This window comes from Listeria weihenstephanensis (assembly GCF_003534205.1).
Taxonomy (GTDB): Bacteria; Bacillota; Bacilli; order Lactobacillales; family Listeriaceae; genus Listeria_A; species Listeria_A weihenstephanensis.
In genome coordinates this window covers 325,001-786,373 of record NZ_CP011102.1, presented here as the reverse complement: position 1 = coordinate 786,373, position 461,373 = coordinate 325,001, and the positions used below count along the sequence as shown (strand labels likewise).

Sequence of the window (461,373 nt, the reverse complement as noted above, 5' to 3'; positions counted from 1 at the left end):
TTGATACGCATTTTCCTTAATAATCGTGTGTAACATCGTGCTCACCTCTCCTTATTCCGCAAATTTATTTTTTCCATCATAATTATCAAAATGAATCGCATCTGAAATCAAATAGTCATAAATATCATCCACAATCTCGATTCCCTGTTCCTCGTAAGCCTTCTCACGCAACCGTCCACGCTCCCCAGGATAATACACCCGATCCACGCCCGGCGCAGGTTTTACAGCCGATACCTCATCCAAAACTTCCGACATGTTCGCCTTAAACGCCTCGATATCCGTGAAGAACGCCGGATTAATCACGATATGCAGTTGCCCCAAATCGCGCCCCTTCGAAAGGTCTGCGTACATCGAGCTCACATGCTTCCCGAATGGCAATCCCAGCAAAATTCCCGACAACACGTCCACCATCATCATCAAGCCGTATCCTTTTGGCCCAGCGATTGGCAATAATGCGTTGACCTTCGCCGGATCCGTCGTCGGCGCCCCGTCCGCGTCTACCGCCCAAGTCGGCGGAATCGATTCCCCACGCGATCTCGCATGAAGCACCTTGCCCCAAGCTTGAACCGTCGTCGCCATATCAAACGTCAACATTCGGCCATCATCAGTCGGCGCTGCAAACGCAATCGGGTTCGTCCCGAAATAATCTTCCGCACCACCAAATGGCACCACCATCGGGTCCGACTGGCAAACAGAAAGCGCCACAAAATCACAACTCGCCGCTTGTTCCACAAAATAAGCCAAGGCGCCACTATGCGACATGTTTTTCACGCCCACAACCGCGACACCATTTTTGCCAGCAATCCGGATCGCCTCTTCCATCGCCCGTTTCGCCGCCACGTGTCCAGAACCATTATCCCCGTGGAAAATCCCACTCGTTGGTCCCGTCTGCTCAAACCGGAAATCCGGTCGATTCGTAATGCCACCTTTGGCAATACGCTCCGAATAATACTCGACACGAACCGCACCATGCGAATGAATCCCACGCGCATCCGCAAACGCCAATACATCAGCAACAATATCGGCATGTTCTTCCGTCAAACCAGCCCGCTCGATTTTTGTTTGAATCAGCTGATGCAAATCTTCCTTTGAAACTCGCATTCTGTCTACCTCCTTCTAGTCTTGCTCCGCGAATAACCCCGCGTGATCGTACTGATCATAATGAACCGTATCGCTAATCAAATAATCATACACATCTTTCACAATCGGAATTCCTGCCTCCGCATAATCCGTCTCGACAATTTCCGCTAATTCGCCTGGATACAACACTTGACTGAATCCTGGCGCCGCTTTCGTCGCATGCAATTCATCGACCATTTGCGCAATATTGTGCTTGAACTCTTTTAAAGACGTGAAGAAAGCCGGGTTAATCACGATATGCAATTGTCCCAAATTACGCCCTTTCGTCAAATCCGTATACATCGATGACACGTGTTTTCCGAATGGCAATCCTAGTAAAATTCCCGATAAAATATCGACCATCATCATCAGGCCGTATCCTTTTGGCCCAGCAACCGGCAGTAGCGCATTCACTTTATTCGGATCCGTCGTCGGCTCACCGTTAGCATCGACCGCCCATGTTGGTGGAATATCCGCACCTTTAGAACGGGCATCTAAAATTTTCCCCCACGCTTGAACTGTCGTCGCCATATCAAAAATAATCGGCTCTCCGTCCATACGCGGCGCTGCAAACGCGATTGGATTTGTTCCAAAATAAGGATCAGCCCCACCAAATGGCACCACCATCGGATCCGACTGACAAACAGAAATCGCAACCATATCCTTATCCGCCGCCTGTTTCACAAAGTAAGCGAGCGCGCCACTGTGTCCCATTTCATGCACGCCGACAATTCCGACGCCCGTTTCCTGCGCTAAGTGAATCGCCTCATCCATTGCCAAACGCGATGCGACATGCCCCACGCCATTATCCGCTTCAAAAACTCCCGAGCTCGGTCCGGTTTTATTAAATCGAAAATTCGGTGCAAGCGTCGTTCCACCTTTAGCAATTCGTTCTGCATAATAATCCACGCGGACCGCACCATGTGAGTGAATTCCACGCGCATCAGCAAAAGCGAGCGATTCCGCCACACCATCCGCATGTTCTTCGGAAAGTCCCGCCGCTTCTAATTTTTTTTGAATTAAATCATGTAAATCATGTTTCCTTACTCGAATCATTTGTGGTTCTTTCACACCAATTCCCTACTTTCTTATAATTGTGGATCGCGATTACAGTCTTTCGAATACAAATAACTGAATGCTTCGCCGCGTCCTACCGCATACGTCGCTTGTGGCACATACGCACCCATGAATAAATAATCACCTTTTTTAACTGGCACCCATTCGTTGTCCAAATTATAAACACCTTCGCCAGACAACATATACGCGCCATGCTCTTGATAATGCGTTTCAATATAACCGTGACACGCACCAGGCTCAAAGCTCAAAATGTGGAAATTCATATCAAAACCCAGATCCGCAGGCAATAAGTTTTGTAAAATCACATCTTCCATGCCTTCATACGCGATTTTCTCCAGATTCGCCACATTTTCCACGATCACATGCGCCTCGTAACCAGCAACCACCTCATATTTCTTCTTATAAAGGAAAGCTTCACTATTTACGCCACCATTATCATTTTCAAATTTCAAAATCACACCTGCTGGGCAATAAATGTAGCCACCAGCCTCAAGGGTATGTTTCGCGTCATCCGCCCAAACCGTTATTCTCCCCTCTAAACAATAGAAGAAAGTCTCCACGCCAGGTGCGCCAAAACCAGTCTTATTTTGGCCGCCATCCAGCAACGTGATAATATAATCAACGAAAGAAGCACCCAATTTCGGCGTTGCTAAAATCGACAATTCGCAGTTCTCAAAACCCGGAATCGAATTATTCACCAAACCATTCGGCGGAATAATCGCGTAGTTGCCACGCTTTATCACCGATCTCGAAGCGAGAATATCACTCACATAACCCGTATTCTTATTTCTGTAACCCATCTTAAAAACCTCTCTTTTCCAAATTATAATTGGAATCAGCGCTCGAAAACACTGATTCCATCATTCTTTAAGCTATTTTCTTGCTCTTAATATTCGCAATCAAGAATACAATTGCTCCAATAACGAGAATAATCGCCGAAATATAGAAGCCCATTACTTTTGATCCCGTCGAGTCGGAGATAACGCCTGTCAAAAATGGTGCGATAACGGATGAACTCATTCCGAAAAAGTTGAACACGCCAAATGATGTTCCGTAGCCTTTTTTCGGTGCGCTATCTGCCACGTAAGAGATCAGAATTGGTTCTACCGCCAGTTTTCCTAGCAATCCATATAAAACCAGACCAACAAGCAAGATGCCCGAAGTCGGTGCAAGCACTGTAAGCATTAACATTAACGCTGCTGCAACCGTCAAACTAACGATGAATCGAACTTTTTTCGTGCTGAATTTATCCGACATTCTACTGAAAAACAATGCCCCTGGAATCGCGGAAAAGGCTACAAGTGCGGCTGAAAATCCAATCGCAACGCCCTGGAATCCACGTTCTTGTTGTAAGAAAGATGGCAACCATGTCACGACCATATAATACCCGTAACACGTTGCGAAATAAAGGATGTACGACGCGATCATCCGACCTGTAAACAAGTTTTTGATCGGCGCTTTTCCCTTTGGTGCCGCCTTCGCTTTTGCTACCGCAGAACGATCCACTTTTGGCGAACTCTTAATCACACTTGCAAAAACAAAGATCATCACAACAATCAAACCAGCGATAATGAAAAGCATGATTTGCCAGTTCATTCCGACCGATTTCACGAGCAGACTAGAAGCAATTAGCCCAATACCCATACCAAGCGCGGAACCACTATTGATAATCGCCGTTGAAAGTCCACGTTTTTCAGCTGGAATATTCTCAGATGACAGCGAGTAAGCCGCACCATAGTAAGATCCACAACCAAGACCTGCAAGCAAGCTACCAAGATAAATCATTTCCAAGTTTTGCGCTGTACCAATCACAAGTGCTGCGATGGCGAATAGCGAGAAACCAGGAATCAGAACAACTTTCTTCCCAAATTTATCGACTAAAATCCCCGCTGGAATCTGCATCCCCGTGTAAGCAAAAAAGTAAAAACTAGCGATCAAGCCCATCTGTGCATCCGAATGCTGACCAATCGTTTGTTGAATTTCTGGAAAAATCGGAGTTAAAACACTGCGATAAATCCAAATAACAACCCAACCTAAACATAAAATAATAATAATCTGCTGCCAATACTGGAGCCCCTTTTTCATTGTTGCTGTTTCATTTTCCATTTTTTGATTCACTCCCTATTTATATGCTAATTCGTATAATGCCTCAGTCAATGCTTTCACACCTTCAACCAAGTCTTCTGTTTTTGTATCCTCTGCTGGATTGTGGCTGATACCGCCGATACTTGGCACGAAGAACATCGCCGTCGGTACACGCGGTGCGAAAATCTGAGAATCATGACCCGCGCCACTATGCATCACACGATAATTCAAACCTTCTTTTTTACAAACGCCTTCTAGAACCGAAACAATATGTGGATCCATCGGTACTGGCGCTTCGTCCATCCATAAATCAATGGAGATATCGATGCCCATTTCTGCACAAATTGTTTTCATATCTTGCTCAATTTCTGCCGTGAAGCTGTGCAATTCTGCCTCATCCGTATGACGGCAATCCATCGTGAATAGCGTCTCACCTGGAACCACATTCACCGTATTTGGCTTCGGCTCTACTTTTCCGAAAGTAAGCACAAGGGGGTCGCCAATTTTTTTCGCTTTATCAATGGATTGCGTCACGATTTTACTAAACGCATAAACCGTGTCTTTCCGATAGCTCATCGGCGTTGTCCCTGCGTGATTTGATTCGCCATTTAGCACAATCGTGTAGCGTCGTTGACCAGCGATACTGTTCACCACCGCAACCGCCTTGCCCTCGTTTTCCAATACTTTACCTTGCTCGATATGAATCTCAACGAACGCCTTAATGTCATCACGCAGCGGCTTCGTTTCATCGCGGAAATCAAAACCAGCGCCACGCATTGCATCCACGAATTTCACACCTTCAAAATCCGCAACATCCGCCATCTCATCCTTATTCGCAAGTCCAAAGAAGTTCTTGCTTCCCCAGAAAACATATGGAAAGCGACTTCCTTCTTCTTCCGCCATCGAAATAACTTCCAAATTCCGAAGCGGCTGACCATGCTTCTCCTTCAAATATTTTATCGCTAAATACGCTGCCAGAACGCCGAACTGACCGTCCAGTTTCCCGCCGTTAACCACTGTATCAATATGAGAACCAGACATAATCGTCTCATCCTTATATGTAGAACCTTCCACACGACCAAAAAGATTGCCGATATCATCAAAATACGTCGTGAATCCCGCATCATCCATTTTCTTCTTCACGCCTTGTTGCGCTTCCACCCAATAATCCGAGTAGAGCAAACGCGTCGTGCCACCAGTAGGATCCGCACCAATTCCCGAAAGCCATGCTACATTCTCAGCTACATCTTGAAAAATTTTGTCCATCGTTAAAAGTCCACCTTTCGTCTTGTTCCTCTGAATTTCATTTCTATACTCTTCGCTACTATTAAAGTGTAAGCGTTTTAAGTTATGAAAGCATCGTTTAAAAGCGATAAAAACCTTGTACACCTTTTGTTCATTGTGGCTAATTGACGCCCCGAAATTGTTACTAATGATTATAATGATTCATAAATTGTATCGTAACAAAGCCCAGAGTACCAGTATTTCATGCGTGATTTACCGATGACCAACCTACTATTTCTTCGCGCACATCTTTTCATTGTGATTTCACCGCTACTATGTTACGATTTCTCCATCAATACATAAGGAGATGAATCCACTTGCAAACTATCACTTTTGCCCATAAAAACGGCTTAGATCTCAAAGGCGATTTCTACCGAAGCACGCGCCCTGACGCATCTAAAACCATTATTTATTTTCATGGTGGCGGCTTGATTTGGGGCCTGCGTAACGACTTGCCCGAGGTCTATCGCGATCTTTTTCTGGAGGCTGGCTATCATTTTTTCGCCGTTGATTATCGGCTTGCACCTGAAACAAAGCTCTCAGCGATTTACGAAGATGTACAGGATGCGATTTCTTGGTTTGAAGCAAACGCCCGCGCTGAGTTCGGTGTTCCTAGTGCCTTTATCCTGTTCGGCCGTTCCGCTGGCGCCTATCTAGCGCTCCAAGCCGCTGCTGACGCGACACTTCCAAGCGCCGCCGCTGTTTTATCCTTCTACGGCTATGCTTCCATCACTGGCTCCTGGTACCAAAACCCGAGCCCGCATTATGCAAAACTACCAACGATTCCCGAGGATTTTAAAGAAGCTCTGACTGGCAACTCAGAACTTACCGAAGGCTTCATCGAAAAACGCTATGCTCTCTATATTTACTGCCGTCAAACTGGGAAGTGGCTTAATGAGATATTCGGTCCACACACAGACACCGATTTAGACCCATTCTCCCTTGAAGATATGCGTGATTTCAGCTTCTTACCACCCATATTCATCGCGCATAGCACTACAGACAACGACGTCCCATACAGCGAAGCAGAAAAAATCGCCCAGACTACTTTTCAAAATAAACTTTTCACCGTTCAAAACTTGGAACATGATTTCGATAAAAATACAGACGACGGCATGCCAGCTTACAAACAAGCCATTAGTTTCTTACGTGAATTAGAAGATGAATAAAAGCCACTTTACATGATGCTCCCGCTATGCCTCAGTGTCTGTCGCCATGCTAAAAAGCACTATAAGCCATTGATAGAGAATGGTTTATAGTGCTTTTTATACGGATATTATACGCGCATGGCTACTCATTTCTTTTTCTTCTTCTTCCTCGTAAATATCGACTTAAACGAGTGCTTCATAACGTCCATAAAGCTGATAGAGCTAACCATATTAGCTGGATCTACATAAACCCTAACCGCTCGGAGTACTTCTTTTGGTCTTTTTGAGGCAAAAGTAAAGGTACCATTACGCTTCGTTTTAATCGCATAACGCGGAATCCACTTACCTTTTAGCATCACAGAAACGATGACTTGATCGACTTCTTCCCACGGAATTTGGATAAATTTACGGGCATCGCGCGAGTTATAAAATTCAAACCCCTTATCGCCAATCATTATTTCGCCGTAATCTGTAAGCCCTGTAAAAGCAGTCGCATCTATTTTCATGTCTACCTTTGTGTTTAGTGATTGAACAACCAACTACATTCGCTCCATTTCTTTTTCACCTATTTTATTTCATTATACGTTTTTTTGACCAATATACCAATAAAAAGAGGCTAGCAAAATTGCACCAGCCTCTTTTTTATCGGCTTATATTTTTACAGAAGTCCGATTAGGTGACCAACTACACCAACTACGAATAGTCCTAGAATGATGATGATTGGACTGATTTTTTTCTTAAGCAACCACATACAGAAGAATGTAAGTAGCAATGCTGCAAGTCCTGGAATTAAGTTGTCCAAGTTTTGTTGTAAAGTCGTTACTTTTATTTCAGAAAGTGCTAAACCTGCATTTTGTTGTTCTAGTGCTGTTTTGATACCTTCAGCGCCTTTTGGAAGTTTGTCCCAATCGATATAGGCACCTTCATCTAATTTAACCTTGGATATTATAGGCGCAAACTGAATGGATACCCACCTCTGAACCAAGGCGGCGAGTACGAACATCCCGAGTATGGAGGCACCTTTTGTAATGTCTTGCAAGATACCACCAGAAAGATCGTCTGTAATTTTAGAACCGGCTTTGTAGCCAAATTCTTGTGTATACCACATGAAGCCCCAACGAATAATGTTCCAAGCTACGAAGAAAATGATTGGGCCAAGGATATTCCCGCTGATTGCAAGAGAAGCTCCTAGTGCACCTAGCATTGGACGAATTGTGAACCAGAATACCGGGTCACCGATACCAGCTAAAGGTCCCATCATACCAACCTTAACCCCTTGGATTGCTACGTCATCAACTGGCGCACCATTTGCACGTTCTTCTTCCAGTGCAAGTGTTACTCCAAGAATTGGTGATGCTACATATGGATGTGTATTAAAGAATTCCAAGTGACGTTTCATCGCCGCTGAACGGTCTTCTTTTGATTTATATAATTTTTTAATTGCTGGAATCATTGAGAAAGCCCAGCCGCCATTTTGCATACGTTCATAGTTCCAAGAACCTTGAATGAACGTTGAGCGCCATGCAACGCTTAGACGATCTTTTTTCGTTAATACGATTTTTTCTGCTTCTGCCATTCTTTTCTCCTCCTTTTTTTCAGTTTAATAGTCGTTTAGGATGTCGCCAAGCGGATCTTTAGAGTTACCTCCGCCACCACCGTTTGAATTACCGCCACCCATTTTAGAAAGGTTAAGGTAAATAAGTGCTAACGCGACACCTAGAGCCCCTAGTGCAATAAGTGTTAATTGTGAAATTGCTGCTACGACAAAACCGATGATGAAAAATGGCCATACTTCTTTTGTTGCCATCATGTTGATAACGAGTGCATAACCTACTGCTACTACCATTCCCCCACCAATAGCCATACCGTCAGTCAACCAAGCTGGCATTGATTCTAAGAAAGATTGAACTGTTTGTGCTGGAATAAATAAAAGTGCTGCTGCTGGAATCGCGATACGAAGACCTTGCATACAGATTGCACCAATATGCAACCACTCAAGTTCTCTGAAGCTTCCCTTGGCTGCCGCTCTATCCATTAAATGCACGATTGGAACTGCCAATGTACGAACGATCATTGTTAAGAAAAGTCCTGCTACTGCAAGTGGAATTGCAATGGCAATCGCAGACGGAATACCCGCAACGCCTTGTCCACCTAATACTAAAATAATTGCTGATGCGATAGATGCAAGTGCTGCATCTGGTGCTACGGCTGCTCCAATATTCGCCCAACCAAGTGCGATCATTTGAAGTGTTCCGCCAAGGATAATACATGCTGTTAAGTTACCTGTTACTAGACCGATTAATGTACATGCTACTAGCGGCTGATGGAATTGAAATTCATCTAGAATTCCTTCAATACCAGCTAGAAAGGCAATAAGTATTACTAAAATAATTGCTATTACAGACATAATAAACCTCCCATTTTAATTTTATTTCTGTGCACTTAACTCCGATTTTGCTTTTTTAAGAATCTCATCCATGTTCGCGCTTGAATCATTTGGAACTTTACGAACGTCAAATTTGATACCTTTTGCTTTTAATTCTTCAAATGCTTTTACGTCATCTGGACCCATTGCAAGTACTTTACTTACAACTGCTTTACCGACTGAGTGAGCCATGGAACCGACATTCACTTGTTCGATATCAACGCCGCCTTCTACAGCACGGAGAACATCTTGTGGGTTTTCGAATAATAGAAGCGCTTTTGTATTTCCAAAACGAGTGTCTTTTGAAATCTCAATCATTTTCTCGACTGGAATAACATTGGCTTTAACGCCTGGTGGTGCTGCTTGTTCGATTAATTTTTTGCGAAGATCATCTTTGGAGACCGCGTCAGAAACAACGATAATCCGACTTGGATTAGTTGATTTTGTCCATGCCGTTGCTACTTGACCGTGTAATAAACGAGAATCTACACGTACTAAAACAAATTTGATTTTGCCGTCACCAACAACTGTGTTTGGAGCAAGTGTTTCTTGTGACGTAGCTTGTTCTGCCACTACTTCTTGTGGTTGCAATTCTTCTGGTTTAGCGCGGACGCCCTCTTTCGCAGGTCCCATAATGCTTGCTGCAATTTCATGTGCAGAATTCATTGTAAAACGTGATGAGAACGCTTCAATCAACATTGGCAAATTTAGTCCAGCTACGATCGCCCACTTATCTTTGTGGTCTTCGAATAAACCGTTTGCTTGGTTGAATGGTGTTCCTCCCCATAGATCGACCAAGAATAGTACTTCATCTTGGTTATCAAATGACGCAATAGCTTCTTGCATTTTCGCCTTCACATCATCAGGGCCTTCGCTTGGCATCAGAGTGATTGCTTTTACGTTTTCTTGTTCACCGAATATCATTGTTCCGGATTGCAAGATACCTTCAGCAAATTCACCATGTGTTGCGAGGATAATTCCTACCATCTGTTTCCCTCCTACATAATTAAATTTAACTCCACTTAGTAATATAGCAATTTCCGTGCCAACTTTAGTGTATCAATCTAAAAACGCCTATTTACCAACGTTAAAAACAATCACACCAATACAGATACTCTTAGTGTATTACCTTTTGATACGGCCTATTTTCACACCTCGACTTAGTGTATTGTCGTAATCCAATATTGTATTCATCCACAAAAAAGTACTACAAACCCGCTTGAACAGCCGTTTGCAGTACTTCTTTTGTGTTATTTAATTAATAATACGGGACACTCGGCGTGCTCTATCACTTTTTTTGCTACGCTTCCGATCGTCACTTTTTGAACGAGCGATAAATCGTGATGTCCCATAATCAACATGTCAATCTCAGAATCCGCCGCATATTTTGTCACTTCTTTTGCTGGGAAACCATTTAGAATAACTGTTCCATATACCAAATCTGCTTCGTTTAGCACCGAACCTTTTTCAGCAAGCATTTTCTGTGCATCTGTCGCTAAATTTTCTTCCACATTAACGCCAACCTCAATGTCCTCGGCAATTGCTTTGGCATTGATCACATGTATGAGCGTGATTTCCGGTGGCTCTGCGAGTGCTTGACATAGTTCCAATGTTTTTCTCAAGATTTTTTTTGATAGTTGATCGTCTGCAATTAATACGGCTAATTTCATGCTAATACCTCCATTTAATCAAGTGCTGTCAATGCTTTTCTTCCTACGAGCAAAATCATAATTCCGATAAGTACTGCTAATCCTGCTACATAAAACGTCACATGTGGGTTGAACCAAACGGCCAAACTACCAGCAAGCCAAGGCGCGATGGCACCACCTGTGAAGCGGATGAAACTGTATGCTGATGAGGCTGTCGCGCGTTCTACTGGTGAAACGACCATCACCGCCGATGTGATTAGCGTGTTATTGATCCCTTGGAAAAAGCCTGCTATCACGATGCAAACCGATATGATCGTACTGTGATTTGCGCCAATGCCCATAATGATCAACACAATCGCGAAAAACGCCAAAGCTCCCATCATTACAAGTTTCGTACCCCACATTTCTTCCAATCGCGGCGCTACAAAAACAGACGAAATCGCAAGCATTAAGCCCCAACCGAAGAACACGAGTCCGACTTGAATCGCGCTATATCCTACCATTAAGAATGGCGAATATGCGAGTAATGTGAAAAATCCGAAGTTGTAAAAAAGTGCTGTTAAACCTGTGACAAGTAACCCTTTATGACGGAGGGCTGTCAATGAACCCCAGAATTTCGATTTCACTTTTGGTTTGGGAATTGGATCTAGCAACATGATGATCGCTACAAATCCAACTGCCATTAAAACTGCTACCCCGAAAAATGGCGCGCGCCAAGTGATGCTACCAAGAACTCCGCCAACAAGTGGTCCGACTGACATTCCAAGTCCCATTGCTGCTTCGTACATGATAATCGCTTTTTCCGTTGCGCCAGAACTAACAGCGATAATTGTTGCCAGTGCTGTTGAAATAAAGAGCGCGTTTCCTAGCCCCCAGCCTGCCCGCAAGCCAACTAATTGTCCAACAGATTGTGATAGTCCGCCGAGTGATGCAAAAATAATAATAATAATAAGTCCGATGAGCAATGTCATTTTGGCTCCGATTCGACTAGATATAAAGCCTGTAAATAGCATCACAACCCCCGTTACTAACATATAACTCGTAAATAATAATGATGTTTGCGCTGGTGTTGCATGCAGTTGTTCCGAAATTGATTTTAATATCGGATCTACTAAACCAATGCCCATAAAAGCGACAACACATGAAAAAGCTACTGCTAAAGCCGATTTTGGCTGATGCAGCAAACTTTTTAAAACGCCTTCTTCTTTATTTTCTAGTACTTTTCCTTCTACCACGTCTACCACTCCTGTTTGTTTATTACCTTATTTTGATTATACTCCTGACATAGCTTTTATGTCAATATTGACATGTTTGTTTTTACATGTATTTTTAAATAGGATATGGTATACTAAACGAATAAAAGTTGCGTTGGAGGGGTTCAAATTGAATACACTGAGTTATGTTTTGCTATGTATGCTCGCTAGAAAATCCTGTACAGGCTACGAATTAAAACAATATATGGAACTATTTTGGCAAGCGCATCACAGTCAAATCTATACGGTTCTAGGTAAAATGGAGGCAGAAGGCTACGTACAGTTCGAGGCAGATCCAGATACGACGAAAAAAATCTATTCGCTTACCGATAAAGGTGTGCAAGCCGTGAGCGACTGGGTTTTGGAAGATACACCCGAGCCGATTAGTCGCGATGAGTTCCTCGCTAAGATCTACGTGATCGCTTTGATGGATAAAAACACTGTTGTGCAGCTTTTTAACGATCGCCGCAGACATTATAAAAAAAGAGCCACGATTAACAAACCGAAACTTGCAGAACTAGAAATTTTGCAGAAAGACCCGACTCGAAAAGAAGAATGGCGCAATTCATTTGGACGCTATTTGATCGTGAAGCGTCGCGATGACCTTTGCACGCAAGAGCTTGAATGGTGCGATTGGGCTGAGGATTTGTATCATAGTTCGTTTGATAAGATATGAAAAAAAGCGTTGAAAAGACAGTTTGTATGTCTTTTCAACGCTTTTTCTAGTGCTTTTCTAGTTTTCTATCAACCACTGCAATCAAGACGGCCAGTTCACTCCTAAATCATTGAAGATAATGGACCTCACTTCTCGGAATAACTCTAATCCAATCACGAAAATTATGAATGCCATTAAATATCGGAGCCCTCTTCTCCATTCCTTCTTTTCAAAAGTATAGAATGCCAAAGATGCAGCTGCTATCGTACAGATAATATAGAAAATGAGTTTCAAAGTAACCGTGTTACACTCACTCCTCGATTTTATTGCTGATTTTTACACCCGCAGATTCTAATTGCAAAACAATATTTTCGACTGTTTCTCCGAATGGAATTTCGAACCGATAATACTTACCGTTTGCCATATACACGCGAATCACCCGATTGTGATTAGACCAGAACTGATTCCAAATATTTTTCGTCCGTAGCTCTATTTTGACTATTTCTTTTAACTCTAATTTAAAATTCGCGGGTTTCTGTAATAGCGTCATGAATGCCTTCTTACGGGCCAAATCGTCACATTCCTCCACGCGCCTTGCCTGTTTCTTCTTTGCTAGTTGATACGGAAAATAAAACAATAAGCTTCCTATGCTATTAGCCCCGACACTCGCATCAAAAGCTTGCCGATTATAAAAAATCCCCACCGACTTGAATAAAATACAACCTCCTGCTGTCCGCGTAAACTCGCATATACCGATCAAATAAAACTGCTTTCTTCTTTACTATGTGAAAAAACATATTATTCTCCTCTAAATAACCGCTGTATTGGACATTGCCTTAATTTCATTTCATCATTTACTTTTCGATATAAATCCTGCCTCACTTGTTGACTCCGATTTCGAATTTCTTCTTTTTTCGAGTAACTAAACCATGCCATTCCAATAAAAATAATAGCTATAAAAATCAGGCCCGCTGCAATAATTTTTCTCACGACAAGAAGCTCCCTTATCTTTTTTACATTTAGCGTATCATAAAAATAGCGTCAAAAACCAAATTTGTCGTGAACGTAGTGATTTTGATCTTGAACGCGTCGTCAAAATACAAAATTCCGATTTTTACATTTCAAAACTCATTTCCCAATAAAAAGAGAATCCGATCTTTCAAGGATTCTCTTTTTTTAAATTATGCGTTTAATTTGGAATGTCTTCTTCCATAAACGAAATAAACGACCAATCCAATCACGAACCAGATTGCAAATGAGATCCATGTAATTGCGGAAAGATTCAAGATCAAGTAGACACACAATAGGAATGACAATGCTGGCACATAAGGATATAGCGGTGTTTTAAATCCAGCTGTCGGTAAATCCTTATTTTTACGTAAGAAGAAAATTCCTAGAGATACCATCGAAAATGCGAACAATGTTCCGATATTAATCAATTCGGCCAATTGCGCTAGTGGTACAATACCTGAAACTAGACCCATCGATATCGCGAAAATTAACGTGTTTCGAACTGGTGTATTGCGTTTTCCTAATTTAGAGAAACTTTTCGGTAGCAAACCATCACGACCCATAGCGAACAGCAAACGTGTTCCACCGTAAGACATAACGAGAATTACCGTCGTCATCCCAACAATCGCGCCGAGTGAAAGTAATCCTGCAAACCAATTTTGTCCGATTGCTTGGAGTGCAAAGGCAACAGGTGCGCTAACTCCTTCTAGATCACCATAAGGCACAATCCCTGTCAAAACACCGGATAGCAAGATGTATAAAAGCGTACAAATAGCTAGCGATGAAATGATACCGATTGGCATGTTACGCTGTGGATTTTTTACTTCTTCCGATGCCGTTGAAACCGCGTCAAAACCGATATAAGCGAAGAATACCATCGACGCCCCCGTAATAACACCGCTAAATCCAAACGGCAAGAACGGCGTCCAGTTATCTGGTTTTACATAGAAAACACCGACAACGATGAATAAAACAACGACCGCTACTTTCAAAAGTACCATAATATTATTCACACGCGTTGACTCTTTAATCCCTAAACTTAGTAAAATACCAATAATAATAATGATTGAAAAAGCTAAAACGTCGAAATAAGTGCCTTTTTCAGGGTTATAAGAGCCTGATATTGCATCTGGAATATGGAGACTAAAACCTGCCAGAAGACTTTTTACGTAGGATGCCCAACCACTTGCTACTGCAGCAACAGCCAGCCCATACTCAAGCAATAATGACCACCCTAGTATCCATGCAATTCCTTCACCGAACACGTGGTAACTATATGTATACGCACTACCCGCAATCGGCAGTTTAGAAGCGAATTCTGAATAACAAAGTGCCGCCAAACAGCAAGCCAACCCTGCAATAATAAATGAAATAATGATTCCTGGTCCCGCATACATAGAGGCAATTTCTCCTGGTAAAATAAAAATACCTGCCCCAACTACAGCTCCGACGCCAAGCATCGTTAAATCAAAAGCACCCAACGTCTTATTCAAATGCTGCGACCCGCTAGTTTCTAAATGAAATTTCTTTTTTCTGAAAAATGAATTATTGTTTCCCATCAAACTCCTCCGATCTGTATATGAAGTTTAGCATAATTTTCGGACTACTTCAACCACCTGCGGGAAATTTACCCAACTAATTCTTGCAGTGCCCTGTCAAATGCCTCACGCCCAGCGACTGTTTCTTCTAGATCCCTATGTTTCTTTAATATCTCAACCGTTTGCTCCAAAATGAGTAGGTCTTGAAGCGCCATATTCAATTTTCTAAATAATAGCCCTACTCCCATCATACTAATTCCCCAAACAATATTCAATATCAACTTTCACTCTATTCCAAAAAGTTTTCCATTTATACGATAGGGTAAAAAAAGAATGTAGTTAATTTCACTAAGGAGGAAGATAAATCATGTCAAAAATGAAAGCAAGTACAGCGCTCGTTAACGTCTTAAAAAATTGGGACATCGATCATGTCTACGGGATCCCAGGTGATTCTATCGATACTGTGGTTGACGCGCTCCGCAAAGAACAGGATACTATCAAATTCATTCACGTCCGCCACGAGGAAGTCGCAACACTTGCGGCCTCGTCATATACGAAACTCACTGGCAAAATCGGCGTTGCTTTAGCCATCGGTGGCCCCGGCGCAATTCATATGCTAAACGGCATGTACGACGCCAAAATGGATAACGTTCCCATGCTCGTTCTAGCAGGCCAAGTTCCAACCAGCGTCGCCAACACAAAATATTTCCAAGAAGTCGACTTACCAACCTTATTTACCGATGTCGCCGTTTTCAATAAACAAATCGAAGACGCCGAAACATTGCCAGACATCGTGGACGTAGCCATTCGCACTGCTTACGAGAAAAAAGGAGTCGCTGTTTTAACGATTCCAAATGATATCCTGCTCACAGAAATCAACCATACCGTAGCTGCCAAACAAGAAGTTTTCCAACAAGTTAAGCCTGAAATCTCTACAGAAAGCATCGCCCAAGCGGCCGAACTTATCAAATCCGCCAAAAACCCTGTGATCCTAGCTGGCGTCGGAACCAAACATGCCAAAGAAGCGCTCGTCCAATTTTCCGAACATACGAAAACACCCGTCATCATCTCCTTACCAGCCAAAGGAATCATGCCAGATGACCATCCGAACTTCCTAGGAAACCTTGGTAAAATCGGCACGAAACCTGCCTATGAAGCGATGCAAGACGCGGATCTATTACTTATGATTGGCAATGATTACCCCTATACAGACTACCTACCACAAGAAAGCGTGAAAAGTATCCAAATCGATATTGACCCAGCAAAAATTGGCCACCGCTTCCCAGCAACTGTCGGTATTGTAGGAGATGCGAAAGAAGCGCTAACCGCTCTAATCGAAGCAACTGATTACATAGCGACGCGCGCCTTTCTGGAAGCCAGTCAAGAAAACATGGCCAACTGGTGGAAATGGCTTCGCGAAGACGAGGCGAAAACAACGACTCCGATCGCGCCAGAAGCCGTCATGGCACAGGTCCAAAAAATCGCCGACAAAGACACTATCTTCTCCATCGATGTTGGAACTTCTACCGTTTGGAGCACCCGCTATTTACACCTCGGTCATCACAATGATTTCTTGATTTCCGCATGGCTTGGAACAATGGGCTGCGCGCTTCCCGGAGCGATTGCTGCCAAACAAGCCTTCCCAGATCGCCAAGTTATCGCCATTACAGGGGACGGCGGATTCTCGATGGTTATGCAAGATTTCGTCACAGCAGTAGGCTATAAGATGCCGATGATCGTCATTGTTCTCAATAATAAAGAACTTTCTTTCATTAAGTATGAACAACAATCCGCCGGCGAGCTAAATTACGCGATTGACCTTCCGGATATCAACTACGCTCAGTTCGCTGAAAGCTGTGGCGGTCTAGGTTTTCGCGTAGAAACATTCGACGAGCTCGAATCAGCCTTCAAAGCCGCGCGCAATGCTTCCCTTCCAGTGATTATCGATATCGCGGTAGACAGCAACGCCGCGCCACTCCCAGGGAAAATCGTGATGGACGAAGCGCTTGGCTATACAAAATTTGAAATCCGTTCCATCACAGAAGACCATCGCTTTAGCAAAATGCCACCCCTAAAAACAATTATTCGCCGTTTCTTTTAACACAAAAAATACGATGCTAGCGCCGTTCATGCCTAGCATCGTATTTTTATTTTAAGAATAGAAGGCGACGGTTTAAATACGTAGCGCCTATCAAACTTATCCCACACAGCATCTTGATACTCGATTTCATACCATTGCATCATCCAAAGCCTCCTAGTCAAGCGAACCAGCTAGTTACAATCACACTTGCTGCAATCAAAATCACCGCGCTAGCAAAAAGACTGCCGAAAATATAATGTTTCGCTTTCAAATTAGACAGCGAGACAAATAAGAAACAAACACCAAGTACGATTTGAATCCAAACTGGAAATGCCAACCCAGCTTTCGTCTGCACCATATAGTAAATAATATTAACCAAAATCACCGCATAGATCACACCTACAACACCAACTATCATTTTTCCAGCACTCATTTTTAACTCCCCCGACATAAAAAGCCATTTACCTCACAGTATACATGAGATAAATGGCTTTTCCAATCTATTATTTCGTTAGTGGTCCCCAATTGTTCGTTGTAAAAGCACGTACAGTCAGTTTGGCATTCGCGTTCAGTATTGTTCCTGCTTCGTATTTCGTAGCAGTACTTGAAACAACGCCGTTCGCGCCCATTGGGTCGCTGCCGTCTGTTGTGTAGTAAACGTCGGTTCCAGCGTTAGGATTTTCTAACACCACACCCGCACCGTTTGCCACGACTTTCACACCTTGCAACGTATGCGCCATGCCATATTTCGCCCACATTTCGAGCGAATATTTCACGCGATCTGCGGTTTGGTTTTGCACTTTGACTTGCACATTCAGCCAATCTTTATACATCGTACTTCTCGCGCCCATGTATGCTGCATCCAGTTTGTAGGCCCCGTCGATTTCTTTCTGGTTATCCGCGATGAGTTGCTTCACATTTGCCACCGACAATGGGGCTCCTGCTGCACCTGCGAAATCACCACTTGCTGGACCAATTTGTGCTAAAACTTGATCCTTCACGAGCGTTTTGAATTCCAAATTTCCAGCGGTTGCTGTTTGGCTATCACCAGAGAAATTCCCGAAGAAATCACCAGCGCCGCGTCTTGATGTCGCATCGATCCACTTAAAGCGATACGTTCCACCGCCACCCGCCAGCGCGGAATAACTTGTTCCAGTACCACCATTATTGTAGAAAGCACCATCCGTATCATTGACGTTGAATTTCATTTTAACGCCAGTTCCATTCAAAATATCATTCGAAACGACGGCATCTACTTCGCGCTCCGTATCCACGAACATGAATAGAATCTGCATTTTTATCATGTCTTCCACATCAACATAATTCTTAAATTCCTGGAAGTTTTTCGCTGCAGCAACAGCTTTTACTTTTGTCAAAATTGCCGTATTTCCATCGCCAGCCTCGACAATTCCCGGTACAAAATAGCCATCTTGGAAGCGAATTTTCGTATAATCATCATCGCTACCGCCGAAGTATTCTTCAAACATATTTTGACCGAAATCTTCACGCATCGTTTTCACACCCATATATTTTCCGTTGTAGAAATAATGCACGTATCTTGCGTGTAGTGAAATCTTATTCATTTGTTGCGCTAGCGTGTTGGTTACTTTTTCGTCGTAACGGTTGTAACCAAGATTGTAGATGTCATTTTGTGGGCCGTCTTGACCTTCTTTTAGTTCCAGTTTGCTAAATTTACCTACAACTGGGAATGCTTCGCCTTGTGTTGCATCAAAGAAGTTGTATTTTGCTTTTTTCGCACCGTAATCACGATTGAATTTCACCGCGACACCTGAATTGTATTGCCCAGAGCTGACTTGTCCGAATTTTTTCGCGCCTGCATAACTGACGTAATTCGTTCCGCCTTTATTCATGTGCGTGTCTAAATACTCGAATGTGCCTGGTACGTAAGTCGTTGCGTTCAGACTCGTCGCGCTTCCTGTCTCGGAAACAATCGGGAAATCGTCAATGCCTTGCGCGTATTCATCACTTGTTATCGTGTTTTTATACTGCCATTGATATCCGGATGTCACTTCATTTTTGTAGTTGTCACGCAGAACGTAGGTGCTTGAAATAACGCCTGTATTGCCGTCCGCATCATATGCGTACACTTTGACGACGGATGTTTTACTAATCGTGATAGGTCCTGTGTAGACCGTTCCTTTTGTCGCGCTCGGATCTGTGATGCCGTCGAGCGTATATTTGATGGTTGTTCCAGCCTTTGAAGACAAGCTCAATTCAAAACCGGTATCGTAAACGCCTCGTTCTTTGCTAAATTGTACGGTATAATTTTCTTGTCCATCGTTGTTCGTTTTCGCGAATGTTTCAGAACTAAATACCGTCAAATTCTTACTCGCATCTGGCTTGCGTCCGAATGTTTGGTTGTACGCTTGTTTCGTATACTTGATCGAGTCCACCGTTTTCATCGTTGTACCGACTTTTGCGGATAAAATCACATCACCACTGCCGCCGATTTCAAAACTCAGATGGTTATTTCCAAGCTCGGTCGCCTTATCAGAATACAGAATCCGGTAGCCTTTTGCAGGAATCAGGAAGTTGGAGAATTCGAATTTGTCGAGCGTCTTCGTTTTGTCCGTCAAGTACATTCCTTTATCTAAAATAACTGGTACATCATTGTCGTTATAAAGCTCAATCCATGCTGCTTTTGAGCTCGCGGTGCCTTCTGATGATAACTCGTTGATATAGACGTTTTTAATTTTGTCTGGTGTAGTCAGTGCGCCAGCGATTCCTGGGCCTTTCCCATTGTTTTTATATGTCACAACTAGCCTCGCTGCTTGGGCATTGCCGCCTTGATAAACGCTACCGATATAATTATCGCCATCTATGCGAAACGCCATCGCTTGGCCATCTTTCCAGCCTGCTAAACGATTTTCGTCGATGATGTCTTTCAAGTTTGCGGTACGGACAATCTGGTTGCTCGCCGTGAATGCTGGTTGACTATATTTCACTGCCAAATTGCTATATTCACGCGCGGTGATGTTTCCTGCTACCGCTTTGTACGTTTCAGGATTGCCAAGTTCAGAACGGATCTCCATGTTAGAACTCACTTTTGCCGCATTGGTGTTGTAAGTCGTGAATTCCATGTAAGCATCTTCAATCTCGGCTGTTTCTGGAATGGCAACATTGGTGAATCGCAAAGCTGTCGTTTCTTTGTACGCCGGAGTTAGGTTCGTTGAGTAGTACCCGCCGATTTCTAACGCAGAGCCCAAATCGATTGCTTTTGCTGTGCCGTATTCTTCTGCATCATCGGAAGTAGTCGCGACTTTACCGGTGAAATCGCCATAGCCTGAGTAATATTCGACGACTAATTTCGGCGCCATTGCAGCGTTTGATTCATAAGCACGTGCGAGATAAGATCCTGTTTTATCCCCGTCTATTTTGAAAACGAGATTCGTCACGGCGGGATTGCCAGCACGCATTTCTTCCATGACTGGCGCTAAATCTGCTGTGTTTACGAGGTCGTTCACGGCTACCTTGGCAGGAGTCGTTGTTTTTACGGTATTCATTGTCAGTGGACGATTGGTGAAAGTTGTTACTGCTGGGCTGAATGCACTGCCATTTCCAACTTCTCCAGAAATCGTCAAATTCGTCGGTAGGCTAGATGCATCGCGCGTTGTGAATGTGATATACGCTTTGCTGATAACCGCGTCGGCTGGAAGAACTACATCCGTAAAACGCACAAAAGTTGATTGTGGTACTGCGCCAACGAGACCGTGCAAATCGAGGCCTGTGCTCGTTAAATTGACGGCTGTCGCGCTTACTTCTGCATCATCCGTGCCAGTTTTGACGCTGAATTCTTTTTTAGCCAGTGGTACGTTTTCCGCATCTTCACGAATCGAATAGACGTACGTTTGGACGCCGCTATTTTGTTTCGCATTGTACGCATAGGCCTTTACCGTCATTGTTTTATCAATCGATATTGGACCAGTGTATAGAATACCGTTCGTTTCACTAGGCGCCGTGCCATCTAGTGTATATTTAATCGTGTTGACGCTATCCGATGTCAGCGTTAGATCAAAGCCAGTTTTGTACATGCCTGGTTTTTGATTCAGCGCAATAGCCACAAGTGGTTTCGCGTCGTTATTCGTGCTTTCATATGTGCCTGGTTTATAGGAAACAACATTCGAATCCCCGTCGTTGAAACGTCCCATTGTTTCGCCAAACGCCATCTTCTTCACGTCGAACGTATCTATTTTGTGGAAGCTATCGTCATATTTTGTTGCTAAATAAAGCGTTGTGTCGCGATCCCCCAAGGTGAAGTTCGCCGATGCATTATTCGTCGTCCCGTCCGCTTTCACAATTCGGTACCCTTTTGCAGGTATATAGAGGTTTTTCAGCTCTGATTTTCCTAAAGCACTCGCTTCATCGGAGATAAAAACATCTTTTTCAAAAAAGACAGGCGAGTCGTTGTTATTAAAAATCTCAACCCATCCGTCTTTCTGAGCGTCCGTACCCATGCTTGCTACTTCGTTGATATAAATATTTTTGAGTTTGGCTGGGTCTTTTTCGACATCGTCACCAACTGCGCCATTTTCACTATAGCTGTATTTGATGACTAATTTCGGTTGGTAGGCAGCGGCTGAACCACCTTGATAAACGCTACCAATATAGTTGTCGCCGTCGACTTTAAACGCCAAAGAATTCCCATTTTGCCAGCCCATCAAGCGCGTTTCATCGATAATACTCTTGAGGTTCGGCGTTCGGATGACTTGTCTCGCTGTTGTGAAGGAAGCTTGTTCATATTTCACGCTAGAACCGGTGTAGTTACGGCCACTAATGTTCCCTGCTGCACTCGTGTAGGCCGCTGGATTGCCCAGTTCTGATGAAATAGACATATTGGAAACACGATTTGCCACTGTAGCATAAGTCGTGAATTCTAGATAAGCATCTTCAATTTTCGCATTTTCTGGCAATGCCACATTGGCAAATCGAAAACCGGAAATTTCTTTATACGCTGGCGTTAGTGTTGCTGAATAATAGCCGCCTATTTCCATCCCCGAGTTCAAATCCATCGTTTTATTGACGCCATACTCCTCTGCGTCATCTGATGTACTCGCGATATTCGCTTTGTATTCGCCTGATGCTGATGTATATTCAAGCACCAATTTTGGGGCCATTGCTACGTTTGATTCATAAGAACGCATCACGAATGAGCCAATTCCGCTACCCGTTACTTTAAATACGTAGTCTTTGATGTCCGATGTATTCGCGCGCATTTCGTTTACAATAGAAGAAACATCACTCGTATTAAAAACCGTGTTGACTGCGACAACCGGCGTATTCATTTTCACTGCTGCCTCTGTAAATTGGCGGCTTGTAAAAGAGGTAACTGTACTTGCAAAAGCCGCCTGCGTGCCAAGTTCTCCGGTTATATTAATTGTCGTAGCATTCGCTGCTGATGATGCGTCGCGCGCTGTGAATGAAATATACGCATTGGAAATCTTCGCGTCACTTGGTAAAACAACATCTGCGAACCGTAAGTAAGTGGTCTGTGTTGCTCCTGCTAAACCGTGTAAATCAAGCCCTGTGCTCGTTAGATTTACCGCCGTACTCGTAACTTCTGCATCATCTGTTCCCTTTTGTATTGGATATTCTGTTTTATGACTAAACTTTTTTTCGCTTGCCTGCTCCGTTTTCACAGTTGCCCCAGTGTCCGCCGATGTCGCGATATTCTCAATCGAACTCGGTACTATCAAGGCAACAATCATAGCCGCTGATAAAATTTTCAAGCCAAACTTTTCTCTCTTTTTCATGATTAAATTCATAACTATTTATACATCGATTTTCATGTAAAATAGTCATATCCTCCTTTTCTATTGTGATGTATCACACATTCTGTAGCATCAGTGTTGCATCATTATGCTGTGGTAGACTTTTCTCTCTCGCCTATCTACCCTTAATGAAGAAATCCCTACTGTTGTTACTCCTGCCCTAAAGCTTTATATCCCCCGCCTCTCTATACATTACTTAATTTAGGTTTTCATTATTACATTTAATTCTGTTCCTACTTATATCTTATCGCCGTTCTAGTGGACATGTCATTAAATTACCAGCTAATGTTTCTATATAAATAGGGGACGTTCACATCTCAGACAATATTCTTTTCATGACAAAATCATTTATTTTTATACGAATTTATGTATTTTTATTCATCTGATCACAAAAAAAAAGACCAGCTCTAGGGGGGAGCTGGTCAAAAAAGGAGTTTAAGGATTCGCAGTTAGAAAAAGGGGGGTAAAACTAACTGTGTTCCTTGTTTACATTCCCTATATTACAGGCATTCGATGAGATTCCCTTGTGTTCTTTATGAGAATTTCATTTGATTTATTTTTTCGTTGTTTCTTCGGGTACATAATCGCTCTCTGGTTGTTCCCCGTACAGCCCAGAAACGCGTTTAAACCACACGAACATATGCGTCACAATAACTTTAAGCACCGCATAACCTGGTACCGCGAAAATAACGCCTAATACACCGAACAGTTTTCCAGATACAAGAATCACAAATAAAATGGTGATTGGATGCACTTTGAGCGTTTTACCCATGACTTGTGGCGAGATGAATTTACCTTCAAGTAGTTGTACGACAACCCAAACGATAATTAACTTGATCAATAACCACGGCGACGTCACAATCGCAATGATAATCGCTGGTGTAATCGCAATCGCTGGCCCTAAGTACGGTACAATACTCGTACATGCCGCAATAATCGCAAGCGTCAACGCGTATGGTAAACCGATGATGAGGTAGCCGATAAATAGCAATATCCCGATACAGAAACTAACGATGATTTGACCGCGAATATACGAACTAATTTGGCCGTTTGATTCATGCAAAACCTGACGTGTATGCGCACGCGAGTTTACCGGTAGCATTCTCAAAAGATAGTCTGGAAGCTTCTTGCCATCTTTTAAAAGATAGAATAAAACGAGTGGCATTGTCACAATAGCAAGCACGACTTCTGTGACCGTTCCGAGGACATTCCCAATGCTATCCACAGCGCTACTAACAAACGTACCGCCTTTTTCAGAAATAGCTTTCGTAATATCACTGAAATTATTTTGAACCTTATCTTTTACTTGATCAAACAGCGGTGACTCGGAGAACTCATTAAATTTCCCAACGATTTTATCCCAGTAAGACGGGAAAGTTTTCACCAAGCTCACAATTTGCTCTTTGACAGCTGGTACAATAAAACTAAAGACGAGTACGAGCAGACCTGTGATAATAACATATAGCAAAGCGATGGACCAGCCACGTTTCCAGCCTTTTTTCTCAAGCCAATCAATGAGAGGATTGAATAAATAGTATGCAATACCGGCTAGTATGATTGGTGCCGCGACCGTGGCAATAATGACCATGATCGGATCAAATATAAATGATATCTTTGTTAAAACATAAATGTCTAGCGCTACTAATAGGAAAATTAGCAATCCCAGCACAAATTTATTGTCGATAAAAAGCTTCTTGAACTTAGACAGCGATTCTTTCATTTACTCTACCCTCTTTCCTTTTTATTTTTCTCTTTGTTCATTTTACAAGAATTCCCCGTTAAATTCACGTAATTTCCTTTCTAACCGAGAACGAGCCCCTCTGGATCGAGTTCTAATAAAGCATGCGCAAAATAGAAATGATAGCGGTCTTGGAAGTTTGTAAATAATTCCGCGCCTTCTTTTTGATACATCACGAGCGGATCTTGTTGCCCGTATGCACGTAAATGAATCCCTTCTCGGAGCTGCACCATTTGATCCAAGTGCATCACCCACATTTGGTCAAGCAGATTTAAATAGACTTCCTTCTCGATTTGATAGATCGTTTCAGACGGGAACTTCGCTCGCTGTTTCCGATGCCAAAAAATAAGTGCTTCGACAGCGTCTTCCTGTGACATCAACGTTACTTGGTCAAAAGAATGCGGGAATTTCGTGCCACCAAGCAATTCCCCCATTTTAGCGTAACGCAGATCTAAATCTGGCTCGCGCTCCGAAAATACATCCTCCGCCACATCCCGCAAAATTCGTTCAGAAAAAGCACCCAGCTTACCTTCACCTAAAAGCCGATCACGCTCTTCATACACTTTTTTACGTTGAATATCAATGACCTCATCATACGCGAGCAGATCTTTCCGGATATCGTAGTTCGAACCTTCCAAGCGTTTTTGCGCCTCCAGAATCATCTGGTGTACTTTTCGCGAATGCACAGGCCTATCATCAAAATTGTATTTCCGCTTCATCCGACGAATGTACTTTTCCCAGCGTTTATTATCGAAATGATCCACAAGTTCATCTTCTAGCGACAAAATAAATTTACTAAAACCGGGATCTCCACGACGCCCAGAACGTCCCATTAGCTGTAAATCAATCCGTCTACTTTCATGGCGCTCTGTTCCAATAACGGCAAGGCCACCGAGTTTATACACACCTTTGTCGAGCTTAATATCCGTGCCTCGTCCCGCCATATTCGTTGCAAGTGTCACCATGCCTTTTTTACCGGCACGGGCAATGATTTCTGCCTCTTGTTCATGATTTTTCGCGTTTAGCACTTGGTGGGGAATTCCCGCTTTCGTAAGCAGTTCGCTGACCCACTCATTACTCTTAATCGAGGATGTCCCAATCAAAATTGGCTGACCTCGTTCATAACGCCACGAAACTTCATAAACAATCGCCGCGCCTTTTTGCTCCTTCGTGTAAAAAACCTCATCTTCATTATCTACCCTATTTACCCGCAAATGAGTCGGAATAACAACAACATCCATATTATAAATATGTCGGAATTCCTCTTCCTCAGTCTTCGCTGTCCCCGTCATACCTGAGATTTTCTTATACATCCGGAAATAATTTTGCACTGTAATCGTCGCTAGCGTCCGCGATTCCTCACGCACCTCAACGCCCTCTTTCGCCTCAATCGCTTGATGCAAACCGTCATTAAAACGTCGTCCCGGCAGCGCTCGCCCTGTATGTGGATCAATAATTAATACTTCCTCATCTAGAACCACATAATCCTTATCTTTATGCATCAAAAAATGAGCACGCATGAGCAGCATCGTGATTCGGTGTAACGGCTGATTTTCCTCCGCGTATAGCGAATCAATTTCCCAATAGCGCTCGGCCTTCTCGATTCCAGCATCATGCAGCCAGACAAATTTCTTTTTCTCATCGACTTCGTAATCATCCGTCAGCATCGTCCGAACAAGTTTATCCGCGACATTATATAGCTCCAAATTCTCCTCTTTGATGTCCGAAATCAAAAGCGGCGTCCGTGCTTCATCAATCAAAATTGAATCCGCCTCATCAATCAGCACAAAATCAAGCCCCGTTTGGACCTTATCCTCTGTTTTCCGCACCATATTATCACGCAAATAATCAAAACCGAACTCCGACGCCGTGCCATAAATAACGTCCGCCTTATAAATCGCCTGTTTTTGTTCCTTATCAAGCCCAGAAATATTTAATCCCACAGATAAACCGAGATATTCCAGCACGCGCCCAATTTCCTCACGGTCACGCTTGGCGAGATATTCATTCGCCGTTACAAGATGCACCTTATTCCCACGCAAAACCTCAATATACATCACAAACAGCGAAACGAGCGTCTTCCCTTCTCCCGTTTTCATTTCCGCAATTTTGCCATCACCAAGTACGAATGCCCCAATTAGCTGCACCATCACAGCCTCGAGCCCCATAACGCGTCTAGCTGCCTCTCTTACCAACGTGAAAATATAAATACGATCGCGTTCCGTAATCTCTCGCTCTCTAAACTTTTTCATCCAAAATTGCGTCTGCTCACACAATGCCGATTGGTCCATCAATCTATATAAATCCTCTCGCTTCACTACTTCACGAGCTAAATTTCGGTATGCTTTTACTATTTTTCTATCATCATAACTTTGTGCCATTTCTGAAGCCTCCTAATTATCTTCTATTATAACCTAGAAACCATTGCAAAACCAAAGAAACTATGATCTTTTTAGGATTTTTACAATAAGCTACATAAACCTACCGAAACCTAATATTACAATTAGATTAAATTTATCTATTGCCGTTTTCCAACAGGTTTCCTAGGGCGCAAGTCTGATATGCCTATTATATACATTGCTACAATCACGATCCCCATGTTAATGCGCTCTATCACGATTCGAAACAAACGTTCTTGTTTTGCTTCTTTACAGAAATATTACAGAAACCACCGCGTGTTCACAGTTTTAGCGCCCATCATTCCTTCACGATTTGTAATTTAATTTAATTCCCCGTAGAATGGGTATTACATGAGTATGTATAAAAAAGAAAACCTAGCATTAAAAGTAAGAGAGGAGTTTTATAAATATGAAAAAGGCGGCAATCGCAACGGCAACTGCAGGAATCGCAGTAACAGCCTTCGCAGCACCAACTATTGCATCAGCTAACACGGTCATCGTACAAGCAGGCGACACATTATGGGGAATCGCTCAAAAAGCAGGTACTGACGTCGATACTATAAAAAAAGCGAATAAATTAACTTCAGATACCATTTTTCCAGGTCAAAAATTAGAGGTTTCTAAAGAAGCCGAAGCTGTAACAAAATCAGTCAATGCGACTTGGCTAAACGTTCGTCAAGGTCCAAGCGCTGATAACACGATTCTTACTTCTATTAAAGGTGGCACACAAGTCACAGTGGAATCTACAGAAGCAAATGGCTGGAACAAAGTCACACTTGCAGACGGAAAAACAGGTTTTGTTAATGGCAAATACCTATCCGACGCATCTGCACCTGTCGTTGAAACAGCTCCAAGCGCACCTGTCGCCCAAGAAGAAGTAACCGAACAAAAAACAGAAACAGAAGTTGCGCCAAAAGCTGAGGCAGAAGTAGCCAAACCAGCTGCTGAGCAAGAAGTAGCAGCAGACGCAACAACACATAAAGTAAAAAGCGGCGACACACTTTGGGCACTATCAACCAAATATGGCGTATCCGTTCAAAACTTGATCGCATGGAATAATCTATCCTCTTCCTCTATTTACGTTGGTCAAACACTTGCAGTAAACCAAAGCGAAGCACAAGCTCCCGCAGCCGTTGAAAAAGAAGTAACTGCTCCAGTTGTGAAAGAAGAAGCAGCTGAAACCGTTACAGAAACTGCACCAACACAAGAAAAAGAAGCTTTACAAGAAGAAGTGAAGGAAGAAACTCCAGCTCCAGTTGCACCACCAAAAGTGGAACAAAACGAAGCTCCAGTCGTTCAAGTAGATACAAATGCATCTACATACACGGTACAATCTGGTGACTCGCTTTCCAAAATCGCAACACTTTTCAGTACGAGCGTTGCAAACCTACAAGCAATCAACAGTCTAGATAACGATACAATCGTTGTCGGCGACGTTTTAAAAGTGAAAGGTTCCGCACCAGTGAAAGAAACCGTGAACAAACCGGACACTGAAAAACCAACAACACCTACCGTATCAAAACCTGACACAAACACATCAACAAACGTCAATAAACCAAGTAAACCTGTTGTGAACACTTCTAATACATCCAGCTACACAGTCCAAAGTGGCGATTCATACTATACAATCGCACAAAAATTTGGTACGACAGTAAGTAACTTAAAAGCATTAAACAATGCCTCAAGTGATAGCTTACAAGTTGGCGATGTTTTGAAAGTAAAAGGAACAGCTTCCACTTCCAACAATAATTCAAACGTAAGTAAACCATCAAATAACAATAACAGCAGTTCGAATAACAATTCCAACAGTGGTAACGATAGCTCATCATCAGCTACAGCAAGTTTCAGCTCGCTAATGAATGAAGCACAAAAACACCTTGGAAAACCTTATTCATGGGGTGGTAACGGACCTTCAACATTCGATTGCTCCGGTTACACAAAATATGTATTTGCAAAAGCAGGTATTTCGATTCCACGTACATCGGGATCACAATACGCAGCTTCTACAAAAATCAGCGCGAGCCAAGCACAACCTGGCGACCTAGTATTCTTTGATTATGGTAGCGGCATTGCACACGTTGGTATTTACATTGGTGGCGGTCAAATGATCGACGCACAAGACAACGGTGTTAAAATCGATAACATTTCATCTGGTTACTGGGCGAAATATCTTGTTGGATACGGTCGCGTAGCTAATTTCTAAAAATATATTCAAAAAAGCAACAAGCCAGACGCTTGTTGCTTTTTTCTCATTCAAATCCCAACTTTGAAATCCATTCTCACGATTTCTCGATACGACGAATCAATACCGATTAATTCATACTTGCTCCCATCATTTTTCACGATATTATTTAGCCCTTTTAATATATATGTTTTCGTGGCTGTATCCATATCAGATTGCTTAACGACGACATTATCCTTTAACAAACGCACGCGCCAAATTGGTTCTTCATATGTCCCCTTGTGTTCAGAATTGCCAATTGTATATGGCTCTGGCGTCAATTTTACATGCAAAGCTTTAACTTTCAAATCGATGCGTACGACTTCTTTGTAGCCCGCGTCTAGCCCTACTACTTCATACTTACTGCCATCGTCCAACACAATATTATCTATTCCTTTTAGCTTATACGTCCTTGCCGCAGTGTCAAGATCCGCCTGTTTCACCAATTTGCCGTCTTTAAATAACCGTACAACTTGAATGTTCTCCTGATACGCGCCGCCAAGCTCCCTTTCCCCAACGGTATATTCCGGTACATCTAGAATCGATTGGATGACTAGCGGAAAGCGCACAACCTGTTTGTAATTATTGTCTACTCCAAGTATTTCATATTTACTGCCATCTTCCCGAATCAGACTTTTCATATCTTTGAACTGGTATGCTGACCCATCCGAATCCGCCTGTTTCAACACCAATCCATCTTTCAAAATTCTCACCTTCGCAACTGTCCCGCCATACGTCCCCTTGTAGTCATTCGTACCAACAATATATGGCGGCGCCTCAAGTGCCAATCGAACCTCCAGCGGTATCCGCAAAACTTCCTTATATGCTAGATCGACACCGGCAAGCTCGTATTTGCTCTCATCTTTTTGTACCAATCCATCGAGCCCTTTAAATGTGTAGGTTTTCGTCTTAGTATCTGTTTCTGCCTGCTTGATTACAAGGCCATTCTTTATTAAACGAACCTTCCAAACTGGATCCAAATACTGCCCTACATGCATATTTGTGTGCGTGAAAAGTGGCTGATCTTGCAAATAATGTGTAAAATCAATAGCTCCAACGTTGCCACGCACGGTTTTTATTGGCTCCCCATTCACCGAATTTAGCGTCGCGACTAACTCATGTAGCTTCACTTTTTCCCCGTCGTATTCATTATCACTCACCGAAACAAAATAGTCATGACGCGCAGTCATATTGATCTTGTTCCCGATAAGATGCAGTTTTTTAGTAGCCGAACTAACCGTAAAAAAGGCAAAGTAACCGTTATCCACAAGTTTTCCCTCTACCGTAAAATCATTATTTATAAATGTGATCCCATCTTCCTTCTGATTCTCCGCCGTCTCTCCATCAAAAATACGAACCGGATAGCGAATGTTCCCCTCGGCCTTAAATGAATTCTGATCCACGATAATATTGCTCGGTTTCGTCCTAGTTGCAGCCTTCTCACGACTATTAATATACACCAACGTGAATATATCGCGCCCCTTTAGATCGACCTCGTTACCAGTCGCTATTACATCTTTCACACCGCACAAACGTATGCCTGTAAAGAAAATAACGTGTTCTTTATAAATTTCCTCCCCATATTCCGCTAAAATTTTCGTGTTATTCGGATTGTAACTGTTCACCCTGCCAGCCGTTAAAATGTTCCCCTTGATGATCAAATTCTCATTTTGCGGCCCGTAACTATCAATCCCCGCATCATTCATCACATCTACAACTTTACCGGCTTCATATTTCGTTTTAAAATGTTCATAACCATAGCGCTGCATCCAATTCGTAATCCGATTCTTCTCAATAATAATCGGTTCCGTAGCGCTCCCGTTATATTTATACATTTGAATCCCCGATCTCCCTAGATCTGAAATATCGTTATCATCAATCCGAACATTCTTGCAAAATTCCAGAGTTATCCCATTTTGCAAGCCTGAATTTTGGATGGTATTTTTGCTAATCGTCACATTCAAAACTCGCCCTAAATAAATCGCTGAACTCCCCTTCTTTTTCCCATCGATTATGCAGTTTTGAATTATCACATTATCCATCACTTGATAATCATTGTAGTTCAGCTCCTCGTAAGGCGTCCCAAAACTAATGAGACTCGAGTTCTTTTCATCCGGCGCACTATCGTCATAACTTATTTTCAGATTCTCCAAACCAATGGAATGCGCTTTCGTCTCTCCTGCTGGAAAACGAATCGTAATTCCCGCGACAACTTTTGTAAACACGAGTGAGGAATCCCCTGCTCTCTCCCCAACAATCGTCACATTTGATGGAATCGCTAGTGTCTGACTAAAATAGAAAGCCCCTTTTGGAACATAGATCGTGGTGTGTTCTGCGCTATCCAGTTTGCGCATCAAATCATTCCAGTTATAAGCATTTTGATCCGCTGCGCCTTTTTTGTTAGCGGTTACATATTCACTAACATCAATCTTATTCGTTTCTGCCTGAACTCCCTGATGACCGACCATACAAAAAACAACAATAAGCAACATAAACAGCAACTTCTTCAACTAAAACATCCTCCCTTTTCAGATATGATAAGAGCCCTCCGCTAAATCATGTTCTCCCTTGCATATAGCTCTTTTCAGTAAAATCATACCATATTACGCTAATTCAAAAGTTAAATATTTCCGTTTTCCGCCTCCAAATTATGAACTTTTTGTCACAATTTCGTTTCTGTTTTTTATGATAGTGAAGTATTAAAATAGTCGGCGGAATTTTTATATTTACGTACTCATCACGCTTTTAAGGGAAATTATGAAGAAACAAAATAAAAAGCCCCGAAAATTAATTCGAAGACTTCTTAAGTTGCATACTTTAATCAGATATTTAATTAAAATTGATACTCAAATTTTTCATAATCATAAAAAATGATTACATTAACTTTATTATCAAAAATCCCAAATACTAGCTTTTGATTTGTTTTAGAATCTTGAAACTCTATCACATTTCCATAGCGTTCAGTAGATTTTTTTCTATAATTTTTCCCGTAGGCCTTTTCTACTTCTTTCAATGAGCTACCCAATGTTATATTTTTTTTCGTCGTTAGTTTTTGGTCTGGTACCTCATTTCTTAGTTCAATACAGACTATCTTCTTATTTTTAGTAGTAACAATAAAACTATCTTCATCATTATAATAATAAATATTGTTGTTCTTCCCATGAGAGATAGCAAATTCAGGATAATAATGCCTGATGTGTTCTTCATCCATTCCAATTGTGAGCTTTCCAATACCGTCTTCTTTTAGTGATGTATCTTTTATTGGTCCATTATTTTTAAACCATATAAAACCTACAGCTAACAACACTACCAAAATAATTATTGAAATTATTAATATCCATTTCTTATTCAAATAATATTCACCTCTTCACTCAATTAATGTGCATGGAATTTTTTACTATGACCAATTAATCCACTACATTTGCCTCTTTTAGCAGTTGGGTCCCAAGCGCAATAACGATACTTAGCAGGTCCATAATCCTTCAAGCATTGTACGTGCCATACAAGTGCTTGATCGCAATCACTCCATAAAAAGTTCCTTGAAGCCATCACAGGATTTGCAGTTTTAGAGTAATAAGTATTATTTCCCCACGGTCCATTATAGCGATTACAAGTTACTGTATCCCCTTTTTTAGATGCCATTAGTAGAACTTCAAAATGATGGCTATCTTGTTTTCCAAGTGGACTAACAACAAATTTATTGGTTGTCAGTGTATTCTCCGTATTTAATTTCTGACCATTCATTTCATCCATTCTGTCAATCATGGTATCTAAATTAATTTCTTCCAAAAGTACTACCTCTTTTTGCTCACCTGGTTTTACACTAATTTGTTTTGGCTCGTCATTTTTTTCAGCTGTTATACTTACTGGATTGGTGTCATAATTATCTGACGAAACCTCTACCTTACTGGATCCATCTCGTACACTTATCTTTGTCGAAACTTCTCCATCTTCATCAGTTACGTAGTCTATTCCGTTTATATTTACTGTCTCATCCTCATATAATACATCTTTAAACATGTAATTAAGTTCTTTATTCCATTCCCATCCTGCTTTTAAATATAGGTTAATTAAATCAGCAGGAGCATTTTCTGGCATAGAATATTCTAACCGTTTTACATTTTTAATTGTTAAATTATCGGTAGGTAAGCTGACGCTTTCTTTTTTTTCTGTTTCTGATTTGTTGCTCATTTCTTCGTGATTATGCATCTCATCAGCAAACACATTTATTGATCCAAGTGCCACGCTACCAAGTAAAAACATAGCCATGCATAAACTAATTCTAATCATTTTCATTGATATCTCTCCCTATTTGTGTAGTAAATCACATTATAACATAATAAAAATGAAATTTGTACGATTTGTCGTGAACGTCGCTTTTTCGTTCGTAAACGCCAATTCGGCCTCATTTTTAGTTATCAATTATAACTTTATATAAAAAGCACAGTCGCGAGGCTTTTCCTATATTCAATACGGGTATTTTGATTCACAAAAATCTTGTTAGGGTCTTTGATATTAATTCACTCTTGCAATTGTTTGACTTTCGTTCCATATCGTACAATAATCACGCTTAAATTATCGCTAATTTTTACGCGATAATAATGATATACCAGTGTCGACACCGCACATTTCAGAAAATATATGATATAGTGGAGGTACTACTTTACAAATGAGGATGAAAATTATGAATGAAATAACCATTAAAATAAAGAAGAAATCAGCTCATGAATACATAAAAGGCTACCCGCTTATTACAAAAGAAGCCGTAGTGAACTTTCCCGATATGGAAGAAGGCACGATTTTACGCCTAACGGATGAGTCAAATCGCTTCCTCGCAAAAGGCTATCACGGTAATCAGAATAAAGGCATCGGCTGGATACTTACGTCGGATGATTCGCAACCGCTTGACCAAGCTTTTTTTGTTGCGCTGTTTAAAGAAGCGTTCGCGAAACGGCAAGCCTTTTTTAACGATGATGCGACAACGGCTTTCCGTATTTTCAACGGGGAAGGTGATGGCTTAGGCGGCTTGACGATCGATTATTACGACGGCTTCATTGTTTTGCAATGGTACAGCCACGGGATTTATAAGTGGAAATCGGTGTTGCTTGCCGCGATCAAAAACGCCATCGACACGCGCGGCATCTATGAAAAGCGCCGGTTTGATGCGAAAGGCCAATACTTGGAAAGCGATGATTTTCTAGAAGGCGAAACGGCTCCGGAACCGCTTATTGTGAAGGAAAATGGCATTAATTACGCCGTTTATTTGAACGATGGCGCGATGACTGGTATTTTCCTCGATCAACGTGACGTTCGCAAAACGATTTGTGATGATTATGCTGCGGGACGTACCGTTTTGAATACATTTTCTTACACTGGCGCCTTCTCCGTTGCTGCAGCATTCGGCGGGGCTTCTCATACGACCAATGTCGACGTAGCTAACCGCAGCATTCCAAAGACGCGCGAACAGTTCCTTGTGAACGAGCTCGATCCATCGGCGCACACGATTATGGCTGAAGACGTTTTCCAATACTTCAAATACGCCAACCGCAAAAATCTATCGTTTGACCTCGTTGTGCTTGATCCGCCGAGTTTTGCGCGCACGAAAAAAACAACATTCAGCGTCGCCAAGGATTATGGAAAGCTGCTTGAAGAAAGTATTGCGATTACAAACGAGAACGGCATTATTGTAGCATCAACGAACTACGCGGGTTACGGGATGGATAAATTTAAGAAAGTCGTACAAGATGCCTTCGCAAGTCAAGGTCGGCAATATCGCATTGTTGAGCAATTTACATTACCCGCAGATTTCGTGACTCGGGATAGTTTTAAAGAAGGCAATTATTTAAAAGTGTTGTTTTTGGAAGTCAAATAGACGAAATAACACCCAGCTCAGACGGCTTATTATGCCTGAGCTGGGTGTTTGCTATCTCAATATCTTATCCATCGCTTTTCCTTTTGCCAATTCATCCACTAATTTATCCATGTAACGAATCTGCTGCATCAGCGGGTCTTCAATATCCTCCACTCGATATCCGCAAATCACGCCTTTAATCAGTGCAGCATTCGGATTCATCTCCGGCGCTTGCTCGAAAAATGTTTCAAAATCCACTTCCTCATCCACCGCTTGTTTCAGAGACGCCTCATCGTACCCCGTTAACCAAAAAATGACCTCATCAACTTCTGCCTTTGTCCGGCCCTTTTTCTCAACCTTCGTTATGTACAGCGGGTACACGCTTGCAAATGACATAGTAAAAATTCTTGGTTTCTTCATTTTGTCTCTCCTCCAATGTCCATTCTTCACTCCTAGTTTACGCAAGCAATCCCATTTTTTCAATTATTAATACTCCAAACAAAAAAAGAAGCAGCCATATTCAAGCGGCCACTCCCTCCTCGTCCTATTTTAAAAGGCCGAATTTAATCATGCTAGCCATCGAGGCAAGAATCGCTTCCTCATTATTTGAAATCGGCTCCCATCCCAATATTTCTTTCGCCTTTTTATTGCTCACATCCCGCCCTATCTTTAAAAGTAGCGCGCCTTCTTTGGCTTCCTTGTTGAATAAAGAACCCAGATTCACCACCCAATTAGGCAGTATTTTTGTAGGAACATTTTTTGCAATCTCTGGGTTTGTCTTTTTCAAAAGTGCCGCCATTTCTGACATCGTGATTTGGCCGTCAGCGGTTGCGATAAAACGCTCGCCATTCGCAGCTGGAGTTATCATTGCGCGGATATGCAAATCAACGACGTCTCTCACATCCACCACATTTAGAGGGATATTAGGTATAGATTTCATCGATCCGTCGAGCAGATGTTCCAACAGCATGAAACTTCCTGAAATATGCGAGCTTAACGTTGGTCCTAAAATTGCAACTGGATTCACCGTCGCAAACTCGAGTTGACCGCCTTGTGTCTTTATGAAATCCCATGCAGCTTTTTCAGCGAGTAATTTTGATTTTTCGTAGACGGATAGACCCTTTTCATCGACGTTTGTCCAATCTTCTTCCGTTGTCGTCACGTTCGGATTGTGATTACTAAACCCAACTGCACCGAAATTGGAAGTCATGACAACACGCTTCACATTGGCATTCTTGGCCGCTTTTAACACGCGAATAATACCATCCACAGCTGGGCGTATCATCTCCTCCTCATTTTTGGGAATCGTGAAAAAGACTGGTGAGGCAACGCTTAACACATAGTCGCAATCGTTCATTGCTTCATCCCAATTATCATCTTTTGACAAATCTGCCTCCACAAAACTGAGCCGATCAAACTCGGTAATCCCGTTAGCTTTCAGAACATCGATCACCTTATCTTTACTCTTCATCGAACGAAGGGTCGTTTTCACATGATAGCCCTTCTGTAATAATTGAAAAATCATTTGCGTACCTAAAAATCCCGTTCCACCTGTTACTAATACATTTTTCTCCATATCTCTTGCCTCCAGTTATAACTTGCTAATAAAGCCGTTATGATTTATATTTATCATAGAACCTAGAGTTATGTCTAGGTCAAGCGTTTTAATAATTTTTTTAAGGAGATAGAGACATGACGTATTCTATTAAAGAAGTTTCAGAGTTGTTCGGACTATCAATATATACGATTCGCTTTTACGATAAACAAGGCCTACTGCCATTTGTCGCGAAAAATGAATCCGGTCACAGAGAATTTACCGTATCGGATTTATCTTTTATACAAACGATTTGTTGTTTAAAAAATACTGGGATGCAAATTAAAGATATCCGGAAGTACATCGATTTTTGTATGGAAGGTACAAGTACGATTGATTCGCGGAAAACATTGCTTTCGGAGCATCGCGAGCAAATTATGGAGCAAATAGTAACGCTGAACGAGAATTTAAAAGAGATCGACGCTAAGCTTGATGTTTATAGTTCGCCTGACGCGGTCGAAATTATTAGCGCGCAGAGGAAGTTTGTCAATGATGAAAAACGCGAGCTTAAATTGGCTAGTCCTTTTGCTGGTGATTCTCGCTGATAAAAACACTTGACATGTGCACACATATGCGTATAATATATTTACAAGAGGTGATGACATGAAAGGGAAATATGATCCAGAGAAATGTCGCGAATTAATCCAGGAAAACATTGATATCGAATTTTTTAGAGCAATCTGTGAACCTGTACGCAGTGAGTTGTTGATTTTCTTAGCAAGCTCAGGCGAACTAACTATCGGAGAAATCGCTGAAAACTTTCCTCAAAATCGTTCAGTAATCTCCCGTCACTTGGACTACATGAATCGTTTCGGTGCCGTCGAACGTAGAAAAGTCGGTCGCGAAGTGTTTTACAAAGTCGATAAAAAAGCAATTGTTGGTAATTTTGAAACAGCGGCAACAAACATGAAGACGCTCTTAAATATGTAAGTAGAGTGTTTTTATTTTAAATAAAGCATGCATTAATACGCTTATATGCATATTATAAAAGGAAGAAGGAATGAACATGAAAGAAAGTAAAAAATGGTGGGTTTTAGGGACAGTAAGTTTGGCGGTTTTCATGGCGATGCTTGATATCACCATTGTAAATGTTGCCTTACCCGAGATTCAACAAAGTTTTGCCGGAAGTTTTTCTAGCCTGCAGTGGGTTTTAAATGCCTACACTTTAGTTTACGCGGTTATGTTGCTGCCAGTATCTAAATTAGGAGATCGCTTCAGTCGAAAGATTGTCTTTTTATCGGGGCTACTAGTATTCATTATCGGATCACTCGCTAGCGGGATGGCGACCAGTGATTTATGGCTCAATATCTTCCGCGGATTGCAAGGCGTCGGTGGTGCAGCGATGATGTCCTTATCTCTTTCTATCGTTACCTCTGCATTCCCTGAAAAACAGCGCGGCTTGGCCTTGGGGATTTGGAGTAGCGCTGTAGGTTTGGCGGTTTCGATTGGCCCTCTGCTTGGCGGAATTCTCGTAGATAGCCTCGGATGGCGCTCCATTTTTCTGATTAATATTCCAGTCGGGATTATAGCTATCCTATTCGGAATGATTTTTATAACCGATACTACTAAGAAACAGCGCGAGTCTTTTGATTTTCTAGGCCTTATTTTTAGTACGATAATGATTTTCAGCGCAGTTTTTGCCTTGATCCAAAAGCAGACACATAGCGATTACACGTGGACAAATTGGCGGATTATCGCGTTGTTTGCCCTAGCAGTCGTTTCCCTGGGGTTATTCATTATTGCGGAACGTAAAGTCAAAGTACCGATGATTGATTTAAGCATCTTCAAATCGAGATCATTCATCGGCGCGAATATTGCAGCATTTACATTAGGCGCTGGGCTTTATGGTGGATTTACCTACTTATCTATTTTGATGCAAAACTACATGGGTTACTCGGCGTTTGAAACCGGATTAAAGCTCTTGCTCATCAGCGTTTTCACCTTAATTTTAGGTCCCTTCACATGGGTAATCACCAATAGAATCGGAAATCGCTGGTTGATCACGATCGCCTTGTTTATAGGTATGGTTGGTATTTTGATCATTAACTACCTGTTAAAAGTACCTTTCGAATGGAGCTATTTATTCCCTGGTTTCATCTTGCTCGGCATAAGTAATGCTTTGGTTAATCCGCCAATTTCAAATGTAGCCATGAGTTCCGTAGCTGAAAAACATATCGGAATGGCATCAGGAATTTTGAATGTATCACGGCAAGTTGGTATTTCTTTTGGCGTGGTGATGCTCGGAATAAGTGTTACGAATGGCTATTTCGACAGTCTAACTAGTAGCTTGAAAAATATGACGGAAGTACCCGCTGCTATGAAAACACAATTGGTTGAAATTCTGCATAAGGCAGGCCCGTTCGCTGGGCAACAGATTTTCGATAGTAAACAAGCAGAAGCGTATCAACAACTGCCAATATTCGATCAAATTAAAAACATCGTGTTCCAAGCTTTCAATGAAGGGATGAATCACGCTAATATACTGATTGCAGTCCTTCTCGGCATCGGAGCTTTGGCCAGCTTACTTTTGATTCGCGATAAACAAAAAGCATAATAAAAAGCGCTATAACCTCATTGACAGACAATGAATTATAGCGCTTTTTGAGCCTATTTTGTATATTTATCAAGAAAATCCGTTGCTGCTTGATAACTAATTTGCGAGCCGATACTACCGCCAGATAGATCAAAGAAGTGATCGTTGAACGGGATCGCGACAAATTCATTTGGAACGTTATTTTTATTCAGTAATTTTTCAAAGGCTACTTGACCGCTATATGGGAGAAGATGATCGTTTTTCCCGACCATGATAAGCGTTGGTGGCGTAGTATCCGTGATGTGTTTACCGACATCGATCGCCGCGTAGGCTTCTGGTTTTTCAGTAGGTGAGCCGCCGGTATAAGATCCGAGGAATTCCTCACCGTTCATGCCAAAGAAATTCGTGCCCTCATACCAAATATTTGTCATATTCTGCGCTGGATATACTGCTACGACTGCCTTGGGTTTATAAACTTCACCAGAAATATAAGGTTTTAGCGTGCCATCATTCAGACCATACCCAACTTGTAGCGCCAAACTTCCACCAGCCGAACCGCCTGCCACGAGCAATTTATCCATATCCACGTTGTATTTATCCGCATGGTTCCCAATCCAAGTTATTGCCGTCGCCACATCAGGTGCCGCCTTGTCCCACGTTGGATAATCTTCCTTAGCCAAACGATAATCTACATCAAAAACGACGTATCCTCTATCAAGATAAAACTGCGTCCATGAAGGAGATTGATTACGAGTTCCTGCAACAAAACCCCCGCCATGAATCAAAACGATAGGTGTGAGATTGTTCGTTTTTCCGTTTTTGGGAATAGAAATATCCATATATAAATCCGTATCATCTGCCGTAGCATATTTTACAGACTTAGTTAAATCAGGTCCTCCCATATCGGGCATTGAAAAAAGGTTTTCCGTCCATGAGATTTTTGCGTTATATTGGTTCGCAACTTGCACCATTTGCACGATTGGAATCGAGAACCCAATGATGAAAACTGTCGTAAATATGACCGAAACCATGCCGATTCGTTTGAGCCCCATTCGGAACATACATATCGCTAAAATTCCAAGTACAATACTTAAAATAACTAAGTGTAGCGAAAATAATGACATCACAATTGTACCAATTTCACCGACAAAAGATACATCAGGGAAATACACTCCCACTAATACGATTAGCAAAAATACCATTAGAAAAATCGATATCCCTGATAATAATCTTGTCTTCCAATTGCGTGTAGCCTTATTTTTTCCGTTCTTTTCATTATCCATTTTTTTCGTTGTCTTATTCATTTCCATCCTTCTTTCTGTAGACTTTTTCTGTCCTCCTACGTATAATAACTTTATATGGTAGCTACAACAAGAATCAAAAAGAGCCGAAAATCAAGTTAGTCTACACATCTAAGGAGAGTGTCGCCGAATGTCAGAAAGAAAAGAAGATTTGCGTTCATTAAGAACCAAAACCCACCTATCAAATGCACTGTTAGAACTGATTAATGAGCATGTTTATACCTTTGAAGCGATAACAATTAATATGATTTGCGATAAAGCGATGGTCCATAGAACGACATTTTATAAACATTTTGAGGATAAGTATCACCTTTTGACATATTGCGTGGATAAGATGCAGGCAGGCTTTGATCGCTTTACGCCGAGAGAAAGATTGTGCCAGCCATTCATGTGCATGTTCGAAGCTTGGGATCGGCAGCTGGTATTAACAATATTTGAGTGTTTTCACGCCAGCGAACAGTTTCGAAATGACTTTGGGAAGCAGATGAATAACTTGATGCTTGCTGATTTGAGTGAGTTATTGAAAGATGGGGAGAATACGGATGTTCCGAAAGAAATCATCGCTGAGATTTTCGGCCACGCGATTTCCGGTTTGGTTTTGTGGTGGGTGAGTAAAGAGCAGACTACGCCGGCTGAGGAGATGGATGGGTATTTTCAAGCGTTGGTTAATACGAGGATTTTTGATTGATATGTGTATTAGATTGTTCGAGAATTTTAGAATACCACTGCCATTTGGATTGGTAGTGGCGTTTTTTGTGTTGCATCATTTTAATTGGATAAAAACTGTTCGTACAGAAATTTTGTAACTGTCCTGTCCCAATTTACATTACTTAGATAAAAAACCATCGGCAACATTCACGAAAATAAAGACTTGCTGGAATTTACATTTCACATTACTTAAATAAAACCGAAAAGATCAGTTTCGCATAGTTATTGAAATCAACATTTACATTTCACATTGCTTAGATAAAAATGCTTGGCTACCTAAGAATGCGGTGTTTGTGTACCAATTTACATTTCACATTACTTAGATAAAAACAATGTTTGTCGTGGTTGCTATTTTTCCGTTAATAGCATTTACATTTCACATTACTTAGATAAAAACGACAATGGACAATGTGGCCTATATGCTCAATACGAATTTACATTTCACATTACTTAGATAAAAACTCGATAAACTCAACGTTGCGCTCGGCGGCAGTATAATTTACATTTCACATTACTTAGATAAAAACCTTATTCCATCCCGATACAGATTCAGAATATCCTGAATTTACATTTCACATTACTTAGATAAAAACATAGATTTCTAGCATATCTTCGTTTTGGGTTGTTATTTACATTTCACATTACTTAGATAAAAACTGGTAAGTCAGGTATATACGCCCTCGAATATGATTATTTACATTTCACATTACTTAGATAAAAACAAAAACTAGCGAATGGAAATTACACCTTGAAAGAATATTTACATTTCACATTACTTAGATAAAAACTGTGGATCTGAAGCCAAGTGAGATTGATTTTAAAATATTTACATTTCACATTACTTAGATAAAAACCGCATATTCACCATAACGATATGTATTCGGGGTCCAGATTTACATTTCACATTACTTAGATAAAAACGGCGATGATGGAAAACCAATGTCACCCCCATCAACATTTACATTTCACATTACTTAGATAAAAACAACAAAGCGAGTCTATGAAAAAGGGGATTTGCTGGTATTTACATTTCACATTACTTAGATAAAAACCCGTCCTATTTCGTCCCTACTCCCATCATACCTCAACACCCCAAATCTGTCGACCTCCAACAAAAATTGTTTTTTCTCTACCTTTCCAGCTTCCCCTACACCATCAAAAACCCGAAATCCCTTCCAGCGCAATCGTTTATTGAAATCTGTCGATCCCCCATAGTTTTTACGCTACTGGAGGTCGACAGATTTTTCATCTATCAGAAGAAATTGGATGTTTTCTCATCGGGAACTCCCCAAAACTCCTTCTCTAGCCACCTTTCCTGCCGACTTGAGAACACAATAATCGAGTCTTCCTCATCACGAATATATTTATCCAGCTCCATCCGTAATTTCACTAATAACGGTGGTGTAATTTCTCCTTCAAAAACGGATTTTTGAACATGCGTTAAATATTTTTTACAGATTTTAAAGATATTTCGCGATACTTTTGCGCCGCCATTATCCTGTGCAATATCGTAAATCAAGATTATATACATTTTTTATTCACCACCAAATTTTAAATCCTTCGTACTCTTTATCGTTCATTAAATGCTTGATTAATTTATAACATTCTAACCTCATCAAATGGCGATAGGAGACGCTTCGACCTAAATCACGATGTTTAACCGTCTCTTTCATCCGCAAATCGTACGCCTGCAATATTTTCTGCCGTGCTTCTTTTTTCATATAGCAGAAATTAGCTTCACGCTCAAAATCTTTTTCCGTAATTATGTTCTTATTTAACATACTAAAAATCAATCGATCTGCAATAAGTGGCTTAAAAACTTCAGCAATATCAAGGCATAGTGAGAAACGTCGCTCGCCAGCACTGTGCAAATAACTAATAGCGGGATTTAGTTGCGTTTTATAAATCTCCGTCAAACAGCTAGAATACACCAAAGAATTCACATAAGAAATCAGCGTATTAATCATATTATCTGGCGGACGCTTCACCCTCTTTTCAAAATCAATTTCTTGGTTAATAATCGCTTGCCATGCCTGGTAATACACCTTACGAATATTCCCCTCAATCCCCATCAGCTCTTGAATATCTGCCGTTTTTGCTATCTTTTTACGGAGCGATTTAATCTCACTCATCGCCTCATCTACATCTTTTTCACGTTGTCGATAATACCTCAAATTCCGCAAAATATTAAAAGAAGCGCTCTCTACAAATTGAACTGCAATATCGTGCCGGCGCTTTTCATCTGCATAATGCGTCACTTGCGCAACAAGAAGTTCCCCAGAAACATTGGACTCACGCGGATAGTAACTACCACTATAAAATCCATAATAATTAAAAATATGCACTGGAATGCCCAGCTGACCGATGTAATTCAAACATTTCGTATTCAAACTCACCTCGCCAAAAAGGAAAATTTCACGTGTCATCTCGACTTTCAAATCTTTAAATTTACCATCAGGCGCTGTTAACCTCACCACATTATCCTTGCGTTTCAACTCTCCATTTGAAAATAAATAATAGCTCTCCATGTAAGTCCTCCTCAAATAAAGCAATACTCAAAATAGGCACATTTTTTACAAATTGGTTTTTCTTCAAGCTTCGGTGGTTTATCTTGTACACAGATATTCTCAATATCCGCCATAATCTCGATCAGCCTTTGTGAATCCTCATTTGATAATTCCACCTCTTCACGACGTCGCAACTTCGGATAATCAATCACGCCATTCTCAATCGCAATCCCTTTTTCCCGCAAAAAATAAATATAATACTTCAATTGCCAAATTCCAGCTTCCTCGATAGAACGGCTTTTCTTCACCTCGTGAAGCACTTTCCAATCCCGAATAAAGTCAATATTGACCGTCTCATCGATCATTACCTGCCCCGAATCCCGATTGTAGCTTGATTCATCCAACAATTTTCCTAGTTGCACATTCTCATCCAAATGCTCCATCCGAATCGCTTTACTGAAAAACCATAGTTTCCGCTTACACACAAAATAATAATAGACATGGGTCCCGCTAATTCGCATCCTGCTTCCCTCCTCTAGAAAAACAGATTTTCCTTCTCCTTGTCTTTCGGCGTTAGACCAATTCCCTCGTCGTAGTCACAATCAAAGATAATTACTTTTTCATAATCATTAATCTTAATGAACTCCGCACTTCCTTTTTCATAAATATAGCCTGGGACATCAAGCATATACGCCGAAAGCATCGTCCGCGCTTTCATTTTAGCTTTGCGTTCTATTCCTTTTGTTTTGATAATTTCTATATGTCCAGCGATTTCTTCCTTATTTTCCGCGTGAATAGGTTTTGGAATCGCAGCCACAGAATTAATATTTCGGAATCGTTTTCGAACTTCATTTTTGTCTAGTTCATACGTGTCAAAAGATTTCACATATTGGATCATACCTGTCACTTCTTCATAATAATGACTACCCTTTAATGCTTCTGTCGAATACACTTGGTTAATCATCGTTAATTTTTCGCTCTCAGAAACCGGACCGTGACAGCTTTGCAACATCATTTTTGAGTTTTCATGAATCTGTTTATCAATAAATCCACGCGGCTCCACACCTGAACATTCCTCATCAAAAACATACACATTCGTCGCCACATCTAGCTTGCGATTTCGATAACAACGCCCCATCCTTTGAAAAAGACCGTTCAAATCGGAAAGTTCCGTAAACAAGATGTCAAAATCAATATCTAAAGAAGCCTCGACAACCTGCGTCGCCACCCAAATACAAGGTCGCTTACTATCTTTATGACCGTCCGCTAGAATGGCATCCTCTTTTGCCGAACGATCGCGCTTGATGAACTGGCTATGAAGTAGATGGACTTCTGCCGCGTCATACATATCCACCAATTCCTTATACAATTCTTTGGCCACGCGAACCGTATTACAAATGATCAAAATCCGATTATCCTCATAAAATTCTTGAATAAATTTGCTATTTATCGGCTCATGAACAACCTCAATACTATGACGAATTCGATCTGATATAAAATCTTCCTCCGCTCGTGTAAAAATAACATCATTTTCCGCCAGTAAATCAGGGATAATTCCAGGTAATGTCGCCGTTAAAATCGTGAACTTCCCACCAACTTTTTGAATATAGGAAAGCCCGACAATGAGATATGCCAATAAATCCGGTGAATACATCTGAACCTCATCGATAATAACTTTAGAATAGGATAGCGTAGCCAGTTTCGGCTCAAATCCAGCATACCGGAACACAAAATCAAACAACTGATCCAGCGTGCAAACCGTTATTGGCAGCGACATTTGACGCGTTTTCGTGTAATAATCCTCAATATCCATATCAAAATCGGATTCATGCGTTAAATACTGTCCATACGTCTCCGAATGCAACAAGCCAACGCGATCTGTTTGCGATTCCTTGATAATTCCTGTTTCGCTATCAATCAAACGGCTATAAATCGCATTAATCGCGGTTCGTAATGGTAATGTGAAGAATCCTTTATGATTGCCCAACCAAAGCAACCCCGCTTCTGTTTTCCCCATCCCAGTTTCCGCGACAACAATCACATTTTCATCTTGATGGGCCTGCATATATTTTTGTAAAGGCTTCCAATCTGCATCAGGATTTTTCGCACGGAACGCCGTCATCTGTTCTGCCATCGCCGTTTCTAGGAAATCATTCGGTTTCTCCACATCGATGTCTGCACTTGCCGCGAAATCAATACGGTTTAGGAGACCTTTTAATAGGACGTAATGTATAAAAATTTCCATACTTTGATCTGTTTTCCCTTCAAATATTTGTGCTGTTACCTGATAGTATTTGGCTGGAAAATGACTGCGATACGCTCGGTATTCACCTAATTTATCATATGTAAAACCCTGCCACTCCTGTTCTAACTTTTTCATCTCCAAAGACCATTCGTCCTCTGTGAATCCAATTTTTCGTTCGTGATGTCGCGCAATAGCTTGAAAAAGTACCTGGATCTCTTCCTTTGTGTAACCTTCCTCTTTTAGTTTTTTATATGGAACAAACGCGACAGAAAGATAGTTATGAGGTATCTCTTTTTTATTACGCTTACCGCCAGACACCTTTTCTTGGAAGTAAAGATTCATTTTTCCAAGATCATGAATCAGACACGCAAGCTTTAAAAAGTGCCAGTTTACAGGTATTTCAGGATAATATTTTTGCAATAAATCATAATTTCTCAGTAAATTGTCCGTATGTTCTTGAATGGTTTCTTCTGGTTTCGATTTCGCTAAATAATGATTCATCAGAACCTCCAAAAAGAGAGAGCGTGAACCCTCTCCAATTTTTATTTGATATCTAAAAATACTAGTTTTTCATCCTCATCAACAAAGAACTTGTCTTCCTCTGATATGATGATAGACGTTGTGTAGAAAACATCTTTTTTCAACCAATTACGAAACATTTTCGGTGCTTTCGCAGTTCCTCGATTGATGAGCTCATACGTATCTGTCAGCAAATAACGCGTTCCTAACATATCGTTTCGCCCAACATTACTTTGCGCATGTGGTCGGAAATACACCTCTTCATTTTCTATGAGCGATATTGGGACGTAGGCGCCATAATTCTGATCCAATTTCAGGTCTTCCTCTGCGGTTATCTTTTCTACCGACACCACCTTCACCTCTTCAATCGTCGCAATATCCTCACGCCGGCCAAGCGATGGGTATTCCACAGGTGTTTGAAACGCCTCCGCAATGGTTTCCACCAAGTCCTGATCTTCCGGAATTACATGCAAAAGTAGCTCCACATCCACGAGCAATTCCGCCGTCGCAATCCCACGTCCAACGCCATAATCGCCGACTTTCAGCTGGTGTCGTTTATCATCATAGGTCATTCCATTTTTGAACTCATAGCGCGTATAAAGATCATTCACCTTAGAAAAATACTTTCCTTGAATACTGATTTCCATCGGGTGATAGCTCGTAAATCCGCACATCGTATGCACCATTCCAATCACCGTTGAATAAGGTGGCAAGGGATATGTTTCCTTCAACTGAAAGCTCGTCGGTTTCTTATAATTCACTAAATCCTGCCATAATTTAATCCTAATTGCTTTCATAATATGCATCAATCTTTTCTTTAAGATCATTGAAAAATGCTGGAACGGATTCGGCATTTAATTGTTGTTCAATTTCAGAAGTGTTATCAAACTGATTTTTAATAACGCCACATTTCGTATTTTCTTTGATACCACTGTAATCGAGTACGCCAAGAATATTATCCACAAGCACCTTATTATCCTTAATATCTACGACGTTTTGGAATACCGGATTTTTCACATCGTAGACACCACCAATAACAAACAGTGGCTTCAAGTCCTCACGACGCCCACGAATATCGCGATATAGGAACGAAATCGTATCCATTAACTTCTGCACGCGACGACTTTTTTCTTTATTATCAATCTGAATTTGCCCATCAATTCCGATTTGGTCCAGATCAATCGTCACCGTGTAGCGGTAGTACGAACGATGAATCTCCGCCTGCGCAATATTCATGTTTTCGCCAACCTTATCCGCTTGACCTTTATTTGTTAAAAAGTCCAGATCCGCTTTAAAAGTTTCTAATGAAATCGCGTTGGAAAGTCGGACCTTAGCAGAACGTTTTTGCCCTTGCGTCCCTTTCTCCGTTTTTAAATAGCCGAAGAAGTCTAGCTCTGGAAAATCTGTGATTGTCGCTTCACTCAAGAACTGAATAACCTTCTTGTCACCGCTTCCTTCCGCTTTAACCGGTGCTTCCTTCTCACCAATTTGCTCCATCATATTATAACGAATTGCTTGGCGAGAAATATATGTATACTGATCGCCATTGTTGCGAGATATCTTTTTCAGTGCCGAAATATTTCCCAAGCTTTCCCCGTAGTTCGCGCTTTCTGCTTGAAAAATGATTGTCATTGCGAGTCCCTTACTTTTCATTGTCATTTCCTCCATCTTTATCTTTGTCTTCTTGCTCTATAGCACCATTGACGCCGACCATAAACGCATAGCCAACCGTTTTAAACGTCTCATCGCTTGTAAAAGACTCCAAGAAAAAATCAGGAACCGTCTTTCCTAAATACGAGTAACTGTTTAAAATAATGTCCATAAACGCATCACGATTATTTGTTTTTAGCGCATTCAAAACTTTGTAGTTAAAACCGCTGCGCTTGTGATCTGGATACGCCTTTTTAAATTCATTTCCGCACTTATTAATATGCCAAATTCGACCTTTCGAAATCTCAGTCATCGCCTCTATCTCCTTTAGAAAATTCGTATTTATCTCGAGTAAACTGCCGATATGCCCCATGTGATAATAAGTATTGCTCGCATTCGTCACTTTCAAATACATCGCTTTGTGAATAAACGTGAACAGGTTTTCATTATTCATCAAACGTCGAACTGTTTCTTGATAAAAGTTAACATTTACATTGCCTTCTTTAAACCCGCATCGTTGTAGTGCTGTTAATGCGTTTTTTGACTCTCGGAAAATGTTTAGCGCTCGTTTCGACAAGATGTTAAAGCGGTACGTCTCGTTTTCATAACGGACAACTTGAATATCTGCCAATTCATAATGCCGCTTGTCCTCGACTTGATTCGTGATGGCTTCGACCAAGGCACGATATGGGCTGGTATGTGTCAAGGTTTGCGCTGGATCATGCAAAATTGCGGATCGTATTTTTTCGTTGACGGCATGCAGTGTATCGATACTAACGGAATCATTGATGAAAATCCCGTTGTTATGAACGTAGGTGAATCCAGCTGGGACGCATGAATAGATAAATTTGCAGACAGCACAGACCGCGATATCATTATTAAAATCCCAAACATGTGAGGTTTTCCGCGCTGTGTCAAAACCAGTTTCATTCATAAAACTGAGATCAAGCTTCAAATTTTTGATTGGTTGGTTGCATGTGAAACAGGTGAATTTCGCTTTTTCTAGATTGGTTTCTAGATGTTCTTTGACTGGATCGATAAAATTAGTCCGATAATCCACATACGTATCTTTCTCTTTGGTCTGCGGATTCAGGAATGAAACCCCATTCCAGGCATTTTTGATCACCGTGTAGATCACATTTTTAGCGGCTAAATATCTTTCACCTTTTTCACTATTACAAAATGCGATTATTTGATCTAACTTCAGATACACTTGCTTCACTTCTTGGATAATATCTGCACGTTTTTCATCAAATGTTTCCTTCTTTTTTAAGGCTCCAACTTTAGCAAGATTTTTACCCCATTCAACAGGATCTGCCGTAGCATCAATAAGGGGATAAACGCTTACATAGCTGGCACTTTTCAGATAATACTTCGCTACATTCGCGATATAGTTATTGAGCTCCTCCAAGGCCTTCTCATCAAAACTCGCAAAATCATCTTTTCGATAGCGATCCATTTCTTTTTTAAACGATACGATCTTATACCAAGATAACGTCTTTTCGTACTCCTCGATAAAATACGCAAAGTACTTATCTTCAAAACTATCCAACAAATCCGCGTCAAAAAAGACACTTTGCCCTTCCATTCTGACGTTTTCTTTGCCAACGATATTTATAAAGCCAACAAGACCTGCATTGAAAAGCCAATCGCTCGCTCGACATTCTATTTCTCTCATTTTTTCACCTCCCTAAGCTTGTTCTAACATCCCGAAGCCTGTTCCCGTAAGAGAGCCGAGCCCCTCATTCAAAACGTGCTCCAACAAATATTTCGGCGCCTCAATTTCAATCAAACCAAGAGAACATACAATCGAAATATCATAATGTAACGCAACTGTTTTCTTCATACTCACGGGTGTAATCTTCATAGCTGCAATATCTTGCCCAACAAAATCACCGTACTTATCTTGTAATTTAATGAGCAAGTTACGTTTTAATAACGGCACAAATTGTTCATCTTCAAACATGTAAAACCAATCTTTTTGGGTATCACGATTATGATCTCGACAAACAATTGGAGACAACACTTTAAAAACGATAGAATTCGATGCAATCGGTTTCATTTTCACGATATTTACGGAAATAATTCTCAAATCACACGTATCAGAAATCCGTGTTGCCTTTCCTCTAAGATTCGTAAACGCATTATAAAACATAATCGCCTGTTCTGCATTTCCAGTTGAAAAATTAATTATCAACCGTTTACTTGTCACTGTAATTTCATTTTTCCCAAAAACACCATTCTCAAAATAAACCGAAAATGTGAAATCCTTCTGGGTGTTAGTGCCGTACAACTCTTCAAAAACCTCTGGATATGATTGTTTCAATCCAGTTTTAAAAATCATCAAAATTTTTCGTCTAAAATTCAGCGGAAATTTCTCATCACTTAATTCACAAACTATTTTTAACCTCAAGTAATCACCTCTTTTGCTAGTATTATTGCATTTACCAATTCCCTGGCGCATACAAGTAATATTTTACTATAGTTCCCTGTAAAATAGAAGCATATTTTCAATTATATTTTACCCTAACAAAAAAGACACCCAACATCAGGTGCCCTTCATCTCTATCTACTTACTTCAAAATAATCTTCCCAGCCACGTTCTTCTTCTCAATCAACTGATGCGCACCAATCACGCCTCGTAGATCAAATGTCAGAACTTCAGCTGTCTTCAACTGCAACTTATTCGCACGATACAGATCCGCCAAATAACCCAGCGCTTCTTTATCCTTCATCTCTTTCGTACGCTTCATCCGGATCGCTTTCACTTGCTTCTCTTCCGCATTCTCAGGGAGAGCTGTCAGCGAGATATAACGTCCGCCTTTTTTCACATAATGTAGTCCTTCTTCAGCGCCTTTTCCTCCAAAACTTGCATCAATCACAACGTCGCCTTTATCTTTTAAAATCTCAGCTAAATTGCCACGATCATACGACATCACGCGGTCAACGCCGAGTGCGCTCAAATAATCTGCATTCTTGCTGTTGCCAATTCCGATCACGCGGATGCCTTTTTCTTTCGCAAGTTGAACGATGATCGCACCAACTGCTCCTGACGCGCCCTGAATGACCAGGTTTTCGCCTTTTTTAACGTTTGCGATTTGAAGTGCATAGTAAGCCGTAATTCCTGCTGATGCTAGTCCTGCGGCTTCCTCCACACCCATTTCTTTTGGTTTTTTGACAACGTTATAACTCGGTGTTGCTACATATTCTGCGTAGCCGCCAATAGCTGGATGCGCGATGACAATATCACCGATCGCATAATTCTTCACTTTTGACCCTACTTCCACGATTTTGCCGACAATATCGCTTCCTGGAACGATCGGGAATTCGAGTGGGCGTATTTTTTGCATCGTACCTGCGCGTAATAAGGCGTCGTAAGGATTGATTCCTACGGCTTGAACCTTGATTAACACACCTTTTTCGCTTGCTTTTGGTTTTGGTAACTCTAATTCTTCAAATACTTCTGGCTCGCCAAATTTTGTAAAACCTAATGCTTTCATCCTGTAAAACCTCCATGTTTGTTTAACTATTTTCTTTTTTCGCCGCTGGATTATCAACTTCGACTCTCGTAAACCAATCTAAAACAATCTCTGCTTCCTCTGCCGTAACATTATGCACCACATCAAAAGTCTGATATGTCACATCATTCGTCAAGCTTTCAAAGTATTTTACCGTCCGCTCGCCTTCCGTGACTGGGAACACAGGATCTTTGGTGCCATGTCCTATAAAAATACGTTTTGACTTCAATAGTAAATTTTTCGGTCCCTCTTCTAAAAAGGAAGGTAATTTTGTGCTTAGGAAAACACCACCGTGATACATACCACCGTTTTTTGCAAACTCCGTCATGGCAACAATTCCGCCTTGATCAAAGCCAAACAGATACATTTTTTTGCGGTCAATCGATGGGTACTGTTTCAAAATAGTCTCCACAAATTCGTGAACGTTGTTTGCTGCATATGAAATCGTCTTTTCACTAGGTTCACCGTCTAACACCGGTTTATAGTAGGAATACCCTGGGCCTTGTTGCACGCTACCTCGAATGCTGACAATGACAAAACGATCCATTATCGACTCTAATATCCCCGGCATATCTAGTTCGTCCGCTCCAATTCCGTGAAGTGTAAAGATAGTTGGAAACGTATCCTCTACCTTCCGATCAATTGGTTCATAAATATCATATGCAAACATAAACAATTCCCCCGTTACTTCGCTAATTCAGCGATTTTTTTAAACTCTTCCTCCGTGAGCGTAATACCTTTGCCCATTTTCTCATTACCCGGTGACCAATCCCGAATATCATATTTGGGCGCGCGGCCGTTCCAACTAATTAGATTGACCTCTCTCCGCCATCCCTTCGAATTCTCCGACAACACACCAATATGCTCCACAATTTCATACTCAATACTGCTCATCTGCAAAAACTCCTTTTGTCTGGCTTTTAATTTAGCAAAAAACATTTTTATTGGCAAAACTTCTTTTTCGTCATTATTCCGTCAGCCTCATACCTTCTATACTACCAGATGTTTACCCTGAAATCGCCTGATGGAATCCCAAATTTAAAAAATCTTTTTATTTTGACTAGAAAAAAAGCGATTGTTGCGGTAGGATGGGAAGAGAGATTAGTAAGAATGGAGGTCATGTCAATGGAAGAGACATCTCAAGATTTGTTACTGGATACATGCTTACTAGCGGGAAAAGTAATGATGGAAAGTGGTGCGGAAATGTACCGAGTGGAGGATACAATGAGCCGTATCGCCGAAGCTGCTACTGAAAAAAAAGGAATCAGCTTTGTGACACCCACAGGAATTTTCATGACAATACAAGGCAGCTCAAGTGTTAAAATGGAGCAGATTCCGACACGTACCATCAACTTAGAGAAAGTATCGAAGGTCAATGATTTATCACGAGAATTCACGACAAAGCAAATATCTTTAGGACAATTCTACACACGATTACGATCCTTGGATAACGAAGTCAAGTTTTATCCAATTTGGTTACAGATAGTTGCCGCAGCAGTTGTTAGTGGCACGCTGATGATGATTTTCGGCGGTGTTTGGAAAGATTTAATCGCAACATGTATCATTGGCGCGATCGGATTTGTAATTTTTTATTACGGTACAGAGTTTTTCAAAGTGAAATTTTTAGCGGAATTTTTAGCCGCATTTACAGTTGGTTTATTATCAGTTATCGCGATCTCGATCGGCTGGGGAGTGAGTCTAGACAAGATGATCATCGGCGGCGTGATGCCATTAGTACCAGGCGTTCCAATCACCAACGCCGTGCGTGATTTGCTCGCAGGACACCTGCTGTCAGGAATGGCCCGCGGAACAGAAGCGTTGATAACAGCAGGGACGATTGGAATTGGGATAGCGGTTGTGTTTAGGTTTTTTAGCTAGAAAAGCGGAAACGGCCCGTTAGCCTCGACAGAATTTGTTAGGGGGCGCAGTGAAAACCCTCTTTTGGTTTTTGCGGAGGCACCGAAAATTCCGAGAGGCTGGCTGTTGGAGCTAGATCACACGAAAAGCGGAAACGGCCCGTTAGATCCGACAAAATTTGTTAGGTGGCGCAGATAAATCCCTCTTTTGGATTTTTCGGAGGCACCGAAAATTTCGAGGATCTGGCCGTTGAAGCTGGATCACCTGAAAAGCGGAAACGGCCCGTTAGATCCGACAAAATTTGTTAGGGGGCGCAGATAAATCCCTCTTTTGGGTTTTTCGGAGGCACCGAAAATTTCGAGGAGTTGGCTGTTGAAGCTAGATCCGAAGGCGTCGAGCATCAACAAACGCCTAAATTCGAGACCACACCATCCCTAAATTCCAAAACTTCAACAAAAACACGGTGCTACTTCTAAACTTAGCGGGAACCACACTGACGGTCCGATATCTGCTCAGCGCTCATTCTAAGTTCAACGCTTAAGAGCCACTTATGGATTACATGCTCGTTTCACTCTCATGCATATTGAGGCTCTAAATCGGCAAGGGATGCCTCATAAGACCCACAACAAAAGGAGGTCAAAAAAATGTTCTTAACTGTACTCATGCAAATATCTTTCAGCTTCCTAGCCACGCTCGCATTTGCCATCATTACAAACGTCCCACGCCGCTCACTCATCGAATGTGGTCTAACGGGAACTTTCGGCTGGATGACGTACTGGATTCTATCGCAACTAGACGCAGGTACAACTATGAGTACGCTCGCAGGCGCGTTTGTCGTCGCCATCGCAAGTTTCTTCTTTGCTAAATCAAAACGTTTGCCTGTCACCATCTTCAACGTCCCTGGCATCGTACCTCTAGTTCCTGGTGGACTCGCCTATCAAGCTGTTCGAAATTTTGTGCTTGGCGATTATCTTGAAGCTATTTCATTCTCCGTTCGTGTTGCCCTTGTTGCTGGTGCCATCGCTGCTGGCCTCGTACTTTCTGAAGTTTTAAATCACAGTATTCGACGTTTTCGGGAACATAAAGAAAATATTTGAGTCTAAATCATTGACTTACTTTTTGTAAGTTGTTAATATTAAGTTATTAACTTAATGAAATGAGGAATATAACAATGAAAGTAGCCATTCTAGTAGGTAGTTTAAGAAAAAATTCGTTTAACAAAACATTAGCAGAATTTATTCAAAAACGTTACGCAGACAAGCTGGACAGTGAAATTTTAGATCTTAATTTACCACTTTATAACGAAGATTTAGAGTCCGATTTACCAGCGGATGTTGTCGCTTTTAAAGAAAAAGTTCGCAACGCTGATGCGGTTCTTTTCGTAACACCTGAGTATAATCACTCGATTTCTGGTGTACTAAAAAACGGAATTGACTGGGCTAGTCGCATTACACCTGATTTAACCGAAAAACCAGGTTTTATCGTCGGCGCTTCCATGGGTGGCCTTGGAACGGTTCGAGCTCAAATGCATCTTCGCCAAATTTTAGATACGATGGGTATGCGAATTTTGCCTGCTAATGAGGTGTTCATCGGCGCTGCTCATACCAAATTTGATGAAAACGGCGCGCTAATTGATGAAGGCACTGTTGCTTTTATTGATTCCGTTGTTCATAATTTTGTTGAATTTTATGATCGCAATAAATAATTTCTTTTTGAGAGCAGGATTATTCTTGCTCTTTTTTTGTGGAAAATAGGTGGTTCGCCCCCTTGCGGTGATACGTGTATACTTATTTAAGAAGAGGTGATGACAATGATGTACGCATTGAAAAGGTCCACTAGAAAATCTGGCCATAGTGTTATTACAACATTGCCGCCAGATGTTATGTCGAAGCTAGAACTCGTTTCTGGTGATAATGTTGAGTTTGTAATCAAAGATAATGTTGTAGAATTAAGAAAAGCCGCTGAGAAAAAAGAAGCTGTCTCCCCCGATTTCCTAAAAATGGCCGAAGAGGTTTTGGACGAATATGACCAAGCTTTTCGCGGATTAGTTGATCGATGACGCTTCATTATCTCACGGAACCCGAGGTCATTATGTTGAACGGTTTGCTGATTAAGAAATATAGCCCACACGAAGAACTGAAGCTGCTCGTTCAGCTCCGACAAAAACTGGAGCGGCCGCAGGAAAAATCATCTCTTGATTTTTATGGAGGGCGTGAAGTTTTCGAGGAGTTAGCAGGTGAAGTTAGCCCGCTAAACATGTGTATACAGGAGCCGAAACAGATTGTTTTCGAGCGTGAACTTTATCCAACACTGCATGATAAAGCTGGGATTCTCTATAAAAACTTAATCATCAAACATTGTTTCGCGAATGCAAATAAGCGGACAGCGCTTGCTTCTCTAGGTTTATTCTTAAAATATAATGGTTCGCAATTAATGGCTTCAAATCAGGATGCAGAAGATTTCACTGTTGCCATCGCACTTGATAGTGACATGGAACTCGCTACCATTTCTAATTGGATCGAAAAAAATTCGGCGATGCCTCGTTAAAAGGTATCGCCGAATTTTTATACGAATGAGTTCACCCGATTATTTTTCGTAAATTTATAACTCGCGATACAGAAGAATAGCAAAGCATATCCTAATATAATCGCGATGTTCAAGCTGATCGATGCTAAACCTCCATTTTGTTGTAGGGTCGTGATCGCGTTCATCACCCAATATTGTGGCAAGAATTCCGCCACTTTTTGCATGAATGCTGGCATGATTTCGACCGGGATGAGTGCGCCCGAAAGTAAGCTCGTTAGTGTGAATAGGATCATTTGTAGCCCGCTGACGCTCTTTCTACTCGTCGCTGTGAATCCTAGCGCTAGTGAAAGTAGTACCGCCATCACCGAGAATACGAATAAAATGCCAAATAGTGCGAGGTAGGATACGCCTGGATCAATACCGAACACAAATCGCATTGCCGTTAAACAAATGACGACTTCTGTGACAACCACTGCCAGTGAAAATAACGCGTTACCAAAGAGATAGGCTTTACTGCTGAGCGGTGTTGACATCAAGCGATAAAACGTACCATCTTCCTTCTCCTGCAAAATAAGTTCGCCGAGATTTCCCGCTGCATAAAGTAACATCATACATAGAAAACCAAGAATTTGCGTCGACATCATCAGTACAACATCTTGCTGATTACTCGACGTTTTTTGTGTCACACTAATCTTGGAATGATCAAAGGTGCTGGCATACTTCGTAAAATCTTGCCCACCTTTTTCACTCGCCTGGATCATCGACATGATATTTGTGAGCGAAGCGTTAACCGTCGCTTTCACCGTTTTATTCACCGTATCGCCCTGCATCGACTTCACCGTAATATGTTGCGGGTCAAGTGCCGCGATACTTTTTTCCGAACCTTTTTCAAAAATAACAAGCGCATCCAGTTGCCCACCTGTCAGTTTCTTATCTCCTGCCGCCTTTGAAACTGACTGCACACTATCGCTGTCCGCTTTCATCCACGTCACCATTTGGCTCGTGTAAACGCCTGGATCCTCATTTACCAAACCAATTTTAAGCATAGTCGTGCCCGATTGCGCGCCATACGAAACGAAGTAAATCAAAATACTCAAAATGGGCAAGCCTATAATCATCAACAATTTGCCCTTACTCTGCGTAATACTTTTGAAATTATGCCTAAAAATCCATCCAATTTGCTGCATCTTAATACACTTCCTTTCGTCTGATCCAGAAGCTCATCGCAACGACAAGAACTACTGTTATCAATAAGTTTACCGCTATTGGAAAAGCTGCCGCGGCTAAATCATGATTGTATAAAACATCTCTAACGCCGACACGAACCCAGCCAATTGGTGAAAGCTTAGACATCAGCCCGTCACCAGTTGGGAAATACGCCCCACCGAGAAAGGCGAATACTTGAATCAGTAACATCGCAGCACCATTCGCCGCCGGATTCCCGTTACTAAACACATCAACCGCCATACCAAGCGCCACCGATAAAAATAATAAACTGAAATAAATCACAAAAATCACGAGGCTATACATGCCCCAATTGACCCCGAAAAAGACATCCGAAATCACCATCAGTAAAATTAACGACATCGTCTGCATAAAAATAGCACCGAGAAAATTCCCCATAATCGCTGTCGATTTCCTAATTGGTGCAATGAACAGCCGAACATCCGTATGACGCACCTTTTCCTCACGAAATACATTAATACCACTACTAATTCCAAACATCATCACCATCGCAATCATCGCAATCGCATAATATTCAAAAGCGGTAATATTGCTTCCAGAAGCCAATTTCTCTATTTGAATCGCGGAATCTGATGCTTTCGGAGGAGCTTGCAAAACACCGATCTGCGTCGGATCCACTTTCACAATCGTACTCGCCAATCGATATTGTGATGTAAAACCATCCAAATAGCCATTTAGCACACTCATCTCAATCTGACTCGGCGCATTCGTCGTCACCGTCAAATCATCCGTCACTGCCACAAATCCAACAGCATCCCCATCAGACACTGCCTTTTTTCCAGCCTTTGCGCTATCTGCTTCCTTAAATGTTACTTGCTTCCCGCTCGCTTCTGCCGCAAAATCACGAAACGCCTTCCCAACATCGCTATCCTTTTGAATCGTATATTCCACCGTCATTTTATCCAGCTTCAAATCACTGCTAAAGCTATCTTGCAACACGCTTCCCAGCACCAAAATCAGCGCTATTGGAAAAATTAACATATAGAGAAAATAGCCCTTATCACGCAGCGTGAGCTTGATTGCCTTGAACATTATATGAAAAATCATCATCGTCGCTCAAATCCTCTCTAATCCCTTAATTTTCGGCCCGTCAAATTCAAAAAGACCGTTTCCAAATTCAATGTTTGCTGATTCATCTCGATCACTTCAACAGATTGTCGAATAAGCGACTCCAGCACCGTGTTCAAATTGTTAACCTCACTGTTAGAAGTCATTTTAAGCGTATTGCTTTCCATTACTTCCACCAACTGAACTCCCGAAATTGCACGCAATGCATCCAAATTAATTTTATGCACATCATCCACCACGATTCGCATCTCTTTCATATCCGAAACAAGGCTCACCAACTGCTCTTTCGTGCCCTCCGCAATCACTTTTCCATGATCAATGATCGAGATATAATCACACAATTCCTCGACCTCTTCCATGTAATGACTCGTATAAATAATCGTACAACCAGACGCATTCAACTTCTTAATCGACTTCAAAATATAATTCCGAGACTGCGGATCGATGCCCACAGTCGGCTCATCCATAATAATAAGCGCTGGTTTATGCGCAATCGCACACGCAATATTAAGGCGCCGCTTCATTCCACCCGAAAAAGTCCCCGGCTTATCCTTCCCTTTATCCGCCAAACCAACAAATTCCAAAGCCGTTTCCGCCGCCGCATCGAGTTTCTTCCCACGAAGCCCATAAAGTCCCGCAAAAAAACGTACATTCTCAAACGCCGATAAATCATTATAAAGCGCAATATCCTGTGGTACCAAGCCAATCCGCTGCTTAATCTCCAAACTATGCTGCTCCTGTTCCTCACCAAACAAACGAATTTGCCCGCTATCCTTCTTCAAAAGTCCACATAAAACACTAATCGTTGTACTTTTTCCGGCACCATTTGGCCCCAATAAACCGAAAATCTGCCCCTCTTCAATCGTCAAATCTAGATTATCCACCGCGATATTTTTTTCAAATTTTTTCGTTAGCTGCTCAATTTCTACGATTTTCATGACTCTCCCTCATTTCCGTTTTGATCTTATTACTAGTATAGAAAAAAACGCGAGCCATTGTTCCCAGCCCGCGCTTCATCATTTTTTATTTAGAAACAGGTACGACCGCACCCTTCCACTCTTTTGTAATAAAGTCTTGAATTTCTTTTGATTGTAGCACTTTCACGAGTTCTTTAATGTCTTTATTATCTTTATTTTTCTCATCAACCGCGATAACATTCACGTATGGAGAATCTGTTTTCTCAATTGCAATCGCGTCGTTCTTAGGATTCATGCCTTGATCTACTACGAAATTCGAGTTGATCGCAACAACGTCGCCTTCTTCATTATTGTAAGCCGTCATCAAATAGCCAGCATCGACATCATATTTGAATTTGATATTTTTCGGATTTTCCGTGATATCATCAAACGTCACATCTTGACGCTTCACGCCGTCTTTCAATTTAATCACACCAGCATCAGCTAAAATACCCAATACACGCGGCCAATCCGACTTACTGTTCGACATAATCACTTCCGCATTTTTCGGTAGATCGTCAAGTGATTTATATTTCTTAGAATAAATGCCCATTGGCTCGATATGAATACCGCCCATATTTACAAATTTATAGCCTTTTTCCTTCATTTCAAGCTCCATGTAAGGAATCGTTTGGAAATAGTTCGCATCTAGATCGCCTTCATCAAGCGCCACATTTGGCATTACATAATCTGTATATTTCTTAATATCTAAGTTAATGCCCTTTTTCGCTAAAATTGGCTTTGCTTTCTCTAAAATAACGGCGTGTGGAGAATTGGAAGCACCAATAACTAGCGTCGTTCCTTTGTCACTACTTGCATCATCTTTGGAACCCCCGCCACAAGCTGCTAAAACTAATACTAACGTAAGTGTAAATAATCCTAATAAAACTTTTTTCATACTCCAACATCTCCCTTTTCCTTATCGTTTGTCGACCCATTTGGTCAAGATGTCTCCAATAAACTGGAAAACAAATACTATAATTAAAATAATAATAGTCGCTACCAATGTAACTGCTGGCTGATTTCTTTGGAAACCTTCTAAGTAAGCCGCGTTTCCAAGTCCGCCTGCCCCAATAACACCCGCCATCGCCGTGAAGCCGACAAGTGAAATCGCCGTTACTGTAATTCCTGAAATAATCGCTGGTAAAGCCTCAGGTATAAGTACTTTTCCAATGATCGTGAAGAGATTAGCTCCCATCGCTTTCGCCGCTTCGATCACGCCTTTATCGACTTCGCGGAATGCAATCTCCACCATACGCGCGTAAAATGGTGCTGCCGAGATAATCAACGCTGGTAAAGCAGCTTTTGGCCCAATAATCGTTCCAACAAGCGTTTTTGTCACCGGTAAAAGTAACACAATCAAGATGATAAACGGAATCGATCGGAAAATATTCACTAAAATCGCCGTCACCCAGTAAGCAACTCGCGACCCGCTGTCCTTTTTGCGGTTGGTTAAAAATAAGATCAGCCCTAAAGCTAGCCCTAAGAAAAATACCGCGAACAAAGAGACAATCGTCATGTATAGCGTTTCTTCCGTCGCTGTTTTCATCATATCCCAATCTACATTTGCAAAATATCCTGTAGAATCACTCATCCTTCAATCACTTCCGTTTCTATCTCAAGCTCGCGTAACCGTGTGATTGTCGCATCTACTTGTTCCTCGGCACCTTGAATTTGAATATATAACGTACCGTAAGCACCATTTTGCGTTTGTGTTAAATTACCGTGCAAAATATTTAGCAACACTTTGTTATCTTGCGCTACTTGGGAAATGATCGGCTGCGTCGCTTGGCCTCCAACGAAAAGCAGTTTCACAAGCTTGCCTTCCGAGTAGTTTTCCAGCAACATGTGAATCAATTCTTCCGTCTCATCTGATTCCGTCACTTGTCGCACAAAACGTTTCGTCACGCTTTCTTGCGGATGTTGGAAAACGTCTATCACATCGCCTAGTTCCACGACGCGCCCCGCTTCCATCACTGCCACACGATTACAAATTTTGCGGATCACGTGCATTTCATGTGTGATCACGATAATCGTTAAGTTTAAACGGCGGTTAATATCCAGCAACAAATCAAGCACTTCATCCGTTGTTTGCGGATCGAGCGCTGATGTCGCCTCATCACAAAGCAGTAACTTCGGGTTGTTCGCAAGTGCCCGCGCAATCCCGACACGCTGCTTCTGACCACCGCTTAATTCCGATGGATACGCGTCCTCTTTACCTTCAAGCCCCACAAGTCTGATCAACTCATTCACTCGAAAACGGCGCTTCTCACCTCGAACTCCCGCAATTTCTAGCGGAAAAGCAATATTATCAAACACCGTACGCGACCAAAGCAAGTTAAAATGTTGAAAAATCATCCCGATTTGCTGGCGCGCCTTGCGTAACTGTCCACCGCGAATTTGTGAAATAAATAAATCATCCACTTCGACCGTGCCTTCCGTCGGCAATTCCAATCCATTAAACATCCGAATCAGCGTACTTTTCCCAGCACCTGAATAACCAACCACACCGAAAATTTCACCATCCGTAATATCTAAATTGACGTCGTCCACTGCTCTGATATTATTTTTACGAGCCTTGTAATCCTTCGCAACATTCTTAAGCCTTATCAAAGTAACTCCACCCCTACTCTCTTTCTTAAACAAAAAACCTCTCCCGCCAAATATGAGCGGAAAAGGTGTAATTACATGCATAATTTACGCTTTTCTCTCATCTTTCAAAGCTCTAGGCTCTGTATGATTTAGCACCTTGCAATGGAAAAAATTCCACTTAGGTTGCCGGGTTTCTACGGGCATATCCCTCCACCACTCTTGATAAGATTCTTTTTTAGGGCGCAATATATGACGCGCCTTGTTTTTATTAATATTACATGGTTTTAGTCGGATTTGTCAAGATACAGTGGTCATTTTATTTTGAAAAGCCATAGTCCATCATTGTTTCCGTCGCTTTGATACGATCCTCGTCCGTCTTACTTCCTAATGTTATCGAAATAATGCGATCCTCATTTTGAACTGCCGTTGCAATCATACAGTAGCCCGCTTGATCCGTATACCCCGTTTTAAAGCCATCCATTCCCTGAACGCCACCATCTTGCAGCACCTGATTTGTCGTATGTATCGTATCATCGCTTTGCGTGACATACTTCGTTCGCGACGTAATATCAAGTATTTCTGGATAATCGCTAATCAATTTTTTCGTCAAAATCATTAAATCACTTGCTGTCGACATCGATTCCTTGCCATCCACGTCTAAACCGCTAGCACTGCTGAAATTCGTCTTCTTCGACATCCCGATTTCCCGCGCCTTTTGCATCATCTTCTCTGTAAAATGTTCCCCATCCAAATGCGCGCCTAAACTCTGCGCCCCGTCATTCGCTGACATAATCATCATCGCAGCAAACAGATCCTGTACGCTATAATATTTCTTCCCACTGAGCGCATATAGACTCACCGCCCGCGGATCATCCAAGCGCTCCAGGGACACCATATCATCCCAAGAAATCGTTTTATTATGTATCGCCTCGAGCATCAAATATGCCGTCATCAACTTCGTCAAACTTGCGATTGGCACCGCCTGATCAGCCTTTTCTTCTAAAATCACCTTATCCGATTTCAAACTCACAACCAGCGCGTTATTCGCATCAACTTGAGGCGTAGCTCGAATGTCTCTTCCCATAAAAACAAAAAATAAAATAGCAATACTCGTCAAACCCGCAATAATTAAAATAACTGTCTGTTTTTTCATCATTTCCCCTCCTGATTACATCTTAACTAAAAATGCTAAATCAGGAGGTAAGAAATCATAAAGAAAAACTAAAGATTGCTCAGCGGTAATTCCACGGTAAATGTGGTCTTACCTTTTTTGCTCGCAGCGAAGACATTACCGCCGTGACGTTCCACGATCGATTTCGCAATAGCAAGACCCAGACCAGTTCCCGTCGTCGTTCGGTTCTTATCTACTTTATAAAAACGATCAAACAATTGCGGTAGCTCACTTGCGGGAATTTCGGCGCCATAGTTAGACACTTCAATGATCGCCATCCCAGCTTCTTTTTTAGCGCTGATTTCAATTTTTTTACCACTTGCACCGTAACGAAGCGCATTTGAAAACAGGTTCTCAAAAAGACGCATAATCTGCATCCCATCGCCCATCACCTTCAAGTTTTCGACCGTATACTTCTCTACGATTTGGATATCTTTCTCGGCAGCCGAACGCTCATATTCCGAAACAAGCTGGCGCAATAATTCCACCATATCAAGCGTATCCTCTTTGATCTGGAACTCCGCGCTCTCAAGCCTCGTGTAATCAAACAAATCATCAATCAACTTATGCAACCGGCGCGCCTTGCCATACACCAGCTCCGTATAATGTCGCAACTCCACTTCATCGCGATACCGATCCTCATGAATATAGCTCAAATACCCTAGAATCGATGTCAACGGCGTGCGTAAATCGTGCGAAACATTCGTAATCAAATCATTTTTAGCCTGTTGCGCCTCTTGTTCCTGCTCAATAAGTTCCGCTTGATGCGCCCGCATTTTCTCGATGCTCTCCTCCAACTGCACAATCTCTGGAATCAAACTTTCCTGCTCCATCGGCTGATCTTCCGCAATCGCCACATTAATTTGCCGCAACTGTTTCCTTAATAATCTTTGCTTATACAACCAATAAAAGAAAATAAAAAACACTAACGCCACAGCAAAAATCCCCAAGTATTTCAGCATAATCAGCCACGGGGAATTCAGTAACTTATCATATCGACCATAGCCAAACAAGTCAATAAATCGCGTTGTTGTGCCTGTTAAAACAACAGAATCATTCTTCACAGAAACGAGCCACAAACCAATACTGCGCAGGGCAATAAAGCTCGCCGCCCATGATAAAAGCGCAAAAATGATGATTTGTAGCGGATGCATCTGCTGCCAAATTCGCCATAATAACTGCTTAAACTTCAATTTTATAACCTACTCCCCAAATGGTTTTGATCACATTTTCTCCGTCCATCGCGTCTTTTAACTTATCTCGCAAATTACTAATATGCACCATCACCGTTTTACTCGCGCCTAGCGCTTTTTCCTGCCAAATTCGTTCGAAAATCAGCTCCGAACTAAAAACACGACCCGGCTCATTCGCAAGTAAAAATAAAATATCAAATTCAGACGTCGTTAAACGCAATTCCTTTTCGTTGACCATCACCGTATGCAGGTCACGATCAATCACAATCGGTCCTAAAACAAGCTGATTACCAGGAAGTTCACTACTTCGCTCCTGTTTCATCATCTGCACACGTCTTAAAATTGCCTTCACGCGAACAGAAAGCTCCAATGGATTGAACGGCTTCACCATATAATCATCCGCGCCCGTCAAAAGCCCCATGATCTTATCGTTATCCTCCGCCTTCGCACTAAGCATCAGAATCGGCGTCGTAATACCTTCTTGACGCATCAATCGGCACACTTCCAAACCATCCATTTTCGGCATCATAATATCTAAAACAACCAAATCAAGCGGCTCTTTCTGCACAATATCCCACACCTCGGCACCATCATACGCATTCAAAATCGTGTACCCTTCATTTTGGAGATATAATTTCACTAAATCCACAATTTCCTTATCATCATCTGCAATCAAAATGGACGTCATCGTTTTTGCCACCTCACTTTTATGTCACTTGTATCCATTGTATCATAAGAATCTCACCAATACTTGAGAAAACCTATCCCTACTATTTCGTCAAAATTCGCTCTTCCTCAGGCTCCAAATGAATCAAAACCTGCGCCTTCGCATAGAAATCATAAATCTCTTTTTCGATGATATCACAAAGATAATGCGCCTGTTCGATCGTCTGATTATTCGCAACTACCAAGTGAAAATCGATATATTCCTGCGCACCAGCACGACGCGAACGAAAATCATGAAACTCGATAAAATCCGCCTGATGCGTCATAATAATCCGCTTAATCTCCTCTTCCTCACTCGGCGACAAACGCTTATCCATAAGTGGCGGAAATGACTCCTTCAACAACTTCCAAGCCTCAAACATAATATAAAACGCCGTCACAATCGCAATCACCGGATCAAGCCATAACCACCCCGTCAAATGAACAAGCAGCAAACTAAACGCAATCCCAAGCGATGTGAACACATCCGTATATAAATGCAGCGCGTTCGACTTCATCGCCACCGAGTTTTCCCGATCCGCCGCTTTCTTAATCACTCTCGAAACGACAATATTCACCGCAGCACCAAAAAGCATCACCGCAATCCCAAGCGCTGGAAAACGAATCTCATGCGGATTGAAAAACTTGTTCATCGACTCATAAATAATCCAAATCCCAGCCACAAAAATAAGCAGCGTTTCAATCGTCCCAGCGATGTTCTCTGCTTTCCCATGCCCATATGGATGATCATCATCAGCCGGCCGATTCGAAATCCGAATCGAGAAGAATGTAATCACCGACGCAAACAAATCCATCGACGAATGCACTGCCTCCGAAATAACAGCCACCGACCCCGTCAAAAATCCCACAATAAATTTTAAAATAACGATAACGAAATTACTGATTACCGAAAGAATGGTCAAATTAGAATTACTCATTATATACCCCCGTTAATATAAATAAACATCAGCGTATTCAAAAAGATACGCTGAAAAAGCACTCCTAGTATAGTACCATAACGCTTTCGTGTGGGTCTATAGCAATCTTTTTTGGACTGCTCATTTCTATATCAGTTGCGAAACTTTTTTGCACAAAGGAAACAATCATAGTTCTAAAAAACCCCTATTTCTCACTAACCTTATTAGGTAAACTTTTACTGTCGTGTAAGAAATATTATCATGAATAAGTTGCGATGTGATTGTTTCGTAATCGTTTTTATAAAAATCCAGTTCTAGCAATGATAAGAACTCTTGCTGACGTGGATACTCTATAGACGCCGATGGATTCTGCTCTAAATCAGCGGCTAGTTCCGTTCGCACATCTAAAAAAAGCGAGCGCATAGCCTCACTTTTCAAATCGATATTTTGCGTAATTTTGTATAAATCATATAAATGCCTTGAAAAACCCGCGTGACTACCTTTAATATAGTGATCCATTACCGCAAATAGCTTATCAATGCACGTTCGCTCGATAGATTGCACATTCATTGAAAACGGTGTTAACTCAGAAAATAAATCTGCTAAATCCAATCGACCTATCCCCTCTACATACTCAAATATATAATTAGAAATTCTTTTTTCCACAACAGGGTAAGCCACATAATGTGCAAATGTCTCAATTAAAAGATGTTCCTTCAACATATTATTCGGGCGCAAATTCTCAAAATGTACCTCATAACAATTAAAACGTCTCCGCGACATAATTCGATCTGCATTCGCAAGCTTTAATTCAAGCTTCTCTACCGTCCCCACAATACATTCCTTACTACGCTTCAACTCTGTATTCTTAGGCCGAACCATAAAAGTAAGATCAATATCCTCTGAAAATCGATCAATCACCTGATAGGCTTTAGATAAAGATGTTCCACCCTTAAAAACTAGATTCGGCAAACTTTGGCTTAACTCCCTCAATATCATAGAAACGTAATAGTCTTTTTCAATAATAGATTCTGATAAAGATGTCGCAGCACTCGTCGCGATGATGAGTTGTTCAAATGTCTCTTTGTCCTTGTATAAGCGCATGATATAACCCCGTTTCAATTAATTCTTTTGATGTTTTGCTGGGATATTTTGAGATAATTTCAATAACTTGCTCCGCTGATAAAGAGATATCGCCCAAATACGAAATAAGCTTACGCGTCATGACCTCCTTTGACACCTCATTATATGCAATTTTATCTGTTAATAAATCAAGTACTTGCAGAATTTTATAATTTTCAAATGTAATCGGAACGCGTGACTTCTTTAACGTCAGCTCCGTATTTTTCACAATCACCGTTCTTTTCTTACTCGCATTATTCTCGGTTACAATTTCAAGTACCATCGGAACCTGCGTTGTTAACTGCAATTGATTCGCCAGTGCAAGTCCTGCTAAATAGCCATAGCGCTTCCTCTTATCCTGAATATATTTCCTTTCAATCACGACCTGCTCACTAATTTGCGTGTTCTGCTGCAACACTTCATTCCACTTCGGAAAATAATACACGCCCTCAGAAAAACGCACCATTTCCTTCTTCTCTACTAATCGATTCATATTTCTGCGCAAACTGTCCAGCTTCAAGCCAAAACTCCGCTCACTAATATTTGTCGTCACGATTGGCTCATTATACCCATATTCATCCAACAAAATTTCTCTCATCGCCATAGCCTTCCACCTCCATTTGCACTATCCACTCAAGTATACAATATTTCTCCCTAAAAGTAAAAAATCGAGACAAAAAAAGAACTGCAGCCAGCTCTAAAACAGTAGAAAAAACGCCTTCCATGATAATCCGCCAAACCTCAGCGGGTCGACAAATGCTCAGATCCTAGGCAAAGCCGAGCACTGGAGCGGAGCATACTGAGGTATGTTGACTGAAAACAGAGAGGGAGTCTCATCCCCGACCATGTGAGAAGTTATGCGAAACGCAGTGTAGAAGAGCACCGGCGCACAGGCTTTAACGTGAAGGAATACAGGCTCACTTTGTTCTCCTGCATATTGGGGTTGTAACTCATTTCATTCGAACAATCCCAACAATGAGCGTTTGTCGACCCGCTCTGAACTGTAGAAAAAACGCCTTCCATGATAATCCGCCAAACCTCAGCGGGTCGACAAATGCTCAGATCCTAGGCAAAGCCGAGCACTGGAGCGGAGCATACTTGGGTATGTGAGCACCGGCGCGCAGGCTTTAACGACGGAGATGAGCGTTTGTCGACCCGCTGAGATTCTCATTCCTTCAAAAAATCATAGACCTCAATCATATTCCCAAGTCGATAACTCGTCGCGACCTTCAGACCTGCCTCAAATCGAAGCAACACCGGTACATTCGTAATTGCCCATTTCTCCGCCAGCTCAGGAACATAATTCAAATCCATTTTACCAATCGTAAGCTCAGGGAATGCCTCGCTCGCCACATCAATCAATTTCATCGCTTGCTGGCATCCCAGACACATCGGCGTGAAAAAATAGATCGCAAAATCCTCTTGTTCCGCGATTTGCGCCATCAAATCCTGCTTATTCCAAACCTCTACCAAATCAAATCCCTCACTTCTATTCAAAGAAGAAAACCCCGTCGCCAAAACGCGAAAGGGTCCTCTATGTATCCTTATTAATCTAATGTTTTTTCATAATCCTCTGCAGAAAGTAAAGCTGCAACTTGAGCCGCGTCTGTATCTTCTACTTTTAGTAACCACCCAGCGTCATATGGTGCCGAGTTAAGTAGTTCTGGCGCATCCTCTAGTTCCGTGTTAACCGCAACCACTTTACCCGTGATTGGCGCGTAAAAATCAGATACCGTTTTAACAGATTCAATGCTTCCAATCGAATCGCCTTGTGTAATCGTGTCGCCAACTTCTGGTAACTCCACAAAAACGATATCTCCTAATTGATCTTGCGCAAAATCAGTAATCCCGATAACGAAGCTTCCCGCGTCATCTTTCACCCATTCGTGCTCTTCTGAATAACGTAAATCCTTTGGTAAACTCATTTTAAAAAATCCCCCTTCAAGTCAGTATTTACTTCCAGTTTTCTACAAATTCACTTTCTTTGAAGCCAAGTGTCACTTTTTTACCGTCTGTAACGATTGGTCTCTTTATTAGTTTACCATCTGTTGCGAGTAATGTAAACGCTTCATCCTCCGTCATTTGGTCAACTTTATCTTTTAAGCCCATTTCGCGATATTTAATGCCACTCGTATTAAAGAAACGGCGAATTCCTAGGTCACTGTTTGCAAACAATTTTTCTAGTTCTTCTTTCTTTGGTGGTGTTTCAATCATGTCTATTTGATTATAAGCCACTTCATTCTCATCTAGCCAGTGTTTTGCTTTCTTGCATGTCGAGCATTTCGGATACCAGTAAAAAGTTATCATATTGGTTTTTCCCCTCCCAAAATTATCGTGCTACCTCTATCATAATAGATTTCGAATGTAATCACAAATAGTTCCCTAGAAAAAAGTGAAAAAAACTACCTTGCCCAGAAAATCCAGACAAGGTAGTTGCATTTATTCGGCAAGTTTTTCTTCCTTCACCGTAAACATCGATTTCTGGTAATTGTACCTGATTCCCAGAACCAGTCCAATCGCCATCATATTCCCCAGGAGCGCACTTCCTCCATAACTTATAAATGGCAATGGAATACCCGTGATTGGAAGCAGTCCGATGTTCATTCCCACATTCTCAAAAACGTGGAACATAATCATCATAACAACACCTGTACAAATGTAAGAATAGAATGGAATACCAATATCAAGCGCGACACGAATAATTTGATAGATTAATAAGAAATAAATCGCCAATAAAATACTCGCACCAATAAATCCAAAATCGCCACCAATAACGGTGAAGATAAAGTCATTATGATTCTCAGGTATCGCGATCGCATTGTAACCCGCGCCATTCCCGCTAATTTGCCCAGAGCCAATCGCTGTCATCGCACGAAGCACTTGATAGCCCCCGCCTTGAGGGTCCAATTCAGGATTAATCCACGTATGAATCCGCTCAAATTGATACGATTTAAAACCTAGTTTAACTAGCCAACTCTCATGATAAAGCACTAAATATAGAAGTGCCGCTCCAACTCCGATAATCGATCCGTAAATTGGAACAATCAGCTTCCACGTAATTCCTGAAACCAAAATCATCCCAGACATGATAGCAATGAAGACCAATCCAGTTCCCAAATCGGGCTGTAGCATGATTAAACCAATTGGAATAATGGTGATGACGCCCATTTTGACGAGCAATAGAAAATCATATTTCACTGTGTGCATCGAATATTTCCGATTATGATCCCAGATTACTTTTGAAAGCACAATGATTAAAATAACTTTCACGACTTCCGATGGTTGAAGGCTTCCTAAAAACGGAATGATGATCCAACTTTTCGCGCCGTTTACTTCCTTCCCAAAAAACAATACAAAAACCAACATCAAGAGGCCCACACCATAAAAATAGTACGCCCATTTGGTTAATCGTTCATAATCTAATTGCATAATAACGAAAATAGCAAAGCCACTAACAACAAACCAAACAGCTTGCTTCATGACAAAGTTTGCATTGTACTGCTCGTTTGTTAATTGTGCGCTGTAGATCGAGATCATACTTATCAAACACAACAACATTAAGGATAATACAATACCATAATCAATTCTCGCGGATATTTTATTTTGCGAATTCATTCATAACGCTCCTTACTGGATGGAATAACTTATTTTTTCCAAACCTCTGTTACTTTTCCATACAGTTCTAAAAATTTATAAATCCATTGCTTTTGGCGCATTGTAACGTGCAGATAATACAAGGCCAATCGCCATTAAACTCCCCAACATGGCACTACCGCCATAACTAATAAATAATAGCGGAATCCCCGTAATCGGCAACATACCGATCGTCATGCCAATATTTTGTAACACATGAAAGAAAATCATGGCTACGACGCCTGTACAAATATAGGAATAAAAAGGTATTCCCACATCCAAAGCGACACGAATAATTTGGTAAACTAATAAGAAGTATAACACAATTAAGACGCATGCACCAACAAAGCCGAAGTCGCCGCCGATAATTGTGAAAATAAAATCATTATGGTTCTCCGGTATTTCAATCGCTTCATATCCAATACCACTTCCTCGTAATTCCCCAGAACCAACCGCCCGCATCGACTTCAAAAGTTGCATCCCTGTATCTAGCGGATCTTTTTCGGGCTCCAACCAAGATGTAATCCGGTTAAACTGATATTTCTTAAATCCAAGCGACGTCAGGGTACTTGGACTTTTTAGCACGAGCAGAATTAAAGTCGTTCCAATCGCTGCAATACCTCCAAAAATGGGCAGTAGCAAGCGCCACGTAATGCCGGATATAAACATCATTCCCACCATAATCGAGATAAGTACGAGCGAAGTTCCCAAGTCCGATTGTAGCATAATCAGCGTGATCGGAGCTAAGGTCATGAGACTGATTTTTATAAAAAGGTGAAAATCGCTTTTTAGTGTGCGGATGGATGTTTTCTTCGTGTGATCCCAGATAAGCTTCGCAAGCGCGACAATCAGGAAACTCTTCATCAATTCGGAAGGTTGGATGTTGATAGCCTCCGTCCCGACCCAGCTCTGCGCCCCTTTTCGCTCGATACCGATGACAGGCGCAAAAACGAGCAGCAATAAAAAAAGCCCGCCGCCATAAAGATAGTATGCCATTTGTTGCAGTCTGTCATAGTCGAAATATTTCACGATAATTATGATAATAATGGTTCCCGCGACAAGCCAAATAAGCTGCCTAACAAGGAAATCCGTTGCGTATTGATTGTTCGTTAAGCTTGCGATGTAGATTGCTGCGATGCCAATAAGACACAGGCACATAACCAATAAAATGATGGAATAATCTATTTTGGTGCTACTTTCTCTACTCTTATTCATGTGCAGCCTCCTGTGCCTTACTCTGTCTAAATCAACCCTTTTATTATATAAAATTTCAAGCGAGATAGGAAGCTTTTTCATCAAATTCTAATGTGCCCAAAAACGGCTCTAGAGAACAAAACAAGGTGCTGTCTTGGTTTTCTAGAACCGTGCATATGAATCTTTAAATTATCTTTAACTTTATGAATGAAATTTCGTTGAGGCGATTGGCAAAACACGCAATCCTCTCTCCGTTGGATGGATCTCTGCTTCAATTTTGAAAATATCACGCAAAAGCGGTTTCGTGAAAACTTCTTCTGGTGTACCAGTCTTTTGAATTGCGCCTTCTTCACACACGATAACATGATCACTATAGCCCGCTGCTTGGTTTAAATCATGCAACACGAGAATGATCGACATGTTAAAATCGCGATTTAGCTGCTTCAAAAGATCGAGTAATTCGAGTTGATGCGAAATATCGAGGTACGTTGTGGGCTCGTCAAGAAGTAAAATTGGTGTTTTTTGAGCCAGAGCCATTGCCAGCCATGCCCGTTGTTTTTCACCACCAGAAAGCGTGTGTAGCGGCCTATAAGCCAGTTCTTCTAAGTTACAAACCGTCATCGCCCAATCTACCGCGAGTTCATCTTCTTTCTCCATCGTGCCTAGCCAAGAACGGTAAGGCATGCGACCATAACTAATGAGATCTCGAACAACCACATCGATGAGTCCATCTGGTGACTGCGATAACATCGTCATTTCGCGTGCTAACTTTTTGGAACTAATTGTGTCAATATCCGTACCATTCAACATAATTTTGCCTTCATTTGGCGCCAACAAACGCATGATGAGCCGTAAGATTGTCGATTTTCCCGAGCCATTTGGTCCGATAATCGTCGTAATTTTGCCTTCTGGAATATCGAGTTCGAGATTTTTCATTTCAAAAGAACGTTTTCGAGTGAAAGTCACGTTTTTTAAAGAGGTAATCGCGGTCATGAGGCTACCCTCCCTCGTTGTAATAGGAATAGGAAGAACGGTGCGCCAATCATTGCGAGTAGGATTCCAACTGGCAATTCGATCGAGCCGAACCAGCTGCGCGCGGCCGTGTCTGCGAATCCGACGAGTAGGGCGCCACCGATCGCTGACATTGGTAATAAGTAGCGGTAATCATTGCCGATCACGAGTCTGAAAATGTGCGGAACAACGAGGCCTACGAAGCCTATTAAGCCAGCAACACTGACTGCGACGCCGCTTAGGAATGCCGCTAACATAATGATGAAAAAGCGATGTTTCTCAACGGAATATCCGAGTAATTTCGCCGCATCATCGCCAAGCAATAAGACATTCGACGAACGAATCGCAAAAATGCTGAACAATAAACCGACGATCATGTACGGTAAAATAAGATTGAGATGGTACCAACTTTTCCCGGATAATGTTCCAGTCATCCATGAAATAATACTCTGCACGCGATTGCTGTAAAGCACCATGATTCCTGATGTCATCGCACCAATAAAAGCATTAATCGCAACACCTGATAAAATCACGCGCAATGGTGCTACGCCTTTGTCCCACGCTACCGCATAAATAAGTAGCGCTGTTCCGAACGCCCCGAGAAATGCCCCGAGTGGTACAAATTGGCTCAAGGACGGTAGTACGATCGTCAAAATAATCGCGACAAGTCCACCACCAGCCGAAACGCCGATTACGCCAGGATCAGCAAGCGGATTTCGCATCACGCCTTGAAGCAAACAACCTGCAATCGCAAGTGCCGCGCCGACTAGAAACGCGATAAACATTCGCGGTAAACGGAGATTCCAGATTAATTGTGTGGAAAGGTCATCCCCGTGCCCCATTAGCGTTTGCCAAACTTCCGAATAACTAACTTTCACAGATCCCGTTGTCAAGCCGTAAAAGAAGACAATGACAAGCAAAAGAATCGTGACGATAAATGTGATAATTCTTCTTTTTTTGCGTGGATCGTGCATTATTTACTAACCTGATTCAGTTCATTCGCCATATAATCCAGCGCTTTTGTAATGCGGATACCAGGGTTGGTCCCGAAAAGATCTGCGGGAAGCACGACGATGTTATTGTTTTTAACAGCCGTTGTGGAATTCCACGCATCATTTTGCTTCATTTCTTTTTGGAACGCGATCTCGGTTTCCTTTTCGTCACCACCATGGATCATCAAAAAGATAACCTCTGGATCTGATTCAACGATTTTTTCAATATTCAGCGATGCATATTGTGGGAAATTTTCGACCCCTTTAAAATCCTTAGCAACATTGACTCCACCCGCTTTTTCGAGGATATCCCCACTGAGCGAATTCGGTAATGCCGCGTAATTACTACCTGGTGCGCCTAGTATGAGTAGCGCGCGAACTGCCTTTCCTTTTTGTTCTTGCTTTATTTCAGCGACTTTCGTATCGATTTCTTGTTGTAATTTTGTCGCATCTTTTCCAAGTAATTGTCCTAAAATGGCTTCCTGCTTCTTAATCTCCGCAATCGAATTGGCGCCAGTCAAAACGACCTGCGCACCGATGCCCTCAAGCGCTGGCACATCTTTCAAATTCTGCTCGGAGCTTGCGATAATCACATCCGGAGTAAGCGATGCAATTTTTTCTAAATTCAAATCATGCGTATTGCCGACTTCTGTAGCTTTTAGCGCGGCACTTGGCTCAACACCACTTGCATCCATCGTTTGGCGACCGACAACAGAACCGCCGAGCGCATAAACAATCCCTAAATCAGAATTGGTAAGCGTAATAATCCGTTCTGGCTTTTTGGCAAAATCGACCGTTCGACCAGCCATATCAGTAATCGTTAAAACAGCAGCTTCCTTGGATACCTTCTCCTTGCTAGTTGTTTCACTAGTGTTCCCAGAAGAATTCACATCTTTCGGACCGCATGCCGCTAAAACAAGAAGTAGTGAAATAATGCTTATAAACAGAAACTTTTTCATGCCTGCCTCCTTTTTCATGCTTCTCTTCTATTGTACTAAAAATCAGTAGCAATGTCTCGGCTTTTATTAGTAATACAAATAATGCGGCATATCCACACCTTTATAATACTTCACATACCGCTTATGTCGCGTCATACCAATACGTTCCGCCACTTTTTGAGAAGCCACATTCGTATCCCTGATCGTACACGTCACCGTCTTTGCCCCGAGCGTTTCCAGCGCATATTGCTTACATCCAAGCGCCGCCTCCGTTGCAAACCCCTGATGCCAGAATTTACGCTTCAGCAAATAACCGATTTCTAGCACTTCCTCGTCCTCCACACGTTGATACGTCAAGCCAACTTGCCCAACAAAATCGCCCGTACTTTTTTGAATAATCGCCCACAATCCAAAACCCCAGCGTTCATAATTATCCAACTGTTTCGCAAGCCAGCGCTGCACTTCCTCGTCCGTAAAAGCACCCTCATAAGCCGTCATCGTTACCTCATCTTGCAATATCTCACATAAATCCGGAATATCATGTTGATCCAATTCGCGGAAAATTAAGCGTTCGGTTTCTATCATTCGAAAATCCCCCTAGAAAAAATTAAAAGAGCCTCCGCATCAAAGTTTGGAAGCTCTCTTCATTATATCGTTTTTCTAACCTACTTACTAGTGAAAATAACAATCGCGTCACGTAAAAAAGCTGCGGAACCTGGTTGTTTTTTATCATAATAGGCCGTGAAACGCTCATCGTCGACATACATCTGAGCAAGACCCGCGTGCGCCTCTTTGCTATAGCTATCCCAATACGCCGTTAGCCATTCTTTGTGCATCGCAGCAACACGTTGCGCAAGTTCGCCTGCAGGATCATTCGTTTCATACGCAGCTTGCAGATTCACTAAAATATCCTCACCAAGCTTGTTCACACGACCCATCTCAGATTCACTCATGCCTTTTACTTTTGCATTGGCCTTCTCAATCGTCTCATCGCCATATTTCCCGCGAATTTCCGTGGCATACTTCGCTTCATTATCATCAATCATTTTTTGCTTGAAACCTTCAAATTTTTCTTTATCCGTCATCGTAATTCCCCTTTCTGAATACGCGATCGATTTCTCCACATTGCGAATCAGTTCGTCTAGTTGTTTTCGTTTATCAAGTAGCTCGTTACGATGTTTTTTTAGCGCTGCGGCCTCGTCAAAATCAGGTTCTTCTAGTATCGCCTTGATTTTTTCTAAAGGCACGTTCATCTCGCGGTAAAACAGGATCTGTTGCAATCGGTCCACTTCTATTTGCCCGTAAATGCGATATCCCGATGTATTAATTCTCGCCGGCTTGAGAATCCCAATTTCATCATAATAACGCAATGTCCTCGTACTTACTCCTGCAAGCTGTCCTAACTTTTGAACCGTATATTCCATCGTCGTTCGCCTCCTTGATGACTCTACTTTACACCTTGACGTAACGTGAATGTCAACAGCTTTCTCAAAAAAATTCTACCAATCAAAAACCCACGCATACGTTATCGATAAAACTTCACGAGGCACACCTTTGAAAAGCGCTCCAGTCTGCGTTTTAGCAGGTAACCCTGTCGCATCGATATTTTGACGTGAAGCTAGCATCAGTGCGCGATACAGATGATAATCACTCGTCACGATGACCGTTTTTCCAAGCGCAAATTTCGCGTTACTATTCGCTAAATTTTCCTCGGTACGCATTGATTTATCCTCCATTTCAATCCGCGAAGCTGCAATGCCGTGCGCTACTAAGTATTCTTTCATCACACTTGCCTCCGACGCCGATTCATCCTCACCTTGACCACCCGACACGACCACTTTCGCCGATTCGTGCTTCTCAATAAACGGAATCGCCGCGTCCAATCGTTCCCGCAAAACAGGCATTGGCCGGGCCGGATTGTCGACTACTTTTGAACCTAAAATAAGAATCGTATCCGGGTTTGACGCTGGTTCTGCCCGCACCCCACTGTACATAAAGCCGAGCACGATGCCGACATACACCACGCCAATTCCCACTAATGCCAAAATCACTTTTTTCCACAAATTCATCCCGGTCCACTCATTTCTGTTCTATTATATGTTTATGCGAACTTGAAAAAATACGGATCATCACGTACCCAATCATAATTCCAGATACATTCAAAAAGACGTCTCCCGTATCAAAATACCCTACATGTAGCGCATATTGCAACCCTTCCACGATAAAAATCATAATTCCCGCTGAAGACAACGCCATCAGGGGTGATAATTTCTTCATCAAGAAACCAATCGGTACAAAAGCAAGCACATTTCCAATCGTAATCACTCGCAAGTTCCCCGAAATAAACGTATCCACAAAACCAAACGTATCCGTTGAAAATCCTTGCGCACCAGACGCTTTTCCAAAAAGAAGCCCAATCATAACACCAAAATAAATCACATATATCAAAACGAGCAGCGACTTATTAATTTTCCAATTGACGAGCTGCACAGCGCTTAAATAAAGCATTAACGCCGTCACACCCACCGTTATATATCCCATGTGATCCACCACTTCCATCACATCTCTCAAATAAAATTGCAACCATCCTTGAAACCAAATGTAGTACATCATGACCGCCGCACAAAGGGATAGCACTGGCAAAACCGTCCAAATCGTTAACTTTTTCATCCTATCTCCTCCTCGTCTTTCTTTCTAGTTCCTAGCATACCATCCAACAATCAAGGCTTACTAAAAATTTTTTAAAGAAATGTTAAGGTTTTGGCAGCGTAAAAAAGAAGCTTAGAGCAACACACGCCCCTAAACTTCCTTAAAATCAATATCAATCCGCTTACTTTTTGATTGACTTGACACTTCTTATTTTAAATATTAAACACCTGTTTTAGCAATAAGATATTTACTACTTTTAATAGTTTTACCTGTATTCGCATTTTTAACAATTACAAGTCTATATCCAGCATATGTCTGCGTCCTATGTTTAGAATCAGCCAAATAGACATGAGTACCAACTTGAACAGGAAACTGCGCTCCTACTTTTCCAGATATCAACTGAGTAATGGCACCACCGCCACCCAAAATACTAATAGCAGTAGCCACGTTTGGTAACCCTCCATATCCAGTTGCCAATCCTGCAACAACAGCTCCTATAGCATTGACAGCTTGTTCCCTATTTTGATATACAATCGCCTTTTTAGTTAGCTTAGAACTATATAAATAATGACCAGCACTCGCAGTCGGCGCTGTAACTCCAGAATTATCCACTGGAACATTCGATCTAACCATAATAGAAACCGCTTCACCATCTATCCGATTTGAATCTCCTGCTGGTAATTCATTTGCACTAACGAAAGTAGGTGAAACTGTACTTAAAAACAAACTTCCTGCCATAAATATAGAAATAATCTCTCTCTTTTTCAAAAAAAACCGACCTTATAATTATTTATGATACAATAACATTATACCGTAATCTTTAAAATAAGGGGATAAATTACATGCGTTTTCCATTAATTATACACTCATTCGGAAGTATTATATTTTTTTCATTTTTCATCTATATGACATTTACAAAAGCAGATAAAAGCCTCATCATCTTGTCATTAGGAGCTATGATATATTTCATACTGATGACAGTAATCAGCTACCGAAATTACAAGAAACAAAAGGAAATAACCGACTGAAACTGATAAATATAAAAAGAGCGTACTTATGCTCTGCTTGACAACTAGCGCTTCTAGGACTCCTATTTGGAGGAAACGAAGTGCTTTTTTATTTGGAGCTCTATCACATTAAAGTATGCTTGCTGCTTTTACAAATTCGTTCCATGATCCAAATCGAATATTTTTAACGATGTGATGCTAGGTTTTGAATCAATCTTCGACAAAGTCCTCATGTACTTCTATGAGTATCCGTATATGTATAAGCGGCGCCAACTAAAATGAACCTCTTTATGAATCTAACATAAGTCCATTTTGTTAGATTCGATTTTTTATTTTCAATCTCCCACAATGCCATTATGTGATACTCACTTTTACCTATCCAAAACATATTTCCTTATTGGCCCATCACTACATTTTATCATTATTGGATATAGTCGGATATGAAATTGTTGAATAGGAGTCTTTAATATTGAATACTATCAACTGTTTCACGAGTGCCTTAATCCTTGGAATGCCTTCCACATAGCGAATGACAAGCGCTTTAAAAGTCGCTTCATAGTTAAGGCTAATAGGTCTTCTCTTACGAGTAGCTTTATCAAATAAACGCACGACTTTTACGAGTACGATGGGGAGGTTCCTCTTTTTTTGTTGCTTTAAATCTCTTGAGCCGCAAGGCTTAGGCGTTATGAAATTAGTTCAAGCACAAAAACAGACCAAGAAATCGAAAACTCCTGGCCGATGAAGTGAGCCTATACATCTTGATATTTAGACACATAGAAAATGCCTTTCATCATAATCGATGAAAAGCATTTTCTTGATTTTGTATATTTTTTACAGACAAATCGATTATAAACTGCTGAATATTTACCACTCTTCATTCTAAACTCCAATTTTGCTAAGTAACTAAGTCCAGATATCCCTATACTAAGCTTTTGCATGGCAACAGCTGCCAAAGATCCCGTTTCATTTTTTCTATAAATGCCTCGGTAGTCCACACCGGTCACAGCACCTAGATAATACCAATTATATGCTTTCGTGATGGAGCTATAACCCATTAATGGAAAGTTAATCTGAACATAAAATCTTGATGTTCCCCAAACTGTTGTATGAGAAACTTTGATAGTCCTAAACTGTTGTGTTCCACTTTCCCATGTAGTGGATAGACGTGGCGCAATTGTAGGTACTTCCTCTAACGAAAGTTCGTAAAACGAACCATCTTCAAATTCTTCATAAATTCTTCCTTCTGTATCACTAGCGCTTATTTCTCCATCGCTGCTCTCAATTGCTTCATCTGCTTCTGATACTTCACCAGAAACAACTTTATCCGCTAGTTCATCTACTTTTTGTTCGTCTACTCCATTCGAAATAAGCGTTTCTATTATATCTTGTCTTTCTTCTTGTTCACTAGCCTGTGCAGGTGAACTAATAAAGAGTCCAGAAATTCCTATAATTGTTGCAAAACCTAAAACTAGACTGCCTTTTTTCATCATTTTCATCATTTTATTCCCCCATCTTGTTGTTTTTATTTTGTTTCTATAATATGATAATAGTATAAAAATAAAGAAAGTAGGGATAACATGTCAACTGGTGATGTTTTTTTCACAATAATCAGACTTTTATTATTTGTTGGAATCGGAATCATGATTTTTTGTTTAAGCAAAATTTATAAAAAACTGAAGTAACACATTATCTTTATAACTCAATTTTCAAACTAATCATACTATACATTAAAACTATGTTTTGACAAGAGTTAGAAAGTACTGCTTTAATTATGACAAACTCCACAATATACCTAACAAATAATAGGTGAATACAGAAAATGCTTATTTTCGAATATTATGATAAGCATTTTCTGATTTATGCGCTTTATCATGTGCGGAGAAATGCGTCGCATCTATCGCTAATTGCTCTGAAAATAAGCCATTTATGGCATCGATTTGTTCCAGTAACACATGATTTACTGTTTGAAGGACATCTACATGTTGCGATAACACATGTGTGAAACGAGAAAAAGAAGCTTCTGATGGTACACGCTCCGAGTATAGAAATCCAAGATTCATCTTAAACATAAGATCTTCATTTAAACGCTTTACAAGTGCTTTGATTGTTGGAATGCCTTCTACATAACGAATCACAAGCGCTTTGAACGTCGCTTCATAGTTGAGGCTCAAGGGTCTTCCCATGCGAGTAGGTTTATCAAATAACCGTACGATCTTTACGAGCGGTAATGGGGAGAAAATTTCACTGTATCGTTTCATTGGTTCTAGTGTTAATAAAGTTTCCATGTCAAATAACGTTGGTTGGTGTATAATAGCCATGAGGGATCACTCCTTTTTGATTTTGTTTGGCTCGCACCTAACATTATATCAAAAATGGGGAGGTTCCTCTTTTTTATTGCTTTAAATCTCTTGAGCCGCAAGGCTTAGGAGTTATGAAATTAGTTCAGCTAGTAAAATTGTAATCTTAATCATCTACATCACTGCTTTCCTATGGAAACTATTACTGCCCATCTTTTGGAGATCATTTACTTGCCTCCTACACTAAAATGGGCACCAATACAGAAACAACAAACACCCCGAAATTTCCTCAAAATCAATAACAATCCCAGTTATATAACACATTCGAGAAATCTTTACGCTTCAAATCTTCTCGGTTAATAAAGAAATTCCCGACACCCATATCGCCCCACATAATACCTTCTTCTGAATCCAACTGAAATAACAACGTGTCGTGATGTGACTTCTCATCACCAAGCCGTGGATCTTGTTGCGTGAAAAACGGATAACCGCCAAGCTGACTACTGCTACAATCCAATTCAAATAGTGCATCCATCTTTCCTTCATCCTCACCAGTCCACGCATCAAGCACATCATAAAACTCACCGCCATATGCCTGCTCAAAATCATAACTTTCTTTCAAAGCCACTTGCTTCACGACTTCCCCACGCAAACGAAATTGACCATCCACAATCGGATAAAACTCCTCATTCACCGACTCAAACCATTTATCCTGCTCCTCAGCAGAATAACTAGCCTCATCCACCTTTTCGAAATACAAAACGCGGAAACCATTCGGACTCGTCTGATCATCAAAATCAAGCCCAGTCAAATCATCAAAATAATCAATATAAAACGCTAACAATCCCGTTTTCGGAAAATCTCCCAAATGAGGCATCTCTGAAAAATTAATCTGAGCCAATAAACTAAGCGGCCCGCCATCTTTATTCCGCGGATATTCCATAGACTTCGGCACGTAGCCACGTCCACCGGCCTTACTAACCGTCAAATCTAACTTCCCATCCTCTTCACAAAACAACAAAATACGTTCTTTTTCCGTCGCAAGAATCTGATTTACAATTTCCGGTTGCACCAATTTTTCAAGTTTTTCTTTTAACATGGAAAAGCCTCCCTATTCCTAAATGATAGTTTCATCATAACACATCCTAAAAAACTTTCAATCTAGACTTTTATTGCTGCTATAAATGTGCTAGAATACCCAAAAAGGAGTGAAGAAAAATGGAAAGCTACACCTACTTACTCGCAGAAAATCAAATCATCAAAACCGAGCGGCTCATCTTGCGTCCAATCACGTTTGCTGATGCAAAAGCGATGTTCGATTATGCTTCTGATGAAGAAACCACGCGCTTTGTTTTCGATACACACCAAACCATCGATACGACCCGTCAGAGCATCGCCGAATTTTTCATTGCCGCTCCGATTGGGAAATATGGGATTGAAATCGCTGAAACGAGCGCGTTTATTGGCACCATCGATATTCGCGTGGATCAGCTGAACAAAAGTGGCTTCCTTGGCTACGCGCTGAATAAAAGTTACTGGGGCAACGGTTACATGACCGAAGCAGGTTTTGCGATGCTTGATCTTGCTTTTAAAATCCTCGAGCTAGAACGCGTTACCAGTTTGCACGACGTTCGCAATCCCGCGTCTGGAAATGTGATGAAACGCTTAGGCATGACATACGAAGGCACGCTACGCAAAAATCGCTTTGTCAAAAAAGAATTCGTAGACGATGCCCATTATTCCATTTTAAAAGAAGAATACCAACATTAAAAAAGCGCAGCGACCTCGTTTTCACACGAAATCGCTGCGCTTTTTGATACTCCGCTAAACCTCAGCGTGCCGACAAATGCTTAGATCCTAGGAAAAGTCGAGCACCGGAGCACAGACTTTAACGACGGAGATGCGTATTTGTCGGCACGCTGATCTTTATTTCAAGCTATCGCCAACCTCTTTTACCATCTCAGAAACAGACTCAAGTCCACCGCCAGATAGGTACCAATACTCGGGATTCAAATAAACAATATGGCCGTCTTTATAAGCATTTGTCTTCTTCACCAAGTCGTTCTCCACGACAGATTTAGCAGATGATTCCCCGCCAATTGCCGCGCCACGATCAACGACATACAAGTAATCAGGGTTCTTCTCGGCAATATACTCCGAAGAAATACTTTGACCATGTGTCGACGCTTCAATATTAGGGTCAGCTGGCGTCACACCAAGTACGTCATGAATTAATCCAAAACGTGAACCAGGGCCGTACGCGCTCATTTTTCCGTCATTTGCAAGGATGATCAAGCCAGTTTTCCCAGCAGGAACGCTTGCTTTTACGTCCGTAACTTGTTTGTCAATTGCGTCCAACTGCTTCTTCGCCTCGTCTTCTTTCCCAAAAAGGCTAGCGACTGTATTCACGTTCGTCTGAAATGACTGCATGTAATCCTTCGCATCCACACCTTGGTAAATCGTCGGTGCTATATCAGAAAATTTATCATAAGAATCGGATTGGCGACCAGAAATAATGTTTAAATCTGGTGCCGCTTCGTTTATTTTTTCAAAATCAGGTTCTTTTAAACCGCCAAGATCCGCGTATTTATCATCAGCAAAAGCATCCAAGTATTTCGGTAAAGATTGTTTTGGAAGTCCTGCAACATTTTTAGTCAAACCAAGTGCTTGCAACGTATCTAACGTCCCGAAGTCAAAAACAACTACTTTTTCAGGATTTTGCTTTACTTTCGTTTCTCCAAGTTCGTGCTTCACCGTCAACGCATCCACCGTTTTTTCCTCGTCCGCTTTCGTCTTCTCATCCGCGCCACAAGCAACTGCAAATACTGCCAAAAGCATCAACATTGCAACCATTAGTAATTTCTTCATCTACTTTAACCACCCTTATTTATCTATTTTTGAAGCTATCGTTCTCTTTCACATCAACCGTTTCGCGCCCTCACCTCCTTTATTTAAAATACACACCTATGCGATCATTATTAATCAGCGAAATCGGAATATGCATATCAAAAACTTGCTCTAAAACCTCTTCCTTAATCATATCCGCTGTACTACCGTGCGCAACGACCGCGCCATCCTTAAGCGCCACAATCGAATCCGAATAACACGACGCAAAATTAATATCATGCAAAACGAGCAATACCGTCTTGCCCAGCTCATCCACCAAACGCCGCAACAACTGCATAATTTGCACCGAATGCTTCATATCCAAATTATTCAGCGGCTCATCCAGCAACACATAATCCGTATTCTGCGCAATAATCATCGCAATATAAGCTCGCTGCTGCTGACCACCACTCAGTTCATCCAAATACCGCGGCGCCAACTCCTGCAACTCCATGTACGCAAGCGCCATCTCGATAAACGCCTCATCTTCCTTTTGCAGTCGCCCTTTCGAATGCGGAAAACGTCCAAATGCCACCAAATCCCGCACGGTCAAACGCATCGTCACATGATTACTCTGCTTCAAAATCGACAAACGTTTCGCCAAATCATCCGACTTCCAATCACCAAGCGCAACGTCATCGATCAAAATTTCACCACTATCCGCTTTCATCAAACGCGCAATAATGGAAAGCAGCGTACTTTTCCCAGCACCATTCGCGCCAATAAAGGACACAATCTGCTTTTTAGGAATCACCAAATCAACATCACGAAGCACCGATTTTGCGCCATAATTTTTTTGTAAATTTCGTACCTCAATCATAATTTGGCTCCTTTCAAAAGCAAATACAAGAAATAAACGCCACCGCATAAATTAATAATCACACTAATCGGCGTATCAAAATGGAAAATCCGCTCCGCTAACAATTGCCCACCAACAAGCGCGATCAAACTAATCAGACTCGCTCCAATCAGCAGTTCTACATGCCGATGCGTCTTTAAAAACTGATACGCCACATTCGCTACAATCAAGCCAAGAAACGTGATCGGTCCAACAAGCGCCGTCGCCACAGAAACGAGCACCACAATAATAAGCAACAGTTGCATCACAATTTTATTATAAGGAACACCCAAATTCACCGCATGATCTTTCCCCAAAGCCAACACATCCAAATACTTCACAAATTTCATTAAATACAACATCGCCACCGCAAAAACAACAATTGCCACCACTAAAATAGAAGAATTGACGTTATTAAAACTAGCAAACATCTTATCCTGCACAATCTGGAATTCATTCGGGTCAATCAACATTTCCATAAACGATGAAATACTCGAGAAAAACGTGCCACAAACAATTCCGACCAGAAGCAGAAAATAAATATTGCGTCCGTTCCCCTTAAACATCAATCGATACAAAAGAACCGAAAAGCCCATCATCAAAATGACCGATAAAAAGAAGTTCCACTGACCGCTCCCAGCTCGCATCAATGCCTGCGAACCGAAGATGAAAACAAGAGACGTTTGCAGTAACATATATAGCGAATCCAGCCCCATAATCGACGGCGTCAATATTTTATTTTGCGTGATCGTCTGAAATACTACCGTTGAAATCGCAATCGCAACACCTGTAAACACGATCGCGATCAACCTCGTCGACCTCAATTCCAGCGCAAAAGCAGGACTTCCACCCATGAATAAAAACAAATAACAAGCCATCAAAACAACAACAATACCCGCTAAAATCCAATTTTTACGCATAGGCTTTTCTCCTCATCAGCAGATAAATAAAAATCGCGCTGCCAATAATGCCGACCATCAAACTAATCGAAATTTCATACGGATAAATTATCACGCGGCCAAGCACATCACAAAACAGCAAGAACGTCGCGCCGAAAACTGCCGTATCAAATAACGTTTTCTTAATATTATCCCCGCGATAAATCGACACAATGTTCGGTACAATTAAACCAAGAAAAGGGATCATTCCGACTGTAAGCACAACCGATGCTGTAATAAAAGCCACAATCACCAGGCCAATACGCATGATCGCCTTATAAGAAAGCCCTAAATTCCGCGAAAACGTCTCGCCCATACCAGCCACCGTAAACTGATTCGCGTATACATAAGCAATGATAATCAACGGCACCGCGATATATAACAGCTCATAACGCCCTTTTAACACCATCGAAAAATCACCCTGTAACCACGAAGAAATATTTTGTATCAAGTCAAACTTGTATGCAAAAAATGTCGTAATGGAACTAAGTATCCCACCAAACATCAAGCCAACAAGTGGAATAAATATCGTATCCTTAAATGGAATTCGTTCCAATATTTGCATGAAAATAAACGTTCCCAATAGCGCAAATAAGAATGCCACGCCCATTTTAACGAGTGGACTTGCCGTTGTAAAAATAAGTAATGATACCAAAATTCCGAGTCTAGCCGCATCCATCGTCCCAGCCGTTGTCGGTGAAACGAATTTATTCTGTGTTAAACTTTGCATAATCATCCCACAAATACTGATTCCAGCACCTGCCAGAATAATGCTAATCAATCTAGGAATCCGACTTATCCAAATAATATCCCACTGTTCTTGCGTCAAAGAAAAAATATGTAGGATCGAAATCTTATGTACCCCGACAAAAACCGAAAGCACCGCCAGAATGATAAAAACAACAATAAGTATCGCTCTCTTCAAACAATCACCCGCCTTTTATAAATGAGAATGATTTTCATTATCGTTTATAAAACCTATTCTAATAGATACACTTCCGCTTGTCAATAGCATGTTTTAATTTGAGCAATGGCCATAACCAAGAATATTTCACCTCATTAACTAGTGTTTTAATTTACTTTTTTGGGGAAAGGACAAGAAAGGAGGTTTTTAAAAATGACCAATTCAAAAAATAGTCAGACCTCACAAGCGATCAAAACACCGAAAATCAGTGACGCTCTTCCACATGACAAAGAGAAAAAGCCGTTCGCCGAAAAAACACACGGGAAACCACACCAACAAGTGCAAGAATCGCATCAACAGTTCCATCGTAAAATTCCAAAATAAAACAACAATCTCCAAAGGTTGCGTACATACCTTTGGAGATTTTTTATGAGTCTTCTATTTTGCTGTAGCCTTCGTGCTCTTTTTTCTCTTTCTCGTTCTGTAGTAGTTGAAACAAAACACCATCAACATTCCCGCTACCACGGAGCCAAGAATCACGATAATAAGTGGCCACTTCACAGTCCAGAACATTAATTGAACATCAATCGTTCCCATATTTGTCGTTCCAAAAATAACAATCAAAATAGCAATGATAATACCAACAATAACCTGCCATTGTACCTTCATCTGTCTCACTCCCTTCATTGTAAGTATCTTCGCCTTAAGTATACTCATTTTCACCTATACTTACAATGAAAGTCATGCGATTATTTGACTATTTCACTAGAAAAAAAGTGTTCACAAACTTGGGAGATTCGCTCTAAATCGACGTTTCCTCCTGAAATGATGCAGACCACATTTTTTCCTTTCACATAATCTGTTATTTTATCCGAAACAAGTGCCGCCGTACTTAGCGCTCCAGCACCTTCAACTACGGCTTTACCGCGCTGCAATAAGTCCTTCATCGCTTGTTCGAGTTCCGTTTCTGAAACCGTGATAATCTCGTCGACAAGTTCCTTCACAATCGAAAACGTGATATCTCCTGGTACTTTGACCGCGCAACCATCTGCCATTGTTGGTGCCTCATAATGCGGCGTAATTTCTCCAGCATCAAAAGAGGATTTCATGCCGTGTACGTTCTCCGCCTGAACCCCAATGACGCGGATGTTCGGATTAAATGATTTCAGTGCAATCGCGATACCAGATATCAAGCCACCACCACCAATTGGCACGATGACAGTATCCACATCCCACATGCTATCCAAAATCTCTAACCCAATCGTTCCTTGCCCAGCAATAACCGCTGGATCATCATACGGATGCAAAAAAGTTCGACCTGTTTTTTCGGCAATTTCGATACACTTTTCTTTGGCTTCATCAAATGTTTGACCGTATAAAACAACATCTGATCCATAGCCTCTTGTCGCGTCAATTTTAGCCTGTGGAGCGGTTTCTGGCATCACAATTTTGCTGTTAATTCCGAGTAATTTAGACGATAAAGCAACACCTTGCGCGTGATTTCCAGCCGAACACGCGATAACGCCATGTTCTTTCTCCGTTGTTGTTAACGCAGCAATTTTGTTATAAGCACCGCGAAATTTGAAAGAACCAGTTAATTGCATGTTTTCTAACTTCAAGTAAACATTTGCTTCTGTCACACTAGTTAAGTAGAATGATTTTACAAGCGGTGTTTTGCGGGCATTGTCGTGGAGGACTTCTTTGGCTTTGTTAATATCCCAAACGCTGACATATTCATCCGTTTTCATCATTGGAGTACCTCACTGTGTTCCATTCCTAGCGTGTCGGCAAGACTTTTTGACATGATTTTGCTTTGATAGATGTTAAGTCCACTTGCTAAAGACTGGTCATCTTGTAACGCTTGATCAAGGCCCTTATCCGCAATCGCGAGTAAATAATCGATATTTCCAGTCGCCAGCGCCATCGTAGAAGTTCTCGGCGTTGCACCCGGCATATTTGGAACCGCATAATGAATCACACCGTGCTTAATAAAAATCGGATCATCATGCGTCGTATAATGCTCAATCGTTTCCACCGTTCCGCCTTGATCGATCGCGATATCTACAATAACACTACCTTGTTTCATCGTTTTGACCATATATTCCTTCACGATTTTCGGTGGCTTCGCTCCAGGTATTAAAATCGTCGAGATAAAGACATCCGCTTTTTTGATTTCTTGCTCAAGATTTTCCGTAGTCGATGGCAAAATTGTCACCCCTTTGCCTGCGTAATGCTCCGTTAAATACTCGATGCGCGCCGGATTAAGCTCTAAAATGGTTGCACTACAGCCAATCCCAATCGCCATATCACACGCATTGATCGCCGCGTTTCCACCACCAAGAATAACAACTTGCCCAGCAGGAATATTTTCAATCCCGGATAACAAAATTCCTTCGCCTTGATGTTGTTTTTCCAGATAATAAGCACCCATGAAAATAGCTCGGCGTCCTGCAATCGCGCTCATCGGTTTTAACAACGGAAGCGCGCCATCCTTTTCAATCGTTTCACCGCCAATGGCTGTAGCTCCTGCTTTCAAAAGTGCTTCCACACAAGGTTTCGAAGCGGCTAAATGAAGGAATCCCCAAATGATTTGTCCTTTTTTGAAAAATGGATATTCCGATGCTTGCGGCTCTTTCACCTTAACGACCATGTCCGCCATCCATGCCTCTGCTTGATCCCCAAGCGTTGCGCCAGCGTCCACATACTCTTGATTCGTATATCCAGAACCAATTCCTGCATCTCGTTCTACTATAAGAACATTGCCTTGATCCACTAATCTTTTCACGTTTTCTGGCGTCATTCCTACTCGTGCCTCACCGGCCTTGATTTCTTTTACGATACTAATTTTCATCCTGAACACGTCCTTCTTTAGATTCTCTTTGCGAGTACAGAATAGCACCCTAAAGGAAACGCTGTCAAATTGAGTTTGATAATAATTTCACAAATGATTTAGGATCCAAAACCCAGGAAAGCATTGCGCGCCAACGACTGCAAACACTAAAGAAAGCACTCATTTTGTGGCTTGATATAACTTTGTCCAACTTTTCATTTTCAAATCTGGACAAATTAGCTATTTGTTTGTATTGCTTATATGCAAGCGGAGTCATAGTATAAGGGTGTACGGTGAATCTTTAAGCAGCGAAGGAAAATGAAACGCAGTCACAGCTTTCATGGAGGAAATTTCTGCGAAAGGAAGAAACATAATGTACTTATCTGCACGTTCACGAATCATTCTAGAGAAAATCTTATCAGTACCCGGCGACATTTCGATTTCGCAACTCGCATCGTACCTTGATGTCAGCGAACGAACGGTACGCCGTGATTTAAAAGAAGTCGGTGAAACATTGCAAGACTTCAAACTCACCTTGGTCAAACATGGTAGCCGGCTTACCGTAACTGGAACGAGCGCCCATCGCGACCGCATTCAAAAAAATATATTGGAGCTCGTTAACAACGAATTTACACCATTTGAAAGGCAGCAAATCATCTTGCGTGTCCTTTTAAACGAATCCGAACCAGTAAAATTGATTGCACTTGCTAACGAGTTATCCGTCACCGTTGCTACTGTAAGCAGTGATTTGACGAGACTTGAAGAAGACTGGAATGGCAAAATCCACATTAAAAGAAAGCGCGGTATCGGCGTCGAACTTGAAGCCTCTATCCTTGAAAAACGCGAATTACTCTGGGAATTACTTCTAATGACAGTTCCAAAAATCAAGCTTTACCAGATGTTCAGCGATATCCTAGATGAAAAAAGTGGCCCGATAGATGAACGGATTACAGACTTCATTGATATCTCCCTTTTACAAATGTGCGACCCGATTATTAGTAAATGGATGAAAAAGCTCTCCTATGAGATTAGCAACGATTCCTACATAAACTTGCTCATTTACCTCATGATTACGATTCAGCAAATTCCAAAGGGGAAAATCATCGCAAAAAGTGACGGCAACCATGTGTTCCTTCAAGAATACCCTGAATTCGATATCGCCGAACGTATTTTGCGCGACTGTTTGCCAGATATGACCGAGATTCCAGAAAGTGAAATCGCAGAGCTGACCATGCTCGTACTCGAATCAGAAATCCGTAAAGGACAAGATGTTTTCTACCGTAACGAGAAGGTTCAGGCTATCCGAATTGCGAAGAAACTCATCTCTCGCGTCGCCAAAGAAATCGATACACCTTTATCTCAAATCAATGTTTTAAAAGGACTCACCGAACATATCCAGTATTCCATCATTCGATTGAAGAAAAACATGCCGATGAGCAATCCCCTGCTTGAAATGATCAAAGCGGAGTTCCCAGATCTCTTTCAAATCGTTCATACAGCAGCGTGCGATGTCTATCCTTTTAAACAAATACCAGAAGAGGAAACCGGTTTTATCGTCCTTCATTTCGAAGCAGCGATTATCCATTCCGAAAACATGAGACCGTACAGCGCGCTAATCGTGACCTCGCGCAGCAGTGGCATCAATACTTGGCTACAGGCAAGATTTCGGAAGCGCTTACCTAAATTAAAAAAGATGAAATTTATCACACCGATCGACCTTATGAAGGAAAGCAATCTAGAAAAATACGATATGATTCTATCCACCTCACATTTAGAGAATTTCACACAGGATTATCAATTTATCAGTATTTTTTTCACAGACAATGAAATCAACGCTATCAATAAAAAGCTCGAAAAAATCGCGAATCGGAAGCAAAATGATACTTTCCCAATGGATGTCGTCGCAACAAACGATTTTGAGACAGCTTTATCGAGTTTAACCGCGATGCAAACCTATTATAATTTAATTATTGCACTCATCCAAAAAACATATTTCACAACGAGTAGCGTGATGACTCGGAATTTAGAAGATAATCTACGCGGCTTTAGCCATGAAATCGCTCAAAAAAACGACCTCACCGCGGACAAACTTTATCACGAACTAAATCAACACGAAAACCAGGGTAAAGTCTTGGCCTGCGGAACAAATACGGCCATGTTTCTCATCAATACCGACGTCAAAACCGCGTCTATTCATGTCTTCAACTCGAAGCATAACCTAGAAATGCACATCGCATTAGAAGGTAAGACCAACATCACAAACATTCTCGTATTCTTGCTTCCAAGCACATTAACCAGCGAAGAAATCGAGATATTCACGTATTTGATCACGATGCTCACCGAAGACGAAATCGCAACTTCCATGATTGAATCGGGCAACCCAGAAAAAATTAAAAATCTGATCCTCTCCATACTTCAAGAATTTTTAGAGCAGAAAAATATCAACCACATGGTGACAGATCGCTCGCTTGGTTTCTAATCTCATTTTGTCATTACCGCGCCTGACCTTAGCCAACCCCATCCGGTTCAAGGTCGCGCGTGATAATATATAAAAATTTTTTAGGAGGAATCTCTAACATGACAAACAAAGTTTTAAACGACTTTCTAGAACCACAACTACAAGCTTTACGAGATCAAGGACTTTATAACACAATCGATACTGTGGAAGGTCCAAACGGCGCAAAAATCAAAGTAAACGGCGCTGAACTCATCAACCTCTCTTCCAATAACTACCTAGGCTTCTCCAACGATGACCGTCTGAAAAAGAAATGCATCGAAGCAACCGAGCAATACGGCGTTGGTGCTGGTGCAGTTCGTACAATTAACGGCACAATGACGATTCATAACGAACTCGAAACACGCCTAGCTGAATTCAAACATACCGAAGCTGCGATCGCGTTCCAATCAGGTTTCAACTGTAACATGGGCGCTATTTCCGCAGTCATGACGAAAAAAGACGCGATCATTTCCGACGAACTAAATCACGCCTCTATCATTGACGGATGCCGTTTATCAGGTGCCAAAGTATTGCGTGCCAAGCATCAAGATATGGATGATCTTCGCCGCGTTGCCAAAGAAGCGACCGAAAGCGGATTATACGAAAAAATTATGTATATCACAGATGGCGTTTTTTCTATGGATGGTGATGTTGCCAAAATCCCTGAAATCGTTGCTATCGCTGAAGAATTCGGCTTAATTACTTATGTAGATGATGCACATGGCTCAGGCGTTATGGGTGAAGGTGCAGGAACCGTCAAACATTTCGGCATGTCAGACAAAATCGACTTCCAAATGGGCACACTATCCAAAGCAATCGGCGTTGTCGGTGGTTACGTTGCCGGATCACAACAACTTATCGACTGGCTCAAAGTACGCGCTAGACCGTTCCTATTCTCCACATCCCTAACACCAGGAACCGCAGCCGCATGTATAGAAGCCATCGACATCATGGAAAGCGATCCATCACGAATGGAAACACTATGGGAAAACGGCACTTACCTTAAAGCTGGATTATCCAAACTTGGCTTTGATATCGGGCATTCCGAAACCCCAATCACACCTTGCATCATTGGCGATGAAAACCTAACGCAACGTTTCTCCCGTCGCTTACTAGAAGAAGGAGTATACGCCAAATCAATCGTCTTCCCTACCGTTCCAAAAGGTACTGGACGCGTTCGTAACATGCCAACAGCAGCACATACAAAAGAAATGCTCGACGAAGTACTCGCTGTCTACGAAAAAGTCGGCAAGGAATTGCAAGTCATTTAATTTAGAATAAGCATTATATTCAGTAATTAAGCTAGAAGAAAGAAGCTGCGATCACATTCGTCTCAATGTTCACCCAGCAAATCTCTCTATCTAACACCAAACTTAATTATACCATGAATGCAACGCAATATAAAAAAATAGAATTTCTAATCCAATGGAGGTTTTTAAAATGAAAAAAGTACTTATAACAGGTTGTCTCGGTCAAATTGGTTCTGAATTAACGATGCGCCTTCGCGAAGAAAACGGCACGGACAGTGTCATTGCAACAGACATTCGCCGTATCGCTGGCAACGAAGTCATTGAAAGCGGTCCCTTCGAAATTTTAGATGTAACCGATAAAGATAAGATGATGGATATCGCACGCGAATACGAAGTCGACACCATTATCCATTTAGCAGCTTTACTTTCTGCTGTAGCCGAAGAAAAACCACAACTTGCTTGGAGCCTCAACATGGGCGGCTTAGTCAATGCCCTCGAGGTCGCACGCGAACTTAACTTGAAATTCTTCACACCAAGCTCTATCGGCTCATTTGGACCAGGTACACCAGCTGAGAACACGCCACAAGACACCTTGCAACGACCAACCACCATGTACGGCGTTACCAAAGTCAGCGGCGAGCTCTTATGCGACTACTACTTCCAAAAATTTGGCGTAGATACACGCGGCGTCCGTTTCCCAGGCTTGATTTCCTATAAAACATTACCAGGTGGCGGTACAACCGATTATGCCGTAGATATTTATTACGAAGCACTTAAAAATAAAAGCTACACCTCGTTCATCGATAAAGGAACACGCATGGATATGATGTATATGCCTGATGCGATCGATGCCATCATCAAATTGATGAAAGCGGATCCAAGCCGTTTAGTACATCGCAACGCCTTTAATATTACCGCGATGAGCTTCGAGCCAGAAGAAATTGCAGCTTCCATTCGTAAATTTATTCCTGAATTTGAAATGAAATATGATGTTGATCCAGTTCGTCAAACCATTGCCGATTCATGGCCAGATTCGCTTGATACCACGTGTGCTAGAAACGAATGGGATTTTGATCCGCAATACGACCTAGACCGTATGACAAAAGATATGCTGGAAAAGCTGACAAAAAAGCTGGAAAATGATACAGTAGTAAGGCATTAATAATTTTTTTAAGGGACTAAAAACAACTGTCAACGTGGCTTGGCCTCATTTTCTGCGCTAAGCCTCCTAGACAAGTGAGGGGAAACATATGGAAAATCAGAAACTAAAAAAAGATATTGGCTTTTTTACTGCACTAACCATTGTTATGGGGACCGTTATTGGCTCCGGCGTATTTTTCAAGCCTGAAGCTGTCTACTCTGCAACAGGAACCGCTGGACTTGGCTTACTGGCCTGGATTCTTGGGGGCGTTATCACTATTTGTGGAGGACTTACCGCGGCCGAACTTTCCGCAGCCATTCCGCAAACTGGTGGAATGATGATGTATCTTCAAAAAACGTACGGCAAATTAACGGCATACTTACTTGGCTGGGCACAAACCGTGATCTATTTCCCAGCAAACATCGCGGCTTTATCCATCATTTTTGCAACACAAGTCGCTAACCTTTTCGGAACTGGCGATCAAATCATCGTTCCAGTCGCTATTGCAGCCGCAGCTTTTATCATGCTTATGAACTTTATTAGTGCGAAAGTTGCAGGATCATTCCAAGCAGTGACCACGATCTGTAAACTAGTACCACTTATTTTAATCATTATTTTTGGACTTTTTCATCAAGGAGACGTTGCGTTCCGATTATTCCCAATGAGCGTAGCAGATCACCCATTTTTAACTAGTTTAGGTTCAGGCCTTGTTGCAACAATGTTTGCATATGATGGCTGGATCCACGTTGGTAACATTGCCGGCGAAATGAAAAACCCGAAAAAAGATCTTCCAAAAGCAATCGTATTCGGACTAACAGGCGTTATGGTCGTTTACCTACTTATCAATATTGCTTACTTATTAGTTATGCCTGCTACAGCGCTCGCTTCTACAGCAACGCCAGCATCTGATGTTGCTAATATCATTTTTGGCTCTATCGGTGGTAAACTAATCACTATCGGAATTTTAGTCTCCGTATTTGGCACAATTAACGGCTATACGATGACAGGGATTCGAATTCCTTACGCTATGGCCTTAGATAACCAACTACCATTCAGTAACTGGTTCAAAAAACTTGGCGCAAAGAGTAGTGTTCCTTACAACGGCGGAATTGTAATCTTGCTTATTTCAATCATCATGATATTCACCGGTCAATTCAATCAATTAACCGATATGCTTATCTTCGTGATTTGGATTTTCTACACACTTACATTCATTGCCGTCTTTGTCTTACGGAAACGAGAACCAGAGCTCGTCCGACCATACAAAGTCCCACTATATCCTGTGATACCAATCATTGCGATCCTAGGTGGTGCCTTCATCGTCTTCAATACCTTGTTCACCCAACCGATGAATGCCGGTATCGGACTCGTTCTAACTGCAATTGGTCTGCCAATCTACCTTTATAAAAAGAAAAAAGGACATTTTTCTGAATAACAGCTATAAAAGCATTGGAAACTGGTGTAAAAACCAATTCCCAATGCTTTTTTGTATTGTATAATAACGTCAAAAACGTCAAATTCCATTTTTCCATAAAATCCAAATTTGATAAATCATGCTATACTAAAAAAGTCGCCATCCCACTTTTTTCGCGTGTACCCAACGTGAAGGAGGTGCGAACATGACACGCTATAAACGATACAAGAAAAGACGACAAGAGCGAGATCAGTTTTTCATGAGGGACTTGATAACCCCTCTAGTTATTGGAATTGTATTAGCTCTTGTCAATTGGTTATTAGAAAGATTTTAGGCGACAAGAAAGCCCACAAGGTGATAAGGCTTGTGGGCTTTTTATTAACACGCTATAAACTTCTACCACAAGTATAACACCCTGCGAACAATATCACAACTTTTTATTGCTCCTTACAATTGAACAATGGATAAAATTGATCCGAAAATATCCTGATGTTTTTTTCATCACTATGACGTTCTATCCTTTTCCCAGAAACAGAAAACTCCCCTTAAAACGTTTTTATCAAGGCTTTAAGGGGAGTTTCTAGTTAAACAATATTCTTCTTTAAACTTCCAAAAATGGAGACGGTGGGAGTCGAACCCACGTCCAGAAATAACGGCACTTAGACTTCTACGAGCGTAGTCGTCGTATTAGAGTTTCGCATATACATCAGCCCGACAACAGGCTTCCATACAGCTAGTCTGATTGGTCTCTTTTTCGCAGCCCCAGACGGAGACTTAGAATCGTATCCCACTTAATTTGAGACCCTTACCGTAGCACATGGGCGATGCACGGAGGATCAGCTATCGACTGTTTTTACGCAGCGAAAGCTAGGTTGTTGTTAGTTTTGCCAGTTATTATTGGCTTTGACGTTTGTAACGAGGCCGATCCCCCCGACTCGCAATCCAAGCTCGAACTATCCCTGTCGAATCCGTAACGTCCCCGTGATAATAGAGCTTACTCCTAGTATATTGGCGACAACCGCTCGCTGAATACAAACGCTTTCGCTCAATTTGTTTAAAGCATAATCTTCGTTCTACCCAAAAGATAGGTTCCGTGATTCTGCATAATTTAGAGTTAAGATCAGTGTACCACGAGAAAAATGTTTCTTTTTCAAAACACCAAACGTGACAGTAACTAGTATTATACACGATTGGCCTACGAATGGCAAGTTAAAGCCAATTGCGCGTTGTTTGATTTTTTACAGCGATTACTCTTCACCTTGTACATTAAATGCATCCAATAATTCCATATAGCGCTCTTCGTCATCGATACTCTGGCCCCATCCATCGCCATACATGTAAATCAATAAGTCGTTATCGAACTGGGCAATGCCTGTTACTTCTCCGCCACCATCCAGCATCTGAATATAGTGATAATCTCCATCATTCATATAAACAAAATCAACACTCGAAACAAAACGCTCCTTCACATTCGTATTCTCAACTATTGCAAAAAATGCATCTTGGAATTCACTATCTAAAAATGTCTCTACCAGCGATCTCTGCGTCTCAACATTTTCATTTGCGACACCACTTTGAATCAATTTAAGATGTGCTTTATCTAGTATTCCATTCCCCGTATCAAACTCCTCATCAAATAAGCCTATTATAGCTTGGTAATCTGACTTCCCAACTTCGGTATCATCCCATCCAGCACCATAAATTTTTTGCAACATGTAATCTTGAAACGCTGCGATAAACAACAACTTGTCCTCGTCATCCACAACCTTAATATATTGACGCTCACCATCATCAAAAAAATCAGATGTTATACCAGCTCGGAATTGCTCCTTCAAATCGGAGTCCTCCATTAATTCTACAAACTCCTCTTGAAAAAAAGGATCAACTAATGCATCATCTGGTTCATACATATCCTCGGAAACGCTATCTTGAACTGCGGTAAAATTAGAAATCTCCTCAGAACCATCCCCAAACTCTTCATAAGAATCATCAGAATCACTGAAAAATTCATCATTACTAGAGTCATTTGCCATATTCCAGAATCCTATAAACCCTAAGATCACAAACGGAATGATGATAATTTTTGGGCTTATTTTTTTATTAGTTGCTTGTACCTTTGATAGCGGTTTATTTACCTCTTGATTCCGCACTTCCACTATCGGTTCAGCCTTCTCCACCTTAACTTTTGCGGGTTCATCTTTTATTATTACTGGCTTATCAATAACTTGGGCTGGTTTTGGTTTTGCAATAACCGCTGCTCCGAGCTGGCGCCTCGCCACGATTATGCTGCTCAAAACTAATGAGGCGAGCAACATGATAAAAACAATTACAATCGTAACCTTAGCCACATCATTACTAATTAAAAACAGCGGCAAACACACGATTATCATCCCAATAACAAAGCTCGTATTCATTTTAGCCGTTGTCATTCGCCCACGAAATAGCATTGCAAAAAATAGTCCGATTCGCCGAACTAACGCCACGAGCCAATTTCGAGTCGGATAAGCTTGCCGTACTAACCTCTGTGCCTCAGAATCATTTGGCGCCAATGCTAAAGCTTGCTCCGACAAATCACGAGCTACTTTAAAATCGCCCACTTCATAACTCAATTGCGCCAATCTACGAACATTCTCCACGTGGTTTGGATCAAGTCCCAGCGCTCGTTTCAAATACTCCCGCGCCACTTTTTTCTGACCGAGTTTATCCATCACGACAGCATATTTTCCAACATACTCCGCATCTCGCGAACCTAAAACGGCCGCTTTTTCAAAATAAATTGCCGCTTCTTTCAAACTCTGTTTCTCAAGCAATAGCCCCATCCGATACGGATAAAAAGCCTCACGCGTCGCATAACGCATCCCTTGTTCAATATAATATTTCTCCTTCGCATCATCGCGCCCAGCCCAAATCAGCACACCTAAATGTATCGCTTCCTCACAACGTGGATCCCATCGCAACGTCTCCTCAAGATATCCATTTGCCACATCCAGATCACGATCACCAAAAAAAGCCACATACGTCCAGCACAAATATCCCATAAACCCTCGTGGTTGCGCTTCCACATAACTCGTCGCCAATTCCCGAGCCGCCGCAATCTCCCCACTATCAACAAGCTTCATCAACGCTTCAAACTTCATAATTCTAGTTGAAATCATTTTCACACGCTCCCTAAAAAAATCTGCTAAAAAAGCCAAACAAATATGCATTCTCCTACATACTTATTTGGCTTCAAATCTTATCGCTGTCTTTCTTTAAACGCCCGCTCCACATCACGTTTCGCTTCTTTACTCTTCAAATCTTGACGCTTATCGTATTTCTTCTTACCCTTTGCCACACCAATCAGCACTTTTGCATAGCCATCCTTGATATACATTTTCAGCGGAATAATCGAGTACCCCGCCTCTTTTGTCTCACCGATCAACTTGCTAATCTGCTTCTTGTGCAGCAATAACTTACGCGTCCGCAGCGGATCATGATTATAGCGATTTCCCTGCTCATACGGACTAATATGCATATTATGCAGAAAAATTTCGCCACGATCGATTCGCGCATAGGCATCCTTCAAATTCACGCGCGCATTACGAACCGACTTGATCTCCGTTCCCTGAAGCACAATCCCAGCTTCAAAAGTCTCTTCAATCGCATAATCATGACGCGCCTTCTTATTTTGCGCTAGTAAACGTCCATCACCTTTAGGCATATTACATCTTCCCTTCTAACGGCGTGGTTTCTTCGGCTTCGTGCCCTTTGCCACACCTTGGTAAAATGGTTTTTTCTTTTTCTTCTTCGGTTGTCCAGCGTCCCCACCATCTTGCTTGCCTTTCTTACGCGAGGTATCGTTGTCCTTCCGTTTCTTATCGCCACTCGGGCGGTTTTTATTTTTCTTAAACGATTTCGAGATTTCCACCGTTTTCTTACTCCGCTTAAAGCCAGGCGTTTCCTTACCAAGACTACGAAGCGCAAAATCGATTTCGCGGTGATCCACGTCCACCTTCGTTACCTCAACCTCGACCTCGTCACCAATGCGGTAAACCCGACCAGTACGCTCACCAATCATAGCAAGCTGGTTTTGATGGAATTGGTAATAATCATCCTTCATCGTACTCACATGAACAAGGCCCTCAATCGTATTTGGCAACTCAATAAACAGGCCGAAATTCGTCACCGAACTAATAATCCCTTTAAAAATTTCACCAACATGATCCACCATATATTCCGTTTTCTTCAGCTCATCCGTTTCACGTTCCGCATCAACAGCACGACGTTCCATTTTAGACGTATGCTCTGCGATCTCAGGAAGGCGTTCAGCCCATTTCGCCATCGTTGCGTCATCAATATCACCATGGATCAAATACTCGCGAATTAAGCGGTGTACGATCAAATCCGGATACCTGCGAATCGGCGATGTGAAATGCGTATAGTATTCCGTTGACAAACCGAAATGTCCTAAGTTTGCCGTATCATATTTCGCCTGTTGCATCGAACGAAGCATGATTGTCGAAACTACCATCTCTTCTGGTTTCCCCTTAACCTCTTCCAAAACTTGCTGCAAAGCCCGCGGATGAACATCATTCGCCGTCCCCTTCACAACCAAACCAAAGTTCGTAATAAACTCGAAGAAACGCTGCAACTTCTCTTCCTTAGGATTTTCATGGATACGATAAATAAACGGTACTTGCATCCAGAAAAAATGCTCCGCGATACATTCATTGGCCGCCAACATGAACTCCTCAATTAGGCGCTCACCAGCCGAACGTTCCCGCGTCACAACTCCCGTCGGACGCCCCTCTTCATCCACAACAACACGCGCTTCCTTAAAGTCGAAATCAATCGCTCCACGCGCATCCCGTTTCTTATTCAAAACCTTCGATAAAGCATACATATCCTCAAGCATTGGCACGATTTCCGCATATTTCACACGCAAATCCGCATCCTCCGCCACTAAAATATCATTGACATCCGTATAGGTCATCCGCTCCGTCGTATTAATCACACTTTCAAAAATCTCATGCGAAACAACCGTTCCAGCGTCGTCAATCTCCATCTCACAAGACATCGTAAACCGATCCACATGTGGATTCAACGAACAAATCCCGTTCGACAAACGGTGTGGAATCATCGGAATAACCCGGTCCACCAAGTATACACTCGTACCACGCTCCGCCGCCTCACGATCAAGCGCCGAACCCTCCGTCACATACGAACTTACATCCGCAATATGCACGCCAAGTTTATGATTGCCATTCGGAAGTTGCGACACTGTTACAGCATCATCCAAATCTTTCGCATCCGCGCCATCAATCGTAATAATAACCTGATCACGTAAATCACGACGCGCCCCAATCTCGCTCTCCGCGATTTCAGCAGGAACTTTATTAGCCTCCTCCATCACATCATCCGGAAACGCAATTGGAATTCCGTGCTTATGAATAATCGACAAAATATCGACACCTGGATCATTCCGATGCCCAATAATCATTTTGACAATCCCACGCGCACGATTACGCCCCTCAGGGTATTCCGTCAATTCCACGATAACCTTATGACCATCCACAGGTTTCAGACCACTTGCAAGATCAATTTCCACCTGTCCAAAAGTCCTTTTATCATCCGGAATCACAATCGGATCGCCCATCAAATCTTCCATATACGTCCCAACAACTTGCGACGTTTTCCGCTCCACAATTTTATGAATCATACCCTCCGCTAAATTATCACCCTTAATCTTCGTGATATTAGCAAAAACAATATCCCCATTCATCGCGTTATTCACTTGCGTTGGCGGGATAAAAATATCATCCAGCTCTTGATCCTCAGGAAGCACAAATCCAAAGCCCTTCTCATGCGCCCGGAAAGTCCCCTTCACAAAATCAAGCTCCTCTGGGAACGCATAGCGATTCTTTTTCGTGCGAATCACATCTCCGCGATCTTCCATTGCCACAAGCGACTTCACCATCGCCTTAAAATCATCCGCATCTTGCAAACCCATCTCCGCCTCTAAATCATCCAGCGAAAACGTCTTTTTCGGCGATTCCTTCATAAACTCTAAAATCTTATCTTCAATTTTCTTCATTGTTTCCCTCCTCTCTCTTCGTAAAACTTAAACATGCCAATCAAGCGTATCTAAAAAGGCCAAAATATCATCTTGCAACTGCGCCTTTTCCTTGTCAATCGTAATAACATGCCCAGAATTCTCGTACCATTTCAGTTCCTTTTGATCTGACTCTACCTTATTATAAATCAATTCCGCCCCATTTACATCTACCATCTGATCTTTTTTTCCTTGAACAACCATAATTGGCGCATAAATCATATCAACTTGCGGAATAACATCCTGAATCTCATCCTTCAATTTCGCAATCGTATCCATCGGCGCGTCCTTATACGCCAACATCTCCGCATCAATCTCGCCCGGCGTCTTACCCTCATACTTCTTATAATTACGCACATAATCCAAAAACCCCTGAATAATCGGCGACGAACTATCCATCCGCGTCGGCGTACTCATCGCCACAATCCCTTTTAACGGCCGATTATACCCCAACTTCAGCGAGAAAAGTCCACCAAGCGAAAGCCCAGCCACCGCAATCTCCTCGTAACCAAGCGATTTCAAGCGATCATACGCCGCGAGCACATCCTGCCACCAATCATCCGGCCCCGTCGTCAAAAGAACATCAGGCGATACCCCATGACCACGATACTGCGGTGCATAACACGTATAATTATTATCCTGCAAAAACCGCCCCAACATCCGGACATCCGCTGAACTCCCCGTAAAACCATGCAATAAAAGTACCGCACGCTTCCCCGTCTCAAATAAAAATGGTTCTGGCGCCTTCATCTTCATATCAAAAAAACTCCTTCATTCTAAAAATATCATTACTCCCAGTGTACCGTCTCCACACACAAAATTCAAAAAGAAGGTGCTGGGGGGAATCAAGTTTAAGATGTCCCAAAAGACGTTCCAACGATAAGTTTGCATTCAATGACCGCGAAAGTGTCTCTTTATGTAGAATCTGCATGTTGCTCTACACAAATCAAATGCAATCGTTTGGTGTCTAAGGATCTGTATCTATAGTTCCGTCATGTTCTGCGGACACTAATGATCGAATGCTCTCTCCGCTCGCACTCATATTTGGGCGCTAACTCGCATTCGTTCGAAGCGCCCAAACAAAAAAATCCACCCAAAAATTTCCGGGTGGAGTCATCGCTTTTGAAATTACAAGAAAAATCCTAAAGCAATCAATATTGCAAAGAAGATTACCGCTAAAACGATCGTTGTACGATGTAATATACGCTCAAGTCCTCTTGCTTTTTGTTTACCAAATAGTTCTTCCGCTCCACCAGAGATAGCTCCGGATAACCCGTTACTCTTACCTGGTTGAAGAACAACTACGATTATTAACAATACCGATACAATAACAAGTAAAATTGTTAAGGCTGTATTCATGCACTTTCCTCCTAAAACCGTCCTCTTTTTGACTACCTTTTATGATAGCATATTTTGCATAGAAGGTAAAGCCTAAAAAAGAGGATTCACCAACAAAAACGGTAAATCCTCTCATTATTTACTTATCCTCTTTCGGTTGAAGCTGGCTCATGATTCCAAGTCGATTATATGCATTAATCGTCGCAATCAGCAAGTACAACTCACCAATTTGTTTCTCATCATAATGTTTCTCGAGTTCCGAATACACCGCATCAGAAACCCCGTGCTGATGAATAAACGTCACTTCCTCCACTAGCTCCAAGACAACACGTTCCTGATCACTATAAAACGGCGCCTCACGCCACGCATTTACACCCACAACACGTTGGATCGACTCTCCGTTCTCCAATGCCTCTTTCGTATGCATATCAATACAAAACGCACAATGGTTCAAGCTAGACGCATAAATTTTAATCAATTCTTGTAATTTCTTTGGAATACTGCTCTCCCGACCTAACGTATCCAACTTACCTAACGTTGCATAAGCCTCCGAGTTTTCCTTCATCAAATTAAAACGGTTCTATAATAAATGTTGGGGTAGAAAATAATCTACCTCAGCATTTTTTTGTTCTCATTTCAAGACAAAAAAATACACAGTAATATCAAAATCCTTTAAGATAAAAGTGACGAAACCCAATCCAAAGGAGCGATATTACCATGCCAGACCATTTTATCATACAACTCATCGGTTTAGAAAATAAAAACATCCAACTTCTTGATTATTCGATTGAAAATCATATCTGCCACATTCATATCCAACTAAAACGAAAAAAACATGCCTGCCCCTCTTGTAAAACACGGACAGATCGCATTAAAGACTATCGTACGCACACTTTCCAACATCTAAAAGTCGCAGAAAAACGTGTCTATGTGCACTATCGAAAACGCAGATATGCTTGTTCCTGCGGAAAATCATTTGATGAAAAAAATCAAGGACTTGTGGCACGCTATCAGCGTTTTTCAACGCTTTGGCACCAAGCGGCCCTTTTTCATAGTATTTCCGCTCCGTCCTTTACTTATACTGCTAAAACATTTGGGACCACCGCACCTAAAATTATGCGTCTATTCGACGCGCGTACAGAAGCCTTTTCCACGCCTCCCGTCTCTCTTCCTAAGGTCATCGCTATCGATGAGTTCAAGGGAGATACCGACAAAGGCAAATTTCAACTCATTATCGCTGATCCCATGACTCGTCGCCCCATTGATATCTTAGAAAACCGTCGCGCCAAAACCATTCAACGTTATTTAAGAGAACGCGGGCAGCAGGTAGAGATGGTTATCATGGATTTGAGTTCGACCTTCAAAAACGCCGTGCAACAAGCCCTTGACAAACCAGTTATTATTGCCGATTCTTTCCACTTCTCTCGCTACATCTATTGGGCGCTGAATAAAGTCCGCGTTCGTGTCCAACAACGTTTTTCAGAAAAAGATCGAAAACACGGGAAACGGATACAAAAACTCCTTTTCAAGCGATCTCATAAGCTGGACACAGCGCAAAAAAGCATCATTCGCCGTTACTTAAGCTTGCACCCTGATCTACAAACCGCCTACACCATCAAGGAAGCCTATCAGGCTTGGTTTGATGCCAATAAAGCACAAGAACGCCACGACGTTCGTCAATCCTTACACGATTTCTATCAACTCGTACAAGACAAACAGCTTCCAGAATTCATAAAAGCTATCGGTACTTTCCGACGCTGGGAAACAGAAATCATCAATGCCTTCATTTACCCACATCTGTCCAATGGTTTCGTAGAAGGAATTAACAACCGAACCAAAGTTATCAAGCGCACTTCTTATGGCTATCAAAACTTTTCACGATTCCGTGCCAAAATACTTGCCCAGCATTTTATCAAAGATTTTGACATTTCTGTAGGTTAAAAAGAGGTACAAGCCATTGTTTCTCTAGCTTGTACTTCGATATTTCACCCCAACAATTGACAAAGAGCCATTAAAACGTGCACTCATTTTACATTCCCCTCTCATCTGTCCATCCTATTTAAAAAAGAAGGAACACCCAGCTTTAAGGTATCCCTTCCATATCTTACATTACTTCTTGTTCTAGCCACATTAAATCGTCTAGGAAGTAAACTAAATCTTCGCCTAAAATATCCTTCTCACAGTCCGTTGTAATATCATGACCAGATCCAGCATAGAAACAAAGTTGCTTATCATCCGAGTGAATATTTTTGAAAATATAGTTCGCGTCATCAGCTGAGATTTCTTCATCCTGACAACCTTGTCCAATCATCGTCGGCACTTCAATTCGCTCGATATCGCTCGCCACTGCTTTATAAAACGCAGAACGCGCGTCTGTCATTGTTTTTATCTCAGGCGCATAATTAGCAAGCATGACTTCTGCTTCCGCGTCTGCAATTCCTTCTCTACTCATACTCTTTAATAGATACTTCTCCACTGGAATATATCGCATTTTACGGTTCACGTTCGCACATAATGGAGCGATTGCTTTCGGATTAAATGTTTCCGCCATTTTCAGAGCAAAAACACCACCCATTGCAGCGCCTACTATTGCTATTTCGTGATATCCTTGGTCCTGTAAATGCTTGTAACCCGCCTTCGCATCCTCATACCACATTTCAGGTGTGGTTTTTAAGAAGATTGCTGGTTCCTCGCCATGACCGCGATAATTCGGTGCATATACCGTATAACCATTCTCCGCTAGATATTCACCTAATTCTCTAACATCCTCTGTCGTTCCCGCAAATCCATGCAGTAATAGAACAGCCCGATTGCCTGCTTTTATAAGAAAGCTACGATCCGTACTCATGATTAATTGCACTCCTCCATCTTCCTTAACTTGCCCTCATTGTACGCCATATTGACGCCAATTGCCAGTTTTTGATTCGGATCCTGAAAACCCTTGCTACCAAAGGATTCAGCACCGTTCACAATCTCTATTTTTGGGGTAAGTAATTTATACAATAGACATATGATAACGCCAAACGGAGGAACTGTCAATCTAATTCTCACATAATAAACAGAAAAACATTATTTAGCTACTTTGTCCCTAGATTTACGTCACATCTTCGTCAAAAAAGGAAACAATAACCTGATGCAACTCACGCGTTTTTTGGCGAATCAAAAAATGCGTCCCATGATGAATAACAGTCATCTTACCGTGCTGAACCAAATTCACCATATTCCTAGTATCAGTCCTTGAAATCACATCGTATTCACCAATAATCGCCAACATCGGCGCTGAAATCCTCGCCAAATCTCTTTCTTTAATATGCGGATGAAAAATCATCAATCCCATCTGCGCCTTAACACGCCTAAAAAAGAAGCTGAACGGCGTCAGAAGAATCGAAAATAAATAACCAACGAAAGTAAAAATATTCGCCCACCATTTAATCTGGCTCGTATCATAATTCGTTCCAATCACAACCATCTGCACCTGCCTTTTGGGCTGATACATCGCCATTTCCAACGCAATAATCCCACCATCACTATACCCGATAACGCGATACCTATCTATTTTCAAAAAATCTAATAAGCATAAAATATCCAGCGCCATGACCTGAAAATCAAGCGGCCTGAAACCTAATTCCGACTTCCCATGACCACGCGAATCTACCGCAATCACTTGATACTCTTTTCGAAAGACGTCAATTTGTCTCTTCATCGCACCATGATTCTGCCCATTCCCGTGCAACAAAACAAGCGGCTCGCCTCTACCATAAATATGATAAGAAAGTTCAATTCCGTTCACATGTGCTTTCATCGTGATCACCTGGCCTTTTGCATAAGCTAAAGTATATCGGCGACAAGCGCTCGATTTGTGTCGTCGTATCTTACTTCTTAATTAATCATACCTCAATATCTTTTAGTAAAATTATTATAGCAGAAAATAGCTACTTTGGCTTTTAGATTACATTGGCAACGGGATAATATAGATATTGCTATAAAACTTAAAGTCTTTCCTCCATACCTTGCAAAAATAAAAAGTGTGCTTCTCATAAGAAAGAAACACACTTCTAAGCCCTAAAAGTACTATTTATTATTGTGATGTGACAAACCAAAAAAATTAATTTGTATAGCTTTCATTAATTGCATTTACGATATATCATTTATTCTGGCCTGCCGTATCTTTCTGCACTTGACTTAACAGCTCCTTCACAAGTTACAACTCTAAGGAATGCAGTAAAACCAGAAAAATTTATTATCAGGAGTCACTACAATTAACCGTGCATAGTATGTTTGATCTTTATCCTTGATTATGGGAAACCCTTTAGCTGAGTAGACTACAGATTTATCCGGTATTGTTGGGCTTTGAAAATCTGACATCATTGGCGCATATCTCCAAATCCCTTGAATGTTTCCAATTTGTTCGTTAATATCTTGCTTTGTTGGTTTTTTTAGAGTTTCCAAATCTTTTCCACCTATAGTTAGGTAAAATTGGTCGTACAGTCTAAATTCAGAATTATTTGGTGAAAAATTATTTCTATTTATAACTAAAAATATAACTAGACTGAGGAGTAGCACTGATACTATAATTATTATTTTTTTTTTCAAGTGTCACGCCTCCTGTTCAAGGGTATTTAATATAAATTTCAGAATTTCTCGTACTCTTATATGTTTTATATTCCGTACGATATAGAATTCCGCTACCACTATAATATTTAATGGTGTAGTTATTTTGGTACACATCTCCCTTTACAGCAGGTCTACTGTATCTTTTAAGATCAGCTTTAAGAAAACCTCCACTGCCAGCTGAAGCAGCAGCCACAGTAAAAGAAAGTGGACCAAATCCTAATGTTAAACTAGCACTACCTGACCTTTTTTTTGTAGCTGAGAAAAAATATCCATCATAATGCTTTTTCTCAGGAAAGTCTGGATGATAGTTTAGAAATACCATACTCTTTAATTTCTTTGATGAGGTATTTGTACTTGTTGTCCAACCACTTGCGCTTTTTAATAACGGACGATCTGTCTTTATTTCCGTCACAGGTAATTTCACTTCAACGCCAAGAGGCGAGTTCTCCATTATTTCATAAGCTTCCTCGCTAAATTCATTCTTTTTATCTACATTGGATCCTTCACTTATTTCAGCTACAATCTCAACATCTGAATAAATTTCTTTACCTTCAGTTCCATCAATTGATTCTACTCCTGCTGCATCTGCCATCATAGGGTAAAATAGTGTTGTTCCAATTACCCCTATCGAAATCGCTGATATAATTTTTTGGAAACTCATTTCCGATCTCCCCATTTCTATTTTGTATTCTATCTATCATTATGTTACAATAAACACACAAAAAATGCAAGCGTTACCAAAATGATGTAGGAGTTGATTTAAATGGCACCAAAAACATGGAAAATTGTCCAAATATCCGTTTATAGTGTAGCTTCATTAATTTTTATTTATGGAATTTTTAGTACAGGTAGTTGGATATATATTTTATTTTTATTAGCAATGGTCTTTTTACTAGTAAAAACTCTATTTATAAATGTTAACAGGTCTGCTCATATAAAAAATCATAAGTAACATCATAGTTAATTCATCAAATTTTCCAACCTGACATCCGCTTATAAACACCTATTAGTAAATACAGGAAACCCCCAGAATTTTTTTCTGGGGGTTTCCTGTATTATAGCGATTATTTTTTCAAGTTGTAGAAAGTATCTTCGCCGTGATATTGTGCCAAGTTACCTAGGTTATCTTCAATACGTAACAATTGGTTGTATTTAGCAACACGGTCTGTACGAGTTGGAGCACCTGTTTTGATTTGTCCAGCGTTTGTTGCAACAGCGATGTCAGCGATTGTGCTGTCTTCTGTTTCACCAGAACGATGGGAAACTACTGCTGTGTAACCAGCGCGTTTAGCCATTTCGATAGCGTCTAATGTTTCAGTAAGCGTACCGATTTGGTTAACTTTGATAAGGATTGAGTTAGCGATGCCATTGTCAATTCCTTCTTTCAATTTCTTCGTGTTTGTAACGAACAAGTCATCACCAACTAATTGTACGCGATCGCCAAGGCGTTCAGTCAATAGTTTGTGACCTTTCCAGTCGTTTTCGTCTAAGCCATCTTCAATAGAGATGATTGGGTATTTGTTAACTAACTCTTCGTACCAAGCAACCATTTCTTCAGAAGTACGGGTTACGCCTTCACCTTTAAGTTCATAGTTACCAGTTTCGCGGTTGTAGAACTCAGAAGATGCTGCATCCATAGCCAATTTAACTTGCTCGCCTGGAGTGTAACCAGCTTTTTTGATTGCTTCGATGATTGTTTCTAATGCTTCTTCATTAGATTTAAGGTCAGGAGCGAATCCACCTTCATCACCAACACCAGTGTTAAGGCCTTTACCTTTAAGAACTGATTTCAGGTTGTGCAAGATTTCAGTACCCATACGTAATGCTTCAGAGAATGTTTTAGCTCCAACAGGCATAACCATGAATTCTTGAATGTCTACGTTATTGTCAGCATGTTCGCCGCCATTAACGATGTTCATCATTGGAACTGGTAATACTTTCGCGTTTACTCCACCAATGTATTCGTATAACTCAAGGCCTAATTCTTCCGCTGCTGCACGAGCTGCTGCTAAAGAAACACCTAGAATTGCGTTAGCGCCTAATTTACCTTTGTTTTCAGTACCGTCAAGCTCGATCATTGCTTGGTCTAAACCGATTTGGTCTGTTACGTCAAAACCGATAATTTTGTCTGCAATAATGTCATTTACGTTTTCAACAGCTTTCAAAACACCTTTACCCATGTAACGGCTTGAATCGTTGTCGCGTAATTCTACTGCTTCATATTCACCAGTAGATGCGCCACTTGGAACTAATGCGCGACCGAATGCGCCAGTTTCTGTGTAAACTTCTACCTCGATAGTTGGGTTACCACGGGAATCAAGAACTTCGCGTGCGTATACTTCAGTAATAATAGACATAATTTATACTCTCCTCTAAAATTGAATTTTGTAAGGAAGTGACCGAATTACCGGTTGCTTACCTTCTTATTTTAGCCTTGTTTCGCGGAAAACGCAAAGCAGACCTATTTATTTTTGAATTAAACTTCCACCTGTCATTTCGGCAGGTTTTTTCACGCCTAAAAGATCAAGCATCGTTGGGGCTACATCGGCTAAGCGACCGCCTTCACGCAGGGTTGCACCAGCTTTTGTCACGATTACAGGAACCGGAACTGTCGTATGCGCTGTATGTGGTTTGCCTTCTGGTGTTGTCATCGTTTCAGAATTACCGTGATCGGCGAAAATAATCGCAGAACCGCCTTTTTCCAAAATAGCATCGACAACGCGTCCAAGGTTCTCATCCACTGCTTCAATCGCTTTAATCGTTGGTTCAACCATGCCTGAGTGACCTACCATATCTGGATTCGCAAAGTTTAAGATAATCGCATCATGTTTATCATTCTCGATATCTGCTACCAGTGCGTCCGTTACTTCATAAGCGCTCATTTCAGGTTTCAAATCGTACGTTTCCACTTTCGGCGAATCAATCAGAATCCGGCTCTCACCAGGGAATTCTTCGTTACGCCCACCGTTCATGAAGAAAGTTACGTGAGGATATTTCTCAGTTTCAGCAATACGCAATTGCGACAAGCCTTCATTAGATAAAACTTCCCCGATCACATTCGTCATTGGCATCGGAGCAAAAGCAACTTCCGCTACAATACTCGGATTATAAAGTGTCATCGTTACAAATTTGATGTTTTTCGGATGTTTGTCGCCACGCTCAAAATGTTCCCATTCTGTATCCGTGAACGCATTCGAAAGTTGGATCGCGCGGTCAGGACGGAAGTTGAAGAAAATAACAGCGTCATTATCTTTCACAGTTGCGACTGGTTTGCCATCTTTCGCTACAACAGCAGGAACAACGAATTCGTCATTTTTGCCGTCCGCGTAAGAAGCTTCAACCAATTTCACTGGATCTTCAAATTGCGCGCCTTCACCTTTAACAATCGTGTTATAGGCTTTTTCGACACGTTCCCAGCGCTTATCACGATCCATCGCGTAGAAGCGTCCAGAAACCGTTGCAATTTCGCCATAGTTAAGATCAGCAATGGCTTTTTGCAATGTTTCTAAATATCCTACTGCGGATTGTGGTGCCACGTCGCGTCCATCAAGGAAAGCATGGATATAGACGTTTTTCACGCCTTCTTTCTTCGCCGTTTCAAGCAAAGCTACTAAATGGTTGATGTGACTGTGCACGCCGCCATCTGATAGCAAGCCGAACAAGTGAAGATCGGAATTATTCGTTTTTGTGTGCGTGAAAGCATTGTTTAACGCTTCATTTTTTGCGAATTCGCCTTCTTCAATGGCTTTGTCAATACGCGTCAAACTTTGGTAAACAATACGTCCAGCACCGATATTTGTATGTCCGACTTCTGAGTTACCCATTTGGCCTTCTGGAAGACCGACATCAAGGCCGGCTGCTTTCAGTTGTCCGTGTGGATACGTTTCCCAGTAGCGGTCAAAGTTAGGTTTATTAGCTAAGGCAACAGCATTCCCAACTGTTTCGTTACGTAAACCGAAACCATCAAGAATGATGATAGCTACAGGTGATTTTGCCATTTATTTCACTGCCTCCAATAAAGCTAAGAATGATGCTGGCTCAAGACTCGCGCCACCAACTAAAGCTCCATCAATGTCGGATTGTGCCATATATTCGGCAATATTTTCAGGTTTTACACTACCGCCGTATTGAATACGAACAGCGTCTGCCGCTTCTTTAGAAACAACTTCTGCAACAGTTTGACGAACAACAGCACATGTGTCGTTAGCATCTTTACTTGTTGAAGATTTACCAGTTCCGATTGCCCAGATTGGCTCATAAGCAATAATAGATTTAGCAACTTGTTCTTCCGTCAAGCCTTTAAGCGCTGCACGGATTTGTCCACTAACCCATTCATTCGTTTGGCCAGCTTCGCGTTGTTCCAATGTTTCACCACAGCAGATGATTGGAGTCATGCCGTGTTTGAAGATTGCGTGTGCTTTCTTGTTGATATCTTCGTCTGTTTCGTGGAAATACTCACGACGCTCAGAATGTCCGATAACAACGTAAGAAACGCCAAGATCAGCGACTGCAAACGGGCTGATTTCGCCTGTGAAAGCACCTTCGTCTTCAAAATAAGTATTTTGAGCTGCGATTCTAAGATCAGTTCCCTCAGTCAAGCCAACTAATTCTTTTAAAAATAAAGCTGGTGCTGCGATTACGGAATCCACAACATCTTTACTTGGAACTTTATTCTTAACGTCCTCAGCAAATTGTCCAGCTTTAGCAGCCGTTTTGTTCATTTTCCAGTTTCCTGCAATGATAGGTTTACGCATAGAAAATACCACCCTTCCTCTTCAGCGCGCCGACAAACGCTCATCTTTGTCGTTAAACCTTCCGTTCCGATGCTCTTCTACACAAAAGAGTTACGCATAACTTCTCACATGGTCGAGGATACTACTCTCTCCCTGTTTTCAGTCACCATACCCAAGTATGCTCCGCTTCGGTACTCAGCTTTGCCTAAAATCTAAGCATTTGTCGACACGCTGAGGCTCGCAGGTTCTATCGTGACCTGCGAAATACGAGAGGTTAACAGTTTCAATTCTTATTTATCGCTAATAGATTCGACGCCTGGTAGTTTTTTGCCTTCTAGGTATTCTAGAGAAGCTCCGCCACCAGTTGAAATGTGTGTGAATTTGTCAGCGTAACCTAGGTCCATCGCTGCAGCTGCACTATCGCCACCGCCGATGATTGTAGTTGCGCCTTCAAGATTCGCGATTGCTTCACAAACGCCGATTGTTCCTTTAGCAAAGTTGCTCATTTCGAATACGCCCATAGGACCGTTCCAAACAACCGTTTTCGCGCCTTGCAATTCTTTTGTGAAAAGTTCCACTGTCGCAGGACCGATATCCAAACCTTCTTCGTCAGCCGGGATGTGGTTCGAGTCAACCGTGTGGAATGGTGCGTCGTTGCTGAATTCATGAGAAACAACATTGTCGATTGGAAGTACTAATTTGTCGCCTGCTTTTTCAAGTAAGCTCTTCGCAAGATCGATTTTGTCTTTTTCTAAAAGAGAAATGCCGACTTCTTTACCTTGTGCTTTGAAGAATGTGTATGCCATTCCGCCACCGATAAGTAATTTGTCTGCTTTTTCGATTAAGTTCTCGATAACGCCGATTTTGTCGGAAACTTTCGCGCCACCAAGGATTGCAACAAGCGGACGTGATGGGTTATCCACAACGCCACCGATGAATTTGATTTCTTTTTCCATTAGGAAGCCTGCCGCTGAATCTAGGTTAGAAGCGATTCCAACGTTAGAAGCATGTGCACGGTGAGCTGTACCAAATGCGTCATTTACAAAAACATCACCTAGAGAAGCCCAATACTTGCCTAGCTCTGGATCATTTTTGCTTTCTTTTTTACCGTCAACATCTTCAAAACGCGTATTTTCGAAAAGAATAACGTCGCCGTCTTTCATTTCGTTAATTGCACCTTCAAGCTCTGGGCCACGAGTTACAGGTACGAATTTCACTTCTTTACCTAATAATTCGCTCAAACGTTCAGCAACAGGGCGAAGTGATTTGTCCGCTTTGTCTTCTTCTGTCTTCACTTTACCTAAGTGAGAGAAAAGAATTGCTTTACCGTTTTGCTCAAGGATATATTGAATCGTTGGAAGTGCCGCTACGATACGATTATCATTGGTAATTTTACCGTCTTTCATTGGAACGTTAAAATCAACACGTACTAGAACTTTTTTGTCGTTTAAGTCTAAATCGGTCACAACTTTTTTAGCCATAATTCTTTTCCTCCATACTTTTCAAATAAAAAGCGGAAACAAAAGACCTGTTCCCGCTTATTTGTTTATTATTTAGTTCTTAGCAATCTTATTTAGCAATTTTAGCGAAATATTCAAGTGTACGAACTAATTGTGCAGTGTAAGACATTTCGTTGTCATACCAAGCAACAGTTTTCACTAATTGTTTGCCGCCAACTGAAAGGACTTTAGTTTGAGTTTCATCGAATAAAGAACCGTAAGTGATTCCTTGGATATCAGAAGAAACGATTGGATCATTAGTGTAACCGAATGTGTCTGCATCACTTGCAGCTTCCATTGCAGCGTTCACTTCTTCAACAGTAACGTCTTTCTTAAGAACAGTTACTAATTCAGTCAATGAACCAGTTGCAACTGGAACACGTTGAGCAGCACCGTCTAATTTACCAACAAGTGATGGTAATACAAGACCGATTGCTTTAGCAGCACCAGTCGTGTTAGGAGTGATGTTTTCTGCTGCAGCGCGCGCACGACGGAAGTCTCCACCTGGGTGAGGACCATCAAGCGTCATTTGGTCGCCTGTGTAAGCGTGAATTGTAGTCATAAGACCTTGTTCAATACCAAATTTGTCTTCTAATACTTTAGCCATTGGAGCAAGACAGTTAGTAGTACATGAAGCACCAGAGATAACTGTTTCAGTTCCGTCTAAAGTATCGTGGTTTACGTTATAAACGATTGTTTTCATGTCGCCAGATGCAGGAGCTGAGATAACAACTTTTTTAGCACCAGCTTTGATGTGTAGTTCTGCTTTTTCTTTCGCAGTGAAGAAACCAGTACACTCAAGAACGATATCTACACCTAGTTCGCCCCATGGTAATTCCTCAGGGTTACGGTTAGCTAAAACTTTAACTTCTTTGCCGTTCACGTTGAAATAACCATCATGTACTTCAACATCGCCATCGAAACGACCTTGAGTAGTATCATATTTCAACAGGTGAGCTAACATTTTAGCGTCTGTTAAGTCATTGATTGCAACAACTTCAATACCTTCCACATTTTGAATACGACGGAATGCTAGACGTCCGATACGTCCAAAACCATTAATACCAACTTTAACTGTCATAAGTCAATTTCCTCCTTGAAAATAATGAAATTTTTTATTTCAAAAGGGTGTTTTCCCCTTTTAAAAGCATGTTTGCGGCTCCTTCGTCTGTTACTAAAATCGTATTTGACGGAGCGGTTTTCATATACGACTTGATTGCTTTGGCCTTTGAAGTGCCTCCTGCGAGTGCGATAATGTTCGGTATCTGAGGTAGGTCTTCAAATTGTAAACCAAATGTTGGAACCTTGTACACGACTTCTCCTTCTTCATTGAAGTAGTAGCCAAATGCTTCACCAACCGCTTTCCTATCGGTAATTTTCTGCATTGCTTCGGCATTCGTGTGTCTCCGCGCAGCCATTGTTTTCGCATCTCCAATACCATGTAAAATAGCATTTGCAGATTGTACGAGTCGCAGTCCTTCTTGAATTGCGGGCTCTTTTAACAATGATTGATACGCTTCCTCGCCAAGTTGTTCCGGCACGTAAAACATGCGGTGCTTACTATTCGTTTTCGTTGCCATCCTATCGCAAATTGTGTTCGCCTGGTTATTTAGTTCCTCACCAAGCCCACCACGTCCTGGGACAAAAAGTAATTCGCGCCCATTTGCAAAATCTGGTGTCATCATTTCGGCTAGCGTTGCCATCGTAGAACCGCCCATTACAGCGATAATATTCTTATTCTCCGTTAACGATATATCGAGTTGCTCGAGCGCCACACGTCCCATTTCTTCCAGAACCCACGGCGTTACATCGCTGTCACCTTGAACAACAAAACAAGCTTTGATCCTTAATTTCTCGCGCAGTCGATCTTCCATTGTATGTATCCCAGTTAATTGATTCATAACTGATTCTAGTTCGCGAAACACAATCAGACCATCCTTCGTCACTGTCATCCCAGCAGGAGCAATGCCAATCAATCCCTGTGCTTTTAAAAATTCTACTTCACCGCGTAGTACCCGCTCACTCATACCCAGCATTTGGGCAAGTGTCCGTCTACCAACCGGTTCCGCAAAATAAATCGAACGCAAGATTTGATAGCGCTTCTGCATGACAAGAAGCATGTCGGGTAACAATTTCTTTTGAATGTTAATGATATCTGACATTTCAAAGTCTCCTAACCTTCTTGGACTCTTCTTGACCCGCTTAGTCATAAGATGTCCCGATAAAACTAAAAAAACAAGAGAACGAAGTCTTTGCTAGTAAACTTATTATGACTGCTATCCCTGTGAAACACACTACCAACTGTATTTCCGATACTAGTCATCTTCATCGTTTCTAAACTAACCCATCTCTTTTCGTAAAATCGCATGCTGTAAAACAAGTTGTTATTTCATTACCCTACAACAGCTATTCTACCAGTGATTGGGTCATAATTCAAGTCTTAAGGTATAAATTAAAGAAATATTCACAGACACTTAACACTCTGTTCCTACTATATTATATACAACACTCTATACTTTCCACGAAACACTTATGTTAAAACATGAGCATTTCAAACAGATCTAAAGTCTTGTGTTCTTTATATCCCGACCGTAGCGCTGCGTCGTGGAGGGTCGACAATTGATTGGCTGCTAGGCAAAGGCGCGTACCGAAGCGGAATGTACGAGACCTGTACAAGAGGCATCAGAACACGGCCTTTAACGACGCAGATGATCATTTCTCGTTCCTCTAAGCGAACCGTTTGCGTTTGGAGGAGGATAGAATTTGCAACTCCCCACGATATTTTGCAATCGCACGTCGCGACACCTGAATACCTTTATCATCCAGCATCTCGACAATTTTTTGGTCAGATAATGGTTTCAACTTATTCTCATCATTCACAAGCTGCTGGATCAGCTTCTTGATACTCTGGCTCGAAACATCACCAGCATCCGATTCCTCGCTTGCTTTTTTCGCAAGGCTCGATGAAAAGAAGAACTTCAATTCATACACGCCTTGTGCAGTTTCCATGTATTTGCCATTCACAGCCCTGCTCACCGTAGATTCGTGTACCTCGATTTCCTCCGCGATTTCCTTCAACGTCAACGGTTGCAAATGCGTACCCTCATGCAAGAAGAAATCTCGCTGATGCCGCACAATCGCCTCACCAACACGGCCAATCGTACTTTCCCGTTGCTCCAAGCCCTTTTTCAACCAGTCAAATTCGCCAGCCTTCTCTTTCAAAAATGCCGCCACATCTTTTTCCTGCGTCGCCTGCATCATTTGAAAATAGCCCTCTTGGAATTTCATTCGCGGTAAAAATTGTTTCGCCACTGAGACCTGTAATTCATCACCGACCTGCTGCACCACCAAATCTGGCACGACATACTGCACCCGATCCGACTCAAATTCCGCACCCGGTTTTGGCTTTAACGTCACAATAAAATCAGAAATCGCTTGAATATCCACCATCCCGATTCCCATGCCATCCGCAATTTTCTTCCAACGCTTATTCGCAAAGTCCTCAAAATAATCACGAATCAGCGCGTAGGCATGGTCCAGTGCATCTTCATGCCGCTCAATCTGCAGCAAAATACACTCTTTCGCATCGCGCGCGCCCACCCCAGCTGGCTCAAAGCCTTGAAGCGTCTCTAACATCTCCAAAACGTCGCCCTCAGAAATAAGTAACGCTGACGCTACAACATCCACATCCGTCTGCAAATAACCATTCTTATCCAAACTTTCAATTAAAAACAACAACGCTAACTTCTGCTGGCTCGTCATATCTAGAAACTGCATCTGTTCCTTCAGCGTATCTGCGAGCGTCATCGTTGTATCAGCAATCTGCTCCAGCCAATCCGTATCGTCTGACCCTGCGAGATTATTTTTTTTGCGAATCGTGCTCGTGTAATCCGGAGCCATTTCTCTGCCTGGAACTACCTCAATTAAAGGGTTCTCAAGCGCCTTATCTTCCAGAAAAGCCGTCAAATCTTCCATATTAAACTGCAACATCGCGATCGATTGCGACAACTGTTGTGTCATCATTAGCTTCATCGATTGTGCCTGCTGCTGCTTTTGGACAAAATTAGACTCTAGTCTCATGAGATAACTCCTCCTATTTCGTACTCGTCTCCTCTATTATAACACGCAAAAACCACCTCGATAAGACCTAATTAAAAACACCTCCCAATTTTTCTGGGAAGTGTCTGTGTCTTATCTCGGTATATGATTCATAAAATTATCGTAGCAAAAGCCTTTGACTTCCTGATCTGTGAAGTGTTTTCTAAGCTCCGTTATGAAGTCTGGGTATTTCGAACAATCTTCCAAACCTTCTATATGATACGGAATTCCATCAAAATCAGAACCAAAACCAATATTTTTAGCACCACCAAGATCACAAATATGCTTAATATGCGCAATTAGATCATCCATATATACCGTGTCCGCCGTTTCCTTCACGAATAACGGATAGAAAACAACATGAATCATCGCATCTTTTTCAAGCAACGCCTTAATCTGCTCATCCGATAAATTTCGAGGGTGAGGACAAATCGCTTTTGCGTTAGAATGGCTTGCAATCGGGTAATCTGCGAGCTCCATCACATCCCAGAAAGCCTTCTCGCTTAAATGAGAAACATCAGTAAACACTTTCCGGTCATTTAATTTCGCCACAATCGCTTTACCGAAATCCGTCAAACCAGCACCGCGCGATTCCTCAATACCATCGGCTGCTAAATTCGCATTATTCCAAGTTAACCCTACAGACAACACGCCATAATCCAGCATCTGATCCAATTTACGCAAATCCGCGCCAATTGGTTCCACACTCTCAAGCGTAAGGAATGCCCCAATCTTCTCTTCGGGCACACGATCCACATCCGACCATTGTCTAAGCGGCTTAATAACCCCATTCCGATGCAAAACATGTTGCCTATAAATGTTCACCTGCTCCAGTGCTTTTTTCCACTTTTGTTCGACAGGCGTTGTTGGGTCCAGAAAAATCGCAAAAGCCTGCATTTTGATACCGCCTGCAATCATCTTTTCAAAGTTGACGTCCAGTTGCTCTGAATCCTGGAACATCACTTTCCCAACACCCGCCTGCAGTTTATAAAGCGCATCACAATGCATATCCACGATGTTCATCATTACACCCACCCCCATTTGATATCTCTATTATATACTTTTTGAGGTGGGAAACAAGACTTATTTATTTATATATTTTAACTATCACAAAACTGCTTTCATCCATTATCACTAAAAAACTTCCAATGCTACAAAGTCTATACTTTATAACATCGGAAGTTTTCACCTATTATCTTTCTTTGTTGTGTCCTTTACCTGGCCAGAATGCCCATTTGCCGAAAAGCATTGTAATTGCGGGCACTAAGAACGGGCGAACAATGAACGTGTCCAGTAGTACGCCGATTGCTGTGATTAGGCCGAATTGGACGAGTAGTTGAATCGGAAGGGTTGTTAAAACAGCGAATGTCCCTGCCAAAATTAAACCTGCCGATGTAATCACGCCACCCGTTTGTCCTACGCCTTCTGCAATCGCCTCGTGTAGTGGCAATTCCCGGCTCTTTTTCCAGATGCTTGAGATCATGAATATATTGTAATCCTCACCGAGCGCCACGATAAAGACGAACGCATAAATCGGTATCAGCCCTGCAATCGCCTCAACTCCCATGACGTAATGGATAATCAGCCAACCAAGACCTAGTGCACTGAAGAAGGAAAGCAATACCGTCGCTACTAAGTAAACCATCGCTGTTACCGAACGCAAGTAAACGAGTAGTAGCAATGCGATCAGGCCTATAACGAGCGGAATAATCAACTCTTCATCTTGCTTAGTCACAGCCCGCGAATCATATTGTGTCGCCGTTTGACCAGCGATCCAGACGTTATCTTTTGAAAGCCCTGCGTCACTAAGTGTCGTTTCTGCCGTATCCCGAATATCTGGAACGCGGTCCATCGCCGCATTGCTGTAAGGGTTATCGGCAAGCTCAATCGTAAACATCGTATAGTCAGGATTTTTCGCACTCGGAATGCCTACAGAAACACTCGCAACACCGTCCGTTTCCTGTAAATTAGTACGTAAATCCGTTTTTTCACCATCCGTTTTCACGATCAAGTTCATCGGAGCTAGCTTGCCCGCACCGAAATGATCGCTAATTAAAGTGAAGCCCTCACGCGATGGCATGTCTTTAGGAAACGTCGAAAGCGTGTCATACGTGTACTTGACCTGCGTTGCAAAAAGAGCGCATCCACCAAGAATCAAGAGTGTAATCACGAAAGTTTTGATCGGGTGATGTGCTGAAATTTCACCAACACGGTGCCAAAAACGGTTTTCCCGATGTACTTTCACAGGTTTGCCTTTTTTCGCAGCATGTTCCTTCGCCATTTCCTCTGTGCGCGGTACGAATGGCCAGAATGAAACCCGACCAAAAATGCCGAGTAGCGCGGGAACTAGCGTCAAGGAGGAGATCATCATAATCAAAATCGATAAACTAAACGGTACCGCAAAATTATGAATCGAGCCGTATTTGGCAACGAGCAAAATAAGTAACGCCGCCATGACCGTGAAACCGCTAAGCGCAATCGCCCCCGCCGTGTTACTAAAAGCTTTTTTGAATGCCGTGTAGCGATTCGTATCATGATGAAGCTGACTGCGGAACCTAGCGATCAGGAACAAACAATAATCCGTCCCAGCCCCAAATAACAGCACCGTCATGATCGAAAGCCCTTGCGACCCGTACGTAATAATGCCCTCCTTACCGAGCAACGCAATAATCGGCGTCACCGCTAAGTAAGCAAAGCCAACCGCGATCAGCGGAATAAACGCCAAAATCGGCGATCGATAAATCACGAGTAGGAATATCAAAACAAGCATGACCGTCCCAATCAGAAGCGACACATCCGCGTCACTAAACAGCTCCGTCGCATCCACGCTAATCCCCGCAGGTCCTGTCGTGCGCGCCGTCAACGTGTCCTTGCTGCTCACTTTCTGATCAAACGGCTTATCCGCAAAAATTCCGTTCGCCGTTTTTTCCAACTCCTCAAAACTCGTTTTCAGTTCATCCGAAGTCGCCGCCGAATCCATTAAAACCGTCTGAATAAACGTCGTGCCATCCTTTGAAACCTGCTGCTTTACAACAGGTAACGGCATTTTATCATAAGGAACCACCGTTTTCTGATGGTCCACGGGGTTTTGCTGTAACTCCTTAGAAAATTTCTGAATCTGCGCTAAATCCATATTCGTTAGCCCAGTGCTCCGGTACCACGTAATGAGCGCTGGCGTGCCTTCCCCACTCGGAAACTGCTGATCCATCACTTTTTGCGCAACAACAGAAGGTTCCGAAGCCGCTAAATCAGGCGCCGCGTCATCTTTATAATCCGCCGATTTCGGCAAAAACACCTGCAACGCAATGACGATCAAAATCCAAACGGCCAGCGTTATCCAGCGTCCCCGCTTACCCCCAACCGCGTTCGCAATTTTACCAAAAATATTATGACTCATCTCATCTTCCCCCTTATTTTTCACTTATCAGTCGATCAATATTTTCGTTTATCGGTCGATAAATATTTATTTATAAAAAAAGAGACACTCTAATTATACCTCTTTTTTACAAATTCCAAACATCATAAAATCAATCAATTCATCCAAGCGGTCCGACATCGAACCTTGGCGAAACGGGCTATCACTCGCAAAAATCGGACTAATCGTCGACAAACAATAACGCGCCGCCGTCTCACTCGTCACTCCATCACGCAACATCCCTTGATCCGAAATCGTCTTAAAAACCCGATTAAAAGGCTCTAAATAAGTCGTTTGCCAAAGCTGAAACATCAAAAACTGATTTTCCTTGCTCAACTCGTTCAATATATCATGAATCATCATTAAAATATTCGTCGGATGGTTCTCGATCAGCATCATTAACATCGCTTTCAACTGAACTTGTGGCGTACTATTCGCCTTTTCAATCGGAATCATATCCGCCTGAATCTCAATCGTCAACTGCCTGACAACCTCAACATAAAGCGTTTCTTTATCCTTAAAATGATGGTAAATCCCTGGCTGCGTCATTTGGCACCGCGCCGCAATATCACGCGTTGAAACCGACCTGTAGCCCTTCTCCATGAATAGATCACGAGCAGTAGCTAAAATCTTATTTCGAGTAAAAATCAATTCCTCCGCACGCGTCCTCTTCGTCATTGCAACTCGCCTCCATCGCTCATTACTCATCATTTTATCACGACTTAGCCTATCAGTAAACCTCTATTCACAGCTCTTCCCTCAATGCCAAAACCGACTGCTCCTTACGCTTCGCCTCAAACATAATATCCGCATCACGCCCAGCAAGCAACCCGATCAACCGATCAAAATCCTCCTTATGAATCAAATCATGATGCGACCGATCCGTACTTCCCGTTTTCCCAGAACTAATATGCATTTTTGGCGTCGTTTCCCACGTTTTAAAGACATCCGACACAATTTGCGCCACATCCGCATTTTCCTCATGATTACAAATATGATGATGGATATCAAAACAAACCGTGGCACCCGTTGCCCGAGCGATTCCTAAAACATCATTCGCCGTATACGTCTTATCATCATTTTCCAACCGCAATAAGCGCTTAATATCCTCTGATAAGCCGTTATATTTCCGAATAAAGCGCTCACTTGCCGTTTTCTTATCCCCATAAGCACCACCAATATGCAAAATCATATCCGTACCCCCGACCAAATCCAGCAACTGCTGATGATACGTAAGCTCCGCAATCGCCTTCTCCACAACATCCGCGCGCGGCGAATTAATAATCGTGTACTGCCCAGGATGCATCGACAACCGCATATCATGAAGCTCCCGCAACCGACCAATCTCAGCCGTCAACGCCAGAATATCCGCATCACGCTGCCAATCCCACGTCATAATCGGATGCGACGCAAAAGGAATAAGATCACTCGACATCCGGAAAAAGAAAATCCCATGCTCGATATTCCACTCCAAAACCCGGATAACCTCCGCCAAATTATGTACCGCAATCTCCTTCACCTTGCCCAGCCCCTGCTCCTCGACCGTCCGCAATCTACAAGTCCTGAACTTCGAAGGCATCGACATATTAATACACGCATATCCTAATTTCATGCTCCCACCTCTTTCGCAATCCATCATAGCAAAAAAGCAACGATTATTCTTGTAAAAAGCTTTTTCATCAATCTCTGCTCAACGTTAACTCCTCAGAAAATTCCTTCTTACCGATTTCGCCAAAAATGACTATCTTTATTTTAGTATCTCCCTCTACATCTTGCTGAAATTCTGCAAAAGGTAATCCATCATAATATTTACGGTTTATTTCCGATGAGTCAATTTTCTCCCCATTGAAAAAAGTCTCAATCCGATCGATATATATCCTTTTCTTCTCACTTGAATCCCCAAACCAATTTACTGTACCTGAATACATATCGTTAGCCGAGTTTCTTGATATACCAAACTTGGCGCTCCACTCCTTACTATGCCCATCCCATTTATAATTAGAACTTCCAAAACTTAATTTGTACACAAAATACCCACCTACACAAATAAATAAAATTATGATGACTACCCAGATTCTCTTATTCATATGTCCACCACCTCCCGTCAAATTAAGATTACAGCAAAAGCAATAAAAATGCGAGCGTTTTCAAATCATTTAAAGTAAGCAATATTAGCCACAAAAAAACTGCCTGAAACAACGGCTTCTGAAAACCTTTTACAATTCCCAAAACGTTGACACCAAGCAGTTTCAATTTTAACTAATAGTATTTAATACAACAGCGTTAAGCCAATATCTGTTTTAGAAAAACCCGAGTAAAACCTCCACCTAATGTATAAAACCCGCCAAAACACTCGTAACCACCACCGACAAAATAGTCACCGTCGAAAAACCAGCAACAATCATTTTCGGTAATATCTCGCCTTCAATCGCCGCGATTTCATCCTTGTTTTCACCAGCACTTTTCGCGGCCTCCTGACTCAAAATCATCGTTCCAGGAAAACCATAGAGCGTTGTTAACCCAATCGCCATCGACATCGCCATACTATACCCAAGAAGTTTTCCCAAAACAGCTGAAAAAACGACACTTCCTGTAACCCCAATGGCAAACGCGATACAAAGAGGCCCAATCAGCGCAATTAAATCGTCCACAGAAGACGTAGCGAGCGGCCCAAAAATAATGAGCAGAATCCCAATCATCATCAGCCCATACGCATCAATACCAGTCAAAATGTTCGGTTTCAGAATACCAAATGCACGAAGTAAGATACCGAGCAACAACGCCACAACAAATTGGTTCAGAATCCCATTCGTAATATCAGCAATAAACCCAGCCAACATGACCACCGCACCGACTACAAACAAAGTCCCCGCCGTCGTTTGAAACGCTTGCGGCAAGATCGTTCCCGGTTCCTTACTCGTCTCTTTTTCGACCGGCGCCTTCACTTTCAACTTGCCCGACCGATATTCTCCCCGCAGACGATGCGCCTCTTTCCGCAAAATAACCGACGTCAGCGGATACCCAATCAAGCCCTGAAAAGCCGAAATCAAAACAGCAAAAACAGCAACCAACACCAATCCAGATGCCAGAGCCGCTTCTTGAATAATGATAACTGCAACCGTCGTACCACTAATCGCCCCGATTGCCGAAATGATGAAGTTTTGATCCAAAAATAAAGAACCAATCGTAAAAAGAAAAACAATAATGCCGAGTATAGCCGAAACACCGATAAGAACCGTTCTCCACTGCTTTTTCAGTTCATCAATACTAATCATCGTCCCTATGTGAACAATCAGCATGCCAATAACCGTCTGACCCAGCGCCAGTAAAGACGAACTAGTCAACAAATCTTCGGGAAATAGATTCGTTTTAAACCCGACAATAAAAATAATCGCCGCCACAAGTAAAGAAGAAATAAGCGACTTCGTTTTCTTAGCCACAAAATCACCAATAGTCCAAATAAGCATGATAATCGTAAAAGCTGTCACCGGATTCATATAAATCCCCCATCTCATTAAATTATTCCACCCGACATATTATCCCGCGTAATATCCTCGTGTTCCTGCCCGTTTTTATTATGTTCATTATCAAACAAATTAGTGGGAATGTTCTGAAATTTAAAGATATCCATAATTGCTGTCACGTGAATTGTAGCATAAAATATAGTAATTTATCAAATGTAAATCACGGTGAATTGGGCATAAAAACAACCGCATGAATGAACCAGTATTGAAATTTCCTACAATTCACAATAGGTTACTATCATGCGGTTCTGAATCTGAGTAACGATATCTTTCGAATTTTTTAATGTTTATATCCACCAGTATCTCGAAGTTATCGCCACAGAAAAATTAGAGCACCTATCTTTTCTCAAATTAGTATGAGACTTCGGCTATACATTGTTCTTCTTATGCTATTCAACATTTAAATGATTAATTTTATTTAACTAACAAGGAGGCTTCCTACAATATACTGTCCTAATTGTGGTACAAAATTATCTGGTGAGAAGTTCTGCCCTAGCTGTGGGACTAATATAGTTTATCCCGCTAGCACTCAAAGTAAACTTGAAGGTTTCGGAAAAGATTTACAAGGTATTGGCTGCGGTTGTATGAGCTTAATATTTTTGATAATCTTAATGGTCTTTCTTTTCAACGCATGTACTTCATAACTAAATAAACCCCAGCAAGCCCACCGCCAAATGTGCTTCTGCGGCCCTTTAACCGAACGTGTGCACTGTTTTAAGGATATTAAAAAACCGCCATGATTGACGGTTAAAACTTTATGTATCCAATAGGATATCTTCAATTTCAGAAAGAGGTATTGCCATGAACAAATCACCATCTTGATTTCTAGACGTAGGTGTTTCAAACCCCATCTTTTTATAGAAATTAACGGCTTTCGCTTTGGCGTCTACAGTCATGACATTAACACCAATAAAACGTGAAATCTCGACCCATACCATTTTAAATACTTGCTTCATAAGCGCGGTTCCGATGCCTTGATTTTGGTAGTCTTTATGGATAGCGAAGTATGAAAGATGAACGCAAGGATAGATAGTAACATGCTTCCCTTTACGATGTTTCTCTTTTTTGAAAAATTTTTTTATCTCCGTTTGGGAAGCTGACAAAGTAAAAAAGCCAACTATCATGTGCTCGGATTTCAGTACCCATGTCCGCCCACAGTCGGCTTTATCATAATTCATTGCCTCATCTTTTAAAAAATCATTTAGTAATTCATTATCACAATCAAATTGATCTAATTCTCTTTTTATATTAACGTAATTGCTCAATGGTTGGATATAAGTTTCCTGTCCCGATGTCATCCCTACACTCCTTAGAACTTAACTTTGATATCAATAGCGTTTTTCATACGCTCTCTTGTTTCTTTAATCTGTTGCGCTCTTTGCGGAGTTTTTCTTCCAGACAAAACTTTTTCAGCTCTTTTATATTCTGTATCGTTCAAACTAAAACTTTTAGATTTAGGTGTTAAAATAGCCAAATTAATCAACTCCTTGTTATTTACTATAGATAATTATAGTATACCCTACCATTGGCAGAGTGTAAACGATAAATTACTTGCATTTCATTTAAAAAAGTTAAAAGCTTGCATTCCATTTACAAAAAAACATATTTAAAGGAGCGTAAAAACATGAAAATAACCAAAAAAACTAATGGCGATTACACTATTCGTCTACGTATAAAAGTAAATGGCGAATGGAAAGAAAAACGATTAACCGATTCTGATAAAGACAATTTAATTTATCGCGCATCAAAATTAAAAAAGAAACGAAACAAGAAGATTTTTCAGCAAAGAAATGGAAAATTGGTGAATTCTATGAACTTTATATGAGTACCTACAAAGATAACAAAGTTAGTCGTTCTACAGAGATCTTATATGAATTAGCTTATGAACAATTTATTGATTTTTTTGGCGATATCCTACTTGATTCCATTGATGCAGTCAAATACCAACGCTTCATCAATTACCTAGGAGAGGATTACGCCCTAGCCACTGTGGACACTAGACACCGTGAAATTAGAGCTATTTACAATAAAGCAGTAGAATTAGGATACGCACGAAAAAAAACACGAAAGGGACTGTAATGAGCGGAGAAGATGTTGCTAAAAATAAAAAAAGTTCATGGAAACGGATAAAGTAGAACTATTAGTTCAAGAACTACAAAAAAAGAACTCCACTTCTCGTGGAGTAATACTGTTAGCTATTAGAACCGGAATGAGATTCGAAGAAATAATAGCACTGACTAATACGGATATTAATTTCAAGAATCAAACGATCGCTGTTACAAAAGCTTGGGATTATAAATTTACGCATAATTTCATTGATACAAAGACAAAGAAATCTCGTACAATTTTCATGGATACATTGACAAGTAAGATGGTTAAAGAATATATAATGTGGCATAGTGAAAACGTCGATAACTCTAACAATACATTCGGTTTGTTGTTCAATAGAACTGGAACACATCGCCCAATATCTAACACTGGCGTGAATAAGGAATTAAAGAAGCTATGCAAGATTATTGAAAGCGACGAATTAACACTTCATAAACTACGACATACGCACACGGGCCTGTGTGTTGAAGCTGGAATGGATATTATTTATGTTGCAGATAGGTTAGGGCATGAAGACATTAATACAACATTGAAATATTACAGCCATTTAAGCGAAAGTTTAAAAAACAACAACAAAACGAAGCTTGATTCATTCTTCGCTGCTAAAAGCTAACATCTTGCCACAAATAACGCCACAAATGCCACAAATTTTTAGATATTATAGGACACTATAGGGTACAAAAAGAAAGTTTCGTTAATCCCAAAACCGCTCGTACAAAGCGATTTATAGCCATTTTCATTGCATTTCCGAAATTACTTCAAGTGCCCTCGATAGGAATCGAACCTATATTTCGAGCTTCGGAGGCTCACGTGCTATCCGTTGCACCACGAGGACGAATTTTTACTACACTCACAATCAATAATTATATCGGAAAACTCCCAATTATACAAGCTTTATCTTACATGAATATTTCATTCGAGCCTTTCGTTTGACCTAGTTTGACCAATCGTGTAATATAGAAGCATCAAGTAAGAAATAAAAGGCAAGAAAGTCGTGCTTTTTAATTGAAATATACTTAAAACAGGAGGCGTTTTATTATGAATTTAATTCCAACAGTAATCGAGCAAACTAGCCGTGGGGAACGCGCGTATGACATCTATTCCCGTTTACTTAAAGATCGGATTATTATGCTAGGGAGCGCGATTGATGATAACGTAGCGAACTCGATCGTTTCACAATTACTATTCCTCGATGCGCAAGACCCTGAGAAAGATATTTTCCTTTACATCAACTCTCCAGGCGGAAGTATTTCTGCTGGGATGGCGATTTACGACACAATGAACTTCGTGAAAGCGGACGTTCAAACAATTGCGATGGGTATGGCGGCTTCAATGGGATCATTCCTACTTACAGCTGGCGCGGACGGCAAACGTTTCGCACTTCCAAATGCTGAAATTATGATTCACCAACCACTCGGCGGCGCACAAGGTCAAGCAACTGAGATCGAAATCGCAGCTCGTCACATTCTAAAAATCAAAGAACGCATGAACACAATCATGGCAGAGCGCACAGGTCAACCAATCGAAGTTATTTCACGCGACACAGATCGCGACAACTTCATGACTGCAAGCGAAGCCAAAGAATACGGCCTAATCGATGATATCGTTGTAAACAAAGCCGGATTAAAATAAACACAAAGAAATCCCGTATTAGCTCTCAACATAACGAGTTAATACGGGATTTTTCTATGTACGTTTTTTTATGAACTCACGCAACTCTTTTCCCAAACGAGTAGCAAGCGTGCAAATCTCTCCATTTACAACCGTAATCGTGCCTTTCGAATAATTGATCGATTCAATTTTATCCGTATTCAAAATAAACGACCGATGCGTCCTGAAAAACCGCTCGTCTAATTTCTCGTCTAAGCCCTTCATTCTTCCATAAAATTCAATTTGGCGATCCTTTGCATGCAAAATAATCCGCCGTGCCTTCGCCGAAGTTTCCAAAAATAGGATATCATCATAGAGCTCATGAATAACCTTCTCTTCTAGTTTCATCGTGAAGTATTTCCCAACATCCTTACGTTCCCTGCCAACCCGTTCTTCCACGCTTTTCATACAATCAAAAATCCGATTCCGCACGTTCTCGAAATCGTCCTTAATAATATAGTCCATGGCTTCCACTTTGTAAGTAAAAGTCAAATAACTCAGTTCCGCGTGCGTTGTGATGAAAACGATAAACCCTCTAGGATCATATTCTCGAATCTTCTGCGCCAAAGCCAAACCATCTAGCCTCGGATGCTTCAAGTCTACATCTAAAAAGTAAAGAGCCATACCTTCGCCACTAAATTGGACGTAAGATAAAAGTTCTTCAGGATCACCTGTGGATAAAGCAAGTTCCATATCAAAATTCTCAATCATAATGTAATTTTCGACATATTTGACAATCTGATTTCGTTGATTACTCTCGTCTTCACAGATAAAGACCTCTATCATCTCCTCACCCTCTCCAAGTTAGCCTATTTCCAATTCCTGTACAAAGCCTTGCTGCGTTATCTTCGTCTCTAGAGATACATTCGGATATTTCTTTAACGTTTTCTTCAAAGTCGACAACCCAATTCCGCGATTCTCACCCTTCGTTGAAAAACCTTCCTCAAAAAACTGATGCACAGCTGGCGCATCGTCTGGTAAACTATTAGCAAAAATGAGTACAATCGCTTCTTTTTTCTGAATAATTGCAACGCGTATCGTTGGATCATCCGTATCAACAACAGCCTCAATCGCGTTATCGAGCAAAATCCCCACCGCACGACATAAATCAATACTGTCCATGTTAACATTCTTAATCATTTTGAAAATTTCTACTTGCGCATCCACACCCAACTCCTGAGCACGAATCATCTTCGTTGCAAACAATCCCTTCAATTCAACAACTTCTAGATTATGTAACGTCGCAAGCTTCGAAATGTTCACTTCCATATCCGAATTCATCGGTATAACCTTCGTCCTAAAATAAACACTCAACCCGTCCATATCCTCATCCGTGATGAAACCATTGATTCCCGAAAGCATATTCACATAATCATGCCTGAAAACCCGCATATCTTTTTGAAGGGCTTCGAGTGCACCAACATATTCGCGAAGTTGTTTCATTTGGAGCGCTTGAGCTTCGACTTTGGCGTTTTTGACAGCTCCTTGAATCACAATAAATAACACCACAAGCATTATCAAGGTATATATTATAAATACTATCGCATTTGCTCTCAAACTTTGTTGAGAAAATCCTGTTTTTTCGCTTTGCCAAATAAAGAAGTAAAACACACCAATTGTTACAGAACTGATTATTAAAATTAATAAAAGAAATTTCCCTTGAAAAATAACTCTTTTATTTATTCTACCTAGAATAATATCCATAATTTTAAAGATAGTACTAGCATAAATTAAGAGCAACACCCCATAAAGTAGCAGCTGATCTTTGTAAGTAGCACCTAATGTTTGGCCTGCTAATGCATCAGAAATCACTAAAATAATAAATGTCCCTGTTGTTGCAATTAATGACAACTTTATGCTCTTAGTTTTGAGAAAAAGAGCAATCCCAGATACAAGTATCATAAACGGGACAGAGAAGTACATAAAGTTGATAAAAACAAAATAAGCTCCTATAGATAGTCCAATGGTAAGTAGCGTAGTCAATTTCCATGAAAATCTGACACGCCCCAGTACTTGAACTCCTATAATTAAACAAAATACTTGTATAGCATTAAGTAAAAATGATATCATATGCCCTCCCATAAAATGAAATAGAGTACTCAAACTAAATTATAGTCTAAAATACTCTATTTTACAAATGCAATAAGTCTATTTAGTTATTTTTTCCTAATAACTGCTTAGGTATCTCAGGCTCATATAAGTGAAGTACACACGATTTATTAACAGATTTTTCCGCAAATTTAACTATTTTATCTTCTGCAAAAATAGCCATCCGTTTTTTCATACTTATAGAACCAAATTTATTCTTTTTCATAGTTATTATATCTCCTTCTTAGTAATTTATAACTCCATGGATGAATCATGATTGTCTGAATCAACGCTCCATATAATAAACAAATTTTCACCTCTGTCCACGGTAGCAATAAAACAAATATTATAACAATCATTGTGTTGAATATAGATTTAACCCTCAATTTGTGTCTTTTTTGTGCGTTAAAAAGCGGCATATTCTCTGTATCGGAAGGAGAATATAACGAAATATTCAGTAAAATAAATGCACTACTAAAAATAATAAGTGAATTAGACAAGACAACACCCTGAAATACATATGGAATTACAGCAAATACTATCAGGCTCATGAAAGTGCATCCCACACTTGTCCTAGCATGTAATCCAAAAGAATGTCTTCTAACAAAGAGATAAGCCATATGAACTAATAACGATTCAAAAAAAACTCCTAGAATTATCGCTAACAAGTATACGGTAATCCCCTTCGTCACGTTCACTAAAAATATTTCTACGCCATATTTTACAATGGCAAACCTATCTTCATCAACTTCCCTGTCGCGGAAAATCGTTCTGGTAATCTTTGCTGCCATATTGGGGACGGTCAAACTAAACATTCCAATTCGCCTCCCTATTCACCGAGTGCTAATTCCCAGACAGAAACTAGCGATATTTCACTAGCTCTGTCCGAATTAACAAACTCTGCAATTTCTACCCTATCATGTGGTATTTCATTCTCATTCAATGTTTTCTCTATGTTACGTGTTACCATTCCGTCTTGAGAAAGAAGATGGCTCTTCCCTCTCAACGACTTGCTGTAAAGTGCCTCATCCCGATAAACAATCATGTACAGCTTGTCGCGATTAAGTCCTACCATAAATCGGTTATCACTGATCCCAACATGGCCTGTGATAGTATCCAAAAAATATATGTAACCACGGTATGTAATTAGCATCTTATATTTTGGATAATTTCCTGCTACTGGAAATTGATCTAAAATGTAGTCTTTTCTATTTATATATTCACGATCAAGCTTTGAAAATACTGCTAACATAAGACAGTCCCACTTCGAATCCTCACTACTACGGTCTACTAAATTAATTTTAGCCAAGACTGGACTAAAAAATTGTAAATCATGCACGATTTCCTTTTGGAAAAATAAGCAAGGTTGTGTGCTAGCCATTTTTGCTTGAACAATCGGTTTCATCATGCCCTGATCTACTCCTTTCAGCATCGAATAATGTGATTCAAACGGCTCATCTCGGTAAGCCTTATTTCCATAAACCTATTATACGATAGAAACACTGCTTTTTTCTGATTTGGTCGTGAATGTCGGTTTTTCGTTCGTAAACGCAAAAAAGGGGGTGTTTTTGCGTTACATATATAACTTTTATTGGTTTTAGGTATAATAAAGAAGGATAGAAAACTAGAACTCCTTCCAAATTTCTATCCCTAATTTTCTTTTTTTAAGCCTTTTATTTTTCTGGTTGAAACCATACATTTCTCACCGTTGATCATGTGGACTAAATTTTTATTTGTATCCACTTCTAAAATATGATCTTTATTGACTAGAAATGCGCGATGTGTTCTGTAAAATCGATCATCTAGTTTGGATTCCATATCTTTTAGTTTGCCGTAAAATTCAATTTGGCGATTTCGCCCATGCAGAATAACCTTATGGGCACGCGGAGATGTTTCTATAACTAATTTTTCTTTACAGATTTTCTGATAACAATCGTGAGAATAGCTATGACAATAACAAACACAGCAACCATTGTTATTGGTATATATTGACCCATTAATTCATAACCTCCTGTTTAAACTCTTCTATCGTCAACCACAAAATTGATTCCATTCATTTGGCTACTAGTCCAATATATTCTTTCTGCCTCATAGCTAGTAACCAAAAAACTCTGAAACAGAATTATTATTTTTAGTTGAATGCTGAGCGCACTTCCTATCAGCATTAATTAACGCGCTTTCATTTTATCATCTTTTGTGATATGGTACACTGAATGGCCTTGAAACACTAAACTCATCGTTTTGGCTAAGGAGGAACTAACTATGAAAAAAATCGTAATAGCAAGCAGCCTATTATTACTCTTTGTATCTGGATGCTCAATGAATGGCGCTAATAAAACTGTGGAAGGAAACAATAAGAGCCCCCAACAGGCTCAAACAACAAAGATTGACGAAAAAGTTACGGACGACAGATCAATCATTTCATTCCACGGAAAATACTCTTCCCTTGCATCTGATCTGGATGAATTAGAAAATACCTCACCAATTGTTGTTGAAGTCATTAAAAATGATGAAGAACAGACCGTAAAAAAAGAAAGTGACAAAAATACATTACCTACTGAATTTTATACGCTCAGTGGTGTTACTATAACCGACATACAAAAGGATGAGAGTAGTACTCTAAAAGAAGGCGACAAAATTAAAGTTCTAGAGGATGTAGCTACAAATGTTCCCATTGAGGGAAAAGCCAGAACTTTGACTGTGGATAATTACAAAAAAATGGAGACAGGAAAAGCTTACTACCTCTACCTTAGGGACAGTACTTCGGGAGATAACTATGTTTTAACTAATGCCTTTTTGAGCAAGTACCCGACAAAGGAAGAACCAAAAAGTAAACTGTTCTTAGCCGAGAATAATTTGACTGAAAACATAGAAGAAACCGATCATCAAGATTTGTATGAGGACTTGTACACAGAAATTTTGCATGGTAATGAATAGGCTTTTATTCTTCTTGTTGAAACCGTGCATTTTCACCATAGAAAATACGGATTTATATACATACTTCTACGCGAACATTTTACAGCGATTTTTAAAGAGATTTAGGAATATTTAATTGTTCGCCATTAGTCAAGTTAATAATTCCTTTACTCGCATCTACTGACTTAATGTAATCCTGATTTACGATTACAGAACGGCTTATCTTAATAAAATGATCATTCAATTGTGGCTCTATCTCCTTTAATCTACCGTAGAATTCAATATGCCTATTCCTACTAGATAGCAGTAAACGACGAGGTTCAAGTGCTGCTGTAATGTATAAAATATCTTTTAAAGCTTCATAGCGAAATTTAGAACCATCCGCTATTGCTAGGTATTTTTTTACTTTTTTGCTTTTTTGAAAGCATTCAATAAGCCATGAAGCAATTTTTCTATAGTCGTATTTCATAATGTAATTCGTTACTTTCCCTCTCAAGGCCTCTAATTCTAAGGGAGACGCTGTATACATGATAAAGCCTCTGGGGTAGTCCATTTTGATAGCATTAGCTAATTCTAAAAAGTGCTTATATGTGGAGTCTAAAATACATATTCCAGGCCGATTCTTTTTCCGAACAGTCTCCAGTAAGTCGACGGGGTCTCCTGTTGCCAATACCACCCGCATTTCTAATTGTTCTGTTTCAATAAAATTTTCAATATACGCGACCATATTATTTCGTAGCTCAGTATCTTGTTCGTGGATATAGATAGGAATCTTTGCTTGAGGCTCTTCACGTAATAAAATCATGTCTTTAGCTCCCTTTATCTATTTTATACATATTAAGCAGGCAAAAAACAAGCATCCCAATCAATCTGGAATGCGTGTCTTCTCTATCTCGTTACCAACCACCACGCGAATACTGCTCAGGCGGAGTCACTTCTCCACGAACATCCTTCGCAGCTGTTCTAGCCCAATACGGGTCACGCAACAACTCGCGTCCTAAGAAAATCAGATCTGCGCGTTCGTTTTGCAAAATTTCTTCTGCTTGAACGCCTGTCGTAATTAGACCTACTGCGCCTGTTGCGATTCCTGCGCCAGTGCGGATTTTTTCAGCGAATGGAACTTGATATCCTGGAAATACTTTTGGAACAGTGTTTACTAGCGCGCCACTGCTGACATCTAGTAAATTCGCGCCGTCTGCTTTCATCCATTTGGCGAATGGGATATAATCATCTACAGTCAAGCCGCCATGTGCATAATCTGTTGCCGAAATACGAACGAAAAGAGGACCGTCCCATACTTCGCGGACTGCTTTAATCACGTCGCCCAATACGCGGTAACGGTTCCCTGCTGGGCCGCCGTATTCATCGTCGCGCAAGTTCGAGATTGGCGATAAAAACTCATGCAATAAATAGCCGTGTGCCGCGTGAATTTCGATAACGTCAAAACCTGCTTCTTTTGCACGGAATGCTGCCTTTTTAAAATCAGCAACAACTTCTTCTATTTCAGCCGCCGTTAGTTCGTGCGGTTTTTTGCTTTCATCATCAAATGCTACAGCGCTTGGTGCAACTGGATCTACGTCTAAAACTGCTTTTCGACCTGCGTGTGCCAATTGAATTCCGATAGCTGCTTCGTGGTAATGAACGCCATCCACAATTCGTTTTAACGCTGGAATTTGTTCGTCATTCCATAATCCTAGATCGCCGTGGGAAATCCGGCCGACCGCTTGAACCGCAGTTGCTTCTAGTACGATGAGGCCAACTTGACCTGCTGCACGGGAAACGTAATGTGCGAAATGGAAATCATTTGCCACTCCATCGTCTGTTTCAACGGAATACATACACATTGGGGACATCGCAAGGCGGTTTTTCAGAGTAAGATTTTTAATTTTATACGTAGAAAACAATTTTGACATGGTTTGATCGCATCCTTTTCGTTTTTCTTTTTTTATTTAGATGGTACTCTCAAGCCGAGCTGTGATGGAGATTCGCCGCTTCGCAATTGGTCCGCGATTTGGTCGAGTTTCCGCAGTCGGTGGTTGATACCAGACTTACTAATTGGGCCGCTGGATAGCATTTCGCCAAGTTCTTGTAGCGTGACATCTTCGTGTGTCATACGTAATTCAGCGATCTCGCGCAATTTCCCTGGGAGTGCTTCCAAGCCAACTGCCGCCGAGATAAACTTGATATTGTCGATTTGGCGCACTGCCGCGTTGATCGTTTTATTCAAATTCGCAGTCTCGCAATTCACGAGCCGATTGACCGAATTCCGCATATCGCGCATGATCCGCACATCTTCAAAATGAAGTAACGCACCTGTTGCGCCAATAATATTTAGGAATTCTGTAATTTTCTCAGCTTCCTTCAAATACGTGATGTAGCCGTTTCTGCGTTCCAGCGTCCGCGCATTGAGTTTGAAGCTATTCATCAATTGGCAAATCGCCTCATTATGCTCGTCATATACCGAATTAATCTCCAAATGATACGAAGATGTTTCTGGATTATTAACCGAACCGCTCGCTAGAAAAGCCCCACGAAGGTAGGCTCGGCGTGCATTCTTTGTTTTGATTAACGCCGGATTAATCGCATTTTGAAAAACGCCATCATTTAGAATCGCTAAGTCAGCCAGGATCTCTTTCGTCTTGGCTTTCAATCGTACAATATAGACGTTATTTTTCTTTAATTTCATTTTTTTGCGTACAAGTAACTCGATCGGCACTTGATATAATTCTTTTAAAAGACGGTACATTCGGCGCGCAATCGCTGCATTTTCGGTCTGAACATCCACAACCATCATCTGGTTAGAGAAAGAGACAGCGCCGTTCATGCGGATAAAAGCTGACAGTTCTACTTTTGCGTCCGTTTTTGTAATGTCTAAATTGGTTAATTCTTTCTTTGTTTCCGAGGCAAAGGACATAGACCCTCATTCCTTTTCTTTCAAATTCATCAGAATCTGTAATAATGTATTCGTCACTTTATCCGCAGCGTGCCTTACTAATCCGCCTTCTGTCGTGAGCAAATCGCCTGCAATGACGTTAATATTCAGCGCATGATCCTTCTCAAAATTCTGCTCGACTTGCATAACATCATCAGGGAACATCAAATGTCGCGGCACTTCCGCCGTATTAATCATCATCGCGTCGATAATCGGCCGCCCCACATGGTTCAAAATAACCTGCGCATGATCTGCATCCGTGAAGAAATCCGTTTCCCCGACCTGCGTCAAAATGTTGCAGATATACACCTTGTAAGCCTTACTTTCAAAAATCGCATCCTGCAAATCCTGCACCAGCAAACTCGGCAAAATACTCGTGTACAGACTTCCCGGCCCAAGCACAATCAAATCCGCATCATGAATCGCCTCAATCGCGGCCGGCAAAGCCTTCACATCATCCGGCGTAATAAACACGCGGTCAATCGGCTGGCCCTGCATTGGAATCACCGACTCCCCTTGCACAAGCGAACCATCCTCCATAATCGCATTCAAAATTAGCGGCCGATCCGTTGCTGGAATCACTTTCCCCCGAATCCGCATCGCCTTGCTAAGCACTTCAATTGCCTCCACGTAACTATCATTCAACTGCGATAACGCCGTCAAAATCAGATTTCCAATCACGTGTCCCGACAAATCACCCTCCACTTTAAAACGATATTGCATCAAAGCTTCCATCCGCGGATCCGTATTCGACAGCGCCACCATCACGTTCCGAATATCACCAGGCGGCAATACATCCATTTGCTCGCGAATCTTGCCCGAACTCCCGCCATCATCAGCAACCGTGACAATCGCAGTCAAATCAATAGGTTGTTTTTTCAAGCCTCGCAGTATGACCGGCAAACCTGTCCCGCCGCCAATCACGACCACTTTCGGCTTTTCCGTCGCAGTCATCTCAGTTTCCCTTTCTACGTTTCATATCCCGATGCGAAATTTGTGTTTCATATTTCGTTTTCAAATTATTACCAACGTACTCAGAAAGCGCCACAGACCGGTGTTGCCCGCCCGTACAGCCAATCGCAATGACAAGTTGCGTCTTCCCTTCACGCTTATAATACGGCAATGTAAACAAGACCATATCCATCAATTTATTCAAGAAAGTCTCCGTCTCCGGCCATTTCATCACATAATTATACACATCTTTATCCAGTCCAGTCAGCGGACGCATCTTATCAATATAATGCGGATTCGGCAAGAAACGCACATCAAACACTAAGTCCGCATCAATCGGCAAACCATATTTAAACCCAAACGACATCACCTGCACGTTAAAAACTTCCCGATCACTCGTCTGAAACTCATTATTCATCCGTTCCCGAAGCTCACGCGGCGCCAATGTCGACGTATTAATCACGAGTTGCGAACGCCCCTTCAAGTCCTCCAACAACTCTCGCTCCTGCTTAATGCCCTCCAAAACAGAACCATTCGGCTCAAGCGGGTGATGACGTCTCGTCTCCTTATAACGCGATACCAAAACCTGATCATCCGCATCTAAAAACAGCATTTTCGTCGTAATAAATGACGTATTATCTAACTCATCCAACGCCGGCTGAATCGAATCGAAAAATTCACGTCCACGCAAATCCATTACAAGCGCAATTTTATTCATTTTTCCAGATTCCTTCATCAATTCCCAGAACTTCGGCAATAGACTCGGTGGTAAATTATCCACACAAAAATATCCTAAATCCTCTAAAGATTGCATTGCGACAGTCTTTCCTGCCCCACTCATCCCCGTAATAATAACTAATTGCAAATGATTCGTCGCCATCACTAGCCCAACCTTTCCTATCTCAAAAAAGTAGTCCCATTATGCAAATTGACGCTACTTTCTTCTATACTAATACACAAACCCATTCTAACATATTCAAACCCAAAAACCTAACAAAGTAAATCAGCCGGGCGTTTCATTTCCCTTTTCTAAATGGTCACAAAATATACACAACCTCTTTCCATTTTGCGGAAGTACTGTGTTTTTTAGTCGGTTCGACCATGATATTATATAGAAGTGGTAAGGGCACAGCACATTAAACAGACGGGAATCACCACAGGACGCAATAAGCAGAATAGATTGAAGGAGGAAATAAGCAATAAGCTCGTAACTATCTTTCACTTACATGCCAGTCACAAAAAGATTAAAAATTCAAAAAAAATTTTATGGAGGAATTAATAAACAATGAATAAGAATATCAAAAAAGTCGCAACAGTAATCCTAGCAACAAACGTATTAGCAAGCACGGTGTTAACAACTTTACCAATCGGGACACATGCAGCAGAAACACCAGTAAGTGTCGCAAGCCCAATCGTAAACCCCATTGATGCAACCTCTACTCAAATTACAGGTAAGGCAGACCCTAACGCAACATCTATCAAGGTAGAGTTGCATAATTTAAATCAATCCGTATACGCAACTTATGAATATACAAACATCAATGCCGATGGTACATTCAGTATCTCAACTCATAATTTAAACTTAGTAGCAGGTAAATCTGTTTTTATTAGTCAAATCGTAAATGGTGTTGAGAGTCCTGTTACAAAAACCGCAGTTAGGTATCCAAAACTACAGATTAATGAGACCACAGTAACTACCTCTACTAAGAGTATTACAGTAAATAACCCTTCTCTTTATATTGTAGAAACATTAAGAATTTTTGATGCTGATGGAAAACTAATATTTGGTATAAATCAGATACCAATGACTGAGGAAGCATTAACATTCAATCTAGATTTATCAAGTTATGCACCTGGCAGTTATATTGAGTTTGCGCAAGGCTATGTTGGAACGCGTCCTGAATATGAGAGTCTAAGTATTCCCACGAAAATAATGATTTATGATGGTTCTCTAGACAAGTCTAAATCTCTAGTAGACGCTTTATTCATCGATAACGATACAACAAAAGATATCAAACCAGCTACAACCCAAGCGGATATTGATGCGGCCCAAGAAGCACTTAATTTAGTTGTTAGCACAATCGACAAAACAGCAATGCAAACAGCGATCGATAAAGCAAATCAAGGCCTTGCAAACCTAGAATTAAAACAAGCCGCACAAACATCAGTCAACTCTCTATTCATCGATGGCGATACTTCAAGAGGAATCAAATCTGACCTCACACAAGCCAATATCGACGCAGCAAAAGTAAAAGTAGCTGCACTGGTGAATGGTGCAGACAAAGATGCCCTCCAAGCAAATATTGCACTCGCACAAAAATCACTTACAGAACAAATACCAAAAGTAGCTGCTGAATCTATTAAAGAGTTTTCTGTTTCTAGCGATGGCAAAGTTACTTTGAATTTAGATAAACAACAATCATCGAATTTCAGATATTTATTAATAGATGATTATGAAGCAACTGGTTTTGCGCGACTTATTGCTGATGTCAGAAATAATAAAGATTCTCTTGATCGCTACACATCGATAGTTGATGAAGATGGCCTTATAAAAATAAGCACTCCTGCAATGATTGCTCCATCACATCGTGTCTCGGTTCAAGTTTTTAGTAATGGTAATCTAGTATTTCAAAAAGAGATTACCTTCAAAACAGATGCACAGCTAGTTACTGAAGCGCAAACCGCAGTAAGTAATCTATTCGTTGATGGCGATACTTCAAAAGGAATCAAATCTGACCTGACACAAGCCAACATCGACGCAGCACAAGCAAAAGTAGATGCCATTACAAAGGCTACTGACAAGACAGCAGTCCAAGCAGAATTAGACAAAGCTATCACAGCATTTAACTATATCGCACCAACAACAATCGACACACTATCAAGCAATTCTACAAAAGTTACCGGTAAAGGCGAACCAAACGCACCAGTAATCATCAAAAATGGCACAACAACAATTGGTACTGGTACAGTCAAAGCAGACGGTACTTTTGAAGTAGCTATCGCAAAACAAGCAGCAAATGCAACAATTACCGCTACAGTTACAAAAGCATCCAACAACAAAACAGCAACAGCCTCAACAAAAGTAACACAAGCTTTCGACTACTCTCTAACAACAAACCCATTCAAAATGGGCGACACAAAAGTAACTGGAACAGTCGGCAAAAACGTTTCTAAAGTTCGCCTATGGGTCAACGGTGTTGTAGCAGTTCAAGGCGTAATCAATGCTGACGGCACATACGAATTCCCAACAGCAGCAAACTTCATTAAACTCGTTGGCGACAAAGTTGAAGTTGTAGCAGTAGACTCGAAGTTTGTAGAAGTAAACCGTCAAGACGTAGCCGTTTCAGGAACATCTACTTTTGACAATGCATTGACAGTCGATAAATTAAACCTAGGTGACAAAAACATTACTGGTAAAGCTGGTAAAGATGTTTCTAAAGTCCGCCTATGGGTTAATGATAAAGTCGTAACACAAGCAACGATGAATGCTGATGGCTCATATACGTTCCCTAATGCAGATAAATTCATTACAAGCCCTCTTGATAAAGTAGAAGTTGTCGCAGTAGACAGCCAATATAAAGAAATCAACCGCAAAACAGTGAGCGTTCCTGGTTCTGATTCTTATGGCAACACATTTACAGCTGACACATACTTTATCGGTCAAAACACACTTAGCGGTTCATACGGTGAAGGCACTTCAAAAGTTCGCCTATGGGTTAACGGTGTTGTAGTGAAACAAGCAGATTTAGATATTGCAAACGGCACATACACGCTAAAAGGTATCTTCGGACTAATTAAAAACAAAACAGACAAAGCCGAAGTCGTATTCGTAGATGCACAATACAAAGAAATCAAACGCATTGATGTTACAGTAAAATAAACACTAACACACTTAAAACCATCGCTCTGCATCAATCGGAGCGATGGTTTTTCTTACATATTATAATCCTGCTTGCTCCCGTCGCCTTTTTGCAGCCGCATTCACCTGCTCATCCGCATGATAACTTGAGCGTACCATCGGACCAGACTCACAATGAATAAAGCCTTTTTTCCGAGCTATCCGTTTCAATTCCCTGAACTCACGTGGGTCATAGTAACGCTCCACTGGATAATGTTTTTTAGAGGGTTGCAAATACTGTCCAATCGTCAAAATTTCAACACCATGCGCCAATAAATCATCCATCGTTTCCAAAATTTCCTCGCGCGTCTCACCAAGCCCAACCATAATACTCGATTTCGTCGGCAATTCTGGCTCCATATCCCGAACACGTTGCAATAACTCAAGTGACCGATCATATGTCGCACGATGCCGAACTTGCGGCGTCAACCGTCTCACCGTCTCAATATTATGATTAAAAATATCTGGTTTCGCATCAAGCAACGTTTTCAAACTTTCATAATCACCCTTCATATCCGATGGCAAAACTTCAACCGTCGTGTGCGGCATCCGATACCGAATCGCGTTCACCGTATTCGCAAAAACCTCCGAACCACCATCCGCCAAATCATCCCTCGCAACCGCTGTAATCACAACGTGTCGAAGTCCCATCGCGGCAACCGAATCCGCCACACGCTTAGGCTCGCCCAAATCCAAATTCGTCGGAGCCCCCGTCGTCACCGCGCAAAATCGACAAGCTCGCGTACAAATATCACCAAGTATCATGAATGTCGCTGTTTTGCGCTCACCAAAACATTCTTGGATATTCGGACATTTAGCTTCCTCACAAACCGTATGCAAATGATTCTCACGCAGATTGCTCTTCACCGCTTTGAAACTCTCACTATTACTAATCTTAATTTTCAACCAATCCGGTTTCCGCACATGTTCCTTCTTCTTTTCCAATCACAAAATCCCCCTTCTACCGCGAAAATAAATAGCTTTCCCGTCTGAATTTCTGCTCAGCAAGCGTGTGAATCTCATCCCACTGCGCATCCGTCAATGTTAACGTTTCAAAACTCACTTCAAAAACTTCCGCAAACCCTCGCTGGAACGCCTCTTTCATCTCCTCTATCGGAATCTCTCTACCAATCAAATCAAAAATTCCCGCCGCTTTCCCGCCGAAAGCCCGCAGCATCCGTTCCTTTACTCGGTCGTTCTCAAAAACAAACAGATCAAATAATTCAACAGCATTCATATGTAGCGGTATCGAACCATGCTGCAACAAAATCCCGTCGTGCCTCGCCTGCGCACTACCAATCACTTTTCTTCCATTTAGCGTGATTTCATACCAAGATGGCTCTTCAAAACAAATCGCCGTCCCACTAGCCTGCTTTTTCTCATCCGGCATGGCAAAACTCGCATCAATATCCAACTTTTCCAATCCCAACAGAAGCGCCTCCGAAATTAGTTTATGAGCCTCTTTAATCGTTTTTGGCACACCTTGATGCTCCTCCGAAATAACAAAACTATACGTCAACTCATCATCATGAAGCACCGCCTGACCTCCAGTTGGGCGCCGTACTAACCGAAAACCATGGCTCGCTACTGCCTCCCGATCAATCTTCCCCTCCGTACGTTGAAAATAACCCACCGAAAGCCCCGCTGGCGTCCACCCATAAAATCGCAAAACCGGCGGAATCAAACCCGCACGATGCCAGTCCATTAACTTCTCGTCCACCGCCATATTCACTGCAGGATCTAATTTCGACTGATCAAGCAACATCCATTTCTCCGTCATCACCAAGCCTCCTTTAAAAAGCGCATACTACTTGAATTTTATCTTGTAACCTTTATACTAAGAAAGAATCCGCTATCTTTCAAATGACTATTCGCATAAATTGAACTATTGAGGTGATCAAAAATGACAAAAGAACTTGGAAAAACAATCAAAAATCTACGAACGGATCTAGAACTGACTCAAAAACAACTCGCTGAAGGTATTTGTTCCCAAAGCTTACTTAGCCGTGTCGAACAAGGACTAGAAATACCCAGTGTCCTCATCATCCATAATATCTGTCAAAAACTTGGCATTACCGTCGACGCCCTTTTATCCACATCGGAGCTTGATTCTCCATTTATCCAATTAAAAAAAGAGCTACAAGAGCTCTTTTTCAGTCATGATTTTGAGACGCTTTACGCCAGTTTACATAAAAAAACACTCGCCTTATTTGAAACACATTCCCATGCGACACACTATTACTTTTTTCTTGGCGTTTGTGAACTTCAATATAAAATGGCACCCAAAAATTCGATTCAAGCTTTCGAACAAGCTCTTGCGCTTAATAATCGTCACGCCACCACGCACGAAGCCTTAATAAGCAGCTATTTAGCGCTCGCTTATTTAGACGATAATAACGAAATCTATGCCTTGAAATATCTGAATCAATGTCTCCTTTACTTACATAAACAAAAAGAACCTTCTGAATTTATGCCTACGATCTATTTGAATATCGCACGCCTTTATGCCAACCAATCCGAATATCTAAACGCGATCGAATATATTCACCTCGGCATTGCCTGCTGCCAAAAACAAAAAACGACCTTCCAATTAAGCCATTTATTTTTCGAGCTTGGCGTTCTCTTTATCCAAACCGATCGAAAACAGAACGGCATTCGAAAGATCAAATTTAGCATAGAATTATCCTCCTATTTAGACGAACAATTCATTACCGCCCAGCTCGCAAAACGCAGGAAAGGTTTGTATTAAAATATGCGAATAATCATATTGACTCTACACCAATTTTAAGGCAATCATTTTCTAGTGGACATCCCTGACATATCGGCGTTTTCAAGCAATGATTTTTGCAGTGCATCACAATCAATGCGTGAAACTCCTGCAAGACTTGGAGCTCATTTGGCATATGCGCCTCTAGCATCTGCCGAAAATCATCATATTTCTTAGGCACCTCATATCCAACACGCCCGAAAACGCGCCTTGTATAAGCATCAATGACCAATATCGGTTTATCAAACGCATACGCCAACATACAATCTGCTGTCTCCGGACCGATACCATTGATAGCAAGTAACTCCGCACGTAGCCGCTCCATTGGTTGCTTTTTCACCTCATCCACATTGAAATCATACATCTCAAACCAAGCAACAAAAGCCTTTATCTTGATCGCCTTCTGATTGAAAAAACCGCTTGGCCGAATACGCTGCGCCAATTCTTCCAATTCCATATCCTGAATTTTCTCAGGCTCTAGAACCCCCTCTAAATTCACAAACGCCTTCTCAACATTTTTCCAATTCGTATTTTGCGTTAAAATCGCGCCAATCATCATTTCAAAATCCGTTTCGGCAGGCCACCATTCCTGATACCCCAGCTCATTTAATAGCTTCCCATATACTTCCCGCACTCCAATCATTACTCATACCCCCAATAAAAAAGGCCTAGAGATATGAATTCCCTAAGCCAATTTTCCGTACTTTATTTCTCCACAATTTCTAACAAAGCTTTACGAACTCGCTCTAATTTCTCCGTCGCGCTCGCTTCTGTTTCACCTTTAATACTAAAGTAGAACTTGATTTTCGGCTCTGTGCCAGATGGGCGAAGGCAGAACCATGAACCATCTTCAAGGAAACACTTAATCACGTTTGATTTAGACATATCAATACTTTCCTTCTTATCGGTATCCAAATAATGACGCTCACTAAGTTGATAATCCTCGACTTTAGCAATCTTCTCGCCACCCATTGTTGTTGGCACTGATTCACGGAACGACTTCATAATGTTCCCAATTTGCTCCGAGCCATCTTTCCCACTCATCGTTAAAGAAACGAGCTCCTCTTTAAAATAGCCAAATTGTTGATAAATCTCATCCAAATCTTCCGCGAGCGTTTTACCATCTTGCTTACTATCCAACGTCACTTCACAAATGGCAAGAAGCGCCTGAATCGCATCTTTATCACGCGTGAACGGCTTCACCATGAAACCATTACTTTCCTCATATCCAAATTCAAACGTATGCGAACCCGTCTCCTCAAATTGGTGAATTTTCTCCGCGATAAACTTGAAGCCCGTCAGCACTTCCATCATTTCCACATCAAAATGTTCCGCAATCAGCGTTCCTAAGTCCGATGTTACAATTGATTTTAAAACAGCCGCATTTTTCGGCAATTCGTTCTGCGCTTTTTTCTGTTTCAACAAGTAGTGTAAAATGAGCGCACCAATCTGATTGCCGCTAAGGACTTCATATTTCCCAGATTTCGTGCGAATAACAACACCAAGACGGTCCGCATCTGGATCCGTTCCAACTAATAAATCAGCGTCATATTTCTCACCATAAGCAATCGCGACTTCAAATGCCTCACGATTTTCAGGATTCGGCGATTTTACCGTTGTAAAATTAGGATCAGGCTCAAACTGCTCTTTCACTTGAATTACATTTGTGAAACCAACACTTTCCAGCGCCTTCAAACCTAGCATCCCGCCCGTTCCGTGCAGCGGTGTAAAGACAATTTTCAAATCCTTACCATGCTTCGAAACTAACTCGTTATTCACAATCACCGTCTTCACTTTTTCCAAGTAAGGTGTGTCGACTTTTTCACTGATAACGTCAAGCATACCCTTTGCAATAAGTTCCGCTTTATCAGACACCTTCACCGCAAAAATATCATCAATTTCATCAATGTATCTCGTCACCGCGTCTGCACCATGTGGCGGCATTTGCCCACCGTCTTCACCATAAACCTTGTAACCATTATACTCCGCTGGATTGTGACTCGCCGTAATCACGATACCACTAAAAGCATTCAAATGACGCACAGCAAACGATAATTCCGGCGTCGGACGCAACGTCTCAAACACATAACTCTTAATCCCGTGAAAACCAAGGACCCTCGCTGATTCATACGCAAATTCCGTCGACATATGGCGGCAATCATACGCAATAACCACGCCACGTTTCTTCGCCTCTTCACCATTTTCAGCAACATAACGAGCCAAACCTTCCGAGGCTTTACGAATCGTATAAATATTCATGCGGTTCGTTCCAGCACCAAGAATCCCACGCATACCAGCCGTTCCGAATTCCATATTGCGATAGAAACTGTCCTCCAGCACCTTATCATCTTTCTCCGCATGCAATTTTTCTTTCAAACTCGCCTCTAAATCCTCATTCGCCAACCATTTTTGATATTCATCCTGCCAATTCATTCCAAGCACTCCTTCCTAATAAAAAACTACTTCACATCAAATCTAAAAACCGTTTCCGATTCAAAAAGTTCATCCTGTTCAAGTACTACCGAACCAAAATTAGCTTCGTTCATCGCGTTTGGTAAACCTTGCGTTTCCATCGTAATTCCAGCATATTTCGGCACCGTTTTACCATCGATCTGAAACGCACCGGAAAAATGGTTACTCGTATAAACAACAACCGAATCACAATCCGTTTTCATCGTCATCACGCGTCCAGATACAGGATCATAAAGCCTAGCATCCACATCTGCCGTCGCATGATCCAATAAAAACGCATGATCATAGCCATCGCCTACAAGTCTCGTCTGCGCGTCTTCACTCAATGTACCATCTCGAATCGCTCGGCCATCACGGAAATCAAACACCGTTCCCGTCACATCGACAAGCGCACCCGTAGGAATAGAGTCCTCACCCTGCGCGGCAAAATAATCACTCGTAAGCCTCAATTCATGTCCTAAAACAGTCTGGCTCGCGTCACCCGTCAAGTTAAAATAAATATGGTTCGTCGGATTAAACACTGTTTTTGCATCCGATTTTGCTTCATACTTAATTTTCCATTCATCATTATTCGTCAACGTATACGTTACTTCCACTTCCAATTTCCCGGGAAAACCGTTCATCCCATCCGGACTCGTAAGCGCTAATTTCAATCCAACAGCACCGTCCACTTCAAACGGCTCAGCATCCCAAATCGTCTTACTAAAATTGTTTGGCCCACCATGAACCTGATTCTCACCAGCATTTTTCGTAAGCTCATAGACTTCCCCGTCTAATTCAAACTTCCCGCCACGAATCCGTCCAGCAATTCTTCCAACGAGCGCGCCAAAGTAAGGCGAATGCGCTAAATATTCATCCAGCGTAGTAAATCCGAGCGAAACATTCTCAAACTTCCCGTCACGATCCGGCACACGCACCTCGGTCACAATCCCACCATAATCCAGCGCGCAAATTAGCAAACCGTTCGCGTTCTCCAATCGATATTCCGTCACATCAGTTCCGCGTAACACACCAAACTTTCGCTTCGTAATCCCCATTATCCCAACTCATTTCTACCTTATTTCCCGTAACCATTCGGATTTTTTGAGTGCCAATTCCAAGCATCCTCAATAATTTTCGTCACGTCGGTAAATTGCGGATTCCATTTCAAAACACTCCGCGCCTTATCGCTCGAAGCAATCAACGTACTCGGATCGCCCGCACGTCTTGGTACAATTTTAGCAGGAATCTCTTTTCCCGTCACTTTTCGAGCAGCCTCAAGCATCTCCTTCACAGAAAAACCTTGGCTACTGCCCAGATTGAAAATATTGCTTTCGCCACTGTTTTTCAAGTATTCCAATGCTAAAATATGCGCATCAACTAGGTCAACCACATGGACATAATCACGAATACACGTACCATCTTCAGTCGCATAATCATCACCAAAAATAGATAGCTCCGCGCGTTGTCCTAGCGCTGTTTGTAAAATAATCGGAACAAGATGGGACTCTGGATTATGATCTTCACCAATCGTACCATCCGATTTAGCACCAGCAACATTGAAATAGCGCAAAGCTACAAAACGCGTATCATATGCTCTATCACACCATTTCAAGATTTTTTCCATCATTAATTTCGTTTCGCCATACGGGCTTTCAGGATTGGTCGGTGCATCTTCTTTAATTGGAATCACTTTAGGCTCGCCGTATGTTGCAGCCGATGAAGAAAAGACGATGTTTTTAACACCGAACTCTTCCATAACTTCAAGCGCCACTTGCGTCCCATAAACATTATTATTGAAGTATTCGAGTGGCATTTCAACCGACTCGCCCACCAATGAATTCGCGGCAAAATGGATGACACCATCAATGTCTTCCTTTTTAAAAACATCCTGCATGAATGCTTTATCTCGAATATCACCTTTATAAAACGTAGCATCTGGATGTAACGATTCCACATGACCCGTTTGTAAATTATCAATCACGACTACCTTGTACCCTCTGTTCTCCAATTGATCCACCGCATGGGAACCTACATAACCCGCGCCACCTAATACTAAAATACTCATTATACGACTCCTCCTCGACTATTTCATCCAAATTTACATATATCATCCTCGTAATAGCCTATGCTATTTTTACTGGTATACCTCATTCTACCCTAGTTACATGATAATCGTCACGTAAAGACATATGAGAATGATTAAATTATTCACCAAATGTCATCAAGTCTCCATATTTCAGCCCTTTTGCGAGTATTTATGTACATCCCGCTCCTGACATTGATGTTAATTTTCTGAGTACGGCACCCTCCTCCTTGCGTTATAATAACTTTATCAAATGATTAGGAGATGATAAAATGGATTTATACACGCAGTTCAAAGAGCCTCATTTTCAAAAGGAACCTTTAATTCTATATAATATTTGGGACATCGCATCCATGAAAGCCGTCGAAAATGCTGGTGCCAAAGCGATCGCAACAAGTAGTTTCGCCATAGCACAGGCCTGGGGTTACAATGACGGCGAAATGCTCCCACTAGACCAAAATCTCTGGTTCTTGAATCAAATCCGGCAAAATACAAGCCTGCCGCTAAATCTTGATATCGAAAGTGCCTACTCCAATTCACTAGATACTCTCGCAGAAAATATCCAACGTTTCTTACAACTAGATGCACAAGGTATCAATTTTGAAGATCGCAAAGAACACACACTATGGAATATCGAACAACAAGCAGCGCGAATTCAAACTATCCGAGCAACCGCAACAAAGCTTCATAAAGACATTTTTATCAATGCGCGAACCGATATTTTTTTTCAAGAAACAATGCATACAACAGATCTTGTAAAGCGAGCTCTAGAACGCGCAGATGCATACAAAGAAGCCGGTGCTGATTGCATTTTTATTCCAGGGCTTACAGATTTAAGTTTAATCAGCATTTTCACTGAAAACTCCCCGCTTCCTGTCAATATCATGACAAGCTACGAACCCAGTTTATTTAAAAATACTGGCGTTGCTAGAATTAGCTGTGGACCGACCGCATTTTTAAATATACAAGGTCAACTTGAAACCAATGCGAAAAAAATGATGAGGAGTTGACCTATGATTATTGAGCAATCCAAAATAGATAAATTTTACGATATGCTTGTTGCAAAAGATACTCGCTACGAAGGAGTTTTCTACGTTGGCGTGAAAACAACTGGGATCCTCTGCCGTCCAACCTGCCCAGCCAAAAAACCAAATAAAGCAAACTGTGAATTCTTTGAAACCGCTCAAGAAGCCGTTCTCGCTTCCTACCGGCCATGCAAACGATGTCAGCCGTTAAGCAATCCAAGCAATCTATCCGAATCAGTAAAACAACTCGTTCAAGCAATTGAAGAAAATCCAGAACGAAAATGGACCGACAAAGACTTTGATGAACTCTCAATTAGCGCAAATACCGCCAGAAGACAATTTAAAAAGCAATTTGGTATGACCTTTATCGAATACGCTAGGGCACGCCGTCTCGGTTTTGCCTTCCATCATATTCGCAATGGTGCACCAATTATTGACGCCCAACTAGAGGGAGGTTACGAATCAGGTAATGGCTTCCGAGATGCCTTCACACGCACAATGGGAACCATCCCTAAAAACGCCAAGTCACTCACAATTCTCGTCTCCACTTGGATCGAAACCCCACTTGGTTCCATGGTTGCTATCGCCAATGAAGAAGCACTAATTTTATTAGAATTTGTTGATCGCCGCGGCCTAGAAACAGAAATTGAAACGTTACGCAAAAAGTGGCATGCCGCTATTATTCCAGGAAATCAGGCAATATTCAGCATGTTGCGTGAAGAACTCACCGCATATTTTGAGGGTAATCTAAAATCATTTCAAGTCCCCATCGCCTACAAAGGTTCTGATTTCCAACAACTCGTATGGCAAACCCTTCAGACTATTCCTTTTGGCGATACTGTTTCGTACAGTCAATTAGCAAATAAGATCAACAATTCAAAAGCCTTCCGAGCTGTAGCACGAGCCAATGGAGCCAATCAACTATCCCTTATTGTTCCATGTCATCGCGTCATAAACAGCAACGGAGAACTTGGCGGCTATGGTGGCGGCTTAGCTCGTAAAGAATGGTTACTAGCCCATGAAAAAAGGTCCTAGAAAAAAAGGTCCTATAATAAATGTTGGGGTAGAAAATAATCTGCCTCAGCATTTTTTTGTTCTCATTTCAAGACAAAAAAAATACACAGTAATATCAACATCCTTTAAGATAGAAGTGACGAAACCCAATCCAAAGGAAGGATATTACTATATACAAAAAATCCTAACACTTTAATCATGTTAGGATTCCTTTGGATACCGGCGGCCGGGGTCGAACCGGCACGATCGTGAGATCACTGGATTTTGAGTCCAGCGCGTCTGCCAATTCCGCCACGCCGGCATAATACTATTACATTATACTTTATTCTTAATTTAATTTCAATGGAGGCGCCAACCGGATTTGAACCGGTGATAAAGGTTTTGCAGACCTCTGCCTTACCACTTGGCTATGGCGCCAGAATAAAAATAAATAAGCGGAAGACGAGGTTCGAACTCGCGACCCCCACCTTGGCAAGGTGATGTTCTACCACTGAACTACTTCCGCAAAATTAAAACTGGGCTAGCTGGATTCGAACCAGCGCATGACGGAATCAAAATCCGTTGCCTTACCGCTTGGCTATAGCCCACCGTTCAAAAAAATGGGGCGGATGATGGGAATCGAACCCACGAATGCCTGAACCACAATCAGGTGCGTTAACCACTTCGCCACACCCGCCACTATTTAATTAATTATTTTGGCAGGGGCAGTAGGAATCGAACCCACACTGAAGGTTTTGGAGACCTTAGTTCTACCTTTAAACTATGCCCCTATAAAAATGGTGGAGGGGGGCAGATTCGAACTGCCGAACCCGAAGGAGCGGATTTACAGTCCGCCGCGTTTAGCCACTTCGCTACCCCTCCAATATAATAATAAAGGTGGCTTGGGACAGAATCGAACTGCCGACACCTTGAGCTTCAATCAAGTGCTCTACCAACTGAGCTACCAAGCCATAATGGCGGTCCCGACGGGATTTGAACCCGCGATCTCCTGCGTGACAGGCAGGCATGTTAACCCCTACACCACGGAACCACTACTAAAATTTAAAATATAAAATTTTAATTGCGGGGACAGGATTTGAACCTGCGACCTTCGGGTTATGAGCCCGACGAGCTACCAGACTGCTCCACCCCGCGACAATAATATAATAACTATATGAAAAGAGAATATAATTAATGGTGGGGGCTAACGGGATCGAACCGCTGACCCTCTGCTTGTAAGGCAGATGCTCTCCCAGCTGAGCTAAGCCCCCAAAATGAAAATGACCCGTACGGGAATCGAACCCGTGATACCGCCGTGAAAGGGCGGTGTCTTAACCGCTTGACCAACGGGCCTTAATAATAAATAGTCATAGAGAACGGAGAGCAAGGGATTTGAACCCTTGAGACAACTTTCGCCGCCTACACGATTTCCAATCGTGCTCCTTCGGCCACTCGGACAGCTCTCCATAATGGCTCCACAGGCAAGACTCGAACTTGCGACCGATCGGTTAACAGCCGATTGCTCTACCAACTGAGCTACTGTGGAATAATACATTGCCCGGCGACGACCTACTCTCACAGGGGGAAGCCCCCTACTACCATCGGCGCTGAAAAGCTTAACTTCCGTGTTCGGGATGGGAACGGGTGTGACCTCTTCGCCGTAACCACCAGACAATGTTTTGATAGAAAGAACGCTGTTCTCTCAAAACTAGATAAGAAAGTCGGTCTGTGCGTGACCGTTCGGAGTCCGAGCCTCCATATTACGTTTGGTTAAGTCCTCGATCGATTAGTATTTGTCCGCTCCATATGTCGCCATACTTCCACTCCAAACCTATCTACCTGATCTTCTTTCAGGGATCTTACTTTCCGAAGAAATGGGAAATCTCATCTTGAGGGGGGCTTCACGCTTAGATGCTTTCAGCGTTTATCCCTGCCACACATAGCTACCCAGCGATGCTCCTGGCGGAACAACTGGTACACCAGCGGTGTGTCCATCCCGGTCCTCTCGTACTAAGGACAGCTCCTCTCAAATTTCCTGCGCCCGCGACGGATAGGGACCGAACTGTCTCACGACGTTCTGAACCCAGCTCGCGTGCCGCTTTAATGGGCGAACAGCCCAACCCTTGGGACCGACTACAGCCCCAGGATGCGACGAGCCGACATCGAGGTGCCAAACCTCCCCGTCGATGTGGACTCTTGGGGGAGATAAGCCTGTTATCCCCGGGGTAGCTTTTATCCGTTGAGCGATGGCCCTTCCATGCGGAACCACCGGATCACTAAGCCCGACTTTCGTCCCTGCTCGACTTGTCAGTCTCGCAGTCAAGCTCCCTTGTGCCTTTACACTCTGCGAATGATTTCCATCCATTCTGAGGGAACCTTTGGGCGCCTCCGTTACTCTTTAGGAGGCGACCGCCCCAGTCAAACTGCCCACCTGACACTGTCTCCCCACGCGCTAAGCGTGGTGGGTTAGAATGGTCATACAGCCAGGGTAGTATCCCACCATTGCCTCCTCGTAAGCTAGCGCTCACGTCTCTTCGGCTCCTACCTATCCTGTACAAGCGGTACAAACATTCCATATCAGGTTGCAGTAAAGCTCCACGGGGTCTTTCCGTCCTGTCGCGGGTAACCTGCATCTTCACAGGTACTATAATTTCACCGAGTCTCTCGTTGAGACAGTGCCCAGATCGTTGCGCCTTTCGTGCGGGTCGGAACTTACCCGACAAGGAATTTCGCTACCTTAGGACCGTTATAGTTACGGCCGCCGTTTACTGGGGCTTCAATTCGTACCTTCGCTTGCGCTAAGCACTCCTCTTAACCTTCCAGCACCGGGCAGGCGTCAGCCCCTATACGTCACCTTACGGTTTTGCAGAGACCTGTGTTTTTGCTAAACAGTCGCCTGGGCCTATTCACTGCGGCTCTCTCGGGCTTTCACCCTAATAGAGCACCCCTTCTCCCGAAGTTACGGGGTCATTTTGCCGAGTTCCTTAACGAGAGTTCTCTCGCTCACCTTAGGATTCTCTCCTCATCTACCTGTGTCGGTTTGCGGTACGGGCAGTACTATTCTAACTAGAGGCTTTTCTTGACAGCGTGAAATCAGGAACTTCCGTACTTAATTTCCTTCCCCATCACAGCTCATGCTTCGCGAGAAGCGGATTTGCCTACTTCTCACACTCACTGCTTGGACGCACATTTCCATCCGTGCGATTCCCTATCCTTCTGTGTCACCCCATTGCTCAAACAAACAGCACTGGTACAGGAATATCTACCTGTTGTCCATCGCCTACGCCTATCGGCCTCAGCTTAGGTCCCGACTAACCCTGAGCGGACGAGCCTTCCTCAGGAAACCTTAGATATTCGGTGGACGGGATTCTCACCCGTCTTTCGCTACTCATACCGGCATTCTCACTTCTAAGCGCTCCACCAGTCCTTCCGGTCTGACTTCACCGCCCTTAGAACGCTCTCCTACCACGAACATCCAAAGATGTTCATCCACAGTTTCGGTAATATGTTTAGCCCCGGTACATTTTCGGCGCGGGGTCACTCGACCAGTGAGCTATTACGCACTCTTTCAATGGTGGCTGCTTCTAAGCCAACATCCTGGTTGTCTATGCAACCCCACATCCTTTTCCACTTAACATATATTTTGGGACCTTAACTGGTGGTCTGGGCTGTTTCCCTTTCGACTACGGATCTTATCACTCGCAGTCTGACTCCCGAGTATAAGTACATGGCATTCGGAGTTTATCTGAATTCGGTAACCCGAGAAGGGCCCCTAGTCCAAACAGTGCTCTACCTCCACGACTCTTTACCTCGAGGCTAGCCCTAAAGCTATTTCGGAGAGAACCAGCTATCTCCAGGTTCGATTGGAATTTCTCCGCTACCCACACCTCATCCCCGCACTTTTCAACGTGCGTGGGTTCGGACCTCCAGTGAGTATTACCTCACCTTCATCCTGGACATGGGTAGATCACCTGGTTTCGGGTCTACGACCTGTTACTCATGCGCCCTATTCAGACTCGCTTTCGCTACGGCTCCGCTTTTTCCGCTTAACCTTGCAACAAATCGTAACTCGCCGGTTCATTCTACAAAAGGCACGCTATCACCCATTAACGGGCTCTAACTACTTGTAGGCACACGGTTTCAGGAACTGTTTCACTCCCCTTCCGGGGTGCTTTTCACCTTTCCCTCACGGTACTGGTTCACTATCGGTCACTAGGGAGTATTTAGCCTTGGGAGATGGTCCTCCCGGATTCCGACGGAATTTCACGTGTTCCGCCGTACTCAGGATCCACTCTGGAGGGAAAATGATTTCAATTACAGGGCTGTTACCTTCTTTGGCGGGCCTTTCCAGACCACTTCGTTTACCACTTTCTTTTGTAACTCCGTATAGAGTGTCCTACAACCCCAAGAAGCAAGCTTCTTGGTTTGGGCTCTTTCCGTTTCGCTCGCCGCTACTCAGGAAATCGATTTTTCTTTCTCTTCCTCCAGGTACTTAGATGTTTCAGTTCCCTGGGTCTGCCTTCCTTACGCTATGTATTCACGTAAGGATACTATCCGACTAAAGATAGTGGGTTCCCCCATTCGGAAATCTCTGGATCAACGCTTACGTACAGCTCCCCAAAGCATATCGGTGTTAGTCCCGTCCTTCTTCGGCTCCTAGTGCCAAGGCATCCACCGTGCGCCCTTTCTAACTTAACCATGTGGGTCGTTGTTCTTTCGAACTCGCCACGGGTATGTTCCTAACGTCTACGAGCCAGCGATGGCCGTATCGGTTAGTTGAAAGATTACTTTCAGTTGATTCTCGGTTCTTACTTGGTTGGTACAAGTCAAAGACTTATACCGCACTTTACTAACTTTCTTATCTAGTTTTCAAAGAACAACTTTCCTTTGGTGGAGCCTAGCGGGATCGAACCGCTGACCTCCTGCGTGCAAAGCAGGCGCTCTCCCAGCTGAGCTAAGGCCCCTTCATAATATAAGGGATATATTGCGCTATTAGTGGACTCTTTCTTTTTGAAGAGAAAGTGGGCCTAAATGGACTCGAACCATCGACCTCACGCTTATCAGGCGTGCGCTCTAACCAGCTGAGCTATAGGCCCGTCAATAAAAAGCGCCTCTTTCTTTAGTAAGAAAAAAGTGCTTACCACTAACAATAAGAGATAAATCTCTCAAAACTGAACAAAACAGAAGATAAAACAAAAGCAGGTTTCCTTTTCCTTAGAAAGGAGGTGATCCAGCCGCACCTTCCGATACGGCTACCTTGTTACGACTTCACCCCAATTATCTGTCCCACCTTCGGCGGCTGGCTCCATAAAGGTTACCCTACCGACTTCGGGTGTTACAAACTCTCGTGGTGTGACGGGCGGTGTGTACAAGGCCCGGGAACGTATTCACCGTGGCATGCTGATCCACGATTACTAGTGATTCCGGCTTCATGTAGGCGAGTTGCAGCCTACAATCCGAACTGAGAATAATTTTATGGGATTAGCTCGACCTCGCGGTTTGGCAACCCTTTGTATTATCCATTGTAGCACGTGTGTAGCCCAGGTCATAAGGGGCATGATGATTTGACGTCATCCCCACCTTCCTCCGGCTTGCACCGGCAGTCACTTTAGAGTGCCCAACTAAATGCTGGCAACTAAAATTAAGGGTTGCGCTCGTTGCGGGACTTAACCCAACATCTCACGACACGAGCTGACGACAACCATGCACCACCTGTCACTTTGTCCCCGAAGGGAAAGTTCTGTCTCCAGAATGGTCAAAGGATGTCAAGACCTGGTAAGGTTCTTCGCGTTGCTTCGAATTAAACCACATGCTCCACCACTTGTGCGGGCCCCCGTCAATTCCTTTGAGTTTCAACCTTGCGGTCGTACTCCCCAGGCGGAGTGCTTAATGCGTTAGCTGCAGCACTAAGGGGCGGAAACCCCCTAACACTTAGCACTCATCGTTTACGGCGTGGACTACCAGGGTATCTAATCCTGTTTGCTCCCCACGCTTTCGAGCCTCAGCGTCAATTACAGGCCAGTAAGCCGCCTTCGCCACTGGTGTTCCTCCACATATCTACGCATTTCACCGCTACACGTGGAATTCCACTTACCTCTCCTGCATTCAAGTCTCTCAGTTTCCAATGACCCTCCCCGGTTGAGCCGGGGGCTTTCACATCAGACTTAAGAAACCGCCTGCGCTCGCTTTACGCCCAATAAATCCGGACAACGCTTGCCACCTACGTATTACCGCGGCTGCTGGCACGTAGTTAGCCGTGGCTTTCTGGTTAGATACCGTCAAGGGACAAGCAGTTACTCTTATCCTTGTTCTTCTCTAACAACAGTGCTTTACGATCCGAAAACCTTCTTCACACACGCGGCGTTGCTCCGTCAGACTTTCGTCCATTGCGGAAGATTCCCTACTGCTGCCTCCCGTAGGAGTCTGGGCCGTGTCTCAGTCCCAGTGTGGCCGATCACCCTCTCAGGTCGGCTATGCATCGTTGCCTTGGTAGGCCATTACCCTACCAACTAGCTAATGCACCGCGGGCCCATCTGTAAGCGATAGCCGAAACCATCTTTCAAACAGGCGTCATGCGACGCTTGTTATCATTCGGTATTAGCCCCGGTTTCCCGAAGTTATCCCCAACTTACAGGCAGGTTGCCCACGTGTTACTCACCCGTCCGCCACTAACGTCGGAAAGAGCAAGCTCTTTCTTCGGTTCGTTCGACTTGCATGTATTAGGCACGCCGCCAGCGTTCGTCCTGAGCCAGGATCAAACTCTCTTTAAAATTAAAGATGAATCTGAATACTTATTCAACACCGTGAATAAGATCCTTGCGTCAAATTGACTTCGCTAGCAAATTACTTTACTAGTATTACTTTTGGAAATAGCTTTCTATTTCCGCCCTGCGATTCTTACCTAGAAACATTGCTGTCTCTATTGGTTTTATCTTTGTTTCTGTTCAGTTTTCAAAGGTCAATCTCTCATTCGCTTTCATCTAGCAGCGACCTTCTTATAGTATCATTAGGGCTAATCTTTGTCAACACTTTTCATCTTTTTTTTGAATAAAAGTTTAAATGTTATTTGAGGACTATATTTCAAGCAAAATACTTGATAATCCTTTGCTATTAGCGACTTTCATGATCTCGTATAAGAGGCACGATAACTAGAATACCATGTATATTCAACAAACGCAATAGTATTTCGCAAATTTATTTATAATTATTTATTTTGATGTATATTCACTAGATGGTGCTAATATTCAAACCTCTCTCAGAAAAACGTTCCTTTAATGAAGAATCTAATTCAATACCAGTTATAATACCTGTAATATCGCTGAAATCAGCGTACTTGTATAAAGAGATGCGACCGAACTTAGTGTGGTCTGTTACTAGGAAAACTTCTGTTGCGGAGTGTAGCATTTGAACTTTAGCCGGTACTAAATACTCGTCATAATGCATGAGGCCTTTTTCTAGATCAATGGCTGGGGTGGTTACGAATGCTTTGTGAACATGGAGATTTCTAAGTGTTTCTTCTGTGATCATTCCATTTAGCATGTATGTTTCTGGATATAAAACTCCTCCTGTAACGATGACTTTAATCGCTGAATGTCTGAGGATTGTTGCTACATTGATATCATTTGTAATAACGGTTAGCTTGGTGCGATCTTTTATGGCTCTAGCAATGTGACCGGTAGTTGTTCCTGAATCCAAGATGATTGTGTCACCCTCTTTAATTAAGGAGGAGGCGTAGGAAGCGATACGTTGCTTTTCTTCATACTGGACTTCTTCTCGCTTCTGAAATTCTGGTTCGGAAATGATTTTTTCTTCAATCATGACTCCACCGTGTGTTCTCTTTAATTTCTGTTCTTGTTCTAGTGTGTTTAAATCACGGCGAATTGTAACTTCATGAACGTTGAAATGACGTGCTAATTCGTTGACGCTTGCTATTTTTTTGTTTTTTACATAGTTTAGGATGGCTTGTTTTCGTTCAATGGAAAGCATCTTTCTCTCCTTTCATGATGTGAAGCTAAATAAAAAATCTGCGTGGCACATCCCTAAGTTCTGGAGGCTCCACGCAGATTTGAGGTATTATTTCAAACGTTTTTCTAGTTCTGCTTTCTTTTCTTCGTAGCCTGGTTTGCCTAGAAGAGCGAACATATTTGCTTTGTATGCTTCTACACCTGGTTGATCGAATGGATTTACACCGTTTAGATAGCCACTCACGCCAACTGCAATTTCAAAGAAGTACACAAGGTAGCCGAATGAATAGGCATCAAGTTCTGGAACTTCTACTACAAAGTTCGGCACATCGCCATCTGTGTGGGCAAGCAATGTCCCTTCGAAAGCTTTATCATTCACATAGGCAACAGTTTCGCCAGCAAGGTAGTTCAAGCCGTCTAAATCATTATCTTCTTTGTTAATTGTGATTTCGTGACGGGCTTTTGTTACTTTAACGACTGTTTCAAAAATATTGCGACGTCCTTCTTGGATATATTGACCAAGGGAATGCAGGTCTGTTGAGAAATTCGCGCTAGATGGATAAATACCTTTTTGATCTTTACCTTCACTTTCACCGAATAATTGTTTCCACCACTCGTTAAAATATTGTAGACCTGGTTCGTAATTGATAAGCAGTTCTGTTACTTTGCCTTTACGGTAGAGAACATTGCGAGCTGCTGCGTATTGGTATGCGATATTTTTTTCTAGTTCTGGGCTACTGAAATCAGCACGAGCTGCGTCAGCGCCTTTCATCATTGCTTCAATGTCTACGCCACTTGCTGCGATTGGTAAAAGTCCAACTGCTGTAAGTACGGAAAAACGTCCGCCTACGTCATCTGGAACAACAAATGTTTCGTATCCTTCTGCATTAGATAACTCTTTAAGCGCGCCTTTTGATTTGTCAGTTGTTGCGTATATACGAGATTTAGCTTCTTCTTTGCCGTATTTCTTCTCTAAAAGTTCTTTAAATACGCGGAATGCAATCGCTGGTTCCGTTGTTGTTCCTGATTTAGAAATAACGTTGACTGAGAAATCTTTGCCATCTATTGCATCAATTAAGTCATGTAAGTAACTGGAGCTAATGCTATTTCCTGCGAAGAAAACTTGTGGTGCTTGACGTTTTTCTTTGTCCAAAACGTTATAAAAAGCATGATTCAATGTCTCGATAGCCGCGCGGGCACCAAGGTATGAACCACCAATACCAATAACAATAAGAACTTCCGAATCTGCTTTAATTTTTGCTGCTGCTTTTTGGATGCGGGCGAACTCTTCTTTATCATAGTCGCGAGGAAGGTTAATCCATCCTAAATACTCGTTACCTGCGCCAGTGCCGTTATGTAATGCTTCATGCGCCGCAGTGACAGCTGGTTGTAAATAGTCGATTTCATGTTGCTCGAAAAATTTCAATGCATTTGAATAATCAAATTGAATATGTGTCATCGTTTTCCCTCCAAATTATAGTGCTATTTATAGTATACACTTTATAACAACTGCCCTCATTTAGCAAGAATAGTGATACTCTAACTTTCTTGTGGCAAAATATAGGGAACGCCACTCTCTAAAACAAGTTTATTGAGTGCAACATCTTGATCATGAAGTAAATCGTCTGCTTGTGGAATCGAGGTCCATCTTGCATGGAATACGCTATCATCCTTCTCAAGTGTCAAAAATTCTCCGCTAGCTGTTGCTTTGTAGACAAAAAGACAGACATGCTCCCAAGCTGTTCTGCGTTCTTTCACATAAAGTAGGCTATCAATCGTACAATCCACGCCTGTTTGCTGCTTCACTTTTGAAATAAGAGCTTGTTCCAGTGTTTGATCAGTTTCGACTCTGCCTCCTGGAAATGCCCATTTCAAATCGCGATTTTTCACGAGTAAAATGTCATCTTTTTTTTCATTATAAATAAATCCCTTTACTAACAATACCCTTTTCACGAGCAAACCTCCTTAAGACCTTATATTTAAAATTATCTAAAAATTCAAACCCGCGGAGTAGTCATTAACTATGTTGTCTAAAATGTTTGTTAATTAAAAACAGAAAACCTTATGATTAGGAAACTCCAATCGCTGAAGTCTCCTAGGTTCATGGTTTTATTTGTCCGCTTTGTCTACCCATTCTTGTAACTTATCACGCAGCGTGTTGAAACCTTCGTCTGGACCTGATGACATTTGTTGCTGTTGTTGTGGACGTTTTGACTCTTGTTTTGTTTTTGCTGGTGCTTCTTCTGTAGCTCGGATAGAAAGACTGATTTTATTTGTCTCACTATTGATTTCTAGAATTTTGACTTTGACCTCTTGGCCTACTTCAAGAAAATCATGCACGTCTTTTACAAAACCGTGGTGGATTTCTGAAATGTGTACTAATCCTTGTGTCTTGTCATCCAATGCGACAAACGCGCCGTATCCTTGGATTCCTGCCACCTTACCTGTAATAATGTCGCCAACTTTGAATTCACTCATTAATATACCCTACTTTCTCACTTTCAATAATTACAAATTATATCACTCCGTCCTTAAATACACAATTATAAGTTTTTATTTTACGCCTCATTTCGTTTTGGATTATGATACAATGGGACTGAATTGTGAATTTTAGGGAGGTTTTTATGATGAATCAATTTGATGAAGTGATCCCGCGTATTGGGACTAATAGTGAAAAATGGGATGATGTCAAAAACTTGTTTGGCACGGAAAATATTATCCCAATGTGGGTGGCAGATATGGATTTCAGACCGCCAACTGCTGTCCACGATGCTTTCCAAAAATTGCTGGATCACGGTATTTTCGGTTACTCCATGACATTTGCAGAACTTAAACCCAGTATTACGAACTGGTTGGAACAGCGGCATGATTATAAGGTAGCGGAGTCGTCGATTTTTTTGAACGCGGCAGTTGTTCCTTCTATCTCTATGACGATTCGTTCGTTGACAGAAAAAGGAGATAGCGTGCTTATGCATTCGCCAGTCTATCACCCGTTTTTCTTAGTTACGGCGCAAACAGAACGCGTTGTTAGCTTGTCACCGCTTATTTATGAGGATAATGCTTACACCATTGACTGGGCGGATTTCGAGGAAAAATTAAAAACGGTGAAGCTGTTCATTTTATGTAATCCGCATAACCCTGGTTCTCGTAGCTGGACTCGCGTGGAGCTTGCAAAAATGGCCGAGCTTTGCGCTAAGTACAATGTTCCGATTGTTTCAGATGAGATTCACTCTGATTTGACGATGCCTGGTGTGAAGCACGTTCCTCTTGCTGTTGCGGCGCCAGAATATGAATCGCAAATTGTGACTTTAATGGCTCCGACAAAGACGTTCAACCTCGCTGGAATTAAGGCATCGTTTTTTATCACGACGAATCCTGATTTTCAAGAGAAATTTGAATATGAAGCTAAATACACCTCTCGTCCAGAGCTTAATACGTTTGGCGCGGTTGGGATGGAAGCAGCGTATAGCCATGGGGCCCAGTGGGTGGATGATTTGCGCGACTATATTTTTGAAAATTATCAGTATACCAAAGCGGAACTTGAAAAACACTGTCCTAATGTTGGTATTACGAAGCAAGAGGCGACTTATTTAATGTGGTTGGATTGCCGAGCGCTTGGTATTGCTGAAGTGGACCTTTACCAAAACTTGATTGATGCGGGCATCGGTGTCCAAATGGGTTCTAATTTTGGCGAGGCTGGTTCTGGTTTTGTTCGCTTGAATATTGCTTGTCCAAAAGAGACGTTACAAAAAGGCGTGGCTTGTTTAATAGAAGGTTTGAAGAAATCCTCTTGATCGGATTTTCACGACTTCTTTGTTATACTGGGAAATGGAAGTTAAAAATGATAAGGAGTTGGGAAATATATGTTTTTAGGACTTCGTGAATTGCTTTATTCGAAGTTACGCTACTTTTTAGTGACAGGGATTATGATTTTGATTGTATTGTTATCCTTGTTTTTATCTGGACTCGCAAATGGGTTAGCGTATGACAATGCTTCTTCGGTCGCAAACAATGATGTGCCTTACTATGTTCTGGCAAAAGATGCGCAAGGTAAGGTGGAACGTTCGCTTTTTCCTGAATCGGATTTAGCAGAGATTAAAGATGATAAAAATGTGAAAGATGCCGCTGTTCTTGGTCAGTCGATGCAAACGTTAAAGCGTGCAGAAGATGGCAAGAAATTCAGTATGGCGGTCTTCGCGATTACACCTGGCAGTTTTTTAGAGCCTAAAGTAACATCTGGTTCGCAAATGAGCGTGACTAAACCGGACGGCGTGATTGTAGATTCCTCGTTAAAAGGTGATCTAAAAGTTGGTGACGTCATTGAAGATGACATTTTGAATAAGCAGATGACGGTTATTGGTTTTGCGAAAGACCAGAAATACAGCCATGCTCCTGTTGTTTATATGAATATGGCGGTTTGGCAAGCTATCAATCCAAGCCTTTATCACCAAAAGATTCCGCAAACAAGTACGGTTGCGATTCTTGCTAAAGACGCGGATAAAGATGTGTCGGTTAGCAATAAAGATTTGACTGTTATTTCGCACAAAGACTTCCTTGATCAAATTCCTGGCTATTCAGCGGAACAAATGACGCTTAATATGATGATCTTCTTCTTGATCGTAATCGGTGGCTTCATTTTGACAGCTTTCTTCTATATTATGACATTACAGAAAACAGGGCAGTTCGGTATTTTGAAGGCGCTTGGAACGAAAACGAGTTATCTTGTGATGAGCGTTGTTTCCCAAGTCGTGCTTATCTCGGTTATCAGTATTGGCATTAGTATTGCAGCAACGGCTGGGCTTTCAACGATTATGCCTGATGCGATGCCATTCCGATTGACAGGTATGACGATGACACTTTATAGTCTGCTATTCTTTGCCGTAGCTGTTATCGGTTCGCTTCTATCACTTATCAAAATTGCTAAAGTAGACGCGCTAGACGCGATTCGGGGAGGCGATCAATAATGACAACTCTTTTAAAATTCGAGAATGTAACGAAAAATTACCCCTCTGGTCCAACAACGATTCATGCTTTGCGTGAAACAAATTTCGAGGTGCATGCTGGTGAATTAATCGCGATTGTCGGGCCTTCTGGGTCTGGTAAAAGTACTTTTTTATCGCTGGCTGGCGCACTTTTAACCCCTACTTCTGGAAATATTGCCATCAATGGTAAAATTATTAGCGACCTTTCGAAAAAGGATCAAACGGAGTTACGTCTATCCGAAGTCGGCTTTATTTTCCAAGCAGCTCATCTTGTTCCTTATTTGAAAGCGCAGCAGCAACTGGAGTTTATCGGTAAATTAGCTGGGCAAGAAAAACAAGAAGTAGCTAAGAAAAGTGAGGCCTTGCTAACGCAACTTGGTCTCGGAGATCGCCTGCACTTTTATCCGAAAGATTTGTCTGGTGGGGAGAAACAGCGGGTGGCGATTGCGCGTTCGTTGATTAATGAGCCTGCTGTGATTCTAGCGGATGAACCGACAGCAAGCCTTGATGCTACGCGTGGACGCGAAGTCGTAGAGCTGCTTCGTAGCGAGGTTGAGGGGCAAGAACGTGCGGTTATTATGGTAACGCATGATGAGCGTATGCTTGATTTGTGCCATCATGTTTATCGGATGCTTGACGGTGTTTTGACTAAGGATTAACAAATATAAAAGATAATCGACATCTATTATAATGAAAACATCGACCTACTGCTATTTTTCTATCATAATGTGGATAGAGAAATACGTTGTAAGTCGATGTTTTTTTGTTATTTATTCGAATTATTTAGAGCTGTATTACAATTTCACTGATTCTGCATATCCAGCTGAAAATATCGGTTTGATTTTTGTCACTGCTTGTCTTGTTGCAAGTACATTATTTTCGATATAGATATCTTTACCCATATAGATAGCAGGATTATCTGTTGCCCCTACCACTTCTTCTGTTAGACGAATGCTACACGTCGCTTTCTCTACTTCGAATTGATCACTCAATAAATTACCTTGGATAGAAACACCCAGAATATCACCTCGTACATCAATCATACCTACTTGTCCCTTCGGATTTGCGTAAGCACAGTTAGTTATGGTATTTCCATTGATGCTAACAGTCTGAATTTTGCCTGCGTAGTATTCTTTTCCCGGCGTATCCTTCGATAATCTACCTAAATAGATTCCATTAAATGGTGCATTAGTGATAGTATTATTATTTATTGAAATAGTATTCATGTGGATTGGTAGAGTGAATCCGATACCGTAGGATGTCTTCCCATTCACATTAGCTGGAAAAATCCCATTTTCTACATCGACATCGTCCCCACTTTTACCTATAAAATCAACCTTATTCCCAGCAATCATAACATTTTGAACCCAACGATTTCCTTTGTAGTCGCCAGCAAATTTAATACCGTAGTAACCTTCTGGTTCGTTTGTATAATCCGAAACGTCGATACTAAGAATATTATCGCTAATAATAACGTTCTCAAGTACAATTCTTTCTTTTTCTGCGTACCACGCCTCTGCCGTTAACTCGGGGGTAACATTATCTTTAGGATGATTCACCCAGAATTGAATACCCTTCTTAATCCCTAAAAAGGTGTTTCCGACTACTGTTACATTAGATGGTGTCATGGAGATTAGAGTATCATCCGCGCCTTCTTTACCCACTGTCCGACTAGCGATGTTTACACCAGTTGCATATCCTTCTGAATAATTGCCCGTAATCACACTTTTTCCACCATGTGTTTCAATACACCCACTCGCTAATGTTGTCTCATTGCCTAAAGCATAAAATTTATTGTTACTTACAATCACACCTGAGCAATTGAGATAGATTGCTGAATTATCATCATACACTCCTCCCAGGGTTTCTCGATAAAAACGACAATCTTCTACTGTTACATCTCGACATGACGTATCCACATAGCCAGTTCCGTCCGAACTCTTTCCTCTTGCTCCATTACATGCAATAGCATTAGAGCCTGTTGTTGGCTTGAATTGTATTTCGCTAAAATGAATATGACTGAAATTTTTGAGGGAAACCGCAAATTGAGAGGCACCTGGTGCTGGTGTGATACTATTTCCCTTGGCATTCTGATTAATAGTAAATTTTTCGAAGCATATGTTACTCACCCTTGTTTCAGAAGAAGATAGTTGACCAAATAGTACGCTATAGGCACCTGTATTATCTGCAATCTTGATTACAGATTGTGGGCCATCACCAGTGATTGTCAAATTATCACATAACGGAATAGGTTTAGTCGGTCTAACTTCGTACGTACCTGTTGGAATATAAATTACACCTCCATTTTCATTTTTGATTTGCTTAACGGCCTCTTTAAATGTCTCTGTGTAGTCATCTGTCCCTGGGTTTACTTTACTTTTAAGATCTACAATATTAATATTTAACCCCATGTTCACTCCTCCTATTTTTACTAAACTCTGATCTATAGTTACTTTACTTCTACCGGTTTTTGAATGATTGGATTTTCTTGTTTTGTTGCGAGCAAGTTACTGCGAATAAAGATATCTTTGTTTGAAGCCGATGATACAGTAATACTATTTTCCGCTTTTGCTACTTCAAATTGATCGCTTATTAAATTTCCTTGGATGGAAGCACCTAATGTTTTGCCAAGTACATCAATAAAGCTTATTTTAGCCACTAATCCATGTTCCCCATAAGCGCAGTTAGTGAGAACGTTGCTGTTCAAATTAACAGAAGTAGCTTCCTTATTAAAATAAATACTACTAAATGGTACTTTAGAAATAATATTATCAGTAACCGAAATATTATTAATTGGAGTCTTGAATATAACACCATACGCACTGTATAAAGATGACCCCATTACAGAATACCCTGCTTCAATATCCACAAAGCTACCACTTTTCCCCGTGAAATTAATATTATTTGTTGCAACCTTAATATTTTGAAGCCAACGATTTCCATCCGCAACTCCTGTAAATGAAATTCCATAGTACGCTTCTTTTTTCGATTCAAAATCAGAGACATCAATACTAATTGTGTTAGCGCTTATTACAACTCCATCAAGTAAAACCTTGTCTGCCTCCTTCGTCCAGTCCACTCCTGAGGTTCCGTCTTTAGGATGATTCACCATCAATTGAATCCCTTTCTTCGCCTTTGTGAAAGTATTCCCTGTAACAAGAATATCAGATTTCTCATTCAATCTATTGGATACAGCGGCTCCTGTTGCATAGCCTTCCGAGTAATTCCCTGTAATCACACCTTTTCCACCACGTACTTCGATACAACGACTCGCTTGTATAGTTTCCTTTCCAAAAGCGTAAAACTTATTATTGCTTACATTTGAACCAACCGCATTGATATATATTGCTGAATTCTCCATCGTCTTCTTAGCTTCACGATAAAAACGACAATGTTCCACTGTTACATCTCGACATAGCCTATTGTCGGATCCATCACAGGAAATAGCATTAACACCTGACGCTGATCTAAATTCTAGTTTTCTGAAATGCACATTACTAAAATTTTGAAGAGAAAAAGCGAGGTGATAGTAATTAACACCGTTCGATGCACCTGGTAATGAAGTATTATTACTCTGGTTCTGATCAATTGCAAATTTCTCAAAATATACATTCTCAAGTCTCTCATCAACATTTTCTTGACCAAAGATTGATTGGTAGCGCACTGTTCCTTTAATTTTAATTACAGACTGTGGTCCGTCACCAGTAATTGTCAAGTTACTACATAATGGAAAATCCGTAGTTGGAAGAATCTCATACACACCTGTCGGGACATAAATAACACCTCCATTTGCTTCCTTGACTTCTCTAAGAGCGTCTTCAAATGTTTTATTATAATCTGTATCCTTACTATATTTCTCCATTTTCCTTTGTGAAATATCAATATATTTCCCCATTTTTATTCCTCCTCATGTAATAAGTTTATATAATTGAATCAATCTCATAGTTTAATGTATTAGCGTCCAAATACTTATAGAGCTGAAAAAATGAATCCCTCTTGATAGTTTTTTATTCCACAAAATAGGCTCTGTTTTATGGAGAGAACGCAATCACCATTCTAAATCTAGGGTGCTATCCCATTAAATCTGAATGAAACAATGTGAATCTGACTCACTTACAAAGTACATTCTAACATGCTTTTACTGACCAAACCTGTCTCAAATCGCCCATCTTTATTTATTTTTGGGAACGCAAAAAAGCTGGAGTATTCATCGGTATCTACCAACAAATAACTCCAGCTTTGATTCATTTATTTATTATTCGCCCATTAATTTCAAAGCGTGATCTAAAACTTTTTCACCGTTCATTGTACCGTAAGCAGTCATGTCGATTACATCAACTGGAACGCCTTTTGGCTCAGCTAATTTATCAACAGTTGATTTTTGGTAACGAACTTGTGGTCCAAGCAATACCACGTCTGCAGTATCAATTAGTCCATTGATTTCAGAAATAGAATAAGCAGCGATTGTTGCTTCTATTCCTTTTGCTTCTGCAGCTTTTTGCATTTTTGTTACTAATAAACTTGTGGACATTCCTGCCGCACATACTAATACGATATTTTTCATAAAAGATCTTTCCTTTCGATTTTAGGGTGGCTTGCTTTTGTTATACTTTCATTATACTCACTATACAGCGTTTACACAAGACTGAGCTTCGCGCGAGGGCCGAGAAACGTCGAGCTTCGTCGTTAAAAGCTGTGTTCCGGTGCTCTCGTACTTTTGTACGTTCCGCTCTGGTACTCGCTTTTGCCTAGAATCTCAACATTTCTCGGCCCTCGCGTGTTCTGCGGGAACTCGGGAATCTTTGGTTTGTCTCACTCCTGAGCTTCGTCGTTAAAAGCTGTGTTCCGATGCTCTCGTACTTTTGTACGCTCCGCTTCGGTACTCACTTTTGCCTAGAATCTCAACATTTCTCGGCCCTCGCGTGTTCTGCGGGAACTCGGGAATCTTTGGTTTGTCTCACTCCTGAGCTTCGTCGTTAAAAGCTGTGTTCCGATGCTCTCGTACTTTTGTACGCTCCGCTTCGGTACTCACTTTTGCCTAGAATCTCAACATTTCTCGGCCCTCGCGTGTTCTGCGGGGACTCCGGAATCTTTGGTTTGTCTCACTCCTGAGCTTCGTCGTTAAAAGCTGTGTTCCGGTGCTCTCGTACTTTTGTACGTTCCGCTCCGGTACTCGCTTTTGCCTAGAATCTCAACATTTCTCGGCCCTCGCGTGTTCTGCGGAAACTCGGGAATCTTTGGTTTGTCTCACTCCTGAGCTTCGTCGTTAAAAGCTGTGTTCCGATGCTCTCGTACTTTTGTACGCTCCGCTTCGGTACTCGCTTTTGCCTAGAATTTCAATGTTTCTTGGCCCTCGCGTTTTGTGAGAAAACATTGTTTAGTGAATTATAGTACTGTGATCTTTTCGATTACTACATCGTGAACTGGTTTGTCTTGTGGACCAACGCTTACGGATTCGATTTCGTCTACTACTTCCATGCCTTCTACTACTTGGCCAAATACTGTGTGGCGGCCGTCTAGATGTGGTGTCCCGCCAGCTTTGTAAGCCTCGATGACTTCTGCTGGGAATCCTGCGCCTTCCATTTGTTTTGCCATTTGTGGGTGTAAATTCTTATTGGTTACGATGAAAAATTGGCTACCGTTTGTTCCTGGGCCGGCGTTTGCCATAGATAGTGCGCCACGAATGTTAAACGCATTTGGTGAAAATTCGTCTTCGAATGGTGCTCCCCAGATACTTTCGCCGCCATATCCTGCGCCTTCTGGATCGCCACCTTGAATCATGAAATCAGCAATAATACGGTGGAAAATAACGCCATTGTAGTAACCGTTCTCTGCGTGTGTTAAGAAATTTTCTACTGCTTTTGGTGCGATTTCTGGGAATAGTTTAATTTTGATGGTTCCACGATTTGTTTCCATCGCTACCAGTTTTTCATTTTCTGCTACTTCTTTTGATAATTGTGGATAGTATGTCATTTTTATTATCTCCTTTTTTACTTTTAGTTGCCTGCTCTTATTTGAACCAGATTATGAGTAAATTCACAAATACAGAGAGTACATATATACATAATAAACTAGCGGCTCCCCAAATAACAATTTTTTTGACCATGATGCCTCCCGTCTTAATGCTTTTATTTTTATTTCTTCGCTTCTTTATTCTATAATGGAATTAGATATTTGCAAACTAAAATGAAGTTCCGCAAGTTGGGATTGCTTATTTCCCGATGTTGAAATAGCTATTTTTCCGCTCTTATATGTGCTTGTATTTGTTGCTAGCACTTGATCTAAGTAATTCATCTTGCTTCTCAATTTCCAACTAGTTCTGCAAATAAAAATTAAATAAGGAGAGGGATGATTTATATGTCAATCAAAAAACGAAATTTGTACATTTTGATGGTAGCGAATTTGCTAATTTCGGCTAGTACGACGATGATTATGCCTTTCTTATCGTTGTATATTGAAACGTTTGGAGACTATAGTGAGGCTTATGTTCAACGCTGGGCTGGGTATATTTTTGGGGTGACTTTTTTAGTCGCTTTTATTTTTTCACCGATTTGGGGACGAATTGGGGATAAGTATGGGTTCAAGAAGATTCTGATATTCACGGCATTTGGGATGAGTATTAGTATTTTTCTTATGGGTTATGCTCACTCCGTAACATACATGATGATTCTACGGATATTTATGGGTGTTGTGACTGGATTTATCGGGATTTCAAATGCTTTTATTGCAAGGCAGACGGACCGGAACGAGGCTGGAAAAGTTCTTGGGACACTGCAATTAGGCGGTGTAACTGGGATGCTATTTGGTCCATTACTCGGTGGAGCTTTGGCTGATTTCTTTGGGTTCTCAAGCACATTTATTATTACCGGGATTGCCATTTTTGTTGCGGCACTTCTAGTAACGTTCGGGTTGAAAGAAGTTCGACCTGATTTAGAAGGCCAAAAGAAAGTAACATACTCGCGTCGGGAAGTGTTGAAACATATTTTCCAACTGCGGGTTTTAATGATGGTGATGATTATTTCGTTACTCATTCAGGTTGCTAATTTTAGCGTTCAACCCCTTCTTGCACTCTATGTCGGGCAGTTAACTCACACGGATAATGTGGCGCTATTGTCTGGACTCGCTTTTTCGGCAGCTGGTTTTGGGAACTTGGTGATGACGCGGAAATGGGGCGAGCTTGGGGACAAATATGGGTATGAAAAGATTTTGAATATCCTACTAATTTTGGCGGCACTCTTTGTTTTACCTCAAGCTTTTGTTCCAAATTTATGGCTGTTTATTTTCTTCCGCTTCTTGTTTGGTATTGCGATTGGTGGTATGGTCCCTTGTGCGACGGCTTATATCCGCTTGGCTTCTCCTGGTCAAATGCAAGGAGAAATGCTTGGCTATAATCAAAGTGCGCGCTTCTTGGGAAACGTTATCGGCCCGATACTTGGCGGTACAATGGCTGGATTTGTGGGCATGAGTAATGTGTTTGTTTTTACTAGTTTTATGTTCCTTGTCGCTTTTGTATTGCTCTGGTTTAGTTTGAAATCGGATCGGAAACGCCATGTTAATGTAGATTAATTGTCTAATCGTTGTTCTTTTTTTTGGAGCAACGATTTTTTTATTTTTCATCTACCTTCATATTTATAGAATTCGAAAAATATCATCTTGTTCACATCCTTTTCAAGTTCCTACCCTTTTTTTCAGGTAAATAAGTATGCTATAATAAAAATTGTGGCAAACAACGCGTGTTCCATGTCTTTATTAGCGAGACATACCCACGAGCACAGAATCACAGCCTATTCTTTATCTTCGGGTTTACATTTTTAAGCTTTATTGCTTTTATAATAGTAGTGATGTTTCGTCATATTAAAACTTTATTTTCATCAAGGAGGGAGAACTTTTGTCATTTCTACACCTCGCCATTTTCTTGCCATTTCTCATGGCCATGCTCATTCCCATTTTCTACAGGTGGACTAAACAACTGCATACTGGATGGATCGTTTTGCCGATTCCTGTCATTTTATTTATTTACTTTTTGACATTTATTCCGCAGACGATGGATGGGGTTGTCACGCAGACAATGCCTTGGATTCCATCACTTGGTATTAATTTCACCGTCGTTGTAGATGGGCTTAGTTTATTATTTGCTTTGCTTATTACTGGGATTGGATCGCTTGTCACGTTTTACTCTATTTTCTACTTAGGTAAAAAGAAGGAGCGTTTAAACAATTTTTATGCATTTTTGTTTATTTTTATGACTGCAATGCTCGGAGTTGTGTTAAGTGATAATTTAGTTGTATTGTATTTATTCTGGGAAATGACTTCGATTAGTTCATTCCTATTGATTGGATATTGGTACCATAGGGAACGATCGCGTTATGGCGCGCGAAAATCGTTACTGATTACTGTATTTGGAGGCTTAATGCTTCTTGGAGGTATTTTATTACTTCATGTTATTACTGGATCGTTCTCACTACGAGAAATTATTTCGGAGGCTGCGCTCGTTCAGAGTAGTTCGCTCTTTATTCCCGCGATGATCTTTATTTTGCTGGGGGCGTTCACCAAATCTGCGCAAGTACCGTTTCATATTTGGTTGCCGGATGCGATGGAAGCGCCGACGCCAGTTAGTGCTTACCTCCATTCCGCGACAATGGTCAAGGCTGGAATTTATCTCGTTGCTCGTTTCACACCTCTTTTTGCGGTGTCTGGGGCTTGGTTCTGGACGATTACGCTTGTCGGGATTGTGACACTTTTCTGGGGTTCGATTACTGCGACGAAAAAGACGGATTTAAAAGCGATTCTGGCTTACTCCACGATTAGTCAGCTCGGTTTGATTATGACTTTACTTGGTGTCGGAGCTGCTGCGCTTCATTTTGATTCGTGGAATGATAATATTTATATCGGCGCAATTGTAGCTGCTGTGTTCCACTTATTTAATCACGCCACATTTAAAGGTAGCTTGTTTATGATGGTTGGAATTGTCGATCATGAAACAGGGACGCGGGATATTAGGCGTCTCGGTGGTTTGATGCAGATCATGCCAATCACCGCGACGATTGCTTTTATCGGAACGTTTGCGATGGCTGGTTTGCCGCCGTTCAATGGTTTCCTTAGCAAGGAGATGTTTTTCCAAAGTATGGTCGATGTGACGTCGCTCAACTTATTTCATGCCGAAACGTGGGGCGTGATTTTACCTGTCATTGCTTGGATCGGTAGTATTTTCACGTTTGTTTACAGCATGATCATCTTCTTCAAAACATTTGGTGGCAAATTCAAACCACATTTGTTACCGAAAAAACCACATGAGGCTCCGATTGGATTGCTTCTACCACCTATGATTTTAGCGGCGCTTGTTGTTATTACGGGATTTTTCCCAAACTTGATTGCAAAACCGTTACTTGAACCAGCGGTGAAATCCATTATGCCTTCGCTTTATGGGACGGATTATTCGATTCATATCAGCTTCTGGCATGGCTTCACGATGGCACTCGCGATGACAGCTGGGGTTATTATTTTAGGAATTCTTCTATATAAAACGGCGAATCGGTGGAAACCTTTTATTACCGAGAAAGTTCCTGCATTTTTCCGTTGGGGTAAGGCGTATGATAATAGTTTGTATTATATGGAGCAAGGATCGTATCGCTTCACGCTTTGGGTGATGACTGGTTGGCTTCGAACGTATTTGAATTATATGTTGACGGCGTTCATTATTCTGATGCTGGGAACCATTTTTGCAACGGATGCGCTTAATTTTGATATTTCGACGATTTCGCGTGTTACAATGATGGACTATGTTTTAGTGCTCGTTGTGATTGTGACGCTTGTCGGCATTGTGTTTTCTAAGTCACGTATTACTTCGATTATTTTACTCGGCGCCATGGGTTATACGATTAGTATTTTCTTCATCGTTGCTCGAGCACCAGATCTTGCGTTGACGCAGCTCGTGATTGAAACGATTTCGGTCGTGCTTTACTTGCTTGTCTTCTATCATTTGCCGCAGTTTAGTAATATCGAAGAAAAACCACGCTGGCTTTCTGCTAAAACGTTCATTAGTATCGGCGTCGGTCTCACGGTCTTCCTTATCTCACTTTCAGCCTATGATACGACTTTCTTCCCTTCGATTTCACAATATTATATTGATAATACCTATACGAAAGCAGCTGGGAAAAATATTGTCAACGTTATTCTCGTCGATTTCCGTGGCTTTGATACGTTGTTCGAAACGGCTGTGCTCGCGATTGCATCCATCGGTATTTTTGGAATGATAAAATTACGCCTAACTAGGAGGGGAAAAAATGAAAACAAATGACGTACTCTTGCGTAATGTCACCAAGGTTGTTGTCTTTATTATTCTCCTGTTCGCGCTACATTTATTTATGGGTGGGCATTACAATCCTGGCGGTGGCTTCGTTGCTGGCTTAATTTCAGCTGGTGCGATTACGCTAACCCTCATTGCTTACGATACGCAGACTGTCAAAAGTATGTTAAATATTAATACGATCATGATGACGGGCGTTGGTTTGCTGTTTGCAGTCGGCACTGGCATGATTGGTATTATTATGGGAGATCCATTTTTGACGCATAAATTTGGTCATGTGGATTTACCGATTCTTGGTGATACATCGCTTCACACGGCAACCATTTTTGACTTAGGTGTTTACTTGGTCGTTGTTGGTGTGACGCTTACGATAATTCAGACGATTGGGGAGAGTGACTAAATGGAACTATTGATGTCGATATTAATTGGGCTCATGTTTACAGCAGCCACCTACCTCATTCTTTCAAAAAGTTTGTTGCGTATTATTCTTGGAACTGCCGTTTTAAGCCACGCGGTAAACTTAATTGTTTTGACAATGGGTGGGCTTAAAAAAGGGAAGGCTCCCCTGCTTGATACGCCGGGACTTCCTGTTTACAATGATCCGTTGCCACAAGCCTTAATTTTAACCGCCATAGTTATTAGTTTTGGTGTGACGGCGTTCTTCCTTGTTCTCGCTTATCGGGCTTATCAGGAGCTTGATAGTGAAAGTGTTTCGAAGACAAGGGGGCATGAAGCTGATGATGAGTAATATTGTTTTAATGCCAATTTTGATTCCGTTTTTCGGGGCGATCTTCTTGCTATTACTCCCTCGAAAAGTTGTGATTCAGCGCATACTCGCACTGATTACTAGTATTGTTTTGATTCTCGCTAATATTTATCTTGTTTATTACGTGTATCAAAACGGAATTGTTGCGGTGACGCTTGGGAATTGGCCTGCACCATTTGGAATTTCGATTGTTGGCGACATGTTGGCAGTGCTTCTTGTTACAACGACCAGTCTTATTTTACTAGCAACGCTCATTTATTCGTTCTATTCGATTGGGAAACCGCGGGAAAGATTTTTGTATTATCCTGCTGTCCTATTTATGATCGTCGGTGTGAATGGCTCGTTCTTAACAGGTGATATTTTCAACTTATTCGTATTTTTCGAAGTCATGTTGATGGCGTCTTATGTGCTACTCGTGCTTGGTGGGACAACGATTCAATTGAAGGCGACGGTGAAATACTTGCTGATCAATGTGATTGGATCAGCGTTCCTTGTTGTAGCAATTGCCCTGCTTTATTCGATGCTCGGCACGCTTAACATGGCGGATATTTCGCAAAAAATTTCGGAGATTCACGGTGGAAATACTGGGATGATTACGGTTGTTGCGGTCCTATTCTTATTCGTATTTGGATTGAAAGCTGGGATTTTCCCGCTTTACTTCTGGCTTCCTGGTTCCTATTTTGCACCACCAATTCCTGTTCTCGCCCTATTTGGAGCATTGCTTACAAAAGTTGGCGTGTACGCGATTATTCGTGTCTATACACTCTTTTTCTACAACGAAACTAGTTTTGCGCTCCCCCTGCTCTCGACGCTTGCTTTAGTCACGATCGTGCTCGGTGTTATTGGCGCTATTAGTTATTATGATATGAAAACGATTATGATTTACAATATTTTGATTGCGGTCGGTGTGATTTTATTCAGTGTGTCACTCATGACGCGCGAATCGATGACCGGTGCTATCTTCTATTTGATCCATGATATGCTGATTAAAGGGACACTATTCCTCGTTATCGGTGTTATTATCGCGATGACTGGCTTCTCGAGCATTAAGAAATTCAGTGGGCTAATGAGCGTGAAACCGTCGCTTGGCTGGGCGTTCTTTATCGCAGCGCTTGGACTTGCTGGTATCCCACCTCTTAGCGGATTTATTGGCAAACTTTTAATTATAGAAGGCGCTTTTTCTGTTCAGAATTATGTAGGCGGAATTGTTGTCCTTCTCTCGAGCCTATTCGTCCTACTCTCCATGATCAAGATTTTCTCCAAAGGTTTCTGGGGCGAAAAGAAGGGCGATTTCAAATTAGATATTCCGTACCGAAAAATGATGGTACCCGTCTTGTTCTTACTCGTGATTTCAGTTGGTTATGGTATTTTTTCAGAAGCCATGTATCCATTGATCACAAAAGCGGTTGATCCTTTAGTGGACCCATCGATCTACATTCAAGCGGTACTGGGGGAGTGATGCAAACATGGCGTTTCAATTAATTATAAATCTTATTCTTGCCGCTTTGTGGATGTTCCTGCAGTCATCTTTTACAATCGGGACCTTCATTGTTGGCTTTATTATTGGGATTTTCCTACTGTTTTTCATGCGGCGTTTCCTTGGCTCCCGCTTTTACATTTGGCGGATCCTAGCGCTTGTAAAATTGATGTTTAACTTCTTTAAAGACTTAATTATTTCAACGGTGATGGTGGCGCGTATCGTTCTTAAAAAGGACATGAACATCAGACCTGGAATTTTCCGTTATGAAACGACGCTTGAAACCGATTGGGAAGTAACGATGTTGGCGATTTTAATTACGCTGACACCAGGAACTCTTTCGATCGATATTTCCGATGATTACAAAGCAATTTACGTGCATTCGCTCCACGTTCCAAATATTGAAGAAGAAATCGCGACAATTCGTAAATCCTATGAAGGCGCGATTATGGAGGTGTTCCATTGATTATTATAACGGCCGTCCTCTCCATTGCCCTGTTCCTATATTCCGTTTCAATCTTCCTCTATTTGTACCGTATTTTAAAAGGACCGACAACTTCGGATAAAGTAGTGGCGCTCGATTCGATTGGGATGAACCTTGTTGCCATCGTTGCCCTACTTTCGATGTTACTGGATACAAGTGCGTATCTTGATGTTATTCTTTTGATCGCATTGCTCGCGTTTATCGGTACCGTTTCTTTTGCCAAATTTATTGAGAAAGGTAAGGTGATTGAACGTGAACGTGATAATTGAAGTGATTATTTCGGTTATGATTTTGATCGCTGCCTTACTCAGTATTTTAGCGGCGATCGGTGTCATTCGTTTGCCTGACGTTTACACCCGGACACATGCGGCGGGTATTAGTAACACATTTGGCGTTAGTTTATTGCTTTTTGCAACGGTTGGTTACTTTTTTCATTCAGGGGAAGGCTTTAATGCCCGCGTTATCCTCGCGATTCTGTTTATTTACCTGACAACGCCGATTGCTTCTCACTTGATTAACCGTGCTGCTTACGATACGGGTGTGCCACTGGCGATTCGAATTCGTGACCAACTGCGCTCCGTGAAAAAAGACGATATTAAGCAACGGAAAAATATTATTATCAAGCAAGAACAGTTGGAGCGTGAGCGTCAAGAACGTGAGGAACTAGAAGAACAACTCGACTGGGAATTACGCGATGAAAAAGTAGAAGAACGCGAAGAGCAGGAAGACGTAGCTCGCGAACAAGAAGAAACCTTGATTGAGCGCGAATCCGATGACTCCGAGCAAGAAATTATTGAACTTGATGAGGAAAATAATACAGATAAAAAAGAATGAAAAAATGCCATGTCCCCGAGGAAGATTGGGACATGGCATTTTTGTATTACCGTCTTACTTTGACAGCAAGTGTACACCTGCTAATGCAAATCAACTTGTCAGTCACTTCATCACGAATTTCAACCTGCCAGACGTGCGTGCTTCTGCCAATATGTATTGGAGTCGCTGTTGCAAGCACGTAGCCTTCTTGTATCGATGAAAGATGATTCGCGTTAATCTCAAGTCCAAAGACAATTTCAGATTCCTGAATGTGCCCAGATGCCCCTAAACTCGCTGTTTGTTCCGCTAAGGCTACTGAAGCCCCACCATGCAAAAAGCCGAATGGTTGTCGCGTTTTATCATTAACTGGCATCCTTACTTTCGTAAATTCTTGTGTTTGCTCTACCAATTCCATTTCCAAGTAGTCACCTAAACTCATCATTATTACCTCCACTCTTCTGCCATCCTATTTTTCATTATAGCTTATTTTTAAAAGTCGGGCTTTGATTTGATCTATATAGGTTTCCTCGTTGCCCTCTTGTGGTACAATAATAATATAACTGTTTGCTAGGGAAGAGGAGATCGCCATGTTAATCAATGTACCTTTAATTGCTTCGCTTATTGCCATTTTTTTCGCGCAATTTGTCAAAGTTCCAATCCATTTGCTCGTCTATAGAAAGTTACAATGGGGTCTCATGTTTTCAACGGGAGGCATGCCTAGTTCACATTCGGCTGCTGTAACAGCGCTAATGACTACACTTGCTATCACATACGGAATTGAATCTCCTTATTTTGCTATTGCTGTTGTATTCGGTATTATCGTGATGTTTGATGCCACTGGCGTTCGTCGTCAAGCAGGAGAGCAAGCCATAGTGCTTAACCGTCTTGCTCGCGATTTCCAAGAATTTGTAGAACATGCAAAAGGACTAACCGAACCAGGACAAGAAGAAAAACAAAAACATTTAAAAGAAATGCTTGGACATAAACCAATGGAAGTATTTTTCGGTGCCCTAACCGGTATTGCAATTGGATTTATCGTGGATTACTTATTTGGACTTTTATAAGAAAAACAAGGCGATCAGCGCATGCTTGGTCGTCTTTTTTGTTACATTCGTTTTAATTCCTTGCCAGAAGGGTAGTTGGGATAAGGTAAGAATAGAAAATAGGAGTTGAGTTCGATGTTAAAAGAGAATTTAAAATGGCTTTTTATTGCTGTGCTTTTTTTAGTTGTTGGTTTTGGTAGCATGAAAGCAGAAGCAACATCAGATTTTTCTGATAATAATTGGAAAATATCATGGCTTATTAAAAATGCTGATTTTGAAGCAGTAGATATTGCCGATTTCGGTGTTCATGCTGGTTCACCTAATGTTTGGTATGTCGATCAAGAAGGCGTCGAAGCTTGGGGAACCTCTAATCCTTCTGGCAGGATTGAAGTCTGGCAAAATGGGAATGGCCAAGGCGTCCCTGCCTATTCGGGAAATAATTTCATTGAACTAAATTCTGATGGTCCCGGTCCTGTGTATCAGGATATAAAAACGATCCCTGGTTCCACCTTAACTTGGAGTTTTGCGCATCGTGGTCGTAGCGGTGTCGATTCTGCCGAGCTACTAATTGGCGCGCCTGACAACTTAGCCCCAATACTCTTAGCCTCCGATGACCAAGAATGGCGTACTTATTCTGGCACCTATGTCGTCCCTGCTGGTCAAACGCATACACGGCTTACTTTTGCACCTATTTCTACGTCTACGGGTAATTTGACTATTGGGAATTTTTTAGATGACATCAACTTGTATATCAATATTGCAGGCGCGCAGTTGGGCGATTATGTGTGGCATGATGAAAACGGGAATGGTGTGCAAGATAACGGAGAGTCCCCAGCCCCTGGTGTAGAAGTAAAGCTATATGACAATCAAGGTTCCCTCCTTCAAACCCAGACAACCAATGATTTAGGTGGTTATTTATTCAGCGGTTTACTACCTGGAAATTATGGTATCTCCTTCGTTAATCCCGACCCAAGTCACTATGCCTTTACGAAACAGAAAAGTGGTGGTGACTCCGCGCGGGATTCTGATCCGAATAAAAACGGACTTGCCACGATCAGCGTTCCTACTATCCGCTCAGAAGTTATCTCTATGGATGCCGGATTAACGACAATTGGTTCCGCGATCATCCATAAAACAGATGGTACTAAAAATCTAGCTGGAGCCTCATTCAATATACTAGATAGCGATGGAAAAATTGTCACCAACACGACGACAGATACAAGTGGAATCAGCATGGTCAATGACTTAATCCCTGGTACTTATACGGCAAAAGAAACCACCGCTCCAGTAGGCTATCAACTACAGCCACAGCCTATATCCTTTAAAATCGTTTACGAACAAACTACTCCGATTGAAGTCAACGTTACAAACCAACTGAAAACTGGATCTGTCAACGTCCATAAAGTTGGGGAACAAAATCAAGCATTACCAAATGCTATTTTTGAAGTAATGACAAAATCAGGAGAGGACCTTGGAACAATAACAACAAATAAAAGTGGCATTGCGACAATGTCTGGCTTGGTTCCTGGCGACTATATTTTAACGGAGGTTACAGCGCCCGAAGGATATGAGCGTTCTGCTAAGCCTTCTCCCTTCACCATTCCTTTTAATCCGACCCAGCCTGTAGAATTGACCATAAAAAACAAAACAGCCCCAATACCACCTACGCCAAAACCGAATATCCCCCTCAAGCCTAGCACCCCCTCCAAAGCGGGGACGATAACACCTGTGGCTAGAACATCCGTCACCTCAGAGATTAGCGCAACAGATACATCAGCAAGGCTAACCAAGCTACCAGCAACTGGAGAAAAATCAGAATGTCTACTCATCCTTCTCGGAACCTTAGCCCTAACAAGCAGTTTCTATCTCACTCGACGTAAATAGCAAAAGAACCTGAACGAATAGGCTATCAATAGCTTTTCGTTCAGGTTCTTTTTATTTTTAAATGTTATTTATAAAACTTAAATTTACCTTTATTCATCATAACGCCTGTACCACCAATTTGGAGTAAAGCACGGTCATCGATTACTTTTTTCATAACAGATGCTGGGTAGCCTTTTAAGCTTCGGCCCATAACAACGCCGATTGCATCATTGTCCCCGATCGAGCAAACAGTACCTTTTTCGTGATATACGAATGGCGCTAGCTCTGTGTGACCCGCTACCAATTTAGCAAGATTCGCTGCGGCAATATCCGCTTGTTGCATCGCAATTTGCGCTGTTGGCGGGTACGGACGATCATTTGCCGGGTTAATCATTAACGAACAATCTCCGATAATCAAAATTTCTTCGTTGCCTGGAACTGTCAAATCGTCGTTCACTTTCACACGACCACGGCCAGCTTCGAATCCAGATGCTTCGATAACGCTATTTCCACGTACACCAGCGGCCCAGATAACAGTCGCCGCTTTGATCTCCACGTCCTCTGTTTCACTTTTCGCATATTTAATACCGTCTGCTGTAGCTTCTTTCACTGGAGTCCCAACGTTAAACTCTACACCACGGTCTTCTAAAACGCCTACGCCATAGTCTACTAGTTTTGCATCGAATTGTGGCAACACTTTTGGTGAAGCCTCCATACAAACAATGCGGACTTTTTCACGAGGTACGTCATATTTTTTCACAAGTTCTGGAATGCGGTTTGTTAGTTCCCCTAAGAACTCAATCCCCGTGAATCCAGCGCCACCAACGACGATTGTCAATAACTCATCGCGTTGTTCTGTTTTCCATTTCGCAAAACTTCCTTCGATTTGTGCACGAATTTTCTTCACAGAATCAATGCTTGTAATGGTATATGCATATTCTTTCAAACCGCTAATACCGAATGTTTCTGCTTCTGAACCAAGTGCAATAAGCAAGAAGTCGTACGCAATATCCCCTTTGTTCGTCAATGTTACTGTTTTGTCATCTTTATTGATTTTCTCCACAGTATCTTGAATGAAAGTTGTTTTAGTCGGATTGACTACTTTCGCGATTGGATACATCAATTTGTCTGCATCTAACGTTCCTGCGGCCGCTTCATGTAACCATGTTGTTTCATGATGATAGTCATTTTTGTTCACCAATACTAATTCTGCTTCTACATTCAATTGTTGCAACTTACGCAACGTTTTCAAGCCACCATACCCAGCTCCCAGAATGACGATTTTTGGCTTACTCATCTGTATCACATCCACTTTCCCATTGTATTTTTCTCACAAAAAACTGCACTAGAACAAAGCCTAATGACAATTATGTAGATTGCGCTTAAACATCTACGTCCCAAGAAGAAGGCAAAAAGCCCTCACCCTATATCATAGCTGTTTCAAGTCTTTTTTTCAAGAGAAGGACCTCACAATATACGAAAAGTATCATCAGGCATCCAAAAAACTCTGCGAAAGCCAATGCCATACAGTTTCGGTCTAATTTGTGGTAGAATGGTCTTGTTATCAAAAATTCGAGAAAACATTTATTAAATAAGGAGGATTTTTTGTGGACGATCAAACAAAAATTTATGATATAACGATTATCGGCGGTGGACCCGCTGGACTATTTGCTGCCTTTTATGCGGGTATGAGAAAAGTAAACGTGAAAATTATCGAGAGCTTACCTCAACTGGGCGGGCAACTTTCCACACTCTACCCTGAAAAATATATTTACGACATCCCTGGTTTTCCAAAAGTTCGCGCACAAGAATTAGTCAATAACTTGATTGAACAAATGAAGCCTTTTAACCCAACGATCTGTTTAGAAGAAGCCGTTGCAAGCGTTGAAAAACAAGCGGATGGCACATTTGAAATAAGCACAAACCAAGATACACACTATAGTAAAGCGATCATTATCACAGCTGGAAATGGTGCTTTCCAACCGCGTCGTTTAGAACTAGATGACGCTTTGCAATATGAAGGCAAGAATTTGCATTACTTCATCAATGATCTGAGCCGTTTTTCTGGTCGCCGCGTAGCCGTTTGTGGCGGTGGAGATTCCGCGGTGGATTGGGCGTTAATGTTAGAACCGATTGCCAAAGAAGTTTCTATTATCCATCGCCGAAACGCATTCCGCGCGCATGAGCATAGCGTTGAAAAACTAGAGCAATCCACGATTACAGTCAAAACACCGTTCATCCCGACAGACATTATTGGTGATTCCGAGCAGATGACCCAAATTGTTTTAGAAGAAGTCAAAGGCGATCGCAAAGAAGTCCTTGAAATTGATGATTTTATCGTAAACTACGGCTTCGTTTCCTCACTAGGGCCGATTAAAGAATGGGGTCTTGACATTGAGCGCAACTCGATCGTCGTCAACTCCAAAATGGAGACAAACATCCCCGGCATTTACTCCGCTGGCGACGTTTGCACCTACGATGGCAAAGTAAAACTAATCGCAACCGGATTTGGAGAAGCCCCAACCGCCGTAAATAACGCGATGAATTACATCGATCCAAAGTCTAGGGTTCAACCAATGCACTCGAGCTCGATGTTTGACTGAAGTGCTGAGACAGCCCGTTAGCCTCGACAGAATTTGTTAGGGGGCGCAGTGAAAACCCGCACTTGGTTTTTGCGGAGGCACCGAAAATTCCGAGAGGCTGGCTGTCGAAGCCGGATCCGAAGGCGCTAACCATGACGCAACACATACACTATTTCCACACTATGATTTCCCGATCTTGACTGAAGTGCTGAGACAGCCCGTTATGTTGATGAACTTTCAAACCGTAGTTTGGTTTGATTTAGTGAATCAATAGGCAGTTGAGCAACGCGAGACTGACAACCTTTTAATTGTTAGGGGGCGCAGTGAAAGTCCTCCTTTGACTTTTACGGAGGCCACGAAATTTCCGAGAGGCTGGCTCTTGAAGCCGGATCACCAGAAAAGCAGAAACGGCCCGTTCAGCTCCGAAAAAACTGGAGCGGCCGCAATAAAAATCCGCACTTGATTTTTGTGGAGGGCGTGAAGTTTTCGAGGAGTTGGCCGTTGAAGCTAGATCGCCTGAAAAGCGGAAGAAGCCCGTTAGGTCCGAAAAAGCTTGGAGCGGCCGCAGTGAAAACCCGTTCTTGGTTTTTGCGGAGGGCGTGAAAGCTTCGAGGATCTGGCTTCTGGAGCTAGATCCGGAGGCGCCAAACACAAAAAAACACAAAAATTTGAGACCACAGCTTCCCTAAACCTCAAAAATTCACTAAAAAAACAAGCAATAATTCCAAGCATGACGGATGACGGACAACCCCACTACAAACTCATAAAAATCGAGAACCTAAACCAACAATCAACACTTCAAATTAGTTCCAAGAAAGGAAGTTTTCCCATGAACATCTTAATCCTAGGAGCAAATGGTCAAATCGGCAAACAAACCGTATCAAATCTATCCAAAAACACCGCGCACACAGTCACAGCACTAATCCGCAAAGAAGAACAACGCGCAGACCTAGAAAAACTCGGCGCCAAAGTCATCATCGCGGACTTAGAAGACGATTTCAGCTCGGCTTACGACGGTATCGATGCCGTTATTTTCACCGCAGGTTCCGGCGGACACACAGGCCCTGAAAAAACAATTTCCATCGATCAAAACGCTGCAATAAGAGCCGCTGAATACGCTGAACAAAAGAAAGTACCGCGTTTTGTCATCGTAAGCTCAATCGGCGCTGATCAACCTGAAAGTGGTCCTGAATCACTCGAAAACTACCTCATCGCCAAAGGAAATGCGGACAAAGTAGTACAACAAAGCGATCTGGATTACACAATCGTTCGCCCTGTATCACTCACCAATGAACCCGCAACGGAACATATCAGCGACTACACGCAAGAAAAATCAACAATCACACGAGCTGATGTCGCACTTTTCCTCGCCGCAATTATTGATAATCCCAAGACCTACAAGCAAATCTACACAATTCAAAATGGCAATATCCCAATAGACAATTTTATAAAATAAAAAATACGCTGGTTCAAGGAACTATGATTACTTCCTCGAACCAGCGTATTTTTCTATTAAAACGGGTTGTCCTCCAAAAACTGATATACATTCGCAACTAGTTCGGCAGGTGTTTCACCGCGAACCACTTCCCCATCTACCAAAGCAAACATGGAGGATGCACATAAATCGCAATACGTCAGACAATCATATTCAATCACATCGAGGGCTGGATCAGCATCTAATGTATCAAATGCTTCCTGTGCTCCCGAAGCTACATTGTTAACACAAAATTCGATAATCGGATTCATCTTTCCCTCCAATCCATTATGCTGGCTGATAACCTCGTTCTGTCATCATCGCATAAATATCTTTCAAGCGTGGATTTCCTTCTGCAATGACATTTCCATCAATCACAATCACGGGGTACATATAGTCCTCTTCTACGATCATATTGGCAATGCGAGACAACTCAGCTTCTTCTTGTGGTGCGAAAATATCAACATACTCTACTTGAAATGGCTGTTCTGGGAATTTGCGACCTATCGCAGCCCGAAGCCACTCTTCTGTTTCCTTAGAAGATGGTGCACCAACGCAACTTGCACAAATAACCGATGACCCATAAACAAAAATTTTCGCTTCTTTTTCCATCTTTGCTCACCTCTCTTTTATTCTACAAAATATAGCCTTTAAAAGCGAGTAAACGGATTGATCGTTTGAATTGCAAAACTATTTGGATATGTATTTGTTGACACGCTATTCTGTCTATATTATAATTACGTTATTCACTTTAATGCGTTTAAGTAGTGCATTAATGAATTCTAGCTGGTTGTAACCGTGCTTAATCCACACGGTCAACATAAAAGTAACACTCCCTTTTTAGTCAGATTTACCCATCTGGCTATATGAAATTTGTCGTATCCCTTCTTGAGCCTTAGGGATGCGACATTTTTCTTAAAGTATTGCATACATAACTCCAGACGCCTTTTTTCGAACGCTATCTCTTTCTTTTTTTTCTGATACTGTTATAATAGGAAATATAAGTGAGAATGATTCACAGTTAGAAAGGAGTCGAATGCCATGAATACCGAAATGTATGCGGAAGTGGATACTGCTCTTAAGAAATTTAGACCTTTTTTAGTAAGAGATGGTGGCGATTATGAGCTTGTAGAAGTAACGCCCGATGGTATTGTAAAAATTCGTTTATTAGGAGCTTGTGAAACGTGTCCAAGTTCTGATATGACATTAAAAATGGGAATTGAACTCACTTTATCTGAAAGGGTAATGGGTTTTAAAGAAGTAGTACAAGTTTTTTAATCGAAACTTGTACTTATTTTGTTCGTGTAAAGGAGAGAATAGAGAATGGTTGAAAAACAAAGTGAACTAGAGACAAAAGCACGTGAATGGCTGATAGAGCGTGGTGTAACGATTGATGATATCGCCGATTTGGTGCTATTTCTACAAAAACAATATCATTCCGAGTTAAGCATTGATATTTGTCGCGATAATGTCGAACGTGTATTGCGTAAGCGCGAGGTCCAAAATGCGATCTTAACGGGAATTCAGTTAGATGTTTTGGCAGAGGAAGGCAAGCTTGTACAGCCACTTCAAAACATCATTAGTGCCGATGAAGGCCTCTACGGTGTCGATGAAATTCTAGCGCTTTCCATCGTTAATGTTTACGGTTCGATCGGATTTACAAACTATGGTTATATCGATAAAGTGAAGCCTGGAATTTTGGCTAAATTAAACGAGCACGATGGCAAGCAAGTTCATACGTTCCTTGATGATATCGTTGGGGCTATTGCTGCCGCTGCCGCGAGTCGCTTGGCGCATAGTTACCATGATGATATCGTGAAATAATAAGAAGCATCGCTCTCTAAACTAGAGTTCCGATGCTTCTTTATTTGTTTTTATAGCCTCAATCTGCCTAATCGAGTTCTTATTCATACTTCGAATCGTAAAACGCCAGCCAGATTCCTCAAGAAAGTCTCCCGTTTCCAGATCAAATTGCTGATAAAGTAGCCAACCTGAAAGTGTGTGTACACCAGGAGCGCTCAGTTCGATGCTAAGTTCCTCTTCCACAGATATTAGCGGCTCATTACCCTCGATCACAAAATGTCCCTCAGCGACCTTTCTGATGCCTTTTGGAGCTGTGACTTCTTCCATGTCCCCAACAATGATTTCCATCACATCTTCCAATGTAATAAGCCCAGAAGTGCCTCCATATTCATCAGTCAAAATCACGAAACTTTGCCCTTCTTGCTGCATTTTAAACAATAATTCCTGCAACTTCATTCCCTCAAAAACCTGCATAATCGGCGTCATAAATTTCTCAATTTGTTGTTCTAAAATCGCCAAATCTCGTCCCAATCCAGCCATTACAACACTCACCTGTAGCATCCCGATAATATGATCCTTATCTCGCTCTTCCGTCACTGGAAAAATATGATACGTTTCCCGCGCCGTTAATTCGAGCAAATCCTGCACCGTGTCCGACTTACTAATCGTGATCATTTTTGTCCGTGGAATCATCACTTCCTGCGCTGGCACGTCGTCTAGCTTAAAAATATTTTGCATATAGCGAAACTCTTGTGGATTCAGTAAACCTTGCTGGTAGCTGTCTTCGAACACAATTTTTAATTCCGTTGGCGTCATTCGGTCCATGTCATTATCTGGCGTCACACCAAACATTCTCGTAATCAGATTAGCCGAATGATTCAGTAACCAATTCAATGGAAACGTTATGTAATACCACCAAATTAGCGGCCTGGCAATAAACATCGCTACTTTTTCCGTGCTATGAATCGTGAACGTTTTCGGTGCAAGTTCCCCCAAAACAACATTCAAAAACGTGATCAAAATGAAGGACGTGAAAATTGCGATTGGCCCTTCCACAGATTCAGGTAATGGTAGCATATCAAAAAGTGGCTGTAACCACCCGCGCATCGTCGCCTCGCCGACCCACCCCATTGCAAGAGCAGCTAGCGTATTTCCGAGTTGGCAAGCCGCAAGATAGTCGTTCATATTCGCCGTCACTTTTTCCACATATTTCGCACGCGGATTTCCGCTAACAACCAATTGCCGCACAGTCGGTTTTCGTATCGCCACAATCGCAAATTCACTCGCTACAAAAAAGGCCGTCATCACGATTAAAAATACGACAAAAATATCATTAAAAATAGCCATGTCCCCGCACCTCTCCTAATCATCTAACAAAAAAAGACGACCACTAAAAATAAGTATCCGTCCTCGTTTGCGTCTTATTCTAATTCCCATTCAGACAAATTCATAACACGATGAATCGGCTGTACTTCCTTCTTCGCCAACTGTTCCGGCGAGGTGAAACCTGTATGAACGATCAGCGTGTCAATACCGTATCTGATCCCTGCTAAAATATCCGTCTCATAATTATCGCCAACCATGATCACGCGCTCTTTTTTCACGCCCAGCTTTGCGATTGCTTGCTCCATAATAATAGCTTCCGGTTTCCCAATAAAAATTGGCTTCACGCCTGTAGCTACAGTCACGACAGACGTGATCGAACCATTCCCAGGAAGCAATCCACGCTCCGTTGGAATCGCCGCGTCCCCGTTTGTTGAAATAAACATCGCGCCTGCACGCACAGCCATCGTCGCCGTCGCTAACTTCTCATAATTAATCTCCCGGTCAATTCCCATCACCACAAAGTCAGGATTATCCGCCGTCAACACAAAACCAGCCTGCTCAATCTCATGTCTAACGCCTTCTTCGCCAATCAAGTAAACCGTTTTTTCTCGGTCGACCTGTTCCAACATAAATTGTACCGTTGCTTGCGATGTCGTAAACACTTGATCCGTTGTCGCTGGAATATCAAATTTCCGCAAAGTTGCCGCAACCTGTTCCGGCGTTTTTGATGAATTATTCGTTACATATAAATACGGAATATGCGCTTGATCTAGTTTTTCAATAAAGCCCGGCGCCTCAGGTATTGGCTCACTTCCAAGATACATCGTCCCATCCAAATCAATTAAATAGCCATCATATTTCAATAGTCCTTACCTCTTTCTCCGTCTACTTATTTTACAACCTTCTTAATCACAAAATACTTACAGCCAAAATTACAATACTCGTATAAGTATTCATTTAACGTGCTTATTTTAGTATCATAGGTCGCCTTCCGATTATCATCATCAAAAAAGCCTTTCAATCGCAGCTGATCATAACCCCAATCACCAACAATATAATCGTAACGCGTCAAAATATCGCTATATCTCTCTGTCAAAGCCTCTTCGTCAAAAGCTTCACGGTTATCCTTAATAATTTCATACGTGACATTCTGAATCGTAATCATGTTTCAAGTCAACCTCCCTCACTATATTTTTCTTTTAATTTCCATGTCATTACATCACGCAACAATTCTGGCGTGTACACTTCTTTTTTAGCCACCCGTTTAATAATCGGGAAAAATGGGGCATATACAAACGTGTCATGCGTCGCGACCCGATATATCTTATCAGGATCAATCGCACCACCATCCCATAATGCTCTATCCAAATCCGCATCAAAAGACATACGCTTCGTCAAAATCGCACCGAAAACTTCCCCACGAAAACCAAATCCACGCAGCGGTATATCTCGCAACTCTTCCTCTTTTTCAGCAATCTCGTGAATCAGAACATCAAGCTCCATTCCCGTCATCGAAAGCACAATAAAGTTCAGCGGATGCGGTAACAGCTGATGAATATCGTATGCCGTCACAATCCCTTTTGGTAAATCCGTCATATAAATACCCGCGTTTGTTAAGAAAGTATCCGCTTCTGTCCATTCACAAGCAGCCTCATGAAAAAGCTCAGAAACCTCAGATGGTTTATACCAATTATGCTCTAATTGATGCGGAAGTGCAACCACTTTCTGTTCGAGTTCTGCCATCCCTTGATTCAAAAATGCCGCCACTTGATCCGCTTCATCCACAGGTGCTGGTAAATTCATCGTTTCATACACCCGTGCTTGTTTTGACGCTATTTTTCCAGTCATTTCATCAAACTCTAGCGTGACCTCACCAAAATATTCGCCCCATCTACCAGCCGCTGCAAGTAGCACACCGTTCACATCTTTTCCATTCTCCAGCAGATGATGCGTATGCCCACCAAGAATCACATCTATTTCTGGTATTTCCATCGCAATTTGTTCATCGAGTGGCAAACCAAGATGGCTAAGCAAAATAATAACGTCCGCCTCTACCCTATGGACCTCACGCTTAATGGCTTGAATCGGTTCCATGACGCCCCATCCCAGTGCCTCATAATAATCTGTAAAACAAGCAGTTGCACCGATAATCGCAATTTTCACATTATCTCGCGTCATATAAATATGCGGTTGTGCAAACTTTGCCAACTCTTTCTGCGCCTTGTCCTCATACACATTACAACAGACAACAGGAAACACCGCCTCATCATATAAATGCTCCAGCTCATCATGCCCCAAAGCCGCCCCTTCATTATTACCAATCGTAACCGCATCATATGGCAACTTATTCAAAAGCCCAATATTTCCTTGTCCCATCGAACCTTCCGTAAAAGGATGCACCCGGTCAATAAAATCGCCTATATCAAAAAATAAATCGTCATTCGAAGCCAAACGTTTTTCCCGTAAAAAGGCAAAGATGCGTGGCCATTTTTCTAGATGACTATGAATATCATTCGTATGCCAAATCGTTAAACTTATCATGGTAACATCCCCTTCTTTCATCTTCTTCTATTGTAGCCTAAATGACTCTTTTTGACACGTCACAAAACTGTATTTTATCCCTCTTTTGTCTTTTCAATATGCCTGAAATGGCGTATGATGGAGAGTATACACTAAAAAAGGAGGGAAAATCCTTGGACATCTATCAAATTTTTGCACTTTTACTCATCGCTATTTTTGCAGGAGTGCTTGGATCAATACTCGGTCTTGGTGGTGGAATTATCGTCACACCCGCACTTACACTCCTATTTGGCATCGATATCAAGTATGCCATTGGCGCCAGTATCATTTCCGTCATCGCCACAAGTAGTGGTTCAGCAATTGCCTACATAAAAGATCGAATTACAAATTTACGTGTTGGTATGTTTCTAGAAATCGCAACGACGCTTGGAGCCGTGACCGGGGCGTTTATTGGCGGACTTATCTCCGCAACAGCACTCTACATGATCTTTGGTTTTCTTTTATTATATTCTGCAATTACAATGATCAAAAAAGTAGGCTCAGAATTCCCAACTAATGTGAAGCCAGACCCTATCGCAACAAAACTGCGTCTTCATGATACTTACTATGATAAAGCGCTAAAAAAACAAGTCGATTATGAAGTCGCAAACGTGCCTGCTGGATTTGGCGTTATGTATGGCGCAGGGATTGCAAGTGGCTTACTTGGTATCGGAAGTGGAGCGTTTAAAGTGATGGCGCTCGATGTTTTCATGAAGATGCCACTCAAAGTTTCTAGTGCCACGAGTAATTTAATGATGGGCGTAACTGCCGCGGCAAGTGCCACTGTTTATTTATTCCGCGGTGACATCGATCCTCTAATCGCCGGTCCCGTCGCAATTGGTGTTTTAATCGGCGCCACAATCGGAACAAGAATTATGCAACGTCTAAAAAGTAAAGTTATCCGTCTCGTATTTATTCCCGTCCTGATTTACGTTGCCTTGCAAATGATTTTAGAAGGATTGGGGTGGATCTAGATGGCAAATAAACCAACAAAAGACGAAGAAATGCACCAAGTCGAACTCGTCGTCAGTTCTTTACTACGAATTGGCGTGATGCTAAGTGCAGCAATCATTCTCATTGGTATGCTTCTATTAATGTTCACTGGAACAAGTGGTTATCCAGGAACGACCTATCCAACAACGCTAACAGCCATCTTCACTGGAATTGGCGAGCTAAAGCCATATGCCATCATCATGTTCGGACTTTTCTGCTTGATCTTAACTCCAGTTTTACGCGTTGTAGTCTCCCTCGTTACTTTTTTGAAAGAGAAAGACTATCTATACGTTGGTATCACAGCGATCGTATTAATTATCTTAGCAATCAGTTTTATCATCGGTATTACAGAATAAATAAAACAGTAGGTGGGCTCTGTATCAAAAAGAGCTTATCTACTGTTTTTCATCGTCATAAACTGCGCCATCTTCGCGAATTAATACATCATAATTCTGTTCTTGCGCCAAAATCCGATGTAAAATCACTTTTCCCTCATCCAAAAGTACTTCATAAAATACCAAGTAGGCCTTGCCAATCCGAACTCTCCGATATTCCCGCTGATATTTAGGATCTTGCAAAACCTGCCCCATCAACGGAAAAATAGTTAATCGCGATTCTACCTTCTCAAGCTTCTGATAAAATTTAGTTTTTTGAATCTCATTACAATACTGGTAATCTAAGTAATGAATAATCGCAGAAATATCTTCTTGAAAAGCGTCAGACCACTCGATTTTAATTTTAATTTCACTTTCCATACTTACTACTAAACCCCAGCTTCGACCAAGCAACTTTTGAACTCACTGTACGGCCATTTTGTTTGTCCTCTTGTGATTCTCTCAATTTATTTAAAATCTCGAATTCATTAGAAATTGTAATTCTTGCTAATGTCGGAGGAATAGTATCATTATTATCTCTTCGTGTCATTTTAACCTCTCCTTTATCATTTCCCCTATTATAACACACTCCGAGTATCTTTAATATATATAATTCAAAAAGAGCTAAAATCGATTTTTAGCCCTGATTCTATACTTTTTCTAGGTATCCTAAAACCAAAATAAGGAGAGAATACCCTCTCCTTATTTTTATAGATCAAACAAATTCATCTGCATCGGCGCAAGTCCTTCATAAGAAATATCTAATGCTCGTTGCAAATCCTTAGCATTATCCGCCGCATCCCCACCAGAGTTATTATTGAAGATTACAATAATCTCTTTCGTCTGCTTTTGTAAATAACGAATATTCTCTGCCCAATAATTTATTTCCTCTGCGTTATAACGATAAAGCGTCCGAACTTCCCGCCATTCTGGGCTATTCGCTTTCATCCATCCCGCACTATTTCTACCGTGAAGTCGTATTAATGTCACCTCTTTATTAGTTGCTCTAAGCACAATAGGTACGCTACCATTACCTACTTGCGGCTCATCCACAACCGTATGAATAAAGTTTAGCTCTTCAAGCAATGCCAAAGTCTGAGGTGTCGTCGTCTCGGTATACCACGTTTTATTTCGAAACTCAATCGCAAGCGGTAGGTCCCCCATTTTCTCACGGACAGCTCGTATATACGTCACATTTTCCTTCGTACATCCGAAATAAGGAGGGAATTGAAACAGAATAGCTTTCAATCTCCCGCGCTCACTCATCGGAGCAATCGCATCCATAAACCGACGATACATTTCCGTTTCCGAATCATAATATTGTTGCCATTCTTTATGCTTTGTCATTGCCTGAAATGCCTTCACTACAAAATTAAATTCAGCAGGCGTCCGCTCCACCCATTTTTCCGTCGTTTGTGGTGAGGGAATCGCGTAAAAACTCGTATCCACCTCAACCATCGGAAAATGCCCAGCGTAATCCTCCAATTTATGTTTCCCAGTACTCGAATATACCGTCTCATGGTCACTCCATCCCGTTAATCCAATTGTTATCATCGTACAACAGCCCCTATCTTTTAGATTTCATTGCTCGCGTTATTGTTAAATCATCTTGATTCGCATATTGACGATACAGAGGATTCTCCACCGCAACCAATTTCACGTAGCCATCCTTATTAAAATGCAATCCCCAGCCATATCGTTTCCCAAGTGGCGAAGTCCTCATACATGCTTGGCTCTTCCCAAAAAAAGTGACTTTTTCCGAATCCCTATGTGCCTCTGGAATCCCTTTATGCAACATATGCGTTTCAAAAAGAAGCTCCTCTTGTGTATATTTATAATCATACCCATTTAAAAGTTCAAATTGAATCTCACCAATTGTTTTTTGAGGCCGTTTTGCTCTTGGAATCTCACCGTGATCTGCCTTACTATCTTCAGCAACTAGAATAAACGTATTATAATAATTTAAATTCAATTTTACACACCCGCTTTTCATTTTATTGTATAATAGCCAAAAGGAGGAATTCTATCATGATCCTAGAAAGCGCTCTATTACAAGTGACACAAGGAAATACAGATGCATTTGAGAAAGACTTTGCTATCGCCTCTCGTATTATAGCTTCCATGCCAGGCTACATAAGCCATGAGTTGCATCATTGTCTTGAAGAAAGTACAAATTATTTACTGCTCGTTCAGTGGGAGACACTCGCCGATCATACCGATGGATTTCGAAAATCAGCCGGATATGAAGACTGGAAAAAGCTTCTCCACCACTATTATAACCCTTTCCCCGAAGTCAGGCACTTTACACGAATTATTTAATAAAAACAGAGTCAGCTCCGATCGGACTCTGTTTTGAATTCAATGCCATTAGTTGATCCGATATCCTTGAGTCAAGAAAAGCCAATATTTAAAGATAAACCATCAAAAAAAGCTGGCAAACCTACATTCAGGTTCCACCAGCTTACATCCTATTTCACCGCAATTTACTTCGCTGCAATCGCGTCTTTCAACTCTTCCACATATTTTTGTGCATTTTGTCCTGCGATACTACCATCACCCGTCGCCGTAACAACTTGGCGTAATGATTTCACACGAACATCTCCTGCAGCAAAAATACCCGGTATATTCGTTTCCATTTCTTCATTCGTTATAACATAGCCCTCATCATCCAAAATACCGAGCCCTTTAAAAGCCTTAGTCAATGGTACTAGACCAACGTATATAAAAGCCCCATCCGCATCGATAAGCGTTTCCGATCCGTCTACCGTTGAAATAAGACGCGCACCAGTCACTTTATTATCATCACCAACAATTTCTTCCACTGTTGCGTTCCAAACAAATTCAACTTTTTCATCTTTAAAAGCACGATCTTGCAAGATTTGTTGTGCACGTAATTTGTCGCGACGATGAACAATCGTTACTTTACTCGCATAACGCGTTAAATATGTTCCTTCTTCCACCGCTGAATCTCCGCCACCAACGACGATTAATTCACGATTTTTAAAGAAAGCCCCATCACACACCGCGCAATAAGAAACTCCGCGACCGCTATATTGGTCTTCACCAGCAGCGCCTAATTTGCGATGTTCCGCTCCCGTTGCAATAATAATCGAGCGTGCTTTAAACGTTTTAGAGCCCGCAACAACCGTTTTATATTCTTCCCCATTTTCAATTGATTTAATATCACCATAAGCATATTGCGCACCGAATTGCTTAGCCCCAGCGAACATTTTTTCGGACAAATCCGGGCCGAGAATACTCTCAAATCCAGGGTAGTTTTCAATATCGGCCGTATTCACCATTTGACCACCTGGCACGCCGCGTTCAATCATTAAAGTATCTAAATCAGCACGGGAAGTATAAAGCGCTGCTGTCATTCCAGCAGGACCAGCACCGATAATAATAACGTCATAGATCTTTTCTTCACTCACTTTTATTCCTCCAATCTAACTCTGTACTTTATCGTAAACCCTACATACCATTTCCGTCCATTTATCTGCTCAAAACCCTTCGATCTCAAGCGAATATTTGCGAAGCGAAGCAACCGAAATACCGAATAAATCAGCAATCACTTTTTGTGTGCCAAACTTATAACGATACAATATCGCCGCAGCCACGGCCTCTAAATTTTTCGTACGTAGATCATATTTCCGATCAATTGATTCCTTCATAAAATTCAAAGCAAACTGATACATCGGAGTCGTCTCTATTTTTGCAGGGAAACCCAGCTCTTCCATCCTTCCAAGAATAGCCACGACAGCGTTACAGTTCGCCGCATCCAAACTATCTGGTAAAAATTCAAACTCGGAGAAAATCAAGTGCTCGAAAAAGTCCCAACCCGTCATATCAAAATAATCATTAAACATGATCAAAGCCGGCTGTTTATCTGACACTGTTAGCAAATAAATACCGAATAAATGCTCCGCTTTATCAGAACTCGCCATTTTCTGTAATACAGCAGACTCATCATTAGCCAACAAATCAGGCTCGTCCCATGGAAAATTCAATTCTTCTCCATCAATTTGATTAAACTGCTGCCAAAAGTTCTCAGCTTCCTCAACACGCCCCAAGAAAAATGCCGTCTGCGCACGATAATAATAATATGCATAACGATCCATTATATCAAGTTGACTCACCTTGGCAAACAATTGATCCGCACGTTTATAGTTCCCCGCCATCGCATAAATACGCGCCAGTTTCTCACGTTGGAATGACATAAACGGCTCCACATTCCCAAGCTCCGCCAATATCTGCTCCGTTTGCTCCTGCTTAGCTTGATAATAAGCGTACAAATAAAGCTCACAAAGCGCCATCAAATTCCCTGGATCACGTGCCAGCACATCTTCTAAAATCGCCAAGCCTTCCGCGAACCGTTCTTCCTTAAATCGTATACCCGCGAGTTCCAAATAAGCCTGCCAAAAAGTAGGCTTTTCTTCAATCTCACTCACCAAGAATTGACTGAGTTCATCCAGTTTATCATCCGAAATATACGCATCCACTTTTTCCTTGAATGTGAAAAATTCCTTCTCCAAATCCGACATATCACTCACGCCAAAGCTTGCAAGCGGGGCTTCTTCCATGATCAACTGGATTAAGTCCTTTGCCTCTTCCACATATTCCCCCTCAGAAATACGCGCTAAATACTTATTTGCATGTTGTAATGCTGATTTAAAATCCTTCATATAAGCATAATTATTCGCCATAAAATAATAGCAATAATTAATATCGTCCGCTTCATCTAAAATCCGGCGCAAAATCTGATTCGATTTATCAAACTGCCCTAATTCCGTATAACAAATCGCCAACTGACACATAATCACAGGCTCATCTGGCTCAAAAAAAGCAGCCCTCTCCAAATAGCGTAGTGCTTCCGGCATTTCTTGATTACGAAAAGCCTCAATCCCACGCTGAAAATAAAATTCACCATTCGGTCGAAACGGAAAAATCTTGTTGCTTTCTTCTTTTTTACTATTCTTCAAATTTTTTACCTCCGTGCGTTATCCAATAAGATGAGTATACCATAAAATAAACAGTTGCAACGAAAAAGAAGCCACTTTGTCTAAAGTTAGCCTGATATAATCATGTATCAGTAGCTCATTCCCCTACTGAAGCCTCTATTTCGCTAATAATTATCGGGTTTCCACGTGCGAAACACCTTGCAGGAACATCTTTTGAAATCACGGCTCCAGCTCCAATAATTGCACCATTACCAACCTTTACACCAGGTAAAATCGTGACATTTGCGCCAATCATAACCTCGTCCCCAATCACAACCTCACCAACACGATACTCATCAATCAAGTACTCATGCGTTAAAATCGTCGTATGAAAACCAATCACCGAATTTCGGCCAATCGTAATTTTCTCAGGATAAAAAAGATCTACCGTCACCTTATACGCGATCGATGTGTGTTCACCAATCTCCATCCCAAGTCCATGTCGATACAACCACCGTTTCCCCCCCATAAAAGGAAAAATACGCCCGAATTCAATTACAAGCGTATTCTTCAATGTTCGTCCAAACGAAACGGTTTTATATACTTTCCAAAGTGGATTCACGCCACTGGCAGCTTTAAACCGCTTCGTTTGGCGCATTAATCTTCCCTCACGATATCGAGCAAGTCACCCATGGATTCTAAAATGTAGGTTGGGTTGTACGTTCTTAAATAGTCCGCACCACGAATCGCCCATGCGACACCAGCACTTTTCGTATTGGCATTATGCGCAGCTTCAATATCGTGATAATTATCACCGACCATGATCGCCTCATCCGCCGTCGAATTAAGCAATTTCAAGGCCATATTAATCCCTTCCGGATCAGGTTTTGGCGCCGCAACTTGATCAAGTCCAATCACCACCTGGAAATACTTATCCAAGCCAGTCGTTTTAAGACCTTTCTGGATCATGTCATACATTTTAGTAGATACGATCGCTAATTTGTAATCTTCCTCATATAGCGCTCTAATAGCTTCATAAACACCATCATATTCCAAAATAAGTTCATCATGATGCAATTTATTATATGCGCGATAATGATCCACCATTTCCTCAGCCTTCTCAGGATCAAGCGACGTAAATGTATCAATCAGCGAAGGGCCGATAAACGCATAAATGTCCTCACGCTCAAACGTCCGATCAGGAAAATAAAATCCTAGCGTGTGTTGAAACGTTTTAATAATCAATTCGTTCGTATTAATCAAGGTCCCGTCTAAGTCAAACAACAATGTCGTAATTTTCTTAGTCATGTTTACTCCCTCTCTAAAACTCTATTTCTTTTTCGCAAACCCATACTTATCTTCCAAATAATACGGTCGATCGCGCTTCACACGGAAGTAGGCAATCATAGCCACAGATACTGCGACAAGCACGATAGAAATGAACTGCGCCATACGAAGCGTATCCGTTAACATCAAACTATCCGTACGCATACCCTCGATAAAGAAACGTCCAACCGAATACCAAATAACATACGATAAAAATAGTTCCCCACGCAAAATTCGCGTCCGACGTAGTATAAGCAAGACAATAAACCCAATCACATTCCAGATCGACTCATATAAAAAAGTCGGCTGATAATAAATACCATCAATGTACATTTGATTAACAATAAAATCTGGTAAATGCAAACTCTCTAGAAAAGCTCGCGTCGTCGGTCCACCATGTGCCTCTTGGTTCATGAAGTTACCCCAACGCCCGATAGCCTGCGCAATAATCAAACTTGGTGCAATAATATCTGCTAACTGCCAAAACGATACTTTTTTGATCCTCGAAAAAATAATAGCCGTGATGACAGAGCCAATCAAAGCACCATGAATCGCGATTCCGCCGTTCCAAATTTTAACAATTTCATTTAGATGGTCCTTATAATAACTCCACTCAAATAGTACATAATAAATTCGAGCGCTAATAATAGCAATCGGAATCGCCCAAATCAGTAAATCTACTAAAATCTCCTTATCAACATTACGCTTTGTTGCCTCACGCAGAGCAATCAATAACGCAACGACTACCGCTGATGCGATAATAACGCCGTACCAACGTATCGATATGCCACCGAGTTGAATGGCGATCGGATCTAGTGCTGCTAAACTTAAATTCATCATACCCCTACTTTCTAAAATCAGACGAACATCAATCTGTCATACTACTATTTTGACCAATAAGGTTGTTTAAATCTTGTGTAAAACGTTCTGCTGCATTGTATCCCATATTTTTCAAACGGAAATTCATGGCAGCAACTTCAATAATAACTGCTAAATTTCGACCTGGACGAACGGGTACTGTAATTTTTGGCACATCAATATCAAAAATCCGAATCTTCTCTTCATCCAGTCCAACACGGTCATAATGCTTGTCCGGATCCCAACTCTCAAGATGCACAACAATCGTGATTTTCTTGCTCGAACGCACCGCACCTGCACCAAATAGCGTCATCACATTAATAATTCCTAATCCACGAATCTCGAGTAAATGCTCGATAATCGGCGGTGACTGACCAATAAGCGTCAACTCATCTTCCTGTCTAATCTCCACATTATCATCCGCAACCAATCGATGTCCGCGCTTCACAAGTTCAAGCGCCGTTTCACTTTTACCAACACCACTCGATCCCATAATCATGACACCAAGACCATAAATATCGACCAACACACCATGCATCGAAATCACAGGCGCCAATCTACTTTCCAAATAATTCGTAACATATACTGATAAACGCGTTGTTTTAAGCTTCGAACGCAACACAGGAATTTTCGCTTCCGTTGCTGCTTGCACCAACTCTTTCGGTGCTTCCAAATGGCGCGACACAACAAATGCCGGCGTCCGATTCGTACACATTTGGCGGAACCGTTTCAAGCACTCATCGCTCGACATCCCCTCCGAAAAAGAGATTTCCGTCATTCCAAAAAGCTGCACCCGATCCTCTGGGTAATAAGAGAAGAAGCCAGTTAATTCTAAGCCTGGACGTGATAAATCACTCGTCAAGATTGGCCGTTCCAATCCCTCTTCCCCACAAATCAATTCCAAATTTAGACGTTCCATTAAATCTTTCACCGTTACTGATTTTGTCATGAAAGTACCTCCATTAAGTCAACAGGTACAAAGCCAAAAGCACAGCCCATCCCGCTAATCTTTTTTGTATGCAATCTATATCTCATTTTAGCACTTTCTGATTTTTAAGGCTACCTATTTTTAAATTCATAAAAAGAAACCCCGAACTTAGCGTATCTTCTTGACTTAGAAGTTCTGCTATTTCGAGGTCTCATTTTTATCTTGCTTCCTTGTTGAAAAGTACTGAATTAATTACCATATTTGCAAGTGACATCAGTAACGCTATTAGAAGCGCCGTTCCAAAGCCATCAATTTGGATATAGCTACCTAAGAAGAACGATGTCAACTCTAGCATCAACGCGTTCACAACAAAGGTAAATAAACCAAGTGTGAAGATATTTATTGGCAATGTTAAAATGAGGAGAATCGGTCTCACTAACATATTCAAAATCGCCAATACAAAACTTGCAATAATCGCGCCCGTAAATCCTTCTACATGAAAACTGTCGAAAAATCCTGATAGGGCAACAAACAATATTGCATTAATTATAACTCCTGCTATCCAACGCATTTATTTAGTTCACTCCCAACTTGCATTCGCTGGCATAAGAATGGCCAAAACGATGTAGATTAAGATTCCAGTTCCGAAAAAGAGGGTTAGTATTGCCCATCCAATGCGGACCCATGTAGCATCCCATCCAAAGTATTCAGCAATCCCACCACATACACCTGCTAGCATCTTTTGTGACGATGATTTCGTTAATTTTCTCATGTTAGTTCCTCCTAAAGTAGATTATACTTGTTTTTCTTCTAATTCGGTAATTTTAATAATTCCATTATCCACTGCAGCTTGTAACGTTGCCACACTCATTTCCTCTGGATTCTGCGTAAATACAAGTGATTTATTAGATTCATCCCATACTTTTGCGTTTTTCAGATCGAAATAAATTTTTTCACGTTTCGTGCCGAGTGTTCCATCCACTTTCCATGTTGCGGGAATTTGGATACGAATATCGCCATGTGGTGCTTTCAAATCAGCCGCCGTTGCTTCGTCATTTTGCAGAATATAACCTACATCGCCTTGTTCAGCGACAGCCACGGTTGTTTTGAAATCTCCAGCAATGGAAACATCGCCTTTGAGTGTACGTAATTCAACATTTTCCACTTGACCACTCTTCAAAAGAATTTCTCCATCATCCGTACTGGCAACAAGGAATTTCCCAGCTGTTCCAGAAGAACGAATATCACCGTTACGGATTTTTAATGTCGCATCATCTGCTTCCATGTCATCATACTTCAAATTACCATTCAATAAATGAATTCTAACTTGCTCATACGCACGCTTTGGAATAGTTAGGACAATATCCGTTTTAAGCGCATCATTTTTTGATTCAAAAACGAAACGATCATTCGACATATCAAGCGTTGTTTGGGTGAAGAAATAATCCCAAAGCTTATCTTCGCTCAGTTGCTGCACTGCTCTCGCCTTACTATGAACCGAAAGAACAGTTCTCATTTTCACATCTTCTTTATCCCATGCCCGAATAATAATATCTCCCGTCGCAACCTTTAATTGCATTGTGCGGAAAGTTGTATTATTAAATTCAAACTCACGAATCGGTCTTGGTCTAGGCGCCGTTTGGGCTGGGCGCGCTTTTGCTTCCATGTTAGGACGATGGCGATTACCATGATTGTGACGTTCACGCATTGCTCTTGCACGATCTAGGTGACGTTCTTGCATTTCTTTTGCCCGTTCTGAGTGCATTTGTTGTGCTTGTTTCACGCGTTCACTTTTAGATTGCATTCTTTGTTCGTGACGATTATATTTATCCTGCATTTTTCGTTTATGGCGATCAATCGTATCCTCGTAACTAGCATTATCGGAAGGAATGAGGAACAAGGCAATAATATAAGCAATAACCCCGATCATCGTTTTCCAAGAAATAATAATAAGTACAACATAGATAATACGTAAAATATTGGCGTCGATGCCTAGATATTCAGAAAGTCCGCCGAAAACCCCGCCTATTTTACGATCTGATCTGGATCTCCTTAATTTTTTGTCCATCGTTGTTCCTTCCTTTCACTTTAAAGTATGTAACGAAACTTGCTAGTTCCGAGACTATTTCTAGTGAGAAAAATCTCAAAACTAGCAAATTATTCATTATTTGACGTCTTTTATTCTCACATTACCAGTCGTTGCTTCAGCCTCAATTTTTAGAACAGCTTCACTTGATCTTGGTAATTTTGTAAAAAGAATCGTTTTGTTAACAGAGTCTGATGTTTCATCTAAAACTTCAGCACCTGTAATGCCTAGATTAATCTTGCCTAGGTTTGTGTGCAATTTACCATCAACGCCTAGTTCGCTCGGTACTTGAACATCGATGTTACCCACACCAGTCTTTGTTTTAAGAAAACTAGAATCATGGTTTGTTAACGTGAATGAAATGTTTCCTGTTTTTGTTTGCAGGTTAGTTGAATCAAACGCGCCTTTAGCAGAAACGTTACCATGGAATGTTTTCAGCGATAGATCACGGACTGTACCGTTGTTCACGCGGACATTACCATTAATGGATTCAATTTCAGTAAGCGTCGTATTCAATGTTCCAACACTGATATTACCGTTCGTTGTTTTCGCAAACATGTCACGACCAGCTAATGCTTCCATGTGCAAATTACCATTCAAAATTTTGATTGATACATAGTCATATTCGCGTTCTGGCAAGTAAACCGTCAAGTTCGTTACCACTTGTTTCGATGGTGATTGGAAGCGCAATGTTTCCTCATCTACGCGTAACGTCGTTTTATCAAAGAAGATTTGCAATGCTTCCTCTTCCGGATATTCCTTGAATAATTTAATATTCGCATGTACTTTCACATCATCATTATCCGATTTTTTGAATTCCACATTTCCATTGGCAATTTCAAATTCTAAGATCGATAACGTTGTGTCGTGATAAACAAAATCGCGTTCTAATTTCGTCGATGTCAAGAACGGAATTGGCATATCCTTCACTTGCTCAAAGGCACTGTTTAGGAATTTCCCAAACTTTTCACCCGCTTGGGAAAGTTCATCCATAATTTGGCGTCCAGTATCTTGTTGTTTTTCTTGTCCAGGTTCTGCTTTTGGCTCTGGACGTTTCTTATAAGATGCCCCGCCACGATATGGATTTTCTTTTGTATTCCAACCTTGTGAGTAATCGTATTGTGCTTCTTCGACCTCTTCTTGTGCGGCTTCTTCTATTGTTTCTGAAGAACGAATGTTTTCTGCTGTTGCGCTTTTTCCTTCTTTTTTGGAAATGTTCTCAAGTAACGTCAGCGCCTCTTCTGTCGAAATAATACCTTGTTTTACTAACTCTAAAATTCGTTTGCGTTCGTTTTCCATGTTTTTTTCCTCCTCGTGGAAATAAAGCGATATCCATAAAATATTGTTAACCAACATCATTGTTTTCTAACTGATAACTCTATTATGAAGGACAATCCGAATTCTGTCATACAACCAGAGTATGATTATTTGTTTGGACTTTTGGCTCGAAGCAAAAAGATGAGACAAAAAGCCTGATCTCTCAAGCATTGCCTCATCTCATTATCATTCTTCTTTACTTGCTACTTTTTGTTTCATTCGTTCCTTATCTCGTTCCAAAATCGGTTTCAAGTACTTACCAGTATAGGATTTCTTAACTTTTACTACCTGCTCTGGTGTTCCTTTTGCAATAATTTGGCCACCGCCATCGCCACCTTCTGGACCTAAATCAATAAGATGATCGGCCTGCTTAATCACATCCAGATTATGCTCAATGACAAGAACCGTATCGCCATTATCATCGACTAAACGTTGTAATACTTTAAGCAAACGTGCAATGTCATCCGCGTGAAGCCCCGTTGTCGGCTCATCTAAAATATAGAATGACTTACCATTACTTCGTTTGTGAAGCTCGGAGGCGAGTTTAACACGTTGCGCTTCCCCACCTGAAAGAGTTGTCGCTGGCTGACCTAAACGAATATATCCCAATCCAACATCTACAATGGTTTGGAGTTTCCGACTAATTCGAGGGAGGTTTTTAAAGAAATCGAGACCTTCTTCTACAGTCATGTTAAGGACTTCTGCGATATTTTTGCCTTTGAAGCGAATATCGAGCGTTTCACTGTTATAGCGTTTTCCATGACAAATTTCACATGGTACGTATACATCAGGCAAGAAATGCATCTCAATTTTAATGATACCATCGCCTTTACATGCCTCGCAACGACCACCCTTTACGTTAAAACTGAAGCGTCCTTTTTTATAACCGCGAATTTTCGCTTCATTTGTAGAAGCAAACAAGTCACGAATATCATCAAAAACACCTGTATATGTTGCCGGGTTAGAGCGCGGCGTACGGCCTATTGGTGATTGGTCAATATCAATTATTTTTTCTAGGTTCTCAATACCTTTAATTTCTTTATGCTCACCAGGCTTCGCATGCGCTCGGTTAAGATGACGCGATAGCGCCTTACGCAGTACTTCATTGACAAGGGAACTCTTTCCAGATCCTGAAACGCCTGTCACACACGTGAATGTTCCAAGCGGGAATGCAGCTGTGACATTTTTCAGGTTATTGGCCTTAGCACCGATAATCTCAATTTGATTACCATTTCCTTTTCGGCGTTCAGTTGGGATAGGAATAAACTTCTTCCCTGATAAATACTGACCCGTGATGGAATTTTTGTTCGCGCGGACTTCTTCTGGAGTTCCCGCAGCGACCACTTGTCCACCGTGTTCGCCAGCGCCAGGTCCGATATCAATGAGATAGTCTGCCGCAAGCATTGTATCTTCATCATGCTCCACTACGATAAGTGTATTTCCAATATCCCGCATGCTTTGCAACGTGTGCACAAGACGATCATTATCACGCTGGTGAAGACCAATCGATGGCTCATCTAAAATATAAAGTACCCCTGTCAATCTTGAACCAATTTGTGTCGCTAAACGAATCCGCTGCGCTTCACCACCAGAAAGTGTCCCCGCCGCCCTACTCAATGTTAAATAGTCCAGCCCAACATTTTTCAAGAATCCTAATCGTTGACGCACTTCTTTTAAGATAGGTTTGGCAATTTGTGTTTCTTTTTCAGAAAGCCCCACTTCATCAAAGAAAGTAAGTGCTTCGATGATAGAAAAATTACTGACTTGACCCAGATGTGTATTGTTAATTTTGACTGCGAGCGCTTCTTCTTTAAGTCTGTAACCTTTACAAGAAGGACATGGCAAATCAGTCATATACTGCGCCATTTGCTCTCTTGTAAAGTCCGAACTTGTCTCCCGATAGCGACGTTCCACATTTGGAATAATGCCTTCAAATGGTATATTTGTTTCTCGCGTCATACCAAAATCGTTTTTATATTCAAAATAGAATTCCTTCCCTTTAGAGCCATTTAAAATAATATCAAGGTGCTCTTCAGGCAAATCTTGTAGCGGTGTATCCATATCAATATTGAATTCCTTACAAGCAGCAGCCAGCATCTTCGGATAATACTGCGAACTGATTGGTTTCCATGGGATAATGGCACCTTCATTAAGACTCAAGCTCATATCTGGGATAACCGATTCAATGTCTACTTCCAGCTTTGTTCCAAGCCCATCACACGTTGGACAAGCACCGAAAGGACTGTTAAATGAGAACATTCTTGGTTCTAATTCGCCCACCGAGAAGCCACAATAAGGGCAAGCGTAATGCTCACTAAATAAAAGCTCTTTGTCGCCAATGACATCTACGACCGCGTAACCTTCTGCAAGTCTCAGTGCCGACTCAATAGAATCAAATAAACGAGAGGTGACGCCTTCCTTTACAACAATACGATCAATCACGATATCAATCGAGTGTTTTTTGTTCTTCTCAAGTTCGATTTCATCACCAATGTCATACATTTCACCATCAATTCGAACACGAACGTAGCCTTCTTTTTTGACGCCTTCTAATGTTTTCTTGTGAGCACCTTTCTTACCTGAAACAATCGGAGCTAAAATTTGAATTCTTGTTTTTTCAGGTAATTCTAAAACACGATCCACCATCTGTTCAATCGTTTGTGAAGAAATCTCGATACCATGGTTAGGGCAAATCGGATGTCCCACACGTGCATACATCAATCGTAAATAGTCATGAATTTCTGTTACAGTTCCTACCGTTGAACGTGGATTACGACTCGTTGTTTTTTGATCAATCGAAATCGCTGGCGACAAACCTTCAATTAAATCAACATCTGGCTTATCCATTTGACCTAAAAATTGACGTGCGTAAGAAGATAGCGATTCTACATAACGCCTCTGTCCTTCTGCATATATTGTATCAAAAGCTAATGATGATTTCCCCGATCCAGATAAACCTGTCATAACAACAAGCTTATCACGCGGAATCTCCACATTAATATTTTTTAAATTGTTGGCTCTTGCTCCTTGTATTACAATTTTATCTTTTTCCAACTACAATCATCCTTCCGCTTTTAGCTCAAGTAAGGTATCACGAAGTTGCGCCGCACGCTCGAAGTCCAGTGCTTTTGCAGCAGCTCTCATTTCATGTTCTAATTCTTCAATAAAGGCCATTCGCTCTTTCTTATTCATCTTGCTAAGATCTTTCAGGTGCTCCGTTTCTCTAACCTCCGCAGCACTTGTCGCTGAGATAACGCCCCGAACATCTTTTATAATCGTTTGAGGTGTAATGCCATGCTCCTTATTGTAAGCTTCCTGAATTTCACGACGACGTGATGTTTCACTGATAGCATAATTCATCGCATCGGTCATCTTATCTGCGTACATAATAACCTTACCGTTCTGATTACGTGCCGCACGACCAATTGTTTGGACCAAAGAACGCTCCGAACGTAAGAACCCTTGTTTATCAGCATCCAAAATCGTTACAAGAGAAACCTCAGGAATATCGATTCCCTCACGTAATAAATTAATCCCAACAAGTACGTCATACACGCCTAGTCTAAGATCTCGAATAATCTCAATCCGCTCTAACGTCTTAATTTCTGAATGCAAATACTGCACCTTAATACCTGTTTCTTTCAAGTAATCTGTTAGATCCTCCGACATTTTCTTGGTTAACGTCGTAATAAGAACACGCTCATTTTTCTCAATTCGTTCATTTATTTCATCAATCAGATCATCAATTTGGCCTTCAATTGGCCGAACTTCAATAATCGGATCAAGCAAACCAGTAGGCCGAATAATTTGTTGAATAACATCTGGATTAAGCTCCAATTCATATGGTCCTGGTGTTGCCGAAATATACATAATTTGATTCACATGTTTTTCAAATTCCTCTAATCGAAGTGGACGGTTATCAAGTGCAGATGGCAAACGAAATCCATGATCTACCAGCATTTGTTTCCGCGCTTGGTCTCCATTATACATACCGCGAATTTGTGGCATCGTTACATGCGATTCATCAATAACAATTTGAAAATCATCTGGGAAAAAGTCTAACAATGTATATGGCGTTGAGCCAGGTTCCCGCAAAGATAAATGACGCGAATAGTTCTCTACGCCAGAGCAGTATCCCATCTCTTCCATCATTTCAATATCATAATTCGTACGCTGTTCTAATCGTTGCGCTTCTAAAAGCTTATTGTTATCACGCAACACCTTCAATCGATCTGCGAGCTCTGCTTTAATATTAACAATTGCTTTTTTCATAATATCTGGTCGCGTTACAAAGTGAGATGCCGGAAAAATAGAAACATGTTCGCGTTCACCAATAATTTCACCAGTTAACGCATCTACTTCACGAATTCGTTCGATTTCATCACCAAAAAACTCGACACGCATACAGTGCTCATCACGAGATGCTGGGAAAATTTCCACCACATCACCACGAACACGAAAACGACCGCGCTGAAAATCAATGTCATTGCGATCATACTGTATTTCGACTAGATCACGCAACAACTGATCTCGGCTAATCTCCATTCCTGGTCTAAGAGAAACAAGCATTGCGCCATATTCTTCTGGCGAACCTAAACCATAAATACATGAAACACTAGCAATAATGATAACATCTCGTCTTTCAAACAATGAAGCTGTCGCTGAATGTCGTAATTTATCAATTTCATCATTGACGCTCGAATCCTTCTCAATAAAGGTATCCGTTTGCGGAACATAAGCCTCTGGTTGATAATAATCATAGTAACTCACAAAATATTCTACTGCATTGTTCGGAAAAAATTCCTTAAACTCACTATATAATTGCCCCGCCAATGTCTTATTATGTGCAATAACAAGCGTAGGCTTATTTACTTTTTCAATAACATTTGATACCGTAAAAGTCTTACCCGTTCCTGTTGCTCCAAGTAAGGTTTGATGCTTCACACCATTGTTTAAACCCGCAACCAACTTCTCAATTGCTTTAGGCTGATCCCCTTGTGGCGTATATTTCGAAACTAGTTGAAATGTATCCTTCACCTTTTCTCCTCCTCCGTAAAAACGAAAGTGAGTCTAGGCAAATCCCAGACTCATCACTTGTATCTATTTTACCATATTTTTTTTCAAAGGTATACTAAAAAGCGAACGTATTTTCGTATCCAAAGGACGAAAAGCGCTCATCTACGTCGTTAAAGGCTCCGTTCCGGTGCTCAGGTACAATCGTACATTCTGCTCCGGTACTCGCCTTTGCCTAGTAGCTAAGCACTTTTCGTCCTTTGGATGTTCTGTGGTTGAATCTCCGTGAGGCGTTGCTTTTGATTTTGTAGAGAGATTTTGAGATTTTACACCCCACAGTCTAGGCTCTGTTCCAGCGTTCATGTACAATCTGCTCCGGTACTCGCCTTTGGGGATGCGTCTGGCTTTTAGTGAAGGAATATGAATATTTTGCTAACATGTAGTCAAATTCTAGCCACTTATCCTTCTTCAGCTTGGCGTCGCTTGGTGAGCATGTGGGTTGCTGCGATGAAGCCAAGCGTCATAGAAACGGCGTCTATTCCTATGAGCCACCAGGTGTTTGTGAAGCCTAGGCGGGCGGATGCGGCTATTAGAATGATCGTTAGGCCTAGTCCAACGAAGCGTTGGTAGGTAATCCGAGTTAAAATAATGACCAACAATCCTGGAAAAATAAGCGCCGAAATTAGCTGATCCCACATAGATTTACTCTCCCCTTTTAAATGTCCGCTTTTAACACGCGTTCTTTTATTTCATTTGATAAGGCTGGTAATTCTGTTTTTTCAATGCCTTTTTCAGCGAGTAGATCTGGAAGTATTTCTCGTAAAAAGTATTGTACTGATGCCATTTCGCGGAATTTATAAATCGTTTCCAAGGCTTCACTATAAATTTTGACAAAAGTCGGTTCTGGATTTCCTTTTTGAATCTCGCCAAATGATTCGTAGAGCAGGTCGACTTTATCTGCAACAGCTAGGATTTGGCCTTCTAAGGTGTCATCTTTACCTTCTTTTAATAGAACGTGATAGATGGCTTGGAATTCGGGTGGTATTTCGTTATCAATAAAGTTGCGTGTCATGGTTTCTTCCACTTCAGACAACATTTCGCGGAGCTCAGCCGTTGCGTATTTTACTGGTGTCTTGATGTCACCGATAAATAGTTCTGGATAATCGTGATTTAGTGCTTTTTCGTATAGCGCGCGCCAATTGACAGTATTGCCAGCTTGCTCCTCTACGTTACCTAAAAACTGCGCTACTTGTGTGACTTTGAACGAATGCTCGGCCACAGAATGTTCCTGATACTTGAACTTTCCTGGACAGCGATAAATGTTTTCCAAATCGGATAGACTACGAAAATACTGGTGAATTCCCATTTCCCCTCACTCCTTCTCATTCTTCTTGTTTTTTGTTATCTGGGTGTGTGTTCTCTACTTCGCGCATGATTAATGCCGAACTAAACCCGAGCAATGCAATGATTGCCGCGGAATATTGTCTGAAATTATCAGCTGCAAAAATATAAATTAATCCCATAAAAATAAGTGTGGTGACGATTCCCCATGTGAATAGCTTGTGACCTCTTGATACGCCAACTTTCATAACAGAATAAATCCCCACATAACAGACAGCCTGAATTAAAATAAATTGAACAACGGAAATAATAAGGACAGATGTCAGATCATTATTGTACATGACTGATAGAACCGAGACCGCTAGCAAGGCGATAATGCCTAAAATAACGACTACTTTTTTCGTGCCAGATAATTGCTTCATATGTTTCCCCCAAATGGTTTTCTTTTTTTCTAGTATACCGAGCTTGGGCTATGATAGCAACCTAAAACACTTACTAAACACTGATAGAATGCGGTTTATCTACTTATTTTAGTTAACCCAATAAAACGTAGATAAGAGAGGCAACCTAGTAGCATTACTACAAGGAGGAACATCGTCGTCGCGATATGTTGGATCACGAATAGCATTGCGATAAAAGTAACAACGAGAATACCTACTACCGGTAGGAAACTTTTGAATGTAAAATCGATTCCACTTTTTTGATAGACTTTTAAATTAACAAGCGTACTTACAAAGAACATCAGCATTCCAACAAAAAGTAAGGTGAGGAAGAAATAGGGCTCAATTGGTTCGTGAATATACATTTCTAATAATACTGTTATCAAATTTAGACTAATGAAAATAAATAGATGCGAATGAATCATTGTCAATCCGCTCGTCTCCATGTGATGATTCATGCCAGTTGTATACGTAATCATATAGAACGCGAATAGTAGAACCATGATCAGATAGAAGAGTACGCTTGCCATCGATATGTGTTGATAGCTGATCGTAGTAGCCACAGCAATGACAGATTCTCCAAATAGGAGGATGACAAATAAACTATAACGCTCTGCTAAATGCTCGAAATTCGTTGGTACCGCTGCTAACGTTTTGCTAAATACCATAGGGAAAAATGCCACAAACAAAATCGATATAAAATAGAGCCAAAAATGAATACCTGAGTCTGTAAGTAGAGCTACCGCTGCTAGAGTTATGGAGCATAGCAGCGTCACAATCAGCCGTTGACATAAACGTCGCACATCGGAATCTTTCGTTTCCACTAAAACAAGTACATACTGAACTAAAATACTCAAAAATAATAGCGTCGTACAAGCAACAAACGTGAAAAATGTTTTTTCAAAATCTGGATTTATAGCTTGCGACAAGATGATAACAAGAAACATATCGATAAAGATAAAAATATAATCTCGCAATCTATTCATAAAGAAACGATTAGAAAATACTGTTTGGTAAGTCCAAATACACCAAAAAACAAGGAAAAGCATTAGAAATTTCCCCAGCAACTCAAAAGGGATTTGTTCATCATGATTTAAATAATTCACTGTCGTTGTAATCCTACTAATCGCGTAAACAAAGATTAAATCATAAAATAGCTCTGCAACACTCACTTTCTTTTCTACTAATTTTCTCATTTCATATTCCACCCTTCCTTTATCGTGGCGCTTCACTCGGGCTTTCATACCCAAAAATTCGCCACTTTTTATACTATAAAACTGATGGAATAGTGTCAATCCCCCTCTAAGTAAGAAAATGGATTTTACACAAAAACACCTTTCTCAAAATAACAGTTTGAATCAACTGCCACTTCAAGGAAGGTGTTACTTGAATGCTACTTATTTTTCTCTGTTTTTTTCTTCTTTTGTCCGTATTAAGATAGATAATCCGAAAATAGTAACAATAATCGTAGCTCCCATATCAGCCATGATGGCCATCCATAACGTTAGGTAGCCTAACATTGCTAGGACTAACGCCAAAATTTTCAAGCCTAGTGCGAACGCAATGTTAAAGAAAACGACACGACGTACTTTTTGAGCTATTTTCACGGTGATTGGGAGGTTACCGAGGTGATCTTGCATCAGAACGATATCAGCGACTTCAATCGCGCTATCTGTTCCTTTCCCCATCGCGATACCGAGATCTGCTGTTGCTAGAGCTGGTGAATCATTAATACCATCGCCGACCATTGCAATACTGCCATTTTGATCGTGTAGTTGTTGAATTTTTGTTAATTTATCTTCTGGTAACAGACCTGCGTAATATGTGTCCATTCCGATTTCTTTCGCAACTTTCTCCGCTGTTTTTTCATGGTCACCCGTCAGCATGATAATATTCGTCATGCCCTCTTTATGGAGCTGTTGAACTAGTTCCTTACTCTCTTTACGAAGTGCGTCACGAATTCCGAACATGCCTAGAATAGCTGTTTCTGAAGCAGTTATAACCACTGTATAGCCATCATCTTTCAGTTGCGCCACATCGTTACGCGCTTGATCGGTCCAACTCGTAGCAGGAATTTGTTGTTCGTTCCCTAAGAAATAAGATTTCCCCTCAAAAATACCGCTAAGACCCTTACCACCAATCGTTGTTAACTCATCCATTTCTGGAAGTGTCGCAACTTTGTCGTTCACTCGTGTCATTACTGCTGCTGCAATTGGATGCCCTGAGCTTTGTTCCATCATTCCGGAAATTTGGAAGAAATTCGCTTCATCGTAAACCACTTCTTTTGCCACGGCTGGCTTACCTTCTGTTAGGGTTCCTGTTTTATCGAAGGCGATTTGTTTTGTTTTTGCTAATTGTTCTAAGAATACGCCGCCTTTGATTAATACGCCGTTTTTGGCGCTGCGGGTAATTCCTGATACGATGGCGACTGGTGAAGAAAGGATCAGCGCACATGGACAACCGATGATTAGAACCGCAAGTCCTTCGTAAACCCAGTAGCTCCAAGATCCGCCGAAGAATAGAGGTGGTGCAACGGTTACGAGTACTGCAAATAACATGATAATTGGTGTATAATACTTCGCGAATTTATCGATAAATAATTCCGTTGGTGTCTTCGTTTCTTGCGCTTCCTCTACCAAGTGTAAAATTTTAGCTAGGGAAGAATCCTCATAAATAGCGGTAATTTCAGCTTTTAGTGTTCCTTCATTGTTTACTGAACCGCCGAATAAAGCGTCACCAGCTTCTTTTTCTACTGGCATCGATTCACCAGTAATTGCAGCCTCATTGACAGAACTTTTTCCGTCGATAATTTTTGCGTCAGAAGGAACTTTATCACCGGCTTTGATTAGAACAACATCGCCCAATTTCAGCTCATTGATTGGCACTTCTACCGCAATACCGTCTTTTAGGATATTCGCCGTTTTTGGAACTACTTTTAATAATTCGGACATCGATTTACGGGCTTGTCGCATTCCGAAGCCTTCTAAATATTCATTCACACCGAACAATATCGCAACGACCGTTCCTTCGCCCCAATCACCGATGATGAAAGCACCGACAAGCGCTACCGTCATTAGTGTGTCAATGTTGAATTTAAAACGAAATAAATTTTTGAGCCCTTTGAAAAATGTTTGGTAACCGCTTAGCGCTGCCGCTACAAAATAAATACTAAAAGTTCCCCAGTTTGGAATATATTTTTCAGTCAAAAAAGCGACGAAGAATAGAATTGTTGAAATTCCGATTTGAATCATCAGCTGTTTGTCACCATGGTCGTGGTCATGATTGTGATCATCTTCTGTTGGTATGACTGAAACGCCTTCTCGTTTTAATACTTTTTCAACGTCCGCCATTTCCATTTTGTTTGAGATCACCATTTTCCCTGAATTATAAAGTACTTTGGCATCTTTTCCATGTTTTAAATCTTTCAACTCGTCTTCCATTTCCTTGGCACAGTTAGCGCATGATAGTCCACTTAATTTGAACTCAGCCATTGTTGTCGCATCCCTTCCGCATCAATGATGTTCCACGTGTCTAACTGCCTGAGTCAGCAATTCTAAAACATGGTTATCATCCTGCGTATAATAAATTGTCGTTCCTTCACGCCTTGACTTCACCAATCGTAAATTCTTTAAAAATCGTAATTGATGAGAAACAGTTGTTTGATTGAACCCCAGCGTCCGCGCAATATCATTCACTGAATACTCCTGATCCTGCACTAAGTTTAAAATTTGTACTCGGGTAGGATCTGCTAATGCTTTGAAAATTTGCGTTACGCCAAAAAGGGTTTCTTCGCTCAGTAGTTCTTTACTTTGTTCCATCTTTCAACGCCTCATTTCTCGTATATGTTCATATACACATATAATAGCGTAAAAAAAGATATGTAGCAAATTTTAGATGTATTTTTCATATATGCTTATATACACATATATTAATATATAAACATGAAAAAAGCAAGTATTTTATCTAATTCGATAGCAATTTGAACATTCTAACCTTATTTATGTAAAAAATGAGCTCAATCGACAAAATCATGATATAATTTACACAAAGGAGTGATAGCATGCCAGATTTAAGCGGACGACTGACAGTTTTAAGGGAAAAGCAAGGCTGGTCAAAAGCCGAAACAGCAAGACGACTCGGACTGAAGGCCCCTTCTACATACGGTAATTGGGAGTATGGTATTCGAGAACCTGATTTGGATACGGTTCGCCATATTGCAACATTATTCGATGTATCTGTAGACTATTTGATTGGACAAAATAGCGAACCATCCTATAAGCCAGTCACAACAAAAGAGAAGAATGACATCGCAAAGCGCATCGAAAAAATAATTGAAGATTTGCGCTACGAGGAACATCAGCATCTTAATGGAGAATACTTACAAGAGGAAACTGCTGAATTCATTATGGATTCTCTCGATTTCATGTTAAAACAAGCGCGAAAACTAAATAGTTAAGCTAAAAAAGACTCTGTCATTGCGACGGAGTCTTTTTCTATTCTAGTTATTCAGTTCTTCAATCTCGCCACTCTTCAAGTAGACAATCCATTCACACACGTTCGTTACATAGTCCCCCATGCGCTCTAAGTATTGTGCCACAAGCAATAAATGAGAAATTTCTTCTAGATGATCTGGGTCTTCTTGCATAAAATGGATACACTTTGTATAAATAATTCGCTGTAATTTATCGACCTCATTATCTCGAGATGCAATTTCACGAGCGGCTTCTTCATCTTCCGCGAGATACGCTTTTAAAACATCTTGCACCATCATTTTAACCATATCGCCCATTTCTTGAATTTCTGGAATTGGCTTCACTACTTTACTTCGACCCACTAGAATCGTTGTTTTAGCGATACTAACCGCGTGATCTCCAATTCGTTCTAAATCTGAGCTGGCCTTAAGAACAGTGACAATTTTGCGAAGGTCGATGCCAACGGGTTGTTGCAAAGCGATTAACTCAAACGAGCGCTGTTCTAGTGCTAGTTCCATATTATTGATCGAACGATCGCTAACGATGACGTTTTCCGCTAACTCTTGATCCCGATTCACGAGGGACTTGACGGCTTTATAGATTGCCTCATTCACTAACATCCCCATCTCAAGTAAATGTTGATGCAACTCGGTTAACTGTTCATTAAAAATTTTTCTAACTGGCATATGCTTCTCTCCTTATCCAAATCGTCCTGAGATATAGTCTTGCGTTTTTTGTTCTGCTGGATTTGTGAAAATGGTGGTCGTATCGGTGAATTCAATAATTTCTCCGTTGAGGAAAAAGGCCGTCTCATCCGAAATCCGCGATGCTTGTTGCATATTATGCGTCACGATAACGATGGTATAGTTTTTCTTCAGCTCTAAAATTAGATTCTCCATCTTAGCTGTGGAAATTGGATCGAGCGCGGAAGTTGGCTCATCCATTAAAATAACTTCGGGTTGTACTGCCAAAACACGGGCGATACAGAGGCGTTGCTGCTGACCGCCAGACATGCCAAGCGCTGATTTATGCAAGCGATCATGGACTTCCTCCCATAATGCAGCTTGTTTTAAGCTACGTTCGACAATTTCATCTAAGCGTTTTTTATTTTTAATGCCGTGCGTTCGCGGGCCATAAGCGACATTATCATAGATAGAAAATGGGAACGGGTTTGGTTGCTGAAATACCATCCCAACCTTTTTGCGTAGATTTACTGTGTCGATTTTGGAGCTTTGGATGTTTTCGTTGGCAATTTTGATCTCGCCTTTAGTCGTCACGTTGGGGATCAAGTCGTTCATTCGGTTCAATGTGCGGAGAAAAGTCGATTTACCACATCCAGACGGTCCTATAAGTGCCGTCACACGATTTTTTTTGAAGTTTAGGTTAATCTTGTTTAGCGCTTGTTTTTGACCGTAGAACAGGTCTACGTCTTTAGCTTCGATAACATATTCCGTGTCGGTGATAGTCGTTTGCATTTGGGTGGCTCCTTCCGGTTTGTTTGGTCTTTATGAGGTGTGTGTTGTTGGTTTAGTTGGTGAGTCTAGTGAACGTGTAGCGTATACTGGCTGTTGTGTTTGGAGTTGGGACTTTGTCTGTTTTTTAAGTTTGGCGTTTAGGGAGCTTTGGTCTCAGAGTTATGTGTTTCTTCTTGGTTTGCGCCTTCGGATCTAGCTTCACGGGCTAGCTCCTCAAAAACTTCATGCCCTCCATAAAAATCAAGTGCGGATTTTCACTATGGCCCTTCCAGTTCTTTTCGGAGCTGAACGAGCCCGTTACGCTTTTCAGGTGATCTAGCTTCACGGGCTAGCTCCTCAAAAACTTCATGCCCTCCATAAAAATCAAGTGCGGATTTTCACTGCGGCCCTTCCAGTTCTTTTCGGAGCTGAACGAGCCCGTTACGCTTTTCAGGTGATCTAGCTTCAACGGCCAACTCCTCGAAAACTTCACGCCCTCCATAAAAATCAAAAGAGGATTTTTACTGCGGACGCTCCAGTTTTTTTCGGAGCTGAACGGGCCGTTTCAGCTTTTCAGGTGATCCAGCTTCACACGCCAGTCCCTCGAAATTTTCGGTGCCTCCGAAAAATCCAAGTGCGGGATTTATCTGCGCCCCCTAACAAATTTTTTCGGGCCTAACGGGCGTGTTCAACTTTTCTTTCTACCCAAAATTCCCCGAAATATAATCCTGCGTCTGCTTGTTCGACGGATTCGTAAACAGCGTCTTTGTATCGCTTACTTCGACCACTTTTCCAAGATAGAAAAAGGCGGTGTAATCGGATACGCGCGCGGCTTGTTGCATATTGTGTGTAACGATAATAATCGTATATTTTTTCTTCAACTCATGAATTAAATCCTCAATCTTGCTCGTCGAAATTGGATCTAGCGCCGATGCTGGTTCGTCGAGTAGTAGAACTTCTGGTTGCATCGCGATCGCGCGGGCAATACATAGGCGTTGTTGTTGACCGCCAGATAGCGATAACGCGCTTTTTCCTAGATCATCTTTGACCTCATCCCAAAGTGCCGCACTGCGCAAGCTTTTCTCCACACGTTCTGCAAGCTCGGCTTTATTTTTCATACCATGGCGCTTTAAGCTAAACGCAATATTTTCAAAAATTGATTTTGTAAATGGATTCGGCTTTTGAAATACCATCCCAATTTCTTTACGAACGTTGTATAAATCGACTTCTTTGCGGTTAATGTTAATCCCGTTATATAAAATTTCGCCTTCCATTCGACAGCCATCAATCTCATCGTTCATCCGATTCAAGGCGCGGAGGTAGGTCGATTTCCCACAACCAGAAGGACCAATCAGCGCTGTTACTTGGTTTTCGCGAAATTCTAAATCGACACCTTGGATCGCGTGATTATCGCCGTAATAGACGTGTAAATCGTTCGTTGCCATTGCAGGCGCACCTACCGTCACGATCTCTTTTTCTTCGTTTAGTGCGAACGACATATTAGTAGTTGCCATCATTATACAAAACTCCTTTTGTCCGCCAAATCAGGAAGACGTCATCTTTTTAAATACGTATTTCCCTAAAATGCGGGCTAAAATATTGAAAAGTAGCACGGAAAGAATGAGTACGGCGGACGCTCCCGCGGATACTGCTGCAGCGTCAGGCATGATTCCTTCCCCATTAATTTTCCAAATGTGAACGGCGAGTGTTTCTGCTGGGCGGAAAATGTTGAGCGGTGATGTTGGATTCATCGGATTCCAATCGCCAAAATTAAGCGCCGGCGTACTTTGTCCTGCCGTGTAGATTAATGCTGCTGCTTCACCGAAGACACGTCCAGCGGCTAGAATGACGCCCGTCACGATCGCAGGTAATGCGGCTGGAACTAGTACACGCGTGATCGTTTCCCAGCGTGACAAACCTAGCGCTAGCCCTGCTTCTCGTTGAGCACTTGGAATCGCATTGAGCGCTTCCTCGATAACGCGGATAAGTAAAGGTAGATTAAAGATGGTTAACGTCAAAGCACCGGAAATAACCGAGAAACTCCAACCCATCTGCAATACGAAAATTAAGAATCCGAACAAACCAACAACGATCGATGGTAAGGAAGATAAGACTTCGATAGTTGTCCGAATAAAGTCTGTGATCCAATTTTTGCGGGCGTATTCTGCCATGTAGATACCAGCTCCGAGCGCGATTGGCACAGATAAAAGCATCGTAATGAACAGCATGTAGAAGGAATTCCAGATTTCTGGGCCGATCCCGCCGCCTGCTTTAAATGACTCTGGTGGGGAAGTGAGGAAATGCCAACTTAAATGTGGCACGCCTTGAACTAGGATATAACCCAGGAGCCCAGCCAGAATGACAACTATGAGAATCGCGATTAGATAGAATACCGATGTCGCGATTTTATCTTTTGTTTTTACATTCATTTGACTTTCCTCCTACGCCCGATGAAGCGGATCATTATGATAAAGAATAGTGACATCGCAAGTAGCACCATTGCCAGTGACCAAAGCACGTTATTATCAAGCGTCCCCATCACGGTATTTCCCATTCCCATTGTTAAAATACTAGTTAACGTGGAGGCCGGTTCGAATAACGAAGTCGGGATAACCACGGAGTTTCCGATAACCATTTGTACAGCAAGTGCTTCACCAAACGCGCGCGCCATTCCGAAAACAACGGCGGTCAAAATACCAGGTCGTGCACTGCGCAAAATAACTTTCCAAATCGTCTGCCAACGCGTTGCACCAAGCGCAAGCGAAGCCTCACGATAATGACGTGGTACCGATTGAATCGCATCCACTGTCAAACTGGTCACAGTCGGCAAAATCATGACGGTCAAAACCGCGGTCGCCGCTGCAATCCCAAAACCACTTCCTGAAATATGTTCCCGAATAAATGGAACAACAACGCTGAGTCCGATAAACCCGTAAACTACGGACGGAATCCCAACAAGCAACTCCATAACTGGTTGCAAAATTTTCTTACCGAATTTAGGCGATATTTCTACCATAAAAATAGCAGCGCCAATCGCGAGCGGTGCAGCAATACAAGCTGCGAGTAACGTGACACCAAAAGAACCAAGAATCATCGGCAAGGCGCCAACGAGTGGATTTCCAGCTGCGTCTGTTTTAGAAGGATTCCAGTCTGTCCCTGTGATAAAATCGACAAACGAAACATTATTTACAAAGAATGTGGCGAGTCCTTTTGAGATAACAAAGAAAAGAATGGACGCCGCTGCAATCACCATGATGCTGATGCAGATAAATGTTATGATTTTCCCTCTTTTTTCAAGACGGGCTTTTTTGGAAGTTTGCGTTAAGGCTTTTTCTCTTGCTTCCACTGTCTAAACTCCTTTCCGATGCTGAGTTCTACTTATCCCCAACAAACGGGTTTGCGCCCACCTCTATATTTAGAAGCAGACGCCTTCCCCAATTTACTTTTTTATTTAACTTCTGTCACATTTCCTTTAGAATCACGTTCGACTTTCATCGAGTGAATCGATTGGTAACCTAGTTGCGGTACTAAGTCATTTTGAACGTCTTTACTAGTGATGTAGCTTAAGAATGTTTTCGTAAGTCCTTTTGCTTCACCGTTTGTGTACATATGTTCGTAAGCCCAAATCTTCCAATCGTTTGTTGCTACGTTTTCTTCTTTCGGCTCTACATTATCAAGTGAAAGTCCTTGGATCGAATCGTCAATGTAAGAGAAAGCTAGGTAACTGATAGCTCCTGGTGTTTCGCTTACGATTTTGCGAACGGTACCTGAGGAATCTTGTTCTTGCGCTTTAATTGGAGTCGCACCATCTAAGCCCCATTTTTCAAAAGTTGCGCGTGTTCCGCTTCCTTCTGCACGGTTGATGATGGTAATTTTCTCGTCTTTACCGCCAACATCTTTCCAGTTTGTAATTTTGCCAGTGAAGATGTCGATTAATTGTTGTTTTGAAATGTTTTTCACGCCAACATCTTTGTTAACAACTGGTGCCATGCCGACTACTGCGACTCTGTGGTCTACTAATTTTGAAGCGTCAACGCCATCTTTTTCTTCAGCGAAAACATCCGAGTTGCCGATATCTACTGCGCCTTGTTGCACTTGTGTTAGGCCAGTTCCAGATCCGCCACCTTGCACGTTGATTTGTGCTTTAGGATTTTCAGCTGTATATTGTTTCGAAGCTGCTTCAACTAGAGGTTGCAATGCTGTTGAACCAACCGCCGTGATCGAACCAGAAACTTCCTTACTGCCCGCATTTCCATTTGCCTTATCTGATGATGTACTTGAATTCCCACATCCAGCTATAATCATTGTGAATGCTGCAATAACAGCTACTATTCCTAAAAATCTCTTCTTCATAAACTGTAAACCACCTTTTTTATCGATTTAACTTACAAACCTACTATACCTCTTCTGGATTAAGGTGATGTGTAGCTAATGTTAAGAGAATGTAAAGATGATGATTATGTAAATTTCTTTATCAGAAAATGACAAAAAGACCGCAAAATGGGCAGTCGGAAGGTGGATTTTATGTAAAGAAAAACGCAAGCCGCTAAAATCACGACTTGCGTTACATTTTTATTTAGGCAGCGTCACAGTAAATGTTGTACCAGATCCCTCGATACTTTCGACCTGAATCTGACCTCCGCAACTTTCCACAATGTGCTTCACAATCGAAAGTCCAAGCCCTGTTCCACCAGAATGGCGGCTGCGTGCCCGGTCAACCCGATAAAAACGTTCAAAAATACGATCAATATCTTTGACAGGTATTCCGATTCCATTATCCGTCACCGTGATGGATATCGTATCATTCGCCTCATTTTCTATCACACCAACCCGAACTTCCCCATTTTGAGGCGTGTACACGATCGCATTCGAAATTAGATTGATCAAAATCTGCTGCAATCGATCGCGTTCTGCGTGAATGACAATTGGTTTCTCTAAAATTGGAGGCACGAGTTGAATCTCCTTTTCCACAGCCATTGGTCGAATCGTGTCCATCGTCGCAATCACAACATCTTCCACGTCTACCTGCTCCAGATTCATCGACACGTGTTTCTGCTCAATGCGCGATAACTCTAAAATATCCATAATTAAGCGGTGCAAACGGTCACTCTCTTCTTTGATAATTGTTAGGAATTTCTTCAACAACACCTCATCATACATCGCGCCATCCAACAGCGTTTCGGCAAATCCTTTTAGCGCTGTAACTGGCGTTTTCAATTCATGCGAGACATTGGCGACAAATTCTGAACGGACATTTTCAAGCCGCCTAATTTCAGTAATATCATGCAGTAACAAAATAACCCCCGTCACATTTCCCGTCTTTGATAAAATTGGCGAGACATTGGCATCCAAAATCAGCTCACGTGGGAAATAAATCGTAATTTCTTCTTGTTGGAACGCCTTTTTCTCCAAACATTGATCCACAAGTTGCGTCAAGGCAAAGCTTTTTAACACTTCAAAATAGGCTTTTCCCGTGAGGTCTTTTTCGCCAATAATTTGTTCCATCATCGGGTTCGTCATCACAATTAGTTTCCGCTGATCAATTAACATGACCCCGCTCACTAAATTCTGCACAATCCCGCTAAGTCGTTGCTGATTAAGTTCAATTTCCTGCATCTGCTTCTCAAGACTCTGCGCTAACTGATTGACGCTAAGTGAGAGGTCCTGCAGTTCCCCACTCGTTTTCCCAGTAATTCGGCTATAATAACGATTATTCGCCAAATCCATCGACACATCAATGATTTCATTCACCGGTCTCGTAATTCGCCGCGCAATAAAGGCACTAATAAATCCAATGAACACAAGCGCCAAGCCGAATACAAGTGTTAAGCTGAGCCATAATTGATGTACCGCATTTTCAACGGACTCAAGAGAAATCGAGATTCGTAAAACACCATCTGTCACGCCATTATGCGTAATTGGAACCGCCACATAAAGCATACTATAACCAAGCGTTGAACTTTTTCGCGTTGCAATCCCAACATCTTTTCCCTGCTTTAATACTTCCTGTACCTCAGGACGGTTCATATGGCTGCCCAACTCGTGTGGATCTTCCTTCGTATCCGCCACCACATGACCAGACTGATCAATCACAGTAATCCGCGCATCGATTTTATCCTCCAGTGGCACTAAATCTGCCTGAATTTTATCCGCATCTTGGTCCAAATCAATATCTTCCAACTTGGTCGTTGTCAGCAAGATTTTCGCATCATCCTGCAACTGGTTTTCTTTCATGTTCATGTAAACGCCCTTCATTAGCTCTCCAGAAATCAAGCCAACAATCACCATTACAATGAAAAATAGCACGAAAAATGACAGTCCAATTTTCAGCCATAACTTCTTCATGACTTCACGTTCTCCATCTTATACCCAAAACCGCGAATCGTCTTAATATATTGCGGTTGCTTCGTGTCCACCTCGATTTTATCACGTAAATGACTCACGTGAACATCCACGATCCGCGTTTCCCCAATATAATCATAATTCCAAACAGCATCAAGTAACTGATCTCGTGAAAATACTTTTCCGCGATGATTCGCCAAATAAACGAGCAACTCAAATTCTTTCGGCGTCAAATCAAGCAGTTCATCTTGCAAATAAACTTCATAACTCTCCGTCAAAATCTTCAATTCCCCAACATGTAGCGCCTTTTCTTGCACCGGTTCTTCCACATCAGGCTCCGCCGCTTTCCCAGCACTCCGTCGAAGGATAGCCTTAATTCGCGCTACAACCTCACGAGGACTAAATGGTTTCGTCAAATAATCATCCGCGCCAAGCTCCAAGCCAATAATTTTATCCAACTCATCATCTTTTGCTGTTAACATCAAGATCGGAGTCTCCACCTTATCTTGTCGCAATTGTTTGCAGACCTCAATCCCATCCATTTCTGGCAACATTAAATCTAGCACAATCAAATCTGGCTTTTCCGATAGCGCCAGTTCATAACCCGTTCTACCATCTTCCGCCGTCACAACATCAAATCCAGCTTTTTCAATGTTAAATTGCAGTAAAGTTACAATAGAAGACTCGTCATCCACTACTAAAATCTTGGTCAATGCAATTTCCTCCCCATTCATAACGCGCGACATTTACAACCTTGTCACAACTTGTTATGTAGTCTTCCACTAAAATATATCACGATTTTACCTTTATTGGGTAGAAAAGTAGCGAGCTTTACACAATCTTAAAAATCAGCGTCCTTATTTCGCCTCCACCATGAAAAGTCCTAACTCAAAAGAATCCTCTTCATGTATCGCCGTTTGCACGATCCGTGGCTCACCATTATTATCGCGCACCTTCAACTTACAATACGCACGATTCTCATTTAACGCCTCATACAACTCCTCACGATTCGTCACAGGTTTCCCGTTCGCTTCTAAAATCATTTCCCCTGCCGAAATTTCCATCCGACTTCCCGGCGTATTTTCCCGAGAACCTAAAATCATAATACCCTCAGGTTGCGGTGTAAATTTAAACGAAGCTCGTTTCTCGTCACTACGATGGCGATATGAAATCCAAAAACGTCCAACAATTGCGACAACAAATGCCACTAAACTAAGGACTGGCATCACAATACTACCAACACCAATCAGCGCAATCATAATCGCCAAACTCGTCACCTTCACTGCAATTTTATGCGTTGCTTGTTCTGGCAATTGCGTCTGAACTTGCTGCTGAAAGCCAATAACAACCGGTAAAATCATAAGCGAAAACGTCTGATTCCCAATTTGAAAGATCGGCCACCAATCAAAAATGGCTGCAAAACCATGTCCTGGAATGAAGCAAACCAGTGGTAATAACCATAAACGTCTTAACTGAAATGCGCCAATCAACTTACCACGCCCACTTTTGCGTAACATCGGCGAAGCATTATTCGCACCAGAAAACTGAATTAAAAAAGCCTCGACGGCGAGCAACAAAGCCAACACAAACACAATAGCAATCATGAAATTATCGATATATAAATTACTAATTGGTAACATTTTATCTTCAAACGGCGCTAACTGCCAATCGAAATAGTAGGCCGCGTAATATACTAAACTAGCAATACCAATCGTGTAGGCTGTTGATGTCATTCTAAATAAGCCGATAAGTAAGAGGACAATCAACACCACATTAAAGATCGCAATCCATCCAATTGTCAGCGTAAATCCGATAAAGAACATGACCACCGATATGACCAGTCCAAATATAATGCCCAAACCAAAGAAGCCTTTTAGTTCCTGCCATGGCGAGTATATACCCACATGAAATGACTTCCGTTCTGCTTTGATTCGACTAAATCCAGCAATAATAACAATCAAAATCGACACATAAAATGCCGGTTGCAAAAACAAACTCCCGATTCCTTTTAGAATTTCTAGCATAATATCCATTCCATTCACCTCTTATAGTATCGGAGACAGTAAACGTGACACCGCTTCTTTCACCTTAATCCAAAACGATCGCTCCGCATATAATTCTGCCGTTAACTGATACGATTTTAAAATATCTTGTAAGAAAATATCCTCTAATTTCTGCGCTATTTTTTTCTCGTACATAAAAGCATTGACTTCAAAATTTAATCTAAAACTACGAAAATCCATATTTGCAGTCCCAACCGACGCAATTTCCCCATCAACAACAAGTGTTTTAGCATGAATAAATCCATTATCATAGATGTAAACTTTCGCTCCTGATTCAATCAATTCGCCACAATAACTTGTCGTCGCTCGGTAAACAAATGCATGATCCGGTTTATTTGGAATCATCAACCTGACGTCAACACCGGACAGCGACGCAATTTTAAGCGCTTCTAACAAACTCGCGTCAGGAATAATGTACGGCGACTGCAAATAAATCGACTTCTTCGCCGAGCTAATCATTTTAATGTAACCATTCTTGATTTGCTGCCATTCAGAATCCGGCCCACTTGATACAATTTGCATACTCGTATGACCCTTTCCATGAAACGACGGGAAATAACGTGTTTGATAATCTAACTTCTGACTTGTAGAAGACGCCGAATTCCAATCCATAATGTAACGCGTCTGCATCGCATAAACCGCTTTTCCGCGAACCCGAAGATGTGTATCACGCCAATAACCAAAGCTATCATCAAGCCCTAAATACTCATCCCCGACATTAAAGCCACCAATATAGCCAATTTCTCCATCAATTATTGCCAACTTCCGGTGATTCCGATAATTTAAACGGAAATTAATCAACGGTAATTTTGAGGGGAAAAACGGCCAAACTTTGACACCATGTTGCTTCAAGTCATTCCAAAAAGATTTTTTCGTAGTTCTGCAACCCATCGCGTCATAAATCACACGCACATCGAGCCCTTCTTCCGCCTTCTTAATCAACGCACTTTTCAAACGTTTTCCCAACATATCCGAATGAATAATATAATAAATCAAATGAATATGATCCGTCGCTGCCTCAATATCTTTCATTAACGCATCGAATTTCTCATGTCCATCTGTATAAATCGTAACATCATTATCTTGCGTTAAAATCGCGCCATCATTAACAAGTAATAAATAAATAAGATCCCGATGCTTCGCGACATTACGCTCACTAAACGGAAACTCCTGTTGCCTAATCATGCTAATCTGATTATCCGTTGATTCCCGCAATCCAATTTTCTCTTGGCCTTTCCAGTCAAAAATTTTGCGATGCGACAACTTACGACCAAATATTAAATATATAATAAAGCCAATAACAGGTATAAATGTCAATACTAGTAACCAAGCCCACGTCGCTGCTGTGTCACGTCTTTCTAAGAAAACCATGACTGCCGCGAATAATACGTTAATCACTAATAACACAATCAATAAAATCCCCATAATCCCCATAACGTACCTCCCAACAAAAATTGCTCCCTTTTTATCATATCATAAATCAGAGGTTAAGTATTGCCTAAGTCGCGAACATACAAAAACTCGACCAGCCATAGAGGACTAATCGAGTTTATTCTTTAAATATAAGGTGAAGGATCTACAGGAACACCATTTTTATGAATTTCAAAATGTAAATGCTGTCCTGTAGATTGTCCAGTCGAGCCCATGATGCCAATTCCTTGACCTTGCGAAACGCTTTGACCCGCGACAACCTGTAAACTTCCAGCTTGCATGTGACCATATAACGTTTGGTAACCATTACCATGATCGATTTCGACAACGTAACCGTAGCCACCATAACCACTACCTGGGGCGCCAAAGCCAGAGAAGACAACTGTTCCTCCTGCTGCTGCATGGATTGGAACACTTCCTCCTGCTGCGATATCTTGGCCTTTGTGTGATTCATGTTGTCCAGTTACCGGATTGGTCCGATCACTAAATCCTGAAGTTAGAATTCCCGCTGCCGGCTTGATAAACATGCCACCGTTTGAACTAGCGCCAACTGAGGGAATAGATACAGGAGCTGATGGTTGTTGTGCTGGTGATTCATTTGTTGGCGTTTGTATTCTTGCCACCGTTTTAGAACTGGCTTTAGCTGCTGCTTCTCGCGCTGTTCTTTCCGCTGCTGCCTTACGAGCTGCGGCTAACTGTAGCTCCGCCTGACGATTTTTTTCCGCTTGAATATTTCCAGCAATCGCTTTTTCGCTTGCAGTTAATGTGTCTTGTTGGGATATCAAATCGTTCTTTTGTTGTTGCGTTAAATCTTTTTCAGCCGCAATCGCTAAGATTAATTCATCTTTTTGACTTTTTTGGCTTTCCAGATTGTTTTTAGATAACGCGATTTCGTTTGCTAATTTTTTCAGACTTGCTAATTTCGTTTCTGTTTGACCTTGTTTTGAGCTCAATGAGTCTTCATCTTTTTTCTGATCCGTCATGATTTCTTTGTCCGCATTGACTAACGTGGATACCATTGTTGCGCGATCAATAAAATCACTAAAATTATCAGATGCCAAAAGAACATTCATATAGGCTTGGCCGTTACCGTTCACTTGGATCGCACGTGCACGATCTTTTAGTAAATTTAAACGATCATCAATACTTTTTTGTAACACAACGATTTCTTCTTTTAATTTTGAAATTTCAGCATTTGTTGTTGAGACTTCTAGTTGTTGTTTTTGTAATTTCTTGTTAGTTTCATTTATATTTTTCACTAAGGATTCAAGTTCTGATGCTGTCGTTTGTTGTTTTCTCTCAAGCACAGAAACTTCATGGTCCTTTTCCTCAATACTGCTACCAATGTTAGAACGTTGTTGTTGAATTTCTTGTTGTTGTTTCTCAAGTTCACTTAAATCAGCAGCCATTGCGTTAATCGGAACTCCACTAAAGAGACCGACCGCCACTGTCGCCACAATGCTGTTTCTGATTATTTTCTTATATGTCATTCACTGTTTCCTCCAAATTTATTCAGAAATATTACTTTTTATTCCATATTTTAAGTTAGAAAAAAAGTACCCTTAGCAAAATCACGCGAAAGGTACTTTTCTATTTTCAAAAAATCTTTTATTGTTTAGAATTAGAAATTAGCGATACGACCAAAACCTACAAGAGATTGTGCCCAGAAGCTACTTGAAAGGCTGTCGATGCTAACGCCGTTATTTTGCGCATTAATCATTTTACCGCCACCAATGTAGATACCAACGTGAGCAATTCCACTGCCGTAGCTGAAGAATACTAAATCGCCTGGTTTTGCTTGGCTTGAACTAATTTTTGTAGATGCAGCATATTGAGCACCTGATGTTCTTGGGATTGATACTCCTGCCGCACGGAATGCGTAAGAAGTGAATCCAGAACAATCAAACGAACCTGGTCCAGTTGCACCTAATGAATAAGGTTTACCTAATTGCGCGTATGCAGTTGAAATCATAGCATCGTAACCAGAACCTGTTGGTGTTGCAATATTGCTACTACCTGTGTTGTTAGAATTTGATGTTTCTTTTTTCTTAGCTGTGCTTGTTGAAGATTTACTACTGCTATCGTTAGATGTTGAAGCTGATGCAGTATTTGATGAAGACTCGCTTGATTTCGTTTCATCAGATGAAGTAGAAGCTGCTACTGGTTGAACAGTTGTTGCTTCTTTAGCAGCTGCTGCACGTGCTGCTGCTGCCGCTGCTTCTCTATCACGTTGCGCAATTAAAGTAGATTTTTCTTGTTCAGTTGTTGCTTGTTGTGCTGCTAATTGTGCTACAACAGCTTCTTTCTCAGCTTTTTGAGCTTCGATTTGGTTTTGTTGTTGCTCATAACTAGCAATTGCTTTTTGTTGTTTTTCTTGTTCTTTTTTAACAGACGCTGAGCTTGCTTTCAAAGCATCTTCGTCTTTTTGTTGTTCGTCAAGGATTGCTTTATCGGATTCAACAATTGTATTTACTGCAGATACACGATCAACTAAGTCGCCAAAGTTATCTGCGCTTAAAACTACGTCAAGATAAACATTTGAGTTTGAGTTAACTTGCATTGAACGAGCGCGTTCTTTAAGAACTACTTCACGTTCTTTGATGCGTGCATTGATTGCTGCGATATCAGCATTTAATTTTTTTAATTGTTCTGCTGATTTGTTGAAGCTAGCTTGTAGCTCTTTCGATTTTGCTTGCGCTGAATCTAGTTTCGATACTAAAGATGATAGATCAGCTTGTAAATCAGCTTTCTTAGATTTAAGATCGTTTAACTTTGCATCTTTCTGTTGGATATCTGTGTTAACGTCCGCAAATGCATTTGTTGTAAAAACCGGTGATAAACTGATTACAGCTGCCATTGACGCAGCAATTAAAGTATTTTTTTTCAAAAGATTTTACCTCCTAAAAAGCTCCCTAGGCTTTTCTTTCATTTAGTTTTTTTATTATTTTTAGAACACGTTCTTTTTCTGATACGTATTTAATTGTTAAACTTTCAGGAATCTTCGGATAGATATTGCGCTTCCCCATATACCAATGAGTACTCCGATGGCAATTATCAATCCTGCTATTTGATACATGAATGGTGATGGAGTAAGTAAGGCAAGGTTTGTGCCTTCTCCAAGTCTTGGGTTGATGAGATTGTAGGTGTTGATATAACCTACGAACGTTAGTATAACCGGTACAACAGATCCTAACAGACCCAACCAAGCACCTTCTAACACGAACGGCCAACGGATAAACCAGTTTGTCGCTCCCACCAATTTCATAATCTCAATCTCGGTTCGACGCGAGTAAATCGCAATCTTAATCGTATTGGAGATTAGGAACATGGCTGTTAATAAAAGACCAGCACTTAATATGATACCAGCATATCGTCCCCATTTCAAGACATTAAACAACTTATCTACAGTTTTTTCACCATAGTTCACTTTTGCGACATATTTCATTTTTTGAATCTCGGTTGCAACTTTAGAAGTTTCGCTAGGTTCCTTCGCCTGAACAATGAACACATCGTATAGTGGATTATCTTGTTGGAACAACTCGAAATCCTTACCATATGTAGAGATCAATTTCTCCATTTGTTGGTCTTTGGAAGAATACTGCACGCTATCGACACCACTTAATTGCTCGATATTGGTTTTTAATTCATTCTGTTGATCTTTTGTCGCTGTCAATTGGATATGCACGTTAATTTCTACGTCATTCGCAACATCATCTGCTAACTTATTCATGTTCATCATTATCGCGAAGAACACACTGACCAAGATTAAAGTAACTGTCACTGCACTAGCTGCTGCAAATGTCATCCAACCGTTACGATAGAGGCTCTTAAAGCTTTCTCTAAAGTGTCTACCTACTGTTCTAAATTTCATAGCCATAATCTCCTTGCTGTTGATCGCGAACAATTCTACCATTCTCAATAGCAATGACACGATGTTTCAGAGTATTAACAATCTCTTTATTATGCGTCGCCATTACAATTGTCGTTCCGCGATTACTTATTTCTTCAAGGATATTCATGATTTCCCATGACGTATCAGGGTCGAGGTTACCAGTTGGTTCATCTGCTATTAAAACCTTCGGCATGTTTGCTATCGAGCGAGCAATAGAAATACGTTGCTGCTCTCCACCAGATAATTCGTCTGGCAGCATTCTTACTTTGTGTTTCAGATTTACTAGATCTAGCACTTCCATAACACGATCTTTGATGACTTTCGGATCTTCTTCTACCACTTCCATCGCATAAGCAATATTCTCATACACGGTTTTGCTTGGTAATAATTTGAAATCCTGAAAGACAACACCGACATGTCTTCTCAAAAATGGTACTTCACGATTTTTCATATGAAGTAAGTCGAATTTATCAACATTAATCGTTCCTTTAGTAGCACGTTCTTCGCGGTAGATCATTTTGATGAAGGTTGATTTACCTGCACCACTTGGACCTACAACATAAACGAATTCTCCCTGCTCAATACGGATATTAAGTCCATTTGCAGCAGTTATGCCATTAGGATACTTCTTGTACACGTCTTCCATAACAATCATTTTATCACCTAACTATGCCTTTCTTGGGTCAAGTTCGAATGATATAACACGTAAGATAACAAGAGCCACCATTTCTAGACTAGAATGCTTGAAGTCACAACACATGAATTCATTATACCATTTCAATCTTTCAACTTAGGGGTAATTAGATTACAGTTATATTTCAACCAATGACAAGTTTATTTTTTTGCAACATACTTATTTTTACATGACATTTTAAATTCTAATTTATATTACGTTTATAAAAAAACTCATAAAAAAACGTGCCTAACTTTCGCACTGTTTTTGCTACTACCTTATTGTACCGCGTTTTGCACGGAATTAACATTACAGGCATATTAAAAATTTTTACAGCCAAATCAATTGGAATAGACCACTTTCACGCTTTTAATACCTTACTAATTACTAGGATTTAACTTCTTGTCACACAACTGTTATACAAGACCCTATCTTATCCCCGATATAAAAGGAGCAGCATTAACTCTACTGGTCAATGCTGCTTCGCTTATAATCATATATTTAGATGTTAAATCCTTCACCCATAACTTCACTTGCACTCATCACGACCACAAATGCATTAGGATCAATTTCTTTTATTACACTTTTTAACCTTGAAAATTCAGATTGGGCGATAACACAAAGTAAGATTTGTCTTTCATCTTCCGTATAACCGCCTTTTGCGGATAACCGCGTGATGCCACGGTCAATTTTATAAAGGATTGCTTGACGTATCTCATCTTGTTGCTCCGAAATAATTAAAACCGTTTTCGACTGATTCAAGCCAACTTGGACAAGGTCGATCGTTTTACTCGTAGCAAAAAGTCCTACCAGCGCATATAGCCCCGATTCGATATCGAAGACAAACATAGCAGCGATAACGACAAATCCATCGATAAGTGCGACGCAAATCCCAAGTGAAAGGTTTGTAAATTTATGCAGAATTTGTGCGATTACATCTGTTCCACCAGTAGAGGCTTTTCCGCGAAAAACAATGCCGAGACCTGTACCAACTAGAATACCACCGAATAATGCAGCAACAAGTGGCTGGTTCGTCCAAACAGTCCAATCAGACGTCAAATAAACGAACAGTGGCATAATCATTGTCCCAACAAATGTTTTTATACCAAACTGATACCCTAAGAAAAATACACCTGCAAAAAATAACGGAATGTTAAATGCCCACTGAATATAAGCGGGAGTCCAACCAGTCAAATAATTAATGATTGTACTGATCCCGCTCACGCCACCGGAGGCAACATGATTGGGCAATAGCAACACATTAAACGCAAGAGCAATAATAAATGCTCCAAGAATAACATAGACGTACTCCATTACTTTCGCGAGTTTAGGCGGGAGCTTTCGTCGTTTCAATGGTTTAATCTCTTTCATAGTATCCTCCTAGTCAATCTGCGAGCGGAGATAGCCATTGATAAACGCATCAATATCTCCGTCCATTACCGCTTGCGTGTTGCCTGTTTCTACGTTTGTGCGGTGATCTTTCACCATCGAGTATGGATGGAACACGTAAGAACGTATTTGACTTCCCCAACCAATTTCTTTTTGCTCACCACGAAGTTCCGCGAGTTCTTTCTCTTTCTCTTCTTGTTCTTTTTGATATAATTTCGCTTTCAACATCTTCATCGCTTGATCGCGATTTTTCAGTTGTGAACGTTCAGATTGGCATGTAACAACAATTCCAGATGGAATATGTGTCATCCGCACTGCTGAATCGGTCGTATTAATATGCTGACCACCTGCACCAGTCGCACGATACGTATCAATTTTTAAATCTTCTGGACGGATTTCAATTTCGATATCATCATCCATTTCTGGCATAACATCGCATGAAACAAACGATGTGTGGCGTCGGCCAGACGAATCAAATGGAGATATTCGAACTAAGCGATGCACACCTTTTTCTGCTTTTAAGTACCCGTAGGCATTGTGACCCTTTATGAGCAACGTCACACTCTTAATCCCAGCTTCGTCGCCTGCTTGATAATCCAGCATTTCTACTTTGAAATCTTTTTTGTCCGCCCAGCGCTGGTACATACGTAGTAACATGGAACCCCAATCCTGTGATTCTGTTCCACCAGCGCCTGGATGTAATTCCAAGATCGCGTTATTTTTATCATAAGGCTCGCTCAACATTAATTTCAATTCGAAATCAGTTAATTTTGCTACAAAAGCCGTTAAATCAGTTTCTAACTCTGCTTGCAATTCTTCATCTGCCTCTTCACGCAAAAGTTCCAAGCTTAACTCTAAATTTTCTTGCTCTTCCTCAAGCTCATGGAACGCATTGTAGGTTTCTTTGTAGCCATTCGTTTCGTTAATAACCTTCTGCGCACTTTGTTGATCGTTCCAAAAATCCGGGTCTAACATTTGATCCTCTAACTCAGCGATGCGAACTTCTATGCTATCTAAGTCAAAGAGACCCCCTAAAGTCTTTAATTTGTTGGGTTGTTTTTTCTAATTCATTGCGAATTTCAGCTAATTCCATACTCAACACCTCTTTTTAATTTTTCATGTGCAAAATAAATCACACCATTAATAATATAGCATACTTGGGCGCAAACTGCGATTCCGACTAATTTTCCAAACAAAAAACCAGGAAAAAATCCTGGTTTTATTGTTATTTCTCTTTTCCGTGACAGTTCTTATATTTTTCTCCACTACCACAAGGGCATGGATCATTACGACCGATATGTTGGTCTTTATGAACTGGTTGTTTTTTAGCCAATGGTTTGCCTTCATTAGGATCAATAGCATCACCCTTAGCAACTTGCTCACGTTCAAGATTTTGACGAATTTCAGCTTTCATGATGTAACGAGCAACGTCTTCATCAATTGAATTAACCATTGCTTCGAACATTTCAAAGCCTTCTGATTGGTATTCTCGTAACGGATCAATTTGTCCGTAAGCACGTAGATGGATACCGTCGCGCAAGTGATCCATCGCATCGATGTGATCTACCCATTTCGTATCCACCACACGTAGCAAGACTACTTTTTGGAATTCATTAAATTCATCTTCTGGCAACAATGTTTCTTTCTCATTGTATGCTTCTTTTACTTTTTCTAAAATAAAATCTTGAATGTCATTGGATTCCATATTTTTAATATCATCTACGCTGATTGTATCTTCAGGTAAAAGATTGGCTTCTACAAAGTCAACAATACCTTGTAAGTTCCATTCTTCACGATCTTCTTGTCTTGAGGCATTCGATTGTACCACAAAATTTACAACGTTTTGAATCATAGGTTCAATAACAGAGCGCAAGTTGTTTTCAGCTGTAATAACTGCATAACGTTGTTTATAAATAACTTCACGTTGTTGACGTAAAACATCATCGTATTGAAGAACTTGTTTACGTGAATCAAAGTTATTTCCTTCGACACGTTTCTGTGCAGATTCAACAGCACGGCTAACCATCTTACTTTGAATGGCTTCATCGTCCATTCCAAAACGCTCCATCATTGATTTCATGTTATCTGAACCGAAACGTTTCATCAGTTCATCTTCCATGGAAAGATAGAATTGAGTCACACCAGGATCCCCTTGACGACCAGCACGACCACGTAACTGATTATCGATACGTCTTGATTCATGACGCTCTGTACCAATAACGGCCAAACCACCTGCTTCAATTGTGCCTTCGCCTAGCTTGATATCTGTACCACGACCAGCCATATTGGTTGCAATCGTAACAGAACCTTTTTCACCAGCAAATTGGATGATTTCTGCTTCTTTTTCATGTTGTTTCGCATTCAAAACGCTGTGCGGAACACCTTTACGTTTTAGTTTATGCGAAATAACTTCAGATGTTTCGATAGCAACGGTACCAACTAATACTGGTTGACCATTTGCATATCGTTCAGCGATATCGTCTACTACTGCATTGAACTTCGCATCAATAGATGTATAAATTAAATCTGGACGGTCATCACGAATAATTGGTTTATTCGTCGGAATTTCAATAACACGCATATTATAAATATCGCGGAATTCTTCTTCTTCCGTCTTAGCCGTACCAGTCATACCAGATAATTTCTTATACATACGGAAATAGTTCTGGAATGTGATAGTCGCCATCGTTTGTGATTCATTTTGAATTGTTACACCTTCTTTAGCTTCAAGTGCTTGGTGTAGGCCTTCACTGAAACGACGACCTTTCATAATACGACCAGTAAATTGGTCAACAATGAGTACTTCGTCATCTTGAACCACATAATCAACATCCAAATGCATCGTATAGTTCGCTTTTAAAGCTTGCGCAATATGATGTAAAACTGTCGCATTCTCTAAATCAAACAAGTTATCCACATCAAAATATTTCTCACCTTTTGTCATACCCTCTTCGGTTAAATGCACCGATTTTGTTTTGATATCAACTGTGTAGTCTTTCTCTACTGTCAATGTCTCAACAAAAGAGTTAGCGCGGACATATAAAATAGTTGATTTCTCTGCTTGACCAGAAATAATCAATGGCGTTCTCGCTTCATCGACCAAGATAGAATCGACTTCATCGATTACCGCATAAGAAAGCGGACGCTGTACCATTTGTTCTTTATAAACAACCATATTATCACGTAAATAGTCAAATCCTAATTCATTATTTGTACTATACGTAATGTCAGCTGCATAAGCTTCTCGTTTCTCTTCACTGGAAAGAGCGTTTAGGTTAAGTCCGACGGATAAACCAAGGAAATTGTATAGAACTCCCATTTCTTCAGCATCACGTTGCGACAAGTACTCATTGACTGTAACAACATGAACACCATTTCCTGAGAGTGCATTTAAATAAACTGGCAGTGTCGCTGTTAAAGTTTTACCTTCACCAGTTCTCATTTCTGCGATATTACCTTCATGTAGTACAATACCACCCATTAATTGAACACGGAATGGGAACATGCCTAATGCACGTTTTGCTCCTTCACGTGCAACTGCAAAAGCCTCTACCAAAAGGGAATCTAATGTTTCACCATTTTGGAAACGCTCCTTAAATTCTTCTGTTTTTGATCGTATTTCGTCATCAGAAAGCTTTGCCGTTTCATCAGCTAATGCCTCAATCTGATCTGCTTTCTTTTCTAGATACTTAACATCTTTTTTACCAGATTCAAATATCTTCTTTAATAAACCTGCCATGATCTTATTCTCCTCTACTGTTTCTATACTTTCCCTGAAGTTTAAATCGTTGCGCTCTTCCCATTTTCGACGCAACTGCCTTTGACACAGGCACACAAGACAATTCTACCATCTTTCACCTATGTTTTACAACCTGTTTTCCTGTGAACATTTCGACGCATTTTGAATGATTCTGTATAAAAGCCTAAGCTATGCGCTTTTTATATCATAAAATATATTTACAGGTTTCGATTGTCATTCACTTTTCAAATTAAGTATTGACAACAAAAGCCGAGATCCCCTATTGTTGGATCCCGGCTTTTGAGGAATTTCTAAGTTAATTCGTTTCAATCAAACCGTATTTACCATCTTTACGACGATACACAATATTAGTGCCATTTGACTCCGCATCTGTATATACGAAGAAACTATGACCTAATAAATTCATTTGCAGTACAGCTTCTTCACTATCCATTGGTTTCAAAGAAAATTCCTTTGTACGAACAATTTCTAGATCACTGTCATTTTCGAACTCATCTGGTGCTACACTTCCGTTCATCTCAGAGAAAGCAAAGTAATCTTTATCTAAGCCTTTATCACGGAATTTACGATTCACTTTTGTTTTATGTTTACGGATCTGTCTTTCTAATTTATCTACAATCAAATCAATACTTGCATATAAATCTCCGCTTGTTTCTTCAGCACGTAGTACTAAATTAGGGAGAGGAATGGTCACTTCAACCTTTGCATTCTTATCAGAATACACTTTAAGGTTCACATGAACATTAGCATCTGGAGCTTCACTGAAATAACGTTCTAACTTGTCTATTTTCTTTTCGACATAATCTCTAATTGGCTCCGTTACTTCAATGTTTTCACCACGAATGTTATACTTTAGCATAGCAATTCCTCCTTTGAAATAAAACAACTCATACTTTACAAGAAGTGAATGACTCCTTATATACAGTCTACGTTAAAATATAGCTTTTTGCAAACATTTACAAAGAATAAGATTACTATATTCCTATCAATTAAGTAGTCGGTAAGTATGATACCGTTACTCTATTCTTTCCACCAATTTTCAAATGCAAACCTAAAATGATTGAAAATTTCGCTTTAACGAAATATAGTGATTGAGGATACACTTTTTGCTCCTGCTTCCTTTAAAGCTTTCGCTGCCAGATGTAAGGTGGCACCCGTCGTATAAATGTCATCTACCAATACTATCTCTCGTGAACTAATCTCCGTATTGTTCTCTACAAAAAAGAATTGCTCTTGCTCGATTCGCTCTTTTCGTGATTTCTTTGACTGTTTTTCTGTATGCTCTCTTTTCAACTGTGTTTCAAACGGTATTCCTGCTAGATGAAGTAATCCTTCCGTTTGGTTGAAACCTCGTTCGTATCTTCGTTCTTCACTTATTGGAAGGGGAATTATAATGGATTTATTTTTTACCATACATTTTTGTTGTAATGCAGCTGCAAATACAGCTCCCAAAACATAATCTCCTTTATATTTGTAAAGCGCCATTAACTCTTTTGCAAAGTTATTATATTCAAAACAAGCGATATTTTGATCTAAATGGTTTGTTTTATTCCCTAAAGACCAACGCTCACAATCTCCACACATTACTTCTTCCCTGTGTTCATGCCTCATTCTACCGCATCTACTACATACATGCCCAGTAATTTGGGATAACTCACTTTTACACCGCTGACATATAACAACCTTTTCTTTCTCCAAAAATAAACTACTCCAAGAAATTTCAACTATCATTTTATTCTTACATACCAAGCAGATATCACTCATCCAAAAGTTCCTGTTGTATACCTAATCGATTCATCATTTTTATTTGTGATATGGCCAAGGTCATATTTTTAGATGTTCCGTGATGAAAGAAGATAACATCTCCTTTGGGAAAATCAAATTTCCTGCCAGCACGTCCAGAAATTTGAACGAGAGCTGATTCTGTGAATATTCTTCCTTCACTACCAAAAACACCAACCTGTACATTCGTAAAAGTTACACCCCGTTCAAGAATCGTCGTGGTACATAATAATTTGATACTCCCATCACGCATCTTTTGTACTTTCTCTTTTCTCTCTGAGTCAGCAGAATGCACATTTTCAAGCGGGCCGAATCCTAATTTCTCAAGTATTTCCGCTACTTTCAACATCACTTTTATTTCTGGGAAAAATAACAATACCGAGCAACCTTCATCTAATTTTTTCCGTGTCCATTCTAAAATTTTAGGAGATATCCGGCGTTTCACTAACGCTTTCTTCCAGTCCCCTATCCAAACTTTTCTGGGTACTGGTAACGGTTTTCTATGGTACCTTGCTGGTACTTTTACAAAATCTCGTACACCTCTATCGCATTCTTTTTGCCATTTTCTATCGGGGGTTGCGGTAATATAGATGGAACAGCCTGAAGTTAATTGCGCTTTTTTCACTGCATACTCAAGAAAAGGATCTTTCGCGTAGGGAAATGCATCTACTTCATCTATGAAAATAATATCAAATGCCTCATAAAATCGTATCAGTTGGTGTGTCGTTGCAACAACAAAGCGTTCTCCGTTATAAATATCATCAGAGTCACCATATAAACAGACCATCTCAACACTAGGAAAAACTTCTTGTAGACGTGGATAAAGCTCCAAACATACATCTACTCTTGGTGAAGCTATACAAATTCGCCCACCACGCTTCAATGCCTCATCCATTCCTCTGAACATCATTTCTGTTTTCCCAGATCCCGCCACTGCCCATAAAAGTAGTGGTTTTCTATCATTAACAGCCTGAAGGACTCTATCCGAAGCCGTTCGTTGTCCTGGTGAAAGTTCACCTTCCCAGCTAAGATATCCTTCACTAGAACTTATAAAACTTTTTTCGCTTAGGTGAAAATAAAGATTCTTACACTCTGTTATTTTCCCCATAATAATACAATTTCTACAATACAAACAATTAGAGCTGCCACAATGGCTACATGGTGCTCTAAAAAATAGTTCTTCCTTATTGTTCCCACACCTAAAACAAAGCTTTCTATGCCCTTCGGCTTTTATAGCTTGTATATGCTGCATTCCCGTAGTATCTAATATTTCTCCCTCTATAAATAGCTTCCCTTCCATTTTCGTATCCATTATCTTCACCTCGTATACTAGTTATACACGAAATAAAAAAAGAATACTAATGGCTATAATTCTATTTCACAGCTTATCTAGCACCTGAAATAATAAGTTTGTACCCCTTCGTATATTTTTAGGCCTAGCTATGCACTTTTTATACCTCATCTCAACATTTTCACACATTTTATTTATTTCTGGACACAGGTTATACTTGAAAAAACCTCCTAACAACTAGGAGGCCTTACTTCACTATTTTAGAGTCCAAACTAACGCTAATGCCCCTTCACCCAAATGTGTTGCTATTACTGGGCCAAAGTAGCTAATATTAAAATCAACATCTGGATATTTTTTCTGCAACTCATTTTTCCAGACTAACGCTTTTTCATAGTTATTCCCATGAACAATATAAGCCTGTTGTGCCAAATCTTTCTTTATTGCTTCACCTAATAAATCTTCTATTCTACGTAACGCCTTCTTCTGCGTCCTAATTTTCTCGTAAAGAACAATCTTCTTATTTTCAAAATGCAGTATTGGCTTTATCTGTAGTAGGCTCCCTATTATTGCTTGTGCATTAGATAGCCTACCACCTCTAGCCAAATGATTTAGATCATCTACGAGAAAGTAAGCATTCATTGCAGCACGCATAGAATCTAGTTTAGCTAAAATGATATCCGTGTCTATTTCACTATTTAATGCTAGCTCGGCAGCTTTTTCAACCATCATTCCCATAGCCATGCAAGCTATCCCAGAATCATATGCAATCACACGAATACCCGAAACTATACCACCTGCAGATACAGCATTTTGGTATGTTCCACTAATACCACTACTAAGGTGAATACTAATAATCGTTTCAAAACCTTCATCGCGTAGTCGCTCATATAAAAGAATAAAATCGCCTGGTGCTGGTTGTGATGTTGTTGGAAAAGTCGTAGCACCTTGAATTATCTCGTAAAAATTACTTTCATTGATATCTCTATTCTCTGTGTAGGACTTTCCATCAATTGTTACGGAAAGTGCTACACTATAAATTTGAAACTTATCGATTACTGCTTGGGGTAGATAAGCAGTACTGTCAGTCACGATAGCAATTTTGCCCCCCATAAAGTCACCTCAATTTTAACGATCCTATCTTATGAATACCCAGCCATTTTTAATTGCAGTCACTACAGCTTGAGTACGATCGTTTACTTTCATTTTTTGTAATATACTACTCACATGATTTTTAACAGTTTTCTCACTAATAAATAAAGTTTCACCAATACCACGATTGCTCTTACCATCAGTTAATAACTGCAGAACTTCACATTCTCTATGTGTAAGAATATGTAATGGCATTTTGACCTCGGGTTGTTGATATCCATATGCACCTTGCGCATTATTAGTGCTTGCTAAATGACGATATTCACGGACTAATTTAATGGCCGCCTTAGGATGAATATAAGCTCCACCATCTTCTACAGTTTTAATAGCATCAACTAGATCTTTTGCATCCATTTCTTTCAATAGATAACCTACAGCACCTGCGCGCAAAGCCTCTGTGACAAACTCATCCGTATCATGGATTGTCAAAACGACTACCTTTAGGCTTGGGAACTGCCTAATTAGCATTTCAGTAGCATCTAAACCATTTACAGTTGGCATATTAATATCCATTAATACAATATCTGGTCTAAACTCACGAACCTTAGCAACAATATTTTTTCCATTTTCAGCTTCTGCTACTACCTCAAATGAATCTTCTAGTTCTAATATACGTTTTATACCTTCACGAAATAATTGATGATCATCTACAATCATGATTTTTACAGTCATAATGAGAAATCCTCCTTCAAAATTGTTATTTTAACGCTGTTCCCATTTTATCCCTTCAGCGGATCTATAGCCTACTGAAAAACATCGTACTCAACTATATTACTATAGCTTTTCTCTGTATTATTTCATGCTTTTCTAGAAGTCATTGCTGTTATCTACTACCAAGTAATCATCGTCAAAAAAGAAGTCATTGTTTTAACTTCCCGACAAAAATGCCTAGTCAAAAGAAAGTTCATCTATCAAAAGTAACAATGAAATCCATTATACCATGAATTTGCTCCCACTTCACCTTTCAAATACGCCCGTTCTTATTTTATAACTATACATGTTCTCCTTTTTCCGTTAAAATATAAGTGGGGATAATTAAATCGACTATTGGAGGCCTATATGCTTGAAAAATATAGAACTATAAAAGTAGCTGGTCAACATGAAATAGTTATTGAAAAGTCTAGGTTCATCTGCTCCATGATTCGAGCTACTGATGAAAAAACAGCTCAGGAATTCATTCAAAGCATCAAGAAAAAATATTGGAATGCTAGCCATAACTGCTCTGCATACATCATCGGGGAGCGCGATCAATATCAGAAAGCGCAGGATGATGGAGAGCCAAGCGGAACAGCTGGTGTACCTATGTTAGAAGTATTGAAAAAGAAACACCTAAAAGATGTGGCTGTAGTTGTCACTAGATACTTTGGCGGTACTAAGCTTGGAGCTGGTGGCCTTGTTCGTGCATATAGTAATTCTGTTAGCGAGGCTTGTAAGGCGGTAGGTATTGTTGAACGATCTTTGGCAGCTATCATCTCTTGCACCGTTGATTACGCAACACACGCGAAATTTGAAAATGCTTTGGGGAAAACCGGCTATCAAATCGCTAATATTTCTTTCACAGAGAGCGTTACCATAGACGTATATGTCGAAAATTCAGATGTGGCTCCATTTCAAGAATGGGCGATTAATTTAACAAGCGGGCAAATAAAAATGATCGAAGTAGGGAAAAAATATCAGGAAAAGGATGTCAATTAAATGTTATTAGAGGCATTAAACAACCTTCCAAAAGAATTCGAAACAGAAAGAATATATGCAAGAAGCATGACAGATAACGATGCACCTCAATTATTAGAGATTTGGTCTGATGACAACGTAACACATCATATGAATATTGAAACATTTCATGCAGTTTCAGAAGTCTCTGAAATGATATCTGCCATAGAACTGGAGGCCACAGCTTGCAGATATGTCATCATTGATAAATCTACAAATGAAATGATTGGCTCGTTCGGTATTAACGAATTGTATTTAAACTCCATGACTGCAGAAATAGGTTACGAACTTAAAGAAAGCCACTGGAGAAAAGGGATAATGACAGAGATTCTATCCTCTTTTATCGCTGTGATTCAAACAACTACAACTATTAGTGCATTGACTGCAAAGGTGTCTCCTGAAAATATAGCATCCAGTCAATTACTTATGAAATTAGATTTTCATTTTGATAAAGTGGTATCTGAGTTTAATATGCAAAAAAAAATGTTAGAAACAGTAGATCAGTACTGGCGTAAACTGGCTTAATTTAACTAAAAAGCTATTACATACGACTTATTTTACTCCATTTTTTACGATTTCCGTATTAATTCTCTGTTAACTTATGTATAATAGAAAAAAAGTGGTGAGGTTTTGCAATATACTTTACCTTAAACTTTAAAGCAAACGTAAATTTGTCGTAACACAGCAGTTTTCTTACTATGGTACAATTACATCTATTGCACTTTGCAGATACACTACTTCGGGATATAACGAAACTTTTAGAATTTAATTATAAGGAGAAATTATTTCATGCCTATAAACAAAAGCCCTGCCCCAAGAAGCGCAAAGTATAAGCGACGCCGATTGGTCCTCTTTTTGGTCCTGATTCCTTTGATGTTAATCGTACTTGCTGGCGCTGGATACGCTACTTATTTGTTCAGTTCAGCAAAACTTGCCGTAGATAATTCCTATGATAACGTAAGAAGTGGGGAAGCCTCGTCTTTACGTAACAAAGATGTTGATCCAATTAAGGACAGCTTTTCGTTCTTGATTATCGGTGTAGATGATAGCACCAAGCGTCAAGCCAATAATGATGGCAACCCTCGAAGTGATGCACTTATCTTAGCAACACTAAATGTAAAAGATAATAAATTAGAAATGACCAGTATTCCTCGTGATTCTTATGTTCACATTGAAAGTAAAGATGGCACAACGGATAAATTCACAAAAATAAATGCTGCACATGCATATGGCGGGCCAGAACTAACTATGAAAACGGTAGAGGATTTATTTCAAGTCCCTGTTGATTACTATGTTCGGTTCAATTTCGATGCATTCTTGGAGATCGTTAACGCACTTGATGGTATCGATGTAAACGTCCCTGTTGACTTCACAGAACAAGATTCCAACGATAAAGCTGGCGCAATTACATTGAAAAAAGGCGAACAAACACTAAATGGCGAACAAGCATTGGCTCTTTCCAGAACTCGTCATATTGATAACGACATAGAGCGTGGAAAACGTCAACAACTAGTTATGAAAGCTATTATTGATAAATCCACTTCTATCGGCTCTATTAATAAATATTCCGATGTTATTAAAGCGGTCGGAGATAACATGAAAACAAATATGACTTTCTCTCAAATGTTATCGATCGCCAAGTATGGTATGACAAACGATATAACTCTCAAATCCCTCGCCCTCAAAGGCGCAGATGCACCTCAGGATGGCGTTTATTATTATCAACTCGATGAAAACTCTGTACAAAGTGTGGCTAACGAGTTTGCAAGTCAACTACAGGGAGTAAATAAACCGTTCCCTAACGCATTACCTTATAGTGAAGAAAATTAAATTCAACTATAGAAAAGCAGGAGTCATTGTATATCCATTTTAGAAAATGGATATACAATGACTCCTGCTTATTTTCAGTATAAAGTCTCGTACACTGTGATTATAGTATTTTTTCATTACTTCCTTTTCCTTCGCACTTTAGCTAGTATATTTAAGATTGGACGATAATTTTCACCAATTAGTCCGATAAATTCTACAATTATCTCTATACAGAATGCTAGTAATATCAGTAAAATGACCGCGCCCCAAGTAGTCGAAAATGAAAATACGAAACCCGTTATTGAAAATAGAATTGCCATGCAGTAAATCAATAGTACGGTCTGACGCTGTGAAAAGCCTAGCGCCATAAGTCGATGATGTATATGTGAACGATCAGCCATTGAAATAGGGGCCCTTGCTTTCAATCGTCTAATAATCGCAAAAAAAGTGTCTGATAGTGGTACACCTAGAATTATCAACGGAACTAATATAGAAATGAATGTCACATTTTTGAAACCCATCAATGATAATACTGCGATCATATACCCTAAAAATAACGAACCTGTGTCCCCCATAAATATTGTAGCAGGTGGGAAATTATAAACTAAAAAGGCTAGTATGCATGCAATTAACATGAAAGCGACTGGTGCCACGAACACATCTTGCAGTAACAACGCCATTCCAGCAATCGTTAGGAGAGCAATTATAGAAACGCCTCCAGCTAAACCATCCAATCCATCAATTAAATTCAACGCATTTACAATCGCAACAATCCAGATAATCGTAATTGGAATCGCCCAAATACCGAAATATAGTGGCCCTGCGAAAGGGATGTTAATAAATTCAATAGTAATTTGACCCCATACTACCACACATAGCGCTGCACTAATTTGACCTACTAACTTCCAACGAGGTGACAGTTCGATAATATCATCTATTAATCCTGTAGAAACAATAATCAAAGCACCTATGTAGACTGGTAAAAATCCACTTTTGTCAACTGTTAATAACAACATTCCCACTGTGAAAGATATAAAAATAGCTAATCCTCCAAGTGTTGGCGTTATTTTTGTGTGCATGTGCCGATCCCGAGGCTCGTCTACTGCATTTATTAAAAAGGCAAACTTGCGCACTAATGGAATAATTAATATTCCAATTAGAAAACAAATAATCATGATCCATATTTGCAAATTATTTTCAGCTCCATCCTTCAGTCTAAAATGATGACTTCGCGCCGCTTACAGTAAGTCTCCAAGCTGAATTTATCCAGCTCTACACCTATCCCGAAGCCTACAGGAGTCGTTATTTTCCCATTTTTTATTGTAAACTCATCAAGAATAATGTCTCGGCTAAAATAGCGATTAGAGGCAGATATATCTCCTGGGAAGCTCAACTCACTCCGAGAGGCTAAAGCGATATTATGCGCCCTACCAATCCCTGCTTCAAACATGCCACCACACCAAGCTATTAAGCCATTTTCATAGCAAAAGTTAAGTATTTTAAGTGCTTCGTCCAATCCACCAACTCGTGCTATTTTAATATTTATAGCTTTGGCACTTCGCAATTCAAATGCTTGCTTTACATCATTTAAAGAACGAATATTTTCATCCAGACAAATAGGAGTCTGGATTTGTTTTTGTAGCCATGCATGATCAACAAAGTCTGTCACGCCAAAAGGTTGTTCTATCATTGCGAGATTGTACTGGTCTAATTTCTTAAGCGTTTGGATATCATCTCTGCAATATGCTGAATTGGCGTCTACCATCAATAATAGTTCCGGAAACAGCTTTCTAATTTTTTTTACTGGTTCAATGTCATAGCCAGGTTTAATTTTCAATTTCACCCTAGTATAGCCCTCATTGATATAGTTCTGAACAGTATCCACCAGCTCATCTAAGCTTGATTGAATACCGATACTAACACCAACAGAGATATCGCCTGTAACCCCACCCAAATAAGTAGACAATGATTGCTTCTCGCTTTTCGAAAAAATATCCCAGATAGCTGTCTCAATTACAGATTTCGCCATCTCATTGCCTCGAATAACCTTAAAAATATGATTAACTTGGTCCGCTGTTTGAAGATTTACATTTCGAATGAGGGGTAATAAATGAGCCTGAACTATCATAGCAGCCGTATCGGTAGTTTCTTCTGTATACCAAGGCGTAGAAAATGCATCAAGTTCCCCATAACCTTCTATACCGTCGCTAGAGGTCAATTTCAATATACAAAGACTCTTGCTACTCATTTCGCCATAACTTGTCTTAAAAGGCTCTTTAAGGGGCATTTCCAAGTGATATAGTATAGCTTCTTTGACAAACACAAAAATCACCCTTGCTTTCTTTGCCGGTTCATAGCAAACATGAATTGCGGTATAGCTAAAGCGCGTCTCCATCTGCTTGGCTGTGATAAAATTCGATATAACCATTCTAGATTGCACTTCACTAGAATTTTAGGCGCGCGTTTCGTTTCTCCAGAAAGTACATCAAAACTACCACCAACACCAATAAATATACCTTTATCAAAATCCTGTAAATGTGCGGCGATCCATTTTTCCTGTCTTGGGAAGCCTAATGCTAAAAATACAAAATCAGCCTTACTTTCAGCTATATCATCAGCTATTCGTTTCGACTCTGAGGCAGAAAAATAACCGTCTCTAGCACCCACAATCTCAATGTCACTATAGGTTTTCTGAACTTTTTCAACTAATTTTTCTATAACATTTGGCTTTGCACCAATAAAATATATTCGCATCTTTTTTTCATTTGCTTTTTGCAAGAGTCCTAACATCGTATCATATCCAGTCACTCTTCCATTAAGCGGTTTTCCAATGTTCTTTGCCGCCTTCACGATACCTATGCCGTCCGCAACAATATAATCAGCTTGCAAAATAATTTGATTGAACTCAAAATCTTGCTGTGCATGCATTACTATTTCAGGATTTGCAGTTACCACAAATCGACGTTTCTCATCTATCGCTAACTGGAATAACTCGTCAACAAAAGCATTTTGAGAAACATTATAAAAAGGAATCCCTAAAATATCAACAGTCTGCTTCATATGCCCACTCCCATATTTCTCATATCTTTAAGTTTATCATAAATATCTGATTCTTCCTATGTTAAAATTATATATTCTTTCTTAAATCCACTATATTATGTATAACGATAACAAAAAAATCGTGATTGGCTAAAAACCAATCACGATTTGATATCATTTGTTATTAGTCTAGAATTTGGACTTTAACTGTTTTAACGCCCCAGTTGTAGCAATCTTGCACTGTATCTAAGTGGACATCAATTTTGTTACCTTTGATTGCACCACCAGTATCAGCTGCGATAGCTTCACCGTATCCTTGAACATAAACTCTTGAACCTAATGGAATGACAGACGGATCAACAGCAATAACTCTCGGATTATCGTTTAGGTTAATCCCAGATGCTGTTACTGTTCCCATACCAGGCTCAGCTTTACTATATGCTGTTGCGGTAACTGTTATTTCTTTTGAAACACTCTTAGATGAGCTTTCACTAGAAGATTGTTGCGTTTGTTTACTTGGAGCAGGTGTACTAGTTGTTTCTTTTTGCGGAGTTTGTTCTTGTGTTGTTGTTTCTGATTTCACTTCTTTTTTAGGTGTTGGTGTAGTCGCCGTATTATTTGAGCCATTACTATTAATATTTAAAGTTTCACCTGCAATTATAAGGTCAGATGATAGAGAATTCCATGATTTTAACTGGGCAACTGTGACATTGTGATTTTTAGCAATCTTACTTAAAGTATCTCCAGACACAATTTTGTAAGTAGATTCATTACTGCTAGCTTGAGCAGTAGTGCCACCAACTTCTAATTTTTGATTTGGCAAAATAATGTTTGAAACTAAATGGTTATCTTGCTTCAGCTTAGCTACAGAGATATTATTTTCATTTGAAATCTTCCATAGTGAATCCCCTGATTGAACTGTATATTCTGCTGCACTTACTTGAGTCGAACCGATCCCAGCAAGGACTAATCCTGCTGCAATAGTGATAACTGTTTTCTTCATGTAATAATTACCTCCTTGATAACTTCGAGAATAATCGTACCATATGCTAATTGGCCTTTGGTTACCGATTCATTAAGGCTAAGTAACACAGATCATGAAATTAACGTTTTATCCGTAATATTTGTTAATCAACTTTTTTGATGGAATTTTCTAATTATTATATTCTTGGATGTCTAATCTTGCCTAAAGCCTTCTGACAGAAGAATATATAGCATTAAAAAGAGAAAACATAATTAGTTCATTATATTAACTTATTTATATCCATTTATATAAAATGGATATAAATTGCATTTCAAAAAAACATAGACATGGGCGAAATAGATAAAAAAAACATATATTTTTACCCATTTTTTAGTGGTTTTCTGCGTAAATATAACAAGAGGTTACAATTATTTTCACTCATTATCTAAGAAAACCTCAGGATCATCTGTTGCTCGCTCTTTATTTTTACTTAAAAATCGTATTTTATCTGCCACAACTTCTATAACGTAGACTTTTTTATCCTCTCTATTAGTATAATTCCTTGTTTGTAGCTCCCCATTAATACCTACTAATGTACCTTTCTGGCAGTATTCTACCGTATTTTCTGCTTGTTTACCCCATATAACACATGGAATGAAATCTGCATCCCCGTTCAAACTCTTACCTTTTCCAAATCTATTTAAGGCTACTGTTACATTTACTACCGCTTTCTCTTCAGATGTCCATCGCACTTCTGGATCTTCAGTGAGCCTGCCGACTATTGTTACTTGATTAATCATATACAATCCCTCTTTTCTATTTGATAAGCTCAGCATAACGCCTTTTATTTTTCTTGTAAAATGTCTAAAAAAAAATTTTAGTCTAGTTTACCTCCGTCATAATTCTATTTTCTGCTAGAGCAAAATCAGATTTCGACTTATAAACTATGCTTCAAAAAAGGATTTCATATGTATTTATAAATTTTAATTCCTCTATATTTTATTGACGAAGTCTGCTATTCTATATTTCAGACCTCCGAATCTCTTGTGGTTCTCAAAAAAAGAACCACGCGTCCAAAGCGTGATTCTTAATCCTATTATTTAGAGATATCCGTCAAAGCAAACATTATTTCAGCTTCACAGACTATTTCTCCTTCAACAGTAGCTTTCACTTTCGCCTTAGCTATAGAACCGCGCAAACGTAGTATTTCAGCTTCTAATCGCAATTGATCACCTGGTATCACCTGACGCTTAAATCTGCATCCATCAATTCCAGCGAACAAACCAATCTTACCTTCATTTCCTTCTACTTGCATCATGGCAATTCCACTTGTTTGAGCCAAAGCCTCTACAATTAAAACACCTGGCATAACTGGATATTCAGGGAAATGTCCATTGAAAAACTCTTCATTTGCCGTCACATTTTTGATTGCAACTACTTTTTTATCTTCTAACTCTATCACCCTATCAACTAGCAAAAACGGGTAACGATGTGGCAATATCTTTTTTATCTCACTAATATCTAACATTTTCATACCTCCGAACAATTATACGAGTATATTAACTCACCATTTTCATCGATTTCATTTGTATTACTAAAACCTTTTTTTTCATAAAAAATCTTAGCTACTTGATTAGATGGTGTAAAGCTTAGTAAAATATTTTTGATCTTAAAATTATTTTTTAAATGCTCTATCAAATACTTTAAAAATCTTTCTCCAAATCCTTGACCTTGATAATTCTGATCTATCATGAGGCGATCAAGCCACACTGAATTATTTTCATAACATCCATACATAGCAAATCCAACCAGAGAATCATCTGAATAAAGTCCCACTGGATACCAGTCAGCTATGGAATGAGCTTCTAGTATAGAATACGTATTTGACTCAATGAAGTTTTTTTGGTTTAAAGATACCGACAATGCAGTAACTTGTCGCCAATTGGTTTGATCTACACGCTCTATTCGAAGGTTCAATATATCACCTCAATAAAATTTCTAGAATACTTTTCGTTTGGATTTTGATGTGTTTTCCAAAAGTATACCTGTTCCAATTGCAACAGCATCTAGTGGATTTTCAGCGATTAATACAGGAACTTTTAACTCTTCCGCCAAAACTTCATCTAAACCATGTAATAATGCACCGCCACCAGTCAGGATAATTCCACGATCAATAATATCAGCAGACAACTCAGGTGGTGTTTGTTCTAGGACTTGTTTAGCTGCTTGAACAATTATATTAACGGATTCTCTTAATGCCAGCTCAATTTCATCACTTGTCACTGTTACCGTCTTAGGCAGACCAGTAACTAGATCACGACCTCTAATATCCATAGTCTCTTGTCTAGCGCCCGCCGATGCCGTTGCTACATTTATTTTCAGCTCTTCTGATGTACGTTCTCCTATTAAGAGATTATATTTTCGTTTGATATATTGTAGAATATCTCCATCCAGCTGATTACCAGCTAACTTAACCGATTTGCTTGTAACTATATCACCCATGGACAGAACTGCGATATCCGTTGTTCCCCCACCTATATCGATTACCATATTTCCACTAGGTTGAAAAATATCCATACCTGCACCAATTGCAGCAACTTTAGGCTCTTCTTCCATGAAAACTTGTTTTCCACCACTTCTCTCTGCAGCATCTCTGATTGCCTTTTGTTCAACAGAAGTGATATTAGTTGGACAACAAATAAGAATTCTAGGCTTCGAGAATAAACCTTTTAAATCTAATTTTTGTAAAAAGAAGCGTAACATATCTTGGACAATATCAAAATCAGCAATAACACCATCTTTCATTGGTCTAATAGCTGTAATATTTCCAGGAGTTCTTCCTACCATATTTCGAGCCTCTGTTCCTACTGCCAATACTTCATTTGTTACATTATTAATTGCTACAACAGATGGTTCATTTAATACGATTCCTTTTCCTTTTACGTGAATAAGAACATTCGCAGTTCCTAAATCAATCCCAACATCTTTTGCCATAATTTACAATGACCCCTTTCTGTGTTGTTTCATATGTATTACTTCGCACTATCTCCTATGCATTATAGCATATTTCTTTTAACTTATATATATTTTCCACTAAAGGTATTTTAAATTTTTAAGGCAAATAAAAAAACTAGACCAAAAACTGGCCTAGCTATCTATTTATTTTGTTGCAGAATCTACTTTAGAAGTTTCAGAATCATTTATACGCTCGATGTCTGCACCTAAAGCCTTCAGTTTAGTATGGAAATTATGGTACCCTCTATCTAAGAATTCCAGCTCTGTTACTTGTGTATAACCGTCAGCTACTAATCCAGCAAGAATCAAAGCTGCTGCTGCACGTAAATCTGTTGCAGCTACTTCGGCTCCTTGCAGTTTTGCTGGGCCAGAGATGATGACAGAATGACCTTCAATTTTCATATCTGCATTCATACGACGCATTTCTTCAACATGCATAAAACGATTTTCAAATACAGTTTCAGTCATAACACTTGTACCTGTACTTAACATTTGGATAACCATCATTTGTGATTGCATATCTGTTGGGAATCCAGGATGAGGTAATGTTTTGACATCAACAGCTTTTAGATGTTCTGGACCAATAACGCGAACCCCATTGTTTTCTTCAATAATTGTAACGCCCATCTCTTCTAGCTTAGCAATAAGAGAGCTAATATGTTCTGGTACCGTATCTTCAATAAACACATTTCCGCCTGTAATAGCTGCAGCAATCATGAAAGTACCTGCTTCAATTCTATCAGGAATAATAGAATGATCTGTAGCACTTAACTCTTTAACGCCTTCAATACGAATAACTTCTGTACCCGCACCAATAACTCGTGCTCCCATTTGATTTAGGAAATTCGCCAAATCTACAATTTCTGGTTCTCTTGCTACGTTTTCAATAACTGTTGTTCCTTCAGCTAAGGTGGCAGCCATCATAATATTCTGAGTAGCTCCTACACTAGGAAAATCTAAGTATATTTTAGCGCCAATTAATTTCTCAGCAGTAGCTTCAATATATCCATTTTCAATTTTAACGTGTGCTCCCATTGCTTCAAAACCTTTTAAATGTAAATCAACTGGACGTGAACCTATTGCGCAGCCACCTGGAAGAGCAACTTTCGCTGAACCGGTACGTGCTAATAGTGGTCCCATTACAACAATAGAGGCACGCATTTTGCGAACATATTCGAATGGTGTGTCCGATAAAATATCTCCCGTAGCATCAACAGTAACTACATCATCTTCAAACGACACGTCTGCCTTCAAATATTTTAGTACTTCATTGATCGTGTAGACATCTGATAAACGTGGTACATTTCTTAGTGTACTTGTGCCTTTACTTGCTAATAAGGTGGCGGCTATAACAGGTAGAACAGCATTTTTTGCTCCTTCAACTTTCACTGTTCCATTTAACTGTTTTCCTCCACGGACAATAATTTTTTCCAAAACGAACCCCTCCGCGTATTAATTAATCTATTCTTTTTTGATATATATCACTTAAAATTAATCTTGAAATGCATTTAACTCCTATTGCTAAAAATAACATACTCTGAACATTTTACCACTAATGTCTACTATTTTTCAACACTAATTTTAAGAGAATTATACCAGCATCGAACATTTTTTATTTTTTTAATCAATTACCGAATAAATTGCCTAATTGTCTCGCTGAAATAAAATAATCTAAAAAGAAATTACTAATTGTAACTCCTAGCGCTACAGCAATAATTAAGTATAGAACTCTTGCTTGTATCACATGGTCTCGGCGGATTAACTTTTCAAAATTCAATGATTGTAGGGCCCAGAATGCAATAACAATGAAAAGCATATGGGAAATCATGACGATAACTGCTTGCTGTCCAATAACTGTATACATTCTTTACCTCCAGATAATTTTTATCAGCCTCTATCATTCTACCAGTATTATCAAGGAATAACAATTTTATACGCTTTTTTTGTACAAGAAGTAAGTGAGTTTGAGGCTACACCATATTTCATGGATAACCTCAAACTCACCAATCTTACTTCTTATTGTAAGCGTGAATCCGATTTATTGCTTTTTGAAGCGCTACTTCTGCTTTTAGTTCGTCTACTTTTTTGTCTTTAGCATCTTTAAGCTCATCTTCTGCACGCTGTCTAGCCGCTTCTGCGCGATCGATATCAATTTCTTCTTCTCGTTCGGCAGTGTCTGCTAGAATATTCACTTCTTCACCATTAACTTCCATAAAGCCACCATTTACTGCAACCCATTCTTCTTTTCCGTCATTCTTTAGGCGAACAACATCAATTTTCAGAGGGGCTACTAAAGGAACATGGCCAGGTAAAATGCCTAATTCGCCGGCTTTTGTTCTTGCGATGACCATATTGGCTTCACCGCTGAAAACAGGACCATCTGGAGTAACGATACTTACATTCAAAATACCCATGTGTATCTCCTCCTGCTTTTATTAAACTTCAACGCCCATGCTTTTAGCTTTTTCGATAACTTCTTCAATGCGTCCTAATGAGCGGAAAGCATCTTCTGGAAGATGATCATATTTACCTGCAAGTATATCTTGGAAACCTTTAACTGTTTCTTTTACTGGTACATAAGAACCTTTTTGACCAGTAAATTGTTCAGCTACATGGAAATTTTGACTTAAGAAGAATTGTACGCGACGAGCACGTCCAACTGCTTGTTTATCTTCGTCAGATAATTCATCCATACCTAAGATTGCAATGATATCTTGTAATTCTTTATAGCGTTGTAATAGTTGTTGTACTTGTGTTGCCACCTCATAGTGATCTTCGCCAACGATATCTGGCGCGAGCGCACGTGAAGTGGATGCAAGTGGATCTACCGCTGGATAAATACCTTGCTCTGTTAATTTACGCTCCAAGTTAGTTGTTGCATCTAAATGGGCGAATGTTGTTGCTGGTGCTGGATCGGTATAATCATCGGCTGGAACGTAGATTGCTTGGATAGATGTAACAGACCCAACATTTGTGGACGTGATACGCTCTTGCAATTGTCCCATTTCAGTTGCCAATGTCGGTTGGTAACCTACGGCAGATGGCATACGACCTAGTAAGGCAGAAACCTCAGAACCTGCTTGTGTGAATCGGAAAATATTATCGATAAACAGTAGTACATCTTGATGCTCTACGTCACGGAAATATTCTGCAATTGTCAAACCAGTCAAGGCAACACGCATACGCGCGCCTGGTGGCTCATTCATTTGACCAAATACCATCGCTGTTTTTTCGATAACGCCTGATTCTTTCATTTCAAAGTAAAGATCATTACCTTCACGAGTACGCTCACCTACGCCGGCAAATACCGAAATACCACCATGTTCTTGGGCAATATTATGAATTAACTCTTGAATAAGTACTGTTTTACCTACACCGGCACCACCGAACAATCCAATTTTACCACCTTTAACGTAAGGGGCTAAAAGGTCTACTACTTTAATTCCTGTTTCCAAGATTTCAGTTGTAGTTGAAAGTTCATCAAATGTTGGCGCTAAACGGTGAATTTTATTACGTTGAACGTCACTTGCGATCGGCTCATCTAAATCAATTGTATTTCCAAGTACGTTGAATACACGTCCTAGAGTTATATTTCCGACTGGAACAGTGATCGGGCTACCAGTATCAAGAACTGTCATGCCTCTTTGAACTCCATCTGTGGAAGCCATCGCAATGGTACGAACAACATTGTCGCCCAAATGGATAGCTACTTCAAGAGTAAGTTCCACACTTGTTTCCTCTTCGGATAGTGCTTTGTATTCAACTTTAAGCGCATTGTAGATTTCAGGTAAGTGATTATCAAACTTTACATCTACAACAGGACCCATAACTTGGATTATTCGTCCTTCAGTCATGCGATTTTCCTCCTCACTTGCTTTCCCTCTATTGGGAACTTTAACGGCTAGACGTGCGCTCTTGAAAATTATTCAAGAGCTGCTACGCCACCAATAATTTCAGTTATTTCTTGTGTGATCGCAGCTTGACGAGCACGGTTATATTGCAATGATAGATCGTCAATGATATCGGAAGCATTGTCTGTCGCGCTTCTCATAGCTGTCATACGAGCAGCATGTTCCGCGGCTTTGGCATCCAAAATGGCACCGAAAATCAAACTCTCAACATATTGCGGTAACAATACTTCTAAAATTTCACTTTCAGATGGTTCAAATTCGTACGTTGTCAAATCGTGTTCTGCTTCATTTTCATGAAACTCCGTCAATGGCAACAATTTTTCGCTTCTCAATTCTTGAGAAATCGAGTTGACATGGTGATTATAAATAATGAATACTTCATCAAAAACACCATCTTCAAACATTTGAACCGTATTGCGCGCAACATCTTTAATCTCAGCAAAAATTGGATGATCCGAAATACTTGGGACCTCTAAAACAACATTCATATTGCGGGCCTTAAAAAAGTCCCCGCCAGCTCTACCTAAAGCAATGACGGCATACTCATCGCTTGATGTGTGCTTTTCTTGAATTTGTTTGTACACTTCTTTGATAACACTACTGTTATAAGCACCTGCCAAGCCTTTATGTGAGGTAACGACGATATATCCAGTTCTATGGACAGCACGTGATACTAACATGGGGTGGTCTGCGCTATTACCTGAAGCAACATGGGTTACAACATCTCGAATTTTTTCTACGTATGGTGCGTAGGCTCTTGCTTTTTCTTCTGCTCGACCAAGTTTGGACGCAGAAACCATTTGCATAGCCTTTGTGATCTGACTTGTTTTCTTTGTAGAAGTGATTCGCTGTTTAATATCTATTAAAGATGCCAAAGATTTTCACCACCTTTGTTTCGTTTGTTAGTCAAAAACGGATTAGGCTTCTGAAGGAACAAATGTATTTTTGAATTCTTTAATCGCACTATCTAATTCCGCTTCGTCTGGTAATGATTTCGTAGTACGGATCGTTTCCAATAATTCTGGGTGATTATGATCGAACCACGTGTTCATTTCGCTTTCGAAACGTAACACATCTTTTACTGGTACATCATCCAAGAATGTATGAACCAAAGCATAAAGAATTAGGATTTGTTTTTCAACTTTTAGTGGTTTGTGTAAATCTTGTTTTAGAACTTCTACTGTACGTTTACCACGTTCTAGTTTGGCACGAGTCGCTGCATCAAGATCAGATCCGAATTGTGAGAAAGATTCTAACTCACGATATGATGCTAAATCTAGGCGGAGCGTTCCGGCAACTTTCTTCATGGCTTTAATTTGTGCTGATCCACCAACACGGGATACGGATAACCCGGCGTTGATCGCTGGACGAACACCAGAGAAGAATAGATCGGATTGCAAGAAAATTTGACCATCCGTTATCGAGATAACGTTTGTAGGAATATAAGCGGAGATATCTCCGGCTTGTGTTTCTACGAAAGGTAGGGCTGTAATAGAACCGCCACCTAATGAATCATTTAATTTTGCTGCACGTTCTAGTAAGCGGGAGTGCAAGTAGAATACATCCCCTGGATATGCTTCACGACCTGGAGGACGACGAAGTAGCAAGGAAAGTTCACGATAAGCAGCGGCTTGTTTGGATAGATCGTCATAGATAATCAAAACGTGTTTGCCGTTATACATGAATTCTTCGCCCATCGCAACACCAGCATATGGAGCTAAGTATAGTAGTGGAGCTGGTTGTGATGCGGATGCTGTTACAACGATTGTGTAATCAAGCGCTCCGTGTTTACGCAATGTTTCAACTGCTGTACGAACAGTTGATTCTTTTTGACCAATAGCAACATAGATACAAATCATATCTTGGTCTGCTTGGTTTATGATGGCATCAATTGCAACGGTTGTTTTACCCGTTTGACGGTCACCAATGATCAATTCACGTTGTCCACGACCAATTGGAACTAGGGCATCGATTGCCTTAATACCAGTTTGAAGTGGTTCGCTAACAGATTGACGTTGCATAACGCCTGGTGCAATTGCTTCGATTGGACGTGTGCCTGTCGATTCAATTGGACCTAAACCGTCGACTGGTTGACCAAGTGCATTGACAACACGACCGATAAGGGCATCGCCAACTGGTACTTCCATGATTTTTCCTGTACGACGAACTTCATCGCCTTCACGGATTTCAGTATAAGGTCCCAAAATAATGATACCAACATCATTGGTTTCTAAATTTTGAGCCATACCCATAACGCCGTTGGAGAATTCAAGTAGCTCTCCAGCCATCGCGTTATCTAATCCGTGAGCACGCGCGATACCATCACCAATATAGGTAACTGTTCCAACATCACTAACTTTTAGCTCCGATTGATAATTTTCAATTTGTTGCTTTATGAGAGAACTAATCTCTTCAGCTTTTATGCTCATCAAATTCACCCCTTGTTACACTGAAAGCCTACAATTTAATTTGTCGCTCCAGGTCTCTTAGTTTAGATTTTAGACTGCCGTCATAGATACGGTTTCCAATAACTACCCGTACGCCTCCAAGAAGGGACGGATCGATATGATTGTGAATGTTTAGCTCTTTTTTGGACATCTTAGCTGCAAAAGCTTTTGATAGTTCTGCTTCTTCGGCTTCTGAAAGCGGAATAACGGAATAGACTTCTGCATCGGCAATACCACGAGCATCTTTTACTTTTTGTAGATAGCGATCAATGATGGTTACCAAATAATCTTCCCGACCACGATCGATTAGAAGAAAAATGAAATCCTTTAGTACTGGCGTTAATCCAGTAAAAACGGTAGCTATCATCTCTTTCTTAGCATCATCTGTGAGCGTTGGGTTTTCAATTAATGTGGCGAAATCGGTATTTTGTTCTAACGATTCCTTCACAATTGCGAGCTCTGTGTCGAACTGGTCGATTAATTGCTCATCTTTGGCAACTTCAAAAAGTGCTACGGCGTAACGATTCGCAACTTCGAAATCTTTGCTCATTTGTCATCGCCTAGCTTTCCAATATACTCTTGTACAAGTGCCGTTTGTGCTTCTTCGTCCAAATTCTTTTCAATAACTTTGGATGCAATTAACACAGACAAGGAACCGACTTGTTCGCGAAGTGCCTTGATAGCATCTTCTTTTTCGCGAGTAATATCGCTTTTCGCTTCTTCTTTAATGCGTTCGCTTTCTGCGCGCGCAACCTTAATGATTTCTTCGCGTTCTTTTTCACCAAGTTGTTTGGCGTTTTCAATCATTGTTTGAGACTCCAAACGAGCTTGTTGAAGTACTTCTTTTTGTTCGGCTAACAGGCTTTCCGCTTGTACACGACTTTCTTCTGCAGAGTCAATTTCTGATGCGATATGTTCTTCGCGGGCCTTCATGATATTCATTAAAGGTTTCCACGCATAGATACGGATCAGTACTAACAAAATACAGAATGCTACGACGGTAAAAATAGAATCACCAGCAGTAAAAACGGCTGAACCTAGTGCTAAATTAAATCCTGGCACGTTTGATTCACTCCTTTCCATACATTCGCTTATTATCATTTCATGTTTTTACGACACACATAAAGGAATGGCGAGTTTGTCCCGCCACGTGTTAAATTACTTATTCATTACCATGAACGCGATAACAACAGCGATGATTGGAAGGGCCTCAACCAAACCAACACCAATGAACATGATTGTTTGTAGCATAGAACGTGCTTCAGGTTGACGAGCAACACCTTCAACTGTTTTTGATACGATAAGACCATTACCAATACCTGCTCCTAGAGCTCCTAAACCTACTGCGATAGCCGCTGCAATTGTACCTAATCCCATAATAAATATCCTCCTCGAATTATCTTCTAAATTATTTTTGTTTATGAAAAGATTATGAGTTCTGCCCCATAAATTCTGACTTAACATGGATGTGGCGAGTGTTGCTTAGTGTTCGTCACTTATTTTGTGCGACATGTAAACCATGGTCAACACGGTGAATAGGTAAGCTTGGATTGCACCGATAAATACGGAGAAACCTTGCCAAACTACCGCTGGAATAATAGCGAATACGCCAACCACTGGATTAATATGTGCTAATTGTAATGCGATAATACTTAGCAATACTTCCCCTGCAAAAATGTTACCGTATAGCCGTAAGCCTAGAGTCAATGTGTTGGCGAATTCCTCTACCAACTTCAGCGGGAACAAGAATTTCATCGGGCTGAAGTAAGTTCCAACAACGTAGTGTTTTACGCCTCTAAGTTTAATTCCGTAATAATGAGTCAATCCGATAATGAGTACGGCCAAGGTTAATGTTACGATCGGATCAGCGGTAGGTGAACGCCACCATACCTCGCCACCGACAGCAATCTGCATTGGCAATCCGAGCATATTAGCCACGAAGATAAAGAATATCAACGTAATTCCTAATACGTGGAATCTCCCTCCAGTTTTCCAGTCCATATTACTGTTGATAATGCCTTTAACAAAGTCCATTACCCATTCAATAAAATTCTGTTTTCCTGTGGGACGCATTTGTAGTTTTCTGGTACAAAAGATTGCAATAAACAGTACGATAACACATGTGACTGTGATCATCAGGACATTAGACAAGTTAAATGCTAATTTCCCTAAGTACCATATTGGAAATTCCTCTTCCAATTTGGTTCACCCCTCTCTCTTTTTAAGCGTTTTTCTTCCGGTAGATGGAATAGATAACAAAATCCAAGAAAACCACGGAATAAACAATGCCCAAACCAATCACCATACTATAGACGTGAAAAAAATCTGGTATCTGTGTCGCAATGATTGTTGCTAGTAAAACACTTCCCATTCTAGCTGTAGTACCCATACCATAAAAAGTTCTCTTTTCGGCAATCGCTTTCGTCATGGCTTGTGTACGTCTCATCAACAACCAGTAGTTAAACCAACCTACAATAATCCCTAGTTTTAGCCCCAAAAAAATATGTACATGTGGGGTTAGCAACCATCCAGCTACACATATACCAACAAAAGCAATGATGTATTTCTGATGACGATGATACATTCCTATCAGTGATTCTAACATTCCGGCAGATGTCCTTTCTTAATGTTATTGGTGTTTTTGTTTTCCGTCTATAAAATATGACTCAGATTTCAAGACAGAAGCAAGCTCAGAGTTTGTGATTTTTCACACATTGTCCTTTTGCTAACAAAAAGCTAAACACAACTGTAAGCCTTATCAGTGCGTTAGTTTTTAGCATACAATAGACAAAAGTAAAAAGTCAATATCTTTTCACAAATTCCACACCTACTATCCACAATTCTACCACAATAACGCGCTTGCACGGTAATAATGCGAATTGAATTTTAACATTTTTTTGAAAAATTACGTGTATACCACTTTTATCATTGCCAGAAATGCTATTTTACTTGGGTTACGTGTATTTTGGGTTAAGCCACACCTCCGTTATTCGATGTAAATCCTTATCTACGTTTACTTTTTCACATATTTCTGTACAAAAAAAGCTTTCACCTAAAAACGGGAAAAACTTTTGTATAGACTACGTGATTGCAAAAGTTTTCTTCCAACGTAAATGAATGTAGGATGAAAAAAAATAGCTAAACGCGCATTCTTATTTGAATGTATGAAGTTATAATTACCCGTAACACTTGGGTCAATTCTGTCCACGTCCTGCATCAAGACGTCGGCGGGATTGAGACAGTGCTGATTACCAGCAATTATCCCTTACGCATTTTATGAACAGCTAAATCTTTTTGTTCCTTTGGTAATAACATTGATCATCTTAACACAATCTGATGGAAAGCTCTAGTAAAAACTAATAGCGTAATATTTCTGTAACAATGAGGCGCTTCCATTGGTATTTCTTGTTTTTTATTAGGTTTAAAGGACGAACTTAGACAGGAAAAGTCATAATTCGTTCCTGCCTCGAACAAATTATGACTTTTGACTTTTATACGATGTAATCAGATGGTCGATCGGTTGTTTTTTGGAAATGGTATTTGATTGCTTCTAGAATTCGCGCGGATGCTTCGCCGTCTCCGTATGGATTGCTTGCATTCGCCATTTTCAGGTAAGCTTCTTTGTTATCTAGCAAATCAAAAGCTTCTTTTTTCAAATCTTCTTTTGCGGTGCCTATTAGTTTTAAAGTTCCTGCTTCTACGCCTTCTGGACGCTCGGTTGTATCACGTAAAACTAAAACGGGAACACCCATGCCTGGGGCTTCTTCTTGCACGCCGCCTGAATCGGTGAATACAAGATAAGATTTTTTCAGGAAATTATGAAAATCGATTGCATCTAATGGTTCGATTAGGTGAATGCGTGGATGATCGCCTAAAATCGCCGTTGCTTTTTCGCGTACAGCTGGATTCATGTGCATCGGATAAACGATTTCTACGTCCTCACGTGCTTCGGCAATCTCTCTGACTGCTTCAAAGATACCTTGCATCGGAGCGCCTAGATTTTCACGACGATGAGCCGTCATTAAAACGAGACGATTATCTCCCAAGCCATCTAAGATTGGATGGTGATAATCTTCTTGAACCGTTGTTTTTAGAGCATCAATCGCTGTGTTTCCTGTAACAAAAATCGTTTCTTCTTTTTTACCTTCATCCAATAGATTTTGCTTGGACTGGGATGTTGGTGCAAAATGTAGGTCTGCCATGACACCGGTTAGTTGACGGTTCATTTCTTCTGGGAACGGTGAATATTTATTCCAAGTTCGCAGGCCGGCTTCTACATGCCCGATTGCTGTTTGATTGTAGAATGCGGCAAGTGCTGCGGCAAAACTAGTCGTTGTGTCGCCGTGTACAAGGACGATATCTGGTTTTTCTTCCGCAATGACTTCGCTCAATCCTTGCATCGCGCGAGTTGTAATATCAGTCAACGTTTGTTGTTTTTGCATAATATTTAAATCAACGTCTGGGGTTATGCTGAATATTTCCAAAACCTGATCTAACATTTCTCGATGTTGCGCTGTAATGACGACGCGTGACTCGAAAAACTCTTTTTGCTTTTCAAATTCCAAAACTAATGGAGCCATTTTTATTGCTTCTGGTCGTGTTCCGAAAACACTCATTACTTTTATTTTACCCATTTAAAACCAATCCTTTCTGAAAAAATGAGGAAACTTTCGCTTCCCCGTTTTTGTAAATTTATTATTTTGTACCGAATAAGCGGTCACCAGCATCACCTAAGCCTGGGATGATATAGCCATGTTCGTCTAATTTTTCATCTAAACCTGCTACGTAAATATCGACATCTGGATGTGCTTCTTGCAATGCTTTAATTCCCTCTGGGGCAGCAACTAAACACATGAATTTCATGTTGTTAGCTCCACGTTTTTTCAAGCAGTCGATAGCCATGATCGCAGAACCACCTGTCGCAAGCATTGGATCAACTACGATAAATAGACGTTCTTCTACGTCAGATGGTAATTTCACGAAATACTCAACTGGTTCTAATGTGTCGTGATCACGGTAAAGTCCCACATGCCCTACTTTTGCAGCGGGGATAAGCGTTAGAATGCCGTCTGCCATGCCAAGTCCAGCGCGGAGAATCGGAACAACGCCTAATTTTTTACCTGCAATTGTTTTTGCGGGTGTTCTTTGTAGCGGTGTTTCAACAAATGTGTCTTCTAGCTCGACATCGCGTGTAATTTCATACGCCATTAATGTTGCGACTTCGTTGACTAATTCACGAAATGCTTTCGTTCCTGTATCTTTGTCGCGGATAATTGTTAATTTATGTTGAACTAATGGGTGATCTATTACGTGTACTTTTGCCATTATATTCGCTCCTTTAAGGTAAATTTCCTTCTCTTATTGTATCAGAGAATCACGCTTGTGCAAGTATTAAATCGTTTCGTAAAAAATACTACAAAAAAAGCCCTACTAATCGATAGTAAGGCTCTAATCCGTTTATAGTGATGGATATAATGGATATTCCGCAGTGATTTCGGCTACTTCTTGTTTCACTTCTGCAAGGACAGCCTCGTCTTCTAAGTTATGCAATACTTTAGCAATGAGTTTTCCGACTCTAGCAATTGCTTCTTCGTCAAAGCCACGTGTCGTTACTGCTGCAACACCTACACGAATACCGCTCGTTACAAAAGGACTTTCTGTTTCGAATGGAATTGTATTTTTGTTTACAGTCAGACCGACATCGTCAAGCACTGCTTCTGCTGCTTTTCCAGTTAGACCCAGTGGTTTTAAATCGATTAGAAGCAGGTGATTATCCGAACCGCCTGTTAGGACTGCTACATCATTTTCTTGTAGTGTTTTCGCCAATTGTTTCGAATTTTTTAAGATATTTTCGCTGTATGTTGTGAATTCAGGCTGTAATGCTTCGCCAAATGCGACTGCTTTTGCAGCGATAACGTGCATTAACGGACCACCTTGAATTCCAGGGAAAATCGATTTATTTAATTTTGCTTCCCATTCTGCTTTGGCTAAAATCATACCGCCACGTGGGCCACGCAAAGTTTTATGTGTTGTAGTTGTTACGAAATCAGCATACGGGACTGGATTTTGATGATGCCCAGTTGCAACAAGACCCGCGATATGCGCCATGTCGACCATTAAGTATGCACCAATTTCATCCGCGATTTCACGGAATTTAGCAAAATCAATCGCACGTGGATAAGCACTAGCTCCTGCGACAATCATTTTCGGTTTGTGTTCTAGAGCAATTTCACGAACTTTGTCATAATCAATTTGTTTTGTCTCTTCATCCACACCGTAAGCTACGAATTTATACAACTCTCCACTAAAATTAGCTGGGCTACCATGTGTTAAATGTCCACCATGAGATAAATTCATTCCAAGTACAACATCCCCAGGTTTCAGCACCGCATGATATACCGCCATATTGGCTTGCGCACCAGAGTGAGGTTGAACATTGACATATTCTGCGCCAAATAATTGTTTCGCGCGATCACGGGCTAAGTCCTCTACAATATCAACATATTCACAACCACCATAATAGCGTTTGCCAGGGTAACCTTCTGCGTATTTGTTTGTTAAAACAGATCCCATCGCTTCCATAACCTGTTCTGTTACGAAATTCTCCGATGCAATTAACTCGATATTACTACGTTGTCTGCCTAACTCTAACTCAATTGCGTCAAAAACTGCCTTGTCGTGTTTTTGTAGATAAACCATGTGTGGATCCCCATCCTTTTCTCAAATGATTAGTAAAGCTTCGTACATGCTTTAATAATCTACTATCCGCGTCGAAATTGCAAGTATTTTCGCGCAAGATTAGCTAAATTCTGAATAGTGAGGTGATTCACAAAGATGAAAAGCTGAAAGAGCCCGTTTTAACTCGACAGAAATTGTTAAGGGGGGCGAGGAACGAATGCTCGTTGTGCTCACACTCATATTGATACTCTAAGGAAACAAACTACGTCTCCTAAGAGTATCAACAAATTTCCGAGAGGCTGGTTCTTGAAGCTAGATCTGATGAAAAGCAGAGGCAGCCCGTTTAACTCCGAAAAAACTGGAGCGGTCGCAGTAAAAATCCGCTCTTGATTTTTATGGAGGGCGTGAAGTTTTCGAGGAGTTGGCTGATGGAGCTAGATCTGAAACACGAAAATACAAACAACAAAGCATTCCCGCAAATTCTACCACAAATAAACAACCACCAAGCAAACCACCTCGCCTTTAAAACTAATAACACAAATTACAGACCCCTTACTTCGCATAGAAAAAACTCAAAAAAAATGGTTCTATAATAAATGTTGGGGTAGAAAATAATCTACCTCCGCATTTTTTTGTTCTCATTTCAAGACAAAAAAATACACAGTAATATCAAAATCCTTTAAGATAAAAGTGACGAAACCCAATCCAAAGGAGCGATATTACCATGCCAGACCATTTTATCATACAACTCATCGGTTTAGAAAATAAAAACATCCAACTTCTTGATTATTCGATTGAAAATCATATCTGCCACATTCATATCCAACTAAAACGAAAAAAACATGCCTGCCCCTCTTGTAAAACACGGACAGATCGCATTAAAGACTATCGTACGCACACTTTCCAACATCTAAAAGTCGCAGAAAAACGTGTCTATGTGCACTATCGAAAACGCAGATATGCTTGTTCCTGCGGAAAATCATTTGATGAAAAAAATCAAGGACTTGTGGCACGCTATCAGCGTTTTTCGACATCTTGGCATCAAGCAGCCCTTTTCCATAGTATCTCTGCCCCCTCCTTTACCTATACTGCCAGAACGTTTGGAACCACCGCACCTAAAATTATGCGCCTATTCGACGCGCGTACAGAAGCCTTTTCCACGCCTCCCGTCGCTCTTCCTAAAGTCATCGCTATCGATGAGTTCAAGGGAGATACCGACAAAGGCAAATTCCAACTCATTATCGCTGACCCCATGACTCGTCGCCCCATTGATATCTTAGAAAACCGTCGCGCCAAAACCATTCAACGTTATTTAAGAGAACGCGGGCATCAGGTAGAGATGGTTATCATGGATTTGAGCTCGACCTTCAAAAACGCTGTGCAACAAGCTCTTGACAAACCAGTTATTATTGCCGATTCTTTCCACTTCTCTCGCTACATCTATTGGGCGCTGAATAAAGTCCGCGTTCGTGTCCAACAGCGTTTTTCAGAAAAAGATCGAAAACACGGGAAACGGATACAAAAACTCCTTTTCAAGCGATCTCATAAGCTGGATACAGCGCAAAAAAGCATCATTCGCCGTTACTTAAGCTTGCACCCTGATCTACAAACCGCCTACACCATCAAGGAAGCCTATCAGGCTTGGTTTGATGCCAATAAAGCACAAGAACGCCGCGACGTTCGTCAATCCTTACACGATTTCTATCAACTCGTACAAGACAAACAGCTTCCAGAATTCATAAAAGCTATCGGTACTTTCCGACGCTGGGAAACAGAAATCATCAATGCCTTCATTTACCCACATCTGTCCAATGGTTTCGTAGAAGGAATTAACAACCGAACCAAGGTCATCAAGCGTACTTCTTATGGCTATCAAAACTTTTCACGGTTCCGCGCCAAAATACTTGCCCAGCACTTTATCAAAAATTTTGACATTTCTGTAGGCTAAAAAGAGGTACAAGCCACTATTTCCCTAGCTTGTACCTCGATATTTCACCCCAACAATTGACAAAGAGCCAAAAAAATACCCTCTCAAAAAACAATCGCAAACCTAACAATAAGTCCGCACCATTTTTCAAAAAAGTAAATTTCTCTTATTTTCACAAAAATCGTCGTGCTATCATTTCCTCTAACTCTGCAAACGTATACTCGTAATCCGCTTTACTACCACCGTAAGGATCAGCCACGTCAAAATCATATGGCGAAATCAGTTCGGTCTTCTTATTTGGAAACTTATCCACAACTGCTCGCCGGTGCTGTTCTGTCATCACAAAAATTTTATCCGCTTCTACAACCATATCTTTGTTCAATAATTTCGCAACATGATAGGTTGGTAAACCATGCTCCTGCAAAACTTCTTGTGACTGCAACGACATTGGAGAGCCTGTTTGCGCTGCAAGTCCTGCTGATGCGACCTCCCAGTCTGGCTTGAACCATTGTAGCATTTTTTCGGCCATCGGACTTCGGCATGTATTTCCAGTGCATACAAATAAGATTTTCATTCTAATTTTCCTCGCTTTGCCTAATATAATGTCCACCTGCTGCTTTATCAAGACGGTTCATCACCGCTTCCCCAATGCCAATTTTCACAAAAGGCTCAGCATAAATCAGGGTCACTGGCGTATGGTCAAAATGGCGAAGCTGGTCGTATAAGTGGTAAGCAATTTGTTCGGGATAATCCCTACTACCAAGACCTCTTACGTATTTCGAAGCCTTCAATTTTCTCGCTAACTCATCAGAAACGAGCACGCCAACAGTCTCCCCCTGATGCTCGGCCACGTCAATCTGCTCTTGGAAAAATGCTACATCTCCTTCAATCAGGACAACGGGAGCTTTCGGCGCGTAATGTGTATATTTCATGCCTGGCGCTTTCGGTGCTTCTTGCTGCGCTACTTCCTTGCCTTCTGAAATCACTGGCCCGATGACCGCTTCGATTTGCTCTTGTGAAATACCACCTGGTCGCAAAATGGCTGGGGTTTCAAGCGTGCAATCAATAACTGTAGATTCCAGCCCCACACCTGTTTTCCCGCCAAAAACAATTCCCGCAATCCGTCCTGATAAATCTTCCTCCACATGTTCTCCTGATGTGGGGCTCGGTTTCCCCGACCTGTTTGCACTTGGTGCCGCGATTGGAATTCCCGCAACAGCTAAAAGACCAAGTGCCACTGGATGTTCTGGCATGCGAACGCCGACGCTATCTAATCCTGCTGTCACATTCCTCGCTAAACGATCTGGCCGCAACGGCAAAATAATTGTCAACGGACCTGGCCAAAATTCTTGCATCAACTTTTTGGCGTTACTTGGAATTTTCGTAACAAACTCGTGCACTTGCGATTGATCCGCAATATGTACAATCAGCGGATTATCAGAAGGTCTTCCCTTCGCTTCATATATTTTTGCAACGGCTTGCTCGTTTGTAGCATCCGCACCAATTCCGTATACTGTTTCAGTCGGAAATGCTACAGCTTCTCCCGCTTGCAAAAGTTTCGCCGCCTCAAGATAAGTTTGTATCTCATTTTCCTTTGTTATGTGCCAAATCTTTGTTTTCATTAGGAATTGCTCCTTTACATTGCTTTAATCTTATTTTAACGGTTTGGACGTCTTTTTTACAGTATGAGATCGATTTATTTGAAAATTAGCGATTCATCCACAAAGTTATACACAAACTGTGGATAATAACTTTGTCAATGTGGATAACTAATTGTGAATCTGTGGATAATGTGTATAAGTGTGTTGATAACTAGGTTTACTTTGTTAAGATTTTATTAAAAATATTTTTTTGCACAAAGTTTTATCCCCAAAGTTGTGGATAAACTAAGCCAATAAAAAAGCATTCCCGTGATAGAAATGCTTTTATATCAGTCCTTTTCGACAAATAACTATTCGATCTTTACCGTTAATATCTTGTTGAATGATAATTTCTGCCTGTGGAAAACTTTTTTCGAATAATTTTTTTACGGACTCTCCTTGTGTATAACCTATTTCCATCCCAATCCAGAAGATGTTATCCACAAGTCCTGGTAAATTCATAATGAGTTGTTCGTAAATCGCTAAACCGTTATTGGGCGCGAATAAGGCTAGGTCGGGTTCGTGATCTAGCACGTAATCAGACATTTCGGCGCGCTCGTGATCAGCAATATAAGGAGGGTTGGCTAGAATCAAATCGAATTTTTCACCTTTTTCCTGAAAGAAGTCAACGAGGTCGCTGTGGATAAGTCGGACGTTCGTCTGTAAACGTTTCTTGTTTTCTTCTGCGACTTCTAGGGCTTCGGTCGAAATATCAGAGCCAGATACGTCGAGACTTGGGAATATCGCTTTTAAGGTGATAGGAATAATACCACTTCCTGTGCAAACATCAAGCACGCGATGCACGTGGTTTGGATTGTTTTCAATCACTTTTTCTGCGGCATAGACGAGTTCTTCCGTTTCTGGACGAGGGATCAGGACACTCGGTGTGACATAAAAATCGCGACCATAAAAAGGAGCCACTTCTAAAATATACTGAACTGGCTCTCCATTTATATAACGTGCGAAATCGCTGTCAAACTGTGCCTTTTCGCTCAGACTTAGCTCTTGACTTGTCGACATCCATAATTCGGATCGTGTCAGGCCAAGCCGCGTTTCGATGATGATTTCTGCTATGTTGAGGTCTAGTTCGCGAGCGCTTAGTTCAGCTTTTGCTTGATGCAAAATTTCGGCGATTGTCATCTTACATACCGTCGCTTAGATGATCGAGTCGGCTCGTTTGGTCTTCCATAATCAGCGCGTCGATAACTTCATCAAGCTTGCCTTCCATGATTTGGTCGAGCTTTTGAATCGTCAAACCAATACGGTGATCTGTTACACGGTTTTGTGGATAATTATACGTCCGAATCCGCTCAGAACGGTCACCCGTACCAACTGCAGATTTCCGATGCGTATCATATTCCTCACGTGCTTCACGCTCAAATTTATCAAAAATACGCGCACGCAAAATTTTCATCGCTTTTTCTTTATTCTTAATTTGAGAACGTTCATCTTGCATCGAAACAACAATCCCCGTCGGAATATGCGTCAAACGTACGGCTGACATTGTTGTATTAACACTTTGTCCGCCCGCGCCACTTGAAGCAAATGTATCCGTCCGAATTTCGTTATCTTTAATGTCGATTTCCACATCTTCAGCTTCTGGCAAAATCGCAACCGTTGCTGTCGATGTATGAATCCGGCCGCCTGATTCGGTTTCTGGAACGCGCTGTACGCGGTGAGCACCATTTTCGTATTTTAGGCGAGAGTAAGCTCCAGCGCCGTTAATCAATACGATAATCTCTTTATAGCCACCAATTCCCGTCGCGTTTGCATCCATAACTTCGGCTTTCCAACCACGAGATTCTGCATAACGTGAATACATCCGGAATAAGTCGCCAGCAAATAGAGCGGCCTCATCGCCACCTGCAGCTCCACGAATTTCCATAATAACGTTTTTGTCGTCATTCGGGTCTTTTGGAACGAGCAATAGTTTTAAGCGCTCCTCTAATCGGCTTTTTTCTGCTGTTAACTCGTTGAATTCTTCCTTCACCATTTCTTTCATGTCATCATCGAGCTTCTCGTTCATCATTTCGCGTGTTTCTGCAAGTCCTGTGGTCACTTCTTTATACTCACGATATGTCTCCACTGTTTCTGTAATAGCCGACTGCTCTTTGGAATAATCGCGGAGCTTTTTCGCGTCACTGACCACGTTTGGGTCGCTCAACAATTCATTCAATTCATCATAACGATCTTCCACTGCTTGTAAACGATCATACATTTAGGTTCACCTCATTTTTTAGTTGTTAAAAAGTTAAATTGATGGGTTGGCGTGACATTTTCGGCAAACTGGATAGTAACGATCGTTGCCGCCAATCATGATTTGGTCGCCTTTATACATTGGTTGTCCTTCTTCATCGACACGCAAAACCATCGTCGCTTTTTTCGTGCAAAACCAACAAACCGTTTTCATTTCCTCGATTTTGTCTGCATATAGCAATAAATACTTAGAACCTTCGAAAAGCTCATTTTGAAAATCGTTTTTTAGTCCGTAAGCAATGACAGGAATGTTAAGTCCGTCTGCAATTTGCGCTAACTGTAAAATATGTTTTTTCTCCAAAAATTGCGATTCATCAAGCAGTACACAATATGGTTTGGGATCTATTTTTGCCACTTCATCATGCAGATTCGTTGCTGAAAATACCGGTGTCGCCTCACGTTTCAAGCCGATACGACTTGAGATTACGCCAACTTGATCGCGGTCATCGATACCCGATGTAAAAATCACGACTGGCTTATTTTGTTCCTCGTAATTATGTGCTACTTTTAAAATTTCAATTGTTTTGCCACTGTTCATTGAACCATATCTAAAGAAAAGCTGTGCCATCCTTACAAAACCTCGCATTCCCATGTTAAAAACTCTTTTTCATTCTATCACAGCGCGTAATTTGGGACAACAGGTATTGTTTTGAAGAATGTCTGAAATTAGTGACAGCCCCATTCTAAAGGTGACCTTCTATGTAGATTCCTTACATGCCCATGACAAAAAACTACAAGCAAAGCGTAAAAAAGATACTTTACTTGTAGTTATTTCATGAGAATATCGTCGAGCCGCTGCCTTCTACGTTTAGTGAAAGAACTGTCGCTGTTTGGTCGAATTCTTTCATGACTTGGATCAGGTTGTCGCTTTCTGATTTTGGAGCGAAGATTAGAATCGTTGGGCCTGCTCCGCTCAAACACGCCGCGTAAGCACCATTTTCCTTCGTCAATGCACGCAATGGCGCCAAATGCGGGACGAGTTTTGCACGATATTTCTCATGCCATAAATCGCGTTCCATCATCTCACCTGCCAATTTCAGATCATTTTGCAAAAGCGCTGCGATCATCACATTGGCGATACTACTTGCTTTGACTGCCTCTTTATAGGGAAGCTGATCTGGCAAAACACCGCGACTTTCACTCGTTAGCAGTACTTCTTGCGGAATAAACGCGAGCAACGCACAGTCTGGGAAAAGGTGCCGGACGTAGAAATCTTCGCCATCCAATTTTGCACCAACGACAAAATTACCGAGCACTGCTGGGGCAACGTTATCTGGATGGCCTTCGATTTCCGCGGCAATCTCGACTTTGCGTTCTGGCGTCAACTCCAAATTCGCGAGTATATTCGCAAGCTCAATGCCTGCCACCACGGCCGCCGAACTGCTTCCAAGTCCGCGCGCTGCCGGAATATCGCAGAGCATTTTCAAGTTGTGTGGTTCGAGATTTGGCGCAATGCTAAGCGCGGTTTCGACGATGACGTTCGTTGCGTCCATCGGGATCCCGTCGCCTAAATCATGCGCGATATGCCATTCTTTTGCTGGTTCTAAAACTTCTAGCGTCAAATAAAGCGATAACGCAAGGCCGCACGAATCAAAGCCTGGTCCAAGATTCGCTGTTGTAGCCGGAACTTGGATTCTAATCATTTTGTTACGCCTCCACGCAAGTATTCACGCATTGCGTCCACGCCTTCCACGTGCGAAATCGGAACTTCGTGCACGCTCATCGCCGTATCAGGGTCTTTCAAGCCGTTTCCAGTGAACACACACACGACTGTTTCACCTTGTTTGATCGCACCACTTTTCACGTGTTGAATCACGCCAGCAAGCGATGCGGCTGAGCCTGGTTCAATAAAAACACCGTCTTGCGCTGCGACTTTTTTATATGCATTCACAATCTCGTCGTCCGTCACAGAGTGGATGTAGCCTTTAGACTCGTCACGCGCCGCCTCAGCCAATTCCCAACTTGCAGGGTTACCAATTCGAATCGCCGTCGCAATCGTTTCTGGGTTCTTGATTGGCGCGCCTTGGACGATTGCCGCAGCACCTTCCGCTTCAAAACCGTGCATCCGCGGTAAGCCAACGCCAAAATGCCCGTCCCATTCTTTGAAACCTTTCCAGTATGCCGAAATATTTCCTGCGTTCCCAACCGGGATTGCCAGCACGTCTGGTGATTTACCACCTAATTGTTCGCAAATCTCGAACGCCGCTGTTTTTTGGCCTTCCAAACGGTACGGGTTCACCGAGTTAACAAGCGCCACAGCTTCTGTTTTAGCAAGCTCACGAACCGCGTCCAAAGCCTCGTCAAAATTCCCCTGAATCGCGATAATATCCGCGCCATACATCACGGCCTGCGCCAACTTACCAAGCGCCACTTTGCCATCCGGAATCACGACATATGCCTTCATCCCAGCACGAGTCGCGTACGCCGCAGCAGCAGCCGACGTGTTTCCAGTAGAAGCACAAATAACCGCCGTCGCGCCCTCTTCCTTCGCCTTCGCAACCGCCATCACCATACCGCGATCCTTAAACGATCCCGTCGGATTCAAGCCTTCATATTTCCCATATAACGTCACGCCAAGTTCCTTCGACAAATTCGGCAACGGAATCAGTGGTGTGTTCCCTTCTGCCAAGCCAATCATCGGTGTTTTATCAGTAATCGGTAAATAGTCCTTATATCGTTTCAATAATCCTTCGTACATTATTTATCCCTCCACAACTTGATATTTCGCTTCGACTTGCATTTGCGGTTCCAGCTTCACTTTTTCAATCGCTTGTTCCAGTTGCGCCTTGCTCGTCACATGCGTCACCACAACAACCGTCGCCGTATATTCGTCCAGCGGTTCCTGCAAAATTTTATCAAAACCAACGCCCGCTTCCGCAAAAATCTGCGTTAACTTCAGGAACGTTCCAGTTTTATCATCCATGACAATCCGCAAATAGTATTTAGAAAAAATTTCTTCTGGTACCGTTTGTTTCGTGTCATGTTTATAACTATTGAATGCATTGCCATTTGTGCCTAACTTGCTGTTTTTCGCGACCGTAATAATATCGCTGACCACACTCGTCGCCGTCGGTAATTCACCAGCACCAGGTCCGTAATACATCGTTTCACCAGCCGCAGCACCCGTTACAAACACCGCATTATTCTCGTTGTTCACGCCCGCCATTGGATGATATTTCGGCAAGAGCACAGGCCCAACACTAACAGCAACCGACCCGTTCTTCTCTTCCGCCGTGCCAACCAATTTAATCACGTATTTCAACTGTTCCGCAACTTCCATATCACGCGGCGCAATCCCGCGAATCCCAACCGTATCCACGTCCGCCAAATCGACATTCATACCAAACGATAATCGCGTTAAAATGACCATTTTGCGAGCCGCGTCGATTCCGTCCACATCATTCGTTGGATCAGATTCCGCAAACCCCAAGTCCTGCGCCTCTTTCAAGACACTTTCATAACTACGCTTCTCCGTCTTCATTTTCGTCAACATGAAGTTCGTCGTCCCGTTCACGATGCCCATGACTTTCTGAATTTTATCTGACGCAAGCCCGTTCACAATCGTCCGCAAAATCGGGATTCCGCCAGCAACACTCGCTTCATAGAATAAATCGCATTGGTTCGCCTGCGCCACGGCAATCAATTCATCCCCATGTAACGCAATTAAATCCTTATTCGCCGTGACCACATGTTTCCCAGCTTTTAGTGCCTGTAAAACATACTCCCGCGCCGGTTCAATGCTTCCCATAACTTCCACAACCACCGCAATGGCTGGATCATTTAAAATGTCAGAAGGTTCCGTGGTCAAGCTAAACCCTTTCGTCTCGTAACGACGATTCTTTTCTAAGTCGCGTACGAGCACCGTTTTGACGCTCACTTGGTAGCCAGTCATTTGACTAATTTTCTCCGCATGCTCTTCTAAAATGTGAATGACACCACTACCAACCGTTCCAAATCCTAAAATTCCAACCTCTAATTTCGCTTCCACATGTCAACCTCCTCAATAATCAAACCATGTAATTATTGTTTATTATACGCACTTTCCCAGCATAAAGCAAAGGATTATTTGATATATCAGAATATTCGCGTATACCATGTTCACAAAAATATCACTTCTAGAATAAAACGTAAAAAATAACTACAAATAAAAATTTATCGATTCACCTTTTTTAATTAGATAGTTGACAGTTAGACTTCTATCTATTATAATCATTTTATTAAGTTAGAATTCTAACTATAAGGAGTCGAATTAAAAATGAAGCAGCAACCATTAAACACACCCTTTTCCGATTTATTCCGCGGCGTTGGGATGAAAATAAAAATGAACGCCGATACCAGGCTTCGCGAATTAGATCTAAACGGCCAGCAAGGACGCATGATTGGCTATATTTATGAGAACCAGGAACGTGGCGTTATTCAAAAAGATCTGGCTGAACAATTCAATCGCAAAGGCGCCAGCATCACGAGCATGCTACAAGGCCTCGAGAAAAAAGGCTACATCAAGCGCGTTATCCCAGAAAACAACGAACGCCAAAAAAATATCTACGTGCTCGATAAAGGCGTGGCATTAATAGAAGAATTCAATACTATCTTTGCAGAAATCGAAGCTAGCATCACAAAAGACCTCACAAATACCGAGGCCGAACAATTAAAATCACTTTTAACAAAAGTAAGCAACAGTTTATAAGAAAGAAGGAACGAACATGACGAAGAAATTTTCAGATCAATATTATTTAGAAAACGCTCCAGTGAAGAAAGCGATCGCCCATTTATCAATTCCAATGATGATCGGGATGTCTGTCGGCACCATTTATAATGTCATCAATGCCTATTTCATTGGACTCTTACACGATACAAGCATGTTATCTGCCATTACGCTCGGTTTACCAATTTTCACCGTTCTCATGGCTTTTGGTAATGTATTCGGCGTTGGTGGTGGCACATTTATCACCCGCCTGAATGGTCAAAAAGACATCGAAAAAGGCAAGCGTATCGCTGGTTACACATTTTACACCAGCATTATTGTTGGACTTTTACTCGCACTCTTAGCTTTTCTATTCATTGATCCGATCGCGCAATTACTCGGTGCTGATGCTGCAACTTTTGATTACGCCAAAACCTACGCATTAACCTTACTTGCTGGTGGTTTCATCGTCATCCTCAACTTTACCCTCGAGCAGTTAGTTCGGTCCGGTGGCGCTTCCAAAGAATCCATGTACGGTATTTTTATCAGCACTGGACTTAGCCTAATTCTCGATCCGATTCTTATTTTAGGACTAGGCTGGCACGTCGCTGGCGCTGCACTCGCAATGGTTCTATCTCAACTCGGTTCTGCGATTTACTATCTCTATTTCCTAGAAAAACGCAGCGAACATTTGCAAGGCTTCCTAAAACACTTCAAAATATCCATCAAAGATCAACTCGAAATTTATAAAATTGGCGTCTCCGAGCTATTACAATCCGCCTTTTTAATCGTAACAACCTTACTACTAAATAATTTTGCGATTCAATATGGTGATAATGTCATCGCAGGATTCGGAATCGCGCTACGCATCGTTCAAAGCCCAGAATTCTTAGCTATGGGTCTGATTCTAGGCTTGATCCCATTCTTCGCGTTTAACTTTGCTAGTAAGAATATTCCGAGATTTAAAGCAGGAATGAAACAAGCTTCTCTTTACATCGGCATTATTTCCGTTACATTTGTCGGTTTAGTATACCTATTTAGAGCACCAATCATCCAGCTTTTCTCGAACGATCCCGACGTTTTAAGCATTGGTACCTATATCCTCGTAGCTATGCTCGTATCCGCAATCTTCAACGGTTTTACCATCCTGTTCATCAGCCTTTTCCAAGCGACCGGGCAAGGTACAGCAACGATGGTCATGTCCGTCACACAAGGCGTTCTTTACATCCCGATGATTCTAATTCTACATGCTATGTTTGGCCTCCACGGCGTTATCTGGTCCATGGCAGTCACCGAAACCATCACTTTAATCATGGGACTTATCTTCTTTATCGCCTTCCAGAAAAAATTAAAAACATCTGATTTACCAGGGGCAAAAGTCAGCCCAGTATAACGATAAAAGCTCCGTTCCCAAACACAGGAACGGAGCTTTCACCTTATTAACGCATCGTCACAAATTCTTCAGAACCCGTCGGATGAATCGCAACAGTATTGTCAAAATCAGCCTTTGTCGCACCCATTTTCATAGCAACAGCAAAGCCTTGAATCATCTCATCAACGCCCGTTCCGATTCCGTGCAAGCCAACTACTTTTTCATTATCGCCAGCACAAACCAGCTTCATGGCACACGGTTCGCGATGTTCTGTGATCGCGGTATACATCGATGTAAACGAAGAAGTGTACACCTTAACTTGCGCCTCGCCATATTTTTCAATCGCTTCTGGTTCTGTTAAACCAACAGTCCCAATCGCAGGATGGCTGAAAACAACTGTCGGAACCAAATTATAATCCAGATGCTCATCTAATTTCCCATTAAACAAGCGCTCCGATAACCGCCGCCCTGCAGCAATTGCAACTGGTGTAAGTTCAATGTGCCCCGTAATATCTCCGACTGCATAGATCCCCGGAACCGCCGTATTTTGAAATTTATCAACTTTAATATAACCTTTTTTATCAAGTTCCACCGCTGTTGCCGCCAAGTTCAGCGTCTCGGTCACCGGTGTTCTACCAATCGCCCAGATCAATTTATCCACCGTCTGCGTCCGACCGTCCTCCAAATGAAGCGTCACCGAACCGTTCTCATTTTTCGTCACCGCTTTTGGAATCGCCTCCGTATGAAGCGTCGGCCCTTGTTCCTTCATCACGCCTACCAATGTATCCACTAATAAGGGGTCAAAATTGCGTAATGGCGCATGTTTACGAACAAATAAATGCGTCTCCACACCAAAGCCCTGCAACACGCCCGCAAGTTCCACCGCAATGTACCCAGCACCAACGACCGCCACACTTTTCGGCAACTCCGTCCATGCAAAAAAGCCATTAGAATCCGTCCCATATTCCGCACCAGGAACGTCTGGCCAAGCAGGTTTTCCACCTGTCGCAATCAAAATGTGATCCGCTGTATACTGCGTCCCATTGACCTCAATCGTATGTTCATCAACAAAAGACGCGTATCCTTTCAAAATATCGACTTTATTATGATCAAGCCCGCGCTGATACGAGCCATGAATCCGCTCAATATAGGCCTCCCGATTTTCCACCAATTTCGCAAAATCAAACTTCTCCTGTTTCACATCGAACCCATAATCAGGTGCATACTTGTGCATTGCCTCAGAAATCTGAGCCCCGTACCACATCACTTTTTTCGGTACACAACCAACGTTAACACACGTCCCACCAAGCTGTTTTGGCTCCACAAGCGCACATTTTTTCCCGTAACTAGCAGCACGATTTACAGAAGAAATCCCGCCACTACCTCCACCAATTGCTATATAATCATAATGTTCTACCATATGAAAAACCTCCTCATTTATTTCTCTATCCTCCAATTTTACCCCAAGGAAGATTGAATTGAAAATGTTTGGATTTTGTTTTGGGTTCTTTATGTTTCTCTCGCTTTGATTGGATACTCTGTACACAGAGGGTCTGAAAATCATCTGACGGGCCACCAACTTTTATTTTTTATGCGTAAGACGTACATTCCGCTTTACACAAATCGAGCGAAAGCGGTTGCATTTATTGCTTTTGTTGGAAGCTGGAAGCGGAGCGTACTAGCGTACGTGATGACTGAAAACAGGGAGGGAGTAGCTTCCCCGACCATGTAAGAAGTTAAGCGAAACTGCTCTTGTGTAGCAGAACCGGAAGTTCATAAAACCACTTGATTGCGAGCGCTTGCCGCCGATTTACCTCGCATAGGCTCAAAGACATCAAATAAAAAAGCCACCCGAGGGTGACTTTTTTATTTGATGCCGTATTTTTTGTTGAAACGATCGACACGTCCATCGGCTGTTGCATGTTTTTGTTTACCAGTATAGAATGGGTGTGAATCAGAACTGATTTCGACACGTAGTAAAGGATACTCGTTGCCATCTTCCCATTGAATAGTTTCATTCGAGCTCTTAGTAGAACCAGAAATAAACTTGAAATCTGTACTAGTATCAAGAAATACCACTTGACGGTATTCCGGGTGAATTCCAGTTTTCATTGCTTTCAACTCCTTGGCCCTGAATCATCTGAAACAGAGTAATTTCTGCACAATTTCACACAGTAAACTCATTATACCAATGCTTTTTCAATTTAGCAAGGCTTATTTTTTAAACATTTCGCTTTGCATTATTTCAAAAAAGTCATCATTTGTCGGCGTCTTCTTTAAATACCGAATGAAACGTTCGGATATGTCTAGTGCATCGCCTTGAATCGGCATGATTTTACGGATTTTCCATAGCTGCTCTAACTTTTCTTTTGGTAATAATAGCTCTTCTTTACGTGTTCCTGAACGGCGAATATCAATGGCTGGGAAAACGCGGCGCTCAGCCATCGCACGGTCAAGATGAAGCTCCATATTTCCTGTGCCTTTAAATTCTTCATAAATCACATCGTCCATTCGTGAACCTGTATCGACAAGGGCAGTCGCCAAAATCGTCAAACTTCCGCCTTCTTCGATATTACGAGCTGCACCGAAAAAGCGCTTTGGTCGATGGAATGCCGCTGGGTCAATACCACCTGACAATGTTCGACCACTTGGCGGAATAACGAGATTATAAGCTCTAGCTAGACGCGTGAGGCTATCCATCAAAATAATGACATCACGTTTTTGCTCGACTAATCGCATCGCCCGTTCTAACACGAGTTCTGCTACTTTAATATGATTTTCTGGCACTTCATCGAACGTTGAGCTGACAACCTCCGCTTTTACAGATCGTTCAATATCTGTAACTTCTTCTGGCCGTTCATCGATGAGTAGGACGATTAGTTCTGCATCTGGACTATTTTCCGTGATCGCATTAGCAATTTCTTTTAATAAAATTGTTTTCCCAGCTTTGGGTGGCGCAACGATCAAACCACGTTGACCAAAACCAATCGGTGCAATCATATCGATCATCCGCGTTGAAATCGGATTTTGACCAATCTCCATCCGAATTTGACGATCAGGATAAAGCGGTGTCAAACCAGGGAAATGAACACGATCTTTTGCGACTTCAGGATTTTCACCATTGACAGCCTCCACATGAAGCAAGCCGAAATAACGCTCATTCTCTTTTGGCGGACGCACTTTTCCAGAAACCTTGTCGCCCGTTCTTAAATCAAAACGTCTAATTTGAGAGGCAGATATGTAAATATCTTCAGAACTCGCGGAATAATTGATGGGGCGAAGGAATCCAAATCCTTCCGATGCAATGATATCAAGCACGCCTTCCATGAAAAAGAAACCTTGCTTCTCAGCACTAGCCTTTAACAACGCAAAACTAAGTTCTCTTTTCGTAAGCTTGCTATAATACGGAATCTTGTGTTCCTTAGCCAGCGCATAGATTTCCTTTATCGTTAATTTTTCTAAATAAGAGATAGATATATCAGCCATATATTTGACCACCTTTTGGATTTTTTATAAAGAGGATTTGAGGAGTAGCAACGAGGAACAAACGTTTCCCATGATTTCACCACCGAACCCAGGGCGCACGCGCGATGCTTAGATCCTAGGCAAAGTCGAGCATCGGAGCGGAATGTACTGGAGTACATGAGCACCGAAGCACAGACTTTAACGACGGAGATGAGCGTCGCGCGTGCGCCCTGGAGACCTAGATGATTTCTTCGGCATGAGTTACCTTACTTATATCAGCGCCAATGCCTTCTAATTTTTCAATAATGCGGCCGTAGCCACGTTCAATGTGTTCAATTCCTAATATTTCGGTCGTACCATCTGCGGTTAAGCCTGCAATAACAAGGGACGCGCCTGCACGTAAATCAGAAGCAGTCACAGTCGCTCCTTTTAACTGCGTTGGTCCTGTAACGATCGCTGCACGGCTTTGAAGCTTGAACCTGCCACCCATTCGTTTTAATTCATCAATATGTTTAAAACGACTTGGATAAATGGTATCTGTCACAACGCTACTGCCGTTTGCACCAGCAAGTAATGCAGTCATCGGTTGCTGTAAATCGGTTGGAAAACCTGGATAGGCGTATGTTTTAATATCTACTTTTTTAAGGGCACCACTTTTACTGATATAAGCGGAGTCTTCGTTCATTTCAATAGACACACCAGCTTCGACAAGTTTAGCTTTAACGGCCTCCATGTGTGCCGGAATAATATTTTCGACTCTGATACCCGAACCTGCCGCGGCTGCTAAGATCATGAATGTGCCAGCCTCAATACGATCAGGGATAATTGTGTGTCGGCAACCGTGCAAACTTTCAACACCCTCAATACGAATCGTGTCTGTGCCTGCTCCTTTAATTTTAGCGCCCATACTCGTAAGTAACGTGGCAACATCAATAATTTCAGGCTCTTTCGCAGCATTTTCGATAACGGTTTTCCCGGTAGCTTTTACAGCGGCAAGCATGATGTTAATCGTTGCGCCAACACTAACAACATCTAGATAAATACGCGCTCCTTTTAGTTCATCCGCACGTAAATAAATCGCACCTTGTTCGTTGGTAACCGTTGCACCTAGCGCCTCAAAACCTTTAATATGCTGATCGATTGGGCGCGGGCCTAAATAACAACCTCCTGGAAGACCAATAACAGCTTTTTTAAAACGCCCAAGCATCGCGCCCATTAGATAATAAGAAGCACGAAGTTTTTTCACATTGCCATTTGGTAGTGGCATATCTATTAAATTGGATGGATCAATCGTTACGGCACCTGGACCAGCATGAATTTCCCCACCTAGTTCTTCTAAAATAGCATAGAGCGTATGCACGTCCGAAATATCCGGTAAACCCTCGATAGTCACATCAGAATCAGCTAATATCGTAGCAGGAATAAGAGCAACAGCACTATTCTTAGCACCATCTACACGTAAAGTACCCGAAAGCTCTCTTCCACCTTTTATTACTAGTTTCTCAACCATACCGTTCCTTCTTTCCTGTTAAAAAGATTCACTTGTAGTTGATTATCCCTGATATTGAGGAAATATGCAAATCGAAAAGCTGAAACGGCCCGTTCAGCTCCGACAAAAACTGGAGCGGCCGCAGTAAAAAGCCGCTCTTGCTTTTTATGGAGGGTGTGAAGTTTTCGAGGAGGTGGCCGTTGAAGCTAGATCCGGAGGCGCCACACATGATTCCGCATATGGATTGCATGCTCACTTCGTTCTCATGCATATTGAGGCTCTAAATCGACAAAATATGTCTCATAAGAGCCACAACAAAGCGCAAGAAGCCCATTAGACTCGAAAAAGTTTGGAGCGGCCGCAGTGAAAACCCGTCCTTGGTTTTTGCGGAGGGCGTGAAAACTTCGAGGGTCTGGCTTCTGAAGCTGGATCTCACGAAAAGCTAAGGAAGCCCGTTAGATCCGACAAAATTTGTTAGGGGGCGCAGATAAATCCCTCTTTTGGATTTTTCGGAGGCACCGAAAATTTCGAGGGGCTGGCTTCCGAAGCTGGATCCGAAGACGCCCCACATCATCAACCACACGAATTAGAGACCACTCCTCCCCTAAACCCCAAACTTCAATACAAACAAATCGCTAATTCCGAACTCGGCGGTAAGAGCCACTGATGGATTACATGCTCACTTCGTTCTCATGCATATTGAGGCTCTCTTAATTCCCTGATACTTATTCGTCTACTAGTTGTTCCTGGTTTCGCGCATAAGAGCCACTGATGGATTACATGTTCGCTTCGCTCTCATGCATATTGAGGCTCTAAATCGGCAGGGGATGCCTCATAAGAGCCACAACAAACAAAAACGGTTCTATAATAAATGTTGGGGTAGAAAATAATCTACCTCCGCATTTTTTTGTTCTCATTTCAAGACAAAAAAATACACAGTAATATCAAAATCCTTTAAGATAAAAGTGACGAAACCCAATCCAAAGGAGCGATATTACCATGCCAGACCATTTTATCATACAACTCATCGGTTTAGAAAATAAAAACATCCAACTTCTTGATTATTCGATTGAAAATCATATCTGCCACATTCATATCCAACTAAAACGAAAAAAACATGCCTGCCCCTCTTGTAAAACACGGACAGATCGCATTAAAGACTATCGTACGCACACTTTCCAACATCTAAAAGTCGCAGAAAAACGTGTCTATGTGCACTATCGAAAACGCAGATATGCTTGTTCCTGCGGAAAATCATTTGATGAAAAAAATCAAGGACTTGTGGCACGCTATCAGCGTTTTTCGACATCTTGGCATCAAGCAGCCCTTTTCCATAGTATCTCTGCCCCCTCCTTTACCTATACTGCCAGAACGTTTGGAACCACCGCACCTAAAATTATGCGCCTATTCGACGCGCGTACAGAAGCCTTTTCCACGCCTCCCGTCGCTCTTCCTAAAGTCATCGCTATCGATGAGTTCAAGGGAGATACCGACAAAGGCAAATTCCAACTCATTATCGCTGACCCCATGACTCGTCGCCCCATTGATATCTTAGAAAACCGTCGCGCCAAAACCATTCAACGTTATTTAAGAGAACGCGGGCATCAGGTAGAGATGGTTATCATGGATTTGAGCTCGACCTTCAAAAACGCTGTGCAACAAGCTCTTGACAAACCAGTTATTATTGCCGATTCTTTCCACTTCTCTCGCTACATCTATTGGGCGCTGAATAAAGTCCGCGTTCGTGTCCAACAGCGTTTTTCAGAAAAAGATCGAAAACACGGGAAACGGATACAAAAACTCCTTTTCAAGCGATCTCATAAGCTGGATACAGCGCAAAAAAGCATCATTCGCCGTTACTTAAGCTTGCACCCTGATCTACAAACCGCCTACACCATCAAGGAAGCCTATCAGGCTTGGTTTGATGCCAATAAAGCACAAGAACGCCGCGACGTTCGTCAATCCTTACACGATTTCTATCAACTCGTACAAGACAAACAGCTTCCAGAATTCATAAAAGCTATCGGTACTTTCCGACGCTGGGAAACAGAAATCATCAATGCCTTCATTTACCCACATCTGTCCAATGGTTTCGTAGAAGGAATTAACAACCGAACCAAGGTCATCAAGCGTACTTCTTATGGCTATCAAAACTTTTCACGGTTCCGCGCCAAAATACTTGCCCAGCACTTTATCAAAAATTTTGACATTTCTGTAGGCTAAAAAGAGGTACAAGCCACTATTTCCCTAGCTTGTACCTCGATATTTCACCCCAACAATTGACAAAGAGCCGTTGTTCCTGGTTTCGCGCATAAGAGCCACTGATGGATTACATGTTCGCTTCGCTCTCATGCATATTGAGGCTCTAAATCGGCAGGGGATGCCTCATAAGAGCCACAACAAACAAAAACAACGAGCCCAATCGGGCTCGTTGTCATCAATCAAATATAATATTATGCTTTGCCGTTTGAACCAAATTCTTGGATCTTAGCAACAACTGTTGTCTTAATAGCAGCTTGGCCAGGTCCGATAACTTTACGAGGATCGTAAACTTTATCATCTGTAGCTAATTTTTCGCGAACAGCGGCTGTCCAAACAATTTGGCACTCCGTGTTAACGTTGATTTTGCTGTGACCGTGTTCGATTGCTTGTTTGATTTGGTGTTCAGGAATTCCAGAACCACCGTGAAGTACTAGAGGAGCACCAGTTAATTTCGAGATTTCTTCCATTTCTTTGAATCCTAGAACTGGTTCGCCGTGGTAAGGACCATGTACAGAACCTAATGCTGCAGCAAGTGCATCAATGTTAGCTTCTTTAACAACACGTAAACATTCAGCAGGATCAGCATAGTTGATTCCGCCTGTTACGCCGTCTTCTTCGCCACCAACAGTTCCAACTTCGGCTTCAACAGAAACACCTTTTGGATGAGCGTAGTCAACAACTTTTTTAGTCATTTCAACGTTTTCATCGATTGGGTGATGAGAACCATCGATCATAACAGATGAGAATCCTGCGTCGATTGCAGCTTTACATGAATCAAACGATGAACCATGATCCAAGTGAATTGCAACTGGTACAGTGATTTTTAGGTCATGCATAAGTCCTTCAGTCATTTTAACAACTGTTGTAAATCCACCCATGTATTTTGCTGCTCCTTCAGAAACACCAAGGATTACAGGGGATTTTTCTTGTTCTGCAGCTTCTAAAATAGCGCGAGTCCACTCAAGATTGTTGATGTTGAATTGACCTACAGCATATTTACCAGCTAACGCTTTGTTCAACATTTCAGTCATACTAACGATAGGCATAATACAATTTCCTCCTCAGGAATATAAGAGTGTGGAGCATAAGCCAGATAAATCGGCGGCAAGCGTTCGCATTCCGCCAGTTTCGCAGACTTCCGGTTCTCACATACACAAGTATGCTCCGCTTCCGGCTTCCGCGAAACTAGCGAAATTCAAAAGCTTTCGCTCGATTTGTGTAAAGCCAAGTTTACGTCCTACCCAATTTTCATGGTTTGACGTTCTTCGGCTTTGTTCGAGTTTACTCCAGACTCTTACAAAATTTGATTTTCTGCTGTGAAAAATAACAGTTGCTATTTTTCCTAACACAGTTATGATACCAGATTTGTGAGCATTTTACCATAGTGAAGGTCGATATTTTTGATGTAATCGTTTTATTTCTGTAAGCGATGCTGGATTCGGGTTGCTTCTGCCAAGATTGTTAATTTTTCTGGTAAAACTGCCAATTTATAAGGGGTCTCTCCGCCATATACGCCATCATAACTAATATTTAAACTGGTATCACATTCGATTGTCGCTGTTTTTGTTTTAACGTAGAGTACGTCTTCACTTTGCAAATGCGCGCCACTCTTAATGGAAGCAAGCAATTTCAGTAACTTGATTGGTGATACCTTTTTTAAAACAAGTAAGTCCATGTAGCCATCGTTAAGTATTGCTGGTGGGCATAGTTTTTCCATTCCGCCTACACTATTTGTTAATGCGCCGAATAACAACAAAATTTCGCCTTCGAAAACACCAGTATCATATGTTATCCGGACTTGTTTTGGTGCCAATTTGGGCAACAGGGAAATACCGCTTACTAAATATGCCAACCGTCCTATTTTATTTTTCATCGACTCTTTGACAGCATAGGTGATTTCGGTGATTTTCCCTCCAGCGGCATTATTGATGAAATATTGACCGTTCGCCTGCCCAACGTCGACTTTTATTTTCTCTCCTGCCGCGATAATCTGGAGGGCTTCGATCGGGTCTTTTGCCATGCCAAGCGCGCGTGCAAAATCGTTCGTTGTTCCAACCGGTAGAACGCCAAAAACGACTTGCTTCGAGGCTTGCATCAAACCGTTGACAACATCGTTTACCGTGCCATCCCCACCTGCAGCAATAATAATTTCAAATCCATCGAGTACCCCTTGTTTCGCGATTGCGGTCGCACTTTTCTCTTCTTCTGTGGTCGGAATCAGCGTGACATCAAATCCCGCTTCGTCCAAAATTTGCTCTGCCACTGGCATTAATTTGTGAAACTTGCGCTGGCCAGCAACAGGATTGTAGATGATTAACATTCGCTTTAACATCTGTCTTCCCCTTCTCTCATGCAGTGATAGTCCTAGTTTCTTATTTTAGCAGTTCATTGTCAAACGAGGGGGCTCGAAAGCGCAAAATTCTTATATAAAAAAGGATATCTAAATAAACTGTTTGTTCTTTTTAGAAATTAACAGCGCATACATTTTTATTTCAGGCTTAATATTGCTTGCAAATCGGGATTTCTGACACTGTTTAGACATCAAATTGTAGGTAATTTGTCAAATTTCAAACCGCACCATATAAACCTACTGGTATGACTCATTCTCACTAATATACCAAATACTTATATCGCTCAAAATACACCCATGATAGGGAAACTCTATTGACTCTCTTGTAACTTTTCTCCATAATAGAAAGTAATCTATATTACCACTAAGATTACATGGAAAATCTATTTCATAATTATTTTTGACGCAAGGAAACTTTTAGAATGGAGATGGACAATTGAAAACTTTATTAAAATCAGTAATTGTTACAGTCGGCCTTACAACTGTTATTTTGCCGCTATCTGTCTTTGCTGATGAACAACCAGCTGCTGACACTAGCTCGGTTACTGCAAAAGATGGGTCCCAAACGGTGCGGGATGATTCCATCTATGTACCAAAAGCGGAACGAGATGGTACATTCGCAGAGGATTCACAGATAGAGGGAGAGCAAGAAGCACCAATTCCTGATCGCAGGATGCTTCTAAACGCCAAGGCGACATACCCAAATGTGAACAATTACATCAAGTCAAACAACTTTGCAAATGCGAAGTTAAGCAGTCAAATTCAATCACAATTCACGAAATTTAACTACCGCAATGGTAATGGCAAACCAGAGGGTGTTGTTTTACATGAAACAGCTAATCCAAATTCGACAATCCAGAATGAAATTGACTATATGAGCCGCAATTGGGAGAATGCATTTGTACACACATTTGTGGACAAAGGAAACATCATTCAAATCCATCCAACTGATTACGGTGTTTGGGGTGCTGGTCGTTTTGCCAATGCTCGCTTTGTTCAATATGAACTGGTCGAACATAAAACATTCGATGAGTTCGCGCGCTCGATCAACAATTATGCGTACTACACAGCTTACATTTTAGATAAGTACAAGCTTCCAATCGACAGCGCTGAAACAGATGGTGTTGGAACCGTTTGGACGCATAATGCTGTCAGTAAATACCTCGGTGGAACAACGCATACCGATCCAATTGCCTATTTTAACAAGTGGGGTTATAGCTACAATGAATTTCTAACACTCGTCACCGAAAAATTCAACGCGATGAGTAAGGACACCATTATATCTAATACAGCATTTACAACAACAACCTATGCCAATGTCAAAACTGCTGCTGGAAACACAGTCTGGTCTGCACCTTTTAATACCGCAGGCTCCAACAAAGTGAATCCACTTTCTTCATACACTGGTAAAGATATGAAGCTACTTCGCACTGCAAAAACGCAAAGTGGTACCTGGTATCAATTTAGTATCGACGGGAAAACGATTGGTTGGGTAGAAGATAAAGCAGTAAATATCTTTTATACACCGAGTATGGAACAAAAAATCAGTTTAACACGTTATGTCAATGTCCCATCTGCAAAGGTTTATCTTGTTCCAGTAGCAGATGCTTCATTGGATCGGGGTAACTTATCTGCCTATCTCAACAAACCACTACTCGCTAATATACAGGTCACTCTAAATGGGAAACTATGGTACCGTCTAATGGATGGCACTAAATCAATTGGGTGGGTCCCAGCTAGCAGCGTCACTGCTACAGCATTTGACGCAATTAGCTATGATAAACCGATTGGAACCACTTATGCTTCTATTAAAACAAGTCAAGGAAATAGCAGTTGGACAGCACCTTATAATACGTGGGGTTCTAAATTTATAGCTAATCTCTCTGCCTATGAAGGCAAAAACCTGAAATTATTACGTGAAGCTAAAACCGTTCGTACTACTTGGTACCAATTTAGTATTGACGGAAAAGTTATTGGCTGGCTAGACAGTCGTGCACTCAACATTTTCTATGTTCCTAGTATGGAGAAACCTATTAAATTAACACGTTATGTCAAAGTTCCTACTGCACAAGTATATTTAGTTCCAGTTGTTGACGCATCGATGAAACGTGATACTTTATCGGCTTATCAAAATAAGCCATTGCTCGCCAATATTCAAGTGACAATAAATGGACAGCTTTGGTATCGCTTGATGGATGGTTCTAAATCCATTGGGTGGGTTCCTGCCTCTAATGTAAAGGAATCCCTCTACGATGAAATTGAATACGACAAAGCTATCGGAACAACTTATGCTAATATCAAAATTGCAGCCGCTAATAGCAGTTGGACAAGACCCTATGGGACAGAAGGTTCTAAATTTATAGCTAATCTCTCTGCCTATGAAGGCAAAAACCTGAAATTATTACGTGAAGCTAAAACCGTTCGTACTACCTGGTACCAATTTAGTATTGACGGAAAAGTTATTGGCTGGCTAGACAGTCGTGCACTCAACATTTTCTATGTTCCTAGTATGGAGAAACCTATTAAATTAACACGTTATGTCAAAGTTCCTACTGCACAAGTATATTTAGTTCCAGTTGTTGACGCATCGATGAAACGTGATACTTTATCAGCTTATCAAAATAAGCCATTGCTCGCCAATATTCAAGTGACAATAAATGGACAGCTTTGGTATCGCTTGATGGATGGTTCTAAATCCATTGGGTGGGTTCCTGCCTCTAACGTTCGTAGTTAGTATCTTATCAAATTAAACAAGAGTCCGAGATAAAGAGTCTCTGATGTAGAAAAATCCGTATCGAAAATCCATTAACAGATTTTCGATACGGATTTTTGCTATTTAGGCACGCGAGGCGTGCCAATTTTCGCATATTAATAGCCATGAAGTATATCTATTTAAAAATTAAAATTATCTGGATCAGGACCCGTACGTTCATCCTTATTCAAACTATCAATCAACGCCATTTCCGAATCTTTCAACTCGAAATCAAAAATATTTGCGTTTTCGATAATACGATTTTGGTGAACCGATTTTGGAATCGTTACAATGCCATGTTGTAAGTCCCAACGTAAAATAACCTGTGCTACTGATTTTTCATAAATTTTCGCGATGGAATTAATGACGCTGTTATCCAGGATTTTACCACTACCAAGCGGGCTCCAGGCTTCAACGACGATATTTTTCTCCGCACAATATTTACGCAATGGTTCTTGTGAAAGAAGTGGATGTAACTCAACCTGATTCACCATCGGCACAATTTTAGCTTCTTTTAACAGCTCATCTAGATGATGCTCATGGAAGTTACAAACGCCAATCGCGCGTACTTTTTTATCAGCATATAGCTTTTCCATGGCACGCCATGTATCTACAAACTTGCCTTCCACTGGCCAATGAATTAAGTATAAATCTAGATAATCTAATCCCAATTTCTCTAAACTAGCGTCAAAAGCTTTCAATGTCGACTCATAACCTTGATCTGCGTTCCATAACTTCGTCGTCACAAAAAGGCTATCACGATCCACACCTGATTCCTTGATCGCCCGTCCAACACCTTCTTCATTTTTATAAGCAGCTGCTGTATCAATGCTTCTGTATCCCGTTTCAATTGCCCATTTCACGGAATTCACTGCTTCTTCTCCATCATTCACACGCCAAACGCCAAAGCCAAATTGTGGCATCTCAACGCCGTTTGCAAGTGTCACCGTATCATTAATGTTCATTTTACCAGCCTCCCGATTTCTATTTACCTCTCTACTATACACCTAACGCCCCCCATTCATGCAACCCTTAAGCCTTCTGAACATAGAAATGCACAAAAAAACCACCGCGGAAAAAGGGGGGAAACCGCGATGGTCAAAAAGGGAGTTTTATTCGGATTAACAATTACTAAAAAGGGAGTAAAAGTAATTGCTATCCTCTTTACATTCTCTATAATACAGGTCACGCATGATAATCTCTCAAGAATTAGATGAGAATTTCATTAAAAATAAGCACCTTTTATAGATCTGTGAAATCTAACACGCGCATCGAAATCCGCATGGATACAAAATACAGTACGATCGAAATCAAAACCGCGATGCCTAAAATCAAGTTAAATCCGATTCCTTCCAGCCACCGAAAAAACAGTTGCGTCATTGGAAGAGCAGTAAGCAACGCCAGGAAAGCAGCTAAAAATATCAACCCAGTCATCACATACCGCATCGCATCATACCCCAGCCAATAATAAATTGGGAAAAGTACTGCCGCCAAACTCAGAATAATAACCACAGGAACTCCAATGCTATTAAAAAGGCTCCCGATTGGGATAAACCCACCTTTCGCAATCGTCATCACGATGTAACTAAACAGTATACTGACAAGCATCACAAATACTGTGCCTACATATCGCGCCATGACAATTTCCTTCCTACTCACCGGCAAAGTAGCCAAGAGTGCCAATGTCTCATTTTCCTCATCCCTACTGATTGCGCGTAAAACGACTCCTGTTACAGCCATCAACATTCCAAAAAGAAAAACTAGAAAAGTAGGCATTCCAGCACTAGCTAAGTAAATCACAAATGCAACAAGCGCGATCACAGGGCCACGCTGAACCATCATATCTTTCCAAACCAGCCGCCACATTCACATTACCCCTCGCCTTGTTTTTTTCGTTGCCTGCACCGTGTAGTACATAATATCATCCAAACTTGGCTTTTCCAAAATCACTTCGTTACCAAAATAAAATCGTACTTCCTCCCTTTGCCGCGCCAATCCCTGAAACCCTAAAGCACTGATCTCCACGTCAATAAATAGATTTTCACTCTCACTATCCAATAGCCCGGCATCACCCTTCACAATGACATACTGCTCCAGTAACCTATCCTTTTCCTCACTGAAAAAAACATGCCCTTCATGAATATATGTAATAAAATCGGCAACTCGCTCCAAATCAGCTGTCACATGCGTCGAGAATAGAACGGATACCTCCTCATCCATTACAACCGTTTGCAATACATTAAGCAACTCACGACGAACAATCGGGTCAAGTCCAGCAGTCGGCTCATCCATAATAATCAACTTCGCATGGTGACTCAGCGCAATCGCAATACTATATTTCATCTTCATTCCTTTAGAGAAGTTCTTCATTTTCTTATTGCTCGGCAGCTCAAACTTCTGCATATAATCCTGATATACGACCTCGTCCCAGTTCCGATAAAACGGCGCAATAAGCTGCTTCATTTGCTCGGCAGTCAGATGGTCATAAAAGTGATTTTCATCAAAAACAAAGCCAATATCCTGTTTAATCTCTGCCATCGAATTTCGTGTATTTTTTCCAAAAATGAAAACTTCGCCACTATTTTTCTGCACCAAATCCATAATTATCTTTAATAACGTGCTTTTTCCCGCTCCATTCACACCGATTAAGCCCATAATATAACCTTTTGGCAATTGAAATGAAATATTCCGTAACGCGAAGTCTTTATATATTTTTGATACTTGTTTCACTTCTAAAATATTATCCATGTGTCTAATCCTCCTTTGCTAGTAAATCGATCATCTCGTGTACTTCTGTATTAGTCAGACCAAGATCATCCGCGAATTGTAGCACCTGATGCATCTTTTTCTCTAAATCTTTTAACCTCTGCTCATGAATAAATGCTATATTTTGATGTGACACATAGGTACCTTTTCCAGCGATTGTTTGAACAAAGCCTTCATGTTCCAATTCTTCATATGCACGCTTTGTTGTGATGACGCTCACTTGTAGCTCCTTCGCCAAAGCTCGAATCGAGGGCAAAAGGTAGCCACCGCTTAGCTCACCATTTATAATCTGATTTCGGATTTGAGAAGCAATTTGTTCATAGATCGGCAATGAGGATGTATTCGTAACAATTATTTTCATACGCGCCCCCAACTGTATATAATATATATATACAGTATATACAGATTAGGAGTATATATCAAGTTTTTTCTAATAAAAAAAACAAGCTGGCAGGGGAACCAGCTTGAAAAAAGGAGTTTAGATAATCTATTACTAAAAAGGGGGAAAAGTAATAGCTATCTTGTTTACATTTACTATAATACCGTACTTGCCTAATAGCGCGAGGAAAATCACATGAGAACTCCATTAAATTTACTAAAACTATTCATGTGAGCTACCAATATGGAAATTTTTCTGCGTCAACAGCAGAATCGAAACAATCAGTAAGGCCACGATAAATAGCAAAGACATCAATAAATTCCCCGCAAAATAATCTTTTACATCACCGGTCATAATAACATTGCTCGCGTTTGCGCTCAAGTACGCAGGATTAAAGATTTGTCCCCAACCTGAAATACCGCTTACCAATTCTAGAATAATCGCACCACCGGCCCCTATCATCGCCACAACCGCCGAGCTCCGAAAAATGATCCCCAAAGCAAGTACGGTAGTAACCAAAAATAACAGCCAAACGAAATAAATTCCAAATCCAGCAAAAATATGCGCCATCGCGATCCCATCATACAATAAATAAACATAATAATACGCCGCAAAATATCCCAGCCCCAGCGCAACAAACACCAATAAAGCTTGCGAGAACCATTTCGCCAAAATATATTGCCATGCCCTCACAGGTCTTGTTAAAATAAACGCCAGCATCCCATTGTTTTTCTCTGAAATAATCGCACCCATTAATGCCACAATCAAAATAATAATACCAAGCTGATCAAACTGAGACGATAGCGTTCCAGCCATCACTTCTGGCGCATTCAAAACACCCATCAACTCAGCAAGCGCGGCTCCTTGCCCACTATCACTGCCACCCATGGAACCCATGATCTCGGGTAAATAATACATCATAAGCGGTTGCATCATACCAAGAATGGCGAACACGACTGGCAACCAAATCCACTTCAAGCTCCGCCACTGCTCCATCTGCTCCTTTTGAAAAAGCGTCATCACGTTACTCATTGGCTCACCATCCTTAGAAATACATCCTCAAGCGTTTCCTCGGCCTGACTAATACCCGTCCAAACCATCCCAGACGCCGCCAGAACCCTCAAAATCGCCTCACGCGCAGCATCCACATTCCCCTGATAATACAAATACAATGCCCCGTTCTTGCGCTCTACTTTACTAATTGCCTGCTCTTGTCCAATCAACGCCTCAAAACCTGACACTCCAACTTCCCCTCGCAATACGAAAACAGGTGCAGCGTTAGCTTGAACCAAATTAACAATCTTATCATCCGCCACAATTTCGCCTTCCCGAATAATACAAACTCGCTCACAAATCTCCTCCACATCCGCCAGTATATGCGTAGAAAACAGCAACGTCGTCTCCCCTTTTAACGAATCAATCAGCTGAATAATTTCGCGACGTCCAATCGGATCAAGCGCTGAAACTGGTTCATCCATAATCAACAAAGCCGGACGATGCAAAATCGCCTGCGCTATCCCCAATCGTTGCCTCATTCCACCAGAAAAAGTAGCAATTTTTTGTTTCACCGTAGGATCAAGCCCAACTTGCGCCAAAACTTCTGGGATTCTCGTAGCTAAACTCGCCTTATCCATTCCTGAAAGTTTCCCCATAAAATGCAAAGCCTCCGTTGCACCCATCCAACCGTAAAAATTCGGATACTGTGGTAAATAACCTATTTTCTGCTTCATATCCGTGTTTTTCCCACCACAAATCTGAATACTGCCACCATCAGGATTAATCATATCAACAATCATTTTTAAAATCGTCGTTTTCCCAGCACCATTAGGCCCGAGCAAAGCCACACATTCCCCAGCCTTCAATTGAAAGCCGACATCTTGTACAGCTTGATACGCATCAAACCTCTTAGATAAGCCCTTAATCTCCAGTATATTAGCCATCATCTGTAGTCCTTTCTACCAAAAATAAAGTAAATAATCGGTCCAATCGTACTTACAAATACAATAACAATCAACCAAATAATCGGGTTTTGCCGACTATTCCAATGGCGGATCAGGTCCACCAACGCGATAGTTAATAAAATGAGATATAAAATGATAAATGGTGCAAGTAGTGCAATCGTGTTTGACATTAAACTCATCCTTTCCGTTTCATCTGTTATACTAATAATATAACAGATGCATTTATAAGTCAACAAAGAAAAAGCAGGTTTCTACGCATAACACGTATAACCCTGCTTAAATACTTTATTTTTTCAATGATGCCGCAATAAAATCATTAAATAGACGTTGCGGACGATTTGGACGTGAAATAAATTCTGGGTGATATTGACACGCAACAAACCACGGATGATCCGTAATCTCTACAACTTCAACAAGACGGCCATCAGGGCTCGTTGCTGAAACTGTCATTCCCGCTTCTTCTAATTGCTCACGATATTCATTGTTAAATTCATAACGGTGACGATGACGTTCTTCAACCAAAGTTGTACCATACGCTTCTGCCGTTTTCGTACCTTCTTTAATTCTTGCTGGATAAAGACCAAGACGCAACGTTCCGCCCATATCTTCCACATGTTTTTGCTCTGGCAATAAATCAATGATCGCATACGGTGTTTTCGGTTCGATTTCCGCCGAGTTAGCACCCTCTAAGCCCATCACGTTACGAGCGTATTCAATCGTTGCCAACTGCATACCTAGACAAATACCGAAATAAGGTACTTTGTTTTCACGCGCAAATTTAATCGCTGTAATTTTACCTTCAATACCACGATCACCGAAGCCACCTGGAACTAAGATACCATCTGCACTACCGATTTTCTCTTGGACATTTTCAGGTGTAATTTCTTCTGAATCAACCCAATCAATTTGTAGCTCCGCGTCATTGGCATAACCTGCGTGACGCAGTGCTTCGGCAACAGAAAGATACGCATCTGGTAAAGAAACATATTTACCAACTAAAGCAATACGTACTTTTTTCGTCAAGTTCTTCACTTTATGCACAAGTTCTTGCCATTCTGACATATCAGCAACTGGTGCTTCCAACTGCAAATGGTCCAACACGATTTGATCCATTTTTTGCGCTTGTAAGGAAAGTGGCACGTTATATAAGGTATCTTCATCGCGAGCCTCGATTACTTCCGATGCTTTTACATCACAGAATAAAGCAATCTTCTCTTTCATTTCTTGTGATACAGGTTGCTCCGTACGAACGACAATAATATTCGGCTGAATTCCGTAACTACGAAGTTCCTTCACACTATGTTGCGTAGGTTTCGTCTTCATTTCCCCAGCAGCCTTAATATAAGGAATTAAAGTTGTGTGAATATAAAGCACGTTTTCAGCACCCACATCACTTTTAATTTGGCGAATAGCCTCAATAAATGGCAACGATTCGATATCTCCCACCGTTCCACCAATCTCCGTAATAATAATATCTGAATCCGTCATACGCGCTGCACGGAAAACACGATCCTTCAACTCATTCGTAATATGCGGAATAACTTGAACCGTTCCACCAAGATAATCCCCACGACGCTCTTTCTTAATAACTTCGGAATACACTTTCCCCGTTGTTACATTGCTGTATTTGTTTAAATTAATATCGATAAAACGCTCATAATGACCTAAATCCAAGTCTGTTTCCGCACCATCATCGGTTACAAAAACCTCTCCATGTTGGTAAGGACTCATCGTTCCTGGATCGACGTTAATGTAAGGATCAAATTTTTGAATCGTTACACTAAGCCCTCGGTTTTTAAGTAGTCTACCAAGTGAAGCAGCCGTAATCCCTTTACCAATCGATGAAACGACGCCACCTGTCACAAAAATATACTTTGTCATTGTTCTAAAATCTACTCCTTTCGCCTTATCGAAATTTATTTTCGGGGTGGAGAACCTTTACTTGCAAAAATTTCATTGCTAAAAAAGAAAAGCACCAATAGTATCTCTATACTCTTGGCCCACACTTCTAACGTGCGACAAGTTTCATCACACAAAAAGAAAACGCCCACTTACTCATCTTTCAAAGTAAGGGAGCGCAATATTTATATCCGTCCTTATAAAAAGGAGCCCAAATAAAATATTACATAGATAGCGCAAATAAGTCAACCCTTTATTTTATGAAAACGTCCCCAAGCCTTGCTAGCAAAGCAAAAAAATATTTTCATAGAAAAACCTGCCTCATTGTTAGAAGCAGGTATCCATTTTTTATTTCTCGAATTCGTCCTCAAAATCACTGTCATCATCCACAACAGTTGTCAGATCGCCTTCAATTCCATCTGGTAAATGATCATCCTCAACATCGTCATCATCACTAATAGGACTATCTTTAAGAACAAGTTCTTCTTCCCCAAGTTCTTCTACTACATCGTCTTCTTCGTAATCAATGTCGTCATCCAGAATATCTTCATCGATATCTTCATCATCATCGTCGTCATCGTCTGATTTACGTTTTTTCTTGGGTTTCGTCTGCGTTTGAACTTCTTCATCAATCGCATCGATCGGATACCACGCACGTAATCCCCAAGTATTGTTACCTAAAGAAATAAAGTTTCCTTCGATATTCATATCCGTATAAAATTGCACAAGTCTCTCTCTTACTTCGCCTTCGCTCAAATCAAGAAACTTAGTAATCTCATTCACAATAGCTTGGAATGGCATTACTTCTCTTCTTTTCTCAAGAACATAGTGCGCCACTTCAATCAAAGATAACTCTTTACGTTCTTCTTCTGTTAACTGGCTTAAATCCAAAGCTGGCACGCCCCTTCTATAATAAAAAATAATTTCCTATAGCAATTTTTCTAACTCTATCTATTCTACATGTAAATGACGCCGAACACAATAAAATTATAACATACTCTGAAATAATCCTAATATGACAGGCCATTATTCGTAATTTTTTAACACACGATAACCAATATAGAAAAGCAATATCGCAAGTAGCAGTATCGGAATCGAGCCTAGTTGCATGTTATATAGAACCGCCGTTGCTATAACAAGCAGCAAAAAAAGGACAGACATAAAAATAATATATCTCATAATTTGCAAAACCCCGATCTCCGTTTTTTTCTACCTACTTATCATTTTTCCATATTACATTTTCTCTGGTGCAGAAACACCCAGTAAAGTAAGACCGTTGCGCAATGTAATCTGAGTAGACTTAATCAACGCAAGGCGTGCCTCAGATACATCTTTATTCTCCATGTCCAGCACCTTGTTAGCATTATAGAAGCGGTGGAACGCTGTTGCTAAACCATTCAAATAACGCACGATCCGATGTGGAATTCTTTTCTCAGCTGCCTCGGCAACTACATCTGAGAATTCACCTAATACTTTCAATAAATCATAATCCACTTCAGAATTTAATAGCAACACATCTGCCTCTTTAGTTAACGCAAAGCCTTGTTCCACGCCCGAACGTAGAATACTAGAGATCCGAGCATGCGCATATTGCACGTAGTAGACCGGATTTTCTGTAGATGTTGATTTAGCTAACCCCATATCAAAGTTCATATGTGTATCAGAACTACGCATTGCAAAGAAATAACGCGTGGCATCTAACCCTACTTCTTCAATAAGATCACGCATCGTAACTGATTTCCCAGTACGCTTACTCATCTTCACTTGCTCTCCGTTTTCATACAGATGAACAAGTTGAATAATCTCCACTTCTAAATGATCTGGACTATAGCCAAGACTCTCAATAGCCGCACGCATTCTTGGAATATATCCATGATGATCCGCACCCCAAACATCAATCAGCACATCAAATCCACGCTCTAATTTGTTAAGATGATACGCAATATCTGGTAAGAAATACGTGTAACTACCATCTGACTTAATTAAAACACGATCCTTATCATCGCCAAACTCAGTCGTACGTAGCCATGTTGCCCCATCTTCTTCAAAAATATAACCATTGTCTCTTAATTTCGCCAACGCTGGCATAATCTTATTATCTTCATATAATGTTGATTCCGAGAACCAGCTATCAAAATGTACACGGAACTCTGCTAAGTCATCGCGTAATTTGGCAGTTTCATAAGCAAGCGCCTCTTTACGGAACACTTCGCGTCTCGTTTCTACATCGCCTTCTGCATATTTATCGCCGTACTTTTCTACCAGTTTCTTACCAAGCTCGATGATATCTGAACCGCGATAGCCCTCTTCTGGAAACGGTGCATCAATACCCAAAGCCTCTAGATACCGCGCCTCTGTTGATAAGATTAGATTATTAATCTGGTTTCCCGCATCATTTATATAGTATTCACGTGAAACGTCATATCCAGCCATCGATAAAATATTCGCAAGCGAGTCTCCAATAGCCGCGCCACGTGCATGGCCTAAATGTAAATCTCCCGTTGGATTCGCCGAAACAAACTCAATTTGAAACTTCTGGCCTTTGCCAATATCACTCGAACCGTAAGTATCATCCGCATCCATAATAATAGGTATTAGCGCTGTCAAGTAAGCATTATCTAAGTAAAAATTAATAAATCCCGGTCCCGCAATTTCAATCTTGTTAATCAATGCATGTTCTTCCCCAATTGCCGCAACAACATCCTCCGCAATCGCTCTTGGTGCTTTCTTAGCCACACGCGCTAGCTGCATCGCAATATTAGTAGAATAATCACCATACTTCTTGTCTTTTGGAACTTCGAGTAATACTGTTGGAACCGCACTTGCATCTAGCTCCAGCGCCTTTACTACACCATCATTAATAATTGCAATTAACTCTTGTTGACTCTTTTGACTGACATTCATTCTTTATCCTCCTCTAAAATCATCGAGATATCAAAAATTCCAATATTAACGCCATTATCTAACAACTCATATTGGAAATTAATTTTCCCAGAAAACATTTCATTCTGCGTATAGATTTCTTCTATATTCAAAAGTTCGGACTCCATCATCAGTTTTCCAACGCCATAGTCCACACTGATTGTACTTCGTTTACGTTCTCTAAAAAAGTGCATACGCATGTTTACAGCGCCACTTCTCATTAAAAGAACCTCTGTATCTGTCACTTTTAGCACTGTTCTAATCACGCCAGCTTCTTGCTCTTCTTCATAATGGAGATAGCGACTTCCTGTTTTGTGATCTAGATAAAACACACCAGACGCAGTTAATTCTGTCGTTTCTTCTTCCATTTCCTGCTTAGAAATTGTTTTTAAACGCAACAACACAGGTGTTTTCTCTTTATTACTCACGTTTTAAAGTCCCCCCATATAAATTCGAATGCACTACATTATAGTTAAAAACAGGCTAAAATGCAACCTTAGATTTGGAAAACAAAATAATAAAAACTTGCCATCTCCCCTGTCATCCAAGGAATAAGCGTATTAAAAATCGGTGATATTGTATATTTTGAAAGTGGTGTAATTACCAAAATCAAAAAGAACAATAAAGCATAATTCTCGTAAGCCTGAACTTTTAATTTCCATTTTAAAGGTAAGAATTCTGATAAAATCTGATACCCGTCAAGTGGTGGTAACGGCAATAAATTAAATATAAATAAAACCAGATTTAAATACACAAACAGGTTAAAGAAATGAAGTATCGTCTGTGAATAGCCAACATCCATTTGTAAAAATAAAAAATACAGACCCATTCCAACAAACGCCAACAATAAATTACTCACCGGGCCTGCCAAACTCACTACCACGCTACCAACTTTACGGTGCTTCATTTTATAAGGACTTACCGGCGTAGGCTTAGCCCAACCAAATCCTGCGATAATAACAAATATAAAACCTACTGGATCCACATGTTTTAGTGGATTAAACGTTATCCGTCCTTCATTCTTCGCTGTATCGTCTCCAAATAACAAAGCCACCCAAGCATGTGCAAGCTCATGTATCGTAAAAGCAATCAAAAGCGTGACAATGACATAAGGTATGTCCTGCAATGGATAGGCTAAAAAATTTTCCATTAATAATCTCCTTCTATATCGTTATTCTTTCTCTTAATTATGGTATAATACACTCATTAAATCAATACTTAGGAGTGAATTTCATGCCGTTCGTAACAATAAAGTTTTTAGAAGGTCGAACTGATGATCAAAAGAAAGCCGTTGTCAAAGATGTCACAGAGGCTGTTTCAAAAAATTTAGGGGCTCCAAAAGAAAATATTCACGTCATCTTAGAGGAAATGAAAAAAACAGATTATGGCGTAGCTGGCGTTCGCAAATCAGATATTTAAATCTCTATTAAGCGTTATACTAAGACCTTGCATTTCTTAGTGTAACGTTTTTTAGCGCTCCGTCTTCTTCAATGAATGCGCATGTATTAAACTAATAATTTGCTCTGAAATCTCTGCATTGATACGACCACTCTCAATAAAATCAAGTGGATAATATAGTTTAATATCTACACGCCTTTTACCCGCAATTGCCTCTACAATCATGGACTCTGTTGATAATTCATGCAATTCGCCATTTGGCATTAATAATTGAATCGGGGATCTCCCACCTATATCACCTGGCTCATATAAATCATATGGCAAATCAGAAGTGGAATCGATAACTAGATAATATTCTGGATCAATATCCGCCTTCTCAAGCAAGCCTTTTAATTTCAAATAAAGCTCCGCATCCACTTTCGGATCGTAGTCAATATAACTAAGCAGGCGCCTGTTCAAGAACCGACTACATAAATCACTCAGCGTTGCATCTTCCTCATTCTGCCACACAGAAAAGAAATACATCAATACAGTGTCATCCAGTGTAATATATTCTTCTAATGAAACATCTCGATTAAGAAATGGGATTAATTGAATCGGCGTTTGCACGAAATGATAACCTCTTTCATGCAAATTCTGTGCGCGCTCGAGAATTTTCCAAAGTAGAACCTCTGCACTTCTGCTAACAGGATGAAAATAAACTTGCTGATACATTTGGTAGCGACTAACGATATAATCTTCTACGGCATGCATTCCCGACGATTTAATAATAACCCCGTTGCCATCTGGACTAGGCCGCATCACACGCATAATCCGCTCCATATCAAAATTCCCATAGCTAACCCCCGTATAGTAAGCGTCACGCAGTAAATAATCCATTCGATCTGCATCGACTTGGCTAGAAATCAGCTTAACGAGAGTCTGGTTTTGATACGTCTTATTGATAACCGCGGCAACCTTCTCAGGAAAATGCGTTCCTGCTCGCTCTAACACCCGCCTGACCTCGGTATTCCCCGTTATAATAGCCATCGTATAGTGTTCATGATTCGTGCTAAAAACCTTCTCAAAAGCATGTGAAAATGGGCCATGTCCTAGATCATGCAGTAGCGCAGCCGTCAAAGCGATCAAACGCTCCTCATTATCCCACTGAATCTCTTTTGCAAAAGTACCCTCAACGATTCGGCGTGTAATTTCGTATACACCAAGCGAATGGTTAAAACGACTATGCTCCGCGCCATGAAACGTAAGCGACGTTGTTCCTAATTGATGAATTCGGCGCAATCGCTGAAATTCTTTCGTTGCAATCAAGTCCCAAATAATTTGATCAGAAACATGTACATATCGGTGCACTGGGTCTTTGAATACTTTTATTTCGGGTAATCTCGTTTCTAAATATGTCACATGCCATCGTTCCCTTCTGATCCTTATAGGTTCGCTAAAACTTTTTCATTTCGCAAAATAAGCCTTTGATAATAAGCTACGTACCAGTCTAATTCTTCTCCCATTAAACGGCTTGACTCTAGCTTACCTGAAAAATAATAGAGTGCGTTTAGTAATTTCACCATCACGTCATTTACTTCTAGCGACTCCTCAAACATCTCTGACAAGGTTGTCATTACGCTCGGATCTACATCAGGGAACGCATACTTCTCTTGTCTATCCTTCCCACTCACTCGGTAAAATTCGCGAATTAACTCTGCTCTCTTTTGCTGATCTCCATTTACCGCTAAATAGATCTGTACGGCGACACCCTTGGCCATTCTTCGTTGTGATATACCAGCAAACTTCTTGCCACTTATGCTTAAATCATAGCTTCCTGGGCAGTAGGAACCAACTATTTCACGCGCCTCCATTTTGTGAGCGTACTTCGGAAACATGTGTTTAATAAGGGCAAACATCGTCTCATAACCACGATCAATCGCAATGCCTCGCTCCACATCAGGAAAAACGAGAGAGAGATTAAGTACGCCTTCATCAAGCACTACTGCCAGACCACCCGAGTTACGGACAACGACGCGATATCCTTGCTCTTTAAAATAGGCGATCCCCTTCTTAAGATCCGGTAACTTCGTGTCTTGAATCCCCATTGATATCGTGTTGTGATGAACCCAAGCTCTTGTTGTTGGTGGCGAAATTTGGCTACCTACAGAGCGACATAACGTATCATCTGTTGCAAAAGATTGCAAGGCATCGAAAGCAATTTGCACCGTTGTTTGGTCGATAAATCGCCAGTTTTCCTGCTTCAATAAATCAAGTCCTTCTTTCATCACATTGGCTCCATTCCCAATAATCTTTCTTGTTATTATAGCACATTCCACGACGATTTGGAGGGCCTTGGCTAATTTTGCAGTTTAAATGAATCCGTGTATTTTTAACCCCTTACTACCTTGTCCAAGCATCAAAAAAACAGTGCTATAAAATCCAATTTCAGATTTCACATCACTGTTCTCTCGTATCGCTACATGTGATTTAACTCATCCTTCGCCTTCCCAATCCATTCATCTTTAGTCTCTTCCAGCACCACAAAACTGTTTGGTTTTTGCTGAGCGATCACTGATATAATTTCTTTCACCTGCATCTCTCCTTGGAATAAATAAGTTGGCTTTACCCTGTCGTTCTCAACTACAAAATCTTTCATATGAACGGCGCATATGCTTTCTCCAAACAGCCTAAATGCATGCTTGACAATATCTACTTGATTCGGGTATGTTTCCGCCGTAATTAAATTAGTTGGATCTAAAATAATCCCAAGGAAATCAGAGTCTACTAATTCAATTAAGCGTTCCGTTTTTTGCAGGGAGTGGATGGGATGATTTAGCCCTGGTTCGATACCAATAAGCATGCCGTGCTTCTCGCCAACCTCCACAAGTCGCTTAATAACATCCACCGTTTCTTGAAAAGCTTCCTCCGTAAAATTTTCAGTCGTATACGCTATTTCAGGGAATACACATCCCGTCTCCGTCGCTACCATAGAAGCTCCAAAGTATTTCGCATGTTTTACGTAAGCTTCGAATTTCTGTAGCAATTGCTCTCTTACATCCAGATCAGGATGAATCATGTTAATATAGCAACTCAAAATCGCGATGTTAACGTCTCTCTCTGCCAGCTTGGTTCGGAAATAGTTCCCCATTCCTGGATTGATATTAGCAGTCTCTGTTGGCATGTTTGGAAATGATATTCCCAGCGCCAGTTGCACATTCTGAATACCTGCGAGTTGCGTTTTAAGCGCTAAATCCTCTACATTTTTGACATTAGTTATATCATGCCCGCGAATTGCAAATTGCAACACTGGCCCTCCTCCCATCCTTCTCTTCAACAGAATGAAACTAGCAATTCAGTCAAACAAAGTATAGTAAGAGACTGACCATAAGGCATTGCCGTCATATCTATTTTGCGATAAAAATCCAGCGTGTCGCCAATCCCAGTACCCACCGACACATGCTGTACCTCACCGTTTTCATCAACCTCTTGTAGCAACCCAGCAATCGCTTTATACGCGACTTCCTCATATTCAGCGCTAATATAATGTTTATGCACAGCCTTTAATATCCCGTACGCAAAACCAGCCGTGGCCGATGATTCAAGATAAGCGCCTGGGTCATCGATTAAGGTATGCCATAAACCTGATTCATGCTGGTACTCCTTCAAAGCAGCAACTTGAGCATTTAAAGTATGAATCAAAAAAATTCGCAACTCATCATTCTCAGTCAATTCAAGAATCTCAATGATCTCTGGAATGGCAATCGTAATCCAACAATTTCCACGAGCCCATAGTGCTTCTGCAAAGTTGTGATTCCCTTCAAATGTCCAACCGTGATACCACAATCCCGTTTTACGATCCTGCAAATACTTCACATGAATCAAAAATTGATATCTTGCTTCTTCAATATAATCTGGACGATTCAGCAACTTTCCAATTTTAGCCAAAGGAAGCACAGTCATCATCAACGTATCATCCCACAGCTGATTTTTATTTTCTGGACCATAAGTAGCATGCTGCAAGCCATCTTCTTTCGTTCTCGGCATCTCATGCATCACCCACTCTGCCCACTGTTCTAGATAAGGAATATACTTAGAATCTCCAGTATCCTCGTAAAGATATGCCATCGTGAGTAACGGGGCCATCGTGTTCACGTTCTTTGGTGGCGCGCCCTCTTTCATCCGATTTTCAATCCAATCTTGGACCACCTTAATGGCTTTATCATTTTTTGTAATTCGATAATTTTTGTAAATTCCGTACAAGCCAACTCCTTGCGGCCAATTCCAGACAGACCAGCTTTTATCGTCTACTTTCAGGCCATCGAAATCTAATAAAAACGCTCCCTTGTCATCACGAATCGTCGTCAAATTTTCCATCAACAAATCAATTTTTTCTTCTACAACTGCTTTTTCAATAAATAATTCTCGTTTAATAATCATCCTAGCATCCTCATCTCTATTCTTTATTTAATAGAAACCATTCACATTTTTGTTAATCGCAAGCATCATTTTCTTGAAATCACTATCATTATTTAGTTTGAACTGGCTGGCCTCTAGCTGATTAAATTGATTGACTAAAAGGTACGATTGCAAATACAGCGACAGGCATTCTTTGGCGATCTTCTCCTTATCATCGCCCTCTACTCGGTGACTTTTCAAAACCGCGTAAGCAAATTTTTCAGGATCAATCTTTATTTTTTCTGGCATTTCTATAACTCCTCCTCACATAATAAATTTAAACTAATTCTTATTGTTTATTGATTTTTCTAAGTGCAGCTCCAACTTCTAATGTTCTCGCACGATTTAAAGGATAAGCGAAAAATAAAACTAGTGCGGAAACAAATAGACAAATAGCTGGCAGTAAATTAGCTAGCGCGTAAATCCTATTTTCGACAACTAAGGTCTGAATTGTTCCGCCTGTTGTGGAAGATTGGTATCCGATAAGTGTCAACATAATTCCCCCGATTAAACCAGCACACGCCTGTCCAAATTTCCGAGCAAAAGAGTTAACCCCGTAAACCGTCCCATCTTCGCGTAAACCTGTAATGTACTGGTGGTAATCAATAACGTCGGTAATGAACGCCCATACCATCAAGTTGAATAGACCTGTTCCAAGTGTTGCAATGAAAAGCAATACTAGATATACCCACGGATTCTCAATATGCATAAAGTACATCGCAAGGTATAGCGCTGACGAAACTAACAGCGCAAAAACACTTGCCTCCTTTTTGCCAAATCGCTTCGTTAGTCGTGTTGCAAAAGGTGCTAAAACAATGACTGTCCCATATGTAAACAAAAGGGCTAGCGACATCGCTTGTTTATTGTGAAAATAATCATTAAATAGGTAAGTTGTGTTGGTACCCGCCAAAATTTGGTTAATAACGATAAAAATATCAACAATTACTAGCACTACAAGCGCCCGATTCGCCAACATTCCTTTTATCAGCACACTACCTTTTACCTGCTCATTCTTCTCCACTTGAATGCGCTCCGTCGTCATCCGATACGAGATGTTATAAGCAACAAAGGCGATACCGGCGCAAACGATTGCAATGATAAAAAATCGCATACCCGAAACAACTTGCTGACCATCTACCAACGTGACATACATAAAAATTGGAATCAAGAAACCCGTCGCGCCACCACCAATTGCTGATCCGATGCTTCTAAATGTCGAAAGCGATACCCGATCGTCAGGGTTAGAACTAATCGCCGATGCCATGGATCCGTACGGAATATTAATAGTGGATAAAAGAATCCCAAAAATAATATACGTAACAAAAACATAACCAATTTTCAAACCCATCGGAAAAGAACTCACAAATGGTAAAAATAATATAATTGTGATGAGGCAAAATGGATACTTCATTCTGCGAATCCAAGGCCGAAATCTACCTTCCTTTGTTAGTTTAGTGACATCGCACAAGCGTCCGACTGTGACATCCACAAAGGCATCTAGAATTCGTGCTCCAAAAAATAACATCCCGACAACAGCGCCTGCGATTCCCAATACATTGGTATAATAAATCAGTAAAAAACTATTGACTAACCCTAAAATAAAACAATTAGCTAAATCACCAAACATGTAACCAATTTTATCTCGCACTCCAAAAGGCAATTTTTTGCTTGGCTTTTCATACGCATTGCCTGCTAATTCTATTTTTGACTCTAAATTTGATTCTTCCATCATTTTCATCTCCCGATCGATACGAATTTGTCTTGATAGATTGCTTGTCGAACTCAAATTTTTGATAGAATATTTCTTATATTGCATCCTGTTATTTTAATAAATATATTTTTTTATAGTTGTAAGGGCTTACTTCTTTTACAAATTAATTATTGTGTAGTAAACTTCTCTACGTATACTTTGAGATATAAGTATATGGTAAGTGCTGAAAAGGCGATCATTTCATTCAAACGGCTTTTTTGAGGGGCAATCTCAAATTATTTCCGCTATTTGAATGAATTCGCCATTCAGCATTTTTATTTAGAGCGGCTGCTTACCGATATAGGCTAGAATTCCGCCATCAACGTACAATATATGTCCATTAATAAAATCGGATGCATGGGATGCTAGGAAAACTGCTGGACCAGCTAAATCACTAGCTTCTCCCCATTTTGCTGCGGGTGTTTTCGCAATGATAAATTGGTCAAATGGATGGCGCGAACCATCTGCTTGTCTTTCTCGTAACGGCGCGGTTTGTGGTGTTGCGATATAACCAGGGCCAAGACCATTGCATTGAATGTTATACTCGCCGTACTCAGAAGCAATATTTTTAGTGAGCATTTTGAGTCCACCTTTCGCAGCTGCATAAGCACTGACCGTTTCACGACCAAGTTCGCTCATCATGGAACAAATATTAATAATCTTGCCCCCACCTTGTTGTATCATTGATGGGATAACAGCTTTGGCCATAATGAACGGCGCATTTAAATCGATATCTATCACTTCACGGAACGCATCTACTGACATTTCTATCATCGGCACGCGTTTGATAATCCCTGCGTTATTTACCAAGATATCAATCATGCCAACTTCTTCTTCGATTTGCTTCACCATGCGTTGTACAGCCTCTTCATCTGTCACATCGCAAACGTAACCTACTGCATCAATCCCAGCCTTCTTATAACCCTCCAAACCCGCCTCTACGCTCTCCTGATTTAGACTATTAAAGACAATCTTTGCGCCAGCCTCAGCTAGACCACTTGCAATGGCAAAACCGATACCATAAACTGCGCCAGTCACCAATGCCACTTTTCCTTCTAAACGAAATTGTTCCATCTTAAAATCCATTACTTAATCCCTTCCTCTCTCTTATTTCAATTGATCCATGGCCACCATATCCATATCGGTATATGTAATATTCTCGCCGCACATGGACCAAATAAACGTGTAGTTGCTTGTTCCTACACCCGAATGAATAGACCAACTTGGTGAAATAACCGCTTGCTCGTTGCTAACTACCAAATGCTTCGTCTCCTCAGGCGTCCCCATCATGTGAAAAGCACGCGTATCTTCTTCCATATCAAAATATACATACGCTTCCATACGACGTTCATGCGTGTGGCAGGGCATCGTATTCCATGCGTTTCCTGGCTCTAGCATTGTATACCCCATCTGTAATTGACAGCTTTCACAAACATTTGGATGCACATACTGATAAATTTTTCTTTTGTTCAACGTAAGCGGATCACCTGTTTCCATCGGCTTAATGCTATCAATCTCGATTTTCACATTTGGATACTTATGATGCGCAGGTGCAGAACTAATATAAAATTTTGCAGGATTCGCCTTATCCGCACTGGAAAAAATAACATGCTGTGTTTCTTTGCCTATATAATAACCATCCTGATTCTTCATTTCTTCTTTTTCACCATCTATTTCAATAAATCCAGGTCCGCCGATATTAATAATTCCTAATTCACGGCGCTCCAAGAAATAATCCACGCCAAGCTCTTTATCCAACTTAATTTCTAAAGGTACTTCCGCCGGTGTCACACCTCCAAAAATCATGCGATCATTATGCGTATAAACTAACTGAATATTTCCGAGTTCAAACACCCGCTCCATTAAAAATTCTTTGCGTAACTGCTCCGTCGAATAATGTCGAATATCCTCTGGGCTATGTGTATAACGATTATCCATGCTTTGCATAAAAATTCAACTCCTACCTCATTATTTTTCCAGACTCTGCTGTCATAAATTCTTTTACCTCATCTTCACTAAATTGGTTACAATCACCATGAATCGTATGTTTTAGTACCGCTGCTGCTGTTCCAAAATCAATAATTTCTTGTGGTTTTCCTCCTCCGATAATGCCATGTAGCACAGCACCTGAAAATGCATCACCTCCACCAATACGATCTACAATCGCCTTCATTTCATATTTTTTTGACTCATAGTACTCTCCATCATGCCAGTAAACGCCCGTTAATTTATTAAAGGTTGCAGATATGACTTCACGCTTTGTCGCGTATAAAACTTGAATGTTGGGATATTTTTTTTGTATCTCGGAATAATAGTGAGCAATCTCATCCTCCCCCCCTTGATATGGCTTAATCCCCAACAAGTAAAGCGCATCCAATTTACCTAAAGAACAATAATCCACCAACGGCAATATCTCCTTCAACATCTGACTCGCCTCTTCTTGCGTCCAAAGCTTCGCGCGATAATTGACATCAAAACTGATTTTACAACCAGCTTTTTTGGCTTGGCTCAAGAGTTCACATGTTAATTTTCTCCAAAAACTCGACAAAGCTGGCGTAATTCCTGAAATATGAAAAAAATCGATGTCTTTAAAAATCTGCAAACTATCCCATTCATTTTCGTTCATCGTGGCAAATGAGGACTGCTCACGATCGTAAAGAACCTTTGCGCCTCTTTCACCAGCTCCTACTTCAACATAATACGTTCCTATCCGTTTTCCACCGCGTAAAAGAACATCTGTGTTGACATTAAAATTCTGCAAATGGTTTTTAAATCCTTCTCCTAAACTGTTGTTCGGAACTTTACTCGCAAAATAAGTATCATGTCCATAGTTAGCTAGTGATATTGCCACATTGGCCTCGCCTCCTCCATAATGAAGCGACACGGCTTCTACGTTGGATAAGCGTTTACCTGTCGATGTAGAAAAGCGAAGCATTCCCTCGCCTAACGTTAAAACTTTTCCCATGGCTATTCTCCTTTAATTTGCTGATACTTAGCCATATAGACTGAAGCATTTTCAGTAACTTTAGCAAAATTATTTGTTTTGGCTGGAGCTAATAGATTACCTCCCACGCCAACCGCAACGGCACCTGCCTCAAACCATTCCGCCAGATTATCAACATCCACACCACCTGTTGGCATGATGTTTAAATGCGGAACTGGCGCTTTGAAAGCTTTAATAATCGCTGGTCCGTAAAGATTTCCTGGAAATAGTTTAATAATATCTACGCCTGCTTTTAAAGCAATTTGAGCCTCGCTAATGGTCATGCACCCTGGCAAATATGGAATCTGATATAGATGACAAACTTCGGCAGTACTTAAATCAAATGTTGGACTTACAATAAATTGTGCCCCCGCCAAAATTGCAAGTCGCGCTGTGAACGCTTCCAAAACTGTTCCAGCGCCAATAATTATTTCTGGATTGCCTTCGTATCGCTCTTTTAGCTCTCGTATAGCTTGATCTGCGTCTGGCACGGTAAATGTTAATTCGATTCCTTTCATTCCCCCTGCAATAACAGCCTCACTCGCTTTTATTGCGCCGTCTTTTGTGTCATGCCTTATAACAGCGATGACACCTGCTGATTGCAGTGCTTTTAAAAAATTTAGCTTTTGCATGTCCGCCTCCTAGTTTTCCTATAAAGAAATTTATATTTCCTATACATAAAACATGTGTTTATTATATACAGATTTAACTTAAAAAGCAAGCCCTTCTGTTGAAGATCTTGCTCAAATGGTTATTCATATACGCTAAAATATTGGCTAATATCCCGCATAAAGCCAATATTAAGCAAAAAAAAAAACACCCCACTCTTATCTTTTTTGGGGAGCTTTCTTAATGATTTATCTATAAAACAGCTTCAATTTCTTGTTTAGCACGTATTATCGCCATCGTAATTTCTTTTTTATAGGAATCTGTGATGCGGTATTTTGGAACACTGATACTAAACGCACCCACAATATCCTCCTCTTTTATCAAAGCCGCACCTACACAGAAGATATCGTTTTCCACTTCCTCATTGTCATAGGCGATATTTGTTTCACGAATTTTTTCGATTTCCGTTTCTATTTCAGCTGCATCTATCATCGTATGTACCGTATATTTTTTCAGTTCTGTTGTGCTTAGATATTTTTGATACGATTCCGCGCTGAATTTAGCCAACACCGCCTTACCCATTGCTGAACAATAAAGTGGTCTTGTAATTCCGATTTTAGAAGACATTTGAATTACCTGATTTTTAGGATCTAGCTTATTAATATATAAAATTTCGTGCATATTTAAAATTCCTAGATGGATCGTTTCGTCAATTTGATGCTGCAGCCTTTCCAAGTACGGTAGTGTTGTCTCCACTAAGTCTACTTGCTTACTATCTTGATTAAAATACTTCCTAAATTTAGCACCGATACGATAATTTTTTTTCTCATCTCGACTAACGTAGGAAACTAACAAGAGTGTATCTAAAATTTTTAGTACCGTTGAATTTGTCATTTTTAGTCCGTCAGAAATCTCTTTTAGTGAACTACTTGGATATTCCAACAAGAAATCTAAAATATCGACGGCTTTTAGCAAGACCGATCCATATGGTTTTTGATCTGTCATTTTTTCTCCTCTTTTCTTCATTTGAATTTCTCCATTATTTAAAGTGTCGTAAATGCAGTTGTTCTCATTTCACACGTCGCTTTTTACTCGTCAAAATCAACTTGGCTATTATTGCAACTACGGTTATTTTCCTCATTTTTTTCCAATTATCTTTTTTCACGATAACCGCCTCCTCTTTACTAGTGTAAGTTTTTTTCTAACAATTCACAAATGAAGGCACTTATTTTCACTGTTTTATTTATCAAATAAAACAGCCCAAGCAGATTCGCTCGGGCAAAATTTAAAACCTAGGGAGTTTTAAATGAGTATATGATTTAAAAAACTAACTTACCAGTCGTAACGATCCGCTTGGCTGTTGCGTCTTGGTCTGCGTGGATTGTTGCCCCAAATGCGGTATAGCAAGTAAACAACAAGCGCAAGTCCTAGAAGTGGGAATAAGAAGTGTAGTGTTATCCCAATGACTTTGAATAGAATATTAAATCCGATAATGGCTAGAATCACAGTGAATAAGTATTTAAAAAAGTTGTTCATTTCAATAACCTCCAATTTTTTTATATCAACGTTTAAAGTTAGCATGGTTAAAATCTATGTGAAATCGCTCTATATTGACACGATTAGTTTTTAACGTCTTCTATTTGAACTGTTAATGGTTCTTGTAACTGATTTGTATGTAGCTCTGTTGATTGTGATGGTACCATGATTGACTGCGTTTGTAAGCTAACGAGTAACATGACGAATACTGCTGACAATAGACCGAGAATCCCTTTTTTCACATCTTTCACGCCCTTTTATTTGGTTGATAGGTTTATTATAGATGGATTCTTATTTTTTAACGATAGGCTACGGACCGAAAATTGATAGGTCCGAGGTCTCATTTATACGTGGAACTCAAGTGCGATGCGTGATATGATACTGATATATTTAATATTAGGGAGGTAAACAATGGATCAACCTTATGAACAAAGCCAGCCTAGAATATGGACAATTATATGGGTTTTTGGCGTGTATTTGTTGCTGTCACTTATCTTACAAATCGCGAGCATCGTATGGGATGTTTTTGCAGGTAATGACTTTCTAAATATGGCGGTGACTTGGCATAGTGAATTGCTTGGTTTGGCCGCCATGTTGATTACGCTTTGGATTGCAAAATACCAGCGCATTTATTTTTTCAAACGGGCGCGGATTAGCTGGAAGGGGTTCTTATTTGCTTTCATCGTTATGATTGTCGCGATTGGAATTAGTTCCGTTATTGACTTTCTTGGGCAGAACTTCTCTTCCTATACGAATACGCAAAATGAAATATTACTGGAAGACGTTTATTTACATGCCTCTTGGTTACTTAGCTTTGTATCTATCGTTCTCGTAGCACCTTTTGTGGAGGAAATAATTTTTAGAGGATTCTTGATGCAGCAACTTTTCAGAAATCGCTTGTGGCTTGGCTGGATCGTTAGCAGTTTACTATTTTGCGCGGCGCATGTTCCCACAGATTGGGTTAGTTTTTTACTCTATCTGATTCCTGGAATTGCACTTGGGGGGATTTTATACAAGACCAAGCGACTGGAATTGACGATTTTTGCACATTTTATAAATAACTTTATCGCCTTTATTTGGACGTAAAAAGAGCAGTGATCATTTGCGGATCACTGCTCTTTTCGTATTATATTACTAATGTGATAACGCGATCGCCTGGTTTGACTTCTTTCTCATCAACTACCATGACGTCAAGATACTGGTTCGTGTTTGTGACGATAATTGGTGTTGTGATATCGTAGCCTTCGCTTCTGATACCTTCTACGTCAAACTCTGTTAATAATTGACCTGCTGTGATTTTATCGCCTTGTTTAACGTGTACGGTGAAGTATTTACCTTCTAATTGTACAGTATCCATTCCGATGTGCATCAGAATTTCAGCGCCTGCGTCGGTTGTAATACCAACTGCGTGACCTGTTGGGAATACCATTGTAACTGTTCCGCTTGCTGGGGCAAATAATTTACCTTCTGTTGGTACAATTCCGAGTCCTTTGCCGAGCGCGCCAGATGAGAATGCTTCGTCTTTAACGTTTACAAGTGGAATAAGTTCACCTGCAAGTGGAGATACTAATACTTCATGTTCGATTAAAGTTTCGCCTTCAGTCACTACAGGAGTAACAGATGCGCTTGTTTCTACTGGATCTTTGAAACCGAAGATGTATGTCAAAACTAGACCTAGAATGAAGCTGACAACGATAGCTAAAATAATCATATAGAATCCTGAGTCAATTGGGCTTCCTGGTTTGATAAAATTTGGAAGACCGAAGATTCCTAGTCCACCCATGATGTAAGCTTGCGAGCCAGCCCAACCGATGATTCCACCACCAACCGCACCACCGATACAACTCATAATAAATGGTTTTTTAAGTGGTAACGTAACCCCGTAAATCGCCGGCTCTGTTACACCGAAGATTCCAGAAATAAATGCTGGGAAACCTAATGTTTTTAGTTTTTGATTTTTTGTTTTCAAGATAACTGCCAGAACGGCACCGATTTGTGCAAAAGATGCACCGAATGTCATGGCTAAAATTGGATCTGCTCCAAGTGTTGTCAAGTTGTTGATCGCGACTGGAATAAGACCCCAGTGAAGTCCAAAGATAACGAATACTTGCCAGAAACCACCAAGTAATAGACCTGCAATAATTGGACTTAAATTGTAAACCCATAGTGTTCCTTGACCTAGTAAATCGCCTGCCCATACTGCGATTGGACCGATGACGATGAATGTTAGTGGAACAACGATTAGTAATGTAAAGAATGGCACTAAGAATGTTTTGACTACATCTGGAATGATGTTTTTGAGTCCTTTTTCAACTTTTGAAGCGAAGAATGTTGCTAAAATAATCGGAATAACGGATGATGCGTAACTCATTAGAATGACTGGTATTCCAAGGAATGTAACGTGAATTGGTGATTCAAAAAGCGTTCCTGCAAATAGTGTGTACAAAGGTTTTCCTGCTGTTAATCCTGATATTGCTGGATAAACGAGCGCACCACCGATGGCCATCCCGATGAAGATGTTACCGCCGAATTTCTTGATGGCTGTGTAACCTAGGAAGATTGGAAAGAAGTAGAATAGCGCGTCCCCAATCGCGTACAAGATTTGATAGGTTCCTGATGTTTGTGTCACCCAGCCGAACGCTAGGAACATGGATGCGAAGCCTTTAATCATACCGGTTGCGGCTAAAACGCCTAGAACTGGTGTAAATACGCCTGAAATCATGTCGATAAATTTATTGAAAAGATTGCCACCGCTGTCATTGGCTGATCCTTCTGCGCCTTCTGCAGAGATCCCGCCAACAGCAAGTACTGCCGCGTAAACGTCTGGTACGTGGTTACCGATGACAACTTGGTATTGGCCGCCACTTCTAAGCACGGAGATGACGCCGTCCATTTTTTCTAACTCTTCTGTTTTCGCAATACTCTCATCTTTCAGTTTAAAACGCAATCGCGTGATACAATGGAATACACTATTGATGTTTTCTGTTCCGCCGACTTTTTCGAGAATGTCTTTAGCGAGTTGTTCATATTTCATAATATAAACCTTCCTTCTTACCTTATTTTTGCACAAAGAAAAACCCAAACCGTTTCATGGGAGAATACATGTGTATCCCACGAATCAGCTTAGGTAATGCCCGTAGATTGGTAACAATCCTTTGCGATGACTATAATATATCATATGTTGAAAACGATTACAAGTGCTTTTTAAAACTTTTTTATATTTTATTTTTTGCTTTTGAAATTGGCGCCTTTATTTGATTTTATAGGAAATAATGGAACTTTGCGGGTAGTATCCTTTTGTTTCTGATATAGCAATTTGGATGGATGTTCCTCGGAGAAGTTTGATTGGAATGGTGAAATTGGCCAGATTGCTTTTTAGGATTTTTTGTTCGGTGGTTAGTCTTTTTCCTGCTGAATTTAAGATGACTACATATTTTGGTTTTGTTTCGTCTAGATTCCAGATCATACTTCCACGTAGCGCATTATTTGAGTAACTTACGGATTTCAGCGTGATTCCTATATAGTTTTTAGCTATTTGATAAGCTTTACCGTTGTTTGTATTGCTAGTCATAAGAAGGGTTTTCAGAACGTCATTTTTGCTAGTGGAGGTTCCGTCGACCATCGTGCCGAGGTTCGTGCTTTGGATTTTATTGCCCAAAACGGATAACAGCTCTGTTGGATAGTAGGTAATGCGCTTATTTTCTGTTATCGGAACTTCGCGCACGTTGATGAGGGAATGGTAGTAATTATTTATTTTACCCAGTATTCGGAAGTTATTGGACTGGATCGTGATGCCGTTTAACAGATTCGCGTCGCTTATTCCTGCAAAAATTCGGACGGGATAATCGATGTTTCTCGCGGTAAATTGATTGCCGACAAGTGTAATTGCTTTTGGTCTTGTCAAGGTGTTACTTTTGCGCATATTGGTGGTGAAAAAGGCGAATGTGTCTGGGCTATCTATATTGACGGTATTCCCTTGATATAAAACGTTTTGGGCACCGCTTGCTCTGAAGGCTGTGTATCTGGTGTAGTTTGGCACTGTTTTGAGATGCCACTTTTTCGCGATGAGTGGATTATTGGGATTTACTTTATTTGCAGCGGTGGATAGATTAATTTGATTGTTTTGAATGGTGAGGTAGTTGTTGGCTGGACCGTAGCTATCGATTGCGGCGTCTTGCATGCTGTCTAGCGTTTCACCACTTTTTTTGACGGCGTCATAATGATAGCTACCATAACGTTGCATCCAATCGCTCACTTTATTGTTTATTATTTGGGTATTACTGTTGCCGTAATAAAGCACAATGCCTGTTCTGCCAAGGTTTTTGACCGTATTATTTAAAATTTTGACTTGGTCTGAATAGGTGATGGAGATACCGTTTTGTAGGCCTGAATTCAAAATTTGGCTGTTTTGTATTGTAACATTTTTTGCTTTGGCAATGTTTACGACGCTATTTCCTACTTTATTGGCATTGAATATCATGTTGATAATTTTGATATTTGTTTTAAGAGGCTTTTTCGTTATAGCTTTGTAACCTGCATCGCTTTCTGCTTTTGTATACATACCGATGTTTAGGAGATTATCTTTATAAAAATTCGTGGGGTTCGTAAAATAGTCGTATTTGGACATGTTGGGGTTATATTGCAGTGTGAAATTTTGTAGGGTAATATCCGTGACAGATTCTTGGCTTGTTCCTGTAGAATCTGTTGTCATCGGTGCGTTATTCATTGTTAATTTTGTTGTTGCTGCGCTTGCTCCTGTTAAAATAATGTGTGATCTTAGTGTGATTTGGCCGTTAATGTAGAATAGGCCTGCCGGGAGTGTTACGTTCTTTGTTTTAGCACTAGATGCTTGATTGATCGCGCTTTGCAATATTTTCCCGTTTTGTGTCGCTATTTCTGGTGTTGTTCCTTGGATGAGTGGTACGGTATCTGCTTTTGCTACTGGAGAAACTGCGAAAAATAGAAGTATACTTATAACAATTCCTGCGATAAACGCATATTTTTTCATTTGAAACATCCCTCTCCATAAAATTACGCCTCAAATGTGTCTAAATTGTGTCTTTTTTTATATACCGCAAAAAAATACATTTCAAACGCATCGTGCTTCGTTTGAAATGTATTTGATTTATTACTTCGCTTTTGACATCCATTTGTAATTTTCGGAGCCGATTGGATACGCGATATAATTTTGTAATGTGGCTTTTTGTAGGTAAGCTCGGCCACCTTGGTATAGTGGTACGAGTGCTGCATTATCTTTAAGCAAAATTTGTTCTGCTTTTAGAAGTGCCTCCCAGCGTTTTTCTGGGTCGTTGGAGAGGCTTCCTTTTGCACCGAGCACTAATTTGTCATACTCTGCGTTGGAGAAACCAGTGTGATTTCCAGGGCTATCGGTTAGGAATAGGTTCAGATAGGTGAGTGGATCTGAGTAGTCTCCGCTCCAACCGCCGAGCAGCATTTCGTAATCTTGACTAACATCTGCTACGAAACTTGCTTTTTGGGTGACGGTTTTGATGTTTATTTTAAGTCCTGGTAGATGTTTTTGGAGCTGGTCTTGCATGAACTCGGTTTGTTGTTTTTGTAGGGATGAATCGCCTGCTGTTAACGCGATTGTTAATTCCGTCTTACCGATTTCTTTTAGGCCTGCTTGCCAATATTTTTTAGCTTCTGTGGGGTTGTAACTCAGGAGATCGCCGTTTTGTTTGCGGAAATCTTCTTTTGTTTTTGGATCGAACATGATTTTTGCGGGAACATTTCCGTTTAATACTGTTGATCCATTGGCAAGTAAGCGGTCGACCATTGCTTGTTTATCGATTGCCATAGCTAAGCCGCGGCGAATGTTGAGGTTGGCTAAGTCGGTCGTATCGCCATCTTTTCCTTGGTTCATTTTGAGGTAAATGGAGCGACCTGTGAATGTTTTGTGGAAATCGACGTCATCTTTATATTTGGAAACAAATTCACCATCTAGTTCGATACGGTCGAGCTTTCCAGTTGTATACAGGTTTAACGCCTGATTTGTGTCTTTTACGACTTGTACGTGGATTTTATCAGCTTTCACGTTCTTTTTATCCCAGTATTTATTATTTTTAACGTAATCCCATGTTTTTTTCGTCGCATCCCAATTTTCTAGTTTGAATGGGCCGTTAGAAATCAGGTTTTCGCTTGATAGGGCGTAGCGTTTTCCTTGTTTCTCGATGTATGCTTGGTTTTGTGGGAAGAATGTGCCTGTTGTGAGTAGGTCCTTGAAGATTGGCACTGGGTTTTCGAGGTCGACTTGTAGCGTCTTGTCGTCTAGGGCTTTGACCCCTAATTGATCTGGGTCCATCTCACCATTTAAAATTTGCGTTGCATTTTTTACGATTTCTTCCATTTGCGGGCCATATGCAGCGGTTGATTTTGGATCAACGACTTTCTTCCACGCGTATTCGAAATCGGCTGCGGTTACTGATGTTCCGTTTGACCACTTGGCGTCTTCGCGAATTTTATAAATCAGCGTTTTACCGCCGTTTTTTTCTTCTGGCTCAGCGGCCGCCATTGCGAGTGCGGGCTTGCCATCTTTATCTAAACGGTATAATCCTTCGTATACTTGATTGATTGCTCTAAAACTAACGCTATTATCTGCCGTCGTTGGATTGACGCCTGGTATTTCGCCTGTTTCCATGATGTTGATGATGTTATCTTTATCCTCTTTTTCAGCGTCTTTTACTACCTCTTTTGACTGACATGCGGCAAGTAGTAGAAGTCCTAAGAGCATTAGGATGCTTACTGTTTTTTTGCGCAAAATTATGTCCCCCTTTTTTTTCGAGCTAAAAAAGCCCAGAGGTATCTCTCCTTTTAAAGAGACACCTCTTTGGCTTTAATTAAACCATAAACTGTATTCATTGTAAACTGGAACTGTACTATTTTTTGTTTAAGTATACGCCTGATCCAACGATAACAACGGTCATCGATAACAGGGCTGCGAGCATGATAATAGATGGATCGTTGAACATGAAAATACCTAAAAGTAAAAAAGTAAAGCCAACTACGGATAGTGTTATAACAGTTATTTTTCTCAAGCTATTTCGTGATCTTGCGTCTATCTTTTTAAAGCCAATTAATGTGAGCCATAGGAATATTTTTTTAGAATTTGAAAGATACAATGCGGTTAAAACTAGGAGCGCGCCGACAAGTAATAAACTGTAGCGGCCTGTTGGTATTTCATAGCCTAGGCTAAACAGGATGATCGTTACTTGAATAATGGCGAGCAGGATTAGTAATGCGTAGAACATGTATTCAAACTCTAATCGATTATCTGGTTTTACTTTCTCTTTCCCGTAGTATTCTGTGCCGGTAAACATCACCATAAGGAAAGGAATTAAAATTAAGCCAAGCCACTTTTGGACGAACATATCTGGTGAGAAATCCGTTCCAAAATGTACTGCTACTTCGCTTGGGAGTAGCGGATACGTTGCTAAGGTTAAAACTAGTGTCGAAAAAATAACCATGCTTGGAAACATTCCAATTCTTTTCATTCGTCTCGCCTCTTTCCTAAAATTAAGTTTGGCGATACGTGGCTAATTCAGCTCGGTCCTTGGCTATCCTGACGTTTTTTAAGGTTCCCAGATGCGCTGCTGTGTCGTGATAACCGCGCTCTGTCAAAGCACGTGTCGCAGGCAAATATACAACAACCGCAAAACCGGCTCGTGAAAGCTGGTCTACCGTCGTTTTTACACAAAAATCAAAGGCTAATCCGCCAACAATGATAAGATCTACTTCTTGCGCTCTTAGAAATTCGATTACACCAGTCGAGAGCTTCTCGCGGATGTCGTGATAACACGCCCCGTATGGATGTAAATCTGGTTCCATACCCTTCCAAACGAAAAAATCATAATCGGATGGATGTGGCAGGCCTTCTAGTAATTCAAAGCCCGGCGTTCCCGAAATACAGTGCTTCACCCAAGTGAGGTCGGCATCTGGAAAATCGAGCGGCTTTAGCATTTCTTCAGGGGTTGCGACTGTCCATACCGCCTGTTCTGGATGTGCGTCTTTGCTACCTATCCGAACACTTCCCGTTGTTGCCATAAATTCTAGCTCTGGAACGATGCGATCTCCTTCTGGAATTGGAAGTTCGTCTGGGCAAAGTGGTGTGAAACCTTTTTGTACGTCGACATCAAATGTTGCTATTTTCATGATTGATTACTCCTTTTTGCGATATGTCATCTGCGTGAATTGGCCATATTGAACGACTTCTTCTAATAATAGTTGTTCCCGTGCGCCTTTTTCAAAAAGTGGGATACCGTCTCCAAGTATGATTGGTGCAACGGTGATGATAAAGCGATCGATTTGTTTTTCTTCCAAAAATTTCTTCACGAGCTGCGCACCACCGACAAGCCAAATGCTCTTGCCTTCTGTTGTCTCAAGCCAATTTTCGACGGAGCCATTTACAAATGCTGCATTTTCATCTTTTGTACCCGCTTTTTCATTGGAAAAAACATAAACATGCTTCTTGCTATATGGAAATGTATCGGTGAGCGTGAATAATTGCTTGTAGGTTGTGTGCCCCATCACGACGGTATCGATTTCATTCAGAAAAGTCGTATAACCGTTGTCACCAGTGCCTTCAATCTCTTCCAACCAGCCGACGCTTCCTTGTGTGTCCGCTATATATCCGTCTAAACTCATCGCAATGAATAACTCAATTTTCTTTTTTGTCATCCTCGTCAAATCCCTTCACTACTAGTTTTCCGATCGACTTCCCTGATTCTAAAATTCGGTGGGCTTCTTTTATCGTTGTGGCGTTTATTGGCGTTAAGGTCTGGTTCAATGTTGATTTTAAAAATCCTGCTTCAAATAATTCTGCAGCTTTTGTTAAAATATCGTGCTGGCGTACTTTATCGGACGTATTGTATTTGGATCGGGTGAACATGAACTCGTAGCTAACCGTCACGCTTTTGTCTTTGATGAGGCTCATGGATACTGGGTTTTGGAGTTCTACGATCGAACAAATATGACCTTGCGGTAAAATAATTTCTTGCATCGCGTCCCAGTAAGCATCCGTGTTATGTAGGCATAAAATATAGTCTACACCGTCAAAACCGAGTGCTTTTAATTGTGGCAAAAGGGGTTCCCGATGATTGATAACATGCGTCGCGCCTTGCTGTTTTGACCAAGCTACCGTCTCGTCTCGAGAAGCCGTCACGATGACTTCAAGACCGGCCCATGCGGCGATTTGCGTTGCGATGGAGCCCACACCGCCGGAACCATTGATAATTAGGAGCGACTTTCCTGCATCCGCGTCAGGAATGATTCTAATGCGATCAAATAGCGCTTCCCATGCCGTTATGAGTGTGAGTGGCATCGCAGCGGCTTCTTCGATAGATAAGTTTGCTGGTTTTGGGCCAACTAAATGTTCATCGATGAGCTGGAATTCGGCGTAGCATCCTTGTCGCGTCACATCCCCAGCGTAATATACGGCGTCACCAACTTGGAATAATTCAACAGCGTCACCGATTTCTGTGACAATCCCGACAGCATCCCAACCGAGAATTCGCGGCGTTTCCTCCACTATATCTTTCGGTGCTCGCAGTTTTGTGTCTACTGGGTTGACCGAAATGGCTTGGATTTTGACTAGTAGATCGTGTCCGCTTGCTTTTGGTTTATCAAGTGTGAGATCAAGAAAACTTTCTTCGGCTTCGATTGGTAGATATTTGTACAATCCTACTGCTTTCATATTTACAACACCTCGCTTCTTTATTATTCCCCGTCTCATTGGAAATAATGCGTGGATTGGGGAATTTTTTGTGGTACTACAAAAAACGAACGGTGAAGTTCGCTTGTGGTTTCTTATTTTAAGGGTAACAAAAGAAATAGGACGTGAAAAGAAAAATCTTTTTCATGTCCTATTTGGCAATAAAGTGAACACAAAAAAATTTTATCTTCTCATGTCCGTTATTGCTATTTCTAAATTTGGTGAATGAAACAGGTAAGAGCCTGCAACTAGGACATCCGTACCCGCTTTTTTTGCCAACTCGGCGGTTTCTTGATTGATTCCTCCGTCCACTTCGATCAGGTAGTTATAATTATTCTCTGTGCGCCAAGTAGCTAGTTTTTCAATGTTTTCGAGCGTTTCTGGGATGAAGCTCTGACCGCCGAAGCCTGGATTTACTGTCATTTGAAGGATTAGGTCGGCTTCTGATAAGACGGCGTTCAAGGCTTCGGCTGGTGTGCCCGGATTTAAGACAACACCTGCTTTCGCGCCTGTTTTCTTGATTGCTTTTAGAGTCGCATGGATGTGTGTACAAGCCTCAATATGCACGGAAATAATCGCCGCTCCTGCGTTAGCGAATGCCTCGATATAGCGTTCTGGTTCGGCGAGCATGAGGTGGACATCGAGCGGGACGGTGGTGCTTTTTGCAATCTGAGCAACCATGTCGATACCGAATGTGAGGTTGGGTACAAAATGTCCATCCATCACATCGATATGCAAATAATCGACACCCGCTGATTCCATTCTTTTGATTTCCTCGCCTAGTTTTAGATAGTCCGCCGCGAGAAGGGACGGGGCAATAAGTGTCATGATTGTACACCTTCTTTTGCGAGCAGGTTAGCTGTTTTTTCCGCGATGATCGGCGCGCTAAGACCATACGCTTCAAAAAGTTTATCCGCTGGGGCTGAGTCGCCGAAGTGATCGATACCAATGTTGAGTCCAGATGTTCCTGTGAATGCTTTCCATCCGAATGTGGCGCCGGCTTCGATAGAGATTCGTGCTTTCACCGCGCTTGGCAACACGCTTTCTTGATAGGTCTCGGCAGTCTTAGCAAAGCGGTCCCAACTTGGTAAGCTCACGACGGAAGCATCGATGTTGTATTGGTTCTGCAAAACTTGTTGGGTTTCTAAGGCAAGCGCGACTTCGGAACCTGTCGCAATCAGGACGGCTTCTGGGATGGCTTGGCGCGATGGTGAGACTGTGTACCCGCCATTTTTGACGCCTTCATCGATGTTTTCTTGTGGATTTGAAAGCACCGGCAAGTCTTGGCGAGATAGGATGAGCGCGATGGGACCTTCTTTATTTTCTGCTGCAAGCGACCATGCTGTGCGGGTTTCTTTGGCATCGGCTGGACGGATAATCGAGAGGCCTGGCATTGCTCTTAGTGACGCCAAATGTTCGATTGGCTCATGTGTTGGACCATCTTCGCCGACTGCGATGCTATCGTGTGTGAAAACGTAGGTCACAGGCAGTTTCATAAGTGCCGCCATTCGGATTGCTGGACGCATATAATCAGAAAAGACGAAAAATGTGGAGCCAAAAACGTTAAGTCCGCCATGCAATGCCATTCCGTTCAACATTGCTCCCATCGCAAATTCGCGGACGCCGAACCAGATGTTACGTCCTGATGGATTTTTTGCAGTGTAAGCTGGACTATCGTCGATAAATGTTTTGTTGGAGCAGCCTAGATCTGCGGAACCGCCGAATAATTCAGGAAGCTTAGTTGCCAATGCATTAATCATTTTTCCAGATGCAGTTCGGGTTGCTATTTTTTTATTGTCAGCGCCATCAAAAGTCGGGAATTCGGATTGCCATTTTGTTGATAATTCACCTTTCACAACACGTTGGAATTCAGCGGCAAGACCTGGATAGGCTTTTGTATAATTCGCAATCAGATTATTCCACTGCGCTTCTTTGTCGGCACCGATTTTGGGATAATTTTTGAGATATTCTTGTACTTCTTTAGGTACTGTAAAAGGTTCGTGATTCCAGTTGTAAGCTTGTTTTGCGGCAGCAGCTTCGTCTGTGCCAAGTGGTGCGCCGTGGCTCGCAGAACTTCCTGATTTTGTTGGCGCTCCGTAACCGATGACTGTTTTCACTTCTATTAAGGTTGGTTTTGCGCTCCTTTTTGCTTGAGTAATCTGCGCTTGAATTTCCGTTAAATCGTTCCCATCTTCTACGCGTAAAACTTCCCATCCGTAAGCTTCGAAACGCTGTTGTACGCTCTCGCTAAACGAGGCGCTTAAATCGCCGTCAAGTGAGATATCATTGGAATCGTAAAGCACAATCAGCTTTTCTAACTGAAGATGTCCAGCGAGTGAGGCAGTTTCTGCGGCCACGCCTTCCATCAGATCGCCATCACCACAAATAGCGTAAGTAAAATGGTCAACTATCGGATAATCAGACTTATTATACTGCGCGGCAAGGTGAGATTCGGCCAATGCCATTCCAGCAGCCATCGCAATTCCTTGTCCAAGCGGGCCACTTGTTGCGTCCACACCTGCTGTAAAGCCATGTTCTGGATGCCCCGGAGTCCTACTCTCGTACTGCCGGAACTGCTTTAAGTCGCTGATTTCTAAGTCATAGCCAAATAAGTGCGTAAGGCTATATAATAAAGCTGATCCATGACCTGCGGCTAAAACAAAGCGATCGCGGTTGAACCAATTTGGGTTCGTCGGATTGAATTTGAGGTTTTTGGCCCAAAGCATATAAGCCATTGGCGCTGCTCCCATCGGCATTCCTGGGTGTCCTGAGTTTGCTTTTTCTATCATATCGATCGATAAAGTTCGGATTGTATCTACCGTTTGTTGGTCTAATGTTTTTTTCAATACATTCACTCCTAATTGTGATTTTTCGCACATAAATATTTATCTTTCTACTTGCGACCAGATTTGGACGCAGCGTTCGGAATAGGTTTTATTGTCATTTTTGTGAAAAAGAGCAGACGTTCCGAGTACGAACACATCTGGGAGACAGTCGCTCATTTTGCCGATCGTTGTGGCATTGATATTGCCGTCCACTTCGATTAACGGTGCATATGCGTTGTCTGCGAGTAACGCTTTTAACGCACGCAATTTTTCTAACACATCAACTTGAAAACTCTGACCCGCAAAACCGGGATTCACCGTCATCATCAAGACCATCTCAACTTCATTTAAGTACGGCAAAATAGCTTCGAGAGGTGTTTCTGGGTTAAGTGCGATGGCTGGTTTGATGTGGTGAGCACGGATTTTTTGAATAACAGCCGAGACATCTTCGCAAACTTCTACGTGAAAAGAGATGTACTCTGGTTTTATCTTGGCGAACAATTCTATATATTTAAGTGGCTCTATCGTTGCCAAATGAATATCAAGTGGGATATTGGTCGCGTTTTTCACTGAAGCCAGCCATTCTGGGCCTAGCGCTAGGTTGTTGACATAAACGCCATCCATGACATCGCAATGTAGGAGATCGATTCCTGCTGCATCTAGTCTTGCTAATTCGTCTGCAATATGTAGCTGATCGGCACACATGATAGACGCTGCAATACGTGTTGCCATTTAACGACGACCTCCTTTTGCATCGAGATTGAAAGCGTGGATGCTATCTGCTGCTAACTTATTTTGCATCATCACTGTCACTAAATCTGCTGGAATTGTGACATCTGTCGCCCCAGCTAAAAGTGTTTCTGTAATCTGTGCTGTATTTTTGAAACTGGCTCCAAGTATTTTTGTCGGTACGCCAAGCTGTTTAAAAAGTTGGGCGGTATCTGCTATCACATGCGCTGGTTGCAGTCCTTGATTCGCCATTCGATTCACGTAAGGCGCTACCCAATCGCATCCGGCAAGAGCCGCAAGATAACTCTGTTCTACTGAAAAAATCGCCGTGGCTAAAATTTCGACATCTGGGCGTTCTTGCTTTAATTGCGTCATCACGCGGAATCCTATCTCATCTGCAGGAATTTTAATCGCAATTCGGGCATCTTTTGAAAGAATTATTTGAGCATCTTCGTATAGCTCCGTTTGCGTCTCGCCTGTCGCTTGAATAAAAAGACGCTGTTCTTCACTCAAAATCGATAATATTTCCCGGGAAATATCCGCACGCGATCGTCCTTTTTCTTTGGCAAGTAAGGTTGGGTTTGTCGTAACACCCGTTATCCAGCCAAATGCCAGCATCGCTTCGATCTCCGTTATATTCGCTGTATCTAAAAACATTACCTTCACCTCACGATTCGTTTTTTAGTTCGATATCTGTGATCATTTGCAATCGGCGTTCATGACGTTCGCCTCCAAATGTCGCATCTAGCCAGGTATCTACAATGAGGAGCGCCAACCCTTCGCCAACTACACGCTCGCCGAGACACAGAATATTGCTGTTATTATGTTCCCGTGTCGCCTGTGCGCTAAAGCAATCAGAGACTACAGCTGCTCGAATTCCTGCGACTTTATTGGCCGCAATCGACATCCCGATTCCAGTACCACAACACAAAATGCCAAGATCGGCCTCACCACTAACAACTTGATGCGCCACTTCCTCTGCATAAGAGGGAAAGTCTACACTATCATCGCTATACGTTCCAATGTCTGATACATCAATGCCTCGCGCCTCCAAATGAGTCACAATGGCATCCTTTAATCGTCTACCTCCGTGATCACATCCAATAGTTAATTTCATATTATTCACCCTCATCCTAGATTTTTAACCCCTGATTCGCGTATAATGAATGGCAACAGATCTCATGTGATACGCCAATATGACATCAGATCTATTGCTTTTTAAAGGATAGCAATATGCTTGAACGGGCTCGCCAGCTTGGTCTTGTGTATTCGTTGTCCTTTTTTTAATTCGTTCAGCATTTTTGCCATCCTCCTATTCTTAAGATTTCACTAAAACTTTAATCTCATTTCCCGCCATCACGGCCTCAAAACCGTCACGCCATTCTTCTAGGTCAAAGACTTTTGTAATCATGCGTTCCGTATCAATTTTTCCATTCGCTAGTAGATCAAGCGCGATATGCCACGAACTTGGTTTCTGCGAACGACTGCCAATATATGTGATTTCGCGTTGAATAATCGATTCTTCATCAATTGGATTACATTTTTCAGCAAAAAGTCCAACTTGGCCGAATGTTCCTTTTTTCGCGGTTAATGGAAGTCCTTGATTCACTGCGGGAACAGCGCCTGAGCAATCAAATACTTTATCTGCGCCATAGCCATCTGTCATCGCAAAGACTATTTCCCCCAAATCTTCCTGCATCGTGTCCACAATTCGGTCCATTCCTAGTTCAGCCGCCAACTCCAAGCGATCGCGGTCCTTCGTAATCCCCGCCATAATCACCTTGGCCCCTTGCGCTTTCACGACTTGCGCGAGTAGAAGTCCGATCGGTCCTGGTCCGAAAATCAATACAAGATCGGTCGGCTCAATCGTCGTTTTTTCAAGCGCTGCATGGACACAACAAGCAAGTGGTTCTGTAAGCGCCGCGGCTTGATACGAAATCGAATCCACTAACTTATGGCAGCTTTCCTCTCGTGACAAGACATATTCCGCAAAACTTCCGTCCGCTTGCGTTCCAATTCCACGCCTGTGCGCGCATAAATTATACTCTTTTTCCAAGCAAAATTTACACTTCCCACACGTTTCAAAAGTCGTCTCACTTGTTACGCGGTCGCCAATTTTAAGCTCCGTCACATCCGGCCCAATCGCAACCACCTCACCAGAAAATTCATGCCCCAGCGTCACCGGTGTTGTTGGGTTTCCATATTCGCCTTTAAACGTATGAATATCGGAACCGCAAATCCCTGTATAGGCGACTTTAATTTTCACACGATCGCCGTAAACTTCAGGCTCAGCAACGTTCTCCAATACCATTTTGTCAAATCCTGATTCTGTTTTCACAACTGCTTTCACGTTTCCCCTCACTCCTCCTGTGGTAAAATCATCACTTTGTTATAGTCCTCTTTTCGCCCTAAAATCATCGCAAAAGCGTCTGCCGTCTGATCCACTTTATACCGATGAGAAATAAGCGGTTTCAACTTGATTCGCCCTTGATTCACGAAAGCAATGGATGTCGTCCACTCTTCCCCTGGAAATGGCGCTGAATAAGAATTCCAAAAGCCTTTCAGCGTCAATTCACGGCGGAAAATATTTTCAAAAGCTTCTTCGGGGAGCAGGACGTCCGCATACGCAATGCCTAAATACCCAATCTTCCCCTTTTTCTTCGTTACACGTAAACATTGTTCCTGCGTGATCTTAGAACCAGCACACTCAAGCGCAATATCCGCGCCACTTCCACCAGTATATTCACGCACTTTTTCAGCCAAATCTTCCTGAAGCGGATTAATCGTGTAACTACAGCCAAACTTGCTCGCCTCGGCCAACTTTCCGTTGCTAATATCCACTGCGATAATATCCTTCACGCCCGCCAATTGCAGACACTGCACGACAAGAATTCCGATCGTTCCAATTCCAAAAACAACAACCGTATCGCCGAGCTCTGGCTTAATTCCTAACACGCCATGCATCGCCACAGCAAGTGGTTCCAACATCGCCGCCTCTTCAAAATCCATATCGCCGATTCCGATCACATTGGTCGCCTTAAGCACCACATTCTCCGCAAAAGCACCGTGAAAATGTGACCCTACCATTCGATAATTTTCGCATAAGGAGAACTCGCCTTGTTGGCAATATTCACATGTCCCACAAGGAACAAGCGGGATTCCCGCCACACGTTCACCGATAGCAACACGCGTCACGTCCACGCCTTTTTCCACAACAACACCTGCAAATTCGTGTCCCATAACTGCTGGAAGTGGATATTTCCACCGCGTCTGCATTTTATGAATATCCGAACCGCAAATCCCTGCTGCCATGACTTTCACGCGCACTTCATCCTTGCCACAAACCGCTTCTTCCACCTGCTCTGCCTTGATTTCATTATTTTCATATAAAACCGCTGCTCGCATTTGCTAACTTCCTTTCAAAAAGAGCTTTTATTTCCCGAAAAGAGCTTGATAGCCTTCTGAGAATTTCAAAATTAACCAGTTTAAGAAGTTTCCACCTAGATCAAGACTCGATACTTTTGTTGCCCCGTCCGGCATTTTAAAATCGGCGCCGTTCATCATCGCCGTGTGTGTATCTGCGAAATTCGTTGCCATCAGTAGAGAGAATGCGATAACGATCGTCCCCGTGATGAGTGATTGCACAATATTCCCTTTTCGAGATGCTACAATAAATGCGATGTAAAATGGAATTGTCGCCAAATCCCCAAACGGTAAAACCCGGTTTCCTGGCAAAATAACCGCTAAGAAAAGTGTGATTGGTACGAGCATTAACGCCGTCGACATAACCGCTGGATGTCCAACAGAAAGCGCTGCATCAAGCCCGATGTAGAGCTCACGACCTTTAAATTTCGACTTCATAAACTCACGTGCCGCCTCTGAAATTGGAATTAAGCCTTCCATCAAAATTTTAACCATACGAGGCATTAGAAGCATAACCGCTGCCATCGAAATACCGACTTGGAATACTTCGCCGACATCGTAGCCAGCAAGTAAACCGATACCAATACCTAGAATCAAGCCCATCATCATCGGTTCGCCGAAAATACCAAAACGTTTTTGAATCGACTCTGGATCAGCATGAAGCTTACGCAATCCTGGTATTTTTCCAACAACCCAACCAATCGGAATTCCGACCAGTCCAAAAGCTGCCGTAGAACCAGTTGGCATCGAAATACCTTTTAGACCATAAAAACTTGCTACCATAGGCGCTGTTTTATCTGCAATAATCAGAACCGCAATTTCATATAAAATCGCGCAAAGAATAGCGAACCACCAGTTTCCACCAGTGACAACATAACCTGTCGCACCAGCCGCGATAAAATGCCAATAGTTCCAAATATCAATATCTAACGTTTTTGTGATTCTGAAGAAAATAAGTAATAAATTCACGATAAGACAAACCGGAATTAAAATAGCTGCTACCGGTGATGCCCATGATGCTGCAGCCGCTGATGGCCAACCCGCATCAATAATTGTTAAGTTAAGTCCGAAACGCTCCACCATTTGTTGCGCCGCGGGGCCAAGATTAGTCACGAGTAAATTAATAACGAGGTTAATCCCTACAAAACCAATACCTATCGTAATACCTGAGCGAAATGCCTTTTTAAAGCCAGTCCCAAAAATCATGCCGATAATCAGAATTGCAATCGGCAAAATAACCGTCGGACCAAGATTTAAGACATACTGTACTCCATCTAAAAGCTTATCCATACCCTTTTCCTCCTTTTTAAATGGGAGCTATATTCGATTGACGTCAAGCTCCCTGTACCCATTCTCTATTTACTTCAAATTTGCCAGGATTTCTTCATCCAATTCTTCCATACCAATTCCTGAAATATAAGCCGTCGCAATAATCGCTGGGATGCTATACGTTGTTGGTAAAATAGTTGTTGATACGATTAAATCTGCTCCTGCTTGTTTCGATGCTGCTTCCGCAATCTTAATTTGTTCTACACTGGCATCAATTCCGTTATCCTTCAACAAATTCTCCACACGATTCATAACGACCGTCGATGTTGCGATTCCTGCTCCACATGCTACCAATACTTTTTTACTCATAATTTTTCCTCACCCTTCAAATGTAATACAACTTGCGACAACGTTTCGATGATATCATCCGCCGATTTTGCCGCGAGCAGTGCCTTCACGTGCTCTTCATTTTGGATTGCGCCCATTAATTGTTGCAAAACGGCAAGTTGGCTGTGTGGCTCATTTAGCCCCAACACAAAAATTAAATTCGCCGTCGTTTCTTGATTTGCGTCCGCCATCTGCTTGAACGGAATTCCCGCCTCGCTTGTTAACACCGCGATAAATTGTTCGGTCACACATTCTGGGTCCGTGTGCGGTAAAGCCACTCCGAAATTCTCTAACTGCAAACCTGTTGGAAAAATTGCTTCCCGTTCCGTGAGCTTCTCTAAAAACTGATCTGTAATCATGTCTTTAGAAGCTGCACGCGTCGATACTTCTGCAAAAAGCTCGGTTTGATCCTGGCAAGGAGTCTGCACCCAGATCAAATCTTTCTTTATAAACTGTACTAAATCCATTCCCATTCCTCCTTATTTCGCTTTTTCCTCGAGTTCTACGATGAATTTTTGAATTGTCTGATGGATGATTTGCGGTTCCTCTAGTTGCGCGATTTTTTTCAATGTTTTTTTATGTCCAGCAAGTTCCATCAATTGCAGTAAAGCTTGAAAATGAGCGTTTTTATCAACGGCCGCAATCACTACGACAAAATGCAATGTGCCGCCAGATTCAAGCGCTAGGCCTTCTTCGATATAAAGCATGCTCATTCCGAGTTCTTTCACGCCTTTTTCAGTCTCTGCATGAGGAATAGCAATGGTCTGCCGCAACACAATATGCGCTGCTGGCGTGACATGTTGCCGCATCATTTCGTCAACATACGCTTCTGTGATCGCCCCTTTTTCAAGTAACGGTTCGGACGCCATCTGAATCGCTGTTTGCCAATCTTTCACTCTTTTCGTGCGTTGAATCATCTCTGGTTGCAATAAATCAATTAACTGTTTTTTTTCGTCCATCAAATTTTCAGTCATATTCATTGGCTGCGTTAAGCATTCCGCAAGCGCCCGGGCCAGCCGCTCCTTATCCTGAACATCCGCGTATTTTTCGACTGCCCGCATCAACTGCTCCACGCTCACACCGCTTTCGCCAACCATATAAACCGTTCGCATCACTCGACGTCTAAGCTCCAATCGTTCCTGCTCATCCATCAATTGATTTATTAAGAAAATTTTCTTATCCGATTGAAGTGGCACTGCCGAAAAAATTAAATCATACCGCACATTTGTCCGTTCAAACTCACGAATCGACATAGCTTGATAAAAAAAGATTTCTGGAAATAAACTACGCAACGTCTTTTCCATCAGGCGCGAAATTGACAATCCGTTCGGACAAACAACGACGGCCTTCAGTCTTGTCTGCAATCGCTCCGTCGTATCAATCAAATGTCCACCAATAAACAACGTGATAAAAATACTCTCATTTTCAGGAATACGCGTTCCAATAAATTTTTCTAGCGGTTTGAGGGACTGCTTCACAATATAATGTACCGCTTCAAATTCCTGATCAATCTTATCCAAAAGACTATAATCCGTCGTTAAATGGTATTTTATCCGATAATACGCCGGTTTGATGTGTGCAAATAACTTTTCCAGTAGCGAATCCTTATCCACAAATTGAATGCACGCCTTCTTCTCAAACTCACTCAAAACCTGAGCCACAGCCATTTTCAAGCGCGGCGATGTTTCATTCGTTAAGTCATTTTTCGGTAACACGTTCGAAGTTAGCAGTTGCAGCGAAATGTATAGCCGCTCCGTCTCCGAAATATACGGTTCATCCTCGATCAAAAGCTTGGCCGCACCATATTCCTGCGTATCCGACAGCTCGTTAAAATCAATTAAAAATTCCGTCGTAATGCGCTGCCCTTTTCGGATTCGCCTAAAAATACTTTCCAGAATATACGGTAAAATCTGCATTTTGTTATCGATAAACGTCAAATTCAGCTGCACTTCCACCGCCACTAAATGATCCCGAATCTGCTCCACGCGTGCCGCTTCAATCTGCATAAAATGACGCAATAACTGCTCGCCATTATAGCTCGAAATAATATGTCCTGCCGCGTAAATCAAGGCTGAACGCTGATTCCACTCGTCACCGCAGACCTGATAACCGTTCATCCGCGAATAATGCACCTCAAGCCCAAACGTATCAAAAATCGCCTGCACACCCTTCAAATCTCGCAAAACTGTATTTTTACTTACTTCCAGTTCACTAATAAAATGATTCAGCGACAGCTCCTCTTGACTCGTTGAAAGCATCAAAATAATCAAGCTCGCCCGTTCCTTTTCGGACAAAATATACCGATCTTCCTCCTCCCCATTTGCCGTGCCTTCCACTAACTGAAACAGGTCAGGTTCCACAACAAAACGCCCATTCGCCGACCGATGAATTTTCGGATATGCCTGCTCTTCCAACCACTGATTCACCTTCTGAAAACTATAATCCACCTGCCTGCGGGTCAATCCGAACTTCTCCTGTAGCTTGGCATTCGATATATTAGGATGCCGCAAAATCTCTTTTAACAGCACATTGCTTCGTTCATCCAAATACATGATATCCCTCCTGTTCTCTTTTATTATAGAACGGTTTCCACCAAAATTGTACACGCTTTCATCCCAACATCTTGTTAAGAAATTGTACAGCATGGGGCTTTACTTGTGATTCTCTTAACAGAACCGCGTCTATAAAAACGCAAAAAAGCTCGTCTGGCGCACGACTTGCGTGCCCAGCGAGCAAAACAAAAACCACGTCTACCATAACTATACGGGGCAGACGTGGAGATTTCAATAAGAATTATTTGACATGATTTATAATTCTAAAAAATAGGTTGGACATACAGAATTTAAATATTTCCCTCACAGTCGTCTATTTTCATTTAGTATTAACCTTTAAGAAATGTTGTAAACCATAAGAAGAATTGATTATGTGGATTCGATCCTGTTCTTTTATTCTTATCTAGTCCAGCGATTGCTTCCATATCCTTTTGTTCAAGCGTGAAATTCCAAAGTTCAATATTCGATACAGATGAAAAACGAAGAGAATTTTTGCAAGCTATCCCCGATTTAATTTAGATCTAATGAAGTTTAGCATTGTGCCTTTCGCCTATTTGGTGAAGGGCTTTTAAATTCCACAAAAAAAAACTGACTTCGAACAGGAATCAGTCCAAAATCAGTTTTTCTACATTATTAACTTCTTAAACCGCGACCTTTATCAATCAGGTACCAACAAATGGCGTATAGTACGACGATGAAAAGAACCAGGATTGCGATAGACCACATGACAGAAATATCCGTTTCTCCAAGAAAGCCAAATCGGAATCCTGAAACCATGTACACAATCGGATTGACTTTTGAAACGGCTTGCCAAAATGGCGGTAGCATTGTGATCGCATAAAACACGCCGCCAAGGTAGGTTAATGGCTGTAACACAAAGGTTGGTATAATCGATACGTCGTCAAATGACTGCGCGAATATCCCGTTTAATAAACCTGCGAGCGAGAATAAAATCGCTGTCATGAGCAGTGTGAGAATGACTAGTAGCCACGAATGCACGGCAAGAGGTACGAAAAATAGCGAAACCACTGTGACAAGTGCGCCGACTAGAATACTTCTGCCAATCCCGCCGAGGACAAAGCCCCAAATGATGACATGCGTTGGCACGGGAGCGATCAATAATTCTTCAATATTTTTCTGGAACTTTTGCGAGAAAAAGGAGGAGGATACGTTGGAATAGGAGCTGGTGATGACGGACATCATGATAAGTCCAGGCACGATAAATTCCATATAAGAGAATCCGCCTACTTCTCCGATTCGTCCTCCGATTAGATTTCCGAAGATGACGAAATATAGTGATGTTGTAATGACTGGTGGCACTAAGGTTTGAATCCAAATACGCATATAACGATTGGTTTCTTTGACTGCTAGGCTTTTTAAGGCCGTGAAATAAAGATTAAACATGTTTCCCCTCCACTTGATGTGTCTCGTCTGTGATTTTCAAAAATAGTTCTTCTAAACGATTGGATTTGTTGCGCATGGAAAGCACTTGGATTCCTTGCTTTGTGAGCTGCTCGAACAAATCATTGATCCCCTGATCGCGCTCGACTTCAACGGAAAGCGTCTGGTCATCTTCCAAACAGCTCTTATATCCAGTAATCTCAGGCTTTTTATCGAAAGGTGCCAAATCAAAAATAAACGTTTCAAACTGCAATTTCCCTAACAGCGTTTTCATGCTCGTATTTTCAATTAGCTCGCCTGACTGAATGATTCCGATATTTCGACAGAGCATTTCCGCTTCTTCCAGATAATGTGTCGTCAGGATAATCGTTGTGCCGCCTATGTTCAGCTCTCTTAAATAATCCCACATCTCGCGTCTTAGCTCAATGTCGACCCCAGCTGTTGGTTCATCTAAAATAAGTAGGCGCGGCTCATGCATCAGCGCGCGGGCAATCATTAATCGCCGTTTCATCCCACCAGAAAGCATGCGTGCGCGTACATCACGTTTTTCCCACAATCCTGACTGTTTTAAGTATGTTTCGCTGCGTTTTAGCGCTTCTTTCCGAGAAACGCCGTAATAACCCGCTTGATTCACAACGATTTGTTGGACCGTTTCAAATGGGTTAAAGTTGAATTCTTGAGGCACTAAGCCAATCTGCTGTTTCGCGCGTACTAAATCTTTATCGATATCGTAGCCGAAAACCTTCACATTTCCCGATGTTTTGTTGACCAGCGACGTGATAATCCCAATTGTCGTTGATTTCCCAGCACCATTTGGACCTAGTAAGGCGTAAAAATCCCCTTCTTCTACTATTAAATCAATTCCGCGTAGGGCTTGAACGCCTGTCGCATATACTTTTTTCAAGTCTGTTATTTCGAGTGCATATGTCATTTAATAATTATCTCCTTATTTGTTTTAGTAACACTATCCTCGCCACTGCTAGAAAGTAATTGCGTCATCGAGCTCATAAAATCCCGCACAAAGTCTTCTCTAAGCGCGTAGTAGTGCCATTGACTTTGCTTCGTTACCGAAACGATCCCAGCCTTTTCTAATGCTTTCATATGGTGCGAAAGCGTCGGTTGCGTGAAGTCAAAATGCTCCAACACATCACATGCGCACAAACTACTCTCCGAAAGAAGGTCGATGATTTTCATTCTCTTAGGATCAGCCATTGCTTTAAGCACCAATGAAGTTCTTTCGTAATTCATTTTTATCCCTCCTGTATATAGGCGGTTACCTATGTAGAATATAGATCATCATGAATGTAAAGTCAAGCAGAACCATTAGTGCGTGCGGTTTTTATTTCGCAATCGCTTAAATCCAAGTCGAAGTTTTGTCTGCATACGCTGAAATGCTAAAAATTGCTGGCGGGAACGTTTAAGTTTTTTATACCTTTTCGGGTTCTTTTGATAGAACTGCTGGTGAAAATTTTCCGCTGGCCAAAATGTCGTCGCGGGTTCGATTTTTGTCACGATGGGGTTTTTATATTTTCCCGATTCCGCTAAATCCTGTTTAGAAAGCTCCGCAATCGCCTGCTGGACTTCATTTGCAACAAATATAACCGGTCTGTAGTTACTGCCACGATCGGCTATTTGACCAAATTCATCGGTCGGGTCGGTCAGCTGCCAATAAAGTTCTACTAGCTCTTTATAATACCAAACGCGCGTATCAAAAATAATCTCTACAGCCTCCACGTGCCCTGTATAACCGCCTGCCACTTGCTCATACGTTGGATTATCCATATGCCCGCCAGTATAGCCCGATATCACCGCAATAATTCCAGGTCTAGTCTCAAACGGCTCTACCATGCACCAAAAACACCCACCAGCAAAAATAGCGCGCGCTTGATAAGGTCCATCTTCCTGATAATGCACAGATAAATCGAATGAATTACCAGCAGCAGGATCATCCGTTATTCTCAAATAAAAATCAGTCACGTCAGGCGTCAAATTATTTCTTAAAGCAAGAGGACGCAATTCAGCTTCAAGTTTGGCAATCTGATCGTCAAAATTCGCCCCATTGTCGATCCCCGTCTTCGCAGCCCGCAACAACGAACGTTCCCAGTCGCGAGTAGCTGGATTGAGTAGCAAGTTATAGAGATCTCCGGTAATTTCCGTTTCGTTATTTTTCATTATTTAAGACCACCTCATGATTTAATCGCATGCCCTATTATCACACGAATTATAAAGGAATGCATGCAAAAAAGCTGCGTACGATTTTTACAGGCGGCATCGTGTTCAGCTTTTACCTAGGAACTATTAAAGTATATTTACAATCCAGATGATCAAAAAAGCAAAGAAAAACGTCGCTGTTCCCCAGATAATATTAGAATCCTTCCACGCTATTTTCCCATTCGATTCCTGCTGTTCCCGATACGTTTCGACATCCAAACTAGCCGTCCCATCCGTCACGATATTAACAACGATCGGCGCTTGATTATTCGTATCTATTTTTTCCCGTAATGGAAAATGATATTCCTCGCCACTTATCGTAAAACTCAGCTCACAAGCCTTCGAATTCGATGCCGGAAGATATAAACTTCGCTTCTCTCCAATGCGGAAATCATTTCCCCGCTTACGCTGATTTCCACTTACTAAATATGTATCAACAATCGTGTGTCTCGTCTTGTTTTCGATTTTTATTTCGTGGGCAACGACAGGACCAGTAAACAGGTTCATCAAATTAGACATGCGCTCCACTCCTTCAAAATTCTAGTTTTTTTTATTTCCAAACGATTTATGATTAGGGCACTTCAACTGATATCGGAGGAGCAGCAGCAACCAGCGTACAAATTGCCCGCACAAAATGACAGCCGTTATCACTAAATCTTTTAGCGCCTTCATTAAGTCTTCCCACATGTGCCTCGTTCCCCTTCTCATTGTTGTTATATATAGCAAAAGGATTCGAAGCAAGTTCGCTATTTAACATAGGAAACCTCTTGAACCCTCTTCACGTAACCCTATCTCGCTCATCTCAATAACTAGTGATTTTATCTTTATTTTAAAATAAGACCCAAATATATCATTTTTATTCAAATAAGTGCTAGCCGAAGTAGGTGTCTTTGCTATATAATAGATTTAAGTCTTATTTTGTCACTACGTATGCTTGTATTATTTTAAAAATTTTCTTAAGATTAGAAAATGATATAAGATATTATAATTCCTTACATCAAAAATCATTCACCAATCAGCTACTTCCATTAATCAATTATCCAGATTAAAGGTCCTACCATGTGTGTTTCACCCCTCTGCTATTCACCACTGATAACATCATATTATAGCTAATCTATATAGTTTTGTTGCACATGTTCCTTATTTCCATCAAATTAACAAAAAGTTTGGAGGCGCTATCATGAATTTTGGAGAAACCATTAAGAAGATTAGAAAAGATAAAAATTTCACGCAAAAAGAACTGTCAGCAGGAATTCTCACACGTGCACACCTTTCTCAAATTGAAACAAATAACTATTATCCTTCCTACGATAAGTTTTTCTTACTGCTACACAGGTTAAATATTGTTTTCGAAGAATTCCTTTTTGTTCAAAATGATCAAAAAATGCTTTTCAATCAGCAAATACGATCACAAATCAGTGAAGCAGCAAATTTGAATGATACAGAAAAACTTAAGAACCTAGCTGTCACAGCAAAAGACTTATATGAAAAGACAAATAACATTACTTACTATCACTACATGCTAATTTGCAAAGCATTAATTTCCTACAACATCAATCATACTGTGAGTGAAGACATGATTAAATTTGTTACACCGATCAAAAATTATTTATTTGGCATGGACAACTGGTACTTGTATGAGTTGAGATTATTTAACAATATTATCTACGCTTTAACTGTAGAAGAAGCTCTGTTATTTTCACGTACATCATTGAAACGATTAGGTAGCTTTCAATATTTCTTAGAATTCCAACACATTGAACAACATATTTATACGAATTTATCCACCCTTTGTCTAGAACACGAAGATTTTCAAACAGCTAAAAACTTTGCAGAGACTGCGATTGAAAAAGCGAAGAAATATACCTTAGTCTATGAAAAAGTTTGCTCCGAACTAAATCATGCCATTGCACGCATTAAACTTGGTGAAGATGGAAACGCCTACGAGGTTATCAAGAAAAATATGCTTATCATTGAATATCTAGAATTCGATAGTTTACACGAACATTTCTCCACATTTTTAAAGAAATATGAGATTGAAGTGGATATTTAAACCTTCTATCTCTAAATCTGACTTATCCACAAATTAAAAACGATGATCACTAAGCTTCTTCACGCTAGCGATCATCGTTTCTATTCTCATCCCTTACTATGCCTCTTAGCACTTACTATCAATCTGAGATATCTTCCAATAATAATGGCTATAAAAAGAACAAGTAAGTACGTTCTTCCATTATGTACAAAATCACCAATTTCAGTGAAATAAGACGCCACTATTAAAACTAAAAATATCATACCAAGAGCTACAAAAGCATCATCTACAATTTTTTTCATAACTATCGCCTCCCAGTTTGTAGTTATTGTTTCCCAACCTCACCACATACTACACCTGTATAATGATTGTAGTCAAATAAATAAACAAACACCAACTAGCAATTTCACCCAAAATACGTTATACTTACAGAGTTAACTGAAAGCGTTACCATAAATATTAGAATACTCAGGAGGTATGAAATGAAAAAGAAGCGTTACTTATTTATCAGTTTGGGTATTATTCTGCTAATTGTAGCCGGAGTCGTCGGTTTTAATCTGCTGAATAAAGACAAAAAAGAGGAACAAACATCGGATTTAATCGAAAAAGCACCGAAACCAGAGGTATCCAATTTTAAGAATGTTATTGATATCTCGGCAAATCCGACCGAAAATATGTACGGAAATTATGATACGAACAGGTTTAATAATTTCTCGGATCTTGGCGCTTGGCACGGCTATTATTTACCCGATGGCAATTCACCTGAAATACTCGGCGGCTTTGCTGGCCCTGTTATCATCGGTGAAGAGTATCCAGCGAATTTGGCGAAAACTTTCAATAAAATTCAAATCGCAAACGATGATACAAAAACGACTTATGATTTGAGCAAGGCTAGTACTGATTTTGCGTATTATCCTGGCAAGCTAGTCCAGACTTACGAACTCGACGATTTAACGCTAGAATTAGACTTGATTTTTACTAGTAATCGTTCGGCGCTCGTCAAAACGAATATCACGAACAAAACGGAGAAACCGCTTCATTTATCGCTTTCTTGGCAGGGAACGTTGCTTAATAAGCTGAATGACGGCAGTGACACGATCGACTTGAAGCAAACACTCGAATCAACCGCTAATGGAGTTCAAGTTAATTTTCCTGATATGAGAGAAATTTGGACGTTCTTCTCCACGAAACAAACGAAGTATTCTATCTACCATGATATGCCAGTTGTGAATGATGTTGCCAGTAATACATATACATCAAAGGCGAAAAGTCCGATCACAATCGCGCCAAATAAGGATTTCGCGACGTTTGCCGTGGAAAGTTATACGTTCACGGATCAAGAATTGCAGGATGAAAAAGCGAATTGGGACTCGTACATTACGGACCAAGATAAGCTATTCAAAAGCAATAATACACGCTGGCAAGGTTATTTAGACAAGACTTTTGCCGACGCGAAAAATAAAAACTACCCCGAATATCAAAATGCTGCTGTGAAAACGGTTGAAACGCTGACTACAAACTGGCGGAGTCCAGCTGGCGCGATTAAGCATGATGGCATTATTCCGTCGATGTCCTACAAATGGTTTATCGGACTGTGGTCCTGGGATTCTTGGAAAGAAGCCGTCGCAACGGTGAATTTCAACCCCGAACTAGCGAAAAATAGCGTACGCGCTCTATTTGACTATCAAATCCAAGCAGATGATTCCGTTTTACCACAGGATTCTGGCGCGATTATCGATGCCATTTTCTACAATAAAACCGCGGAACGTGGCGGAGACGGCGGAAACTGGAATGAGCGTAATTCGAAGCCACCACTTTCAGCTTGGGCGGTCTGGAGCATTTACGAAGCGACGAAAGATAAGGATTTTTTGAAGGAAATGTATCCGAAATTAGTGAATTATCATGACTGGTGGTATTCCAACCGCGATCACAACAAGAACGGCATCGCAGAGTACGGTAGCATGGTCAGTGACGCCAACTGGAAAAAAGATGCGAACGACAAGAATATCAAAGACGCAAACGGTAATTTGGAGCTGAATGATGAAGCTGTCATCGAAGCCGCTGCGTGGGAAAGTGGCATGGATAACGCCGTTCGCTTTGACCAAGATGGTGTCGGTAAGAACGATCCTGGCGTGCTAGTTTTAGAAAATAAAGATAGCGCGGATAAGGTGATCGGCTACTCTATCAATCAAGAATCCGTCGATTTAAACGCCTACCTTTATGCTGAAAAAGGCTTCCTCGTTTCCATGGCGGAAGTGCTAGGTAAGGACGACGACGCGGATAAATACAAAAAAGAAGCCGAAAAAGTGCAAACATACATCGAAAAAAATATGTATGACAAAGACACTGGTTTCTATTACGATTTACAAATAAACGGCGATAATTCCAAGACAAAACTGCTTGTGAATCGCGGTAAAGGGACGGAAGGCTGGATTCCGCTTTGGGCAAATCTATCTGACAAGGACAAAGCCGCGAGCGTACGAGAAAATATGCTTTCTCCAAATAAGTTCAACACCTACGTGCCATTCCCAACTGCGTCCAAAGACAACCCACGTTTTAGCGCAACTGAATATTGGCGCGGACCCGTCTGGCTCGATCAAGCCCTGTTCGGTGTAGAAGCCTTGCAAAATTACGGCTACAAAGCAGATGCAACAGTCCTATCGAAGAACTTATTTAACCACGCAAACGGTTTGATGGGTAACGAACCTATTCACGAAAACTACGACCCGCTTACAGGCGATGGCTTGAGTACTCGAAACTTCAGTTGGTCCTCTGCCGCGTATTATTTAATGTATCAAAATACGATTGTAGGCGACAAAACAACGAGTCAAACTGGGATTGAGAAATAAGCTAAAAAAAGGTACAGCTCTTCAAGAAAATGAAGAGCTGTACCTTTTTATTAAATTCCCTAGTCCTCAATCACGCAACAATACGAGCTCATCGGCAAGACATTATCAATATCAATCAGTTTCGTCTGCGTTAACAGCAACTCCTTAAACTTCGCCGGTAACGCCTCTTGTTTTGCGATTTCCTCCGCGATATGATGGACGACAAACGAGGCCTCCCAACTGGCATCTTGCATTTCCCGCGTCCAAATATCACCTTCACTCGTCACCTGCCAACCTTGACTCTGCGCCATTTCCGCGATATCATCTGGCGTGATAAATGTCCGCACATTCGATTCTGTTTCGGACTTAAACGCCTCATATTGCGCTTGCACTAATACGGCTAGCAAATGCGATTCTTGACGCGCGTCGGTGAGATGTGGATTCCATTCCGCAAAACAAATCCGTTTCGCCCATTTTTTCAGGACGCGCAACATTTCTAGAAGCTCGGTTTTGGATTTGAAATACCAGGACGCATGCGAGATGACTGCGACGTCGAACGTTTCGGCTTCAAACGCCAAATCACCACGCAGAATATCCGTTTCTAGCTTAAATTCGATGCGGCTTCCAAGTTCAGACTGCAACAAATAATACGTCGATTGCGCCAATGTAAATGGTGCACCGTAACCCGGGGACGCAATGTCGACCGCATACACAGAGCCAGTTTTGCCGACATGATATGCCAATACTGCCGTCGTATCACCTTGTCCACAACCTACCTCCAGCACGCGATCGCCTTCTTTTATATCCCAGAATTCCGCAAGTTTGATGCGATGTCCTGTTTGTACCGTTTGAATCTCATCTGAAGCCTTGTCTCGAAGCATGCACGCCACTATTTTTTCTGTTTTTTTGTTCATGTGTGTCATTCCTTCCTACTTTACAATAAATTTAAAAATGTGATCAGAATTCGCCTTAGGTTGCGCAAATTTCTGATCACATTTTTTTAGTCTAGTTTATCTTCGTAAAATTTTGTTTTTGCATGGCAAATCGGGCATTTTATCTTGTGTTTCTCATGTGTGCACGACTCATCGCCGTTTGATGTCATCATCTTATAGGCTTTTTTCAGTAGTGGAATCGCGATAACGATCCCGATCAGCGTCATCAATGCGATAAAGCCAATGAAAATCAGCCCGGCCGCGATACCAATCACGAAAATTTTCTTCACCGTGTGTCCTAGATCAAAGCGTTCTTCCTCTTCCATTTTGAATCAGCTCCCTAGATAAAATTTCTTCCAATTTCAGCATAACACGTTACTTCTCAAAATCAAGTAAAAACTGAGCGAGTCCACCGGTATCATGATGACCAGCGATATAATCCGCAATCGCCAGCGTCTCTGGAATACTATTCTCCATCGCCACGCCCATTTTTGCAAGTTCGATCATGCCGATATCATTCTCGTTGTCGCCAAATGCAATTGTTGTTTCCAAATCAAGCCAACCAGCTTCGTCCAAATACGCAAGGCCATGCGCTTTATCGATGCCAACATTCATAATATCAATCAGCGTTGTGCCGGAAGCCATCACGGAAAGCGGTAATTGGGCCAATGCTTCGCGCACCGCCACACGTTTATCCGCGTCATCCGAAATAACAAGAACTTTCAGCGCAAACTCGCCAGAACGCACGATTTCACCAACGACATCCTCCGTCACAGTCAACGGAACCTTTTCATTTTCTGGAAGCGTCTTATTCGCCTCGACGAACCCCGCAATTTTCCCAGTCACCGTTGGCCCAACAATCCGCTCCGTCGTGTACACGTGATAATCCACGCCAAACCCGCGCACCAACTCAATCACCTGCGCCAGTAAATCATACGAAATATCACTTTTCATCAATATCTCGTTTTTCTGGAAGTCGCGAACAAGCGCGCCGTTACAAGAAATAACTGGCATCGTGATTCCCAGCTCATGAATAAATGGCATAATCGCCAAATCCAGCCGACCTGTTGCCAGCACTAATTTTTTCCCGCGTTTCTGCCAATCTAGTAATACCTCTTTATTTAAGGGTTGAATCACCGCGCCACCTTTTGCGAGCAGTGTTCCATCCATATCCGTTACAACCGTTTCCATTATCAAATCACCCTTCCACACTCGTTTGAAACGCCTCATCAGTGGACGCCATTACTATTCGAATTATAAAGCAGTTTACGTAACTTGTCACGCCTTCCCATCAATTTATCTGGGCTTTTTTTGATGTTAAACAAGCCTTTCTTATCCCTCAGAAAGCACCATTCAGAATCATATACCCAACCGTCGCCTTCACAAATCCCGCAAACCACTCAAAGCAATTCAGCAAAAAAGACCAACCTGTTCACAGTCGATGTGTACGAGGGTGGTCTTGTGTTTGGCATAATAGCAATTGCTAGAAGACGAAAAAAGATGCGCAACTAGTACACATCTTCTTCCATAATAATATCGGCGTTACTAAATCTTCACCAACAAAACCACCTAATTAGCATAATACCGAACATTCGGCAACGGGTTATACACACCTGCATTATCCGCGGCAAAAACTACAACACGATACTTTTTATTTTTCGGGTATTTATTCCAATCAATCGTGTACGCAAAGCCCCCGTAACCACTTCCAAAACCTGCTTTCTGTATATCAGCTCGATATTGATTCGCCTCAGTCGTAATCGTGTCAACAACCACATGCTGTTCATCGTAAATGTTTATTTTAAGATTGGTCGATATCGACGTAGGTTCATCTGGATTCCAAGCCCATCCGATGATTTGTTTCGCGTCCACCCTGTCTAAATTTCCAAGCAAATTAGGTGTTGGTCCAAGAAATTTCTCACCTGACGGCAAATCAGAAGCTATGGCAATCGCGTGCTTAATTGGCGAAGCTACTGCACTTGCTTGTTGCTGAATATCATACCGCGCAAAACCATTTGTATTTAACGGGGTACTATTTTCCGTCATTTCAATCGAACGGCTATCTTGCCCTGTTGCCTTTCGGAAAGCTGCAAGGTTCGTAAAACTATTCCAATCTTTAATCCCGGCTGTTTTAGTTGACCATTGAACAAGTGTTGTCGCGCCTTCTAAACCAGTGCGATAATACACATTACCGTTTAAACTCACACCCATTTGGTTCCCAGTTCGTTGATACGTCTCATCCCGAAGCGCCACAACGCCTCCCCATGGGCTCGCCATTTTTGTTGGTAAGCCGAGAATATTGTTGGAAATTTTGATAGTGTTCACATACCAAGAAATATCTTTTGAATACACGTGAGGTGCCCAATAACGATCCTTTTCCGGCTTGCGACTATCCTGCTGAATGAGAATTGACATCGGACTACCTGTCAGAGTGTTATTCCAAACTTCCATTTGATCCGAGTTAAAAATATGCAGACCATATCCAGCGTTATTATTAATCCGATTATTCGCGATTTTGGCCAGCGAACTCAGTTCAAAAGCTATACCCGTACTCATATTATTAGAAATTTCATTGTTCACAACCGTCGCATCATAGCAATCTTCGTCAAACCACAGCCCGACTGATTTATTATCACCAATTTTACTATTTGAAATCACTGTACTATAGCTACGACTTAATTTTATACCAGATGCAATTGGGCTCATATTAAAATTCTCGAGGTTACTATTAGCGACATAGAGTTTATCGGCTTTTAAATTATGCGCTCGGTTCGTCCCGATTCCGAGCAGGCCGCTATTTGTAACAGTTACATTTTGAAGCGTCACATCCGCCGTACTAATTTGCAAACCAGTGGTAGCGCTATCCGTAATAATCACATTCTCCAATTTGGAACCCGTTGCTGGCTCAGAAATACGAACAGTTCCTAAATCTGGCACGGATGGCGCATAACGACGAATACCAACGCCGCGAACAGTAATTTTCGGAACATCCATCGATAGCGCTATTTGCAAATCACTTGCTCGAACTTCTTTGTTTGTCGGATCATCACCAAGATAGATTTTGTTAGTTGCATAATCCATGTAAAACTTATTCGGCCCTAGTTTATTGAGACTTTCCACTTGTTGCATTGCCTTCCCATTCATCCAAATTTGGTCTGGGTGGGCCGCCATCGGATAACTCGGATTAATATTTTTCCAATTCTCCGCTGTAAAATCTGGCGCGCCTTTTGTAAATGTTGGACTCGCATCAAATTTAATTGTCCAATTATCGTGAACCCAAGCCGCGCCTTCCTTTTTCCACCCTGTTACAGCGGACGAGCCATCAAACCAGACTTCCTCGCCTGGGTACGATTGAATCGTCAAACCCGTGTCCCACATCGGCGCGCCTGTATCTTTCGTTAATGATTCATGATAGGATCCAGCGCGCAATACAATAGTTCGTCCTTCTGTCTGGATTATTTTTTGAGCACGGGCGACCGTATCTACTGGATTGGTGATCGTTCCAGTTCCTCCACTACTCCCGCTCGGCGAAACAAATACGGCATCGGCTGGTATGGCATAATTAGTCGATCCTAGCGGTAGCGCACCTTTAGTTAGCACACTTGATGTATCCGTTGCCAATACTTTGTTGCCCGTCATTGATAATACCAAAAATCCCAATACCAACATGCTGCAGACCGCTCCAACTTTTAATAATTTAGTGATTTTCATAGACTTTTTCCTCCTTTTTATATAGTGAATCCGTGTTACCTCTATTTTAAATAGCTATCGCGATAATTTGTTACTCATTGAGCAAGGTTAAAAGCACTGTAACGTAATCAGCACCCTTTACCAAAACAGCCACAACATGTATCAAAATTTTTAAAGGCGCACAAAAAAATTATTTATAACATTCTCCACATTAAATATAAACGTACATATAACTATAGTCAATTATTAACAGCAAAAAAGCCACTAGCTATTTCAGTTAGTTGGCTTTTCATTCTTTTGAAAAATAACTTTTACCGTTTCTAAGAGTTTCGTGAGCAAAGAAGCTGGTACGGTTTCTACATAATTATATTTGCGAGCATTATAATCTATTGTGACCAGTTGATCTAGCAATACCTTCCCTGTAGTTTCTGTACCAGTTAGGGAAACATACAAAGGATAGGATCTCGACGTGTTACTTATAGGAGCAAAGACAGCAATATTGGCGTAGTCACTTACTAATCGATGGCTGAGGCAAATATAGTGGCGATAACCTTGTTTCGGATTTAGGTTAATCTTGATGATATCACCTTGTCTTACCATTTTTCATTCCCCATTGGTTCAAATTCTTGTAGCTTTGTTTGGAAAGTCTCACCCTCGTAATTTGCGAATAAATCCTCAATAGTCAACTCAGCAACTGTTTTGGTAAGAATCATTTGATTATCAACAACTTCAATATTAAGCTTGTCATTCTCATGTAGATTTAAAGCATTTAAAATATTATTGGGAATACGAACAGCCTTGCTATTCCCCCACTTTTTAATACTGACGGTGGTCATGAAAATCCCTCCTTCACTTATAAATTTATTATCCCATGATGTGTCTACATTGTATATACTTATCGAATTTGGGAAAGTATCACCACTCAGATTCAAAGTTCCTTCAAAGGGTTCATCATACACTCCGGCATCAAAAGTCAATTTCTCATCGCCATTCACATATTCCACAATATGCGGGATGCCAGTTGGATTAACGCCGACAATCCATTTATCGATGGCCTATTCCCTTATGAAATACGAAAGCTATGCACAAATCGCGAAGAAGATTTCCTAGAACTTAAAAAATCCTGTAAAGTCAATTTCCACATATAATCCATTAAAAAAAATGTGCCGTATATTTCCCCTGTTTCCCCTCGATACTACCGGAAATAATCGTATACTCTACCTCCAACTCAAGGATAAAACGCATGAAAGCATTGATATATCTCGACTTCCATCCTTTCAAACACGCCCGTTTCTTCATCTAATCCTAATTCCGACATTAAAATAAGATGTGAACAAACTGTGAACTCGATAAATTTTGCCGTCAAATGTACATTTTTTCGCTAGCCAAAGAAATTGATACCTTGTACAATGGAAAGTAAGCATATTAAAAAGGGGAGACACTCATGTACCTAAAAGAAAAATCGATTAGCATCGCGCTAGTATTCGGACTAACTTTTTCAACTGTAAGTCCTGTATTTGCCGAGGAAGCGACACCCCAACAAGATTCACAGCAACAAGTTGGTTGGGCAACTACTGACGTCACAGCAAAACCTAATGTTCACGTAACACAAGGTTATTACATTATTCCAGCTGATTTTGTGCAAATTTTTAGCCAAGATCGCTCTCCAGTCTTAACCTATAAGGATGGTGTAGTAGCACAGAACGACAAAGTGGGAAATTTCGATACAACAATCGTCGTTACTTTCAATGACGGGACAACGAAGGAAATCACGGTCAACTATACAGTGGACGCAGATCCGAGCATAACACCTACGCCCGATCCAGACCCTGTAAAACCTGATCCTGAAAAACCGGTTACGCCAGATCCTGATCCAGAGAAGCCTATAACTCCAGACCCAGAGAAGCCTGTGGACCCAGTAAAACCTGATCCAGAGAAGCCGGTAGATCCTGAAAAACCTGTGAAACCCGATCCAGAGAAACCGGTAGATCCTGAAAAGCCTGTAACTCCTGATCCTGAAAAGCCTGTGAAACCAGAAACGACTGAGTTTGCGACAGCGAAAAACCACGTCACAGTAGAACTCAATGATACAACTGTTACTCCAAGTACTTTTGTAACGAAAGATGCTGCTAACGTGGCACTTTCATTCAAAACACAACCAGTAACTAACAAACTTGGCGCACAGTCTGTACAAATTCTGGCAACAAATGGTTCGGATTCAAAAACAATCACTGTTAATTACACGGTTGTAGACACAACGAAACCATTTATCGCTCAAGAGGAAGATGTCTTTTACGTATGGCCAGGTGAAGAATGGACTGCAGACGAGCTCGTAACTGTATCAGATGGCTCTGGTTATGTTGAAGTTTCTTTCCAAAATGGGCAAACGTACTTAGATACAACAACACCAGGTGCTCATAGTACAGTCATCGTAGCTAAGGACGCTAGTGGCAACATTTCTACGGTTAATTTCCAATATCAAGTTATATCAGTAATGGGCGTAATGCTATATTCTGCGCCATCTGTCAACTTTGATATGAGTACAGATACAGACATTTACGGTGGTACAGAGCCAGATACAACGCTTTTCGTTATTACAGAGGAGAGCGAAGAAGTTCTTGCTGAAACACGCGTGGACTACTCTGGTAGCTATCATGCCGTTCTTGATCGCGCACTACAACCTGGTGAAACAGCTTACCTGATTGCAGTCGATGATAACGGTGGTGTCAGTGACGTAACGCATTACACCTATGGTACGAAACAAGTGCAAGAAGTAAAATCAGAAACAATTTCTAAAGCTCCAGCGAACACAGCAACAGAGCAACAACCAACACAACAAGCTACTGCTGGATCTGGTGAAATCGTACCTACAAGAGTAGGAGAGTTACCAAAAACAGGAGATTCAAACACAAACGGATTTGTTGTCTTCGGTCTACTACTTTCTGCAACAGCACTATTCTACATGAGAAAACGCTAACTATAAAAAAGGCGCAAAATCCAATTTTGCGTCTTTTTTTGTGCGTTCAGCTAAAGCTAATCAACTTTTGCGCCCACTGTTCCCCGACTCCGACCGCGTGCGCCTTACTCCCATCCTGATTGAAAAACAACAACAAATCATCATTTCCCAGCTCAATAACTAGCTGCGCCTTCTTCTTTTTCCGCATCAAAATCACCGTCATGATCTCCTCTTCCATCCAGTGATAGTTCAAATCATCCGTTAAAAAAACGTACATCTCCAATCCTGAATTCTTATAAATCTCCATCAAATGCAGCATCTTCGGGTAATTGGACGGCACATTTTTCACGAGTATGTATTTCTTTTTCAGCGAAATCTCCTCACACGCAAGCTCCGGAAACTCCATCTCAAAATCGGCAAGCTTCCAAATTTTCGTCGTGAATAGAATTGATACATCGCTTTCATGGAAATCCTGGCGTTGCAGTTTTTTCAGGATGTGTGGTTCTGTCGAGATCTTATGAAAAAATTCTGAGTTCAACTTAAATGGAAAATAATCGACTAACTGGCTCATTGTTCCACCCCCATCTACCTATTATACAGCAAAAATCGTCAAACCTGCTATTTCGGTCTGACGAAGATTTGCCTACTTAATGATTTTCAGCCGTTTGCGGTCTAACTGTTTATTATTCGCGTTATAAGCAATTAATTCTACTTTATCGGTAAGCTTGAAATTCGTTTTTGCACCTACATAATACACGAAAATGCCTTTTTCAAACTTACCGCCCCAACCTTTAGGAATGCCATTGACAATGAGTCGCGCCTTCACAGCGGTTCCAGTGTATCTGCCTGTCATATAGGCGCTCTTATTTCGATAGGTATTCGGCGTGACGCTACCTTTCAATGTGTTTAAAATCGCTGGATATCGGCCTGGGAAATGGTTTCCTACTAGTGACAACTGCTTGATTTTCGGTAACGGTTCACGTAGGAAAAATGCATTTATTGAGAGGGTGCTGCCTTTGCGTGGTGTGATATTATTGCCGGTGATGGCTAAGGAATCGACTGGTGCCCCGCCTAATAAGCTGAACATTTTTTGATAGTTGGCAAGTCCGTTTAGCGTGATTTGGTTATTTTGGATGGCTAATTTCGCTACTTTGCCGATTGGGATGACGTCGTAATTCGCGGGTGCGGTATCTGTGTCAATCCAGTTATTGGAGAGGTTCAGCTGGCCGACTGCGTAATCTCGATTGTTCCTCCATGCGATGACTGCTGGGCGAGTTTTTGTTTTTTCATTTTTAATGTGGTTGAATGTTATGTCGACACGGACTGTATTGCCGTTAATTGCGATGAATTTGTTTAGGACGTTGTAGACGCGATTGTTTGTAATCTTGAAATAGCCGCCGTCGAGGACAATGCCTTCGTCTGCCGAACTCGTTTTCTGACCTTTATTGAAGTCGTTATTGTAAATATTCGCGGTCGGTATTTTCAGTAAATACATACTATTATCAACAACACTATTAAATGCATTATTATGAATATTCAGCTTGTCAATTCTGTCACCTTGAACAACAATCGCCTGGTTCACTCGTGTAAATTCATTGCCGGAAATCTCGTACTGGTTTCCTTTATTACCTTGAATCGTGATGGCGCGGTTTAGATCGTTCGTGTCTCTTCCGTATTGATAACCATTGTCAAAAAAGCGGTTGTTTTTTATCACAATATTTTGGGAATCAGTGAAGGAAATCGAGCTATCGGTTTTGTAGTAGCCGTATTGTTTGGAGTATCCTGTGAATGCGCTATTTTCGACGGTGATTGCGTTATTTTGCTCGAAATGGATGGCACCGCGACCGATGAGCGTGAGATTGAAAGTGACGTTTTTCACGGATTTATTGGCAATTCCAGTTTGGTAGGTCAGGAGGTAGGGTGTCTGGGTGTTGCCATAGCCTTTGAAGTTGGCCTTGATATAAGAACCACCTGGCGCGCCTTGGATGCTGCATTTGACGTTGGTTATCGGTGCATTGACGATGTAGGTCACGTCTTTCTTATCCTTCAAAACGAGGGTTCCACTCCCGGCTTGTTCGATTAATGGCTTCAAATCTACTTCGTTCGCCGCTTGTGCGTGGATTGGGTTCGCATGAAGATACATAAAAATGAGGCTTGCCGCTACAATAATACTAGCTACCAATGATTTTTTCATTCTAATTTCCCCTTAAATTTCAATCATTATCGTTTTGTTTCATATACTATTCCTGTAGCTAATTCTTATTTACCCCATGCGAATGAGAGCAAAACCTTTGGAAAGTGTAACGCAAAAAAACTCCCATCAGAGAGAACTCCGATGGAAGCGTATTTAGATTGTATTGATTATTTTACTGTCACAGCTACTTTTTCTTGGGCTGCATCAATTGCTGCTTGGGCTTTATTTGATGCCGTTTTAACGTCTAGTTCATTCTGAGCTTTATATTGATGCAATACACCGTGCAACCTTTATGCTATTTTTGTTTATAGTTAAAGCATAGACATGAAAATTAGTATGATTTGATATTATTTTTTCCTACGAAAAAAAATGGTGTCCCTCGATGTATAGCTGCTTGTTATGGATTCATATACTTACTAATTCTCCGCGCAAACATCTGCTAATGGGCTTAGACGTGGTTTCTTTCTAATCCTCTAAAATCCTATTTTGCCCGCTGTAAACGCTAAAACCATCGCCACGTATAAAACCAACAGCCGTAATATTGAGTTCCCTCGCCATTTCTATCGCGAGTTCTGTCGGTGCCGAGCGCGATAAAATGATACCACAACCGATTTTCGCGGTTTTCACTAAAATCTCCGAGGATATCCGACCGCTAAAAATGATCGCCTTGTCCGTCATCGGGATTTCAGATTTCAAGCAATGCCCGTAAATTTTATCAAGCGCATTATGCCGCCCAATGTCCATCCGCACGCAAATCACCTCATCACGACTGCAAAGCGCGGCGTTATGCACACCGCCTGTTTTACGGAATGTGTCGGAATCTGCTTCAAATCGTGACATCAAATCAAAAATTTCGGCTGGGCGTAACGCTAAATCCGTCTCGTTTCGCGTCTCAACAAGTGATGCGTCCGACTGGAAGTAAAAGTTCTCGCGCGATTTCCCGCAACAAGACGTGATATAGCGCTTCGCACGATATTTGGCATTAAATTTATTCACAAAGTTCGCGCTAACTTTCGCGTGCCCAGTCGCCTCAATGATTTCAACGCGATCAATGTCCGCAACACCGCGCACAATCCCCTCCGAAGTCAGAAATCCGATTACCAAATCCTCCGCATATTCCGGCGTGCAGACAATCGTCACCAGCTCCTCCTCGTTCACGTAAATCGTCAACGGGTATTCCACGGCCACCGTCGCCACGTCATCAAACATATGCCCCTCTTTAAAACGCCGAATCCCAAGTCCCGCAGTCGTCTCCATCATCGTCCCCACCTAACGAAAACCCCAGATGCGCGTTTATAAGCAACATCTGGAGTCTAATTTTTACTTCAATTCTTGGCCTACGCCTTTTAAAAACGCTAAGCCATATCGCAACGCCCGATTCACATCAGGATCCTTCATCGCTCGTGCCAGTCCAAAAAGTCCCAGCGTCGCGTCCTCTTTCAAGCTCTCATTCGCCTTCGCCTGCGCGTTCGCAAGTCCCGCCAACATTTTCTCCGTCTGCTCCGGCTTCGTCTCCGTCAATAATTTACTCGTCATCATCAAATTATTAATCGCATTCGTCGCAGGTTCCTTCCGAGCCTCGTTCAAGAACGTCGTCGCGATATCCTCTTTCGCCTTCAAAGCACTGTTCAACATATCTAGCGCCCCAGAATCATGCAACGCCTTCACCAGCTCCAAAACTTCCATGAAAGCCGCGTCATCCGTCGCGATCTGGTCCTTAATCGCCGTCATTTTATCCTGTTTTATCTGATCGTCCGTCTTTTCCACACGGCGAATTTTTGAAATTGGTTCTGCCATCAAGATTCACTCCCTTTTTTGCATCCACAGTTGCCACCACACGCACAGTTATGTTTCGAAATCGGCTTGTAATCTGCACGCGCCCACTTGCGTTCAATCTCCACACCATTTTGCGGGAATCTCGCCGCATTTCGTGGATTATGTTTCGGCAGCGGATTCTCCCCACATTTTTGCAATACTTCCAAATTGACCTTCGTTTGTTTGTAGGCCGGCGTCTTCGTCCGCACATCGCCTGCGCTCGACGTCAATAAGTTGACCGCCGTTTCGTGGCTGGTCGAATGCATCGGCAAGTAAACCTCATTCGCACGAACCCGATCCGTCACGACCGCATGCACCTTAATGTGACCGTACGGCGACGTCAAACGCACCAGCGAACCGTCTTCGATACCACGTTTTTGCGCTAATTCCTTCGATACCTCTACAAAAACTTCTGGTAATTTGTAATCCAAGCCTTTCGTTTTATGCGTCATATTCCCTTCATGGAACTGCTCCAACAAACGGCCATTGTTCAGCGTTAGATCGAACTCTTTCGGGAATTCAATCGGCGCAATGTAAGGCAAGACAGAGAATTTCGCTTTGCCATCCGGGAAGTTGAAACGTTCTTCATAAAGTAGCGGCATATCCACACCATCCGCCGAAACCGGCCAAACGAGGCTATCAAAACCTTGCATCCGATCATAGCTCACACCCGCAAAGAATGGCGCCAGACTCGCAACCTCATCCATAATCTCGCTTGGATGCGTGAAATTCCAGTTACCACCACACGCGTTCGCCACTTCTTGAATGATCCACCAATCCGGTTTCGAATCACCAAGCGGCTCTAATACTTCATATAAACGCTGCACACGACGCTCCGTATTCGTAAACGTGCCATCTTTTTCAAGCGAAGGCGATGCCGGTAAAACGACATCAGCAAATTGCGCCGTCTTCGATAAAAAGACATCCTGAACCACGAAGAAATCAAGTTTTGCAAGCGTATCTTGGACATGGTTCGTATTCGAATCCACCCAAGCCATCTCTTCCCCAATCAAGTACATCGCTTTAAGCGTCCCAGCCTCGATTGCATCTAACATTTCATTATTTTTCAGTCCCGGTACTTCCGAAATTTCCACGCCATACGCTTCCGAGAAACGCGCGCGAACTTCTGGATTTAGAAGCGACTGCACGCCTGGCAATACGTTTGGCAAGGATCCCATATCACAAGCCCCTTGCACGTTATTGTGCCCACGAAGCGGATACGCACCCGCGCCATGACGACCAAAGTTCCCCGTCACAAGCAGCAAGTTCGAAATCGCCGCCGACGTATGCGAGCCTGCAATATTTTGCGTCACACCCATACCCCAACAAATCGCCGTGCCATCAGCCTCGTGCACCATTTGCGCCACATTTTTAAGCGTCTCAATCGAAAGTCCCGTCTCTTTTTCCGCATACTCTAAGGTAAACGGCGCGAGGAACGTCATGTAATCGGCCACATTCGAAATCCGCGCTTCCATAAACGGCGCATCATGCCAGCCCATATCAATCATGTACTTCGCAACCGCCGTCAACCACACGAAATCCGTGCCCTGTTTCGGACGAATAAACAAGTCCGCGCGCTCCGCCATCTCATGTTTCCGAAGATCCGAAACCATCAATTTCTGGCCGTTCAATTTCTGCGCCCGCTTAATCCGACTCGCAATAACTGGATGCCCATCCGCAGGCGAACAACCGACCAAAATCACAAGTCCAGCCGTCTCAATATCCTCCGCCGTTCCCGAATCCGCCCCAATTCCGACCGTATTCGTCAAACCATCCGACGCCGGCGCTTGGCAATAACGCGAACAATTATCCACATTATTCGTCTCAAACACTTGACGCGACAATTTCTGCATCAAATAATTCTCCTCATTCGTCGTCTTAGAAGAAGAAATAAAGCCAAGCGAATCATTGCCGAACTCATCACGCAAACTACCCAAACGCTCCGCAATCAAAGCAATCGCTTCTTCCCACGTAGCCTCCACAAACTCATCACCCTGGCGAATCAGCGGTGACGTCAAACGTTGGTCACTATTCACAAAGTCCCAACCAAATTTACCCTTCACACACGTCGCAAATTTGTTCACAGGACCTTCACCAGTCGGCTCCACCTTCAAGATTTGGCGACCTTTCGTCCAAACCTCAAACGTACATCCAACACCGCAGAACGTACACACCGTTTTCGTTTTCTTCGTCCGCGTATCCCGCATTGATTTTTCCATTTCCGACAACGCGAAAACCGTCTGATACGGCGGCTCCACTTTTTTAACCATATCGATCATTGGCTCCAGAACTTCCTCACCAATTCCCGTCATAAACCCAGCCTGGCCGAGCATCGATTTCTCCATCATCGCGTTACAAGGACAAACCGTCGAACAAAGTCCACACGACACGCACGACGACATATTCGCCGGACGATCATCATCCCAAATAACCCGAGGCTGCGGTCGATCCCAGTCAATCGAAAGCGTCTCATTCACCTGCACACTCTGACACGCCTCCACACAGCGCCCACAAAGAATACACTGATCCGGATCATAACGATAGAACGGATGCGAGAAATCATTAATATAACCCTTCTCACGAAATGGCCGTTCCTGCGTATCCACCTCAAGCAGTTCCGCCGTATTATGTACCCGACAGTTCCCATTATTATTATCACAAACCGTACAATACAACATATGATTCTCTAAAATTCGGTCCATCGCCTCGAGCTGCGCCTCTTTCGCCTTTTCCGAATCCAACTTAATCTCCATTGCATCCTTAAAATCCGTACTACAAGCCCGCATCAGTTCACCATCGACTTCACACATACACGTATCACACGACTGAATCGCGCCCATCTGCTTACTATAACAAATATGCGGATGATGCACGCCCTCATCATTCAAATAATCTAAAATCCGCGTACCTTCCTCCACATCATGCGCCTTACCGTTAATCTTCACCGTGACCTTTACCTTCGCATCCATCCAAAAATCCCTCCTTGAAAACTAAGAACTCATGCCAATCTAGGAAAACCATTAGGAAGCGTTTCCATGCACCTTCCATTATACCAGTTATTGTGAAAATTGAATAGCAAAAAGACCATTGATAACCGTTCTCAATAACGTATTGGCCCCCTTTCAGAACCATTATACAGTTTGTGAAATCCGTTCTAAGCAAGACTTAATCACCGTCACATAAATCCATCCAAATTCGGCATCTAATTTCCCTTTCAAACAAACACCCTGAACACATTCCCCATACCAAATAGTACTACTAATCTTAGCAATTTTTTGCAGGACTTTATTTATTTTGACTTCATTAGAACCTTTTACATAAGCTAAAGAAGTATGCTTATAGGTCGAAATACCGCACATTTTCAGAATCTGCTTACTCAAAACCCTCCCATAATCCTTTTGAATAAAATTCTCATAAACCGCCGGCGTACTACTCCACCAAATCAGATAAATAAAAATCAAGAAATCCGCCCAAAAAACCTGATCCCGATACTCCTTCGTGTACGGATCTTTAAATAAATCACGATGCTTATTCGCACTATCAAAACGCAGAACTGGATCAAATCCCTCTTTATAAAGGTCAATTTCCCTGAGCTTATTTTTCTTGCCCAGCTCTTTTTCCACTGTCTCCTTTATAGCGTAATTTAGCCCTTCATGATTTGGATATGTATAAATCAGTAGTACATTCATCTTCCATCGCTCTCCTCCCTTACTTTGTATTTTGTGAGTGATAAGCATTTATACATGTTACTCTACTCCATAAAACAGCTAGATACAACACAAGTATCAAAAAGGGGGTTGACTTCCAATAACGATACATGTTAGTATTTACCCATGGATTACAAACGTAGTCCGAAGAGAGGAGGAATAAAATGGGGCATTTACCTAAAATATCAGAAGCTGAATTAGAAGTCATCCAAGTTATTTGGAACGAATCTCCACTGACAGCCGGTGAAATAATTCAAGCCCTGGAAAAAGAACACGATTGGAGTCCCAAAACAATACGAACGCTACTCAACCGACTAGTCCAAAAAGAAGCTATTTCCTCCCACCAAGAAAAAGGAAAACTGCACACGTACACCGCATTAGTATCTCGAGAAGATTACATGCAAAGCGAAACAAAATCCTTGTTAAACCGCTTTTACGGCGCAGCTTTCAAACCACTACTCGTGAATTTTATAAAAGAGGAAAAACTATCATCCGAGGACATCGACGAACTCAAACAACTCCTAGATGATAAAGCTGAATCCAATCCCAGAAAGGATAGATAGTTATGTTCCATACGCTATGGCATACGTACCTTCCCTCTATTTTTAATTGGGTCATCGAAACGTCTATTTTGGCAAGCGTGTTGGTCGTTTTCATTCTGGGCATCAGATTCATCTTAAGAAATTGGCTAACACCACAATGGAAATACGCATTATGGCTCATTCTTGTGGTGAGACTTGTACTACCTTGGTTTCCAGAAAGCTCCTTTAGCATCTATTCCATACTCCCCATCAACCAAGTAGCAGAACCAGTTGTCAGCCAAGAAAGCACAGCGATAGCACCAGAAACCATCGAGAAAGTACCAGTAATAGCCAAGGAAGTACCTGCCGAAATTGACATATACACTATCTTTTTATTCATTTGGATACTAGGAATCCTGATTGCCGGAATTTTCATAATAATGACAAACAGGCGTTTATATACCTATATAAGCACACAACCACTAATAACTGAAAAAAGAGTTTTGGACATTTATCAGCAATGTAAGCAAAATATGTCCATCGAAAAAGATATCCCGTTACACTATTCCGGAAAAATTTCTGCTCCAACCTTATTCGGAATGAGTAAACCTAGGATTTTACTTGATGAAAAACACGTGAAACATCTAGAAGACGAGCAACTAAAATACATTTTTTATCATGAATTATCCCATTATAAACGAAAAGATATCGGCATCAATTTACTGATGAATTGCCTACTCATTGTCCACTGGTTCAATCCTATTCTTTGGTACGCCTGTCGTGCCATGCGTGAAGATCAAGAAATAGCCTGCGATAATCTGGCTCTGACTTTTATCAATCCCGAAGAAAGAATCGCCTACGGACACACCATTATTACATTAGTCGAGCAATATTCTACGTATTATCAGCCATCTACACTGGCACATTTCAGTAAAAACAAAATAAGGTTAAAGAGGAGAATCATTATGATCAAAAAATTCAATAAAAAATCACAACTATTAACCGCTGTAGGTTTCATCGCAATTTTAGGAGTATCCGCGTTCTCTCTAGTAGACGTAAAAGCAGAGACAACCGAGTCACAAAAACAAGAAATGGCGGCTAAAATGAAACAAGAAGATGCCGTAAAACAAGAAGCCGCAGATAAAGTGGCAAGCGGAGAGTATGACGAAAAAATGGCTGCCGATTACAAAGCAAAAATGGCTGGGGAAAGTGCACCTGCTAACGCAACAGACGCAGAGATCGACCAAAAAATCGCTGCTGATACCGCGGAAAAGAACAGACAAATGGCTGAGGAACAAGCCGCTGAATCAGATATTGATAAAAAAATGGCTGCCTCTACTGAAGAAAAGAAAAAACAGATAGCTGAAGAGAATGCATCGAATAAGTCTACTGATAAAGAATACAACGAAAAAGCAGCTAGTGATTACAAATTAAAAATGGCCCAAGAAAACGCAAAATAAGGCTTGAATAACTAAAAACAGACGATGCTCCCCATCTAATGTTCACCCCAAAATCTAGACTAATAATCTGATTTTGGGGTGTTTTATTGTCATTTTTCCGACCACCGCAAAGCATCCTGATTCATCCGTATAATCTCCTCATGCTCGCCAACCTTCGTGATAAAAAGCAATGACTGAATCCGTTCTGCCGTTGAAAAAAGATGATTATCCGGGTACTCCGACCCAATCGTATTACTATACCGAATCCCATCCAAACGCTCTATTTTATACGACATCTGATCCGTAACGATAAGCCCCTTCCCATCATAATTCGCCTTAATCCCATTATCCTTTCCATTCAACAACATCGTTTTTTGCAGTTTCGTATCGTATAAGTAAAGCCCGTTTTCCTTGGAATAAGCCACCAAATTATCACCGACTGGCTTCAAATCACTATAATCCACGCCTAAATCATGTATTTCGTAATTCCCAGACCTCAGATCATAACTCTTCAAATGCCCGCTTCCTCGCCGAATATCCCGATACCACATTTTATGCTCGGAAAAAGCCAGAACCGTCCCTTCCGCTCCAACCTCATCAAGCTGCTCCTCCTCAGCCGTTTTCAAATCATATGACATAACCAATCCCGTCTTCCCGCTAGACTCCAACCAATAAACCCGGTGACCTATCACATGAAAATCGGAAAATGAATACGCATCACTGCCGTTCCATTTCTTCAAAATTTTCTCCTGTTCGATATCATAAATCACCGTCCGCGTCGTATAATCCGTATCAGCCTCGACCCAGCCCAGATAATGCTCATTTCCAAATGTCGAATCGATCCCGTCATAGCCATACTTCATCTTGCGGGAACCCGGCACTATCTCCATTTTCCCAGTCTGCTTGTCAATCGCATAAACAGCCTTCGCGATTTTGTATGCGTCTGTATCGCCTTCCGTGTCAATCAAGGTATAAATCGCATTAGGCGTATCAACCATCGAATAAAACGACATCCCGTTGGCGCCGATATATCTCGTTCGATCCCCTTCTGTCTTCACCTCTACACTTAATTCTTTGTTCGCCTTCACAATCTTACTTATCGCAAAACCCGCACCTATAGCGAGTAAAATCATCATCACAGTCACGACTCTTTTTGTCTTCTTATCCATGTTTGCACTCCTCATCGTTTACTACGAATTCCCCATATAACTAGCCAAATCAAAGCCCCTATCAATGGACCCACAAAAACAACCACAACCCAAGCCACATCCAAAATCATCACTGGCGCCCGACATCCATCCGTCCCACACGCTGTTCGCTCTAATCCAAAGCGCTGAATAGAGTCCACATAACCCACAAGCCGAATCCCGAAAAACAGGCTCCACACAACAAAAATCCCTACCGCCAGAAGCGCAATTTTCACATACTTCCCTTTCATCAAATATCCCTCATTCCCTCACAACTTTAAAAATATACTCCGCGTCAATTTGCCCTGGATATGTCTCCTTGATCGCCGTACTTTCCGACAAATATACTTTCAGCTTATCTCCCTTTTTAATATCATCCGCTTCGATTTTATTTCCATCAGCATCAAAAATATCACCGCTTTTATGTAGCACATACTTCCCACCAGGGAGCCCGAAATCTGCTCCAATGCTTGATTTCAGATTATATACATATAACGAGGAATCCCCATCATCATACGCTTCTCCTCTATATAAAATAAAATTAGGCTCCTCTTCATTGGGAGGATATTTCACATCAGGCTCATCACTCGTTGGCGAATACGGCGTAAACAACACCTCCTGCCCCTTCCCAATAAAAAGATACTGATATGTAATATCCGCCGAATCTCCCCTTACCTTAAAATTCTTCACATAGTCCCCACTTTTCTGCCAATCCCACACAAATTTTTCATCATAAATATTCTTTGACGGCACACCCTGCTTCGCAATATATGTATTAATCTGCTCCTCAGCAAAATTCTTCGTATGCAAGTGCTTCACTACCAATGTTCCCATAACCGTACAAATTAGCACGAGCAAAACCCAACCGTATCGCTTTTCTGTCACGTCCTCACTCCTTTCTTATGTAATCCACTACTCTTTAAAAGTAGCATCAAACCTCCAACTAATCAATCACACGCGGTACTTCTTTAGGAAACATTTAACTTTGACGTTGTTTCTTTACCAAACCTTGATAAACTCCAAATCAGTCATTCTCAATTGACAAAACAGGTATTTTACGGTATTTTTAAAATAATAAAATATTTCCAACTACTATGACGAGGACAAGTACGATGAACCGTTTCTCCAAAAGAGAGCTTCGTAACGCTGAAACCGAAGCAGAAACTCCATCCGAAAATGACCTTCCGAGTACTGTACCGAACCCGAATAGGCAGTAGGCTACAGCGGTTTCGATAACCGTTATCCCATCATTCGAGGCTGCATCCCTTTTGCAGTGAATGAAGGTGGTACCACGAGATATACGCTCGTCCTGAATCAATGTTTAACGCATCGATTCAGGACGGGCTTTTTTATTTGAATAGGAGGAATAAACATGACCCAACCATTACTAGTTTTACAATCCGATTTTGGCATTAGCGACGGTGCAGTGAGCGCGATGTACGGCGTTATCAACACTGTGAGCACCGATATTCGCATCTACGACCTCACACACCAAATCCCGCAATATAATATTTGGGAAGGTTCCTATCGTCTCCTCCAAACCGTCAATTACTGGCCTGAAAACACCATTTTTGTCTCTATCGTTGATCCCGGTGTTGGCTCCGATCGCCGTAGTGTCGCCGTCAAAACCGAGACTGGCCAATACATCATCACCCCAGATAACGGCACGCTGACCCACCTCAAAAATTACACCACCATCACAGACGTTCGCATCATCGACGAACAGAAAAACCGCTTGCCCAAATCTGGCGAGTCCCACACATTTCACGGTCGCGATATTTTCGCCTATACCGCTGCCAGACTCGCCGCAGGAATCATTGACTTCCAAGACATTGGGCCCGTCGCCGATCCCGATTCGATTGTAGAACTCCCGCTCGTCCGCTCCTTCGAAAAAGATGGCGAGCTCACTGGAACCATCGACATTATTGACCGCCCATTCGGCAACCTGTGGACCAACATCGAACGCACCCAATTCATCAAAATTGGAGCAAAATACGGCGATTCCTTCGAGCTCACCATCGAAAGCAACACCCGCCAAATCTATCAAAATTTCGTCACATACGGCCGCTCCTTCGCAGATCTCCGCGTTGGCGACGCCCTCATTTACGTCAATTCCCTAGACAATCTCGGCATTGGCATCAATCAAGGCTCCTTCGTCGATGCCTACAAAATTGGAATCGGCACAAACTGGATTGTCACGATCAAAAAGAAATAAACTAAAATTTTTCTCACGCACCAACCAAGCCCACCACCTAGCACTTTCCCACAGAAAACATCTTGCCCTCATGCAACATTTTTAGGGAAACCCCCTTGACACAAAAAAATATCGATGCTACCCTAGAAGAGTCAAGAACAATAATTAAATGTATCAGCCTGCCAAACTTCCCTATTTCTGTCAAACTAAGTCCGTTCCTCCAAACCTCAGCGTGCCTACAAATACTTAGTTGCTAGGCAAAAGCGAGTACCGGAGCGGAATGTACGACTGTACATCAACTGAAAACAAGGAGGGAGTCTTTTCCCCGACTATGTAAGAAGTTATGCGAAGTACAGCGTAGAAGAGCACCGGAACGGAACTTTTAACGACGCAAATGAGTGTTTGTAGGCACGCTGACCTGTACGGTGAGGCTCCTATGTGAAAATATGCCACTGCCCAAAAATGTCCAAAGACGCCAATGGGTTGAACAGGGATTGTCGGATTAAGGCTTTCCATAACGTGGCTAAGAAACTCGTTTTCTTTACGTTGCATAGTGCCAAAACTTTAGCGAGGGGAATCTTGTGTTTTTTTGAGGCGCATATAAATTCTGAATCTCTGCCAAAGTCACTAGACAGGTAGGGATTTTTTGTGTGTAATAAAGCATGAAATGAAAATTCTGCTATTATATTTATTATTGTCAAATTATATAGAACGGAGGTGGAGTAGCATGCCACAATTTCTAGAGGACGACCCTGCAGAACCTGAATCATCGAACGTAATAACGGACTGGTATGGCTTTTTACTCCACCAGGAACCTAAAAAAGCCGTGACAGTTTAGAACTGAATCGGAGGATAATACAATGAAAAAAGCACTAAACAAGTTACGCAATGAACAAGAAGTGAACCGGACACTACTCCAAGATTCCACAGCAAACAAAGACGCCGCAATCGCGAAATACAAAACAACAACCCAAGGCCTAGACGAAGTAGAAGTGACGAAACGGCGCACTAAATTTGGCAAAAACATCACTGCCGAGCAGAAGCCAACACCCTGGTACGTCAATCTTGCCAAGGCTTTCCACAACCCATTTATTTATATTCTTGCCTTCCTGATGATTATTTCTTACGTGACAGCCGACATCGAGGCGACCATCATTATGGCTCTGATGATCCTATTTAGCGTCATTCTGAGCTTCACCCAGTCGATGCGCGCCCAAAAAGCCAGTCTCTCTTTGAAAAATATGATTGAAAATACGACCGCGATTATTCGTGATGGTATGCAACGAGAAATCCCGATTGTGGATGTCGTTCCAGGCGATATCGTTTTCCTCTCAACCGGTGACATTATCCCAGCAGACGCGCGAATCATCGAAGCCAAAGACCTATTTATCAACCAATCACCACTCACCGGCGAATCCATACCAGTTGAGAAATTTACAGAAGCCACCGAAAAAAGTCTCAGTATTTTTGAACGAGATAATCTGGCATTCATGGGCACCGACGTGATTAGCGGTCAAGGTAAGGCGCTGATTCTAAAAACCGGCGACAACACCATATTTGGCTCCCTGTCTCAAGAAGCTCTCGCCAAACGTGACGAAACCAGTTTTGATAAAGGGGTCAAATCGATTTCCAAATTGCTGATGTACCTCATGCTTGTCATGGTTCCAATCGTCTTTTTGATCAATGGCATCATGAAAGGTAACTGGACCGAGGCGCTTCTGTTCGCCGTCGCTGTAGCCGTGGGACTTACGCCCGAAATGCTGCCAATGATCGTCAACACCAATCTCGCAAAAGGCGCCGTTCGCATGGCCAAAAAGAAAGTCATCATCAAAGAGCTTAATGCGATTCAAAACCTTGGCGCGATGGACGTTCTCTGCACCGACAAAACTGGCACGCTGACCAAAGATAAAGTCGAACTCATCGAACACATTGATACGACTGGCGAAACGTCTGATAAAGTTCTAGCGCTCGCCTTCCAAAATAGCCACTTCCAAACTGGCTGGAAAAATATCATGGACCACGCGATCATTTCACATATGGAGAAAATCGGCGACAGCAAGCGTTTCACGACACCAGAAAAAGTCGATGAAATCCCGTTTGACTTTGCGCGCCGCCGTCTCAGCGTTATTTTACGCAAAAAAGACAGCCTGCAAATGATTACGAAAGGCGCGATTACCGAGATGTTCGACGTCTGCTCACAGCTTGAAGAAAATGGCGCGATCATTGAGCTGACAGACCCAATCAAAAAACGCCTCCACACGCAATGTGAGGAGATGAATCGTAACGGTATGCGCGTCATCGCCATCGCAACAAAAATAAAGACGGAAAAAGAATCCTTCTCCGTCATCGATGAGCAAAATATGACACTGATCGGCTTCCTCGGTTTCCTTGATCCCGCCAAGCCATCCGCGAAACCCGCGATCGCATCTTTACATGACCATGGCGTTACCGTCAAAGTTCTCACAGGCGACAACGAAATCGTCGCGCAAACCATTTGCAACCAAGTCGGCATCCCATCTGAGAAATTCCTACTTGGCTCCGATATCGATTTCATGTATGACGATGAACTCACCGAGGCAACGAGGACGCACCACATCTTTGCCAAGCTCACGCCAACTCAGAAATCCCGCATCATTCATCTGATTCGAAAAGACGGGCACACAGTTGGTTTTATGGGCGATGGGATCAATGACGCACCAGCCCTGCGCAAAGCAGACGTCGGGATTTCCGTTGGTACTGCCGCCGATATAACCAAAGATGCAAGCTCGGTTATTCTACTCGAAAAGAGTTTAACCATTCTAAATGACGCCGTAACGGAAGGTAGAAATGTCTTTGGCAACATCTTAAAATACATGAAAATGACCGCCAGCTCCAATTTTGGAAACGTGTTTAGCGTCCTTGTCGCCAGCGCCTTCCTGCCATTTTTACCGATGCTTTCGATTCACCTACTTTTGCAAAATCTCATGTACGATGTCTCGCAAATGACGCTCCCATGGGATAAAATGGACGAATCTTTCTTGGAAAAACCGCGTAAATGGGATCGTAAAAACATGCTGCGTTTCATTCTTCTAATTGGACCAGTCAGCTCGATTTTTGATATTCTCACGTTTGCCATCATGTGGTTCGTCTTTAGCGCGAATACGATCGCCGAGCAAGCGCTGTTCCAAAGTGGCTGGTTCGTGGTCGGCCTGCTCACACAAACGCTCGTCGTACACATGATTCGCACCGAGAAAATTCCATTCATTCAAAGTCGTGCAGCCGCTCCAGTGATGATTTCCACCCTGATCGTGATGGGTGTCGGCATTATCATTCCATTCACGTCGCTTGGTCACGGCATCGGACTCGTCAGCCTACCGCTTAGCTACTTCCCGTGGCTCATCGCGATTCTTGCAGGCTACATGGTAACCGTCCAAATCGCCAAAAATCTCTACATCAAGAAATTCCACGATTGGATTTAAGTCGATGTTGACCAAGCAGAACCATCTCATACTTCTCGCTTACATCGCCACAGGAATTTGGAGTTGCCTCATGGTTTACAGCGCCAGTTACGCAGCTGCGAGCAACCGTTACGCCGTTTCCAGCCAACATTTCGCGATTCGCCAAGCCATTTTTTACGCGATTGGTCTCGGCTGCTTATTCTTCTTTGCCAAACTAAAAACCGTACCATTCTGTTCCAAAAAAACGATGAAATTAGCAGGCGGCATCGCTGTCCTCCTGCTAATTCTCGTCCTACTTACCGGCACAGCGACAAACAACGCCCAGCGCTGGATTCAACTTGGCGGCGCCACGCTCCAACCAACCGAACTCGTCAAAATCCTGCTCATCATCGTGACCGGAAACTTCAGCGTGCATTACTTCAAAAACATGGCGCAATCCAATCGCGTCACCTACTTACTCATCGGTTTCATCCTATTTTGCGCCGGCCTTATCATTTTGCAACCAGACCTCGGCACCAGCTTCATTGTCCTGTCTATTTTCGCCGCCCAACTACTCACATCCGGGCTATCCGCGCGCAGACTCAGCCAAATCGCCATCACCGGTATCCTGTTCGCCACCCTCAGTCTCGGCATCACGTACCTACTTCATCCCAAATTTTTCAGTCAAGCTAGGCTCGGTCGTTTCGCGTTCCTTGACCCGTTCAGCGAAGCCAATCTCGACGCTTCCTATCAACTCAGAAACGGCTACTACGCGATTGCAGATGGCGGCATATTCGGCAAAGGATTCGGCCAAAGCGTCCAAAAACTCGGTTTCCTGCCCGAATCCCATACCGACTTTATCAGCGCGGTCATCTCAGAAGAACTCGGCATCATCGGCATTCTCGTGACTCTGACTCTCATCCTATTTTTCATCTGGAAAGCCCTTCACATCGCACTTCGCAGCCATTCCGCATTCGACACGTCCATCTGCATCGGTTTTGCGACCTGGATCGCCGTCCAAGCCATCCTCAACCTCGGTGGCGTCAGCGGTATGATTCCACTCACCGGCGTCCCGTTGCCATTTATCAGCTTCGGCGGCACCTCCATTATTACCCTATCGTGCGGCGTCGGATTTCTGATCAGCGCCGAACGCCAAATAACCCTCACAGAAAGAAGGAATATCCATGCAAACCAACAATAGACTTCGCGAAAGCCTAGTCGTCATCGTCTGCCTCCTATCCATGATTGGCTGCCTCGCTATCTTCATGGCCCAACAAACCAACCAATACGACACCAACTTCTTTCGCATGCAAATCATCTTCATCATCGTTGGCTTCACCGCCGTATTCCTCCTATCAAAACTCGACATGACCTTCATCCGCGCCAACATTCTCTGGGTATACTTCGCGATGCTTATCCTGCTCGCCGGCATCCTCATACCAAACCCACTCGTATCCAAAATTAACGGCGCCACACGTTGGTATCAGCTGGCCGGATTCTCCTTACAACCGTCCGAAATCGCCAAATCCATGTTCATCATCGTCATCGCCCATTTTGCGGCAAAATACGAGCGCATCATCTGGAAACAGCTACTCATCACGTGGTCACTCGCTGGCGTTGTCCTACTTTTAATCATGAAACAGCCCGATCTCGGCACGACCATCGTCTATTTCGTCAGCGCCTTCACGATCAGCATCCTGGCCCTGAAATCCACCAAGCTCATCATCACCATCCTAACCTCACTCGTTGTCGCAGTAAGCGGTGGCCTCTATCTCGTCGTCTATCACGTCAATCTACTCGAAAAAATCGGCTTCAAAAGCTACCAATTTCGGCGCGTCCACACATGGCTCGACCCAGCAAGCGATCCCAATTCCTTCTATCAAGTCGACCGCTCCCTCAAAGCAATCGGCTCTGGAACGATGTCCGGCAGCAATTCACCATACGTCTACATCCCCGAAAGCCACACTGACATGATTTTCAGCACCATCGGCAACCAATTCGGCTTCATCGGCGCCAGTCTACTACTCATCCTGTTCATGCTTTTCATCCACCAACTCATCATCGCCGCGCTGCATATGAAAAATAGTTTTTCCACGTACGTTATCGCCGGTTTCGCCATGATGTTCGCCTTCAATATTTTCGAGAATATCGCGATGACCATTGGCCTCATGCCACTGACCGGGATTCCGCTGCCGTTTATTAGTTATGGTGGTAGTTCGACGCTTGGTAATATGATTGCGCTCGGCGTGATTCTTGCTGTTATCAAATGCGATGATACGAGTTTTGGTCGTGCTTAATCCAAAAAACATGTGTCATAAAATCCATAAAAAAACCGATAGAGATCACACAACATACATGCGATTTCTATCGATTTATTCCTGCTATTACTTGCTTCTTCTACCTCGTAAAATAACAACCATACTTGCAATTAACCCAAAACCAAATAATACATGTGATTCATTACTATCTCCGGTTTTTGGTAATGTGTTTTCCGAGCTTCTCATAGCTGTTGGTTGTTTGCTTTCTTTTATCGGTGCTTTTTCCCCCGAATTCCCTTTTACTTCAAGAACTGGTTTCAGCGGTTTATTTGGTTTATTCGGATCTACTTTGCCAGGTGGTGTCGTTCCTTTTTTCTCAAGAACGGTCACTTGGACTGTTATCATCACGCTTTCGCCTACACTGTTCGTTACTTTATACGTGATATCGTACACGCCTGCTTTGCTTGTATCAACGTCATTTCTAACAATTTCAATTTTGTCCGTGATGTTTCCGTCTTTTGCATCTTTCGCACTGACTTCTGCCATCGGATCGAATTTGTCTCCTACATAAATCGTGTGGTCTTTGGCATCAATGGTTGGTTTGCTTAGCACTGTTACTTGCACCGTTTTAGTAGTGCTTTCCCCCACACTATTTGTTACTTTATACGTGATATCATACACGCCTGGTTTACTTGTGTCAACATCACTTTTAATAATTTCAATTTTATCCGTGATGTTTCCGTCTTTTGCGTCTTTCGCGCTCACTTCTGCCATCGCATCAAATTTGTCTCCTACATAAATCGTGTGGTCTTTAGCATCAATGGTTGGTTTGCTTAGAACTGTTACCTTGATAGTCTTCGTGTTGCTTTCCCCCACGCTATTTGTTACTTTATACGTCACATCGTATACGCCAGGTTTCGTGTTGTCAACATCACTTTTAACGATTTCAATTTTGTTGGTGATATCTCCGTCTTTCGCGTCTCTAGCTGTGACTTCTGCTGTCGGATCAAAACTATCTCCCACATAAATTGTATGGTCTTTCGCCTGGATGATTGGTTTACTTAGCACCGTTACTTGAATCGTTTTAGTCGTACTTTCGCCTATGCTATTTGTTACTTTATAGGTTACGTCATACACACCTGTTTTCGTATTATCGACATCATTTTTAACGAGTTCAATTTTGTCGGTAATATCGCCATCTTTTGCATCCTTTGCGCTAACTTCAGCCAATGGATCAAAGGTTTCTCCTACAAAAATGGAGTGGTCCTTCGCGTCGATTGTCGGTTTACTTAGGACGGTTACTTGTACTGTTTTAGTCGTACTCTCGCCTATGCTGTTTGTTACTTTGTACGTGATGTCATATTTACCAGGCTTGCTCGTATCTACATCATTTTTAACAATTTCAATTTTATCCGTGATATTTCCATCTTTCGCGTCTTTCGCACTTACTTCTGCCATCGGGTCAAAAGAATCGCCGACATAAATCGTGTGGTTTTTAGCCTCGATTGTCGGTTTGCTCAGAACAGTCACCTTAATCGTTTTCGTCGCGCTTTCCCCAACGCTATTTGTTACTTTATACGTCACGTCATATACGCCTGTTTTCATATTGTCAACATCATTTTTAATGATCTCGATTTGGCTAGTAATGTCTCCGTCTTTGGCATCATTTGCTGCAATGTCTGCTCTAGGATCATAAGCATCACCTATGAAAATTGTCTTGTCACTGGCTGTAATCGTCGGCTTTCCGGTCACCGTAATTGTGATTGTTTTGGTAGTTGTTTTCGCCGCTACGTTCGGTGTGAAATCTAATTTTTCTAATGTTTTCAATAGAGCGTCACGATACGTAACTTTTCCTGAATCGATGAGTGAAATCGCCGTATTTGCATTAGCTGGAAGAACGCCTGCCACTTCATATGTCACGTGGTAAACGCCTGGTTTACTCGTATCGACATCATTGGCTGTTACTTTGATTTTTGATGTTAAATTAGTGGATGCTGCATCTGTCGCTGTTGGTTTCACCGTTTGAATCGGATCAAAAGTCGCACCTTCTGCCAGTGTCATGTCTTGCGCTGTAATGCTCGGCGCATTGCTAACAGGCACTTTTCCGGTAACGTCAAATGTCACGGTGTAATCACCTTCTGGTAAAGCATCTAGGTTCCACGTCAACGTTTGATTCTCAAAGGTCGGCTCTTGATATGGCGCTGGTACAGTCACCGTTTGCCCCGCGCTATTCTTCACTTTTGCGCTACCCGCAACGTATGTTTGTCCTGCGCTTACTTTTTCAGAAATACTCAATTGATCGTTTAAGTTCGTTTGAATAATATCCTTCACCGCGGACGCAAAATCTTCAATCGAATTATCATTGTTGTTCATATTGAAGAAAAATTCGCTACGGGAAACAAAGTTTGGTACATTGGTGTTGATATAATTATTGTAGTTGTTGTATAGACTTGTACCCCATTCGTTTTCTAGCGCCGCTTTATTTTGCCATAATCCGAAAGAAGTTAGGTACCCAGCGGATGTAATGTTATTAAGTGCAGCATTAATACCTGTGGATGGGCCTAAAAGTGGTACCATCGATGTACTTGGCGTCAAGGCTGTCCCATTGATATCACCATTCGGGAAGCCGTCTGTCACGACAAGAAAAAGTGTTTCGCGGCCCGCTTCTTTTACAGGATTTTTGGATTGGTACTCTTCTAACGCTTTTTGAATACCATATGCAGTCGGCGTCCCATTACCGTATAATTGATTCGACGTCACATTGTCAATCGCGGCTTTTGTATTGGCAACCGAATCCGTCATCTCATTTTTATAGATAACATTGAAAAATTCGTTGTACTGCCCAGCATTTTGCACCTCAAGCGTTGTTTTTGGATCACTGTAAATCGGTAGCGCTGTGTCGGTAGCTTTAATCGATGTGTAACCGATAAATTGTGAACGGTCAATCACTGGATTCATTAAATCAATCGCTTCTTTTAGCTCACTCGCCACACTAGGGTACGTATCGCGGAAACTTCCGGACAAATCCTGCACAATGACTAAATCCAATTTCTTTTCTCGGGCTGTCTTTTTCACCGGCACGCTAATCGTATTCTTTGATGTATCCCCTGTAATGCTCGTTTGAACCACTTCATGCGTTGCCGTTGCAGCATTTGCCACACTCGGTACACTGCCTATAAGTAAAACTAAGATAAGTACTATTTTAGCTATTTTCTTCATCTTTTCCTCCTTTTAGTTCGTTGTTTTTATATAAAAATCTAGTAGCCCTTCCGAAGCCATAGATTTAACTCACGACCTATGTAGGATCGCTTATCTCTAGCCAGTCTTAGCAGCCGTGAAATAAGGATCTCCCCCTACAAATAAAATTACTTAATGATTTCCATCAATGTTTTGCAGACATAATCCAATTGTCCCTCTGTCAGTTGCGTTCCAGACGGTAAGCACAATCCTTTTTCGAATAAAATATCGGCATTGCTTGTCTCTTCGCTATAATAAGTTGCCGTTTCAAACAGCGGTTGCGTGTGCATCGGCTTCCATAAACGTCTGCTTTCAATACCTTTTGCCGCCAACTTCTCCATCACGTCTTCTGGTGACATCTTCTCTAATAAAACCGTCGTCAACCAGCGATTGTTAAACGTCCCCTCCAACTCAGATAAAAAAGTAATACCCGAATGGTTTTCAAATGCGGCTTTATACGCGTCATATATCGCCCTTTTCTTCGCAATTCGTTCTTCTAAAACGTCCAGTTGCGCGATGCCAATCCCTGCTAATATGTTGCTGAGTCGATAATTGAAGCCAACTTCACTATGGGAATAATACGGTGCAACTTCTTTTGCCTGTGAACCTAGATATCGTGCTTTTTCAATTTGCGTGGCATCATTGGAAAGTAGGGCACCGCCACCAGATGTCGTGATAATTTTATTTCCGTTGAAAGAATAGATGCCAAACGCTCCGATTGTACCGAGTTGGCGCCCTTTGTAAGTGGAACCAAGCGATTCCGCAGCGTCTTCCACAACTGGAACTCCGTAACGATTCGCCAACTCCATAATTTCGTCCATTTTGCAGCTCTGACCGTATAAGTGGACCACGATAATTGCTTTTGGTAGTTTATTTTTAGTAGCTGCATCTTCTAAAGCTCTGCCAAGCGCGACTGGACTCATTCCCCACGTATCTGTTTCCGAATCGATGAAAACTGGTGTGGCGCCAATGTATAAAGCTGGATTAATACTCGCAATAAATGTAAAAGTGGAACAAAATACGGTGTCGCCGGCCTGTACATTTAAAAGTGTGAGCGCAAGATGAATCGCGCTGGTGCCAGAACTTGTAGCAGCCACATCTTTAGCGCCAGAATACGTAGCTAAATTCGCTTCAAATTGATCTACATTTGGCCCAAGTGGTGCAATCCAATTCGTATCAAAGGCTTGTTGGATGTATTTTTGTTCGTTTCCACTCATATGCGGAATTGCTAATGGGATTTGATTCATTTAGACTTTCCTTTCGTATTACGGAGTTATTCCGGTAAATTTGGACATCGTTGCTTGGTCATCTTGTGAAATGCCATCTCGTTGTACTACTTTGTAAATGGTTAATAACGCTATTTTGAAATCTAATAACAGCGATTGATGCTTCACATAATGGCAATCAAAGTCGAACTTTTCTTCCCAACTTAGGCTGTTACGTCCTTTGACTTGCGCTAACCCTGTGATTCCAGGTAAAACGTTCAGCCGTCTCCGCTGCTCCTCCGTGTAAAGCTGGTTGTATTCTAGTAATAGTGGACGCGGCCCGATAAAGCTCATCTCGCCTTTGATAATATTAAGCAGTTGCGGCAACTCATCGATACTCAATTTTCGAAGCATAACACCATATTTCGTTAGCCGCTCAGCATCAGGAAGCGCATTACCATCCTCATCAACCAGCGTGCGCATCGACTTCAATTTATAGATAGAAAACGGAAGCCCATCTTTTCCCGCTCGCTGACTCACATAAAACGGCTTTTCTCGATACAAAATATAAAAAATACTGCCACATACTAAGATAATCGGACTTGCAATAACGAGTAGTAAAGTGGCAACACATAAATCAATCCAACGCTTCAACAGGAACACTCCTCACATTTGTAATAGCATGCCAAATTCGATCAGCAACTCGGTTCACATCATATTTTTCCGCTAATTGTTGCGATGCTTGGTGCGCTTGGTGCCAACTGTCACGATCCGTGGCCAAACCCTCCACAAAGGCGCAATAACCTTCCACATCCCTATGAGCAAAGCCTTTTCCTGCACCACTCTCTTCTAACACTTGCTTTTGCCAACCTCTATAATTCAACACAATCGGCAAGCCACACGCTAGGAAATCAAAGAATTTATTGGCGCTATTATCCTGCAAAATAGGCTCATCTGTCACAAGCATCGTTCCCATCTGACACCCTGAAACAATTTGGAGCGTTTCTTTTTTTGCTTTTGCGTCCAAAACCCGAATATTCGTGAGCTTCTTGGCTTCAATCTGCGCTTGGATTTCCCGTTTTTCAGATCCCTCACCGATGAGAAGGAAGCGAATAGCCTCATTGTGTTGCAACCTTTCCGCACACGTAACGAGATAACCAGCGCCATTCACAAGCCCCATCGTACCTGGGTGAACGACCACGAACCGACCATCCGTCCATCTGCTCAACTCCGTATCCTCTGGCTGCTCCTCATTACTCTCTCGAACAAGCTCCCGATTCGCAAAATTCTCTGCAACCGTTATTTTGTTCTCTGGGACCTTTTTTTCCAGTAGATTCTGTTTCATCCCTTCCGACAAAACAACGATATGCGTAGCACCCGCGTAAATCCGTAATTCTAGCCACTTCAACAAGTGAATCATCCACACATTTTCAATAATACCTAATTGAATGGGAACATCTGGCCATACATCCCGCACCTCGAAAATAAAGGCTTTTCGTTTTAACTTACTCAAAATCAAGCCAACAAGCCCCACCGTAAGTGGCGTTGATGTTGCATATATTTGATCGATATTTTTCTCTCGTATTCCAAGAACAATACTACGCATAAAAAAGTGAATAAATGCGAATATCCGTCTCATTTTCGACATTTTTTGATGATAGGCGGTGTGCGTTGCCTTCACGACAAGTCCCTCTTCCGTCGTATGTGAATCGCCTTGCCCACTGATCATAACCACCTCGGCACCCTTTGCTAAGAAATGCTTCGATAACTCATATGACCTCGTAGCCCCTTTATGTTCCTCATAATGTTGATGAATATAAAGTAATTTCATAATCTTATCCTTTCAAAAAAGCATATCGTAAGTCTGCAAAAGTTTTTCCGCTTCGTGTTGCCAATTATAGTGCGATATATGTTCATTTCTTCCATCTACAACGTACCGCTTATACATTTCTGGTTCATTTAAAAGTTCCTCAATCGTATCCGCAATCCCAGATACATCGCCCACATCCACAGGAATTCCACTTGCACTATCCATCATTAATTCGCGCCAAAGTGGAAAATCCGAAGCCAGATACGGCAAACCAAATGACATATATTCAAACAGCTTCGTCGGCAGTGACTTCACGTAATTCGGCTCTGGATGAAGAAGCGCCAGCCCAATATGAGACTTCTCATAATAGTGATTAAGTGCCTCTAAATCGAGCCGTCCTTTCAATTGCACGCAACTCTTTAAACCATGTGCTTCCACATAATTCGCACTCCAAGTTCGCAATCGCTCCGGAACTTGGCCAATAATAATCAACTGAAAAACATGGCCGCGCTGTTTCAAAATACTCGCCACACCTAGCATTTCTTTAAATCCACGAATCTCATGAATCGCGCCCGCATAAACTAGCGTCGGCACATCATATTTTTCAACTTCACTTGGTTCCTCTTTCAAAAAAGGATAATTCAGTACATCTTCTTTATACGTCGCGATGCCCAAATACTGTTCTTTATAATATTTCTCCGCGAACAAAATCGCATCCACTTGCGCCAACCGTTTTTTTTCATAGCGCGCCATGCCTTTAATACACCAATTCGGCACCGGAATCCCTTTTATTCGCTTACTTTTCAGCGCAGAAGGAAAATCCTCGTGCATATCGAAAACAATCTTTGCCTGCGTCACTTTCTTCATTCGCGGAACTAAAAACAACAACTCTGGATCATGCAGATGTACCGCATCCGGCTGTTTCCGCTTTACTTCCTGCAAGAAATATCGCCACGTTAGAAACCGCTTCGCCAATCCCCTTTTCGGTAATCGTGTTATCGTTAAGTCAGGATGTTCCGGCAACGCATCATTCGTACCTGCCACCGCATAATAATTCACCCGATAACCCGCACGGAGCAATGTCAACACTTCCTTATGATAAATACGCGGGTCATTCCAAGGATGAACGGAGCTTAAAACGATGATTTCTTTCATAGAGTGGATCAGCCTTCCTTTCTGTTTTCAAAAAATAGTTGATAATAAACGCAATCAAAATACCATGAGTCAGCAAACTTGTAATAAGTGATGTGTCGACCAAACTCCATGCTGGCATCGCAATAAGCGCCGCACTAACAATGAAGTTTCGGTGTTCTGAGATGCTGTCATAGAGATATAAAATCCCCACAAGCAACACGGTGAATCCAATAATTCCTGCATAGCCAAAGTTCGCATAACCATCTGCCCAAATATTCGCATTCGCCGCTAAATCAGGACGTCCAAAGTAATGCTCACCAATCAAGAACGGTGGCAATTGATCATATGGATACGTCATAAACGGTTCTAAAATACTGTGTGAAAGATGTACTTGCGGATTGACCGAGAAAAAGTCGAAATAGTAACTGAGTAACAATCCCGGCGTAATCAACATCCGACGAATAAACAACGACGTGTACTCCGAACTGTTTGTCATTAAGTCTAGTGCCATCGTCAGAAACACCAATGCCGTAATACCATACACAAAGTACAAGACAAAATTACGACCATTTTTGCGTAAACAAAAGATAATCACGATAATAAAAACACTAGATAAGGCGACGCTCTTTTGCCCCGTGATAGAAAAAATGAACAGTTGTCCTAACACACCGATACAAATGAGTAACTTGTTTTTATTCACAAAACCGAGTGCCAAGAGGAGCGCATTCACAATTTTAGACTGCCAATTAATCGCATATCCCGAGAAACGATTCACCTGCTCCCGATACGCTTCCCGCAAATCATACACATCATCCACTTGCGAAAAATTGAAGTGAATCCCAAACGTATGAACGATAATGCCCCATAATGAAAGCGAAAATAACGTAATTAGAATCATCATCACTTTCGTTTTAATTTTGACGTAATAGATGGGGATTAACTTGAAATTCGCTGTCATATAAAGCAATGCCATACAGAATAACAACACGCATTTTAGAATCAGAATTTCGTCAAAGTTATCCATCCGCACATAATCTGGCACAATCATCGCTGGCACATACACCATCATGTATAAAATCCAATAAACTATTCGAGACGGCCGATAAGCATGCGTATTCGACCACAACAACGGGATGAATACGAATACAATGGAGACAAATTGCTCACTCGTACTCGGGTGAAGATTAATGAATCCGAAATAGGTAAAGACTGGGGAGATAAAATCGGTATAGGCTAGCTTTAAACCATATACATAGAAAGCCATACCAACTAGTAGTAATATTTTATTCCATTTGATTTTCATGCATCGTATCCTTTCGTTTAATCCCCCAGCTTCCAAGTAGTAAGAGTGAAACATAACTCACGGTCATCGTAATGCTGAAAAATAAAACGGCCGCCGTCATCCCCAATTGAAGTTGATAAATTAAGAAGAATCCTGCAAGTAGCAACACAAATCGCGAGCTATCCCACACTAATTGCAATCCTTGATTCCCTGTAATATATAGAATCTGCGACACAGGAAGGACGACGATTTGGACTAAAAACATCGGTGTGAGTATTTGTGCATAGACGCCCGCCATTTCCCAACCTGGGCCAAATAACCACGTAAACAACATCGGCGCCACTGCTGCAAACAAGCCCATCGGCACTAGAAAAATGAGAAATAATCGGCTCGTTAGTTTCCAGTATACTTTTTGCAAAGCGGCTGGATTTTCTCGTTGTAACTCGCTCGCCTTGCCATAAAATACTTGACTTAATGCCGTCGTAATCATCGCAATCGGAATCCCAATCATTCGTTGCGTTAAGGAAAATTCGCCACTTGCAGCAACTCCGAAAAACACAACAAACAATAAAGTCGGTAATTGTAAGGCTAAATTATTTAACACTAGCGACGGCATTCCTAATCGTGGAAACTGGCGGTATTTCTTAGCCAATAGCTTCCACCTGCCACGCTCAACCGTTACCCCTTCCTGCTTCACGAAACGAACCAATAAGTTCATCGAGCCTGCAATCCGTCCCAATACATCACCGGCAACAAGCCCAACACCCGTCTTCGTTATCAAGCCCGCCAAACCAATCTGCGCCGCTCCATTCACACTACTTTGCGATATTTTTGCGAATGAAATGTTGCCATATTGGTTATTCCGAATCGCCCAGTAACTCAAAATCTGCTGAATACTAGCTGCGAAAACACCAATCCCGAATAAAATCGGCAACGCATACGAGACAGGCACGTTCATTAGTTGGAATACCGACCATCCCGTCACCAAATACAAAGTCAGTCCGCTTACAAACCACGTCAGCGAAATCCCGATGCACAATAACACGATGTGGCGCACATTATCTCGATCTTCCTCCATCGGAATCGCTTTCTCATACGCAAAGGCGGAAATGACTAAGAAAATCCCGAGTAAGCTCGTATACGTCCCGAATATCCCGAAGTCCGCTGGTGTAAAAATTCGCGTTAAGATTGGTGATAAACCCACTAAGATGAGTTGCGCCACAACATTACCAGAGAAAACCTTCGTGAGATTTTTTAAAAATGAAGATTGAAAAGCTTTCCTCATTGCCTACTGCATCATCGCACGGCGTTCCGGCAAGCCAGAACCAATACGAAAGACTTTCTCGCTATTTTCCCCTTTGAACATGTTTCGCGTATCGACAATCAACTTCGCGTCAGCCATAATCTCCGCTGAGTTGAAAACACAATGATTCGTCAGGATAACAACGGCATCATAGTCACCATAATGCGCATTTTCTTCACTATAAACCGGTGTTCCAGCTTCGTTACGGAAGAACGCGACATGTGGATCATAATAGGAAACATTCGCACCATTTTGATGTAATAACTCGTATACATCGAGCGCTGGTGATTCACGCACATCATCAATATCCGGTTTATACGCCATTCCGAGCACCAACACCTTCGAGCCACGAATCGATTTATAATCCGAATTCAGCGCCTGACTCACTTTATGAATCACCTGTTCCGGCATTTTCTTGTTCGTCTCTTGCGCTAGTTCAATAAATCGACTGAAAAAATTGGCGCCTTTCGCTTTCCATGACAAGTACATCGGATCAAGCGGAATACAATGTCCACCGATGCCTGGTCCTGGCGTAAATTTCATAAAGCCAAATGGTTTCGTTGCGGCTGCATCCACGACTTCCCAAACATTCATGTCCAATGCTTCACATAACATCGCCATCTCATTAATAAACGCAATGTTGATACTGCGGAACGTGTTTTCAAGTAGCTTCGTCATCTCTGCAACCTTCGTCGAACTCACGAGGTACACATTGTCAATCACCTGCGAGTATAACGCTTCACCTAATTGGCAACAATTTGGCGTCGTGCCACCGAGCACTTTTGGCGTATTTTTCGTTTGGAACGTTTTGTTACCTGGATCCACGCGTTCTGGCGAGAAACAAAGGAAGAAGTCTTCACCAACACGGTAACCTAGCGCTTCGATTTCCGCTTGAATCAGCTCTTCGGTTGTACCTGGATACGTCGTGCTTTCCAGCGTAATCAACACACCGGGTTTCATATATCGCTTAATTTCCGCAACCGCCGCAATGATATACGACATGTCCGGTTCTTGCGACTTCGTAAGCGGCGTTGGCACACAGATACATACCGCGTCTACCTCACTCAACTTCGAAAAATCAGTCGTTGGTGCAAAAAGACCATTTTGTACAGCCACTGTTAATTTCTGATTGGTAATATCAATAATATATGAATCGCCTTGTGCGAGTTGGTTGACTTTACCTTCATGGATGTCAAAACCGATAACAGGATATCCTGCTTCGGCAAATTCAATGGCTAGCGGCAAACCGACATAACCGAGTCCAATAACACCCACCGTGACGTTTTTCGTATTTATCTTTTCTTGCATTGCTTCGTAATACATAAACTAGACCTCCATTGGAATGTGAACTTCATTTCGATTGGCTACTTTTAACAGTTCTACAGTAAGCTCTTCTTTAGAAAAAGTCTCATAATTTGCGAGGAGTCGATCAATTAAATATCTGGGTGTGATAATCGCTTTTCCAATGAACATCTCTTCTGTTTCTTCCATTTGGATAAGCTCCTCTGCTTCCAGTAATCCTTCATGAATCTTCTCACCATCGCGAATTCCCGTATATTGAATCGCAATATTTTGTTGCCCCGACATCGTAATCAGTCGCTCGGCAATGTCTTTAATTTTAACGGCTTCTCCCATGTTGAGGACGAAGATATCGCCACCGCTCGTCATCGTTCCGGCTTTCACGACAAGACTCGCCGCTTCCTCAATCGTCATGAAGTAACGCGTCATCTCTGGATTTGTAAGCGTTAGTGGCCCACCTTTTTCGATTTGCTTCAGAAAAAGGGGAACGACACTTCCACGACTTGCGAGGACATTGCCGAATCGTACCGTTGTATAGTTTGTTGCATATTTATTATTTAAATGGGCGACAGTCATTTCTGCGATTCGCTTGCTTGCCCCCATGACATTTTGTGGTTCAACGGCTTTATCGGTCGAAACGAGGACGAATGTGCCAACACCAACTTCGCCAGCCGCTTTGGCAACATTTTTTGTACCGATAATGTTGTTGGCGACGGCGGAATGCGGATTGTTTTGCATAAGTGGCACGTGTTTATGAGCCGCTGCATGGAAGACAAAATCCGGCTTGATTCGTTCCATCAACCGATAGACGCCTTGCTCATCTTGAATTTCTTGAATTTCAGCTGTCACTTTTACTTTCGGATTTGGCATATTCAGCAGTTCATTTTGAATCAGATAAATGCTGTTTTCGCCGTGACCTACTAAAATGAGCTCAGATGGATTTAGTGCATAGACTTGACGGCAAATTTCAGAACCAATCGAACCCCCTGCTCCTGTAATAAACACTTTTTTTTGATGTATTTTCGGATAAATCTCAGCTGAAAGTGTTGTTCTTATTTCGCGTTGTAATAATTTTTCCGCGAAAGCATCGCTCTGTGGTACGTTCATTTGCTTCTTCAATAGAAAGATCTCCTTCTGTCACTCATTTATTGTAATAGTAATACTTACTACCCTTATCTTGCTTCGTTTTGTTCAAGATAATGCCGATGATTGGTGTGTGCGTGCTTTTCAGTGTTGTCATCGCTTTTTGGAATTTTTGTTTCGGTGTTTTATTTTCTTCAGCGACCATGATGATGCCATCGATTTCTTGCGCCACGATTGTAGTGTCGGCAACAATGACAGGAGGAGCGTCTACAAGGATGTAATCGTAATGCTCCTTAACTGTTTCGAATAGCTCGGTTAACGCTGGTTTCGATAGTAATTCGGATGGGTTATTTGGACTTTGACCTGCTGAAATAATATCAACATTATGCAAAGTGGTCTTTTGAATCACAGCATTGACAGCGAGCGTTTCTTCTAAAATATCAGTTAATCCGACCGCGTTATCTACGCCTAAAATATAATGTTGGGATGGTAATCGTAAATCTGCATCAATAATGAGGACATTCATATTTTGCCGCCCCATCACATCTGCTAGATTGGCGATAATAGTGGACTTACCTTCTTGTGGCTTCGTTGAGGTAATCATGATGGTTTTCAGTGCTCGTTTTTTGCTGATGAATTCGATATTTGTCCGAATCATTCGGAATTGTTCTGCGATTTTCGAGCCTTTTTGGTGCTTAATCAGTAGTTTTGAACGTTCTTTTTGCACGATGCTTCACCTTCTTCTTCCGTTCTTTTTGAATCGAGCCCATAATTGGAACGTCTGTCAATGCTTCGATGTCTTTTTCAGATTTGATGGTTGTGTTCAGAAGTTGAAGTAGGAACGTTACTAGGATTCCGAGAACGAGTCCCCCGAATGCGCCTAAAGCAAGCGCGGATTTTTTATCGGGATTGATGGGAACTTTGTTGTCCTCTGCCTTCGCCTCTGAAAGGACGGTAACATTTTGTTGATCCATGATGTTCTTAATGTCTTTTTTGAAGATGGTCGTCATTTCGTTTGCGATAAGCGCGGCATCGTCAGGATCTTCATCTGTCACTTTGATGGTGATGACTTGCGAACTGTTTTCATTTTCAACGGCGATTTGCTGCTTCAACTGTTTGACCGATTGGGGTAAATCCAAATTATCTTTCACTTGGTCTAAAATTCGATTACTCGTCAAGATAACAGAATACGTATTGACAAACTGTTGATTCGATTGCACATCAGAGGCTGTCACTTGTTCTTCTTTTTGCTGATTCACAAGAACGTCTGTGGACACTTGGTAAGTCGGTGTAATAAAGTAAGAGGTATAAAGGGCCATCGCTATCATGCCTGCTATACAAGCGGCGACAACGATGTACCAATATTTTTTAAAGAACTGGCCGATATGTTTGATATCGAGCGTTTTTTCCATTTAACTCGCATCCTTGATTGTATTTATCGTCCATGTTGCTTTTGATTTTGTATCGGGGTTTTCGTAGGTCAATGTTAATGGTGTATCGCCTTTTAACACATAAAATGCATCGCCTTCTGCTTCATCCCCAGGTGCTAATGTTGTGCCAAGGCTTGTCGATGGATATATTTCAAGTGTCTTTCCTTCACTGTTCTTGACTGATAACAGCATTGCGTCTAGAGGTTGCGCATCGGCACCGTTGTTCTTGCCTTTGAGATGGATTTTAAGGATTGTGTCATCTGTTTTTTTGGCTTTATCGAGTTTGACTGCTTCTGTAATTTCAATAGCCACACCATCTACTTTTTTCGTCATGTTGGTCGATTCTTTTTTAGCGACGGTTTCGGATTTCGGTGTGTTATCTTTTGTATCATCTGCGGTGTTCCCACATCCACCTAGTACTAAGGTTAGAGCTGCGAGACTGGCAAAAATAGTTGCTTTTTTCATTAGGTTTGGAACCTCCATGTAAGTATCGTATTTAAAAGGGAAACTCTTAACTGACATAAGCCAGTTAAGAGTTCGAGAATGCAATTATTTAGCGACAACTGTTACTGTTGTACCTGTGTCTCCTGGAATTTGTGCACCAAGATCGACAGTGATTTTATCGCCGGCTTTCAATTTACGTGATACTCCTGTTTCGTCTTTAAAGAAACGGCTGTAAATTTTGAATCGACCGTTTGAACCGATACCACCTGCTGTTACTGCATCGATGTTTGCTTGTGGTGTTACCGTACGTTGTGCTACGCCGTTAATGGATAGACGTAATACTTGTGTTCCTGTTGGTACTAAACCAGTAATATAATCAGACTCAGCTTTTACTGTGTCGATAATTGGTTTAGCAGCTTGACTTACAGTTACACTAGTTGCTAAGTTCGCTGGTGTTTTGTTACCGTAATCGACTGTTACGATATCACCTTGTTTCAGGCGTAGATTAGATACAGTACCATCTGAAACGAAACGGCTGTAGAATGAGAAGTTACCATTAGCATCTGGTGCAACCAAACGTTGCGGTACTCCGTTGACGATTAAACGTACGGACACTGTGCCTGCTGGTGCTTTACCTGTAATCGCTTGTTGGAATGGTGCTACACTGTCTACCATTGGTGCTGTTGCTGGAATATAGTTTGCTACTTTTACAGTTGTGGATGGGCTAGTTTTAGCAGAGTTCTTTTGCGCGACAGTGATGACTGTATCTGCTTTTTGTACTGGAATCGTTACGGAATATTTACCGTCAGCTCCGATCGTAGCTGTATACGTTGCTGTTCCAATTTTGACAACTGCAGTTAATCCTGGTGTTCCTTTACCTGTAACAACTGTGTCTTTATTCGTTACGTTGTTTACAGTTGGAGCAGTTAGGACTGCATTTTTAGCATCCAATTTAGCTTGTGCATTATCGATGTCTTTTTGTAAATCTGCTTTTACTGCTGGGTCTTTTACTTTGTTTACTAAGGCTTGTGCTGCGTCAATTTTTGCTTGATCTGTTGTAGTTTTAATATCTTGACTTGGGTTGTTGTTCATAAATAAGTCATCTACTGATGTTTTTGCTGCTTCTTGCGCTGCTTTTTCTGCTGCTGCGGCTGTTGCTGCTTCTTCTTTTTTATCTAGTTGGTCTTGAGCCTTGTCGATGTCTTTTTGTAAATCTTCTTTAACCGCTGGATCTGTGATTTTATTTACTACCGCTTGGGCTGCATCAATTTTTGCTTGATCTGTTGTATCTTTGATGTCTTTGCTTGGGTCATTATTTACAAACAATCCGTCTACTGCTTCTTTACCCGCTGCTGTCGCTTTATCAGATTCTTTTTTATCTAATTGTGCTTGTGCATTATCAATATCTTTTTGTAAATCTTCTTTTACTGTTGGATCTACTACTTTATTTACTTCTGCTTGCGCTGCATCAATTTTTGCTTGATCTGTTGTATCTTTAATTGGTTTAGTTGGATCATTGTCAACAAATAGGCCGTCTACTGATACTGTTGCTGTTTCTCCTGTTTTGTCGATAACAGTTTTTTCAATTGTATCTTCGCCACTTTTGATAGTGACTGTTTGACCAGGTGCTGGTTTCGTAATATCAATGCTAAATTTACCTGTTGAATCCGTTGTACCTGAGTATTGTTTTGAACCAATAGTTACTGTTACAGCTTGGTTTGGTAGGCCTATTCCTGTCACTTTTGTTGTGTCAGAAGTAATATCATCTACCATCAAACTTGTTTTTTGTGTCACTTGAACATCGCTGAATTTAGCGCCGTAAACTGAAATCAATGAAATATCGGTCGTTGTACTAGTAGCAACAAAATCTATAGAGGAGTTTGGGACATTCTGATTCCAATCCGTACTACTTTGTGCCAATTTATTTTTATTTTGGTCCATTACTGTTACGACAGCAGCTCCACCTGAAGTCCACGCCAAATTATTTGGATCTTGGTACCAAGACGTATTTATTCTAAGATTGCTTTTTATAGTATATTTTTGACCTGGTATTGTTTTAATAGTTTGTTGTACACCTTGCGCTGACCTACTATGGTTCAATGGTCCATAAAAGGATAGACTTTTATTCCCATCCTCTGAAAAAGAAATATAGTTAGCATGATCGCCTATGATAGTTCCATTTTTTCCATATGTTGTTGAGTACTGGTATTCATATGTGCTCGGCTGAATGTTTTTCACAGTCGTTTGTCTAGAATTATGTCCTTCAAACGTAGCTGTTACTGGTGTCCATCCAACGTACCCTATACCATTCGTATTAGTTACAAAATCAGGGTGTGCCAATAAATTAGTTGAAGCTGTTTGTGTTTCTAATTGTCGTTCTGCCTTGTTTACTGTTGCTTCTTCTGCATTTGCAATAGTAGCAAGTGGTTGTGCCACTACTGAGAATGCGATTGTTGCTACTGCTGCTGTTTTCAATGCCTTTTTCATTAAATCGTTCTTGTTCCCTTTGTTAGTTGTTGAATGTGTCATTATATTTTTCAATCTCCTTCAAATTTGGTTTTTTGTTGCTTTTCGTTCTGCTTTCTTGCCACTTCCATCGATGTCGCTGCCTGTTCCCAAGCATCACCGCCCTTCCAGGTTTTCATTTATTTATCATACATGGGCTATCTCTTTCTTATTCAAGATAAATCGGTGCTCATCTTTTTCAAAGACGCCTTCCATTTCTAACTGCTTACACAGGCGTGAAATATGTTGGCGGGATGCACCCATGTAATTCGCAATAATCTGTTTCGTGAAAATTTTCGGTAATTTCATTTGATTAGGCTCGTCTTCCCCGTAAAGTTGTCCCAAATACGTTAATATTCCAATCAATTGTTCTCGTGTATCAAACGTTTGTAATGTATACTTTTCTAATAATTTGATATTCATCCTTTTCATATAGTGATAGAGATAAAATGCCCCTTCTTGAGAGTACATCAGTTTTCTCATCACTTCTTCCTTTGAAAAACGCCAAGCTATCGTATCTGTTAAAGCTATCACACTAACGAACGATTCTTCGTTTCCTAATATATCGCTAATACCGACAATATCATGTTTTCCAATAAAGCTCATCGTGTGTCCATGTTTTGACGACTCACAAATGCCAGCTTGAACAAAATAGATGGAATCTTGTACTACATCTTCCAAGCAAAGTATATCTTTTTTATGGAAAAAAACTTTTTCTTTATGAATCGGATAATAATTTTCGTCGGACAGTACTTTTAATAATTGTAAACTACTAAACTCTTGCTCAATGACACTCTTATCGAAGAGTTCTAAATAACTAATAAGCCTTCACCCCTCTCTTCACTGCCTTTCGCTATATTTATCTTATCATGTACTTTTTTACGTTGATGGAACTTATGAGACGAGAAATTCATTTATTTTCGTACATTTTGTGACGTGTAATTTTTAATTAATGCCTGCTACCACGACTAGCTTGTTCATTATTTGGGTAATTATATATGTAGATGGAGCGCGCCGTGTATACTCGTTGTTTCATTCCTTTCTTGTTTTTCAGGATGTTTCTTTTCGATGAACCTAGTATATCTCGCTTTGTAATTCTTTGCTTTTTAAGCGCGATACTGATAAAATTTCACAAAAGTCCTACCATACCTAAATCAGTATGCAAAGCTCTTTTTTAAATTTCTAAATACGTAAAAAAACGAAATTAGGCTCTATAACGCCTGCTTTTTGAACGTTTTGTGAACAATATAAAAAGCATCAAATTTCGCTACACCGCACCTTTTTGGGTACTGATAAGCTTTATTGATACTTTTAAAGGTATGATGTTAACTTAAAAAAGGGGATGATATATATGTATAAGAAAACCGAGTTAGAATCCTACGCTTCCTTTTCCAACATTCTAAAAATCCTGAAATCCGATAAAAATTTCAATCACTTTTGTACGCAGCATCGGGTCGCGAAGGGCACTAGTATGACGATAGGCAATAGTCGCAAGGTTTGCTATCTACTAGAAAGTGGCTACTTGCAGCAACGTTTTATTGGGGAAGATGGCGTGAGTAATTATTTCATCAATTTTCCTGGCGAATTCGTAACCCTGCCAATTATAGAGGAACATATCCCGTATGAGACGAATTTCTCTTTTTTATCAGACGCTGTTTGGTGGGAGATTGATTTTGAGTATTTGCGTGGGGTATTACGAACAGAAGATCCCAAGAATTTCATCCTACTTCAATTTGCAGTAGAATCACGCTATCGACTTTATACTTTAGCGACTATGCGCAAAATGGATGCAGAAAAACGCGTCATCTTTACGTTACTACGCTTGGCTCGGTTCGGTATGCGGGTGAAAGACGATCAAAGAGAATTGCCGTTATTCACAAGTTACGCCGTTATTGCGGATATGTCTGATACATCAAAGAGCTATACGACGGCAGTACTGGCCAAACTGCGGAAACAAGATATCCTAGTATCGCAGAATGCACCATGGGTTATCAAGAAAATGGGCGTGCTTCAAGATATTCTTGGTACGGATATAGAAGAGAAACCACCTTTTTGATTGGCGCAATGCGATAAAGAAGCCCCATCTTATGCCAAGATGGGGCTTTGAATGTGACTATGCAAGCGCGAATAAGAGATTCCTCTTGATTCACGACAAAAAATGACACTTCTTCACACGCTATTTCCGAAAATAGTGCGTTGATACAAACTCGAGTTGTACCTAGTGATCAGTCCAAAATCACCTTTTTCTCTTGATCTGGAATTTTTTCAATACGACCTAAGAAAATTGTGATTGATAAAATTCCAATCACCATCACGACACCCGCCACAACAAACGCAATCGAGAAACTGCCCGTCGCGCCGACGATAAACCCAGTCACAATCGGAGCTGCAATCGCCGTCAAGTTACCAATAAAGTTCATAAACCCACTCACCGCACCAACCGAACCATTCGGCGCTAAGATCGATGGCATCGACCAATTAATCGTAGACGCAATACAAATTCCCGAAACCGCGATGCTAAAGAAGATAATTGCCGTCCGCGTATCCGTCGTTGTTGCCGCCCCAATAACCGCGAGTCCAAGCAACATCCCAATCGTCAAAAATAACTTCCGCACCTTCGACGGATCAAATCCTCGCTTAATCAGAAAATCAACGAACAATCCGCCAATTAAAATACTAGACAGCGCCCCACAAGCCCACGGAATCGCCGTATATAAACCCGATTTCATAATATCCAAATGAAGTTCCTGCATCAAATAGTTAGGCAACCACGTCAAAAACAAGAAAAACGAATAATTATACGCAGCCGCACCAATCGCAAGCGCCCACAATTTACGCTGTTTCATCAAGTACAACAAGCTACTACCCTCACCTTGCGCGACCTGTTTTTGCACATCGCCCGCCTGAATATAATCCAATTCCTCTTTTGAAAGTCGTGGATGTTCCTCAGGATCACGATAAAGCAACCAAAACCAAACACAATAAACAATACTAATCGCCGCGGTTAGCAAAAACGCCTCACGCCAGCCCCATTTCGAAATAACAAAAGCAACCAGGGGCACACCGATCACATTTGATAGTTTGGACGACATATCAAACATCGCCGTCGCAAAACCACGTTCCTTCAGCGGAAACCAATATCCCGTTGCTTTCGAAGCCGCACTAAACGCCGGAGCCTCCGCCACACCAAGCGATAATCTTAAAATAAATAATGGCAATAATCCACTAATAAACGCCGTAAGTCCCGTCGCAAAAACCCAAACAATCGAACACACCCGGTTCAACCACTTTACACCGATCCGGTCCAATACTAAGCCCATCGGAATCTGCATCAGCGCATACGTCCAAGAAAAAGAAGATAACAAAATACCAAACATCGCTGGCGAAATGCTGAGTTCATCCATTAAAACTTGCCCTGCTACCGTCAAATTAATACGATCAAAATAGTTCACTAAACAGCCGAAACCAAGTAACAAGCCTATCCAAAATCTAAACTTTTTCTTTGTTGTGATAACTTTCCCCAATTCTATTTGTCGTTCCATCTTTTCCCCTCCCAAGGTGCATACATTGTTCACAATTGAGCATTAATTATACCATATAAAAAATGATTAAAATATAGTGAAAACCAACAAAACCTCTTAGAAAACGAAATATTTCCTAAGAGGCATTATTTATTAGTTCAAACTTTTGTGCAATAAATCCAATACTTGTCGTAACTCATCCACCGCAACTTGACCAGGCGCTGAAGCCTTTTTCGCAGCCCCGAATGTCAACGCCGAACCGAAAATTTCTCCTGCTAACCGAGAAACAACCCCAGTTCCCGCCATCGACATCGTTACAATCGGACGATCCGCAAATTTTTCACGCATCGTATTGGTCGCACTAAGTAACGTCAATACATCAGCAGGCGATTGCGGCATCACAGCAATTTTAGGCAAATCCGCGCCGAAATCTTGCATCTTCACAAGGCGTGACACGATTTCATCCTCAGCCGGCGTCTTCGCAAAATCATGATTCGACATGATCACTTTCGCACCAGCTGCATGAATCGCCGCAACAAGTTCCGCCACTTCCTGATCTCCCGTAAATAGCTCCACATCAACGATATCCGCCATGCCAGTCGCAGCAACTTCCTTATTCAGCGCCACATAATCCGCTACTGGAAACTCACGCTCACCGCCCTCTTTCGCACTTCGGAACGTGAATATAACTGGTATATTTCCTAAAATGCTCCGAATCTCGCGCAACATATTTTTCACCTTCGCGATATCCGCCACATCTTCATAAAAATCCACACGCCATTCCACTGCGTCCAAATCAATGTCCACCAGCATACGCGCTTCTTCAAGCAATAGTTCGGAATTCACACCGACCATAGGGACACAAATACTAGGCGCACCCTCACCAATCACGATATCTCTCACTGCCACACTTTTCATATCCGTTTTCCTCCTCGTATGCTAATTTACCTTCACTACTTTACGATAACGATAAAAGATGATTAATGCAATCAGAAAACCTGCCGCAGCGATAAAAAAGTCAAACAACATAATATTCGCAATACTAGTTTTCGACATTTGCCCCGTAATTAGCGGAATCGTAAACGAAGCGATACTTCCTGCTGTATAAAAAATCCCCGTCACAGTGCCCTTTCCACCTGGGAAAAGCTCCGCCATAATCGTAAGACCCAGTTGCAAAACACCACCGGCAGCTGAGAACCCGATCACAAACGCAAAGATAAAACACATAACTGGCGTTGGGAACAGGTAAACCGCGAGTAAAGCAACCATCGAAATAAACGTATACAGTACTAAAAAGTAAACCGGGCGAACCATTTTCTTCACAAGCGCTGACGTCAAGAACACACACGAAAGCGACCCAATCGTATAAATACTAACTAACGATAACGAAGAACCACGACTCATTCCAGCGACACTTTCCCCATACTGCGCCAACCACTGGCTTACCAAGTAAAACGTAGCTTGAGCAATATATCCGTATAAAATGAAACAAATTCCTTCCACCATAAACTTAGGCTTCTGTTTAAATTCCGTCTGAGGAACATCCGCCGCAGCTGCATCATCCGCACTCTGTTTATGATTTGGAAACGGCCGCTTCATGAGATAAAGCGCATTCGCTCCCAAAATAACAATCGCAACAATAAATGACCAGCCATACCAAGCACCAGTAGCCGCTAAAACACCAATAATAAGCGGTAATGCGAACTGACCACCAGAAATAAAGGCCTTAATAATAACATTCGCTGTTCCCGGTGATTTCGGAAATGATTCCATCAAAGCTGGATATGTACCCGAATCAAGGAACGAATTCGCAATCCCTGCCAAAATACCAAAAATATAAGCAACAGCAATCGTCGGACTAAATAAAATCCCGATAAAGAAAGCCAAGTACGCCGCCATTCCTAAATAAACAAACGGCTTCCGTCCAAATTTATCCGACAACCATCCCGACACAAACAATACGAGCAGACGCCCAATTCCAAGCGAAGAAATAACAACCGCAACCCCCGCTTTATCCGTTCCCCATTGTTCCGACAAAGACGTCATATTCAGCGTAATAATTAAAACGCCCATTCCATGCACAAAGTAGTTAATATAAAGCCCAATCGCTGTAGGCATGTACTTATTTTTCATCTGCTTTACTCCCTTATTTGTTTTTTTAGAATAACAATTCCTTAATATAATCCACAGGCATTTCTTCCCCAGTCCAAATCTCAAATGCCTTCGCACCTTGCCATAACATCATGCCTAGTCCATTAATCGTCTCACATCCAACACCCTCTGCCATCCCTAGCAAATGACTTTTCGTTGGAATATACACAACATCCGACACAATCAAATCAGGACGTAAATAAGAAGCATCTGGAACAACACTTTGTCCAACATACGGCTTCATACCGATCGACGTCGCATTGGTGAAAATGACACTGTCCGCAATCTCCGCGCGCAGAGCATCAACATCATCCAAATCAAACAACTGCGCCTTACAATCCGTTTTTGCATTAATGTCCTGAACTGTTTGCTCCGCACGATCGAAAAACGCATCCTTCTTATTGAAAATCGAAATTTCCTTCACGCCATCAAGTGCCGCCTGAATACAAATCGCAGTCGCAGCACCGCCAGCACCAGCGATCGTCATTTTCTTTCCGATAATATCCACATTCGCCTCAACAAGCGCGCGCATATATCCCGTTCCATCCGTAATATGCCCCGTCAAAACACCATCATCATTCACGATCGTATTCACAGCACCAGCAAGTTCCGCCGCCGGAGACAGTTTATCCAAGTATTTCTTCACCAACACCTTATTCGGCATCGTCACATTACTTCCACGAACACCAAGCGCCCGGTAGCCCTTAATAACGTCCTCCAACTGCTCATTACCAACATCAAAAGCCAAATAAACATAATCCAATCCTAACTTCGCAAAAGCCTCATTATGCATCTTCGGCGATAAACTGTGCGAAATCGGCGTACCTAATAATCCAATCAACTGCGTCTTCCCAGAAATACGTTCTGCCATTCTAAAAACTTCCTTTCCCATATGTGTATTATTGAACATAAAAATCTAAAATTCCAAATCTACTACCAAATAAAATTTTTAAAAGCATCGAATTAGCAGTAATAAAGGGGATTACCACTGCCATTCACATACTTCGTCATAAAAGAGGTGGGAGCCTCTAAACAACCTAACTTAGCATTCATGAAAAACCGTCATTCTCGATTTCCCGCTGAACCCCAGCCTGGCGAGAAATGCTTATATTCTAGGCAAAGTCGAGCACTGGAGCGGAATGTACGATGTGTACACGAGCACCTGGGCGGAGACTTTAACGACGAAGATAAGCGTTTATCGTCACGCTGGGCTTATAATGAACCTATTTTTACTAGCGTCTTAAGAATATTCCTACCCTCACGAACACCATCCAGTATCTTTCTCGTCGCGCGACTGTCGCCAATATTCACAACCTCCACGCCTTGTTCCACATAATAATTCTCAAGTTCACTTAGATCTGGTTTCTCTGGCCTCATACCGAGACAAACAAAACCATAATCAAAATCTAGCTGTTCCTCCACATCTTCAAAGGAAACTTTAAAATGCGATTCGCCAACTTCCATCAACGAAGTATTCAGACGCACACTCACCGATTCATCATCAATCATTTGCATCATCGACAAGCGCGTGATCATATCCAAATCCTGGCCAAGCGCAGGCAACCGTTCAATAATTGTCACCGCCGCTCCACGTTCCGCGAAGAATTCAACAACATCCAAGCCAACCGCTCCGCCACCAACAACCACAATCTTTTTGTCAGCGAAATCAGTAAATCCATCTAACCCTGCAATCATACCAGAAATCGACTTCACTTTACCACCTGATTTATCAACATTTTCAAGCAATCCCGCAATCGGTGGCAAAATTGGCTTCGATCCCGTCGCATTCACAACGATATCCGGCTTATAATGATCAAGCGTCGCAATGTCCGCTTTCACACCCGTCAACGTCACCAAATTTTTCAAGCGACGACTTCGCTCTATCAGATAATCCGGAAAATCGCCAATCCGTTCCTTATCAGGCAAAAAGGAAATATCACGAGCCAACCCACCAAGATAATCTCGTCCTTCAAATAGTGTCACCTGGCATCCAACCTCAGCCGCCGTACAAGCCGCCTCAAGCCCAGCCGTTCCACCACCAATGACCACAACATTCGTCTGTTTGTTCACGCGATTTTCCAAATAAGCATCCTCGTTTATCAAATCCGGATTAATCGTACAGCAGATCGGCCGATTCAGCGCAATCCGATGCCCCGCGCAACCAATATTACACGAAATACACTTACGCAACATCGCTTCATTTCCCGATGCCACCTTCTCGACCCACTTAGGTTCCGCGATCAGACCACGACCCATACCGATCAAATCCGCCTCACCATCCGCTACCAATTTCTCAGCAACATCAGGATTACGAATATTCCCCGTCGTCATCGTCGGCTTTCCGAACTTATCCTTCACAGCCTTCGCCATATAAGAACGCCATCCATCCGCCAAATTCATTTTATCAATCTGATACTGCAACGAATCATTGACCCCAGCAGAAACATTGAAAATATCCACCTCGTCATTCAAAAATTCGAGCAGTGCAAGCGTGTCATCAAGCGTATTACCGCCCTTCACAAACTCATCCGCACTCACACGTAACATAATCGGGAAAAATGGGCCAACTTGCGCCCTCACCTCATCAATAATCATCCGTGCAAAACGCGTCCGATTTTCCATGCTACCACCAAACTCATCCGTCCGCTTGTTATAAAGCGGCGATAGAAACTGACAAATCAAGTAAGAATGCCCCGCATGAATCTCAACAGCGTCAAACCCAGCCATTTGCACACGTTTAGCAGCCTTCCCATAATACTTCACAATATCCAATATTTCTTCCTGTTCTAGCGGACGAGGAATCCCGCCACCTTTCTTAGAAGGAATATCAGATGCCGAAACAGCTTGCATCCCAATACGTTCCGCAACCGCCGAAGCTCCCGAATGATTAATCTGTAACGCGACACACGCACCATAATTGTGTAATCGCTCCGTCAACTGATACATTCCAGGAATAAAGCTATCATGATCAATCCTAATCTGCGTCGTCCCATTCGAACCAAGTGGATACTCGACCGCCGCATTCTCAACAACAATCAGGCCCGTTCCACCTTTTGCCCGCTGCTCATAATATTTAATATGTTTCTCTTGCATCGAACCATCCGGCCCCGCAAAATTCGTACCCATAGGAGGCATGACAACACGATTCTTGAGCGTCATCCGCTTAACTGTTAGAGGTGAAAATAAATGCTGATACTTCTTCATTTTTGAGACTCCTTTACAAATCCATCTGTCTTTGTTGGAAATCTTCTCATGCGCGCCAAGTGAATATTCCAAATTGTTATTGTCACGAATCCATGTTATACTTTTCACATAAAACATGTCGCGTGTCTATACTCTTATTATAAACGCAGCATCATATCGATATCCAATACTTTTTTTCAGCTTCATTCATAGTTTTTATCTATAGCTTCCATCACACCCATAGAAAAGAGGAGAACACATGAACCTACGCCAACTTCACTATTTCCGCACACTCGCAAAGTTAGAACACTACACCCAAGCAGCCGCCGAACTCGGAATTTCACAACCAAGTCTCAGCCACGCCATTTCCGAACTAGAAAAAGACCTGAACACCTATCTCTTCGAAAAACAAGGCCGCAACGTCAAACTAACAAAATACGGACGCTTTTTCCTACCTTACGTCACAAACTCACTCGCAGAACTCGAACGCGGCGAAGAGCAACTCCGAAAATTAACAAGTGCAACCGGAGGCGTTGTTGATCTAGCTTTCATCTACACACTTGGCGCCCACTTCGTCCCAACACTGATTCGCGAATTTGCCAAAATAGAGCCCGACATCACTTTTTCCCTACAACAAGGCACGACAAATAACCTCATTCAAGGTCTGAAAGAGGAAAAATACGATATTGCACTTTGCTCCATGGTCACCGATACAACCGACGTGGAGTTCATTCCCATTGTCGAAGAAGAGCTGGTCGTCATTGTTCCGCTGGACCACCCACTAGCCCATAAATCGACCATAAACTTAAAAGATACACAAGACTATCCATTCATCTCATTTAGCGCAAGTAGTGGCGTGCGGCCTCTCATCGACAGCCTATTTCGCGAGGTCAACATCACACCTAATATCAAATTTGAAGTAGAAGAAGATTCCGCACTTGCAGGACTCGTCGCAGCAAACCAGGGCATCGCCGTCATCCCAAGAATCTCCACACTCACTCACTATCCCGTCGCGATCCTAACCATCACCGAGCCCGCACATCAGCGATTCATCTATATTACCACCCTTAAAAATCACTACCTACCACCCGCTGTGAAAGCGTTTCAAGATTTTGCAATTTCCTACGCACGCAAACATTACCTAGAACAGAATCACCGTTTATAACTCAAGCACCAACCAGCGTCCCAACGCCATACGTCACAAGCATCGTCAGCATTCCAACAACCATATTCCGCAAAACCGCATTTCGCTTTGGCGCCTCGCCCAAATAAGCACTAACATAACCCGTCAAAGCAAGTGCCAGCAAGACAACGACAAACGTCATCCAAATCCGAATCCCCGCCGGTAAAAGTAAAATCGCCAATAATGGCAAGATCGCCCCAACTGTAAAAGAAACCAAAGAAGATAACGCTGCCTGCCAAGGATTCGCAAAATCATTCAATTTCAAGCCAAGCTCTGCCTCCGAATGTGCCGCCAATGCATCCTTTTCCATCAGCTTCGTTGCAACTTCCTTTGCCAAACGATCTGATAATCCCTTCTCCTTATAAATACCCGCAAGTTCCTCAATTTCCCCTTGATAATCATTCGTTAACTCTAATTTTTCCTTATTGATGACTGCTTCTTCCGTATCCTTCTGCGTACTAACAGACACATATTCTCCACCAGCCATAGAAAGCGCACCAGCTATAAGCCCAGCAATTCCCCCTATAAAAATAGTCCCTATATCCGTTGTCGCACCAGCAATTCCAATCACGATTCCAGCTACCGAAACAATCCCGTCGTTCGCACCAAGAACACCTGCCCGCAAAATATTTAACTTCTGATTCATTGTTGAACTCCGCATAACGTCATCTCCGTCCTTCCCCAATTATACAGGAAGTGCCCCATACTATACAAATTGATCCCAGCGCATACAAAAAAGCTAACCGCATAAACGATTAGCTTTTTTGTATCATGTCATTCATAAAGTTCGCGATCGATCTCTACGTTATGTAACAGTGAATAAGGGTTGCCCCTTGATTCACAACAAAAAAAAGCCTGCGCTTCTCTCCACACTTTTTGCGAGAGAGAAGACACACAGAGCTAGACAAAGACGGCGAACCGCTCTATCATAACACTCCACTTGCTTTAACACATGAATTATACTAATTCAATGATAACCATTGGTGCGCCATCACCGCGACGAGGACCTTTTTTCATGATACGAGTGTATCCGCCTTGACGTTCCGCGTAACGTGGAGCAACATCATCAAATAATTTTTGTAAAGCGTAAACTGGACGATTTTTTGTCACAGTATTACCATCTTTATCTTTCACTTCTTTTTGTACCACGTTAACAACTTCGTGACGTACAAAAGCAGCTGCTTGACGACGAGAATGCAAGTCTCCTTTTTTACCAGAAGTGATCAATTTTTCAACGACAGAACGAATCTCTTTAGCTTTCGCTTCAGTTGTTTCGATACGTTCGAAAACGATTAAATCAGTCGCTAGATCACGTAGCAATGCTTTACGTTGCGATTTAGTACGACCTAATTTTCTGTAACCCATGGATTTCCCTCCTTCACAAAGTAAAAATTAATTTTCGTTTCGTAAACCTAAGCCAAGATCAGACAGTTTCACTTTAACTTCTTCTAAAGATTTACGACCCAAGTTACGAACTTTCATCATATCATCCTCAGATTTGTCAGCTAATTCCTGTACTGTATTGATTCCAGCGCGTTTCAAACAGTTGTAAGAACGAACAGATAAGTCCAATTCTTCAATTGTCATTTCAAGCACTTTCTCTTTATGGCTTTCTTCTTTTTCAATCATGATTTCCGCTTTTTGAGCTTCATCTGTTAAATCAACAAAAATATTTAAATGCTCTGTAAGAATTTTTGCTCCCAAGGAAACAGCTTCTTCAGGGCTAATACTTCCGTCTGTTAAAACGTCAAAAGTAAGCTTGTCATAATTCGTGGATTGTCCAACACGTGTTGTTTCCACTTGATAGTTAACACGGATAACCGGGCTAAAAATCGAGTCAACTGGAAGTACACCGATTGGCATGTTTTCACGTTTATTTTGATCCGCAGGTGTATAACCACGACCACGTGCCGCATTAAGGCGTACATGGAATTTTGCGTTATCACTAAGAGTGGCAATATGAAGATCTGGATTCAGAATTTCAACATCGCTATCGTAGTTAATATCGCCAGCAGTTACGACTCCTGGGCCTTGCATATCAATTTCCAAAGTTTTATCATCTTCGGCATACACTTTAAGTGCAAGTTTCTTGATATTTAAAATCATGCTAGTTACATCTTCTACTACACCTTCGATTACAGAAAACTCATGTAACGCTCCATCGATCTGGATAGACGTTACTGCAGCACCAGGAAGAGAAGATAACAGAATACGACGTAAGGAGTTACCCAAAGTTGTACCATATCCACGCTCTAGTGGCTCTACAACAAACTTTCCATACTTGGCATCATCGCTGATCTCAATCGTCTCGATTTTCGGTTTTTCAATTTCGATCATTCAAATTTACCCTCCTTCAAAACGTCTCTTTGGCTAAGATCCCTATGAAGAATCTCGTGACAATAGTTCAAAGTTGCGAACAAAATACGACTACTTAGACACGACGACGTTTTGGAGGACGACATCCGTTATGAGGAACTGGAGTTACATCTTTAATAGCAGTTACATCAAGACCTGCAGCTTGAAGAGCACGAATCGCTGCTTCACGACCTGAACCTGGTCCTTTAACTGTTACTTCCAAAGTTTTCAAACCATGTTCTTGTGCAGCTTTTGCACACGTTTCAGCCGCTAATTGCGCCGCGAAAGGTGTTGATTTACGAGCGCCTTTAAAGCCTAAAGCTCCAGCACTTGACCATGCTACTGCATTACCGTGCATGTCAGTAATCGTTACAATTGTATTATTGAATGTAGAACGAATGTGTGCAATACCAGCTTCGATATTCTTTTTCACACGACGTTTACGAGTATTAGTTTTACGTACCATTCACAAACTACCTCCTTTACTTACTAATAATTATTTCTTCTTACCTGCGACCGTTTTTAATGGGCCTTTACGAGTACGTGCGTTATTCTTCGTGTTTTGTCCACGAACTGGTAGACCACGACGATGACGCATGCCACGATAAGAACCGATTTCGATCAAACGTTTGATATTCAAGTTCACTTCACGACGAAGATCACCCTCAACCTTAATTTTGTCAACTAGTTCACGGATTTTACCAAGTTCTTCTTCAGTCAAATCACGAGTACGAGTATTTTCAGAAACACCTGCTTCTTTTAATACATCTTTAGCCGTTTGGTTACCGATACCATAGATGTAAGTCAAAGATATTACGATACGCTTTTCGCGCGGAACATCAACACCTGCAATACGTGCCATTTATAAAAGCACCTCCTCTTATCCTTGTTTTTGTTTATGTTTCGGATTTTCACAAATTACCATTACTTTACCTTTTCTGCGAATAACTTTACATTTCTCACAGATTGGTTTTACTGATGGTCTTACTTTCATGTAGATATACCTCCTTGTTTACTAGAGAAAATGTCTCTATAAACCGATTGAAAAATAGCTGGCGAACCAGACCGGTATATAATTTCATTTCCGATAATTTCTTATTTAAAACGGTAAGTGATTCTGCCACGTGTCAAGTCATACGGGGAAAGTTCCACCGTTACTTTATCACCTGGTAAAATACGAATATAGTGCATACGGATTTTGCCAGAAACTGTAGCTAAAACAGTATGACCATTTTCTAGTACAACTTTGAACATCGCGTTAGGCAATGTGTCTTCCACTGTACCTTCCACTTCGATTACATCTTCTTTTGCCATAAGTTGCTACCTCCTTACTCTTTTTAACTGGACCATTTACAGGTCTGCCATTTCTTTTCGCGTAAAATTTTATTACATGAAAAAACGCTAGACATACCAAAATTGTTCCCCACGACAAGGAATTAATTTTATACATCGTCAGACAATCGGTAAAAGTACGGTCCCGCAAAAATGGAAGTACAAGTGCATCTGGCTCGAGTTCGAACGCCTTCATATCACTATTTCCAGTAGCATTCCTATTTATCCAGATGATCTTCAGACAATCTCTCGTTCATCATGTTTCGCATAGTTGTTACTCATTGCACTGCCAATTACCCATTATACTACAAAACAAAACATTTTGCACTACATAGGTACCGACTGTAAAATAAGCGATGATTTCTTAAAATGAAGCTAGAATCTTATCTACGTCTTCGAACACAACATCAATGTCTTGCTCTCCGTTAACCGCAAATAATGTTCCTTTTTCACCATAAAAATCTAACAATGGTTGCGTTTGTTTGATATTAACATTTAGGCGATTTTCAACAGTTTCTGCTTTATCGTCTTCACGTTGGTAAAGTGTAGCACCATCAATGTCACAAATCCCCGCTTGTTTGGGAGGATTGAAAACTTCATGATACGTTTTACCACACGTTGGACAGATCCACCGACCAGTCAGACGTTTCATCAGGCTGCCTTTATCTACTTGAATGTTAACAACAGCATCAAGCTTTGTTCCGAGGTCCGAAAGAATACTTTCTAATTCCTCAGCTTGCTCAACAGTACGTGGAAACCCATCAAGCAAGAAACCATTCTTAGCATCATCTTCAGCTAAGCGCTCACGAACGATACCGTTTGTCACATCGTCAGGAACTAAATTGCCGCTATCCATAAAGGATTTAGCTTTCAGACCTAAATCTGTGCCATTTTTTATTGCTGCGCGGAACATATCCCCAGTTGAAATGTGAGGAATATTGTATTTTGCAACAATCTTTTCAGCTTGCGTACCCTTACCGGCACCGGGCAGTCCCATTAACACTAGTTTCAACTGTATCGCCCCTTTATTTAGTAGCACGTCGGGGCATGAAGTTTAACCCTCCTGCCGACCCACGTGTTTATTTGATAAATCCTCGGTAATTTCGTTTAACAAGCTGTCCTTCTAATTGTTTTGTTGTATCAAGGGCTACCCCGATAACGATCAGCAAGCTCGTACCACCAATGGCGATAGATTGCGGAAGGTTGAATACAGCCGCCCCAATTGTAGGCATAATTGCTACTACAGAAAGGAAGATTGCACCAACAAAAGTTAGACGATAAAGCACACTAGTAAGATACTCTTGTGTTTCACGACCAGGACGTTTACTTGGAATATACCCACCTTGTTTCTTCAAGTTATCTGCAACTTTCTCAGGATTCACTTGAATGAACGCATAGAAGTAAGTAAATGCGATGATCAAGGCAACGTATAGACACATACCAATCGGCTGCGTATAGTCAAAAATTTGTTTTAAGACTTTCACAACTTGGCTGGTTGAGTCAACGAATGCAAAACTCAAAATAGTTTGCGGTGTAATGATAAAGGCACTTGCAAAGATTACCGGTATAACCCCAGCAGAGTTAAGTTTAAGTGGTAAATGCGTTGCTTGCGCTCCACCAGTTTTTGCACCAGCGACACGTTTTGAGTATTGAATTGGAATCTTACGCAATGCTTGTTGGAAGTAAATAACGAGCACAATGATCGCTAAAACTGCCACGGCAATGGCGATAAGAATCAGAACGCGCATGAACAACTGATCACCAGCATCTTCAATTTGCGATACGTAGAGAGAGCGTATGCCATCAGGAATACGAGCTACGATACCAGCAAAGATAATAATGGAAATACCATTACCAACGCCACTCACAGTAATTTGTTCACCTAACCACATCAGGAACATTGTACCAGTCGTAAGAACAACTGCAATTGCCAAGTATTGAGGGATAGAAGGATTTATAATAAAGCCTGAACCCGCCAATCTATTGAAACCAAAAGCCATACCGAATGCTTCGACAAGCCCTAGTCCAATCGTTAAGTAACGCGTCAATTGGTTGGATTTCTTACGTCCCATCTCACCTTGTTTTGACCACTCAGTAAGTTTGGGCACAACATCCATTTGTAATAGTTGCACGATAATCGATGCGGTAATGTAAGGCATAACACCCATCGCGAAGATCGAGAAGTTCTTCAGCGCACCACCATTGAAAGTGTTCAAGAATCCTAGAATCCCTGTTTCCATCGATTTTTGAATTGTAGCTGCGTCCACTCCCGGTACCGGAATAAAAGTCCCGATACGGAAAATGACAAGCATAGCTAACGTAAACATGATTTTCTTACGAATGTCTGCAACTCTGAAAAAATTGATCAACGTCGAAAACATTAGATCACCTCAGTTTTTCCACCAGCAGCCTCGATAGCCTCTTTAGCAGCTGATGAGAATTTGTTAGCTTTCACTGTAAGTTTTTTCTCGATTGCGCCGTCAGACAAAATCTTAATTCCAGATTTTGCGTTACGAACGATACCTGTTTCAATTAATAATTCAGGTGTTACTTCTGTACCATCTTCAAAGCGATTTAAAACATCAATGTTCACAACAGCATACTCTTTGCGGTTGATGTTTGTGAAACCACGTTTTGGAATACGACGGAACAATGGTAATTGTCCACCTTCAAAGCCTAGGCGTACACCGCCACCTGAACGTGCTTTTTGACCTTTGTGACCGCGTCCTGATGTTTTACCGTTACCAGAACTCATACCACGACCAACACGATTACGCTCTTTACGAGAACCTTCTGCAGGTTTAAGTTCGTGAAGTTTCATGTCAAGCACCTCCTCCTATTTACGATTTTATTCATTTTAATAATTAATAGCTTAAACTTCTTTAACGTCCACTAAATGACTAACTTTAGTGATCATCCCACGAATTGCAGGATTATCTTCTTTTACAACAACAGAATTAGTTTTTCCCAAGCCTAGAGCTTGAACTGTTTTGCGTTGTGGTTGAGGGCGTCCGATTAAGCTACGTTTTAGAGTGATTTCTAATTTCGCCATAACGTTTATTCCCTCCTTATCCTAGTAATTCTTCAACTGTTTTGCCGCGTAATTTCGCAACATCTTCAGCTTTTTTAAGTTGTTTGATACCGTCAAAAGTAGCACGAACCATGTTGATTGGTGTGTTAGATCCTAGTGATTTACTAGACACATCAGCAACACCAGCTAGCTCAAGGACAGCACGAACTGGACCACCAGCAGTTACACCAGAACCGGCGCTTGCAGGTTTTAGGAGAATTTCTCCACCACCAAAATGACCGATTGCTGTGTGTGGGATTGTAGTGTCAACAGTTGGTACGAAGATCATATTCTTCTTAGCATCGTCAATTGCTTTACGGATAGCATCTGGAACTTCTTGTGCTTTACCAGTACCGAATCCAACATGACCGTTTTTATCGCCAACGACTACGAGCGCTGAAAAACGGAAACGACGACCACCCTTAACTACTTTCGCAACACGGTTGATAGTAACTACGCGTTCTTCTAATTCTAATTTGTTTCCATCGATTTGTTGAGGCATGTAAGTTGTCCCTCCTTCTTATTAAAATTCCAATCCATTTTCACGAGCAGATTCAGCTAAAGCTTTCACACGACCATGATACAAATAGCCTCCACGGTCAAATACAACAGCTTTAACGCCTTTTTCTGTAGCGCGTTTTGCAACGATTTCTCCTACTTTTGTAGCAGCGTCAACTTTTGACTCAGCTTTAGGGAAATCTTTATCTACGTTAGATGCGCTAGCGATTGTTACACCGTTAACATCATCGATAAGTTGAGCATAAATGTTCTTGTTTGAACGGAATACGTTCAAGCGTGGACGAGCTGCTGTTCCAGAAATCTTAGAACGAACACGACCATGTCTTTTTTTACGCACTTTATTTTTGTCGATTTTGGTAATCACACGACTCACCTCTTCTCTTAGCTTTATGCGGTATTATTTACCGGTTTTACCTTCTTTACGACGTACAAATTCTCCTTCGTAACGGATACCTTTACCTTTGTAAGGCTCTGGTGGACGTACGGAACGGATATTTGCAGCCAATTCGCCAACGTGTTCTTTGTTAATACCGCGAACGATAACTTTCGTATTCGCTGGTACTTCAACTTCAACACCTGGACGAGCTTCGAATTCTACTGGATGAGAGTAACCTACGTTTAAAACAAGAGTAGTACCTTGTTTCGCTGCACGGTAACCTACACCAATAAGCTCAAGAGTTTTTTCGTAGCCTTCAGATACACCGACAACCATGTTATTTAAAATAGCACGTGTCGTACCATGAAGCGCACGGTGTGTTTTATTGTCAGAAGGACGAGTTACAGTGATCTCGCTTCCTTCGATATTGATAGTCATTTCGGGACTAAAAGTTTTTACAAGCTCACCTTTAGGGCCCTTAACAGTAGCAGTTGAACCATCTAGTGTTACAGTAACACCAGCTGGAATTTCAATAGGTTTTTTACCTATACGGGACATTTATCGCACCTCCTTGTGATTTTCTTTTCTTACCAAACGTATGCTAGAACTTCTCCGCCCACTTGTTTAGCGCGAGCTTCTTTGTCTGTTAACAAACCTTGAGAAGTAGAAACAATTGCAATACCTAAACCGTTAAGTACTTTTGGTACCTCATCAGCTTTAGCGTAAACACGAAGACCTGGCTTACTGATACGCTTAAGTCCAGTAATTACACGCTCGTTAGCTGCACCATATTTAAGGAAAACACGGATTGTACCTTGTTTGTCGTCTTGAATATACTCAACATCACGGATGAAACCTTCTTTTTTAAGGATTTCAGCGACTTCTTTTTTAATTTTTGAAGCAGGAACTTCTAATTTATCGTGACGTACCATATTGGCGTTACGAATACGAGTTAGAAAATCTGCGATAGGATCTGTCATCACCATGAAAAATTTACCTCCTTCCCATTATTGGGTTTTTACCAGCTTGCTTTTCTGACGCCGGGAATTTGTCCTTTATAGGCAAGTTCACGGAAGCAGATACGGCATAGTCTAAATTTGCGAATAACGGAATGTGGACGACCACAACGTTCACAACGAGTGTAAGCTTGAACAGGATGTTTCGGTGTGCGTTTTTGCTTCGCGATCATTGATTTTTTAGCCACGTTTGCGCCTCCCTACTTATTTATTGATTACTATTTGGATTACTTTTGAAACGGCATTCCAACTTGTGTCAGTAATTCTTTTGATTCTTCGTCAGATTTAGCAGTAGTAACGATTACTACGTCCATTCCGCGAACTTTACTTACTTTATCGTAATCAATTTCAGGGAAAATTAATTGTTCTCTAACACCTAGCGTGTAGTTACCGCGACCGTCAAAGGCTTTTTTAGAAACCCCACGGAAATCACGTACACGTGGTAAAGATACAGTAATTAATTTGTCTAAGAAATCATACATGCGGTCTCCACGTAGCGTTACTTTCGCACCGATTGGCATTCCTTCACGAAGACGGAAACCAGCGATTGAATTTTTCGCTTTTGTGATTACAGGTTTTTGACCAGTGATTAGAGCTAACTCTTCCACTGCACTATCCAAAACTTTCGCATTTGCTGTTGCATCACCAACACCAGTGTTGATTACGATTTTGTCGATTTTTGGTACCTCCATTACGGAGTCATAATTGAATTTGCTCATTAGAGCAGGAACAATTTCCTTAAGATAACGATCTTTAAGGCGATTCATGTAATATTCCCTCCTTCCTCAAATACTTTTTATTTAGTTGCGTCTTTTATAACTTCACCGGATTTTTTAGCTACGCGTACTTTTTTACCATCCTTGATTTCGCGGCTCACACGAGTCGGTTCACCAGTTTTTGGATCGATAAGCATTACGTTAGATACGTGAATCGGTGCTTCAACATTTAAAATTCCACCTTGCGGGTTAACGTTTGATGGTTTTGTATGTTTTTTAACCATGTTAAGTCCTTCAACGATCACGCGATCTTTTTTAGGGAACGCAGCGATAATTTTGCCGGATTTACCTTTATCTTTACCAGTAATAACTTGAACTTTATCACCTTTTTTGACATGCATTGGGTCTAGCACCTCCTTGAGAATTGAAACTAGTGTATTTTAAAGAACTTCTGGAGCTAAAGAAACGATCTTCATAAAGTTGCTTTCACGAAGTTCGCGAGCAACAGGTCCAAAAATACGTGTTCCACGAGGACTTTTATCATCACGGATTATTACACATGCATTTTCATCAAATTTGATGTAAGAACCATCTTGACGACGCGCTCCACTCTTAGTACGAACGATAACCGCTCTAACTACTTCACCTTTTTTGACAACGCCACCTGGTGTTGCTTGTTTAACAGTACACACGATTACGTCACCAATGTTCGCAGTTTTGCGTCCTGATCCGCCAAGTACTTTAATTGTTAATACTTCACGAGCACCAGAGTTATCAGCGACTTTCAAACGACTTTCTTGTTGAATCATTAGGATATCCTCCTTCCAGACATACAAACAGGAAATTTATTTTTCCCAGTAATATTTTTATTATTATGGTTCACGATTTAAACTACTACAGCTTCTTCAACAACTTCTAGTAAGCGGAAACGTTTAGTCGCCGATAATGGACGAGTTTCTGCGATACGAACTAAGTCGCCTGCTTTAGCTACATTATTTTCATCATGAGCTTTGAATTTTTTAGAATACTTCACGCGCTTGCCATAAAGCGAGTGTTTCTTATACGTTTCAACAACGACAGTGATTGTTTTATCCATTTTGTCGGATACAACACGTCCTGTATAGACTTTACGTTGGTTACGTTCAGACATGTATTAAAACCTCCTCCTGAATTAAATTTTAGGCAAGTTCTCTTTCACGAACGATTGTTTTCATACGTGCGATCGCTTTACGTACTTCACGAATACGTGCAGTGTTTTCCAATTGGCCAGTAGCTAATTGAAAGCGCAAGTTGAAAAGCTCTTCTTTAAGAGATTTTTCTTTATCTTGAATTTCAGTAGTGGACAATTCACGGATATCAGTTGCTTTCATTTGCTTCACCACCAATTTCTTCGCGTTTCACGATTTTTGTTTTAACAGGTAATTTATGTGCTGCAAGACGTAATGCTTCACGCGCTACTTCTTCAGGTACACCTGCGATTTCGAACATGATTTTGCCACGTTTAACTGGGCTTACCCAACCTTCCGGAGCACCTTTACCTTTACCCATCCGAACGCCGATTGGCTTAGATGTGTAAGATTTATGAGGGAAAATTTTAATCCAAACTTTACCGCCACGTTTCATGTAACGAGTCATTGCAATACGGGCAGCTTCGATTTGACGGTTAGTGATCCATGAAGCATCAACTGCTTGAAGACCAAACTCACCAAATGCTACTTCTGTTCCGCCTTTTGCGCGTCCACGCATGTTACCACGGAACTCACGACGGTATTTTACACGTTTTGGAACTAACATTATTATTTTCCTCCTTCCACATTTGTTTTCTTCGTAGGAAGGACTTCACCACGGTAGATCCAGACTTTAACGCCTAGTTTACCATAAGTTGTGTCAGCTTCTTCCCATGCGTAGTCGATGTCGGCACGCAATGTATGAAGAGGAACTGTTCCTTCACTGTAATGTTCTGAACGAGCGATATCCGCTCCACCTAAACGACCAGAAACTTGCGTTTTAATACCACGAGCTCCTGCACGCATAGTGCGTTGGATTGCTTGTTTTTGTGCACGACGGAACGATACACGGCTTTCTAATTGGCGAGCGATACCTTCTGCTACTAATTTAGCATCAAGATCTGCTCTTTTGATTTCTACGATATTGATATGAACTTTTTTACCTGTAAGTTCATTTAAGTTTTTACGTAAAGATTCAACCTCAGATCCACCTTTACCGATAACCATTCCTGGTTTAGCAGTATGGATAGTGACGTTTACACGGCTTGCAGCGCGTTCGATTTCGATACGAGATACAGAAGCATCTGATAAGTTTTTCGCGATATAATCACGGATACGTATATCTTCATGTAAGAAGTTCGCGTATTCTTTACCAGCATACCATTTTGAATCCCAATCACGAATGATACCTACACGCATACCGATTGGATGTATTTTTTGGCCCACGAATTATCCCTCCTCGACTTCAGATACCACGACTGTGATGTGGCTTGTACGTTTATTTATTGCGCTTGCGCGTCCCATTGCACGTGGACGGAAACGTTTCAATGTTGGGCCTTCGTCAACGAATGCCTCAGAAATTACTAAGTTGTTTACATCTAAATCATAATTATGTTCAGCGTTTGCGACTGCTGATTTTAAAACTTTTTCGATAATCGGAGAAGCTGCTTTTGGAGTAAGTTTTAAAATAGCAACGGCTTCACCGACTTGCTTACCACGTACTAGATCCATTACGAGTCTAACTTTACGCGGAGCAATACGAACAGTTCTTGCAACGGCTTTTGCAGTTGTCATCAGGATATCCTCCTCTCAATTAACGTTTTGTTTTTTTATCGTCGCCCGCATGACCGCGGTACGTACGAGTTGGTGCAAATTCACCTAATTTATGTCCTACCATATCTTCTTGGATATAGACTGGAACGTGTTTGCGACCATCATATACAGCAATCGTTTGTCCAACAAATACTGGGAAAATCGTTGAGCGACGAGACCAAGTTTTAATAACTTGTTTCTTTTCGCTTGCATCAGCTGCCTCAACTTTTTTCATCAAATGATCATCTACAAAAGGTCCTTTTTTCAAGCTACGACCCATGTCGGAACCTCCCTTCGCATAGTCAGGAATCGGAAAGCTTGAGCTTGCCCGTTCCTGCTACCTATAAATTCGTTTAAATTACAAATCCAATTATTTTTTCTTACGACGACGTACGATAAATTTATCGGAGTTATTGTTTTTCTTACGAGTTTTGTAACCAAGTGTTGGTTTACCCCAAGGAGACATTGGTGATTTACGTCCGATTGGTGCTTTACCTTCACCACCACCGTGTGGGTGATCGTTCGGGTTCATTACAGATCCACGGACAGTTGGGCGTTTACCCATCCAACGTGAACGACCTGCTTTACCAATGTTGATAAGTTCGTGTTGTTCGTTACCAACTTGGCCGATAGTAGCACGACAAGTAGAAAGAATCATACGAACCTCACCAGAGTTAAGACGGATTAATACGTATTTACCTTCTTTACCAAGCACTTGAGCACTTGTTCCAGCAGAACGTACTAATTGTCCACCTTTACCAGGTTTCATTTCGATATTGTGAATAACAGTACCGACTGGAATATCTTTAAGTTCTAATGCATTACCAACTTTGATATCCGCTTCTGAGCCTGAGTAAATTGTTTGGCCTACTTCTAAGCCTTTCGCTGCGATGATGTAGCGTTTTTCTCCATCAACGTAGTGAATTAATGCGATGTTAGCAGAACGGTTAGGATCGTATTCGATCGTAGCAACGCGTCCTGGAATACCATCTTTATTACGTTTGAAATCGATCACGCGGTATTGACGTTTATGTCCTCCACCGTGATGACGAACAGTTAACTTACCTTGGTTATTACGACCAGCCTTCTTTTTCAGAGGACGTAGCAAAGCTTTTTCTGGAGTACTTGTAGTAATCTCAGCAAAATCTGAACTCGTCATGTGACGACGGCCGTTTGTGGTAGGTTTATACTTTTTAATCGCCATTGTATTCCCTCCTCTATTAGTTCAATTCATAGAAGTATTAAACTTCGAAAAATTGGATTTCTTTGCTATCGGCAGTAAGTGTCACGATAGCTTTACGACGCTTGTTTGTATAGCCAGCGTAACGGCCCATACGTTTCAATTTACCTTTGTAGTTCATTACGTTTACTTTCGACACTTTAACTTCGAAAATTTCTTCGATAGCTTTTTTTACGTGTGTTTTAGTAGCGCGTGTATCAACTTCAAATGTATATTTTTTGTCGTCTAAAACACTTGTTGATTGCTCAGTGATAATTGGGCGCTTAATGATGTCGCGTGCATCCATTATGCAAGCACCTCCTCTACTTGTTCAAGAGCTGCTTTTGTGATAATTAACTTATCATATTTAGCAACATCTAGTACTGAGATACTTTGAGCTGGAATAACTTTAATGCCTTGTAAGTTACGTGCAGATAATTCTACATTTTCACTTTCATCGGCAACTACTACCAATGCTTTTGTATCTACAGAAATATTTTTAAGGAAAGCCGTGAATTCTTTAGTCTTAGGAGCTGAGAAAGTTAAACCTTCAAGTACTACTAAGCCGTCTTCTTTTACTTTAGAAGAAAGGATCGATTTGATCGCTAAACGACGAACTTTCTTAGGTAATTTGTAAGCATAGCTACGTGGTGTTGGGCCGAATACGACTCCACCTCCACGCCATTGTGGGGAACGAATCGAACCTTGACGGGCACGACCTGTACCTTTTTGACGCCATGGTTTACGTCCACCGCCGCGTACTTCTGAGCGGCCTTTTACTTTATGAGTTCCTTGACGTAAGGAAGCTCGTTGACTCAAAATTACATCAACAACCACTTTTTCATTTGGTTCAATACCGAAAATAGTATCGTTAAGTGTAATTTCGCCAGCTTTTGTTCCATCTTGTTTCAATAAAGCTACGTTGGGCATTTGTTAGTCCTCCTTTCCAATTAAATTATCTTGATTTGTTAGCTGTTTTGATTTGGATAAGTGCTTTTTTAGCTCCTGGAACGTTTCCTTTTACTAAAATAACATTTTTCTCAACATCAACTTTGACGATTTCTAGGTTTTGGATAGTGATTTGATCTCCACCCATACGACCTGGAAGTAATTTATTTTTGAATACACGGTTAGGTGCTACTGGACCCATTGAACCTGGGCGACGATGGTAACGCGAACCATGGGACATTGGTCCACGGGATTGACCGTGGCGTTTAATAACACCCTGGAAGCCTTTACCTTTCGATACGCCTGTCGCGTCAACGATGTCACCTTCTGCGAATACGTCTACTTTAATTTCTGCACCAATCTCATACTCGTCTAAGTTTACATCGCGTAATTCGCGAATGAAGCGCTTAGGAGTAGTATTGGCTTTTTCTACATGACCTTTTTCGGGTTTGTTTGACAATTTTTCGCGTTTATCCTCGAAACCGATTTGAATTGCTTCATATCCGTCTGTCTCAACAGTTTTCTTTTGAAGTACTACGTTAGCACCTGCTTCGATTACTGTTACTGGAATAAGTTCGCCGTTTTCAGTGAAAACTTGTGTCATCCCTACTTTTCTACCTAAGATTCCTTTGGTCATGAGTCACACCTCCTGTTTAATTAAATTTTTATTTATAGTTTGATTTCGATGTCCACACCGCTTGGTAAGTCTAAACGCATAAGGCTATCAACAGTTTGTGGTGTTGGATTAACGATATCGATTAAACGTTTGTGTGTACGCATTTCGAATTGCTCACGTGAATCTTTGTATTTATGAACCGCACGCAAGATTGTGTAGATTGACTTCTCAGTTGGAAGTGGAATCGGACCAGATACAGAAGCACCAGAACGTTTCGCAGTTTCTACAATTTTCTCAGCCGATTGATCCAAGATACGGTGATCATACGCTTTTAAACGAATACGAATTTTTTGTTTTGCCATAATTTTCCCTCCTTTTCGCCTATTTTCAAAATAGACATTCTCCGTGAAAATCTCCTGAACACTCGCCATGGCAAAGCGGCCGGGTGTGTCAGCAACCTCTCACTTCATCACATCTACAGCCCCAACCAGTGGGGGTGTGGCACGAAATAGACAGACCAATGCCTGTTCATTTGCACTTTATCTATTATACACGTCCGTGCTAGTAATTTCAACGATTTTCTTTAAAAAGTTTTATGACGCTTATATTACGGCATTTTATTTCATTTTTAACATTGAAAAAGACTGGAAACATTGTCGCTGATCCAGTCTTTTCATTATTACGATATTCTAAGCATAACTAGCGCAGTTGTTAATGCAACAAGTACGACACCTGCTACTAAGTCACACCAGTGCCAATGCAAAATTCGAAATCTAGTTCTTTTCTTGTCGCCTTGGTAGCCACGAGCTTCCATTGCATCAGCCATGTCTTCCGCTCTATTGAAGGAACTAACGAACAGTGGGATGAAGATTGGAACGACGACTTTCATTTGCACGAAGAGATTCCCCTCGCCAAACTCAACGCCTCTCGCTTTTTGTGCTTTCATTATTTTATCGGTTTCTTCCATTAATGTTGGAATGAACCTGAGCGCAACAGAAATCATGAGTGCGATATCTTGGACTGGCATCTTGAATATTTTAAACGGGCGCAGTATGTACGCAATGGCATCTGTTAGGTCCATAGGAGTCGTTGTGAGCGTGATTACGGTAGATATGAAGATTATCAGCACAAAACGAATGAACACGAACACGCCGTTGATCAGGCCGAATGAGGAGATCGCAAATGGCCCCCAAGTGAAATAGATCGTTCCTCCACTCGTGAACAACGCTTGAAGTAGCACCGTGAAAAGGATAAGCCAAATCAGTGGTTTAACGCCTTTTATAAAGAAGCGGTACGATATGCCTGTCAGCGCAATCACGAAGAACGTAAATAAAGTGAGCAACAAGTATGTCTGCCAATTGTTTGCTAAAAATAGTATCCCGATAAAATAAAAACCAGCGATCAATTTCGTTCTTGCGTCTAATCGATGAATAAGGGATTCCCCAGGCATGAAGCGCCCAAATATTAATTTGTCTATCATCAGAAATCCCCTTTCTTTCTATATTACATATTTTTAAAAATAAGACTAGCCGCCAGAAATACGACAATCGCACTATTCGTTACTACAAAATTTTTGATGGAGATAACGAATGTTTTCGCTTTGACTTGCTCTGCGTTGAATTTCTGTAGATTTTTAAATACCGGAATGAGAGCGATTAAGGTTAGCAACATAATCGGACTTAGGAAACCGATGGCTACGGCAACAATAATCGCTACAAATGAAGCATAGTAAAGCGCATTGAATAATAGTACGGCATACTTTTTACTAATGTAGTACGGCAATGTGTAGCGGTGATTTCGAATATCTTCGTCTAGATCACAGATATTGTTTGCTAGCATGATGTTAGCAATTGTGAAGATGCACGGCAACGAGATCACAGCAATTCGGATTATCTCAATCAGATTCACTCTCACAGTAACCCATTCGCCTGACCAAATCAAGTTTGCGATACCCGCGTCATATGCGTTGACATAAATCGCCAGAAATACGATGCCAAAACCCATTGTCACACCCGAGAATATTTCTCCAAGTGGCATACGGGAAAGTGGCACAGGGCCAAATGTATACAAAATACCTATGCAAAAGCAAATGAAGCCCACGAGTAAAACTAACAGATCTGTCTCGAATACTAACCAAACTCCCAGACCCGTCGCAATGAAAAACATCAAGAAAATCGTGATAATCACTGTTATTTCAGGTATCCGCTCTTGTCCAATCACATTACTCGTCGTCCGGTAATCATAATCGTGGTTGTTCGTCGCCTTCCGATAGTCCATGTAATTGTTAATCGCTGTTGTCGTTAAGTCAAAGATCAACATGGACCCAAAGAAGATCAGCGTGTTTTTCCAGCTAAATAGGTCGTATTGATATACCACGAATAACGTTCCTATAATGAATGGGAAAACACTAGCGATCTTCGTTTGGATTTCTACCAATTTAAAAAAAGCTGGTACCGACACGTTTTACACTCCTTTTTAATTCGCCATCTGGAAATTCTTATCTGTTAACTTAAACTTCCCTTTTAGGCCAGATGTTTCGTATACTTTTTTCTCTTTACTTACAAAAATTGCTTCAACGCCTTTATATTTTTCAATGAATTCCATACCGCCTTTTATCCCTTTGGAGAATGTCGCAGTTGATAGGCCGTCACCGTCGATCGATTTCTCGGATACAATGGACACGCCTGCTATGTCATTATCAAATGGATAACCGGTATCTGGATCTAAAATATGGTGATATTTCACGCCGTCAACCTCTAAAAAGCGTTCGTAAATACCGGAAGTTACGATTGATTTGTTCGCTTCTGGTATAGTGCCTATAATTGTTCCGCGCGAGGAGAAGGGATCTTGAATACCTACCATCCAATCGCCACCTTTAGGGCTGTCTCCTTTTACGATGATGTTTCCGCCAAGGTCAATGATCGCCGTCGTCACTTTGTTAGCATCCAATACATCTTCTACCTCATCCGCGATATACCCTTTTGCAATCGCGCCAAGATCCAATTCCATGCCTGCTTTTTCAAGGTAAACTGTCTTTTTGCCTTCATCAAGTTTTACTTTTTTATAATCAATCAGCGGTAATACAGCATCAATTTCTGCTTGCGTTGGCTTCTTCGCATCGTCAAAACCGATATGCCATAGAGAAGTAAGCGGACCGATTGTTATATCAAAACTCCCATCTGAACTAGCGCTGTATTTCAATCCTTCTTTAATAAGATAGAAAACGTCGTCGTTCACTTTTACAGGGTTTTTACCTGCGGCCAAATTTACTTTATCTACTTCCGATTTTTTAGCGCTATCGCTCGTCGTAATTTGCGCATCTAGTTCCTTAATTCGATCAAACGCTGGCATCAAAACGGATTCTTTCCCTTTGTCATAGATTTTCACAACGTTAATTGTACCCATCAGAAAATCAGTTTTTGTATACGGTTGGGACAGGATTTCTGGATCTGATTCTTTTGTTGTTTTGCTTTCTTTTGTATCGTCGTTTCCGCAAGCCGTAGCGACTATTGCTAAAAGCACAAGTGTTAATAGAATATAGAATTTCTTCATTGGAGTGACACCTTTCGGGTTAGGATAGTATTTATCAATATAATTATTGCTATTTTAATGTATAGTCGATCTAGTCCTTTGTCAAGAAAACAGAAATCTGGTGCTAGCTTCCAACAAAAAAGGCTCCAGAGTTTTCGCTCTGAAGCCCTTGATAGTTTTACATTTTGTTTACTTACTCAGAGTCTACTTTGTTGTAAACTTTAATCATATCTGTGTTACCAGATTGAGCTGCGTTGTAAAGTTGTGCTGCGTAGATTTTGAATGCGTCAGATGAATGTGTCGCACCAGTTACTACTGCAACGTCTGCTGGGTTTTGTTTGTCAACAAGCGCTTTGTTAAGTGTTGGAATGTATTCTTGTGGACCCACACCAGTTTTAGCTTTCATGTTTTTCTCGTAGTCAGCGTCGTCTGTTTTTAATTTGCCGTCTTTGTCTACATAGTTGTAATCAGATGTCGCGATTTTACCATCTTTTACTTCCATGTTGAACACGACACGGTAGTTGTTCGCATAATTTTGTTCTTCTAGAGAATATTTACCGTCTTCTAGTTTAGCACCATTGTTGATTTCAATTGTCGCAGTGTCTGCACGTTGCGCCGCTTGGATCAATTGGTTTGAGTAGTTAATGAAAGAATCAGATGAATGAGTTGCCCCTGTTACTACTTCAACGTCAGCAGCTGATTGTTTCGAAACTAGCGATTTATTCAATGCTGGAATGTATTCTTGTGGACCAGTTCCAACTTTAGCTTTCATGTTTTTCTCGTAGTCAGCGTCATCAGTTTTAAGATCGCCATCTTTGTTTTTGTAGTTATAATCAGATTCTGTAATTTTATTGCCGTCGACTTTGATTGTCATGAAGCCTTTCCAACCTTTGTCGTCAAAATTCTTTTCTTGTAGTTTGTAAGTACCATCTGTCATTGTACCGTCCGTTTTAGCTTCAGTTTTCTTTGTGTCAGTTTGTTTGCTGTCACTTGATGATTTACTGTCGCTGCTGTTATCGTTTCCACATGCTACTAACAACATGCTTGATGCCATAACTGCCGTCAGGGCCATTGCTAACTTTTTCTTCTTCATAATTTTGCTCCCACCTTTTAAAATATTACTTGTGAGAATGTGAACATTCGTTCTCATTCAAAACACAAGCTCACCTTAATTCACTTCAAATGATACCATTATTGTACCAAATTGTCTACACACAGTATGCATGTTTTTAAAAGTAATCCATTTAGAAAGCGATATCTTCCCTATTTTTTCGTTCTTTTTAAAAATTTTACCACTCATAATGGGTTTTATTGCGGGAGAAGTGGTTACATCTCGAAATTACGTTTGTTTCTCGTTTTTTGAGGGTAAAGACCCTAGACAGTCGTTGTTCTATCTGTTAAACTGAGTTAGGTTATTACTATAATTTTTAGTACAGGACTTATAATTTTTGTGAATATACTTACAAGGAGTTGAGAAAGCATATGCCTGAAAAGAATATTGTTATAATAGGGGCGGGATATGCAGGTGTACATGCGGCTAAGAAATTAGCGAAAAAGTACAAGAAAGATGATTCGGTAACGATCACGTTAATTGATAGACATTCCTATCACACGATGATGACTGAATTGCACGAAGTAGCTGGGGGACGTGTTGAACCAACAGCAATACAGTACGATTTGCGTCATTTGTTTAATCGTTCTAAAGTGAAATTAGTGACAGATAACGTGACACATGTTGATCATGACACGAAAACTGTTACAACAGAACATGGTAGCTATCCTTTTGATTACCTCGTTCTTGGTATGGGTGGCGAGCCTAATGATTTCGGAACACCTGGTGTTGGCGAACATGGTTTCACACTTTGGTCTTGGGAAAACGCGGTTAAGTTACGCGAGCATATCGAGACAATTGTTCATGATGCATCGGAAGTACAAGATGTAGAAAAACGCAAAGCCATGCTTACTTTTGCTATTTGTGGTTCTGGTTTTACTGGAATCGAAATGGTTGGGGAATTGCTTGACTGGAAAACACGTCTTGCGAAAGATAACAAAGTCGATGTTTCTGAAATTGAATTGATTGTTGTCGAAGCGGCACCAACGATTCTAAACATGCTAGATCGTAAAGATGCTCAAAAAGCGGAAGACTTCATGCTGAAAAAAGGTATTAAAATACTGAAAAACGCAGCAATCGTTGAAGTTAAAGCGGAAAGCATTGTACTTAAATCTGGCGAAGAAATTCCAACGCATACATTAATTTGGACTGCTGGTGTTCGTGCCAATTCCGATACGAAAGATTATGGTATGGAAACTGCGCGCGCTGGTCGTTTGAAAGTTAATGAATACATGGAAGCTGAAAAATTCGAAAACACGTATGTTATCGGTGACTTAGCTTATTACGAAGAGGAAGAAGGCAAACCAACACCTCAAATCGTAGAAGCTGCTGAGCAAACTGGGATGACTGCTGCGAAAAGCATCATTTCCGAAATCAGCGGAACTGAAAAAGAAGCTTATAAGGGGAAATATCACGGCGTTATGGTTTCCATCGGTTCTAAATACGGTGTCGCTAACTTAGGCGGTCTTCGCTTACACGGTTGGTTCGCTATTTTCATGAAACATATGGTTAACTTGTATTACTTCTTCGGTATCCGTAGCGGTTATTACATGACGCAATACATTTCTCATGAATTCTTCCACATTAAAGACAACCGTAATATTTTCCGCGGTTGGACATCACGTTATGGTAACGTTCTTTGGACATTGCCCCTACGTATTTATGTGGGTTGGTTCTGGGTTGACGAAGCTCTTTCTAAAATTTACGGTGAGACCACGTGGGATAAAGTTAGCCTGACAAATCTCAAACCGTTATTCCAAGGGCTTGGACCTGATTCATGGTTAACTGCAACAACTTCAAAAATGCCATTCGAGTGGTTGCAAACAGACGCGACATCTGGTGCGTCACAAGCGGCCGGCGATGCTGCTGGTGCTGCTGCGACAAACGTAACAACACCAATTTTCGCGCATATGCCTGGTTGGTTTGAGTGGATCATGAAACTTATCATGCCAAATCTCGACGTTGCTCTTTTCATGCAAAAAGTCGTTCCGTTTGTAGAACTTGCTATTGGTCTTGCACTTGTGGTTGGTTTGTTCACTTGGTTAGCTAGTATCGGAAGCGCTGGTTTCCTAGTAATGTTCACCCTTTGCGCTATGCTTGGTTGGGACAAATTCTGGGCGTTACCTGCTTCGATCGCTTTACTAAATGGCGCTGGACGTACATTTGGTTTAGACTATTGGGCTATGCCTTGGTTCCAAAAACATCTCGGGCGCTGGTGGTACGGCAAGGAAAGTTCCATCTATCACGACAAGTAATTTCATATGATTGACTCAAATAGCGAAAGGCAGCCGAAAAAACTGCCTTTCGCTATATATTTTTGCGCTAGTGTATTACAATGGGAATAAAGCTAGTTAGAGGGGGAAAAGAATCGTGAAGGAATATCTACATATGGTGAAACGTTGGGATGTTATTATTATTATTCTCTTGACCGTACTTTCTTTTTTGCCTCTAGCTATTTTTACATATGCAAAATCGCAAGAACCTGCAGCCCCACCTGGTTCGGAGACGAAACTTGTCGCTGTTATTAAAGTCGATGGTAAAGAATATAAAAGCGTAGATCTAACTGGTCATACTGGAAAAGAGACGTTTAGAATCAAGGCCGACGACGGTGATTACAATGATATCGAAGTCAAAGATGAAAAGATTCGGATTAGCGCGGCCAACTGCAATGATCAGGTCTGCGTACGTGTCGGTTCTATTAGCAAGCTCGGCGAGACCATCGTTTGTTTACCACATAAAGTCGTGATCGAAGTCCAGTCCACAACTGGCGAAACAGAACCTGATGATGGTATCGTGATTCCATCCTAGGCTGATTTTTTGAAAATAGGAGATGTGTACATGACTAAAAATAAGCGTTTAGTATATATTGCCTTACTCGCCGCCCAAGCTGTTGTTATTAGTTTACTCGAGCGCGCGATACCCTTTCCATTCGCCTTTGCGCCTGGTGCTAAACTTGGTTTGGCGAACATCATCACTTGTATTTCCCTGTACACGCTATCCACGAAAGATGCTTTTATGATCGTTTGTATCCGCCTGGTTTTAGCGACACTGCTCGGCGGGACAATCTCCACATTTATGTATAGCGCTGCCGGAGCAATTTTAAGTTTTGGTGGTATGTGGTTAGTGAAGAAACTCGGGCCAAAACGCGTGAGTATTATCGGTGTCAGCACGACTGGCGGAATTCTTCATAATGTCGGTCAACTTGTAATCGCAAGCTGGATTGCCGGTAGCTGGAACGTCATGCTCTACTTGCCAGTCCTCTCGTTTATCGGTATACTATCAGGGATTGCGGTCGGTATCGCGGCCAACTATTTAATTAAAAATGTGCAAACGCTACGTGCTTTTAATAAAACGAATGAACCTATTCAAAACTAAGCGAAATGAGGATGAATTATGCAACTTCACCCGATGTGGGACGCCTATCCAAATCTGCAAACCGATTTAAAAGATGTACTCACAACTATCGAAAAAAGTATCCAAATCAGAGATAAGCAAGTCGAGAAAAATGTGAAAGACTTGATTCATGCTGGCGGTAAACTGTTGCGCCCAGCTTATGCTTTACTTGCAGCGCAAATCGGCCCTGATCGTGATCGCGATCGTGCTATTGCAGTTGCAGGCGCCCTCGAAGTCCTACATATGGCGACGCTGATCCATGATGACGTTGTGGATGATGCGCCGACAAGACGCGGGGTACCAACGATCCACTCCAAATATGGACGTAATTATGCCGTTTACACTGGAGATTATCTTTTCTGCATCTGTTTTAAAATTCTATCGAGTCATGCTAATTCTGTTGAGAACATTGAGTTTAATAGCAAAAATATCGAAAAAATCTTGATGGGCGAATTGGATCAAATGCGGATGCGTTATGATATTAACGTGACCGTGCGCCAATATTTATCTCGCATCTCCGGAAAAACAGCGCAACTTTTCGCTTTGAGTACTTTTTCTGGTGCATCGCAAAGTAAAGCTACTCGTTTTCAAGTGCGCAATGCTTGGAATATCGGACATTATCTCGGAATGGCTTTTCAAATTATCGATGATGTTCTGGATTACACGAGTTCGAACGATGGTTTAGGCAAGCCCGTTTTAAACGATGTGAAGCAAGGCGTCTACACACTGCCGCTCATTTATGCGATGCAAAAACATCAATCCGAATTCCAGCCACTACTTGAAAAAGGCCTAGAGATGACAGATGCGGATCTTGAACAACTGCTCACTCTAATAGCGAAATATAATGGCGTAGAGCAAGCTTTTGCACTCGCCGATAAATATACTAAAAAGGCGTTACGCGAGATCAAGAAGCTTCCACAAGGCGCGTATCGCGATCAAATGTACGAGCTAACTTCATCCATTCTAAAAAGAAACATTTAGTCCTTCAACGGATTACATGTTTCTTTTTCTAATTTAGAACGAAAAAAATCCGAACCCCCAAAAAGGAGTTCGGATTTTTAAGTTGAAATTATTTAGAGATAGTCGCTACTACTCCAGCGCCTACAGTACGTCCACCCTCACGGATAGAGAATTTAGTACCTTCTTCAATCGCAACTGGTGCGATTAGTTCAACAGAAACCTCAACGTTATCGCCAGGCATAACCATTTCAGTACCTTCTGGAAGCATAACAATACCTGTTACGTCAGTAGTACGGAAATAGAATTGTGGACGGTAGTTGTTGAAGAATGGAGTGTGACGTCCACCTTCTTCTTTTGATAAAACATACGTTTCAGCTTTGAATGTAGTATGTGGAGTGATCGAACCTGGCTTAGCTAGTACTTGGCCACGTTGGATATCTTCACGAGCTACACCACGTAAAAGTGCGCCAATGTTGTCGCCTGCTTCAGCGTAATCAAGTAACTTACGGAACATTTCTACTCCAGTTACAACGATTTTCTTAGTTTCTTCAACAAGACCGATAACTTCAACTTCGTCACCGACTTTAACTTGTCCACGTTCAACACGACCTGTAGCAACAGTTCCACGACCAGTGATTGAGAATACATCCTCAACTGGCATCATGAATGGTTTGTCAGTGTCACGAGTTGGAGTTGGGATATAGCTATCCACAGCGTCCATAAGTTCGTTAACTTTTTCTTCCCATTCTGGCTCACCTTGAAGAGCTTTAAGAGCAGAACCTTTGATTACTGGAATATCGTCGCCAGGGAATTCGTATTCAGTTAATAGATCACGGATTTCCATTTCAACTAATTCTAGTAATTCTTCGTCATCTACCATGTCACATTTGTTCATGAAGACAACAAGGTAAGGAACACCAACTTGACGTGAAAGCAAGATATGCTCACGAGTTTGTGGCATTGGACCATCAGCAGCAGATACTACTAAGATACCACCATCCATTTGCGCAGCACCAGTGATCATGTTTTTAACATAATCGGCATGTCCTGGGCAATCTACGTGTGCGTAGTGACGGTTTTCAGTTTCATACTCAACGTGAGCAGTAGAGATTGTGATACCACGTTCTCTTTCTTCTGGAGCACCATCGATTTGGTCGTATGCAGAAGCTTCTGCAAAACCTTTTTTAGATAATACTGTAGTGATTGCAGCTGTTAAAGTAGTTTTACCATGATCGACGTGTCCGATAGTACCAACGTTAACATGGGGTTTTGAGCGGTCAAATTTTTCTTTAGCCATTTTAATATTTCCTCCTTAATGTTTAAAAAAATTATTGATAACACGCGGACAATGCCGCGCGAATCTCGTTACTATAGTTATACAGGATACAACAAAAGTTTGCAATCAATCCAATCGCTAATCGTTCACTTCATACGCAAAACTTGCCTGTAACGCTACACCTCAGCGGATCGACAAATGCTTAGATTCTAAGCAATTTCGAGTACCGGAGCGGAGCGTACATCGGTACGTGAGCACCGGAACGCAGGAATTAACGACGGAGATGAGCGTTTGTCGATTCGCTGACCTAGTCTTCTTTGTTGTTTCCGCCGTTGGCTTTAATAATTTCTTCACCAACGGATTTTGGAACTTCTTCATAGTGATCAAACTGCATAGTATAAACTCCGCGACCTTGCGTACTTGAACGTAGGTACGTAGCGTAACCAAACATGTTTGCAAGTGGAACGAAGGCACGAACAACTTGAGCGTTACCGCGTGCTTCCATACCATCTACACGACCACGACGAGATGTGATGTTACCCATAATGTCTCCAAGGTAATCCTCAGGTACAATTACTTCAACATTCATCATTGGTTCCAAGATGACAGGATTACATTTCTTAGCCGCGTTACGAAGAGCCATAGAAGCAGCCACTTTAAAGGCCATTTCATTGGAATCGACATCATGGTAAGATCCGTCATATAATTTTGCTTTAATATCGATTAGCGGGAATCCTGCAAGTACACCATTACCTAGTGCGCCTTCAAGACCTGCTTGAACTGCTGGGATGTATTCACGCGGAACAACACCACCGACAATAGCATTCTCGAATTCAAAGCCTTTTCCTTCTTCGTTAGGACCAAATTCGATCCAAACGTGACCATATTGACCACGACCACCGGATTGACGAACGAATTTACCTTCGACTTGGGCAGATTGGCGGAATGTTTCACGATAAGAAACTTGTGGATCTCCCACGTTAGCTTCTACCTTGAACTCACGACGCATACGGTCAACAAGGATATCTAAGTGAAGCTCACCCATACCAGAGATGATTGTTTGACCAGTTTCTTGGTCAGTCTCTGTACGGAATGTTGGATCTTCTTCTGCAAGTTTTGCAAGAGCTTGACCCATTTTATCTTGATCGGCTTTTGATTTAGGCTCAATAGCAACCGAGATAACTGGTTCTGGGAATTCCATGGACTCCAAGATGATTTGTTGCTTTTCATCACATAGCGTGTCCCCAGTAGTTGTGTCTTTCAAGCCAACAGCAGCAGCGATATCACCACAATATACGATCGAAATCTCTTCACGGTGATTTGCGTGCATTTGAAGGATACGTCCAACACGTTCACGTTTACCTTTAGATGAGTTTTGAACGTAAGAACCTGAGTTCAAAGTACCTGAGTAAACGCGGAAGAAAGTAAGACGACCAACATAAGGGTCAGTCATAACTTTAAACGCAAGAGAGGAGAATGGCTCGTCATCACTTGGGTGACGTTCCGCTTCTTCTTCTGTGTCCGGTAAAATACCTTTAATAGCAGCAACATCAGTTGGCGCTGGAAGGTAATCTAGTACTGCATCAAGCATCGGTTGAACACCTTTGTTTTTGAATGCTGTACCACATACAACAGGGTAGAATTCAACAGCAAGTGTTCCTTTACGGATACCAGCTTTCAATTCTTCTTTTGTAGGCTCTTCACCTTCAAGATATTTCATCATTAGATCTTCATCTAAGTCAGCTACCGCTTCAACAAGCTTCGCACGATATTCATCGGCAAGCTCTTTTAAGTCAGCTGGGATTTCACGAATTTCAGGATCGCTACCTACGTCATCAACGTAGTATAAAGCGTTCATTTCCACAAGGTCAATGATACCTTCAAACGTGTCTTCCGCACCGATTGGTAATTGGATTGGGTGTGCATTTGCATCTAGACGGTCATGTAATGTACCTACAGAATACAAGAAGTCAGCACCGATTTTATCCATTTTGTTTACAAATACTACACGAGGAACCCCGTAAGTAGTTGCTTGGCGCCAAACTGTTTCGGTTTGTGGTTCAACACCTGATTGTGCATCTAGAACGGCAACAGCACCATCAAGTACACGAAGGGAACGTTCAACTTCAACAGTGAAATCTACGTGTCCTGGTGTATCGATAATGTTTACGCGGTGACCTTTCCATTGCGCAGTTGTCGCAGCGGATGTGATCGTAATACCACGTTCTTGTTCTTGTTCCATCCAGTCCATTTGTGATGCACCTTCATGTGTTTCACCAATTTTATGAATACGCCCTGTATAGAAAAGGATACGCTCAGTAGTAGTGGTTTTACCAGCATCAATATGAGCCATAATACCAATATTACGCGTCTTTTCTAAGGAGAACTCTCTAGCCATGGGTATTTCTCCTTCCATTATTAACGATTTAGTTAGGCAACAAGCGTTGACCTAGTCGCGCGGATAAGATAGATCTTACCAGCGATAGTGAGCGAATGCTCTGTTTGCATCTGCCATTTTATGCGTATCTTCACGTTTCTTAACGGAAGCTCCGGCATTGTTAGATGCATCAAGAATTTCGTGTGCAAGACGTTCTACCATGGTTTTTTCTCCACGAAGACGTGAATAGTTAACTAACCAACGTAGACCTAGCGTTGAACGACGGTCAGGACGAACTTCAATCGGAACTTGATAGTTAGCTCCACCAACACGGCGAGCTTTTACTTCAAGAACTGGCATGATGTTCTTGATTGCTTCGTCAAACACTTCCATAGGATCTTTTCCACTTTCTTGTGCGATGATATCGAAAGCTGAATAAATGATAGTTTGCGCTTTTCCGCGTTTACCATCAATCATTAGTTTATTGATTAGACGTGTTACCAATTTCGAATTGTACATTGGATCTGGTAATACGTCACGTTTAACAACAGGACCTTTACGAGGCATTGGATATCCTCCTTTCAAAGAGTAAGATTTTTATTCGTGTGCTGACAAACGCTCATTTTCGTCGTTAAAATCTCCGCTCCGATGCTCACGTACACTAGTACGCTCCGCTTCCGTGCTCGACTTTGCCTAGAAACTAAGCATTTGTCAACACACTGGGTTTGGCGATAAATCACGATAATGACTATTTTTCAGCATTCTTGCTAAAGTTTTTATTATTTTTTAGGTTTTTTAGTTCCGTATTTAGAACGGCTTTGTCCTCTATTTTCAACACCAGCTGTATCTAGAGCACCACGTACGATATGGTAACGTACCCCCGGTAAATCTTTAACACGTCCACCACGAATAAGTACAACACTATGTTCTTGTAAGTTATGTCCGATACCTGGGATATAAGCAGTTACTTCAAGTCCGTTAGTCAAACGTACACGAGCGTATTTACGAAGCGCCGAGTTAGGTTTCTTCGGAGTCATTGTACCAACACGAGTACATACACCACGTTTCTGTGGAGATGATACGTCAGTTAATGATCTTCTGAAAGTATTTAGGCCTTTGTTAAGTGCTGGAGAGTCTGATTTCTTAGTTTTAGATTGACGCGGTTTGCGAACTAATTGATTAATTGTAGGCATTTTTTGGTTTCCTCCTTCCGATATTTCTAGAGCCACACATCCAGGTGGTTCATTTTTTCTTTAAAATAAAATTGCTGATAGACCAAAGCCTAGCAACAGCTTCTATTTCCTATACCTCGTCACGAAGGAAGAGGCACCTTGGTTATAATACCATTCTTCGTGGGCGATTGTCAAGCATTTCGACTATGTTTGTTGTGTTAAAAAAGAATAGCTAGAAACAACAATGGATTCCGTGTTTTTAGCTACTCTTTTGTGTGTTATTTAAGCAATGTTTAATTGTAAGATTTAAAAACCTTCCTATCTATATTCTAATTTGCTTAGTTTATTTATATCTTGACTGATAATTCAAGACACAAGAAAGGTTGGGTTATTTGCACCCAACCTTTCAACATTTATTTCACATAAGCTAATCGGAAAGATATATTTCTACCGAATGGATAGATTTGTACATCTTGGACTTCTGGATTTAAGAGATATGCTGTTGCTCCTTGGTAAAATGGCGCGATAACAGCATCTTGGCTGATTAGTTGTTTTTCTAATTCTAGCATCTTATCCCAGCGTTTTTCTGGATCAGTAGCAAGCGTACTTTTGACTTCATTCAGGCCACTATCATACGTACTGCTGTTATATTTCGAGAAATTTATACCGCCATCTGATTGATACACCTCTAAAAAGTTGATTGGATCACTGTAATCTGGAGACCATGTGCCATAGAAAATATCGTAATCGCCAGCTGTAGTTAAGGCTAATCGATTCTTTAATGGTACGCTTTTAATTTTCACGGTGAGACCTGGTAAGTTCTTTTCAAGCTCACTTTGCAAAAATTCAACGGTTTTCTTGGATACTTCGGTGTCAGATGATAGGACTTCTAAAGTTAGCTTATCGATCCCTAGCTCTTTTTTCGCCGTCGTCCATTCGGATTTTGCTTTTTCAGGATCAAAAGTCACGAGATCGCCGTTTTCAGCGCGGAAGTCTTTGTTGTTTTCTGGATCTTTCGCGAAATCGGATGGGATATAGCCGTTTAATGCTTTGGAACCGTCGCCAAGGATTGTTTGTGTGTACGCATCTTTGTCGAATGCCATAGACAGGGCTTTGCGTAAGTGGACGTTTCCGGTGGCTTTGCGGTCTTCGTTAAAGCCTAGATAGCCAATTAATGACTTGCTTTGCGAATGGTAGGCTTTGTTATCTTTGTATTTTTGGACAAATTCGTCGGTTAGCGCTGTGTACTGGACATCTCCTGTTTCGTAGAGATTGACGCCTGCGCCTGTATCTTTGGCAACTTGGACTGCGACTTTATTTAATCTTACGTTTTCTGCGTCCCAATAGTCTTTATTTTTGACGTAGTTCCATGATGTTCCGATGCCTGACCAGTCTTTTAATAGGAAAGGACCATTTGATAAAACGGTGTCTGCTGATGTCCCATATTTCGAGCCTACTTCCTTTACAAATTTCTCATTTTGGGGCAAAAATGGCGTTCCTGTTAGCAGTTTCGGTAAATAAGGAATCGGATTTTCTAATGTAATTTCCAGTGTTTTATCATCGATTGCTTTGACGCCCAGCGTATTTGGCTCTGCTTTTTCATTGCGAATTTGGTTTGCATTTTTGATGACATCCAGTTGATTTGAGCTTGGCGACGCGGTTTTCGGATCGACTACTTTTTGAAATGCAAAAACGAAATCAGCGGCGGTAACTGGCTCACCATTGGACCATTTAGCGTCATCGCGGAGCTGGAATGTGTACACTTTTTTGTCTGCGCTTACGGTTGGGTCAGCTTTAGCAAGGCCTAGTTCCGCGTCATTGTCTGGATTCACGCGGTATAGCCCTTCTGAAATTTGACCGATCGCATCCGAGCTGAATGTGTCACTGTAAAGCGCGCTGTCTAGTGTTGCGATCTCGCCCGCTGACGTGACTTTGATTGATTGCTTGGCGCTTCCTTTTACTTCGTCTTTCGTTGTGTCCGATCCACATGCCGCAATGACTAAGCCAATCACCGCAATTATCGTGATAAGTATCCCTTTTTTCATGTTGTTTCCTCCCCTGAAATTTTAGCGTAATGTTGCTATTTTTTTGAATTTTGCAGGTGCATTGTAAACTTGTTTCATCGCGCCTAATTCAGCATTTTTAGTGAATTCTTGAAACACTCGCTTCATCCCAATTTCGGTTTCTATAATGAGTTCTGGATGCCACTGAACGCCGACAACGAATGGGCTGCCTTGTTTTTCGATGGCTTCGATGACACCATCCGAGGCCCGCGCCGTAATTTTTAAGCCGGAACCTAAAACGTCAATCGCTTGGTGGTGGAATGAATTGACTTGCGCTGTTGTTCCTAACATGTTAGAAAGTCGTGATCCGCGCTCAATGCTAATAGCGTGCGTTGATTGCGTGGCTTCGGCTTGTTGCATGTGCTCTAAATCCGTGTTTTCGATATAGCTTGTGTCTTGATGAAGTGTTCCTCCGAATGCGATATTCAACAACTGCGCGCCACGACAGATCGCGAGCACTGGCTTCTTTTGTGCCAAAGTTTCTTTTAAAAGCGCTAATTCAAAAGCGTCACGAACGAGCGATACGTCTCCCAACTCCGCTTCGGATTCCGCGCCATATAAAGCTGGTGAAACATCTTGACCGCCTGATAAAATGAGCCCGTCTATCTGGTTGACAAAAGTCGTGATGAGCTTCGTATCTGTGACGGGAATAACGAATGGCGCAGCGCCACTGTTTGCGACCGCAGTTATATAATCTCCGCCGACATATGTTCCGTTGCGCGAAATCGTGTTGGGTACTTGTTCTGCTAATTGTGTCGCTGAAATCCCAATAATCGCCGTCATGAATGCTCACCCCTTTTTTAATTCGCATCTATTTACTCGGAATTAATATTTCATTTATTATAACCCTATTGAAATGAGAAGTAAAGGAATTTCACAAAAAAGCCTGAAAAGTCATATAGACCTCTCAAGCTTTGAGTTGCTTATTTATAAAATGATTCCATCACCGGTTTCATCTTCTCAATCACGAGTCCACTACCACCGCGACCATTCACGCCTTCAATCATCGCTAGCACGAGGTAATCTGGTTTATCGCTATCAAACGCAAGTAGGAATCCATTTTCAAGACCACTTTCGCCTTGTTTTTGTTTCAGTTCCGCGGTTCCTGTTTTCGCTGCGATGTTGTGTCCTGCTATTTGGAGTTTATGCGCGGTTCCTTCTGGTTTGGAAACGGCTTGCACGAGTGCCGATTTAACCGTATTTGCTGTCGCCGCACTCATCGAATCTTTCGCTGCTTTCGTTTCTTCGGTTTCTCTCAATTTCGGATAAACCATCTTGCCATTGTTCGCGAATGGTGTGTACGCAACGGCTTGCTGGATTGGCGACATCAATAATTCACCTTGTCCATATGCCGTATCCGCTAGCAAAATGTCCGATTTGATGCCATCGTTGGAAATCTGCGCTGGTTCCATATTGAACGGTAAATCAAATTCCTCGCCAAAATCGAATTTTTTCAGGCCGTCTTGGAATTTTGTTTCGCCCATTGCTAGGCCTTCTTGTGCAAAATAAATATTATCGGAGTTCACGAGTGCATCAACCATGTTCACTTTCGGAATATCATGGACGCGCGTCACGAAATACTTGCCCCACGATTTATCTTTTTGCCACTGTAAGCCGGAGATTTCGCGTACTTTGTCGGGTTTTGTCGTACCATTTTCAAGCCCAACTGCCGCCGTGATTGTTTTAAAAGTAGAACCTGGTGCATAGCGTGTCGCGTAACGGGCTAGGAATGGGAGATTTTTGTCATCTGTGTATTTCTTGTAGTCCGCACTGGAAATACCTGCGACCATTTGATTCGTATCGTAAGACGGGGAGCTGACTAGCGCCACCAGATTTCCGTTTGTCGGATTGATAATCGTCGCCGAACCTACTTCACCTTTTAGCGCGTTGAATGTGTCTTGTTGAATCTTGCTATCGATGGTGAGCTTGATATTTTCGCCGTCTTTTTTCTCATTTTGTTGGAGAACGGTTTCTTCTTTTGTTTCATCGTTTACGATCAGAATTCTGCCACCATTCGTACCACGCAGCGCTTTATCGTAATAACGCTCAAGCCCAGCTTTTCCGATAAAGTCGCCCACATTTAGCAGTTTATTTTTCTCGATATCTTCCGCGCTAACTTCACCAACGTAGCCAATCAAATGCGCTGCAGCCTGACTTAACGGGTAATAGCGCGTTTCAATCGTGGCATAACTAACGCCTGCCATCTGAACCGGTGAACCTGTCGTCAATACTTTAATCGGCACAAATGTATCCGGATGCACCCAGCTTTGCGACAATTTCTTCTCTAAATCAGCAACGGGAATATCAAACGCCTTGCTGATCGCCGCCAAGTTCTTCGTCTTCGCCTCGCCCTCACCAAGATCATTCGGAACGATTCCTGCTTCGCTCACATTTTTATTTATCGCGAGGCCTTTGCCGTTCAAATCCTGAATTTGTCCGCGCTTCGCCTCATCCGTCGTCAAGCGAACCTTATCCGATTTCACCATCCCTGGGAAAATTAAATTTGGCTGCCAATCGACTTTCCAATCATCGTCTTCACTGGAAATTGTGGCGTTATATTTCTGCTTAGCAAGTTTGCCAAGCGTCGTCGTCATTTCCAGACTGTACGCCAATTTGTAATTTTTCTTGGCATCGTCGTATGTCACTTTCAGATCCGCAACTTTAATATCGCGCGCATCGATGCCGGTGTATACCGTTTTATATTTGGTTTCCATTTCGTCCGCTGTAAAACCGCTCGACTTCAACGATTTCTTTGTCACATCATCAGACAGCTTCGTGAAATTCTCTTTTTTGATATTCGTTGTAAAATTTTCTGCGGCCGCGTTCGCCATTTTTTCATTTTTTGCATTACTATTCATGAAATAATACGTAACGCCCCCGATAATTGCAAGGACTACAACAACGATGAGGCTAATCCAAATCACTTTTTTGCTATTCTTTTTTTGTCTCTGCACCCTGATTCCTCCATTTTTATACCGTTTTCATTGCTTCTTTATTATAGCAAAGGATGGCGTGGATGGCACTAACTAGCGCTGATCTTTACTATTTCTTTACCTTCTGAAAACTGCTTCGTGAAATCGCGTTTTAGCTCTAATAAGTAACGTAAATCATTGAGAAATTGGAATAAAAGCGCGCGTCCTTCGAATTCATCTCTCGTTTTTGGTAGCTCACTTTTGCGAAAATCTTCAAGCATTTGGTTTACGTCTGCAATCAAATCTTCTGCTGGATTTTTTTCCGATAGCGATAAGGCTGTTTTTTCGACCAAACTCGCCATTTTTGCGGCATGATCTGTTAAAATTCCAACTTGGCGAACGGATTGGTTCATCTGCCGAATCACGCGTAATTGTACGGTTCGCATATCGATATACTTAATGTAATAGCGCGAATCTGCAAATAGCTGGTTATCAAAATGCCGGCTCGATTGGTCATTGGCCTCCGTCAAGTACTCCGCCAACTGCTTGATCAGCTTTTTTTCATCCAGATAAACTGGTTCTCGTTTCAAATCCTGCGCGAAACAAAAAAAGATTTGACGCATAACGGATTCGATTTTTTGATGCTGCTGCTTCATTTCTGTGTCCATTTTCGGCATGTATAAGTTTAAAAGGATTCCAATTCCTGCGCCGACTGTCATGAGTAGCATTTCATTTGTGAACCAAAATAAGGAGAGCGACTGCTCCACCAGAATATGCGTCACGAGGACGGAGCTGACCACGATGCCATCTGTTACTTTAAGTCGTACGGCGATTGGGATAAACACGAGTAAATAAAATCCAAATGCAATCGCGTTGAAACCGAGTAGCATGAAGAAGATTGCGGAGATTGTTAGTGCAATGATCGTCGAGTAGACGCGCTGAATCGCGAGTTGTATGGAACCTTTTTTTGTATTTTGAATGCTTAGGACGGTAATTAATCCTGCTGAAACGGCGTATTCAAGACCCCACCACTCGGCGATGAGTATTGCGAGTGTCGCGCCTACAGCTGTTTTTACCGTACGCAATCCTATTTTCAAAGTCTTTCACCTCTTTTTTCTATTCTTTTTTATTTTACACTATTTGATACAAATTAAAAAGTGCAGGTGTAGATATCATTTAGATCTAACTTTCTATGTTCTGGCCATATGTATTTTTTGTACATCAAAGTTCAAAATTAAATTATGATTTCTCGTATACTCTAGTTTTTGATAATAAAAAGTCACCGGCGAAAATTTTGGTTTCGCCGGTGACTCTCTGTATTCTCAATCGAGTTTCGCGTGCCAGGCCTTCGGAACTTTCACCCCCTCCACAAAAGTCAAAAGCGGACTTTTATTGCGGCGGCTCCAAGTTCTTTCAGTCCTGACGGGCACGCTCAACATCTAGGTCTCAATCGAGCTTCGCGTGCCAGGCCTTCGAAGTTTTCTCCCCCTACGCAAAAATCAAAAGAGGATTTTCACTGCGGCGGCTCCAAACTTTTTCAATCCTAGCGGGCACGCTTAGCATCTAATTAAATATGCTTCGTTTCTTCCAAATCTGCAACTTCTTGTTCTTTACCTAGCACCGACGATTTCAGCTTGCGGTAATGGTGGATACCGGTACCGGCTGGGATCAGTTTACCTAGGATTACATTTTCTTTCAAGCCGAGCAATTCATCGGTTTTACCTTTGATTGCTGCATCTGTAAGAACGCGTGTTGTTTCTTGGAAGGATGCGGCGGACAGGAAGGAATCTGTTTCAAGGGATGCTTTTGTAATACCTAGCAATACTGGGCGTCCAGTTGCTGGTTGTTTGCCGGCAAGTAGTGCGTCGCGGTTAGACTCGGTAAATGTGTGTACATCCATTAATGTTCCTGGCAAGATGTTTGTATCACCAGTGTCCATTACGCGGATTTTACGCAACATTTGACGAACCATTACCTCAACGTGTTTATCGCCGATTTCAACCCCTTGCATCCGGTAAACTTTTTGTACCTCAGCAAGTAGATATTCTTGTACGGAAAGAACGTCACGAACGCGAATCAATGCTTTCGGATCAATCGAACCTTCTGTCAAGGCTTCCCCACGGTCAACAATGTCTCCGATTTTAACGCGAAGGCGGGCAGTATAAGGAATACTGTAGCTACGACGGTCTTCATCTTTACCTTGTATCACGATTTCTTGTTGGCGATCGCGTGCTTCTTCAATAGAAACAACTTCACCCTCAACTTCGGTAATAATCGCTTGACCTTTAGGATTACGTGCTTCAAAAATCTCTTGGATACGTGGAAGACCTTGCGTGATATCGTCTCCGGCTACCCCACCTGTATGGAACGTACGCATTGTAAGCTGTGTACCTGGTTCTCCGATGGATTGCGCGGCGATAATACCAACGGCTTCTCCGACTTCAACTTCTGTTCCTGTTGCCAAGTTTTTACCATAACATTTCTTACATACACCGTGTCGTGTGTTACATGTGAACGCAGAACGGATAGTTACTTTTTCAATACCGGCTTCGATAACAAGACGAGATTTAGCCTCTGTAATCAAGTCATTTTCAGCAACGATAACTTCGCCTGTTTCTGGATGTCTGATCGATTTACGAGCATAACGACCTTCCAAACGTTCTTCCAAAGGCTCGATAATCTCCGTACCCTCGCGGATAGCTTCAATTTCAAGACCGCGGTCCGTGCCACAATCGTATTCACGAATGATAACATCTTGTGCCACGTCCACCAAACGACGAGTAAGGTAACCTGAATCGGCTGTTTTAAGGGCTGTATCGGTAAGTCCTTTACGCGCACCATGGGTTGAGATAAAGTATTCCAAGACAGTTAGTCCCTCACGGAAGTTCGATGTGATTGGAAGTTCTACGATACGTCCAGATGGATCGGCCATCAGACCACGCATACCTGCAAGCTGTGTAAAGTTGGAGATGTTACCACGAGCTCCTGAATCTTGCATCATGAAGATCGGGTTTAAGCGATCCAAACTCAAGATCAGTTTGCCTTGGATAACGTCTTTCGCTTCGTTCCAGACAGCAATAACACGTTCGTATCTTTCGTCATCAGTGATTAGACCACGACGGAATGTTTTCGTAATTTTCTCTACTTTATCATGCGCTTCTTCAAGAATGTCATGCTTTTCTTCAAGCGTCAAGATGTCGGCGATACCAACTGTCATACCGGCTTTTGTAGAGATTTTGAAACCTAGATCTTTCATGCGATCGAGCATCCGAGAAGTTTCTGTGATATGGAACTTTTTGAAAACTTCCGCGATGATGTTTCCTAGGATTTTCTTCTTGAATGGCTCAACGATTTCTTGTTCTTGGATGAATTTTTTCACGTCTGTGTTTGTATCCACGAAATATTTCTTAGGCGTTTCAACTTCAAGATTATAATCAGTTGGCTCGTTAATATATGGGAATGTCGTCGGTAAAATTGTATTGAAAATTAGTTTACCAACAGTTGTAATTAATAGTTGCTCGCGTTGCTCATCGGTAAATCTTTCGTTGTCAATCGATCCTGCAACAACGGCGATACGCGAATGCAAATGAACATAACCGTTTTGGTATGCTAATTGTGCTTCGTTAATATCAGTAAATACCGTACCTTCCCCAACTGTACCTTCACGTTCAAGCGTCAAGTAGTAGTTACCTAATACCATATCTTGAGAAGGCGTTACAACCGGTTTACCATCTTTCGGATTCAAAATGTTTTGGGCAGCGAGCATCAAAATACGTGCTTCTGCTTGTGCTTCTGCGGATAGTGGAACATGGACAGCCATTTGGTCACCATCAAAATCGGCGTTATAAGCTGTACATACTAGCGGATGCAGACGAATCGCACGGCCTTCAACAAGTGTTGGTTCGAAAGCTTGGATACCTAGTCTATGCAAAGTAGGTGCGCGGTTAAGAAGCACTGGATGCTCACGAATAACTTCTTCTAATACATCCCAAATTTCAGGTGAAGAACGTTCGATTTTGCGTTTTGCACTCTTAATGTTATGCGCAAGGCCACGACCAACCAATTCTTTCATCACAAAAGGCTTGAATAGTTCGAGTGCCATTTCTTTTGGAAGTCCACATTGGTACATTTTAAGGTTCGGACCAACTACGATAACGGAACGACCAGAATAATCGACACGTTTACCTAGTAAGTTTTGACGGAAACGACCTTGTTTACCTTTAAGCATGTGCGACAGTGATTTCAGTGGGCGGTTACCTGGTCCTGTTACCGGACGGCCACGACGACCATTATCAATCAAAGCATCGACTGCTTCTTGGAGCATCCGTTTTTCATTTTGCACGATGATATTAGGCGCACCTAGATCAAGCAAGCGTTTCAGACGGTTATTCCGGTTAATAACACGGCGATAAAGGTCATTCAAATCACTTGTCGCAAAACGTCCACCTTCAAGTTGAACCATTGGGCGGATTTCTGGCGGGATAACTGGAAGCACGTCAAGAACCATCCAACTTGGATCATTGCCCGAATGACGGAACGCTTCTAGAACTTCTAAACGACGAATCGCACGAGTTCTACGTTGCCCCTGTGCCGATTTCAATTCTTCTTTCAAGCCATTTACTTCTTTTTCAAGTTGGATGTCTGCAAGAAGTTTTTTGATTGCTTCAGCGCCCATCCCAGCTTGGAACGATTGGCTATATTTCTCACGGTAAACGCGATACTCTTTTTCAGAAAGCAATTGTTTCTTTTCAAGCGGGGTATCGCCTGGTTCTGTTACAACATACGAAGCAAAATAGATAACTTCTTCTAAAGCACGCGGTGACATGTCAAGTGCAAGTCCCATACGGCTCGGAATACCTTTAAAGTACCAAATATGTGTTACTGGTGCAGCAAGTTCAATGTGTCCCATACGTTCACGACGAACTTTGGACTTCGTAACTTCAACGCCACAGCGGTCACAAACTACGCCTTTATAGCGAACACGTTTGTATTTCCCACAAGAACATTCCCAGTCTTTCATTGGTCCGAAGATTCTTTCGCAGAACAAACCATCACGCTCAGGTTTCAGCGTACGATAGTTGATTGTTTCTGGTTTTTTAACTTCTCCGTGTGACCATGAACGAATTTTATCTGGAGACGCAAGACCTATTTTCATATACTCAAAATTTTTCACATCTAAAACCAATGGTCTACCTCCTATATTCTAGCGGATAGCCTATTCCATATAAATTGGCGACAAGCGCTCGCATTCAGCTATTCTTGCGGACTTCCGGTTCTCACATACGCAAGTATGCTCCGCTTCCGGCTTCCACAACAATAGCTGAATACAACCGCTTTCGCTCAATTTGTTTAAAGCAGAATGTACGTCTTACCCCATTCAAACAAAAAGAATTGGTTCGGCGTCTTCTATCCAACTAATGTTTTGTTATTCATGTTCTATTTTAGCTTCAAGAGCCAGCCTCTCGGAATTTTCGAGGCTAACGGGCTCTTTCTGCTTTATATTATTGATTCGAGTCGATTATTCCTGCTGGTTTTGTTGGTTCGGAGACGATGTTGAAAGCGTCGTTTTGGGCGCCGAATTCTTCGTCTTCTAGGTCGCGTAATTCGATTTCTTCTTTGTCTGCGGAGAGGATTTTAACGTCCATTCCTAGACTTTGAAGCTCTTTGATTAGTACCTTGAAGGATTCTGGTACGCCTGGTTCTGGAATGCTTTCTCCTTTAACGATGGCTTCGTATGTTTTCACACGGCCTACCACGTCATCGGATTTGATCGTTAGGATTTCTTGAAGCGTGTAAGCGGCACCGTATGCTTCTAGTGCCCATACTTCCATCTCTCCAAAACGTTGTCCACCGAACTGTGCTTTACCGCCTAGTGGTTGTTGCGTTACTAGTGAGTAAGGTCCAGTTGAACGAGCATGCAATTTATCATCAACCATGTGGGCAAGTTTAATCATGTACATAATACCGACAGAAATACGGTTATCAAAAGGTTCACCTGTGCGTCCATCATAAAGCGTGGTTTTCGCATCTGGTGCCATACCGGATTCAGCGACTGTACTCCATACATCGTCATCGTTCGCGCCATCAAATACTGGTGTCGCGATGTGAATGCCGAGGTAACGAGCTGCCATACCTAAGTGAAGCTCAAGTACTTGTCCGATGTTCATCCGTGATGGTACACCTAGTGGGTTAAGCATGATGTCAACTGGCGTTCCGTCTGGCATATAAGGCATATCTTCTTCTGGTAAAATACGAGAGATAACCCCTTTATTTCCGTGACGTCCGGCCATTTTATCGCCTTCGTGAATTTTACGTTTTTGAACGATATAAACACGAACAAGTTGGTTAACGCCTGGTGGTAACTCATCGCCAGCTTCACGTGTAAAGATTTTCACGTCAAGGACAATGCCGTCGCCGCCATGTGGTACGCGTAGAGATGTATCGCGAACTTCACGGGCTTTTTCACCGAAGATTGCATGAAGTAAACGTTCTTCTGCTGTTAGTTCCGTCACACCTTTTGGCGTTACTTTACCAACGAGCAAATCGCCGTCTTTTACTTCTGCTCCGACACGGATAACACCACGTTCGTCAAGATCGCGCAATGCATCTTCCCCAACGTTTGGAATATCGCGAGTCATTTCCTCAGGTCCGAGTTTCGTATCACGAGCTTCTGATTCAAATTCTTCAATATGAATCGACGTGTAAACATCATCTTTTACAAGACGTTCACTCATGATAATCGCATCCTCATAGTTATAACCGTCCCAAGTCATGAATGCTACAAGAACATTACGACCAAGAGCAAGCTCACCTGAGTCCATCGAAGGACCGTTACCAAGGATTTCGCCTTTTGTTACGCGATCCCCTTCCGCAACGTTTGGCGATTGGTTATAACACGTACCATGATTCGAACGGACAAATTTACGTAAGGCATACTTATCAATGCCACCGCTAACTTCTTTGCCATCCACTTCAGAAATACGGCGAACCCAAATTTCTTTCGCTTCCACGTGTTCAACAACACCATCATGCTTACAAACAACCGCAGCTCCAGAGTCACGAGCAGAAACGTGTTCCATACCAGTTCCAATGATTGGCGCTTCTGGATTTAAAAGTGGAACCGCTTGACGTTGCATGTTGGCTCCCATTAGCGCACGGTTGGAGTCATCATTTTCAAGGAACGGAATACATGCCGTCGCAACCGAAACAACTTGTTTTGGCGATACGTCCATGTAATCAATACGTTCTTTTTCAACAGCTAAATTGGCAGAACGGAAACGAGCCATAACTTCTTCTTCTGTGAATGTACCATTTTCGTCTAACTTAGAGTTCGCTTGCGCTACTACATAGTTATCCTCTTCATCCGCAGTCAAATAGTCGATATGATCTGTTACGCGATTCGTTTCAGCGTCAACACGACGATATGGTGTTTCAATAAAGCCGAATTTATTCACTTTCGCAAAAGAAGAAAGCGAGTTTATCAAACCAATATTTGGGCCCTCAGGCGTTTCAATCGGACACATACGACCATAATGGGAGTAATGCACGTCACGTACTTCATAACCAGCACGTTCACGCGTCAAACCACCGGGTCCAAGCGCTGAAAGACGACGTTTATGCGTTAATTCCGCAAGCGGGTTCGTCTGATCCATAAACTGTGATAACTGAGAGCTACCAAAGAATTCTTTAATAGATGCTACAACTGGGCGAATATTAATCAGTTGTTGCGGCGTTACAGTATTCATATCTTGAATGGACATACGCTCACGAACAACACGCTCCATACGAGATAGACCAATACGGAATTGGTTTTGTAAAAGCTCACCAACAGAACGCAAACGACGGTTACCAAGGTGATCAATATCATCCGTGTCGCCTACTCCATAAAGTAAGTTAAAGAAATAACTAATAGAAGAAATAATATCAGCAGGTGTAATATGTTTCACGCTCGCATCAATATAGGCATTACCAATAACATTGATAACTTTTTCTTCTTCACTATTTGGCGCGTAAATTTTGATGGATTGAACAACAACGCTGTCTTCCATAACGCCATCAGTTGGACGCAATGTACGGAAACCAACACCATTTTCTAAATTCTCGATGATAGAATCCAATTTACGACGATCTAAAATATCACCTTTAGAAGCAATAATTTCACCTGTTTCTGGATCTACTAATGTTTCTGCAAGTGTTTGATTAAATAAACGGTTCTTCAAATGCAGTTTTTTGTTGATTTTATAACGACCAACATTCGCTAAATCATAACGTTTTGGATCGAAAAAGCGCGATACAAGTAAGCTCTTCGCATTTTCAACTGTTGGTGGTTCACCAGGACGTAAGCGCTCATAAATTTCAAGCAATGCTTTGTCCGCATTATCTGTGTTATCTTTCTCTAAAGTGTTGCGTAAGTAGTCATTTTCACCGATTAACTCTAAAATTTCACTATCAGAGCCAAATCCAAGCGCACGTAAAAGAACAGTAACTGGTAACTTACGCGTCCGGTCGATTCTCACATGAACAACGTCTTTCGCATCTGTTTCATACTCAAGCCATGCTCCGCGATTAGGAATAACTGTAGAACCAAAGCCTTTTTTCCCATTTTTGTCGAGCTTCCCATTGAAATAAACACCTGGCGAACGTACTAATTGCGATACAATAACACGCTCGGCGCCATTGATTACAAACGTACCCATCTCCGTCATAAGTGGGAAATCACCCATAAATACTTCTTGGTCTTTCACTTCTCCGGTCTCTTTATTGATGAGACGCAACTTCACACGCAAAGGTGCTGCATAATTAACATCACGATTTTTCGACTCTTCTACTGAGTATTTTGCTTCACCTAAATCGTAATCGATAAATTCCAATGACAAATTCCCTGCGAAATCCTCGATTGGAGAAATATCCCGGAACATTTCACGTAATCCCTCATCCAAAAACCATTGGTAGGACTGTGATTGAATCTCGATTAAGTTTGGTAATTCCAATACTTCACTAATACGAGCGAAACTTCTACGTTGGCGATGTCTTCCGTACTGAACTAGTTGACCTGACAACTCATTCACCCTCTCAAATAAACTAAATTTATTAAGCACATTGCAGCAAAAATAGTACAATGGAACTTGGCAAAAATACCTAAAAAAGACAAAAAGAAAGCGGGTTCCTCAAAGAAAACCACTATTTTCTTGCTATGTGAACCAAACAGGCTAAAACTGCAATTCTTCAATACTCGCCGTTAAATATAGCGGTATCGATTCTTTTGGCATCTTACTATAATAGCATAGTGAAAAGATGGAGTCAACGATTAGGACTCCATCTTTTCTATGCTTCTTTCATACTCCGATAAATAAAATAGCCCTTATCCTTCGCAACAACTTCCACATTCCCGAAAACCTCTTCCATTTTCGCAGCAGCAGAAGGCCCGCCTTGTTTTTTCTGAATGACGATCCATAAGCTACCGCCAGTTTCCAATCGCTCGAAGCTCCCAGTCAGAATCTCATGCACTATCTTTTTTCCCGCACGAATTGGAGGGTTACTAATAATATCTGTGTAATCGCGATCTGTCACGCCGTCATACACCGAGCTCTCAAAAACACGCACATTCGTCAAGCCATTATTTGCCGCATTTTCCGCAGATAGCTCCAGCGCACGGTCGTTCACATCAATCATATCGACTTGGACTTCAGGATAACTTTTCGCAAAAGCAAGACCAATCGGTCCATAGCCGCAACCAACATCAAGCATCTTCCCCACCGCATCACTCGCTTCAAAACTCTCAATCAAGAGACGCGAACCGAAATCAACCGTTGTTTTAGAGAATACACCTGCATCACTGATAAATTTAATCGTGTTCCCGCGCAGTTCGAAATTCCACGTTTTACGGTTATGATCGAGATCACTATTTTTCGTATAATAATGTTTATTACTCACTTTTTTGCCACCTTTCTATGTATAAAAAAACGAAGAGTACCAAATCAGCGTAAGGCTAGTTTGGTGCTCTCCGTGTCTAGTTTCGCGTGCCAGCTTCTCGAAATTTTCGGGACCTCCAATAAATCCAAGAGAAGGATTTATCTGCGCCCCCTAACAAATTTTTTCGAAGCTGACGGGCACGTTCAACTTTTCTTATTTAACAGCTACGTTAGCGCCAACTTCTTCAAGTTTAGCAACGATTTCGTCTGCTTCTTCTTTAGTGATACCTTCTTTAAGAGCTTTAGGAGCGTTATCTACAACTTCTTTAGCTTCTTTCAAGCCAAGACCAGTGATTTCACGAACCACTTTGATAACTTTGATTTTTTGGTCTCCAGCAGAAGCTAGTTCTACTGTGAATTCAGTTTGCTCTTCAGCAGCAGCGCCACCAGCAGCAGCACCAGCAGCTACAGGAGCAGCAGCAGTTACGCCAAATTCTTCTTCGATTGCTTTTACTAAGTCGTTTAATTCTAGTACAGTTGCTTCTTTTACGGAAGCAATGATTTCTTCAATGTTTAAAGCCATTTTGAAATTCCTCCATTATAATATAATTTTTTTATCGACTATGCCGATTTGGTTGTTGGTGAAGATTCACCGGGTTGAAAATTAAGCGCCTTGTTCTTCTTTTTGGGTTGCAACAGCTTTTGTTGCAAGTGCCAAGTTACGAACTGGAGCTTGAAGTACGCTAAGCAGCATAGAAAGTAGGCCTTCGCGTGATGGTAGAGAAGCAAGAGCTTTAACATCTTCAACAGAAGATACTTTACCTTCGATGATACCAGCTTTAATTTCTAGTGCTTCATGTTTCTCTGCAAATTCATTAATGATTTTAGCAGGAGCAACAACGTCTTCATTACTGAAAGCGATAGCGCTAGGACCTGTCAATACTTCGTTTAAACCTTCTAAGCCAGCAGACTCAGCAGCACGACGCATTAACGAGTTCTTGTATACTTTAAAATCAATACCAGCTTCACGTAATTGTTTACGTAATTCGGTGATTTCAGCAACTGTTAGACCACGATAGTCAACGATTACTGTAGACGCACTGTTTTTGAACTTAGTAGTAATTTCATCAACAGCACCTTGTTTCAATTCTAAAATTGTACTCATCTTTGTTTTCCACCTCCATCATGATTGTTTTAAGCCTTAAAAAGACTCAAAGCATATAAGAAACCCCTCACACCGTAGACGTGAGGGGTTCACAAGTCAGCTTCATAATGGAACTAACTTTACAAAATCCTCGGCGGGCGAAAATTAAGCGTACAAGACGCGCCTGCTGTCTACGGTTAGGATATTCTGTTTTGTTTCGACTTTGTTATTCTACCAAAATAGAACAACGCCGTCAAGTTCATATCTAAGAAAAACTTAGAATGAAGATGGATCTACTTTGACACCAGGACCAAATGTAGTTGTAACGGTTACGTTTTTTACATATACTCCTTTAGCCGCAGCAGGTTTCGCTTTTTGAAGAACATCGTTAATAGTACGGAAGTTCTCAACAAGCTTAGCAGCATCAAATGATACTTTACCAATCGCAGTGTGGACATTACCAGACTTGTCAACGCGGTATTCTACTTTACCAGCTTTGATTTCGTTCACTGCTTTTGTTACGTCCATTGTTACTGTTCCTGTTTTAGGGTTCGGCATTAAACCTTTTGGTCCTAAGACACGGCCTAATTTACCAACTTCACCCATCATATCAGGTGTTGCTACGATAACGTCAAAATCAAACCAACCTTGGTTAATTTTTGTTACGTAATCGCCTTCTCCAACGAAATCAGCGCCAGCAGCCTCAGCTTCTTTTGCTTTTTCGCCTTTCGCAAATACTAATACGCGTTGTGTTTTACCTGTACCGTTAGGAAGTACAACAGCGCCGCGGATTTGTTGATCTGCTTTTTTAGGGTCAACGCCTAAACGAAATGCTACTTCAACAGTTGCATCGAATTTAGCGAAGTCTGCTTTTTGAGCAAGTTCGACAGCTTCTTCAACGGAATAAGCTTTCTCAGCATCAATTAACTTTACAGCATCTTGATACTTTTTACCTTTCTTAGCCATTCTTTTTTCCTCCTATTCTGTGGTTATATCGGAATTTCCTCCCACGTAAACCAGACCGAAATCTGATTTGAAATAAGAAAAGATGAACGTATTACTCTAATATGATAAACGGTTCGACCCGCTTCGTTCAGTTGTTCTTTTTCTTATTCCTGATACGCGTAATACATGATTGGTATTAGTCTTCGATCGTAATACCCATGCTGCGCGCAGTACCTTCAACCATACGCATTGCAGATTCAACACTTGCTGCGTTTAGATCCGGCATTTTTAGTTCAGCGATTTCTTGTACTTGAGCACGTTTCACAACCGCAACTTTATTACGGTTTGGTTCACCTGATCCTTTTTCAACTTTAGCTGCTTTTTTAAGCAAGACTGCTGCTGGCGGAGTTTTAGTGATAAATGTGAAAGAACGATCTTCATACACAGAAATCACAACAGGAATAATTAGACCAGCTTGATCGCTTGTGCGCGCATTGAATTCCTTACAGAATCCCATAATGTTAACACCCGCTTGACCTAGTGCTGGACCAACTGGTGGAGCTGGATTAGCTTTACCTGCTGGAATTTGCAATTTTACCTCTTTGATTACTTTTTTAGCCACGAGACACACCTCCTTAAGTCCGTGATGTGGTTTAATGGGGTTAATCATTTCCCCTCCCACGTTAAAACAGCACAAATTGTACCTCGTATAGAATAACACTAATAATGTGATATTGCAAGATTTTTTTGTTACTTCTCGACAAATTGCTCGGAGCTAAAATCATATACGACATTTTTCTGCGTGCGCCACATGTTTAAGTATGCCGTGTAATGGTGCGCTGCCTGTTCTGCCCACACGTTATCCATTGTTCCAAGCAGGCGGATTGTCTCTTCAAAAGCTACTTTTCGTGTGTCTCCATGGAGATCGTCTTCGTCCTTTCGCTCGTATGTAAGATCTCGATTTTTCAACTCGTATTCTAGACCCATTCGGAAACAAAGATGGAGAAATGCCTCATATTTAAATTCATCAAAATCGTGTGTAGTGTAGAGGCTCACTTTTTCACCGCGTTCATCACCGAATAGGGAATATCCACTCTCCTCGTCCCAATCCATGCAAAGTTCGCCAAACCCTCCTGAATTTTCTAGATAGAGGTGAAAATCTATATTATAGAGAGAAGCGATACTTTTTAACTGTAGATAGATATATTTAGCATGCTCTTTTGCTGACATGATAAAAACCCACCTTTTCAAAAAAAGACCTGGATATAAAACCCAAGTCTTTCGTATTATTTCGTTTGTTTGCTCAGCTTATTTAGTAAAAATACGCCCAAAACTACTAATCCAAGAACGATAGCAACGGCAACAAAAGCTGCTGTAGTTCCAAAACTCATTACAGGCGCTCGATTTGATCAAAGTCCACTTCGACTGGAGTTTCGCGGCCAAACATGTTGACCATAACTTTCGCTTTTGCTTTATCGTTATCGATTTCTTCCACTTTACCAGAGAACTCAGCAAACGGCCCTTCTTTGACCATCACTGTTTCGCCAAGCTCGAAGTCAGCCTCTTGACGGCGTTCGTTCATACCCATGCTCTTCAGAATGCGATCTGCTTCTTCTGGAAGTAAGGCGGTTGGTTTTGATCCGGCACCAGCTGAACCAACAAAACCAGTTACGCCTGGCGTATTGCGGACAACATACCAAGAATCATCCGTCATAATAATTTCAACTAAAACATAACCAGGGAAAACTTTACGTTTCAATGTTTTCGTTTTACCATTCTTTACTTCTGTTTCTTCTTCTTCTGGAACCATAACGCGGAAAATTTTATCCGACATTCCCATTGATTCCACACGTTTTTCTAAATTTGCTTTGACTTTGTTTTCATAACCAGAATAGGTGTGTACAACATACCAACTTTTTTCCATTTGCTTTATTTGACCACCACCGTTTGGGGGTCATCCTCCTCTTTGATATTTAATTTTAGATACAAAAATCGACCCAAAATAAAAAACCCGAACTGTTTCGGGTTCTATCTCAATAATTTCATTATAGCATTCTTTATCAAAAAAACCTAGTATTATAGCATAAACTGAATAAGCATCTCGATCAAGAAGTCCACGACCATAAAGAACACAGCCATACAAGCTACGGCAATGATTACAGTGATCGTATAAGTTCTTAATTCTTTACCAGTTGGCCATGTAACCTTACCCATTTCAGACTTTACATTACGGAAAAACTTTGAAACTGCTGACATGTTATACCCCTCCAAATCCACTATTTTGTTTCGCGATGAAGTGTATGCTTATTACAGTGTCTGCAAAATTTCTTCACTTCTAACCGTTCTGTTCTCGCTGTACCGCCGACACCAATGGAATAGTTTCGTGATCCACACTCGGAACAGGCAAGTGATGTTTTCTTTTTCATAATCACAATCAACTCCGCTTATTTCTATGCTTTTAGCGTCAAAAACTCCATTCAACACTTTACATCTATAATAATATACCATTAGATGGTGTTTTGAGTCAAGACCGAAAGAGGAGCTTACCCCGGATAAATCGGCGACAAGCGTTCGCATTCCGTTCATTTGGCGGACTTCCGGTTCTCATGTACACTCGTACACTCCGCTTCCGGCTTCCACCAAATGAACGGAATACAAACGCTTTCGCTCGATTTGTTTGAAGCCGTATTTAGATCCTATACAAAAAAGAATAAAGTTTTTTAATAAATCTCTATTATGATAATCAAAAACACACCGTCACAGTGATTCGTCCACTTGCTTCATCATCTTCTTCTTTACCCGCTGAATTGCGTTATCAATCGCTTTTTCTTTTTTATTAAAATATAGGGCCATCTCCTGATAACTCTTGCCTTCTAAATATTGATATAGAACTTCTCTTTCGAAATCGCTCGTCACTTCTTCTAGTTTATGCGCGACGCCCGCCAAGTTTTCATTTTGTATTAGAAAATCTTCTGGGGTCATTGCTTCTTTCTCGGAAATCACGTCGAGCAAGGTCCAGTCAACTGCTTCCCCGTCTTCTGCTGGTGTATCAATCGAAACGGAGTGGTTAAGCGCGTAATTTTTCTGACGCATCGAACGTTTTACTGCCGAAAGAATTTGGCGATTGATACAGATTTCGGCAAATGACCTAAAAGATGCTTCGCGATCTTCCTTGAAATCACGGATTGCTTTAAATAGACCAATCATACCTTCTTGAACGAGGTCATCACGCTCCGCACCTTGTAAAAAGTACTGCGTAGATTTCCAATAAATGATAGCTTGATAGGCCTTAAAAAAATATTCAATGGCTTCTGTATCTCCTGATCTCGCGAGCTGCAACATTTTCATCTCTGCTTCTTTACTCTCATTTTTTTTCAATGGAATTTGTTCGAAAGCCTCCTTCTCCAAATGTCGAATTATCTTTCGTGAACCCCATTATACAAGTGTTTCCGAGCATTCGTCAATGACTATTTTCGGCCTCTTCGTAGCTTTTCCAGGGCCTGAATTGTCTCAAAATCGATATTTAGACCAGTTTTCGGTTGATTCTCCTGGATTTTCTTCACTTTGCGGGTGATTTGATGTGCCATTTCCTTAATTTCAAAAACTAACTCTCGTGCTGAGATTCGCAAAGCTCCTTGTCCAAAAATCGCCCATTGTTCCGTATAATCACTCGTTGCCACCATGACTTGTGTTTTAACATTTTTATATTCAATCGCCTTTTGTTCAATGTACTCATCCGCCGTCTCGTCTTCTTTTGTAAACACGATCTCGACTTTATTTTTCTTATATTTGCGTTCCTTAGACCGGACATATTGAGCGTCAAACACCACAATCACTCGGTAACCAGTGTAACTCTGATATTCCGACATCCACTCGACCAGTTGATTGCGTGCTAACTCTAAATTTCCTGCCTTTAAACGCGCTAGTTCAGGCCATGCACCGATGACATTATAACCGTCCACTAGCAAAACGCGATTCATCTTTATTCACCAAGTGGCATGCGTTTGCGATAAATTTCATACATTAAAACACTCGCAGCCACCGACGCGTTCAATGATGTAACCGCCCCGCGCATTGGTAAATGTACAAGAAAATCGCATTTTTCACGAACTAGGCGGCTCATACCAAAGCCCTCGCTACCAATCACGAGTGCAAGCGGCATGTTCGCATCCATCGTCCGGTAATCACTGCTACCACTAGCATCTGTTCCAAAAATCCACAACCCACGCTTCTGCAGATCCTCCATCGTCCGACTAATATTCGTCACACGCGTAACCGGAATGTGTTCAATCGCGCCCGTCGATGCCTTCGCAACTGTCTGCGTCAATCCAACCGCGCGTCGTTTCGGAATAATAATCCCGTGTGCCCCAACCGCATCTGCCGTACGCATAATCGATCCCAAATTATGCGGGTCTTCCAATTCATCCAAAATAATGAAAAACGGCATTTCTTCGCGTTCTTCCGCCTTCGCAAAAAGATCATCCAACTCCGCGTACTGATATGCTGCAACCTGCGCTGCAACACCCTGATGAGAGCCCTCTACCAATTTATCAATTTTCGATTTTGGCACGATTTGCACTTGAATTTTCCGTTCTCTCGCCGCACCAATAATCGGCTGCATGCTTCCTTTTTGCGAACCTTCTGCAATTAGAATTTTATGAATATCGCGATCTGATTTTAATACTTCGCTCACCGGATTTCGCCCAGCGATCCACTCTTGATCTTGTTCCATTTTCCAAACGCCCTCCTTATTTCTCTTTTATTATTTTAACCGCTAAATCTAGCCACTCGTTCAATCGTTCGGTTTCATCGCCCAAATATAAATAGCCAATGACCGCTTCAAACGCCGATGATAAACTATACGTCTGCAAATCCGTATTTTTCGGAACACTATGTGATTTCGCATTCCGCCCACGTTTTGCAATCCGATCCTCTTCCTCCGTTAAAAATTCCTGCGCGTACATCGCTTGTAAAATATAAGCCTGTGCCTTCGCCGAAACGTATTGCGTCGCTGTTTTATGAAGTTGGTTAGGCTTTGTTTTCCCCTCAGATAAAAGTAACTCCCGCACATGACGTTCATAGACCGAGTCACCCATATAAGCAAGCGCTAAACCGTTCAGTTGCTTGTAATCTTTCACAATTGCCATCCCTTGTTAACCCCTCTTCCAGCGCGTGCCCTGAGCTGTATCTTCCAATATAATTTGTTTTTCCTTCAACATATCACGAATCGCATCCGATCTTGCAAAATCACGTTCATTACGCGCCTGAATCCGCTCCTCGATCAGGTCCTCTATCTGCTCATCCGTCAAACCATTATCCGCCGCTTCCACATCTAACTTGAAGCCCAATACATCCGCAAACAATGTCATCATACTTAAAAATTCACGCAAAACCGTTATCGAAATTTGATCATGACTCAAATAAATATTCGCCCGTTTTGCCAATTCATAAAAGACCGAAATCGCATTTGCCGTGTTGAAATCATCATCCATCTCATCTTCAAACTGACGCTTAAGCTCCGTCAACTGCTCTAACCAATCATCCGCTTCTGGCGTACCAGAATAATCATCTTCCTCCACCTGAATTCTGTGGTCCACATTTTGATAAGCCGTCCGCAACCGATCGAGTCCATTTTCAGCATCCTGAAGCAACGCCTCACTATAAGAAATCGGCCTGCGATAATGCACCGACAACATGAAGAACCGTATCACATTCGCATTATGTTCCTCCAAAACCTCATGCAACGTCACAAAATTGCCCAGCGACTTCGACATTTTTTCACCATCAATATTCATATAGCCATTATGCATCCAGTAATTCGCAAAAGGCTTGCCCGTGAGCGCCTCCGACTGCGCAATTTCATCTTCATGATGCGGGAAAATTAAATCTTGCCCACCAGCATGAATATCAATCGTATCACCCAAGTATTTACGCGCCATTGCCGAACATTCAATATGCCACCCCGGACGCCCTGCTCCCCAAGGACTTTCCCACGAAATTTCCCCAGGTTTAGCCGTCTTCCATAACGTAAAATCAAGCTCATCCTCTTTACGTTCATTTGCCTCCACACGAATCCCGTGCTGCAATTCATCCAACGGTTGCTGTGACAATTTGCCATACTCCTTAAACCGCTTCGTACGAAAATACACGTCGCCCGCCGATTCATACGCATAATCCTTCTCAATCAGCGCATTAATAAACGCAATAATATCATCCATATCCTCCGTCACACGCGGGTGCACATTCGCATCATGCACGTTCAACTGATGCACATCCTCAAAATAAGCCCCAATAAAGCGCTCCGCAACCTCAGGAACCGTCAACTCAAGCTCATGCGCCGCTCGAATCAATTTATCATCCACATCCGTAAAATTCGACACAAAATTCACATCAAATCCGCGATACGTCAAATAACGACGCACCGTATCAAACACAATAATTGGCCTTGCATTTCCAATATGAATATAGTTATAAACAGTCGGCCCACAAACATACATCTTGACCTTCCCATCTTCCAGTGGCACAAACGCCTCCTTCTCACGAGACAATGTATTAAAAATTTGCAAAGTCATTGTTCATCTTCTCCTTTTTTTATCTTATTTTTTATTTTTTCAAATTCCATTTCCATTTCAGCAAGCCGCCGTTTAAGTTCCTCGACTTGTGGCTCCGTATGTTGCGTCACACGCCCGTTCAACCTCACCACTTTTGCAGGAACACCGACAACCGTCGCGCCCAGCGGTACATCCTTGATGACTACCGCACCCGCGCCAACTTTGGCATTCTCACAAATCGTGATCGGCCCTAAAATCTTAGCCCCAGCTGAAATCAAAGCCCCATTTTTCACCGTGGGATGGCGTTTCCCCTTATGCTTCCCAGTCCCACCGAGCGTAACCCCGTGAAAAAGTACCACATCCTCGCCAATCTCCGCCGTTTCACCAATTACAATCCCAGCCCCATGATCGATAAACAAACGCCGTCCAATCGTTGCCCCAGGATGAATCTCCACATTCGTCAAAAAGCGCGCCACTTGCGACAACCACTTCGAAAACACGATCATTCTATGTCTATAAAAAAAGTTCGCAAATCGGTGCCACCAAATCGCGTGCAATCCTGGATAATTCAAAAACGCATCCACGTACCCACGCGCCGCTGGATCATTCTCCATCACGACTTTCATATCCTCTTTCATACGGCTAGCCATTGTAATCCCTCCTTGTTTACTATGAATTAAAACGCAAAAAAAGACCCCTCTACAGAGACGCCTCGCGTGGTTCCACTCTGGATCAGATTTAGCGGTCCGTTCTTAGTAATCGGCGGCAAGCGTTCGCATTGTTGGTACTGTTCGAAATGTAATGAGTTACAGTACCAATATAAGCGCGAACAAGGTGAGTGGTTAATCCACTCAAACGCTTTCGCTCGATTTGCGTGAAAACACCAGCCGGCGCTCCCTTCCTTTTAAAGAAGTCAGGCGTGCCATTCATGTTTCACATTAAGAATTTATACTCTAAACCTATCTCATCTAAATAACGGTTAGTCGCCGCTTTGTGATACTACAATTTTCCCACAAAGATTCGGAGATGCATTTCAGAATATTTCGTACTAAGCCACTTCCAGCCTTGGTGGCACTCTCTATTTAGCCGTCCTAACTCCTACTTCTTCTCGTCAACATTTTAACTTATTAAGAACCATTGTACCACAGCTCACGTCCACCGTCATTAAAAATTACTTCTTCAAAATTTATTCACCGAGCCAAATCCTCAAGCGTATCCCCAGCAATCCGATACACCGTCCAGTCCTCCATCGGCTCCGCGCCCATCGCCACGTAAAAATCAATACTCGACTGATTCCAATCCAAGCACCACCATTCCAAACGACCGCATCCCCGTTCCACCGCAATCTCCGCCAACCGCTTCAAAAACGCCTTCCCAAATCCCTTCCCGCGCACAGCTGGCCGAACATACAAGTCCTCCAAATAAATCCCCGCTCGTCCAAGAAATGTCGAAAAATTGTGGAAAAACAACGCAAACCCAACCGCTTCCCCATCATATTCCCCAATAATAACTTCCGCCTTCTCTTTCTCAAAAAGCCATTCCTTCAATAACACTTCCGTCGCGACGACCTGATCCAGCATTCCCTCGTAGTCCGCCAACTCCTTAATAAACGCTAACACAAGCGGTATATCTGCCTGCACAGCATATCTAAACTGCAACGTTTTCTCTGCCATTTCTATTCCCCCAAAAGCTGATTTTATCATCCCATTATACACCTTTTCATAAAAAAGAACCTATCCGAAAAACAGATAGATTCCTTCAAAAATACTATTTAGCTTCCTTCAATCGATTCTCTAAGCGGTTCACGACTTTTTCGCGACCTAAAACCTCAATCGATTGCGGTAATTCCGGACCATGCATCTCGCCAGTAACAGCAATACGAATCGGCATAAACAGCCCCTTACCTTTCGCGCCCGTAGCTTTTTGCACACGTTTAATCGCAGCCTTCACTTCATCCGCAGCAAACGGCTCAATCGTCGCCATCTCTTCCTTAAACGCCGCTAGAACCTCAGGAACCTGCTCTCCCGCAAGAACTTCCTTCTCTTCCTCATCAAACGCCACGTCATCCGTAAAGAACATCGCCGAAAGCTCCACGATTTCCGCGCCATAACTCATTTGCTCGTGATAAAGCGCCACAAGTTTACGAACCCAAGCCAGCTCATCCGCGTCAGCCGTAGCCGAAACAACGCCTGCTTTCACTAAATGCGGCAAACTCAAATTCACCACTTGATCCAAATCTAATTTCTTCACGTATTGGTTATTCACCCACGTCAATTTATGCGTATCAAACAACGCTGGCGATTTCGACAACCGCTTCGGATCGAAAATTTTGATAAACTCGTCTTTTGAAAAAATTTCCTCTTCGCCCTCTGGTGACCAACCGAGCATCGCGATGAAATTAAACAACGCGTCTGGCAAATAGCCCAAATCTTTATACTGCTCGATAAATTGAATAATCGATTCATCACGCTTGCTCAATTTACGCTTGCTCTCATTCACAATCAGCGTCATATGGCCAAATACCGGCGGTTCCCAACCAAACGCTTCATAAATCATCAATTGCTTCGGCGTATTTGAAATATGATCGTCACCACGCAACACATGCGTCATTTCCATCAAATAATCATCAATCGCTACCGCAAAATTATACGTTGGAATCCCGTCTTTTTTCACGATAACAAAGTCACCGATACCGTCTGATTCAAACGATACATCACCTTTTACCATATCATTAAATGTATACGTCTTGCCTGGTTGTACCGCATAACGAATACTCGGTTCAAGACCTTGCGCCTCTTTCTCCGCGTGTTGTTCCGCAGTCAAATGACGACATTTCCCGCTATAACGAGGCATCATGCTGTTCGCTTTTTGCTCCTCGCGCTCTGCTTCCAACTCCTCAGCCGTACAATAACACTTATACGCCTTGCCTTCCGCCACAATTTGCTCAATCAGCGGGTTGTATAAATCTTGACGCTCACTTTGGCGATACGGACCATATTTACCGCCCTTATCCACGCCTTCATCCCAGTCCATACCAAGCCATGCCAAATTTTCTAACTGGCTTGACTCACCGTTCTCGATGTTTCTTTTCAAATCCGTATCCTCAATGCGAATCACGAAATCCCCATCATTATGTCTTGCAAACAAATAATTAAATAACGCCGTACGCGCATTCCCAATATGCAAATGCCCCGTCGGACTTGGCGCATAACGAACACGCACTTTTTTAGTCTCACTCATATTTACCACTCCTTTATTTTTCTAAAAGTACAACAGCAAGGCTTGCAATACCCTCGCCACGACCTGTAAATCCTAATTTTTCCGATGTCGTCGCCTTCACGTTCACCTGTTCTGGCGTCGCGTGCAAAAGCTCCGCAATCCGAACTTTCATCGCGTCCACATAAGGCGCCATCTTCGGTTTTTCCGCTATAATCGTACAATCAATATTGCCCAACTTATAGCCATCCGCCTCAATCTCCGCCCAAACAACACGCAACAATTCCGCCGAATCCGCATCCTTATAAGCCATATCCGTATCCGGGAAAAAATGACCAATATCACGTTTACCAACAGCACCAATCACCGCGTCCGTCACCGTATGCAACAACACGTCTGCGTCACTGTGCCCAAGCAAACCTTTCTCATACGGAATCTCAATCCCGCCAATAATCAACTTGCGGCCTTCCACTAACTGGTGCACATCGTACCCTTGCCCCACTCGAATCATATCCGATCCCTCCATTTCTCCTGCAAAATCGCTTCCGCAAAAGCAACATCCTCAGGCGTCGTCACCTTCATATTATTGTAACTGCCCTCGACCATATGAACCGTCACACCAAGCCGTTCCACAAGACTAGCCTCATCCGTTCCTAGAAAATCCGCCTCGTGCGCAATCTCGTGTGCCCGCTTCAAAATCTCCGTCCGAAAAGCTTGCGGCGTCTGTACTTGCCATAACACCGAGCGATCAATCGTCTCTTCCACCATGCCGTTTCGCACCCGTTTCATCGTATCCTTCACAGGCATCCCACAAATCGTCGCGCCGTGCACAGCAACGTCATCCAACAACCGATCAATCATCGCCTGATCCACAAAAGGCCGCGCCCCGTCATGCACCAAAACAACGTCCGCCATCTGACCACATTCCGCGAGCCCCTTCGCCACACTATACTGTCGCTCCGAGCCTCCCATCACAATCAAAATCTCCTTTTCCACATGCAGCTCATCAATCATCGCCTGCACATACGCAAGCTCATCTTCCTGTGCCACAACCACAATCCGGCAACAAGCATCATCCTCTAAAAACGTCCGAATCGTATGCAAAAACAAAACATGCCCCGAAAGTTCCAGCCACATTTTATTCCGTCCCAATTCCATTCGTTTTCCCTGACCCGCGGCCAAAAGAATCAATTCATATTTCATCAAGCATTACTCCTAAAGTCCAAATTAAGCCGGTTTTGCAAAAATCATCCGACCAGCAGAAGTCTGCAACACACTCGTTACCTCCACCTGAATCGTATCATTAATAAACTTGCGACCATCCTCAACAACAATCATCGTTCCATCGTCCAAATAAGCCACACCTTGATTGTGCTCCTTACCATCCTTCACAACGAGAACCGTCATCTTCTCACCCGGCAACACGACAGGTTTCACCGCATTCGCCAAGTCATTAATATTTAAAACCGCGACATTCTGAAATTCACAAACTTTATTCAGATTATAATCATTCGTCACGACTTTTCCTTGCATCACTTTTGCCAATTTCACAAGCTTGCTATCCACTTCCGAAATCTCCTCAAAATCGCCCTCATACATCTCGACCTTGATCGATTCCTCTTTCTGCAATCGGTTCAAAATATCCAATCCACGACGACCACGCGTCCGCTTCAAAGTATCCGACGAATCCGCAATATGCTGCAACTCCGCCAAAACAAACAACGGAATCACAATCGTCCCATCAAGGAAACCCGTTGCCAAAATATCCGCAATCCGACCATCGATAATCACACTCGTATCCAAAATCTTATACTCACGCGCCGCTGTAGCCTCATCCTTCACTTCCTCAGGAGTCTTCTTCTTCACACCGCGATTCGCAAATAAGTTGCCCCATTCCGCACGCCTACTAATCCCAACACGGAAGCCCAAATAACCAAGCACCAGCGTCAAAATAATCGGCACAACAGAATTCAAAATCGGAATTTTTGTCTGCGTTAATGCATTTCCCGCAAAAAAAGCAAGCACCAAACCAATCATAAGCCCCAGACCGCCATAAATAATCACTGTGTTAGAAGTGCTCGTAAGCCCATTCTCCAACCAGTTCAGAGCAGCAACAACATACTTCACCGCCCAAAAAGTAATAAGATAAAATATAAGTGCACCAACCAAAGCGTCTGTATAAGGATTATTAATGACAAAAATATCTGCTACACCAACAGCTTCCCAAAGTTCAGGCAAACTAATCACGCCGATCGTACCGCCAATAATCATAAAACAAATTCTAATGACCCATTTCAGCATTATCTCTCCTCCTTTCCCATCTTTTTAATAAAGTTCATACCCCTTCATTCTACACTACTTAAAGGCTCTACGGCAATTAAAACGAGTATAAAATAAATGGTTCACCGCAGCCCACAAAAATAGTGATACAAAATCATTTTTCAGATTTCATATCACCAAAGAAATAATATTCTATTCTATCACAACTTCTCGCTTCAATCTTATTTTTTCCCATACATACAAGCTCATCACATATCCTGCTAAAATAGCAATTACTTTTATAATCAAATAATATACATCTGGCGAATAGATTCCGATCACTCTGCAAACCCCATCAAATCCTAATAAGACAAAGTACTGCGTCCCTATGAGAATAATAGCCTCTTTCCCAAATACCGTAAAAACTCCCACTTTTTGCACCATTTGAAAAAGCAATACAGAAAACACAATCCCACTTAGAGCAGTTAATACAAAAAGTATATAATTCGTTCCAAAATAATTATCATACATGCTAACAAGCCTTGGTCCGTTAAGCCAGAACATACTTCCAATAAGAAAACTCCCAGCTAAAGTTAAAAGCAACATATATACAACCAAGCTTCTTGATAGTAATTTCAACACATTGTATTTCTTCGTCATATTACCTAAATAATAAAAAAGAAAACAAGAAAATACAATCTGCAATCCAAATGGAAATTTGATACCAGTCTCACTTAACAACCAGCCAACCACACAACTCAACAAAACAAGCGCCATTTGTATCCCTGTGCGTTCGCTCAACCTACTAAAGAAATAATACAACACATCCAGAATAAATAAAACCACTAAAAACCATAGCGGTGCATTCCACCCAACGCTACCATTCAGATAGAAAACACTTAACAATGTGCTCAATGGATCTCGCTCCAATTGCCCAGCTGTAACATAATAAAAACTATTGATAAAGAGCACAGAAATGACCTGAAATATAAAATATGGAACAAGCAACGTTTTCCACTTTTTGTAAAAATAATTCCCAGTTCCTTTCCCGCGAAACAAAAATCCCGAGATAAAAAAGAACAGCGGCATATGAAAAGAATAAATCAATTTCATCAGCAGTCCAGTATATGGATAATCTGCCGACAGTACAACACAATGGCCAATAACAACTAAAATTATCCCATAGGCTTTTAAGTTATCTATCCAAATTAGTCGCTGATTCATTAATTAATCCACCTTCTTCACATAAGTTTGTTCCATTTATAAATGCCGACCCCGCCATCTTGCATACAAATATATAAAGAATCCTTCGTTTCACCTTTTGTAGCATCTGCTTTTACGAAACACAGTGCCCCTTGCTTATCTTCCTTTGCAGCGGGGAGTGCAGTTCTAGGATTCATCTTAAGCATAAAATCGGTAGACAAAACAATATCTTTCCAAGCCAATATGGAAGCTTCTTCACCGTTACTATGGATGTGTTTAAAGTCGAAGCCATATTTCGCAATTCCCTTGTAACCCGTTTTTAATATAAATTTTTGATTCGCTGCTTTTTCTTGGAGTGTCACCCCTGGATTGAATTTATTTATTAAGATGTCATTTTGAGTAGTCCAACTCCGAAGAGAACTATCATCAAAAGCACCATGGCTGATTGTAGTCGTCCCTTTATCCAGAATATTTTGTATTTGATTATTATACACAAGTGTTTTCCAAGCTTCATTACCCAGACTAATAGGAATGTTATCACGAATAATAGCATCTACAGTATAATTTAATTTAATAGGGTATGTCGCCTTCAAACCATAATGTCTATTTTCAGATATAACTACATTCTCCATCTTATTGTATCTTAAGATCTCTCCTTCACTTGTTGTAGTATCTGGTTCACCCAATACACTGATTGCCTCTGCCTTAATATCTTCAAATGTGTTCGCCTCAATAAATATACCTTTGCATTGCGTTTGATAATCCGTTTTAGCAGTAGTGATAAAAATAGCTGGAGACTCCATAATTGAAAAAGAGTTTGCTCGTATCGTTATACCTTGACAACCAGCTAATTGCACACCAGTTCTTTTAGGATACTGCGACCAGCTTTTGTCACCTGCTAGTATTTTAATTGTATTCAGATAACACTCATTCTGATTCTCCATCGAAATAAGTGGTTTTGTGGCTTTAGAAAGACTCACCGCTTTGTTTACTATCATTACGTCTTGAATCGTAGTTCCTTGCCCTACGGTTTCCGTTGGAGCTATTTTAGTCGTATTTATTAATTTTATTGCCGTGCTAAAAATATCTTCAAAATATAAACTCTCAAACCTGTTTAAGTCATAACCTTTATCCATTCGAATCATATCTGGTGGATTTTCTAACAGCGAACTATTTTTTCCCAAAAAACCAAGATTGCGAACCTTATTATTTCGTATGTAACTCCAGTCCCATTCAGTCTCAGCACCATAAAAAGTAAAATCAAATACGGTATCTCCAACAAAATTATCACTTGGAATGATTAGCGTATTGACTGCCTGTTCCCCCACTATATCTATGCCATGATTTACAATTCGTATTGTTTTTGTAACTTTGTATTTTCCAGCTGGAAAGAATAGAGTACCTCCTCCTTCAAGACCCTCCCACGAAGATTTGCGTAATATGCTAATCGCTAAAATAATTTTATCTGTATCATCTGCTTTTCCATCCCCGATAGCACCTATATCTTTCACGTTGATCAAAACCATAGTACTCACCCCATTCATAAAATATCTTATCTAACATTGTAATCATATCATTTACATATTGTCGCTTCTACACTCCCAATATAAGAAATACATATTAGTCTCCTCTAAAATATGACGATTTTATGAACTTTTATCACTTGTTAATCATTACAAAAAAGACACCTGTAAACTACAGGCGCCTTTTCATATTCTACACTATAAACAAATCACTTCGGCAACGCCTTACTCAGCGCATCTCCAAGCGTTGTCACCCCAATAATACTCACGTCTTTCGGAATTTTCCACTCCCCTTGATTGTTCGCCGGAATAAAAATCCGCTTAAAGCCTAATTTCGCAGCCTCTTGCACACGCTGTTCAATCCGCGAAACCCGTCTAATCTCACCAGTCAAGCCAATCTCACCGATAAAACAGTCTGTACTCTTCGTAGGCTTATCATTATAACTCGACGCAATACTCACCGCCACCGCCAAATCAATCGCCGGCTCGTCCAGCTTCACACCACCAGCCGCCTTCAAATAAGCATCCTGATTCTGCAACAACAATCCGACCCGCTTCTCAAGCACCGCCATAATCAGCGACACCTTATTGTGATCCATCCCCGTCGCCATCCGTTTCGCATTCCCAAACATTGTCGGCGAAATCAACGCCTGAATCTCAACTAGAATCGGCCGCGTGCCCTCCATCGAAACAACCACCGTCGAGCCCGAAGCCCCGTCCAGCCGTTCCTCCAAAAAAACCTCCGACGGATTCGCGACCTCCACTAACCCAATATCGCGCATCTCAAAAATCCCGATTTCATTCGTCGACCCAAACCGGTTCTTCACCGCCCGCAAAATTCGGTACGCATGATGGCGCTCGCCTTCAAAATAAAGCACCGTATCCACCATATGTTCGAGCATCCGAGGTCCAGCAATCGCGCCTTCCTTCGTCACATGCCCCACGATAAACACCGCAATATTGCCGCCCTTCGCGATCCGCATCAACTCCGCCGTACACTCCCGAACCTGCGACACACTTCCCGCCGCACTCGTTACATCCGGATGATACACCGTCTGAATCGAATCAATAATCACGAAATCCGGCTTCACATGCTGAATCGTCTGCTGAATAGCCTCCAAATTCGTCTCCGCATACACATACAAATTGTCCCCCGTCACGAGCAACCGCTCCGCCCGCAACTTCGTCTGTTTCACCGATTCCTCACCAGAAATATAAAGCACCCGTTTCCCCGTCGTCGTCAGTTGCGCCGAAACCTGTAACAACAACGTCGATTTCCCGATTCCCGGATCCCCACCAACGAGCACCATCGAACCCTGCACAACACCGCCGCCAAGCACCCGATTAAGCTCCGGCATCTGCGTCAAAAACCGCGGCTCATTATCGCTCGTAATTTTCGTAATCGGCACAGCCGCAGAAGGTTCCTCCGTATGCGTAAACGATGACCGTCCCTTTTTCGTCGGCTCAAGCATCTCCACCATCTGATTCCACGCCCCACAATTCGGGCATTTCCCCATCCATTTCGGCGACTCATATCCACATTCCTGACACATAAATTTCACACTACGCTTCGCTTTCGCCATGCTAAAAATCACCTTCCAATTTTCATATCTGTCCCTATTTTACCACACTTCCCGCCACAAAAATCACCCAACATCAAAATTCCATTTTCAAGCCTGATTCTCCCTTTTTCACGCAAAAAAAGAAGGCAATCACGCCCTCCAATTTTCACAAAATTTCTATATAACCTTCCGTTCCATGAACACGAATCCGCTGCCCATCTTGAATCAATTTCGTAGCGCCTTCCACACCGACAACTGCGGGCAAGCCATACTCACGCGCAATCACCGCACCATGCGTCATGACCCCGCCAACTTCCGTCACCAAGCCTTTAATCGATACAAAAAGCGGCGTCCAACTCGGATCCGTGAAAGCCGTCACCAAAATATCGCCAGCCTCCAAATCCGCATCCGCCATATCCAAAATAACCCGCGCGCGCCCCTCAACCGTTCCCGCTGAAACAGGCAAGCCAACAATCGCCTCATCTGGAATATTCTCACGCGTATAACTACCCGAAATAATCTCCCCATCCGACGTAATAATCCGCGGCGGCGTCAATTTTTCATATAACTCATGCGCATTCTTCCTCTTCTCAATAACCTGATAATCCACGTTCCCCGTCGCAACCACATCACGAAACTCCTCAAAATGCAGATAAAACGCATCCTCTTTTTCCCGAAGAACGCCCAATTCCACTAACTTCTGTGCCTCGCGCAATAATCCCTGCTTATATATGAAGTAACGATTAATCATCGCATATTTCGGATACTCCCGATAGCCAATAAAATTCCGAATCAGCCCAATCACACGCTCCGTTTCATCCGCCTTCCGATCACCATCAACCAAAGACCGCAACCGCTCTAAAACGTCCTGCTCTTTCCCCAAAGCCTCGCGTCGCCCTTGCTCAAATTTCTCCGCACTCGCACCAGGCTCGAAATTTTTAATATTACTCAAAATCATCGGAATCAGAATCGTCGGTTTTTCCATCCAGCGCGCTTTCGTCACATCAATCTCACCCGCACAACGCATCCCATACTTGCGAAGATAATCCTGAATCGCTTCCACAGCCTCTTTCCCGCCATCAAAACGACCCAACTCAGACAAAAAATCCTCCTCCGTCATATCTCGCAAATACGCAATAATCTCCGGATAAGGCCGAATCAAATCCGCAACATCCAACAATTCCAATCCCATTTCCGAAGTAATATTGTTCGGCACCGACTGAGAAATCAGATCCGCAACGTTCTTCTCACCTAGCCACGCTTCCATTTTTTCATTCAGCCAAGCCGAAGCCTCCATTGCCGTCATGAAAACAGCACTGCTCCGCGGATCCATCAAATATTTTTTCAAAACCTGAAAATCCGCCACAATAAAATCAAAGACATCCAATCCAGATTTCGTCTCCATCTCACGCGCAGCTTCCGCAATTGAAGCCTGACTATCCCGTATTAACGCCGCAGGAATCTCCGGATCATTCTCCATCCGCGCCTCAAAAATATCAGAAGGCGTAGCATCCACACTCGGCGCAGGCTCATCACCCGGCACAGCCTCAATAAAATCACGCGCTATAATCGTCTCAAACGCATCTTTCATCAAAGGATCCGACTGGCCCAAATTATTCACTAAATTATCGCGCCCAGCCGAAGTCGCCAACATCCCCGAAATATCAACAAACAGCCGCCCGCCAGCAACACGCATCGGCGCCGGCGTCGTCATCAAATAAAAATCCGAACCAAGCGGCTTCATCGCGTCCGTCATCATTTGCTGATGCCCAACCGACACATACACATGATTGCCTTGATCCCCCGCCTCAGGAATCGGATACAGCGTCGTAATCGCCCGACTTTGCACAATATAAAATACACCATCGACCAAACACCACTCTATATCCTGCGGCCGTCCAAAATAAGCCTCAACCCGCCGTCCAATCCGCGCCAGCTCCAAAATTTGCGCCTCCGTCAACGTCTGCATCCGTTGCTGCGCCACATCAATTCCCCGCGTTTCCGTCCCGCCAGCTTCCAGCCCATAAATCGCCAGCTTCTTCGTCGCGATCACCTTTTCAACAACTTCACCATCTTGCACCCGATAAGAATCCGCCGACACCAACCCAGAAACAAGCGCCTCACCCAAGCCAAAACTCGCATCAATAGAAAGCACTTTTCGATTAGCAGTAATCGGATCCGCCGTAAACAAAATCCCCGAGGCCTCAGGAAAAACCATTCTTTGAACGACCACCGACAAATAAACATGACGATGATCAAACCCATTTTGCATCCGATAAATCACCGCACGATCCGTAAATAAAGACGCCCAACATCTACTAATATGTCGCAAAATCGCGTCCACACCAATAACATTCAAATACGTATCCTGCTGCCCCGCAAAAGAAGCAGAAGGTAAATCCTCCGCCGTCGCACTAGAACGAACCGCATAAGCATGTTCCGCGCCCAATTTAGAAATGTAATCCGTCACAGCCTGCACTAAATCGCGAGGAATCTCTAACCCCATAATCAACTCCCGAATCCGCTCACTGATCTCACTAACCTGATCCCGGTCCTCCACGCCTAAAAAATCCAGTCGATTAAGCAAAACTTGATACCCATCATTCTGCTCGATAACCCGTTGATATCCCACTGTCGTCACACAAAAACCTTCCGGCACACGTATCCCGTCCATTTTTGCTAACTTGCTCAGATTCAACCCTTTTCCACCAACCAAAAACAGCTGCGTATCCTCTATCTCCTGAAAACCGAGAACCAAATCACCCATCATACATCTCTCCTCGCCATTACTATACGCTTCATTCTAGCAGTAATTTTTAGGAATAAACAGTCTATATTATTACTTTTTTTCATGCTATAATTAAATTAAGGAGAGATCACAAAACACTTTTCGGGTCTGGAATCAGCCCAACTACAGGATGCGGTACATACAATTCTTCCAAATAACGCATCTCAGCAAGCGTCAACTCCACATCAAGCGCTGCAACCGCACTCTCCAAATGACTCTCTTTCTGCGCCCCAATAATCGGTGACACCACCTGATCCTTATTCAACAACCAAGCAAGCGCAATCTTATCCCGCGTCACACCATGGTTCACCGCAACCTCCGCCAACCGCTCCACAATCAAACGATCCGCCTCCATCATGCCATCATATTTCGAATGTTGCACCTGATCCGTCTCCGAACGAAGACTCGTTTCCGACCAATCACGCGTCAAACGACCAGAAGCAAGCGGACTATACGGCGTCAACGCAATTTTCTCATCCCGGCAAAACGGCACCATCTCCCGCTCCTCTTCCCGATAAATCATATTATAATGATTCTGCATCGACACGAATTTCGTCCAACCATTACGCTCCGCCACACGCTGCGCCTTCTGGAATTGCCACGCATACATCGCACTCGCCCCAATATACCGCACCTTCCCGGACTTCACCACATCATGCAGCGCTTCCATCGTCTCCTCAATCGGCGTATCATAATCCCAGCGATGAATAATATACAAATCTACATAATCCGTCCCCAACCGCTCCAAACTATGATCAATCTCCGTCAAAATCGCCTTACGCGAAAGCCCACCACTATTAGGCTGCCCAGGGCGCATATCCCCATGAACCTTCGTCGCCAGCACAATATCATCCCGCTTCGCAAAATCCTTCAAAGCCTTTCCAAGAACCCGTTCACTCTCGCCCAAAGAATAAATATTCGCCGTATCAAAAAAATTAATCCCTAAATCAAGCGCTTTCTTAATCACTGGACGACTACCCTCATCATCTAAAACCCACTTATGCACCCATTTTTTCGGATCTCCAAATCCCATCGCCCCTAAACAAATCCGCGAAACATCCATACCCGTATTCCCAAACTTCATATATTCCATATCCTCGTCCTCCTTCAAATTCATACAATCTCAGTATAAACCTTAAACCCCACTCCAACACAAGCAATAACCCTAAAATAAAAAAAGTGATGGCAATCCAGTTTCAGATTCCCATCACTTTTCAAAATTTCAATTACTCCGATTTAGCAGGCTTCGCTTTAGGTTTCGCCTTCGCTTTTGCCTTCGTAGCTGTTGTCGTCGTTTTCTTCTTAGCTGCAGGAGCTTTCTTCTTCGCCTTAACCGTAACCGTCAACTCGCCAGCTTTAGTCCCAATAACGACCGTATCGCCAACCTTAACCGTTCCACGCAACAACTCTTCCGACAAACGATCCTCCACATTTTTCTGAATTGCCCGTTTCAGCGGACGCGCACCATACTCCGGATCATAACCATCCTTCGCAATTTTAGCCTTCGCACTCTCCGTCAAACTCACATGGATATTACGTTCGCCAAGACGCTTCGTCAACTGTTCCGTAAGCAACGTCACGATTTCTTTCAATTCCTTCTCATTTAGCGAATGGAACACAATCGATTCATCAATCCGGTTAATAAACTCAGGACGGAACGCCTTTTTCAACTCTTGCAGCATCCGGTGTTGCATCGCCTTATGATCCTTCGTCATATCAGAAACGTTGAAGCCAACCGATTTATCATCCTTCAGCTCCTGCGCACCGATATTCGACGTCATAATAATCACCGTATTTCGGAAATCAACAACGCGACCTTTAGAATCCGTCAAACGCCCGTCATCTAAAACTTGCAGCAACATATTAAACACATCAGGATGCGCTTTTTCAATCTCATCTAAAAGTAGAACCGAGTAAGGTTTTTGGCGAATTTTCTCCGTCAACTGGCCGCCCTCTTCATAACCAACATAGCCTGGAGGAGCCCCAACAAGACGCGCCGTCGAGAATTTCTCCATATACTCCGACATATCAATCCGGATCATCGCTTCCTCGTCACCAAACATCGATTCGGCAACCGCACGCGCCAATTCCGTTTTACCAACACCAGTAGGTCCCAAGAAGATAAACGAACCAATCGGGCGCTTCGGATCCTTAAGTCCCGCACGCGCACGTCTCACAGCCAGAGAAACCGCCTTAACAGCCTCCTCTTGCCCAATCACACGCTTATGAAGCAACGACTCCATATTCAGCAATTTATCCGTCTCCGTCTCACCCAGTTTCGTAACCGGAATACCCGTCCAACTCGCCACAACCTCAGCAACAATCTCTTCCGTCACTTCACTATTATCCTGACCCTGTTTCGCATGCCAGTCCTTCTTCTTCTCCGTCAACTCACGTCTTAAGCGCTGTTCCTTATCTCGCAATGAAGCCGCCTTCTCAAACTCTTGACCCTGGACCGCCGCATCCTTCTCTTTCTTCAATTCCGCCAAGTTCGATTCCATTTCCTTCACATTCGCAGGCGTCGTATAAGCCTTCAAACGTACCTTCGAACCCGCCTCATCAATCACGTCAATCGCTTTATCCGGCAAGAAACGATCCGAAATATACCGATCCGACAATCTAACCGCCGCCTCAACCGCCGCATCCGTAATTGCAACCCGGTGATGCGCCTCATAACGATCCCGAAGCCCCCGCAAAATTTGAATCGACTCATCCACAGTTGGCTCCTCCACACGAATCGGTTGGAAACGTCTCTCAAGCGCAGCATCCTTTTCAATATACTTGCGATACTCATCAAGCGTTGTCGCACCAATACATTGCAACTCACCACGAGCAAGCGACGGTTTCAAAATGTTCGATGCATCAATCGCACCTTCCGCGCCCCCAGCACCAATCAACGTATGCAATTCATCAATAAACAAAATAACATTTCCAGCTTGACGAATCTCATCCATCACTTTTTTCAAGCGATCCTCAAATTCACCGCGGTATTTCGTTCCAGCAACAACCGTACCCATATCGAGCGTCATCACACGTTTTCCACGCAACGTTTCCGGCACCTCATTATGCACAATTTGTTGCGCTAAACCTTCCGCAATCGCCGTTTTACCAACACCAGGCTCCCCAATCAAAACCGGATTATTCTTCGTCCGGCGACTAAGCACCTCAATCACACGCTGAATCTCCTTCGAACGCCCAATCACGGGATCCAAATTCTCTTCCCGCGCAATCACCGTCAAGTCCCGCGCCAAGCTATCCAAAGTCGGCGTCGCTTGCGTATTCGTCGAACGACCAGAAGCCGCACCGTCCCCGCCACCAAGCAATTGCAATACCTGTTGACGCGCCTTATTCAAGCTCACACCAAGATTTCCAAGCACACGAGCCGCAATTCCCTCACCCTCACGAATCAGGCCAAGCAAGATATGCTCCGTCCCAACATACGTATGGCCAAGTTTCCGCGCCTCATCCATCGATAACTCAATTACTTTTTTCGCACGCGGCGTATATTGAATCGTTTGAACAGCAGTCTCACCCTCACCGATCAAAGTCTCTACTTCCTTTTGCACCTTATCCGAACTAATTCCAAGCTCATATAACGCCTTCGCAGCGATACCCTCACCCTCACGAACCAATCCCAACAAAATATGTTCCGTTCCCAAATTGCTATGCTTCAATCTCATAGCCTCTTCCTGTGACAAAGCCAATACCTTCTGCGCTCTTTGCGTAAATCTCCCAAACATCATGGTAGTTTCCTCCTCCAATTTTCGTAGCTAGTATGTATCCAAAATTTCTCGGATAGCCGCAGCCCGAATCACTTTTTCTTCCAATTCATTCATATCCCGCTGCGCAAACTTTCGCAAAAAAGCTGGTTGCGAAAATAATATCAGTTCATTGACCTTTTGACTAGGTATATGCTCAACATATCCCATCTGCACACCCAGCCGCAAATCAGAAATAGCGTCCGCAGCCTCTTTCTGCGCCAATATCCGACTATGTTTCAACATCCCATATGCTC

At 41.6% G+C, this 461,373-nt stretch carries 440 protein-coding genes, 17 tRNA genes, 3 rRNA genes, 1 other RNA gene, 2 pseudogenes, 1 CRISPR repeat array, 2 riboswitches and 2 other annotated features (2 of these 468 only partly in view); of the genes and pseudogenes, 77 read left to right on the top strand and 386 right to left on the bottom strand.

The window, feature by feature from the left end; all coding sequences use genetic code 11:
* From fdrA to allC, 6 genes are all read right to left on the bottom strand, one after another.
* Positions 1–36 carry the beginning of an acyl-CoA synthetase FdrA gene (gene fdrA / locus UE46_RS03790; RefSeq protein WP_036059577.1) on the bottom strand. 1,737 nt of this gene lie to the left of the window's left edge, so only the first 36 of its 1,773 coding nucleotides appear in the window; the start codon lies at positions 34–36; its stop codon lies off the left edge, out of view.
* A 15-nt stretch (positions 37–51) separates the two neighbouring features.
* Positions 52–1,101 (bottom strand): ureidoglycolate dehydrogenase, encoded by a 1,050-nt coding sequence (gene allD, locus UE46_RS03785; protein WP_036059578.1) that lies wholly within the window; start codon positions 1,099–1,101, stop codon positions 52–54.
* 15 nt (positions 1,102–1,116) lie between these two features.
* Positions 1,117–2,172, bottom strand: a complete 1,056-nt coding sequence (gene allD / locus UE46_RS03780) for an ureidoglycolate dehydrogenase (protein WP_036059622.1) — start codon at positions 2,170–2,172, stop codon at positions 1,117–1,119.
* Positions 2,173–2,207: 35 nt separating this feature from the next.
* Positions 2,208–2,996, bottom strand: coding sequence for a (S)-ureidoglycine aminohydrolase (allE, locus tag UE46_RS03775; RefSeq protein ID WP_036059579.1), 789 nt, complete (start codon positions 2,994–2,996; stop codon positions 2,208–2,210).
* 67 nt (positions 2,997–3,063) lie between these two features.
* On the bottom strand, positions 3,064–4,302 hold the full coding sequence (locus UE46_RS03770; RefSeq protein WP_118907408.1) for an MFS transporter: 1,239 nt from the start codon (positions 4,300–4,302) through the stop codon (positions 3,064–3,066).
* A 15-nt stretch (positions 4,303–4,317) separates the two neighbouring features.
* Positions 4,318–5,547: an allantoate deiminase gene (allC, locus tag UE46_RS03765; protein ID WP_118907407.1), complete on the bottom strand. Its 1,230-nt coding sequence runs from the start codon at positions 5,545–5,547 to the stop codon at positions 4,318–4,320.
* Positions 5,548–5,882: 335 nt separating this feature from the next.
* On the opposite strand from allC, the gene UE46_RS03760 reads away from it, so the two are divergent.
* On the top strand, positions 5,883–6,734 hold the full coding sequence (locus UE46_RS03760; protein WP_051492831.1) for an alpha/beta hydrolase: 852 nt from the start codon (positions 5,883–5,885) through the stop codon (positions 6,732–6,734).
* A gap of 125 nt (positions 6,735–6,859) precedes the next feature.
* Here UE46_RS03760 and UE46_RS03755 read toward each other — a convergent pair whose 3' ends face one another.
* From UE46_RS03755 to UE46_RS03730, 6 genes are all read right to left on the bottom strand, one after another.
* Complete coding sequence (locus tag UE46_RS03755) at positions 6,860–7,252, bottom strand: DUF956 family protein (protein ID WP_077912470.1); 393 nt, start codon at positions 7,250–7,252, stop codon at positions 6,860–6,862.
* 119 nt (positions 7,253–7,371) lie between these two features.
* Positions 7,372–8,289, bottom strand: coding sequence for a PTS system mannose/fructose/sorbose family transporter subunit IID (locus tag UE46_RS03750; RefSeq protein ID WP_036059580.1), 918 nt, complete (start codon positions 8,287–8,289; stop codon positions 7,372–7,374).
* A 24-nt stretch (positions 8,290–8,313) separates the two neighbouring features.
* On the bottom strand, positions 8,314–9,120 hold the full coding sequence (locus UE46_RS03745) for a PTS mannose/fructose/sorbose transporter subunit IIC (RefSeq protein WP_036059583.1): 807 nt from the start codon (positions 9,118–9,120) through the stop codon (positions 8,314–8,316).
* A gap of 21 nt (positions 9,121–9,141) precedes the next feature.
* A complete protein-coding gene (locus UE46_RS03740) occupies positions 9,142–10,125 on the bottom strand; it encodes a mannose/fructose/sorbose PTS transporter subunit IIA (RefSeq protein ID WP_036059585.1) in 984 nt (327 codons plus the stop codon).
* A 263-nt stretch (positions 10,126–10,388) separates the two neighbouring features.
* Positions 10,389–10,808, bottom strand: a complete 420-nt coding sequence (locus UE46_RS03735) for a universal stress protein (RefSeq protein ID WP_118907406.1) — start codon at positions 10,806–10,808, stop codon at positions 10,389–10,391.
* A gap of 14 nt (positions 10,809–10,822) precedes the next feature.
* Positions 10,823–12,022: an MFS transporter gene (locus tag UE46_RS03730; protein WP_051492832.1), complete on the bottom strand. Its 1,200-nt coding sequence runs from the start codon at positions 12,020–12,022 to the stop codon at positions 10,823–10,825.
* A 148-nt stretch (positions 12,023–12,170) separates the two neighbouring features.
* On the opposite strand from UE46_RS03730, the gene UE46_RS03725 reads away from it, so the two are divergent.
* Positions 12,171–12,716, top strand: coding sequence for a PadR family transcriptional regulator (locus UE46_RS03725; RefSeq protein WP_036059591.1), 546 nt, complete (start codon positions 12,171–12,173; stop codon positions 12,714–12,716).
* Between the two features lie 289 nt (positions 12,717–13,005).
* On the opposite strand, the gene UE46_RS03720 is transcribed toward UE46_RS03725, so the two are convergent.
* The 4 genes from UE46_RS03720 to UE46_RS16245 all read right to left on the bottom strand — a co-directional run bounded on the left by UE46_RS03720 (position 13,006) and on the right by UE46_RS16245 (position 15,495).
* Positions 13,006–13,398, bottom strand: coding sequence for a hypothetical protein (locus tag UE46_RS03720; RefSeq protein WP_036059593.1), 393 nt, complete (start codon positions 13,396–13,398; stop codon positions 13,006–13,008).
* 95 nt (positions 13,399–13,493) lie between these two features.
* The gene (locus UE46_RS03715; RefSeq protein ID WP_036059595.1) at positions 13,494–13,685 is read right to left on the bottom strand and encodes a hypothetical protein; all 192 of its coding nucleotides are present in this window, start codon (positions 13,683–13,685) and stop codon (positions 13,494–13,496) included.
* 191 nt (positions 13,686–13,876) lie between these two features.
* Complete coding sequence (locus UE46_RS03710) at positions 13,877–15,265, bottom strand: amino acid permease (protein ID WP_036059597.1); 1,389 nt, start codon at positions 15,263–15,265, stop codon at positions 13,877–13,879.
* A gap of 68 nt (positions 15,266–15,333) precedes the next feature.
* Entirely contained in the window at positions 15,334–15,495 is a 162-nt protein-coding gene (locus UE46_RS16245; protein WP_159103085.1) for a hypothetical protein, read from the bottom strand.
* Between the two features lie 116 nt (positions 15,496–15,611).
* Here UE46_RS16245 and UE46_RS03705 point away from each other — a divergent pair, with 116 nt between their 5' ends.
* On the top strand, positions 15,612–17,345 hold the full coding sequence (locus tag UE46_RS03705) for a pyruvate oxidase (protein WP_036059598.1): 1,734 nt from the start codon (positions 15,612–15,614) through the stop codon (positions 17,343–17,345).
* Between the two features lie 157 nt (positions 17,346–17,502).
* Here UE46_RS03705 and UE46_RS03700 read toward each other — a convergent pair whose 3' ends face one another.
* The 4 genes from UE46_RS03700 to secA2 all read right to left on the bottom strand — a co-directional run bounded on the left by UE46_RS03700 (position 17,503) and on the right by secA2 (position 27,232).
* Positions 17,503–17,757, bottom strand: coding sequence for a hypothetical protein (locus UE46_RS03700; protein ID WP_036059599.1), 255 nt, complete (start codon positions 17,755–17,757; stop codon positions 17,503–17,505).
* A 70-nt stretch (positions 17,758–17,827) separates the two neighbouring features.
* Positions 17,828–23,095, bottom strand: coding sequence for an FN3 associated domain-containing protein (locus UE46_RS03695; protein ID WP_233230980.1), 5,268 nt, complete (start codon positions 23,093–23,095; stop codon positions 17,828–17,830).
* Positions 23,096–23,666: 571 nt separating this feature from the next.
* A complete protein-coding gene (locus tag UE46_RS03690) occupies positions 23,667–24,833 on the bottom strand; it encodes an AI-2E family transporter (RefSeq protein WP_036059603.1) in 1,167 nt (388 codons plus the stop codon).
* A gap of 80 nt (positions 24,834–24,913) precedes the next feature.
* Complete coding sequence (gene secA2, locus UE46_RS03685; protein WP_036059604.1) at positions 24,914–27,232, bottom strand: accessory Sec system translocase SecA2; 2,319 nt, start codon at positions 27,230–27,232, stop codon at positions 24,914–24,916.
* Between the two features lie 427 nt (positions 27,233–27,659).
* Between secA2 and UE46_RS16495 the strand changes: the two genes are divergently transcribed.
* Positions 27,660–29,453, top strand: a complete 1,794-nt coding sequence (locus UE46_RS16495; RefSeq protein ID WP_036059606.1) for a LysM peptidoglycan-binding domain-containing protein — start codon at positions 27,660–27,662, stop codon at positions 29,451–29,453.
* Between the two features lie 50 nt (positions 29,454–29,503).
* Here the strand turns inward: UE46_RS16495 and UE46_RS03675 are convergent, their stop codons facing one another.
* The 3 genes from UE46_RS03675 to UE46_RS03665 form a co-directional block, all read right to left on the bottom strand.
* Positions 29,504–31,981 (bottom strand): right-handed parallel beta-helix repeat-containing protein, encoded by a 2,478-nt coding sequence (locus UE46_RS03675; protein ID WP_036059608.1) that lies wholly within the window; start codon positions 31,979–31,981, stop codon positions 29,504–29,506.
* A 323-nt stretch (positions 31,982–32,304) separates the two neighbouring features.
* On the bottom strand, positions 32,305–32,823 hold the full coding sequence (locus tag UE46_RS03670; RefSeq protein WP_036059610.1) for a hypothetical protein: 519 nt from the start codon (positions 32,821–32,823) through the stop codon (positions 32,305–32,307).
* Between the two features lie 23 nt (positions 32,824–32,846).
* Positions 32,847–33,767 (bottom strand): hypothetical protein, encoded by a 921-nt coding sequence (locus tag UE46_RS03665; RefSeq protein ID WP_118907404.1) that lies wholly within the window; start codon positions 33,765–33,767, stop codon positions 32,847–32,849.
* Positions 33,768–34,152: 385 nt separating this feature from the next.
* On the opposite strand from UE46_RS03665, the gene UE46_RS03660 reads away from it, so the two are divergent.
* On the top strand, positions 34,153–35,343 hold the full coding sequence (locus UE46_RS03660; RefSeq protein WP_036059629.1) for a class I SAM-dependent rRNA methyltransferase: 1,191 nt from the start codon (positions 34,153–34,155) through the stop codon (positions 35,341–35,343).
* 51 nt (positions 35,344–35,394) lie between these two features.
* Here the strand turns inward: UE46_RS03660 and UE46_RS03655 are convergent, their stop codons facing one another.
* Together UE46_RS03655 and UE46_RS03650 are read right to left on the bottom strand one after the other, a co-directional pair.
* Positions 35,395–35,742, bottom strand: a complete 348-nt coding sequence (locus UE46_RS03655; protein WP_036059613.1) for a DUF2200 domain-containing protein — start codon at positions 35,740–35,742, stop codon at positions 35,395–35,397.
* 124 nt (positions 35,743–35,866) lie between these two features.
* Entirely contained in the window at positions 35,867–36,898 is a 1,032-nt protein-coding gene (locus UE46_RS03650; RefSeq protein WP_036060794.1) for an SDR family oxidoreductase, read from the bottom strand.
* A gap of 116 nt (positions 36,899–37,014) precedes the next feature.
* Here UE46_RS03650 and UE46_RS03645 point away from each other — a divergent pair, with 116 nt between their 5' ends.
* The 3 genes from UE46_RS03645 (at position 37,015) to UE46_RS03635 (ending at position 39,470) form a co-directional block, all read left to right on the top strand.
* On the top strand, positions 37,015–37,461 hold the full coding sequence (locus UE46_RS03645; RefSeq protein ID WP_036060791.1) for a MerR family transcriptional regulator: 447 nt from the start codon (positions 37,015–37,017) through the stop codon (positions 37,459–37,461).
* A gap of 58 nt (positions 37,462–37,519) precedes the next feature.
* The gene (locus UE46_RS03640) at positions 37,520–37,846 is read left to right on the top strand and encodes an ArsR/SmtB family transcription factor (RefSeq protein ID WP_036060789.1); all 327 of its coding nucleotides are present in this window, start codon (positions 37,520–37,522) and stop codon (positions 37,844–37,846) included.
* A gap of 76 nt (positions 37,847–37,922) precedes the next feature.
* The gene (locus UE46_RS03635) at positions 37,923–39,470 is read left to right on the top strand and encodes an MFS transporter (protein ID WP_036060788.1); all 1,548 of its coding nucleotides are present in this window, start codon (positions 37,923–37,925) and stop codon (positions 39,468–39,470) included.
* A gap of 53 nt (positions 39,471–39,523) precedes the next feature.
* Here UE46_RS03635 and UE46_RS03630 read toward each other — a convergent pair whose 3' ends face one another.
* The gene (locus UE46_RS03630) at positions 39,524–40,753 is read right to left on the bottom strand and encodes an alpha/beta hydrolase (RefSeq protein WP_233230979.1); all 1,230 of its coding nucleotides are present in this window, start codon (positions 40,751–40,753) and stop codon (positions 39,524–39,526) included.
* Positions 40,754–40,880: 127 nt separating this feature from the next.
* On the opposite strand from UE46_RS03630, the gene UE46_RS03625 reads away from it, so the two are divergent.
* Positions 40,881–41,438, top strand: coding sequence for a TetR/AcrR family transcriptional regulator (locus UE46_RS03625; protein WP_051492910.1), 558 nt, complete (start codon positions 40,881–40,883; stop codon positions 41,436–41,438).
* 191 nt (positions 41,439–41,629) lie between these two features.
* Positions 41,630–42,510: a CRISPR direct-repeat array (repeat unit 30 nt; unit sequence ATTTACATTTCACATTACTTAGATAAAAAC).
* 200 nt (positions 42,511–42,710) lie between these two features.
* Here the strand turns inward: UE46_RS03625 and cas2 are convergent.
* From cas2 to UE46_RS03570, 11 genes are all read right to left on the bottom strand, one after another.
* Complete coding sequence (cas2, locus tag UE46_RS03620; protein ID WP_036060784.1) at positions 42,711–42,989, bottom strand: CRISPR-associated endonuclease Cas2; 279 nt, start codon at positions 42,987–42,989, stop codon at positions 42,711–42,713.
* 7 nt (positions 42,990–42,996) lie between these two features.
* A complete protein-coding gene (cas1b, locus tag UE46_RS03615) occupies positions 42,997–43,986 on the bottom strand; it encodes a type I-B CRISPR-associated endonuclease Cas1b (RefSeq protein ID WP_118907402.1) in 990 nt (329 codons plus the stop codon).
* 11 nt (positions 43,987–43,997) lie between these two features.
* The gene (gene cas4, locus UE46_RS03610; protein WP_036060783.1) at positions 43,998–44,486 is read right to left on the bottom strand and encodes a CRISPR-associated protein Cas4; all 489 of its coding nucleotides are present in this window, start codon (positions 44,484–44,486) and stop codon (positions 43,998–44,000) included.
* Positions 44,487–44,500: 14 nt separating this feature from the next.
* Positions 44,501–46,711, bottom strand: a complete 2,211-nt coding sequence (locus UE46_RS03605) for a CRISPR-associated helicase/endonuclease Cas3 (protein WP_036060781.1) — start codon at positions 46,709–46,711, stop codon at positions 44,501–44,503.
* A gap of 41 nt (positions 46,712–46,752) precedes the next feature.
* Positions 46,753–47,535 (bottom strand): type I-B CRISPR-associated protein Cas5b, encoded by a 783-nt coding sequence (cas5b, locus tag UE46_RS03600; protein ID WP_036060780.1) that lies wholly within the window; start codon positions 47,533–47,535, stop codon positions 46,753–46,755.
* Positions 47,513–48,382 carry a type I-B CRISPR-associated protein Cas7/Cst2/DevR gene (gene cas7i / locus UE46_RS03595; protein ID WP_118907401.1) on the bottom strand — a complete coding sequence of 290 codons (870 nt, stop codon included), beginning with the start codon at positions 48,380–48,382 and terminating at the stop codon, positions 47,513–47,515. Before cas7i ends, cas5b begins: the two co-directional genes overlap by 23 nt.
* Entirely contained in the window at positions 48,372–50,057 is a 1,686-nt protein-coding gene (gene cas8a1 / locus UE46_RS03590) for a type I-B CRISPR-associated protein Cas8b1/Cst1 (protein WP_036060779.1), read from the bottom strand. The genes cas7i and cas8a1 overlap by 11 nt, the downstream gene beginning before the upstream one ends.
* 12 nt (positions 50,058–50,069) lie before the next feature.
* On the bottom strand, positions 50,070–50,792 hold the full coding sequence (gene cas6 / locus UE46_RS03585; protein WP_036060778.1) for a CRISPR-associated endoribonuclease Cas6: 723 nt from the start codon (positions 50,790–50,792) through the stop codon (positions 50,070–50,072).
* Between the two features lie 160 nt (positions 50,793–50,952).
* Positions 50,953–51,879 carry an NADP-dependent oxidoreductase gene (locus UE46_RS03580; protein WP_036060777.1) on the bottom strand — a complete coding sequence of 309 codons (927 nt, stop codon included), beginning with the start codon at positions 51,877–51,879 and terminating at the stop codon, positions 50,953–50,955.
* A gap of 22 nt (positions 51,880–51,901) precedes the next feature.
* Positions 51,902–52,567: an alpha/beta hydrolase gene (locus tag UE46_RS03575; RefSeq protein WP_036060776.1), complete on the bottom strand. Its 666-nt coding sequence runs from the start codon at positions 52,565–52,567 to the stop codon at positions 51,902–51,904.
* A 14-nt stretch (positions 52,568–52,581) separates the two neighbouring features.
* Entirely contained in the window at positions 52,582–52,791 is a 210-nt protein-coding gene (locus UE46_RS03570; RefSeq protein WP_036060774.1) for a YdbC family protein, read from the bottom strand.
* A gap of 231 nt (positions 52,792–53,022) precedes the next feature.
* Between UE46_RS03570 and UE46_RS03565 the strand changes: the two genes are divergently transcribed.
* The 5 genes from UE46_RS03565 (at position 53,023) to UE46_RS03545 (ending at position 56,301) form a co-directional block, all read left to right on the top strand.
* The gene (locus tag UE46_RS03565; protein ID WP_118907400.1) at positions 53,023–53,775 is read left to right on the top strand and encodes a threonine/serine exporter family protein; all 753 of its coding nucleotides are present in this window, start codon (positions 53,023–53,025) and stop codon (positions 53,773–53,775) included.
* Positions 53,776–54,398: 623 nt separating this feature from the next.
* Positions 54,399–54,851, top strand: a complete 453-nt coding sequence (locus UE46_RS03560; protein ID WP_036061426.1) for a threonine/serine exporter family protein — start codon at positions 54,399–54,401, stop codon at positions 54,849–54,851.
* Between the two features lie 74 nt (positions 54,852–54,925).
* The gene (locus tag UE46_RS03555) at positions 54,926–55,459 is read left to right on the top strand and encodes an NADPH-dependent FMN reductase (protein WP_036061425.1); all 534 of its coding nucleotides are present in this window, start codon (positions 54,926–54,928) and stop codon (positions 55,457–55,459) included.
* Between the two features lie 105 nt (positions 55,460–55,564).
* On the top strand, positions 55,565–55,813 hold the full coding sequence (locus UE46_RS03550; RefSeq protein ID WP_036061424.1) for an AbrB/MazE/SpoVT family DNA-binding domain-containing protein: 249 nt from the start codon (positions 55,565–55,567) through the stop codon (positions 55,811–55,813).
* Entirely contained in the window at positions 55,810–56,301 is a 492-nt protein-coding gene (locus UE46_RS03545; protein WP_036061423.1) for a type II toxin-antitoxin system death-on-curing family toxin, read from the top strand. The genes UE46_RS03550 and UE46_RS03545 overlap by 4 nt, the downstream gene beginning before the upstream one ends.
* A 17-nt stretch (positions 56,302–56,318) precedes the next feature.
* Here UE46_RS03545 and UE46_RS03540 read toward each other — a convergent pair whose 3' ends face one another.
* The 28 genes from UE46_RS03540 to UE46_RS03405 form a co-directional block, all read right to left on the bottom strand.
* Complete coding sequence (locus UE46_RS03540) at positions 56,319–57,467, bottom strand: ABC transporter permease (RefSeq protein WP_077912545.1); 1,149 nt, start codon at positions 57,465–57,467, stop codon at positions 56,319–56,321.
* A gap of 1 nt (position 57,468) precedes the next feature.
* Entirely contained in the window at positions 57,469–58,575 is a 1,107-nt protein-coding gene (locus tag UE46_RS03535; RefSeq protein WP_233230978.1) for an ABC transporter permease, read from the bottom strand.
* Positions 58,576–58,592: 17 nt separating this feature from the next.
* Complete coding sequence (locus tag UE46_RS03530) at positions 58,593–59,531, bottom strand: ABC transporter ATP-binding protein (protein WP_118907399.1); 939 nt, start codon at positions 59,529–59,531, stop codon at positions 58,593–58,595.
* Positions 59,532–59,616: 85 nt separating this feature from the next.
* Entirely contained in the window at positions 59,617–60,447 is an 831-nt protein-coding gene (locus tag UE46_RS03525) for a MetQ/NlpA family ABC transporter substrate-binding protein (RefSeq protein WP_036061422.1), read from the bottom strand.
* A gap of 21 nt (positions 60,448–60,468) precedes the next feature.
* The gene (locus UE46_RS03520) at positions 60,469–61,143 is read right to left on the bottom strand and encodes a methionine ABC transporter permease (RefSeq protein ID WP_036061421.1); all 675 of its coding nucleotides are present in this window, start codon (positions 61,141–61,143) and stop codon (positions 60,469–60,471) included.
* The gene (locus tag UE46_RS03515; protein WP_036061420.1) at positions 61,140–62,162 is read right to left on the bottom strand and encodes a methionine ABC transporter ATP-binding protein; all 1,023 of its coding nucleotides are present in this window, start codon (positions 62,160–62,162) and stop codon (positions 61,140–61,142) included. Before UE46_RS03515 ends, UE46_RS03520 begins: the two co-directional genes overlap by 4 nt.
* A gap of 94 nt (positions 62,163–62,256) precedes the next feature.
* A riboswitch (SAM riboswitch) is annotated at positions 62,257–62,370 on the bottom strand.
* Between the two features lie 87 nt (positions 62,371–62,457).
* Positions 62,458–63,297 (bottom strand): D-alanyl-D-alanine carboxypeptidase family protein, encoded by an 840-nt coding sequence (locus UE46_RS03510; protein ID WP_118907398.1) that lies wholly within the window; start codon positions 63,295–63,297, stop codon positions 62,458–62,460.
* Positions 63,298–63,362: 65 nt separating this feature from the next.
* Positions 63,363–64,511 (bottom strand): sensor histidine kinase, encoded by a 1,149-nt coding sequence (locus UE46_RS03505; RefSeq protein ID WP_411814720.1) that lies wholly within the window; start codon positions 64,509–64,511, stop codon positions 63,363–63,365.
* Positions 64,495–65,193 (bottom strand): response regulator transcription factor, encoded by a 699-nt coding sequence (locus UE46_RS03500; protein ID WP_036061419.1) that lies wholly within the window; start codon positions 65,191–65,193, stop codon positions 64,495–64,497. Before UE46_RS03500 ends, UE46_RS03505 begins: the two co-directional genes overlap by 17 nt.
* Before the next feature lie 82 nt (positions 65,194–65,275).
* Positions 65,276–66,148, bottom strand: a complete 873-nt coding sequence (locus UE46_RS03495) for a cation diffusion facilitator family transporter (RefSeq protein ID WP_036061418.1) — start codon at positions 66,146–66,148, stop codon at positions 65,276–65,278.
* A gap of 165 nt (positions 66,149–66,313) precedes the next feature.
* Positions 66,314–67,231, bottom strand: a complete 918-nt coding sequence (locus UE46_RS03490; protein ID WP_036061417.1) for a nucleotidyl transferase AbiEii/AbiGii toxin family protein — start codon at positions 67,229–67,231, stop codon at positions 66,314–66,316.
* Positions 67,200–67,853: a DUF6088 family protein gene (locus tag UE46_RS03485; RefSeq protein WP_036061416.1), complete on the bottom strand. Its 654-nt coding sequence runs from the start codon at positions 67,851–67,853 to the stop codon at positions 67,200–67,202. The genes UE46_RS03490 and UE46_RS03485 overlap by 32 nt, the downstream gene beginning before the upstream one ends.
* 563 nt (positions 67,854–68,416) lie before the next feature.
* Positions 68,417–68,746: a thioredoxin family protein gene (locus UE46_RS03480; RefSeq protein WP_143812867.1), complete on the bottom strand. Its 330-nt coding sequence runs from the start codon at positions 68,744–68,746 to the stop codon at positions 68,417–68,419.
* A gap of 50 nt (positions 68,747–68,796) precedes the next feature.
* Entirely contained in the window at positions 68,797–69,174 is a 378-nt protein-coding gene (gene gcvH, locus UE46_RS03475) for a glycine cleavage system protein GcvH (RefSeq protein ID WP_036061415.1), read from the bottom strand.
* A 28-nt stretch (positions 69,175–69,202) separates the two neighbouring features.
* Positions 69,203–69,556 carry an arsenate reductase family protein gene (locus tag UE46_RS03470; protein ID WP_118907397.1) on the bottom strand — a complete coding sequence of 118 codons (354 nt, stop codon included), beginning with the start codon at positions 69,554–69,556 and terminating at the stop codon, positions 69,203–69,205.
* Positions 69,557–69,688: 132 nt separating this feature from the next.
* Complete coding sequence (gene rodA, locus UE46_RS03465) at positions 69,689–70,864, bottom strand: rod shape-determining protein RodA (protein WP_036061414.1); 1,176 nt, start codon at positions 70,862–70,864, stop codon at positions 69,689–69,691.
* A gap of 75 nt (positions 70,865–70,939) precedes the next feature.
* Entirely contained in the window at positions 70,940–72,097 is a 1,158-nt protein-coding gene (locus UE46_RS03460) for an FtsW/RodA/SpoVE family cell cycle protein (RefSeq protein ID WP_118907396.1), read from the bottom strand.
* 180 nt (positions 72,098–72,277) lie between these two features.
* Positions 72,278–73,069: an ABC transporter ATP-binding protein gene (locus UE46_RS03455; protein WP_036061413.1), complete on the bottom strand. Its 792-nt coding sequence runs from the start codon at positions 73,067–73,069 to the stop codon at positions 72,278–72,280.
* Positions 73,066–74,061 (bottom strand): FecCD family ABC transporter permease, encoded by a 996-nt coding sequence (locus tag UE46_RS03450; RefSeq protein WP_036061412.1) that lies wholly within the window; start codon positions 74,059–74,061, stop codon positions 73,066–73,068. The genes UE46_RS03455 and UE46_RS03450 overlap by 4 nt, the downstream gene beginning before the upstream one ends.
* Positions 74,061–75,038, bottom strand: coding sequence for an ABC transporter substrate-binding protein (locus tag UE46_RS03445; RefSeq protein WP_036061411.1), 978 nt, complete (start codon positions 75,036–75,038; stop codon positions 74,061–74,063). Before UE46_RS03445 ends, UE46_RS03450 begins: the two co-directional genes overlap by 1 nt.
* 66 nt (positions 75,039–75,104) lie before the next feature.
* Entirely contained in the window at positions 75,105–75,602 is a 498-nt protein-coding gene (locus UE46_RS03440; RefSeq protein WP_036061410.1) for a GNAT family N-acetyltransferase, read from the bottom strand.
* An 80-nt stretch (positions 75,603–75,682) separates the two neighbouring features.
* A complete protein-coding gene (locus UE46_RS03435) occupies positions 75,683–76,441 on the bottom strand; it encodes a MerR family transcriptional regulator (RefSeq protein ID WP_118907395.1) in 759 nt (252 codons plus the stop codon).
* A gap of 75 nt (positions 76,442–76,516) precedes the next feature.
* Positions 76,517–77,086, bottom strand: coding sequence for a YdcF family protein (locus UE46_RS03430; protein ID WP_036061409.1), 570 nt, complete (start codon positions 77,084–77,086; stop codon positions 76,517–76,519).
* Positions 77,087–77,096: 10 nt separating this feature from the next.
* Positions 77,097–77,687, bottom strand: a complete 591-nt coding sequence (locus UE46_RS03425; RefSeq protein ID WP_036061408.1) for a VanZ family protein — start codon at positions 77,685–77,687, stop codon at positions 77,097–77,099.
* A gap of 198 nt (positions 77,688–77,885) precedes the next feature.
* The gene (locus tag UE46_RS03420; protein WP_143812866.1) at positions 77,886–78,434 is read right to left on the bottom strand and encodes a hypothetical protein; all 549 of its coding nucleotides are present in this window, start codon (positions 78,432–78,434) and stop codon (positions 77,886–77,888) included.
* 988 nt (positions 78,435–79,422) lie between these two features.
* The gene (locus UE46_RS03415) at positions 79,423–80,172 is read right to left on the bottom strand and encodes a hypothetical protein (RefSeq protein WP_036061405.1); all 750 of its coding nucleotides are present in this window, start codon (positions 80,170–80,172) and stop codon (positions 79,423–79,425) included.
* 324 nt (positions 80,173–80,496) lie between these two features.
* Positions 80,497–80,991, bottom strand: coding sequence for a transposase (locus UE46_RS03410; protein ID WP_118907393.1), 495 nt, complete (start codon positions 80,989–80,991; stop codon positions 80,497–80,499).
* Positions 80,992–81,265: 274 nt separating this feature from the next.
* Complete coding sequence (locus UE46_RS03405; RefSeq protein ID WP_036063082.1) at positions 81,266–82,069, bottom strand: YwqG family protein; 804 nt, start codon at positions 82,067–82,069, stop codon at positions 81,266–81,268.
* 119 nt (positions 82,070–82,188) lie between these two features.
* On the opposite strand from UE46_RS03405, the gene UE46_RS03400 reads away from it, so the two are divergent.
* Positions 82,189–82,740: a GNAT family N-acetyltransferase gene (locus UE46_RS03400; protein ID WP_036063084.1), complete on the top strand. Its 552-nt coding sequence runs from the start codon at positions 82,189–82,191 to the stop codon at positions 82,738–82,740.
* 156 nt (positions 82,741–82,896) lie between these two features.
* Here the strand turns inward: UE46_RS03400 and UE46_RS03395 are convergent, their stop codons facing one another.
* From UE46_RS03395 to UE46_RS03380, 4 genes are all read right to left on the bottom strand, one after another.
* Entirely contained in the window at positions 82,897–83,838 is a 942-nt protein-coding gene (locus UE46_RS03395) for a siderophore ABC transporter substrate-binding protein (protein WP_036063086.1), read from the bottom strand.
* A 79-nt stretch (positions 83,839–83,917) separates the two neighbouring features.
* A complete protein-coding gene (locus UE46_RS03390; RefSeq protein ID WP_036063088.1) occupies positions 83,918–84,676 on the bottom strand; it encodes an iron ABC transporter ATP-binding protein in 759 nt (252 codons plus the stop codon).
* Entirely contained in the window at positions 84,673–85,614 is a 942-nt protein-coding gene (locus tag UE46_RS03385; RefSeq protein WP_118907392.1) for an iron chelate uptake ABC transporter family permease subunit, read from the bottom strand. Before UE46_RS03385 ends, UE46_RS03390 begins: the two co-directional genes overlap by 4 nt.
* Positions 85,607–86,557, bottom strand: coding sequence for an ABC transporter permease (locus UE46_RS03380; RefSeq protein ID WP_036063093.1), 951 nt, complete (start codon positions 86,555–86,557; stop codon positions 85,607–85,609). The genes UE46_RS03385 and UE46_RS03380 overlap by 8 nt, the downstream gene beginning before the upstream one ends.
* Positions 86,558–86,749: 192 nt before the next feature.
* Between UE46_RS03380 and UE46_RS16240 the strand changes: the two genes are divergently transcribed.
* Positions 86,750–86,920: a hypothetical protein gene (locus UE46_RS16240; RefSeq protein ID WP_159103125.1), complete on the top strand. Its 171-nt coding sequence runs from the start codon at positions 86,750–86,752 to the stop codon at positions 86,918–86,920.
* A 54-nt stretch (positions 86,921–86,974) separates the two neighbouring features.
* On the opposite strand, the gene UE46_RS03375 is transcribed toward UE46_RS16240, so the two are convergent.
* The 3 genes from UE46_RS03375 to ald all read right to left on the bottom strand — a co-directional run bounded on the left by UE46_RS03375 (position 86,975) and on the right by ald (position 89,387).
* Positions 86,975–87,205 carry a LapA family protein gene (locus UE46_RS03375; protein WP_051493066.1) on the bottom strand — a complete coding sequence of 77 codons (231 nt, stop codon included), beginning with the start codon at positions 87,203–87,205 and terminating at the stop codon, positions 86,975–86,977.
* An 80-nt stretch (positions 87,206–87,285) separates the two neighbouring features.
* Positions 87,286–88,284 carry a bifunctional threonine ammonia-lyase/L-serine ammonia-lyase TdcB gene (tdcB, locus tag UE46_RS03370; RefSeq protein ID WP_118907800.1) on the bottom strand — a complete coding sequence of 333 codons (999 nt, stop codon included), beginning with the start codon at positions 88,282–88,284 and terminating at the stop codon, positions 87,286–87,288.
* Complete coding sequence (gene ald / locus UE46_RS03365; RefSeq protein WP_036063095.1) at positions 88,284–89,387, bottom strand: alanine dehydrogenase; 1,104 nt, start codon at positions 89,385–89,387, stop codon at positions 88,284–88,286. The genes tdcB and ald overlap by 1 nt, the downstream gene beginning before the upstream one ends.
* A gap of 352 nt (positions 89,388–89,739) precedes the next feature.
* Here ald and UE46_RS03360 point away from each other — a divergent pair, with 352 nt between their 5' ends.
* The 4 genes from UE46_RS03360 to UE46_RS03345 all read left to right on the top strand — a co-directional run bounded on the left by UE46_RS03360 (position 89,740) and on the right by UE46_RS03345 (position 95,689).
* Positions 89,740–91,845, top strand: a complete 2,106-nt coding sequence (locus UE46_RS03360; RefSeq protein ID WP_118907391.1) for a BglG family transcription antiterminator — start codon at positions 89,740–89,742, stop codon at positions 91,843–91,845.
* Positions 91,846–91,943: 98 nt separating this feature from the next.
* Complete coding sequence (locus UE46_RS03355; RefSeq protein WP_036063097.1) at positions 91,944–93,134, top strand: glycine C-acetyltransferase; 1,191 nt, start codon at positions 91,944–91,946, stop codon at positions 93,132–93,134.
* Between the two features lie 169 nt (positions 93,135–93,303).
* On the top strand, positions 93,304–94,275 hold the full coding sequence (locus UE46_RS03350) for an L-threonine 3-dehydrogenase (RefSeq protein ID WP_036063099.1): 972 nt from the start codon (positions 93,304–93,306) through the stop codon (positions 94,273–94,275).
* Between the two features lie 88 nt (positions 94,276–94,363).
* The gene (locus tag UE46_RS03345) at positions 94,364–95,689 is read left to right on the top strand and encodes an APC family permease (protein WP_036063101.1); all 1,326 of its coding nucleotides are present in this window, start codon (positions 94,364–94,366) and stop codon (positions 95,687–95,689) included.
* Between the two features lie 592 nt (positions 95,690–96,281).
* On the opposite strand, the gene ssrA is transcribed toward UE46_RS03345, so the two are convergent.
* The 7 genes from ssrA to UE46_RS03310 form a co-directional block, all read right to left on the bottom strand.
* Positions 96,282–96,649: a transfer-messenger RNA gene (ssrA, locus tag UE46_RS03340) on the bottom strand.
* 266 nt (positions 96,650–96,915) lie between these two features.
* Positions 96,916–98,823, bottom strand: coding sequence for a tetratricopeptide repeat protein (locus tag UE46_RS03335; RefSeq protein WP_143812865.1), 1,908 nt, complete (start codon positions 98,821–98,823; stop codon positions 96,916–96,918).
* An 80-nt stretch (positions 98,824–98,903) separates the two neighbouring features.
* Entirely contained in the window at positions 98,904–99,368 is a 465-nt protein-coding gene (smpB, locus tag UE46_RS03330) for an SsrA-binding protein SmpB (RefSeq protein ID WP_036063106.1), read from the bottom strand.
* Positions 99,369–99,383: 15 nt separating this feature from the next.
* Entirely contained in the window at positions 99,384–101,741 is a 2,358-nt protein-coding gene (gene rnr, locus UE46_RS03325) for a ribonuclease R (RefSeq protein WP_036063108.1), read from the bottom strand.
* 27 nt (positions 101,742–101,768) lie between these two features.
* Positions 101,769–102,515: an alpha/beta hydrolase gene (locus tag UE46_RS03320; protein ID WP_036063110.1), complete on the bottom strand. Its 747-nt coding sequence runs from the start codon at positions 102,513–102,515 to the stop codon at positions 101,769–101,771.
* Positions 102,516–102,887: 372 nt separating this feature from the next.
* Complete coding sequence (gene secG, locus UE46_RS03315; protein ID WP_036063112.1) at positions 102,888–103,118, bottom strand: preprotein translocase subunit SecG; 231 nt, start codon at positions 103,116–103,118, stop codon at positions 102,888–102,890.
* Between the two features lie 118 nt (positions 103,119–103,236).
* On the bottom strand, positions 103,237–103,662 hold the full coding sequence (locus tag UE46_RS03310; RefSeq protein ID WP_036063113.1) for a carboxymuconolactone decarboxylase family protein: 426 nt from the start codon (positions 103,660–103,662) through the stop codon (positions 103,237–103,239).
* 152 nt (positions 103,663–103,814) lie between these two features.
* Here UE46_RS03310 and UE46_RS03305 point away from each other — a divergent pair, with 152 nt between their 5' ends.
* Positions 103,815–105,038, top strand: a complete 1,224-nt coding sequence (locus UE46_RS03305; RefSeq protein WP_118907390.1) for an ISL3 family transposase — start codon at positions 103,815–103,817, stop codon at positions 105,036–105,038.
* Positions 105,039–105,201: 163 nt separating this feature from the next.
* Here UE46_RS03305 and UE46_RS03300 read toward each other — a convergent pair whose 3' ends face one another.
* From UE46_RS03300 to UE46_RS03220, 17 genes are all read right to left on the bottom strand, one after another.
* Complete coding sequence (locus UE46_RS03300; RefSeq protein ID WP_036063599.1) at positions 105,202–105,945, bottom strand: alpha/beta hydrolase; 744 nt, start codon at positions 105,943–105,945, stop codon at positions 105,202–105,204.
* A 246-nt stretch (positions 105,946–106,191) separates the two neighbouring features.
* A complete protein-coding gene (locus UE46_RS03295; RefSeq protein WP_036063602.1) occupies positions 106,192–106,899 on the bottom strand; it encodes an alpha/beta fold hydrolase in 708 nt (235 codons plus the stop codon).
* A 407-nt stretch (positions 106,900–107,306) separates the two neighbouring features.
* Positions 107,307–107,690, bottom strand: a complete 384-nt coding sequence (locus tag UE46_RS03290) for a hypothetical protein (protein ID WP_036063604.1) — start codon at positions 107,688–107,690, stop codon at positions 107,307–107,309.
* Between the two features lie 16 nt (positions 107,691–107,706).
* On the bottom strand, positions 107,707–108,372 hold the full coding sequence (locus tag UE46_RS03285; RefSeq protein ID WP_051493096.1) for a hypothetical protein: 666 nt from the start codon (positions 108,370–108,372) through the stop codon (positions 107,707–107,709).
* Between the two features lie 403 nt (positions 108,373–108,775).
* Positions 108,776–110,068, bottom strand: a complete 1,293-nt coding sequence (gene eno / locus UE46_RS03280) for a phosphopyruvate hydratase (RefSeq protein ID WP_036063537.1) — start codon at positions 110,066–110,068, stop codon at positions 108,776–108,778.
* Positions 110,069–110,176: 108 nt separating this feature from the next.
* A complete protein-coding gene (gene gpmI, locus UE46_RS03275) occupies positions 110,177–111,709 on the bottom strand; it encodes a 2,3-bisphosphoglycerate-independent phosphoglycerate mutase (RefSeq protein ID WP_036063539.1) in 1,533 nt (510 codons plus the stop codon).
* A complete protein-coding gene (tpiA, locus tag UE46_RS03270) occupies positions 111,710–112,465 on the bottom strand; it encodes a triose-phosphate isomerase (RefSeq protein WP_036063540.1) in 756 nt (251 codons plus the stop codon).
* 269 nt (positions 112,466–112,734) lie between these two features.
* The gene (locus UE46_RS03265) at positions 112,735–113,925 is read right to left on the bottom strand and encodes a phosphoglycerate kinase (RefSeq protein WP_036063542.1); all 1,191 of its coding nucleotides are present in this window, start codon (positions 113,923–113,925) and stop codon (positions 112,735–112,737) included.
* 88 nt (positions 113,926–114,013) lie between these two features.
* Positions 114,014–115,024 (bottom strand): type I glyceraldehyde-3-phosphate dehydrogenase, encoded by a 1,011-nt coding sequence (gene gap / locus UE46_RS03260; RefSeq protein WP_118907388.1) that lies wholly within the window; start codon positions 115,022–115,024, stop codon positions 114,014–114,016.
* 34 nt (positions 115,025–115,058) lie between these two features.
* A complete protein-coding gene (locus UE46_RS03255) occupies positions 115,059–116,105 on the bottom strand; it encodes a sugar-binding transcriptional regulator (protein ID WP_036063544.1) in 1,047 nt (348 codons plus the stop codon).
* 565 nt (positions 116,106–116,670) lie between these two features.
* A complete protein-coding gene (rpoN, locus tag UE46_RS03250) occupies positions 116,671–118,023 on the bottom strand; it encodes an RNA polymerase factor sigma-54 (RefSeq protein ID WP_036063547.1) in 1,353 nt (450 codons plus the stop codon).
* 111 nt (positions 118,024–118,134) lie between these two features.
* The gene (locus tag UE46_RS03245) at positions 118,135–119,064 is read right to left on the bottom strand and encodes a dipeptidase (RefSeq protein WP_036063563.1); all 930 of its coding nucleotides are present in this window, start codon (positions 119,062–119,064) and stop codon (positions 118,135–118,137) included.
* Positions 119,065–119,233: 169 nt separating this feature from the next.
* Entirely contained in the window at positions 119,234–121,438 is a 2,205-nt protein-coding gene (locus UE46_RS03240; protein WP_036063549.1) for an MMPL family transporter, read from the bottom strand.
* A 93-nt stretch (positions 121,439–121,531) separates the two neighbouring features.
* Entirely contained in the window at positions 121,532–122,134 is a 603-nt protein-coding gene (locus tag UE46_RS03235) for a TetR/AcrR family transcriptional regulator (RefSeq protein WP_036063552.1), read from the bottom strand.
* 67 nt (positions 122,135–122,201) lie between these two features.
* A complete protein-coding gene (uvsE, locus tag UE46_RS03230; protein WP_036063555.1) occupies positions 122,202–123,068 on the bottom strand; it encodes a UV DNA damage repair endonuclease UvsE in 867 nt (288 codons plus the stop codon).
* 67 nt (positions 123,069–123,135) lie between these two features.
* Positions 123,136–123,543: a DUF4944 domain-containing protein gene (locus tag UE46_RS03225; RefSeq protein ID WP_036063557.1), complete on the bottom strand. Its 408-nt coding sequence runs from the start codon at positions 123,541–123,543 to the stop codon at positions 123,136–123,138.
* A gap of 240 nt (positions 123,544–123,783) precedes the next feature.
* Complete coding sequence (locus UE46_RS03220) at positions 123,784–124,971, bottom strand: hypothetical protein (RefSeq protein WP_233230977.1); 1,188 nt, start codon at positions 124,969–124,971, stop codon at positions 123,784–123,786.
* Positions 124,972–125,423: 452 nt separating this feature from the next.
* Here UE46_RS03220 and UE46_RS16450 point away from each other — a divergent pair, with 452 nt between their 5' ends.
* Positions 125,424–125,624 (top strand): putative zinc ribbon protein, encoded by a 201-nt coding sequence (locus UE46_RS16450; RefSeq protein ID WP_077912575.1) that lies wholly within the window; start codon positions 125,424–125,426, stop codon positions 125,622–125,624.
* A gap of 111 nt (positions 125,625–125,735) precedes the next feature.
* Here the strand turns inward: UE46_RS16450 and UE46_RS03210 are convergent, their stop codons facing one another.
* Together UE46_RS03210 and UE46_RS16235 are read right to left on the bottom strand one after the other, a co-directional pair.
* Positions 125,736–126,278 (bottom strand): GNAT family N-acetyltransferase, encoded by a 543-nt coding sequence (locus UE46_RS03210; protein ID WP_036062062.1) that lies wholly within the window; start codon positions 126,276–126,278, stop codon positions 125,736–125,738.
* An 11-nt stretch (positions 126,279–126,289) separates the two neighbouring features.
* On the bottom strand, positions 126,290–126,454 hold the full coding sequence (locus tag UE46_RS16235) for a hypothetical protein (protein WP_159103113.1): 165 nt from the start codon (positions 126,452–126,454) through the stop codon (positions 126,290–126,292).
* Positions 126,455–126,604: 150 nt separating this feature from the next.
* On the opposite strand from UE46_RS16235, the gene UE46_RS16230 reads away from it, so the two are divergent.
* The 3 genes from UE46_RS16230 to UE46_RS16220 are packed head-to-tail and all read left to right on the top strand — an operon-like array spanning position 126,605 to position 127,702.
* Positions 126,605–126,805 (top strand): hypothetical protein, encoded by a 201-nt coding sequence (locus UE46_RS16230; RefSeq protein ID WP_233230976.1) that lies wholly within the window; start codon positions 126,605–126,607, stop codon positions 126,803–126,805.
* Positions 126,802–127,059, top strand: coding sequence for a phage integrase SAM-like domain-containing protein (locus tag UE46_RS16225; RefSeq protein WP_233230975.1), 258 nt, complete (start codon positions 126,802–126,804; stop codon positions 127,057–127,059). Before UE46_RS16230 ends, UE46_RS16225 begins: the two co-directional genes overlap by 4 nt.
* Positions 127,060–127,096: 37 nt before the next feature.
* Positions 127,097–127,702: a site-specific integrase gene (locus UE46_RS16220; protein ID WP_233230974.1), complete on the top strand. Its 606-nt coding sequence runs from the start codon at positions 127,097–127,099 to the stop codon at positions 127,700–127,702.
* 150 nt (positions 127,703–127,852) lie between these two features.
* Here UE46_RS16220 and UE46_RS03200 read toward each other — a convergent pair.
* Positions 127,853–127,924 (bottom strand) — tRNA-Arg (locus tag UE46_RS03200).
* A gap of 203 nt (positions 127,925–128,127) precedes the next feature.
* Here UE46_RS03200 and clpP point away from each other — a divergent pair.
* The gene (gene clpP, locus UE46_RS03195; protein ID WP_036062063.1) at positions 128,128–128,721 is read left to right on the top strand and encodes an ATP-dependent Clp endopeptidase proteolytic subunit ClpP; all 594 of its coding nucleotides are present in this window, start codon (positions 128,128–128,130) and stop codon (positions 128,719–128,721) included.
* Positions 128,722–128,775: 54 nt separating this feature from the next.
* On the opposite strand, the gene UE46_RS03190 is transcribed toward clpP, so the two are convergent.
* The 6 genes from UE46_RS03190 to UE46_RS16445 all read right to left on the bottom strand — a co-directional run bounded on the left by UE46_RS03190 (position 128,776) and on the right by UE46_RS16445 (position 132,726).
* Positions 128,776–129,525: a LytR/AlgR family response regulator transcription factor gene (locus UE46_RS03190; protein WP_036062064.1), complete on the bottom strand. Its 750-nt coding sequence runs from the start codon at positions 129,523–129,525 to the stop codon at positions 128,776–128,778.
* Positions 129,526–129,543: 18 nt separating this feature from the next.
* Entirely contained in the window at positions 129,544–130,590 is a 1,047-nt protein-coding gene (locus UE46_RS03185; protein WP_051493008.1) for a sensor histidine kinase, read from the bottom strand.
* A 301-nt stretch (positions 130,591–130,891) separates the two neighbouring features.
* Entirely contained in the window at positions 130,892–131,053 is a 162-nt protein-coding gene (locus UE46_RS03180) for a cyclic lactone autoinducer peptide (RefSeq protein WP_077912572.1), read from the bottom strand.
* The gene (locus UE46_RS03175; protein ID WP_051493009.1) at positions 131,040–131,642 is read right to left on the bottom strand and encodes an accessory gene regulator B family protein; all 603 of its coding nucleotides are present in this window, start codon (positions 131,640–131,642) and stop codon (positions 131,040–131,042) included. Before UE46_RS03175 ends, UE46_RS03180 begins: the two co-directional genes overlap by 14 nt.
* A 14-nt stretch (positions 131,643–131,656) precedes the next feature.
* On the bottom strand, positions 131,657–132,235 hold the full coding sequence (locus UE46_RS03170; protein WP_036062066.1) for a hypothetical protein: 579 nt from the start codon (positions 132,233–132,235) through the stop codon (positions 131,657–131,659).
* Between the two features lie 242 nt (positions 132,236–132,477).
* Positions 132,478–132,726 carry a LytTR family DNA-binding domain-containing protein gene (locus UE46_RS16445; protein ID WP_257791172.1) on the bottom strand — a complete coding sequence of 83 codons (249 nt, stop codon included), beginning with the start codon at positions 132,724–132,726 and terminating at the stop codon, positions 132,478–132,480.
* Between the two features lie 363 nt (positions 132,727–133,089).
* On the opposite strand from UE46_RS16445, the gene UE46_RS03160 reads away from it, so the two are divergent.
* Positions 133,090–133,764, top strand: a complete 675-nt coding sequence (locus tag UE46_RS03160; RefSeq protein ID WP_118907386.1) for a hypothetical protein — start codon at positions 133,090–133,092, stop codon at positions 133,762–133,764.
* Between the two features lie 91 nt (positions 133,765–133,855).
* On the opposite strand, the gene UE46_RS03155 is transcribed toward UE46_RS03160, so the two are convergent.
* From UE46_RS03155 to rapZ, 5 genes are all read right to left on the bottom strand, one after another.
* A complete protein-coding gene (locus tag UE46_RS03155) occupies positions 133,856–134,548 on the bottom strand; it encodes a LytR/AlgR family response regulator transcription factor (protein ID WP_036062067.1) in 693 nt (230 codons plus the stop codon).
* Positions 134,549–134,639: 91 nt separating this feature from the next.
* Positions 134,640–135,656: an NADPH dehydrogenase NamA gene (namA, locus tag UE46_RS03150; RefSeq protein WP_036062068.1), complete on the bottom strand. Its 1,017-nt coding sequence runs from the start codon at positions 135,654–135,656 to the stop codon at positions 134,640–134,642.
* A 32-nt stretch (positions 135,657–135,688) separates the two neighbouring features.
* A complete protein-coding gene (gene whiA / locus UE46_RS03145; protein WP_036062069.1) occupies positions 135,689–136,657 on the bottom strand; it encodes a DNA-binding protein WhiA in 969 nt (322 codons plus the stop codon).
* A 6-nt stretch (positions 136,658–136,663) separates the two neighbouring features.
* Complete coding sequence (locus tag UE46_RS03140) at positions 136,664–137,629, bottom strand: gluconeogenesis factor YvcK family protein (RefSeq protein ID WP_036062070.1); 966 nt, start codon at positions 137,627–137,629, stop codon at positions 136,664–136,666.
* A 1-nt stretch (position 137,630) separates the two neighbouring features.
* Positions 137,631–138,506 (bottom strand): RNase adapter RapZ, encoded by an 876-nt coding sequence (rapZ, locus tag UE46_RS03135; RefSeq protein ID WP_036062071.1) that lies wholly within the window; start codon positions 138,504–138,506, stop codon positions 137,631–137,633.
* A gap of 405 nt (positions 138,507–138,911) precedes the next feature.
* Between rapZ and UE46_RS03130 the strand changes: the two genes are divergently transcribed.
* Positions 138,912–141,506, top strand: a complete 2,595-nt coding sequence (locus UE46_RS03130) for an immunoglobulin-like domain-containing protein (protein WP_118907385.1) — start codon at positions 138,912–138,914, stop codon at positions 141,504–141,506.
* Positions 141,507–141,566: 60 nt separating this feature from the next.
* Here the strand turns inward: UE46_RS03130 and lipA are convergent, their stop codons facing one another.
* Complete coding sequence (lipA, locus tag UE46_RS03125; RefSeq protein WP_036062073.1) at positions 141,567–142,469, bottom strand: lipoyl synthase; 903 nt, start codon at positions 142,467–142,469, stop codon at positions 141,567–141,569.
* Between the two features lie 16 nt (positions 142,470–142,485).
* On the bottom strand, positions 142,486–143,304 hold the full coding sequence (locus tag UE46_RS03120) for a lipoate--protein ligase family protein (protein WP_051493013.1): 819 nt from the start codon (positions 143,302–143,304) through the stop codon (positions 142,486–142,488).
* 123 nt (positions 143,305–143,427) lie between these two features.
* Here UE46_RS03120 and UE46_RS03115 point away from each other — a divergent pair, with 123 nt between their 5' ends.
* Positions 143,428–144,273: a helix-turn-helix domain-containing protein gene (locus tag UE46_RS03115; protein ID WP_036062075.1), complete on the top strand. Its 846-nt coding sequence runs from the start codon at positions 143,428–143,430 to the stop codon at positions 144,271–144,273.
* Positions 144,274–144,286: 13 nt separating this feature from the next.
* Here UE46_RS03115 and UE46_RS03110 read toward each other — a convergent pair whose 3' ends face one another.
* From UE46_RS03110 to galE, 4 genes are all read right to left on the bottom strand, one after another.
* Complete coding sequence (locus UE46_RS03110) at positions 144,287–144,934, bottom strand: endonuclease III domain-containing protein (RefSeq protein ID WP_036062076.1); 648 nt, start codon at positions 144,932–144,934, stop codon at positions 144,287–144,289.
* 62 nt (positions 144,935–144,996) lie between these two features.
* Complete coding sequence (locus tag UE46_RS03105) at positions 144,997–146,724, bottom strand: phospho-sugar mutase (RefSeq protein WP_036062077.1); 1,728 nt, start codon at positions 146,722–146,724, stop codon at positions 144,997–144,999.
* A 26-nt stretch (positions 146,725–146,750) separates the two neighbouring features.
* Positions 146,751–147,800, bottom strand: a complete 1,050-nt coding sequence (locus UE46_RS03100) for an aldose epimerase family protein (RefSeq protein WP_036062078.1) — start codon at positions 147,798–147,800, stop codon at positions 146,751–146,753.
* A 20-nt stretch (positions 147,801–147,820) separates the two neighbouring features.
* Positions 147,821–148,810, bottom strand: coding sequence for a UDP-glucose 4-epimerase GalE (galE, locus tag UE46_RS03095; RefSeq protein WP_036062079.1), 990 nt, complete (start codon positions 148,808–148,810; stop codon positions 147,821–147,823).
* 290 nt (positions 148,811–149,100) lie between these two features.
* Between galE and UE46_RS03090 the strand changes: the two genes are divergently transcribed.
* Both UE46_RS03090 and UE46_RS03085 read left to right on the top strand, forming a co-directional pair.
* Positions 149,101–149,838: an isocitrate lyase/PEP mutase family protein gene (locus tag UE46_RS03090; RefSeq protein WP_118907384.1), complete on the top strand. Its 738-nt coding sequence runs from the start codon at positions 149,101–149,103 to the stop codon at positions 149,836–149,838.
* 3 nt (positions 149,839–149,841) lie between these two features.
* The gene (locus tag UE46_RS03085; protein ID WP_118907383.1) at positions 149,842–150,888 is read left to right on the top strand and encodes a bifunctional transcriptional activator/DNA repair enzyme AdaA; all 1,047 of its coding nucleotides are present in this window, start codon (positions 149,842–149,844) and stop codon (positions 150,886–150,888) included.
* A gap of 196 nt (positions 150,889–151,084) precedes the next feature.
* On the opposite strand, the gene UE46_RS03080 is transcribed toward UE46_RS03085, so the two are convergent.
* From UE46_RS03080 to yugI, 23 genes are all read right to left on the bottom strand, one after another.
* A tRNA-Leu gene (locus tag UE46_RS03080) sits at positions 151,085–151,168 on the bottom strand.
* A 42-nt stretch (positions 151,169–151,210) separates the two neighbouring features.
* Positions 151,211–151,284: transfer RNA gene (locus tag UE46_RS03075), tRNA-Cys, on the bottom strand.
* A 16-nt stretch (positions 151,285–151,300) separates the two neighbouring features.
* Positions 151,301–151,372, bottom strand: a tRNA-Gly gene (locus UE46_RS03070).
* Between the two features lie 10 nt (positions 151,373–151,382).
* A tRNA-Gln gene (locus UE46_RS03065) sits at positions 151,383–151,454 on the bottom strand.
* A 13-nt stretch (positions 151,455–151,467) separates the two neighbouring features.
* A tRNA-His gene (locus UE46_RS03060) sits at positions 151,468–151,543 on the bottom strand.
* Between the two features lie 20 nt (positions 151,544–151,563).
* Positions 151,564–151,637 (bottom strand) — tRNA-Trp (locus UE46_RS03055).
* Positions 151,638–151,644: 7 nt separating this feature from the next.
* Positions 151,645–151,728 (bottom strand) — tRNA-Tyr (locus tag UE46_RS03050).
* 16 nt (positions 151,729–151,744) lie between these two features.
* Positions 151,745–151,817: transfer RNA gene (locus UE46_RS03045), tRNA-Phe, on the bottom strand.
* 4 nt (positions 151,818–151,821) lie between these two features.
* Positions 151,822–151,897: transfer RNA gene (locus UE46_RS03040), tRNA-Asp, on the bottom strand.
* Between the two features lie 30 nt (positions 151,898–151,927).
* Positions 151,928–152,001, bottom strand: a tRNA-Met gene (locus tag UE46_RS03035).
* A gap of 40 nt (positions 152,002–152,041) precedes the next feature.
* A tRNA-Val gene (locus UE46_RS03030) sits at positions 152,042–152,117 on the bottom strand.
* Between the two features lie 10 nt (positions 152,118–152,127).
* Positions 152,128–152,199 (bottom strand) — tRNA-Glu (locus tag UE46_RS03025).
* A gap of 24 nt (positions 152,200–152,223) precedes the next feature.
* Positions 152,224–152,312: transfer RNA gene (locus UE46_RS03020), tRNA-Ser, on the bottom strand.
* Positions 152,313–152,316: 4 nt separating this feature from the next.
* Positions 152,317–152,392, bottom strand: a tRNA-Asn gene (locus tag UE46_RS03015).
* Between the two features lie 10 nt (positions 152,393–152,402).
* Positions 152,403–152,518 (bottom strand): 5S ribosomal RNA (gene rrf, locus UE46_RS03010).
* Positions 152,519–152,612: 94 nt separating this feature from the next.
* Positions 152,613–155,544: ribosomal RNA gene (locus tag UE46_RS03005) — 23S ribosomal RNA — on the bottom strand.
* Positions 155,545–155,734: 190 nt separating this feature from the next.
* Positions 155,735–155,810: transfer RNA gene (locus UE46_RS03000), tRNA-Ala, on the bottom strand.
* 58 nt (positions 155,811–155,868) lie between these two features.
* A tRNA-Ile gene (locus tag UE46_RS02995) sits at positions 155,869–155,942 on the bottom strand.
* A gap of 122 nt (positions 155,943–156,064) precedes the next feature.
* Positions 156,065–157,616, bottom strand: a 16S ribosomal RNA gene (locus tag UE46_RS02990).
* The 16S, 23S and 5S rRNA genes sit together here with 16 tRNA genes alongside, the layout of an rRNA operon.
* A gap of 457 nt (positions 157,617–158,073) precedes the next feature.
* Positions 158,074–158,832: a DeoR/GlpR family DNA-binding transcription regulator gene (locus UE46_RS02985; RefSeq protein WP_036063579.1), complete on the bottom strand. Its 759-nt coding sequence runs from the start codon at positions 158,830–158,832 to the stop codon at positions 158,074–158,076.
* Positions 158,833–158,919: 87 nt separating this feature from the next.
* Positions 158,920–160,269 carry a glucose-6-phosphate isomerase gene (locus tag UE46_RS02980; RefSeq protein WP_036063582.1) on the bottom strand — a complete coding sequence of 450 codons (1,350 nt, stop codon included), beginning with the start codon at positions 160,267–160,269 and terminating at the stop codon, positions 158,920–158,922.
* 80 nt (positions 160,270–160,349) lie between these two features.
* Positions 160,350–160,763: an NUDIX hydrolase gene (locus tag UE46_RS02975; RefSeq protein WP_036063584.1), complete on the bottom strand. Its 414-nt coding sequence runs from the start codon at positions 160,761–160,763 to the stop codon at positions 160,350–160,352.
* A gap of 156 nt (positions 160,764–160,919) precedes the next feature.
* A complete protein-coding gene (yugI, locus tag UE46_RS02970) occupies positions 160,920–161,288 on the bottom strand; it encodes a S1 domain-containing post-transcriptional regulator GSP13 (protein ID WP_036063586.1) in 369 nt (122 codons plus the stop codon).
* Between the two features lie 149 nt (positions 161,289–161,437).
* Here yugI and UE46_RS02965 point away from each other — a divergent pair, with 149 nt between their 5' ends.
* The 3 genes from UE46_RS02965 to UE46_RS02955 all read left to right on the top strand — a co-directional run bounded on the left by UE46_RS02965 (position 161,438) and on the right by UE46_RS02955 (position 164,451).
* Positions 161,438–162,604 (top strand): MalY/PatB family protein, encoded by a 1,167-nt coding sequence (locus tag UE46_RS02965; RefSeq protein ID WP_036063588.1) that lies wholly within the window; start codon positions 161,438–161,440, stop codon positions 162,602–162,604.
* 69 nt (positions 162,605–162,673) lie between these two features.
* Complete coding sequence (locus UE46_RS02960; RefSeq protein ID WP_036063590.1) at positions 162,674–163,774, top strand: ABC transporter permease; 1,101 nt, start codon at positions 162,674–162,676, stop codon at positions 163,772–163,774.
* On the top strand, positions 163,774–164,451 hold the full coding sequence (locus tag UE46_RS02955; RefSeq protein ID WP_036063592.1) for an ABC transporter ATP-binding protein: 678 nt from the start codon (positions 163,774–163,776) through the stop codon (positions 164,449–164,451). The genes UE46_RS02960 and UE46_RS02955 overlap by 1 nt, the downstream gene beginning before the upstream one ends.
* A 135-nt stretch (positions 164,452–164,586) precedes the next feature.
* Here the strand turns inward: UE46_RS02955 and UE46_RS02950 are convergent, their stop codons facing one another.
* From UE46_RS02950 to UE46_RS02935, 4 genes are all read right to left on the bottom strand, one after another.
* Positions 164,587–166,203 (bottom strand): hypothetical protein, encoded by a 1,617-nt coding sequence (locus tag UE46_RS02950; RefSeq protein WP_036063593.1) that lies wholly within the window; start codon positions 166,201–166,203, stop codon positions 164,587–164,589.
* A gap of 38 nt (positions 166,204–166,241) precedes the next feature.
* Positions 166,242–167,687, bottom strand: coding sequence for a hypothetical protein (locus tag UE46_RS02945; protein WP_036063595.1), 1,446 nt, complete (start codon positions 167,685–167,687; stop codon positions 166,242–166,244).
* Positions 167,688–168,047: 360 nt separating this feature from the next.
* The gene (locus UE46_RS02940) at positions 168,048–168,356 is read right to left on the bottom strand and encodes a PTS sugar transporter subunit IIB (RefSeq protein WP_036063597.1); all 309 of its coding nucleotides are present in this window, start codon (positions 168,354–168,356) and stop codon (positions 168,048–168,050) included.
* Positions 168,357–169,177: 821 nt separating this feature from the next.
* Entirely contained in the window at positions 169,178–169,765 is a 588-nt protein-coding gene (locus UE46_RS02935) for a peptidylprolyl isomerase (protein WP_036059779.1), read from the bottom strand.
* A 384-nt stretch (positions 169,766–170,149) separates the two neighbouring features.
* On the opposite strand from UE46_RS02935, the gene UE46_RS02930 reads away from it, so the two are divergent.
* The 8 genes from UE46_RS02930 (at position 170,150) to mnhG (ending at position 177,659) form a co-directional block, all read left to right on the top strand.
* Positions 170,150–171,358 (top strand): lmo2377 family MFS transporter, encoded by a 1,209-nt coding sequence (locus tag UE46_RS02930; protein ID WP_118907382.1) that lies wholly within the window; start codon positions 170,150–170,152, stop codon positions 171,356–171,358.
* Between the two features lie 322 nt (positions 171,359–171,680).
* On the top strand, positions 171,681–174,089 hold the full coding sequence (locus UE46_RS02925) for a Na+/H+ antiporter subunit A (RefSeq protein ID WP_036059777.1): 2,409 nt from the start codon (positions 171,681–171,683) through the stop codon (positions 174,087–174,089).
* On the top strand, positions 174,076–174,498 hold the full coding sequence (locus UE46_RS02920; protein WP_036059776.1) for a Na(+)/H(+) antiporter subunit B: 423 nt from the start codon (positions 174,076–174,078) through the stop codon (positions 174,496–174,498). Before UE46_RS02925 ends, UE46_RS02920 begins: the two co-directional genes overlap by 14 nt.
* Positions 174,499–174,846 (top strand): Na(+)/H(+) antiporter subunit C, encoded by a 348-nt coding sequence (locus tag UE46_RS02915; RefSeq protein ID WP_036059774.1) that lies wholly within the window; start codon positions 174,499–174,501, stop codon positions 174,844–174,846.
* Positions 174,839–176,323: a Na+/H+ antiporter subunit D gene (locus UE46_RS02910; RefSeq protein WP_118907799.1), complete on the top strand. Its 1,485-nt coding sequence runs from the start codon at positions 174,839–174,841 to the stop codon at positions 176,321–176,323. Before UE46_RS02915 ends, UE46_RS02910 begins: the two co-directional genes overlap by 8 nt.
* Positions 176,324–176,330: 7 nt before the next feature.
* Complete coding sequence (locus UE46_RS02905) at positions 176,331–176,807, top strand: Na+/H+ antiporter subunit E (protein WP_036059768.1); 477 nt, start codon at positions 176,331–176,333, stop codon at positions 176,805–176,807.
* A complete protein-coding gene (locus UE46_RS02900) occupies positions 176,807–177,094 on the top strand; it encodes a Na(+)/H(+) antiporter subunit F1 (protein ID WP_036059796.1) in 288 nt (95 codons plus the stop codon). Before UE46_RS02905 ends, UE46_RS02900 begins: the two co-directional genes overlap by 1 nt.
* Positions 177,078–177,659 carry a monovalent cation/H(+) antiporter subunit G gene (gene mnhG, locus UE46_RS02895; RefSeq protein WP_036059766.1) on the top strand — a complete coding sequence of 194 codons (582 nt, stop codon included), beginning with the start codon at positions 177,078–177,080 and terminating at the stop codon, positions 177,657–177,659. The genes UE46_RS02900 and mnhG overlap by 17 nt, the downstream gene beginning before the upstream one ends.
* Before the next feature lie 46 nt (positions 177,660–177,705).
* Here mnhG and menI read toward each other — a convergent pair whose 3' ends face one another.
* Complete coding sequence (gene menI / locus UE46_RS02890) at positions 177,706–178,083, bottom strand: 1,4-dihydroxy-2-naphthoyl-CoA hydrolase MenI (RefSeq protein WP_118907798.1); 378 nt, start codon at positions 178,081–178,083, stop codon at positions 177,706–177,708.
* A gap of 142 nt (positions 178,084–178,225) precedes the next feature.
* Here menI and UE46_RS02885 point away from each other — a divergent pair, with 142 nt between their 5' ends.
* Together UE46_RS02885 and UE46_RS02880 are read left to right on the top strand one after the other, a co-directional pair.
* Entirely contained in the window at positions 178,226–178,702 is a 477-nt protein-coding gene (locus tag UE46_RS02885) for a divergent PAP2 family protein (RefSeq protein WP_221638587.1), read from the top strand.
* A gap of 114 nt (positions 178,703–178,816) precedes the next feature.
* Complete coding sequence (locus UE46_RS02880) at positions 178,817–180,565, top strand: SpaA isopeptide-forming pilin-related protein (RefSeq protein ID WP_118907797.1); 1,749 nt, start codon at positions 178,817–178,819, stop codon at positions 180,563–180,565.
* 64 nt (positions 180,566–180,629) lie between these two features.
* Here UE46_RS02880 and UE46_RS02875 read toward each other — a convergent pair whose 3' ends face one another.
* Entirely contained in the window at positions 180,630–181,841 is a 1,212-nt protein-coding gene (locus UE46_RS02875; protein WP_036059760.1) for an NAD(P)/FAD-dependent oxidoreductase, read from the bottom strand.
* A 310-nt stretch (positions 181,842–182,151) separates the two neighbouring features.
* Here UE46_RS02875 and UE46_RS02870 point away from each other — a divergent pair, with 310 nt between their 5' ends.
* Both UE46_RS02870 and UE46_RS02865 read left to right on the top strand, forming a co-directional pair.
* The gene (locus tag UE46_RS02870) at positions 182,152–183,147 is read left to right on the top strand and encodes an NAD(P)/FAD-dependent oxidoreductase (protein WP_036059758.1); all 996 of its coding nucleotides are present in this window, start codon (positions 182,152–182,154) and stop codon (positions 183,145–183,147) included.
* A gap of 808 nt (positions 183,148–183,955) precedes the next feature.
* Positions 183,956–184,582: an SDR family oxidoreductase gene (locus tag UE46_RS02865; RefSeq protein ID WP_036059754.1), complete on the top strand. Its 627-nt coding sequence runs from the start codon at positions 183,956–183,958 to the stop codon at positions 184,580–184,582.
* A 56-nt stretch (positions 184,583–184,638) separates the two neighbouring features.
* Here the strand turns inward: UE46_RS02865 and UE46_RS02860 are convergent, their stop codons facing one another.
* Both UE46_RS02860 and UE46_RS02855 read right to left on the bottom strand, forming a co-directional pair.
* Positions 184,639–184,872 (bottom strand): YuzB family protein, encoded by a 234-nt coding sequence (locus UE46_RS02860; RefSeq protein ID WP_036059752.1) that lies wholly within the window; start codon positions 184,870–184,872, stop codon positions 184,639–184,641.
* Positions 184,873–184,888: 16 nt separating this feature from the next.
* A complete protein-coding gene (locus tag UE46_RS02855) occupies positions 184,889–185,212 on the bottom strand; it encodes a YuzD family protein (protein ID WP_036059751.1) in 324 nt (107 codons plus the stop codon).
* Positions 185,213–185,641: 429 nt separating this feature from the next.
* Between UE46_RS02855 and UE46_RS02850 the strand changes: the two genes are divergently transcribed.
* The gene (locus UE46_RS02850) at positions 185,642–185,878 is read left to right on the top strand and encodes a NifU family protein (RefSeq protein WP_036059748.1); all 237 of its coding nucleotides are present in this window, start codon (positions 185,642–185,644) and stop codon (positions 185,876–185,878) included.
* Between the two features lie 45 nt (positions 185,879–185,923).
* On the top strand, positions 185,924–186,424 hold the full coding sequence (locus UE46_RS02845; protein WP_036059746.1) for a phosphatidylglycerophosphatase A family protein: 501 nt from the start codon (positions 185,924–185,926) through the stop codon (positions 186,422–186,424).
* Positions 186,425–186,445: 21 nt separating this feature from the next.
* Here the strand turns inward: UE46_RS02845 and UE46_RS02840 are convergent, their stop codons facing one another.
* The 4 genes from UE46_RS02840 to UE46_RS02825 form a co-directional block, all read right to left on the bottom strand.
* Positions 186,446–187,750, bottom strand: a complete 1,305-nt coding sequence (locus tag UE46_RS02840; RefSeq protein WP_036059745.1) for a hemolysin family protein — start codon at positions 187,748–187,750, stop codon at positions 186,446–186,448.
* 74 nt (positions 187,751–187,824) lie between these two features.
* Entirely contained in the window at positions 187,825–188,592 is a 768-nt protein-coding gene (locus UE46_RS02835; protein ID WP_036059743.1) for a TIGR01457 family HAD-type hydrolase, read from the bottom strand.
* A 26-nt stretch (positions 188,593–188,618) separates the two neighbouring features.
* Entirely contained in the window at positions 188,619–188,894 is a 276-nt protein-coding gene (locus tag UE46_RS02830) for a YutD family protein (protein ID WP_036059741.1), read from the bottom strand.
* Between the two features lie 8 nt (positions 188,895–188,902).
* Positions 188,903–190,270, bottom strand: coding sequence for a bifunctional metallophosphatase/5'-nucleotidase (locus tag UE46_RS02825; RefSeq protein ID WP_036059740.1), 1,368 nt, complete (start codon positions 190,268–190,270; stop codon positions 188,903–188,905).
* 152 nt (positions 190,271–190,422) lie between these two features.
* On the opposite strand from UE46_RS02825, the gene UE46_RS02820 reads away from it, so the two are divergent.
* Together UE46_RS02820 and UE46_RS02815 are read left to right on the top strand one after the other, a co-directional pair.
* The gene (locus UE46_RS02820; protein WP_118907381.1) at positions 190,423–191,262 is read left to right on the top strand and encodes a sulfite exporter TauE/SafE family protein; all 840 of its coding nucleotides are present in this window, start codon (positions 190,423–190,425) and stop codon (positions 191,260–191,262) included.
* Positions 191,263–191,637 (top strand): DUF1634 domain-containing protein, encoded by a 375-nt coding sequence (locus UE46_RS02815; protein WP_036059739.1) that lies wholly within the window; start codon positions 191,263–191,265, stop codon positions 191,635–191,637.
* A 39-nt stretch (positions 191,638–191,676) separates the two neighbouring features.
* Here the strand turns inward: UE46_RS02815 and UE46_RS02810 are convergent, their stop codons facing one another.
* From UE46_RS02810 to UE46_RS02795, 4 genes are all read right to left on the bottom strand, one after another.
* On the bottom strand, positions 191,677–192,036 hold the full coding sequence (locus tag UE46_RS02810; protein WP_036059738.1) for a type II toxin-antitoxin system RelE/ParE family toxin: 360 nt from the start codon (positions 192,034–192,036) through the stop codon (positions 191,677–191,679).
* Positions 192,026–192,205, bottom strand: coding sequence for a hypothetical protein (locus tag UE46_RS02805; RefSeq protein ID WP_036059737.1), 180 nt, complete (start codon positions 192,203–192,205; stop codon positions 192,026–192,028). Before UE46_RS02805 ends, UE46_RS02810 begins: the two co-directional genes overlap by 11 nt.
* Before the next feature lie 158 nt (positions 192,206–192,363).
* Positions 192,364–193,209 (bottom strand): DUF72 domain-containing protein, encoded by an 846-nt coding sequence (locus tag UE46_RS02800; RefSeq protein ID WP_036059735.1) that lies wholly within the window; start codon positions 193,207–193,209, stop codon positions 192,364–192,366.
* A gap of 13 nt (positions 193,210–193,222) precedes the next feature.
* Positions 193,223–193,627 carry a DUF6157 family protein gene (locus tag UE46_RS02795; RefSeq protein ID WP_118907380.1) on the bottom strand — a complete coding sequence of 135 codons (405 nt, stop codon included), beginning with the start codon at positions 193,625–193,627 and terminating at the stop codon, positions 193,223–193,225.
* Between the two features lie 56 nt (positions 193,628–193,683).
* Here UE46_RS02795 and UE46_RS02790 point away from each other — a divergent pair, with 56 nt between their 5' ends.
* A complete protein-coding gene (locus tag UE46_RS02790) occupies positions 193,684–193,974 on the top strand; it encodes an antibiotic biosynthesis monooxygenase family protein (RefSeq protein WP_036059733.1) in 291 nt (96 codons plus the stop codon).
* Between the two features lie 164 nt (positions 193,975–194,138).
* On the opposite strand, the gene trxB is transcribed toward UE46_RS02790, so the two are convergent.
* The 18 genes from trxB to UE46_RS02700 form a co-directional block, all read right to left on the bottom strand.
* Entirely contained in the window at positions 194,139–195,086 is a 948-nt protein-coding gene (gene trxB, locus UE46_RS02785) for a thioredoxin-disulfide reductase (RefSeq protein WP_036059730.1), read from the bottom strand.
* A 69-nt stretch (positions 195,087–195,155) separates the two neighbouring features.
* A complete protein-coding gene (locus UE46_RS02780) occupies positions 195,156–196,634 on the bottom strand; it encodes a tetratricopeptide repeat protein (RefSeq protein ID WP_051492835.1) in 1,479 nt (492 codons plus the stop codon).
* A 115-nt stretch (positions 196,635–196,749) separates the two neighbouring features.
* The gene (locus UE46_RS02775) at positions 196,750–197,250 is read right to left on the bottom strand and encodes an acyltransferase (protein WP_036059728.1); all 501 of its coding nucleotides are present in this window, start codon (positions 197,248–197,250) and stop codon (positions 196,750–196,752) included.
* Entirely contained in the window at positions 197,250–197,900 is a 651-nt protein-coding gene (ppaX, locus tag UE46_RS02770) for a pyrophosphatase PpaX (protein ID WP_036059727.1), read from the bottom strand. Before ppaX ends, UE46_RS02775 begins: the two co-directional genes overlap by 1 nt.
* Before the next feature lie 21 nt (positions 197,901–197,921).
* Complete coding sequence (gene lgt / locus UE46_RS02765; RefSeq protein ID WP_036059792.1) at positions 197,922–198,755, bottom strand: prolipoprotein diacylglyceryl transferase; 834 nt, start codon at positions 198,753–198,755, stop codon at positions 197,922–197,924.
* Positions 198,756–198,786: 31 nt separating this feature from the next.
* Positions 198,787–199,725, bottom strand: coding sequence for an HPr(Ser) kinase/phosphatase (hprK, locus tag UE46_RS02760; RefSeq protein WP_036059725.1), 939 nt, complete (start codon positions 199,723–199,725; stop codon positions 198,787–198,789).
* A 196-nt stretch (positions 199,726–199,921) separates the two neighbouring features.
* Positions 199,922–200,275 carry a phage holin family protein gene (locus UE46_RS02755; RefSeq protein WP_036059722.1) on the bottom strand — a complete coding sequence of 118 codons (354 nt, stop codon included), beginning with the start codon at positions 200,273–200,275 and terminating at the stop codon, positions 199,922–199,924.
* Positions 200,276–200,284: 9 nt separating this feature from the next.
* A complete protein-coding gene (locus tag UE46_RS02750) occupies positions 200,285–200,476 on the bottom strand; it encodes a PspC domain-containing protein (protein WP_036059720.1) in 192 nt (63 codons plus the stop codon).
* 21 nt (positions 200,477–200,497) lie between these two features.
* Entirely contained in the window at positions 200,498–201,772 is a 1,275-nt protein-coding gene (locus tag UE46_RS02745) for a PspC domain-containing protein (RefSeq protein WP_118907379.1), read from the bottom strand.
* Positions 201,773–201,868: 96 nt separating this feature from the next.
* Entirely contained in the window at positions 201,869–203,089 is a 1,221-nt protein-coding gene (locus UE46_RS02740; RefSeq protein WP_036059719.1) for a DUF4097 family beta strand repeat-containing protein, read from the bottom strand.
* 204 nt (positions 203,090–203,293) lie between these two features.
* The gene (gene uvrA, locus UE46_RS02735) at positions 203,294–206,161 is read right to left on the bottom strand and encodes an excinuclease ABC subunit UvrA (RefSeq protein ID WP_036059715.1); all 2,868 of its coding nucleotides are present in this window, start codon (positions 206,159–206,161) and stop codon (positions 203,294–203,296) included.
* A 6-nt stretch (positions 206,162–206,167) separates the two neighbouring features.
* Positions 206,168–208,144, bottom strand: a complete 1,977-nt coding sequence (uvrB, locus tag UE46_RS02730) for an excinuclease ABC subunit UvrB (protein ID WP_118907378.1) — start codon at positions 208,142–208,144, stop codon at positions 206,168–206,170.
* Positions 208,145–208,578: 434 nt separating this feature from the next.
* Positions 208,579–208,818 carry a CsbA family protein gene (locus UE46_RS02725; RefSeq protein WP_036059713.1) on the bottom strand — a complete coding sequence of 80 codons (240 nt, stop codon included), beginning with the start codon at positions 208,816–208,818 and terminating at the stop codon, positions 208,579–208,581.
* Between the two features lie 17 nt (positions 208,819–208,835).
* Positions 208,836–209,486 (bottom strand): HD domain-containing protein, encoded by a 651-nt coding sequence (locus UE46_RS02720; protein ID WP_036059711.1) that lies wholly within the window; start codon positions 209,484–209,486, stop codon positions 208,836–208,838.
* Positions 209,487–209,502: 16 nt separating this feature from the next.
* Positions 209,503–209,883: a hypothetical protein gene (locus UE46_RS02715; RefSeq protein WP_036059709.1), complete on the bottom strand. Its 381-nt coding sequence runs from the start codon at positions 209,881–209,883 to the stop codon at positions 209,503–209,505.
* A 95-nt stretch (positions 209,884–209,978) separates the two neighbouring features.
* A complete protein-coding gene (locus tag UE46_RS02710) occupies positions 209,979–211,097 on the bottom strand; it encodes a low temperature requirement protein A (RefSeq protein ID WP_036059790.1) in 1,119 nt (372 codons plus the stop codon).
* A gap of 201 nt (positions 211,098–211,298) precedes the next feature.
* The gene (locus UE46_RS02705) at positions 211,299–213,392 is read right to left on the bottom strand and encodes a heavy metal translocating P-type ATPase (RefSeq protein WP_036059705.1); all 2,094 of its coding nucleotides are present in this window, start codon (positions 213,390–213,392) and stop codon (positions 211,299–211,301) included.
* 21 nt (positions 213,393–213,413) lie between these two features.
* Complete coding sequence (locus UE46_RS02700; protein WP_036059704.1) at positions 213,414–213,719, bottom strand: ArsR/SmtB family transcription factor; 306 nt, start codon at positions 213,717–213,719, stop codon at positions 213,414–213,416.
* Between the two features lie 242 nt (positions 213,720–213,961).
* Here UE46_RS02700 and UE46_RS02695 point away from each other — a divergent pair, with 242 nt between their 5' ends.
* Positions 213,962–214,357 (top strand): helix-turn-helix domain-containing protein, encoded by a 396-nt coding sequence (locus UE46_RS02695; protein ID WP_036059702.1) that lies wholly within the window; start codon positions 213,962–213,964, stop codon positions 214,355–214,357.
* Positions 214,358–214,399: 42 nt separating this feature from the next.
* On the opposite strand, the gene phoU is transcribed toward UE46_RS02695, so the two are convergent.
* The 22 genes from phoU to UE46_RS02585 all read right to left on the bottom strand — a co-directional run bounded on the left by phoU (position 214,400) and on the right by UE46_RS02585 (position 240,271).
* A complete protein-coding gene (gene phoU, locus UE46_RS02690; RefSeq protein ID WP_036059700.1) occupies positions 214,400–215,059 on the bottom strand; it encodes a phosphate signaling complex protein PhoU in 660 nt (219 codons plus the stop codon).
* 12 nt (positions 215,060–215,071) lie between these two features.
* Complete coding sequence (gene pstB, locus UE46_RS02685; protein ID WP_036059697.1) at positions 215,072–215,848, bottom strand: phosphate ABC transporter ATP-binding protein PstB; 777 nt, start codon at positions 215,846–215,848, stop codon at positions 215,072–215,074.
* A 680-nt stretch (positions 215,849–216,528) separates the two neighbouring features.
* Complete coding sequence (gene pstB / locus UE46_RS02680) at positions 216,529–217,326, bottom strand: phosphate ABC transporter ATP-binding protein PstB (protein ID WP_036059789.1); 798 nt, start codon at positions 217,324–217,326, stop codon at positions 216,529–216,531.
* Between the two features lie 45 nt (positions 217,327–217,371).
* Entirely contained in the window at positions 217,372–218,256 is an 885-nt protein-coding gene (gene pstA / locus UE46_RS02675) for a phosphate ABC transporter permease PstA (RefSeq protein WP_036059696.1), read from the bottom strand.
* Entirely contained in the window at positions 218,253–219,173 is a 921-nt protein-coding gene (gene pstC / locus UE46_RS02670) for a phosphate ABC transporter permease subunit PstC (RefSeq protein WP_036059695.1), read from the bottom strand. The genes pstA and pstC overlap by 4 nt, the downstream gene beginning before the upstream one ends.
* A 101-nt stretch (positions 219,174–219,274) precedes the next feature.
* The gene (locus tag UE46_RS02665; protein ID WP_036059693.1) at positions 219,275–220,180 is read right to left on the bottom strand and encodes a phosphate ABC transporter substrate-binding protein; all 906 of its coding nucleotides are present in this window, start codon (positions 220,178–220,180) and stop codon (positions 219,275–219,277) included.
* A 219-nt stretch (positions 220,181–220,399) separates the two neighbouring features.
* Positions 220,400–222,172 carry a two-component system histidine kinase PnpS gene (gene pnpS, locus UE46_RS02660; protein WP_036059692.1) on the bottom strand — a complete coding sequence of 591 codons (1,773 nt, stop codon included), beginning with the start codon at positions 222,170–222,172 and terminating at the stop codon, positions 220,400–220,402.
* On the bottom strand, positions 222,169–222,882 hold the full coding sequence (locus UE46_RS02655; protein ID WP_118907796.1) for a response regulator transcription factor: 714 nt from the start codon (positions 222,880–222,882) through the stop codon (positions 222,169–222,171). The genes pnpS and UE46_RS02655 overlap by 4 nt, the downstream gene beginning before the upstream one ends.
* A gap of 144 nt (positions 222,883–223,026) precedes the next feature.
* Positions 223,027–224,202 (bottom strand): PDZ domain-containing protein, encoded by a 1,176-nt coding sequence (locus UE46_RS02650; RefSeq protein ID WP_036059691.1) that lies wholly within the window; start codon positions 224,200–224,202, stop codon positions 223,027–223,029.
* A gap of 12 nt (positions 224,203–224,214) precedes the next feature.
* Positions 224,215–225,666, bottom strand: coding sequence for a cardiolipin synthase (gene cls / locus UE46_RS02645; protein WP_036059689.1), 1,452 nt, complete (start codon positions 225,664–225,666; stop codon positions 224,215–224,217).
* Positions 225,667–225,788: 122 nt separating this feature from the next.
* Entirely contained in the window at positions 225,789–227,138 is a 1,350-nt protein-coding gene (locus UE46_RS02640; RefSeq protein ID WP_411431057.1) for a murein hydrolase activator EnvC family protein, read from the bottom strand.
* 146 nt (positions 227,139–227,284) lie between these two features.
* Positions 227,285–228,550, bottom strand: coding sequence for a C40 family peptidase (locus UE46_RS02635; RefSeq protein ID WP_036059688.1), 1,266 nt, complete (start codon positions 228,548–228,550; stop codon positions 227,285–227,287).
* Between the two features lie 96 nt (positions 228,551–228,646).
* Positions 228,647–229,534, bottom strand: coding sequence for a permease-like cell division protein FtsX (gene ftsX / locus UE46_RS02630; RefSeq protein WP_036059687.1), 888 nt, complete (start codon positions 229,532–229,534; stop codon positions 228,647–228,649).
* Positions 229,524–230,210, bottom strand: coding sequence for a cell division ATP-binding protein FtsE (ftsE, locus tag UE46_RS02625; protein WP_036059686.1), 687 nt, complete (start codon positions 230,208–230,210; stop codon positions 229,524–229,526). Before ftsE ends, ftsX begins: the two co-directional genes overlap by 11 nt.
* 519 nt (positions 230,211–230,729) lie before the next feature.
* Entirely contained in the window at positions 230,730–231,599 is an 870-nt protein-coding gene (locus UE46_RS02620; protein WP_036059683.1) for a YitT family protein, read from the bottom strand.
* Between the two features lie 9 nt (positions 231,600–231,608).
* Positions 231,609–232,710, bottom strand: a protein-coding gene (gene prfB / locus UE46_RS02615; RefSeq protein ID WP_118907377.1) for a peptide chain release factor 2 whose coding sequence is annotated in 2 segments (ribosomal slippage) — positions 231,609–232,637 and positions 232,639–232,710 — 1,101 coding nt in all. Because the reading frame shifts where the segments join, the coding sequence is not laid out codon by codon here.
* Positions 232,711–232,842: 132 nt separating this feature from the next.
* Positions 232,843–235,356 carry a preprotein translocase subunit SecA gene (gene secA / locus UE46_RS02610; RefSeq protein ID WP_036059679.1) on the bottom strand — a complete coding sequence of 838 codons (2,514 nt, stop codon included), beginning with the start codon at positions 235,354–235,356 and terminating at the stop codon, positions 232,843–232,845.
* Positions 235,357–235,672: 316 nt separating this feature from the next.
* A complete protein-coding gene (hpf, locus tag UE46_RS02605; RefSeq protein ID WP_036059677.1) occupies positions 235,673–236,236 on the bottom strand; it encodes a ribosome hibernation-promoting factor, HPF/YfiA family in 564 nt (187 codons plus the stop codon).
* Between the two features lie 215 nt (positions 236,237–236,451).
* Positions 236,452–237,075, bottom strand: coding sequence for a ComF family protein (locus UE46_RS02600; RefSeq protein WP_233230972.1), 624 nt, complete (start codon positions 237,073–237,075; stop codon positions 236,452–236,454).
* A 58-nt stretch (positions 237,076–237,133) separates the two neighbouring features.
* Entirely contained in the window at positions 237,134–238,471 is a 1,338-nt protein-coding gene (locus tag UE46_RS02595) for an ATP-dependent helicase ComFA (protein ID WP_036059674.1), read from the bottom strand.
* 234 nt (positions 238,472–238,705) lie between these two features.
* On the bottom strand, positions 238,706–239,560 hold the full coding sequence (locus UE46_RS02590) for a DegV family protein (RefSeq protein ID WP_036059672.1): 855 nt from the start codon (positions 239,558–239,560) through the stop codon (positions 238,706–238,708).
* A gap of 24 nt (positions 239,561–239,584) precedes the next feature.
* On the bottom strand, positions 239,585–240,271 hold the full coding sequence (locus UE46_RS02585) for a response regulator transcription factor (RefSeq protein WP_036059671.1): 687 nt from the start codon (positions 240,269–240,271) through the stop codon (positions 239,585–239,587).
* A gap of 387 nt (positions 240,272–240,658) precedes the next feature.
* Here UE46_RS02585 and UE46_RS02580 point away from each other — a divergent pair, with 387 nt between their 5' ends.
* From UE46_RS02580 to UE46_RS02570, 3 genes are all read left to right on the top strand, one after another.
* Positions 240,659–241,294 carry a YigZ family protein gene (locus UE46_RS02580; RefSeq protein ID WP_036059669.1) on the top strand — a complete coding sequence of 212 codons (636 nt, stop codon included), beginning with the start codon at positions 240,659–240,661 and terminating at the stop codon, positions 241,292–241,294.
* Positions 241,295–241,837 carry a GNAT family N-acetyltransferase gene (locus UE46_RS02575; protein ID WP_036059667.1) on the top strand — a complete coding sequence of 181 codons (543 nt, stop codon included), beginning with the start codon at positions 241,295–241,297 and terminating at the stop codon, positions 241,835–241,837.
* 264 nt (positions 241,838–242,101) lie between these two features.
* On the top strand, positions 242,102–243,142 hold the full coding sequence (locus tag UE46_RS02570; RefSeq protein ID WP_036059664.1) for an LCP family protein: 1,041 nt from the start codon (positions 242,102–242,104) through the stop codon (positions 243,140–243,142).
* Positions 243,143–243,258: 116 nt separating this feature from the next.
* Here the strand turns inward: UE46_RS02570 and UE46_RS02565 are convergent, their stop codons facing one another.
* The 22 genes and pseudogenes from UE46_RS02565 to glyA form a co-directional block, all read right to left on the bottom strand.
* The gene (locus UE46_RS02565) at positions 243,259–244,296 is read right to left on the bottom strand and encodes a glycosyltransferase family 4 protein (RefSeq protein ID WP_411431056.1); all 1,038 of its coding nucleotides are present in this window, start codon (positions 244,294–244,296) and stop codon (positions 243,259–243,261) included.
* Positions 244,297–244,318: 22 nt separating this feature from the next.
* Positions 244,319–245,444 (bottom strand): annotated as a pseudogene (menC, locus tag UE46_RS02560) (o-succinylbenzoate synthase).
* Between the two features lie 5 nt (positions 245,445–245,449).
* On the bottom strand, positions 245,450–246,181 hold the full coding sequence (locus tag UE46_RS02555; protein WP_036059661.1) for a WecB/TagA/CpsF family glycosyltransferase: 732 nt from the start codon (positions 246,179–246,181) through the stop codon (positions 245,450–245,452).
* A 163-nt stretch (positions 246,182–246,344) separates the two neighbouring features.
* Positions 246,345–247,163: a LysM peptidoglycan-binding and 3D domain-containing protein gene (locus tag UE46_RS02550; RefSeq protein WP_118907376.1), complete on the bottom strand. Its 819-nt coding sequence runs from the start codon at positions 247,161–247,163 to the stop codon at positions 246,345–246,347.
* Positions 247,164–247,558: 395 nt separating this feature from the next.
* Positions 247,559–247,924: a single-stranded DNA-binding protein gene (locus UE46_RS02545; protein WP_036059660.1), complete on the bottom strand. Its 366-nt coding sequence runs from the start codon at positions 247,922–247,924 to the stop codon at positions 247,559–247,561.
* 296 nt (positions 247,925–248,220) lie between these two features.
* Complete coding sequence (gene fabZ / locus UE46_RS02540; RefSeq protein WP_036059659.1) at positions 248,221–248,652, bottom strand: 3-hydroxyacyl-ACP dehydratase FabZ; 432 nt, start codon at positions 248,650–248,652, stop codon at positions 248,221–248,223.
* Positions 248,653–248,654: 2 nt separating this feature from the next.
* Positions 248,655–249,101: a GNAT family N-acetyltransferase gene (locus tag UE46_RS02535; RefSeq protein ID WP_036059657.1), complete on the bottom strand. Its 447-nt coding sequence runs from the start codon at positions 249,099–249,101 to the stop codon at positions 248,655–248,657.
* 21 nt (positions 249,102–249,122) lie between these two features.
* On the bottom strand, positions 249,123–250,118 hold the full coding sequence (mreB, locus tag UE46_RS02530; RefSeq protein WP_036059655.1) for a rod shape-determining protein MreB: 996 nt from the start codon (positions 250,116–250,118) through the stop codon (positions 249,123–249,125).
* Positions 250,119–250,283: 165 nt separating this feature from the next.
* Entirely contained in the window at positions 250,284–251,573 is a 1,290-nt protein-coding gene (murA, locus tag UE46_RS02525) for a UDP-N-acetylglucosamine 1-carboxyvinyltransferase (protein ID WP_036059654.1), read from the bottom strand.
* A gap of 190 nt (positions 251,574–251,763) precedes the next feature.
* Entirely contained in the window at positions 251,764–252,003 is a 240-nt protein-coding gene (locus tag UE46_RS02520; RefSeq protein WP_036059653.1) for a DUF1146 family protein, read from the bottom strand.
* 145 nt (positions 252,004–252,148) lie between these two features.
* Positions 252,149–252,553 (bottom strand): F0F1 ATP synthase subunit epsilon, encoded by a 405-nt coding sequence (locus tag UE46_RS02515; RefSeq protein ID WP_118907375.1) that lies wholly within the window; start codon positions 252,551–252,553, stop codon positions 252,149–252,151.
* A gap of 21 nt (positions 252,554–252,574) precedes the next feature.
* The gene (gene atpD / locus UE46_RS02510) at positions 252,575–253,993 is read right to left on the bottom strand and encodes a F0F1 ATP synthase subunit beta (RefSeq protein ID WP_036059651.1); all 1,419 of its coding nucleotides are present in this window, start codon (positions 253,991–253,993) and stop codon (positions 252,575–252,577) included.
* A 68-nt stretch (positions 253,994–254,061) separates the two neighbouring features.
* The gene (locus UE46_RS02505; RefSeq protein ID WP_118907374.1) at positions 254,062–254,925 is read right to left on the bottom strand and encodes a F0F1 ATP synthase subunit gamma; all 864 of its coding nucleotides are present in this window, start codon (positions 254,923–254,925) and stop codon (positions 254,062–254,064) included.
* 42 nt (positions 254,926–254,967) lie between these two features.
* Positions 254,968–256,479, bottom strand: coding sequence for a F0F1 ATP synthase subunit alpha (gene atpA, locus UE46_RS02500; RefSeq protein WP_036059648.1), 1,512 nt, complete (start codon positions 256,477–256,479; stop codon positions 254,968–254,970).
* A gap of 28 nt (positions 256,480–256,507) precedes the next feature.
* Positions 256,508–257,047 carry a F0F1 ATP synthase subunit delta gene (locus UE46_RS02495; protein WP_036059646.1) on the bottom strand — a complete coding sequence of 180 codons (540 nt, stop codon included), beginning with the start codon at positions 257,045–257,047 and terminating at the stop codon, positions 256,508–256,510.
* Entirely contained in the window at positions 257,044–257,580 is a 537-nt protein-coding gene (atpF, locus tag UE46_RS02490; RefSeq protein ID WP_036059644.1) for a F0F1 ATP synthase subunit B, read from the bottom strand. The genes UE46_RS02495 and atpF overlap by 4 nt, the downstream gene beginning before the upstream one ends.
* 75 nt (positions 257,581–257,655) lie before the next feature.
* The gene (gene atpE / locus UE46_RS02485; RefSeq protein WP_036059642.1) at positions 257,656–257,874 is read right to left on the bottom strand and encodes a F0F1 ATP synthase subunit C; all 219 of its coding nucleotides are present in this window, start codon (positions 257,872–257,874) and stop codon (positions 257,656–257,658) included.
* A 105-nt stretch (positions 257,875–257,979) separates the two neighbouring features.
* On the bottom strand, positions 257,980–258,696 hold the full coding sequence (gene atpB / locus UE46_RS02480; RefSeq protein ID WP_036059641.1) for a F0F1 ATP synthase subunit A: 717 nt from the start codon (positions 258,694–258,696) through the stop codon (positions 257,980–257,982).
* 6 nt (positions 258,697–258,702) lie between these two features.
* Positions 258,703–259,102, bottom strand: a pseudogene (locus UE46_RS02475) (ATP synthase subunit I).
* 886 nt (positions 259,103–259,988) lie between these two features.
* Positions 259,989–261,131: a non-hydrolyzing UDP-N-acetylglucosamine 2-epimerase gene (wecB, locus tag UE46_RS02470; protein WP_036059639.1), complete on the bottom strand. Its 1,143-nt coding sequence runs from the start codon at positions 261,129–261,131 to the stop codon at positions 259,989–259,991.
* A gap of 61 nt (positions 261,132–261,192) precedes the next feature.
* Positions 261,193–261,822, bottom strand: a complete 630-nt coding sequence (upp, locus tag UE46_RS02465; protein WP_036059637.1) for a uracil phosphoribosyltransferase — start codon at positions 261,820–261,822, stop codon at positions 261,193–261,195.
* A gap of 132 nt (positions 261,823–261,954) precedes the next feature.
* On the bottom strand, positions 261,955–263,196 hold the full coding sequence (gene glyA, locus UE46_RS02460; protein WP_036059634.1) for a serine hydroxymethyltransferase: 1,242 nt from the start codon (positions 263,194–263,196) through the stop codon (positions 261,955–261,957).
* Between the two features lie 703 nt (positions 263,197–263,899).
* On the opposite strand from glyA, the gene UE46_RS02455 reads away from it, so the two are divergent.
* Entirely contained in the window at positions 263,900–265,123 is a 1,224-nt protein-coding gene (locus UE46_RS02455; RefSeq protein ID WP_118907367.1) for an ISL3 family transposase, read from the top strand.
* A 151-nt stretch (positions 265,124–265,274) separates the two neighbouring features.
* On the opposite strand, the gene UE46_RS02450 is transcribed toward UE46_RS02455, so the two are convergent.
* The 8 genes from UE46_RS02450 to UE46_RS02415 all read right to left on the bottom strand — a co-directional run bounded on the left by UE46_RS02450 (position 265,275) and on the right by UE46_RS02415 (position 272,986).
* Positions 265,275–265,676, bottom strand: a complete 402-nt coding sequence (locus UE46_RS02450; RefSeq protein ID WP_118907371.1) for a low molecular weight protein arginine phosphatase — start codon at positions 265,674–265,676, stop codon at positions 265,275–265,277.
* Position 265,677: 1 nt separating this feature from the next.
* Entirely contained in the window at positions 265,678–266,724 is a 1,047-nt protein-coding gene (locus UE46_RS02445; protein WP_036063344.1) for an L-threonylcarbamoyladenylate synthase, read from the bottom strand.
* Positions 266,725–267,027: 303 nt separating this feature from the next.
* The gene (gene prmC / locus UE46_RS02440; RefSeq protein WP_118907370.1) at positions 267,028–267,882 is read right to left on the bottom strand and encodes a peptide chain release factor N(5)-glutamine methyltransferase; all 855 of its coding nucleotides are present in this window, start codon (positions 267,880–267,882) and stop codon (positions 267,028–267,030) included.
* A 1-nt stretch (position 267,883) separates the two neighbouring features.
* Complete coding sequence (gene prfA / locus UE46_RS02435; RefSeq protein ID WP_118907369.1) at positions 267,884–268,960, bottom strand: peptide chain release factor 1; 1,077 nt, start codon at positions 268,958–268,960, stop codon at positions 267,884–267,886.
* Positions 268,961–268,993: 33 nt separating this feature from the next.
* Positions 268,994–269,566: a thymidine kinase gene (locus UE46_RS02430; protein WP_036063345.1), complete on the bottom strand. Its 573-nt coding sequence runs from the start codon at positions 269,564–269,566 to the stop codon at positions 268,994–268,996.
* Between the two features lie 205 nt (positions 269,567–269,771).
* Complete coding sequence (gene thrB, locus UE46_RS02425; RefSeq protein ID WP_077912614.1) at positions 269,772–270,638, bottom strand: homoserine kinase; 867 nt, start codon at positions 270,636–270,638, stop codon at positions 269,772–269,774.
* Positions 270,638–271,696 (bottom strand): threonine synthase, encoded by a 1,059-nt coding sequence (thrC, locus tag UE46_RS02420; RefSeq protein ID WP_036063339.1) that lies wholly within the window; start codon positions 271,694–271,696, stop codon positions 270,638–270,640. The genes thrB and thrC overlap by 1 nt, the downstream gene beginning before the upstream one ends.
* A 3-nt stretch (positions 271,697–271,699) precedes the next feature.
* Positions 271,700–272,986, bottom strand: coding sequence for a homoserine dehydrogenase (locus UE46_RS02415; protein WP_036063338.1), 1,287 nt, complete (start codon positions 272,984–272,986; stop codon positions 271,700–271,702).
* A 267-nt stretch (positions 272,987–273,253) separates the two neighbouring features.
* On the opposite strand from UE46_RS02415, the gene UE46_RS02410 reads away from it, so the two are divergent.
* Both UE46_RS02410 and UE46_RS02405 read left to right on the top strand, forming a co-directional pair.
* Positions 273,254–273,685 carry a MarR family winged helix-turn-helix transcriptional regulator gene (locus UE46_RS02410; protein ID WP_036063336.1) on the top strand — a complete coding sequence of 144 codons (432 nt, stop codon included), beginning with the start codon at positions 273,254–273,256 and terminating at the stop codon, positions 273,683–273,685.
* A 16-nt stretch (positions 273,686–273,701) separates the two neighbouring features.
* Entirely contained in the window at positions 273,702–275,075 is a 1,374-nt protein-coding gene (locus UE46_RS02405; RefSeq protein WP_036063334.1) for an MATE family efflux transporter, read from the top strand.
* A 46-nt stretch (positions 275,076–275,121) separates the two neighbouring features.
* Here UE46_RS02405 and gorA read toward each other — a convergent pair whose 3' ends face one another.
* The 4 genes from gorA to UE46_RS02385 all read right to left on the bottom strand — a co-directional run bounded on the left by gorA (position 275,122) and on the right by UE46_RS02385 (position 280,029).
* The gene (gorA, locus tag UE46_RS02400) at positions 275,122–276,474 is read right to left on the bottom strand and encodes a glutathione-disulfide reductase (RefSeq protein ID WP_118907368.1); all 1,353 of its coding nucleotides are present in this window, start codon (positions 276,472–276,474) and stop codon (positions 275,122–275,124) included.
* 446 nt (positions 276,475–276,920) lie between these two features.
* Positions 276,921–277,166, bottom strand: a complete 246-nt coding sequence (locus UE46_RS02395) for a type B 50S ribosomal protein L31 (protein WP_036063331.1) — start codon at positions 277,164–277,166, stop codon at positions 276,921–276,923.
* Between the two features lie 102 nt (positions 277,167–277,268).
* A complete protein-coding gene (gene rho, locus UE46_RS02390; RefSeq protein ID WP_036063329.1) occupies positions 277,269–278,540 on the bottom strand; it encodes a transcription termination factor Rho in 1,272 nt (423 codons plus the stop codon).
* Between the two features lie 217 nt (positions 278,541–278,757).
* Positions 278,758–280,029: a UDP-N-acetylglucosamine 1-carboxyvinyltransferase gene (locus UE46_RS02385; RefSeq protein WP_036063327.1), complete on the bottom strand. Its 1,272-nt coding sequence runs from the start codon at positions 280,027–280,029 to the stop codon at positions 278,758–278,760.
* A 978-nt stretch (positions 280,030–281,007) separates the two neighbouring features.
* On the opposite strand from UE46_RS02385, the gene UE46_RS02380 reads away from it, so the two are divergent.
* Positions 281,008–282,231: an ISL3 family transposase gene (locus UE46_RS02380; RefSeq protein WP_118907367.1), complete on the top strand. Its 1,224-nt coding sequence runs from the start codon at positions 281,008–281,010 to the stop codon at positions 282,229–282,231.
* Positions 282,232–282,461: 230 nt separating this feature from the next.
* On the opposite strand, the gene fba is transcribed toward UE46_RS02380, so the two are convergent.
* Together fba and UE46_RS02370 are read right to left on the bottom strand one after the other, a co-directional pair.
* The gene (fba, locus tag UE46_RS02375) at positions 282,462–283,316 is read right to left on the bottom strand and encodes a class II fructose-1,6-bisphosphate aldolase (protein WP_036060357.1); all 855 of its coding nucleotides are present in this window, start codon (positions 283,314–283,316) and stop codon (positions 282,462–282,464) included.
* 368 nt (positions 283,317–283,684) lie between these two features.
* On the bottom strand, positions 283,685–284,602 hold the full coding sequence (locus tag UE46_RS02370) for a diacylglycerol kinase (protein ID WP_036060360.1): 918 nt from the start codon (positions 284,600–284,602) through the stop codon (positions 283,685–283,687).
* A gap of 454 nt (positions 284,603–285,056) precedes the next feature.
* Here UE46_RS02370 and UE46_RS02365 point away from each other — a divergent pair, with 454 nt between their 5' ends.
* Entirely contained in the window at positions 285,057–287,354 is a 2,298-nt protein-coding gene (locus UE46_RS02365) for a GW domain-containing glycosaminoglycan-binding protein (protein ID WP_118907366.1), read from the top strand.
* A 158-nt stretch (positions 287,355–287,512) separates the two neighbouring features.
* Here UE46_RS02365 and UE46_RS02360 read toward each other — a convergent pair whose 3' ends face one another.
* From UE46_RS02360 to UE46_RS02305, 13 genes are all read right to left on the bottom strand, one after another.
* The gene (locus tag UE46_RS02360) at positions 287,513–288,337 is read right to left on the bottom strand and encodes an aldo/keto reductase (RefSeq protein WP_036060362.1); all 825 of its coding nucleotides are present in this window, start codon (positions 288,335–288,337) and stop codon (positions 287,513–287,515) included.
* A 277-nt stretch (positions 288,338–288,614) separates the two neighbouring features.
* Entirely contained in the window at positions 288,615–289,238 is a 624-nt protein-coding gene (locus UE46_RS02355) for an ABC-2 transporter permease (RefSeq protein ID WP_077912495.1), read from the bottom strand.
* On the bottom strand, positions 289,239–290,111 hold the full coding sequence (locus UE46_RS02350; protein ID WP_118907795.1) for an ABC transporter ATP-binding protein: 873 nt from the start codon (positions 290,109–290,111) through the stop codon (positions 289,239–289,241). It lies immediately after the preceding gene.
* A gap of 13 nt (positions 290,112–290,124) precedes the next feature.
* On the bottom strand, positions 290,125–290,499 hold the full coding sequence (locus tag UE46_RS02345; protein WP_036060367.1) for a GntR family transcriptional regulator: 375 nt from the start codon (positions 290,497–290,499) through the stop codon (positions 290,125–290,127).
* 240 nt (positions 290,500–290,739) lie between these two features.
* The gene (locus UE46_RS02340) at positions 290,740–291,549 is read right to left on the bottom strand and encodes an ABC transporter permease (RefSeq protein ID WP_036060369.1); all 810 of its coding nucleotides are present in this window, start codon (positions 291,547–291,549) and stop codon (positions 290,740–290,742) included.
* Positions 291,546–292,460 carry an ABC transporter ATP-binding protein gene (locus UE46_RS02335; RefSeq protein ID WP_233230971.1) on the bottom strand — a complete coding sequence of 305 codons (915 nt, stop codon included), beginning with the start codon at positions 292,458–292,460 and terminating at the stop codon, positions 291,546–291,548. Before UE46_RS02335 ends, UE46_RS02340 begins: the two co-directional genes overlap by 4 nt.
* Positions 292,457–292,657: a PLD nuclease N-terminal domain-containing protein gene (locus UE46_RS02330; protein ID WP_036060371.1), complete on the bottom strand. Its 201-nt coding sequence runs from the start codon at positions 292,655–292,657 to the stop codon at positions 292,457–292,459. Before UE46_RS02330 ends, UE46_RS02335 begins: the two co-directional genes overlap by 4 nt.
* A 106-nt stretch (positions 292,658–292,763) precedes the next feature.
* Positions 292,764–294,359 carry a CTP synthase gene (locus UE46_RS02325; RefSeq protein WP_036060373.1) on the bottom strand — a complete coding sequence of 532 codons (1,596 nt, stop codon included), beginning with the start codon at positions 294,357–294,359 and terminating at the stop codon, positions 292,764–292,766.
* A gap of 366 nt (positions 294,360–294,725) precedes the next feature.
* On the bottom strand, positions 294,726–295,268 hold the full coding sequence (gene rpoE / locus UE46_RS02320; protein WP_036060517.1) for a DNA-directed RNA polymerase subunit delta: 543 nt from the start codon (positions 295,266–295,268) through the stop codon (positions 294,726–294,728).
* Positions 295,269–295,403: 135 nt separating this feature from the next.
* Positions 295,404–295,556, bottom strand: a complete 153-nt coding sequence (locus UE46_RS16210; RefSeq protein ID WP_185424656.1) for a hypothetical protein — start codon at positions 295,554–295,556, stop codon at positions 295,404–295,406.
* A 54-nt stretch (positions 295,557–295,610) separates the two neighbouring features.
* Positions 295,611–297,281 (bottom strand): arginine--tRNA ligase, encoded by a 1,671-nt coding sequence (gene argS, locus UE46_RS02315; RefSeq protein WP_036060375.1) that lies wholly within the window; start codon positions 297,279–297,281, stop codon positions 295,611–295,613.
* Positions 297,278–297,727 carry a YwiB family protein gene (locus tag UE46_RS02310; RefSeq protein ID WP_036060378.1) on the bottom strand — a complete coding sequence of 150 codons (450 nt, stop codon included), beginning with the start codon at positions 297,725–297,727 and terminating at the stop codon, positions 297,278–297,280. Before UE46_RS02310 ends, argS begins: the two co-directional genes overlap by 4 nt.
* Before the next feature lie 68 nt (positions 297,728–297,795).
* Positions 297,796–298,449, bottom strand: coding sequence for a site-2 protease family protein (locus UE46_RS02305; RefSeq protein WP_036060379.1), 654 nt, complete (start codon positions 298,447–298,449; stop codon positions 297,796–297,798).
* 83 nt (positions 298,450–298,532) lie between these two features.
* Here UE46_RS02305 and UE46_RS02300 point away from each other — a divergent pair, with 83 nt between their 5' ends.
* Entirely contained in the window at positions 298,533–298,718 is a 186-nt protein-coding gene (locus tag UE46_RS02300) for a 2-hydroxymuconate tautomerase (RefSeq protein WP_036060380.1), read from the top strand.
* 51 nt (positions 298,719–298,769) lie between these two features.
* Here the strand turns inward: UE46_RS02300 and UE46_RS02295 are convergent, their stop codons facing one another.
* The 12 genes from UE46_RS02295 to UE46_RS02240 form a co-directional block, all read right to left on the bottom strand.
* On the bottom strand, positions 298,770–300,098 hold the full coding sequence (locus UE46_RS02295) for an HD domain-containing protein (RefSeq protein ID WP_036060381.1): 1,329 nt from the start codon (positions 300,096–300,098) through the stop codon (positions 298,770–298,772).
* 23 nt (positions 300,099–300,121) lie between these two features.
* Positions 300,122–300,964, bottom strand: a complete 843-nt coding sequence (gene lipL, locus UE46_RS02290; RefSeq protein ID WP_036060383.1) for a lipoyl-[GcvH]:protein N-lipoyltransferase — start codon at positions 300,962–300,964, stop codon at positions 300,122–300,124.
* A gap of 191 nt (positions 300,965–301,155) precedes the next feature.
* Positions 301,156–301,983 carry a sugar phosphate isomerase/epimerase family protein gene (locus UE46_RS02285; RefSeq protein ID WP_233230970.1) on the bottom strand — a complete coding sequence of 276 codons (828 nt, stop codon included), beginning with the start codon at positions 301,981–301,983 and terminating at the stop codon, positions 301,156–301,158.
* Between the two features lie 26 nt (positions 301,984–302,009).
* Positions 302,010–303,116 (bottom strand): beta-galactosidase BglB, encoded by a 1,107-nt coding sequence (gene bglB / locus UE46_RS02280; RefSeq protein ID WP_036060385.1) that lies wholly within the window; start codon positions 303,114–303,116, stop codon positions 302,010–302,012.
* Positions 303,117–303,143: 27 nt separating this feature from the next.
* Positions 303,144–303,383, bottom strand: coding sequence for a hypothetical protein (locus UE46_RS02275; RefSeq protein ID WP_036060386.1), 240 nt, complete (start codon positions 303,381–303,383; stop codon positions 303,144–303,146).
* A 40-nt stretch (positions 303,384–303,423) separates the two neighbouring features.
* On the bottom strand, positions 303,424–304,950 hold the full coding sequence (locus UE46_RS02270; protein ID WP_233230969.1) for an MFS transporter: 1,527 nt from the start codon (positions 304,948–304,950) through the stop codon (positions 303,424–303,426).
* Positions 304,951–305,163: 213 nt separating this feature from the next.
* Positions 305,164–305,970: a gluconate 5-dehydrogenase gene (locus UE46_RS02265; RefSeq protein WP_036060390.1), complete on the bottom strand. Its 807-nt coding sequence runs from the start codon at positions 305,968–305,970 to the stop codon at positions 305,164–305,166.
* 21 nt (positions 305,971–305,991) lie between these two features.
* Positions 305,992–306,822 carry a 5-dehydro-4-deoxy-D-glucuronate isomerase gene (gene kduI / locus UE46_RS02260; RefSeq protein ID WP_118907793.1) on the bottom strand — a complete coding sequence of 277 codons (831 nt, stop codon included), beginning with the start codon at positions 306,820–306,822 and terminating at the stop codon, positions 305,992–305,994.
* A 22-nt stretch (positions 306,823–306,844) separates the two neighbouring features.
* Positions 306,845–307,849 carry a sugar kinase gene (locus tag UE46_RS02255; protein WP_118907364.1) on the bottom strand — a complete coding sequence of 335 codons (1,005 nt, stop codon included), beginning with the start codon at positions 307,847–307,849 and terminating at the stop codon, positions 306,845–306,847.
* Positions 307,850–307,851: 2 nt separating this feature from the next.
* The gene (locus UE46_RS02250) at positions 307,852–308,499 is read right to left on the bottom strand and encodes a bifunctional 2-keto-4-hydroxyglutarate aldolase/2-keto-3-deoxy-6-phosphogluconate aldolase (RefSeq protein ID WP_118907363.1); all 648 of its coding nucleotides are present in this window, start codon (positions 308,497–308,499) and stop codon (positions 307,852–307,854) included.
* Between the two features lie 229 nt (positions 308,500–308,728).
* The gene (locus UE46_RS02245; protein ID WP_233230968.1) at positions 308,729–309,502 is read right to left on the bottom strand and encodes an IclR family transcriptional regulator; all 774 of its coding nucleotides are present in this window, start codon (positions 309,500–309,502) and stop codon (positions 308,729–308,731) included.
* 306 nt (positions 309,503–309,808) lie between these two features.
* On the bottom strand, positions 309,809–310,012 hold the full coding sequence (locus tag UE46_RS02240; protein ID WP_036060395.1) for a hypothetical protein: 204 nt from the start codon (positions 310,010–310,012) through the stop codon (positions 309,809–309,811).
* Between the two features lie 411 nt (positions 310,013–310,423).
* Between UE46_RS02240 and UE46_RS02235 the strand changes: the two genes are divergently transcribed.
* Complete coding sequence (locus UE46_RS02235; RefSeq protein WP_051492881.1) at positions 310,424–311,098, top strand: CPBP family intramembrane glutamic endopeptidase; 675 nt, start codon at positions 310,424–310,426, stop codon at positions 311,096–311,098.
* Positions 311,099–311,138: 40 nt separating this feature from the next.
* Here UE46_RS02235 and UE46_RS02230 read toward each other — a convergent pair whose 3' ends face one another.
* From UE46_RS02230 to UE46_RS02115, 24 genes are all read right to left on the bottom strand, one after another.
* Positions 311,139–313,046 (bottom strand): beta-glucoside-specific PTS transporter subunit IIABC, encoded by a 1,908-nt coding sequence (locus UE46_RS02230; protein WP_036060397.1) that lies wholly within the window; start codon positions 313,044–313,046, stop codon positions 311,139–311,141.
* 216 nt (positions 313,047–313,262) lie between these two features.
* On the bottom strand, positions 313,263–315,020 hold the full coding sequence (locus UE46_RS02225; protein WP_233230967.1) for a right-handed parallel beta-helix repeat-containing protein: 1,758 nt from the start codon (positions 315,018–315,020) through the stop codon (positions 313,263–313,265).
* A 120-nt stretch (positions 315,021–315,140) separates the two neighbouring features.
* Positions 315,141–316,763, bottom strand: a complete 1,623-nt coding sequence (locus UE46_RS02220) for a peptide ABC transporter substrate-binding protein (RefSeq protein WP_118907792.1) — start codon at positions 316,761–316,763, stop codon at positions 315,141–315,143.
* A gap of 145 nt (positions 316,764–316,908) precedes the next feature.
* Positions 316,909–317,523, bottom strand: a complete 615-nt coding sequence (locus UE46_RS02215; RefSeq protein ID WP_036060404.1) for a DUF1648 domain-containing protein — start codon at positions 317,521–317,523, stop codon at positions 316,909–316,911.
* A gap of 22 nt (positions 317,524–317,545) precedes the next feature.
* Entirely contained in the window at positions 317,546–318,181 is a 636-nt protein-coding gene (locus tag UE46_RS02210) for an isochorismatase family protein (protein WP_036060407.1), read from the bottom strand.
* A gap of 6 nt (positions 318,182–318,187) precedes the next feature.
* The gene (locus UE46_RS02205; protein WP_036060409.1) at positions 318,188–318,706 is read right to left on the bottom strand and encodes a dihydrofolate reductase family protein; all 519 of its coding nucleotides are present in this window, start codon (positions 318,704–318,706) and stop codon (positions 318,188–318,190) included.
* Positions 318,687–319,721, bottom strand: coding sequence for a zinc-binding alcohol dehydrogenase family protein (locus UE46_RS02200; protein ID WP_036060410.1), 1,035 nt, complete (start codon positions 319,719–319,721; stop codon positions 318,687–318,689). The genes UE46_RS02205 and UE46_RS02200 overlap by 20 nt, the downstream gene beginning before the upstream one ends.
* Positions 319,722–319,922: 201 nt before the next feature.
* Positions 319,923–320,567 (bottom strand): ribulose-phosphate 3-epimerase, encoded by a 645-nt coding sequence (gene rpe / locus UE46_RS02195; protein ID WP_036060412.1) that lies wholly within the window; start codon positions 320,565–320,567, stop codon positions 319,923–319,925.
* The gene (gene tkt / locus UE46_RS02190; RefSeq protein ID WP_036060413.1) at positions 320,564–322,585 is read right to left on the bottom strand and encodes a transketolase; all 2,022 of its coding nucleotides are present in this window, start codon (positions 322,583–322,585) and stop codon (positions 320,564–320,566) included. Before tkt ends, rpe begins: the two co-directional genes overlap by 4 nt.
* Before the next feature lie 39 nt (positions 322,586–322,624).
* The gene (locus tag UE46_RS02185) at positions 322,625–323,296 is read right to left on the bottom strand and encodes a ribulose-phosphate 3-epimerase (RefSeq protein WP_036060416.1); all 672 of its coding nucleotides are present in this window, start codon (positions 323,294–323,296) and stop codon (positions 322,625–322,627) included.
* Entirely contained in the window at positions 323,297–323,950 is a 654-nt protein-coding gene (locus tag UE46_RS02180; protein WP_036060419.1) for a transaldolase family protein, read from the bottom strand.
* Between the two features lie 10 nt (positions 323,951–323,960).
* Positions 323,961–324,410 (bottom strand): ribose 5-phosphate isomerase B, encoded by a 450-nt coding sequence (gene rpiB / locus UE46_RS02175; protein WP_036060421.1) that lies wholly within the window; start codon positions 324,408–324,410, stop codon positions 323,961–323,963.
* 201 nt (positions 324,411–324,611) lie between these two features.
* Complete coding sequence (locus tag UE46_RS02170; RefSeq protein WP_036060422.1) at positions 324,612–325,643, bottom strand: zinc-binding dehydrogenase; 1,032 nt, start codon at positions 325,641–325,643, stop codon at positions 324,612–324,614.
* Positions 325,644–325,651: 8 nt separating this feature from the next.
* Positions 325,652–326,698 carry a galactitol-1-phosphate 5-dehydrogenase gene (locus UE46_RS02165; RefSeq protein WP_036060423.1) on the bottom strand — a complete coding sequence of 349 codons (1,047 nt, stop codon included), beginning with the start codon at positions 326,696–326,698 and terminating at the stop codon, positions 325,652–325,654.
* A 27-nt stretch (positions 326,699–326,725) separates the two neighbouring features.
* On the bottom strand, positions 326,726–328,006 hold the full coding sequence (locus tag UE46_RS02160; RefSeq protein WP_036060425.1) for a PTS galactitol transporter subunit IIC: 1,281 nt from the start codon (positions 328,004–328,006) through the stop codon (positions 326,726–326,728).
* A 69-nt stretch (positions 328,007–328,075) separates the two neighbouring features.
* Positions 328,076–328,354: a PTS sugar transporter subunit IIB gene (locus tag UE46_RS02155; protein ID WP_036060426.1), complete on the bottom strand. Its 279-nt coding sequence runs from the start codon at positions 328,352–328,354 to the stop codon at positions 328,076–328,078.
* Positions 328,351–328,839, bottom strand: a complete 489-nt coding sequence (locus UE46_RS02150; protein WP_036060427.1) for a PTS sugar transporter subunit IIA — start codon at positions 328,837–328,839, stop codon at positions 328,351–328,353. The genes UE46_RS02155 and UE46_RS02150 overlap by 4 nt, the downstream gene beginning before the upstream one ends.
* Before the next feature lie 12 nt (positions 328,840–328,851).
* The gene (locus UE46_RS02145; protein WP_118907359.1) at positions 328,852–330,924 is read right to left on the bottom strand and encodes a BglG family transcription antiterminator; all 2,073 of its coding nucleotides are present in this window, start codon (positions 330,922–330,924) and stop codon (positions 328,852–328,854) included.
* Between the two features lie 633 nt (positions 330,925–331,557).
* The gene (locus UE46_RS02140) at positions 331,558–332,328 is read right to left on the bottom strand and encodes an ABC transporter permease (protein ID WP_036060429.1); all 771 of its coding nucleotides are present in this window, start codon (positions 332,326–332,328) and stop codon (positions 331,558–331,560) included.
* Positions 332,321–333,256: an ABC transporter ATP-binding protein gene (locus UE46_RS02135; RefSeq protein ID WP_036060430.1), complete on the bottom strand. Its 936-nt coding sequence runs from the start codon at positions 333,254–333,256 to the stop codon at positions 332,321–332,323. Before UE46_RS02135 ends, UE46_RS02140 begins: the two co-directional genes overlap by 8 nt.
* Entirely contained in the window at positions 333,253–333,573 is a 321-nt protein-coding gene (locus UE46_RS02130; protein WP_036060433.1) for an ArsR/SmtB family transcription factor, read from the bottom strand. Before UE46_RS02130 ends, UE46_RS02135 begins: the two co-directional genes overlap by 4 nt.
* Before the next feature lie 75 nt (positions 333,574–333,648).
* Positions 333,649–334,497, bottom strand: a complete 849-nt coding sequence (msrA, locus tag UE46_RS16205) for a peptide-methionine (S)-S-oxide reductase MsrA (protein WP_036060435.1) — start codon at positions 334,495–334,497, stop codon at positions 333,649–333,651.
* A gap of 126 nt (positions 334,498–334,623) precedes the next feature.
* A complete protein-coding gene (locus tag UE46_RS02120) occupies positions 334,624–335,055 on the bottom strand; it encodes a hypothetical protein (protein WP_036060436.1) in 432 nt (143 codons plus the stop codon).
* Between the two features lie 52 nt (positions 335,056–335,107).
* Positions 335,108–335,293, bottom strand: a complete 186-nt coding sequence (locus tag UE46_RS02115) for a hypothetical protein (RefSeq protein WP_036060438.1) — start codon at positions 335,291–335,293, stop codon at positions 335,108–335,110.
* 423 nt (positions 335,294–335,716) lie between these two features.
* Here UE46_RS02115 and UE46_RS02110 point away from each other — a divergent pair, with 423 nt between their 5' ends.
* Positions 335,717–336,589 carry a helix-turn-helix domain-containing protein gene (locus tag UE46_RS02110; protein WP_036060439.1) on the top strand — a complete coding sequence of 291 codons (873 nt, stop codon included), beginning with the start codon at positions 335,717–335,719 and terminating at the stop codon, positions 336,587–336,589.
* A gap of 86 nt (positions 336,590–336,675) precedes the next feature.
* On the opposite strand, the gene UE46_RS02105 is transcribed toward UE46_RS02110, so the two are convergent.
* The gene (locus UE46_RS02105) at positions 336,676–336,870 is read right to left on the bottom strand and encodes a hypothetical protein (RefSeq protein WP_036060441.1); all 195 of its coding nucleotides are present in this window, start codon (positions 336,868–336,870) and stop codon (positions 336,676–336,678) included.
* Positions 336,871–337,050: 180 nt separating this feature from the next.
* Here UE46_RS02105 and ygjK point away from each other — a divergent pair, with 180 nt between their 5' ends.
* Positions 337,051–339,417: an alpha-glucosidase gene (ygjK, locus tag UE46_RS02100; protein WP_036060444.1), complete on the top strand. Its 2,367-nt coding sequence runs from the start codon at positions 337,051–337,053 to the stop codon at positions 339,415–339,417.
* A 59-nt stretch (positions 339,418–339,476) separates the two neighbouring features.
* Here the strand turns inward: ygjK and UE46_RS02095 are convergent, their stop codons facing one another.
* The 6 genes from UE46_RS02095 to UE46_RS16195 all read right to left on the bottom strand — a co-directional run bounded on the left by UE46_RS02095 (position 339,477) and on the right by UE46_RS16195 (position 345,022).
* Positions 339,477–340,310 (bottom strand): class I SAM-dependent methyltransferase, encoded by an 834-nt coding sequence (locus tag UE46_RS02095; RefSeq protein ID WP_036060447.1) that lies wholly within the window; start codon positions 340,308–340,310, stop codon positions 339,477–339,479.
* A gap of 86 nt (positions 340,311–340,396) precedes the next feature.
* On the bottom strand, positions 340,397–340,654 hold the full coding sequence (locus tag UE46_RS02090) for a hypothetical protein (protein ID WP_036060450.1): 258 nt from the start codon (positions 340,652–340,654) through the stop codon (positions 340,397–340,399).
* 49 nt (positions 340,655–340,703) lie between these two features.
* Entirely contained in the window at positions 340,704–341,519 is an 816-nt protein-coding gene (locus tag UE46_RS02085) for a Cof-type HAD-IIB family hydrolase (RefSeq protein ID WP_233230966.1), read from the bottom strand.
* A gap of 378 nt (positions 341,520–341,897) precedes the next feature.
* Positions 341,898–344,039 (bottom strand): right-handed parallel beta-helix repeat-containing protein, encoded by a 2,142-nt coding sequence (locus UE46_RS02080; protein WP_051492882.1) that lies wholly within the window; start codon positions 344,037–344,039, stop codon positions 341,898–341,900.
* A gap of 252 nt (positions 344,040–344,291) precedes the next feature.
* Positions 344,292–344,618 carry a type II toxin-antitoxin system PemK/MazF family toxin gene (locus UE46_RS02075; protein ID WP_036060452.1) on the bottom strand — a complete coding sequence of 109 codons (327 nt, stop codon included), beginning with the start codon at positions 344,616–344,618 and terminating at the stop codon, positions 344,292–344,294.
* Positions 344,612–345,022, bottom strand: coding sequence for an AbrB/MazE/SpoVT family DNA-binding domain-containing protein (locus UE46_RS16195; RefSeq protein ID WP_233230965.1), 411 nt, complete (start codon positions 345,020–345,022; stop codon positions 344,612–344,614). The genes UE46_RS02075 and UE46_RS16195 overlap by 7 nt, the downstream gene beginning before the upstream one ends.
* Before the next feature lie 440 nt (positions 345,023–345,462).
* Between UE46_RS16195 and UE46_RS02065 the strand changes: the two genes are divergently transcribed.
* Positions 345,463–346,995: an LPXTG cell wall anchor domain-containing protein gene (locus tag UE46_RS02065; protein WP_051492883.1), complete on the top strand. Its 1,533-nt coding sequence runs from the start codon at positions 345,463–345,465 to the stop codon at positions 346,993–346,995.
* Between the two features lie 46 nt (positions 346,996–347,041).
* Here UE46_RS02065 and UE46_RS02060 read toward each other — a convergent pair whose 3' ends face one another.
* The 6 genes from UE46_RS02060 to UE46_RS02035 all read right to left on the bottom strand — a co-directional run bounded on the left by UE46_RS02060 (position 347,042) and on the right by UE46_RS02035 (position 354,672).
* Complete coding sequence (locus tag UE46_RS02060) at positions 347,042–347,545, bottom strand: hypothetical protein (RefSeq protein ID WP_036060458.1); 504 nt, start codon at positions 347,543–347,545, stop codon at positions 347,042–347,044.
* 72 nt (positions 347,546–347,617) lie between these two features.
* Positions 347,618–349,168 (bottom strand): immunoglobulin-like domain-containing protein, encoded by a 1,551-nt coding sequence (locus tag UE46_RS02055; protein WP_118907358.1) that lies wholly within the window; start codon positions 349,166–349,168, stop codon positions 347,618–347,620.
* A gap of 465 nt (positions 349,169–349,633) precedes the next feature.
* A complete protein-coding gene (gene fdhD / locus UE46_RS02050; RefSeq protein WP_036060461.1) occupies positions 349,634–350,425 on the bottom strand; it encodes a formate dehydrogenase accessory sulfurtransferase FdhD in 792 nt (263 codons plus the stop codon).
* A gap of 63 nt (positions 350,426–350,488) precedes the next feature.
* Complete coding sequence (locus tag UE46_RS02045; RefSeq protein WP_036060464.1) at positions 350,489–350,965, bottom strand: helical membrane plugin domain-containing protein; 477 nt, start codon at positions 350,963–350,965, stop codon at positions 350,489–350,491.
* Entirely contained in the window at positions 350,965–353,952 is a 2,988-nt protein-coding gene (gene fdhF / locus UE46_RS02040; protein WP_036060467.1) for a formate dehydrogenase subunit alpha, read from the bottom strand. Before fdhF ends, UE46_RS02045 begins: the two co-directional genes overlap by 1 nt.
* Positions 353,953–354,114: 162 nt before the next feature.
* Positions 354,115–354,672 (bottom strand): NAD(P)H-dependent oxidoreductase, encoded by a 558-nt coding sequence (locus UE46_RS02035; RefSeq protein WP_051492887.1) that lies wholly within the window; start codon positions 354,670–354,672, stop codon positions 354,115–354,117.
* A 182-nt stretch (positions 354,673–354,854) separates the two neighbouring features.
* Between UE46_RS02035 and UE46_RS02030 the strand changes: the two genes are divergently transcribed.
* Together UE46_RS02030 and UE46_RS02025 are read left to right on the top strand one after the other, a co-directional pair.
* On the top strand, positions 354,855–355,253 hold the full coding sequence (locus UE46_RS02030) for a BlaI/MecI/CopY family transcriptional regulator (RefSeq protein ID WP_036060470.1): 399 nt from the start codon (positions 354,855–354,857) through the stop codon (positions 355,251–355,253).
* A gap of 2 nt (positions 355,254–355,255) precedes the next feature.
* The gene (locus UE46_RS02025) at positions 355,256–356,671 is read left to right on the top strand and encodes a M56 family metallopeptidase (protein ID WP_118907356.1); all 1,416 of its coding nucleotides are present in this window, start codon (positions 355,256–355,258) and stop codon (positions 356,669–356,671) included.
* A gap of 89 nt (positions 356,672–356,760) precedes the next feature.
* Here the strand turns inward: UE46_RS02025 and UE46_RS02020 are convergent, their stop codons facing one another.
* The 3 genes from UE46_RS02020 to UE46_RS02010 are packed head-to-tail and all read right to left on the bottom strand — an operon-like array spanning position 356,761 to position 358,722.
* Positions 356,761–357,819 carry a hypothetical protein gene (locus UE46_RS02020; protein ID WP_036060473.1) on the bottom strand — a complete coding sequence of 353 codons (1,059 nt, stop codon included), beginning with the start codon at positions 357,817–357,819 and terminating at the stop codon, positions 356,761–356,763.
* An 11-nt stretch (positions 357,820–357,830) separates the two neighbouring features.
* Positions 357,831–358,088 carry a hypothetical protein gene (locus UE46_RS02015; protein ID WP_036060476.1) on the bottom strand — a complete coding sequence of 86 codons (258 nt, stop codon included), beginning with the start codon at positions 358,086–358,088 and terminating at the stop codon, positions 357,831–357,833.
* Between the two features lie 10 nt (positions 358,089–358,098).
* Complete coding sequence (locus UE46_RS02010) at positions 358,099–358,722, bottom strand: DUF3139 domain-containing protein (protein WP_036060479.1); 624 nt, start codon at positions 358,720–358,722, stop codon at positions 358,099–358,101.
* A 200-nt stretch (positions 358,723–358,922) separates the two neighbouring features.
* Positions 358,923–359,152 (top strand) — a binding site (T-box leader).
* A gap of 57 nt (positions 359,153–359,209) precedes the next feature.
* On the opposite strand from UE46_RS02010, the gene UE46_RS02005 reads away from it, so the two are divergent.
* From UE46_RS02005 to UE46_RS01985, 4 genes are all read left to right on the top strand, one after another.
* A complete protein-coding gene (locus tag UE46_RS02005) occupies positions 359,210–360,052 on the top strand; it encodes an SAM hydrolase/SAM-dependent halogenase family protein (RefSeq protein ID WP_036060481.1) in 843 nt (280 codons plus the stop codon).
* Positions 360,053–360,441: 389 nt separating this feature from the next.
* A riboswitch (M-box (ykoK) riboswitch) is annotated at positions 360,442–360,612 on the top strand.
* Between the two features lie 279 nt (positions 360,613–360,891).
* Positions 360,892–363,489, top strand: a complete 2,598-nt coding sequence (mgtA, locus tag UE46_RS01995; RefSeq protein WP_036060484.1) for a magnesium-translocating P-type ATPase — start codon at positions 360,892–360,894, stop codon at positions 363,487–363,489.
* 4 nt (positions 363,490–363,493) lie between these two features.
* A complete protein-coding gene (locus UE46_RS01990) occupies positions 363,494–364,648 on the top strand; it encodes an FtsW/RodA/SpoVE family cell cycle protein (protein ID WP_036060487.1) in 1,155 nt (384 codons plus the stop codon).
* Complete coding sequence (locus UE46_RS01985; RefSeq protein WP_036060490.1) at positions 364,632–365,744, top strand: FtsW/RodA/SpoVE family cell cycle protein; 1,113 nt, start codon at positions 364,632–364,634, stop codon at positions 365,742–365,744. The genes UE46_RS01990 and UE46_RS01985 overlap by 17 nt, the downstream gene beginning before the upstream one ends.
* A gap of 87 nt (positions 365,745–365,831) precedes the next feature.
* Here the strand turns inward: UE46_RS01985 and UE46_RS01980 are convergent, their stop codons facing one another.
* The 14 genes from UE46_RS01980 to UE46_RS01915 form a co-directional block, all read right to left on the bottom strand.
* On the bottom strand, positions 365,832–368,924 hold the full coding sequence (locus UE46_RS01980) for an immunoglobulin-like domain-containing protein (RefSeq protein WP_036060493.1): 3,093 nt from the start codon (positions 368,922–368,924) through the stop codon (positions 365,832–365,834).
* A gap of 146 nt (positions 368,925–369,070) precedes the next feature.
* Positions 369,071–370,189, bottom strand: a complete 1,119-nt coding sequence (locus UE46_RS01975) for an aminotransferase class V-fold PLP-dependent enzyme (RefSeq protein WP_036060496.1) — start codon at positions 370,187–370,189, stop codon at positions 369,071–369,073.
* A gap of 18 nt (positions 370,190–370,207) precedes the next feature.
* Positions 370,208–370,801, bottom strand: coding sequence for a sugar transferase (locus UE46_RS01970; RefSeq protein ID WP_036060498.1), 594 nt, complete (start codon positions 370,799–370,801; stop codon positions 370,208–370,210).
* A complete protein-coding gene (locus UE46_RS01965) occupies positions 370,785–371,978 on the bottom strand; it encodes a glycosyltransferase family 4 protein (RefSeq protein ID WP_118907355.1) in 1,194 nt (397 codons plus the stop codon). Before UE46_RS01965 ends, UE46_RS01970 begins: the two co-directional genes overlap by 17 nt.
* Before the next feature lie 12 nt (positions 371,979–371,990).
* The gene (locus tag UE46_RS01960) at positions 371,991–373,112 is read right to left on the bottom strand and encodes a glycosyltransferase family 4 protein (RefSeq protein ID WP_036060501.1); all 1,122 of its coding nucleotides are present in this window, start codon (positions 373,110–373,112) and stop codon (positions 371,991–371,993) included.
* Positions 373,069–374,394: a hypothetical protein gene (locus UE46_RS01955; protein WP_036060503.1), complete on the bottom strand. Its 1,326-nt coding sequence runs from the start codon at positions 374,392–374,394 to the stop codon at positions 373,069–373,071. Before UE46_RS01955 ends, UE46_RS01960 begins: the two co-directional genes overlap by 44 nt.
* Positions 374,375–375,658, bottom strand: coding sequence for a lipopolysaccharide biosynthesis protein (locus UE46_RS01950; protein ID WP_036060506.1), 1,284 nt, complete (start codon positions 375,656–375,658; stop codon positions 374,375–374,377). The genes UE46_RS01955 and UE46_RS01950 overlap by 20 nt, the downstream gene beginning before the upstream one ends.
* A 3-nt stretch (positions 375,659–375,661) precedes the next feature.
* The gene (locus UE46_RS01945) at positions 375,662–376,999 is read right to left on the bottom strand and encodes a nucleotide sugar dehydrogenase (protein ID WP_118907354.1); all 1,338 of its coding nucleotides are present in this window, start codon (positions 376,997–376,999) and stop codon (positions 375,662–375,664) included.
* Between the two features lie 3 nt (positions 377,000–377,002).
* On the bottom strand, positions 377,003–378,094 hold the full coding sequence (locus tag UE46_RS01940; RefSeq protein WP_118907353.1) for a UDP-N-acetylglucosamine 4,6-dehydratase family protein: 1,092 nt from the start codon (positions 378,092–378,094) through the stop codon (positions 377,003–377,005).
* Positions 378,095–378,116: 22 nt separating this feature from the next.
* Positions 378,117–378,785 (bottom strand): CpsD/CapB family tyrosine-protein kinase, encoded by a 669-nt coding sequence (locus UE46_RS01935; RefSeq protein ID WP_036060336.1) that lies wholly within the window; start codon positions 378,783–378,785, stop codon positions 378,117–378,119.
* Positions 378,754–379,470 carry a YveK family protein gene (locus tag UE46_RS01930; protein WP_051492875.1) on the bottom strand — a complete coding sequence of 239 codons (717 nt, stop codon included), beginning with the start codon at positions 379,468–379,470 and terminating at the stop codon, positions 378,754–378,756. The genes UE46_RS01935 and UE46_RS01930 overlap by 32 nt, the downstream gene beginning before the upstream one ends.
* Positions 379,471–379,953 (bottom strand): DUF4352 domain-containing protein, encoded by a 483-nt coding sequence (locus tag UE46_RS01925; RefSeq protein ID WP_036060335.1) that lies wholly within the window; start codon positions 379,951–379,953, stop codon positions 379,471–379,473.
* 84 nt (positions 379,954–380,037) lie between these two features.
* Positions 380,038–382,461 carry a toxin Cry1Ac domain D-VI-related protein gene (locus UE46_RS01920; RefSeq protein WP_036060332.1) on the bottom strand — a complete coding sequence of 808 codons (2,424 nt, stop codon included), beginning with the start codon at positions 382,459–382,461 and terminating at the stop codon, positions 380,038–380,040.
* A gap of 123 nt (positions 382,462–382,584) precedes the next feature.
* On the bottom strand, positions 382,585–383,163 hold the full coding sequence (locus UE46_RS01915; protein WP_257791170.1) for a Crp/Fnr family transcriptional regulator: 579 nt from the start codon (positions 383,161–383,163) through the stop codon (positions 382,585–382,587).
* Positions 383,164–383,788: 625 nt separating this feature from the next.
* Between UE46_RS01915 and UE46_RS01910 the strand changes: the two genes are divergently transcribed.
* Positions 383,789–384,493: a Crp/Fnr family transcriptional regulator gene (locus UE46_RS01910; protein WP_036060326.1), complete on the top strand. Its 705-nt coding sequence runs from the start codon at positions 383,789–383,791 to the stop codon at positions 384,491–384,493.
* Positions 384,494–384,662: 169 nt separating this feature from the next.
* On the opposite strand, the gene UE46_RS01905 is transcribed toward UE46_RS01910, so the two are convergent.
* The 5 genes from UE46_RS01905 to UE46_RS01885 all read right to left on the bottom strand — a co-directional run bounded on the left by UE46_RS01905 (position 384,663) and on the right by UE46_RS01885 (position 391,313).
* On the bottom strand, positions 384,663–385,979 hold the full coding sequence (locus UE46_RS01905) for an MFS transporter (RefSeq protein ID WP_051492873.1): 1,317 nt from the start codon (positions 385,977–385,979) through the stop codon (positions 384,663–384,665).
* A 132-nt stretch (positions 385,980–386,111) separates the two neighbouring features.
* Entirely contained in the window at positions 386,112–386,876 is a 765-nt protein-coding gene (gene aroD / locus UE46_RS01900; protein ID WP_036060323.1) for a type I 3-dehydroquinate dehydratase, read from the bottom strand.
* A gap of 21 nt (positions 386,877–386,897) precedes the next feature.
* Positions 386,898–388,091: an MFS transporter gene (locus UE46_RS01895; RefSeq protein WP_036060321.1), complete on the bottom strand. Its 1,194-nt coding sequence runs from the start codon at positions 388,089–388,091 to the stop codon at positions 386,898–386,900.
* Positions 388,092–388,116: 25 nt separating this feature from the next.
* The gene (locus UE46_RS01890; RefSeq protein WP_036060319.1) at positions 388,117–388,980 is read right to left on the bottom strand and encodes a shikimate dehydrogenase; all 864 of its coding nucleotides are present in this window, start codon (positions 388,978–388,980) and stop codon (positions 388,117–388,119) included.
* A 341-nt stretch (positions 388,981–389,321) separates the two neighbouring features.
* Positions 389,322–391,313 (bottom strand): oxidoreductase, encoded by a 1,992-nt coding sequence (locus tag UE46_RS01885; RefSeq protein ID WP_036060316.1) that lies wholly within the window; start codon positions 391,311–391,313, stop codon positions 389,322–389,324.
* A gap of 238 nt (positions 391,314–391,551) precedes the next feature.
* Here UE46_RS01885 and UE46_RS01880 point away from each other — a divergent pair, with 238 nt between their 5' ends.
* Complete coding sequence (locus UE46_RS01880; RefSeq protein ID WP_036060314.1) at positions 391,552–392,457, top strand: LysR family transcriptional regulator; 906 nt, start codon at positions 391,552–391,554, stop codon at positions 392,455–392,457.
* A gap of 1 nt (position 392,458) precedes the next feature.
* On the opposite strand, the gene UE46_RS01875 is transcribed toward UE46_RS01880, so the two are convergent.
* The 34 genes from UE46_RS01875 to pplA all read right to left on the bottom strand — a co-directional run bounded on the left by UE46_RS01875 (position 392,459) and on the right by pplA (position 412,085).
* Entirely contained in the window at positions 392,459–393,121 is a 663-nt protein-coding gene (locus UE46_RS01875) for a VIT1/CCC1 transporter family protein (protein WP_233230964.1), read from the bottom strand.
* A gap of 311 nt (positions 393,122–393,432) precedes the next feature.
* Complete coding sequence (rplQ, locus tag UE46_RS01870) at positions 393,433–393,840, bottom strand: 50S ribosomal protein L17 (protein WP_036060310.1); 408 nt, start codon at positions 393,838–393,840, stop codon at positions 393,433–393,435.
* 27 nt (positions 393,841–393,867) lie between these two features.
* The gene (locus UE46_RS01865; protein ID WP_036060308.1) at positions 393,868–394,812 is read right to left on the bottom strand and encodes a DNA-directed RNA polymerase subunit alpha; all 945 of its coding nucleotides are present in this window, start codon (positions 394,810–394,812) and stop codon (positions 393,868–393,870) included.
* Between the two features lie 94 nt (positions 394,813–394,906).
* Positions 394,907–395,296: a 30S ribosomal protein S11 gene (gene rpsK / locus UE46_RS01860; protein ID WP_036060306.1), complete on the bottom strand. Its 390-nt coding sequence runs from the start codon at positions 395,294–395,296 to the stop codon at positions 394,907–394,909.
* 30 nt (positions 395,297–395,326) lie between these two features.
* On the bottom strand, positions 395,327–395,692 hold the full coding sequence (gene rpsM / locus UE46_RS01855) for a 30S ribosomal protein S13 (RefSeq protein WP_036060303.1): 366 nt from the start codon (positions 395,690–395,692) through the stop codon (positions 395,327–395,329).
* 18 nt (positions 395,693–395,710) lie between these two features.
* A complete protein-coding gene (rpmJ, locus tag UE46_RS01850) occupies positions 395,711–395,824 on the bottom strand; it encodes a 50S ribosomal protein L36 (RefSeq protein ID WP_003156543.1) in 114 nt (37 codons plus the stop codon).
* 101 nt (positions 395,825–395,925) lie between these two features.
* Complete coding sequence (gene infA / locus UE46_RS01845) at positions 395,926–396,144, bottom strand: translation initiation factor IF-1 (protein WP_036060296.1); 219 nt, start codon at positions 396,142–396,144, stop codon at positions 395,926–395,928.
* A 382-nt stretch (positions 396,145–396,526) separates the two neighbouring features.
* The gene (locus UE46_RS01840) at positions 396,527–397,174 is read right to left on the bottom strand and encodes an adenylate kinase (RefSeq protein WP_036060348.1); all 648 of its coding nucleotides are present in this window, start codon (positions 397,172–397,174) and stop codon (positions 396,527–396,529) included.
* A 67-nt stretch (positions 397,175–397,241) separates the two neighbouring features.
* Entirely contained in the window at positions 397,242–398,543 is a 1,302-nt protein-coding gene (gene secY / locus UE46_RS01835; protein ID WP_036060292.1) for a preprotein translocase subunit SecY, read from the bottom strand.
* A complete protein-coding gene (gene rplO / locus UE46_RS01830; RefSeq protein ID WP_036060290.1) occupies positions 398,543–398,983 on the bottom strand; it encodes a 50S ribosomal protein L15 in 441 nt (146 codons plus the stop codon). Before rplO ends, secY begins: the two co-directional genes overlap by 1 nt.
* 51 nt (positions 398,984–399,034) lie before the next feature.
* Positions 399,035–399,214 carry a 50S ribosomal protein L30 gene (rpmD, locus tag UE46_RS01825; protein WP_003720933.1) on the bottom strand — a complete coding sequence of 60 codons (180 nt, stop codon included), beginning with the start codon at positions 399,212–399,214 and terminating at the stop codon, positions 399,035–399,037.
* Between the two features lie 16 nt (positions 399,215–399,230).
* Positions 399,231–399,734 (bottom strand): 30S ribosomal protein S5, encoded by a 504-nt coding sequence (gene rpsE, locus UE46_RS01820; RefSeq protein WP_036060286.1) that lies wholly within the window; start codon positions 399,732–399,734, stop codon positions 399,231–399,233.
* A 21-nt stretch (positions 399,735–399,755) separates the two neighbouring features.
* Positions 399,756–400,115, bottom strand: coding sequence for a 50S ribosomal protein L18 (rplR, locus tag UE46_RS01815; RefSeq protein ID WP_036065516.1), 360 nt, complete (start codon positions 400,113–400,115; stop codon positions 399,756–399,758).
* Positions 400,116–400,148: 33 nt separating this feature from the next.
* Positions 400,149–400,685 (bottom strand): 50S ribosomal protein L6, encoded by a 537-nt coding sequence (rplF, locus tag UE46_RS01810; protein ID WP_036060282.1) that lies wholly within the window; start codon positions 400,683–400,685, stop codon positions 400,149–400,151.
* Between the two features lie 29 nt (positions 400,686–400,714).
* Positions 400,715–401,113 (bottom strand): 30S ribosomal protein S8, encoded by a 399-nt coding sequence (gene rpsH / locus UE46_RS01805; RefSeq protein ID WP_036060280.1) that lies wholly within the window; start codon positions 401,111–401,113, stop codon positions 400,715–400,717.
* A gap of 32 nt (positions 401,114–401,145) precedes the next feature.
* Complete coding sequence (locus tag UE46_RS01800) at positions 401,146–401,331, bottom strand: type Z 30S ribosomal protein S14 (protein ID WP_077912491.1); 186 nt, start codon at positions 401,329–401,331, stop codon at positions 401,146–401,148.
* Positions 401,332–401,370: 39 nt separating this feature from the next.
* A complete protein-coding gene (gene rplE, locus UE46_RS01795) occupies positions 401,371–401,910 on the bottom strand; it encodes a 50S ribosomal protein L5 (RefSeq protein WP_036060279.1) in 540 nt (179 codons plus the stop codon).
* Positions 401,911–401,939: 29 nt separating this feature from the next.
* The gene (gene rplX / locus UE46_RS01790) at positions 401,940–402,260 is read right to left on the bottom strand and encodes a 50S ribosomal protein L24 (protein ID WP_036060277.1); all 321 of its coding nucleotides are present in this window, start codon (positions 402,258–402,260) and stop codon (positions 401,940–401,942) included.
* Positions 402,261–402,299: 39 nt separating this feature from the next.
* The gene (gene rplN / locus UE46_RS01785) at positions 402,300–402,668 is read right to left on the bottom strand and encodes a 50S ribosomal protein L14 (protein WP_036060275.1); all 369 of its coding nucleotides are present in this window, start codon (positions 402,666–402,668) and stop codon (positions 402,300–402,302) included.
* Between the two features lie 77 nt (positions 402,669–402,745).
* The gene (gene rpsQ / locus UE46_RS01780) at positions 402,746–403,009 is read right to left on the bottom strand and encodes a 30S ribosomal protein S17 (protein ID WP_036060273.1); all 264 of its coding nucleotides are present in this window, start codon (positions 403,007–403,009) and stop codon (positions 402,746–402,748) included.
* Between the two features lie 28 nt (positions 403,010–403,037).
* Positions 403,038–403,229, bottom strand: a complete 192-nt coding sequence (gene rpmC / locus UE46_RS01775; RefSeq protein WP_036060270.1) for a 50S ribosomal protein L29 — start codon at positions 403,227–403,229, stop codon at positions 403,038–403,040.
* A complete protein-coding gene (gene rplP, locus UE46_RS01770) occupies positions 403,216–403,653 on the bottom strand; it encodes a 50S ribosomal protein L16 (protein ID WP_036060267.1) in 438 nt (145 codons plus the stop codon). The genes rpmC and rplP overlap by 14 nt, the downstream gene beginning before the upstream one ends.
* Positions 403,654–403,655: 2 nt before the next feature.
* Entirely contained in the window at positions 403,656–404,312 is a 657-nt protein-coding gene (rpsC, locus tag UE46_RS01765; RefSeq protein ID WP_036060265.1) for a 30S ribosomal protein S3, read from the bottom strand.
* A gap of 3 nt (positions 404,313–404,315) precedes the next feature.
* The gene (gene rplV, locus UE46_RS01760; protein ID WP_036060263.1) at positions 404,316–404,660 is read right to left on the bottom strand and encodes a 50S ribosomal protein L22; all 345 of its coding nucleotides are present in this window, start codon (positions 404,658–404,660) and stop codon (positions 404,316–404,318) included.
* A gap of 19 nt (positions 404,661–404,679) precedes the next feature.
* On the bottom strand, positions 404,680–404,958 hold the full coding sequence (gene rpsS, locus UE46_RS01755) for a 30S ribosomal protein S19 (RefSeq protein WP_036060262.1): 279 nt from the start codon (positions 404,956–404,958) through the stop codon (positions 404,680–404,682).
* A gap of 90 nt (positions 404,959–405,048) precedes the next feature.
* The gene (rplB, locus tag UE46_RS01750; protein ID WP_036060259.1) at positions 405,049–405,882 is read right to left on the bottom strand and encodes a 50S ribosomal protein L2; all 834 of its coding nucleotides are present in this window, start codon (positions 405,880–405,882) and stop codon (positions 405,049–405,051) included.
* Between the two features lie 37 nt (positions 405,883–405,919).
* On the bottom strand, positions 405,920–406,204 hold the full coding sequence (gene rplW, locus UE46_RS01745; protein WP_036060257.1) for a 50S ribosomal protein L23: 285 nt from the start codon (positions 406,202–406,204) through the stop codon (positions 405,920–405,922).
* Positions 406,204–406,827, bottom strand: a complete 624-nt coding sequence (gene rplD, locus UE46_RS01740) for a 50S ribosomal protein L4 (protein WP_036060256.1) — start codon at positions 406,825–406,827, stop codon at positions 406,204–406,206. Before rplD ends, rplW begins: the two co-directional genes overlap by 1 nt.
* A gap of 25 nt (positions 406,828–406,852) precedes the next feature.
* On the bottom strand, positions 406,853–407,482 hold the full coding sequence (gene rplC / locus UE46_RS01735; protein WP_036060254.1) for a 50S ribosomal protein L3: 630 nt from the start codon (positions 407,480–407,482) through the stop codon (positions 406,853–406,855).
* Positions 407,483–407,514: 32 nt separating this feature from the next.
* Positions 407,515–407,823, bottom strand: a complete 309-nt coding sequence (gene rpsJ / locus UE46_RS01730) for a 30S ribosomal protein S10 (RefSeq protein ID WP_036065498.1) — start codon at positions 407,821–407,823, stop codon at positions 407,515–407,517.
* A 317-nt stretch (positions 407,824–408,140) separates the two neighbouring features.
* A complete protein-coding gene (gene fmnA, locus UE46_RS01725; protein ID WP_036060252.1) occupies positions 408,141–408,941 on the bottom strand; it encodes an FAD export ECF transporter transmembrane subunit FmnA in 801 nt (266 codons plus the stop codon).
* 23 nt (positions 408,942–408,964) lie between these two features.
* Positions 408,965–409,921 (bottom strand): 1,4-dihydroxy-2-naphthoate polyprenyltransferase, encoded by a 957-nt coding sequence (menA, locus tag UE46_RS01720; protein ID WP_036060251.1) that lies wholly within the window; start codon positions 409,919–409,921, stop codon positions 408,965–408,967.
* A 15-nt stretch (positions 409,922–409,936) separates the two neighbouring features.
* The gene (locus UE46_RS01715; protein ID WP_036060250.1) at positions 409,937–411,013 is read right to left on the bottom strand and encodes an FAD:protein FMN transferase; all 1,077 of its coding nucleotides are present in this window, start codon (positions 411,011–411,013) and stop codon (positions 409,937–409,939) included.
* A gap of 172 nt (positions 411,014–411,185) precedes the next feature.
* Positions 411,186–412,085: an extracellular electron transfer flavoprotein PplA gene (gene pplA / locus UE46_RS01710; RefSeq protein ID WP_036060346.1), complete on the bottom strand. Its 900-nt coding sequence runs from the start codon at positions 412,083–412,085 to the stop codon at positions 411,186–411,188.
* Between the two features lie 389 nt (positions 412,086–412,474).
* On the opposite strand from pplA, the gene UE46_RS01705 reads away from it, so the two are divergent.
* From UE46_RS01705 to UE46_RS01690, 4 genes are all read left to right on the top strand, one after another.
* Positions 412,475–414,358, top strand: coding sequence for an FAD-dependent oxidoreductase (locus UE46_RS01705; RefSeq protein WP_036060249.1), 1,884 nt, complete (start codon positions 412,475–412,477; stop codon positions 414,356–414,358).
* Positions 414,359–414,473: 115 nt separating this feature from the next.
* A complete protein-coding gene (locus UE46_RS01700; RefSeq protein WP_036060248.1) occupies positions 414,474–414,911 on the top strand; it encodes a NusG domain II-containing protein in 438 nt (145 codons plus the stop codon).
* 30 nt (positions 414,912–414,941) lie between these two features.
* Positions 414,942–415,478 carry a flavinylation system FAD exporter subunit EetB gene (gene eetB, locus UE46_RS01695; protein WP_036060247.1) on the top strand — a complete coding sequence of 179 codons (537 nt, stop codon included), beginning with the start codon at positions 414,942–414,944 and terminating at the stop codon, positions 415,476–415,478.
* Positions 415,479–415,496: 18 nt separating this feature from the next.
* Complete coding sequence (locus UE46_RS01690; protein WP_036060246.1) at positions 415,497–416,477, top strand: polyprenyl synthetase family protein; 981 nt, start codon at positions 415,497–415,499, stop codon at positions 416,475–416,477.
* A gap of 88 nt (positions 416,478–416,565) precedes the next feature.
* Here UE46_RS01690 and tuf read toward each other — a convergent pair whose 3' ends face one another.
* The 37 genes from tuf to UE46_RS01505 all read right to left on the bottom strand — a co-directional run.
* A complete protein-coding gene (gene tuf, locus UE46_RS01685) occupies positions 416,566–417,753 on the bottom strand; it encodes an elongation factor Tu (protein ID WP_036060245.1) in 1,188 nt (395 codons plus the stop codon).
* 286 nt (positions 417,754–418,039) lie between these two features.
* Positions 418,040–420,130, bottom strand: coding sequence for an elongation factor G (fusA, locus tag UE46_RS01680; RefSeq protein ID WP_036060243.1), 2,091 nt, complete (start codon positions 420,128–420,130; stop codon positions 418,040–418,042).
* Positions 420,131–420,205: 75 nt separating this feature from the next.
* Positions 420,206–420,676, bottom strand: a complete 471-nt coding sequence (rpsG, locus tag UE46_RS01675) for a 30S ribosomal protein S7 (RefSeq protein ID WP_036060241.1) — start codon at positions 420,674–420,676, stop codon at positions 420,206–420,208.
* A gap of 212 nt (positions 420,677–420,888) precedes the next feature.
* On the bottom strand, positions 420,889–421,302 hold the full coding sequence (rpsL, locus tag UE46_RS01670; RefSeq protein WP_036060238.1) for a 30S ribosomal protein S12: 414 nt from the start codon (positions 421,300–421,302) through the stop codon (positions 420,889–420,891).
* A 392-nt stretch (positions 421,303–421,694) separates the two neighbouring features.
* Positions 421,695–423,326 carry a peptide ABC transporter substrate-binding protein gene (locus UE46_RS01665; protein ID WP_036060235.1) on the bottom strand — a complete coding sequence of 544 codons (1,632 nt, stop codon included), beginning with the start codon at positions 423,324–423,326 and terminating at the stop codon, positions 421,695–421,697.
* 21 nt (positions 423,327–423,347) lie between these two features.
* On the bottom strand, positions 423,348–424,127 hold the full coding sequence (locus UE46_RS01660) for a gamma-glutamyl-gamma-aminobutyrate hydrolase family protein (protein WP_051492869.1): 780 nt from the start codon (positions 424,125–424,127) through the stop codon (positions 423,348–423,350).
* Positions 424,128–424,267: 140 nt separating this feature from the next.
* Complete coding sequence (gene pbp4 / locus UE46_RS01655; RefSeq protein ID WP_233230963.1) at positions 424,268–426,298, bottom strand: penicillin-binding protein PBP4(5); 2,031 nt, start codon at positions 426,296–426,298, stop codon at positions 424,268–424,270.
* 68 nt (positions 426,299–426,366) lie between these two features.
* The gene (locus tag UE46_RS01650) at positions 426,367–427,353 is read right to left on the bottom strand and encodes an aromatic acid exporter family protein (protein ID WP_118907352.1); all 987 of its coding nucleotides are present in this window, start codon (positions 427,351–427,353) and stop codon (positions 426,367–426,369) included.
* A gap of 470 nt (positions 427,354–427,823) precedes the next feature.
* Positions 427,824–431,441, bottom strand: a complete 3,618-nt coding sequence (gene rpoC / locus UE46_RS01645; RefSeq protein ID WP_257791168.1) for a DNA-directed RNA polymerase subunit beta' — start codon at positions 431,439–431,441, stop codon at positions 427,824–427,826.
* Between the two features lie 316 nt (positions 431,442–431,757).
* The gene (gene rpoB / locus UE46_RS01640) at positions 431,758–435,315 is read right to left on the bottom strand and encodes a DNA-directed RNA polymerase subunit beta (RefSeq protein ID WP_036060232.1); all 3,558 of its coding nucleotides are present in this window, start codon (positions 435,313–435,315) and stop codon (positions 431,758–431,760) included.
* 265 nt (positions 435,316–435,580) lie between these two features.
* Complete coding sequence (locus UE46_RS01635; protein ID WP_036060230.1) at positions 435,581–436,189, bottom strand: class I SAM-dependent methyltransferase; 609 nt, start codon at positions 436,187–436,189, stop codon at positions 435,581–435,583.
* A gap of 192 nt (positions 436,190–436,381) precedes the next feature.
* Positions 436,382–436,750 carry a 50S ribosomal protein L7/L12 gene (rplL, locus tag UE46_RS01630; RefSeq protein WP_036060228.1) on the bottom strand — a complete coding sequence of 123 codons (369 nt, stop codon included), beginning with the start codon at positions 436,748–436,750 and terminating at the stop codon, positions 436,382–436,384.
* A gap of 81 nt (positions 436,751–436,831) precedes the next feature.
* Positions 436,832–437,332, bottom strand: a complete 501-nt coding sequence (gene rplJ / locus UE46_RS01625) for a 50S ribosomal protein L10 (protein WP_036060226.1) — start codon at positions 437,330–437,332, stop codon at positions 436,832–436,834.
* Between the two features lie 48 nt (positions 437,333–437,380).
* Positions 437,381–437,526, bottom strand: a sequence feature (ribosomal protein L10 leader region).
* Between the two features lie 61 nt (positions 437,527–437,587).
* A complete protein-coding gene (gene rplA, locus UE46_RS01620) occupies positions 437,588–438,277 on the bottom strand; it encodes a 50S ribosomal protein L1 (RefSeq protein ID WP_036060224.1) in 690 nt (229 codons plus the stop codon).
* Between the two features lie 175 nt (positions 438,278–438,452).
* Positions 438,453–438,878, bottom strand: coding sequence for a 50S ribosomal protein L11 (rplK, locus tag UE46_RS01615; RefSeq protein ID WP_036060221.1), 426 nt, complete (start codon positions 438,876–438,878; stop codon positions 438,453–438,455).
* Between the two features lie 128 nt (positions 438,879–439,006).
* Positions 439,007–439,486: an Imm63 family immunity protein gene (locus UE46_RS01610; RefSeq protein ID WP_036060219.1), complete on the bottom strand. Its 480-nt coding sequence runs from the start codon at positions 439,484–439,486 to the stop codon at positions 439,007–439,009.
* A gap of 160 nt (positions 439,487–439,646) precedes the next feature.
* Complete coding sequence (gene nusG, locus UE46_RS01605) at positions 439,647–440,180, bottom strand: transcription termination/antitermination protein NusG (RefSeq protein WP_036060216.1); 534 nt, start codon at positions 440,178–440,180, stop codon at positions 439,647–439,649.
* Positions 440,181–440,332: 152 nt separating this feature from the next.
* Positions 440,333–440,512, bottom strand: coding sequence for a preprotein translocase subunit SecE (secE, locus tag UE46_RS01600; RefSeq protein WP_036060214.1), 180 nt, complete (start codon positions 440,510–440,512; stop codon positions 440,333–440,335).
* Positions 440,513–440,532: 20 nt separating this feature from the next.
* The gene (rpmG, locus tag UE46_RS01595; RefSeq protein WP_077912489.1) at positions 440,533–440,682 is read right to left on the bottom strand and encodes a 50S ribosomal protein L33; all 150 of its coding nucleotides are present in this window, start codon (positions 440,680–440,682) and stop codon (positions 440,533–440,535) included.
* Positions 440,683–441,013: 331 nt separating this feature from the next.
* Complete coding sequence (locus UE46_RS01590; protein ID WP_257791167.1) at positions 441,014–441,634, bottom strand: RNA polymerase factor sigma-70; 621 nt, start codon at positions 441,632–441,634, stop codon at positions 441,014–441,016.
* A gap of 89 nt (positions 441,635–441,723) precedes the next feature.
* Positions 441,724–442,236 (bottom strand): NYN domain-containing protein, encoded by a 513-nt coding sequence (locus UE46_RS01585; protein ID WP_036060212.1) that lies wholly within the window; start codon positions 442,234–442,236, stop codon positions 441,724–441,726.
* 2 nt (positions 442,237–442,238) lie between these two features.
* Positions 442,239–442,988, bottom strand: coding sequence for a 23S rRNA (guanosine(2251)-2'-O)-methyltransferase RlmB (gene rlmB, locus UE46_RS01580; protein ID WP_036060210.1), 750 nt, complete (start codon positions 442,986–442,988; stop codon positions 442,239–442,241).
* 16 nt (positions 442,989–443,004) lie between these two features.
* Entirely contained in the window at positions 443,005–443,403 is a 399-nt protein-coding gene (locus tag UE46_RS01575) for a Mini-ribonuclease 3 (RefSeq protein WP_036060208.1), read from the bottom strand.
* A gap of 6 nt (positions 443,404–443,409) precedes the next feature.
* Positions 443,410–444,828, bottom strand: a complete 1,419-nt coding sequence (gene cysS / locus UE46_RS01570) for a cysteine--tRNA ligase (protein ID WP_036060206.1) — start codon at positions 444,826–444,828, stop codon at positions 443,410–443,412.
* Positions 444,825–445,457, bottom strand: a complete 633-nt coding sequence (gene epsC, locus UE46_RS01565; RefSeq protein WP_036060203.1) for a serine O-acetyltransferase EpsC — start codon at positions 445,455–445,457, stop codon at positions 444,825–444,827. Before epsC ends, cysS begins: the two co-directional genes overlap by 4 nt.
* A 540-nt stretch (positions 445,458–445,997) precedes the next feature.
* On the bottom strand, positions 445,998–446,480 hold the full coding sequence (locus UE46_RS01560; RefSeq protein ID WP_199897168.1) for a GNAT family N-acetyltransferase: 483 nt from the start codon (positions 446,478–446,480) through the stop codon (positions 445,998–446,000).
* 94 nt (positions 446,481–446,574) lie between these two features.
* Entirely contained in the window at positions 446,575–448,047 is a 1,473-nt protein-coding gene (gene gltX, locus UE46_RS01555; RefSeq protein WP_036060200.1) for a glutamate--tRNA ligase, read from the bottom strand.
* 13 nt (positions 448,048–448,060) lie between these two features.
* A complete protein-coding gene (gene ispF / locus UE46_RS01550) occupies positions 448,061–448,534 on the bottom strand; it encodes a 2-C-methyl-D-erythritol 2,4-cyclodiphosphate synthase (protein WP_036060199.1) in 474 nt (157 codons plus the stop codon).
* Positions 448,531–449,226, bottom strand: a complete 696-nt coding sequence (gene ispD, locus UE46_RS01545) for a 2-C-methyl-D-erythritol 4-phosphate cytidylyltransferase (protein WP_036060198.1) — start codon at positions 449,224–449,226, stop codon at positions 448,531–448,533. The genes ispF and ispD overlap by 4 nt, the downstream gene beginning before the upstream one ends.
* Before the next feature lie 24 nt (positions 449,227–449,250).
* Positions 449,251–450,324, bottom strand: a complete 1,074-nt coding sequence (locus UE46_RS01540) for a PIN/TRAM domain-containing protein (protein WP_036060197.1) — start codon at positions 450,322–450,324, stop codon at positions 449,251–449,253.
* 171 nt (positions 450,325–450,495) lie between these two features.
* Positions 450,496–451,506 carry an acyltransferase family protein gene (locus tag UE46_RS01535; RefSeq protein ID WP_051492867.1) on the bottom strand — a complete coding sequence of 337 codons (1,011 nt, stop codon included), beginning with the start codon at positions 451,504–451,506 and terminating at the stop codon, positions 450,496–450,498.
* Positions 451,507–451,523: 17 nt separating this feature from the next.
* Positions 451,524–453,011, bottom strand: a complete 1,488-nt coding sequence (locus UE46_RS01530) for a right-handed parallel beta-helix repeat-containing protein (RefSeq protein WP_036060196.1) — start codon at positions 453,009–453,011, stop codon at positions 451,524–451,526.
* Positions 453,012–453,217: 206 nt separating this feature from the next.
* On the bottom strand, positions 453,218–454,591 hold the full coding sequence (gene radA / locus UE46_RS01525) for a DNA repair protein RadA (protein ID WP_036060195.1): 1,374 nt from the start codon (positions 454,589–454,591) through the stop codon (positions 453,218–453,220).
* A 145-nt stretch (positions 454,592–454,736) separates the two neighbouring features.
* A complete protein-coding gene (gene ppsA, locus UE46_RS01520) occupies positions 454,737–457,337 on the bottom strand; it encodes a phosphoenolpyruvate synthase (protein WP_036060194.1) in 2,601 nt (866 codons plus the stop codon).
* Positions 457,338–457,446: 109 nt separating this feature from the next.
* Positions 457,447–458,451, bottom strand: a complete 1,005-nt coding sequence (locus tag UE46_RS01515) for an aldo/keto reductase (RefSeq protein WP_036060193.1) — start codon at positions 458,449–458,451, stop codon at positions 457,447–457,449.
* A 133-nt stretch (positions 458,452–458,584) separates the two neighbouring features.
* A complete protein-coding gene (locus tag UE46_RS01510) occupies positions 458,585–461,101 on the bottom strand; it encodes an ATP-dependent Clp protease ATP-binding subunit (protein ID WP_036060192.1) in 2,517 nt (838 codons plus the stop codon).
* Positions 461,102–461,128: 27 nt separating this feature from the next.
* Positions 461,129–461,373: the 3' end of a protein arginine kinase gene (locus UE46_RS01505; protein WP_036060191.1), read on the bottom strand. Its footprint extends 784 nt past the window's final position; 245 of the gene's 1,029 nt are visible here — the last part of the coding sequence; the start codon falls outside the window, past its right edge; it ends in the stop codon at positions 461,129–461,131.

Coding starts and splice junctions, on each gene's coding strand:
- allD (WP_036059578.1), bottom strand. CDS start 1,101: ATGCGAGTTTCAAAGGAAGATTTGCATCAGCTGATTCAAACAAAAATC.
- allE (WP_036059579.1), bottom strand. CDS start 2,996: ATGGGTTACAGAAATAAGAATACGGGTTATGTGAGTGATATTCTCGCT.
- UE46_RS03770 (WP_118907408.1), bottom strand. CDS start 4,302: ATGGAAAATGAAACAGCAACAATGAAAAAGGGGCTCCAGTATTGGCAG.
- allC (WP_118907407.1), bottom strand. CDS start 5,547: ATGGACAAAATTTTTCAAGATGTAGCTGAGAATGTAGCATGGCTTTCG.
- UE46_RS03750 (WP_036059580.1), bottom strand. CDS start 8,289: ATGGCAGAAGCAGAAAAAATCGTATTAACGAAAAAAGATCGTCTAAGC.
- UE46_RS03745 (WP_036059583.1), bottom strand. CDS start 9,120: ATGTCTGTAATAGCAATTATTTTAGTAATACTTATTGCCTTTCTAGCT.
- UE46_RS03740 (WP_036059585.1), bottom strand. CDS start 10,125: ATGGTAGGAATTATCCTCGCAACACATGGTGAATTTGCTGAAGGTATC.
- UE46_RS03735 (WP_118907406.1), bottom strand. CDS start 10,808: ATGAAATTAGCCGTATTAATTGCAGACGATCAACTATCAAAAAAAATC.
- UE46_RS03710 (WP_036059597.1), bottom strand. CDS start 15,265: ATGGGAAACAATAATTCATTTTTCAGAAAAAAGAAATTTCATTTAGAA.
- UE46_RS16245 (WP_159103085.1), bottom strand. CDS start 15,495: ATGATGGGAGTAGGGCTATTATTTAGAAAATTGAATATGGCGCTTCAA.
- UE46_RS03705 (WP_036059598.1), top strand. CDS start 15,612: ATGTCAAAAATGAAAGCAAGTACAGCGCTCGTTAACGTCTTAAAAAAT.
- UE46_RS03700 (WP_036059599.1), bottom strand. CDS start 17,757: ATGAGTGCTGGAAAAATGATAGTTGGTGTTGTAGGTGTGATCTATGCG.
- UE46_RS03695 (WP_233230980.1), bottom strand. CDS start 23,095: ATGAAAAAGAGAGAAAAGTTTGGCTTGAAAATTTTATCAGCGGCTATG.
- UE46_RS03690 (WP_036059603.1), bottom strand. CDS start 24,833: ATGAAAGAATCGCTGTCTAAGTTCAAGAAGCTTTTTATCGACAATAAA.
- secA2 (WP_036059604.1), bottom strand. CDS start 27,232: ATGGCACAAAGTTATGATGATAGAAAAATAGTAAAAGCATACCGAAAT.
- UE46_RS16495 (WP_036059606.1), top strand. CDS start 27,660: ATGAAAAAGGCGGCAATCGCAACGGCAACTGCAGGAATCGCAGTAACA.
- UE46_RS03665 (WP_118907404.1), bottom strand. CDS start 33,767: ATGAAAATGATTAGAATTAGTTTATGCATGGCTATGTTTTTACTTGGT.
- UE46_RS03655 (WP_036059613.1), bottom strand. CDS start 35,742: ATGAAGAAACCAAGAATTTTTACTATGTCATTTGCAAGCGTGTACCCG.
- UE46_RS03650 (WP_036060794.1), bottom strand. CDS start 36,898: ATGGAGAAAAATGTATTAGTAACAGGTGGAACGGGATTTTTAGGTACG.
- UE46_RS03645 (WP_036060791.1), top strand. CDS start 37,015: ATGACGTATTCTATTAAAGAAGTTTCAGAGTTGTTCGGACTATCAATA.
- UE46_RS03640 (WP_036060789.1), top strand. CDS start 37,520: ATGAAAGGGAAATATGATCCAGAGAAATGTCGCGAATTAATCCAGGAA.
- UE46_RS03635 (WP_036060788.1), top strand. CDS start 37,923: ATGAAAGAAAGTAAAAAATGGTGGGTTTTAGGGACAGTAAGTTTGGCG.
- UE46_RS03630 (WP_233230979.1), bottom strand. CDS start 40,753: ATGAATAAGACAACGAAAAAAATGGATAATGAAAAGAACGGAAAAAAT.
- UE46_RS03625 (WP_051492910.1), top strand. CDS start 40,881: ATGTCAGAAAGAAAAGAAGATTTGCGTTCATTAAGAACCAAAACCCAC.
- cas2 (WP_036060784.1), bottom strand. CDS start 42,989: ATGTATATAATCTTGATTTACGATATTGCACAGGATAATGGCGGCGCA.
- cas1b (WP_118907402.1), bottom strand. CDS start 43,986: ATGGAGAGCTATTATTTATTTTCAAATGGAGAGTTGAAACGCAAGGAT.
- cas4 (WP_036060783.1), bottom strand. CDS start 44,486: ATGCGAATTAGCGGGACCCATGTCTATTATTATTTTGTGTGTAAGCGG.
- UE46_RS03605 (WP_036060781.1), bottom strand. CDS start 46,711: ATGAATCATTATTTAGCGAAATCGAAACCAGAAGAAACCATTCAAGAA.
- cas5b (WP_036060780.1), bottom strand. CDS start 47,535: ATGCATATTATGAAAGCAATTAGGATTAAATTATGGCAGGATTTAGTG.
- cas7i (WP_118907401.1), bottom strand. CDS start 48,382: ATGAAAAGTAAGGGACTCGCAATGACAATCATTTTTCAAGCAGAAAGC.
- cas8a1 (WP_036060779.1), bottom strand. CDS start 50,057: ATGAGAGAAATAGAATGTCGAGCGAGCGATTGGCTTTTCAATGCAGGT.
- UE46_RS03580 (WP_036060777.1), bottom strand. CDS start 51,879: ATGAAAGCATTAGGTTTTACAAAATTTGGCGAGCCAGAAGTATTTGAA.
- UE46_RS03575 (WP_036060776.1), bottom strand. CDS start 52,567: ATGTTTGCATATGATATTTATGAACCAATTGATCGGAAGGTAGAGGAT.
- UE46_RS03570 (WP_036060774.1), bottom strand. CDS start 52,791: ATGAGCAGTATTGAGTATGAAATTGTGGAGCATATTGGTGTGTTGTCG.
- UE46_RS03565 (WP_118907400.1), top strand. CDS start 53,023: ATGGAAGAGACATCTCAAGATTTGTTACTGGATACATGCTTACTAGCG.
- UE46_RS03560 (WP_036061426.1), top strand. CDS start 54,399: ATGTTCTTAACTGTACTCATGCAAATATCTTTCAGCTTCCTAGCCACG.
- UE46_RS03555 (WP_036061425.1), top strand. CDS start 54,926: ATGAAAGTAGCCATTCTAGTAGGTAGTTTAAGAAAAAATTCGTTTAAC.
- UE46_RS03550 (WP_036061424.1), top strand. CDS start 55,565: ATGATGTACGCATTGAAAAGGTCCACTAGAAAATCTGGCCATAGTGTT.
- UE46_RS03545 (WP_036061423.1), top strand. CDS start 55,810: ATGACGCTTCATTATCTCACGGAACCCGAGGTCATTATGTTGAACGGT.
- UE46_RS03540 (WP_077912545.1), bottom strand. CDS start 57,467: ATGCAGCAAATTGGATGGATTTTTAGGCATAATTTCAAAAGTATTACG.
- UE46_RS03535 (WP_233230978.1), bottom strand. CDS start 58,575: ATGATGATTTTTCATATAATGTTCAAGGCAATCAAGCTCACGCTGCGT.
- UE46_RS03530 (WP_118907399.1), bottom strand. CDS start 59,531: ATGAAAATCGTAGAAATTGAGCAGCTAACGAAAAAATTTGAAAAAAAT.
- UE46_RS03525 (WP_036061422.1), bottom strand. CDS start 60,447: ATGAAAAAAGTTTTATTAGGATTATTTACACTTACGTTAGTATTAGTT.
- UE46_RS03520 (WP_036061421.1), bottom strand. CDS start 61,143: ATGAGTGATTCTACAGGATATTTTGCAAATGTAGATTGGGATATGATG.
- UE46_RS03510 (WP_118907398.1), bottom strand. CDS start 63,297: ATGATGAAAAAACAGACAGTTATTTTAATTATTGCGGGTTTGACGAGT.
- UE46_RS03500 (WP_036061419.1), bottom strand. CDS start 65,193: ATGACGTCCATTTTGATTGCAGATGATGATAAGGAAATTGTGGATTTA.
- UE46_RS03495 (WP_036061418.1), bottom strand. CDS start 66,148: ATGAGTAATTCTAATTTGACCATTCTTTCGGTAATCAGTAATTTCGTT.
- UE46_RS03490 (WP_036061417.1), bottom strand. CDS start 67,231: ATGCGCTTATACAAGGACAAAGAGACATTTGAACAACTCATCATCGCG.
- UE46_RS03485 (WP_036061416.1), bottom strand. CDS start 67,853: ATGGCGATGAGAGAAATTTTGTTGGATGAATATGGGTATAATGAGCCA.
- gcvH (WP_036061415.1), bottom strand. CDS start 69,174: ATGAGTTTACCAAAGGATTTACGTTATTCAGAAGAGCACGAATGGGTG.
- UE46_RS03470 (WP_118907397.1), bottom strand. CDS start 69,556: ATGATAACTTTTTACTGGTATCCGAAATGCTCGACATGCAAGAAAGCA.
- rodA (WP_036061414.1), bottom strand. CDS start 70,864: ATGAATTCGCAAAATAAAATATCCGCGAGAATTGATTATGGTATTGTA.
- UE46_RS03460 (WP_118907396.1), bottom strand. CDS start 72,097: ATGAATAAGAGTAGAGAAAGTAGCACCAAAATAGATTATTCCATCATT.
- UE46_RS03455 (WP_036061413.1), bottom strand. CDS start 73,069: ATGACCGCGATTACCTCTTTAAAAAACGTGACTTTCACTCGAAAACGT.
- UE46_RS03450 (WP_036061412.1), bottom strand. CDS start 74,061: ATGCACGATCCACGCAAAAAAAGAAGAATTATCACATTTATCGTCACG.
- UE46_RS03445 (WP_036061411.1), bottom strand. CDS start 75,038: ATGAAAAAGTTTCTGTTTATAAGCATTATTTCACTACTTCTTGTTTTA.
- UE46_RS03440 (WP_036061410.1), bottom strand. CDS start 75,602: ATGATAGAAACCGAACGCTTAATTTTCCGCGAATTGGATCAACATGAT.
- UE46_RS03435 (WP_118907395.1), bottom strand. CDS start 76,441: ATGGAATATACGGTTCAAAAGTTAGGACAGCTTGCAGGAGTAAGTACG.
- UE46_RS03430 (WP_036061409.1), bottom strand. CDS start 77,086: ATGAATTTGTGGAAAAAAGTGATTTTGGCATTAGTGGGAATTGGCGTG.
- UE46_RS03425 (WP_036061408.1), bottom strand. CDS start 77,687: ATGAAAAAGTTAACGATTTGGACGGTTTTGCCAGTGCTATCCCTTTGT.
- UE46_RS03415 (WP_036061405.1), bottom strand. CDS start 80,172: ATGATGAAAATGATGAAAAAAGGCAGTCTAGTTTTAGGTTTTGCAACA.
- UE46_RS03410 (WP_118907393.1), bottom strand. CDS start 80,991: ATGGCTATTATACACCAACCAACGTTATTTGACATGGAAACTTTATTA.
- UE46_RS03405 (WP_036063082.1), bottom strand. CDS start 82,069: ATGTTAAAAGAAAAACTTGAAAAATTGGTGCAACCGGAAATTGTAAAT.
- UE46_RS03400 (WP_036063084.1), top strand. CDS start 82,189: ATGGAAAGCTACACCTACTTACTCGCAGAAAATCAAATCATCAAAACC.
- UE46_RS03395 (WP_036063086.1), bottom strand. CDS start 83,838: ATGAAGAAATTACTAATGGTTGCAATGTTGATGCTTTTGGCAGTATTT.
- UE46_RS03390 (WP_036063088.1), bottom strand. CDS start 84,676: ATGATTGAGGTACGAAATTTACAAAAAAATTATGGCGCAAAATCGGTG.
- UE46_RS03385 (WP_118907392.1), bottom strand. CDS start 85,614: ATGCGTAAAAATTGGATTTTAGCGGGTATTGTTGTTGTTTTGATGGCT.
- UE46_RS16240 (WP_159103125.1), top strand. CDS start 86,750: ATGACCAATTCAAAAAATAGTCAGACCTCACAAGCGATCAAAACACCG.
- UE46_RS03375 (WP_051493066.1), bottom strand. CDS start 87,205: ATGAAGGTACAATGGCAGGTTATTGTTGGTATTATCATTGCTATTTTG.
- tdcB (WP_118907800.1), bottom strand. CDS start 88,284: ATGAAAACGGATGAATATGTCAGCGTTTGGGATATTAACAAAGCCAAA.
- ald (WP_036063095.1), bottom strand. CDS start 89,387: ATGAAAATTAGTATCGTAAAAGAAATCAAGGCCGGTGAGGCACGAGTA.
- UE46_RS03360 (WP_118907391.1), top strand. CDS start 89,740: ATGTACTTATCTGCACGTTCACGAATCATTCTAGAGAAAATCTTATCA.
- UE46_RS03355 (WP_036063097.1), top strand. CDS start 91,944: ATGACAAACAAAGTTTTAAACGACTTTCTAGAACCACAACTACAAGCT.
- UE46_RS03350 (WP_036063099.1), top strand. CDS start 93,304: ATGAAAAAAGTACTTATAACAGGTTGTCTCGGTCAAATTGGTTCTGAA.
- UE46_RS03345 (WP_036063101.1), top strand. CDS start 94,364: ATGGAAAATCAGAAACTAAAAAAAGATATTGGCTTTTTTACTGCACTA.
- UE46_RS03335 (WP_143812865.1), bottom strand. CDS start 98,823: ATGATTTCAACTAGAATTATGAAGTTTGAAGCGTTGATGAAGCTTGTT.
- smpB (WP_036063106.1), bottom strand. CDS start 99,368: ATGCCTAAAGGTGATGGACGTTTACTAGCGCAAAATAAGAAGGCGCGT.
- rnr (WP_036063108.1), bottom strand. CDS start 101,741: ATGAAGAAAATTGAAGATAAGATTTTAGAGTTTATGAAGGAATCGCCG.
- UE46_RS03320 (WP_036063110.1), bottom strand. CDS start 102,515: ATGAAGATGAAGGCGCCAGAACCATTTTTATTTGAGACGGGGAAGCGT.
- secG (WP_036063112.1), bottom strand. CDS start 103,118: ATGAATACAGCCTTAACAATTTTACTTGTTATTGTATCGGTATTGTTA.
- UE46_RS03310 (WP_036063113.1), bottom strand. CDS start 103,662: ATGAAGGAAAACTCGGAGGCTTATGCAACGTTAGGTAAGTTGGATACG.
- UE46_RS03305 (WP_118907390.1), top strand. CDS start 103,815: ATGCCAGACCATTTTATCATACAACTCATCGGTTTAGAAAATAAAAAC.
- UE46_RS03300 (WP_036063599.1), bottom strand. CDS start 105,945: ATGAGTACGGATCGTAGCTTTCTTATAAAAGCAGGCAATCGGGCTGTT.
- UE46_RS03295 (WP_036063602.1), bottom strand. CDS start 106,899: ATGAAAGCACATGTGAACGGAATTGAACTTTCTTATCATATTTATGGT.
- UE46_RS03285 (WP_051493096.1), bottom strand. CDS start 108,372: ATGAGTTTCCAAAAAATTATATCAGCGATTTCGATAGGGGTAATTGGA.
- eno (WP_036063537.1), bottom strand. CDS start 110,068: ATGTCTATTATTACTGAAGTATACGCACGCGAAGTTCTTGATTCCCGT.
- gpmI (WP_036063539.1), bottom strand. CDS start 111,709: ATGGCAAAATCACCTGTAGCTATCATCATTCTTGATGGTTTCGGTTTA.
- tpiA (WP_036063540.1), bottom strand. CDS start 112,465: ATGCGTAAACCTATCATTGCAGGAAACTGGAAAATGAACAAAACGGCT.
- UE46_RS03265 (WP_036063542.1), bottom strand. CDS start 113,925: ATGGCTAAAAAAGTTGTGACCGATTTAGACTTAAACGACAAAAAAGTT.
- gap (WP_118907388.1), bottom strand. CDS start 115,024: ATGACAGTTAAAGTTGGTATTAATGGTTTTGGACGTATCGGACGTCTA.
- UE46_RS03255 (WP_036063544.1), bottom strand. CDS start 116,105: ATGTCAGATATCATTAACATTCAAAAGAAATTGTTACCCGACATGCTT.
- rpoN (WP_036063547.1), bottom strand. CDS start 118,023: ATGAGACTAGAGTCTAATTTTGTCCAAAAGCAGCAGCAGGCACAATCG.
- UE46_RS03245 (WP_036063563.1), bottom strand. CDS start 119,064: ATGAACATCGTGGATATGCATTGTGATGCGCTTTATAAACTGCAGGCG.
- UE46_RS03240 (WP_036063549.1), bottom strand. CDS start 121,438: ATGAGTCATAATATTTTTGGTAAAATTGCGAACGCGGTTGGGGGTAAG.
- UE46_RS03235 (WP_036063552.1), bottom strand. CDS start 122,134: ATGACGAAGAGGACGCGTGCGGAGGAATTGATTTTTACTCGAAATAAG.
- uvsE (WP_036063555.1), bottom strand. CDS start 123,068: ATGAAATTAGGATATGCGTGTATTAATATGTCGATGCCTTCGAAGTTC.
- UE46_RS03225 (WP_036063557.1), bottom strand. CDS start 123,543: ATGAATAAGAGAATCTGGGTAGTCATCATAATTTTATTTATTTGTGTA.
- UE46_RS03220 (WP_233230977.1), bottom strand. CDS start 124,971: ATGAGATGGGGGATTTATATGAATCCGGTGACAGCTTTTACGATTATC.
- UE46_RS03210 (WP_036062062.1), bottom strand. CDS start 126,278: ATGACATCGGGACAGGAAACTTATATCCAACCATTGAGCAATTACGTT.
- UE46_RS16230 (WP_233230976.1), top strand. CDS start 126,605: ATGAAAATAACCAAAAAAACTAATGGCGATTACACTATTCGTCTACGT.
- UE46_RS16225 (WP_233230975.1), top strand. CDS start 126,802: ATGAGTACCTACAAAGATAACAAAGTTAGTCGTTCTACAGAGATCTTA.
- UE46_RS16220 (WP_233230974.1), top strand. CDS start 127,097: ATGGAAACGGATAAAGTAGAACTATTAGTTCAAGAACTACAAAAAAAG.
- clpP (WP_036062063.1), top strand. CDS start 128,128: ATGAATTTAATTCCAACAGTAATCGAGCAAACTAGCCGTGGGGAACGC.
- UE46_RS03190 (WP_036062064.1), bottom strand. CDS start 129,525: ATGATAGAGGTCTTTATCTGTGAAGACGAGAGTAATCAACGAAATCAG.
- UE46_RS03180 (WP_077912572.1), bottom strand. CDS start 131,053: ATGAAAAAGAATAAATTTGGTTCTATAAGTATGAAAAAACGGATGGCT.
- UE46_RS03175 (WP_051493009.1), bottom strand. CDS start 131,642: ATGTTTAGTTTGACCGTCCCCAATATGGCAGCAAAGATTACCAGAACG.
- UE46_RS03170 (WP_036062066.1), bottom strand. CDS start 132,235: ATGATGAAACCGATTGTTCAAGCAAAAATGGCTAGCACACAACCTTGC.
- UE46_RS03160 (WP_118907386.1), top strand. CDS start 133,090: ATGAAAAAAATCGTAATAGCAAGCAGCCTATTATTACTCTTTGTATCT.
- UE46_RS03155 (WP_036062067.1), bottom strand. CDS start 134,548: ATGATTTTATTACGTGAAGAGCCTCAAGCAAAGATTCCTATCTATATC.
- namA (WP_036062068.1), bottom strand. CDS start 135,656: ATGTCAAAATTGTTTTCTACGTATAAAATTAAAAATCTTACTCTGAAA.
- whiA (WP_036062069.1), bottom strand. CDS start 136,657: ATGTCCTTTGCCTCGGAAACAAAGAAAGAATTAACCAATTTAGACATT.
- UE46_RS03140 (WP_036062070.1), bottom strand. CDS start 137,629: ATGACTGCGACGGAAAAGCCGAAAGTGGTCGTGATTGGCGGCGGGACA.
- rapZ (WP_036062071.1), bottom strand. CDS start 138,506: ATGGCGACGAATCATTTGCAATTAGTTATTATTACGGGGATGAGTGGG.
- UE46_RS03130 (WP_118907385.1), top strand. CDS start 138,912: ATGAATAAGAATATCAAAAAAGTCGCAACAGTAATCCTAGCAACAAAC.
- UE46_RS03120 (WP_051493013.1), bottom strand. CDS start 143,304: ATGACGGAGAAATGGATGTTGCTTGATCAGTCGAAATTAGATCCTGCA.
- UE46_RS03115 (WP_036062075.1), top strand. CDS start 143,428: ATGACAAAAGAACTTGGAAAAACAATCAAAAATCTACGAACGGATCTA.
- UE46_RS03110 (WP_036062076.1), bottom strand. CDS start 144,934: ATGATTGGAGTGCGGGAAGTATATGGGAAGCTATTAAATGAGCTGGGG.
- UE46_RS03105 (WP_036062077.1), bottom strand. CDS start 146,724: ATGAATTGGCAGGATGAATATCAAAAATGGTTGGCGAATGAGGATTTA.
- UE46_RS03100 (WP_036062078.1), bottom strand. CDS start 147,800: ATGGGGATTACGAAGCGAAAGTTTGGTGTGTTACGCGGAACTGATGTG.
- galE (WP_036062079.1), bottom strand. CDS start 148,810: ATGAGTATTTTAGTATTAGGTGGCGCGGGTTATGTAGGTTCCCATGCG.
- UE46_RS03090 (WP_118907384.1), top strand. CDS start 149,101: ATGGATTTATACACGCAGTTCAAAGAGCCTCATTTTCAAAAGGAACCT.
- UE46_RS03085 (WP_118907383.1), top strand. CDS start 149,842: ATGATTATTGAGCAATCCAAAATAGATAAATTTTACGATATGCTTGTT.
- UE46_RS02985 (WP_036063579.1), bottom strand. CDS start 158,832: ATGCTTTCCATTGAACGAAAACAAGCCATCCTAAACTATGTAAAAAAC.
- UE46_RS02980 (WP_036063582.1), bottom strand. CDS start 160,269: ATGACACATATTCAATTTGATTATTCAAATGCATTGAAATTTTTCGAG.
- yugI (WP_036063586.1), bottom strand. CDS start 161,288: ATGAGTGAATTCAAAGTTGGCGACATTATTACAGGTAAGGTGGCAGGA.
- UE46_RS02965 (WP_036063588.1), top strand. CDS start 161,438: ATGAATCAATTTGATGAAGTGATCCCGCGTATTGGGACTAATAGTGAA.
- UE46_RS02960 (WP_036063590.1), top strand. CDS start 162,674: ATGTTTTTAGGACTTCGTGAATTGCTTTATTCGAAGTTACGCTACTTT.
- UE46_RS02955 (WP_036063592.1), top strand. CDS start 163,774: ATGACAACTCTTTTAAAATTCGAGAATGTAACGAAAAATTACCCCTCT.
- UE46_RS02950 (WP_036063593.1), bottom strand. CDS start 166,203: ATGGGGTTAAATATTAATATTGTAGATCTTAAAAGTAAAGTAAACCCA.
- UE46_RS02945 (WP_036063595.1), bottom strand. CDS start 167,687: ATGGGGAAATATATTGATATTTCACAAAGGAAAATGGAGAAATATAGT.
- UE46_RS02940 (WP_036063597.1), bottom strand. CDS start 168,356: ATGAAAAATATCGTATTAGTATGTGCGGCAGGAATGTCCACAAGTTTA.
- UE46_RS02935 (WP_036059779.1), bottom strand. CDS start 169,765: ATGACATACTATCCACAATTATCAAAAGAAGTAGCAGAAAATGAAAAA.
- UE46_RS02930 (WP_118907382.1), top strand. CDS start 170,150: ATGTCAATCAAAAAACGAAATTTGTACATTTTGATGGTAGCGAATTTG.
- UE46_RS02920 (WP_036059776.1), top strand. CDS start 174,076: ATGAAAACAAATGACGTACTCTTGCGTAATGTCACCAAGGTTGTTGTC.
- UE46_RS02915 (WP_036059774.1), top strand. CDS start 174,499: ATGGAACTATTGATGTCGATATTAATTGGGCTCATGTTTACAGCAGCC.
- UE46_RS02910 (WP_118907799.1), top strand. CDS start 174,839: ATGAGTAATATTGTTTTAATGCCAATTTTGATTCCGTTTTTCGGGGCG.
- UE46_RS02905 (WP_036059768.1), top strand. CDS start 176,331: ATGGCGTTTCAATTAATTATAAATCTTATTCTTGCCGCTTTGTGGATG.
- UE46_RS02885 (WP_221638587.1), top strand. CDS start 178,226: ATGTTAATCAATGTACCTTTAATTGCTTCGCTTATTGCCATTTTTTTC.
- UE46_RS02880 (WP_118907797.1), top strand. CDS start 178,817: ATGTTAAAAGAGAATTTAAAATGGCTTTTTATTGCTGTGCTTTTTTTA.
- UE46_RS02875 (WP_036059760.1), bottom strand. CDS start 181,841: ATGAGTAAGCCAAAAATCGTCATTCTGGGAGCTGGGTATGGTGGCTTG.
- UE46_RS02865 (WP_036059754.1), top strand. CDS start 183,956: ATGAACATCTTAATCCTAGGAGCAAATGGTCAAATCGGCAAACAAACC.
- UE46_RS02860 (WP_036059752.1), bottom strand. CDS start 184,872: ATGAATCCGATTATCGAATTTTGTGTTAACAATGTAGCTTCGGGAGCA.
- UE46_RS02855 (WP_036059751.1), bottom strand. CDS start 185,212: ATGGAAAAAGAAGCGAAAATTTTTGTTTATGGGTCATCGGTTATTTGT.
- UE46_RS02850 (WP_036059748.1), top strand. CDS start 185,642: ATGAATACCGAAATGTATGCGGAAGTGGATACTGCTCTTAAGAAATTT.
- UE46_RS02845 (WP_036059746.1), top strand. CDS start 185,924: ATGGTTGAAAAACAAAGTGAACTAGAGACAAAAGCACGTGAATGGCTG.
- UE46_RS02840 (WP_036059745.1), bottom strand. CDS start 187,750: ATGGCTATTTTTAATGATATTTTTGTCGTATTTTTAATCGTGATGACG.
- UE46_RS02830 (WP_036059741.1), bottom strand. CDS start 188,894: ATGATTACGATTCAGAATGTCACGTATGAAATTATTAAGGATAACCGT.
- UE46_RS02825 (WP_036059740.1), bottom strand. CDS start 190,270: ATGATAAGTTTAACGATTTGGCATACGAATGATATTCATAGTCATCTA.
- UE46_RS02815 (WP_036059739.1), top strand. CDS start 191,263: ATGGCAAATAAACCAACAAAAGACGAAGAAATGCACCAAGTCGAACTC.
- UE46_RS02810 (WP_036059738.1), bottom strand. CDS start 192,036: ATGGAAAGTGAAATTAAAATTAAAATCGAGTGGTCTGACGCTTTTCAA.
- UE46_RS02805 (WP_036059737.1), bottom strand. CDS start 192,205: ATGACACGAAGAGATAATAATGATACTATTCCTCCGACATTAGCAAGA.
- UE46_RS02800 (WP_036059735.1), bottom strand. CDS start 193,209: ATGATAACAATTGGATTAACGGGATGGAGTGACCATGAGACGGTATAT.
- UE46_RS02790 (WP_036059733.1), top strand. CDS start 193,684: ATGATCCTAGAAAGCGCTCTATTACAAGTGACACAAGGAAATACAGAT.
- UE46_RS02775 (WP_036059728.1), bottom strand. CDS start 197,250: ATGCGCCAAACGAAGCGGTTTAAAGCTGCCAGTGGCGTGAATCCACTT.
- ppaX (WP_036059727.1), bottom strand. CDS start 197,900: ATGACTAAGAAAATTACGACATTGTTGTTTGACTTAGACGGGACCTTG.
- lgt (WP_036059792.1), bottom strand. CDS start 198,755: ATGAATTTAAGTTTAGCAGCACTAGATCCGATCGCCATTCAACTCGGT.
- hprK (WP_036059725.1), bottom strand. CDS start 199,725: ATGACAAAATCAGTAACGGTGAAAGATTTAATGGAACGTCTAAATTTG.
- UE46_RS02755 (WP_036059722.1), bottom strand. CDS start 200,275: ATGCGTTGGATAGCAGGAGTTATAATTAATGCAATATTGTTTGTTGCC.
- UE46_RS02750 (WP_036059720.1), bottom strand. CDS start 200,476: ATGAGAAAATTAACGAAATCATCGTCACAAAAGATGCTAGCAGGTGTA.
- UE46_RS02745 (WP_118907379.1), bottom strand. CDS start 201,772: ATGGACAAAAAATTAAGGAGATCCAGATCAGATCGTAAAATAGGCGGG.
- UE46_RS02740 (WP_036059719.1), bottom strand. CDS start 203,089: ATGGAAAACGAACGCAAACGAATTTTAGAGTTAGTAAAACAAGGTATT.
- UE46_RS02725 (WP_036059713.1), bottom strand. CDS start 208,818: ATGTGGGATCAGCTAATTTCGGCGCTTATTTTTCCAGGATTGTTGGTC.
- UE46_RS02720 (WP_036059711.1), bottom strand. CDS start 209,486: ATGGGAATTCACCAGTATTTTCGTAGTCTATCCGATTTGGAAAACATT.
- UE46_RS02715 (WP_036059709.1), bottom strand. CDS start 209,883: ATGAAGCAATTATCTGGCACGAAAAAAGTAGTCGTTATTTTAGGCATT.
- UE46_RS02710 (WP_036059790.1), bottom strand. CDS start 211,097: ATGAGAAAATTAGTAGAAAAGAAAGTGAGTGTTGCAGAGCTATTTTAT.
- UE46_RS02705 (WP_036059705.1), bottom strand. CDS start 213,392: ATGGCTGAGTTCAAATTAAGTGGACTATCATGCGCTAACTGTGCCAAG.
- UE46_RS02700 (WP_036059704.1), bottom strand. CDS start 213,719: ATGGAACAAAGTAAAGAACTACTGAGCGAAGAAACCCTTTTTGGCGTA.
- UE46_RS02695 (WP_036059702.1), top strand. CDS start 213,962: ATGCCAGATTTAAGCGGACGACTGACAGTTTTAAGGGAAAAGCAAGGC.
- phoU (WP_036059700.1), bottom strand. CDS start 215,059: ATGCCAGTTAGAAAAATTTTTAATGAACAGTTAACCGAGTTGCATCAA.
- pstB (WP_036059697.1), bottom strand. CDS start 215,848: ATGCAAACGACTATCACCGACACGGAATATGTTATCGAAGCTAAAGAC.
- pstB (WP_036059789.1), bottom strand. CDS start 217,326: ATGTCGTTCGCACTAAACGAAGAAAAAGAGATCGTGACGGTAGGTGCG.
- pstA (WP_036059696.1), bottom strand. CDS start 218,256: ATGAATGTAAAAACAAAAGATAAAATCGCGACATCGGTATTCTATCTA.
- UE46_RS02665 (WP_036059693.1), bottom strand. CDS start 220,180: ATGAAGAAGAGATTTTTAGGAATAGTAGCTGTTATTGCAGCATTCACA.
- pnpS (WP_036059692.1), bottom strand. CDS start 222,172: ATGAAGAAGTTATGGCTGAAAATTGGACTGTCATTTTTCGTGCTATTT.
- UE46_RS02650 (WP_036059691.1), bottom strand. CDS start 224,202: ATGGATATTATGCTAGAAATTCTAAAAGGAATCGGGAGTTTGTTTTTG.
- cls (WP_036059689.1), bottom strand. CDS start 225,666: ATGGGGATTATGGGGATTTTATTGATTGTGTTATTAGTGATTAACGTA.
- ftsX (WP_036059687.1), bottom strand. CDS start 229,534: ATGAAATTTAGAACAGTAGGTAGACACTTTAGAGAAAGCTTTAAGAGC.
- ftsE (WP_036059686.1), bottom strand. CDS start 230,210: ATGATTGTTATGGAAGACGTGTACAAGAAGTATCCTAATGGCATAACT.
- UE46_RS02620 (WP_036059683.1), bottom strand. CDS start 231,599: ATGAAAGAGATTAAACCATTGAAACGACGAAAGCTCCCGCCTAAACTC.
- secA (WP_036059679.1), bottom strand. CDS start 235,356: ATGGCAGGTTTATTAAAGAAGATATTTGAATCTGGTAAAAAAGATGTT.
- hpf (WP_036059677.1), bottom strand. CDS start 236,236: ATGCTAAAGTATAACATTCGTGGTGAAAACATTGAAGTAACGGAGCCA.
- UE46_RS02595 (WP_036059674.1), bottom strand. CDS start 238,471: ATGGATACGAAAATGGAAGGGAAGCTATTTATAGAGGGAGAAATATTA.
- UE46_RS02590 (WP_036059672.1), bottom strand. CDS start 239,560: ATGGGGGGCAAAATTGCTATCGTGACTGACAGTACTGCTTATCTACCC.
- UE46_RS02585 (WP_036059671.1), bottom strand. CDS start 240,271: ATGACTGTAAAAATCATGATTGTAGATGATCATCAATTATTTCGTGAA.
- UE46_RS02580 (WP_036059669.1), top strand. CDS start 240,659: ATGCTTGAAAAATATAGAACTATAAAAGTAGCTGGTCAACATGAAATA.
- UE46_RS02575 (WP_036059667.1), top strand. CDS start 241,295: ATGTTATTAGAGGCATTAAACAACCTTCCAAAAGAATTCGAAACAGAA.
- UE46_RS02570 (WP_036059664.1), top strand. CDS start 242,102: ATGCCTATAAACAAAAGCCCTGCCCCAAGAAGCGCAAAGTATAAGCGA.
- UE46_RS02565 (WP_411431056.1), bottom strand. CDS start 244,296: ATGATTATTTGTTTTCTAATTGGAATATTAATTATTCCATTAGTGCGC.
- UE46_RS02555 (WP_036059661.1), bottom strand. CDS start 246,181: ATGAAGCAGACTGTTGATATTTTAGGGATTCCTTTTTATAATGTTTCT.
- UE46_RS02550 (WP_118907376.1), bottom strand. CDS start 247,163: ATGAAGAAAACAGTTATCACTATTGCAGCAGGATTAGTCCTTGCTGGG.
- UE46_RS02545 (WP_036059660.1), bottom strand. CDS start 247,924: ATGATTAATCAAGTAACAATAGTCGGCAGGCTCACTGAAGATCCAGAA.
- fabZ (WP_036059659.1), bottom strand. CDS start 248,652: ATGTTAGATATTAGTGAGATAAAAAAGATATTGCCACATCGTTACCCG.
- mreB (WP_036059655.1), bottom strand. CDS start 250,118: ATGGCAAAAGATGTTGGGATTGATTTAGGAACTGCGAATGTTCTTATT.
- UE46_RS02520 (WP_036059653.1), bottom strand. CDS start 252,003: ATGTATACAGTTATTGGACAGCAAGCAGTTATCGTCATGATTTCCCAT.
- UE46_RS02515 (WP_118907375.1), bottom strand. CDS start 252,553: ATGGGTATTTTGAATGTAAGTATCGTTACTCCAGATGGTCCTGTTTTC.
- atpD (WP_036059651.1), bottom strand. CDS start 253,993: ATGACTGAAGGACGAATAATCCAAGTTATGGGTCCTGTTGTAGATGTA.
- atpA (WP_036059648.1), bottom strand. CDS start 256,479: ATGAGCATAAAAGCTGAAGAGATTAGTTCTCTCATAAAGCAACAAATT.
- UE46_RS02495 (WP_036059646.1), bottom strand. CDS start 257,047: ATGAGCAAAGATTTCGAAGTTGCGAATCGTTACGCCGTAGCACTTTTT.
- atpF (WP_036059644.1), bottom strand. CDS start 257,580: ATGGAAAGGAGTGAATCAAACGTGCCAGGATTTAATTTAGCACTAGGT.
- atpE (WP_036059642.1), bottom strand. CDS start 257,874: ATGGGATTAGGTACAATTGCAGCGGCTATCGCAGTAGGTTTAGGAGCT.
- wecB (WP_036059639.1), bottom strand. CDS start 261,131: ATGGGTAAAATAAAAGTAATGAGTGTTTTCGGAACACGACCAGAAGCA.
- upp (WP_036059637.1), bottom strand. CDS start 261,822: ATGGCAAAAGTACACGTAATAGATCACCCATTAGTTCAACATAAATTA.
- glyA (WP_036059634.1), bottom strand. CDS start 263,196: ATGGTTTATCTACAAAAACACGACAAGGCAGTTTTTGACGCAATTGAG.
- UE46_RS02455 (WP_118907367.1), top strand. CDS start 263,900: ATGCCAGACCATTTTATCATACAACTCATCGGTTTAGAAAATAAAAAC.
- UE46_RS02450 (WP_118907371.1), bottom strand. CDS start 265,676: ATGAAAATCTTATTTGTATGCACTGGAAATACATGCCGAAGTCCGATG.
- UE46_RS02445 (WP_036063344.1), bottom strand. CDS start 266,724: ATGAAAACAAAGATTTGGCACATAACAAAGGAAAATGAGATACAAACT.
- prmC (WP_118907370.1), bottom strand. CDS start 267,882: ATGACAATCGCCGAAATTTTGCATCAAGCAAAAGCTGAACTAAGCGCT.
- prfA (WP_118907369.1), bottom strand. CDS start 268,960: ATGTATGATCGTTTACAAGCAGTGGAAGATCGTTATGATGAATTGAAT.
- UE46_RS02430 (WP_036063345.1), bottom strand. CDS start 269,566: ATGGCACAGCTTTTCTTTAGATATGGTTCAATGAACAGTGGCAAAACA.
- thrC (WP_036063339.1), bottom strand. CDS start 271,696: ATGTACGAAGGATTATTGAAACGATATAAGGACTATTTACCGATTACT.
- UE46_RS02410 (WP_036063336.1), top strand. CDS start 273,254: ATGAAGCAGCAACCATTAAACACACCCTTTTCCGATTTATTCCGCGGC.
- UE46_RS02405 (WP_036063334.1), top strand. CDS start 273,702: ATGACGAAGAAATTTTCAGATCAATATTATTTAGAAAACGCTCCAGTG.
- gorA (WP_118907368.1), bottom strand. CDS start 276,474: ATGGTAGAACATTATGATTATATAGCAATTGGTGGAGGTAGTGGCGGG.
- UE46_RS02395 (WP_036063331.1), bottom strand. CDS start 277,166: ATGAAAACTGGAATTCACCCGGAATACCGTCAAGTGGTATTTCTTGAT.
- rho (WP_036063329.1), bottom strand. CDS start 278,540: ATGGCTGATATATCTATCTCTTATTTAGAAAAATTAACGATAAAGGAA.
- UE46_RS02385 (WP_036063327.1), bottom strand. CDS start 280,029: ATGGTTGAGAAACTAGTAATAAAAGGTGGAAGAGAGCTTTCGGGTACT.
- UE46_RS02380 (WP_118907367.1), top strand. CDS start 281,008: ATGCCAGACCATTTTATCATACAACTCATCGGTTTAGAAAATAAAAAC.
- fba (WP_036060357.1), bottom strand. CDS start 283,316: ATGCCTATCGTTAGTATGACTGAAATGTTGAACAAAGCGTTAGCTGGT.
- UE46_RS02370 (WP_036060360.1), bottom strand. CDS start 284,602: ATGTTAAAGCGAATGTTAATCATCTACAATCCTGTTGCTGGCCAGCGC.
- UE46_RS02360 (WP_036060362.1), bottom strand. CDS start 288,337: ATGAACATTAATGATACGGTGACACTTGCAAACGGCGTTGAGATGCCA.
- UE46_RS02355 (WP_077912495.1), bottom strand. CDS start 289,238: ATGTGGCGGCTGGTTTGGAAAGATATGATGGTTCAGCGTGGCCCTGTG.
- UE46_RS02345 (WP_036060367.1), bottom strand. CDS start 290,499: ATGAAAATAATTGTTACGAATACATCCTCATTGCCGATCTATGAACAA.
- UE46_RS02340 (WP_036060369.1), bottom strand. CDS start 291,549: ATGAGTAACGTGATGACGCTTTTTCAAAAGGAGCAGATGGAGCAGTGG.
- UE46_RS02335 (WP_233230971.1), bottom strand. CDS start 292,460: ATGATGGCTAATATACTGGAGATTAAGGGCTTATCTAAGAGGTTTGAT.
- UE46_RS02330 (WP_036060371.1), bottom strand. CDS start 292,657: ATGAGTTTAATGTCAAACACGATTGCACTACTTGCACCATTTATCATT.
- UE46_RS02325 (WP_036060373.1), bottom strand. CDS start 294,359: ATGACAAAGTATATTTTTGTGACAGGTGGCGTCGTTTCATCGATTGGT.
- UE46_RS16210 (WP_185424656.1), bottom strand. CDS start 295,556: ATGAGATATATTATTTTTATGTCTGTCCTTTTTTTGCTGCTTGTTATA.
- argS (WP_036060375.1), bottom strand. CDS start 297,281: ATGAATGTCAGTCAAAAGAGTCAACAAGAGTTAATTGCAATTATTAAT.
- UE46_RS02305 (WP_036060379.1), bottom strand. CDS start 298,449: ATGGAAAATTTTTTAGCCTATCCATTGCAGGACATACCTTATGTCATT.
- UE46_RS02300 (WP_036060380.1), top strand. CDS start 298,533: ATGCCGTTCGTAACAATAAAGTTTTTAGAAGGTCGAACTGATGATCAA.
- lipL (WP_036060383.1), bottom strand. CDS start 300,964: ATGAAAGAAGGACTTGATTTATTGAAGCAGGAAAACTGGCGATTTATC.
- bglB (WP_036060385.1), bottom strand. CDS start 303,116: ATGATTATTAAACGAGAATTATTTATTGAAAAAGCAGTTGTAGAAGAA.
- UE46_RS02275 (WP_036060386.1), bottom strand. CDS start 303,383: ATGCCAGAAAAAATAAAGATTGATCCTGAAAAATTTGCTTACGCGGTT.
- UE46_RS02270 (WP_233230969.1), bottom strand. CDS start 304,950: ATGCAATATAAGAAATATTCTATCAAAAATTTGAGTTCGACAAGCAAT.
- UE46_RS02265 (WP_036060390.1), bottom strand. CDS start 305,970: ATGGATTTTAAGATGGAACAATTTCGTTTAGAAGGAAAAGTGGCATTG.
- kduI (WP_118907793.1), bottom strand. CDS start 306,822: ATGGATAATCGTTATACACATAGCCCAGAGGATATTCGACATTATTCG.
- UE46_RS02255 (WP_118907364.1), bottom strand. CDS start 307,849: ATGGGAAAAGTTTTAACGTTAGGCGAGGGAATGCTTCGCTTTTCTACA.
- UE46_RS02250 (WP_118907363.1), bottom strand. CDS start 308,499: ATGCAAAAGCTAAATTTTTTAAAAGCACTGCAATCAGCAGGTGTCATC.
- UE46_RS02245 (WP_233230968.1), bottom strand. CDS start 309,502: ATGAAGAAAAGAGGAGAAAAAATGACAGATCAAAAACCATATGGATCG.
- UE46_RS02240 (WP_036060395.1), bottom strand. CDS start 310,012: ATGAACAACTTTTTTAAATACTTATTCACTGTGATTCTAGCCATTATC.
- UE46_RS02235 (WP_051492881.1), top strand. CDS start 310,424: ATGGATCAACCTTATGAACAAAGCCAGCCTAGAATATGGACAATTATA.
- UE46_RS02230 (WP_036060397.1), bottom strand. CDS start 313,046: ATGAAATATGAACAACTCGCTAAAGACATTCTCGAAAAAGTCGGCGGA.
- UE46_RS02225 (WP_233230967.1), bottom strand. CDS start 315,020: ATGAAAAAATATGCGTTTATCGCAGGAATTGTTATAAGTATACTTCTA.
- UE46_RS02220 (WP_118907792.1), bottom strand. CDS start 316,763: ATGCTCTTAGGACTTCTACTACTTGCCGCATGTCAGTCAAAAGAGGTA.
- UE46_RS02215 (WP_036060404.1), bottom strand. CDS start 317,523: ATGAAAAGAATTGGAATGTTTCCAAGCATGGTTATTTTTTCGACACTA.
- UE46_RS02210 (WP_036060407.1), bottom strand. CDS start 318,181: ATGAAAATAGCAACATTTGATGTCGACGTACAAAAAGGTTTCACACCA.
- UE46_RS02205 (WP_036060409.1), bottom strand. CDS start 318,706: ATGACAAAAAAGAAAATTGAGTTATTCATTGCGATGAGTTTAGACGGA.
- UE46_RS02200 (WP_036060410.1), bottom strand. CDS start 319,721: ATGAAAGCAGTAGGATTGTACAAATATCTACCAATCGAAGCCGAAGAA.
- rpe (WP_036060412.1), bottom strand. CDS start 320,567: ATGACACTTATTGCCCCGTCCCTTCTCGCGGCGGACTATCTAAAACTA.
- UE46_RS02185 (WP_036060416.1), bottom strand. CDS start 323,296: ATGGCAACACGTATTGCAGCGTCTATCATGTGTGCCGATCAGCTACAT.
- UE46_RS02180 (WP_036060419.1), bottom strand. CDS start 323,950: ATGTTTTTAGATACAGCGAATATAACGGAGATCGAAGCGATGCTGGCA.
- rpiB (WP_036060421.1), bottom strand. CDS start 324,410: ATGAAATTAACTATTGGATGTGATCACGGAGGTAGACGATTAAAGGAT.
- UE46_RS02165 (WP_036060423.1), bottom strand. CDS start 326,698: ATGCGAGCAGCGGTTTTATATGAAAATAATGAAATCAAGGCAGAGCAG.
- UE46_RS02160 (WP_036060425.1), bottom strand. CDS start 328,006: ATGGATAAGCTTTTAGATGGAGTACAGTATGTCTTAAATCTTGGTCCG.
- UE46_RS02155 (WP_036060426.1), bottom strand. CDS start 328,354: ATGAGTAAAAAAGTATTGGTAGCATGTGGAGCAGGAATCGCAACATCG.
- UE46_RS02150 (WP_036060427.1), bottom strand. CDS start 328,839: ATGGATTTAGTACAGTTTATAAAGAAAGATTTGATCTGGGTGCAGACT.
- UE46_RS02145 (WP_118907359.1), bottom strand. CDS start 330,924: ATGTATTTGGATGAACGAAGCAATGTGCTGTTAAAAGAGATTTTGCGG.
- UE46_RS02140 (WP_036060429.1), bottom strand. CDS start 332,328: ATGTTTAATCTTTATTTCACGGCCTTAAAAAGCCTAGCAGTCAAAGAA.
- UE46_RS02135 (WP_036060430.1), bottom strand. CDS start 333,256: ATGACATATGCACTCGAAATAACAGACTTGAAAAAAGTATATGCGACA.
- UE46_RS02130 (WP_036060433.1), bottom strand. CDS start 333,573: ATGAATTACGAAAGAACTTCATTGGTGCTTAAAGCAATGGCTGATCCT.
- msrA (WP_036060435.1), bottom strand. CDS start 334,497: ATGAAAAATAACGAAACGGAAATTACCGGAGATCTCTATAACTTGCTA.
- UE46_RS02120 (WP_036060436.1), bottom strand. CDS start 335,055: ATGTCTAATTTGATGAACCTGTTTACTGGTCCTGTCGTTGCCCACGAA.
- UE46_RS02115 (WP_036060438.1), bottom strand. CDS start 335,293: ATGTTAAATAGCGAACTTGCTTCGAATCCTTTTGCTATATATAACAAC.
- UE46_RS02110 (WP_036060439.1), top strand. CDS start 335,717: ATGAATTTTGGAGAAACCATTAAGAAGATTAGAAAAGATAAAAATTTC.
- UE46_RS02105 (WP_036060441.1), bottom strand. CDS start 336,870: ATGAAAAAAATTGTAGATGATGCTTTTGTAGCTCTTGGTATGATATTT.
- ygjK (WP_036060444.1), top strand. CDS start 337,051: ATGAAAAAGAAGCGTTACTTATTTATCAGTTTGGGTATTATTCTGCTA.
- UE46_RS02095 (WP_036060447.1), bottom strand. CDS start 340,310: ATGAACAAAAAAACAGAAAAAATAGTGGCGTGCATGCTTCGAGACAAG.
- UE46_RS02090 (WP_036060450.1), bottom strand. CDS start 340,654: ATGGAAGAGGAAGAACGCTTTGATCTAGGACACACGGTGAAGAAAATT.
- UE46_RS02085 (WP_233230966.1), bottom strand. CDS start 341,519: ATGGAAACGGTTGTAACGGATATGGATGGAACACTGCTCGCAAAAGGT.
- UE46_RS02080 (WP_051492882.1), bottom strand. CDS start 344,039: ATGAAAATCACTAAATTATTAAAAGTTGGAGCGGTCTGCAGCATGTTG.
- UE46_RS02075 (WP_036060452.1), bottom strand. CDS start 344,618: ATGGTAAGACAAGGTGATATCATCAAGATTAACCTAAATCCGAAACAA.
- UE46_RS02065 (WP_051492883.1), top strand. CDS start 345,463: ATGTACCTAAAAGAAAAATCGATTAGCATCGCGCTAGTATTCGGACTA.
- UE46_RS02060 (WP_036060458.1), bottom strand. CDS start 347,545: ATGAGCCAGTTAGTCGATTATTTTCCATTTAAGTTGAACTCAGAATTT.
- UE46_RS02055 (WP_118907358.1), bottom strand. CDS start 349,168: ATGAAAAAATCATTGGTAGCTAGTATTATTGTAGCGGCAAGCCTCATT.
- fdhD (WP_036060461.1), bottom strand. CDS start 350,425: ATGGAGACGACTGCGGGACTTGGGATTCGGCGTTTTAAAGAGGGGCAT.
- UE46_RS02045 (WP_036060464.1), bottom strand. CDS start 350,965: ATGGCAGAACCAATTTCAAAAATTCGCCGTGTGGAAAAGACGGACGAT.
- fdhF (WP_036060467.1), bottom strand. CDS start 353,952: ATGGATGCGAAGGTAAAGGTCACGGTGAAGATTAACGGTAAGGCGCAT.
- UE46_RS02035 (WP_051492887.1), bottom strand. CDS start 354,672: ATGAATGTACTACTGATTTATACATATCCAAATCATGAAGGGCTAAAT.
- UE46_RS02030 (WP_036060470.1), top strand. CDS start 354,855: ATGGGGCATTTACCTAAAATATCAGAAGCTGAATTAGAAGTCATCCAA.
- UE46_RS02025 (WP_118907356.1), top strand. CDS start 355,256: ATGTTCCATACGCTATGGCATACGTACCTTCCCTCTATTTTTAATTGG.
- UE46_RS02020 (WP_036060473.1), bottom strand. CDS start 357,819: ATGGATAAGAAGACAAAAAGAGTCGTGACTGTGATGATGATTTTACTC.
- UE46_RS02015 (WP_036060476.1), bottom strand. CDS start 358,088: ATGAAAGGGAAGTATGTGAAAATTGCGCTTCTGGCGGTAGGGATTTTT.
- UE46_RS02005 (WP_036060481.1), top strand. CDS start 359,210: ATGACCCAACCATTACTAGTTTTACAATCCGATTTTGGCATTAGCGAC.
- mgtA (WP_036060484.1), top strand. CDS start 360,892: ATGAAAAAAGCACTAAACAAGTTACGCAATGAACAAGAAGTGAACCGG.
- UE46_RS01990 (WP_036060487.1), top strand. CDS start 363,494: ATGTTGACCAAGCAGAACCATCTCATACTTCTCGCTTACATCGCCACA.
- UE46_RS01985 (WP_036060490.1), top strand. CDS start 364,632: ATGCAAACCAACAATAGACTTCGCGAAAGCCTAGTCGTCATCGTCTGC.
- UE46_RS01980 (WP_036060493.1), bottom strand. CDS start 368,924: ATGAAGAAAATAGCTAAAATAGTACTTATCTTAGTTTTACTTATAGGC.
- UE46_RS01975 (WP_036060496.1), bottom strand. CDS start 370,189: ATGAATCAAATCCCATTAGCAATTCCGCATATGAGTGGAAACGAACAA.
- UE46_RS01965 (WP_118907355.1), bottom strand. CDS start 371,978: ATGAAATTACTTTATATTCATCAACATTATGAGGAACATAAAGGGGCT.
- UE46_RS01960 (WP_036060501.1), bottom strand. CDS start 373,112: ATGAAAGAAATCATCGTTTTAAGCTCCGTTCATCCTTGGAATGACCCG.
- UE46_RS01955 (WP_036060503.1), bottom strand. CDS start 374,394: ATGAAAATCAAATGGAATAAAATATTACTACTAGTTGGTATGGCTTTC.
- UE46_RS01950 (WP_036060506.1), bottom strand. CDS start 375,658: ATGAGGAAAGCTTTTCAATCTTCATTTTTAAAAAATCTCACGAAGGTT.
- UE46_RS01945 (WP_118907354.1), bottom strand. CDS start 376,999: ATGTATTACGAAGCAATGCAAGAAAAGATAAATACGAAAAACGTCACG.
- UE46_RS01930 (WP_051492875.1), bottom strand. CDS start 379,470: ATGGAAAAAACGCTCGATATCAAACATATCGGCCAGTTCTTTAAAAAA.
- UE46_RS01925 (WP_036060335.1), bottom strand. CDS start 379,953: ATGAAAAAAGCAACTATTTTTGCCAGTCTCGCAGCTCTAACCTTAGTA.
- UE46_RS01920 (WP_036060332.1), bottom strand. CDS start 382,461: ATGACACATTCAACAACTAACAAAGGGAACAAGAACGATTTAATGAAA.
- UE46_RS01910 (WP_036060326.1), top strand. CDS start 383,789: ATGTATAAGAAAACCGAGTTAGAATCCTACGCTTCCTTTTCCAACATT.
- UE46_RS01905 (WP_051492873.1), bottom strand. CDS start 385,979: ATGGAACGACAAATAGAATTGGGGAAAGTTATCACAACAAAGAAAAAG.
- aroD (WP_036060323.1), bottom strand. CDS start 386,876: ATGAAAAGTGTGGCAGTGAGAGATATCGTGATTGGTGAGGGTGCGCCT.
- UE46_RS01895 (WP_036060321.1), bottom strand. CDS start 388,091: ATGAAAAATAAGTACATGCCTACAGCGATTGGGCTTTATATTAACTAC.
- UE46_RS01890 (WP_036060319.1), bottom strand. CDS start 388,980: ATGGCAGAACGTATTTCTGGGAAGACGCAGTTGATTGGATTATTAGGT.
- UE46_RS01885 (WP_036060316.1), bottom strand. CDS start 391,313: ATGAAGAAGTATCAGCATTTATTTTCACCTCTAACAGTTAAGCGGATG.
- UE46_RS01880 (WP_036060314.1), top strand. CDS start 391,552: ATGAACCTACGCCAACTTCACTATTTCCGCACACTCGCAAAGTTAGAA.
- UE46_RS01875 (WP_233230964.1), bottom strand. CDS start 393,121: ATGAATCAGAAGTTAAATATTTTGCGGGCAGGTGTTCTTGGTGCGAAC.
- rplQ (WP_036060310.1), bottom strand. CDS start 393,840: ATGGGTTACAGAAAATTAGGTCGTACTAAATCGCAACGTAAAGCATTG.
- UE46_RS01865 (WP_036060308.1), bottom strand. CDS start 394,812: ATGATCGAAATTGAAAAACCGAAAATCGAGACGATTGAGATCAGCGAT.
- rpsK (WP_036060306.1), bottom strand. CDS start 395,296: ATGGTACGTAAAACTAATACTCGTAAACGTCGTGTGAAAAAGAATATC.
- rpsM (WP_036060303.1), bottom strand. CDS start 395,692: ATGGCACGTATTGCAGGTGTTGATGTTCCGCGCGAAAAGCGTATCGTA.
- rpmJ (WP_003156543.1), bottom strand. CDS start 395,824: ATGAAAGTAAGACCATCAGTAAAACCAATCTGTGAGAAATGTAAAGTT.
- infA (WP_036060296.1), bottom strand. CDS start 396,144: ATGGCAAAAGAAGATGTAATCGAAGTGGAAGGTACAGTGGAAGACACA.
- secY (WP_036060292.1), bottom strand. CDS start 398,543: ATGTTTTCGACGTTGATCAATTTTTTCAGAGTTGCAGACATTCGTAAG.
- rplO (WP_036060290.1), bottom strand. CDS start 398,983: ATGAAACTTCACGAACTTAAACCTGCAGAAGGTTCTCGTAAAGAGCGT.
- rpmD (WP_003720933.1), bottom strand. CDS start 399,214: ATGGCGAAATTAGAAATCACTCTAAAACGTAGCTTAATCGGACGCCCT.
- rpsE (WP_036060286.1), bottom strand. CDS start 399,734: ATGCCTCAACAAATCGATGGAAACAAATTAGAATTAGAAGAACGCGTA.
- rplF (WP_036060282.1), bottom strand. CDS start 400,685: ATGTCCCGTATAGGTAAAAAACCTATTGAAATTCCAGCTGGTGTTACT.
- rpsH (WP_036060280.1), bottom strand. CDS start 401,113: ATGGTGATGACAGATCCTATCGCAGATTTTCTAACTCGTATTCGTAAC.
- rplE (WP_036060279.1), bottom strand. CDS start 401,910: ATGAATCGCCTTAAAGATCGTTATCTTAAGGAAATTGTTCCTGCTCTA.
- rplX (WP_036060277.1), bottom strand. CDS start 402,260: ATGCATGTCAAAAAAGGTGATAAAGTTCAAGTTATTACTGGTAAAGAT.
- rplN (WP_036060275.1), bottom strand. CDS start 402,668: ATGATTCAACAAGAAAGTCGTTTGAAAGTCGCTGATAACTCTGGTGCT.
- rpsQ (WP_036060273.1), bottom strand. CDS start 403,009: ATGTCTGAACGTAACCAACGTAAAGTCTATACAGGACGTGTTGTATCC.
- rpmC (WP_036060270.1), bottom strand. CDS start 403,229: ATGAAAGCAACTGATATCCGTGAATTGTCCACTACTGAAATTCAAGAT.
- rplP (WP_036060267.1), bottom strand. CDS start 403,653: ATGTTAGTTCCAAAACGTGTAAAATACCGTCGTGAGTTCCGTGGTAAC.
- rplV (WP_036060263.1), bottom strand. CDS start 404,660: ATGACAACTGCAAAAGCCGTTGCAAGAACTGTTCGTATTGCTCCGCGT.
- rpsS (WP_036060262.1), bottom strand. CDS start 404,958: ATGGGTCGTAGCTTGAAAAAAGGACCTTTTGTAGATGATCATTTGATG.
- rplB (WP_036060259.1), bottom strand. CDS start 405,882: ATGGCGATTAAAAAGTATAAACCTACCACAAACGGCCGTCGTCACATG.
- rplW (WP_036060257.1), bottom strand. CDS start 406,204: ATGGATGCACGCGACATCATTAAGCGCCCAATTATCACTGAGCAATCA.
- rplD (WP_036060256.1), bottom strand. CDS start 406,827: ATGCCCAACGTAGCTTTATTGAAACAAGATGGAACAAAAGCTGGCGAA.
- rplC (WP_036060254.1), bottom strand. CDS start 407,482: ATGACCAAAGGAATCTTAGGTAGAAAAGTAGGGATGACACAAGTTTTC.
- rpsJ (WP_036065498.1), bottom strand. CDS start 407,823: ATGGCAAAACAAAAAATTCGTATTCGTTTAAAAGCGTATGATCACCGT.
- fmnA (WP_036060252.1), bottom strand. CDS start 408,941: ATGATAGACAAATTAATATTTGGGCGCTTCATGCCTGGGGAATCCCTT.
- UE46_RS01715 (WP_036060250.1), bottom strand. CDS start 411,013: ATGAAGAAATTCTATATTCTATTAACACTTGTGCTTTTAGCAATAGTC.
- pplA (WP_036060346.1), bottom strand. CDS start 412,085: ATGAAGAAGAAAAAGTTAGCAATGGCCCTGACGGCAGTTATGGCATCA.
- UE46_RS01705 (WP_036060249.1), top strand. CDS start 412,475: ATGCCTGAAAAGAATATTGTTATAATAGGGGCGGGATATGCAGGTGTA.
- eetB (WP_036060247.1), top strand. CDS start 414,942: ATGACTAAAAATAAGCGTTTAGTATATATTGCCTTACTCGCCGCCCAA.
- UE46_RS01690 (WP_036060246.1), top strand. CDS start 415,497: ATGCAACTTCACCCGATGTGGGACGCCTATCCAAATCTGCAAACCGAT.
- tuf (WP_036060245.1), bottom strand. CDS start 417,753: ATGGCTAAAGAAAAATTTGACCGCTCAAAACCCCATGTTAACGTTGGT.
- fusA (WP_036060243.1), bottom strand. CDS start 420,130: ATGGCTAGAGAGTTCTCCTTAGAAAAGACGCGTAATATTGGTATTATG.
- rpsG (WP_036060241.1), bottom strand. CDS start 420,676: ATGCCTCGTAAAGGTCCTGTTGTTAAACGTGACGTATTACCAGATCCA.
- rpsL (WP_036060238.1), bottom strand. CDS start 421,302: ATGCCTACAATTAATCAATTAGTTCGCAAACCGCGTCAATCTAAAACT.
- UE46_RS01665 (WP_036060235.1), bottom strand. CDS start 423,326: ATGAAAAAAGGGATACTTATCACGATAATTGCGGTGATTGGCTTAGTC.
- UE46_RS01660 (WP_051492869.1), bottom strand. CDS start 424,127: ATGACGGCGATTATTGGGATTTCAGCGACACAATTAGCAGAACAAGTA.
- rplL (WP_036060228.1), bottom strand. CDS start 436,750: ATGGCTTTAAACATTGAAGAAATCATTGCTTCCGTAAAAGAAGCAACT.
- rplJ (WP_036060226.1), bottom strand. CDS start 437,332: ATGAGTACAATTTTAGAATTGAAACAAGGTGCTGTTGATGAAATTACT.
- rplA (WP_036060224.1), bottom strand. CDS start 438,277: ATGGCTAAGAAAGGTAAAAAGTATCAAGATGCTGTAAAGTTAATTGAT.
- UE46_RS01610 (WP_036060219.1), bottom strand. CDS start 439,486: ATGTCAGCAAAAGAGCATGCTAAATATATCTATCTACAGTTAAAAAGT.
- nusG (WP_036060216.1), bottom strand. CDS start 440,180: ATGGAAAAAAGTTGGTATGTTGTACACACCTATTCTGGTTATGAAAAC.
- secE (WP_036060214.1), bottom strand. CDS start 440,512: ATGTCAGCAGTTTCAAAGTTTTTCCGTAATGTAAAGTCTGAAATGGGT.
- rpmG (WP_077912489.1), bottom strand. CDS start 440,682: ATGAAAAAGAAAACATCACTTGCCTGTTCCGAGTGTGGATCACGAAAC.
- UE46_RS01585 (WP_036060212.1), bottom strand. CDS start 442,236: ATGAATCGCGTTTTGCTAGTGGACGGTTATAATGTCATCGGTGCATGG.
- rlmB (WP_036060210.1), bottom strand. CDS start 442,988: ATGGAACAAGATCAAGAGTGGATCGCTGGGCGAAATCCGGTGAGCGAA.
- UE46_RS01575 (WP_036060208.1), bottom strand. CDS start 443,403: ATGGCAATTGTGAAAGATTACAAGCAACTGAACGGTTTAGCGCTTGCT.
- cysS (WP_036060206.1), bottom strand. CDS start 444,828: ATGACTTTGCAAATTTTTAATACATTGTCTCGTGAGAAGGAGGCGTTT.
- epsC (WP_036060203.1), bottom strand. CDS start 445,457: ATGGCTAGCCGTATGAAAGAGGATATGAAAGTCGTGATGGAGAATGAT.
- UE46_RS01560 (WP_199897168.1), bottom strand. CDS start 446,480: ATGGCAGAGAAAACGTTGCAGTTTAGATATGCTGTGCAGGCAGATATA.
- gltX (WP_036060200.1), bottom strand. CDS start 448,047: ATGAGTGAGACTAAAAAAGTGCGTGTTCGTTATGCGCCAAGTCCGACG.
- ispF (WP_036060199.1), bottom strand. CDS start 448,534: ATGATTCGAGTGGGGCAAGGGTACGATGTGCACCAGTTAGTGGAAGGC.
- ispD (WP_036060198.1), bottom strand. CDS start 449,226: ATGAAATATGAATTGATTCTTTTGGCCGCGGGTCAGGGAAAACGAATG.
- UE46_RS01540 (WP_036060197.1), bottom strand. CDS start 450,324: ATGCTGAAATGGGTCATTAGAATTTGTTTTATGATTATTGGCGGTACG.
- UE46_RS01535 (WP_051492867.1), bottom strand. CDS start 451,506: ATGAATCAGCGACTAATTTGGATAGATAACTTAAAAGCCTATGGGATA.
- UE46_RS01530 (WP_036060196.1), bottom strand. CDS start 453,011: ATGGTTTTGATCAACGTGAAAGATATAGGTGCTATCGGGGATGGAAAA.
- radA (WP_036060195.1), bottom strand. CDS start 454,591: ATGGCGAAAGCGAAGCGTAGTGTGAAATTTATGTGTCAGGAATGTGGA.
- ppsA (WP_036060194.1), bottom strand. CDS start 457,337: ATGGGTGATTTGGTTCTCGGTTTTCAGGAGATAGAGGATACGCAGCTG.
- UE46_RS01515 (WP_036060193.1), bottom strand. CDS start 458,451: ATGGAATATATGAAGTTTGGGAATACGGGTATGGATGTTTCGCGGATT.
- UE46_RS01510 (WP_036060192.1), bottom strand. CDS start 461,101: ATGATGTTTGGGAGATTTACGCAAAGAGCGCAGAAGGTATTGGCTTTG.